This window comes from Pseudomonas sp. LBUM1669 (genome assembly GCF_059695705.1).
In genome coordinates this window covers 4,198,172-4,659,544 of the sequence record NZ_CP166784.1, presented here as the reverse complement: position 1 = coordinate 4,659,544, position 461,373 = coordinate 4,198,172, and the positions used below count along the sequence as shown (strand labels likewise).

379 protein-coding genes, 6 tRNA genes, 3 rRNA genes and 8 pseudogenes (1 of these 396 running past the window's edge) are annotated in these 461,373 nt (G+C 59.6%); 238 read left to right on the top strand and 158 right to left on the bottom strand.

The genetic code is table 11. The features are described from left to right. Positions 1–298 precede the first annotated feature (298 nt). Positions 299–1,069, bottom strand: a complete 771-nt coding sequence (locus tag ACA051_RS21590) for a hypothetical protein (protein WP_497304592.1) — start codon at positions 1,067–1,069, stop codon at positions 299–301. Positions 1,070–1,447: 378 nt separating this feature from the next. Here ACA051_RS21590 and ACA051_RS21585 point away from each other — a divergent pair. The 4 genes from ACA051_RS21585 to ACA051_RS21570 all read left to right on the top strand — a co-directional run bounded on the left by ACA051_RS21585 (position 1,448) and on the right by ACA051_RS21570 (position 1,861). After that, a tRNA-Glu gene (locus tag ACA051_RS21585) sits at positions 1,448–1,523 on the top strand. Between the two features lie 2 nt (positions 1,524–1,525). Beyond that, positions 1,526–1,601: transfer RNA gene (locus ACA051_RS21580), tRNA-Gly, on the top strand. A 105-nt stretch (positions 1,602–1,706) separates the two neighbouring features. Then, positions 1,707–1,782: transfer RNA gene (locus tag ACA051_RS21575), tRNA-Glu, on the top strand. Positions 1,783–1,785: 3 nt separating this feature from the next. Next, positions 1,786–1,861 (top strand) — tRNA-Gly (locus tag ACA051_RS21570). A gap of 146 nt (positions 1,862–2,007) precedes the next feature. Here the strand turns inward: ACA051_RS21570 and ACA051_RS21565 are convergent. From ACA051_RS21565 to ACA051_RS21550, 4 genes are all read right to left on the bottom strand, one after another. Beyond that, positions 2,008–3,747 carry a dipeptidase gene (locus tag ACA051_RS21565; RefSeq protein WP_497371846.1) on the bottom strand — a complete coding sequence of 580 codons (1,740 nt, stop codon included), beginning with the start codon at positions 3,745–3,747 and terminating at the stop codon, positions 2,008–2,010. A 178-nt stretch (positions 3,748–3,925) separates the two neighbouring features. Then, a complete protein-coding gene (locus tag ACA051_RS21560) occupies positions 3,926–4,564 on the bottom strand; it encodes a LysE family translocator (protein ID WP_497371844.1) in 639 nt (212 codons plus the stop codon). Between the two features lies 1 nt (position 4,565). Then, complete coding sequence (locus ACA051_RS21555) at positions 4,566–5,336, bottom strand: 2OG-Fe(II) oxygenase (protein ID WP_497304587.1); 771 nt, start codon at positions 5,334–5,336, stop codon at positions 4,566–4,568. A 93-nt stretch (positions 5,337–5,429) separates the two neighbouring features. After that, positions 5,430–6,056 carry an alanyl-tRNA editing protein gene (locus ACA051_RS21550; RefSeq protein WP_497371842.1) on the bottom strand — a complete coding sequence of 209 codons (627 nt, stop codon included), beginning with the start codon at positions 6,054–6,056 and terminating at the stop codon, positions 5,430–5,432. Between the two features lie 90 nt (positions 6,057–6,146). Between ACA051_RS21550 and ACA051_RS21545 the strand changes: the two genes are divergently transcribed. After that, positions 6,147–7,136 (top strand): LysR family transcriptional regulator, encoded by a 990-nt coding sequence (locus ACA051_RS21545; RefSeq protein ID WP_497304583.1) that lies wholly within the window; start codon positions 6,147–6,149, stop codon positions 7,134–7,136. Between the two features lie 75 nt (positions 7,137–7,211). Here the strand turns inward: ACA051_RS21545 and ACA051_RS21540 are convergent, their stop codons facing one another. Then, a complete protein-coding gene (locus tag ACA051_RS21540; protein WP_027924016.1) occupies positions 7,212–7,619 on the bottom strand; it encodes a PA2817 family protein in 408 nt (135 codons plus the stop codon). 65 nt (positions 7,620–7,684) lie between these two features. Then, complete coding sequence (locus ACA051_RS21535) at positions 7,685–10,132, bottom strand: acyl-CoA dehydrogenase (RefSeq protein ID WP_497371840.1); 2,448 nt, start codon at positions 10,130–10,132, stop codon at positions 7,685–7,687. A gap of 248 nt (positions 10,133–10,380) precedes the next feature. Here ACA051_RS21535 and ACA051_RS21530 point away from each other — a divergent pair, with 248 nt between their 5' ends. From ACA051_RS21530 to ACA051_RS21515, 4 genes are all read left to right on the top strand, one after another. Then, positions 10,381–11,040: a transglutaminase-like domain-containing protein gene (locus ACA051_RS21530; protein ID WP_497371838.1), complete on the top strand. Its 660-nt coding sequence runs from the start codon at positions 10,381–10,383 to the stop codon at positions 11,038–11,040. A 43-nt stretch (positions 11,041–11,083) separates the two neighbouring features. Further along, complete coding sequence (locus tag ACA051_RS21525; protein WP_497304578.1) at positions 11,084–11,707, top strand: glutathione S-transferase family protein; 624 nt, start codon at positions 11,084–11,086, stop codon at positions 11,705–11,707. Positions 11,708–11,840: 133 nt separating this feature from the next. Further along, positions 11,841–12,773, top strand: a complete 933-nt coding sequence (locus tag ACA051_RS21520; protein WP_162437993.1) for an ABC transporter ATP-binding protein — start codon at positions 11,841–11,843, stop codon at positions 12,771–12,773. Further along, positions 12,770–13,549, top strand: coding sequence for an ABC transporter permease (locus ACA051_RS21515; RefSeq protein ID WP_497304576.1), 780 nt, complete (start codon positions 12,770–12,772; stop codon positions 13,547–13,549). The genes ACA051_RS21520 and ACA051_RS21515 overlap by 4 nt, the downstream gene beginning before the upstream one ends. A gap of 142 nt (positions 13,550–13,691) precedes the next feature. Here ACA051_RS21515 and ACA051_RS21510 read toward each other — a convergent pair whose 3' ends face one another. Further along, positions 13,692–14,210 carry a DUF2062 domain-containing protein gene (locus ACA051_RS21510; RefSeq protein WP_497304574.1) on the bottom strand — a complete coding sequence of 173 codons (519 nt, stop codon included), beginning with the start codon at positions 14,208–14,210 and terminating at the stop codon, positions 13,692–13,694. A 135-nt stretch (positions 14,211–14,345) separates the two neighbouring features. Here ACA051_RS21510 and ACA051_RS21505 point away from each other — a divergent pair, with 135 nt between their 5' ends. The 12 genes from ACA051_RS21505 (at position 14,346) to ACA051_RS21450 (ending at position 25,822) form a co-directional block, all read left to right on the top strand. Continuing rightward, positions 14,346–16,580, top strand: a complete 2,235-nt coding sequence (locus ACA051_RS21505; protein WP_497371836.1) for a DNA internalization-related competence protein ComEC/Rec2 — start codon at positions 14,346–14,348, stop codon at positions 16,578–16,580. A gap of 98 nt (positions 16,581–16,678) precedes the next feature. Further along, the gene (pocA, locus tag ACA051_RS21500; RefSeq protein WP_162556235.1) at positions 16,679–17,314 is read left to right on the top strand and encodes a flagellar polar localization protein PocA; all 636 of its coding nucleotides are present in this window, start codon (positions 16,679–16,681) and stop codon (positions 17,312–17,314) included. Beyond that, positions 17,311–17,742, top strand: coding sequence for a flagellar polar localization protein PocB (pocB, locus tag ACA051_RS21495; RefSeq protein ID WP_497295381.1), 432 nt, complete (start codon positions 17,311–17,313; stop codon positions 17,740–17,742). Before pocA ends, pocB begins: the two co-directional genes overlap by 4 nt. Beyond that, positions 17,742–18,752 carry a tetraacyldisaccharide 4'-kinase gene (gene lpxK, locus ACA051_RS21490; RefSeq protein ID WP_497371834.1) on the top strand — a complete coding sequence of 337 codons (1,011 nt, stop codon included), beginning with the start codon at positions 17,742–17,744 and terminating at the stop codon, positions 18,750–18,752. Before pocB ends, lpxK begins: the two co-directional genes overlap by 1 nt. Positions 18,753–18,777: 25 nt before the next feature. After that, positions 18,778–18,963 (top strand): Trm112 family protein, encoded by a 186-nt coding sequence (locus tag ACA051_RS21485; RefSeq protein WP_010461887.1) that lies wholly within the window; start codon positions 18,778–18,780, stop codon positions 18,961–18,963. After that, positions 18,960–19,724: a 3-deoxy-manno-octulosonate cytidylyltransferase gene (gene kdsB, locus ACA051_RS21480; RefSeq protein WP_497304569.1), complete on the top strand. Its 765-nt coding sequence runs from the start codon at positions 18,960–18,962 to the stop codon at positions 19,722–19,724. Before ACA051_RS21485 ends, kdsB begins: the two co-directional genes overlap by 4 nt. Next, positions 19,724–20,188 (top strand): low molecular weight protein-tyrosine-phosphatase, encoded by a 465-nt coding sequence (locus ACA051_RS21475; RefSeq protein ID WP_497304567.1) that lies wholly within the window; start codon positions 19,724–19,726, stop codon positions 20,186–20,188. The genes kdsB and ACA051_RS21475 overlap by 1 nt, the downstream gene beginning before the upstream one ends. Further along, the gene (gene murB / locus ACA051_RS21470; protein WP_497371832.1) at positions 20,185–21,204 is read left to right on the top strand and encodes a UDP-N-acetylmuramate dehydrogenase; all 1,020 of its coding nucleotides are present in this window, start codon (positions 20,185–20,187) and stop codon (positions 21,202–21,204) included. Before ACA051_RS21475 ends, murB begins: the two co-directional genes overlap by 4 nt. 259 nt (positions 21,205–21,463) lie before the next feature. Continuing rightward, positions 21,464–21,934 (top strand): (2Fe-2S)-binding protein, encoded by a 471-nt coding sequence (locus ACA051_RS21465; RefSeq protein WP_497304565.1) that lies wholly within the window; start codon positions 21,464–21,466, stop codon positions 21,932–21,934. Continuing rightward, entirely contained in the window at positions 21,931–24,252 is a 2,322-nt protein-coding gene (locus tag ACA051_RS21460; RefSeq protein WP_497371830.1) for a xanthine dehydrogenase family protein molybdopterin-binding subunit, read from the top strand. The genes ACA051_RS21465 and ACA051_RS21460 overlap by 4 nt, the downstream gene beginning before the upstream one ends. Next, complete coding sequence (locus ACA051_RS21455) at positions 24,252–25,235, top strand: XdhC family protein (protein WP_497371828.1); 984 nt, start codon at positions 24,252–24,254, stop codon at positions 25,233–25,235. The genes ACA051_RS21460 and ACA051_RS21455 overlap by 1 nt, the downstream gene beginning before the upstream one ends. Next, positions 25,232–25,822, top strand: coding sequence for a nucleotidyltransferase family protein (locus ACA051_RS21450; protein WP_497371826.1), 591 nt, complete (start codon positions 25,232–25,234; stop codon positions 25,820–25,822). Before ACA051_RS21455 ends, ACA051_RS21450 begins: the two co-directional genes overlap by 4 nt. A 96-nt stretch (positions 25,823–25,918) precedes the next feature. On the opposite strand, the gene rne is transcribed toward ACA051_RS21450, so the two are convergent. Beyond that, on the bottom strand, positions 25,919–29,155 hold the full coding sequence (gene rne, locus ACA051_RS21445) for a ribonuclease E (RefSeq protein WP_497371824.1): 3,237 nt from the start codon (positions 29,153–29,155) through the stop codon (positions 25,919–25,921). A gap of 699 nt (positions 29,156–29,854) precedes the next feature. Between rne and rluC the strand changes: the two genes are divergently transcribed. From rluC to ACA051_RS21430, 3 genes are read left to right on the top strand one after another with little or no spacing between them, the layout of a single operon-like run. Then, positions 29,855–30,817 (top strand): 23S rRNA pseudouridine(955/2504/2580) synthase RluC, encoded by a 963-nt coding sequence (gene rluC, locus ACA051_RS21440; protein ID WP_497371822.1) that lies wholly within the window; start codon positions 29,855–29,857, stop codon positions 30,815–30,817. Then, complete coding sequence (locus tag ACA051_RS21435; protein WP_497304553.1) at positions 30,804–31,466, top strand: HAD-IA family hydrolase; 663 nt, start codon at positions 30,804–30,806, stop codon at positions 31,464–31,466. Before rluC ends, ACA051_RS21435 begins: the two co-directional genes overlap by 14 nt. 24 nt (positions 31,467–31,490) lie before the next feature. Continuing rightward, on the top strand, positions 31,491–32,480 hold the full coding sequence (locus tag ACA051_RS21430) for a S49 family peptidase (protein WP_497304551.1): 990 nt from the start codon (positions 31,491–31,493) through the stop codon (positions 32,478–32,480). Between the two features lie 102 nt (positions 32,481–32,582). On the opposite strand, the gene ACA051_RS21425 is transcribed toward ACA051_RS21430, so the two are convergent. Then, on the bottom strand, positions 32,583–33,161 hold the full coding sequence (locus ACA051_RS21425; RefSeq protein ID WP_497371820.1) for a Maf family protein: 579 nt from the start codon (positions 33,159–33,161) through the stop codon (positions 32,583–32,585). A 105-nt stretch (positions 33,162–33,266) separates the two neighbouring features. On the opposite strand from ACA051_RS21425, the gene ACA051_RS21420 reads away from it, so the two are divergent. The 17 genes from ACA051_RS21420 (at position 33,267) to ACA051_RS21340 (ending at position 46,892) form a co-directional block, all read left to right on the top strand. Next, the gene (locus tag ACA051_RS21420) at positions 33,267–33,794 is read left to right on the top strand and encodes a YceD family protein (RefSeq protein ID WP_497304547.1); all 528 of its coding nucleotides are present in this window, start codon (positions 33,267–33,269) and stop codon (positions 33,792–33,794) included. Between the two features lie 13 nt (positions 33,795–33,807). Next, entirely contained in the window at positions 33,808–33,990 is a 183-nt protein-coding gene (gene rpmF, locus ACA051_RS21415; protein ID WP_008152339.1) for a 50S ribosomal protein L32, read from the top strand. 4 nt (positions 33,991–33,994) lie between these two features. Further along, on the top strand, positions 33,995–35,005 hold the full coding sequence (gene plsX / locus ACA051_RS21410) for a phosphate acyltransferase PlsX (protein ID WP_081757410.1): 1,011 nt from the start codon (positions 33,995–33,997) through the stop codon (positions 35,003–35,005). A gap of 125 nt (positions 35,006–35,130) precedes the next feature. Further along, complete coding sequence (gene fabD, locus ACA051_RS21405; RefSeq protein WP_497371818.1) at positions 35,131–36,069, top strand: ACP S-malonyltransferase; 939 nt, start codon at positions 35,131–35,133, stop codon at positions 36,067–36,069. A 16-nt stretch (positions 36,070–36,085) separates the two neighbouring features. After that, positions 36,086–36,829: a 3-oxoacyl-ACP reductase FabG gene (fabG, locus tag ACA051_RS21400; RefSeq protein ID WP_497304543.1), complete on the top strand. Its 744-nt coding sequence runs from the start codon at positions 36,086–36,088 to the stop codon at positions 36,827–36,829. A gap of 191 nt (positions 36,830–37,020) precedes the next feature. Beyond that, positions 37,021–37,257, top strand: a complete 237-nt coding sequence (gene acpP, locus ACA051_RS21395; protein ID WP_003442511.1) for an acyl carrier protein — start codon at positions 37,021–37,023, stop codon at positions 37,255–37,257. 108 nt (positions 37,258–37,365) lie between these two features. Further along, a complete protein-coding gene (gene fabF / locus ACA051_RS21390; RefSeq protein ID WP_010461853.1) occupies positions 37,366–38,610 on the top strand; it encodes a beta-ketoacyl-ACP synthase II in 1,245 nt (414 codons plus the stop codon). Continuing rightward, entirely contained in the window at positions 38,610–39,425 is an 816-nt protein-coding gene (pabC, locus tag ACA051_RS21385) for an aminodeoxychorismate lyase (RefSeq protein WP_497304541.1), read from the top strand. The genes fabF (ACA051_RS21390) and pabC overlap by 1 nt, the downstream gene beginning before the upstream one ends. Positions 39,426–39,428: 3 nt before the next feature. Next, complete coding sequence (mltG, locus tag ACA051_RS21380; RefSeq protein WP_497371816.1) at positions 39,429–40,664, top strand: endolytic transglycosylase MltG; 1,236 nt, start codon at positions 39,429–39,431, stop codon at positions 40,662–40,664. A gap of 19 nt (positions 40,665–40,683) precedes the next feature. Further along, positions 40,684–41,316 (top strand): dTMP kinase, encoded by a 633-nt coding sequence (tmk, locus tag ACA051_RS21375; protein ID WP_497304538.1) that lies wholly within the window; start codon positions 40,684–40,686, stop codon positions 41,314–41,316. After that, positions 41,309–42,295 carry a DNA polymerase III subunit delta' gene (locus ACA051_RS21370; RefSeq protein ID WP_497371814.1) on the top strand — a complete coding sequence of 329 codons (987 nt, stop codon included), beginning with the start codon at positions 41,309–41,311 and terminating at the stop codon, positions 42,293–42,295. The genes tmk and ACA051_RS21370 overlap by 8 nt, the downstream gene beginning before the upstream one ends. Before the next feature lie 42 nt (positions 42,296–42,337). Then, positions 42,338–42,694, top strand: coding sequence for a PilZ domain-containing protein (locus ACA051_RS21365; RefSeq protein WP_497304534.1), 357 nt, complete (start codon positions 42,338–42,340; stop codon positions 42,692–42,694). Between the two features lie 13 nt (positions 42,695–42,707). After that, the gene (locus ACA051_RS21360) at positions 42,708–43,493 is read left to right on the top strand and encodes a TatD family hydrolase (RefSeq protein ID WP_497304532.1); all 786 of its coding nucleotides are present in this window, start codon (positions 42,708–42,710) and stop codon (positions 43,491–43,493) included. 342 nt (positions 43,494–43,835) lie between these two features. After that, positions 43,836–44,474, top strand: a complete 639-nt coding sequence (locus ACA051_RS21355) for a TetR/AcrR family transcriptional regulator (RefSeq protein WP_008152317.1) — start codon at positions 43,836–43,838, stop codon at positions 44,472–44,474. A 138-nt stretch (positions 44,475–44,612) separates the two neighbouring features. Next, complete coding sequence (locus ACA051_RS21350; RefSeq protein WP_497304531.1) at positions 44,613–45,581, top strand: GTP 3',8-cyclase MoaA; 969 nt, start codon at positions 44,613–44,615, stop codon at positions 45,579–45,581. A gap of 129 nt (positions 45,582–45,710) precedes the next feature. Beyond that, positions 45,711–46,316 carry a DUF4823 domain-containing protein gene (locus ACA051_RS21345; protein WP_403108144.1) on the top strand — a complete coding sequence of 202 codons (606 nt, stop codon included), beginning with the start codon at positions 45,711–45,713 and terminating at the stop codon, positions 46,314–46,316. Between the two features lie 15 nt (positions 46,317–46,331). Beyond that, positions 46,332–46,892 carry a DUF1285 domain-containing protein gene (locus ACA051_RS21340; protein ID WP_497304530.1) on the top strand — a complete coding sequence of 187 codons (561 nt, stop codon included), beginning with the start codon at positions 46,332–46,334 and terminating at the stop codon, positions 46,890–46,892. A gap of 54 nt (positions 46,893–46,946) precedes the next feature. Here the strand turns inward: ACA051_RS21340 and ACA051_RS21335 are convergent, their stop codons facing one another. Next, on the bottom strand, positions 46,947–47,819 hold the full coding sequence (locus tag ACA051_RS21335) for an esterase/lipase family protein (protein WP_497304529.1): 873 nt from the start codon (positions 47,817–47,819) through the stop codon (positions 46,947–46,949). 204 nt (positions 47,820–48,023) lie between these two features. Here ACA051_RS21335 and ACA051_RS21330 point away from each other — a divergent pair, with 204 nt between their 5' ends. The 10 genes and pseudogenes from ACA051_RS21330 to ACA051_RS21285 all read left to right on the top strand — a co-directional run bounded on the left by ACA051_RS21330 (position 48,024) and on the right by ACA051_RS21285 (position 59,000). After that, entirely contained in the window at positions 48,024–48,740 is a 717-nt protein-coding gene (locus ACA051_RS21330; RefSeq protein ID WP_497304527.1) for a FadR/GntR family transcriptional regulator, read from the top strand. 126 nt (positions 48,741–48,866) lie between these two features. Next, a complete protein-coding gene (locus ACA051_RS21325; protein WP_497371812.1) occupies positions 48,867–49,742 on the top strand; it encodes an SMP-30/gluconolactonase/LRE family protein in 876 nt (291 codons plus the stop codon). A 196-nt stretch (positions 49,743–49,938) separates the two neighbouring features. After that, entirely contained in the window at positions 49,939–50,757 is an 819-nt protein-coding gene (locus ACA051_RS21320; protein ID WP_497371810.1) for an SDR family oxidoreductase, read from the top strand. A gap of 114 nt (positions 50,758–50,871) precedes the next feature. Then, a complete protein-coding gene (locus ACA051_RS21315; RefSeq protein ID WP_109633825.1) occupies positions 50,872–51,876 on the top strand; it encodes a substrate-binding domain-containing protein in 1,005 nt (334 codons plus the stop codon). Between the two features lie 66 nt (positions 51,877–51,942). Continuing rightward, positions 51,943–53,488 (top strand): annotated as a pseudogene (gene araG, locus ACA051_RS21310) (L-arabinose ABC transporter ATP-binding protein AraG). A 9-nt stretch (positions 53,489–53,497) separates the two neighbouring features. Further along, positions 53,498–54,466: an L-arabinose ABC transporter permease AraH gene (gene araH, locus ACA051_RS21305; RefSeq protein ID WP_497304519.1), complete on the top strand. Its 969-nt coding sequence runs from the start codon at positions 53,498–53,500 to the stop codon at positions 54,464–54,466. A gap of 223 nt (positions 54,467–54,689) precedes the next feature. Then, a complete protein-coding gene (locus ACA051_RS21300; RefSeq protein WP_497304517.1) occupies positions 54,690–55,403 on the top strand; it encodes a GntR family transcriptional regulator in 714 nt (237 codons plus the stop codon). Next, positions 55,400–56,398 (top strand): ADP-ribosylglycohydrolase family protein, encoded by a 999-nt coding sequence (locus tag ACA051_RS21295; protein WP_497371808.1) that lies wholly within the window; start codon positions 55,400–55,402, stop codon positions 56,396–56,398. The genes ACA051_RS21300 and ACA051_RS21295 overlap by 4 nt, the downstream gene beginning before the upstream one ends. 213 nt (positions 56,399–56,611) lie before the next feature. Then, complete coding sequence (locus ACA051_RS21290; protein ID WP_497371806.1) at positions 56,612–58,078, top strand: purine-cytosine permease family protein; 1,467 nt, start codon at positions 56,612–56,614, stop codon at positions 58,076–58,078. Continuing rightward, complete coding sequence (locus ACA051_RS21285; RefSeq protein ID WP_497371804.1) at positions 58,071–59,000, top strand: PfkB family carbohydrate kinase; 930 nt, start codon at positions 58,071–58,073, stop codon at positions 58,998–59,000. The genes ACA051_RS21290 and ACA051_RS21285 overlap by 8 nt, the downstream gene beginning before the upstream one ends. A gap of 244 nt (positions 59,001–59,244) precedes the next feature. Here the strand turns inward: ACA051_RS21285 and ACA051_RS21280 are convergent, their stop codons facing one another. The 4 genes from ACA051_RS21280 to ACA051_RS21265 all read right to left on the bottom strand — a co-directional run bounded on the left by ACA051_RS21280 (position 59,245) and on the right by ACA051_RS21265 (position 61,940). Then, on the bottom strand, positions 59,245–59,499 hold the full coding sequence (locus ACA051_RS21280; RefSeq protein ID WP_094468480.1) for a hypothetical protein: 255 nt from the start codon (positions 59,497–59,499) through the stop codon (positions 59,245–59,247). A 46-nt stretch (positions 59,500–59,545) separates the two neighbouring features. Further along, entirely contained in the window at positions 59,546–59,884 is a 339-nt protein-coding gene (locus tag ACA051_RS21275; RefSeq protein WP_497371802.1) for a hypothetical protein, read from the bottom strand. A gap of 84 nt (positions 59,885–59,968) precedes the next feature. Continuing rightward, on the bottom strand, positions 59,969–61,174 hold the full coding sequence (locus ACA051_RS21270; protein WP_497371800.1) for an MFS transporter: 1,206 nt from the start codon (positions 61,172–61,174) through the stop codon (positions 59,969–59,971). A gap of 112 nt (positions 61,175–61,286) precedes the next feature. Beyond that, the gene (locus ACA051_RS21265; protein ID WP_497304509.1) at positions 61,287–61,940 is read right to left on the bottom strand and encodes an HD domain-containing protein; all 654 of its coding nucleotides are present in this window, start codon (positions 61,938–61,940) and stop codon (positions 61,287–61,289) included. Between the two features lie 256 nt (positions 61,941–62,196). On the opposite strand from ACA051_RS21265, the gene ACA051_RS21260 reads away from it, so the two are divergent. The 6 genes from ACA051_RS21260 (at position 62,197) to ACA051_RS21235 (ending at position 68,329) form a co-directional block, all read left to right on the top strand. Beyond that, entirely contained in the window at positions 62,197–62,679 is a 483-nt protein-coding gene (locus tag ACA051_RS21260; protein WP_219095383.1) for a GNAT family N-acetyltransferase, read from the top strand. Between the two features lie 192 nt (positions 62,680–62,871). Further along, positions 62,872–63,864: a 2-dehydro-3-deoxygalactonokinase gene (locus ACA051_RS21255; protein ID WP_497371798.1), complete on the top strand. Its 993-nt coding sequence runs from the start codon at positions 62,872–62,874 to the stop codon at positions 63,862–63,864. 19 nt (positions 63,865–63,883) lie between these two features. Further along, a complete protein-coding gene (locus ACA051_RS21250) occupies positions 63,884–64,504 on the top strand; it encodes a 2-dehydro-3-deoxy-6-phosphogalactonate aldolase (RefSeq protein WP_497304506.1) in 621 nt (206 codons plus the stop codon). Positions 64,505–64,566: 62 nt separating this feature from the next. Next, on the top strand, positions 64,567–65,715 hold the full coding sequence (dgoD, locus tag ACA051_RS21245) for a galactonate dehydratase (RefSeq protein WP_008152275.1): 1,149 nt from the start codon (positions 64,567–64,569) through the stop codon (positions 65,713–65,715). A 439-nt stretch (positions 65,716–66,154) separates the two neighbouring features. Next, positions 66,155–67,465, top strand: coding sequence for an MFS transporter (locus ACA051_RS21240; RefSeq protein WP_497371796.1), 1,311 nt, complete (start codon positions 66,155–66,157; stop codon positions 67,463–67,465). A 60-nt stretch (positions 67,466–67,525) separates the two neighbouring features. Next, positions 67,526–68,329 (top strand): IclR family transcriptional regulator, encoded by an 804-nt coding sequence (locus tag ACA051_RS21235; RefSeq protein WP_497304503.1) that lies wholly within the window; start codon positions 67,526–67,528, stop codon positions 68,327–68,329. Here the strand turns inward: ACA051_RS21235 and ACA051_RS21230 are convergent. After that, complete coding sequence (locus ACA051_RS21230) at positions 68,326–69,378, bottom strand: NAD(P)-dependent alcohol dehydrogenase (RefSeq protein ID WP_497304501.1); 1,053 nt, start codon at positions 69,376–69,378, stop codon at positions 68,326–68,328. The genes ACA051_RS21235 and ACA051_RS21230 overlap by 4 nt on opposite strands. Before the next feature lie 190 nt (positions 69,379–69,568). Between ACA051_RS21230 and ACA051_RS21225 the strand changes: the two genes are divergently transcribed. Then, positions 69,569–70,459 (top strand): AraC family transcriptional regulator, encoded by an 891-nt coding sequence (locus ACA051_RS21225; protein WP_497304500.1) that lies wholly within the window; start codon positions 69,569–69,571, stop codon positions 70,457–70,459. Positions 70,460–70,643: 184 nt separating this feature from the next. On the opposite strand, the gene ACA051_RS21220 is transcribed toward ACA051_RS21225, so the two are convergent. Then, on the bottom strand, positions 70,644–72,308 hold the full coding sequence (locus tag ACA051_RS21220; protein WP_497371794.1) for an electron transfer flavoprotein-ubiquinone oxidoreductase: 1,665 nt from the start codon (positions 72,306–72,308) through the stop codon (positions 70,644–70,646). A 548-nt stretch (positions 72,309–72,856) separates the two neighbouring features. Here ACA051_RS21220 and ACA051_RS21215 point away from each other — a divergent pair. From ACA051_RS21215 to ACA051_RS21170, 10 genes are all read left to right on the top strand, one after another. After that, positions 72,857–73,606: an electron transfer flavoprotein subunit beta/FixA family protein gene (locus ACA051_RS21215; RefSeq protein WP_497371792.1), complete on the top strand. Its 750-nt coding sequence runs from the start codon at positions 72,857–72,859 to the stop codon at positions 73,604–73,606. Beyond that, positions 73,607–74,536 carry an electron transfer flavoprotein subunit alpha/FixB family protein gene (locus tag ACA051_RS21210; RefSeq protein WP_010461774.1) on the top strand — a complete coding sequence of 310 codons (930 nt, stop codon included), beginning with the start codon at positions 73,607–73,609 and terminating at the stop codon, positions 74,534–74,536. Positions 74,537–74,615: 79 nt separating this feature from the next. Continuing rightward, entirely contained in the window at positions 74,616–75,455 is an 840-nt protein-coding gene (locus tag ACA051_RS21205) for a substrate-binding periplasmic protein (protein WP_497371790.1), read from the top strand. 9 nt (positions 75,456–75,464) lie between these two features. Then, the gene (locus ACA051_RS21200; protein WP_497304490.1) at positions 75,465–75,821 is read left to right on the top strand and encodes a DUF4398 domain-containing protein; all 357 of its coding nucleotides are present in this window, start codon (positions 75,465–75,467) and stop codon (positions 75,819–75,821) included. Beyond that, positions 75,818–76,630 carry an OmpA family protein gene (locus ACA051_RS21195; RefSeq protein ID WP_497371788.1) on the top strand — a complete coding sequence of 271 codons (813 nt, stop codon included), beginning with the start codon at positions 75,818–75,820 and terminating at the stop codon, positions 76,628–76,630. Before ACA051_RS21200 ends, ACA051_RS21195 begins: the two co-directional genes overlap by 4 nt. Positions 76,631–76,831: 201 nt before the next feature. Further along, positions 76,832–78,271 (top strand): aminotransferase-like domain-containing protein, encoded by a 1,440-nt coding sequence (locus ACA051_RS21190; protein ID WP_109633782.1) that lies wholly within the window; start codon positions 76,832–76,834, stop codon positions 78,269–78,271. Between the two features lie 89 nt (positions 78,272–78,360). Next, entirely contained in the window at positions 78,361–78,849 is a 489-nt protein-coding gene (locus ACA051_RS21185; protein ID WP_497304487.1) for a translation initiation factor 2, read from the top strand. 166 nt (positions 78,850–79,015) lie between these two features. Next, on the top strand, positions 79,016–79,270 hold the full coding sequence (locus ACA051_RS21180; RefSeq protein ID WP_497304486.1) for a YkgJ family cysteine cluster protein: 255 nt from the start codon (positions 79,016–79,018) through the stop codon (positions 79,268–79,270). A 41-nt stretch (positions 79,271–79,311) separates the two neighbouring features. Continuing rightward, positions 79,312–79,917, top strand: coding sequence for an START domain-containing protein (locus ACA051_RS21175; protein ID WP_497371786.1), 606 nt, complete (start codon positions 79,312–79,314; stop codon positions 79,915–79,917). A 267-nt stretch (positions 79,918–80,184) separates the two neighbouring features. Beyond that, on the top strand, positions 80,185–82,278 hold the full coding sequence (locus tag ACA051_RS21170) for an LTA synthase family protein (RefSeq protein ID WP_497371784.1): 2,094 nt from the start codon (positions 80,185–80,187) through the stop codon (positions 82,276–82,278). Positions 82,279–82,340: 62 nt separating this feature from the next. On the opposite strand, the gene ACA051_RS21165 is transcribed toward ACA051_RS21170, so the two are convergent. Next, complete coding sequence (locus tag ACA051_RS21165) at positions 82,341–82,499, bottom strand: DUF3309 family protein (RefSeq protein WP_169858239.1); 159 nt, start codon at positions 82,497–82,499, stop codon at positions 82,341–82,343. A 280-nt stretch (positions 82,500–82,779) separates the two neighbouring features. Here ACA051_RS21165 and ACA051_RS21160 point away from each other — a divergent pair, with 280 nt between their 5' ends. The 3 genes from ACA051_RS21160 (at position 82,780) to csrA (ending at position 84,322) form a co-directional block, all read left to right on the top strand. Further along, positions 82,780–83,595 (top strand): SDR family oxidoreductase, encoded by an 816-nt coding sequence (locus ACA051_RS21160; protein WP_497304480.1) that lies wholly within the window; start codon positions 82,780–82,782, stop codon positions 83,593–83,595. A 63-nt stretch (positions 83,596–83,658) separates the two neighbouring features. Beyond that, positions 83,659–83,991, top strand: coding sequence for a YnfA family protein (locus ACA051_RS21155; protein WP_497371782.1), 333 nt, complete (start codon positions 83,659–83,661; stop codon positions 83,989–83,991). 145 nt (positions 83,992–84,136) lie between these two features. Further along, positions 84,137–84,322 carry a carbon storage regulator CsrA gene (csrA, locus tag ACA051_RS21150; RefSeq protein WP_403107393.1) on the top strand — a complete coding sequence of 62 codons (186 nt, stop codon included), beginning with the start codon at positions 84,137–84,139 and terminating at the stop codon, positions 84,320–84,322. A 5-nt stretch (positions 84,323–84,327) separates the two neighbouring features. On the opposite strand, the gene ACA051_RS21145 is transcribed toward csrA, so the two are convergent. From ACA051_RS21145 to mnmC, 5 genes are all read right to left on the bottom strand, one after another. After that, the gene (locus ACA051_RS21145) at positions 84,328–84,555 is read right to left on the bottom strand and encodes a YheU family protein (protein WP_010461751.1); all 228 of its coding nucleotides are present in this window, start codon (positions 84,553–84,555) and stop codon (positions 84,328–84,330) included. Between the two features lie 195 nt (positions 84,556–84,750). Continuing rightward, the gene (locus ACA051_RS21140; protein ID WP_109633769.1) at positions 84,751–85,941 is read right to left on the bottom strand and encodes an osmoprotectant NAGGN system M42 family peptidase; all 1,191 of its coding nucleotides are present in this window, start codon (positions 85,939–85,941) and stop codon (positions 84,751–84,753) included. Positions 85,942–86,102: 161 nt separating this feature from the next. After that, complete coding sequence (gene ngg, locus ACA051_RS21135; protein ID WP_497371780.1) at positions 86,103–87,851, bottom strand: N-acetylglutaminylglutamine synthetase; 1,749 nt, start codon at positions 87,849–87,851, stop codon at positions 86,103–86,105. A gap of 3 nt (positions 87,852–87,854) precedes the next feature. After that, positions 87,855–89,627 (bottom strand): N-acetylglutaminylglutamine amidotransferase, encoded by a 1,773-nt coding sequence (locus tag ACA051_RS21130; protein WP_497304475.1) that lies wholly within the window; start codon positions 89,625–89,627, stop codon positions 87,855–87,857. Positions 89,628–89,846: 219 nt separating this feature from the next. Further along, positions 89,847–91,826, bottom strand: a complete 1,980-nt coding sequence (mnmC, locus tag ACA051_RS21125; protein WP_497371778.1) for a bifunctional tRNA (5-methylaminomethyl-2-thiouridine)(34)-methyltransferase MnmC2/FAD-dependent 5-carboxymethylaminomethyl-2-thiouridine(34) oxidoreductase MnmC1 — start codon at positions 91,824–91,826, stop codon at positions 89,847–89,849. Positions 91,827–91,995: 169 nt separating this feature from the next. Between mnmC and pap the strand changes: the two genes are divergently transcribed. Both pap and ACA051_RS21115 read left to right on the top strand, forming a co-directional pair. Then, complete coding sequence (pap, locus tag ACA051_RS21120) at positions 91,996–93,519, top strand: polyphosphate:AMP phosphotransferase (protein WP_497371776.1); 1,524 nt, start codon at positions 91,996–91,998, stop codon at positions 93,517–93,519. A 102-nt stretch (positions 93,520–93,621) separates the two neighbouring features. Further along, complete coding sequence (locus ACA051_RS21115) at positions 93,622–94,806, top strand: thiolase family protein (protein ID WP_497304469.1); 1,185 nt, start codon at positions 93,622–93,624, stop codon at positions 94,804–94,806. A gap of 122 nt (positions 94,807–94,928) precedes the next feature. Here the strand turns inward: ACA051_RS21115 and ACA051_RS21110 are convergent, their stop codons facing one another. Then, complete coding sequence (locus ACA051_RS21110) at positions 94,929–95,123, bottom strand: DUF6316 family protein (RefSeq protein WP_497371774.1); 195 nt, start codon at positions 95,121–95,123, stop codon at positions 94,929–94,931. Positions 95,124–95,334: 211 nt separating this feature from the next. On the opposite strand from ACA051_RS21110, the gene ACA051_RS21105 reads away from it, so the two are divergent. Further along, positions 95,335–96,294 carry a DMT family transporter gene (locus ACA051_RS21105; RefSeq protein WP_497304466.1) on the top strand — a complete coding sequence of 320 codons (960 nt, stop codon included), beginning with the start codon at positions 95,335–95,337 and terminating at the stop codon, positions 96,292–96,294. Positions 96,295–96,425: 131 nt separating this feature from the next. Here ACA051_RS21105 and ACA051_RS21100 read toward each other — a convergent pair whose 3' ends face one another. After that, positions 96,426–97,820 carry a class II fumarate hydratase gene (locus ACA051_RS21100; protein WP_497375617.1) on the bottom strand — a complete coding sequence of 465 codons (1,395 nt, stop codon included), beginning with the start codon at positions 97,818–97,820 and terminating at the stop codon, positions 96,426–96,428. Between the two features lie 193 nt (positions 97,821–98,013). Here ACA051_RS21100 and ACA051_RS21095 point away from each other — a divergent pair, with 193 nt between their 5' ends. The 7 genes from ACA051_RS21095 (at position 98,014) to ACA051_RS21065 (ending at position 105,971) form a co-directional block, all read left to right on the top strand. Then, on the top strand, positions 98,014–98,544 hold the full coding sequence (locus tag ACA051_RS21095; RefSeq protein ID WP_403107373.1) for a DUF2059 domain-containing protein: 531 nt from the start codon (positions 98,014–98,016) through the stop codon (positions 98,542–98,544). 12 nt (positions 98,545–98,556) lie between these two features. Continuing rightward, the gene (locus ACA051_RS21090; RefSeq protein WP_497304463.1) at positions 98,557–98,856 is read left to right on the top strand and encodes a BolA family protein; all 300 of its coding nucleotides are present in this window, start codon (positions 98,557–98,559) and stop codon (positions 98,854–98,856) included. Positions 98,857–99,142: 286 nt separating this feature from the next. Then, on the top strand, positions 99,143–100,084 hold the full coding sequence (gene trhO, locus ACA051_RS21085) for an oxygen-dependent tRNA uridine(34) hydroxylase TrhO (protein ID WP_109633750.1): 942 nt from the start codon (positions 99,143–99,145) through the stop codon (positions 100,082–100,084). A gap of 39 nt (positions 100,085–100,123) precedes the next feature. Next, the gene (locus ACA051_RS21080) at positions 100,124–100,726 is read left to right on the top strand and encodes a DsbA family protein (protein ID WP_497310641.1); all 603 of its coding nucleotides are present in this window, start codon (positions 100,124–100,126) and stop codon (positions 100,724–100,726) included. Further along, positions 100,719–102,536, top strand: coding sequence for an ABC transporter ATP-binding protein (locus tag ACA051_RS21075; RefSeq protein WP_497371772.1), 1,818 nt, complete (start codon positions 100,719–100,721; stop codon positions 102,534–102,536). The genes ACA051_RS21080 and ACA051_RS21075 overlap by 8 nt, the downstream gene beginning before the upstream one ends. A 135-nt stretch (positions 102,537–102,671) precedes the next feature. Beyond that, entirely contained in the window at positions 102,672–105,131 is a 2,460-nt protein-coding gene (locus ACA051_RS21070; RefSeq protein WP_497304459.1) for an EAL domain-containing protein, read from the top strand. Between the two features lie 78 nt (positions 105,132–105,209). Then, positions 105,210–105,971 (top strand): iron-containing redox enzyme family protein, encoded by a 762-nt coding sequence (locus tag ACA051_RS21065; RefSeq protein WP_497304457.1) that lies wholly within the window; start codon positions 105,210–105,212, stop codon positions 105,969–105,971. A 138-nt stretch (positions 105,972–106,109) separates the two neighbouring features. On the opposite strand, the gene ACA051_RS21060 is transcribed toward ACA051_RS21065, so the two are convergent. The 5 genes from ACA051_RS21060 to ACA051_RS21040 all read right to left on the bottom strand — a co-directional run bounded on the left by ACA051_RS21060 (position 106,110) and on the right by ACA051_RS21040 (position 111,109). Beyond that, positions 106,110–107,036: a GGDEF domain-containing protein gene (locus ACA051_RS21060; RefSeq protein WP_497304455.1), complete on the bottom strand. Its 927-nt coding sequence runs from the start codon at positions 107,034–107,036 to the stop codon at positions 106,110–106,112. Positions 107,037–107,411: 375 nt separating this feature from the next. Then, the gene (locus ACA051_RS21055) at positions 107,412–108,152 is read right to left on the bottom strand and encodes a YciK family oxidoreductase (protein ID WP_497304453.1); all 741 of its coding nucleotides are present in this window, start codon (positions 108,150–108,152) and stop codon (positions 107,412–107,414) included. 188 nt (positions 108,153–108,340) lie between these two features. Next, on the bottom strand, positions 108,341–109,012 hold the full coding sequence (gene mupP, locus ACA051_RS21050) for an N-acetylmuramic acid 6-phosphate phosphatase MupP (RefSeq protein ID WP_497371770.1): 672 nt from the start codon (positions 109,010–109,012) through the stop codon (positions 108,341–108,343). Between the two features lie 4 nt (positions 109,013–109,016). Further along, a complete protein-coding gene (ubiG, locus tag ACA051_RS21045) occupies positions 109,017–109,715 on the bottom strand; it encodes a bifunctional 2-polyprenyl-6-hydroxyphenol methylase/3-demethylubiquinol 3-O-methyltransferase UbiG (RefSeq protein WP_109633737.1) in 699 nt (232 codons plus the stop codon). Between the two features lie 62 nt (positions 109,716–109,777). Continuing rightward, complete coding sequence (locus ACA051_RS21040) at positions 109,778–111,109, bottom strand: TRZ/ATZ family hydrolase (RefSeq protein ID WP_497371768.1); 1,332 nt, start codon at positions 111,107–111,109, stop codon at positions 109,778–109,780. A 108-nt stretch (positions 111,110–111,217) separates the two neighbouring features. Here ACA051_RS21040 and mtnA point away from each other — a divergent pair, with 108 nt between their 5' ends. The 32 genes from mtnA (at position 111,218) to fabF (ACA051_RS20880) (ending at position 145,683) form a co-directional block, all read left to right on the top strand. Further along, the gene (mtnA, locus tag ACA051_RS21035; protein ID WP_497371766.1) at positions 111,218–112,294 is read left to right on the top strand and encodes an S-methyl-5-thioribose-1-phosphate isomerase; all 1,077 of its coding nucleotides are present in this window, start codon (positions 111,218–111,220) and stop codon (positions 112,292–112,294) included. 425 nt (positions 112,295–112,719) lie between these two features. Further along, complete coding sequence (gyrA, locus tag ACA051_RS21030; RefSeq protein ID WP_219095353.1) at positions 112,720–115,383, top strand: DNA gyrase subunit A; 2,664 nt, start codon at positions 112,720–112,722, stop codon at positions 115,381–115,383. Between the two features lie 228 nt (positions 115,384–115,611). Then, the gene (gene serC / locus ACA051_RS21025) at positions 115,612–116,697 is read left to right on the top strand and encodes a 3-phosphoserine/phosphohydroxythreonine transaminase (protein WP_497304447.1); all 1,086 of its coding nucleotides are present in this window, start codon (positions 115,612–115,614) and stop codon (positions 116,695–116,697) included. After that, positions 116,697–117,791: a prephenate dehydratase gene (gene pheA, locus ACA051_RS21020; RefSeq protein WP_162436108.1), complete on the top strand. Its 1,095-nt coding sequence runs from the start codon at positions 116,697–116,699 to the stop codon at positions 117,789–117,791. Before serC ends, pheA begins: the two co-directional genes overlap by 1 nt. 10 nt (positions 117,792–117,801) lie before the next feature. Continuing rightward, positions 117,802–118,914: a histidinol-phosphate transaminase gene (gene hisC, locus ACA051_RS21015; RefSeq protein ID WP_497371764.1), complete on the top strand. Its 1,113-nt coding sequence runs from the start codon at positions 117,802–117,804 to the stop codon at positions 118,912–118,914. A gap of 28 nt (positions 118,915–118,942) precedes the next feature. After that, a complete protein-coding gene (locus tag ACA051_RS21010) occupies positions 118,943–121,150 on the top strand; it encodes a bifunctional prephenate dehydrogenase/3-phosphoshikimate 1-carboxyvinyltransferase (protein WP_497375615.1) in 2,208 nt (735 codons plus the stop codon). Further along, entirely contained in the window at positions 121,147–121,836 is a 690-nt protein-coding gene (cmk, locus tag ACA051_RS21005) for a (d)CMP kinase (protein WP_059406801.1), read from the top strand. Before ACA051_RS21010 ends, cmk begins: the two co-directional genes overlap by 4 nt. Before the next feature lie 120 nt (positions 121,837–121,956). Beyond that, a complete protein-coding gene (gene rpsA, locus ACA051_RS21000) occupies positions 121,957–123,648 on the top strand; it encodes a 30S ribosomal protein S1 (RefSeq protein WP_008148721.1) in 1,692 nt (563 codons plus the stop codon). Positions 123,649–123,864: 216 nt separating this feature from the next. After that, positions 123,865–124,143, top strand: coding sequence for a hypothetical protein (locus ACA051_RS20995; RefSeq protein WP_497371761.1), 279 nt, complete (start codon positions 123,865–123,867; stop codon positions 124,141–124,143). A gap of 144 nt (positions 124,144–124,287) precedes the next feature. After that, the gene (gene ihfB, locus ACA051_RS20990) at positions 124,288–124,584 is read left to right on the top strand and encodes an integration host factor subunit beta (protein ID WP_003189779.1); all 297 of its coding nucleotides are present in this window, start codon (positions 124,288–124,290) and stop codon (positions 124,582–124,584) included. Between the two features lie 28 nt (positions 124,585–124,612). Further along, a complete protein-coding gene (locus ACA051_RS20985; RefSeq protein WP_497371759.1) occupies positions 124,613–124,840 on the top strand; it encodes a DUF1049 domain-containing protein in 228 nt (75 codons plus the stop codon). A 164-nt stretch (positions 124,841–125,004) separates the two neighbouring features. Next, positions 125,005–126,150 carry an LPS O-antigen chain length determinant protein WzzB gene (locus ACA051_RS20980; protein ID WP_497371757.1) on the top strand — a complete coding sequence of 382 codons (1,146 nt, stop codon included), beginning with the start codon at positions 125,005–125,007 and terminating at the stop codon, positions 126,148–126,150. A 323-nt stretch (positions 126,151–126,473) separates the two neighbouring features. Continuing rightward, on the top strand, positions 126,474–127,544 hold the full coding sequence (gene rfbB / locus ACA051_RS20975) for a dTDP-glucose 4,6-dehydratase (RefSeq protein ID WP_497371755.1): 1,071 nt from the start codon (positions 126,474–126,476) through the stop codon (positions 127,542–127,544). A 1-nt stretch (position 127,545) separates the two neighbouring features. Continuing rightward, positions 127,546–128,439, top strand: coding sequence for a dTDP-4-dehydrorhamnose reductase (gene rfbD / locus ACA051_RS20970; protein ID WP_497375613.1), 894 nt, complete (start codon positions 127,546–127,548; stop codon positions 128,437–128,439). After that, entirely contained in the window at positions 128,436–129,329 is an 894-nt protein-coding gene (gene rfbA, locus ACA051_RS20965) for a glucose-1-phosphate thymidylyltransferase RfbA (RefSeq protein WP_497371753.1), read from the top strand. Before rfbD ends, rfbA begins: the two co-directional genes overlap by 4 nt. After that, complete coding sequence (rfbC, locus tag ACA051_RS20960) at positions 129,326–129,892, top strand: dTDP-4-dehydrorhamnose 3,5-epimerase (protein ID WP_497371751.1); 567 nt, start codon at positions 129,326–129,328, stop codon at positions 129,890–129,892. The genes rfbA and rfbC overlap by 4 nt, the downstream gene beginning before the upstream one ends. Continuing rightward, positions 129,889–130,293 (top strand): sugar 3,4-ketoisomerase, encoded by a 405-nt coding sequence (locus tag ACA051_RS20955; protein WP_497371749.1) that lies wholly within the window; start codon positions 129,889–129,891, stop codon positions 130,291–130,293. Before rfbC ends, ACA051_RS20955 begins: the two co-directional genes overlap by 4 nt. Beyond that, positions 130,286–130,750, top strand: coding sequence for an acyltransferase (locus tag ACA051_RS20950; RefSeq protein WP_497371747.1), 465 nt, complete (start codon positions 130,286–130,288; stop codon positions 130,748–130,750). Before ACA051_RS20955 ends, ACA051_RS20950 begins: the two co-directional genes overlap by 8 nt. Further along, entirely contained in the window at positions 130,747–131,877 is a 1,131-nt protein-coding gene (locus ACA051_RS20945; RefSeq protein ID WP_497371745.1) for a DegT/DnrJ/EryC1/StrS family aminotransferase, read from the top strand. Before ACA051_RS20950 ends, ACA051_RS20945 begins: the two co-directional genes overlap by 4 nt. Continuing rightward, complete coding sequence (locus tag ACA051_RS20940; RefSeq protein ID WP_497371743.1) at positions 131,874–133,133, top strand: O-antigen translocase; 1,260 nt, start codon at positions 131,874–131,876, stop codon at positions 133,131–133,133. The genes ACA051_RS20945 and ACA051_RS20940 overlap by 4 nt, the downstream gene beginning before the upstream one ends. 36 nt (positions 133,134–133,169) lie before the next feature. Further along, the gene (locus tag ACA051_RS20935) at positions 133,170–134,243 is read left to right on the top strand and encodes a glycosyltransferase family 4 protein (RefSeq protein WP_497371741.1); all 1,074 of its coding nucleotides are present in this window, start codon (positions 133,170–133,172) and stop codon (positions 134,241–134,243) included. A gap of 62 nt (positions 134,244–134,305) precedes the next feature. After that, positions 134,306–135,196 (top strand): EpsG family protein, encoded by an 891-nt coding sequence (locus tag ACA051_RS20930; RefSeq protein WP_497371739.1) that lies wholly within the window; start codon positions 134,306–134,308, stop codon positions 135,194–135,196. Between the two features lie 31 nt (positions 135,197–135,227). Then, complete coding sequence (locus tag ACA051_RS20925; RefSeq protein ID WP_497371737.1) at positions 135,228–136,145, top strand: glycosyltransferase family 2 protein; 918 nt, start codon at positions 135,228–135,230, stop codon at positions 136,143–136,145. Next, positions 136,145–137,281, top strand: a complete 1,137-nt coding sequence (locus ACA051_RS20920; protein WP_497371735.1) for an NAD-dependent epimerase/dehydratase family protein — start codon at positions 136,145–136,147, stop codon at positions 137,279–137,281. Before ACA051_RS20925 ends, ACA051_RS20920 begins: the two co-directional genes overlap by 1 nt. A 1-nt stretch (position 137,282) precedes the next feature. After that, positions 137,283–137,807: a serine O-acetyltransferase gene (locus ACA051_RS20915; RefSeq protein ID WP_497371733.1), complete on the top strand. Its 525-nt coding sequence runs from the start codon at positions 137,283–137,285 to the stop codon at positions 137,805–137,807. A 25-nt stretch (positions 137,808–137,832) separates the two neighbouring features. Further along, on the top strand, positions 137,833–138,831 hold the full coding sequence (locus ACA051_RS20910; RefSeq protein ID WP_497371731.1) for a WaaS/CpsH family glycosyltransferase: 999 nt from the start codon (positions 137,833–137,835) through the stop codon (positions 138,829–138,831). Further along, the gene (locus ACA051_RS20905) at positions 138,828–139,790 is read left to right on the top strand and encodes an NAD-dependent epimerase/dehydratase family protein (protein ID WP_497371729.1); all 963 of its coding nucleotides are present in this window, start codon (positions 138,828–138,830) and stop codon (positions 139,788–139,790) included. Before ACA051_RS20910 ends, ACA051_RS20905 begins: the two co-directional genes overlap by 4 nt. A gap of 35 nt (positions 139,791–139,825) precedes the next feature. Beyond that, positions 139,826–140,839: an MraY family glycosyltransferase gene (locus ACA051_RS20900; RefSeq protein WP_497371727.1), complete on the top strand. Its 1,014-nt coding sequence runs from the start codon at positions 139,826–139,828 to the stop codon at positions 140,837–140,839. 100 nt (positions 140,840–140,939) lie between these two features. Continuing rightward, positions 140,940–142,934 carry a polysaccharide biosynthesis protein gene (locus ACA051_RS20895; protein ID WP_497371725.1) on the top strand — a complete coding sequence of 665 codons (1,995 nt, stop codon included), beginning with the start codon at positions 140,940–140,942 and terminating at the stop codon, positions 142,932–142,934. 112 nt (positions 142,935–143,046) lie between these two features. Next, positions 143,047–143,382 carry a ComEA family DNA-binding protein gene (locus tag ACA051_RS20890; RefSeq protein ID WP_497304408.1) on the top strand — a complete coding sequence of 112 codons (336 nt, stop codon included), beginning with the start codon at positions 143,047–143,049 and terminating at the stop codon, positions 143,380–143,382. A 199-nt stretch (positions 143,383–143,581) separates the two neighbouring features. Further along, complete coding sequence (locus ACA051_RS20885; RefSeq protein ID WP_497371723.1) at positions 143,582–144,376, top strand: SDR family NAD(P)-dependent oxidoreductase; 795 nt, start codon at positions 143,582–143,584, stop codon at positions 144,374–144,376. Between the two features lie 32 nt (positions 144,377–144,408). Then, complete coding sequence (gene fabF / locus ACA051_RS20880; protein ID WP_497371721.1) at positions 144,409–145,683, top strand: beta-ketoacyl-ACP synthase II; 1,275 nt, start codon at positions 144,409–144,411, stop codon at positions 145,681–145,683. On the opposite strand, the gene ACA051_RS20875 is transcribed toward fabF (ACA051_RS20880), so the two are convergent. Then, positions 145,680–146,240, bottom strand: a complete 561-nt coding sequence (locus tag ACA051_RS20875; RefSeq protein ID WP_497371719.1) for a TetR/AcrR family transcriptional regulator — start codon at positions 146,238–146,240, stop codon at positions 145,680–145,682. The genes fabF (ACA051_RS20880) and ACA051_RS20875 overlap by 4 nt on opposite strands. A gap of 176 nt (positions 146,241–146,416) precedes the next feature. Between ACA051_RS20875 and ACA051_RS20870 the strand changes: the two genes are divergently transcribed. Together ACA051_RS20870 and ACA051_RS20865 are read left to right on the top strand one after the other, a co-directional pair. Continuing rightward, positions 146,417–147,070 carry a GntR family transcriptional regulator gene (locus ACA051_RS20870; RefSeq protein WP_497304401.1) on the top strand — a complete coding sequence of 218 codons (654 nt, stop codon included), beginning with the start codon at positions 146,417–146,419 and terminating at the stop codon, positions 147,068–147,070. Positions 147,071–147,085: 15 nt separating this feature from the next. Further along, entirely contained in the window at positions 147,086–147,937 is an 852-nt protein-coding gene (locus ACA051_RS20865) for an urea carboxylase-associated family protein (RefSeq protein ID WP_497304400.1), read from the top strand. A 45-nt stretch (positions 147,938–147,982) separates the two neighbouring features. On the opposite strand, the gene ACA051_RS20860 is transcribed toward ACA051_RS20865, so the two are convergent. Together ACA051_RS20860 and eat are read right to left on the bottom strand one after the other, a co-directional pair. Then, positions 147,983–148,150, bottom strand: coding sequence for a DUF2897 family protein (locus ACA051_RS20860; protein ID WP_094468421.1), 168 nt, complete (start codon positions 148,148–148,150; stop codon positions 147,983–147,985). 124 nt (positions 148,151–148,274) lie between these two features. Further along, complete coding sequence (gene eat / locus ACA051_RS20855; RefSeq protein ID WP_311098899.1) at positions 148,275–149,639, bottom strand: ethanolamine permease; 1,365 nt, start codon at positions 149,637–149,639, stop codon at positions 148,275–148,277. 396 nt (positions 149,640–150,035) lie between these two features. On the opposite strand from eat, the gene kdpF reads away from it, so the two are divergent. The 6 genes from kdpF to ACA051_RS20825 all read left to right on the top strand — a co-directional run bounded on the left by kdpF (position 150,036) and on the right by ACA051_RS20825 (position 158,188). Then, entirely contained in the window at positions 150,036–150,125 is a 90-nt protein-coding gene (gene kdpF, locus ACA051_RS20850; RefSeq protein ID WP_007899818.1) for a K(+)-transporting ATPase subunit F, read from the top strand. Between the two features lie 8 nt (positions 150,126–150,133). Continuing rightward, complete coding sequence (gene kdpA / locus ACA051_RS20845) at positions 150,134–151,828, top strand: potassium-transporting ATPase subunit KdpA (RefSeq protein ID WP_497304398.1); 1,695 nt, start codon at positions 150,134–150,136, stop codon at positions 151,826–151,828. Between the two features lie 10 nt (positions 151,829–151,838). Further along, entirely contained in the window at positions 151,839–153,896 is a 2,058-nt protein-coding gene (gene kdpB, locus ACA051_RS20840; protein WP_497304396.1) for a potassium-transporting ATPase subunit KdpB, read from the top strand. Positions 153,897–154,105: 209 nt separating this feature from the next. Then, a complete protein-coding gene (kdpC, locus tag ACA051_RS20835) occupies positions 154,106–154,651 on the top strand; it encodes a potassium-transporting ATPase subunit KdpC (protein ID WP_497371717.1) in 546 nt (181 codons plus the stop codon). 138 nt (positions 154,652–154,789) lie between these two features. After that, positions 154,790–157,441, top strand: coding sequence for a DUF4118 domain-containing protein (locus ACA051_RS20830; protein ID WP_497371715.1), 2,652 nt, complete (start codon positions 154,790–154,792; stop codon positions 157,439–157,441). A gap of 48 nt (positions 157,442–157,489) precedes the next feature. Then, complete coding sequence (locus ACA051_RS20825; protein WP_219095332.1) at positions 157,490–158,188, top strand: response regulator; 699 nt, start codon at positions 157,490–157,492, stop codon at positions 158,186–158,188. A gap of 141 nt (positions 158,189–158,329) precedes the next feature. Here ACA051_RS20825 and ACA051_RS20820 read toward each other — a convergent pair whose 3' ends face one another. Then, positions 158,330–159,370, bottom strand: a complete 1,041-nt coding sequence (locus ACA051_RS20820; protein ID WP_497304390.1) for a patatin-like phospholipase family protein — start codon at positions 159,368–159,370, stop codon at positions 158,330–158,332. 223 nt (positions 159,371–159,593) lie between these two features. Between ACA051_RS20820 and ACA051_RS20815 the strand changes: the two genes are divergently transcribed. The 3 genes from ACA051_RS20815 to ACA051_RS20805 all read left to right on the top strand — a co-directional run bounded on the left by ACA051_RS20815 (position 159,594) and on the right by ACA051_RS20805 (position 161,714). Beyond that, a complete protein-coding gene (locus tag ACA051_RS20815; RefSeq protein WP_010461623.1) occupies positions 159,594–159,872 on the top strand; it encodes a hypothetical protein in 279 nt (92 codons plus the stop codon). 43 nt (positions 159,873–159,915) lie between these two features. After that, a complete protein-coding gene (locus ACA051_RS20810; RefSeq protein WP_497371713.1) occupies positions 159,916–160,683 on the top strand; it encodes a CHAD domain-containing protein in 768 nt (255 codons plus the stop codon). A 233-nt stretch (positions 160,684–160,916) separates the two neighbouring features. Continuing rightward, positions 160,917–161,714: an acyl-CoA thioesterase gene (locus ACA051_RS20805; protein ID WP_497304386.1), complete on the top strand. Its 798-nt coding sequence runs from the start codon at positions 160,917–160,919 to the stop codon at positions 161,712–161,714. Here the strand turns inward: ACA051_RS20805 and ACA051_RS20800 are convergent, their stop codons facing one another. The 3 genes from ACA051_RS20800 to ACA051_RS20790 all read right to left on the bottom strand — a co-directional run bounded on the left by ACA051_RS20800 (position 161,715) and on the right by ACA051_RS20790 (position 164,771). Beyond that, on the bottom strand, positions 161,715–162,080 hold the full coding sequence (locus tag ACA051_RS20800; protein ID WP_497295204.1) for a terminase: 366 nt from the start codon (positions 162,078–162,080) through the stop codon (positions 161,715–161,717). It lies immediately after the preceding gene. 209 nt (positions 162,081–162,289) lie between these two features. After that, on the bottom strand, positions 162,290–163,771 hold the full coding sequence (locus tag ACA051_RS20795) for a methyl-accepting chemotaxis protein (protein ID WP_497371711.1): 1,482 nt from the start codon (positions 163,769–163,771) through the stop codon (positions 162,290–162,292). Positions 163,772–163,961: 190 nt separating this feature from the next. Beyond that, positions 163,962–164,771 (bottom strand): TatD family hydrolase, encoded by an 810-nt coding sequence (locus tag ACA051_RS20790; RefSeq protein WP_497304382.1) that lies wholly within the window; start codon positions 164,769–164,771, stop codon positions 163,962–163,964. A 235-nt stretch (positions 164,772–165,006) separates the two neighbouring features. Between ACA051_RS20790 and ACA051_RS20785 the strand changes: the two genes are divergently transcribed. From ACA051_RS20785 to ACA051_RS20775, 3 genes are all read left to right on the top strand, one after another. Beyond that, the gene (locus ACA051_RS20785) at positions 165,007–166,428 is read left to right on the top strand and encodes an MltF family protein (protein WP_497371709.1); all 1,422 of its coding nucleotides are present in this window, start codon (positions 165,007–165,009) and stop codon (positions 166,426–166,428) included. 103 nt (positions 166,429–166,531) lie between these two features. Beyond that, positions 166,532–166,966, top strand: coding sequence for a DoxX family protein (locus ACA051_RS20780; RefSeq protein WP_094468404.1), 435 nt, complete (start codon positions 166,532–166,534; stop codon positions 166,964–166,966). A gap of 247 nt (positions 166,967–167,213) precedes the next feature. Continuing rightward, positions 167,214–167,522 (top strand): hypothetical protein, encoded by a 309-nt coding sequence (locus tag ACA051_RS20775; protein ID WP_010461613.1) that lies wholly within the window; start codon positions 167,214–167,216, stop codon positions 167,520–167,522. 4 nt (positions 167,523–167,526) lie between these two features. Here the strand turns inward: ACA051_RS20775 and greB are convergent, their stop codons facing one another. Genes greB through ACA051_RS20760 form a run of 3 tightly spaced genes read right to left on the bottom strand, consistent with a single transcriptional unit; the run spans position 167,527 to position 171,246 of the window. Further along, entirely contained in the window at positions 167,527–168,024 is a 498-nt protein-coding gene (gene greB / locus ACA051_RS20770) for a transcription elongation factor GreB (protein WP_033057207.1), read from the bottom strand. 34 nt (positions 168,025–168,058) lie between these two features. Continuing rightward, positions 168,059–170,563, bottom strand: coding sequence for an ABC transporter permease (locus ACA051_RS20765; protein ID WP_497304375.1), 2,505 nt, complete (start codon positions 170,561–170,563; stop codon positions 168,059–168,061). Further along, positions 170,563–171,246 carry an ABC transporter ATP-binding protein gene (locus tag ACA051_RS20760; RefSeq protein ID WP_497304373.1) on the bottom strand — a complete coding sequence of 228 codons (684 nt, stop codon included), beginning with the start codon at positions 171,244–171,246 and terminating at the stop codon, positions 170,563–170,565. Before ACA051_RS20760 ends, ACA051_RS20765 begins: the two co-directional genes overlap by 1 nt. A 10-nt stretch (positions 171,247–171,256) precedes the next feature. Here ACA051_RS20760 and ACA051_RS20755 point away from each other — a divergent pair, with 10 nt between their 5' ends. Further along, the gene (locus ACA051_RS20755; RefSeq protein WP_010461351.1) at positions 171,257–171,862 is read left to right on the top strand and encodes an arylesterase; all 606 of its coding nucleotides are present in this window, start codon (positions 171,257–171,259) and stop codon (positions 171,860–171,862) included. Positions 171,863–171,948: 86 nt separating this feature from the next. On the opposite strand, the gene hxsC is transcribed toward ACA051_RS20755, so the two are convergent. Genes hxsC through hxsA2 form a run of 4 tightly spaced genes read right to left on the bottom strand, consistent with a single transcriptional unit; the run spans position 171,949 to position 175,144 of the window. Then, a complete protein-coding gene (gene hxsC, locus ACA051_RS20750; RefSeq protein ID WP_497371707.1) occupies positions 171,949–173,112 on the bottom strand; it encodes a His-Xaa-Ser system radical SAM maturase HxsC in 1,164 nt (387 codons plus the stop codon). Next, a complete protein-coding gene (gene hxsB, locus ACA051_RS20745; RefSeq protein WP_497371705.1) occupies positions 173,106–174,563 on the bottom strand; it encodes a His-Xaa-Ser system radical SAM maturase HxsB in 1,458 nt (485 codons plus the stop codon). Before hxsB ends, hxsC begins: the two co-directional genes overlap by 7 nt. Continuing rightward, positions 174,556–174,858 (bottom strand): HxsD-related protein, encoded by a 303-nt coding sequence (locus ACA051_RS20740; RefSeq protein ID WP_497371703.1) that lies wholly within the window; start codon positions 174,856–174,858, stop codon positions 174,556–174,558. Before ACA051_RS20740 ends, hxsB begins: the two co-directional genes overlap by 8 nt. 1 nt (position 174,859) lies before the next feature. Beyond that, complete coding sequence (hxsA2, locus tag ACA051_RS20735) at positions 174,860–175,144, bottom strand: His-Xaa-Ser repeat protein HxsA2 (protein WP_497371701.1); 285 nt, start codon at positions 175,142–175,144, stop codon at positions 174,860–174,862. 130 nt (positions 175,145–175,274) lie between these two features. Between hxsA2 and ACA051_RS20730 the strand changes: the two are divergent. From ACA051_RS20730 to ACA051_RS20720, 3 genes and pseudogenes are all read left to right on the top strand, one after another. Beyond that, positions 175,275–175,451, top strand: a pseudogene (locus tag ACA051_RS20730) (arylesterase); the annotation flags it as partial. 55 nt (positions 175,452–175,506) lie between these two features. Further along, on the top strand, positions 175,507–175,800 hold the full coding sequence (locus ACA051_RS20725; protein ID WP_003226812.1) for a hypothetical protein: 294 nt from the start codon (positions 175,507–175,509) through the stop codon (positions 175,798–175,800). A 103-nt stretch (positions 175,801–175,903) separates the two neighbouring features. Beyond that, positions 175,904–176,875 (top strand): L,D-transpeptidase family protein, encoded by a 972-nt coding sequence (locus ACA051_RS20720; RefSeq protein WP_497304371.1) that lies wholly within the window; start codon positions 175,904–175,906, stop codon positions 176,873–176,875. Between the two features lie 122 nt (positions 176,876–176,997). Here the strand turns inward: ACA051_RS20720 and oprI are convergent, their stop codons facing one another. Beyond that, complete coding sequence (gene oprI, locus ACA051_RS20715) at positions 176,998–177,249, bottom strand: outer membrane lipoprotei OprI (RefSeq protein ID WP_002553018.1); 252 nt, start codon at positions 177,247–177,249, stop codon at positions 176,998–177,000. Between the two features lie 641 nt (positions 177,250–177,890). Here oprI and ACA051_RS20710 point away from each other — a divergent pair. After that, positions 177,891–178,178, top strand: a complete 288-nt coding sequence (locus ACA051_RS20710) for a GNAT family N-acetyltransferase (RefSeq protein ID WP_109633645.1) — start codon at positions 177,891–177,893, stop codon at positions 178,176–178,178. A 66-nt stretch (positions 178,179–178,244) separates the two neighbouring features. Here ACA051_RS20710 and ACA051_RS20705 read toward each other — a convergent pair whose 3' ends face one another. Together ACA051_RS20705 and ACA051_RS20700 are read right to left on the bottom strand one after the other, a co-directional pair. Next, positions 178,245–179,321: a 3-deoxy-7-phosphoheptulonate synthase gene (locus ACA051_RS20705; protein ID WP_497304369.1), complete on the bottom strand. Its 1,077-nt coding sequence runs from the start codon at positions 179,319–179,321 to the stop codon at positions 178,245–178,247. 161 nt (positions 179,322–179,482) lie between these two features. After that, on the bottom strand, positions 179,483–179,926 hold the full coding sequence (locus tag ACA051_RS20700) for a PilZ domain-containing protein (RefSeq protein ID WP_497304367.1): 444 nt from the start codon (positions 179,924–179,926) through the stop codon (positions 179,483–179,485). On the opposite strand from ACA051_RS20700, the gene ACA051_RS20695 reads away from it, so the two are divergent. From ACA051_RS20695 to cysB, 5 genes are all read left to right on the top strand, one after another. Further along, entirely contained in the window at positions 179,925–180,311 is a 387-nt protein-coding gene (locus ACA051_RS20695; RefSeq protein ID WP_497371699.1) for a thioredoxin family protein, read from the top strand. The genes ACA051_RS20700 and ACA051_RS20695 overlap by 2 nt on opposite strands. Beyond that, positions 180,308–181,264, top strand: coding sequence for a putative 2-dehydropantoate 2-reductase (locus ACA051_RS20690; protein WP_497371697.1), 957 nt, complete (start codon positions 180,308–180,310; stop codon positions 181,262–181,264). The genes ACA051_RS20695 and ACA051_RS20690 overlap by 4 nt, the downstream gene beginning before the upstream one ends. 25 nt (positions 181,265–181,289) lie before the next feature. Beyond that, on the top strand, positions 181,290–182,195 hold the full coding sequence (locus tag ACA051_RS20685) for a 5'-nucleotidase (RefSeq protein WP_461975464.1): 906 nt from the start codon (positions 181,290–181,292) through the stop codon (positions 182,193–182,195). 95 nt (positions 182,196–182,290) lie between these two features. Further along, positions 182,291–182,794 carry a universal stress protein gene (locus ACA051_RS20680; RefSeq protein ID WP_403103834.1) on the top strand — a complete coding sequence of 168 codons (504 nt, stop codon included), beginning with the start codon at positions 182,291–182,293 and terminating at the stop codon, positions 182,792–182,794. A gap of 114 nt (positions 182,795–182,908) precedes the next feature. Next, positions 182,909–183,883 (top strand): HTH-type transcriptional regulator CysB, encoded by a 975-nt coding sequence (cysB, locus tag ACA051_RS20675; protein ID WP_008148549.1) that lies wholly within the window; start codon positions 182,909–182,911, stop codon positions 183,881–183,883. A gap of 6 nt (positions 183,884–183,889) precedes the next feature. On the opposite strand, the gene ACA051_RS20670 is transcribed toward cysB, so the two are convergent. After that, the gene (locus ACA051_RS20670) at positions 183,890–184,372 is read right to left on the bottom strand and encodes a GreA/GreB family elongation factor (protein WP_497304361.1); all 483 of its coding nucleotides are present in this window, start codon (positions 184,370–184,372) and stop codon (positions 183,890–183,892) included. Positions 184,373–184,386: 14 nt separating this feature from the next. Then, on the bottom strand, positions 184,387–184,797 hold the full coding sequence (locus ACA051_RS20665; RefSeq protein ID WP_497304359.1) for a hypothetical protein: 411 nt from the start codon (positions 184,795–184,797) through the stop codon (positions 184,387–184,389). Between the two features lie 124 nt (positions 184,798–184,921). Between ACA051_RS20665 and earP the strand changes: the two genes are divergently transcribed. Both earP and ACA051_RS20655 read left to right on the top strand, forming a co-directional pair. After that, positions 184,922–186,079, top strand: a complete 1,158-nt coding sequence (gene earP, locus ACA051_RS20660) for an elongation factor P maturation arginine rhamnosyltransferase EarP (protein WP_497371695.1) — start codon at positions 184,922–184,924, stop codon at positions 186,077–186,079. Between the two features lie 48 nt (positions 186,080–186,127). Further along, positions 186,128–186,697 carry an elongation factor P gene (locus ACA051_RS20655; RefSeq protein WP_032626910.1) on the top strand — a complete coding sequence of 190 codons (570 nt, stop codon included), beginning with the start codon at positions 186,128–186,130 and terminating at the stop codon, positions 186,695–186,697. Between the two features lie 183 nt (positions 186,698–186,880). Here ACA051_RS20655 and ACA051_RS20650 read toward each other — a convergent pair whose 3' ends face one another. The 4 genes from ACA051_RS20650 to ACA051_RS20635 all read right to left on the bottom strand — a co-directional run bounded on the left by ACA051_RS20650 (position 186,881) and on the right by ACA051_RS20635 (position 190,212). Then, a complete protein-coding gene (locus ACA051_RS20650; RefSeq protein ID WP_497371693.1) occupies positions 186,881–187,897 on the bottom strand; it encodes an alpha/beta hydrolase in 1,017 nt (338 codons plus the stop codon). Between the two features lie 33 nt (positions 187,898–187,930). Beyond that, on the bottom strand, positions 187,931–188,350 hold the full coding sequence (locus ACA051_RS20645) for an organic hydroperoxide resistance protein (RefSeq protein ID WP_010461312.1): 420 nt from the start codon (positions 188,348–188,350) through the stop codon (positions 187,931–187,933). Between the two features lie 374 nt (positions 188,351–188,724). Then, positions 188,725–189,186 carry a MarR family winged helix-turn-helix transcriptional regulator gene (locus ACA051_RS20640; RefSeq protein ID WP_497310637.1) on the bottom strand — a complete coding sequence of 154 codons (462 nt, stop codon included), beginning with the start codon at positions 189,184–189,186 and terminating at the stop codon, positions 188,725–188,727. A gap of 69 nt (positions 189,187–189,255) precedes the next feature. Continuing rightward, the gene (locus ACA051_RS20635) at positions 189,256–190,212 is read right to left on the bottom strand and encodes a LysR family transcriptional regulator (RefSeq protein WP_497304353.1); all 957 of its coding nucleotides are present in this window, start codon (positions 190,210–190,212) and stop codon (positions 189,256–189,258) included. 124 nt (positions 190,213–190,336) lie between these two features. Between ACA051_RS20635 and ACA051_RS20630 the strand changes: the two genes are divergently transcribed. Further along, positions 190,337–191,071, top strand: coding sequence for a sulfite exporter TauE/SafE family protein (locus tag ACA051_RS20630; RefSeq protein ID WP_497310636.1), 735 nt, complete (start codon positions 190,337–190,339; stop codon positions 191,069–191,071). On the opposite strand, the gene ACA051_RS20625 is transcribed toward ACA051_RS20630, so the two are convergent. After that, positions 191,061–191,915, bottom strand: a complete 855-nt coding sequence (locus ACA051_RS20625) for a LysR family transcriptional regulator (RefSeq protein WP_497304351.1) — start codon at positions 191,913–191,915, stop codon at positions 191,061–191,063. The two genes, ACA051_RS20630 and ACA051_RS20625, sit on opposite strands and share 11 nt — an antisense overlap. Positions 191,916–192,011: 96 nt before the next feature. On the opposite strand from ACA051_RS20625, the gene ACA051_RS20620 reads away from it, so the two are divergent. Next, positions 192,012–192,227, top strand: a complete 216-nt coding sequence (locus tag ACA051_RS20620) for a DUF1127 domain-containing protein (RefSeq protein WP_497371691.1) — start codon at positions 192,012–192,014, stop codon at positions 192,225–192,227. A gap of 64 nt (positions 192,228–192,291) precedes the next feature. After that, on the top strand, positions 192,292–193,521 hold the full coding sequence (locus ACA051_RS20615) for a winged helix-turn-helix domain-containing protein (protein ID WP_497371689.1): 1,230 nt from the start codon (positions 192,292–192,294) through the stop codon (positions 193,519–193,521). A gap of 88 nt (positions 193,522–193,609) precedes the next feature. Here the strand turns inward: ACA051_RS20615 and ACA051_RS20610 are convergent, their stop codons facing one another. Then, a complete protein-coding gene (locus ACA051_RS20610; RefSeq protein WP_010461297.1) occupies positions 193,610–194,956 on the bottom strand; it encodes a class II 3-deoxy-7-phosphoheptulonate synthase in 1,347 nt (448 codons plus the stop codon). A gap of 149 nt (positions 194,957–195,105) precedes the next feature. On the opposite strand from ACA051_RS20610, the gene ACA051_RS20605 reads away from it, so the two are divergent. After that, on the top strand, positions 195,106–195,861 hold the full coding sequence (locus ACA051_RS20605) for a spermidine synthase (protein WP_497371687.1): 756 nt from the start codon (positions 195,106–195,108) through the stop codon (positions 195,859–195,861). A gap of 111 nt (positions 195,862–195,972) precedes the next feature. On the opposite strand, the gene ACA051_RS20600 is transcribed toward ACA051_RS20605, so the two are convergent. Beyond that, a complete protein-coding gene (locus ACA051_RS20600) occupies positions 195,973–196,764 on the bottom strand; it encodes a crotonase/enoyl-CoA hydratase family protein (protein WP_497304343.1) in 792 nt (263 codons plus the stop codon). A gap of 434 nt (positions 196,765–197,198) precedes the next feature. Between ACA051_RS20600 and ACA051_RS20595 the strand changes: the two genes are divergently transcribed. Beyond that, on the top strand, positions 197,199–198,872 hold the full coding sequence (locus tag ACA051_RS20595; RefSeq protein ID WP_497304341.1) for a DEAD/DEAH box helicase: 1,674 nt from the start codon (positions 197,199–197,201) through the stop codon (positions 198,870–198,872). 89 nt (positions 198,873–198,961) lie between these two features. Here ACA051_RS20595 and ACA051_RS20590 read toward each other — a convergent pair whose 3' ends face one another. Further along, positions 198,962–199,729, bottom strand: a complete 768-nt coding sequence (locus ACA051_RS20590) for a DODA-type extradiol aromatic ring-opening family dioxygenase (protein ID WP_497371685.1) — start codon at positions 199,727–199,729, stop codon at positions 198,962–198,964. Between the two features lie 103 nt (positions 199,730–199,832). Between ACA051_RS20590 and ACA051_RS20585 the strand changes: the two genes are divergently transcribed. After that, a complete protein-coding gene (locus ACA051_RS20585; protein ID WP_497304338.1) occupies positions 199,833–200,489 on the top strand; it encodes a thiopurine S-methyltransferase in 657 nt (218 codons plus the stop codon). An 84-nt stretch (positions 200,490–200,573) separates the two neighbouring features. Here the strand turns inward: ACA051_RS20585 and htpX are convergent, their stop codons facing one another. Together htpX and ACA051_RS20575 are read right to left on the bottom strand one after the other, a co-directional pair. Further along, complete coding sequence (gene htpX / locus ACA051_RS20580; protein ID WP_059403635.1) at positions 200,574–201,461, bottom strand: protease HtpX; 888 nt, start codon at positions 201,459–201,461, stop codon at positions 200,574–200,576. Positions 201,462–201,777: 316 nt separating this feature from the next. Beyond that, the gene (locus ACA051_RS20575) at positions 201,778–202,989 is read right to left on the bottom strand and encodes a pyridoxal phosphate-dependent aminotransferase (RefSeq protein WP_497371683.1); all 1,212 of its coding nucleotides are present in this window, start codon (positions 202,987–202,989) and stop codon (positions 201,778–201,780) included. 226 nt (positions 202,990–203,215) lie between these two features. On the opposite strand from ACA051_RS20575, the gene msrB reads away from it, so the two are divergent. The 3 genes from msrB to ACA051_RS20560 all read left to right on the top strand — a co-directional run bounded on the left by msrB (position 203,216) and on the right by ACA051_RS20560 (position 204,742). Next, positions 203,216–203,611 (top strand): peptide-methionine (R)-S-oxide reductase MsrB, encoded by a 396-nt coding sequence (msrB, locus tag ACA051_RS20570; protein WP_497371681.1) that lies wholly within the window; start codon positions 203,216–203,218, stop codon positions 203,609–203,611. Between the two features lie 187 nt (positions 203,612–203,798). Continuing rightward, positions 203,799–204,284 carry a glutathione peroxidase gene (locus ACA051_RS20565; RefSeq protein ID WP_497371679.1) on the top strand — a complete coding sequence of 162 codons (486 nt, stop codon included), beginning with the start codon at positions 203,799–203,801 and terminating at the stop codon, positions 204,282–204,284. Further along, positions 204,281–204,742, top strand: a complete 462-nt coding sequence (locus ACA051_RS20560; protein ID WP_497304334.1) for a MarR family winged helix-turn-helix transcriptional regulator — start codon at positions 204,281–204,283, stop codon at positions 204,740–204,742. The genes ACA051_RS20565 and ACA051_RS20560 overlap by 4 nt, the downstream gene beginning before the upstream one ends. Here ACA051_RS20560 and ACA051_RS20555 read toward each other — a convergent pair. Further along, positions 204,726–207,047: a hybrid sensor histidine kinase/response regulator gene (locus tag ACA051_RS20555; protein WP_497371677.1), complete on the bottom strand. Its 2,322-nt coding sequence runs from the start codon at positions 207,045–207,047 to the stop codon at positions 204,726–204,728. The genes ACA051_RS20560 and ACA051_RS20555 overlap by 17 nt on opposite strands. A 168-nt stretch (positions 207,048–207,215) precedes the next feature. Between ACA051_RS20555 and ACA051_RS20550 the strand changes: the two genes are divergently transcribed. Both ACA051_RS20550 and ACA051_RS20545 read left to right on the top strand, forming a co-directional pair. Further along, positions 207,216–208,106 (top strand): ATP-binding protein, encoded by an 891-nt coding sequence (locus tag ACA051_RS20550; RefSeq protein ID WP_497304330.1) that lies wholly within the window; start codon positions 207,216–207,218, stop codon positions 208,104–208,106. Next, complete coding sequence (locus ACA051_RS20545; RefSeq protein WP_497371675.1) at positions 208,103–208,585, top strand: GAF domain-containing protein; 483 nt, start codon at positions 208,103–208,105, stop codon at positions 208,583–208,585. Before ACA051_RS20550 ends, ACA051_RS20545 begins: the two co-directional genes overlap by 4 nt. Here the strand turns inward: ACA051_RS20545 and ACA051_RS20540 are convergent, their stop codons facing one another. The 9 genes from ACA051_RS20540 to ACA051_RS20500 form a co-directional block, all read right to left on the bottom strand. After that, positions 208,586–211,531: an HD domain-containing phosphohydrolase gene (locus tag ACA051_RS20540; protein WP_497371673.1), complete on the bottom strand. Its 2,946-nt coding sequence runs from the start codon at positions 211,529–211,531 to the stop codon at positions 208,586–208,588. A 49-nt stretch (positions 211,532–211,580) separates the two neighbouring features. Then, on the bottom strand, positions 211,581–215,225 hold the full coding sequence (locus ACA051_RS20535; protein ID WP_497371671.1) for a transporter substrate-binding domain-containing protein: 3,645 nt from the start codon (positions 215,223–215,225) through the stop codon (positions 211,581–211,583). 8 nt (positions 215,226–215,233) lie between these two features. Further along, on the bottom strand, positions 215,234–215,860 hold the full coding sequence (locus ACA051_RS20530; RefSeq protein ID WP_094468347.1) for a response regulator transcription factor: 627 nt from the start codon (positions 215,858–215,860) through the stop codon (positions 215,234–215,236). Positions 215,861–216,115: 255 nt separating this feature from the next. Beyond that, the gene (locus tag ACA051_RS20525) at positions 216,116–216,508 is read right to left on the bottom strand and encodes a response regulator (protein WP_497304322.1); all 393 of its coding nucleotides are present in this window, start codon (positions 216,506–216,508) and stop codon (positions 216,116–216,118) included. Between the two features lie 186 nt (positions 216,509–216,694). Continuing rightward, on the bottom strand, positions 216,695–218,026 hold the full coding sequence (locus ACA051_RS20520) for a deoxyguanosinetriphosphate triphosphohydrolase (RefSeq protein ID WP_497304320.1): 1,332 nt from the start codon (positions 218,024–218,026) through the stop codon (positions 216,695–216,697). Positions 218,027–218,093: 67 nt separating this feature from the next. After that, entirely contained in the window at positions 218,094–219,257 is a 1,164-nt protein-coding gene (locus ACA051_RS20515; RefSeq protein WP_497304319.1) for an EAL domain-containing protein, read from the bottom strand. Between the two features lie 126 nt (positions 219,258–219,383). Beyond that, entirely contained in the window at positions 219,384–219,725 is a 342-nt protein-coding gene (locus ACA051_RS20510; protein ID WP_497295149.1) for a hypothetical protein, read from the bottom strand. Beyond that, complete coding sequence (locus tag ACA051_RS20505) at positions 219,722–220,111, bottom strand: phage holin family protein (RefSeq protein WP_094468343.1); 390 nt, start codon at positions 220,109–220,111, stop codon at positions 219,722–219,724. Before ACA051_RS20505 ends, ACA051_RS20510 begins: the two co-directional genes overlap by 4 nt. 1 nt (position 220,112) lies before the next feature. Continuing rightward, a complete protein-coding gene (locus ACA051_RS20500) occupies positions 220,113–220,427 on the bottom strand; it encodes an ElaB/YgaM/YqjD family protein (RefSeq protein WP_109633587.1) in 315 nt (104 codons plus the stop codon). Positions 220,428–220,731: 304 nt separating this feature from the next. On the opposite strand from ACA051_RS20500, the gene ACA051_RS20495 reads away from it, so the two are divergent. After that, positions 220,732–221,940 carry an ammonium transporter gene (locus ACA051_RS20495; RefSeq protein WP_497304316.1) on the top strand — a complete coding sequence of 403 codons (1,209 nt, stop codon included), beginning with the start codon at positions 220,732–220,734 and terminating at the stop codon, positions 221,938–221,940. Between the two features lies 1 nt (position 221,941). Here the strand turns inward: ACA051_RS20495 and ACA051_RS20490 are convergent, their stop codons facing one another. Then, positions 221,942–223,654: a cation:proton antiporter gene (locus ACA051_RS20490; protein WP_497371669.1), complete on the bottom strand. Its 1,713-nt coding sequence runs from the start codon at positions 223,652–223,654 to the stop codon at positions 221,942–221,944. 204 nt (positions 223,655–223,858) lie between these two features. Here ACA051_RS20490 and ACA051_RS20485 point away from each other — a divergent pair, with 204 nt between their 5' ends. The 3 genes from ACA051_RS20485 to ACA051_RS20475 all read left to right on the top strand — a co-directional run bounded on the left by ACA051_RS20485 (position 223,859) and on the right by ACA051_RS20475 (position 225,543). After that, entirely contained in the window at positions 223,859–224,095 is a 237-nt protein-coding gene (locus ACA051_RS20485) for a glutaredoxin family protein (RefSeq protein WP_497371667.1), read from the top strand. A 168-nt stretch (positions 224,096–224,263) separates the two neighbouring features. Further along, positions 224,264–224,581 (top strand): hypothetical protein, encoded by a 318-nt coding sequence (locus ACA051_RS20480; RefSeq protein ID WP_046049178.1) that lies wholly within the window; start codon positions 224,264–224,266, stop codon positions 224,579–224,581. Between the two features lie 71 nt (positions 224,582–224,652). Then, positions 224,653–225,543 (top strand): pseudouridine synthase, encoded by an 891-nt coding sequence (locus tag ACA051_RS20475; RefSeq protein WP_497304312.1) that lies wholly within the window; start codon positions 224,653–224,655, stop codon positions 225,541–225,543. A 70-nt stretch (positions 225,544–225,613) separates the two neighbouring features. Here ACA051_RS20475 and ACA051_RS20470 read toward each other — a convergent pair whose 3' ends face one another. After that, positions 225,614–225,835, bottom strand: coding sequence for a YgdI/YgdR family lipoprotein (locus ACA051_RS20470; RefSeq protein WP_497371665.1), 222 nt, complete (start codon positions 225,833–225,835; stop codon positions 225,614–225,616). Positions 225,836–225,911: 76 nt separating this feature from the next. Next, a complete protein-coding gene (gene mobA, locus ACA051_RS20465) occupies positions 225,912–226,514 on the bottom strand; it encodes a molybdenum cofactor guanylyltransferase MobA (protein ID WP_497371663.1) in 603 nt (200 codons plus the stop codon). A gap of 81 nt (positions 226,515–226,595) precedes the next feature. Here mobA and moaB point away from each other — a divergent pair, with 81 nt between their 5' ends. Beyond that, positions 226,596–227,135, top strand: a complete 540-nt coding sequence (gene moaB / locus ACA051_RS20460; protein WP_497304306.1) for a molybdenum cofactor biosynthesis protein B — start codon at positions 226,596–226,598, stop codon at positions 227,133–227,135. Then, positions 227,119–228,345, top strand: coding sequence for a molybdopterin molybdotransferase MoeA (locus tag ACA051_RS20455; protein ID WP_497371661.1), 1,227 nt, complete (start codon positions 227,119–227,121; stop codon positions 228,343–228,345). Before moaB ends, ACA051_RS20455 begins: the two co-directional genes overlap by 17 nt. Positions 228,346–228,412: 67 nt before the next feature. On the opposite strand, the gene ACA051_RS20450 is transcribed toward ACA051_RS20455, so the two are convergent. Continuing rightward, on the bottom strand, positions 228,413–228,721 hold the full coding sequence (locus ACA051_RS20450) for a hypothetical protein (protein ID WP_497304302.1): 309 nt from the start codon (positions 228,719–228,721) through the stop codon (positions 228,413–228,415). 322 nt (positions 228,722–229,043) lie between these two features. On the opposite strand from ACA051_RS20450, the gene yegS reads away from it, so the two are divergent. Continuing rightward, positions 229,044–229,961 carry a lipid kinase YegS gene (yegS, locus tag ACA051_RS20445; protein WP_497304300.1) on the top strand — a complete coding sequence of 306 codons (918 nt, stop codon included), beginning with the start codon at positions 229,044–229,046 and terminating at the stop codon, positions 229,959–229,961. Here the strand turns inward: yegS and ACA051_RS20440 are convergent. The 3 genes from ACA051_RS20440 to ACA051_RS20430 all read right to left on the bottom strand — a co-directional run bounded on the left by ACA051_RS20440 (position 229,945) and on the right by ACA051_RS20430 (position 232,386). Beyond that, positions 229,945–230,604, bottom strand: a complete 660-nt coding sequence (locus ACA051_RS20440; RefSeq protein ID WP_497371659.1) for a response regulator — start codon at positions 230,602–230,604, stop codon at positions 229,945–229,947. The genes yegS and ACA051_RS20440 overlap by 17 nt on opposite strands. Beyond that, positions 230,601–231,494 (bottom strand): sensor histidine kinase, encoded by an 894-nt coding sequence (locus tag ACA051_RS20435; protein ID WP_497375611.1) that lies wholly within the window; start codon positions 231,492–231,494, stop codon positions 230,601–230,603. Before ACA051_RS20435 ends, ACA051_RS20440 begins: the two co-directional genes overlap by 4 nt. A gap of 421 nt (positions 231,495–231,915) precedes the next feature. Then, positions 231,916–232,386 carry a hypothetical protein gene (locus ACA051_RS20430; protein WP_497371657.1) on the bottom strand — a complete coding sequence of 157 codons (471 nt, stop codon included), beginning with the start codon at positions 232,384–232,386 and terminating at the stop codon, positions 231,916–231,918. A 462-nt stretch (positions 232,387–232,848) separates the two neighbouring features. Here ACA051_RS20430 and ACA051_RS20425 point away from each other — a divergent pair, with 462 nt between their 5' ends. Beyond that, entirely contained in the window at positions 232,849–233,784 is a 936-nt protein-coding gene (locus tag ACA051_RS20425) for a chemotaxis protein CheV (protein ID WP_497371655.1), read from the top strand. A 151-nt stretch (positions 233,785–233,935) separates the two neighbouring features. Then, on the top strand, positions 233,936–234,742 hold the full coding sequence (locus tag ACA051_RS20420) for an MOSC domain-containing protein (protein WP_497304296.1): 807 nt from the start codon (positions 233,936–233,938) through the stop codon (positions 234,740–234,742). Between the two features lie 72 nt (positions 234,743–234,814). Here the strand turns inward: ACA051_RS20420 and ppnP are convergent, their stop codons facing one another. The 8 genes from ppnP to ACA051_RS20380 form a co-directional block, all read right to left on the bottom strand. Next, entirely contained in the window at positions 234,815–235,099 is a 285-nt protein-coding gene (gene ppnP / locus ACA051_RS20415; protein ID WP_010461229.1) for a pyrimidine/purine nucleoside phosphorylase, read from the bottom strand. Positions 235,100–235,160: 61 nt separating this feature from the next. After that, positions 235,161–235,709 (bottom strand): 3'-5' exonuclease, encoded by a 549-nt coding sequence (locus ACA051_RS20410; RefSeq protein ID WP_497371653.1) that lies wholly within the window; start codon positions 235,707–235,709, stop codon positions 235,161–235,163. A 71-nt stretch (positions 235,710–235,780) separates the two neighbouring features. Next, a complete protein-coding gene (locus ACA051_RS20405) occupies positions 235,781–237,742 on the bottom strand; it encodes an acetyl/propionyl/methylcrotonyl-CoA carboxylase subunit alpha (RefSeq protein ID WP_497371651.1) in 1,962 nt (653 codons plus the stop codon). Positions 237,743–237,864: 122 nt separating this feature from the next. Further along, positions 237,865–238,662: an enoyl-CoA hydratase/isomerase family protein gene (locus ACA051_RS20400; protein WP_497304290.1), complete on the bottom strand. Its 798-nt coding sequence runs from the start codon at positions 238,660–238,662 to the stop codon at positions 237,865–237,867. Next, entirely contained in the window at positions 238,659–239,816 is a 1,158-nt protein-coding gene (gene atuD / locus ACA051_RS20395; protein ID WP_497304288.1) for a citronellyl-CoA dehydrogenase, read from the bottom strand. Before atuD ends, ACA051_RS20400 begins: the two co-directional genes overlap by 4 nt. A 26-nt stretch (positions 239,817–239,842) precedes the next feature. Next, positions 239,843–241,459, bottom strand: coding sequence for a geranyl-CoA carboxylase subunit beta (gene atuC, locus ACA051_RS20390; protein ID WP_497304286.1), 1,617 nt, complete (start codon positions 241,457–241,459; stop codon positions 239,843–239,845). A 3-nt stretch (positions 241,460–241,462) separates the two neighbouring features. After that, positions 241,463–242,332 carry an SDR family oxidoreductase gene (locus tag ACA051_RS20385; protein ID WP_497371649.1) on the bottom strand — a complete coding sequence of 290 codons (870 nt, stop codon included), beginning with the start codon at positions 242,330–242,332 and terminating at the stop codon, positions 241,463–241,465. Positions 242,333–242,344: 12 nt separating this feature from the next. Beyond that, on the bottom strand, positions 242,345–244,147 hold the full coding sequence (locus ACA051_RS20380; RefSeq protein WP_497304283.1) for an acyclic terpene utilization AtuA family protein: 1,803 nt from the start codon (positions 244,145–244,147) through the stop codon (positions 242,345–242,347). 178 nt (positions 244,148–244,325) lie between these two features. On the opposite strand from ACA051_RS20380, the gene ACA051_RS20375 reads away from it, so the two are divergent. The 3 genes from ACA051_RS20375 (at position 244,326) to ACA051_RS20365 (ending at position 246,952) form a co-directional block, all read left to right on the top strand. Further along, positions 244,326–244,949, top strand: a complete 624-nt coding sequence (locus ACA051_RS20375) for a TetR/AcrR family transcriptional regulator (RefSeq protein WP_497304282.1) — start codon at positions 244,326–244,328, stop codon at positions 244,947–244,949. Positions 244,950–245,044: 95 nt separating this feature from the next. Further along, entirely contained in the window at positions 245,045–245,839 is a 795-nt protein-coding gene (locus ACA051_RS20370) for a substrate-binding periplasmic protein (protein ID WP_497304280.1), read from the top strand. A 99-nt stretch (positions 245,840–245,938) separates the two neighbouring features. Next, positions 245,939–246,952: a GNAT family N-acetyltransferase gene (locus ACA051_RS20365; RefSeq protein ID WP_497304278.1), complete on the top strand. Its 1,014-nt coding sequence runs from the start codon at positions 245,939–245,941 to the stop codon at positions 246,950–246,952. Between the two features lie 154 nt (positions 246,953–247,106). On the opposite strand, the gene ACA051_RS20360 is transcribed toward ACA051_RS20365, so the two are convergent. Continuing rightward, positions 247,107–247,655 (bottom strand): RNA polymerase factor sigma-70, encoded by a 549-nt coding sequence (locus ACA051_RS20360; RefSeq protein ID WP_010461205.1) that lies wholly within the window; start codon positions 247,653–247,655, stop codon positions 247,107–247,109. Positions 247,656–248,033: 378 nt separating this feature from the next. Between ACA051_RS20360 and ACA051_RS20355 the strand changes: the two genes are divergently transcribed. Together ACA051_RS20355 and ACA051_RS20350 are read left to right on the top strand one after the other, a co-directional pair. After that, positions 248,034–261,026: a non-ribosomal peptide synthetase gene (locus tag ACA051_RS20355; RefSeq protein WP_497371647.1), complete on the top strand. Its 12,993-nt coding sequence runs from the start codon at positions 248,034–248,036 to the stop codon at positions 261,024–261,026. Positions 261,027–261,221: 195 nt separating this feature from the next. Beyond that, positions 261,222–262,034, top strand: coding sequence for an alpha/beta fold hydrolase (locus ACA051_RS20350; RefSeq protein WP_497371645.1), 813 nt, complete (start codon positions 261,222–261,224; stop codon positions 262,032–262,034). A gap of 94 nt (positions 262,035–262,128) precedes the next feature. On the opposite strand, the gene dsbG is transcribed toward ACA051_RS20350, so the two are convergent. From dsbG to ACA051_RS20330, 4 genes are all read right to left on the bottom strand, one after another. Further along, positions 262,129–262,899 (bottom strand): thiol:disulfide interchange protein DsbG, encoded by a 771-nt coding sequence (gene dsbG, locus ACA051_RS20345; RefSeq protein WP_497304272.1) that lies wholly within the window; start codon positions 262,897–262,899, stop codon positions 262,129–262,131. Beyond that, positions 262,875–263,741 carry a TlpA family protein disulfide reductase gene (locus ACA051_RS20340; RefSeq protein WP_497304270.1) on the bottom strand — a complete coding sequence of 289 codons (867 nt, stop codon included), beginning with the start codon at positions 263,739–263,741 and terminating at the stop codon, positions 262,875–262,877. The genes dsbG and ACA051_RS20340 overlap by 25 nt, the downstream gene beginning before the upstream one ends. Continuing rightward, entirely contained in the window at positions 263,741–265,477 is a 1,737-nt protein-coding gene (dsbD, locus tag ACA051_RS20335) for a protein-disulfide reductase DsbD (protein ID WP_497371643.1), read from the bottom strand. The genes ACA051_RS20340 and dsbD overlap by 1 nt, the downstream gene beginning before the upstream one ends. Positions 265,478–265,559: 82 nt before the next feature. Further along, entirely contained in the window at positions 265,560–266,252 is a 693-nt protein-coding gene (locus ACA051_RS20330; RefSeq protein ID WP_497304266.1) for a hypothetical protein, read from the bottom strand. Between the two features lie 293 nt (positions 266,253–266,545). Between ACA051_RS20330 and ACA051_RS20325 the strand changes: the two genes are divergently transcribed. From ACA051_RS20325 to ACA051_RS20305, 5 genes are all read left to right on the top strand, one after another. After that, entirely contained in the window at positions 266,546–267,229 is a 684-nt protein-coding gene (locus ACA051_RS20325) for a response regulator (protein WP_497304264.1), read from the top strand. After that, positions 267,226–268,551, top strand: coding sequence for an ATP-binding protein (locus tag ACA051_RS20320; RefSeq protein ID WP_497304262.1), 1,326 nt, complete (start codon positions 267,226–267,228; stop codon positions 268,549–268,551). Before ACA051_RS20325 ends, ACA051_RS20320 begins: the two co-directional genes overlap by 4 nt. Before the next feature lie 218 nt (positions 268,552–268,769). Next, entirely contained in the window at positions 268,770–269,255 is a 486-nt protein-coding gene (locus tag ACA051_RS20315) for a GNAT family N-acetyltransferase (protein WP_497304260.1), read from the top strand. Between the two features lie 77 nt (positions 269,256–269,332). Beyond that, positions 269,333–270,745, top strand: a complete 1,413-nt coding sequence (locus ACA051_RS20310; RefSeq protein WP_497371641.1) for an aspartate aminotransferase family protein — start codon at positions 269,333–269,335, stop codon at positions 270,743–270,745. 81 nt (positions 270,746–270,826) lie between these two features. After that, on the top strand, positions 270,827–271,054 hold the full coding sequence (locus ACA051_RS20305) for an MbtH family protein (RefSeq protein WP_497304256.1): 228 nt from the start codon (positions 270,827–270,829) through the stop codon (positions 271,052–271,054). A 206-nt stretch (positions 271,055–271,260) separates the two neighbouring features. On the opposite strand, the gene ACA051_RS20300 is transcribed toward ACA051_RS20305, so the two are convergent. The 8 genes from ACA051_RS20300 to ACA051_RS20265 all read right to left on the bottom strand — a co-directional run bounded on the left by ACA051_RS20300 (position 271,261) and on the right by ACA051_RS20265 (position 277,518). Then, positions 271,261–272,160 carry a metal ABC transporter substrate-binding protein gene (locus ACA051_RS20300; protein ID WP_497371639.1) on the bottom strand — a complete coding sequence of 300 codons (900 nt, stop codon included), beginning with the start codon at positions 272,158–272,160 and terminating at the stop codon, positions 271,261–271,263. Beyond that, the gene (locus ACA051_RS20295; protein WP_010461179.1) at positions 272,161–273,060 is read right to left on the bottom strand and encodes a metal ABC transporter permease; all 900 of its coding nucleotides are present in this window, start codon (positions 273,058–273,060) and stop codon (positions 272,161–272,163) included. It lies immediately after the preceding gene. After that, positions 273,060–273,818, bottom strand: coding sequence for a metal ABC transporter ATP-binding protein (locus tag ACA051_RS20290; RefSeq protein WP_497310634.1), 759 nt, complete (start codon positions 273,816–273,818; stop codon positions 273,060–273,062). Before ACA051_RS20290 ends, ACA051_RS20295 begins: the two co-directional genes overlap by 1 nt. Before the next feature lie 116 nt (positions 273,819–273,934). Further along, on the bottom strand, positions 273,935–274,861 hold the full coding sequence (locus ACA051_RS20285) for a metal ABC transporter solute-binding protein, Zn/Mn family (protein WP_497371637.1): 927 nt from the start codon (positions 274,859–274,861) through the stop codon (positions 273,935–273,937). A 35-nt stretch (positions 274,862–274,896) separates the two neighbouring features. Next, positions 274,897–275,469 carry a DUF6162 family protein gene (locus tag ACA051_RS20280; protein WP_497371635.1) on the bottom strand — a complete coding sequence of 191 codons (573 nt, stop codon included), beginning with the start codon at positions 275,467–275,469 and terminating at the stop codon, positions 274,897–274,899. Continuing rightward, the gene (locus tag ACA051_RS20275; RefSeq protein ID WP_497304249.1) at positions 275,466–275,789 is read right to left on the bottom strand and encodes a hypothetical protein; all 324 of its coding nucleotides are present in this window, start codon (positions 275,787–275,789) and stop codon (positions 275,466–275,468) included. The genes ACA051_RS20280 and ACA051_RS20275 overlap by 4 nt, the downstream gene beginning before the upstream one ends. Beyond that, a complete protein-coding gene (locus ACA051_RS20270) occupies positions 275,786–276,328 on the bottom strand; it encodes a PA2404 family protein (RefSeq protein ID WP_403108476.1) in 543 nt (180 codons plus the stop codon). Before ACA051_RS20270 ends, ACA051_RS20275 begins: the two co-directional genes overlap by 4 nt. After that, a complete protein-coding gene (locus ACA051_RS20265; RefSeq protein WP_497371633.1) occupies positions 276,325–277,518 on the bottom strand; it encodes a PepSY-associated TM helix domain-containing protein in 1,194 nt (397 codons plus the stop codon). Before ACA051_RS20265 ends, ACA051_RS20270 begins: the two co-directional genes overlap by 4 nt. A gap of 428 nt (positions 277,519–277,946) precedes the next feature. On the opposite strand from ACA051_RS20265, the pseudogene ACA051_RS20260 reads away from it, so the two are divergent. Then, positions 277,947–278,198, top strand: a pseudogene (locus ACA051_RS20260) (aconitase family protein); the annotation flags it as partial. A gap of 6 nt (positions 278,199–278,204) precedes the next feature. On the opposite strand, the gene ACA051_RS20255 reads toward ACA051_RS20260, so the two are convergent. Continuing rightward, positions 278,205–279,080 (bottom strand): alpha/beta fold hydrolase, encoded by an 876-nt coding sequence (locus ACA051_RS20255; protein ID WP_497371631.1) that lies wholly within the window; start codon positions 279,078–279,080, stop codon positions 278,205–278,207. 243 nt (positions 279,081–279,323) lie between these two features. Next, positions 279,324–279,782 (bottom strand): VOC family protein, encoded by a 459-nt coding sequence (locus ACA051_RS20250; RefSeq protein ID WP_497304244.1) that lies wholly within the window; start codon positions 279,780–279,782, stop codon positions 279,324–279,326. Positions 279,783–279,899: 117 nt separating this feature from the next. Between ACA051_RS20250 and ACA051_RS20245 the strand changes: the two are divergent. Further along, a pseudogene (locus ACA051_RS20245) lies at positions 279,900–279,989 on the top strand (MetQ/NlpA family ABC transporter substrate-binding protein); the annotation flags it as partial. A 114-nt stretch (positions 279,990–280,103) separates the two neighbouring features. On the opposite strand, the gene soxR reads toward ACA051_RS20245, so the two are convergent. Next, positions 280,104–280,571, bottom strand: a complete 468-nt coding sequence (gene soxR / locus ACA051_RS20240; RefSeq protein ID WP_497371629.1) for a redox-sensitive transcriptional activator SoxR — start codon at positions 280,569–280,571, stop codon at positions 280,104–280,106. A 95-nt stretch (positions 280,572–280,666) separates the two neighbouring features. On the opposite strand from soxR, the gene ACA051_RS20235 reads away from it, so the two are divergent. Continuing rightward, positions 280,667–281,038, top strand: a complete 372-nt coding sequence (locus tag ACA051_RS20235; protein WP_497304240.1) for an antibiotic biosynthesis monooxygenase — start codon at positions 280,667–280,669, stop codon at positions 281,036–281,038. Between the two features lie 4 nt (positions 281,039–281,042). Here the strand turns inward: ACA051_RS20235 and ACA051_RS20230 are convergent, their stop codons facing one another. From ACA051_RS20230 to msuE, 4 genes are all read right to left on the bottom strand, one after another. Next, complete coding sequence (locus ACA051_RS20230) at positions 281,043–282,146, bottom strand: sigma-54 interaction domain-containing protein (protein WP_497304238.1); 1,104 nt, start codon at positions 282,144–282,146, stop codon at positions 281,043–281,045. A gap of 24 nt (positions 282,147–282,170) precedes the next feature. Further along, a complete protein-coding gene (locus ACA051_RS20225; protein ID WP_497375609.1) occupies positions 282,171–283,322 on the bottom strand; it encodes an acyl-CoA dehydrogenase family protein in 1,152 nt (383 codons plus the stop codon). Between the two features lie 169 nt (positions 283,323–283,491). Next, positions 283,492–284,637, bottom strand: coding sequence for an FMNH2-dependent alkanesulfonate monooxygenase (gene ssuD, locus ACA051_RS20220; RefSeq protein WP_046054455.1), 1,146 nt, complete (start codon positions 284,635–284,637; stop codon positions 283,492–283,494). Between the two features lie 10 nt (positions 284,638–284,647). After that, the gene (gene msuE / locus ACA051_RS20215) at positions 284,648–285,211 is read right to left on the bottom strand and encodes an FMN reductase (RefSeq protein WP_497304235.1); all 564 of its coding nucleotides are present in this window, start codon (positions 285,209–285,211) and stop codon (positions 284,648–284,650) included. A 399-nt stretch (positions 285,212–285,610) separates the two neighbouring features. Here msuE and ACA051_RS20210 point away from each other — a divergent pair, with 399 nt between their 5' ends. The 4 genes from ACA051_RS20210 (at position 285,611) to ACA051_RS20195 (ending at position 289,833) form a co-directional block, all read left to right on the top strand. Beyond that, complete coding sequence (locus tag ACA051_RS20210) at positions 285,611–285,880, top strand: hypothetical protein (protein ID WP_497304234.1); 270 nt, start codon at positions 285,611–285,613, stop codon at positions 285,878–285,880. Between the two features lie 102 nt (positions 285,881–285,982). Continuing rightward, positions 285,983–286,597: a LysE family translocator gene (locus ACA051_RS20205; RefSeq protein WP_497304232.1), complete on the top strand. Its 615-nt coding sequence runs from the start codon at positions 285,983–285,985 to the stop codon at positions 286,595–286,597. Positions 286,598–286,801: 204 nt separating this feature from the next. Further along, a complete protein-coding gene (locus ACA051_RS20200; RefSeq protein WP_497304231.1) occupies positions 286,802–287,959 on the top strand; it encodes a cysteine desulfurase family protein in 1,158 nt (385 codons plus the stop codon). Positions 287,960–288,024: 65 nt separating this feature from the next. Continuing rightward, the gene (locus ACA051_RS20195) at positions 288,025–289,833 is read left to right on the top strand and encodes an aminopeptidase P family protein (RefSeq protein ID WP_497304229.1); all 1,809 of its coding nucleotides are present in this window, start codon (positions 288,025–288,027) and stop codon (positions 289,831–289,833) included. Here the strand turns inward: ACA051_RS20195 and ACA051_RS20190 are convergent. Beyond that, positions 289,826–290,734, bottom strand: coding sequence for a LysR family transcriptional regulator (locus ACA051_RS20190; protein ID WP_497371627.1), 909 nt, complete (start codon positions 290,732–290,734; stop codon positions 289,826–289,828). The genes ACA051_RS20195 and ACA051_RS20190 overlap by 8 nt on opposite strands. Positions 290,735–290,850: 116 nt before the next feature. Here ACA051_RS20190 and ACA051_RS20185 point away from each other — a divergent pair, with 116 nt between their 5' ends. After that, entirely contained in the window at positions 290,851–291,849 is a 999-nt protein-coding gene (locus ACA051_RS20185; protein ID WP_497371625.1) for a zinc-dependent alcohol dehydrogenase family protein, read from the top strand. Here ACA051_RS20185 and ACA051_RS20180 read toward each other — a convergent pair. Continuing rightward, on the bottom strand, positions 291,846–292,436 hold the full coding sequence (locus ACA051_RS20180) for a 2-hydroxychromene-2-carboxylate isomerase (protein WP_497371623.1): 591 nt from the start codon (positions 292,434–292,436) through the stop codon (positions 291,846–291,848). The two genes, ACA051_RS20185 and ACA051_RS20180, sit on opposite strands and share 4 nt — an antisense overlap. A 39-nt stretch (positions 292,437–292,475) precedes the next feature. Continuing rightward, positions 292,476–293,204 (bottom strand): SDR family oxidoreductase, encoded by a 729-nt coding sequence (locus ACA051_RS20175; protein ID WP_497371621.1) that lies wholly within the window; start codon positions 293,202–293,204, stop codon positions 292,476–292,478. Positions 293,205–293,296: 92 nt separating this feature from the next. On the opposite strand from ACA051_RS20175, the gene ACA051_RS20170 reads away from it, so the two are divergent. Then, positions 293,297–293,869 carry a TetR/AcrR family transcriptional regulator gene (locus ACA051_RS20170; protein ID WP_497295070.1) on the top strand — a complete coding sequence of 191 codons (573 nt, stop codon included), beginning with the start codon at positions 293,297–293,299 and terminating at the stop codon, positions 293,867–293,869. Here ACA051_RS20170 and ACA051_RS20165 read toward each other — a convergent pair. Continuing rightward, positions 293,856–294,137, bottom strand: coding sequence for a hypothetical protein (locus tag ACA051_RS20165; protein ID WP_497371619.1), 282 nt, complete (start codon positions 294,135–294,137; stop codon positions 293,856–293,858). The two genes, ACA051_RS20170 and ACA051_RS20165, sit on opposite strands and share 14 nt — an antisense overlap. Before the next feature lie 168 nt (positions 294,138–294,305). Then, complete coding sequence (rhtA, locus tag ACA051_RS20160; RefSeq protein WP_497304222.1) at positions 294,306–295,193, bottom strand: threonine/homoserine exporter RhtA; 888 nt, start codon at positions 295,191–295,193, stop codon at positions 294,306–294,308. Positions 295,194–295,864: 671 nt separating this feature from the next. On the opposite strand from rhtA, the gene ACA051_RS20155 reads away from it, so the two are divergent. From ACA051_RS20155 to rrf, 5 genes are all read left to right on the top strand, one after another. Then, positions 295,865–297,403, top strand: a 16S ribosomal RNA gene (locus ACA051_RS20155). Between the two features lie 161 nt (positions 297,404–297,564). Beyond that, positions 297,565–297,641 (top strand) — tRNA-Ile (locus tag ACA051_RS20150). A gap of 27 nt (positions 297,642–297,668) precedes the next feature. After that, a tRNA-Ala gene (locus ACA051_RS20145) sits at positions 297,669–297,744 on the top strand. A 249-nt stretch (positions 297,745–297,993) separates the two neighbouring features. Next, positions 297,994–300,885 (top strand): 23S ribosomal RNA (locus ACA051_RS20140). A 173-nt stretch (positions 300,886–301,058) separates the two neighbouring features. Then, positions 301,059–301,174: ribosomal RNA gene (rrf, locus tag ACA051_RS20135) — 5S ribosomal RNA — on the top strand. Together the 16S, 23S and 5S rRNA genes with 2 tRNA genes alongside form the textbook arrangement of a ribosomal RNA operon. A gap of 119 nt (positions 301,175–301,293) precedes the next feature. Here rrf and ACA051_RS20130 read toward each other — a convergent pair. Further along, positions 301,294–302,217, bottom strand: a complete 924-nt coding sequence (locus tag ACA051_RS20130) for a TIGR03571 family LLM class oxidoreductase (RefSeq protein WP_497375607.1) — start codon at positions 302,215–302,217, stop codon at positions 301,294–301,296. A 277-nt stretch (positions 302,218–302,494) separates the two neighbouring features. Here ACA051_RS20130 and mrdA point away from each other — a divergent pair, with 277 nt between their 5' ends. Beyond that, positions 302,495–304,387 carry a penicillin-binding protein 2 gene (mrdA, locus tag ACA051_RS20125; protein WP_497371617.1) on the top strand — a complete coding sequence of 631 codons (1,893 nt, stop codon included), beginning with the start codon at positions 302,495–302,497 and terminating at the stop codon, positions 304,385–304,387. A gap of 150 nt (positions 304,388–304,537) precedes the next feature. On the opposite strand, the gene ACA051_RS20120 is transcribed toward mrdA, so the two are convergent. Then, positions 304,538–304,939, bottom strand: coding sequence for a lysozyme inhibitor LprI family protein (locus tag ACA051_RS20120; protein ID WP_497304216.1), 402 nt, complete (start codon positions 304,937–304,939; stop codon positions 304,538–304,540). 272 nt (positions 304,940–305,211) lie between these two features. On the opposite strand from ACA051_RS20120, the gene ACA051_RS20115 reads away from it, so the two are divergent. Next, positions 305,212–305,700 carry an SRPBCC family protein gene (locus tag ACA051_RS20115; RefSeq protein WP_497304214.1) on the top strand — a complete coding sequence of 163 codons (489 nt, stop codon included), beginning with the start codon at positions 305,212–305,214 and terminating at the stop codon, positions 305,698–305,700. A 7-nt stretch (positions 305,701–305,707) separates the two neighbouring features. Next, on the top strand, positions 305,708–306,508 hold the full coding sequence (locus ACA051_RS20110; protein WP_497371615.1) for an aminoglycoside phosphotransferase family protein: 801 nt from the start codon (positions 305,708–305,710) through the stop codon (positions 306,506–306,508). Positions 306,509–307,001: 493 nt separating this feature from the next. Here the strand turns inward: ACA051_RS20110 and inhA are convergent, their stop codons facing one another. Continuing rightward, positions 307,002–307,679, bottom strand: a complete 678-nt coding sequence (gene inhA, locus ACA051_RS20105; protein ID WP_497304210.1) for an isonitrile hydratase — start codon at positions 307,677–307,679, stop codon at positions 307,002–307,004. An 89-nt stretch (positions 307,680–307,768) separates the two neighbouring features. Between inhA and ACA051_RS20100 the strand changes: the two genes are divergently transcribed. After that, entirely contained in the window at positions 307,769–308,752 is a 984-nt protein-coding gene (locus ACA051_RS20100) for a GlxA family transcriptional regulator (RefSeq protein WP_497371613.1), read from the top strand. On the opposite strand, the gene ACA051_RS20095 is transcribed toward ACA051_RS20100, so the two are convergent. From ACA051_RS20095 to ACA051_RS20075, 5 genes are all read right to left on the bottom strand, one after another. Beyond that, the gene (locus tag ACA051_RS20095) at positions 308,721–309,623 is read right to left on the bottom strand and encodes an alpha/beta fold hydrolase (RefSeq protein WP_497371611.1); all 903 of its coding nucleotides are present in this window, start codon (positions 309,621–309,623) and stop codon (positions 308,721–308,723) included. The genes ACA051_RS20100 and ACA051_RS20095 overlap by 32 nt on opposite strands. A 59-nt stretch (positions 309,624–309,682) precedes the next feature. Continuing rightward, a complete protein-coding gene (locus ACA051_RS20090) occupies positions 309,683–310,072 on the bottom strand; it encodes a hypothetical protein (protein WP_497304204.1) in 390 nt (129 codons plus the stop codon). 444 nt (positions 310,073–310,516) lie between these two features. Then, positions 310,517–312,343 (bottom strand): glycoside hydrolase family 15 protein, encoded by a 1,827-nt coding sequence (locus ACA051_RS20085; RefSeq protein ID WP_497371609.1) that lies wholly within the window; start codon positions 312,341–312,343, stop codon positions 310,517–310,519. Then, entirely contained in the window at positions 312,336–313,124 is a 789-nt protein-coding gene (locus ACA051_RS20080; RefSeq protein WP_497304200.1) for a glucose 1-dehydrogenase, read from the bottom strand. The genes ACA051_RS20085 and ACA051_RS20080 overlap by 8 nt, the downstream gene beginning before the upstream one ends. Before the next feature lie 501 nt (positions 313,125–313,625). Then, the gene (locus ACA051_RS20075) at positions 313,626–313,964 is read right to left on the bottom strand and encodes an isopentenyl-diphosphate Delta-isomerase (RefSeq protein ID WP_497371607.1); all 339 of its coding nucleotides are present in this window, start codon (positions 313,962–313,964) and stop codon (positions 313,626–313,628) included. 282 nt (positions 313,965–314,246) lie between these two features. Between ACA051_RS20075 and ACA051_RS20070 the strand changes: the two genes are divergently transcribed. The 5 genes from ACA051_RS20070 to ACA051_RS20050 all read left to right on the top strand — a co-directional run bounded on the left by ACA051_RS20070 (position 314,247) and on the right by ACA051_RS20050 (position 346,778). Further along, on the top strand, positions 314,247–315,419 hold the full coding sequence (locus ACA051_RS20070) for an MFS transporter (RefSeq protein ID WP_497371605.1): 1,173 nt from the start codon (positions 314,247–314,249) through the stop codon (positions 315,417–315,419). Positions 315,420–315,591: 172 nt separating this feature from the next. Continuing rightward, positions 315,592–316,326, top strand: coding sequence for a thioesterase II family protein (locus ACA051_RS20065; RefSeq protein WP_497304194.1), 735 nt, complete (start codon positions 315,592–315,594; stop codon positions 316,324–316,326). Positions 316,327–316,534: 208 nt separating this feature from the next. Continuing rightward, positions 316,535–332,110, top strand: a complete 15,576-nt coding sequence (locus ACA051_RS20060) for a non-ribosomal peptide synthetase (RefSeq protein ID WP_497371603.1) — start codon at positions 316,535–316,537, stop codon at positions 332,108–332,110. Between the two features lie 22 nt (positions 332,111–332,132). Further along, a complete protein-coding gene (locus tag ACA051_RS20055; RefSeq protein WP_497375605.1) occupies positions 332,133–345,758 on the top strand; it encodes a non-ribosomal peptide synthase/polyketide synthase in 13,626 nt (4,541 codons plus the stop codon). A 66-nt stretch (positions 345,759–345,824) separates the two neighbouring features. After that, positions 345,825–346,778 (top strand): alpha/beta hydrolase, encoded by a 954-nt coding sequence (locus ACA051_RS20050; protein WP_497371600.1) that lies wholly within the window; start codon positions 345,825–345,827, stop codon positions 346,776–346,778. A gap of 139 nt (positions 346,779–346,917) precedes the next feature. Here the strand turns inward: ACA051_RS20050 and ACA051_RS20045 are convergent, their stop codons facing one another. From ACA051_RS20045 to pvdM, 5 genes are all read right to left on the bottom strand, one after another. Further along, positions 346,918–349,338 carry a TonB-dependent siderophore receptor gene (locus ACA051_RS20045; RefSeq protein ID WP_497371598.1) on the bottom strand — a complete coding sequence of 807 codons (2,421 nt, stop codon included), beginning with the start codon at positions 349,336–349,338 and terminating at the stop codon, positions 346,918–346,920. Between the two features lie 164 nt (positions 349,339–349,502). Next, a complete protein-coding gene (locus ACA051_RS20040; protein ID WP_497371596.1) occupies positions 349,503–351,152 on the bottom strand; it encodes a cyclic peptide export ABC transporter in 1,650 nt (549 codons plus the stop codon). Between the two features lie 242 nt (positions 351,153–351,394). Beyond that, positions 351,395–352,273 carry a dihydropyoverdine dehydrogenase gene (gene pvdO, locus ACA051_RS20035; protein WP_497371594.1) on the bottom strand — a complete coding sequence of 293 codons (879 nt, stop codon included), beginning with the start codon at positions 352,271–352,273 and terminating at the stop codon, positions 351,395–351,397. A gap of 136 nt (positions 352,274–352,409) precedes the next feature. After that, positions 352,410–353,690, bottom strand: a complete 1,281-nt coding sequence (gene pvdN / locus ACA051_RS20030) for a pyoverdine-tailoring periplasmic protein PvdN (protein WP_497371592.1) — start codon at positions 353,688–353,690, stop codon at positions 352,410–352,412. Positions 353,691–353,720: 30 nt separating this feature from the next. After that, positions 353,721–355,070 (bottom strand): pyoverdine-tailoring dipeptidase-like protein PvdM, encoded by a 1,350-nt coding sequence (gene pvdM / locus ACA051_RS20025; protein ID WP_497371590.1) that lies wholly within the window; start codon positions 355,068–355,070, stop codon positions 353,721–353,723. 242 nt (positions 355,071–355,312) lie between these two features. Here pvdM and pvdP point away from each other — a divergent pair, with 242 nt between their 5' ends. Further along, positions 355,313–356,941 carry a pyoverdine maturation tyrosinase PvdP gene (gene pvdP / locus ACA051_RS20020; protein WP_497304176.1) on the top strand — a complete coding sequence of 543 codons (1,629 nt, stop codon included), beginning with the start codon at positions 355,313–355,315 and terminating at the stop codon, positions 356,939–356,941. Between the two features lie 113 nt (positions 356,942–357,054). Here pvdP and ACA051_RS20015 read toward each other — a convergent pair whose 3' ends face one another. The 3 genes from ACA051_RS20015 to ACA051_RS20005 are packed head-to-tail and all read right to left on the bottom strand — an operon-like array spanning position 357,055 to position 361,603. Further along, positions 357,055–358,449, bottom strand: coding sequence for an efflux transporter outer membrane subunit (locus tag ACA051_RS20015; protein WP_497371588.1), 1,395 nt, complete (start codon positions 358,447–358,449; stop codon positions 357,055–357,057). Between the two features lie 7 nt (positions 358,450–358,456). Next, positions 358,457–360,430, bottom strand: coding sequence for a MacB family efflux pump subunit (locus ACA051_RS20010; RefSeq protein WP_497371586.1), 1,974 nt, complete (start codon positions 360,428–360,430; stop codon positions 358,457–358,459). Continuing rightward, on the bottom strand, positions 360,431–361,603 hold the full coding sequence (locus tag ACA051_RS20005; protein ID WP_497371584.1) for an efflux RND transporter periplasmic adaptor subunit: 1,173 nt from the start codon (positions 361,601–361,603) through the stop codon (positions 360,431–360,433). A 346-nt stretch (positions 361,604–361,949) separates the two neighbouring features. Here ACA051_RS20005 and ACA051_RS20000 point away from each other — a divergent pair, with 346 nt between their 5' ends. From ACA051_RS20000 to ACA051_RS19975, 6 genes and pseudogenes are all read left to right on the top strand, one after another. After that, entirely contained in the window at positions 361,950–362,432 is a 483-nt protein-coding gene (locus ACA051_RS20000) for a sigma-70 family RNA polymerase sigma factor (RefSeq protein WP_497304168.1), read from the top strand. 122 nt (positions 362,433–362,554) lie between these two features. Continuing rightward, positions 362,555–363,892 carry a lysine N(6)-hydroxylase/L-ornithine N(5)-oxygenase family protein gene (locus ACA051_RS19995; protein ID WP_497371582.1) on the top strand — a complete coding sequence of 446 codons (1,338 nt, stop codon included), beginning with the start codon at positions 362,555–362,557 and terminating at the stop codon, positions 363,890–363,892. A gap of 522 nt (positions 363,893–364,414) precedes the next feature. After that, entirely contained in the window at positions 364,415–367,117 is a 2,703-nt protein-coding gene (mgtA, locus tag ACA051_RS19990; RefSeq protein ID WP_497371580.1) for a magnesium-translocating P-type ATPase, read from the top strand. Between the two features lie 103 nt (positions 367,118–367,220). Continuing rightward, positions 367,221–367,631: a response regulator gene (locus ACA051_RS19985; protein ID WP_497371578.1), complete on the top strand. Its 411-nt coding sequence runs from the start codon at positions 367,221–367,223 to the stop codon at positions 367,629–367,631. A gap of 142 nt (positions 367,632–367,773) precedes the next feature. Beyond that, complete coding sequence (locus tag ACA051_RS19980) at positions 367,774–368,394, top strand: response regulator (protein WP_497304160.1); 621 nt, start codon at positions 367,774–367,776, stop codon at positions 368,392–368,394. Next, positions 368,395–371,616: pseudogene (locus ACA051_RS19975) on the top strand (transporter substrate-binding domain-containing protein). It begins immediately after the preceding gene. A 3-nt stretch (positions 371,617–371,619) separates the two neighbouring features. On the opposite strand, the gene dkgB reads toward ACA051_RS19975, so the two are convergent. Beyond that, positions 371,620–372,423: a 2,5-didehydrogluconate reductase DkgB gene (gene dkgB / locus ACA051_RS19970; protein ID WP_497304156.1), complete on the bottom strand. Its 804-nt coding sequence runs from the start codon at positions 372,421–372,423 to the stop codon at positions 371,620–371,622. A gap of 236 nt (positions 372,424–372,659) precedes the next feature. Further along, entirely contained in the window at positions 372,660–373,199 is a 540-nt protein-coding gene (locus ACA051_RS19965) for a PaaI family thioesterase (protein ID WP_094468238.1), read from the bottom strand. 261 nt (positions 373,200–373,460) lie between these two features. On the opposite strand from ACA051_RS19965, the gene ACA051_RS19960 reads away from it, so the two are divergent. From ACA051_RS19960 to ACA051_RS19950, 3 genes are all read left to right on the top strand, one after another. Further along, complete coding sequence (locus ACA051_RS19960; protein ID WP_497371576.1) at positions 373,461–374,327, top strand: pirin family protein; 867 nt, start codon at positions 373,461–373,463, stop codon at positions 374,325–374,327. A 191-nt stretch (positions 374,328–374,518) separates the two neighbouring features. Next, a complete protein-coding gene (locus ACA051_RS19955) occupies positions 374,519–375,961 on the top strand; it encodes a mechanosensitive ion channel domain-containing protein (protein WP_497371574.1) in 1,443 nt (480 codons plus the stop codon). Between the two features lie 174 nt (positions 375,962–376,135). Then, complete coding sequence (locus ACA051_RS19950) at positions 376,136–376,576, top strand: carboxymuconolactone decarboxylase family protein (RefSeq protein ID WP_497371572.1); 441 nt, start codon at positions 376,136–376,138, stop codon at positions 376,574–376,576. Here the strand turns inward: ACA051_RS19950 and ACA051_RS19945 are convergent. Together ACA051_RS19945 and ACA051_RS19940 are read right to left on the bottom strand one after the other, a co-directional pair. Then, positions 376,577–377,736 (bottom strand): annotated as a pseudogene (locus ACA051_RS19945) (DHA2 family efflux MFS transporter permease subunit); the annotation flags it as partial. It lies immediately after the preceding gene. A gap of 75 nt (positions 377,737–377,811) precedes the next feature. Then, on the bottom strand, positions 377,812–378,576 hold the full coding sequence (locus tag ACA051_RS19940) for an AraC family transcriptional regulator (protein WP_497304150.1): 765 nt from the start codon (positions 378,574–378,576) through the stop codon (positions 377,812–377,814). Positions 378,577–378,675: 99 nt separating this feature from the next. On the opposite strand from ACA051_RS19940, the gene ACA051_RS19935 reads away from it, so the two are divergent. The 3 genes from ACA051_RS19935 to ACA051_RS19925 all read left to right on the top strand — a co-directional run bounded on the left by ACA051_RS19935 (position 378,676) and on the right by ACA051_RS19925 (position 386,264). Continuing rightward, entirely contained in the window at positions 378,676–379,809 is a 1,134-nt protein-coding gene (locus tag ACA051_RS19935) for an MFS transporter (protein WP_497375603.1), read from the top strand. Positions 379,810–379,917: 108 nt separating this feature from the next. Then, positions 379,918–381,645 carry a ShlB/FhaC/HecB family hemolysin secretion/activation protein gene (locus ACA051_RS19930; protein WP_497371570.1) on the top strand — a complete coding sequence of 576 codons (1,728 nt, stop codon included), beginning with the start codon at positions 379,918–379,920 and terminating at the stop codon, positions 381,643–381,645. Positions 381,646–381,752: 107 nt separating this feature from the next. Beyond that, positions 381,753–386,264 carry a hemagglutinin repeat-containing protein gene (locus ACA051_RS19925; RefSeq protein ID WP_497371568.1) on the top strand — a complete coding sequence of 1,504 codons (4,512 nt, stop codon included), beginning with the start codon at positions 381,753–381,755 and terminating at the stop codon, positions 386,262–386,264. 125 nt (positions 386,265–386,389) lie between these two features. Here the strand turns inward: ACA051_RS19925 and ACA051_RS19920 are convergent, their stop codons facing one another. Then, positions 386,390–387,571, bottom strand: coding sequence for an acetyl-CoA C-acyltransferase family protein (locus ACA051_RS19920; RefSeq protein WP_497304144.1), 1,182 nt, complete (start codon positions 387,569–387,571; stop codon positions 386,390–386,392). Then, positions 387,568–388,350 (bottom strand): enoyl-CoA hydratase, encoded by a 783-nt coding sequence (locus ACA051_RS19915; protein ID WP_497371566.1) that lies wholly within the window; start codon positions 388,348–388,350, stop codon positions 387,568–387,570. The genes ACA051_RS19920 and ACA051_RS19915 overlap by 4 nt, the downstream gene beginning before the upstream one ends. A gap of 217 nt (positions 388,351–388,567) precedes the next feature. On the opposite strand from ACA051_RS19915, the gene ACA051_RS19910 reads away from it, so the two are divergent. The 7 genes from ACA051_RS19910 (at position 388,568) to ACA051_RS19880 (ending at position 397,145) form a co-directional block, all read left to right on the top strand. Beyond that, positions 388,568–389,671: a polyamine ABC transporter substrate-binding protein gene (locus ACA051_RS19910; protein WP_497371564.1), complete on the top strand. Its 1,104-nt coding sequence runs from the start codon at positions 388,568–388,570 to the stop codon at positions 389,669–389,671. Positions 389,672–389,701: 30 nt separating this feature from the next. Further along, entirely contained in the window at positions 389,702–391,120 is a 1,419-nt protein-coding gene (locus tag ACA051_RS19905) for an aminotransferase (RefSeq protein WP_497371562.1), read from the top strand. Continuing rightward, positions 391,117–392,010, top strand: coding sequence for a helix-turn-helix transcriptional regulator (locus ACA051_RS19900; protein ID WP_497304136.1), 894 nt, complete (start codon positions 391,117–391,119; stop codon positions 392,008–392,010). The genes ACA051_RS19905 and ACA051_RS19900 overlap by 4 nt, the downstream gene beginning before the upstream one ends. Before the next feature lie 129 nt (positions 392,011–392,139). Then, positions 392,140–392,892 carry a hypothetical protein gene (locus ACA051_RS19895; protein WP_497304134.1) on the top strand — a complete coding sequence of 251 codons (753 nt, stop codon included), beginning with the start codon at positions 392,140–392,142 and terminating at the stop codon, positions 392,890–392,892. A gap of 216 nt (positions 392,893–393,108) precedes the next feature. Beyond that, positions 393,109–393,609: a sigma-70 family RNA polymerase sigma factor gene (locus ACA051_RS19890; protein WP_497371560.1), complete on the top strand. Its 501-nt coding sequence runs from the start codon at positions 393,109–393,111 to the stop codon at positions 393,607–393,609. Between the two features lie 40 nt (positions 393,610–393,649). Next, on the top strand, positions 393,650–394,624 hold the full coding sequence (locus ACA051_RS19885; RefSeq protein ID WP_497304130.1) for a FecR family protein: 975 nt from the start codon (positions 393,650–393,652) through the stop codon (positions 394,622–394,624). A 97-nt stretch (positions 394,625–394,721) separates the two neighbouring features. Further along, positions 394,722–397,145, top strand: coding sequence for a TonB-dependent siderophore receptor (locus ACA051_RS19880; protein WP_497371558.1), 2,424 nt, complete (start codon positions 394,722–394,724; stop codon positions 397,143–397,145). Between the two features lie 253 nt (positions 397,146–397,398). Here the strand turns inward: ACA051_RS19880 and ACA051_RS19875 are convergent, their stop codons facing one another. Further along, positions 397,399–398,550 carry an MFS transporter gene (locus ACA051_RS19875; RefSeq protein WP_497304126.1) on the bottom strand — a complete coding sequence of 384 codons (1,152 nt, stop codon included), beginning with the start codon at positions 398,548–398,550 and terminating at the stop codon, positions 397,399–397,401. Between the two features lie 98 nt (positions 398,551–398,648). Continuing rightward, positions 398,649–400,235 (bottom strand): glucan 1,4-alpha-maltotetraohydrolase domain-containing protein, encoded by a 1,587-nt coding sequence (locus ACA051_RS19870; protein WP_497304124.1) that lies wholly within the window; start codon positions 400,233–400,235, stop codon positions 398,649–398,651. 366 nt (positions 400,236–400,601) lie between these two features. Here ACA051_RS19870 and ACA051_RS19865 point away from each other — a divergent pair, with 366 nt between their 5' ends. Continuing rightward, positions 400,602–401,594 (top strand): diaminopimelate epimerase, encoded by a 993-nt coding sequence (locus ACA051_RS19865; RefSeq protein WP_497304122.1) that lies wholly within the window; start codon positions 400,602–400,604, stop codon positions 401,592–401,594. Positions 401,595–401,705: 111 nt separating this feature from the next. On the opposite strand, the gene codA is transcribed toward ACA051_RS19865, so the two are convergent. From codA to ACA051_RS19840, 5 genes are all read right to left on the bottom strand, one after another. Further along, the gene (gene codA, locus ACA051_RS19860) at positions 401,706–402,950 is read right to left on the bottom strand and encodes a cytosine deaminase (protein WP_497304120.1); all 1,245 of its coding nucleotides are present in this window, start codon (positions 402,948–402,950) and stop codon (positions 401,706–401,708) included. Between the two features lie 13 nt (positions 402,951–402,963). Beyond that, entirely contained in the window at positions 402,964–404,235 is a 1,272-nt protein-coding gene (gene codB / locus ACA051_RS19855; RefSeq protein WP_497304118.1) for a cytosine permease, read from the bottom strand. A gap of 249 nt (positions 404,236–404,484) precedes the next feature. After that, the gene (locus tag ACA051_RS19850) at positions 404,485–405,318 is read right to left on the bottom strand and encodes an alpha/beta fold hydrolase (RefSeq protein WP_497371556.1); all 834 of its coding nucleotides are present in this window, start codon (positions 405,316–405,318) and stop codon (positions 404,485–404,487) included. Positions 405,319–405,534: 216 nt separating this feature from the next. Next, complete coding sequence (gene queD, locus ACA051_RS19845; protein ID WP_008152165.1) at positions 405,535–405,891, bottom strand: 6-carboxytetrahydropterin synthase QueD; 357 nt, start codon at positions 405,889–405,891, stop codon at positions 405,535–405,537. An 85-nt stretch (positions 405,892–405,976) separates the two neighbouring features. Further along, entirely contained in the window at positions 405,977–407,056 is a 1,080-nt protein-coding gene (locus ACA051_RS19840; RefSeq protein WP_497371554.1) for a patatin-like phospholipase family protein, read from the bottom strand. Positions 407,057–407,333: 277 nt separating this feature from the next. Here ACA051_RS19840 and ACA051_RS19835 point away from each other — a divergent pair, with 277 nt between their 5' ends. Genes ACA051_RS19835 through ACA051_RS19820 form a run of 4 tightly spaced genes read left to right on the top strand, consistent with a single transcriptional unit; the run spans position 407,334 to position 409,929 of the window. Next, entirely contained in the window at positions 407,334–407,642 is a 309-nt protein-coding gene (locus ACA051_RS19835; protein WP_497304112.1) for a PepSY domain-containing protein, read from the top strand. Then, entirely contained in the window at positions 407,642–407,947 is a 306-nt protein-coding gene (locus ACA051_RS19830) for a PepSY domain-containing protein (protein WP_497304110.1), read from the top strand. The genes ACA051_RS19835 and ACA051_RS19830 overlap by 1 nt, the downstream gene beginning before the upstream one ends. Before the next feature lie 3 nt (positions 407,948–407,950). Next, positions 407,951–408,619, top strand: coding sequence for a response regulator transcription factor (locus ACA051_RS19825; protein ID WP_109633283.1), 669 nt, complete (start codon positions 407,951–407,953; stop codon positions 408,617–408,619). Beyond that, on the top strand, positions 408,616–409,929 hold the full coding sequence (locus ACA051_RS19820; protein ID WP_497304108.1) for a sensor histidine kinase: 1,314 nt from the start codon (positions 408,616–408,618) through the stop codon (positions 409,927–409,929). Before ACA051_RS19825 ends, ACA051_RS19820 begins: the two co-directional genes overlap by 4 nt. A gap of 141 nt (positions 409,930–410,070) precedes the next feature. Here ACA051_RS19820 and ACA051_RS19815 read toward each other — a convergent pair. Then, positions 410,071–410,583 (bottom strand): annotated as a pseudogene (locus tag ACA051_RS19815) (methyl-accepting chemotaxis protein); the annotation flags it as partial. A gap of 393 nt (positions 410,584–410,976) precedes the next feature. Continuing rightward, a pseudogene (locus tag ACA051_RS19810) lies at positions 410,977–411,999 on the bottom strand (cache domain-containing protein); the annotation flags it as partial. Between the two features lie 605 nt (positions 412,000–412,604). Here ACA051_RS19810 and ACA051_RS19805 point away from each other — a divergent pair. After that, positions 412,605–413,921, top strand: coding sequence for a Na+/H+ antiporter family protein (locus ACA051_RS19805; RefSeq protein ID WP_497310630.1), 1,317 nt, complete (start codon positions 412,605–412,607; stop codon positions 413,919–413,921). Positions 413,922–414,118: 197 nt separating this feature from the next. Next, positions 414,119–415,801: a methyl-accepting chemotaxis protein CtpM gene (ctpM, locus tag ACA051_RS19800; RefSeq protein WP_497304105.1), complete on the top strand. Its 1,683-nt coding sequence runs from the start codon at positions 414,119–414,121 to the stop codon at positions 415,799–415,801. Positions 415,802–415,951: 150 nt separating this feature from the next. Here ctpM and ACA051_RS19795 read toward each other — a convergent pair whose 3' ends face one another. Beyond that, positions 415,952–416,887, bottom strand: coding sequence for a LysR family transcriptional regulator (locus ACA051_RS19795; RefSeq protein ID WP_497371552.1), 936 nt, complete (start codon positions 416,885–416,887; stop codon positions 415,952–415,954). A 225-nt stretch (positions 416,888–417,112) separates the two neighbouring features. Between ACA051_RS19795 and ACA051_RS19790 the strand changes: the two genes are divergently transcribed. The 3 genes from ACA051_RS19790 (at position 417,113) to ACA051_RS19780 (ending at position 418,469) form a co-directional block, all read left to right on the top strand. Then, positions 417,113–417,598 (top strand): DMT family transporter, encoded by a 486-nt coding sequence (locus tag ACA051_RS19790; RefSeq protein ID WP_497304102.1) that lies wholly within the window; start codon positions 417,113–417,115, stop codon positions 417,596–417,598. Next, positions 417,598–418,053, top strand: a complete 456-nt coding sequence (locus ACA051_RS19785; protein ID WP_219096491.1) for a DMT family transporter — start codon at positions 417,598–417,600, stop codon at positions 418,051–418,053. The genes ACA051_RS19790 and ACA051_RS19785 overlap by 1 nt, the downstream gene beginning before the upstream one ends. A gap of 248 nt (positions 418,054–418,301) precedes the next feature. Continuing rightward, positions 418,302–418,469, top strand: a complete 168-nt coding sequence (locus tag ACA051_RS19780) for a metallothionein (protein ID WP_010458576.1) — start codon at positions 418,302–418,304, stop codon at positions 418,467–418,469. 67 nt (positions 418,470–418,536) lie between these two features. Here ACA051_RS19780 and ACA051_RS19775 read toward each other — a convergent pair whose 3' ends face one another. Then, on the bottom strand, positions 418,537–418,764 hold the full coding sequence (locus tag ACA051_RS19775; protein ID WP_010458578.1) for a DUF6555 family protein: 228 nt from the start codon (positions 418,762–418,764) through the stop codon (positions 418,537–418,539). A 145-nt stretch (positions 418,765–418,909) separates the two neighbouring features. Here ACA051_RS19775 and ACA051_RS19770 point away from each other — a divergent pair, with 145 nt between their 5' ends. From ACA051_RS19770 to ACA051_RS19760, 3 genes are all read left to right on the top strand, one after another. Then, on the top strand, positions 418,910–419,695 hold the full coding sequence (locus tag ACA051_RS19770) for an AraC family transcriptional regulator (protein ID WP_497371550.1): 786 nt from the start codon (positions 418,910–418,912) through the stop codon (positions 419,693–419,695). 247 nt (positions 419,696–419,942) lie between these two features. Further along, positions 419,943–420,116, top strand: coding sequence for a DUF1427 family protein (locus tag ACA051_RS19765; RefSeq protein ID WP_497371548.1), 174 nt, complete (start codon positions 419,943–419,945; stop codon positions 420,114–420,116). Between the two features lie 30 nt (positions 420,117–420,146). Beyond that, a complete protein-coding gene (locus ACA051_RS19760) occupies positions 420,147–421,103 on the top strand; it encodes a quinone oxidoreductase family protein (protein WP_497304097.1) in 957 nt (318 codons plus the stop codon). 120 nt (positions 421,104–421,223) lie between these two features. On the opposite strand, the gene ACA051_RS19755 is transcribed toward ACA051_RS19760, so the two are convergent. Both ACA051_RS19755 and ACA051_RS19750 read right to left on the bottom strand, forming a co-directional pair. Next, positions 421,224–422,246 (bottom strand): purine-nucleoside phosphorylase, encoded by a 1,023-nt coding sequence (locus tag ACA051_RS19755; protein WP_497371546.1) that lies wholly within the window; start codon positions 422,244–422,246, stop codon positions 421,224–421,226. A gap of 24 nt (positions 422,247–422,270) precedes the next feature. Continuing rightward, complete coding sequence (locus ACA051_RS19750; RefSeq protein WP_497371544.1) at positions 422,271–423,227, bottom strand: nucleoside-specific channel-forming protein Tsx; 957 nt, start codon at positions 423,225–423,227, stop codon at positions 422,271–422,273. Positions 423,228–423,662: 435 nt separating this feature from the next. Here ACA051_RS19750 and selD point away from each other — a divergent pair, with 435 nt between their 5' ends. Both selD and mnmH read left to right on the top strand, forming a co-directional pair. Further along, positions 423,663–424,697, top strand: a complete 1,035-nt coding sequence (selD, locus tag ACA051_RS19745; protein WP_497371542.1) for a selenide, water dikinase SelD — start codon at positions 423,663–423,665, stop codon at positions 424,695–424,697. Beyond that, complete coding sequence (gene mnmH, locus ACA051_RS19740; RefSeq protein WP_497371540.1) at positions 424,697–425,797, top strand: tRNA 2-selenouridine(34) synthase MnmH; 1,101 nt, start codon at positions 424,697–424,699, stop codon at positions 425,795–425,797. Before selD ends, mnmH begins: the two co-directional genes overlap by 1 nt. A gap of 150 nt (positions 425,798–425,947) precedes the next feature. Here mnmH and ACA051_RS19735 read toward each other — a convergent pair whose 3' ends face one another. Then, on the bottom strand, positions 425,948–426,622 hold the full coding sequence (locus ACA051_RS19735; RefSeq protein ID WP_109629191.1) for a histidine phosphatase family protein: 675 nt from the start codon (positions 426,620–426,622) through the stop codon (positions 425,948–425,950). A gap of 357 nt (positions 426,623–426,979) precedes the next feature. On the opposite strand from ACA051_RS19735, the gene ACA051_RS19730 reads away from it, so the two are divergent. From ACA051_RS19730 to hemB, 3 genes are all read left to right on the top strand, one after another. Further along, positions 426,980–427,678 carry a glutathione binding-like protein gene (locus ACA051_RS19730; RefSeq protein ID WP_497371538.1) on the top strand — a complete coding sequence of 233 codons (699 nt, stop codon included), beginning with the start codon at positions 426,980–426,982 and terminating at the stop codon, positions 427,676–427,678. A gap of 33 nt (positions 427,679–427,711) precedes the next feature. After that, positions 427,712–428,554, top strand: coding sequence for a PhzF family phenazine biosynthesis protein (locus ACA051_RS19725; protein ID WP_497371536.1), 843 nt, complete (start codon positions 427,712–427,714; stop codon positions 428,552–428,554). A 235-nt stretch (positions 428,555–428,789) separates the two neighbouring features. After that, entirely contained in the window at positions 428,790–429,764 is a 975-nt protein-coding gene (hemB, locus tag ACA051_RS19720; protein ID WP_497304083.1) for a porphobilinogen synthase, read from the top strand. 27 nt (positions 429,765–429,791) lie between these two features. Here the strand turns inward: hemB and ACA051_RS19715 are convergent, their stop codons facing one another. Next, positions 429,792–431,327, bottom strand: coding sequence for an FAD-dependent oxidoreductase (locus ACA051_RS19715; protein ID WP_497371534.1), 1,536 nt, complete (start codon positions 431,325–431,327; stop codon positions 429,792–429,794). A 205-nt stretch (positions 431,328–431,532) separates the two neighbouring features. Here ACA051_RS19715 and ACA051_RS19710 point away from each other — a divergent pair, with 205 nt between their 5' ends. Next, positions 431,533–432,627: a DUF1615 domain-containing protein gene (locus ACA051_RS19710; RefSeq protein WP_497371532.1), complete on the top strand. Its 1,095-nt coding sequence runs from the start codon at positions 431,533–431,535 to the stop codon at positions 432,625–432,627. A gap of 80 nt (positions 432,628–432,707) precedes the next feature. On the opposite strand, the gene ACA051_RS19705 is transcribed toward ACA051_RS19710, so the two are convergent. Continuing rightward, the gene (locus ACA051_RS19705) at positions 432,708–433,070 is read right to left on the bottom strand and encodes a hypothetical protein (protein WP_102650913.1); all 363 of its coding nucleotides are present in this window, start codon (positions 433,068–433,070) and stop codon (positions 432,708–432,710) included. A gap of 225 nt (positions 433,071–433,295) precedes the next feature. On the opposite strand from ACA051_RS19705, the gene ACA051_RS19700 reads away from it, so the two are divergent. Then, a complete protein-coding gene (locus ACA051_RS19700; protein ID WP_497371530.1) occupies positions 433,296–433,916 on the top strand; it encodes a cysteine hydrolase family protein in 621 nt (206 codons plus the stop codon). 6 nt (positions 433,917–433,922) lie between these two features. Here the strand turns inward: ACA051_RS19700 and ACA051_RS19695 are convergent, their stop codons facing one another. The 3 genes from ACA051_RS19695 to ACA051_RS19685 form a co-directional block, all read right to left on the bottom strand. Next, positions 433,923–434,642 carry an anti-sigma factor gene (locus tag ACA051_RS19695; RefSeq protein ID WP_497371528.1) on the bottom strand — a complete coding sequence of 240 codons (720 nt, stop codon included), beginning with the start codon at positions 434,640–434,642 and terminating at the stop codon, positions 433,923–433,925. Further along, positions 434,639–435,160, bottom strand: coding sequence for a sigma-70 family RNA polymerase sigma factor (locus ACA051_RS19690; protein WP_497371526.1), 522 nt, complete (start codon positions 435,158–435,160; stop codon positions 434,639–434,641). The genes ACA051_RS19695 and ACA051_RS19690 overlap by 4 nt, the downstream gene beginning before the upstream one ends. Before the next feature lie 98 nt (positions 435,161–435,258). Next, the gene (locus tag ACA051_RS19685) at positions 435,259–435,780 is read right to left on the bottom strand and encodes a DUF3455 domain-containing protein (RefSeq protein ID WP_497304074.1); all 522 of its coding nucleotides are present in this window, start codon (positions 435,778–435,780) and stop codon (positions 435,259–435,261) included. A gap of 159 nt (positions 435,781–435,939) precedes the next feature. Between ACA051_RS19685 and ACA051_RS19680 the strand changes: the two genes are divergently transcribed. Further along, on the top strand, positions 435,940–436,563 hold the full coding sequence (locus tag ACA051_RS19680; protein ID WP_497371524.1) for a glutathione S-transferase: 624 nt from the start codon (positions 435,940–435,942) through the stop codon (positions 436,561–436,563). Between the two features lie 129 nt (positions 436,564–436,692). Here the strand turns inward: ACA051_RS19680 and ACA051_RS19675 are convergent, their stop codons facing one another. Next, a complete protein-coding gene (locus ACA051_RS19675) occupies positions 436,693–437,133 on the bottom strand; it encodes a CBS domain-containing protein (protein ID WP_497304072.1) in 441 nt (146 codons plus the stop codon). 93 nt (positions 437,134–437,226) lie between these two features. After that, complete coding sequence (locus ACA051_RS19670) at positions 437,227–438,135, bottom strand: LysR family transcriptional regulator (protein WP_497371522.1); 909 nt, start codon at positions 438,133–438,135, stop codon at positions 437,227–437,229. Positions 438,136–438,283: 148 nt separating this feature from the next. Between ACA051_RS19670 and ACA051_RS19665 the strand changes: the two genes are divergently transcribed. After that, entirely contained in the window at positions 438,284–439,117 is an 834-nt protein-coding gene (locus ACA051_RS19665; RefSeq protein WP_497304068.1) for an SDR family oxidoreductase, read from the top strand. 211 nt (positions 439,118–439,328) lie between these two features. Further along, positions 439,329–441,689 carry a DNA polymerase II gene (locus tag ACA051_RS19660; protein WP_497371520.1) on the top strand — a complete coding sequence of 787 codons (2,361 nt, stop codon included), beginning with the start codon at positions 439,329–439,331 and terminating at the stop codon, positions 441,687–441,689. Here the strand turns inward: ACA051_RS19660 and ACA051_RS19655 are convergent. The 3 genes from ACA051_RS19655 to ACA051_RS19645 form a co-directional block, all read right to left on the bottom strand. After that, positions 441,654–442,124: a DUF1810 domain-containing protein gene (locus ACA051_RS19655; RefSeq protein ID WP_497371518.1), complete on the bottom strand. Its 471-nt coding sequence runs from the start codon at positions 442,122–442,124 to the stop codon at positions 441,654–441,656. The genes ACA051_RS19660 and ACA051_RS19655 overlap by 36 nt on opposite strands. Before the next feature lie 30 nt (positions 442,125–442,154). Further along, on the bottom strand, positions 442,155–442,976 hold the full coding sequence (locus tag ACA051_RS19650) for an aldo/keto reductase (RefSeq protein WP_497371516.1): 822 nt from the start codon (positions 442,974–442,976) through the stop codon (positions 442,155–442,157). 173 nt (positions 442,977–443,149) lie between these two features. Next, positions 443,150–444,298 carry an aldose epimerase family protein gene (locus ACA051_RS19645; RefSeq protein WP_497371514.1) on the bottom strand — a complete coding sequence of 383 codons (1,149 nt, stop codon included), beginning with the start codon at positions 444,296–444,298 and terminating at the stop codon, positions 443,150–443,152. Between the two features lie 251 nt (positions 444,299–444,549). On the opposite strand from ACA051_RS19645, the gene ACA051_RS19640 reads away from it, so the two are divergent. Both ACA051_RS19640 and ACA051_RS19635 read left to right on the top strand, forming a co-directional pair. Continuing rightward, positions 444,550–445,299, top strand: a complete 750-nt coding sequence (locus ACA051_RS19640; protein ID WP_497371512.1) for a hypothetical protein — start codon at positions 444,550–444,552, stop codon at positions 445,297–445,299. A 257-nt stretch (positions 445,300–445,556) separates the two neighbouring features. Next, positions 445,557–446,342, top strand: a complete 786-nt coding sequence (locus ACA051_RS19635; protein WP_497304057.1) for a sulfite exporter TauE/SafE family protein — start codon at positions 445,557–445,559, stop codon at positions 446,340–446,342. Between the two features lie 224 nt (positions 446,343–446,566). On the opposite strand, the gene ACA051_RS19630 is transcribed toward ACA051_RS19635, so the two are convergent. The 3 genes from ACA051_RS19630 to ACA051_RS19620 are packed head-to-tail and all read right to left on the bottom strand — an operon-like array spanning position 446,567 to position 450,980. After that, the gene (locus ACA051_RS19630; protein WP_497371510.1) at positions 446,567–447,895 is read right to left on the bottom strand and encodes a TolC family outer membrane protein; all 1,329 of its coding nucleotides are present in this window, start codon (positions 447,893–447,895) and stop codon (positions 446,567–446,569) included. 1 nt (position 447,896) lies between these two features. Further along, positions 447,897–449,237 carry an HlyD family type I secretion periplasmic adaptor subunit gene (locus ACA051_RS19625; RefSeq protein ID WP_497304054.1) on the bottom strand — a complete coding sequence of 447 codons (1,341 nt, stop codon included), beginning with the start codon at positions 449,235–449,237 and terminating at the stop codon, positions 447,897–447,899. 6 nt (positions 449,238–449,243) lie between these two features. Further along, positions 449,244–450,980, bottom strand: coding sequence for a type I secretion system permease/ATPase (locus ACA051_RS19620; RefSeq protein ID WP_497304052.1), 1,737 nt, complete (start codon positions 450,978–450,980; stop codon positions 449,244–449,246). Positions 450,981–451,672: 692 nt separating this feature from the next. On the opposite strand from ACA051_RS19620, the gene ACA051_RS19615 reads away from it, so the two are divergent. After that, positions 451,673–461,373, top strand: partial view of a peroxidase family protein gene (locus tag ACA051_RS19615; protein ID WP_497371508.1) — the 5' portion only. Its footprint extends 1,336 nt past the window's final position; only the first 9,701 of its 11,037 coding nucleotides appear in the window; its start codon is at positions 451,673–451,675; its stop codon lies off the right edge, out of view.

The window sequence follows — 461,373 nt, the reverse complement described above, 5'->3', positions numbered from 1 at the left end:
TCCTCTCAGCCTCCCGAAGGGGCGGGTGGATCAAGATCAAGAGCTGCAGGCGAGCTAACGCTCGGCCTGATGAGTGGTGAGAAGCGGGTGTACGCTGGGCCCTTGTAGGAGCGAGGCTTGCCCGCGATGGCGGCCTGACAGCCGACCAGCATTTTGCTGATACACCCACTCCAATTGTGGGAGCTGGCCTGCCAGCGAAGGCGGCCTGACAGCTAACCAATCCTCCCCGGCAGTACTCACTCACCAAACCCGACCCAAAAAAAAAGCCACCTCGCGGTGGCTTCCTTGATTCTTCCGATCAGTCGTAGATCACTTTCTTCTTCCAGTCCGCATCCGCCTCGACGTCTTTGAGGCCTACGTTCAGTTGGTTCGCTTCGCTTTCAACCGCTGCGATTTTGTCCATCACCATGGCGTTGGCGCGAGCCAGGAGTTTTTCCAGGTATTCGAGCTGTTCGGCGTAGACCTGCGGTTCCTGTTGTTTGCGCAGGTATTGCACGCCGCGTTCGAAGGCGAGGCGGGCCTGGCCTGGCTGGTTTTGTTGCAGGCACTGCTGGCCGAGGTTGTTGAAAAACTCGATGTGCAGCAGGACCAGAATGTGGCGCACTTCGCGGATCCAGCGCTTGGCTTCGTTGGTCGGCAGGAAGCCGTCCTGTGCGGCGCGAGTGATTTGGCCGTGCAGGGCTTCGAGCAGGAAGCGCACGTCCTTGGCCTTGGCTTCGGTCTGGATCGGTGCCGGCGGGTTGTTGACCGGGATCGATTCGCCTTGCGCGGCCAGGGCTTCGAGTTCGGTAATCCGGGCCCTGAGGTTGGAACTGGTTTTTTCCAGGTTGAGCAAACGCCTGCAGACATTGAGTTCCAGGCGGGTCAGCAGCAGCTTGAGCCCGGGAGTCATCAGCTGGCCGGGGAAAGTCTCGGTGATTTCGCCGCAGCGACGCAGGCGGTCGTTGAGTTCAACCTTGGTACGGGCCTTTTCCAGCTTGTTGTTTTCCACCACATGGTTCATGTAGCCAATGGCGATCAATAGTGCGATCCCGGCTACGACTAGCAGGGTGATCATGAGTGGTGTCACCGGTAAGACCTCTTTATAGTGTTTGCGATCGAGTGTAGTGGCTTGGCATTTGGGCGCATAGGACCGCTCGACGAGTTGAATCGGTTGTGGCTATCTTTATATCGGCCGTGGTTCGACTTATATAAATGCTGGCAACCGTGGTTCAGATTGCCATCATCCTCAGCGGCGGACTATAACGTCTTGGTCGTTGCCAGAATATAGTCGCTAAAGGTCAGGAGGCGCAAAAGCCTGAATCGCTCCTGAAAGCGGGGCGAAGTCATTGATTTAAATAAATTTATATCTGGGGGTTGACGACCCCTCAATCCATCCATAGAATGCGCGCCACTTACAGCGTAAAGCACACAGCGAAACGCGGTAGGGAGTGAATGTTGTACGTGTGTCCCCTTCGTCTAGTGGCCTAGGACACCGCCCTTTCACGGCGGTAACAGGGGTTCGAGTCCCCTAGGGGACGCCAATGCGGGAATAGCTCAGTTGGTAGAGCACGACCTTGCCAAGGTCGGGGTCGCGAGTTCGAGTCTCGTTTCCCGCTCCAATTTTAAGCAGCGTTGCTTTCGGGCAGGGCTGAGTGAAACCAGAGCCGACATCTTCGGATGCGGATTTGGGCACTGAAATACACACCATGTGTTTCAGTTAGCGTGTCCCCTTCGTCTAGTGGCCTAGGACACCGCCCTTTCACGGCGGTAACAGGGGTTCGAGTCCCCTAGGGGACGCCATTTGCGGGAATAGCTCAGTTGGTAGAGCACGACCTTGCCAAGGTCGGGGTCGCGAGTTCGAGTCTCGTTTCCCGCTCCATATTCAACAAAAACGCCGCTCAGCAATGAGCGGCGTTTTTGTTTGTGTGTCATTTATAAAAAGGACCCGAAGGTCCTTTTTTTGTTGGTGCTGGCATCAAGACGATCAATGCGTCGGACCCGCCAGAACAGCGGGTCCGAAGGTGATCATAGTTTCGGCAACTGCCCGATCCGCCCCATCATTTCCGTCACGATCTGCAGGTCCAACAGGAACTGGTCGACCGTCTTGAACTCGTTGTCGGTGTGGCCGGTGTACTTGATCTCGGGCCTGGCCAGGCCGAATTGCACGCCGTTGGGCAGTTCATGGACCGAGGTAGCGCCCGCAGAGGTGCCGTACTTGTGCTCCATGCCCAGGTTTTCGCTGGCCACGGCGAGCAAGGCCTTGACCCATTCACCTTCAGGGTTGCGGTACATCGGCTCGGCGATCGAGTAGTCGAAGGTCACCGCAACGTGGGTTTTCTTGCTCCAGGCGCCAAGCTTGTCGGCGATTTCGGACTTGAGCGTTTCCGGTGACTTGCCTTTTGGTACCCGCAGGTTGACCGCGAGCTTGAAGGTTTTATCGTCCATCCCGACATAGGTCAGGGAAGCGGTCAGCGGTCCCATGAAGGCGTCGGAAAAACCAACCCCCAATTTGCCGCCGAGGTAATCCAGGCCCCAGTTGTCGGCAGCGTAACCGGCGGCGTCGGTGATGTGGTTGTGCTTGAGCGCAACCTTGCCGTCGAGGCTATTGATGAACCCCAGCATTCTCGATACCGGGTTGACGCCGGACTCGGGCTCGGAAGAGTGGGCGGAAACGCCAGTGAACGTCAATTTGACGTCCTTGCCATCAACCTTGGCGGTGACGTCGAAATTGCCACCATTGCTTTTGGCATAATCGGCGCCGGCCTTCTGCAGGCTGGCGGCCAACTCGGCAGGCTTCTCACTCAAAAGGGTGACGACCGATGTCGACGGGATCTGGTTGGTGGCCATGCCGCCAGTCATCGAGATGATCTCGGCGCCCTTGCCCTCAGCCTTGCGTTTGGCAAAGTTCGCCATCACGGTGCCGTATCCTTTCTCCGCAATCACTACCGGGTAGCCGCCATCCAGCGCCAGGTTGTAGTTAGGTGTCGGGTTGTGTTCGAAGTAATAAGGGATGGCGTCGCCGGTGGTTTCCTCGGTGGTGTCGACCAGCAGCTTGAAATTGCGCGCCAGCGGCAGTTTCTCCTCCTTGATGATCTTCATCGCATAAAGCGCTACCACGATACCGTTTTTGTCGTCCTCGGTCCCCCGGCCATACATGCGGTCGCCGATCAGGGTGACCTTGAACGGATCAAGTTTGGTGCCGTCTTTCAGGACCCAATTCTCCGGTGTTACGGGCACCACATCGGCGTGCGCATGAATGCCCACGACTTCATCGCTGCTGCCCTCAAGGGAGATTTCATAGACGCGGTTGTCGATGTTGCGGAAATTCAGGTTGAACGCTTGGGCCAGGCCCTTGATCTTCTCGGCGATCTTGATGAATTCGGGATTGTCATGCTGGTCAACGCCCTCGACGCGGAAGGTCGGGATGGCCACCAGCTCGCGCAGGGTCTCGGTGGCAGCGGCACCATATTTCACTCGCGCGTAGAGGCCAAGCAGGCGATGGATTTCGTTCTGCTGTTCTGCAGAAAGAGTCTTGTTATCGAGGAAGGCAGCGATGGCCGGGCCGAGATTGTCGGTTTTGCCGAGATCGCTCTTGGCCAGACCTCCCAGGAATTGCCTGAAATCCGTTACCGATGCATCGCTGAAGGTCTTGAGGATCGCCGCACTCTGTTGCGGGCTGATATTGGCCTGCGCTGTCAGGGTGAACGACGAAAGGCTGGCCAGTATCAGGGTTGACGCAGCCAGGTGCTTGAGTGAGAAATTCATTGCTGAGGGCATTCCTTTGCAAGCAGTTTGTGAGAAGTTTCTGATCGATGAGACTGAAACGTTTCCAAATTAACACCACGAGTGAGCGATAGGGGCATCCCTTATGTGGGATTTGTCGCACAGAAACGCAAAAGGCCCGCCAGTCAGACGGCGCGGGCCTTTTTCGTTTCAGACGCTATTACATCGAGAGAATCAAACGCCCGGCGAACAGGATCAGAATCACCCCCATGGTGCGTTCAAACCAATGCCCCATGCGGATAAACAGCAATCGTACCCGGGCGCTGGAGAAGAACAGTGCGACGATCACGAACCACAGCGCGTTCACAAAACACATCCATACCCCATACAGCGCCTGGACCTTCAAGGGCGTCGTGGCGCTGATGAGCGTGGTGAAAATTGCCAGAAAAAACAGCGTCGCCTTGGGGTTGGTCGCGTTGGTGAGAAAACCGGTGGTGAACGCCTTCAGTAGCGTTTGCTCGACCACCGGCTCTTCGGCGACTTTGTCACCCTCAAGCGCGGACTTGGGTTTACTGCGCAGCAGACTGACACCGAGGTACAAAATGTAAGCGCCGCCCACCACCTTGGCCACCGTCAATAACCAGGGTGTCGTGTGCATCAATGCGCCGACCCCTAGCAGGGTATAAAGCACGTGCACGGAAATCCCCGCACCGATGCCCAGTGCCGTGCAGATCCCGACCAACCGGCCGAAACGCACACTTTGACGGATGGTGACAGCGAAGTCCGGTCCAGGTGCGACCACCGCCAGAAAGTGAATGGTCGCCAGCGCCAGGAACTCGCCCAGGTAATTCGAAAGCATTTCAACTCCAGAAAGTAAGGGGTGAAGCATTGCCGCGATAGCCGACAAAGAACGAAAGGCTCAATCGCGGATCCGCCACACCCGGTGTCACCGAGTGCATGCAGCGCGAATTGAACATAATGAAATCACCCGGCTCAGGACGAATCTCTAGGGTCGGCGTGCCGAGCAGGGCCGGGTCGATGCCGTAGTTGTCGCCACGCATCTCGTCGAATTGATCCGGAGAAATATCGTGGTCCCACATCTGCAAGGCGCCACCCTCGGTGGGCATGTTCAGGTAAACGTTGCAGGCGAACTGCGCTTCCAGGCTTCTGGCTTGGTAACTGTCCGGGGCATCCTTGGCGAAAATGTCGTGATGGGCCAGGAAGCACACCCCTGGTTTCACCACGCGGGACAGCCCGACATACATCTTGCGGCCGTAGAGATTTTCCAGATGCGCACCCGCCGGCCAGGACTCATCAAGCATGCAGCGCAGGGTGTCGACCGGGGACGAGTAGGGCGCGCAACGTTTGCGCAGTTCCGCGATGTTGCGCGAGGCATGCTCGAAATAATCTTCGATCAGCAGCGGCTGGTTTTCCGCCTCATAAAACGCCATGCCGATGCGACCGATGCTCGGCGCATTGATATAGCCTTCGAAACCCGGGGCGAGGATCTTGTCGCCAATCTGAATCGCCAGCGGCTCGGGCAACAGGCCTTTGACGCGGATGGCGAGGACTTCTTCGTTGGCCAGTTTCTTTATGCACGTCTCATCGAGACGCTCGACGTCAAGCATCATGTCTTAGGTCCATCTATCAGATAGTCAACAGAACCCGCGAAAGCGGGCTCCCCCGGGCGTCAGGCGATGCCGGGGACGGCATCGCCCGAAAGCTCAATCCACGCTGTAGTGGACTGACAGCATTCCCTTTTTCAGTGATAGGGAAGCGATCGTGACCGTGCCCAAATCCTTCAGGCTACGTACATGGGTGCCGCCGCAGCCGTAGGCGGGCAGCTCACCGAAACCAATTTCCCGGGCGCCTTCGCGCATCGACGTCAGGCGTGGCAGGTCATGGGCGACCCATTGCTCGATGCCGTGCTGAATCATCTCGGCATCTACCTCTTTTGCCGACTCTGTCGGTTTGAATTGCACGCGTCCTTCGCCTGGCCAGTGATGAGCCTTGATCGGCATCCAGCCCAGCGCCTGGACAAAGTGGCCGATGAGGTGGCCGGCCGAATGCATGCGCGAATTGAAGTGGCGGCGTTGCTCGTCAATCCGGATCTGGGTCATACCGAGTTTTACCGGCTGGTCGACAAAATGAATGATTCGGTCCGGTTCCTGGACCACGCGCAGAACCTGGCTTTCGCCGATCCAGCCGGTATCGAAAGGCTGACCGCCACCTTGGGGGTGAAACAAGGTGGCGCGCAGTACCACTGCAAATTCGTTCTCCTGGGGCGTGCATTCCAGGACTTCCACGTTGGCCTTGAGGTCATCACTATGGAAAAAGAGGCGAAGCGTCATATTCCATGTCCTCATTAAAGTTTCTATTTTTATTATATGAATCGTGGAATTGCGTGATAATCCGTTCAAACATCAAAGGACTGTTGCGCTGTGAGCATAAATCTTCCGCTGCCACTGCTGGGCGAAATGGCGATTTTCGTCAAGGTTGTCGAGACCGGCAGCTTTTCCGAGGCGGCTCGTCAATTGGGGTCTTCACCCTCGGCGGTGAGCCGCAGCATCTCGCGTCTGGAAAAAGCGTTGGCCACGCGTCTGCTGCAGCGAACCACGCGCAAGCTGCGCTTGAGCGACGGTGGCGAAGAGGTGTTCAAGCGGTGCCAGGAAATGGTCAGTGCGGCCAAGTCCGTGATGGAAATCAGCGGGCAGTTCACCCATGAAGCGGAAGGGCTGGTGCGGGTCAGCGTGCCCAAGGCGGTCGGTCGATTTGTCATTCACCCGCATATGCCGGAATTTTTGCGACGTTATCCAAAAGTGGATGTGGAGCTGTTGCTCGAAGATCGGCAGGTGGATCTGATCGACGACAACGTTGATCTGGCGATTCGGATTACCGACCGACCACCGGCGGGTTTGGTCGGACGGCAGTTGCTGACCATCGACCATTTGCTCTGCGCAACACCGCAGTACCTGGCCGAACATGGCACGCCGACGCATCCCCATGACTTGCTCAACCACAGTTGCATCTACTTGGGTGAAACGCCGAGCGATGCGCGCTGGAAATTCAAGAAAGGCACCAAGGCTGTGACGGTCGGTGTACGCGGCCGGTATGCGGCGAATCACACGGGCGTTCGACTGGGTGCTGTGTTGCAGCACATCGGGATTGGCAGTCTGCCGTATTTCACCGCGCGTTATGCACTGGAGCAGGGGTTGATCGTGCAAGTGCTGCCGGACTGGACCTTCCTCGCGTCTTACCATGGCGGGGCCTGGTTGCTGCATTCGCCGACGCGCTATTTGCCACCGAAATTGCGGGTGTTTATTGATTATCTGGTGGAGTGTCTGGAGAAGGAACCGACCCTGAGCAAGCCGGGGAAGGCGGGGAAGGTCGCGGCGGAGTATGAGTTGCCCGAGAGTGATGGGTTGCTTTGACGAACGCTGCATCTCCCGGCAACAAAAAGGCCCGCATGTTCAACCATGCGGGCCTTTTGCATTTCTGATCGGAGATCAGTGCTTGCTGTCGTCGTTCGACATCGCCAGCAGCTGTTTTTCCTGATTCCAGTCGAACGGTTCGTCGTTCTGTTCGGCTTCGAAACGACGCTCTTCCAGTGCCTGGTACAAATCGATTTCATCATCGGGCATGTAATGCAGGCAGTCACCGGCGAAGTACCACAGCAGGTCGCGTGGGACCAAGTGGGCGATTTGCGGGTAGCGGGTGATCACCTGGCACAGAATGTCCTGGCCCAGGTATTGGCTTTCGATCGGGTCGACCGGCAGCAACGCACGCAGTTCGTCGAAGCGCTCCAGGAACAAGGCATGGCTTTCTTCGGGAACCTGTTCGGCCTCACCTACGGCGACCAGGATGCTGCGCAGGTGGTCGAGCAAGACAAGATGATCGGCAACGACATTGGACACGAGATAAGTCCTCAAGAGCAAAACGGGCGCAGGAGTATAAAGCCCCCACGCCCCTTTTTACAGGATCAGCGGACCTTTCCGTCGGCCAGCGCCAACTCTTCTTTGTCGAAATCATCGACGTCGATCACCTTGCGCCGCGCCGTTTCGGCTTCACGCAAGGTCTGCGCTTCCACCGGCTGCAGCACCCCGGCCTCCAGCGCGGCGTCGATGACGTGTTCGCCGGCAGCCGGTTTGACCTGACCGCTTTTGAGCGCCACGTGCAGCTTTTTCTGCAACGGCTGCGCTGCGTTCAACAGGTTGCAGGCATGTTGCAGGGCCCCGACCGCGTCGTCCGCCGATTGCGGACGGTAGCAACCGCCAAGCAATTCTTCGAGGGTCGGATCGCCCTTGGCGCGGCCAATCACCGCGGCGACTTCGGCGCCGAGTTTGTCCGATGGGCCTTTGTGACGACGGCCGAACGGGAACACGATCAACCGCAACAGGCAACCCAGCACCTTGTTCGGGAAGTTGCTGAGCAACTCATCCAGCGCACGTTCCGACTGGCCAAGGCTTTCTTCCATGGCCCAGGTAAACAGTGGCGCCATGTGTTCCGGCGAATCGAGGTCGTGGTAACGCTTGAGCGCGGCGGAGGCGAGGTACATGTTGCTCAGCACATCCCCAAGACGCGCCGACAGGCGTTCGCGACGTTTCAGTTCACCGCCCAGCAGCATCATGCTGAGGTCGGCGAGCATGGCGAACGCTGCCGCCTGTCGATTGAGCGCGCGGAAGTAACCCTGACTGAGCTTGTCACCCGGCGAATGTTCCAGGTGCCCGAAACCGAGGTTCAACACCAGCGTGCTGGCGGCGTTGCTCACGGCGAAACCGATGTGCTTGAGCAGCAGGCCATCGAATTCGGTGAGTGCCTGATCCTTGTCTTCACGGCCGGCGAGAGCCATTTCTTTCAGTACGAACGGATGGCAGCGAATGGCGCCCTGCCCGAAGATCATCAGGTTGCGCGAGAGGATGTTCGCGCCTTCCACGGTGATGAAGATGGGCGCGCCATTCCAGCTGCGACCGAGGTAGTTGTTCGGCCCCATGATGATCGCCTTGCCGCCGTGAACATCCATGGCGTGGCTGATGCACTCGCGGCCGCGTTCGGTGAGGTGGTACTTGAGAATCGCCGACAGCACCGACGGTTTCTCGCCCAGGTCCACCGCGTTGGCGGTCAGCATTCGGGCAGCGTCCATCATCCAGGCGTTGCCGCCGATGCGGGCCATGGCTTCCTGAATACCTTCGAACGCCGACAGTGGAACGTTGAATTGCTCGCGAACCTGCGCGTACTGACCGGTAACCAGGCTGGTGAACTTGGCCGCGCCGGTGCCGACTGCCGGCAGGGAAATCGAACGCCCGACCGACAGGCAGTTCATCAGCATCATCCAGCCTTTGCCGAGCATTTCCTGGCCGCCGATGAGGAAGTCCAGCGGCACGAAGACGTCCTTGCCGGAGTTCGGGCCATTCATGAAGGCGGCACCCAGCGGCAGGTGACGGCGGCCGATTTCAACACCGGCCGTATCGGTCGGGATCAGCGCCAGGCTGATGCCCAGGTCTTCCTTGTCACCCAGCAAATGGTCCGGGTCATAGGCCTTGAAGGCCAGGCCGAGGAGGGTGGCCACCGGGCCCAGTGTGATGTAACGCTTTTCCCAGTTGAGGCGCAGGCCGAGGGTTTCCTTGCCTTCCCACTCACCTTTGCAGATGACCCCGGTGTCGGGCATGGCACCGGCGTCGGAGCCTGCCAGTGGGCCGGTCAGTGCGAAGCACGGGATGTCGTCACCCCGGGCCAGCCGTGGCAAGTAATGGTTGCGTTGTTCGTCGGTGCCGTAATGCAGCAGCAGTTCGGCCGGGCCCAGCGAGTTGGGGACCATCACGGTGGACGCGAGGTCGCCACTGCGGGTCGCCAGTTTCATCGCCACCTGCGAATGGGCATAGGCCGAGAAACCCTTGCCGCCAAATTCCTTGGGAATGATCAGCGCGAAGAAGCCGTTTTCCTTGATGTGGGTCCAGGCTTCGGGAGGCAGGTCCATGTCTTGCCCGATCTGCCAGTCGGTGACCATGGCGCAGAGTTCTTCGGTCGGACCGTCGATAAAGGCCTGTTCCTCTTCACTCAGATGCGCTTTTGGATAGGAAAGCAGCTTGTTCCAGTCCGGGCGACCGCTGAACAGTTCGCCGTCCCACCACACGGTCCCGGCGTCGATCGCATCGCGTTCGGTTTGCGACATCGGCGGGAGGGTTTTCTGGAACCAGCTGAACAGCGGCGCGCTGAAGAATTTACGACGCAGGTCGGGCAGCAATAACGGCGCCGCTACTGCGGCGATCAACACCCAGAAAATCAGCAGCAGCCAGCCTGGTGCGCGGCTGAAGGCACCCATCGCGACAATATAGACGGCGACGATGCACAGGGCAGGCAGGGGGGCGACGCGACGGTGGGCTAAATAAGCTATCCCGACAACCAGAACCAGTATCCACAACAGCAGCATATTTAATCCTCCGTGAACCAGGGCAAAACCAACCTTCAGAGCTTAGACGGCATCCGCAAAACAGGGTGGTCGGAGCGAGGTGATTGAATTCGTGGGAAACCATCGATGAGTTTTGTAGGTTGGGTTGGCAACAGGCCCGAGAAATCGTTCGTTTCCTGCGCAGCTATGCGCCCATGTTTGGCCGATACGTCGTTATCTCTGTGCTGAAGGTGTCGCTAGACTCGTGACTTCCCCAGGAGATTGTTCTCATGCATGAGTATCTGAGTCCCGGCCGCTTCATCGATAGTGACCATCCCTCGGTGGTGGAGTTCGCCGAAAAACATCGTGGTGCCAGTCGCGATCCGCTCGAGCAGGTGATCAACCTCTATTACGCGGTGCGCGAAGCCGTGCGCTACAACCCCTACACCTTCAGTCGCGACCCGGACACCCTGCGCGGCAGTTATGCGTTGGCCACCGGAGAAAGTTATTGCGTGCCCAAGGCCACGCTTCTGGCCGGAGCAGCCCGACATTGCGGGATCCCTGCGCGCATCGGTCTGGCGGACGTGCGCAATCACCTGTCGACCCCGCGTTTACTTGAATTGCTCAAGAGCGATGTGTTTGCCATGCACGGCTATACGGAGCTGTTTCTGAACGGTCGCTGGGTCAAGGCGACGCCGGCCTTCAACCAAAAACTCTGCGAACTGTTCAAGGTGGCACCGCTGGAGTTCGACGGCATCAATGACAGTGTTTTCCATCCTTTCAACCGCGACGGCGAGCAGATGATGGAGTACCTGGTGGACCACGGCCAGTTCACCGACGTGCCTGAAACGTTCTTTTTCGAGCACCTGGAAAAGTGCTACCCACATCTGTTCAGCGACACATTGCCAGCATTGCTGGGTGACATGCAGAGTGATTTGAGCCGCGCCTGATCCGTCGTATGCTGCCTGCGCATTTATCCATAAAGAGGCGGTCATGCTGAAGATCTGGGGTCGGAAAAATTCGTCGAATGTCAGAAAGCCATTGTGGGCCGCGGAGGAACTGGGCCTGGCCTATGAAGCCATCGATGCGGGCGGTGCCTTTGGTGTAGTCGATACGCCGCAGTACCGTGCGATGAACCCTAACGGCCGTGTGCCGGTGATCGAAGACGACGGCTTCGTGCTCTGGGAATCGAACGCCATCGTGCGTTACCTGATGGCCAGCCACGCCAATGGCACGGCCTGGTACCCGACGGATCTGAAGGCCCGCGCCGCTGCCGATAAGTGGATGGACTGGACCACCTCCAGTTTTGCCGGCCCGTTCCGCACGGTGTTCTGGGGCGTGTTGCGCACACCTGAAGATAAGCAGGACTGGCCCGCCATCAACGCCGCGATCAAGGAATGCGATGATCTGCTGGCGGCGGCGAACCAGGCGTTGGCGGCCATGCCGTATCTGTCCGGCGACGAAATCGGCATGGGCGATATTCCGCTCGGCAGTTTCATTTATGCCTGGTTCGAGATGCCGATCGAGCGCGCACCGCAGCCGCATCTCGAAGCCTGGTACGCGCGGCTGAAACAACGCCCGGCGTATAAAAAAGCCGTTATGACCGCGTTGACTTAATACTCACTATCGACACACTTGACTGTACTTGTGTGGCAGCGACAAGCACCATTGCGCTCACGCGCCGCGGTTGCATTGCTCGCCGCCCGCCCATAGTTATCCCTCTCTTCCCTTCTTGGTGCGTAAATCCGATATGAGTTCCGCTCTGTCCATCCGGCAGCTAACCAAAACCTACGGCAACGGTTTCCAGGCCCTGAGTGGTATCGATCTGGACGTCGCCGAAGGTGACTTTTTCGCCTTGCTCGGCCCTAACGGTGCCGGCAAATCCACGACCATCGGCATTCTCTCGACCCTGGTGAACAAGACCAGCGGCACCGTGAATATCTTCGGTCACGACCTGGACAAGAATCCTGCGCAGCTCAAGCGCTCCATCGGCGTGGTGCCCCAGGAATTCAACTTCAACCAGTTCGAAAAAACCTTCGACATCGTCGTGACCCAGGCCGGTTACTACGGCATCCCGCCGAAGATCGCCAAGGAACGCGCCGAGCAGTATCTGACCCAGCTCGGGCTGTGGGACAAACGCGATGTGCCGTCGCGTTCGCTGTCCGGCGGCATGAAGCGTCGCCTGATGATCGCCCGCGCACTGGTTCACGAACCTCGCCTGCTGATCCTCGATGAACCGACCGCGGGTGTGGACATCGAGTTGCGTCGCTCGATGTGGACCTTCCTCACCGAGCTGAACCAGAAAGGCATCACCATCATCCTCACCACCCACTACCTGGAAGAGGCTGAGCAGTTGTGCCGCAACATTGGCATCATCGACCACGGCACGATTGTCGAGAACACCAGCATGAAACAGCTGCTCGGGCAGTTGCATGTGGAAACGTTCCTGCTCGACCTCAAGAACACGCTGAACGTCGCGCCGCAGTTGCTCGGTTACCCGACCAAGCTGCTCGACAGCCACACCCTAGAAGTCCAGGTCGACAAGGCCATGGGCATCACCGCACTGTTCACCCAGTTGGCGCAGCAGAACATCGAAGTGCTGAGCCTGCGTAACAAAACCAATCGCCTCGAGGAGTTGTTCGTGTCCCTGGTGGAGAAAAATCTGTCGAAGGTGGCGGTATGAGTTCCGAGCTGCAACCCAACCTCGTTGCCCTCAACACCATCATTTACCGAGAGGTCAAACGCTTTACCCGGATCTGGCCGCAGACGCTGCTGCCGCCGGCCATCACCATGGTTCTGTACTTCGTGATCTTCGGTAACCTGATCGGTCGGCAGATCGGTGATATGGGTGGCTTCACCTATATGGAATACATCGTACCGGGCCTGATCATGATGTCGGTGATCACCAACTCCTACGGCAACGTGGTGTCGAGTTTCTTCGGCAGCAAGTTCCAGCGCTCCATCGAAGAATTGATGGTGTCGCCGGTGTCGCCGCATACGATTCTGATCGGCTACACCCTGGGCGGCGTGCTGCGCGGCTTGATGGTCGGGTTTATCGTGACCCTGCTGTCGCTGTTCTTCACCGAGTTGCAGGTGCATCACCTGGGCGTGACCATTCTGGTGGTGGTGCTGACGGCGACGATCTTCTCGCTGCTGGGCTTCATCAACGCCGTGTTTGCGCGCAACTTCGATGACATCTCAATCATCCCGACATTCGTGCTGACACCGCTGACCTACCTGGGCGGGGTGTTCTACTCGATCTCCTTGCTGCCACCGTTCTGGCAGACCGTGTCCCTGGCGAACCCGGTGCTGCACATGGTCAACGCCTTCCGTTACGGCATTCTCGGCGTTTCGGACATCAAGATCAGCGTGGCGATTACTTTCATGCTGGTGGCGACGGTGGTGTTGTACATCGGTTGTGCGCGGTTGCTGGTCAGTGGGCGCGGGATGCGTACCTGAGAAAGACCGCGTCGCCTGCTTCGCTGGCAAGCCTCGCTCCTACGGGGCACCATCAGACCTGTAGGAGAGAGGCTTGCCAGCGAAGGCGTCAGCTCAAACACCACAAAACGAACGGCCTCCAAAAATGGAGGCCGTTTTGCATCTACTTCATCCGGCGTTGCTTACGCCGCTTCCACTGCCGCCCAACCCACCAGCGCCAATACATCATCACCATGCAATAGGCGAGGGCGCCGAGCACCAGCCCCGTTACCACTGATCCCAGCAAAAACGGCTGCCACAAAGTAGACAGCTCGCCGCTGATCCATTCCCAGGTCAGCTCGTCCGGCAAATGCCTGGCCGGTACATTCATCAACCACGCCCCCGTCTGATAGGTGCAGAAGAACACCGCAGGCATGGTGATCGGGTTGGTCAGCCAGACCAGGCTGACGGCAATGGGCATGTTGCCCCGCACCACGATCGCCAGAATGGCAGCGACCAGCATCTGCAACGGAATGGGCAGGAATGCCGCGAACAGACCCACTGCCATGGCCCGTGCGACGGAATGACGATTGAGGTGCCAGAGGTTCGGGTCATGCAGCAGGGTGCCGAGAAAGCGTAAGGATTTGTGTTCCCTGATGCTGGTCGGGTCTGGCATGTAACGTTTGAATAAGCGCCGGGGCATAAGGCTTCTCGGTCGGTTAAGGCGGCAAGTATGTCTGGATTCTATGAACCGCCCATTCAGACTTTGTGACAATTAATAACCGTGCGGGTGCGATCAGCCAGCTATGCCTAGTGTGGGACTCTCAAGGACGGGCGTATGCGCACAGGGATGATGGCGCTGGCGTTGGGTTTGCTGGCCCTGCGTTTTTTACCGGTTTTACCGCCGGTCTGGTTATGGATGTTGCTGCCGGTGCTGGGTTTGATGCTGCTGCCGTTTCGGACTTACCCGTTGGCGTTCTTCCTGTTCGGCTTCAGTTGGGCGTGCGCGAGTGCGCAGTGGGCGCTGGATGATCGCCTGCCGCTGAAGCTCGATGGCGAGACTCGTTGGGTCGAAGGTCGGGTGACGGGCCTGCCACAGAATGCCGAAGGTGTCGTGCGCTTCGAGTTGACCGACAGTCAGTCCCGAAGCACCCGGCTCCCCCGGCATCTGCGCCTCGCCTGGTATGACGGACCGCCCGTCAACAGCGGCGAACGGTGGCGGCTAGCGGTCAAATTGAAGCGCCCTGCCGGGCTGCTCAACCCGCATGCCTTCGATTACGACGCCTGGCTGCTGGCTCAACGCATCGGTGCTACCGGGACGGTCAAGGACGGCCAGAGGCTGGCCGCCGCCCAATCGGCCTGGCGCGACAGCATTCGCCAGCGGTTGCAGGCCGTCGATGCCCAAGGCCGGACGGGGGCGCTGATCGCACTGGTGCTGGGCGACGGCGGCGGGCTGAATCGCGAGGACTGGCAAGTGCTGCAAGACACCGGCACCGTGCATCTGCTGGTGATTTCCGGGCAGCACATCGGGCTGCTGGCGGGGCTGGTGTATCTGCTGATCGCCGGGCTGGCGCGCTATGGTCTGTGGCCCAGCCGTTTGCCTTGGCTGCCATGGGCCTGCGGACTGGCGTTTGCCGCTGCGCTGGGTTACGGGTTGCTGGCCGGTTTCGAGGTGCCGGTGCGCCGGGCCTGCGTGATGATCGGTCTGGTGTTGTTGTGGCGGCTGCGGTTTCGACACCTTGGTGCCTGGTGGCCACTGTTGTTGGCGCTCAATGGCGTTTTACTGCTCGACCCGTTGGCGAGCCTGCAACCGGGATTCTGGTTGTCCTTCGCGGCAGTGGCGGTGTTGATCTTCACCTTCGGTGGGCGGCTGGGGCCCTGGCGTTGGTGGCAAACCTGGACCCGTGCGCAATGGCTGATCGCGATCGGACTGTGCCCATTGCTGTTGATACTTGGCTTGCCGATCAGCGTCAGCGGGCCAGTGGCCAATTTGCTGGCGGTGCCCTGGGTCAGTCTGCTGGTATTGCCGCCAGCCTTGCTCGGGACGTTGTTGTTGCCCGTCCCCTATGTGGGGGAGGGATTGTTGTGGTTGGCGGGCGGTCTGGTCGACCTGCTGTTCAAGGGACTGGCATTGATGGCCGGGCAATTGCCCGCTTGGGTGCCGGTCGCGGTGCCGCTGTGGATTTGGGCGCTCGGTACGCTTGGGGCCTTTCTTCTATTGCTGCCTAAAGGTGTGCCGTTGCGCCCGCTGGGTTGGCCGCTGCTGCTCTTGCTGGCTTTTCCTCCCCGTCCAATGCTTTCAGAAGGCGTCGCCGAAGTCTGGCAGCTGGATGTCGGCCAAGGTCTGGCAATCCTCGTGCGCACCCGCCATCACACGTTGCTGTATGACACCGGGCCGCGTTTTGGCGATTTCGATCTGGGCGAGCGGGTGGTGCTGCCGTCATTGCGCAAACTGGGCGTAGCCGGGATCGACCTGATGCTCATCAGCCACGCCGACGCCGATCACGCCGGCGGTGCACGCGCGGTTGCCAACGGATTGCCGGTGACGCAGGTCCTGAGCGGTGATCCCGAAGCGCTGCCAGCCGAGTTGCGCGCCGAAGGCTGTGAAAGCGGCCGGCAATGGACCTGGGACGGTGTGGTCTTCCGGCTCTGGCAATGGACATCGGCGCGAGACAGCAATCAAAAATCCTGTGTGCTGCAGATCGAAGCCAATGGCGAGCGATTGCTGTTGACCGGTGACATCGATACCGCTGCCGAGCGGGTGCTGCTCGACAGTCCGCTCGCCGTGCCGACCGATTGGCTGCAATCGCCGCACCACGGCAGCCGCAGTTCCTCTTCGATGGCGCTGCTCGCCGCGTTACAACCCAGGGCTGTGCTGATATCCCGTGGCCAGGGCAATTCCTTTGGCCACCCGCATCCCACGGTCAGGGCGCGCTACCAAAAGCGCGGGATGGCAATCTACGACAGCGCCACCCACGGTGCCATTCGTCTGCAGCTGGGGCGCTTCAAGCCGCCGTGGGCGATGCGTCTGGAACGGCGTTTCTGGCGCGATCCGCCACCGTCCGACCCATAACCACAAGTTATGAAAGCCCGACCGGATGCGACATCACGGTCTTCGGTGAATCCGGACCCTATGTTAGAGTGGCGCACTTTTTCGAGGGGACTGTCACTGTGTGGGAATTGGTCAAATCCGGCGGCTGGATGATGCTGCCGATCATTCTGAGTTCCATCGCGGCCATGGCGATCGTCGCCGAGCGTCTCTGGACCCTGCGAGCCAGCCGTGTGACCCCGGAGCATTTGCTCGGGCAGGTCTGGGTGTGGATCAAGGACAAGCAGCTCAATAAGGAAAAACTCAAGGAACTGCGCGCCAACTCACCGTTGGGCGAGATTCTGGCGGCGGGCCTTGCCAACTCCAAACATGGTCGCGAGATCATGAAAGAGTGCATCGAAGAAGCCGCTGCGCGGGTGATTCACGAACTCGAGCGCTATATCAATGCACTGGGCACCATCGCCGCCATGGCTCCATTGCTGGGTCTTTTGGGTACGGTACTGGGCATGATCGATATTTTCAGCGCGTTCATGGGCACGGGCATGGGCACCAATGCCGCGGTGCTCGCGGGTGGTATCTCCAAGGCGCTGATCACCACGGCCGCCGGCCTGATGGTTGGTATCCCGGCAGTATTTTTTCACCGATTCCTGCAACGTCGGATCGATGAGCTGGTGGTGGGCATGGAGCAGGAAGCGATCAAACTGGTCGAAGTGGTACAGGGCGACCGTGATGTGGACCTGGCCGAGGGCAAAGCGTGAAATTCCGCCGCAAACCGCGGGAAACGGTCGACATCAACCTCGCGTCGCTGATCGACGTGGTGTTCATCCTGCTGCTGTTTTTTGTGGTCACCACCACGTTTACCCGTGAAACCCAGTTGCGCGTCGATCTGCCGGAAGCGGTCAGCGGTTCGCCTGCCGAAGACCAGCAAGTCAAACACCTGGACGTTGCCATCAGTGCCGAAGGCGCGTTCTCGGTGAACAATCAGGTATTGCCGAAGAACGACCTCGCGACGCTGATGGAGGCGCTGCAAAAAGAATCCAATGGCGACACCAACCTGCCGCTGTCCATCAGCGCGGATGGCAAGACTCAGCATCAGTCGGTCATCACCGCCATGGACGCCGCCGGCAAGCTGGGTTTCAGCCACTTGCGCATGACCACGGTCGAAGCGGCACCGCCCGCGCCCTGATGGCCATGTCTGATCGCTTGCTCGCCGCGTGGTACCAAGGTCATCCGGCCCTGAAGCTGTTGCAGCCACTGGAGTGGCTGTATCGGCGCGTGGTCATGAACAAGCGCAAGCGCTTTCTGGCGGGCGAGGGTGATATCTATCAGCCGCCCGTGCCGCTGATCGTGGTCGGCAACATCACCGTTGGCGGCACTGGCAAGACACCGCTGATTCTGTGGATGATCCAGCATTGCCAGCGCAGCGGCCTGCGGGTCGGCGTGGTCAGTCGGGGATACGGCGCCAAACCGTCGCAATTGCCGTGGCGCGTCGAGGCCGATCAGAGCGCGGACATTGCCGGCGACGAACCGCTGTTGATCGTCCAGCGCACTGGCGTGCCATTGATGATCGACCCGGATCGCAGCAGCGCCGTCAAAGCGCTGCTGGCGAGTGAGCCGCTGGATCTGATCCTCTCTGATGACGGCATGCAGCATTACCGGCTGGCCCGGGACCTGGAACTGGTGTTGATCGATGCCGCTCGCGGCCTGGGCAACAAACGCTGCCTGCCTGCCGGTCCCTTGCGTGAACCGGTCGAACGCCTGCAAAGCGTCGACGCCGTGCTGTATAACGGCGCCGCCAATGATCGCGAAGACGGTTTTGCCTTCCAGCTGCAACCTACCGAACTGGTCAACCTGCACAGCGGTGAGCGTCGTCCCCTCGACCACTTCCCCGCAGGCCAGGCGCTGCACGCCGTGGCCGGGATTGGCAATCCGCAGCGTTTCTTCACGACCCTCGAAACGCTACACTGGCAGCCTGTGCCGCATGCGTTTGCCGACCACGCCGAGTACAGCGTGCAGGCCTTGAATTTCACACCGTCATTGCCGCTGGTGATGACTGAAAAGGACGCGGTGAAGTGCCGTGCCTTCGCCGCCGCCAATTGGTGGTACCTGGCGGTCGATGCTGCACCATCGCCGGCCTTCGTGGCCTGGTTCGATACGCAGCTGATGCGCCTGTTGCCGGCTCGTCTTTTGCCTTAACTCCGTTCTAATCCAGGGAATGCTCATGGACACCAAATTGCTCGACATCCTCGCTTGCCCGGTCACCAAAGGCCCGCTCAAGCTCAGCGCTGACAAGACCGAGCTGATCAGCAAGGGCGCCGGCCTGGCTTACCCGATTCGCGACGGCATCCCGGTGATGCTCGAAACCGAAGCCCGCACCCTGACCACCGACGAGCGTCTGGATAAATGACCACAGCCTTTACCGTTGTCATTCCCTCGCGTTATGCCTCCACCCGTCTGCCGGGCAAGCCGCTGCTGTTGATCGCCGGCAAACCGATGATCCAGCACGTCTGGGAGCAGGCCAGCAAAAGCAGTGCCGAGCGTGTCGTGGTCGCCACTGATGACGTGCGCATCGTCGAGGCGTGCAACGCGTTTGGTGCCGAAGTGGTGCTGACTCGCGAAGATCACAATTCCGGTACCGATCGCCTGGCCGAAGTCGCCGCGAAACTGGGCTTGGCCGCCAACGCCATCGTGGTCAACGTCCAGGGTGACGAACCGTTGATCCCGCCGAGCGTGATCGATCAGGTCGCCGCCAACCTGGCCGCCCATACCGAAGCGCGCATGGCCACCCTGGCCGAGCCGATCGAAGACGTTGAAACCCTGTTCAATCCCAATGTGGTCAAGGTCGTCAGCGACCTCAACGGCCTGGCGCTGACGTTCAGTCGCGCCACATTGCCGTGGGCTCGTGACGCCTTCGCCAGAAGCCGCGAGCATTTGCCGGAAGGCGTGCCGTACCGCCGCCACATCGGCATTTATGCCTACCGCGCCGGTTTCCTGCATGACTTCGTCAGCTGGGGCCCGTGCTGGCTGGAAAACACCGAATCCCTGGAACAGCTGCGTGCCTTGTGGCACGGCGTGCGGATTCACGTCGCCGACGCACTGATCGCGCCGCCCACCGGCGTCGACACCGTCGAAGACCTCGAGCGCGTTCGTCGCCTGCTGGAGGCCTGATGCGCGTTTTGTTCGTGTGCCTGGGCAACATCTGTCGCTCGCCGACGGCCGAAGGTGTACTGCGGCATAAATTGCGCGAGGCGGGGCTGGCCGATCACATCGAAGTCGCCTCCGCCGGCACCGGTGACTGGCATGTCGGCAAGGCGCCGGACAAACGCAGCCAGGCCGCGGCCAAACTGCGCGGTTACGACCTGTCCGCCCAACGCGCCCAGCAAGTGACCCGCGCCGATTTCTCCGCCTACGACCTGATTCTGGCGATGGACAACAGCAATCTGCGCCACCTCAAGGCCCTGCAACCGGCCAAGGGCAAGGCCGAGCTGGACCTGTTCCTGCGTCGCTACCAGTCGGAACTCGATGAAGTGCCGGATCCGTATTACGACGGCGACCAAGGCTTCGAGCAGGTGCTGGACCTGATCGAGCGCGCCAGTGATCGACTGGTGATCGAATTGAAGGGACGGTTATGAGTTTGCAGGTTCAACCCCAGGTTTCGCTCAAGCCGTTCAATACGTTTGGTGTCGACGTTCAGGCCCGGTTGTTCGCCGAAGCCCACAGCGACGCCGATGTGCGAGAAGCCCTGGCGTATTCGTCGGCCCATGACGTGCCGTTGCTGGTGATCGGTGGCGGCAGCAACTTGCTGCTGACGGCTGATGTCCAGGCGCTGGTACTGCGCATGGCTACGCGCGGGATTCGTATCCTGAGCGATGACGGCAGCAAGGTCGTCATCGAAGCCGAAGCGGGCGAGCCTTGGCATCCGTTCGTGCAGCACACCCTGGCGCAGGGTTTGTCGGGCCTGGAGAACCTCAGCCTGATCCCCGGCACGGTCGGTGCGGCGCCGATGCAGAACATCGGCGCCTATGGCGTCGAGATCAAGGACGTGTTCGCCGGCCTGACCGCGCTGGATCGCCAGACCGGCGAGCTGCGGGACTTCACGCTGGCGCAATGCAATTTCGCTTACCGCGACAGCCTTTTCAAGCAGGAGCCGGGACGCTGGTTGATCCTGCGCGTGCGTTTCACCCTCAACCGCGCCGCGCACTTGCACCTGGAATACGGTCCGGTTCGCCAGCGCCTGACCGAGCAAGGCATCGATCAGCCGACCGCCACCGACGTCAGTCAGGCGATCTGCAGCATTCGTAACGAAAAACTCCCGGACCCGGCAGTACTCGGCAATGCCGGCAGCTTCTTCAAGAACCCTCTGGTACCGGCCGCGCTGGTCGCACAGCTGAAAAGCCAATACCCGGACCTGGTGGCCTACGCGCAACCCGATGGGCAGATGAAACTGGCGGCCGGCTGGTTGATCGAGCGGGCCGGCTGGAAAGGCTTTCGAGACGGCGATGCCGGTGTGCATAAGTTGCAGGCGCTGGTGCTGGTCAACTACGGCAGCGCCACCGGCCAACAATTGCTGAACCTGGCGCAGCAGATTCAGAAGGACATTTCTCAACGTTTCAAAGTCGACTTGGAAATGGAGCCGAATCAGTATTGAAGCTACGCTTTAATGACTGATTTCAAAGCCCTGCACACCTTCAACTGTGCAGGGCTTTTTTGTTAATGCTGGGTTAACTTAGCCGCCTAACGATGCAAAGCATTTGCTCCACCAAAGGCCCGATGCAGACGTTGCCGTCCGCGTAAGAGAGCCTCTTAGCCTGAGACGATCTGCGTGATGCAAACCGTGAATCCCAAGCGGCAGATTGCTCGACCCCATAACCCAATCTATTAATTAGAAAAAAATGGCGGGCGTGCCCATGATTACCCTGAAACTCAATGGTCAAGACCATCAACTCGACGTCACCGAGGATATGCCGCTGCTCTGGGCAATTCGCGACGTGGCCGGTTACAACGGCACCAAGTTCGGCTGTGGCATGGGCCTGTGTGGTGCCTGCACCATTCATATCGAAGGCGCTCCGGCGCGCAGTTGCATCACGCCGATCGGCGCGGTGGTCGGCCAGAACGTCACCACCATCGATAACCTGCACGCCGACCCGGTCGGGCAAGTCGTGCAACAAGCGTGGCTCGATACCGCCGTGGCCCAGTGCGGTTTCTGCCAGGGCGGGCAGATCATGTCGGCGACGGCACTGCTCAAGACTAATCCGAACCCCAGCGACGCACAGATCGAAGAGGCGATGGTCGGCAATATTTGCCGTTGCGGCACTTACAACCGCATCAAGACCGCCATCCGTCAGGCATCCACTCACCTGAAGGAGGCCAAGGCATGAGCCAGTTACCGAATGATTTTGCGCTGAGCAACCTCAGCCGCCGTGGCTTCCTTAAAGGCGTCGGTGCCACCAGTGCGCTGGTGCTGGTGGCCAGTTGGGGCTGGCAAGACGCTTTCGCCGAAGAAAAAGAGAAAAAATTCGGCGCCGACGGCATGCCCAATGGCTGGATCGATGATCCCAAGGTTTACATCAGCATTGCCGCTGACGGCAGGGTGACCGTGGTTTGCAACCGTTCAGAAATGGGCCAGGGTGTACGCACCAGTCTGACCATGGTGGTCGCCGATGAGCTGGATGCCGACTGGGCCATGATGAAAGTGCAGCAGGCGCCGGGCGACGAAGTTCGCTTCGGTAACCAGGACACCGACGGCTCGCGCAGCATGCGTCACTGGTACGAGCCGATGCGCCGTTGCGGTGCTGCCGCGCGGACCATGCTTGAACAAGCGGCTGCCGCGCAGTGGAAAGTGGCGGTCAGCGAATGCCATGCGCAACTGCATAAAGTGGTGCACCAACCGACCGGTCGTGAACTGGGCTATGGCGCCTTGGCCGCCGCAGCGGGTGCGCTGGCAGTGCCGGCCCGTGACAGCCTGCGGCTCAAACAGCCGTCGGAATTCCGCTACATCGGCAAGGAAGGCACCAAGGCGATCGACGGCGCCGACATCGTCAATGGCCGCGCCATCTACGGAGCCGACGTGCATTTTGACGGCATGCTTTACGTCGTGATTGCGCGTCCGGCGGTCTATGGCGGCACGGTCAAATCCGTCGACTCCAGCGCCGCGCTGAAAGTCCCGGGCGTGATCAAGGTGATCCAGATCGAAGGCCGTCCGCTGCCATCCGAGTTCCAGCCGCTAGGTGGCGTAGCCGTAGTGGCCAGCAATACCTGGGCCGCGATCAAAGGCCGCGAAGCGCTGAAAATCGAGTGGGATGACGGCCCCAACGCCAGTTATGACTCGATCGCCTACCGCAAAGAGCTGGAAGCCGCGTCCCTCAAGCCCGGCAAGGTGGTGCGCAACACCGGCAACATCGACGACGCCATGAAAGGCGCCAACAGCACCCTCGAAGCCTCTTATTACCTGCCGCACCTGGCGCAGGCGCCGATGGAACCAATGGTCGCCATTGCCCGGTTCAAGGACGGTGTGTGCGAGGCCTGGGGCCCTAGCCAGGCGCCGCAAGTCACCCGTGAACGGATCGGCGAACGCCTTGGTATTCCGTTTGATAACGTTACGTTCAATGTCACCTTGCTGGGCGGCGGTTTCGGTCGAAAATCCAAGCCGGACTTCATCATCGAAGCGGCGATCCTCGCCAAGGAATTCCCCGGCAAGGCCGTGCGGGTGCAATGGACCCGTGAGGACGACATCCACTGCTCCTACTTCCACACCGTGTCGGCCGAATACCTGAAGGCCAGCCTGGACAAGGACGGCCTGCCCTCCGGCTGGCTGCACCGCACCGTGGCCCCGAGCATCACCGCGCTGTTCGCCCCGGGCATGAACCACGAGGCAGCTTTCGAGCTGGGCATGGGCTTCACCAACATGGCCTACGCGATCCCCAACGTGCGCCTGGAAAACCCGGAAGCGGCGATTCATACGCGGGTCGGCTGGTATCGCTCGGTGTCGAACATCCCCCATGGGTTTGCGATTCAGAGCTTTGTCGATGAGCTGGCGCACAAGGCCAAACAGGATCCACTCAAGTACCAGATCAAACTGCTCGGCCCGGATCGTCAGATCGATCCGCGTACCTTGAGTGAAGAGTGGAACTACGGCGAATCTCCCGAGCGTTATCCGATCGACACCGGGCGGATGCGCACAGTACTGGAAACTGCCGCCAAGGCCGCCGGTTGGGGGCGCGAGTTACCCAAGGGCCGAGGCCTGGGCCTGGCGGTGCATTACAGCTTCGTCACCTATGTGGCGGCGGTGATCGAGGTCGAAGTCAAAGAAGACGGCACGCTGATCGTGCACAAGGCCGACATCGCGGTGGATTGTGGTCCGCAGATCAACCCCGAACGGATTCGCGCTCAGTTCGAAGGCGCTTGCGTCATGGGTCTGGGCAATGCCGTGGTGGGGGAAATCAGCTTCAAGGACGGCAAGGTTCAGCAAGACAACTTCCACATGTACGAAGTGGCACGCATGTCACTGGCACCGAAGGAAGTGGCCGTGCATCTGGTCACGCCTCCGGGCAATGTGCCGTTGGGCGGGGTTGGTGAGCCAGGCGTACCGCCGATTGCGCCTGCGCTGTGCAACGCCATCTTCGCTGCCACCGGTCAGCGCATCCGCAACTTGCCGGTTCGCTATCAGCTGCAAGGTTGGCAGAAGGCGCAGGCCTGATGGACAGCGCGGATCTGAACGTCCTGCGCAACGTGCTGGAATGGCGCCGCGCCGGTCAGCGGGTGGTGTTGTACAGCGTGGTCCAGACCTGGGGCACTGCGCCCCGGGCACCTGGCGCGATGCTGGCGTTGCGTGAAGATGGCGTGGTGATCGGCTCGGTGTCCGGTGGGTGTGTCGAGGATGATTTGATTGCCCGGCTGCACGATGGGCGGATTCCACCTGACGGACCGCCGGTGCAGTTGATCACCTACGGTGTCACCCGAGAGGAGGCCGCACGGTTTGGTTTGCCGTGCGGCGGTACGTTGCGCCTGACCGAAGAACGGGTCGGCGATCCAGGTTGGGTCGCCGAGTTGCTGGCGCGCTGCGAAGCCCATGAAATCGTGGCGCGTTCGCTGGATGTTGCGACGGGCGAAGTGGTTGTGCAGGCGGCGAACAAAAGCGATGTGCTGAGCTTTGACGGCCATACCCTGCGTGCCATCTACGGTCCGCGTTGGCGTCTGTTGCTGATCGGTGCGGGGCAACTGTCCCGGTATGTCGCCGAGATGGCGCGGCTGCTGGATTTTGAAGTGCTGATCTGCGATCCGCGCAGCGAGTTTGTCTACGGTTGGGAAGAGCAGCACGGCCGTTTCGTCTCGGGCATGCCGGATGAAGCAGTGCTGAACATCCAGACCGACGAACGCACGGCCATTGTCGCTCTGACCCATGATCCGCGCCTGGATGATATGGCACTGCTGACCGCTCTGGATTCCAGGGCGTTTTATGTCGGTGCCCTCGGCTCGCGGGTCAACAGCCTGAAGCGCCGGGAAAACCTCGCTCAGCTAGGCTTGTCATCACAGGCCATCGAGCGGTTGCACGGCCCGATCGGTTTGCATATCGGCAGCCACAGTCCCGCGGAAATCGCCTTGTCGCTGCTGGCCGAGATTGTGGCGATCAAGAACGGCGTCGAACTCAAGCAGAAAAAGCCGTTGCAGGAGGTTGTATGAGTGAGTCCATCGGCGTCATCGTGCTGGCGGCGGGGCAGGGCAGTCGTTTCAGGCAGGTCGTGGGGGGCGACAAGGACAAGTTGCTGGCGGATTGTGTCGGTCGCGATGGCGCTGTTCGTTCGGTGATCGAACAGGTGCTGGTGAATTTGCCGATCGGTCTGGCGAAGCGCGTGCTGGTGACCACCGAAAATCGTCCGCAAGTGATGCGCATGGCTCAGGCGTATGGCTTCGACATTGTGCTGATCGAGTCTACCGGGATGGGTGACAGCATTGCGGTCGGGGTGGCGGCGTGTCCAGACCTCAGTGGCTGGTTGATTGTACTGGGGGATATGCCGTTTATCTTGCCGTCGAGTATTGAGCGGGTGGTGGCGGGGATGGCGGACAATTGCGTCAGCGTGCCGGTGCATGCAGGTGTCTATGGGCATCCGGTCGGGTTCGGGCGCAGCTTTGGGGCTGGGTTGATGGCGTTATCCGGCGATCATGGGGCCAAGCCGTTGTTTGCGCAGGGCAGGGTTGTTGAAGTGGTGGTGGATGATGCCGGGGTGTTGTGGGATGTGGATACACCAGAGGCGTTGACCTATAAGTAGGCGTGCCGCGGATCCCACATGGGTCGTGGTGATGCCAACAGATACAAAAAAGCCCCGCCTGGATCACCAGGCGGGGCTTTTTAGTGGCCGATGGAATCAGACGAGGGGTTTAGGCTCGTGTTCTTTCTCCAGGGCTTGTTCGTGTTGCTCGACCGCGTCCTGAACGGAGCGCGGCGCTTCTTCGATGACCGACTCGGCAGCAGGTGCCGCTTCGACCACATCGGCAACAACCGGTGCAGGCTCAGCAGCAACAGGCGCTTCAACCGGAGCAGCAGCGGCAGCCAGTTCAGCTTCCTTCTGCAGACGCTCTTCTTCACGCTTGCGACGACGCACTTCACGTGGATCGTTCGGCGCACGGCCATTTTCGGTCAGGGCGCTGACTGGAGTCGCTTCAACGACCGGTGTAGCCACTTCGGCAACAACCGGCGTCGGCGCTTCAACCACTGGAGCAGGCTCGGCGGCAGCAACCACTGGCTCGGAGACCATGGCTTCAGCCACATGCTCTTGTGCAACAGGTGCTGGAGCTTCGACAGCTACCGGCTCGGCAACCCAGTTGAACGCGGTTTGTTCTTCACGAACTTCACGCACAGCTTCGGTCACGGTTTCGGTGACTGTTTCGACAGCCGGTTCTGCGGCAACCACTGGCTCGACAACAGCTTCAACTTCAGGCTGTACTTCGCGAACCGGCGCCACTTCGATTTCCGGCGCTGCATTGGCTTCGACCGGAGTCGTCGCTTCTACCGCTGGCGCTTCGACCGGAGCCGTTTCCAGAGTGGCGGCAGTCGCGCGTTCGGCTTGCTCGTTGGCTTGTGCTTCAGCAGGCGCGCTGATTACGGTGCTGGCAACGGCTGCGGTAACAGCCAGGCCGGCGGCCAGATCAGCGGTGCTTGGCGCTTCGTTGCTTTCGCCCGCTTCGCTGCCTTCGGCGGTCTCGGATTCTTCCGAACCTTCGATCACGTTGCCGTTGGCATCGCGTTGACGCTCGCGACGGTTGCTGCGACGACGCTGGCCACGGGAGCGGCGGCGTGGACGATCGCCTTCGGCGCCTTCCTGACCGTCTTCCTGCAGTTGCTCTTCGTTGGTTACCAGCTCTTCGTCGGCAACGGCAGCAGCGGCTTGCTCGGCACGTGGCTGACGTTCTTCACGCGGTGGGCGTGGAGCGCGTTCTTCGCGTGGCTGGCGAGCCGGACGCTCTTCAGCGGTCGCAGCGGTCGCAGCAGCAACAGGGGCCGGAGCAACGGTATCCAGAGGTTCGCGCAGTTCACGTACGCGTTCTTCACGCTCGCCACGCGGCTTGCGGTCTTCGCGAGGCGCGCGCGGTGCACGTTCTTCACGAGGGGCGCGTGGTGCGCGCTCTTCACGTGGAGCACGTTCTTCGCGGGCGACTACCGGGGTTTCTTCACGTGCTTCGCGTGGTTGACGCTCTTCGCGTGGCTCACGTGGTGCGCGTTCTTCACGCGGTGCACGTTCCTCACGAGGCTTGCGCTCTTCATCGCGGCGACCGTTACGGTTGCGGCTCTGCTGACGACCGTTGCGACGCTCTTCGTTACGGGCCGGGCGCTCGGTGGTTGCTGGTTTTTCAACCACAACCGGAGCAGCAGGCTCTTCCTTGGTAGCAAACAGGCTGACCAGCGACTTCACCAGGCCTTTGAACAGGCTAGGCTCTGGCGCGGCGGCCGGTGCAGCAACAGGTGCGGCAGTGGCGACGACTTCGGTCGGAACCGGAGCGTTGGCGCGGGCCGGAGCCGTCTTGACCGCAGCTTCCTGACGAACCAGGGTGCGGGTCGCGGCGGCTGGCTGGACTTCTTCGACTTCGGCAGCGGCTGCTGCGATTTCGTAGCTGGACTGGCCGACCGCGGCTTCCGGGCTGTCATCGCGCAGACGCTGAACTTCGAAGTGCGGCGTTTCGAGGTGATCGTTCGGCAGAATGACAATGCGGGCACGGGTGCGCAGTTCGATCTTGGTAATCGAGTTGCGTTTTTCGTTGAGCAGGAAGGCTGCTACCGGAATCGGCACTTGGGCGCGAACTTCGGCGGTGCGGTCTTTCAGGGCTTCTTCTTCGATCAGGCGCAGAATTGCCAGCGACAGCGATTCAACGTCACGGATGATGCCGGTGCCGTTGCAACGTGGGCAAACGATGCCGCTGCTTTCGCCCAGGGATGGACGCAGGCGCTGACGGGACATTTCCAGCAGGCCGAAGCGCGAGATGCGACCGACTTGCACACGAGCGCGGTCGGCTTCCAGGCATTCGCGGACTTTTTCTTCCACGGCGCGCTGGTTCTTGGCAGGGGTCATGTCGATGAAGTCGATGACGATCAGGCCGCCGATGTCGCGCAAGCGCAACTGACGGGCGATTTCTTCGGCGGCTTCAAGGTTGGTCTGCAGGGCGGTTTCTTCGATGTCGCTGCCTTTGGTGGCACGCGCCGAGTTGATGTCGATGGACACCAGGGCTTCGGTCGGATCGATAACGATGGAGCCGCCGGAAGGCAGTTCAACGACACGCTGGAAGGCGGTCTCGATCTGGCTTTCGATCTGGAAACGGTTGAACAGCGGAACGCTGTCTTCGTACAGCTTGATCTTGCTGGCGTACTGCGGCATCACCTGGCGAATGAAGGTCAGGGCTTCGTCCTGGGCTTCAACGCTGTCGATCAGCACTTCGCCGATGTCCTGACGCAGGTAATCGCGGATGGCGCGGATGATCACGTTGCTTTCCTGGTAGATCAGGAATGGCGCGGAGCGATCCAGCGAGGCTTCTTTGATGGCGGTCCAGAGTTGCAGCAGGTAGTCGAGGTCCCACTGCATTTCTTCGCTGCTGCGGCCCAGGCCGGCAGTGCGAACGATCAGGCCCATGTCGGCCGGGGCAACCAGGCCGTTCAGGGCTTCACGCAGTTCGTTGCGTTCTTCGCCTTCGATGCGACGGGAGATACCGCCGGCACGCGGGTTGTTCGGCATCAGCACCAGGTAACGACCGGCCAGGCTGATGAAGGTGGTCAGGGCGGCGCCCTTGTTGCCACGTTCTTCTTTTTCGACCTGAACGATGACTTCCTGGCCTTCGCTCAGGACGTCCTTGATGTTGACGCGGCCTTCGGGGGCTTTCTTGAAGTATTCGCGGGAGATTTCTTTGAGGGGCAGGAAGCCGTGGCGCTCGGAGCCGAAATCGACAAAGGCAGCCTCAAGGCTTGGTTCGATGCGAGTAATCCGGCCTTTATAGATGTTGGCCTTCTTCTGCTCGCGTGCACCGGATTCGATGTCCAGGTCGTAGAGGCGTTGGCCATCTACCAGTGCAACACGCAACTCTTCGGGTTGAGTTGCGTTAATCAGCATTCTTTTCATGTAGTACCGTCGGTTTCCGGGCTGCCGGAAACGGCGTTCGGCACACACGACTTCTCACGGTCGGTGTCAGGTGCGTCGGGAGTGGTTGGCCATTCCCGTGTCCAGCGATGTCCGGCCAATTGGGCCGTTATCGCGACGTACGCGTCCTGCTTGCTGTGGCTACTTAAGCACTCAGTCAGGAGGAGGAATCAACCAGCGGCTGTGGACGAGATGAAGCGTCTTGATAAAGCCTAATGCTACACAGTCCAGCGGTTGTGCATCTCCACCCTACACGTATCCCTGATAATTCGGGTGCTGCCGCGCGCAGAATCCGCAGCGGGTTGGCATTTACCGTGAGCTCCGAAGGGGGAGGTCACGCATCATGGCTAATTTAGGCGTTGTTTCCGAAGCGTTCGCTCGGGGTCGTCCGTCGCTGACTGCACTTTGTGAACTGGCCATGAATATGGCTCGCAAGGCGAGTGAAAACTCTGCTTTACGGCTTGATTCAGGCCTCATGTCACCTGCGCTTGTTACAGCTGCAAACTCCACCGTTACGTAGCGAAAGCCCCGTAGGACGGCCTCGCGTCCTGGTGAATTGCGTTGGTCAGGGCCGGTTTTTGACCGTTAGTCCGCTGTCCAGGCCGCTTTTGGCGGCGTTCGCGACTATAGCAGCAATGATTAAGTGCTTCAATTCCATAAAAAATTGTTATCATCCGCGGCATGACGACTACTGCCCCTTCGACCCCAGCCGTACAACTGCTGGAGGTCTCGCCGGAATATGCCGGCCAACGTATTGATAACTTCCTTCTCGCTCGGCTCAAAGGCGTGCCCAAGACCTTGATTTACCGCATTTTGCGTAAGGGCGAAGTGCGTGTGAACAAAGGTCGGATCAAGCCCGAATACAAGCTGCAGGCGGGCGATATCGTGCGCGTGCCGCCGGTTCGCGTGCCCGAGCGCGATGAGCCGGTACCGCTGGCTCAGGGGCTGCTGCAGCGACTCGAAGCTTCGATTGTCTTTGAAGACAAAGCGCTGATCGTGATCAACAAGCCTTGCGGCATCGCGGTTCACGGTGGCAGCGGCCTGACTTACGGGGTGATCGAGGCCTTTCGTCAGTTGCGTCCCGATTGCAAGGAGCTCGAACTGGTTCACCGTCTCGACCGTGATACCTCCGGCCTGTTGATGATCGCCAAGAAGCGCAGCATGTTGCGCCACTTGCACGCGGCCTTGCGCGGCGATGGCGTCGATAAGCGCTATATGGCGCTGGTCCGTGGTAACTGGGCGGCCTCGATCAAGCAAGTCCGGGCGTCGCTCGGCAAGAGCAATCTGCGCTCCGGCGAGCGTATGGTCGAAGTCGACGAGGAGGAGGGCAAGGAGTCTGTGACCGTGTTCAAGGTCCTGCGCCGCTTCGGCGACTTTGCCACCCTGATCGAGGCCAAGCCGATTACCGGCCGGACTCACCAGATTCGCGTCCATACCCTGCACGCCGGGCATTGCATCGCTGGCGACACCAAGTATGGCGACGAAGGTTTCAGCAAGGAAATCCGCGATTTGGGCGGCAAACGCCTGTTCCTGCACGCCTACCTGCTGACTGTGCCGCTGCCGGATGGTGGCGAGCTGAAATTGCAGGCGCCGGTGGATGAGATGTGGGCCAAGACCGTGGAGCGCCTGAGTGCACCCCTCTGATTACAAGCTGCTGATTTTCGATTGGGACGGCACGCTCGCTGACTCCATTGGTCGGATTGTTGAGGCGATGCATGTCGCGTCCGAACGGTCCGGGTTTCAGTTGCGCGATGATTTTGCGGTCAAAGGCATTATCGGTCTGGGTCTGCCTGAAGCCATTCGCACGTTGTACCCGGACATTGGCGATCCCGAGCTGGTAGCGTTCCGCCAACACTATGCGGATCACTACATCGCCGCAGAGGCCGTGCCTTCACCGCTGTTCGAGGGTGTGCTCGAGTCGATGGAGGCGTTTCGCGCCGAGGGTTATCATCTGGCTGTGGCCACGGGCAAGGCTCGTCGAGGACTGGATCGGGTGCTGAAAGCTCACGGCTGGGAAGATTATTTCGATATCACCCGTGCCGCTGACGAAACCGCCAGCAAGCCCCATCCGCTGATGCTTGAGCAGATTCTCGCGCATTGTGAGGTGCGCCCGGAGCAAGCGCTGATGGTGGGCGATTCGTCCTTTGACTTGCAGATGGCGCGCAATGCCGGCATGGATTCGGTGGCAGTCAGCTATGGCGCGCAATCGATCGAAGCGTTGAAATTGTTCGAGCCGGCACTGGCCATTGATCGTTTTTCAGAATTGCATGCCTGGCTGAGTCAGCAGGCTTAATTGGTTTTTGCTGGGGTAAATGTCATGACCGACGAATGGAAAGCGCCCGCCAAGGCGAGCGCAGAGAGCGGTGACGAAAAAAGCTGGAAGCTGCTGGAAAAGACCCTGCTGGCCAGTGTCCAGGAGCAGCGCCGGTCTCGTCGCTGGGGAATTTTCTTCAAGCTGCTGACCTTTGTGTACCTGTTTGGCGCGTTGATTCTGTTCACGCCGCTGATGGACATGGAAAAGAGCGCGACCCGCGGTTCCCACTACACCGCGTTGATCGACGTGACCGGCATGATCGCCGACAAGGAGCCGGCCAGCGCCGACAACATCGTTGGTAGCCTGCGTGCAGCCTTCGAGGACGAGAAGGTCAAGGGCGTGATTCTGCGAATCAACAGCCCGGGCGGCAGTCCGGTGCAGTCGGGTTACGTGTATGACGAAATCGTCCGGCTGCGCGGCTTGCACCCGGATACCAAGGTGTACGCGGTGATTTCCGATCTGGGCGCTTCTGGTGCTTATTACATCGCCAGTGCGGCGGATCAGATTTACGCCGACAAGGCGAGCCTGGTGGGTTCCATTGGTGTGACGGCGGCCGGTTATGGCTTTGTCGGCACCATGGAGAAGCTCGGCGTCGAGCGTCGGACCTACACGTCCGGCGAGCACAAGTCGTTCCTCGACCCGTTCCAGCCGCAGAAGCCAGAGGAGACTCAGTTCTGGCAGGGCGTTCTTGATACCACGCACCAGCAGTTCATCAGCAGCGTGAAAAAGGGTCGTGGCGACCGTCTCAAGGACAAAGAGCATCCAGAACTGTTCTCCGGGCTGGTCTGGAACGGTGAGCAAGCGTTGCCGCTGGGTTTGATCGATGGCCTGGGGAATGCCAGTTCGGTGGCGCGTGATGTGATTGGTGAGAAGGAGTTGGTGGATTTCACCGTTCAGGAGTCGCCGTTCGATCGCTTCTCGAAAAAGCTCGGCGCCAGCGTGGCTGAGCAACTGGCAATGTGGATGGGTTTCCAGGGGCCTTCGTTGCGCTGATTCTTCGATGGCACAAAAAAAGCCGGCCCAAGTGGCCGGTTTTTCGCGTCTGCACGGTCCCTGTAACAGCTGGCGAAGCCTGCTGCTACATGGTTGCGGTGTTCAGGGGATCTGCACGCCCTCGACCAGTAGCATGTCGATGAGGCGGATCAGCGGTAGGCCGATCAGGCTGGTGGCGTCAGGGCCTTCGGTGCTTTGAAACAGGCTCACCCCCAAACCTTCGGCCTTGAAGCTGCCAGCGCAGTCGTAGGGCTGTTCGGCGTGCAGGTAGCGCTCGATGCGTGCAGGGTCGAGAATGCGCATGTGTACGGTGAAGGGCACGCAATCGACCTGGCAGTCGCCGGTCTGGCTGTTGAGCAGCGCCAGGCCCGTCAGGAAGGTCACGCTGGCACCGCTCGATGCCAGCAGTTGTTCGCGAGCCTTCTCGAAAGTGTGGGGTTTGCCGATGATCCGCTCGCCGAGGACCGCGACCTGATCGGAGCCGATGATCAGGTGGGCGCAGTGGCTGTCGGCAAGTGCCCGGGCTTTTTCTCTGGCGAGGCGCTTCACCAGATCAATGGCTGACTCGCCCGGACGATGGCTTTCATCGATATCCGGTGAACTGCAGGTGAATGGCAGCTGCAAGCGGGCCAGTAATTCCCGGCGATAAACCGAGCTTGAAGCGAGTAATAAAGGCAGCATGCGCATCTCCGGAAGACAGGCGCGAATTCTACCGAGGCTTCCAAGTGACGGACAGGGCTGAATTTCCTTTGACATGGCTGGGTGCATCCCTATAATGCTGCGCCTATGTTGAATGACCCGATTCCACCTCACGTTGACCCGCGCAAATTGGCTGACCGTGGCACCACCCTTCAAGGTGAACTGCTGCTGGCCGATTTGAAGAGACTCTGCGACCCGCTTTCCGATAATGTCGGTACGGTGCAGGCTAAATTCGTTTTTGAACGAGATGAACGTAAGTCTGTGGTAATCCACAGCTTTATCGACACCGAAGTCAAAATGGTTTGCCAGCGTTGTCTTGAGCTGGTCACCCTGCCGATCCATAGCGAATGCAGTTATGCTGTGGTGAAGGAGGGTGCGAATACCCAGTCGTTGCCGAAAGGTTATGACGTGCTGGAACTGGGCGAAGATCCATTGGATCTGCAGTCACTGATCGAGGAGGAGCTTCTGCTCGCCTTGCCCATTGTGCCTGCTCATCATCCGGAAGAATGCCAGCAGCCGGCGGGTCTCGATGAGCCCGAACCGAGCGAGGACGAGGTAACGCGGTCCAACCCGTTCAGTGTATTGGCGCAGTTAAAGCGTGACCCAAACGTTTAGGAGTTAATCAATTATGGCTGTTCAGCAGAACAAAAAATCCCGCTCTGCCCGTGACATGCGTCGTTCGCACGACGCCCTGACGGCAAGCACTCTGTCTGTAGAAAAAACCACCGGTGAAATTCACCTGCGTCACCACGTATCGCCAGAAGGCGTATACCGTGGCCGTAAAGTGATCGACAAGGGCGCTGACGAGTAATCACTTGTCTGCTCAAGTCATCGCGATTGACGCAATGGGCGGGGACTTCGGTCCCCGCAGCATTGTTCAGGCCAGCCTCGCTTGCCTGTCTGCTACACCCTCGCTGCACCTGACCCTCGTCGGTCAACCCTCCCTTCTTGAAGAATTGCTCTCTGGCCAATCGGCTGTGGATCGCTCGCGCCTGTCGATTGCCCCGGCGTCCGAAGTCATCACCATGGACGAAAAGCCTGCCCAGGCCTTGCGTGGCAAGCCCGACTCGTCGATGCGTGTGGCGCTCGAGTTGTTGCGTGATGGCAAGGTCCAGGCATGTGTCAGTGCCGGCAATACCGGCGCGCTGATGGCGCTGTCGCGGTTTGTGCTCAAGACGTTGCCAGGCATCGATCGGCCGGCGATGGTGGCGGCGATTCCGACGCAGAAGGGTTATTGCCAGTTGCTCGACCTGGGCGCCAATGTCGATTGCAGCGCCGAGCATCTATTGCAGTTCGCTGTGATGGGGTCGGTGGCGGCGGAAACCCTGGGCATCGTGCGTCCGCGAGTGGCGCTGCTGAACATCGGTACCGAAGACATCAAGGGCAATCAGCAGGTCAAGCTCGCTGCAACATTGTTGCAAAGTGCCCGTGGTATCAACTACATCGGTTTTGTCGAAGGTGACGGTGTGTACCGTGGCGAGGCGGATGTGGTGGTATGTGACGGATTTGTCGGCAATATCCTGCTCAAATCCAGCGAAGGCCTGGCGACCATGATTGCCGCGCGCATCGAAGCCTTGTTCAAGAAAAACCTTGCGTCGAAAGTGGTCGGTGCTCTGGCATTGCCGCTGATGAAGCGCTTACAAGCTGATCTGGCGCCTGCGCGGCATAACGGCGCAAGCTTCCTCGGGTTGCAGGGGATTGTGGTCAAAAGCCATGGTTCGGCGGGGGTTCAGGGCTTCCAGAGTGCGATTCAGCGTGCCTTGATCGAGATCCAGGAAAACCTGCCGGAGCGTATCCATGGTCGCCTGGAGGATTTGTTGCTTTAGGCGTTTTCGTCGGACAATGCTTAAATGTGACCGCTCAGTTCAATTTGCCATCCAACTGTCAGTTTCTTGCGTCCCCCAAGCGGGACGTCAATTCTCCGACGACAAGATCATTAGGGGCTTGTTACATGTCTGCTTCCCTCGCATTCGTCTTTCCGGGACAGGGTTCGCAGTCCCTCGGCATGCTGGCCGAGTTGGGCGCGCAACATCCGGTTGTCCTCGAAACATTCAAAGAAGCTTCCGACGCTCTGGGTTACGACCTGTGGGCACTGACCCAGCAAGGGCCGGAAGAACAACTCAATCAAACCGATAAAACCCAGCCGGCCATTCTGACCGCCTCGATCGCCTTGTGGCGTCTGTGGCTGGCGGAAGGTGGTGCGCGTCCGGCTTACGTTGCCGGTCACAGCCTGGGCGAATACAGCGCGCTGGTCGCGGCCGGCAGTTTGAGCCTGGGCGACGCCGTCAAGCTGGTGGAACGCCGTGGTCAGTTGATGCAGGAAGCCGTTCCAGCCGGGCAAGGCGGCATGGCCGCGATCCTCGGTCTGGAAGATGCTGACGTGTTGGCCGCCTGTGCCGAAGCGGCGCATGGCGAAGTGGTCAGCGCGGTCAACTTCAACTCCCCGGGCCAGGTGGTTATTGCCGGTGCCAAGGCTGCGGTTGAGCGTGCCATCGAAGGCTGCAAGGCTCGTGGTGCCAAGCGCGCCTTGCCACTGCCGGTCAGTGTGCCTTCTCATTGCGAACTGATGCGTCCGGCAGCCGAGCGTTTCGCTGAGTCGATCGCTGCAATCGACTGGCAAGCGCCGCAAATCCCGGTCGTACAGAACGTCAGCGCTACTGTGCCGGCCGATCTGGAAACCCTCAAGCGCGATCTGCTTGAGCAGCTCTACAAGCCTGTACGCTGGGTCGAATCGGTCCAGGCGCTGGCCGCCAAGGGCGCGACCCAGTTGGTCGAATGCGGCCCAGGCAAAGTGCTCGCAGGCCTGAACAAACGTTGCGCCGAAGGCGTATCGACATCCAACCTCAATACCCCAGACGCTTTCGCTGCCGCCCGTGCAGCGCTGGCCTGAATCAGGAGAAACTTGCATGAGTCTGCAAGGTAAAGTTGCACTGGTCACCGGTGCGAGCCGCGGTATTGGCCAGGCTATCGCCCTGGAGCTGGGTCGTCAGGGCGCTATCGTTGTAGGTACCGCGACGTCCGCTTCCGGCGCCGAGCGTATTGCCGCTACCCTGAAGGAAAACGGTATTCAAGGCACTGGCCTGGAACTCAATGTCACCAGCGACGAATCCGTTGCTGCCGTGTTGGCGAGCATTTCTGCACAGTTCGGAGCGCCGGCGATCCTGGTCAACAATGCCGGTATCACCCGCGATAATCTGATGATGCGCATGAAAGATGACGAATGGCATGATGTCGTCGATACCAACTTGAACAGTCTGTTCCGCCTGTCCAAGGGCGTTTTGCGCGGTATGACCAAAGCCCGTTGGGGACGAATTATCAGTATTGGCTCGGTTGTGGGTGCCATGGGCAACGCAGGCCAAGTAAACTACGCAGCCGCCAAGGCCGGTCTGGAAGGTTTCAGTCGTGCACTGGCGCGTGAAGTCGGTTCGCGTTCGATTACGGTAAACTCGGTGGCCCCAGGGTTCATCGACACCGATATGACCCGCGAACTGCCCGAGGCGCAGCGTGAAGCCTTGCAGACGCAGATTCCGCTGGGCCGTCTGGGGCAAGCTCAAGAGATCGCGTCTGTGGTCGCTTTTCTTGCATCCGACGGTGCGGCTTACGTTACTGGGGCTACAATCCCGGTGAACGGCGGGATGTACATGAGTTAAATGTGACGGATTGCTTCAAAAAAATGTCATACGAGCTGTCTAAAATCCGTTATAAAGCTGCAATCTATTTATAGGCAGAGGGTCGTCGGGTTTGAGGAGTGAAGCTTTCAGTTGAAAAACTGAAAAGTCTTTCTATACACTTACCCACTGGCCAGCTGCCTGAATTTGTCCATTAGGAGTGAAAACAAGGTATGAGCACCATCGAAGAGCGCGTCAAGAAAATCGTTGCTGAGCAACTGGGCGTCAAAGAAGAAGAAGTGGTCAACACTGCTTCCTTCGTTGAAGACCTGGGTGCCGACTCCCTTGACACCGTTGAGCTGGTGATGGCTCTGGAAGAGGAATTCGAGACCGAAATCCCTGACGAAGAAGCTGAGAAGATCACTACTGTACAAGCCGCAATCGATTACGTTACTAACCACCAGGCTTAATAGCTTGTAATCGTTGCTTGCTGTCATGGAAAAACCGCACTGCCAACACGGCGTGCGGTTTTTTCTTTAGGCCTGATGCAAAGTCGTCATTTGAAAAAGGAGAGTGCTGTGTCGCGTAGACGCGTCGTAGTCACCGGTATGGGTATGTTGTCGCCACTGGGCACGGATGTGCCAAGCAGTTGGCAGGGCATTCTGGCTGGCCGTAGTGGCATTGGTCTGATCGAACACACCGACCTTTCTGCCTATTCCACCCGTTTTGGCGGCTCGGTAAAGGGCTTCAATGTCGAGGAATACCTGTCGGTCAAGGAAGCACGCAAGCTCGATCTGTTCATTCAGTACGGTCTGGCTGCCGGTTTTCAGGCTGTACGTAATGCAGGCCTCGAAGTCACCGACGCCAACCGTGAGCGCATCGGCGTGGCCATGGGTTCGGGCATCGGCGGTCTGACCAACATCGAAGAAACCAGCCGCACCCTGCATGATTCTGGCCCACGACGGATTTCTCCGTTTTTCGTGCCTGGCTCGATCATCAATATGATTTCCGGTTTCCTGTCCATCCACTTGGGTGCACAGGGACCTAACTACGCCATCGCCACCGCCTGTACTACCGGTACGCACTGCATTGGCATGGCAGCCCGCAACATCATGTACGACGAAGCCGACGTGATGATTGCCGGCGGCGCCGAGATGGCGGCTTGCGGTCTGGGCATGGGTGGCTTCGGTGCTTCCCGTGCGCTGTCGACCCGCAACGACGAGCCAACCCGTGCCAGCCGTCCATGGGACAAGGGCCGTGATGGCTTCGTCTTGTCCGACGGTGCCGGCGCTCTGGTGCTCGAAGAACTGGAGCACGCCAAGGCACGCGGCGCGACCATTTACGCCGAGCTGATCGGTTTCGGCACCAGTGGCGATGCCTATCACATGACTTCGCCTCCGGCCGATGGCGCCGGTGCTGCCCGTTGCATCACCAATGCCTTGCGCGATGCCAAGATCAATGGCGATCAGGTCCAGTACATCAACGCCCACGGCACCTCGACCTCGGCCGGCGACCTCGCTGAAGCCTGTGCGATCAAGTCGGTGTTCGGCGATCACGCCTACAAGCTGGCCGTCAGTTCGACCAAGTCCATGACCGGTCACTTGCTGGGTGCGGCCGGCGCTGTCGAGGCGATCTTCAGCGTGCTGGCGATCAACAGCCAGGTGGCACCACCGACCATCAACCTCGATGAGCCGGATGAAGGCTGCGACCTCGATTTCGTGCCGCACACCGCGCGCAACATGGATATCGATGTGGTGCTGTCCAATTCCTTCGGATTTGGCGGTACCAACGGCTCGCTGGTGTTCCGCCGGTTCGCTGACTGATGGACAGCTGGGTCGACGGTCAGCCGGCTGACGCTTTGTCGCTGAAAGATCGCGGCCTGGCTTACGGTGATGGTCTGTTCGAGACCATTGCCGTGCGTGGCGGGCAGGCGTTGTTGCTGGACCGGCATCTGGCGCGGCTGGTCGATGGCTGTTCGCGCCTGGCGATCGCTGCGGACCATGAGCTGATCCGCAGTGAGCTGCTGGCCTATGCCCGCGCACTGGATGAGGGCGTGCTCAAACTCATCATCACTCGCGGTGACAGCCTGCGCGGGTACGCCCCCGATCCTTTGGCTCAAGCCCGACGTATTCTGCAAGGCAATCCTGCCGCTGCTTATCCTGCTGTTCATGGTGAGCAGGGCGTTCGCCTGTTTCCCTGCGCGACACGACTGTCCAGGCAGCCGCTGCTAGCCGGTCTCAAGCACCTCAACCGTTTGGAACAGGTTATTGCGCGCGCTGAATGGCAAGATACGGAACACGCCGAAGGCTTGATGCTCGATCAGGCAGGTCGGGTAATCGAAGGCGTATTCAGTAATCTGTTCCTGGTGCGCGACGGCGTGTTGATCACGGCTGACTTGAAGCGCTGCGGCGTGGCTGGCGTGATGCGTGCCGAATTATTGTTTCAAGCCGAGTCATTGGGGGTTCCCACGCAAATCACCGACATCAGCCTCGATCAGTTGCAATGGGCCGATGAAGTCTTTGTCTGCAACAGCGTGTATGGCGTTTGGCCGGTGCGCGCCTATGCTGCGCTGAGCTGGTCGGTTGGGCCGCTCACCCGTAAACTCCAAACCATTGCCCGTGCGCTACTGGATGCTTGATACGTGAGACGTAAATTCTTGCTGCTGCTGGAAACCGGATTGGTTCTGGCAGGGTTGTGTCTGGGCGCCTCCGCCTGGAAAATACATTCGGCGCTGGAACAGCCGCTGAACATCACCCAGGAAGAACTGCTGGAAGTGCCCAAAGGCACGACACCCACCCGCACCTTCTATCGACTCGAAGCCGATGGCGTCATCAAGGACGCATTCTGGTTGCGCGTGTATTGGCGTTTCAATCTGGCCGGACAACCCCTGCACAAGGGCGAATACCGCATGCAGCCAGGCATGACCGTCGAAGGGCTGATCGACCTGTGGAAGCGTGGGGACATCGTTCAGTACAGCCTGACCCTGGTCGAAGGCTGGAACTTTCATCAGGTCCGGGCGGCATTGGTCAAGGATGAAAAACTCGAGCAGACCCTGAACGGCTTGAGCGATAGCGAAGTGATGACCAGGCTCGGCCACGCCGGGATCTTTCCCGAGGGCCGATTCTTTCCCGACACTTACCGCTTCGTGCGGGGTATGACCGATGTCGATCTGCTGAAAAAAGCCTACGATCGCCTCGACGAGGTCCTTGCCAGGGAATGGGAGCAGCGCTCCGCTGATGTGCCTTATACCGAACCCTATCAGGCGCTGATCATGGCCTCGCTAGTGGAAAAGGAAACCGGTGTGCCCCAGGAACGCGGGCAGATCGCTGGCGTGTTTGTGCGGCGTATGGCGATGGGTATGATGCTGCAGACCGATCCGACGGTGATCTACGGCCTCGGTGACCGCTACAGCGGTAAATTGACCCGTGCGCATCTCAGGGAAGCCAATCCGTACAACACCTACATGATTACGGGCCTGCCGCCGACGCCGATTGCCATGGTCGGTCGCGAAGCGATCCATGCCGCGTTGAATCCGGTGGCGGGCAACAGCCTTTACTTCGTTGCGCGTGGTGATGGCAGCCACGTGTTTTCTGATGATCTGGATGCTCACAATAGTGCGGTGCGCGAGTTCCAGCTCAAGCGTCGTGCCGATTACCGGTCCAGCCCGGCACCGGTCTCGGCGCCAGAAGCCCGCAATGGTGAAACGCCAGACGCCGAGGCTCCGATTCCGGCCGCGTCACCCAACCCCGATCCCGAGGCTGTGCCGCCGGTAATGCCGCAAGAACCTGCTGCTGCACCCGTTGCGGCGCCTGAAACCGAACCCGAACCCAAGCCCGTGCCCGAGCCGGACGCACCGGTTCCGCAACGCCCGCAATGACTCTGATTAAGGACTGCCCGTGACTGGCTTGTTTATTACCCTGGAAGGCCCGGAAGGCGCCGGCAAGAGCACCAACCGCGAATACCTGGCCGAGCGCCTGCGCGCCGCCGGTATCGAGGTGGTGTTGACCCGCGAGCCGGGTGGTACGCCCTTGGCCGAGCGGATCCGCGAAGTGCTGTTGGCGCCGGTTGATGAAGTCATGAACCCCGACACCGAGCTGTTGCTGGTGTTCGCCGCGCGCGCCCAGCATCTGGCCGAGGTGATTCGCCCGGCGCTGGCCCGTGGCGCGGTTGTCTTGTGTGATCGTTTTACCGATTCGACTTACGCGTATCAGGGTGGCGGTCGCGGATTGTCGCTGGAGCGTATCGCCGCGCTGGAAACCTTTGTGCAGGGCGATTTGCGCCCAGACCTGACGCTGATCTTTGATCTGCCGGTGGAAGTGGGTCTGGCCCGCGCCAGCGCTCGCGGTCGCCTGGATCGTTTCGAACTCGAAGGCCGAACCTTTTTCGATGCCGTGCGCGGTGCATTCCTCAAGCGCGCTGAAGCTGATCCGGCGCGTTATGTGCGGGTCGATGCCGCTCAGCCGCTGGCGCAGGTCCAGCAGTCGCTGGACGCCTTGCTGCCACGCCTGCTGGAGTTGGCCCGTGGCTGAAGCCTATCCGTGGCAGGACAGCCTCTGGCAGCAGTTGGCCGGTCGCAAGCAGTATGCGCACGCCTATTTGCTGCATGGCCCGGCCGGGATCGGCAAGCGGGCGTTGGCGGAACGGTTGATGGCCAGTTTGCTGTGCCAGCGTCCGACCGCGCAGGATGCCTGCGGTGAGTGCAAATCCTGCCTGCTGCTCAAGGCTGGCAGTCATCCCGACAACTACATCCTGGAACCCGAAGAGGCCGACAAGGCGATCAAGGTCGATCAGGTGCGCGATCTGGTCAGCTTCGTGGTCCAGACCGCCCAAATGGGCGGGCGCAAGGTGGTGTTGATCGAGCCGGTAGAGTCGATGAACATCAACGCCGCGAACGCCTTGCTCAAAAGTCTTGAAGAGCCGTCCGGCGACACCGTTTTGCTGTTGGTCAGCCATCAGACCAGCCGTTTGTTGCCGACCATCAAGAGCCGCTGCGTGCAGCAGGCCTGCCCACTGCCGAGCGAAGCGATGAGTCTTGCATGGCTGGCCAAGGCCCTGCCGGACAGCTCGGAAGAAGAGCGTATCGAACTGCTGACCCTGGCGGCCGGTTCTCCGCTGGCGGCGGTCAAGTTGCAGGCCCAGGGCGTGCGCGAACAGCGAGCGCTGGTGGTCGAAGGCGTGAAGAAGCTGCTCAAACAGCAGCAATCGCCGACGCAGTTGGCCGAAGAATGGAAAACCGTCCCGCAGTTGCTGTTGTTCGACTGGTTCTGCGACTGGTCGAGTCTGATCCTGCGCTATCAATTGACCCAGGATGAAGCAGGGTTGGGGTTGGCGGACATGCGCAAGGTCATTCAATACCTGGCGCAGAAAACCGCTCAGGACAAGGTCTTGAATATCCAGGACTGGATTCTCGCCCAGCGTCAGAAGGTCATGAGCAAAGCCAACCTCAATCCGGCGTTGTTGCTGGAGGCGCTGCTGGTGCAATGGGCATCCTTGCCTACCCAGAAGTGATCGTCTGTGCCTAGACTCTGATCATCAGCCATGGAGGTCAGCATGAATGAAGCCGTCAACCCGGGGCCGCGCAACGGCATTTTGTCCCTGAGCATCAAGGACAAGTCGGTGCTTTATGCGGCCTATATGCCGTTCATCAAGAACGGTGGCCTGTTTATCCCGACCAACAAAAGCTACAAGTTGGGCGATGAGGTGTTCATGCTGCTGAACCTGATGGATGAAGCCGAGAAGATTCCGGTCGCTGGAAAGGTTACCTGGATTACCCCCAAAGGTGCGCAGGGCAATCGGGCTGCCGGGGTCGGCGTACAATTCAACGACGGCGACAACACTGCGCGCAGTCGAATCGAAACCCATCTGGCCGGAGCCCTGAAGTCCGACCGTCCCACTCATACGATGTAGTTGCAGCCCTTTTATGCTCGTAGATTCCCATTGTCACCTCGATCGTCTTGACCTCGCCGCCCACGACGGCTCCCTGGATGCCGCGCTTGATGCGGCCCGGCAGCGCGGGGTAGGGCACTTTTTATGTATCGGCGTCAGCGTCGAAAATGCCGCGGATGTCAAAGCCCTGGCCGAACGTTATGACGACGTCGACTGTTCAGTGGGCGTGCATCCGTTGGATGTACAGCCGGGGGCCGCGCCGGCGCTGGATTGGTTGTTGCGTGAGCTCAATCACCCCCGTGTCGTGGCCATCGGTGAAACCGGTCTGGATTATCACTACGAGCCGGAAGCGGCAGAGTTGCAGCAGGCGTCGTTTCGTTTGCACCTGCAGGCCGCTCAGCAAACAGGCAAACCGGTGATCATCCACACCCGTGGCGCCCGTGCTGATACGTTGAATTTGCTGCGCGAGGCTGCGTTGCCTCAGGCGGGCGTGTTGCATTGCTTCACGGAAGACTGGGACATGGCCAAGGCTGCGTTGGATATGGGCTATTACATTTCCCTGTCCGGCATTGTCACTTTTCGCAATGCCGATGCGCTGCGTGATGTCGCCAGCAAAGTGCCGGCTGATCGATTGCTGGTGGAAACCGACTCGCCGTACCTGGCTCCGATCCCTTATCGCGGCAAACCCAACCTGCCGCAGTACGTGCGCGAGGTTGCGGAGTTTCTGGCAATGTTGCGTGGTGAGTCTTATGAGCGATTCGCCGAGCAGACCACTGAAAACTTCAAGCGCCTGTTTCCGCTGGCGCATGTGAAAGGCTGAATCGCAGGCAAAAAAAACCCGGGTTCTGGGGGGTGAATCCGGGTTAAGACCATTAGGAGTAAAACAAAGGCACGCGGTCCGTTGGTACCTATATCGACGCGACACTTGGGGGAGATGCCCCGCCGACATTTCAAGTATTGATCAGTATTGCGCCGAGTCCAGTTTACCGGCCCCGGTTTTTAAACAATTTTGGAATACGGCCGCTTCGGAAGAGTTCTCATCAGCAGGCGACCCAGCGTCAAATCATCAAGAAACACAGATATGGTCGGATGATCCGTGCATTTTGGCGCAAGTTAGGCATAATACGCGGCTTCGAATTTTGACCCCTACAGACCTTTTCTTATGCATAAAGAACCTCGTAAGGTCCGTGAGTTTCGTCGCCGCGAGCAAGAAATTCTCGATACCGCGCTCAAGCTGTTCCTCGACCAAGGTGAAGACAGTGTCACCGTCGAGATGATTGCTGATGCCGTCGGTATCGGCAAAGGCACGATCTACAAGCATTTCAAATCCAAGGCGGAGATCTATCTGCGCCTGATGCTCGACTACGAGCGTGATCTGAACGAGCTGTTGCATTCGGCTGATGTCGACAAGGACAAGGAAGCCCTGTCCCGGGCCTACTTCGAATTCCGCATGCGCGACCCGCAACGCTATCGCTTGTTCGATCGCCTGGAAGAGAAGGTGGTCAAGGGCAACCAGGTGCCGGAGATGGTCGAGGAACTGCACAAGATCCGCGCCTCAAACTTCGAGCGCCTGACCTTGCTGATCAAGGGCCGGATCAGCGAAGGCAAGCTGGAAGACGTACCCCCTTACTTCCATTACTGCGCGTCCTGGGCGTTGGTGCATGGTGCCGTGGCGCTGTATCACTCGCCGTTCTGGAGCAATGTGCTGGAAGATCAGGAAGGTTTCTTCCAGTTCCTGATGGATATCGGCGTGCGCATGGGCAACAAGCGCAAGCGCGATACCGACACCCCGAGCAGCTGAACCATTCAGTTGCCTTATTGCGCCATGATTTCGCTATATGGCGCAGTACCTCAGGAATATACTCAGGCATGGGACTTGCTAAAACTTGATTTGTGAGTCAAGTTTTACGCGTTCAAATTCCTTTCGCCGGAGTGCTCCATGATCGTTGACCGTCAAGGCAGGCGTTTCCGCAATTTGCGGATCAGCCTGACCTCAGCCTGCAATTACGCGTGTACCTACTGCGTGCCCAACGGCAAGCGGCTGGTGGCTGCGCAGGATGAATTGTCGGCCGAGGCCATGGCGCGCGGCGTGGCGTATCTGATCGAAGCAGCGGGCATAGAGCGCTTGCGCATCACCGGTGGCGAGCCGCTGGTCAGCCCTAAGCTCGAAGCCTTCATGACCGCTGTCGGCAAGATGGGCCTGGAAGACATAAGCCTGACCACCAATGGTCAACTGCTGGCGAAAAAGCTGCCGTTGCTGGTGGACGCCGGCATCCGTCGCATCAACGTTTCCCTCGATACCCTGGATGCCAGCGCGTTCCGCAGCATTGCCCGTGGCGGCGATCTGGCGACCGTGCTCGACGGTATGGATCAGTCCAAGGCCGCCGGCCTTAAAATCAAGGTCAATATGGTGCCCTTGCGCGGCCAGAACCTCGACCAGGTGATGCCGCTGCTCGATTACTGCCTGGAACGTGGTTATGAATTGCGCTTCATCGAGCTGATGCGCATGGGTCACCTGGCTAGCGACAACAACGCCTTCCTGCAGCAGTTCGTCAGCCTTCAGCAGTTGTTGAGCCTGATCGGCGAGCGTTATGAGTATCTGCAGGCCGATGCGCCGGTCGATGCCACTGCGGTGCGCTACGAAATACCGGGGCTGGGGCACTTCGGCGTGATCGCCAATGAAAGCGTTCCATTCTGCCGCACTTGCTCGCGTCTTCGATTGTCATCTACCGGTTGGCTGCATGGCTGTTTGTCGTCGAGCAATCGACACTATGTGGGTGACCTCTTGGACAAGCCTCGTCATCAGGCCTTGCCGGCGTTGCAGCGTCTTCTGGTGAAAGCCTTGGGGGACAAGCAGGAAGTGGCGTTCTCGGGTGGTGCGACCATCATGAAGATTATTGGCGGCTGATCCGGCCTCTTCGCGGGCAAGTCGGGTCGCGAATGCAATCTGTCAGGCGCAGATGTTTGCCGAGCTGGCGCGGAAGCTGCATCCAATGGCCATTCGCCGGTTTTCCGTCACCGGCCTCTGGAGGGTAGGATGCGTAGCCTGGTTTTGCTGCTGGCCGTTTTGGTGCTTGGTGGCTGCATGAATGTCAGCGATATGGCTGAAGGGACTCGCTACCACATGAGCGATGCAGGGCTGCTGGATCACAGCGACAGTCGTCGGGTGAATAACCTGCGCATCCAGCCGGACTCGTTTATCTACATCGCCCAAGGTGCCTTCGCGCCGCCGGGCAGTGCTTATCCACGACCTAACGTGGTCGCTGAAGAAGCCTACAACGGTTTTATCGAATACTTCCCGATGGTCCGCCGCGCGCGCACCCCCGAAGGCCTCGATCAGGCCATGGGGGAAGCTCGCGCCGCCGGAGCCCACTACCTGCTTTACACTCGGTTCGCCAAGGCGGATGACCGTATCGGTAACTCGGACGAATGGCTCGATCAGGAATACGTGGATCGCCTCGGCATCGACAGCGGCGTGATTCAGATCATGTTGATCGAGACCAGCACCCAGTATTTGATTGATACTGCACGTATCAAGAGTCGTGGCGGTTTACTGACGTTCCACGATAACAAGCCACAAGACCTGATTGGCCCGCCGCTTGAGCAATACGCGCGCAGCCTGATTGGTCTCAGCGACCAGTAATCCAAGGAGAACGCCATGAGTGGCCCGCAAAAAGCCAACGACTTGTTGGGGCAAATCCCCAAAACCAAAGGCTTGCCGCCGGTCCACCTGTGGAACCCTGACTTCTGTGGCGACATCGACATGCGCATCGCCCGCGACGGCACCTGGTACTACCTGGGGACGCCGATCGGGCGTAAGCCGATGGTCAAGCTGTTCTCCACCATCATTCGCCGAGATGGCGATGATTATTTCCTGATCACGCCGGTCGAGAAGGTGGGCATCAAGGTCGATGATGCGCCGTTCGTGGCGATTGCCGTGGACGTGGAAGGCGAGGGCGAAGCACAAGTCTTGCGCTTCACCACCAATGTCGACGAGACCACGGACGCCGGCACCGAACACCCGATCCGCGTGGTGATCGACCCGGTCACGCAAGAGCCAGCACCCTACGTGCATGTGCGCACCAACCTCGAAGCCCTGATCCATCGCAATGTGTTCTACCAACTGGTGGAGCTGGCGGTGACCCGTGAGATCGAAGGGCAGCGTTGGCTGGGCGTGTGGAGCGGCGGAGAATTCTTCCCCATCGGCCTGGAGCCGTAACGCGCAGTGCTCTGGAAAACGGCCCGCTATCAAGCGGGCCGTTGTCATTGGGGGTTACAAGCCTTTGCTCTTGAGCCGAGCCGCATGGTCAAGGTAGTGCTTGACCGGGTTCACATTCCAGCTGTCGATCCCTGCAATCTGATTGACTGCATCAAAGTGGTCCATCGGGTAATCCGAGCGAATCACTTTCCCCAAGTGCGAGCTGTATTGACCGACCAGCCCGTCGTTGGCGTTTTTCTCTTTGTAAAATAACTTCGACAGCACGATACAGTTCAAGTGGGACGGATCGAGAGGTTGCAGGCTTTGGAAGTTTTGTACGATCCCGCTCCAGGAGTAGTAGTACACGCCGTTTTCAATTTCATTGCCTTCCCCGCCCCATTGTTTCGGCACCCCTTGCGGGTACTTGCGATTGAAGGCGGCCAATCCCGCGCTGGTCAGGGATTCGAAAGCTGCTTGAGCGTCCTGAGGGTTTTCCGGGTGGCCGCTGATCAACGAAATGAAAGTGCCGACTGCCTTGAACAGGGCAAGTACGACCGCTTCGGGCAGCTCTCCAGGCGTCAGCGCCTTATGCAATTGGTCGGCAATCTCGGAGCCATGATTGGGGCAACTGACCGACGTGACTGACGCGACCTTTTCCGGGTGTAGCGCCGCAATGTAGCGTGCGGCCAGTGGGCCTTGGCTATGGCCGATCAGATTGACCTTGGCGGCTCCCGTTTCCTGCAAAATGCGGTTGACGTGGACGAGCAGTTTTTCACCTCGCTCCTCGTTGCCGTTAACTGCTGGAATGTTAACGGCAAACACCTTCGCGCCTGCGTGTTCCAACGCTTCCTTGATCTCGAAGAAGTAGGGGTAACCGGCGATTTTATCGAAACCGAAAAGGCCGTGGACCAAAACAATCGGGTATTGCGTAGACGCATCCATGTTCATGCTTATACCTGTCGATAGCGGATTCTAGTGGAACAGATGCTATTGACTGCTTGATCTGTCGCGTCTAACCGTAGGTCACAAAGTAGATTCGTTCAAATCGCTCGTCAGGCACGCTTGCAAAATTCAAATTGACAGTCAATCGTATGATGATTAGCGTGAGGCCCATCGCGAACGGCTTTGTGCCGTTCCTGCATCGAGGTGCCCATGTCCAGCAGTTTTCATGCGTCGACCGTCGATTGGCTGGGTTGCTGGATAGCCGCAGGCCAAGTCAAACCCGGTGAAACCATCAAGGTCGAAGCCGATCTGGGTGAGCAGCTCGGTGTCAGTCGCACGGTCATCCGCGAAGCCATCAAAACCCTGGTCGCCAAAGGCATGCTCGAAGTCGGGCCGAAGGTCGGCACGCGGGTACTGCCGGTGCGACGCTGGAACCTCTTCGATCCGCAAGTCGTGGGCTGGCTGTCGCGCAGCGGCTTGCCGGAAAACTTCGTCGACGACCTGCTCGACCTGCGCCGCACCATCGAACCGATGGCCGTGCGCTGGGCGTGCGAGCGCGCTACGGTCGAACAGGTGCAAGCGATTCTCCAGGCTTACAACGCGTTGGAACGGGCGGTGGACAGCGGCGTCGATTACAACCGCGCCGACCAGATCTTCCACGAGTGCATTCTCGCCGCCAGCCACAATCAGTTCATCGAACAAATGGTCCCGGCCCTCGGTGCGCTGTTGGCTGTTTCTTTTGAAGTGTCCGCCGCCGACCCGGACGAATTGCGCCGCACGCTGCCGATTCACAAAGACATGGCCGACGCCATCGCCGCCCGGGATGCCGCGCGCGGTGTCTGGGCCTGCATGACCCTGATCGATAACGCTGACCTGGCGATCAAACGCTTCTACCCGAAAGTCATGGCCGACAAAAAAGCCAGCTGACAATAAAGAACCCTGTGGGAGCGAGGCTGCTCGCGAAAGCGGTTTAGCATTCAGCGACTGAGTTGCCTGACACACCGCCATCGCGAGCAGGCTCACTCCCACATAAAGCAAAAAGCAGGAGGTTTCATGACGTGGAATGCGGTTACCGGACACCGTGCACAACTCGGCGAAGGGCCGTTCTGGGATGTGCCGACCCAAGCGCTGTACTGGGTGGACATCGCCGGCAAGCAAGCCCTGCGGCTGATCGGCGCCAACGTGCAGATCTGGGAAATGCCGGAACATGTCTCCGCGTTCATCCCCTGCGAAAGCGGCGATGCGCTGGTGACGTTGAGCAGCGGCGTCTATCGGCTGGACCTTGATTCACCAGGGCTCGAACCGCGCCTGACCTTGCTCTGCGTCGCCGACCCGCAACCCGGTAATCGCGCCAACGAAGCCCGCTGCGATGCGCAGGGGCGGCTCTGGCTTGGCACCATGCAAAACAACATCGGCGAAAATGGTGAAGACATGCCCGTCGTGCGTCGTTCCGGCGGCCTGTTTCGCATCGACCGCGACGCGCGGGTCACGCCGCTGCTTCGCGGGCTGGGCATTCCCAACACGTTGCTGTGGAGCGAGGACGAGACCACGCTGTTTTTCGCCGACAGCATGGACAAAACCTTGTACCGATATTTCGTCCACACCGATGGCAACCTGGACACCGCGTATGTCTGGTTCGGTCCCCATGATCGGGGCGGACCGGATGGCTCGGCGATGGATGCCGAGGGTTTCATCTGGAACGCCCGCTGGGACGGAAGCTGCCTGATCAGGCTGACCCCGGATGGCTATGTCGACCGCGTGATCGAACTGCCGGTCAGCCGCCCCACCAGTTGCGTGTTTGGCGGCGAAGACTTGAAAACCCTGTACATCACCAGCGCCGCGAGCCCGCTTAACCACCCGCTGGACGGTGCGCTGCTGTCGATTCGCGTCGATGTACCGGGAAAACCCTGCACACGCTTCGCCGGATAAAATCCCATAATATGGGATGTAAAATTATATATTGAGATTATTTGGTGGTCGGGTTTATAGTCGGCCATCAGTTACACGCACTCACACTTAAAAAAACAAAACAGGTGAAGTGATGCAGCGATTTTTCAAAATGACTTTTGACCGGACATCGACAGATGCCCGTCTTTTGTCGTGCCTGCAAAAGGGGGCTTGATCCATGGCTGAGCCTCTTTCCTTGCCAGCCGTGTCCGAACCGCCTAAAGGCGAGCGCCTGAAAAACAAGGTCGTGCTGCTGACCGGCGCTGCGCAAGGCATCGGCGAGGCCATCGTCGCCACGTTCGCGTCGCAGCAGGCCAAGCTGATCATCAGCGATGTCCAGGCCGAAAAAGTCGAGAAAGTCGCGGCGCACTGGCGGGACAAAGGCTTTGATGTTCAGGCGATCAAGGCCGACGTCTCTCGGCAACAAGACCTGCACGCGATGGCCAGGTTGGCAGTCGAACGTCACGGCCGGATCGACGTATTGGTCAACTGCGCCGGGATCAACGTGTTCCGTGATCCACTGGAAATGACCGAAGAAGACTGGCATCGCTGCTTCGCCATCGACCTCGACGGCGCGTGGTACGGCTGCAAAGCGGTGCTGCCGCAAATGATCGAGCAGGGCATCGGCAGCATCATCAACATCGCCTCGACCCATTCCACCCACATCATCCCGGGCTGCTTCCCGTACCCGGTGGCCAAGCACGGCTTGCTCGGGCTGACCCGCGCGCTGGGCATCGAATATGCGGCCAAGGGCATTCGCGTGAATGCGATCGCGCCGGGCTACATCGAAACCCAATTGAACGTCGATTACTGGAACGGTTTTGCCGACCCCCATGCTGAACGTCAACGGGCTTTCGACCTGCATCCGCCGCGCCGTATCGGGCAACCGATGGAAGTGGCCATGACTGCCGTCTTCCTGGCCAGCGATGAAGCGCCGTTCATCAATGCCTCGTGCATCACCATCGATGGTGGTCGCTCGGTCATGTATCACGACTGAGCCAAACGACTTTCAGACGCGGAACTCCGTTTGAAATCCAATCATCATACGATATGACTATTTGCAGTAGCGGCTTTCAAATAACGCTCAAAAAAAATAACAAGGAGTCAGCTTATGAATCGTCGTCGTGGGATCCGTTCCCTGTGCTGTGCCGCTTTGGCGGTCACTGCGGTCAGCCTGAGCAGTACGCTGCTGGCGGCTGAGGAAGTGAAAATCGGCTTTCTGGTCAAGCAGGCGGAAGAGCCCTGGTTCCAGACTGAGTGGGCATTCGCCGAAAAGGCCGGGAAAGAGAAAGGCTTCACCGTCATCAAGATCGCCGTGCCGGACGGCGAGAAAACCCTCTCGGCCATCGACAGCCTCGCCGCCAACGGCGCCAAGGGCTTCGTGATCTGCCCGCCGGACGTCTCCCTCGGCCCGGCCATCATGGCCAAGGCCAAGCTCAATGGTTTGAAAGTCATCGCCGTCGATGACCGTTTCGTCGATGCCAATGGCAAGTTCATGGAAGACGTTCCGTACCTCGGCATGGCCGCGTTCGAAGTCGGCCAGAAGCAGGGCGCAGCGATGGCTACGGAAGCGAAAAAACGCGGCTGGGACTGGAAAGACACCTACGCGGTTATCAACACCTTTAATGAACTCGACACCGGCAAGAAGCGCACCGACGGTTCGGTCAAAGCGCTGGAAGACGCCGGGATGCCGAAAGACCACATCCTGTTCTCGGCCCTGAAAACCCTCGACGTGCCAGGCAGCATGGACGCCACCAACTCGGCCCTGGTGAAACTGCCGGGCGCGGCGAAAAACCTGATCATTGGCGGCATGAACGACAACACCGTGCTGGGCGGCGTGCGCGCCACCGAGAGCGCCGGTTTTGCCGCAGCCAACGTGATCGGCATCGGCATCAACGGCACCGACGCCATCGGCGAATTGAAAAAAGCCAACAGCGGTTTCTTCGGCTCGATGCTGCCAAGCCCGCACATCGAGGGCTACAACACAGCGAGCATGATGTTCGAGTGGGTCACCACCGGCAAAGAACCACCGAAGTACACCGCGATGGACGACGTGACGCTGATCACTCGCGAGAACTTCAAGCAGGAACTGGAAAAGATCGGCCTGTGGAACTGAGGGCCGGTTGATTTCATCGGCGGCCCTGGCGACGGGGCCGTCTGATCTGTGTGATGAGGTGGTTTTATGCACGCGCAAGTACAGACACATGAGCACAGCGTCGGCGGCAGCCTGCGCTTCAACGGGATCGGCAAGACTTTTCCCGGGGTGAAGGCGCTGGATGGCATCAGCTTCGTCGCGCGTCCCGGGCAGGTTCACGCCTTGATGGGCGAGAACGGCGCCGGCAAGTCGACTCTATTGAAAATCCTCGGCGGCGCCTACACGCCGAGCAGCGGCGACCTGCAGATCGGCGAGCAGACGATGGTCTTCAAGTCCACCGCCGACAGCATCGCCAGCCGGGTGGCGGTGATCCACCAAGAGCTGCACCTGGTCCCGGAAATGACCGTGGCGGAGAACCTGTTCCTCGGTCATCTGCCGGCCAGTTTCGGCCTGATCAATCGTGGCGCGTTGCGGCAGCAAGCGCTGGCCTGCCTAAAGGGCCTGGCCGATGAAATCGATCCGCAAGAGAAAGTAGGGCGCCTGTCCCTCGGTCAGCGACAGCTGGTGGAAATCGCCAAGGCGCTGTCCCGTGGCGCGCATGTGATTGCCTTCGACGAACCCACCAGCAGCCTGTCGGCGCGGGAAATCGATCGCTTGATGGCGATCATCGGGCGCTTGCGCGACGAAGGAAAAGTGGTGCTCTACGTCTCTCACCGCATGGAAGAAGTGTTCCGCATCTGCAACGCGGTGACGGTGTTCAAGGACGGTCGCTACGTGCGCACCTTCGAGGACATGAGCGAGCTGACCCATGACCAGTTGGTGACGTGCATGGTCGGCCGCGACATTCAGGACATCTACGATTACCGCAGCCGTCAGCGTGGCGCGGTGGCGCTCAAGGTTGATGGTCTGATGGGGCCGGGACTGCGTGAACCGGTGAGCTTTGAGGTGCACAAGGGCGAGATTCTCGGGCTGTTCGGCCTGGTGGGCGCCGGTCGTACCGAGCTGTTCCGGATGCTCAGCGGGCTGACGCGCAATACCGCCGGACGCCTGGAGCTTCGCGGTCATGAGGTGAAACTGCGCTCCCCCCCGCGATGCCATCGCGGCAGGCATCCTGTTGTGCCCCGAAGACCGCAAGAAGGAGGGCATCCTGCCGCTGGCCAGCGTCGCCGAGAACATCAACATCAGCGCGCGCGGCGCCCATTCCACGTTCGGTTGCCTGTTGCGCGGCTTGTGGGAGAAGGGCAACGCCGACAAGCAGATCAAGGCGCTGAAAGTGAAGACGCCCAGCGCCGAGCAGAAAATCATGTACCTGTCCGGCGGCAATCAGCAGAAGGCCATTCTCGGCCGCTGGCTGTCGATGCCGATGAAAGTCCTGTTGCTCGATGAACCGACACGCGGCATCGACATCGGTGCCAAGGCCGAGATCTACCAGATCATCCATAACCTGGCAGCCAGCGGCATCGCGGTGATCGTGGTGTCCAGCGACCTGATGGAAGTGATGGGTATTTCCGACCGCATCCTGGTGCTCTGCGAAGGCGCGATGCGCGGCGAGTTGTCTCGCGCGCAGGCCAATGAATCCAACCTGCTGCAACTGGCTTTGCCACGCCAACGCGCTGACGGCGTGGCGAACTGAGAGGTGACTATGACCATCCAAAACAACGCTCTGCCCACTACGCGCAAACCTCTGGACCTGCGGCGCTTTCTCGATGACTGGGTGATGTTGCTGGCGGCCGTCGGGATCTTCGTGCTGTGTACGCTGCTGATCGACAACTTCCTGTCGCCGCTGAACATGCGCGGCCTGGGCCTGGCGATTTCGACGACCGGGATCGCGGCCTGCACCATGCTGTATTGCCTGGCGTCTGGGCACTTTGACTTGTCGGTGGGTTCGGTGATTGCCTGTGCCGGCGTGGTCGCGGCGGTAGTGATGCGCGACACCGACAGCGTGTTTCTCGGCGTGAGTGCCGCGCTGGTGATGGGGCTGATTGTCGGGCTGATCAACGGCATCGTGATCGCCAAGCTTCGGGTCAACGCGTTGATTACCACCTTGGCGACCATGCAGATCGTTCGTGGCCTGGCTTACATTTTTGCCAATGGCAAAGCGGTCGGCGTGTCGCAGGAGTCCTTCTTCGTTTTCGGTAACGGCCAGTTGTTCGGCGTGCCAGTGCCGATCCTGATCACCATCGTGTGCTTCCTGTTTTTCGGCTGGCTGCTGAATTACACCACCTACGGGCGCAACACCATGGCAATCGGCGGCAACCAGGAAGCGGCGTTGCTGGCTGGGGTGAACGTTGACCGGACCAAGATCATTATCTTTGCCGTGCATGGGGTGATTGGGGCGTTGGCCGGGGTGATCCTGGCGTCGCGCATGACCTCGGGTCAGCCAATGATCGGCCAGGGTTTTGAGCTGACGGTGATTTCGGCTTGCGTGTTGGGTGGCGTGTCGTTGAGCGGCGGGATTGGCATGATCCGGCACGTGATTGCCGGGGTGTTGATTCTGGCGATTATCGAGAATGCGATGAACCTGAAGAACATCGACACCTTCTATCAGTACGTGATCCGCGGTTCGATCCTGCTGTTGGCCGTCGTCATCGACCGCCTCAAACAACGCTGAGATTTGCGCTGTTTGGGCTGACGTCTTCGCGGGCAAGCCTCGCTCCTACAGGTTTTATGTCGTACCCGGATTATGCGGCTGACAGGTAACCTGTAGTAGCGAGGCTTGCCCGCGAAAGCAATGCATCTGATTCCCCCCCGCTTTAGCGAACATCCACACCCTCCCGTCACCTCCCTGAAATATCCCTTGCTCGAAATACCCCGTTTCGGTTATCACTTTGTACATGATTAGACAGGTACGATTTGACAAGAAACAACGGGTGGTCGACGAACTCATCCGGCGCATCGAAAGCGGCCTCATGGAGGACGGCTTTCTGTTGCCGGGCGAGCATCAATTGGCTCAAGAATTCAAAGTCAGCCGCGGCACGCTGCGTGAGGCCCTGGCCGAGTTGAAACGACGCAACTACATCGCCACCCAAAGCGGTGTGGGCTCCATCGTCACCTTCGACGGTGTGGTGCTCGATCAACGCAGCGGCTGGGCGCAAGCGCTGGCCGACAGCGGGGCGCTGATCAATACCGAAGTGCTGCGGCTGGAGGCCGTTACGCGGCCTGATCTGCTGCCGCGTTTCGGCACCGACCAGTTCATCACCCTCGACCGGCGCCGGCGCTCCACCGACGGCAAGCTGGTGTCCCTCGAGCGCTCATTGATGCCCGCCACCGGAGGCCTGGAAAGCCTGCCGCGGGTCGGCCTGATCGACAACTCCCTGACCATCACCCTGGCCGCTTATGGCTACATCGGCGAACGCGGCGATCAATGGATCGGCGCAGAACCCTTGAACGCTGAAGACGCCGAGTTGCTCGGGCGCCCGGTCGGCACCGTCTTCCTCAAAGCCTTGCGCACTACCTACGACCGGCAAAACCGCTTTATGGAACAGGTCGAAAGCCTGCTCGACCCGGTGCACTTTCGCCTGCACCTGCAGTTTGGCGAATCGAAATGACCGCGCTCGACCGCGCGCTCGGCGCGTTCTATGGACTTGCTCTGGGCGATGCGCTGGGCATGCCGACTCAATCCCTGAGCCGCGCCGAGGTCAAGACGCGCTTCGGTGCGATCAGCGATCTGCAGGACGCCGGTCCTGATCAACCGATTGCGGCGAATATGCCCAGGGGCTCGATCACCGACGACACCGAGCAGGCGATTCTGGTCGGTCAGTTGTTGGTTGACGGTAAGGGCCGGATCGAACCGGCGGTGCTCGCTCAGCGGCTGATCGAATGGGAAGCCGGGATGCAGGCCAAGGGCTCGCAGGACTTGCTCGGGCCCTCGACCAAACGGGCGATCGAGATGATCCTCGCCGGTCACTCGCCGGAAGAGGCGGGCCGCTACGGCACCACCAACGGCGCGGCGATGCGCATCACGCCAGTGGGAATCGCCGCGGATGTCGCCCACCCTGTACATTTTATCGGCGCCGTGGTGCAAGCCTGCCAGGTCACCCACAACACCACGCTGGGAATTTCCAGTGCGGCGGCGGTGGCGGCGGTAGTCTCGGCCGGCATCAACGGCATGGACCTGGGCGAGGCGTTGAACCTCGGCCAGCAGATCGCCCAACAAGCTGAAAGCCATGGCCACTGGGTGGCGGGCGGACGGATTGCCTCGCGCATCAGCTGGGCGCGGACCATCAGCGTCGACAGTGACAAAGCGTTGCTGGCGGATTTGCTGTACGACGTGATCGGCACGTCAGTGGCTTCGCAGGAATCGGTGGTGGTCTCGTTTGCCCTGGCCCAACAAGTGGCCGTCGGTGAAATGAACGCCTTCGAAGCGCTGTGCATGGCCGCGAGCCTGGGCGGTGACACCGATACCATCGCGGCGATTCTCGGCGCCATGCTCGGGGCCTGCCTGGGGCTTGGGAGTTGGCCGGTGGCGATGATCGAGAAGGTCAAAGCCGTTAATGATCTGGAACTGGAGCCTTTGGTAAAAGGGCTCCTAGCCTTGCGCTGACTGGACTGACCTCTTCGCGAGCAGGCTCGCTCCTACAGGGATAGTGCAAGCCGCACGGTACCTGTGGGAGCGAGCCTGCTCGCGATGGGCGCACCGCCTATTCGAATTGATAACCCCGCAATGGAAAGCACGAATACGGCCAGGATCGCCGGGATGTAGTTTCGTCTTCCGTCATTGCCCACAACCACAACAAAGGCAACAGGAGCATTTTTCATGAGTTCATCGAACGCCGGGCAAATCGCCGGGCAACTGGAAACCCGCGGCATCGAACCGGTGCCGGAAGCGGAGTGCAACGGTCATCCGCTGCAACTGTTCTGGGTCTGGTTCGCGGCCAATATTTCCATCCTCGGCCTGCCGCTGGGTGCCACGCTGGTGGCGTTTCGCGGGTTGGCGATCTGGCAGGCGATCATCGTCGCGATCCTCGGCGCGGCAGGTTCTTTCGCGGTGGTCGGGATCATCTCCATCGCCGGTCGCCGTGGGCGCGCACCGAGCCTGACCCTGTCGCGCGCCATCTTCGGGGTGCGCGGCAACATCGGCCCGACCCTGGTCTCGCTGATGTCGCGGCTGGGCTGGGAAACCGTCAACACCACCACTGCCGCCTTCGTGCTGCTGTCGCTGTGCTCGATCCTGTTCGGTTCGCCGGTGGAAGCTAAAAGCGCGCCGGTACTGACCCTGGTCTTCATCGCGATTTTCGTTTTGCTGACCCTGTCGGTGTCCGGCCTCGGCCACGCCACCTTGCTGGTGATCCAGAAGTGGGCGACTTATGTGTTCGGTGCGCTGAACATTCTGGTCGGCGGCTTCCTTTGCGCCACCATCGACTGGAGCGCGGTGTTCAACGCCACGCCTGCGCCTTTGAGCGCGATGATCATCGGCGTCGGCACCATGGCTGCCGGCACCGGGATCGGTTGGGCCAACGCCGGCGCCGACATGTCGCGCTATCAGCACCGCAGCGTCAAAGCCGTGCGCCTGGTCGCGTCGGCGGCCTTCGGTGCGGGGATTCCGCTGGTGCTGCTGATCACCCTCGGCGGCCTGCTGTCGGTGGGCAACAACGACCTGGCGGCGGCCACTGACCCGATCATTGCGATCCGCGACATGCTGCCGACCTGGATGGCCGTGCCGTACCTGATCACCGCGTTCGGCGGGCTGCTGCTGTCGAACAACCTGTCGGTGTATTCCGCCGGTTTGACCACGTTGACCCTCGGCTTGAAGGTCAAGCGCGTCTACGCCGTGGTCGTCGACATCGTCGCGATCTTCGCTGGTTCGATCTACTTCATGCTGATCGCCGACAGCTTCTACGGGCCGTTCATTACGTTCATTTCGCTGCTGGCGGTGCCTATCACGGCGTGGGTCGGGATCTTCGTCGTCGACCTGATTCATCGTCATTACTACAGCCCCAAAGACTTGCTGGACGTCAGTCCGAGCAGTGCCTATTGGTACAACGGCGGTATCGAATGGCGCGCGTTTGGCGCGTGGGCGCTGGCGATCGTGCTGGGCTTTAGCTTCACCACCATTGGCACCACCGAACAAACCGTGTGGTTCCGCGGTTTCCTGTCTGATTCGTGGCTGGGCCACAACGGTCTGGGCTGGATCGTGACGTTCCTGGTGGCCGGCGGAATGTATTGGGTACTCGGTGGGGCGAAGGATCGTCGCGCCGCGCAAGTCGAGAATGCTCATGCCTAGGTTGCTGCATACCGGCCAGGTCATCATCGACCTGGTCATGGCCGTGGACAAACTGCCTCAGCCGGGCGGCGACGTGCTGGCGAAATCCGCCAGTTTCGAAGCTGGCGGCGGCTTCAATGTGATGGCCGCGGCCCAGCGTAATGGCTTGCCGGTGGTTTACCTGGGCCGGCACGGCACGGGTCGTTTCGGCGACCTGGCCCGTGAGGCAATGAAGACCGAGGGCATCCGGATAGGCATCGCACACAAGGCCGAACGGGATACGGGGTTGTGCGTTGCGGTGACCGATGCGTCGGCCGAGCGCAGTTTCATTTCCTACATCGGCGCCGAGGGCGAATTGACTGCCGAGGACCTGGCGAGCGTGCCGGCCGAGGTGGGCGACTACGTTTATGTCAGCGGCTACAGCCTGCTGCATGTCGGCAAGGCTCAGGCGCTGGTGGACTGGGTGCTGGGTTTGCCGAAAGCGATCAACGTGGTATTCGATCCCGGTCCGTTGGTGGACTCGCCGGACGCGCCATTGATGCAGGCAATGTTGCCGCGCATTGATTTGTGGACCAGTAACAGTGTCGAGGCGCTACGGTTTACCGGGGCGTCGGACATTGCCGAGGCGCTGGACAGGCTGACCCACCATCTGCCGGCCGAGGTGTTGATGGTGGTGCGCGATGGGCCGCAAGGGTGCTGGATAAGTCAGTGCGGCGACCGAGAACATGTGCCCGGTTTCAAGGTTGAGGCGGTGGATAGCAATGGTGCCGGCGATGCCCATGCCGGGGTGTTTCTGGCCGGGTTGGCGCGAGGGTTGTCGGCGAGTGAAGCGGCACGGCGGGCGAATGCGGCTGCGGCGCTGGCGGTCACTCGGTGGGGGCCGGCGACTTCGCCTGGGGTTGCTGAGGTGGATGTGTTAATCCGCGAGACTTTCGGCGCCTGACATTCCGCCATCGCGAGCAGGCTCGCTCCCACAGGGGATTTGTATCGTTCGCAAGTCCAGTGTGGGAGCGGGCTTGCCCGCAAAGGGCCCTTAAAAACACCAGAGATCCTGGATTTACCCAACCTTGCGCTTCTGCTCGGCGGTGTATTTGTCTTTGCTTCCACGAGGCATGGGATTTCTCCTGCTACGTGTAGAGTCGCTCAAACGGTCGCAGCCGCACACGACTGCGACCTGATTCATCTGGCTAAACGTCCAGCTTGCGCGCCGCCTCAACCCCAGCGGCGCTGAGTTTGATCGGCAGTTGCAGCGAGTGCTCTCCGGCCTCGTTGCAGGTCACATGCCCGTGCTGAATCAGCCCGCGATCCTGCAGCGTGGCGAGGGCGCTGGCCACGACTTTCTCCCCCCGGTAATTGTCCAGGACCTCCTTGCCCAGTCCACCTGGATGGGCGTGCAGCAGACGGGTCAGGACTTCTTTCTCAAGGTTTTTATCGACGTTCATGGTTACCTCTTCATGGATGTGGATAGGTGCAACTCGCGTGGGCGAACTATTGGCTGGCGCCGCCTTCGGAACCCGAGCCACCGGTGGTGGTTTTCGAGCCCGTGCCGGCGCCGGCGTTGTCCGGTGCCTGGGTGTCCGGCGTGTTCATTCCACCTTGACGGCCCGCGTCGTTGCCCTGAATCCGTGGGTCGGTGCCCGTGGACGGAGGCAGGCTGCTGTCGACGCCCGTACCGTTGGTGTTTATGCCGGGCGAACCTTGGGTGGTCGGATTTTTTTGACCTTCGACCGGGTTGGTCGGGCCGGTGCCGGTGGCGGTGGTCGCCGCGAAAGCGGCAGAGGACAGCAGCGTGGCGAGAGCGAGGGCAGTCAAGCGGGACGTGATCATGGTGTCGTCTCCATTCAATTAGAGTCCTTACCTGATGTTGGTCCGCCCTCGATTTGGTTTGGTGCCTGATGAACGACGAACGGTTCAGGCCTGTTGCAACGATTTGCTGCTGTCGACCCGACGCCAGATCAAGCGGCCCACGGTGATCAGCCAGTTCAACAGCCCTACGGCGAGAACTGTGAGTAGAAGTGTCGTCATTCCGTGTTCGACGATGATCTTCCCGGCCAGCAACGGAAAGCCGAATACACCGATGAAGTACGACAGGCTGAACAGTAACAACGATTGCGAAGTGGTGCCGTGCGGCGTTTCGTTCGCCGCCAGGCCATTGATCACCGAGTACGTCAGCCCGTAACCGACCCCGAGCATCATCGCCGCCAGCACGTAGCTGACCCCGCTGTCGACCACGAAGCCGAACAGCACAATCGAGCCCATCATCACGGCCGACAGCAGGCACGAAGCGCGCAACGGATCGCGCTTGACCACGACCCCGGCGATCAACATCCGGCTGCTGATCGCCGCACCCATGAAGCCGAAAAAGAACAGCGAGTAATCCAGTGAACGAGACGCTGCGTAACTGGTTTGAAAGCTGGACAGGCCGCCGAATACGCACCCGCCGAGGCCGACCATGATGATCGGGAACACTGCCCTGGACGACAGCACCTGAGTCGTCGCACGCCAGGAAATGCGCGCGACAGCGGCGGTAGGCGAGGGTGTTTTTTTCAGTTGCGAATGCAGCCGCCAAAACAGCAACACACCCATCAGGCTGGCCAACGCGGCGAGGTAAAAGGCGGCGGTGACGGGGTAACCGAGGGCACTGGCCGCGCGCCCCAACAGCGGCCCGCTGCCGATCCCGGTCATCATGCTGCCCGACAGCAGCGCAAAGTATTTCGCGCGTTGCGCGGGCGTCACCAGGCTCGCCACGATTATCGGCCCCAAGGTGTAAAACACCCCCCAGCCCAGCCCCAGCAGCAGTCCGAAAAACAGCAACAGATTGCCGAACCCCGGCGTCAGCGCGAAGCCCAGGCTGGCCGCCACCAACAACACGCCGAACAGCGCAATCGAACGCGCCGCGCCGAGCAAATCCGACAGGTGCCCGGAGACAATTACCGCCGCAAACGTACTGAGCATCGCCGCTGAAATCACACTGCCGGCATCGTGTTCGTTACCGCCCCGTGAACCGATTAACAGCGACAACAGAAACGTCGAGCCGTAGGACAGCGACAGCAAATAACTGGCGAGGCAAAACAGGCCGAACAATCTGCTTGAGACGTGGGGCGTAGCGGTAGACATGACGCGGTTCCTTGACCCGATAAAGACGCTGACCCTCTATCTACCATGCACCTCGATATTGTTAGGTCCGAGGTTATCGATGCCAGGGTTAGCGCGGGCCGGAGTAATGCGGTCAGGGGAGGCCGATTTCTTCCTTGAACAGCGTCATAAAATCCTTCAAGCGTTCATGCCTGACGCGTGCCAGCTGCTGACCGGTAATCGTCTGGAAACCGTCCGCCAGGTGCAGCAACTTGGTCTGGAAGTGATCGAGGCAAAAGCGCTTGTCATCGTAGTTCCGCGCTTTCGCTTCCGGGTCTTGCGGGTCGTACAACGCGCTGCCCATGCGCCCGGCGATATAGAACGTGCGCGCTACGCCGAGCATGCCGAGGGAGTCGATGCGGTCGGCGTCCTGCATGATTTTCGCTTCGAGCGAGGTCGGGGCGATGTTGGCGGAAAAGCTGTGGGCTTCAATGGCGTGGGCGACTGCGCCGATTTTTGCACTTGGCCAATCCATGTCGGTCAGCACGACAGATGCTTTCTCGGCGGCCAGGCGTGAAGCCTGTGAACGCAACGGCGAATTCTTCTCCACGGCCACGCAATCATGCAGAAGCACCGCTGCCAGCAACACTTCAAGATCGCCACCTTCTTCAGCATGAAGCGTGCGCGCGTTGTGCCACACCCGTTGCAGATGGGACAGATCGTGCGCGCCATCTTCCGAGGGTTCCAGGGCGTGGGGTAGCAGCTCAGTGGCGAGCGTATGCAGCGGTGCAAAAGCATCAGTGGTCATAAACATCCTGTTAAGTGAAAAACGTTCTCGTCAGCAACGCAACCCTGTAGCAGCTGGCGAAGCCTGCGTTCGGCTGCGAGGCAGTCGTGAAACTTGAACACGCGGTTTGCCGTCTGATTTCACGACTGCTGCGCAGCCGAACGCAGGCTTCGCCAGCTGCTACACATGCTCCATGGATCAGCTTTGCATTTCCAGTGTGACGAGCGTGGCGCGCCGACTTAGTATGGCGTTTTCAACTTTCGACAAAGGCCCGTCCATGACGATCGAGATCCGCCCGGCGACCCCCAGCGATGCACCGCAAATCCTCGGGTTCATCACTGAACTGGCCGACTACGAACGTGCCCGTCACGAAGTCATCGCCAGCGTCGCCGACATCGAGCGCAGCCTGTTCAGCGAAGGCGCCACCGCCCACGGCCTGATCTGCCTGCGCGACGGCTTGCCGATTGGCTTCGCGGTGTTCTTCTTCAGCTATTCCACCTGGCTCGGCAGCAATTGCCTGTACCTCGAAGACCTCTACATCACCCCCCAGCAACGCGGTGGCGGCGCCGGCAAAACCTTGCTGCGCCACCTCGCCAAAATCGCCTGCGCCAATGACTGCGGACGCTTCGAGTGGAGCGTGCTGGACTGGAACAAACCGGCGATCGAATTTTATAAGTCGTTGGGGGCGCAGCCGCAGGAAGAATGGGTACGGTATCGGATGGATGGGAAGGTGTTGCGCGAGTTTGCCGAGGGCAATTGATCTCCAGCAAGGCCTGCTAAATATCGCAGCCCTTCGGCGGCTCCTGCCTCGATAGGAAGGAGTGGTCAGAGGCTGCGATATTTTTTTGTCATCGTCCCAATATATGGGAGTGATATTTATATATTGAGATATTTATGCATCCGGGTTTATAGTCCAGCTCACTCACTGCCAATAAAACAAACAGGTGAAGCGATGCTGGCGCAATTGATCGCGCTCGATTGGGGGACGACCTCATTACGTGCTTACAAACTCGCCGCGGGTGGCAAGGTGCTGGAACAGCGTTCGCTGTCGTCCGGGATCATGCAACTGCCCCGGACGCCGCGAGTCATCAACGGCCAGTCATGCGCCGACGGTTTTGAACTGGCCTTCGATGAGGCGTGCGGTGACTGGCTCGACGCGCAGCCGGATTTGCCGGTGATTGCCTGTGGCATGGTCGGCAGCGCCCAGGGCTGGTGCGAAGCGGCCTACTGCGACACACCGGCAAACGTCGCCAATCTCGGAACATCCCTACAAGCCATTCGCAGTCTTCGCGGTGTCGATGTGCACATCGTGCCGGGGGTGATTCAGCGTTCGCGCTTGCCGAACGTAATGCGCGGCGAAGAAACCCAGGTGCTCGGTGTTTTGCAGAATCTACCGATCGAGCAAGGCCGTGATCTGTTGATCGGCTTGCCGGGCAGTCATTCGAAATGGGTGGAAGTGGCCGGCGGTTGCATCGTGCATTTCGATACCTTCATGACCGGTGAGATCTTCGCCGTGCTCAGTAAACACAGCATTCTGGGGCGTACCCAGCAAAAGGGCGCGTCCTTCGATGGCCAGGCGTTTGATCGCGGTGTGCAAGTGGCGCTGTCGGCGGAGGGTGAAATCGGTCCGTTGTCGACGTTGTTCAGCGCCCGCAGCCTCGGGTTGACCGGTGAGCTCAGCGCCACTGCCCAACCGGATTACTTGTCCGGCCTGCTGATCGGCCATGAGCTGTCTGCGCTGGCGAATGTCCAGCGACGCCGACGCAACAGCGTTCACCTGCCTTCAATCATCCTTATTGGTAATTCCCAACTCTGTGCCCGCTACAGCCGGGCCCTCGACGCCTGCGGTTTTACCCATGTGACCCTGGCCGAACAAGCCACCGAACGCGGGTTGTGGCAATTGGCGGTCGCCGCCGGACTGATCGCCGCACACCCATCCCGTTAAACCTGACTGGAGGTCTGACATGCTCAAGCAAGCACTGGCGCAAAACGGTCTGATCGCGATCCTGCGTGGCCTGCGCCCGCAAGAAGCGGCCGCCATTGGCGAAGTCCTTTATGCCGCCGGATTTCGCGTCATCGAAGTGCCGCTCAACTCCCCTGAGCCCTACGACAGTATCCGCATCCTGCGCAGTACTTTGCCCGCCGATTGCCTGATCGGCGCGGGTACGGTGCTGACACCGGAACAGGTCGAGCAAGTGAAGGCGGCGGGTGGTCAGGTGATCGTCATGCCGCACAGTGATGCCAAGGTGTTGCGGGCAGCAAAAGCGGCGGGGTTGTACCTGTCGCCGGGCGTTGCCACACCGACCGAAGCCTTTGCCGCACTGGCGGAAGGGGCGGACGTGCTGAAGATGTTCCCCGCCGAGCAGATGGGGCCGGCAGTCGTCAAAGCCTGGCTCGCGGTGCTGCCGGCCGGAACCATTCTGGCGCCAGTCGGTGGAATCACGCCGGACAACATGCAGGTGTTTATCGACGCGGGCGTCAAAGGCTTCGGTCTCGGTTCCGGGTTGTTCAAGCCGGGCATGACGCCTGAAGACGTGGCGCTAAACGCCAAGGCCTACGTGGCTGCCTGGAAAGCCCTTCGCTAAGACTTTTTGGCGCTGCGAGCGCTGCATCTATATGAGCTGCACTTATAAAAAGAGAGCACAAGATGAAAATCACCAAACTCACCACCTTCATCGTTCCGCCGCGCTGGTGCTTCCTCAAGGTCGAAACCGACGAAGGCGTGACCGGTTGGGGCGAGCCCGTGGTCGAAGGCCGCGCGCACACCGTGGCCGCTGCCGTTGAAGAATTGTCCGACTACCTGATCGGCAAAGACCCCCGCAACATCGAAGACATCTGGACCGTGCTCTACCGTGGTGGCTTCTACCGTGGTGGTGCGATTCACATGAGTGCACTGGCCGGTATCGATCAGGCGTTGTGGGACATCAAGGGCAAGGCCCTGGGGGTGTCGGTCAGCGATTTGCTGGGCGGTCAGGTGCGCGACAAGATTCGTGTGTACTCGTGGATCGGTGGCGACCGCCCGGCGGACACCGCTCGCGCGGCGAAAGAAGCAGTCGAGCGTGGTTTCACCGCGGTGAAAATGAACGGTACCGAGGAGCTGCAATTTCTCGACTCCTTCGAGAAAGTCGACCTCGCCCTGGCCAACGTCGCCGCCGTGCGTGATGCGGTGGGCCCGAACGTCGGCATCGGTGTGGACTTCCATGGCCGGGTGCACAAGCCCATGGCCAAAGTGCTGATGAAAGAACTCGACCCTTACAAACTCATGTTCATCGAAGAGCCGGTCCTCAGCGAAAACTACGAAGCGCTGAAGGAACTGGCGCCGCTGACCAGCACCCCGATTGCCCTGGGCGAGCGCTTGTTTTCGCGCTGGGATTTCAAGCGTGTGCTCAGCGAAGGTTACGTCGACATCATCCAGCCGGACGCGTCCCACGCCGGTGGCATCACCGAAACCCGCAAGATCGCCAACATGGCTGAAGCCTACGACGTGGCGCTGGCGCTGCATTGTCCATTGGGTCCGATTGCCCTGGCGGCGTGCCTGCAACTGGACGCGGTTTGCTACAACGCGTTCATCCAGGAACAGAGCCTGGGTATCCATTACAACGAGAGCAACGACCTGCTCGACTACGTGAAAGATCCGCGGGTGTTCGACTACGACAAAGGCTTCGTGAAAATCCCGAACGGCCCGGGCCTGGGCATCGAGATCAACGAGGAATACGTGATCGAGCGCGCGGCCGTCGGCCACCGCTGGCGCAACCCGATCTGGCGCCATGCCGATGGCAGTTTTGCCGAGTGGTGAGTCCTCCCTGACCCACTGCAAATCCCTGTGGGAGCCAGCCTGCTGGCGATGGGTCGGCACATCCAGCATTTGTGGTGACTGACACACCGCTATCGCCAGCAGGCTGGCTCCCACAGTTTGATCTCCATGGACTGGGAGATTTGCGGCAACCCCCGATTTCACATCGACCTCAATAAACATAAGAAGAGGCAATCCCCATGCAACCGCAAACCCGTACCGATGGCAGTTTTGCCGAGTGGTGATTTCTCCCTGACCCACTGCAAATCCCTGTCGGAGCCAGCCTGCTGGCGATGGGTCGGCACATCCAGCATTTGTGGTGGCTGACACACCGCTATCGCCAGCAGGCTGGCTCCCACAGTTTGATCTCCATGGACAGGGAGATTTGCGGCAACCCCCGATTTCACATCGACCTCAATAAACATAAGAAGAGGCAATCCCCATGCAACCGCAAACCCTCACCGGGCAGGCGTCGTTGGTGACGCCCAGTCGCAAGCGGTTTTTCATCATGGTGCTGCTGTTCATCACCGTGGTCATCAACTACCTCGACCGCAGCAACCTGTCCATCGCCGCCCCGGCGCTGACCAGCGAACTGGGCATCGACCCGATCCACGTCGGGCTGATTTTCTCGGCCTTCGGCTGGACCTACGCCGCCATGCAGATCCCCGGCGGCTGGCTGGTGGATCGGGTTCCGCCGCGCATTCTCTACAGCGTTGCCTTGTTGCTGTGGTCGATCGCCACGGTGATGCTCGGCTTCGCGGGCAGCTTCATCGCGCTGTTCGTGTTGCGCATGGCGGTTGGCGCCCTGGAAGCGCCGGCGTATCCGATCAACAGCCGGGTGGTGACGACTTGGTTCCCGGAGCGCGAACGCGCAACGGCCATCGGTTTCTATACCTCTGGGCAATTCGTCGGCCTGGCGTTTCTGACGCCGGTACTCGCCTGGCTGCAGCATGAATTTGGCTGGCACATGGTGTTCGTCAGCACCGGGGCGGTGGGCATTCTCTGGGCGGTGATCTGGTACGCGGTGTATCGCGAGCCTCGGGATTTCAAAGGCGCCAATGACGCCGAAATCGAGCTGATCCGCGAAGGTGGCGGACTGGTGGATATCCAGGCCGAGCAGGCCAAGGTCAAGGCGAAATTCAGCTGGACCGACCTCGGCATCGTCCTGACCAAGCGCAAGTTGTGGGGCATCTACCTCGGTCAGTTCTGCCTCAACTCGACGCTATGGTTTTTCCTGACGTGGTTCCCGACCTACCTGGTGAAATACCGCGGCATGGACTTCATCAAGTCCGGCCTGTTGGCGTCGCTGCCGTTTCTCGCCGCCTTTGTCGGTGTGCTGTGTTCCGGGTTCTTTTCCGACTGGCTGATCCGCCGCGGTTACACAGTGGGGTTCGCCCGCAAGTTGCCAATCATCGGTGGCCTGCTGATTTCCACCTTGATCATCGGCGCCAATTTCGTTGAATCGACACCGCTGGTGATTGCCTTCCTCGCGTTGGCGTTCTTCGGTAACGGGCTGGCTTCGATTACCTGGTCGCTGGTTTCCACGCTGGCCCCGGCACGGTTGCTCGGATTGACCGGTGGGGTGTTCAACTTCATCGGCAACCTGTCGGCGATTACCACGCCGATTGTCATCGGTTTCCTCGCGACCGGTGATTCGTTTGCCCCGGCGATCACCTACATCTCGGTTCTGGCGTTGATTGGCGCGCTTTCCTACATCTTGCTGGTCGGCAAGGTCGAGCGTATCAAGTTGTAGTGGCAGCCATCGGGCGACCATAATGCCGCCCGTTCACTCGCTCAACGGTAAAGGCTGGATATGCAGGAAGACGCCCCAAAAATCGCCAAGGACGCCGCACCGACCGGCACCCAGACACTGCTTCGTGGTCTGGGTGTGGTTCAGGCCGTCGCCAGTGGCGCCCGCGATCTCAAGGAAATCGCCCGGCTGATCGGCACCACGCGCAGCACGACTCATCGCCTGGCCAGTTGCCTGGTGGACGAGCGTTATCTGCGTGTGGTGCCGCAAGTCGGTTATCTGTTGGGGCCGAAGCTGATCGAGCTGGGTTTCCAGGCGCGTGAAGAGTTGCCGTTGGTGACCCTGGCCGGGCCGTATCTGGATGAGTTGTCGGCGTTGACCGGCGACACTATTCACCTGGCGATTCGTGAAGGCGACGAGGTGCTGTACCTGCACAAGAATCCGGGGCGTAATGGCCCGGAAATGCGCTCGCGGGTCGGCCATCGTATGCCGTTGGCGCGCACCGGGATTGGCAAGGCCTTGATGCTGGATGACACGCAGGAAGAATGGCAGCGGCTGTACGACGTGAGCCTGCCGGCGGGTGGGAAAAATCAATTCTGGCCGCTGCACCCCGAGCAATCCTGGGAGCAGTTTCAGCAGCGCATGATCGAGTACGTGGCCGGCGGTTATGCCTTCGATCTGGAAGACAACGAACCGTCCATCCGCTGTGTGGCTGCGCCGATCCGCGATGCCAGCAAACGCATCGTCGCCGCCATCAGCATCGCCAGCACCGTGCCGTACATGCCGCTGGAAAAAATGGCCGAGCTGATTCCCCTGATCAAAGGGGTCACGGCCCGGCTGTCGGCAGAACTTGGCGCGAAGATTTAGACCTTCAACGTCGCCATGTCGATGACGAAGCGATACTTCACGTCACCGGCGATCATGCGGGCGTAAGCCTCGTTGATTTGGCGGATGTCGAGCATTTCAATGTCGCAGGTGATGTTGTGCTCAGCGCAAAAATCCAGCACTTCCTGGGTTTCGGCGATGCCGCCGATCAAAGAACCCGCCAGCATGCGACGGCCCAACACCAGTTTTGCTGCGTGGACCGGTGGGTCAATCGGTTCGATCAAGCCCACCAGAATGTGCACGCCGTCGAATCGCAGGGTGTCGAGGTACGGATTGAGGTCATGCTGCACTGGAATGGTGTCGAGCAGGAAGTCGAAATAGCCGGCAGCGGCTTTCATCTGTTCGGCATCGGTGGACACGATCACGTGGTCCGCCCCTTGACGACGTCCTTCTTCGGCCTTGCTCGCCGAGCGGGTGAACAGCGTCACTTCCGCGCCCATCGCCTTGGCGAACTTGATGCCCATGTGGCCGAGGCCGCCCATGCCGAGAATCCCGACCTTGTCGCCGGCCTTCACGCCGTAGTGTTTTAGCGGCGAGTAAGTGGTGATGCCAGCACAGAGGATCGGCGCGGCGCTTGCCAGGTCGAGCTTCTCCGGGATGCGCACGACGAAGTGCTCGCTGACCACGATGCTGTCGGAGTAGCCGCCCATGGTATTGCTGCCATCGACCCGGTCCGGGGTGGCGTAAGTCATGGTCGGACCTTCGAGGCAGTATTGCTCGAGGTTCGATTGGCAGGCTTCGCAGCTGCGGCACGAATCGACCATGCAGCCCACACCAACCAGATCGCCGATTTTATGTTGGGTGACGTTCGCACCAATCGCGGTAACTTTGCCTACGATCTCGTGGCCGGGCATCAACGGGTAAACGGCAATGCCCCACTCGTTGCGGGCCTGATGGATGTCGGAATGGCAGACGCCGCAGTAGAGAATATCGATCGCCACGTCGTCGGCCCTTGGGCTACGGCGTTCGAATTTCACGGGGGCGAGGGGAGTGGTGGCCGACTGGGCGGCGTATCCGATGGCGGTGTACATGGTGAACCTCGCAGAAGCAATGACAAGTGATGCGGCGCATTTTGGGCGCCGTGCCTGCCACCGGCCATGGCGATTCCTCCGGGTGTCATGCCTATTCCTCCGGCATCAGCGTTCGTTAGATCAAATGGGCGATCAGACCTGCGATGATGCTTTCATCCCTCTTTCCGCGACTTTTTTGTGAAGATCTCCCATGGTGTTAACCCGTTATCTTGATGCGAATGCCACGCTGGTTTCGCTGATCGAGCCCCTGACCACTCGCGATGGTTTCGCCCCTACGGCGTTGCCGGGCGTCCAGGTTTTACGGGCCAGTTGCGATGTGGCCCGTGGTCCGCAGATTTACGAGCCGAGCCTGGTCATCATCGCCCAAGGCAGCAAACTGGCGTATCTGGGGCCGCGTACATTGGAGTACGGCGCCGGGCACTATCTGATTCAGGCCTTGCCGGTGCCGTTTGAGTGCGAAACGTTTTCGGCGCCGGATGGGCCGATGCTCGGGGTGTCCATCGCCATCGACCGAGTGGTGCTCGGTGAACTGGTGTTGGCCATGGGGCGGGTGCCGGGGCGCACGGTTCCTGCGCAAACACTGGGATCCATGACGTCGGCGGTGCTCGACGACGGGATGCGCGGTTGCGTGGAACGGCTGTTGCGTTGCCTGCACGATCCGCTGGAATGCCAGATCATGGGGCCGGCGCGGCTGCGGGAATTGTTGTTCGTCGCGTTGCGCGGTCCGCAAGCCGATGTGCTGCGTGCGCTTGTCGAACAGCAGGGGCAGTTCGCCCGGATTGCAGCCTCGCTCAACCATTTGCACGGGCATTTCACTGAGCCGTTGAATGTGGAAACCTTGGCCAGTTGCGCGAACATGAGCGCGTCGACCTTTCATGAGCATTTCAAGCGCAGCACGTTGTTGTCGCCGGTGCAGTATTTGAAGCGTCTGCGCTTGCTCAAGGCGCAAACGTTGCTGATCGCCGAGGGTTTGGGCGTGGCGCAGGTGGCGCATCGGGTCGGGTATCAAAGCACGTCGCAGTTCAGCCGCGAGTACAAGCGCTACTTCGAGCGTAATCCCGGGGATGAACGCGCGGCCTGATCCACCAAAAATCCCATGTGGGATCGGGCTTGCTCGCGAACGCGGTGTGTCAGTCAACATCAATGGTTGCTGATAGAAAGCCTTCGCGAGCAAGCCCGCTCCCACAAGGGGCTTGTGGTGTGGCTTGAATTGCGGGCAACAAAAAGGCCCCCATTCCGGGAGCCTTGATGTTCAGGCGTTCGGCTTACATGTTCGGGTAAGTCGGGCCGCCAGCACCTTCCGGCGCCACCCACGTGATGTTCTGTGCAGGGTCCTTGATGTCGCAGGTCTTGCAGTGAACGCAGTTCTGGGCGTTGATCTGGAAGCGCTTCTCGCCGTCTTCCTTGGTCACCACTTCGTACACGCCGGCCGGGCAGTAACGCTGGGCAGGCTCATCGTACAGCGGCAGGTTCTTGGCGATCGGAATGCTTGGATCGGTCAGCTTCAGGTGGCACGGCTGTTCTTCTTCGTGGTTGGTACCGGAGATGAACACCGAGCTGAGCTTGTCGAAGCTGATCTTGCCGTCGGGTTTCGGGTAGTCGATCTTCTTGCAGTCGGCCGCGAGCTTGAGGCAAGCGTAATCCGGCTTGGTGTCGTGCAAGGTGAACGGCAGTTTGCCACCGAAGATGTTCTGGTCGAGCCAGTTGAAACCGCCGCCGACGATGGCGCCGAACTTGTGGATCGCCGGGCCGAAGTTGCGGCTGGCGAACAGTTCGTCGTAGAGCCAGCTCTTCTTGAACGCGTCAACGTAAGTGGTCAGCTCTTCGGTGCCGTCCTTTTCGGCGAACAACGCTTCGGCCACGGATTCAGCGGCGAGCATGCCGGACTTCATCGCGGTGTGGCTGCCTTTGATCTTGGCAAAGTTCAGGGTGCCGAGGTCGCAACCGATCAGTGCGCCGCCCTTGAAGACCATTTTCGGCAGCGAGTTCAAGCCGCCTTTGCTGATGGCGCGAGCGCCGTAGCTGATGCGCTTGCCGCCTTCCAGGTACTGCTTGAGCACCGGGTGATGCTTGAGGCGCTGGAACTCGTCGAACGGCGACAGGTAGGTGTTGCTGTAGGACAGATCGACGATCAGACCGACTACGACCTGGTTGTTTTCCAGGTGATAGAGGAACGAGCCACCGGTGTTCTCGGTGCCCATGATGTCCAGCGGCCAACCGGCGGTGTGGACCACCAGGCCTGGCTGATGCTTGGCCGGGTCGATTTCCCAGATTTCTTTCAGGCCGATGCCGTAGTGCTGGGCGTCGGCATCGCTGTCGAGATTGAAGCGCTTGATCAGCTGCTTGCCGATGTGGCCACGGCAACCTTCGGCGAACAGCGTGTACTTGCCACGCAGTTCCATGCCCGGGGTGTATAGGCCTTCTTTCGGCTGACCTTCGCGGTCAACGCCCAGATCGCCGGTGATAATCCCGCGAACCACGCCGTTCTCGTCGAACAGCGCTTCTTGAGCTGCAAAGCCTGGGTAGATTTCTACGCCCAGGTTCTCTGCCTGCTGGGCCAGCCAGCGGCACAGGTTGCCTAGGGAGATGATGTAGTTGCCGTCGTTGTGCATGGTCTTGGGCACAAAGAAGTCGGGAATTTTCTGCGCGCTGTCGGCGTTTTTGAGGACGAAAATGTCATCGCGGGTCACCGGAGTGTTCAGCGGGGCGCCGAGTTCTTTCCAGTCCGGGAACAATTCGTTCAGGGCGCGGGGTTCGAAGATCGCGCCGGACAGGATGTGTGCGCCGACTTCGGAGCCTTTTTCGACCACGCAGACGCTGATTTCCTTACCGGCTTCAGCGGCCTTCTGCTTCAAGCGGCAGGCGGCGGAAAGACCCGCGGGGCCGGCACCGACGATGACCACGTCGAATTCCATGTATTCGCGTTCCACAGGTTATCTCCTACTCAAGGCTCAACAGTTTTTTTTCTAATTGGAGGTTTGGTGTCGCATCCATGAATTCCTGCGCAATGCGCGGAACAGGACAATCGATAGACCACCTTTCTCTCTGGGTGGCGCATTATATCTACACCACTCCTAGCGTCCAATACAAACGTTTGTTTGAATTGGCTCAAAGCCAGAGAAATCAAAGTCACGCGGCTTATGAACGGCTATTTTGCCGTATTGACCGGAATAGGCGTTCCGGTCAAGATACGGTCGGTTTTGCGCTCGCCGTAGGCTGACTGTTGGGTTCAAGAGCACCTCTAAAGACAGGGCGATGGCAGTACAGGGTGATGCGCAGCGCAGGTTTGGCGCGCAGTTTACACGCCGCGATAACGAATGACTTGTTGGTCACCACTGACGAACGGTCATCTGCTTCGTGAGCAAGGTTCACCCGATACACCTGCCAGCGTTTTTAGAGGTGCCCTTGCGCCGATGAGCATCAAACCGCCAGGTTCGCCTAGGCGACTTTCTTTTCACCGGAGAGTAACGAGGAATCCATGAAGGTTCTTGTAGCTGTCAAACGCGTTGTGGACTACAACGTCAAGGTTCGCGTCAAGGCGGACAATTCCGGCGTCGACCTCGCCAACGTCAAGATGTCGATGAACCCGTTCTGCGAAATCGCAGTGGAAGAAGCCGTACGCCTGAAAGAGAAAGGTGTTGCGACTGAAATCGTCGTCGTCTCCATCGGCCCGTCCACCGCTCAAGAGCAATTGCGCACCGCGCTGGCTTTGGGTGCTGACCGCGCCATCCTCGTCGAATCCGCCGAAGACCTGACGTCGCTGGCCGTTGCCAAACTGTTGAAAGCCGTTGTCGACAAGGAACAGCCTCAGCTGGTGATCCTTGGCAAACAAGCCATCGACAGCGACAACAACCAGACTGGCCAGATGCTCGCTGCATTGAGCGGCTACGGTCAGGGCACCTTCGCTTCGAAAGTCGAAGTGTCCGGCGACACCGTTGCCGTGACTCGCGAAGTCGACGGCGGCGCACAGACAGTTTCCCTGAAGCTGCCGGCTATCGTCACCACCGACCTGCGTTTGAACGAGCCGCGCTACGCGTCCCTGCCAAACATCATGAAAGCCAAGAAGAAGCCTCTCGAAGTGCTGACTCCGGACGCTTTGGGCGTTTCCACCGCCTCCACCAACAAGACCGTGAAAGTCGAAGCGCCGGCTGCACGCAGCGCGGGTATCAAGGTCAAGTCGGTGGCTGAACTGGTCGAGAAACTGAAAAACGAAGCGAAGGTAATCTAAATGACTATCTTGGTTATTGCTGAACACGACAACAAAGTAGTGGCTCCGGCCACGCTGAATACCGTGGCTGCTGCCGCCAAAATCGGCGGTGACATCCACGTTCTGGTTGCCGGCCAGGGCGTTGGCGCCGTGGCTGAAGCCGCTGCGAAAATCGCTGGCGTGGCTAAAGTGCTGGTGGCCGACAACGCCGCCTACGCTCACCAGTTGCCGGAAAACGTCGCACCGCTGGTAGCCGAACTGGGCGCTGGTTACAGCCACATCCTGGCTGCCGCCACTTCCAATGGCAAAAACATTCTGCCGCGCGTTGCCGCTCAGCTGGACGTTGACCAGATCTCCGAGATCATCTCGGTCGAAAGCGCTGACACGTTCAAGCGCCCGATCTACGCCGGTAACGCCATCGCCACCGTTCAATCGAACGCTGCGGTCAAAGTGATCACTGTGCGTGCTACCGGTTTCGACCCGGTGGCTGCTGAAGGTGGTTCGGCGTCGGTTGAAGCCGTTGCGGCTGCCCACGACGCTGGCACTTCCAGCTTCGTTGGCGAAGAACTGGCCAAGTCCGATCGTCCGGAACTGACCGCTGCCAAGATCGTCGTTTCCGGCGGCCGCGGCATGCAGAACGGCGACAACTTCAAACACCTGTACGCCCTGGCCGACAAGCTGGGCGCTGCCGTTGGTGCTTCCCGCGCCGCGGTCGACGCAGGTTTTGTACCCAACGACATGCAGGTCGGTCAAACCGGCAAGATCGTTGCTCCACAGCTGTACATCGCCGTTGGTATTTCCGGCGCGATCCAGCACCTGGCCGGCATGAAAGACTCCAAAGTGATCGTTGCGATCAACAAGGACGAAGAAGCGCCGATCTTCCAGGTGGCCGATTACGGCCTGGTGGCTGACCTGTTCGAAGCCATCCCCGAGTTCGAGAAGCTGGTCTAATCCAGTCGCTTGACTTATAAAGAGCCCGACCTTTTGGTCGGGCTTTTTTTTGTTCCGGATTTGAGTGGAGAGTGTCGCCATGGATTTGCGCCGCGTGGGTGGCTGGTCATTACTGCTGGGGCTGATGGTGCTGCCGGCGTTGGCCGTGGCCGCAGGCAAGTGCGAACGGCTGGTGGTGACCGGCAGCCCGGACGCGCCGCCGTATTTGTGGCAAGACCCGCAAAACCCCAAGCATCTGATCGGCGCCAGTGCTGACCTGTTGCAACACGTGGCAGGGGAGATGGGCATCAAGGTCGAGCTGCTTTACGCCGGCAAGCGCGCCCAGGCCCTGGACGAAGTGCGCAGCGGACGCATGGACATGCTGGCCGACGCGCCGTTGACAGTCGGAGAGCTGGACACCCTGGATTACATCCATCCGCCGTTGCTGGAAAACGACTATCTGGTCTGGACCCGAAAAGACTCGGCATTGGTCTACAACCAGGCGCAAGACCTTCACGGTCATCCAGGTGCCGTGTCGGAAAAGTCTCGAATGACCCAGGCATTTGGCACTTTCGCCGAGCAGCAATTGACCCTCGTGCGTACTCCAAACTTGACCCAGGCCTTTCAGAAATTGCTGCTGGGCGAGGTGGAATTTGTCCTCGCCGGACGCTACTCGGGCATGGCCGCCGCGCAAACCCTGAGCATGGCCAACGACCTGATCGCTCGTCCCCAACCGGTCGACAAACCCGGTCTGTTCCTCGCGGTTTCCCATAACTCCGCCTGCAACGATCCGTGGTTGCGCGGACAGCTGGCCAAAAAGATGACAGAATTGCCCGCGTCCGGACTGACGGAGATCGCGCTACAACGCAATATCGAGCGTTGGAAAGCGCAGCAGCAGCAACAACCGCAGCAACAGCCCGTCAGTGCCCCAAAACAGTAGGGATTTTTAGTGAGTATTCGACCTCTTTTCGCTGCCCTGGCCGTTCTGGCTCTGGCGGGTTGTGCAGCCGATCCGGCGCCGAATGAACAAATACGCCTGACCGAGCAGGCGCTCGAACAAGCCAAAGCCGTAGGCGCCACCGCCGCCGACGTGCCGGAACTCAAACTGGCCGAAGACAAGTTTTCCCGTGCCCAGGGCGACATGACCGATCAGTCCTATAAGCATGCGCGCATGCGGGCCGAGCAGGCCGAACTGGACGCGCGTCTGGCCGAAGCCAAGGTGCTGACCCTCAAGAGCGAGGAGCAGCTGAATGTGCTCAATACCCGCATCACTCGCCTGCGCAAGCAACTGGGAGATGCCCAATGAGCTTCAAGTCCAAAGTACTCGGAGGATTGATCCTCGCAGGTTGCGCAAGCCTTTACGGCTGCGCAGGCCAACACAGCGAGACTGCATTGCAGCAGGCCGGGACTGACTTCCAAAAGGTCAAGGAAGACTCCAATGTGCTGCGAATCGCGCCCAAGGACGTGATTCGTGCCGGTGAATCCCTGGCCCGTGCTGATCGTCTTTCCAGCTACTGGGGCAGCGGCTCGGATGTGGTGCATTACGCCTACCTGAGCCAGCGCTACAGCGAAATCGCCCGTGAGCACACCAATCAGGTGCTCAACGAAGAGCGCGCGGCGAAGCTCGAACTGGAACGTCAGCGTCTGCAACTGGCTCTGCGCGAGTCCAAATTGCTCAGCGTGCAGCAGCAGGGCAAGTGGCTCGAAGAACAGATTGTCGCTCTGGCAACCACCCAGACCGACCGTGGTCTGGTGATGACGCTGGGTGATGTGCTGTTCGACACCGGCGAAGCGGAGCTGAAGACTTCGGCGAACCGCGTGGTGCTTAAGATTGTGCAATTCCTGCAGCTTAATCCCAAGCGCGTGGTCCGCATCGAGGGCTATACCGACAGCACGGGTGGCAAGCACGACAACCTCAAGCTGTCCCGCGACCGTGCGCAATCGGTGGCGGACGTGCTGATGGACCTGGGGATCGACGACAAACGTATAAAAGTCGAAGGCTACGGCGATGAATACCCGGTGGACGTGAACGCTTCCGAGCGTGGTCGCGCGCAGAACCGTCGGGTGGAAATTGTGTTCTCCGACGAAAAAGGCCAGCTCGGCGCCACCCGCTAAGGGCTGCGTTACTGGAAAACCCGGCCTGCCTGTCAGCGCCGGGTTTTTTTGCGCCTGCCAATTGCCTCTCAAAACAGTACAGTTTTTGCTGACACTGCACTGTACGGTCGACTATTGTGGCAACTGTCCCAGTACACTTCTAAACTGTTCCGGTATTGTTTCACACAAGAATAAAATGCCCGTGAAATCGAGTGCTGCGTCATGACCAATCTTTTGCTCTACCAACGTATTGCTCAGCAACTGGCCGAAGACATCCGCCGTGGTGTCTATCAACCGGGGGAACGCGTGCCTTCGGTACGCAAGATGAGCTCGCAGCTCAACGTCAGCCATGCGACTGTTTTGCAGGCTTATGCCAATCTCGAGGATCAAGGGCTGATCCGCGCACGACCGCAGTCGGGTTACTACGTGCACCAGACCCCGGCCCTGACGGCGCCAACGCCGGACATCGCCCGGGTCGAGCGGCCCGGTCTGGTCACCCGCAGCAGCATCATTCAGCAAGTGTTGGTGGAATCCCGCCGCGAGGGCGTTTTCCCCTTGGGCGCGGCCGTGCCCAGCGTCGATTATCTGCCGGTCCGCGCCTTGCATCAGCAATTGGCCAAGGTCACCCGTTTCCATAGCCCGCGTGCCTTCAGTTACATGTTCAGCCCCGGTTTTGAACCGTTGCGCCGACAGGTGGCGATCCGCATGCGTGATGCCGGCGTGGTGGTTGATCCGTCCGAAGTGGTGATCACCCACGGCTGTGTCGATGCATTGCAGATGTCTCTTCGTGTGCTGACCCGTCCGGGCGACCTGATCGCCGCCGAATCGCCGACTTATTATGGTTTGCTGCAACTGGCCGACCTGCTGGGCCTCAAAGTCATCGAGATCCCCAGCGACCCGGCGACCGGGATGAGCCTCGAAGCCCTGCAATTGGCAGCCAATCAGTGGTCGATAAAGGCGCTGGTACTGACCACGCGTCTGAGTAATCCACTGGGCGGCACCATGCCCGAAGAGCGGCAGAAACAACTGCTGCGCCTGGCCTCGGATTTCGATATCCAGATCGTTGAAGACGATATCTACGGCGAGTTGATGTTCGAACAAGGCCGGACCAAATCGCTAAAGGCCTACGACCGGCTGGATCGGGTTATTTATTGCTCGAGCTTCTCCAAGACCCTGTCGCCGGGTGTGCGGATTGGCTGGATGATTGCCGGCAAATACCAGCAAGAGATTCAGCGTTTGCAGACGTTCAGCACGCATTCGGCGTGCAGCGTCACCCAGATGGGTATCGCGGCCTATCTGGAAAACGGTGGATACGATCGTCACTTGCGCTACATCCGGCAGGAGTACCGTAAAAATCTCAGCGCCTTCCAGTTGGCCGTGCAGCAATATTTCCCGGAAGGCACGCAGATGACCCGGCCGACCGGCGGCTTCATTCTGTGGGTCAGCCTGCCGGGGCGGGTCAACACTCAGGAACTGCATGTGCGTGCGTTGCAGCAGGGCATCAGTATCGCGCCGGGGCTGATTTTCAGTAACACCGAGCAGTTCAATCACTGCATTCGCCTGAACTGTGGAACGCCCTGGAACCGTGAAGCCGAGCGGGCATTGATGACGTTGGGAATGTTGGCGACTCAGCTGTGTCAGGAGACGGCCAGCGGTTTCTGACAAGCACGTCGGTCGTTTCGTACACGTGCTTGTCATGTTGCGTACAACAGGCGAGCATATGGCCCTCTGTCGTTAGCGTCGTTGGGTCCATGAAACCGTTTTTTCCTGCCGCCTGCCTATCGATCTGCCTCTTCTTGACCGTTAATGCCCAAGGCGTTATGGCGGCTTCGACTCCGGAAAAACCGGCAGCCAGCGTCACCTCGAAAAAAACAGCACCCGTCAAGAAAGCCGAGGCGGTCAAAAAGAATGCCGCGCCGGCCAAAAAGAAACCGGCGGTGCTGAAAAAACGTCCGCCGATTGCTTCCAAGTCGAAACCGGCCAGCGAAGTCGTGAAAACCCAGTTGCCTTCCGCCGATCTGGACCTGAGCCTGCCTAAAGACATGGTCGAAGAGCTGAAACCGGTCGGAACGGTCCCTTTGCCACGGCGCGACGCCGTATTGCCGCAGATGTTCGGTGACAAGAACAGTCAGTTTCAGCTCAACGGACGGCTGCTCAGCAACGAAATGCAGTTGCAACTGCGCAATGAGGAACGTCGGGACGTCGAAGGCGCAGCGCTGGATTTCGAGTTCAAACAGTAAATCTTCGCTGATTGGTGACCCGCGACCCAGACGCTTTGTCGGAGACTGGTCAGTCACATCCGTTTGAGCGCAAAAACCCCGGTCCAGGTAATTTTAAACAGCTGTTTTAGCGGTTACTCTGTGCCCCGTCCATTAACACATCGCCCGTCGAGAGGAGCTTGTCGTCATGAAATGCCGTGAAGGCTGTGGCGCCTGTTGCATTGCCCCTTCCATCAGTTCACCGATTCCCGGCATGCCCAATGGCAAAGTCGCTGGCGAACGTTGCGTTCAACTGTCTGTCGATAACCTGTGCAGTATTTTCGGCGATCCACAGCGTCCTGCCGTGTGTTCGGCGTTTGAAGCCGACGTCGAAGTCTGCGGAAGCAGCGGTGACGAAGCGATCAAGTTGCTGGGATGGTGGGAGCAAATGACGGCCGCGTGATGTGTTCTACGAACGGAACTTCAACAATAAGGAATAAGACTATGGGTTCACTGCATCGTATGGCTGTGCTGTGTGGTTTGACGGTTGTGCTGGCAACCACCGCCGCACAGGCCGAAGACTGGAAAGTCGCCAAGAATGAAGGCGGCATCAAGGTGTCCCTGAGTGAAGTGGCCGGTTCCGATTACAAGGCCTACCAGGGTGTTACCCTGATGAAAACCACCATGGCCAAATTGCGCGCACTGCAGGAAGACGTAGCAGGCGCCTGCGCCTGGATTCACGAGTGCAAAATGCAGAAGCTGCTCAAGCACGAAGGCGATCAGAGCTGGACCTACACCCAGTTCAATACCCCGTGGCCGGTGACCCCGCGTGATTCGGTGCTGCATATCACCACCACCGAAGGCGCCGACGGCAGCCTGACCCGCAAGCTCGAAGGCGTGCCGAAGTACATTCCGGAAGAAAAAGGTTTCGTGCGAGTCACCAAGATCGACGGTTTCTGGAAGTTCGTCCCCAAGGGTGACCAGATCGAAGTGACCTACCAGGTGCACACTGAGCCAGGCGGCAGCATCCCATCGATGGTCGCCAACAAGTTCGTGGTCGATGCGCCGTTCAACACCCTGAAAGCCCTGAAGGAACGCGCAGAGAAATAAGCGCGCTGTTTCATAGAACGCCCCGACTGTTCGGGGCGTTTGTTTTTGCGATTATTTTGTTTCCAGATATACGTTGCACGAAATTTTCACAATGCCTCCAAGACAATTCGCCCGCGTCAGCATGCCGGGCACTAATCAATGGCAATGCTGCGGGTGATCGTGCAACATTTGCGCACCGCGCAAGCCCCGGGGCCGAGAACTGGCCAACAGAGGGCAGGGCGCCGCTTTATTTTTGAAACTTCAACTTCCAATGGGTCCTAAAACGACATGGCAAACCCGGACGCCCTGAGTCAGCAGCGAGCTTCTAGTCGCCTGCTGCAACCGACCGTCAAATCGCACCTGGCCTACACGCTGCTGTGCGCCTTGGTCATGATGGTCATGTTCAGCCTGCTGCGCGTTGCGCTGCTGGTCTACAACCGCGAAATGATCCAGGATTCACCAGCCTCGACCTTTATCGAGGCGTTCGCCAATGGTCTGCGTTTCGACCTGCGCCTGGTGGTCTACCTCTGCATTCCGCTGATACTGGCACTGTTCAGCGCCCGGGCCATGGCCGCTCGCGGGTTCTTCCGCTTCTGGCTGACCATCGCCTCGAGCATCGCGCTGTTCCTCGGCCTGATGGAGATGGATTTCTACCGTGAGTTCCACCAGCGCCTCAATGGCCTGGTCTTCCAGTACGTGAAGGAAGATCCGAAAACCGTGATGAGCATGCTCTGGTACGGGTTTCCTGTGGTTCGCTACCTGCTGGCCTGGGCTTTCGGCACGTTGATCCTGACCCTCGCGTTCAAGGGCGCCGACCGCGCGACCCGTCCTCGCGGTCCGTTCAGTGGCGGCAGCATCGGTACACGTCAGATCGCCCCGTGGTATACGCGAAGCGTCGTGTTCGTGGTTTGCCTGCTGGTCTGCGTGGTCGCCGCTCGTGGCACCCTGCGTCAGGGCCCGCCGATGCGTTGGGGTGACGTCTACACCACCGACTCGAACTTCGCCAACCAGTTGGGCCTCAACGGCACCTTGTCGCTGATCGCGGCGGCCAAGAGCCGGATGTCCGAAGATCGCGACAACATCTGGAAAGCCACGGTGGAACAGCCAGTGGCTCAGCAGACCGTCCGCGATATGTTGCTGACCCCAAGCGACAAACTGGTGGATGGGGAAACCGCCGCCGTGCGTCGTAACTACTCTCCGGCCGCTGAAAAAACCCTGCCGATCAAGAACGTCGTTGTGATCCTGATGGAAAGCTTTGCCGGTCACTCGGTGGGCGCGCTGGGTCGTCCGGGTAACGTCACGCCGTACTTTGACAAGCTGTCGAAAGAAGGCCTGTTGTTCGACCGCTTCTTCTCCAACGGCACCCACACCCACCAGGGCATGTTCGCCACCATGGCCTGCTTCCCGAACCTGCCGGGTTTCGAATACCTGATGCAGACCCCGGAAGGCAGCCACAAACTGTCCGGCCTGCCACAGTTGCTCAGCGCCCGTGAATACGACGATGTGTACGTCTACAACGGCGACTTCGCCTGGGACAACCAGTCGGGTTTCTTCAGCAACCAGGGCATGACCAACTTCATCGGGCGTAACGACTTCGTCAACCCGGTGTTCTCCGACCCGACCTGGGGCGTGTCCGACCAGGACATGTTCAACCGTGGTTTGGAAGAGTTGAAAGCCCGCGACGGCAAGGACAAAAAACCGTTCTATGCTTTGCTGCAAACCCTGTCCAACCACACGCCTTACGCCTTGCCGACGCCTTTGCCGGTCGAGCGCGTGACCGATCGTGGCAGCCTCAACGAACATTTGACCGCCATGCGCTACTCCGACTGGGCGCTGGGTCAATTCTTCGAGCAGGCGCGTAAAGAGCCGTACTTCAAGGAAACCCTGTTCGTGGTGGTCGGCGACCACGGTTTCGGCAACGAGCAGCAGATCACCGAAATGGACCTGGGTCGTTTCAATGTACCGATGCTGTTGATCGGGCCGGGCGTGCAGGACAAATTTGGTCAGGTTGACCACACCGTGGGCACCCAGATCGATATCGTGCCGACCATCATGGGGCGTATCGGTGGCGACGTGATTCACCAGTGCTGGGGTCGTGACTTGCTGAACTTGCCCGAAGGCGACAAGGGCTTCGGCGTGATCAAGCCATCGGGCAGCGATCAGACCGTAGCGTTGCTGACCGCGGATCGCGTGTTGGTACTGCCTAAGGAAATGCCGCCCAAGTTGTATCAGTACGAACTGGGTGCCAACCCGAGGGGCGAACTGATTCCGGCGTCGGCTGACGAAGCGGCCCTCAAGCAAAAACTCGAGTCGTTCATCCAGACGGCCACCAAGAGCCTGATCGACAACACCGCCGGTGTGGTTGACGGCACGCCGGACTAAGTTTTCGGCGCAATAAAAAAGAGGCCCTTTTTCAAGGGCCTCTTTTTTTGCCTGTTAGATCTTTATATTTTGCCGAGTAACAGCAGGATCAACAGCACTACCAACACCACGCCGATGATACCGGACGGGCCATAACCCCAACTTCTGGAGTGTGGGAAGACCGGCAAACCACCTACCAGCAACAGGATCAGAATAACGATAAGAATTGTGCCCATGTCTATTTCCTTGTTGGAAGTGTTCTGGAATTACCCGGCGTTTAACTGTCAGCTGGAATGCAATAAACCCGAGCTGCTTACAAAATCCGACTGTCGCGAGGGCAAGAAAATTCCAAAGTTTTTTAATGTTTTTCGAAGAAAGGCTTATTTCGTTTTTTGCAGCGTTAGTTGATTCAGTCACGGTCACGGTTTGAGCGGGCCATTCAGCAATCTGATGGAGCGTGGGTCGTGCAATGTCCTTCGCTACACTCAGCGCATCTTCCCCGGAACAACAAGGCTGTTTGCTATGCAAAATCGCATGATGATCACTGGCGCGGGCTCAGGCTTAGGTCGCGAAATCGCGCTGCGCTGGGCGCGTGAAGGCTGGCAGTTGGCCTTGTCGGATGTCAGCGAGCCCGGTCTGCAGGAAACCCTTAAACTGGTTCGCGAAGCGGGTGGCGACGGTTTTATCCAGCGTTGCGATGTGCGCGATTACAGCCAGCTGACGGCCTTCGCCCAAGCGTGCGAAGAGAAGCTTGGCGGCATCGATGTCATCGTCAACAACGCCGGCGTGGCGTCGGGCGGGTTCTTCAGTGAACTGTCCCTGGAGGATTGGGACTGGCAGATCGCGATCAACCTGATGGGCGTGGTCAAGGGCTGCAAGGCCTTCCTGCCGCTGCTGGAAAAAAGCAAAGGCAAGATCATCAACATCGCGTCCATGGCTGCCCTGATGCAAGGTCCGGCCATGAGCAACTACAACGTGGCCAAGGCCGGCGTAGTGGCCCTGTCCGAAAGCCTGCTGGTCGAACTGGCGCAGCAGGAAGTGGGCGTGCATGTAGTTTGTCCGTCGTTCTTCCAGACCAACCTGCTGGATTCCTTCCGTGGCCCGACTCCGGCCATGAAAGCCCAGGTCGGCAAATTGCTGGAAAGTTCGCCGATCACCGCAACCGACATCGCCGATTACATCTACAAGCATGTCGCCGCCGGTGAATTCATGATTCTGCCCCACGAGCAGGGACGCATGGCCTGGGCGCTGAAGCAGAAAAACCCGCAACTGCTCTACAACGAAATGACCGTCATGGCCGACAAAATGCGCGCCAAAGCCAAACAAAACGCAGGCTGAACTTGCCCGTGCGCAACACCGTCGTTAGGGTGGCCGCAACGGCCATCCTCACGAGACGTCTGCATGCTCAATTACCTGTGGTTTTTCCTCGCGGCGCTGTTCGAAATCGCCGGCTGCTTCGCGTTCTGGATGTGGCTGCGCCAAGGTAAAAGCATTTGGTGGGTGATGCCGGCACTGCTCAGCCTGACGTTATTCGCGCTGTTGCTGACCCGTGTCGAGGCGACTTACGCCGGTCGGGCCTATGCCGCCTATGGGGGCATTTACATCGTCGCGTCGATCGGTTGGCTGGCGGTGGTCGAGCGGATTCGTCCCCTGGGCTCGGACTGGCTGGGTGTGGCGCTGTGCGTGATTGGCGCCAGTGTGATTCTGTTCGGCCCGCGTTTCTCTGCTTCCTGAAGGGGCAGTCAAACGATTTGTCAGACGTTTCCGTAAGGCGGGATCGTCCTGCGTTGTAGGGCGGGACTGATTTGTTGTCGTTGCATTGAAGAGCGGCTGTGCCACGGGCATCTTCAAGGGCCGGTAACCCTGAAGGATGAATGCCATGCTTGTACTCAGTCGCGTTGTGGGCGAGATGATTTCCATCGGTGACAACATTTCAGTGCGCATCATCGCCGTCAACGGAGGCAGCGTGCGCTTCGGTGTCGAAGCGCCACAAAACGTCAATGTGCATCGGGCCGAGGTCTACGATCGCATCCAGGTCAAACTGGCGAAAACCAAAGGACGCTGAACGCCTCAGTCGAACAGGTGCTTGGGCACATCGTGCTTGAGCATCAACTGGCATTGCTCGCTGTCCGGATCAAAAACGATCAGCGCCTGCCCCTTGGTCAATGCCTGGCGAACACGCAATACGCGGGTTTCAAGCGGTGTGTCGTCACCATTGTCCGTACCGTCGCGGGTCACGAAATCCTCGATCAGGCGGGTCAGGGTGTCGACTTCAAGTTGGTCGTAGGGAATCAGCATAGGCACCTCGGCTAAACAATGGCGCGATGCTACGGCGAATGATCGGTTGCGGCTAGCCCGGGACATGATTGTGGCGCCTGATACACCGCCTTCGCGGGCAAGCCTCGCTCCTACAGGTTTCGCGCATCGACACATAACCTGTAGGAGTGAGGCTTGCCCGCGAAGGCGGTGTATCAGGCGATGAAAAAGCCAGGGTCAGCTATCTGTTCGCTGCCCCACCAGACTGTCCACCGACGGCACCCGCGTATCGCTTTCCATCTGCGTGTCATGCTCGATCTGATGACTGAACCGGTCCAGCGAGCCCTTCGCCGGCTGCGCATCACTGGCAAATACCGGCGGGCTCAGAATGTAGGCGCCGAGTAGACGACTCAGCGCCGCCAGGCTATCGATGTGCGTGCGCTCGTAACCGTGAGTAGCATCGCAGCCGAAGGCGAGCAGGGCGGTGCGGATGTCGTGCCCGGCGGTGACCGCCGAATGCGCATCGCTGAAGTAATAGCGAAACAGGTCGCGGCGCACCGGCAACTCGTTTTCACTGGCCAATCTGAGCAAGTGCCGCGACAGGTGATAGTCGTAAGGTCCGCCGGAATCCTGCATCGCCACGCTCACCGCGTGTTCACTGGAGTGCTGGCCGGGCGCAACCGGCGCGATGTCGATGCCGACGAATTCGCTGACGTCCCAGGGCAAGGCGGCCGCCGCACCGCTGCCGGTTTCCTCGGTGATGGTGAACAGCGGATGACAATCGATCATCAACTCCTCGCCGCTGTCGATGATCGCCTTCATTGCCGCCAGCAGCGCCGCAACACCGGCCTTGTCGTCGAGGTGACGGGCGCTGATATGGCCGCTTTCAGTGAACTCCGGCAGCGGGTCGAAGGCGACGAAATCGCCCACGCTGATCCCCAGGGAATCGCAGTCGGCGCGTGTGGCGCAGTAAGCGTCCAGACGTAATTCGACGTGATCCCAACTGATCGGCATTTCATCCACCGCAGTGTTGAATGCGTGCCCGGAAGCCATCAGCGGTAACACGCTGCCGCGAATCACCCCGTTGTCGGTGAACAGGCTGACGCGGCTGCCCTCGGCAAAACGACTGGACCAGCAACCGACCGGGGCGAGCGTCAGGCGACCATTGTCTTTCACCGCGCGAACCGCGGCGCCGATGGTGTCGAGGTGAGCGGAGACCGCACGGTCCGGGCTGTTTTTCTTGCCCTTGAGGGTCGCGCGGATCGTGCCGCGCCGAGTCATTTCGAAGGGAATACCCAGCTCTTCGAGGCGTTCGGCAACGTACCGCACGATGGTGTCGGTGAAGCCGGTCGGGCTGGGAATGGCGAGCATTTCCAGCAGGACTTTTTGCAAGTAGTTGAGATCCGGTTCCGGGATTTTGCTGGTCATGGAAACTCCTGATGAGTAAAGAACATCGATGGTTTCGATGAAGGAAAAGTTGGGTGCCTGACCTGACGCCTTCGCGAGCAAGCTTCGCTCCTACAGGTAATACGCGTTCCTTTGTAGGAGCGAGGCTTGCCCGCGAAGGCGTCAGTCCAGACGACACATGATTAGGAAACAGCCGGCTGGCTATGCGGAAACAACAAATCCACAAACCGCTCGGCCGTCGGCTGCGGTTCATGGTTGGCCAGCCCGGCGCGTTCGTTGGCTTCGATAAACACATACGCCGGTTGGTCGGCAGCAGGCACCATCAGGTCGAGCCCGACCATGGGAATATCCAGCGCCCGCGCCGCGCGCACCGCCGCATCCACCAGGGTCGGATGCAAAATCGCTGTGACATCCTCAAGGACACCGCCGGTATGAAGATTCGCGGTACGCCTGACGAACAGATGCTCACCGGCCGGCAGAATACTGTTGTAGTCATAACCCGCCGCCTGCAGCGTGCGCTCGGTCTCATGGTCCAGCGGGATTTTGCTTTCACCGCTGGTGGCCGCCTGCCGACGCCGACTCTGCGCTTCGATCAGCGCACCGATGGAATGTTGACCATCGCCCACCACCTCGGCGGGCCGGCGAATCGCCGCGGCGACCACCTCGAAACCGATCACCACAATCCGCAAGTCGAGACCTTCGTGGAAACTTTCCAGCAGCACGCGGCTGTCGAACTGTCGGGCGGCTTCGATCGCGTGCTGGACCTCTTCGATGGTCCGCAAATCCACCGCGACGCCTTGACCTTGCTCGCCATCCAGAGGCTTCACGACCACTCGCTCGTGCTCATCGAGAAACGCCAGGTTGTCGTCGGCGTTGCCGGCCATTTGCTGCGAGGGCAGGTTCAAACCGGCGGCCTTGAGCACTTTGTGCGTCAGGCTTTTGTCTTGGCACAGGGTCATGCTGATGGCGCTGGTCAGGTCGCTCAGGGATTCGCGGCAACGCACCCGTCGCCCGCCATGACTGAGGGTGAACATCCCGGCGTCGGCGTGATCGACGTGCACATCGATGCCACGTCGATGGGCTTCCTCTACAATGATCCGCGCATACGGGTTGAACTCGGCTTCAGGCCCGGGGCCAAGAAACAGCGGCTGATTGATGCCGTTCTTGCGCTTGATGGCGAAGGTCGACAGGTTGCGAAAGCCCAGTTTGGCGTAAAGACTTTTCGCCTGCCGGTTGTCGTGCAACACCGAGAGGTCGAGGTAACTCAGGCCACGGCTCATGAAGTGTTCGATCAAATGCCGCACCAGCACTTCACCGACGCCGGGCCGCGAGCAGTGCGGATCGACCGCCAGGCACCACAGGCTGCTGCCGTTCTCTGGGTCGTTGAACGCCTTGTGATGATTGAGGCCCATCACGCTGCCAATGATTGCGCCGCTGTCCTCGTCTTCCGCCAGCCAATACACCGGGCCACCCAGGTGACGCGGGGTCAGCAAATTCGCATCAATCGGCAACATGCCGCGCGCCTGATACAACTGATTGATCGCCTGCCAGTCTGCGTCACTCTGGGCACGGCGAATGCGAAAGCCGCGAAACACCCGCGTGGCCTGACGGTAATCACTGAACCAAAGGCGCAAGGTGTCGGAAGGGTCGAGAAACAGTTGGACCGGCTCCAACCCCAGCACTTGCTGAGGCGCGGCGACATACAGGGCGATGTCGCGTTCACCGGGCTGCTCATTCAGCAGCTCCTGCGCAAGACTTGCCGGGTCGGGAAAGGTATGGCCGATCAGCAACCGGCCCCAACCGCAATGCACAGCAATCGGCGCGGCGCTGAGTTCACTGCCGTCTTCGGCCAGGCGTGCCTGCAAACGTTCATAGGAGGGCGACTGACCGCGCAACAAGCGTTGGCTATAAGCCGTGGCGTGGGGTTTCATCGATCAGATTCCTTGTTCACTGAGCCACAGGTTCAGGGCCGCCAATTGCCACAGCTTGGAGCCGCGCAACGGGGTCAACTGTCCTTGCGGATCGGTCAGCAGACGGTCAAGCATGGCCGGGTTGAACAGGCCGCGATCCTGGCTTGGATCGAGCAGCAGGTCGCGCACCCAGTTCAACGTATCGCCCTGCAAATGCTTGAGGCCCGGCACCGGAAAGTAACCTTTCTTGCGGTCAATCACTTCACTCGGAATCACCAGCCGCGCGGCTTCTTTCAAGACTTGCTTGCCGCCGTCCGGCAGTTTGAATTTGCCCGGCACCCGGGCCGACAATTCCACCAGGCGATAGTCGAGAAACGGGGTGCGCGCTTCCAGGCCCCAGGCCATGGTCATGTTGTCGACACGTTTGACTGGGTCGTCTACCAACATGATCGTGCTGTCCAGACGCAGGGCTTTATCCACCGCCGCATCGGCGCCGGGCTGTGCGAAATGCTCCTTCACGAAGTCACCGGCAGCGTCATTGGCCGTCAGCCATTTCGGTTGCACGGTGGCGGCGTAATCCTCGTAGCTGCGGTCGAAGAACGCATCGCGATAGGCTGCGTAAGGATCGGCGGCGCCATCAACTTGTGGATACCAGTGATAACCGGCGAACAACTCGTCCGCGCCCTGGCCGCTCTGCACCACTTTGCAATGCTTGGCCACTTCCCGAGACAGCAAGTAGAAGGCGATGCAGTCATGGCTGACCATCGGCTCGCTCATGGCGCGGAACGCCGCGGGCAATTGCTCGATGATCTCTTTCTCGTCGATGCGCAGTTGATGGTGCTGCGTGTTGTAGTGTTTGGCGATCAAGTCCGAATACTGGAACTCATCGCCGCGTTCACCGCCGGCATCCTGGAAACCGATGGAGAAGGTCGACAGGTTTTCCACGCCGACTTCACGCAACAGACCCACCAGCATGCTCGAATCGACACCGCCCGAAAGCAGTACGCCGACATCCACGGCCGCCCGTTGACGAATCGCCACCGCGTCGCGGGTGCTGTCGAGTACGCGGTCACGCCAGTCTTCGAGTGTCAGATTCATCTCGTCGGCGTGGGGGCCGTAGGGCAGGGTCCACCAGGTTTTCTGCTCGGTGGTGCCGTCTGCTTCGATGCGCATCCAGGTCGCGGGTGGCAGTTTTTCGATGCCGGCCAGCAAGGTGCGCGGGGCGGGAACCACCGCGTGGAAATTCAAGTAGTGATTAAGCGCCACCGGGTCGAGGATCGGGTTGATATCACCGCCCTTGAGCAGCGCCGGCAACGCCGAGGCAAAACGCAGGCGCTGGCCGGTGCGCGACAGGTACAGCGGTTTCACGCCGAGACGGTCACGCGCGATAAACAGGCGCTTGGCGTCTCGCTCCCAGATGGCGAAGGCAAACATGCCATTGAGTTTGGGCAGCAGCGCTTCGCCCCAGGCGTGATAACCCTTGAGCAGCACTTCGGTGTCGCCACCGGAATAGAAGGCATAACCGAGGCTTTCCAGTTCGGTGCGCAGTTCCGGGAAGTTGTAGATCGCGCCATTGAAGGCCAGGGACAAACCCAGTTGGTTGTCGACCATCGGCTGCGCCGAGCCGTCCGACAGGTCCATGATTTTCAGGCGACGGTGGCCCAGGGCAATCGGCCCCTGGCTGTGAAATCCCCACGCGTCAGGGCCGCGAGGGGCCAGGTGATGGGTGATTCGTTCAACGGCTGCAAGGTCCGCAGGTTGATGATCAAAGCGTAACTCGCCAGCTAATCCGCACATAAAGTCCTTACCGGTTTTTCCGTTGGGGAGGGTCAATCGATACCCGGCCAAAATGACGGGTACTCAGAAACTGACCCGGAGGGATCGTGGGAGTTTTAGATCGATAAGTAATAAGAGGGAATACGCAGGCGTGCGCCATTAACCCAAAACGGCAGGCCATGTGCGGTACATGAATAGGTTAAACAGGGTGTCTGCGCACTTACGCACAGTTGAGTCGATTCATTTACCTCGAATCAAACGGCGCAAGGCAAAGCGGTTCGGATGACACGCCTCGGCCACGGCTCTGGGCAATGGCAGCGGTTCGTTGTCGAGCCAGGCAGCCAGCAACTCGCCTGACAACGGCGCGGTGATCAGCCCTCGCGAACCGTGGCCGCTGTTGACGTACAAGCCGTCCAGCCATGGGCAAGGGATGTCCGGCGTTTGTCGGGCATCCTTGCTCAGGGCGATGTAGGCGTCGGCGAAGGCCAGACTGTCTGACAAAGGGCCGACAATTGGCAGGTAATCGGGGCTGGTGCAGCGGAACGCCGCGCGACCTCCAAGTGTCTCGGGTCGCAAGGCCTCTGCGCCGAGTCGGGCGACCAGGTCCACGGAGATTTCCTCGAGCATCTGCAGGTTGCCGGCATGCTCGGCCGTGGTCGGCGTCAGGTCGTCGTTGTGGAAGTCGAAACTTGCACCCAGGGTGTGTTCGCCCAGACGGGCCGGTGCGACATAACCTTCGGCGCACACTACGGTGCTCAGGCTTTGGCTTGCAGGCGTTTGCGGCAAGCGAGTGATCTGTCCGCGAATACGTTTGAGTGGCAAGTCGCTGCTGAAGCCGAAACGCTTGATCTCGGCAGCACCGGCCAGCACCACCACCGGTGCGTTGGCCAGCAACCTGTGACTCTCCCACGCTTGCCATTGCCCTTCCACACGACGCAGTTCAAGTACATCGTGATGGGTCAGGAGCCGGATATTCGGATGCGCCGCTTGCCATGCGCACAGGGCGGGCGGATGCACCCAACCGCCCTCGGGGTAAAACAGGCCGCCCGATTGCAACGCGATGCCCGCGCGGATCTGCGCGTGTTCCTGATCGAGTGTGTGCAGCAAATCCTCGGGAAACGCAGCCGCCAGTTGTGCCTGACGTTCGGCTTCCTTGGCGTTGAAGGCCAGTTGCAGCACACCGCAATCGTCCCAGTCGACGCCTCGGTGCAAGTGCTCAAGTAAACGCCGGGTGTGACCGAAACCACTGACAATCAACTGTGACAATGCCGTGCCATGGGCCGAAAGCTTGAGGTACAACACGCCCTGTGGATTGCCCGACGCTTCCTGTGCCAACGCATCGTGCCGTTCCAGCAAACTGACTTGCCAGCCCCGCGCCGCCAGGCTGGCGGCGGTGGCGCAACCGGCCAGGCCTGCGCCAATCACCAGGGCGTGACGTTCGCCGGTCAACGGCGTTGGACGGGCAAACCAGGGTTTCGCCACGACAGGCGCGGGGGCGTCTTCAGGCCAGCCCAGAAACACGCCGCGCAGGATTTCCCATTTGTGGCCGATACCGGGCGTGCGCTTCATCTTGAAGCCCGCCGCGTTCAATAGTCGGCGAACCCAACCGGTGCTGGTGAAGGTGCTGAGGGTCGAGCCGGGCGCGGCCAGCCTTGCCAGCTCGGCAAACAGTTCGGCGGTCCACATGTCGGGGTTTTTCGCCGGGGCAAAGCCGTCGAGAAACCATGCATCAATCTGTGCGTCCAGTTGCGGCAATTGCTCCAGCGCGTCGCCGATCAGCAGCGTCAGGGTCACGCGACCGTTGTCCAGAACCAGGCGCTGGAAGCCTTGATGGATCGCCACGTATTGCTTCAGTAATTGATCGGCAAACGACTTGAGCTCCGGCCACAAGGCCAGGGCACGCTCTAAGTCTGGCTGGCTCAGCGGGTACTTTTCGACGCTGACAAAGTGCAGGCGCGCACCGGCCGCTGCGTGCTGTTCGAACAACTGCCAGGCGCACAAAAAATTCAAACCAGTGCCGAAACCGGTTTCGCCAATGACCAATCGACCACCGTCCGGCAACGCGGCGAAACGTTCACGCAAACCGTTCTGTTCGAGAAATACGTAGCGGGTCTCTTCAAGGCCTGACTTGTCCGAAAAATAGACATCGTCGAACACCCGCGAATACGGGCGACCCTGGTCGTCCCAGTCGAGTTCGGCGTGAGGCAATACAGGTTTCATGGCAGGCTCGGCAACGGCAAGGCGGCCATTCTAGCTGATCGAGGTGGCGATGCTTGATCCGTGGCACGTGTCAGTGACAATTGCCACAAAAGCCCAGCTGCAGGGAATTTTCTGTGATGACTATGGGCCCAATCCGCTAGTCTTGCTCAATCTGGAAAGGGAGTCGTCCATGTTCGAATCTGCTGAAATCGGTCACGCCATCGACAAAGAAACCTACGAAGCTGAAGAACCGGCACTGCGCGAAGCGTTACTCGAAGCGCAGTTCGAACTTCAACAGCAAAAGCGCTTTCCGGTGATCGTCCTGATCAACGGCATTGAAGGCGCGGGCAAGGGCGAGACGGTCAAGTTGCTCAACGAGTGGATGGACCCGCGGCTGATCGAAGTCCGCACCTTCGACCAGCAGACCGATGAAGAGCTGGCGCGACCACCGGCCTGGCGGTACTGGCGGATGCTCCCGGCCAAGGGGCGCATGGGGATTTTCTTCGGCAACTGGTACAGCCAGATGCTCCAGGGCCGGGTCCATGGGGAGTTCAAGGACGCGGTGCTGGATCAGGCGATCAACCAGTCCGAGCGCTTTGAAAAAATGCTCTGCGACGAAGGCGCGCTGATTTTCAAATTCTGGTTTCACCTCTCCAAGAAGCAGATGAAGGCGCGTCTCAAGGCACTTGCTGACGACCCCTTGCACAGCTGGCGCATCAGTCCGCTGGACTGGCAACAGTCCCAGACCTACGACAAGTTCGTGAAGTACGGCGAGCGTGTGTTGCGCCGCACTAGCCGCGACTACGCGCCTTGGCATGTGATTGAAGGCGTGGATGCGCATTACCGCAGTCTGGCGGTGGGTAAGATCCTGCTCGAAGGCCTGCAAAGTGCCTTGAAGCGATCCAGAATCCATCCCGCCAAGGTCAACGCTGCGCCGCTGCCAATCCATGTCGATCAGCTCAACCTGCTCGACAGCCTCGACTTGAGCCAATGCCTGGACAAGGACGATTACGAAGAGCAACTGATTACCGAGCAGGCGCGATTCTCGGGTCTGATGCGTGACAAACGCATGCGTCAACATGCCTTGATCGCGGTGTTCGAAGGTAATGACGCGGCGGGCAAGGGAGGGGCGATTCGGCGAGTTGCCGCGGCGCTCGATCCTCGCCAGTACAGCATCGTGCCGATTGCCGCGCCTACCGAGGAGGAACGGGCGCAACCGTATTTGTGGCGCTTCTGGCGGCACCTTCCGGCCAAGGGCAAGTTCACCGTATTCGATCGCTCGTGGTATGGCCGGGTATTGGTCGAGCGCGTTGAGGGCTTCTGTCCGCCCGCGGACTGGCTGCGGGCCTACAGCGAGATCAACGATTTCGAAGAGCAGATTTCCGAGTCTGGCCTCATCGTGGTCAAGTTCTGGCTGGCCATCGATAAGGAGACGCAACTGGAGCGATTCCAGGCGCGGGAAGAAATCCCCTTCAAGCGTTTCAAGATCACTGAAGACGACTGGCGCAACCGGGACAAGTGGGACGCCTACCGCGCGGCCGTCGGCGACATGGTTGACCGCACCAGCACGGAAATCTCGCCGTGGACCCTGGTGGAGGCCAACGACAAACGCTGGGCCCGGGTCAAGGTCCTGCGCACGATCAACCTGGCGCTGGAAGAAGCGTTCGAGAAATCAGACAAACACGACAAGAAGACCAAAAAACGCAAGTCGTGAGCCGATGGTTACGCATACGCGGGGTGAATGATTGTCGCGGTCGGTTATGGGGTGGACTTATGCTCGGTCCACTCTCAACCGACAACAACAATGAGGTATGCCATGCGTGAAGTGGTGATCGTCGACAGCGTGCGGACCGGCCTGGCCAAATCCTTTCGCGGCAAATTCAACCAGACCCGTCCGGATGACATGGCGGCGCATTGTGTCGATGCGTTGTTGGCGCGCACTGGCATCGACCCGGCCAGCGTCGAGGATTGCATCGTCGGTGCGGGCTCCAACGAAGGCGCTCAGGGTTACAACATCGGTCGCAACGTCGCGGTGTTGTCGCGTTTGGGCATCGGCACCGCGGGCATGACCCTCAACCGTTTCTGCTCGTCGGGCTTGCAGGCCATCGCCATTGCCGCTAACCAGATCGCGTCGGGCTGCAGCGACATCATCGTGGCCGGTGGCGTCGAGTCCATCAGCCTGACCATGAAAAGCGTCAACACCGACAACCTGATCAACCCACTCCTGAAAGAGCAGGTGCCTGGCATCTATTTCCCGATGGGCCAGACCGCCGAAATCGTCGCGCGCCGTTACAGCGTCAGTCGCCAGGAGCAGGATCTGTACGCATTGCAAAGTCAGCAGCGCACGGCTCAGGCTCAGGCCGCTGGATTGTTCGATGACGAAATCGTGCCGATGGCGGTGAAGTATCGGGTTGAAGACAAGGCCACCGGTCAGATCCAGATCCTCGACGGGATCGTCGACCGCGACGACTGCAACCGCCCGGACACCACGCTGGAAAGCCTGGCCGGGTTGAAACCGGTGTTTACCGAGGATGGTTCGGTGACGGCGGGTAACTCGTCGCAACTGTCCGATGGGGCTTCGATGACGCTGGTCATGAGCCTGGAAAAAGCCCTGGCGCTGGGACTCAAACCCAAGGCGTTCTTCCGTGGTTTCACGGTGGCCGGGTGTGCTCCGGACGAGATGGGCATCGGTCCGGTGTTTTCGGTGCCGAAATTGCTCAAGGCCAAGGGGTTGCAGGTGGCCGACATTGATCTGTGGGAGCTCAACGAAGCATTCGCTTCGCAGTGCCTGTACAGCCGCAATCGCCTGGAGATCGATAACGACAAGTACAACGTCAATGGCGGCTCGATTTCCATCGGCCATCCGTTCGGCATGACGGGTTCGCGTCAGGTCGGGCATCTTGTGCGTGAGTTGCAGCGGCGCAATTTGCGGTATGGAGTCGTCACCATGTGCGTAGGTGGCGGGATGGGTGCGACGGGGTTGTTTGAAGCGGTGCGTTAAGGCTAGAAGACGCCTGCTGTCTGATTAACCGCCATCGCGAGCAGGCTCGCTCCCACAGTGATCTGATGCGCTACGCAGATCCAGTGTGGGAGCGAGCCTGCTCACGATGGCAGCGCCTCGGTCTAACCCCTTGCACCCGAAATCTGCATCCGCTCTATGTACGCCTGAATCTCCCGCTCAGCCGCCAGCGGATTATCAAACGGCCCCTCCAGCGTGTTTTCCCGGGTGCTGAAAAATAGTTCCCCATTCACACGACACAACCGGTCGCAGCGAAAGTGCGTGGAGGGGGCGGTGTCCTGGGCGCGCATGCCGTACATGGCGGGTCTCCTCAAGGATGTTCTTGTGGGTGGATCCGATGAGCTTATGCATGAACCACTTGCAGCGCCTGGCCAACTGATCGACGGCACATCGCCAATTTAATGGTGCGACCTGCACAGTTTCATTCGCGGCCCGTCGCCAACTGTCCCTGTGTCGGGCCGGGGTCTGCGCCTAGAATGGTGTTTCTTGCCATCTGGCTTTGGGGTTCGCATGCACATTTCTTCCGGTCGCTGGGTTTACGGCTTGTTCCTGGCCTTGTTGACCGCGCTGCTGTGGGGAATCCTGCCGATCAAACTCAAACAAGTCCTGCTGGTGATGGACCCGGTGACGGTGACCTGGTTTCGCCTGACGGTGTCCGGTGGCTGCCTGTTCATCTATCTGGCGGCGACCAGACGCCTGCCCAGCCGCAAGGTTCTCGGTCCCCGTGGCGGCTGGCTGGTGTTGATGGCGGTGCTTGGCCTGGTCGGCAACTACGTGCTGTACCTGATGGGCCTGAACCTGCTCAGCCCCGGCACCGCGCAGTTGGTGGTGCAGATGGGCCCGATCATGTTGCTGATCGCCAGTCTGTTTGTGTTCAAGGAACGCTTCAGTGTGGGGCAGGGGATTGGTCTGCTGGTGCTGCTGATCGGTTTCGCGCTGTTCTTTAATCAACGCCTGGCCGAGTTGTTGACCTCGCTGACCGATTACACCGCCGGCGTGTTGCTGGTGCTTCTGGCCTCGACGGTCTGGACGTTTTACGCACTGGGGCAGAAGCAATTGCTGACGGTATGGAACTCGTTGCAGGTGATGATGGTGATCTACCTGTTCTGCGCGCTGTTGCTGACGCCTTGGGTGCATCCGCTGGAGGCGATGCAGTTGAGCCCGTTGCAAGGCTGGTTGCTGCTGGCGTGCTGCATGAACACCTTGATCGCCTACGGCGCCTTTGCCGAAGCGCTGGCCCATTGGGAAGCTTCGCGAGTCAGTGCGACGCTGGCGATTACGCCGTTGGTGACGTTTGGCGCGGTGGCCGTGGCGGCGTGGGCATGGCCGGAATATGTGCATGCCGAGACGATCAATGGCCTGGGGTATGGCGGGGCGGTGTTGGTGGTGGTGGGGTCGGCGTTGGTGGCCCTTGGGCCGTCGTTGATTGCCGGGCTCAGGGCCCGAAAGGTACGGATGGCGGCCAGTTAGACCGAGTTATCGTTCTTCGCGGGCAAGCCTCGCTCCTACAGGTTTTGTGTCGATCACAATATTCAGGATTGACACAAAACCTGTAGGAGCGAGGCTTGCCCGCGAAGACTGACTGTCAGGCGCTACAAAATTCAGCCCTTGGCACCGGCTTCCAACATATTCTCCGGCCTTACCCACGCATCAAACTCTTGATCCGTCAGATACCCCAGCTGCAACGCCGCCTCTCGCAAGGTCAGCCCCTCGCTGTAAGCCTTCTTGGCAATCTCCGCCGATTTGTCGTAGCCGATGTGCGGGTTCAGCGCGGTCACCAGCATTAACCCACGCTCCAGGTGCTCAGCCATTTTCGCCGCGTCCGGTTCAAGCCCGGCGATGCAATGCTGCTGGAAGTTGCTGCAGCCATCGCCGAGCAGGCGGATCGATTGCAGCAGGTTGTGGATGATCACCGGTTTGAACACGTTCAGTTGCAAGTGCCCCTGACTCGCCGCAAAACCAATGGCGACGTCGTTGCCCAGGACCTGGCACGCCAGCATCGACAGCGCTTCACACTGGGTTGGATTGACCTTGCCCGGCATGATCGAGCTGCCCGGTTCGTTGGCCGGCAGTTTCACTTCGGCAAAACCGGCGCGCGGCCCGGAACCCAGCAGACGCAGGTCGTTGGCGATTTTCATCAGGGTCACGGCGAGGGTTTTCAACGCGCCCGACAGGGTGGTCAGCGGCTCATGGCCGGCCAGCGCGGCGAACTTGTTCGGTGCGGTGACGAACGGCAGGCCGGAGAGGGCGGCCAACTCTGCGGCGATCGCTTCACCAAAACCGTGGGGCGAGTTCAGCCCGGTGCCGACCGCGGTGCCGCCCTGCGCCAGTTCACAGACCGCCGGCAGTGCGCTGCGGATGGCCCGTTCGGCGTAATCCAGTTGCGCGATGAACGCCGAGAGTTCCTGGCCGAAGGTGATCGGCGTGGCGTCCATCATGTGGGTGCGGCCGGTCTTGACCAATTTCATGTGCCGCGCCGCCAACTCGGCCAAGCCGCCGGAGAGTTCACTGATCGCCGGCAGCAAATGCTGCTGCACCGCCTGGGCGGCGGCAATGTGCATGGCGGTCGGGAAGCAGTCATTGGAGCTTTGGGAGCGGTTGACGTGATCGTTGGGGTGAACCGGGGTTTTGCCTCCACGGGGGTTGCCGGCCAGTTCGTTGGCGCGGCCGGCGATCACTTCGTTGACGTTCATGTTGCTCTGGGTGCCGCTGCCGGTCTGCCAGACCACCAGCGGGAACTGGTCGTCGTGGCTGCCGTCGAGCACTTCGTCGGCGGCCTGTTCGATCAGGCGGGCGATGTCGGCGGGCAGGTCGCCGTTGCGGTCATTGACCCGCGCCGCGGCTTTCTTGATCAGGGCCAGTGCGTGCAGCACGGCCAGGGGCATGCGTTCGTTGCCAATGGCGAAATTAATCAGCGAGCGTTGCGTCTGAGCGCCCCAATAGGCCTCATCCGGGACTTCCACCTGGCCAAGGCTGTCGGTTTCGATACGGCTCATCATGCACACTCCTGTAGGTCTGATAGCGCAGTTTAGGCCGTGATCGCCGGCCGTGGTTCCATCAGTCTGGATTTTGACCGTTCAACCCCTCTAATTCAGGCCTGACAAGGCTTGGGGTTGAGTGACACACTTTTTTAGGTGCAGAATGGTCGCCCTTGGGGTAATGACCTCGCCTGCTAGAAAAGGAAACTCGATGACTCGTCTTCGTGCCATCTGTACCGCGGTTGCACTGGTTTGCGCCAGCGGCCCTGTTTTTGCCGATACCGCCAGCCACAACGCCAGTGCCGAAGCTTTCCTGACCCTGGCGCACGCTGACAAATTGGGCACTCCGGTGTACATGCAAGTGCAGCAAATGTTTGCTCAGCGCTTTGAACAGACCAAAGCCCCTGAATCGAAAAAAGCCTTGCTGGAAACCTACCAGGCCAAAGCCAACGCCGCGCTGGACCAAGCCATTGGCTGGAACAAGCTCAAGCCGGACATGGTCAAGCTCTACACCACCAACTTCAGCGAATCCGAGCTGAAAGACTTGGTTGCGTTCTACAAGTCGCCACTGGGCAAGAAAGTCCTGGAAAAAATGCCGCAGCTGACTCAGCAATCGGCCCAGATGACTCAAGCCAAGCTGGAAAGCGCGGTGCCTGTGGTCAACAAACTGCTGGCTGACATGACTAACGAGCTGGATCCTAAAGCCGGCGCTGCTGCTCCTGCTGCCAAGAAAAAGCCTTAAGCGGAGCCCGGTATGACCATGCAACAACGCATCGAATCGACGCTGGGCTTGTTACAGCCCGAGCATCTGCAAGTGCTGGATGAAAGCCACATGCACAGCCGTGGGTTGCAGACCCACTTCAAGGCGGTGGTGGTCAGCCAGCAGTTTGAAGGGCTCAACCGCGTCAAGCGTCACCAGAAAGTCTACGGCACGCTCGGCGAGTTGATGGGCGAGTTCCATGCGTTGGCGCTGCATACCTACACGCCTGAAGAATGGGCACAGATCGGCACGGCCCCGGCCTCGCCGACCTGTGCTGGCGGCAGCAAACATTGATGTGATGGGCTGAAGGACTGATGGGCTGTTGTGGGGAGGGAGCTTGCTCCCGCTGGACTGCGAAGCAGTCCCAAAACCTGCAACAGCGCTCTGTTTGAAAGAGTGCAGTCGCCTGCATTACGACTGCTTCGCAGCCGAGCGGGAGCAAGCTCCCTCGCCACAAAGGCATCTCGCAGTCCTAAACCCACACCATTTTTGCTAGAATCCGCAACGCGCCGCTCACCCGGCGCGTTTTTTTTCGCATCCGGTTCACCCTTTGCGAGGGTAGCCACCTGGAGAAACAACCATGACACAACAGATTGTCGTGGCGGCACTGTATAAGTTCGTCACTCTGGAAGATTACGTTGCCCTGCGCGAGCCACTGCTGCAAGCCATGGTCGACAACGGCATCAAAGGCACGCTGCTGATCGCCGAAGAAGGCATCAACGGCACCGTGTCCGGCAGCCGCGAAGGCATTGACGGGCTGATGGCCTGGCTCAAGAACGACCCGCGCATGGACGACATCGACCACAAAGAGTCGTACTGCGACGACCAGCCGTTCTACCGCACCAAGGTCAAGCTCAAGAAAGAAATCGTCACCCTCGGCGTCGAAGGCGTGGACCCGAACAAAAAGGTCGGCACCTACGTCGATCCACAGAACTGGAATGCGCTGATCAGCGACCCTGAAGTGCTGTTGATCGACACCCGCAACGATTACGAAGTCTCGATCGGCACCTTCGAAGGCGCCATCGACCCGAAAACCACCAGTTTTCGCGAATTCCCCGACTACATCAAAGCCCATTTCGACCCGGCCGTGCACAAGAAAGTCGCGATGTTCTGCACCGGCGGCATTCGTTGCGAGAAGGCCTCGAGCTACATGCTCAGCCAGGGTTTCGACGAGGTCTATCACCTCAAGGGCGGCATTCTGAAGTACCTCGAAGAGGTGCCGCAGGAAGAAACCAAATGGCAGGGCGACTGCTTTGTGTTCGACAACCGCGTGACCGTGCGCCATGACCTCAGCGAAGGCGACTACGATCAGTGTCATGCCTGTCGTACCCCGGTGAGCGTGGAAGACCGTGCGTCCGAGCATTACGTGGCCGGCATCAGTTGCCCGCATTGCTGGGATACGCTGAGCGAGAAAACCCGTCGCAGCGCCATTGATCGGCAGAAGCAGATCGAGCTGGCCAAGGCACGCAACCTGCCTCACCCGATCGGCTACAACTACAAGCAAACTCCGTCAGAGGCTTGAACCATGTCTGCCCAACGCCTGCTCTATGTGATGGACCCGATGTGTTCCTGGTGCTGGGGCTTTGCGCCCGTCGCCAAGGCGCTGGTCGAGCAGGCGCAGGCCGCAGGGGTGGACGTGCATCTGGTTGTAGGCGGCTTGCGTACCGGTAGTGGCGCGGCGCTGGAGCCGACCACCCGGCGCTACATTCTTGAGCACTGGCAAGCCGTCACCGAGGCCACCGGACAACCGTTCAAGACCGAAGGCGCGTTGCCTGACGGTTTTGTCTACGACACCGAGCCTGCCTGTCGGGCGTTGGTGACCGCACGATACCTGGCGCCGGATTGCGCGTGGAAACTGCTCGGGCTGATTCAACACGCGTTCTACGCCGAAGGCCGAGACGTCACCCACGCCAGTGTCCTGGTCGAGTTGGCCGAGCAGGCCGGCCTGCCGCGCATCGAGTTTGCTGCCGCGTTCGACCGTGCCGATCAGCACGCCGCGACCGCTGCCGATTTCACTTGGGTCCAGGACCTCGGCATCGCCGGATTCCCAACGCTATTGGCCGAACGTAATGGTCAACTGGCGTTGTTGACCAATGGCTATCAACCCTTGAGTGAGTTGTCGCCATTGCTCGGCCGTTGGCTGGAGCGCGCTGCCTGTGCATGACCTGCCCGATGACACGCCAGCTCCCAAGCGTGTCGATCGGCTGAGTTGGGCTGAAATCCGTCGCTTGGCCCTTCACCATAAAAAATCCCTGTGGATCGCCAATGGCGTGGCGGTATTGGCCACCCTGTGCAGCGTGCCGATTCCTCTGCTGCTGCCATTGCTGGTGGACGAAGTCCTGCTGGGGCACGGCGATTCCGCGCTGAAAATCATGAACCACGCGTTGCCGGAAGGCTGGCAGAAAGCGGCGGGTTACATCGGCCTGATGCTGCTGGTGACCTTGTTGCTGCGCTGCGGTGCCTTGCTGTTCAACGTGGTACAGGCGAAGTTGTTCGCGGCGCTGGCCAAAGACATCGTGTATCGCATCCGCATACGGCTGATCGAACGGCTCAAGCGTATTTCCCTGGGCGAATACGAAAGCCTGGGCAGCGGCACGGTGACCACGCACCTGGTCACGGACCTGGACACGCTGGATAAATTCGTCGGCGAGACACTCAGTCGATTCCTCGTGGCGATGCTGACGCTGGTTGGCACCGCGAGCATTCTGATCTGGATGCACTGGAAGCTGGCGCTGCTGATCATGCTGTTCAATCCGCTGGTGATCTACGCCACGGTGCAACTGGGCAAGCGGGTCAAGCACCTGAAGAAGCTCGAGAACGACAGCACTTCGCGTTTCACCCAGGCCCTGACCGAAACCCTCGACTCGATTCAGGAAGTGCGTGCCGGCAACCGTCAGGGGTTTTTCCTCGGACGTCTGGGACAGCGGGCCCGGGAAGTGCGCGATTACGCGGTGAACTCGCAGTGGAAGACCGATGCGTCGAACCGCGCCAGTGGCTTGCTGTTCCAGTTCGGCATCGATATTTTCCGCGCCGCGGCGATGCTCACCGTGTTGTTCTCCGACCTGTCCATCGGCCAGATGCTGGCGGTGTTCAGCTACCTGTGGTTCATGATCGGTCCGGTGGAGCAGCTGCTCAATTTGCAATACGCCTATTACGCCGCCGGCGGTGCGCTGTCGCGGATCAACGAGCTATTGGCCCGCGCCGATGAGCCGCAATACCCCGGCGGTGTCGATCCGTTTCAGGGTCGGGACACCGTGGGCATCGAAGTTCAAGGCTTGAGTTTCGGATACGGCGACGAGTTGGTGTTGAACCAGATGGACCTGTCCATCGCCCCCGGTGAAAAAGTGGCGATCGTCGGTGCCAGCGGTGGCGGCAAGAGCACTTTGGTGCAGTTGCTGCTGGGGTTGTACACGCCCCTTGCCGGGACCATCCGTTTCGGTGGCTCGACCCAGCAGGAGATCGGCCTGGAAACCGTGCGCGAAAACGTCGCTGTGGTCCTGCAACACCCCGCGCTGTTCAACGATACCGTGCGTGCTAACCTGACGATGGGCCGCATACGCAGCGACGAGGCCTGCTGGCAGGCGCTGGAAATTGCCCAGCTGAACCAGACTGTTCGAGAATTGCCTGATGGACTGGACAGCATTCTCGGACGTTCCGGCGTGCGCTTGTCCGGTGGACAGCGGCAACGGCTGGCGATTGCGCGGATGGTGCTGGCCGAACCCAAGGTGGTGATTCTCGACGAGGCCACCTCGGCGCTGGACGCTGCCACCGAATACAACCTGCACCAGGCGCTGGCGCGGTTCTTGAGCCACCGTACCACGCTGATCATTGCGCATCGGTTGTCGGCGGTGAAACAGGCCGATCGGGTGCTGGTGTTCGACGGCGGGCAAATTGCCGAGGATGGTGACCATCAGCAGCTGATTGCCGAAGGTGGGTTGTACGCCAAGCTTTATGGCCATTTACAGCAGCATTAGTGACAGTTCGCGCCAGGTTGACGGCAAGTGCACGCAAAATACGGGCGCTGGCTTGCCGGGATCGAATACGCACCCTAGTCTAGCTGTAGCGATCACTTCGGATGATGATCAGGCAGTGCTAATGCAAGGGACCTCATGAAGCAAAAGCGGACTCTCGGAACCCCCAGGTTATTGGGCATCGTCTGGCCATTTATTGCCGTAGTGCTATTTCAAGCGCTGTTGGGCGGGGTCAGCCTCTATGTGCTTTCGGCAGTTCGCGGCTATGTGGCCGGGGAGAGCCTGTGGTCCAAGGGCCAGAAGGACGCCATCTATTACCTTAATCTCTACGCGGACAGTCGCGACGGAGTCATTTTCCTCAAGTATCAGAACGCCATTGCCGTACCCCAGGGTGGCCACGAGTTGCGTGTGGCGCTGGATCACCAACCACCGAACATTGAGGCCGCGCGAGTGGCGATCCTCAAGGGTGGCAACCACCCCGACGACGTCTCCAGCCTGATCTGGCTGTACCTCAATTTCCGGCATTTCAGTTACCTGGAAAAAGCCATCGACCGCTGGACGGTGGGTGATGCGTACCTGGTGCAACTCGATAACGTCGCGCAGGAGATGCATCAACGCATTGCCGAGAATCAGGCGTCGGACGCCGATATCAAGCGCTGGAAGGAGCAGATTTTTGCAATCAACGATGGTGTGACGCCTGCCGCCAAAGCATTTAGCGATGCCTTGGGCGAGGGCTCGCGCTTGATTCTGCGGCTGCTGCTGGTGACTAACCTCGCCACAGCGCTGGGCTTGATTGCATTGGCCCTGATGCGTACCCACAAACTGCTCAAGCAGCGCCATGCCTTTGCCGAGGCCTTGCAGTTGGAGAAAGACCGGGCGCAGATCACCTTGCAATCCATTGGCGACGGGGTGATCACCACGGATGTCGACGGTGCGATCGCCTACATGAACCCGGCGGCCGAAGCGTTGACTCACTGGAAAGGCGAGCAGGCCATCGGCTTGCCGCTGGCGGCCTTGTTCAATCTGCTGGATGACAACGCTCAGGCTGACGGTTTTACCTTGATCGAGCATATTTTAAGCGGTCAGCTCAGTGGCGGCAGCGAGCATTCCAAACTGATCCAGCGCCTCGATGGCAGCACCGTCTCGGTCACCCTGGTCGGGGCGCCGATCCGCAATGCCGACAAGGTCAGTGGCGCCGTGCTGGTGTTGCATGACATGACTCAGGAGCGCCAGTACATTGCCAATCTGTCCTGGCAGGCGACCCACGACGCCCTGACCGGGCTGGCCAATCGTCGCGAGTTCGAATATCGCCTGGAACAGGCGCTGCACAACCTGACCCGATACTCCGGGCGCCACGCCTTGATGTTCCTCGATCTGGACCAGTTCAAACTGGTTAACGATACCTGCGGCCATGCGGCGGGTGACGAACTGCTACGGCATATCTGCGCGCTGTTGCAATCAGGTTTGCGCGAAGGTGACACCCTGGCCCGGCTGGGCGGCGACGAGTTCGGGATTTTGCTGGAAAACTGTCCGCCGGAAGCGGCCGAGAAAATTGCCGAGAGCCTACGCCATACCGTGCAGAACCTGCACTTTGTGTGGAAAGGCCGGCCATTCGTCACAACGGTGAGCATCGGGATGGTTCATATCGCGCAAACCCCGACCACCCTCGAAGCTTCTCTGCGTGCTGCTGATATGGCCTGTTACATGGCCAAGGAAAAAGGGCGTAACCGTGTTCAGGTGTATAACGCCGATGATTCGGAACTGTCCCTGCGTTTCGGTGAGATGGCGTGGGTACAGCGCCTGCACATGGCCCTGGAAGAGGATCGCTTTTGCCTCTACTCCCAGGAAATCGCGCCCCTTGGACATACCGAACACGGCGGCGGGCATATAGAAATCCTGTTGCGTCTACATGATGAAGCCGGGCGCATGATATTGCCGGACAGTTTTATTCCGGCTGCCGAACGTTATGGCCTGATGACCGCACTGGATCGCTGGGTGGTGCAGAACGTCTTCAAGATCATTGCCCAATGTATTGCCGAAGAGCGCAAAGGTCCTTTGGCCATGTGTGCGATTAATCTGTCAGGCACTACTATCGGAGATGACGCGTTTCTGGACTTCCTGAGGGAACAGTTTGTTGTATGGTCCATTCCACCTGAAATGATTTGTTTTGAAATTACAGAAACCAGTGCAATTTCAAATCTGGGAAGTGCAATTAGATTTATCAATGAACTCAAAGGTTTAGGTTGCCACTTTTCGTTGGATGACTTCTGCGCCGGGATGTCCTCATTCGCCTACTTGAAACATTTACCTGTAGACTTCTTGAAGATCGATGGAAGTTTCGTAAAGGATATGCTGGACGACCCGATTAATCGCGCCATGGTAGAAGTGATCAACCACATCGGCCATGTCATGGGTAAACGCACGATTGCCGAGTTTGTAGAAACACCCCAGATCGAGCAGGCATTGCTGGAGATCGGGGTCGACTTCGCTCAAGGGTATGTCATTGAACGCCCGCATCTGTTTACCTGCGATAGTTTGCAAAGTCGTCCTGCCAGGCCTCAACCTTTGTTGTTCAAGGCGCCCGGCACGTTCCGTTGAAATCTCTTGCTGATCCTAACAATCACAATCAAAAGGAGCCCGACAGTGATCGACACATTCAACCGAACCGGACCACTCATGGAAGCTGCAAGTTATCCCGTATGGGCGCAACAGCTCATCAAGGACTGCAGCGAGAGTAAGCGCCGGGTTGTCGAACACGAACTGTATCAGCGCATGCGAGACAATAAACTCAGCGCAAAAACAATGCGTCAGTACCTTATTGGTGGCTGGCCGGTCGTTGAACAGTTCGCGTTATACATGGCACAAAACCTGACCAAGACTCGTTTTGCCCGCCACCCAGGTGAAGACATGGCGCGTCGTTGGTTGATGCGTAACATTCGTGTCGAACTTAACCATGCCGATTATTGGGTTAACTGGAGCCAGGCCCATGGTGTCAGCCTGGAAGACTTGCAGGCGCAACATGTTGCCCCTGAACTTCATGCCCTGAGCCACTGGTGCTGGCACACCAGTTCGGCGGATTCGCTAATTGTCGCCATCGCCGCGACCAACTACGCCATCGAAGGTGCGACCGGAGAGTGGTCGGCACTGGTCTGTTCCAATGGTGTCTACGCGGCAGCGTTCCCGGAGGAAGATCGCAAGCGGGCCATGAAGTGGTTGAAGATGCACGCCCAGTACGACGATGCCCATCCTTGGGAAGCGCTGGAAATCATCTGCACACTGGCGGGCATGAACCCGAGCAAATCCTTGCAAGTGGAATTGCGCCAGGCTGTCTGCAAGAGCTACGACTACATGCACCTGTTCCTGGAGCGCTGCATGCAGCTGGAACACTCGGAAAAGGCTCCGGTCGGGCGTGAGCGCATGGCATTGGCCGAAAGCTGATCCATAGGTAATACAGGCAAAAAATGTGGGAGCGGGCTTGGTCGCGAAAGCGGATTGGCAGTCAACATCATCGTTGAATGTCAGTCTGTATTCGCGAGCAAGCCCGCTCCCACATTAGTTATATGGCTTCGCTGAAGTTTAACCCGCCATGGCCAACCGGTTACGCCCTTCGCGCTTGGCGACATACAGCGCGCTGTCGGCCCGACGCAACAAACTATCGGCAGACTCTCCGGGTAGCAGCGTCGAACAACCCAGGCTGACCGTCAGTTCGACCTGATTGCCATCCGCCTTGTAGTTCTGCGCCTGCACCGCAAACCGCAGTCGTTCGCCGACCATCGCGGCGGCTTCCCGGCTGGTGTTGGACAGTAAGATCAGGAACTCTTCGCCACCAAACCGGAACACCATGTCCACATTGCGCAGCTGATTCTTGATCGAGGCTGCGACAGCCTTGAGCACGTCATCGCCAGCGCGGTGGCCGTAATTGTCGTTAACGTTTTTGAAGTGATCGATGTCCAGCATCAGCAGCGACAACGGCATCAAGTGGCGTCGCGACATCTCGATTTCACGCTGTAAGGTCTGATCCATGGCGATGCGGTTGCCGGTATCGGTCAACGGATCGCGCAATGCGCTTTGCGTCGCCGCGCGGTAGAGCAGGGCGTTACGCATCGGGAACAGTAGAGCGGACAGCAACGATTCCAGATTGCCTTGTTCGTGTTCGCTGAATCGCTGATTGCGGCGGAACACCAGTTCACCCAGGTTCTCGCCTTCATGACTGAGGCTGTAGGACACTGAATGATGGCCGCGCTGACCGAACTCCAAGCGCAAGTCGCTGGCCGGGTGCTGATAATTCAGCGCATCCAGCGGCACGAGGCGCTGAATCTCGCGGAAGAAAAGTCCGAGAATGCGCTGTGGCTCAAGACTGGTTTGCAGCTGCTGGCCGAGTTGCTGGCGCAATTGTGCGAGGCTGAGTGGCCGCTCCAGTAGGCCAGGTTGCTGACCAAAGCCCAGGCGTTGCAATTTGGCGCTGTCGAAGTCAATTGCGTTGGTCTGGGATGGTGATTTCATATGGCGTGAGCCCCTAAGCAGTAAGGCTGTCTTACAGGCTGGGTGAGAGCGGCTTTGGGCTGCGCGTCATACTGGTCCATCAGTCCCGTAGGACATTTGGCGCAAGTTTAGTCCGCTTTGCCGAAGATTAGTAACCTATCGACTGAGGCGTTTGCCCGATTGCTTTCACACGGCGTGTCTGAGCAAATTTAGAGCGAAAGTCATGCCAATGAGTTCATTTTGATTAAAAGCTTTCAAAATCAACATTTTGAGAAGTTTTTCGAGAGTTGCTGCCGGATAGAGCGACGGTGATTTGACTGAAACGGCTGCGTTTACGAGACACTTTGAGCGCCGCGCCGGGAACCCGGCGCAGTACAAAAAAGCGACGTGCGGTTGTTATTGAGCGTTGAAAGCCTGGCCGTTGATGCCCGCACTGTCGGGGCCCATCAGGTACAGGTAGACCGGCATGATTTCCTCGGGCGTGGGGTTGTTCAGCGGATTTTCACCCGGGTAAGCCTGGGCGCGCATGCTGGTGCGGGTGGCGCCCGGGTTGATGCTGTTGGAGCGCACCGGCGCCACGGTCTCGACTTCGTCGGCCAGGGTTTGCATCAGGCCTTCGGTGGCAAACTTGGACACGCCATAAGCGCCCCAGTACGCACGACCCTTGCGACCGACGCTGCTGGAGGTGAACACCACCGAAGCGTCCTGGGACAGCTTGAGCAGGGGCAGCAAGGTGCTGGTGAGCATGAACATGGCGTTGACGTTGACGTGCATGACGCGCATGAAGTTTTCGCCGGACAGCTGCTCGATCGGCGTGCGCGGACCAATGATCGACGCGTTGTGCAGCAAGCCGTCGAGGTGGCCGAACTCGGTTTCGATCATCGCGGCCAACTCGTCGTATTGATGAGGCAGCGCAGTTTCCAGGTTGAACGGTATCACCGCGGGTTGTGGATGCCCGGCGGCTTCGATTTCGTCATAGACCTGCGTCAGGTTGGCTTCGGTCTTGCCCAGCAGCAGTACGGTTGCGCCATGGGCGGCGTAGGTTTTCGCCGCCGCAGCGCCAATGCCGCGACCTGCGCCGGTGACCAGGATGACCCGGCCCTTGAGCAATTCAGGACGGGCGGAATAATCAAACATAAAAAACCTCACAACAATTCAACACAAAGGCGGGCACCGAACCTGTGGCGAGGGAGCTTGCTCCCGCTCGACTGCGAAGCAGTCGTAAATCAACAGATACGGTGTGCCTGACAGAATGCGTTTGTAGATAGAGGAGGCGCTTCGCGCCCCAGCGGGAGCAAGCTCCCTCGCCACAAAATCTGCGGTACTCAGCAGCTGCAAAGAGCGCTATCGAGCACCTTGCGCAACTCCAGCGGATGATCGACCACCACATCCGCCCCCCAATGCCGCGGGTTGTCGTCCGGGTGAATGTAGCCGTAGGTCACGGCAGCCGTTTTGGTACCGGCATCGCGACCGGACTCGATATCGCGCAAATCATCGCCCACAAACAGCACGCTGGCCGGGTCCAGGTCGAGCATCTTGCACGCCAGGATCAACGGCTCCGGGTCCGGCTTGCTGTTCTTCACATGGTCCGGGCAGATCAGCACCGCCGAGCGCTCGGCCAGCCCAAGTTGTTGCATGATCGGCTCGGCGAAGCGCACAGGCTTGTTAGTCACCACACCCCAGATCAGGTTGGCCTTCTCGATGTCGGCCAGCAGTTCGCCCATGCCGTCGAAGAGTTTGCTGTGAACCGCGCAATCCTTGAGGTAACGCTCGAGGAACTCCAGGCGCAGCTCTTCAAATCCCGGGGATTCCGGGTCCATGGAGAAGGTCACGGCGACCATCGCCTTGGCTCCGCCGGAAATCTCGTCGCGGATGTGCTTGTCGTTCACCGGCGGCAAGCCGCGATCGGCGCGCATCGCCTGGCAGATGGCGATGAAGTCCGGCGCGGTGTCGAGCAGCGTGCCGTCCATGTCGAAAAGGACTGCTCTGATACGCATCGGCTTACTCCTCGCGCAGGGTCTGGATCATGTAGTTGACGTCCACATCGGCCGCCAGTTTGTAGTGCTTGGTCAGCGGGTTGTACGTCAGCCCGATGATGTCCTTGACGGTCAGGCCGGCCATGCGGCTCCAGGCACCCAGTTCGGAAGGGCGGATGAATTTCTTGAAGTCGTGAGTGCCACGTGGCAGCAACTTCATGATGTATTCGGCGCCGACGATGGCGAACAGATACGCCTTCGGATTGCGGTTGATGGTGGAGAAGAACACCTGGCCGCCCGGTTTGACCATTTTGAAGCAGGCGCGGATTACCGAGGACGGGTCCGGCACGTGCTCCAGCATTTCCAGGCAGGTAACCACGTCGAACTGCTCGGGCATTTCTTCGGCCAGCGCTTCGGCGGTGATCTGGCGGTATTCGACGCTCACGCCGGATTCCAGCTGATGCAACTGCGCGACCGCCAAGGGTGCTTCGCCCATGTCGATGCCCATGACGGTGGCGCCGCGCTGAGCCATGGCTTCGCTGAGGATGCCGCCACCGCAGCCCACATCGAGGACTTTCTTGCCGGCCAGATTGACCCGCTCGTCAATCCAGTTGACCCGTAGCGGGTTGATGTCGTGCAGCGGTTTGAACTCGCTTTCGCGGTCCCACCAGCGATGGGCCAGGGCTTCGAATTTGGCGATTTCGGCGTAGTCGACGTTGCTCATGGTTTAAATCCTCTAAAACTTGAAAAATCCTGTTGCCCCGGTGTTCAGTCCCGGGGGGCTTACTATTTGGTGTGGCCGCTGATGCGTTGACCCCAGGCCTTGGCAGTGGCGCAAAGCTGCTCCTCGTCCAGGCGGGTCAGGCGACGGTCGTCGAGCAATTGTTTGCCGGCGACCCATAGGTGTTTCACGCAATCCCGGCCGGTGGCGTATATAAGCTGCGAAACCGGATCGTAGACCGGTTGCTGCGCCAGGCCCGACAGGTCGAACGCCACGATGTCAGCGGCTTTGCCGACTTCCAGCGAGCCGGTTTCAGCCTCGATCCCCAGCGCACGGGCGCCATTGAGCGTGGCCATGCGCAGCGCACGGTGGGCGTCCAGCGCAGTTGCCGAGCCAGCGACAGCCTTGGCCAACAGCGCGGCAGTGCGGGTTTCGCCGAGCAAATCGAGGTCATTGTTGCTGGCCGCGCCATCGGTACCGACGGCGACATTGACGCCGGCCTGCCACAGGCGCTCGACCGGGCAGAAGCCGCTGGCCAGCTTGAGGTTGGACTCCGGGCAATGAATCACATTGGTGTTGCTTTCTACCAGCAGCACCAGGTCTTCATCGCTGATCTGGGTCATGTGAACGGCCTGGAAGCGTGGGCCGAGCAAGCCCAGGCGGCCGAGTCGGGCCAAGGGGCGCTCGCCGCGCTGCTCGACCGATTGCTGCACTTCGAACGCGGTTTCATGGACGTGCATGTGAATCGAGGCGTCCAGTTCTTCGGCGATCACCCGGATTTTCTCCAGGTTTTCGTCGCCCACGGTGTAGGGCGCATGGGGGCCGAAGGTGACTTTGATCCGCTCATGGTGCTTGAGATCGCCGAACAATTCGACGCCCTGACGAATGGCCTCGTCCGCCGTGCTGGCGCCTGGAATCGGGAAATCGAGGATCGGAATCGCGATCTGTGCGCGAATGCCACTGTTATGGACGCGCTCGCTGGCAACCTTCGGGAAGAAATACATGTCAGAGAAGCAAGTGATGCCACCTTTGATCTGCTCGGCGATGGCCAGATCAGTGCCGTCGCGGACGAAGGCTTCATCGACCCACTTGGCCTCCGCGGGCCAGATGTGGTTTTCCAGCCAGGTCATCAGCGGCAGATCGTCGGCCAGGCCCCGGAACAGTGTCATCGCCGCATGCCCGTGGGCATTGATCAGGCCGGGGCTGAGCAACATGTCCGGCAACTCACGCACTTCGGTTGCGTTAAGCTTCAGCGCAGCCGACCGAGGGCCGATAAACACGATACGCCCATCGCGAATGCCCAGGCCGTGCTCTTTGAGGACAACACCAGCGGGTTCGACGGGTACCAGCCAGGTCGGCAGCAATAACAGGTCGAGCGCAGCGGCAGTGTTCGGCATCGAGGGTCGGTTCCAGTGCTTTTGTAAAGGATGGCGAAGTATACCCGAGCGTCTTCGCGGGGGGATCGCTATAATCGGCGGCTTTTGTTCATGAGTGCGGGGTGTGGGATGCGCGATCGACTGTTGGCTGCGGAGAAGGTGAAGGCCATCGATTGGCGTGATGGTGCCCTGTACCTGCTGGATCAGCGTGTTTTGCCGTTCGAGGAAACGTGGATCGCCTACACCAGCGCCGCTGGCGTGGCCGAGGCCATTCGTTCGATGGTGGTGCGCGGCGCGCCGGCCATCGGCATCAGTGCGGCTTATGCGATGGTGCTGGCGGCCCGCGCTCGAATAGTCGAGGGTGATGACTGGCAGGCCGCGTGGGAAGAGGATTACGCATTGCTGGCTGACTCCCGTCCAACGGCGGTGAATCTGTTCTGGGCCTTGAGTCGCATGCGTGACCGCCTGGATCGTCTCAAGGAGGATGCGGACCCTCTGGCGGCGCTGGAAGCTGAAGCCATCGCCATTCATGAAAGTGATCGCGAAGCCAACCTGACCATGGCGCAACTCGGTGTGGACCTGATCCGCAAGCACCAGGGCAACGCGCAGGCGATCCTGACCCACTGCAACACCGGGGCACTGGCCACCGGCGGGTTCGGCACCGCGTTGGGGGTGATTCGCGGGGCTTTTATCGAAGGCATGGTCGAGCGCGTCTACGCCGACGAAACCCGCCCATGGCTGCAGGGTTCGCGATTGACCGCATGGGAATTGGCCAATGAAGGCATTCCCGTAACGGTCAATGCCGACTCCGCCGCCGCGCACATCATGAAAACCAAGGGCGTGACCTGGGTGATCGTCGGCGCTGACCGGATCACCGCCAATGGCGATGTGGCGAACAAGATCGGCACTTATCAGTTGGCGGTCAACGCCATGCACCACGGCGTGCGCTTCATGGTGGTGGCACCGAGTTCGACCATCGACATGAACCTGGCCAGCGGTGACGAGATTCCTATTGAAGAACGCGATGGCCGCGAGTTGCTGGAAGTCGGCGGCAAGCGGGTCGGGGCGGAGGTTGATGCGTTCAATCCGGTGTTCGACGTGACCCCGGCGGACCTGATCGATGCGATCGTCACCGAAAAAGGCATCGTCGAGCGCCCGGACACGGCGAAAATGGCGCAGTTGATGTGCCGCAAGCGTCTTCATTGAGAGCGTCTGGCGCCTTGTAAATCGACATCGCCAGCAGGCTGGCTCCCACAGGTTTTATGATCGACACCGATCCTGTGGGAGCCAGCCTGCTGGCGATGAGGCCCTAAAAGTCAACAAACATCCGTAAATCAACTGCCAATTCTGCATTCGGAGCGGCTCTAAGCCTCTCTCGTCCGCTTTCAGCCTGCCACCAGTCAACTAACTACACTCCATGCGCGTCTGGGGGATAGGTGCGTGGCGGCTCTTGTGATAACATCCGGCGTTTTCCGAGGCAGTCCCACGGGGTTGTCTTTACTGCGCAAATCCATGGTTCAACTTGCTGATTTGTCGTAAGTCGGTGCATGGCACTCAGCCTGCAGCGGCGAGCTTCGTTCGTCCCATATGGATGTGACGAGGTTTCACCAGAAAAAGGAATCGAGCTTCTCATGGGCGAACTGGCCAAAGAAATCCTCCCGGTCAATATCGAAGACGAGCTGAAGCAGTCCTACCTCGACTACGCGATGAGCGTAATCGTCGGGCGGGCCCTGCCGGATGCGCGCGATGGCTTGAAGCCCGTGCACCGGCGTGTGCTGTTCGCGATGAGCGAGCTGGGCAACGACTTCAACAAGCCGTACAAGAAATCTGCCCGTGTTGTCGGTGACGTGATCGGTAAGTATCACCCGCACGGTGATACCGCGGTGTACGACACCATCGTCCGCATGGCGCAGCCATTCTCGCTGCGTTACCTGCTGGTAGACGGTCAGGGCAACTTCGGTTCGGTGGACGGCGACAACGCCGCCGCCATGCGATACACCGAAGTGCGCATGACCAAGCTGGCGCACGAGCTGCTGGCTGACCTGCATAAAGAAACCGTGGACTGGGTGCCGAACTACGACGGCACCGAAATGATCCCGGCGGTCATGCCAACCCGTATTCCCAACCTGCTGGTCAACGGTTCCAGCGGTATCGCCGTCGGCATGGCGACCAACATCCCGCCGCACAACCTCGGTGAAGTCATCGACGGTTGCCTGGCACTCATCGACAACCCTGAGTTGACCATCGATGAGCTGATGCAATACATCCCCGGTCCGGACTTCCCGACTGCGGCGATCATCAACGGTCGCGCCGGCATCATCGAAGCCTACCGCACCGGTCGCGGACGCATTTACATGCGCGCCCGCTCGATGATCGAAGACATCGACAAGGTCGGTGGCCGTCAGCAGATCGTCATCACCGAACTGCCTTACCAGTTGAACAAGGCCCGTCTGATCGAGAAGATCGCCGAGCTGGTAAAAGAGAAGAAACTCGAAGGCATCACCGAACTGCGCGACGAGTCCGACAAGGACGGTATGCGCGTTGTGATCGAGCTGCGTCGTGGCGAAGTGCCTGAGGTGATCCTCAACAACCTCTACGCCCAGACCCAGCTGCAAGCGGTCTTCGGTATCAACATCGTCGCGCTGATCGACGGCCGTCCACGCATCCTGAACCTCAAGGACCTGCTGGAAGCCTTCGTTCGTCACCGTCGCGAAGTCGTTACCCGCCGTACCGTGTTCGAACTGCGTAAAGCCCGCGAACGTGGTCACATTCTGGAAGGTCAAGCGGTTGCCCTGTCGAACATCGACCCGGTCATCGCCCTGATCAAGGCTTCGCCGACCCCATCGGAAGCCAAGGAAGCGCTGATCAAGACGGCGTGGGAATCTTCCGCCGTGGTCGCGATGGTTGAGCGTGCCGGTGCTGACTCTTGCCGTCCAGAAACCTTGGACCCGCAATACGGTCTGCGCGAAGGCAAGTACTTCCTGTCGCCGGAACAGGCACAAGCCATTCTGGAACTGCGTCTGCACCGTCTGACCGGTCTGGAGCACGAAAAGCTGCTGGCCGAGTATCAAGAGATCCTCAACCAGATCGGCGAGCTGATCCGTATCCTCAGCAGCGCCACGCGCCTGATGGAAGTGATCCGCGAAGAGCTGGAAGTGATCCGCGCCGAATACGGCGACGTGCGCCGCACCGAGATTCTCGATGCCCGCCTCGACCTGACCCTGGGAGACATGATCCCGGAAGAAGAGCGCGTCGTGACCATCTCCCACGGTGGCTACGCCAAGACCCAGCCATTGGCTGCGTACCAGGCCCAGCGTCGTGGCGGTAAAGGCAAATCGGCTACTGGCGTCAAGGACGAGGACTACATTGCTCACCTGCTGGTCGCCAACAGCCACACCACGCTGCTGCTGTTCTCCAGCAAAGGCAAAGTGTACTGGCTGAAAACCTACGAAATTCCGGAAGCGTCCCGCGCTGCCCGTGGTCGTCCGCTGGTCAACCTGCTGCCGCTGGACAGTGATGAATACATCACCACCATGCTGCCGGTCGACGAGTACACCGAAGGTCACTTTATCTTCATGGCCACTGCCAAAGGCACCGTGAAGAAGACCCCGCTGGAATCCTTCAGCCGTCAACGCAGCGTCGGCCTGATCGCGCTGGAGCTGGACGAAGGCGACGTACTGATTTCAGCTTCCATTACAGATGGCAGCCGCGAGGTCATGCTGTTCTCCGACGGCGGCAAGGTGACTCGCTTCAAGGAAACCGACGTTCGCGCCATGGGCCGTACCGCTCGCGGTGTCCGCGGCATGCGTCTGCCGGAAGGCCAGAAGCTGATTTCCATGTTGATCCCGGAAGAAGGCAGCCAGATCCTCACCGCTTCGGCCCGTGGTTTCGGCAAGCGCACGGCGATCACCGAGTTCCCTGAGTACAAGCGTGGCGGTCAGGGCGTTATCGCCATGGTCAGCAACGACCGTAACGGCCGTCTGGTCGGTGCAGTCCAGGTACTCGACGGCGAGGAAATCATGTTGATTTCCGATCAGGGCACTTTGGTTCGTACTCGTGTCGACGAAGTCTCCAGTCTGGGTCGTAACACCCAGGGCGTGACCCTCATCAAACTCGCCAGCGATGAAACGCTGGTAGGTCTGGAGCGGGTTCAGGAGCCTTCGGAAGTCGAAGGCGAAGAGCTCGAAGGCGAAGAGGGTGAAGAAGGGGTAGTGTTCGACGGTGAAGTCGTGATCGACGACGTTGTCGAAGACCAGCAACTCGACGCCGCAGCCGACGAAGAGCCGCAGGAATAAGCGGACAAACAGGGGGCGGATGAAAATTCGCCCCCTTGTTGTTTGTCCCATTTGAAATATCGACACCCACGAAGATCCCTTGTGGGAGCGGGCTTGCTCGCGAAGACGGACTGACATTCAGCACAGATGTCGCCTGTTACATCGCTTTCGCGAGCAAGCCCGCTCCCACATTGGATCTGTGTCGACTGATATGTTTGTACGATCCACCAAATCAGAGCGAGATTGGATGTGAGCAAGAGAGCCTATAACTTCTGTGCCGGTCCTGCGGCACTTCCCGAAGCTGTCCTGCAGCGCGCCCAGGGTGAACTCCTTGATTGGCACGGCAAGGGCCTGTCGGTCATGGAAATGAGCCATCGCAGTGATGAGTTCGTGTCCATCGCCACCAAGGCCGAGCAGGATCTGCGTGATCTGCTGAATATCCCCTCGAACTATAAAGTGCTGTTTCTGCAAGGTGGCGCCAGCCAGCAATTTGCTCAGATTCCTCTGAACCTGTTGCCGGAAAGCGGCACCGCCGACTATATCGATACCGGTATCTGGTCGCAGAAAGCCATCGAAGAGGCCTCCCGATACGGCCACGTCAACGTTGCCGCTACCGCCAAGCCCTACGACTATTTCGCAATTCCCGGTCAGAACGAATGGAGCCTGTCGAAAGATGCGGCCTACGTTCACTACGCACCGAACGAAACCATCGGCGGTCTGGAATTCAATTGGGTCCCGGAAACCGGTGACGTTCCGTTGGTTGCCGACATGTCCTCGGACATCCTGTCGCGCCCAATCGATGTTTCGCGCTTCGGCATGATCTACGCCGGCGCACAGAAAAACATCGGCCCGAGCGGCATCGTGGTGAATATCATCCGCGAAGACCTGTTGGGGCATGCCCGTTCCCTGTGCCCGACCATGCTCAACTACAAGGTCGCGGCCGATAACGGCTCGATGTACAACACCCCGCCAACCCTCGCCTGGTACCTGTCCGGTCTGGTATTCGAGTGGCTGAAAGAGCAGGGTGGTGTTGAAGCCATCGGCAAGCTCAACGACGTGAAGCAGCGCACGCTGTACGACTTCATTGACGCCAGCGGTTTGTACAGCAACCCGATCAACAAGTCGGATCGCTCGTGGATGAACGTGCCGTTCCGCCTGGCTGACGATCGTCTCGACAAGCCATTTCTGGTCGGTGCCGACGAGCGTGGCCTGTTGAACCTCAAAGGCCACCGTTCCGTGGGCGGCATGCGTGCCTCCATCTATAACGCCGTCGACATCGTTGCGGTCAACGCACTGGTTTCGTACATGGCAGAGTTCGAGAAGGAACACGGCTAATGTCTGAGCAAGAACTCAAGGCACTGCGCGTTCGCATTGATGCCCTGGACACCAAAGTCCTGGAGCTGATCAGTGAGCGCGCACGCTGCGCCCAGGAAGTTGCGCGAGTAAAGATGGCCTCGCTGGCCGAAGGCGAAGTGCCGGTGTTCTATCGTCCTGAGCGTGAGGCTCAGGTGCTCAAGCGCGTGATGGAGCGCAACCAGGGGCCGCTGGGCAACGAAGAGATGGCGCGTTTGTTCCGCGAAATCATGTCGTCGTGCCTGGCTCTCGAACAGCCGCTGAAAGTGGCGTACCTCGGCCCTGAAGGCACCTTCACCCAAGCCGCAGCCATGAAGCATTTTGGCCACGCGGTGATCAGCAAGCCGATGGCGGCGATCGACGAAGTGTTCCGTGAAGTGGCGGCCGGTGCGGTGAATTTTGGCGTGGTCCCGGTGGAAAACTCCACCGAAGGCGCGGTCAACCACACCCTCGACAGCTTCCTCGAACACGACATGGTCATCTGTGGCGAAGTAGAGCTGCGGATCCACCATCACCTGTTGGTGGGTGAAAACACCAAGACCGACAGCATCAGCCGCATCTATTCCCACGCCCAGTCGCTGGCCCAGTGCCGCAAGTGGCTGGACGCGCACTACCCGAATGTCGAGCGCGTGGCGGTGTCGAGTAATGCCGAAGCGGCCAAGCGGGTCAAGGGTGAGTGGAACTCGGCGGCGATTGCCGGCGACATGGCCGCCAGCTTGTACGGGCTGACCCGTCTGGCCGAGAAAATCGAGGATCGCCCGGACAACTCCACGCGCTTCCTGATGATCGGCAGCCAGGAAGTACCGCCGACCGGCGACGACAAGACGTCGATCATCGTCTCCATGAGCAACAAGCCCGGTGCGCTTCATGAGTTGCTGGTGCCGTTCCACGACAACGGTATCGACCTGACGCGAATCGAGACCCGTCCGTCGCGCAGCGGTAAATGGACCTACGTGTTCTTCATCGACTTCGTCGGCCACCACCGTGATCCGTTGATCAAAGGCGTATTGGAAAAGATCAGTCAGGAAGCAGTAGCACTCAAAGTGCTGGGTTCCTACCCGAAAGCAGTTCTCTAAGGGGTAGCAAATGAGTGGCAACTTCCTCGCTCTGGCACAGCCGGGCGTGCAACAACTTTCGCCTTACGTTCCGGGAAAACCCGTGGACGAACTGGCGCGCGAGCTGAACATCGATCCAGCGAAGATCATCAAGCTGGCCAGCAATGAAAACCCGTTGGGCGCCAGTCCAAAGGCGCTGGCGGCCATTCGCGACGAACTGGCCGAGCTGACCCGCTATCCGGACGGCAACGGTTTTGCGCTCAAGACCCTGCTGGCCGAGCAGTGCCGCGTAGAGCTGAATCAGGTGACGCTGGGCAACGGTTCCAACGACATTCTGGAGCTGGTGGCGCGCGCTTACCTGGCGCCCGGCCTGAATGCGGTGTTCAGTGAGCATGCGTTTGCGGTCTATCCGATCGCCACTCAAGCCGTCGGCGCTACGGCCAAAGTGATCCCGGCCAAAGACTGGGGTCATGATCTGCCGGCCATGCTGGCTGCGATTGATGCAGATACTCGTGTGGTGTTCATCGCCAACCCGAACAACCCGACCGGAACCTGGTTCGGTGCCGAGGCGCTGGACGAGTTCCTGCAGGACGTGCCGGAGCACGTTCTGGTGGTGTTGGACGAGGCCTACATTGAATACGCCGAGGGCAGCGACTTGCCGGATGGTCTGGATTTCCTGGCGGCGTACCCGAATCTGCTGGTCTCGCGCACGTTCTCCAAGGCTTATGGCCTGGCGGCACTGCGGGTCGGTTATGGCTTGTCCACCCCTGTGGTTGCCGATGTGCTGAACCGCGTGCGTCAGCCGTTCAACGTCAACAGCCTGGCCTTGGCCGCTGCGTGCGCTGCGCTGCAAGACACCGACTACCTGGCGAAAAGCCGTCGCCTGAACGAATCTGGCATGCAGCAACTGGAAGCGGGTTTCCGTGAGTTGGGGCTGAGCTGGATTCCATCCAGGGGCAACTTCATCTGCGTCGATATGGGGCAGGTGGCGGCGCCGATCTTCCAGGGATTGCTGCGCGAAGGCGTGATCGTGCGTCCGGTGGCCAACTACGGCATGCCGAACCACCTGCGCATCACCATCGGTTTGCCGGCTGAAAACAGCCGCTTCCTCGAGGCGCTGACCAAGGTTCTGGCTCGTGGTTGATGTCACTGCACTGCAATCTGCTGCCCCTATGATCGGTCGCCTGGTTGTGGTCGGCCTTGGGTTGATCGGCGGTTCGTTTGCCAAGGGGTTGCGTGAAAGTGGCCTGTGCCGCGAAGTGGTCGGGGTCGATCTCGACCCGCAGTCGCGCAAGCTCGCGGTTGAATTGGGCGTGGTGGATCGCTGCGAAGAAGACCTGGCAGTTGCTTGTCAGGGCGCGGATGTGATCCAGCTCGCCGTGCCGATCCTCGCCATGGAAAAAATGCTTGGCCGATTGGCCGGCATGGACCTGGGGCAGGCGATTCTGACCGACGTTGGCAGCGCCAAAGGCAATGTGGTGCGTGCCGCGACCGAAGCGTTTGGCGGCATGCCGTCGCGTTTTGTGCCGGGCCATCCGATTGCCGGTTCCGAGCAGAGCGGGGTGGAAGCCTCCAATGCCGAGCTGTTCCGTCGCCATAAAGTGATTTTGACGCCACTGGATCAAACCGATCCGGCTGCGCTGGCAGTGGTCGACCGTTTGTGGCGCGAATTGGGCGCCGATGTCGAGCACATGCAGGTTGAGCGTCACGACGAAGTGTTGGCGGCGACCAGCCATTTGCCGCACTTGTTGGCGTTCGGTTTGGTCGATTCGTTGGCCAAGCGCAATGAAAACCTTGAGATCTTCCGTTACGCTGCGGGCGGTTTCCGCGATTTCACAAGAATCGCGGGTAGCGACCCGGTTATGTGGCACGACATCTTCCTCGCCAACCGCGAAGCTGTCCTGCGCACACTTGATACATTTCGCAGCGACCTCGACGCCTTGCGCGACGCGGTCGATGCAGGGGATGGGCACCAATTGTTGGGCGTATTCACTCGCGCCCGGGTTGCCCGCGAACATTTCAGTAAAATCCTGGCCCGCCGGGCTTATGTGGACGCTATGAACTCCAACGACCTGATTTTCCTGGCACAACCTGGTGGCCGCCTGACTGGGCGGATTCGAGTACCAGGCGATAAATCGATTTCCCACCGTTCGATCATGCTCGGCTCCCTGGCCGAAGGCGTCACCGAAGTCGAAGGCTTCCTTGAGGGCGAAGACGCCCTGGCGACCTTGCAAGCCTTCCGCGACATGGGCGTGGTGATCGAAGGTCCGCACCACGGTCGCGTGACCATTCACGGCGTCGGCCTGCATGGCCTGAAACCTGCGCCGGGCCCGATCTACCTGGGTAACTCCGGCACTTCGATGCGTCTGCTGTCCGGCCTGCTGGCTGCGCAGAACTTCGATAGCACGCTGACGGGCGATGCTTCGCTGTCCAAGCGTCCGATGAATCGCGTGGCCAATCCGCTGCGTGAAATGGGCGCCGTGATCGAGACCGCCGCTGAAGGTCGTCCACCGATGACTATTCGTGGCGGCAACAAGCTCAAGGGCCTGACTTACACCATGCCGATGGCCAGTGCTCAGGTTAAATCCTGTCTGCTGCTGGCCGGCCTGTATGCCGAAGGCAAGACCACCGTTACCGAGCCGGCTCCGACTCGCGATCACACCGAGCGCATGCTGCGGGGCTTCGGCTACCCGGTTACCGTCAATGGGGCTACCGCGTCGGTCGAATCCGGCCACAAGCTGACCGCTACCCATATCGAAGTACCAGGCGATATCTCTTCGTCGGCGTTCTTCCTGGTGGCGGCATCGATCGCGGAAGGTTCGGAGCTGGTGCTTGAGCACGTTGGCATCAACCCGACCCGTACCGGCGTGATCGACATCCTGCGTCTGATGGGCGCTGACATCACCCTGGAAAACCAGCGTGAAGTCGGCGGCGAAGCGGTGGCTGACCTGCGCGTAAAGGCAGCTAAACTCAAGGGTATCGAGATTCCCGAAGCGCTGGTTCCGCTGGCCATCGACGAATTCCCGGTGCTGTTCGTGGCCGCGGCCTGTGCCGAAGGGCGCACCATCCTGCGTGGCGCCGAAGAGCTGCGAGTCAAGGAGTCGGACCGTATCCAGGTCATGGCTGATGGCTTGCTGGCGCTGGGCGTCAAATGCGAACCGACCCCGGACGGCATTATCATCGACGGCGGCCAAATCGGCGGCGGCGAAGTGCACGGTCACGGCGATCACCGGATTGCCATGGCCTTCAGCGTGGCTTCGCTGCGCGCCACCGCACCGATCCGCATCCATGACTGTGCCAACGTCGCAACCTCGTTCCCGAACTTCCTGGCGCTGTGCGCGCAGGTCGGCATCCGTGTTGCACAAGAGGCTCAGTCGTGATTATCAAGCCACCGGTCATCACCATCGACGGGCCTAGCGGCTCGGGTAAGGGCACTATTGCCGGGATCCTGGCCAAGCGCCTGGGCTGGTGCCTGCTGGATTCCGGTGCGCTGTACCGTTTGCTGGCATTCGCTGCGCGCAATCATGGCGTCGACCTGACCAATGAAGAGTCGCTGAAGCTGCTGGCCGCTCATCTGGACGTGCAGTTCGTCGGCGCGACCGAAGGTCATCCGCAGCGAATCATCCTTGAAGGTGACGATGTCACTGATGATTTGCGCAACGAACAGGTGGGTGCCTGGGCTTCCCAGGTGGCGGCCTTGCCGGCCGTCCGCGACGCTCTGCTTCAGCGTCAACGGGCGTTTCAGGAGCCTCCAGGGTTGGTCGCCGATGGCCGCGACATGGGCACGGTGGTTTTCCCTGACGCGCCGCTGAAGATATTCCTCACTGCCAGTGCCGAGGAGCGTGCTCGCCGTCGATACTTGCAGTTGAAGGGCAAAGTCGATGGTGTTAGTCTGTCGAGTCTGCTAGATGAGATACGTGCACGCGATGAGCGTGACACCCAGCGAGCGGTAGCCCCGCTCAAACCGGCGGCTGACGCCATACAGCTGGATTCCACGGAATTATCCATCGATCAGGTGCTGGAACGCATCATGAGCGAGATCGCCATTCGCGATATAGCCGGGTGACCAAGAAGCTCCACAGGGGACCAGTCATAGTCTTGTGGTGCTTCTTCTAATGAACGTAACCCACGTCGTCTGGGATGTGGAGATGGGCGTATCCTTCGCCCTTATTCAACAGGAATTAAAATGAGCGAAAGCTTTGCGGAACTCTTTGAAGAAAGCCTAAAAACCCTGAACCTTCAGGCAGGCTCCATCATCACCGGTGTTATCGTTGATATCGATTACCAAGCTCGCTGGGTAACCGTTCACGCTGGCCTGAAGTCTGAAGCACTCATCCCGCTTGAGCAGTTCTACAACGATGCTGGCGAACTGACTATCAACGTCGGTGACGAAGTTCACGTTGCTCTGGACTCGGTTGAAGACGGCTTTGGTGAAACCAAGCTGTCCCGTGAAAAAGCCAAGCGCGCTGAATGCTGGATTGTTCTGGAAGCAGCCTTCGCAGCCGAAGAAGTGGTCAAGGGCGTTATCAACGGTAAGGTTAAAGGCGGCTTCACTGTCGACGTTAACGGCATCCGTGCGTTCCTGCCAGGTTCTCTGGTTGACGTCCGTCCTGTGCGCGACACCACGCACCTGGAAGGCAAAGAGCTGGAATTCAAGGTCATCAAACTCGACCAGAAACGCAACAACGTTGTCGTTTCCCGTCGTAGCGTGCTTGAAGCCGAGAACTCCGCTGAGCGTGAAGCTCTGCTGGAATCCCTGCAGGAAGGCCAACAAGTCAAAGGTATCGTCAAGAACCTCACCGATTACGGCGCATTCGTCGATCTGGGTGGCGTCGATGGCCTGCTGCACATTACCGACATGGCTTGGAAGCGTATCAAGCATCCTTCCGAAATCGTCAACGTTGGCGACGAGATCGATGTCAAGGTTCTGAAGTACGATCGCGAACGCAATCGTGTTTCCCTGGGCCTCAAGCAACTGGGCGAAGATCCATGGGTTGCTATCAAAGCCCGTTACCCAGAAAGCACTCGCGTTACCGCTCGTGTAACCAACCTGACCGACTACGGCTGCTTCGCTGAGCTGGAAGAAGGCGTTGAAGGCCTGGTACACGTTTCCGAAATGGACTGGACCAACAAGAACATCCACCCTTCGAAAGTCGTACAAGTCGGCGACGAAGTGGAAGTTATGGTTCTGGACATCGACGAAGAGCGTCGTCGTATCTCCCTCGGCATCAAACAGTGCAAATCTAACCCATGGGAAGATTTCTCTGGCCAGTTCAACAAGGGCGATAAAATCTCCGGCACCATCAAGTCGATCACCGATTTCGGTATCTTCATTGGTCTGGACGGCGGCATCGACGGTCTGGTTCATCTGTCCGACATCTCCTGGAACGAAGTGGGCGAAGAAGCCGTTCGCCGCTTCAAGAAGGGCGACGAGCTGGACACCGTTATCCTGTCGGTTGACCCAGAGCGCGAGCGCATCTCCCTGGGTATCAAGCAACTGGAAAGCGATCCGTTCTCCGAGTACGTCCAAGAGAACGACAAAGGCGCAATCGTTAAAGGCATCGTGAAAGAAGTTGACGCTAAAGGCGCCATCATCACTCTGGCCGACGATATCGAAGCGACTCTGAAAGCCTCCGAAATCAGCCGTGACCGCGTTGAAGACGCGCGCAACGTTCTGAAAGAAGGCCAGGAAGTAGAAGCCAAGATCATCAGTGTTGACCGCAAGAGCCGTGTAATCCAGCTCTCCATCAAGTCGAAAGACGATGCTGAAGAGAAAGAAGCCATCCAAAGCTTGAAAGACAAGCCTTCGGATAGCATCGCTGCTGGTCCTACCACTCTGGGCGACCTGTTGCGTGCACAAATGGAAAAACAGAACTAAGTTCTGTCAGACCATAGAAAAAGGGCGACTTCGGTCGCCCTTTTTTGTGCCCGGGATTTGGTGAGCGTGTTGATAGGACATGGCGGGGTGATGGCCGTTGAAACCAATGGCCCTTGTTGGCTGTCTCTTTCTTTAATGGGATCAATCGCTTATTTGCAGCTAGTCTTTAGCTCAAGCGAACGAAAGCCGGGCAGGGTGCCTGCCATAAGGAAGTGAATGAACAAGCTCATTGTCGCAATGGCACTACTGACGTTGGCGGGTTGTGGCACGACCGCCAAAACCCATGCTGTACGCGGAGTCAGTGGCGTAGAGATAGATTGTTCAGGATTGGGTTCTGGATGGGAGAAGTGTCGTAAGCGCGCGGACAAAGAATGCAGGGCTGCCGGTTACAAGGTTATAGCAAGGTCCGATGATGCCAAGGATGAGGATGAGTTTCCCTTTGGTTTTAATCCCGCGGGTTATCTGACGCGCACCATGCTGGTTATCTGTCGCTGAGGCTGATTAGTGTTGAGGTTTGTTGATTTCAGGAAGGGCATTGCTGGTAAAGATAATGTAGATCCCTGGGCTGTTCAAAACTCTCCGGGCATGCTAAAACCTTTGAAGCGCTTTTCCTAGCTGCTTGAAAAAGAAGGGAAAAATATGACGAAGTCGGAGTTGATCGAACGAATTGTCACCCATCAAGGGCTGCTCTCATCCAAGGATGTAGAGCTGGCCATCAAGACCATGCTCGAGCAAATGTCTCAATGCCTGGCCACCGGCGATCGTATCGAGATCCGTGGTTTTGGCAGCTTTTCACTGCACTATCGTGCGCCGCGGGTTGGTCGTAATCCGAAGACGGGTCAGTCGGTTAGCCTCGATGGCAAGTTTGTTCCTCATTTCAAGCCGGGCAAGGAATTGCGCGATAGGGTCAATGAGGAAGAGGAGGAGGGGGTTTGATTTTGCAGTTTTGCACGGGAGGTGTGATATGCGCAGGCTCAAGCGTGTTGCGTCGATTGTAATGATTTTGGCGTTGGCGTTTTTGGTGGTGATGTTTATTTTGGAGAACCGCCAGCCGACATCGTTGCTTTTTCTAGGTTGGTCTTCTGCTCAATTGCCCATTGCTAGCTGCGTCATCCTGGCCTTGCTTTTGGGGATGGTGGTCGGACCTCTGTCGGCATGGATCATCGGTCGCAGGTTTTGGCGGCGCTTGTAATCTGCGTTTAGGTTTGTAAGCTCGAATTGTTTATCAGCGGAATTTGAGCTGTGTCCGTGTTATTATTTTGCCCTGTCTGAGGGGGCTGATGGCATTTGCCTTCTTTTCATCTGCCTCTGGGTGTTTTGTGATGTCTTGGCGCTGCGCGGATCTAAGACAACCAGTTGAGTGGGTTGATTTTGTACCAGGTTGTAGAAATAGAATTGAGTGAAAGGCTGAAATTTCCTATGCAAAATAGTAATAACAAAATTAACTCTTCAACTGAAATAGATCTTTTTGAAATCGCCAGCGTAGTGTGGAAGCGGAAGTGGCTTGTTATCATTTGTACTCTGGTAGTTGGTGTGGCCGCCGCAGCATATGCTTTTTTTTCGACGCCTGTTTACGAGTCCAAGTATTACATTTCTCCGCCGACCGTTAATGATATTGCTAATCTCAATTTTGGTCGTGGCGATGAGTCGAAGTTGAAGCCCATTGCAGTAGATCAAGTGTATAAAATATTTTTGCGAAACCTTCAGTCCGAGTCTGAAAGAAGAGCCTTTTTTGAATCTACGCATCTGCCTGCGTTTGGGGGGAATATTCCGTCCTCCTCAAGTGGAACTTTGTATGATGCGTTTTCTAAAGATCTTACAGTTGCACCTGTGGGTAAGGAAGAAGAGGGGCGTTGGTTGGTTTCCCTGCAAGGTACCAGCCCTGAGCGTGCAATGCAGTGGGTTGATCTGTTTGTAAATCAGGTGGGAAAAAACACCTCGAATGAATTGATAAAAAATGCAAAAAAAGAAGCTTCGGTGTTGGGGCGTAACCTTAACTTAGAGATCGATACTCTTCGAGAGTCAAGCCGCAAAGTGCGTCAAGACTCCATTAGCAAAATTCGTGAAGCTTTGATTATAGCCAAATCCAGTGGCTTGGAAAACACGGTCGTTTTTTCCGGCGGTGGCTCCGACAAGCTGGCTGGCAGCATGTTCGAGGACAATACATACATGCGTGGCAGCAAAGCGTTGGAAGCGGAGTTGAAAAATCTTGAAGGCCGCCAGTCGGATGACCCTTTTACCCCCGGTTTGCGAAAGCTCCAGAAAGAAGCTGACTTCTACAAGCAATTGGAGTCAGAAAAATTTGACATTGCGGTGTTCCGCCATGATGGCGTCCTCGACCTTCCAGTATCCCCGATTAAACCAAAAAAATCCCTAATAATTCTTCTAGGGCTGATCGTTGGTGGTGCGCTGGGTTGCGCTATTGCCTTGCTGCAGCACTTCATTGCCAAACGCCGAAGGGCTGAATCCGGGATGGCGGCAGGGGTCGATTCTTACGTTTAAACCTTGGCGACCAGTTTCTTCAGGTCGGTTTTTGATCTCCGCGACCGAGACTTTGATTCTGTTGCTCTGGTTATTTGTCGGAAAGGCGGCTCGGTGAGAGTTCCGCACCGCTTCATACGCCCAACAAGTGTAAACTGCGTTCTTGTAAAGCCAGTTGCTCGTTGACGTTGCTGGCTAGAGCGGAATCTGAAACTACTCTGGCCTCGAAGGGCGAAAACAAGGCAACAGCTACCGGTGAGCCACGCACGCTATGTGCCGGTGGCGTATAGGTATCGATGCCGGATAGGCTAGCAAGAGCGTTATTTGAGTTTAAGGAGATCAAGTTGAAAATATTAGTGACCGGTGGTGCTGGATTTATTGGCTCGGCAGTCGTCCGGCATATCATCGCCAACACCAAGGATTCAGTGGTTAATCTGGATAAATTGACCTACGCCGGCAATCTCGAATCGCTGGGCGACAGCGTCAAAAGCGACCGATATGCGTTCGAGCATGTCGATATTTGTGATGCTGCCCAGCTGCGTCGCGTGTTTAACGAGCATCGTCCAGATGCGGTTATGCACCTTGCTGCAGAGTCCCATGTTGACCGCTCGATCAGCGGACCTTCGGATTTTATCCAGACTAATATTGTCGGCACTTATACTTTGCTGGAAGTGGTACGTCAGTACTGGAAGGGTCTTGATACTTCTGCTCAGAAGCAATTTCGTTTTCACCATATTTCAACTGACGAAGTTTATGGTGATCTTGAAGGTCCTGAGGACCTTTTTACTGAGCAGACGCCTTACCAGCCAAGTTCTCCATATTCGGCTAGCAAGGCAAGCTCGGATCACCTCGTCAGGGCGTGGAGCAGAACTTATGGCCTTCCGGCGATCGTTACCAACTGCTCGAACAACTACGGTCCATGCCATTTTCCCGAAAAGCTCATCCCGTTGGTTATTCTGAATGCTCTGGAGGGCAAGCCTCTCCCTATTTATGGCAAAGGCGATCAAGTTCGTGATTGGCTGTATGTCGAAGATCATGCGCGTGCGCTTTATAAGGTGGTAACAGAAGGCGAGGTCGGTGAGACCTACAACATCGGTGGCCACAACGAGAAGAAAAATCTGGAAGTCGTCCATGCAGTTTGCGCGCTGCTTGATGAGCTTAGTCCCGAGTCGCCACATCGTCCTCACGCCCAGCTGATTACTTATGTTCAGGATCGTCCAGGACATGATCAGCGCTACGCTATTGATGCCAGTAAAATTCAGCGCGAGCTGGATTGGATGCCCGAGGAAACGTTTGAGTCGGGTATTCGAAAGACTGTTGAGTGGTATCTAACTAATGAGATTTGGGTAGACAACGTCAAAAGCGGTAGTTACCAGCAATGGATTGACCAGAACTATGCTGAGCGAAACGCCTGACATGAAAGTTTTGCTGCTGGGTAAAAATGGGCAGGTTGGCTGGGAGCTTCAGCGTTCCCTTGCGACGTTGGGAGAAGTCATCGCATTGGATCGTCAAGTGGTCGACGGTTTATGCGGTGATCTTGCTGACGTCCAAGCGTTGCGTGCAACCATACAGCGAATAGCTCCGGATATCATCGTCAATGCTGCCGCTTACACTGCAGTAGATAAGGCTGAGTCCGATACAGATCTGGCCTTGCAGATAAATGCAACAGCGGTGCAGGTCCTTGCCGAGGAAGCTCAAAAACTCGGCAGCTGGTTGGTGCACTTTTCCACAGATTATGTGTTTGACGGGACTGGTGCTCTAGCCTGGCGGGAAGATGATCCGGTTTCTCCCGTTAACCACTATGGCTTCACGAAGTTAATGGGTGAGAAGGCAATTGTAGAGTCAGGCTGCAATTACCTTATTTTCCGTACCTCCTGGGTTTACGGAGCACGCGGCAATAACTTTGCTAAAACGATGCTGCGGCTTGCCGTTGACCGAAACGAACTTAACGTCATCGCAGATCAGATCGGAGCGCCAACCGGAGCTGACCTGATAGCTGATGTCTCGGCGGTCGCTCTCAGACGAGCGCTTGTCAGTCCCGAGGTTTCTGGTATTTATCACTTGGCGGCTGATGGGTTTACGTCCTGGCATGAATACGCAAGCTTGGTCATCGACTATGGCAAGGCAACCGGTATTCCGATGCAAGTGCAGACGGTCAACCCGATTTCAACGTCGCAGTTTCCGACCCCTGCTCGTCGGCCATTGAATTCCCGGCTTAATACCGAGAAACTGCGCAAGACTTTTTCCATCCACTTGCCAGATTGGCGCAGTGGAGTGACCCGGATGTTAAAGGAAGTGTTAGAGAAATGACGGTCATCAAACGCAAAGGCATTATTCTGGCGGGTGGTTCTGGTACACGCTTGCACCCATTGACGCTGGGTGTGTCGAAACAGATGCTTCCAATTTTCGACAAGCCGATGATCTTCTATCCGCTGTCCGTACTAATGCTGGCCGGAATGCGGGAAATCCTGATTATCTCCACCCCGGAAGATTTGCCTTGCTTCAAAAAGCTGCTGGGAGACGGAAGTCAATACGGTATTGAGCTGACCTACGCCGAACAACCAAGCCCTGACGGTCTGGCACAAGCTTTTATCATTGGTGAAGAGTTCATCGGAGATGATCCCTGCTGTCTGATTTTGGGCGACAATATTTTTTACGGACAGCATTTTTCCGACAACCTGCGTTCCGCCATGTCTCAGGTTTCCGGCGCAACTGTATTTGGTTATCACGTCTCTGATCCTGAGCGTTTCGGGGTAGTCGAGTTTGATAGTACAGGCCGGGCTCTCAGCATTGAGGAAAAACCAGCTCGTCCGAAGTCCAACTATGCGGTGACAGGGTTGTATTTCTACGACAACCGTGTTGTTGAAATCGCCAAGAACATCAAGCCATCACCTCGGGGTGAGCTGGAAATTACCGATGTAAACAAGGCTTACCTGGATGACAAGTCTTTGACCGTAGAGATGCTCGGTCGAGGCTTCGCGTGGTTGGATACCGGCACTCACGAATCCCTGCTGGAAGCAAGTCACTTCGTGCATACCATTGAACACCGTCAAGGGTTAAAAGTGGCTTGTCTCGAAGAGATTGCGTTTACTAGCGGCTGGATTACTCCAGAGCAGCTCTGCGAGCAGGCTGAAAAGCTTAAGAAAACCGGCTACGGCCAGTATCTGCAGAAGATTCTTGCAGAGGCTACCGGTGTATGAAACTGATTCAAACGTCGATCCCAGAGGTGGTGATCATTGAACCGGCTATATACGGCGACGATCGCGGTTGGTTCATGGAAAGTTTTAATGAGGAAAAGCTTCATGCTGCGCTAGAGAGTTTAGGCCTGCCACTCCCGCGTCCGTTTGTTCAAGATAACCATTCCTGCTCATCCAAAGGAGTGCTGCGGGGCTTGCACTTTCAGCGCGCTCCTCATGCGCAGGGAAAGCTTGTTCGTGTCGTTCGTGGCGCAGCGTTTGATGTCGCTGTGGATATCCGGCCGGATTCGGCAACCTATTTGCAATGGGCTGGTGTGGAGCTGAATGACCGCAACAATCGAATGCTGTGGATCCCGGAAGGCTTCGCTCACGGCTTCGTTGCTCTTGAAGACAATACGCACTTCCTTTACAAAACCACTGATTACTACGACAAAGCCTCGGAAGGTTCGCTTCACTGGAACGATCCGCAACTCGGTATTGATTGGCCTAGTTCTGATGATTACATCATTAGCGAAAAAGATGATAAAGCACCGAACGTCGATAGTTTAGCGGTGCCACAGCAATGAACTTAATAAAATTCCTGGACATCAAAACGCTGGGTGATGAGCGTGGTCATTTGATTGCGCTTGAGAACAATAAAAGTGTTCCGTTTTCCATAAAGCGCGTTTACTACCTTACAGATACACAGGCGGGCGTACCACGTGGTTTTCATGCCCACAGAGAACTTACGCAAGTCGCGGTCTGTGTTTCCGGGCGTTGTCTAATGAAGATGGACGACGGCCGCAGCAAAGCCGAAATTTGGTTGGACTCACCGGATAAAGCTATCGTTATCGACAAAATGATTTGGCACGAAATGCATGAGTTCAGCGCAGATTGCGTGCTTCTGGTATTGGCCAGTGATTTTTACGATGAGCAGGATTACATCAGAAACTATGATGCTTTTTTGGAGCTGACAAAGCATGCCTAAAATCCATGCACTCGCCGATGTCAAAAGTACAAGCATCGGAAAAGATACGCGAGTGTGGCAGTTTGCAGTAGTTTTTGACGGCGCCGTAATTGGTGAGAATTGCAATATTTGCGCACACACTTTGGTTGAAAATGGTGTGACTGTGGGTAACAACGTTACCATTAAGTCGGGAGTCTTCCTTTGGGAAGGAACCGTCGTTGCCGATAACGTTTTTATTGGTCCAAACGCCACATTCACCAATGACATCATGCCGCGCTCCAAAGTTTACCCGGAATCATTTGCCGGCATCACTATAAAACAAGGTGCAAGCATTGGCGCCAATGCGACGATATTACCTGGAGTGACCATTGGCGAAGAGGCTATGGTTGGTGCCGGGGCTGTCGTTGTCTCCGATGTTCCAGATCGGGCCGTAGTAGTAGGTAATCCAGCTAAAGTAATCAGGTACCTGACCAGATGATAAGTTTCCTTGATTTGAAATCCATCAACCAAGCTTGCCGCGAAGAGCTGATTGAAGCGTGCACGCGCGTTATTGATTCTGGTTGGTATATCGGGGGAAGCGAACTTCAACAGTTCGAGAGCAGCTATGCAGAGTATTGCGGAACCAAGCATTGCATTGGTGTTGCTAACGGACTGGACGCATTGGTGTTGGTGATTCGGGCCTGGAAGGAGCTCGGCTACCTGAGCGAAGGCGACGAAATCCTGGTTCCATCTAACACGTATATCGCCAGTATTCTTGCTATATCGGAGAATGGTCTGACGCCAGTTTTGGTAGAGCCCGATCTCGCAACCTTCAACATTTGCCCAGTAAACGCTGAAAAGGCGATTACCTCCAAAACGAAGGCTATCTTACCCGTCCATCTCTATGGTCGCGTTGCAGACATGCCTGCGCTCATGGCGCTGGCCGAGCGTCATGGCTTGCTGGTTCTTGAAGACTCTGCGCAGTCACACGGCGCCAGTGTCAATGGCAAGAAGGCAGGGAGTTGGGGGCATGCATCAGGTTTCAGTTTTTACCCGGGTAAGAACCTGGGGGCACTTGGTGATGCGGGTGCTGTAACTACCAATGATGATTTATTGGCGACGACTTTACGTGCGTTGAGAAACTATGGTTCTCACGAGAAATATAAAAATCTTTATCGTGGTGTAAATAGTCGGTTGGATGAAATTCAAGCCGCGTGCTTGTCGGTAAAGCTGAAGTATCTGGATGAGCAAACAGAGCATCGTCGAAAGATAGCAAACCTATATACAAATTCCATCAGTAACCCATTAATCACGTTACCTGTTAGTTTGGATTTTGCGCCACTGCAGAATGCCAGTCACGTCTGGCACGTTTTTACAGTTCTTTGCGAAAATAGAGACGCACTGCAAAAACACCTGTTAGAAAATGGTATTCAGACTTTAATTCATTATCCTATTCCTCCGCACTTTCAACAGGCTTATCTTGAGCTTGCCAATAGTTCTTTCCCAGTCTCAGAGAAAATTCATAGTCAGATTCTTAGCTTGCCTATGGGGCCTACACTTTCACTTAGCGATGCTGAATCAGTCGTGCGTGCCTGCAATAGTTTTGTCGTTAGAAATATTAAATGACGCTAATCAAAACCAGCTTGTTGAATGGCATTGCAGTGGTCATTAAAATGCTGACACTGCTGGGCATAAATAAGGTGTTAGCGATTTACGTTGGTCCTGCGGGTTACGCAGCGATAGGTCAGTTACAAAACGCTATGCAGTTGATTACGACATTTGCCAGTGGGGCGGTAACCACGGGAGTGACAAAATACACCGCTGAATACTCAAAGGACCCCAGTAGCCAGGATGGGGTGTGGCGTGCAGCCACAGCCATCATGCTGTGGTCTACCTTAGTGGTAAGCGTAGTTATATTCTTCACCAGCTCCTTCATATCTCTGCAGCTGCTAAATGACGCGCAATACACGTTGGTTATTAAAGCATTCAGTGTCGCTCTGATCTTTTTTGTTGCGAATGGATTTCTGTTGGCTGTATTAAACGGGAAAAAGGAAGTTAAGCTTTATATTATAGCGAATATTGCGGGTAGTTTTATCTCGTTAATATCTGTGACTATTTTGACGGTGGTAGGTGGATTATATGGAGCGCTGGTATCACTTGCTCTTTATCAATCAATTTCTTTCGTGGCAACGCTAAAGGTATGTTGCAGCTCTAGCTGGTTTAAACTGTCCAGTTTTTTTGGAGTTGTCGAGAAAAAGCATGTTAGTAACTTATTGAAATACGCATTAATGGCTATCACGTCAGCCATTTGTGTTCCGCTAAGCCATATGATGGTGCGAGGATATTTAACCGACCATTTCAGCGCAGACGTCGCTGGTTATTGGGAGGCGCTTTGGCGAATGAGCAGCACATATCTTTTGTTGGTGACTACAACACTGAGTCTTTATTATTTGCCTAAGTTGTCAGAGTTGAAGCGATACATCGATATTAGAGCTGAGATTATCGGTGGTTATAAAGTCATTTTGCCTGTTGCTGCTTTGTGCGGTTTTCTTGTTTATTCTTTGCGCGATTTAATCGTGGTTATTCTCTTCAGTCCACAGTTTTTACCGGCTCGGGAACTGTTCGGCTGGCAAATGATTGGCGACACCCTGAAAATTGGGAGTTGGTTGTTGGCGTACGTCATGGTCAGTAAGGCTATGTTTAAAACATTCATTTTTACTGAAATACTCGCAGCCGCAAGCTTTGTATTTTTTACGATGGTTTTAACGAGTAGGTTTGGAGTCGAGGGCGTTGCAATCGCACATGCGGCCACTTATCTCGTTTATTGGATTATGGTATTCGCAGGATTGTATTTTCATTTTAAAAATGAGCAAGTTGGTTAGTATGATGGCAAATGTTGATTATGCAGTGACTAAATCATGAATATACTATTCCCCGTGTTGGCGTTTTCTAGTGCTGGTGGGATGCGGGTATTGTCAAAAGTTGCTGATGAAATGATCAGGCAGGGCCATGACGTGAAATTTTTGGCACCTGCCGGCTTTCAGGCCCCTTACTTTCCGACCATTGCACCCGTATTGGAATACCGGACATATTTTCAGCGACTTCCGATTCTGCGAACGGCCAGCAAACTGTTGGGTATGTATCTGGCATTGATTAAGGCTCGAAAACATTTCGATGTGATTGTGGCTAATTATAATATGACCGCTGTTCCGGTTGCTTTGGCCACGCTGGGGTCAAATAAAGGTTATTATTATATACAGGCCTATGAGCCTGAGTTTTACACTGAGTTGAAAACTATTACTGCGCGTGTGAGCACGCTCTTGGCTAAGTTTTCCTATAAGTTACCATTGGTGCAAATCGTTAATGCCCCGATGTATCAGAGTTATCACGAGATAGACTCAAGTTATGTAGTAGAGCCAGGTATTGATTTGACAGTTTTTAGGAGTCGAGAGCAACAATGGGAAAATCAAAAACTAACAATCGGATGCGTCGGGCGAAAGTCGAAATGGAAAGGTACTCTGGAAATTATTCGCGCGGTACAAACCGTTAGAGAAATTACCGGTCGAAATCTCACTTTGCGCGTAGCTTTTGAGTTGCCGGATGGCGTCGACGTATCAAATATTGATTTCGTTGAATTATGTACGCCTCATGGTGACGAACGATTAGCAGAGTTCTATCGGGAATGTGATATTTTTGTAGCCACTGGATTAATTCAGGATGGCGCATTTCACTATCCTTGCATTGAATCTATGGCCAGTGGTTGTCTGGTTATTTCAAACTACGCTCCCGCAACGGCTAAAAATTCAATTCTAATTTCTAATGTTAGTTATGACAAAATTGTTTCTGCCTTAGTTGAAGCTTTGGAAATGCCAGCCGCCAACCGGCATGCCCTTATTGAAGTGTGCAAAACTAGTGTTGAGAAGTATCGGTGGAGCTCAATTGCTTCGAAAATGTTAGATGTTTTCAAGGTGAACGACGATGATCGCTCTTAATACAGTATCGCGTCCGGGGCGATGCTTTGATAAATAAATATAGCCTTATTTGGATTCCATGCTTGCTGTTGCTGGCGATAACGATAGCTTGTCGGCCCAGTGATTTGGCATCCGATTACACCGTGTACGAAACAAACTACCTCACAATCATCGAGGGCGGGGAAGTGGGTGTTGAACTCGGGTATAGAGTATTCTCGATGCTCAGTAACGCTCTGGGTCTCGGATTTGTCGGTGTGCTCTTCATTTATGCATTTATTGCATTATATTTTAAGTTTCGATTCCTTCTTTCCCTGGACGAGCTGACGACGGCTAACACGTTCTTTTTTGTATTATTATATTGTGCAGCGTTTTTTCCATTGTGGGAGTTGACGCAAATGAGGAACGCGGCGGCAGTTGCAGTATCTTGTGTGGCCATCGTTAGTCATAAGTCCCCCAAAAGTATTTTCCTGTTTTTATTTGCAGCTCTACTGCATAACGTCGCAGCAATTATTTTCATTATGTGGGTTATTTATAGTTATTTTTATCACCTCCGTTTTGTGCTGGTTTGCATGACGACGGCCATTTTGTACTCTGTTATTGAATATATGCCCTATTTCTCTACATATTCCGCTGAGGCTTATGTTCAGGCCTATAACCCTTTCTCGTTTAAGGTTTTGTTTATTGTAGTGACATTTGTATATGTGTTTTTGCATGAGCAGCAGAGTGCGAAGAAATTCGCGTTTTACGCTTTCGCATTTCTTGCTTTATATTTGAGTATGGGAAAAATGCCAGCTGCGGCAGTGAGAATTATTGATATTTCGTTGTTTTTTTCTATAGTGTCTTTAGCTTTGACTCGAGGGGCATCAACAGCACTCTACAAATTATTATCGATAGCGGCGCTTGGATTCGTCTACATAAGTCTTGCATTTTTTGCTAAGCCGCCACTGTTGAACATTCAGTCGCTACTTGGCTGACAAGTAGCCAACATTGATTTAAGAGGTTGTCATGAGTAAGGTAGCAGCAATCGTTGTTGGGTTTAGACCCGAAATGGATATAGTTGATCGGCTTCTGTCCTCTTTAGTCGATCAGGTTCACATTCTCATTCTTGTTGATAATGGCGGTAGTCAGACATACCTTAGTCAGGATCCTATAAAGAAGGATAAGGTTAAGTATATAGATCTTGGCAGTAATCTGGGCCTGGGGAAGGCGCTCAACGTCGGATTTGAATATGCTGTTCAAAATGGTGCTGACTTTGTCGTCACCTTTGACCAAGACAGCAATGCGGCTCCTGACCTTATTGAAAATTTAAGTAAAGCGATGGGGCGCGCCGATGAGAAATTTTCCAACTGTGGTGCGGTCAGCCCAGTGTTCTTTGATCGCCGAGATGATGTAAAACAGTATTTCCCTTTTTACACTTCGGAAAAAGGTCACATCGAAGCGATTTTTCCATCATCTGACGGGGAAGAGTTTGTAAAGGCTGATGTGCTTATAACCTCAGGTATGATGGTAAAAGCTTCTGTATGGAAGGAGTCAGTAAAATACGATGAGTCTTTCTTTGTTGACTATACTGATACGGAGTGGTGTTTCCGTGCTCGTAGTCTGGGTTACCAGATTGTGGGCTGCTTGAGTGTCGAGATGGGACACGCACCTTCCGATGCACCGCCGGCTCGGGTTTTCGGTTTAAGCTTTTTCCGATACTCACCATTGCGTCGCTATTATTTCTTCAGAAACACAACTCGATTGATTAAACAGAATTATGTGGAGAATTATTGGAAGCGACGCCTTATTATTGGCCTCTTGTTGCGTTACGTTGTCAATGTGTTCATTGATAATCAAAAGCTGAAGTCATTGCGAATGATGAGTCTTGGTATTTATCACGGTCTTGTCAATAAAGTTGGGTCTTACGTTTCGGAGGTGAAATAATGCGCGTTCTAATTACCGGTGGTATGGGTTTTATCGGTTTGAATTTGGCCAAGGCGTTATTGGGCAAAGCTACGAAGATAATTCTTATGGATAATCTTAGCGCACAAATTCACGGCGTAATTCCGCATCTCGACGACCCAGTGCTGAAAAATGAAAATGTATCTTTGGTGAGAGGGGACGTGACGAATGCTGCAGATCTGGCTAGCGTTATCAGCGAAGTAGATGCGATTGTTCATCTTGCAGCTGAGACTGGCACTGGTCAGTCAATGTACCAGATTGCACATTACAATAATGTGAACTCTCAGGGCACCGCTCTTCTTCTGGATGCGCTTCAAAAGTTACCTAACAGTGTAAAGAAAATAGTGCTTGCCTCAAGCCGTTCAGTTTATGGTGAAGGCGCGTTTAGCTGTAGTGCCTGCAGCCCTACTGTACCCAGGTATCCAAATCCAAGGTCTAGAGAGGCGCTGGCCTCGCATAAATGGGATTTCGAGTGTCCTGATTGCAACGAGGCTATGTTGCCCGTTGCCACGCCTGAGAACGGTTCGGTAAACCCTGCATCTATTTATGCTGCTACCAAGTTCGCTCAAGAAGAACTTGTACGGATTGGTGCACAGGCATTAGGTATTTCAAGTGTTATTTTGAGATTCCAGAATGTTTATGGGGAAGGTCAGTCGCTGAATAATCCATATACCGGAATCTTATCTATTTTTTCGACACGTATCAGGCAAGGCAAATCTCTGCCGATATTTGAAGATGGCCTGGAAAGCCGAGATTTCGTACACGTATCTGATATAGCAGAGGCTATTTCCCTTTCGCTATTTACCGAAACGGGTACGCATGATGTGTTTAACGTAGGTTTGGGTGCCCCGGTTTCAGTGATGGATATCGCAAGCAAATTGGTTTCTCTTCTTAATGGTACTGTCGCGCCCCATGTCACAGCGGAGTATCGTGTTGGAGATATTCGTCACTGCTATGCGGATTTGACCCACATAAGGTCTGTACTTGGATTTCAACCAAAAGTTGATATAGACGAGGGGATGAAGCGATTTGTTGAATGGGTTCTCACTCAGGAAGTCCCTGTTGATAGACTTGACGAAGCGAGCGCGGAGCTGCGCCGTATGAAGTTGATGTCTTGATATGATTACCTTATTGAAGAGTGATCTGGAACGCTATTACAGTTTGATAGGAAAGCGCGCATCGGTCTCAAGGCTTGGCGCACTTAAGGCATTCTTCAATCTTCGGCTTTTACCGGTAGCATTAATTCGATTTGCCTACTGGTGCGCAAATCATCATATGGGGCCAATTTCCAAGATTATTTGTTTGATTAATCTTGTTTTTTTTGGCTTGGAGTACTCCCCTAAGGTAAAAATTGGTCCTGGCCTTTTTTTGCCTCACACCGTAGGAACTGTTATCGGAGCTGCCTCGATCGGCGCGAATGTGACGATATTTCAAGGCGTAACCATCGGTGCCAAGGAGGCCGACATGAATTACTGTCCTGATAAGCGGCCTGCTATTCTGGATGGCGTTACGATCGGTGCAGGGGCAAAAGTCTTAGGAGGCATCACCGTTGGTGAGGATTCGACAATCGGGGCCAATGCTGTTGTGTTGAATGATGTTCCCGCAGGACGTATCGCCGTCGGGATTCCGGCGAGAGTTGTTTAATTTTTGAAGAATGTAGGTAATTGAGTTGGAAAAGGGCTTGGCTGGAAAAAAAATACTGTACGTGGCACCTCGTTTTTTTGGCTACGAGTCCGAAATCGAGGCTGAGTTGACTCGCCAAGGTGCGGACGTTTACTTTCTTCTTGATAGACCCTTTGAAAGTCCGTTTCTCAAAGCCATGACGAAAATTTACAGGGGCTCGATAATCAGTGCCGCTGATAAATATTACAAAGAAAGCGTCAGTAAATTTGAGGGTTTGAATTTCGATTACGTGTTTGTAGTCAATGGACAGACCCTGTCAAAAGCCACACTCTCATCCTGGAAAAAATTCTACCCCGAAGCGACATTTGTGTTGTATATGTGGGATTCTTTTGGTAACAGAAAATGGGCTGTAGAGAATCTTTCTTTTTTTGATCACGCGTTCACCTTTGATCAGATAGACGCTGGGGAATATAATATTAATTTCAGGCCGTTATTCTTTTCAAACGGGTTTGAAAACTCACATCGCCCCCATGTTTACGACATAAGCTTTATTGGTACGGCTCATACTGACCGATACGACGTTATATCAAAGATAGACAAAAATCTATCAGTGAGCACGAAGAAGTACTGGTATTTGTACTTGCAGGCAAAGTGGGTTTATTGGTTTTATCGCTTATCCAATAATGGTTTTCGATCCTCAAAAATCTCCGACTTCAAGTTTGAGCCGATTTCCAAGGCCGATGTTCAACGTGTGTTTGAGCAGTCTAAAATCATTCTGGATATTGAACATCCCAATCAAACAGGTCTGACCATACGAACCCTGGAGACGCTCGGGGCGAGAAAGAAATTAATAACGACCAACGCCAGTGTTAAAAATTATGATTTTTATCTCGAGAGTAACATTTGTGTTGTAGATCGCCTTAATCCAGTCGTCGACGGTAACTTCCTTGAGACGCCTTACCAAGATGTTCCAGAGGTTGTTTTTCATCGCTATCGATTGGCCGGCTGGATGGAGGAAATTATTAAGGTGGTGACTGCCAAATGAAGGTTTTGGTGACAGGGGCTGGCGGGTTCATTGGAGCTGCGCTGTGCAAAGAATTGTCTGCTCAGAATATGCAGGTTACCGCGTTAATGAGGCGCTGGCGTGACTTAGGGGCCGATGTTCAGGTTGTTTGCGGCGATTTGGCAGATGCGAAGTTTATTCAGGAGTCGGTACGAGGGATCGATGTAGTCGTTCATCTGGCTGGACGTGCACATCAAATGAAGGAAGCTGCTTCTGATCCGTTATCGGCCTATCGAGAAGTTAACCGGGATTTGACTCTTTCAGTTGCGCGTGCGGCCATAGAATCCGGTGTAAAGCGTTTTGTTTTTATGAGTTCAATAGGTGTTAATGGTGCGGATACGACTGTTGAACCCATTAGCGAAAAGTCTGCAGCGAATCCGGTAAGACAGTATGCAGTATCAAAGTTTGAGGCCGAGCAAGAGCTTTCATTATTGCTGAAGGATAAGGTGGAGCTTGTAATAATAAGGCCTCCATTAGTATATGGTGGGCATGCTCCCGGTAACTTTAATAAATTACTCCGTCTTGTAAAGCTTGGCCTGCCGTTGCCATTCGGTAAAGTAACTGCCAAAAGAAGTATGATTTCCTTGCGTAATTTGGTCAATTTTATAAACGTGGCTATGGTGCATCCGAGCGCCGCGAATCAGTTGTTTCTAGTATCAGATGGTGTCGATGTTTCTCTTCCCGAGATTTTGGAATGCATAGCTTCGGGAATGCAGCGTCAGTTAGTACTCGTCCCTGTTCCGCTGAGTGTGCTGCGTTTCGGTTCGATCCTGTTTCGCAAGGAATTGCTTTACAAACAGTTGTGTGGTTATTTTTTGATCGATTCTACCAAGGCGCAGACACTTCTGGCATGGAAAGCGCCATTTAATGTGCGAAGTGAGCTTTCGCTGGCTGCCAGAGAGTTTATGATTGCCAGCGAGTCGATCAGCGTTTCTCATTGAACGACGAGTCATGAGTCAGGTTCAGGGAGTGGGTGATGTTTTGGATGCTTGCAGCGGTTTTTTTCTCGGCGCTTGTTGCCACGTGGCTGTTACGCAAGTACGCGTTGGCCGTCAATCTGATTGATACACCGAACACCAGAAGTTCGCACACCATCCCGACTCCCAGAGGCGGTGGGGTCGCGATAGTCGTGACTTTTCTGATAGCGCTTCCCTGCCTTGGGTATTTTGGGTTATTGACTTGGGAGTGGGTATGGTCGCTGGTAATACCAGGTATTGCTGTCGCGATATTGGGTTTTATGGATGATCACGGTCATATAGCAGCTCGGTGGCGATTATTGGGTCACTTTACAAGCGCCATTGTTGCGATGTTCTTCTTGGGGGGGCTGGCACCATTAAATATTTTTGGAAGTATTGTTGATTTAGGTGTTGCAGGGGGGCTGATTGCTGTCTTTTACCTTGTATGGCTGCTCAATCTTTATAATTTTATGGATGGTATTGATGGCCTTGCTAGTATCGAGGCCATATCTGCATGTTTGGGGATGTGCCTCATATATTGGTTTATTGGTGTGCCGGAACTGATTTGGCCAACAGCAATACTGGCAATGTGTGTCGCGGGATTCCTTTTTTGGAACTTTCCTCCAGCGAAAATATTCATGGGTGATGCGGGTAGCGGCTTTCTGGGTATTACCTTGGGTATATTGTCGTTGCACGCTGCCTGGATTGCACCTCAACTATTGTGGTCATGGATTATTATTCTTGGTGTGTTTATTTGTGACGCTACATTCACATTGATACGCCGGTTACTTAGAGGCGATAAGGTGTATGAAGCCCACCGTAGTCACGGTTATCAATACGCTTCGCGCCAGTATGGTAAACACTTGCCAGTTACAATGGCGGTTTTTGCTATCAATATTTTTTGGTTACTCCCGGTTGCATTTATGGTAGGCACGCTCCAGATAAGCGGTTTGTCAGGTGTGCTTATAGCCTATGTACCGCTGGTTTTGCTTTCCTTCAAATTTAAATCTGGTGCGCTTGAACATTCCGATTAAACTAAGTCAACGCGTTGGTCGGCCCACAGGGTTGCCGTGATTGTGTGTGATAGGTGCCCTTATTCTTCAGGTGAGGGCATAAGCGAACGGTGAGTAGTGTATGGATAGTATTAGGGTTCTTCTCTTGGGGTTGCCACGTCGCCAGAAGCGATTGATTCAGGTCGGTACTGACGTGGTTCTGGTGTGGTTTGCGCTTTGGATGTCTTTCGTGGTGCGTTTGGGCATCGATGAAATGATCAACCCCGTTGAAAGGCACTTTTGGCTTTTTATGGCGGCACCGCTCGTGTCCATACCGTTGTTCATCCGATTTGGGATGTACCGCGCAGTGATGCGTTACTTCGGTAACGACGCGTTGATTGCGATCATCAAAGCTGTGAGCTTGTCAGCTCTGATTCTCGGGTTTGTCGTCTATTGGTACAGCAATCATCAAACGGTCATACCCCGTTCGATCGTTTTCAATTACTGGTGGCTGAGCCTGATTATGATCGGGGGCTTACGCCTCGCGATGCGACAGTATTTTCTAGGCGACTGGTTTACCGCCGCCCAGCACGTGCCCTTTACGAGTAGAGATAATGGGCTGACCAAGGTCGCTGTTTATGGCGCTGGTGCTGCCGGTAACCAGCTCGTCGCAGCGCTTCGCATGGGGCGCGTCATGCGTCCCGTCGCGTTTATTGACGATGACAGCAGTATCGCCGACCGTGTTATTTCCGGCTTGCACGTTTACAAGCCGAAGCATATACAGCAGATGATCGATGTCACGGGGGCTCAGGAGATTCTCTTGGCCATTCCATCATCGAATCGCGCGCGGCGAAGGGAAATTCTGGGCTTTCTTGAAGGTTTCCCGTTACACGTTCGAAGTGTCCCAGGCTTCATGGATCTGGCAAGTGGACGCGTCAAGGTTGATGACATTCAAGAGGTGGACATCGCTGACCTGCTGGGCCGTGATCCTGTGCCGGCTCAGGGAGAATTGCTTGATCACTGTGTGAAAGGCAAGGCTGTGTTAGTCACAGGAGCGGGAGGGTCCATTGGTTCCGAACTGTGTCGGCAGATACTCGCATTGCGGCCTACGACTCTTTTATTGTTTGAACACAGTGAATTCAACCTGTATTCGATCATGTCGGAACTGGAACAGCGTGTCGCGCGTGAGTCGTTATCGGTGCGGCTTCTACCCATTCTGGGGTCCGTTCGCAATCAGGGCAAGTTGCTGGATGTGATGAGAACCTGGAAGGTGGACACTGTCTATCATGCCGCGGCGTATAAACACGTACCGATGGTTGAGCACAATATTGCCGAAGGCGTTCTGAACAATGTCATAGGCACACTCAATACGGCCCAAGCGGCGTTGACTGCCGGTGTCGCGAACTTCGTCCTGATTTCGACGGACAAGGCCGTACGCCCCACCAACGTAATGGGTAGTACCAAGCGTCTAGCTGAAATGACGCTACAGGCGCTTAGTCGGGAGTTGGCGCCGGTCCTGTTTGGCGACGCCTCGAATGTTTCCAGGGTCAATAAGACCCGCTTTACAATGGTCCGTTTTGGAAATGTGCTCGGTTCTTCCGGTTCAGTAATACCGCTCTTTTATAAGCAAATAAAATCCGGGGGGCCACTCACCGTTACGCATCCCAAGATCACTCGCTATTTTATGACTATTCCGGAAGCCGCACAGTTGGTGATTCAAGCGGGTTCTCTGGGACAGGGCGGTGATGTATTTGTTTTGGATATGGGAGAGCCGGTCAAGATCGCCGAGCTAGCCGAGAAGATGATTCATTTGTCGGGTTTGAGCGTGCGCTCGGAAAAAAATGTGCATGGTGATATCTCGATAGAATTCACGGGACTGCGGCCAGGCGAAAAACTTTATGAAGAGTTGCTGATCGGCGATAACGTCGCGGCAACGCAGCATCCCATGATCATGACCGCCAGCGAGGATCTTCTACCTTGGGATGAGCTCAAAGTGAAGTTGGCAGAACTGGTAAGTGCGGTTGATCAGGACGACTACTCCCGCGTCCGTCAACTCCTACGCGAAACCGTCAGCGGCTACACCCCCGACGGCGAAATCGTCGACTGGATCTACCAGCAACGTCGACTCGAACCCTGATTGTTTCACATCCTGCAACAGACACACTTTTGACAGCTCCACTACATCGCCTAAGTTTGGAAGGCAGCTTCGGAAAAGCTGCTTTCTCAAACGATGTTATGGAGCTTCATCTATGCGTACTGGCTATTTCTACTCTCTGGTTTTTGCCCTGCTCACCAGCGCCTCTATCGCTGCAATCGCCGCGCCTGCGGCGAAGCCTGAGGCTGGCAACGCACCCTTGGTGCTGGAAGTCGCGTCAAAGGCGCAGCCTGGCAAAGTCGATCTCAATGGCGCTGATGCACCGACGCTGCAGCGTGAGCTGTCCGGTATAGGGGAAGCCAAGGCCAAGGCGATTGTTGCCTATCGTGACACTAATGGGCCGTTTTCGTCCGTAGACGAGTTGCTGGAAGTGAAGGGGATAGGCAAGGCGATCCTGGATAAGAACCGCGAGAAGCTGGAAGTGAACTAAGCTTTTAGATCAACGCCAAGAGGCCGGTCATTGACCGGCCTTTTTGCATTTTGGCGTTAAGGGTGGTGTCGTGCCTTTCATCGAAATATGAAAAATTACGACTATCATATTGCCTTTAAATTATGCCTATAATAATTTCCGTATCCGCTGAAGCGCTCAGGCGCTCATCTTCCTAACGCATCCTCCCAGGAGCACCCTCATGAATTCTGTCCAGACCCAAGGAACCGCCCTCGTCACCGGTGCTTCTTCCGGTATCGGCGCCATTTATGCCGAGCGGTTGGCGGCCCGTGGTTTTGATTTGTTGCTGGTCGCTCGCGACGAGGAACGCTTGCAGGCAGCAGCGAGCAAGTTGCGCGCCGAACATGGTGTCCAGGTCGAAGTACTCAAGGCAGACCTCACACAAAAAGATGACGTTCTGAAGATTGAACAGCGTCTGCGCAGTGATTCGAGTATCGGCTTGCTGCTCAACAACGCCGGTGTCGCAGCAGAAGGTCTGTTGGCGAATTCCGACATGGACCAGATGGAAAAGCTGATCCAGCTCAACGTCACCACCGTCACACGCCTGGCATCGGCAGCGGCCGCCGCTTTCGCCAAGGCAGGCCGAGGTTCGATCATCAACATCGCCTCGGTGGTGGCCTTGTTTCCTGAGCGATTCAACGCGACTTACAGCGCAAGCAAGGCTTATGTGTTAAGCCTGACCCAGTCGTTGAACGCGGAACTGGACGGGACCGGGGTGAAGGTCCAGGCCGTGTTGCCAGGCGTAACACGCACCGAAATCTGGGAGCGCTCCGGTATCGACGCTTCCCAGATTCCCGCGGACATGGTCATGGAAGCAGGCGAGATGGTGGACGCTGCATTGTCCGGTCTGGACCAGGGTGAGCTGATCACCATTCCATCGCTGCCGAACGCCTCCGAGTGGGACGACTTTGTAAAAGCCCGCCTGGTTATGGCGCCGAATCTTTCCAAAAGTACGGCCGCCACGCGCTACAAGTGAGGCGCCTTCAATCGGCTTGAGGTAATTGCGGTATGAGTGATCGTCGAGTGGTTGTAACGGGCATGGGCCTGGTGTCCCCGCTGGGTAGCGGTGTTGAGGTGGTTTGGGAGCGTCTGTTGGCCGGGCGCTCCGGGGTGCGTAACCTGCCTGACGACGTGGTCGCCGATCTGCCGGCCAAGGTTGGTGGCGCAGTGCTCAGCGTGGCGGAAGATCCCGAGGCGGGTTTCGACCCGGATCGGGCGACGCCGCCCAAAGAGCAGAAGAAGATGGACCGCTTCATCATGTTTGCCATGGAGGCCGCGCGCCAGGCGCTGGAGCAGGCCGGCTGGCAAGCGCAAGACGCTAACGCTCAGGAGCGCACCGCGACGATTATCGGCTCGGGCGTGGGTGGTTTCGGCGCGATTGCCGATGCGGTCCGCACCACGGATACCCGCGGTCCGCGGCGTTTGTCGCCGTTCACCATTCCTTCCTTTCTGGTCAACCTCGCGGCCGGTCATGTGTCGATCCAGCATGGTTTCAAAGGTCCGCTCGGTGCTCCGGTGACGGCGTGCGCGGCCGGGGTCCAAGCGATTGGCGACGCAGCGCGGCTGATTCGTTGCGGCGAAGCGGATATCGCCGTGTGCGGTGGCGCGGAGGCGGCAATCGATCGAGTCAGTCTCGCCGGGTTCGCGGCAGCGCGTGCCTTGTCCAGCGGTTATAACGACACCCCGGAGCGCGCCTCACGGCCGTTCGACAGTGGTCGTGATGGTTTCGTGATGGGTGAGGGCGCGGGTCTGCTGGTGATCGAATCACTGGAACATGCCCTTGCCCGTGGCGCTCACCCCTTGGCGGAACTGGTCGGATACGGCACCAGTGCCGATGCCTATCATCTGACTGCGGGCCCCGAAGATGGCAGCGGTGCGCGTCGGGCGATGTCACTGGCCCTGGCCCAGGCGGGCATTTCTGCCGCACAGGTGCAGCATCTCAACGCTCACGCCACCTCGACCCCGGTTGGCGACCTTGGAGAGTTGGCCGCCATCAAGTCATTGTTCGGTTCGGACAATAAGATTGCGGTGACGTCCACCAAGTCCGCCACCGGGCATTTGCTGGGGGCTGCCGGTGGGATTGAGGCGATCTTCACGCTGTTGGCGATCCGCGATCAAGTCGTGCCGCCCACCCTCAATTTTGAAAACCCGGACCCGGCGGCGCAAGGTGTGGACATCGTCCACGGTCAGGCGCGGCCGATGACCATCGACTACGCACTGTCCAATGGCTTCGGGTTTGGTGGGGTCAATGCCAGCGTGTTGTTCAAGCGCTGGCAGGATTAATCCTGGGGTTGTTTGAGGAACTCGCGGGTCACGTCGAGGATCCGCTGGGCCAGCTCTGGATTCTCGACACTGCGCGATAGCAGCAATGCCCCGACGAGGGCGGACATGATGAAGATGCTGCGGTCGGCGGCGGCGTCCTCGTCTTCAAGAGTGCCTTGCACTTGTTCGAGCCGTGCGTTGAGCACCGCGTCAGTGGTCGGGCTCTGCTGCCCGCGCAGGCCGAGTTCCGATGACATGGTCGGCAACGGGCAACCTTCATCGGGAGAGGTCTGGTGCCATTCGGACAAATAGGCGTCGATGAACGCTTCCAGCGGATGATCCTGGGCGAAGAGCTCGGCGCAAATCACGTCGACCTGCTCGCCTGCGGCTTGCAACGCCTTTTCCACCAACTCGTCCTTGGATTTGAAATGCGAGTAAAAGCCGCCGTGGGTTAGCCCCAGCGCTTTCATCAGCGGTTGCAGGCCGGTCGCGCCAATACCGTCACGGCGAAATCGCGCCGAGGCTTCCTTGATAATGCGTTGATGGGTTTGGGCTTTGTGGTCCTGCGAGTAACGCATCGGGTATCTCCGCAACAATGCGCCATATTAACCAATGAAAATGGGATGGTGACTGTACTTCTACTTCTAAAAAGCATGCAGATACGTCCAACTTCGTCCTGCCGCATCGATTCAGCTGGCACGAATAGTGATTACTTTTCAGCAGACGATTGTTGAACAATCACGAGGCGATGAGCATGAACAGTGGACTGTCCCTGGCCGATCACATCACATTGGAGTTGCGCGCCGACATCATTGGCGGTCGTTTGCTGCCAGGCATGGCGCTGGTGGAGAACGATCTGGTGTCTGCCTACAACGCTTCCCGCAACACCATTCGTGAAGCGTTGCACCGCCTGGGGCAGGATGGTCTGGCCCGTTATGTGCGCAACAAGGGCGTGATGGTGCGCAGACTGGGCGTTGATGATGTGCGGGACCTGTTCAATGTTCGGCGTACCCTGGAGCTGCAAGCCATCAGCGTGAGCCAGCCATTGCGCGATGACCAATCCGGCCGGATGCTCGAGGCGCTGGAGGCCACCGAGCTGGCCCGGGAGCGCGAGGACTGGCGCGCCGTCGGCACCCACAGCCTCGCGTTTCATCAGCACATCGTCGGGCTACTGCGCAGCCCATTGTTCGATGAGTTTTTCACCAACGTTGTTGCGCAACTGCGCCTGGCATTCTGCACCGCTCCCGATGAATCACGTTTTCAGGCGCCCTGGCTGGCTCGCGACCGACAGATCCATGAATTCCTCGCCGAGGGCGACAAGCGCGCCGCTGCAGACGCCATGAGCGCTTATCTCGATGACTCACAACACCTTCTGTTGCAAATGCTTGCCTCAACTCCCCATCACTGATCGAGGATTCGTGCCATGTACAAAGACTATCCGGCAGCCTATCAAGTCAGCAAAGGCTCGGCCCTGCAGGTGGACAAAGCCTTCTACGAACGGATCCGTGACACGAGGGACGGCCGCACGCTGATCGAGCAGTTCGAAGTGCCGATCCGCACCGGTCGGGCCTGGAACGTGCCAGCCGGGCACGTGTTTCGCGTGACCACGCCGGTTGGCCCGCAAGTCGGCGACTTCAATGTCTGGAACGCCAACGATCCGCGCGAGCGTTTGTGGGCGGCGCGGACCCGGCAGTTGCAAGGCGCCCATGTCAGCACCCATGACCGGCTCTGGTCTAACCTGCCTTTTTTACGGCCGCTGGTGACCATCACTGACGACAGCCTGGCCGGGTACGGCATCGACGAACATGGCGGTCGCTTGCACGATTTGCTCGGCACTCGCTGCGATCCTTATGTGAACAAAATGCTCACCGGCGAGGATTTCCATCATCACTGCCACTCCAACCTCACGCGCGCCGTGTTGCCCCATGGCCTGACCGAGTTCGACGTGCATGACGTGCTGAACATTTTCCAGTGCACGGGCCTGAACCACGACGACATGTACTTCATGAAAGCCTGTCCGGCGCAGAAGGGTGATTACCTGGAGTTCTTTGCCGAGATCGATCTGCTGTGTGCGCTGTCGACCTGTCCGGGAGGGGACCTGTCGCTGGCCATGTGGGGGCCGGATGCGCAGGATCCGCTGAGCGTCTGTCGTCCGCTGGGAGTGGAAATTTATCGGTTGGAGGATTCGTTGCTCGAGGGCTGGAGCCAGCCGGAACGTGCCGCGTACAAAGGGCTGCATGGCCTGCACATTGCCAAGGCCGACTGGGAGAATTAGAAACGAAAAACCCTGTCATTCAATCAGAGTGACAGGGTTTTTCTGTTAGCGGTCCTGCGCATCCTTGGCGTCCGCTTCCGCGTTGCGTTCAGCGACGCGCTTACGTTGCTCTTCGGTGAGGTCGACCTTGTTGGCGGTGTCACGCAGCATCATCAAACCACCAACGATCGAGCCGATTGCAACGACCAGAATCAACCAGGCATACCAGGGCATAAGGCTCTCCTTGAGGGCAGGCCGATGGGCGGGTTTCGCCAATCGATCGTGCATACCACTTTGAGCGACTTCATCTCGCAGTGGTTCCATTCTATGCCGCATAGGACAGCAACACGGCGACTGATTACAGCCCGGTCAGCATCGCGTCCGCCGGCGCATCCGCGCGCAACTGCGCGGTGAGCATGAAGTACACGAACCCCACTGCCATGAAACCGAGGAAGATCAACCCGATCAACGTATTGAACCAGGCCATGGCTACCAGGCACACCACCGCCAGGATCAGCGCAATCATCGGCACCAATGGGTAGCAGGGCGCGCGGAAGGTGCGCTCCAGGTTCGGTTCGGTTTTACGCAACTTGAACAGGCTGAGCATGCTCATGATGTACATCACGATTGCGCCGAACACCGCCATGGTGATCATCGCCGCGGTCAGCGTCATGCCACCGAGGTTGATCAGGCCGTCGCTATAAATCGCTGCGATACCGATCACGCCGCCAGCAATGATCGCCCGATGGGGTGTCTGGAAGCGCGACAGTTTGGCCAGTGATGCCGGTAGGTAACCCGCGCGGGCGAGGGCGAAGAACTGCCGCGAGTAGCCGAGAATGATCCCGTGGAAACTCGCCACCAGGCCGAACAAGCCGATCCATACCAGCATGTGCAACCAACCCGAGCTTTCGCCGACCACGGTCTTCATGGCTTGTGGCAACGGGTCGTTGATGTTCGACAGGGTGCGCCAGTCACCGACGCCGCCGGCAAAGAACATCACGCCCATGGCCAGCAATACCAGGGTCAGAATGCCGCTGATGTAGGCCTTGGGAATCGTGCGTTTCGGGTCCTTGGCTTCTTCGGCGGCCATGGCGGCGCCTTCGATGGCGAGGAAGAACCAGATCGCAAATGGAATCGCCGCAAACATCCCGGCAATCGCCGGGGCACCGAAGACATCGCTGCCGGCCCAGCCATTCAACGCGAAGTTGCTGAAGCTGAAGGCCGGCGCGACCACGCCCATGAACACCAGCAGTTCGGCCACGGCGAGTACGCAGACTACCAACTCGAATGTGGCCGCGAGTTTTACCCCGAGGATGTTCAGGCCCATGAACACAATGTAGGCGCCGACTGCCGCGTGTTTCGGGTCGAGTGCGGGAAACTGCACGTTGAGGTAGGCGCCGATTGCCAAAGCAATGGCCGGCGGGGCGAAGACGAACTCGATCAGCGTCGCCAATCCTGCGATCAATCCACCTTTTTCACCAAAGGCCCGGCGACTGTAGGCAAAGGGACCGCCGGCGTGGGGAATCGCCGTGGTCAATTCGGTGAAACTGAAGATGAAACAGGTGTACATCGTGGCGACCATGAACGAGGTCACCAGAAAGCCCAATGTGCCCGCGACGCCCCAGCCGTAACTCCAGCCAAAGTACTCACCGGAAATCACCAGCCCGACGGCAATGCCCCACAAGTGCAACGTGCCCAGCGTGGGTTTGAGTTGTGTGTTCATGCGTTTGCTCCCTGAACGGTTTGAAAAGCGTCGGGGGAGGGCGTTTGCAGTGGGCGTGCCAGTGTTGTGATAGCAGTCGTAAAGCGTAAAAAGGTGTCGTATCGGGGATGCTCGCTGCTGGACGGTTGATTTTTGTGCGCCAGTTGGGGGCGTAGTTGCCTGTGACGCCGTCTTCGCGGGCAAGCCTCGCTCCTACAGGATTCGCGGCGCTCGAGACCTTGTAGGAGCGAGGCTTGCCCGCGAAAGGGCCAGTCCAGACAACACTGTAACGCCGGCATAAACCCACTCTTTACGCATTCTTTATGCCCCGCCACACCCCTCGATCTCGTTCCTTTACAGCCTCCCTGCCGACAATGACTCCACACGCGGCAATACGCCGTAACACGGAGAACTTCCATGAGCGTTCTGGATGGGGTGTCACTGCTTTTGGCAGTGGGGCTGTTCATTTATCTGTTGGTTGCGCTGTTGCGCGCGGACCGGAACTAGGAGCGGCTATGCACAGTTATGACTATTGGCTGATCCTGGCCTTCTTTGCCTTGGTGCTGATCCCGGCACCGTTTCTTGGGCGGTTCTACTACAAGGTAATGGAAGGTCAACGCACCTGGCTTTCACCGATCCTGGGACCGGTCGAGCGTGGGTGTTATCGGGTGGCGGGCGTTGATCCGCAGGCCGAACAGAGCTGGCAGAAATACACCCTGGCCTTGCTCGCCTTCAACCTCGCGGGTTTCTTGCTGTTGTTCGCGATCCTGTTGTTCCAGGATCACCTGCCGCTTAACCCGCAAAACCTGCCGGGCCAGGAGTGGACGCTGGCGTTCAACACCGCCATCAGTTTCATGACCAACACCAACTGGCAGGCCTACAGCGGTGAAGCCTCGCTGAGCTACCTGAGTCAGATGGTCGGCCTCACTGTGCAGAACTTCGTCAGCGCCGCTACCGGCCTCGCCGTGCTGGTTGCCCTGTGTCGCGGTATTGGTCGCAAGTCGAGCAAGACCCTCGGCAACTTCTGGGTCGACATGACTCGCGCCACCCTCTACGGCCTGTTGCCGCTGTGCCTGCTGCTGGCGCTGTACCTGGTCTGGCAGGGCGTGCCGCAAACTTTCGCGCAGTACGTGAATGCCGTGACGATGCAAGGCGTCGATCAGGTGATTCCACTGGGCCCGGCTGCCAGCCAGATTGCGATCAAGCAACTGGGCACCAACGGCGGTGGCTTCTTCGGCGTCAACTCGGCGCATCCGTTCGAGAACCCGACAGCGTGGAGCAACCTGTTCGAAGTCGGCTCGATCATCCTGATCCCGGTGGCGCTGGTGTTCACCTTCGGCCACTACGTGAAAGACCTGCGTCAGAGCCGCGCGATCATCGCCTGCATGCTGGCGCTGTTCCTGATCGGTGGCGCGACCTCGTTGTGGGCCGAGTACCAACCGAACCCGACGCTGAACAACGTCGCCGTCGAGCAGACCGCGCCGCTGGAAGGCAAGGAAGCACGCTTCGGCACCACCGCCACCGTGCTGTGGTCGGTGACCACTACTGCGGCATCCAACGGTTCGGTCAACGGCATGCACGACAGCCTTAACCCGCTCAGTGGCATGGTCGCGCTGGTCAACATGATGGTCGGCGAAGTGATCTTCGGCGGCGTCGGCGCCGGGCTCTACGGCATGTTGCTCAACGTGTTGATCGCGGTGTTCCTTGCCGGCCTGATGATCGGCCGCACACCGGAATACCTCGGCAAAAAACTGCAAGCGAAAGAAGTGCAACTGTTGGTGGTGACCTTGCTGGTGATGCCGGTCGGCGTGCTGGTACTTGGCGCGATTGCCGCGAGCCTGCCCGGCCCGGTAGCGGCGGTGAGTAACCCAGGAGCCCACGGTTTCAGCCAGTTGCTATACGCCTACACCTCGGCCAGTGCCAACAACGGTTCGGCGTTCGGCGGCTTCGGCGCCAACACAGCGTTCCACAACCTGATGCTGGGTCTCGGCATGTTGATCGGTCGCTTCGGTTACATCCTCCCGGTACTGGCGTTGGCCGGCAGCCTGGCGATGAAGAAAACCGCACCGATCGGCCAGAACAGCTTCCCGACCCATGGCGCGCTGTTCGTGACCTTGCTGACCGTGACCATTTTGCTGGTGGGTGGCCTGACCTTTCTGCCGACCCTGGCGCTGGGCCCAATCGCTGAACACCTGAGCATGGGCTTCTAAGGAGTCAATGATGAATATGCCCGTAACTAAAACCGCCACCGTCAAGGCGCCGGAACAACCGAAAACCGCGATCTCGGCCCTATGGCGCCCGGCGCTGGTGCAAGCCTTCGTCAAGCTCGACCCACGGCAATTGCAACGCGCGCCGGTGATGCTGGTGGTCGAACTGACCGCGATCCTGACCACCGTGTTGTGCTTCATTCCCGACAGCGCCGTGCCGACCTTTGTCGCAGCGCAAATCGCCCTGTGGTTGTGGTTTACCGTGCTCTTCGCCAACTTCGCCGAAGCCCTGGCCGAAGGTCGCGGCAAGGCTCGCGCCGACAGCCTCAAGGCCGGCAGCGAAGGGCTGAGTGCTCGTCGCAAAACTTCCAATGGCACCTTTCAAGTGGTGCCGGCCACCAGCCTGCGCAAGGACGATGTGGTGCGCGTCGAAGCCGGGGAAATGATTCCCGGTGACGGCGAGGTGATCGAAGGTATCGCCGCGGTCAACGAAGCAGCGATTACCGGTGAATCCGCGCCGGTGATTCGCGAATCCGGGGGCGACCGTTCGGCCGTCACCGGCAACACCCGCCTGGTGTCCGACTGGCTGTTGGTGCGCATCACCGCCAACCCGGGCGAGTCGACACTGGACCGCATGATCGCCCTGGTCGAAGGCGCCAAACGCCAGAAAACCCCGAACGAAGTGGCGCTCGACATCTTGCTGATCGGCCTGACGCTGATCTTCCTGCTGGTGGTCGTCACCCTGCAACCGTTCGCCCACTTCGCCAACGGCAGCTTGCCGCTGGTGTTCCTGGTGGCGTTATTGGTCACGCTGATTCCGACCACCATTGGCGGTTTGTTGTCCGCCATCGGTATCGCCGGGATGGACCGTCTGGTGCGTCTGAACGTCATTGCCAAATCCGGTCGCGCCGTGGAAGCGGCGGGGGACGTACACGTCCTGCTGCTGGACAAGACCGGCACCATCACCTTCGGTAACCGTCGTTGCACCGCGGTTTACGCGGCACCTGGCGTCACCGCCAAGGAGCTGGCCGAGGGGGCATTGTTCGCCTCGCTGGCCGATGATACGGCCGAAGGCAAATCCATCGTTGAGTACCTGCGTGGTCTGCATCCGCAGCCTGAGCCAAGCGCCGAGCTGCTGACTGCCGTACCGTTCAGTGCTGAAACTCGTCTGTCCGGTGTCGACTATCAGGGCCGCGTGTATCGCAAGGGCGCAGTGGATTCGCTGCTGGCCTTCGTTGGTATGAAGCGCGCCGATCTGGCTGCATCTTTGTCCCGTGAAATCGACAAGATCGCCCAGAGCGGCGGCACCCCGTTGCTGGTCTGTGCCGACGGTAAATTGCTCGGCGCGATTCACCTCAAGGACGTGGTCAAGCCCGGCATTCGCGAGCGTTTCGCCGAACTGCGCAAACTGGGCATCCGCACGGTCATGGTGACCGGCGACAACCCGCTGACCGCCGCTGCCATTGCCGCCGAAGCGGGCGTCGATGACGTGCTGGCCGAGGCCACGCCAGAGAAAAAACTGGCGCGCATTCGCCACGAACAGAACGACGGTCGACTGGTTGCCATGTGCGGCGACGGCGCCAACGATGCTCCGGCCCTGGCCCAGGCTGACGTCGGCATGGCGATGAACGACGGCACGCAAGCCGCGCGCGAGGCGGCGAACATGGTCGACCTCGACAGCGACCCGACCAAGCTGCTGGATGTGGTGCAAATCGGTAAGGAATTGCTGGTGACCCGTGGTGCGCTGACGACGTTTTCCATCGCCAACGACGTGGCCAAATACTTCGCGATCCTGCCGGCGCTGTTTGCCTCGATCTACCCGCAATTGGGCGTGCTGAACGTCATGCATCTGGCCAGTCCGCAGAGCGCGATTCTGTCGGCGATTGTGTTCAACGCCTTGATCATTGTGGTGCTGATTCCACTGGCATTGCGCGGCGTGCGCGTGCAGGCGGCGAGTGCGGCGGCGTTGCTGCGACGCAATTTGCTGATCTACGGATTGGGCGGGATTCTGGTGCCGTTCGTGGGGATCAAGGCGATCGACATGCTGTTGACGGCGTTGCATTTGGTTTAACGGTTGATGGGTAGGTGGGAGCCGCTTTTTGTGGCGAGGGAGCTTGCTCCCGCTGGGCTGCGAAGCAGCCCAATCCCCGCCACCGTATTTGTTCAGGCACACCGCGTTCGCCGGGTTGACGGCTGTTTCGCAGCCCAGCGGGAGCAAGCTCCCTCGCCACAGGTGATGTGTGTGTCTTCACAGTGATGTCCGAATTCGAGGATTTTGAAATGTCCACAATGATACGTCCGGCCTTGAGCCTGCTCGTGCTGATGACCCTGATTACTGGCGTCGCTTACCCTTTGGTCGTCACCGGCGTTGCCCAGGTCGCGTTCCCCGATCAAGCCAATGGCAGTCTGGTCCACGATGCCGATGGCAAGGTCCGCGGCTCGTCGCTGATCGCCCAGGATTTCGTCGGCGATGCCTGGTTCCACCCACGGCCATCGGCGGGTGCGTTTGCCACCGTGGCGAGCGGTGCCAGCAACCTCTCGCCGAGCAACCCGTCGCTCGCGACTCGCGTGATTGACGATGCCAACAAACTGCTGGTGCCCGGTCAGGGGCCAGTGCCCTTGGCGATGGTGACCACCTCCGGCAGCGGTATCGATCCACACTTGCCACCGGCAGCGATTGCCTATCAACTGGGGCGTGTTGCGGCGGCGCGCAATCTGCCGGTGTCTACGCTTCAGCAATTGATGAATGCGCACATTGAGCAGCCATTGGTGGGGCCGCCGGTGGTGAATGTGCTGGCGCTAAACATCGCGCTGGAAAACCTGTAGAAGATGATCGTTCCCACGCTCTGCGTGGGAATGCATCAACGGACGCTCCGCGTTCGGCTCTGAAGGGGACGCGGAGCGTCCCGAGCTGTATTCCCACGCGGAGCGTGGGAACGATCAATCAAGATAAGGCAATGACAAATGAGTGACTCCGGCCGCGCCGACGCGCTGTTAGCAGACCTGCCCCGCGATGGCCGTGGCCGGCTCAAGGTATTCCTCGGCGCCGCGCCTGGTGTCGGCAAGACCTACGCCATGCTGCAAGCGGCCCACACCCAACTGCGCCAGGGCGTGAAAGTCATCGCTGGCGTGGTCGAAACCCACGGCCGTGCCGAAACCGAAGCACTGCTCGGCGGCTTGCCGCAACAGCCCTTGGTGCGCTCGGAATACCGTGGCGTGATGCTTGAAGAAATGGACCTCGACGGCCTGCTCGCGGCCAAGCCGAAGCTGGTGCTGGTGGACGAACTGGCCCACACCAATGCCCCCGGCAGCCGTCACGCCAAACGTTGGCAAGACATCCAGGAACTGCTCGCCGCTGGCATCGACGTGTTCACCACGGTCAACGTCCAGCACCTCGAAAGCCTCAACGATCAAGTGCGCGGAATCACCGGCGTACAGGTTCGCGAAACCCTGCCGGACTGGGTGCTGCAAGAAGCTTACGAACTGCTGCTGATCGACCTGCCGCCACGCGAGCTGCTTGAGCGTCTGCGCGACGGCAAGGTCTACGTGCCGGAGCAGGCGCGGGCGGCCATCGACGCCTTCTTCACCCAGACCAACCTCACCGCCCTGCGCGAACTGGCGATGCAAACCGCCGCTGCGCAGGTTGACGATGACCTGGCTCAGGGTTATCGACAGCTTGGTCAAGCCGCGCCAGCGGTGCGCGGTCGATTGTTGGTGGGCGTCGATGGCGATGCTCAGGCGGAGCGCCTGGTGCGCCACGCCAGCCGCGTCGCCCAGCGTCGGCACCTGCCATGGAGCCTGGTGCACGTGGACAACGGCAGCGTGCGCGACGAGCAATCGCGCCTGCGCCTGCAAAGTGCCCAGCAACTGGCCGAGCGTCTGGGCGGCGAAGTGGTGTTGCTGCGCGCCGGCGAAGTCGCCAAAACCCTGATCCAGCACGCCGCCGAACGCCGCGCCAGCCTGGTGCTGGTGGGTCAATCCCGGCAGCGTTTGCGTCGTCGACTATTCGGTGGCGGTCTGGCGTCACGCTTGCTGCGCGATGCGCGCGGGCTGGAAATCAACGTGCTCGACAGCGATCATGAACAGCATCAGCCGCGTCAGCGTTCGGCGCATTCACTGGTGTGGTTCGACTACGCGCTGGCGGTAGTGGCGACGGTGTTGGCCACTGCTTTGGCCTGGGCCGTGGCAAGTGTCTTACCGCTGCCGAATATCTCGCTGGTGTTCCTTGCCGCCGTGTTGCTGGTGGCGGTGCGCAGCAGCCTCGGCCCGGCGCTGGCCTGCGCGGCGCTGTCGTTTCTGACCTATGACTTTCTGTTCATCCCGCCGAATTTCTCCTTCCGTATCCAGCGCGAAGAAGACGTGCTGACCTTGCTGTTCTTCCTGCTGATGGCGGCCCTCACCGGTAACCTCGCGGCGCGGCAACGGCGGCAATTGCAGGCGTTGCGTGACACCCAGGAAGAGACCACCGAACTGCTCGACCTGTCGCGCAAGCTCACTGCCGCCACTGACCGCCAGGCCGTCGTCAGCGCGGCGGCCCAGCACCTCAATGGCTGGAGCGATCTGCAACTGTGCTTGCTCAACCGCGACGGGCAGGGGGGCTGGAAGGTCGAGACCGGTGGCCCGCTGGAGTTTTCCGAAGCCGAGCGTGCCGCTGCCGATTGGGCCTGGCAACACGACCAGCCGGCGGGCGCGGGCACCGGCACGCTGCCGTTCGGGCGCTGGTGGTGGTGGCCATTGTCGGTGGAGGACGGACCCTTGGCGTTGCTGGGCGTATGTGCCAAAGAAGGCCAGACTTTGAGCGGCCAGCGTCGGCGTTTGTTGACGGCGTTGAGTCAGCCGCTGGCCCAGGCCTTGGCCCGTGCGCAACTGGCCGAAGACCTGGAGGCGGCGCGCCTGCATGGCGAAACCGAGCAATTGCGCAGCGCCTTGCTGGCGTCCGTGTCCCATGATTTGCGCACGCCGCTGACCTCCATGCGTGGCAGCATCGACAGCCTGTTGGCCCTCGGTGAAGCCATCCCGCTGGAGGATCGCCGCGAACTGCTCGAAGGCACCCGCGATGAAGCCGAGCGCCTCGACCGTTACATTCAAAACCTGCTGGACATGACCCGCCTCGGTCACGGCGCATTGAAGCTGGCGCGGGACTGGGTGTCGCCGGCCGACATTGTCGGCAGCTCACTCAATCGCCTGCGCGCGGTACTGGCGCCGTTGCAGGTCAGTACCGAAGTGCCACCCGAATTGCCGCTGCTGTACGTTCACGCCGCGCTGATCGAACAGGCGCTGGTCAACGTGCTGGAAAACGCCGCGCGTTTTTCTCCGCCTCACGGTCGTCTGCAATTACGCGCCGGCGCCGATGACAGCGAGCTGTTTTTTTCGGTCAGCGACGAGGGGCCAGGGATTCCGGAGGAGGAACGGGCGAAGATTTTCGACATGTTTTATACCGCTGCGCGTGGTGATCGGGGCGGGCAGGGCACTGGACTGGGGCTGGCTATCTGTCAGGGAATGGTCGGTGCGCATGGCGGTCGGATAAGCGTCGCCGATGGTATTGAGGGGCGCGGCACCTGCATCACGCTTCACTTGCCTTTGCAGGAACAACCGGGATACGAAAGTGAAGCCTGAACGCGCTTGCGCTACTCTCTTGCTACTTCTTTTTTTTGATGTGAATTCATGAGCCAGACCGCGACCATTTTGGTCATCGACGACGAACCGCAAATCCGCAAATTCCTGCGCATCAGCCTCGCCTCCCAAGGCTACAAAGTACTGGAAGCTGGCACTGGCACCGAAGGCCTGGCGCAGGCGGCGCTGAACAAACCTGACCTGCTGGTGCTCGACCTCGGTTTACCGGACATGGACGGCCAGCAAGTGCTGCGCGAGTTTCGCGAATGGTCGACAGTGCCGGTTCTGGTGCTCTCGGTGCGTGCCGGCGAAGGGCAGAAGGTGGAAGCACTCGATGGCGGTGCCAACGATTACGTGACCAAGCCGTTCGGTATTCAGGAGTTCCTGGCCCGGGTGCGCGCCTTGTTGCGCCAGGCGCCCGCTGGCGAGGCTCAGCAAGCGGCGCTGACGTTCGGCCCGTTGACCGTGGACCTGGCCTATCGCCGGGTGCTGCTCGATAGCACCGAAGTCGCCCTGACCCGCAAAGAGTATGCGGTCCTGGCGCAACTGGCCCGGCACCCCGGGCGGGTGATCACCCAGCAGCAGCTGCTGAAAGATATCTGGGGGCCGACCCATACCGAAGACAGCCATTATTTGCGGATTGTGGTGGGGCATTTGCGCCAGAAACTGGCGGATGACCCGACTCAGCCTCGGTTCATCGTGACTGAGGCGGGGGTTGGGTATCGGTTGTTGAGTGAGGGCAGCCTTTAGCTTTTTGGTGTCCGGTCTGTTGTCTTCGCGGGCAAGCCTCGCTCCTACAGGATTTGAGTTGTTCACAACGCTCGCGAACGACTCAAATCCTGTAGGAGCGAGGCTTGCCCGCGAAGAGGCCGGATCATTCACCCGAAAACGTCAGGAATCCCGCTCGTTCTCATAGCTATCCAGCGTATCCCGCGCAATCTCCCGCCCCAATGCGATCAACTCCGGCGCCTTGTAAAACTCGAAAAAGCGGCACACCCGTTTCGGCACGTTGATCAAGATATCTGGCGGATACCCGGCGATCTTGTACTGCGCCAACGAAGTCTGCATCACCTCGAAGCTCTGGTTGATCAAGTCCAGCAAAGACGCCGGCCCCACGTTGTCGATGATAAAGGAACCGGTCGCGGACTTCGGGGCGCCTTCGCGCTCAGGGGCGGCTGCCGGTTGCTGGGCTTCGGGTTCGGCGGATTCGATCCAGGGATTGATCTCGGCCGCTTCGGCCATCAACGCTTCCTTTTCCAGTAGCAGCAATTGTTCTGCCTGTTTGCGGCGGAACGGCAATTTTGAACCCAGTGAATTGATCAGGCTGTCGAACCGGGTCTTGAACGCGGGCGGACGCTGAATCACCGGCAGTTTATAGTGGCGCTGGTTGGTGGAGTTGAGATTGACCGCAATGATCAGGTCGCAATGGCTCGACACCACGGGCACGATTGGTAAAGGGTTGAGAATGCCACCGTCCACCAGCATGCGATTGCCCTGCATCACAGGCGTGAACAAGCTCGGAATCGCTGCCGAGGCCCGCATGGCCTGGTGCAGGCAACCTTCCTGGAACCAGATTTCCTGCTGGTTGGTCAGGTCGGTGGCCACCGCCGTGTAAGGGATGCGCAGGTCTTCGATGTTGATCTCGCCGACAATCTTGCGGATCTGCCCGAACACCTTCTCCCCGCGAATCGCGCCCAGACGAAAACTGACGTCCACCAGACGCAACACATCGAGGTAGTCCAGGCTCTCGATCCAGTCGCGATAATCGTCAAGTTTGCCGGCGGCGTAGATCCCGCCGACCACGGCGCCCATCGAGCATCCCGCGATGCAGGCGATGTCGTAGCCGCGCCGTTCGATTTCTTCAATGACACCGATATGGGCATAGCCCCGGGCCCCGCCTGAGCCCAGCACCAGTGCGACACGCTTTTTCATGAATCGCCCTCGTCTGACAAGGTTCAACAATGCACCCATCACGGGGCGCGCTTCAATCGCTAAGGTCGCTCGGTGGGCCGAGGGCGTCGTTTTTTCGACACTCCATGGCGGCGCGTGGGTATTCTCGCGGGCGCTTGAAGTTTGCGTGGCGGGGCCAAGGCACTTTTCACGTGCCAGACCGTCTTACCAGCACGACTGTTTACCTAATGTTGAGGTGTGAGTGATGAAAGCCTGGATCTGTGTGCCTTTGATTGCCCTGGCACTCGCCGGTTGTGCCGGTAAAACCGCTTATCGTGACAGCTGCGGTAGCGGGCTCGACGCCGCGTGGCATGAACTGGACCTGGCCAAGGCCGAGGGTTTCGCCGGCACCGTCAGCTATTCCAAGGCCTTGTCGCTGTTGACGGCGGCCAAGACTCAGCAGCAGTTCGAAGGCTTCGAGGGTTGCACCAAGAAAGCCGAGAAGGCGCGCTTCTATATTCGTGAGTCACGCGCTGGTCGTTGAGGCATGATCTAGGCTTAAGGAAATTCGCTTCAGGGAGCAAACGATGTCTGCCTTGGTTGATCGGTTGGTGGCTCAAGTACTGAGCCTGGAAGTTCGTCTGCTGGCTTGCCAGGCGCGCCTGAGTGCGCGCACCGACCCGGAAGCGTTGCACGACCTGCGCACGACGGTTCGCCGTTTGCGCAGCCTGTTGCGGCCGTTGCGTGGGCTTCCCGGCGTCGAGCAGCTGGAAGCGGCGGCGTCCCGGGTGGGTGAGCTGACCACGCCGTTGCGTGATCGCGAAGTGCTGGCGGCTTACTTGCTCAAGCACGATCAACCCGAAGCAGCGCAACGACGCATGGCGCAGATGGCCACGGCTTATCCGGCGGTGGCGACAAGCCCCGAGGTCACGCAGCTACTGATGATTCTCGATGCCTTTCCGCGTTTTCTCCGCGCCTGCGAGCGTCAGGGCTTGCTCAAGGGCCTGCGCAAACGCATCGAAAAACGCCTCGCCAAACAGTGGAAGAAACTCGATCAGGCCTTGCACGATCCTGCCCATGATCGCCATCGCTTGCGCCTGTTGATCAAGCGCGTGCGCTATGGCATCGACGCCTATCCCGAACTTGACCGATTGCCTGACGCGGCGATGCCACGGTTGAGGTCGGCGCAAGGTGCCCTGGGCGACTGGCATGACTGTTTTCAATGGCTGGCCAAGGCTGAACAGGAACCCGATCTGCAACCTTGTGTCGCCGTCTGGAAAGCCACCATGGCCGAGGCCGAAAGCCGCGCCGACCGCGTCCTCGACAAACTCAGCGACGCCTGCTTCAAATCCTGAACCCACCCCGATCAAATGTGGGAGCGAACCTGCTCGCGAAAGCGGTGTATCAGTCGGCATCAGGGCTGGCTGACAGACCGCTATCGCGAGCAGGCTCGCTCCCACAGTGGTTTTGTGCTGAGCACTGAGCCCAGTGCGGCTCATCTGTCAGTGCTTTTGGCCGGAATAAGCGCTGTGCCGCCTCCGCGGGCTGGTTAAGATCCCTCCATCCTTTTTCGCTCTCCGAGGTTTCCATGCGCTTTTCCGATCTGCTCGACGCCGTCCGCAGCCAGCCGCTGGCGCTGTCTATCCCGGCCGAATGGGCTCAGGGGCGTGCCAGTTTCGGTGGCCTGGTGGCCGCGTTGCAATACGAAGCCATGCGCGCAAAAGTCCCGGCGGATCGGCCGGTGCGTTCGCTGGCGATCACCTTTGTCGGGCCAGTCGAACCCGAAGTGCCGGTCAGTTTTGAGGTCGATGTTCTGCGCGAAGGTAAAGCCGTCAGCCAGGTGCTGGGCCGGGCGATGCAGAAGGGGCAAGTGGTGACGTTGATCCAGGGCAGCTTCGGTGCCTCGCGACCTTCCGAAGTGGCGGTCGCGGCCGAGCCGGCACCTGAAATGAAACACTGGGACGATTGCCAGGAACTGCCGTATATCAAAGGCGTACTCCCGGAATTCATGCAGCATCTGGCGATGCGCTGGAGTGTCGGCGGTCTGCCGTTCACCGGCAACAAATCCCGCGAGATGGGTGGCTGGGTGCGTTTGCGTGGGGATGTGAAGGAAGAGGCGCTCGGCGAGTCGCATATTCTGGCGCTGGTGGACGCCTGGCCACCGGCCCTGTTGCCACACCTGAGCAAACCCGCGATGGGCAGCACGCTGACCTGGACCATCGAATTCGTCCAGCCTTTGCTCGAGTTGAGCACGCTGGACTGGTGCAAATACCTGGTTGAAATCGAGCATGGTGCCGATGGCTACGGTCACGCGGCCGCGAAATTGTGGAGCGCGGACGGTCAGTTGATCGCCATGAGTCGGCAGACGGTGACGATTTTCGCCTGATCAGTGACGACGGTGGCGCTCACGCCAGGCGCGCCACCAGCCGCCGCTGAGGAAAAACCGTGGAAAGGTCAGGAACTGCTCGACCAGCAATCGCGACAGCGCATCCTTACGATCACTGAACGGCTCGGAGGCTTGCGCCTCCAGGCTGTGGCCGTGGCGCTGCAAGCCCAGCGCGGCGATCACGCCAATGACACCGATGGCGAAGTTCACGAAGTTCAGGCCGAACACCCCGGAAACAATCAGCAAAAACGCCACGATGAACAGCGGCACGGCAATCAGGTGCAACACCAGATTGGTCGGGTGCTGGTGATTGCCCGGGTAGGCTCGCCATTGCCAGGCGGGTAGGTTGGGGTGACGTTTGCCCATGATGCTAATCCTCGATCCATGTTGAACACATGATTGAAGAATAGGCGTGGTCACTGCGAGCAGCGAATCAAGGTTGGCTATCGAAGTGATAGCGGTCATGGTCAGGATTGATGTTGACCGGGCTGACGCCTTCGCGGGCAAGCCTCGCTCCTACAACATCAAGAGCGCGCAATTCCCTGTAGGAGCGAGGCTTGCCCGCGAAGGGGCCTTCAAAGTTTGAGCTGCCCTATAGCCTTGTTCAATTCCCCGGCCAACGCCGCCAGCTCATTACTGGTAGTCGCCGAATCCACCGTCTGCTGCACCGTGTTCTCGGTCACATCCCTAATACTCACCACCGCCCGATTCATTTCTTCCGCGACCTGACTCTGCTGCTCGGCCGCCACTGCAATCTGCGTATTGCTTTCGCGCATCTGCGCCACCGCGCTGGTGATTTGCGCCAGTGCGACGCCAGCCTCTTGGGCCTGTTGCACGCAGTCATCGGCCTTGAACGAGCTCTCCTGCATAAAGTCCACCGCGTCCCGAGTCCCGGCCTGCAACGCGGAAACCATGATCGTGATCTCGTCGGTCGAGGTTTGCACGCGCTTGGCCAGGTTGCGCACCTCATCGGCGACCACCGCAAAGCCGCGGCCCATTTCGCCGGCCCGGGCCGCTTCAATCGCAGCATTCAGGGCCAGCAAATTGGTCTGCTCGGCAATGCTGTGAATCACGCCGACCACGCCGTTGATTTTCTGACTGTCCTCGGCCAGGCGCTGGATCATCTCGGCCGTCTGCTGCACGCCGCCGGACAACCCGGCGATGGATTTCTGCACCCGACTGACCACTTCCTGCCCGCTGCCGGCCAAGGTGTCAGCAGTTTGCGAGAGGTCGCGGGTTGCGCCAGCGTGCTGGGCGATGTGATAGACGGTGGCGGTCATTTCGTTGATCGCCGTGGCGGCCTGATCAGTTTCGCTTTGCTGGCCAAGCATGCCGTGACGCACCTCGTTCATGCTCGAGGCCAGTCTTGCCGCGCCGACATCCAGTTGCCGGGCGGTGCTGGCGACGGTGTTGACCACTCGCTGGTAACCGGCCTGCATCGCGTTGAAGGCATTGGCCATCTGCCCGACTTCGTCCTTGCAGGTCAGCGGCACACGGGCTGACAGGTCGCCGGTTTTCTCGACGTGGAGCATCACATCTTTCAAGGTGTTGAGTTGGCTCAGCAAGAACCGGATCAACAACTGCGAAGCGCCAAGCATCGCCAGCATCAGAATGAACACCGCCACTGCGTAGTGGGCGAAGCGTTCGCCGAACACCTGGCTCAGGCTCGGGCCATGGGCGACCACCGCGACCTGCTGACCATCGGGGCGGGAGAACACCTCGGCACCCATCAGCGGGTTGTCGCCGAACAGCGGCATGACGTTGATTTCGACCCAGCCATGGGCATCGGCCAGTTCCAGCACCGGCTGCTCGTTGAGCAACGGCGCCTGCCCGCGACTGAAGGTCAGCAGGTTATCGGTCTTGGGCAGCGGTTGTCCGGCAGGCCAGGCATTGAGCAAGCGCGCCTGAGCCTGAGCCGACACTTGAGAGGCGTGGCTGCGGGCCTGTTGTTCGAGCTGCACGGCGTACAACACCAGCAAGAGCGTGGTGAAGAAGGCGACCGCATTGACCGCCCAGAATTTGTATTTCAGCGAGATGTTGCTAAGCCAGGCACCCATGGAGGTCTTCTCTGATAGCGGAAACAGCATTGGCAAGGTGCCAGCATTGTGCCGCTATGCAGCGATTCTGAACTTGATTTGGATCAATTGTGGGAGCGAGCCTGCTCGCGATAGCGGTGGAAAATTCAACATTGAGGTGACTTTCAGACCGCAATCGCGAGCAGGCTCACTCCCACAAGGGGATTTGTGGTTACTGGGGGATTGAGGGCAGGCCGTAGAACGCGCGGGCACAGGCGGTTGTGTGGGCCGCCAGATCCTCTTCCGTTTCCCCCCGATGCAACGCCACCTCCCGCAACACTTCCGTCAAGTACGCCGGTTCATTGCGACCGTTCTTCGGCTTGGGTCGCAAGCTGCGTGGCAACAGATACGGCGCATCGCTCTCCAGCATCAAACGCCCGCGCTTGATCTCTTTCACCAACGGATGCAAATGCGTGCCCCGGCGCTCGTCGCAGATCCAGCCGGTGATGCCGATGTGCAAATCCAGATCGAGGTAGCTGAACAGCGCCTTCTTTTCCCCGGTGAAGCAATGCACCACCGCGGCCGGCAGCTGGTCACGGTAATCACGAAGGATTTCCAGCAGCCGCTGACTGGCATCGCGCTCATGGAGGAACACCGGCAATTGCAATTCGACCGCCATCGCCAGGTGCTCTTCGAGGACTTTTTCCTGCTGGGGGCGCGGCGAGAAATCGCGATTGAAATCCAGCCCGCATTCACCCACGGCCACTACGTTGGGTTCCTTGAGCAAAGCGCGCAGGCGCTGAGCGCTGTCGGCGTTCCAGTCGCTGGCCGAATGAGGGTGAATGCCTGCAGTGGCGAACAGCCGCTGAGCCGTTTCGTCCAGTTGCCGGCACAGTTCCAGGGCCTGTTCGCTGCCATCGACACTGGTGCCGGTCAGCACCAATTGGCAGACCCCCGCGGCATATGCGCGATCAAGTACGGCCTGGTGTTTATCCGCAAAACTGGGGTTGGTCAGGTTGACGCCGATATCGATGAGTTGCATGGTGCTACCTCGGACCAAAGGCCGGAAAGCATATCAGAGCTGTAGATTTATAAGAAAAGCCAAGAACTACAACGAGTTAAAGCTGTCTCTTGATGCCGCGAGACAGGCTGGGGTGGCCAAGATGCCATCACTGTGCCAGTCTTTCGCACTTTGTCAGCGCTCAAGGCGCTCTGTTTCTGTCGTTCGATTTCATGAAAACTCGTGAGGTCGGCCCAGTAATCTTTCCGGAGAGTGGATGACACGTCCCTCGATGTTGCTACTGCTGTGCTGTTCGTTGCTGCTGCCGATGCCGGCGGTCGCGCGTCTGGCCGGCCCGCTGCAAGCCGTGCCGGCGGCCAAGGTCCGTGACCTGGCGGAAATTCGCAGCAGTCGTGTGTTGCGGGTGCTGGTCAACCAAAGCCGCAACAGTTCCGGCGAAGTCCAGGGCCAGTCTATCGGCGTCGAATACCACCGCCTGCGCGCCTTCGAGCAATACCTCAACGGTCACGCCCGTGACGGTCAGGAAATCACCCTCAAGATCATTCCCAAAGGCAAGGACCAACTGCTCGGTGCCTTGCAGCGCGGGGAAGGCGACCTGGTGGCGCCGGGGGAACTGCTCGATTTGCAACCGGGCCATGCGGTCAGCAGCAGTGAACCGATTGCCAGCAACATCCCGTTGGTGCTGGTGGGCATCAAGGGTGAACGTCGTTACACCCGCGTCGAACAACTCTCGGGTAAAACCCTTGCGCTGCCCACCGGCAGTGCGGCCGGGGATGCGGTCAGTCAGATCAATTCAAAGCTTGCACTGCACAAACTGGCACCGGTGAAAATCGAATGGGTCGACCCCAGTCTGGCGGTCGAAGACGTTCTGGAAATGGTCCAGGGCGGGATCTTTCACCTGACCATTGTCGAGCAACCGATTGCCGAGCGCTGGGGCAAGATCCTGCCCAAGTTACGTTTCGATAAACAGGTGTCGATCAGCGACCCGGGCGAAGAGTTCTGGTTCGTGCGCCGCGACGCTTCGATGCTGCGCGCGAGCATTGATCGTTTCCTGACGACCTACAAGAAACCGTCGGACCAGGATGCGGCGTTCCTGCGCATCTATCGACGTCTGTATCAAGTGCACTATCCATTGGCCAAGGCTGATCGGCAGCGTCTGGAAAAACTTCGCCCTGTGCTGCAAAAGCACGCGGATGCCCAAGGCATGGACTGGTTGAACCTGGCGGCACTGGCCTTCAAGGAATCCGCCCTGCAACCCAATGCCCGTAGTGGCAGCGGCCCCACCGGCCTGATGCAGATCACTCCGTCCGCCGCCCAGCGCGTCGGGGTCAATAACATTCAGAACCTCGATGCCAATGTGCAGGCCGGTGCCAAGTACCTGGCGATGATCCGACGCAAGTTCTTCGCAAGCCCCAAACTCAACGAGCGCGAGCGCATGGCGTTTGTGCTGGCGGCTTACAACATGGGGCCGGAACGGGTGCAGGGCATGCGCGCCGAAGCCCGGCGCCGTGGCCTGAATCCCAATCAGTGGTTCTTCCAGGTCGAGCGCATTGCCATGGAGCAGGTGGGAATGGGCGCCGTCAGCTATGTTAATAGCGTGAACAAGTATTACTTGGCGTTCGATCGTGAGAGGGAATCGTTGGAGCCCCAGGGGCAGAAAGTTGTCTCACGGAAATGATCGACTAAACTGATTGTTACGTCGCAAAAATTGCGCTTTTGGCATCGCGTTTATCGATTAATATAGCGGCCAACCAACACACAATCACAATGGATGACATAGCATGAGCACACTGATCAACAAGGTACTGTTTACCCGCGCAGGCTACGGCTTGACCGTTCTGCGGATCTTCGTCGGTATCATCTTTGCCGCTCACGGCGCCCAGAAGCTCTTCGGCATGTTCGGTGGTTACGGCATTGCCGGCACCGCGCAGTACATGGAAAGCCTGGGTCTGGCACCGGGTCACCTGATGGCGATCCTGTCCGGTGGTACCGAGTTCTTCGGCGGTCTGGCCTTGATCATCGGTCTGCTGGTACGCCCGGCAGCGCTGGGGCTGACCTTCCTTTCGCTGGTTGCCATTTTCACCGTGCACATCAGCCACGGTCTGTTCATGTCCAACAACGGTTATGAATTCGCCCTGGCCTTGCTCGGCGGCAGCATCGCTGTACTGATTGAGGGTGCCGGCAAACTGTCGGTAGACCGCGCGATCGCTGACTGACCGCTCTGGCTCAACGAAAAGGCCCGCATTGCGCGGGCCTTTTTGTTGCGCGTCATTCTTGACACTGTCCGGTCAGCTTCTCTAGGATGCTGCTCATGCGCCGATTTAAACAGCTACTTGCGGGGCGCCAGGTGACTCATTCAGTTGCCGATAGAAGCTTGAAACAGGCTTCGAAATACCGCTAAAGCGCTGGTTCGGTGTTGCCTCTCACCTGCCATGCAGACTTTTGAGGCAGAGACACGACCCAATGAATGCACTAAGCCCTGTTGTACGCCCCGCGCCGATCACGGCACACCTCACCCAGCGCAATCCAAAAATCCTGCTTGGCGGAAAACATCAGCCGACGCTCCTGCGTTATCTCGATGGCTGGCCACGTCGTACCGGCGGCCCCGCAGCGTTCCTGATCCAGTTTGTCGAAGACGGTGAATCACTGGCGCGATTTGCCAGCGACAGTTTTGATCTGGCGGTGATTCAATCGCCCAGCGTCGAAGAGGCGCCAGAGGTGATCAGGCAGCTGACCCGGGTTGCCCGGCAAGGTTTGATCACGCGCCGCTGAAGTTTTAGAGATACTCGATCGCCACGATGTACACGCATTGCTCTCCCGTGGGTGTCTGGACCCGAACCTCGGCGTCCAGCGCCTTGCCGATCAACGCGCGGGCGAGCGGCGAGTCGATGCTGATAAGGCCCAGTTTCAAGTCCAGTTCATCCGGCCCGACAATGCGGTAGCGTGACTCTTTGCCGTCTTCATCTTCGATGGTGACCCAGGCGCCGAAGTAGACCTTGTTCGGGTCGCTGGGCTTCTCGCTGACAACCTTCAGTGCTTCGAGGCGCTTGGTGAGAAAACGCACGCGACTGTCGATTTCGCGCAGCATCTTTTTGCCGTAGGTGTACTCGGCGTTTTCCGAACGATCCCCCTGGGCCGCCGCCTCGCTGACCGATTGCGTCACCTGAGGCCGACGGACATGCCAGAGCTCATGAAACTCGGCCCGCATCCGCGCTTCACCTTCGGGGGTGATCAGCGCGGTGCCAGCGGTGCGGGGAGGGCGATAACGGCTCATGGCAACTTCTTGTGATGGAAAGGCCTTGAGTCTATCAACCCTCGCGCAACACTGTCAGGGGGCTGGCATTCAACGCACGGCGGGTACCGAATACACCGGCGCCGCCGATCAGCACCGCGCCAATCAATGGCAACACCAGCAGCCACGGATGCGGATGCCATGGCAGGTCGAAGGCATAGCGGTAAAGCACCAGGCTCACCAGTTCCGAACCCAACGCCGCCAAAAGCCCGCTGACCGCGCCGAGCAAACCGAACTCGATCCGCCGCGCCTTGACCAGCAACTGCCGTTCGGCACCCAGTGCTCGCAACAGGGCGCCTTGGCGAATGCGCTCATCGAGGGTCGCCTGCAAGCCCGAGAACAACACTGCCATCCCCGCCGCCAATACAAACAGCAGCACGTATTCCACGGCCAGGGTGACCTGGGCGAGGATGCTGCGCAGTTGCTCCAGCAAGGCTTCGACTTGCAGAATGGTCACCGCCGGGAAGGCCCTGGACAGGTCGACAATCTGCTGATCGTGACCCGCCGCCAGATAGAAACTGGTCAGGTAGGTCGCGGGCAAATCCTTCAGCGTGCCAGGCTGGAAGATCATGAAGAAGTTTGGCTGGAAGTTGTCCCAGTTGATCTCCCGCAAGCTGGTGACCTTCGCTTCGCGATTGACCCCGCCGACGGTAAAGACCATGTGATCGCCGAGCTTGAGCTTCAGGCTTTCGGCAACCTTGCCTTCCACCGACACGCCAGGAACGTCATCGGCTGGCTGTTCGCTCCACCAGTTGCCCGCCGTGAGTTTGTTGCCCGCCGGCAGGTCTGCAGCCCAGGTCAGGCTCAGGTCGCGCTGGATAGCCCGGTCACCCGCCGAATCCTTGCTGACGATTTCCTGCACCGGCTCGCCGTTGACGCTGATTAGTCGTCCCGGCACCACCGGGTACAGCGGCGCCGATTGGGCTGACAGTTCGATCAGTCGATCAGTGAAAGCCTGTTTGTCGGCGGGCAGGATGTTCAGGGCGAAATAGTTCGGCGCGTTTTTCGGCAACTGGTTCTGCCAGGTGTCCAGCAACTCGCCGCGCAACAACGCGATCAACGCCATGGACAACAGGATCAGACCGAACGCCAGGGATTGTCCCGCTGCCGCTAGAGGATGACGCAGCAGTTGGCCCAGCCCAAGGCGCCAGGGCAAAGAGGCGCGTGCCAGCATCCGACGCAGGCTTTTGAGCAGCAGCAACAGCAGGCCGCCCAGTATAACCGCCGCGATCACGCCGCCGCCGAGCAAGGCGAAGGTCAGCACCAGATCGAGGCTCAGACGCCACATGATCAGGCCTAGGGCGCCCAGCGCGGCGCCATAGACCATCCACGTGCTGGAAGGAATCGGCAGCATGTCCCGACGCAGCACCCGCAGCGGCGGCACTCGACCGAGTGCCGCCAGGGGCGGCAGGGCAAAACCGGCCAAGGCCACCAGCCCGGTGCCGATCCCGGCGATGGCGGGAAACAGACCGCCCGGTGGTACGTCGGTTGGCAACAAATCATGCAGCAACGCGAACAATCCAAGCTGTGCAAGCCAGCCTAGCAGTGCGCCGCTGAGGCTGGCGAGCAGGCCAAGTACCGTCAGCTGCAAACTGAACAGCACCATGGTTTCCCGACGCGACAGACCCAGGCAACGCAGCAACGCACTGGCGTCGAATCGGCGAGTGGCGAAGCGTGTTGCCGACAGCGCCACGGCCACGCCGGACAACAGAACTGCGACCAGGCTGGCCATGTTCAAGTAGCGTTCGGCCTTGCCCAACGCACCGCCGATCTGCCGGTTGCCGTCACGGGCATCCTGGATGCGCTGGTTGGCGGCCAGGCCGGGTTTGATCAGTTGACGATAGGTTTCCAGTGCCTCGGCTTTGCCGCGCCAGAGTTCGCGGTAACTGACCCGGCTGCCGGGTTGCACCACCCCGGTCGCAGCGAGGTCGCTGAGGTTGATCAATACCCGCGGCGTGAGGCTGTAGAAATTGCCGGCACGATCCGGTTCATAGGTCAGCACTCGCGCCAGTTTCAGCGTACGCATTCCGACGTCTATGCTGTCGCCGATCTTCAGGTCGAGCGCAGTCAGCAGCCGCGCTTCGACCCAGGCCTCGCCGGGTTTCGGTCCGCCACCGGCTTCTTCCGGGGCGAAGGGCGCCGGGGCGCTTTTCAGTTCGCCCCGCAGCGGATAAACGTCGTCGGCGGCTTTGATGCTGGACAGCTGAATGCCGTTGTCGGTGGCAATGACACTGGAGAATTCCACCACCTGAGCGTGTTCGAGTCCCAGTTCCGTGCCACTTTTGATCTGTTCCGGACGCGCGGGAGAGCTGCCTTCAAGCAACAGGTCGGCGCCAAGAAACTCGGTAGCGCGCAACATCATGGCGCCGTTCAGGCGAGCACCGAAATAACCAATGGCGGTACTCGCCGCCACGGCAACCACCAGGGCGAAGAACAACACACGCAGCTCACCGGCGCGGGCATCGCGCAGGAGTTGGCGGATGGCAAGGCTGAACAGGCGCAACAGCGGCAGGCGTGCCATCAAGGCTCCAGAGGGGCGACCAGCAGGCCGGCTTCAAGGCGGATCAGGCGCCGGCAGCGATGTGCCAGGCGTTCGTCGTGGGTCACCAGCACCAGGGTCGTGCCGCGTTCCTGGTTGAGTTCGAACAACAGGTCACTGATGCGCTCGCCGGTGTGGCTGTCGAGGTTGCCGGTGGGTTCGTCGGCGAACAGCACATCGGGTTCGGCGGCAAACGCGCGGGCAATGGCTACGCGCTGCTGTTCGCCACCGGAGAGCTGGCGTGGCGAGTGGGTCAGGCGCTGGCCCAGGCCAACGCGCTGGAGCAACTGAGTAGCACGTTCGCGGGCATCTTTGCGGCCGTCGAGCTCCAGCGGCAGCATGACATTTTCCAGTGCGTTGAGGCTGTCCAGCAGTTGAAACGACTGAAACACAAACCCGACATGCTCGGCCCGAATGCGCGCGCGCTGGTCTTCATCGAGACTGCTCAGGCCCTGGCCGGCGAGGGTGACTTCACCGCTGCTCGGCAAATCGAGGCCGGCGAGCAGGCCGAGGAGGGTGGATTTGCCGGAACCGGAGGCGCCGACGATGGCCAGGCTGTCGCCCTTGTTCAGTTCCAGGCTGAGTTCGTGCAGGATAGTCAGTTCACCTTCCGCGCTGGGAACCACTTTGCTGAGGTTCTTCGCGGTGAGAATGCTTGCGCCCATGGAGAATCCGATGCGTGTGTGGTTTTTGAGTGCTGGCCTGGCCTTGATGTGCATGGCCCAGAACGCAGCGGCGGGTACTGTCCTGATCGTTGGCGATAGTATCAGCGCTGGTTTCGGACTGGATACCCGCTTGGGGTGGGTGTCGCTGCTTGAGCAACGGCTCAAGCGCGAAGGTTTCGACGATAAGGTGGTCAATGCCTCCATCAGCGGCGACACCAGTGCCGGAGGCCAGGCGCGCCTGCCTGCGCTGCTTGCAGAGCATAAGCCTGAGCTGGTGATCCTCGAGTTGGGCGGGAACGATGGCCTGCGTGGAATGCCCCCAGCTAATTTGCAACAAAACCTTGCGTCGATGATCGACAGCTCCAGGGACAGTGGCGCCAAGGTGCTTTTGCTCGGCATGCAGTTGCCACCCAACTACGGCGTTCGTTATACCGAGGCTTTTGCGAAGGTCTACAGCGCGCTGGCCGAGGAGAAAAACATCCCGCTGGTACCGTTTTTTCTCGACGGCGTGGGCGGTCATCCTGACTTGATGCAAGCCGACGGATTGCACCCGGCTGCGGGCGCTCAGGACAAGTTGCTGGAAAATGTCTGGCCGACACTGAAACCGCTGCTTTGAAATAATTGCCAGGAGGATCAGTACGGAAGCTGATCGTCGAACATAGAGTTCTGGTGACTAAAAATGCAGATTTCGACCTGAAAGGGTCAGAACGGAGTTAGCTGTTTGCTGTAGCCGAATTTGACACCCGAGGCGAAGAAACCTCCGCACTCAGTCTGTTTTTTACAGCTCTGGCATTCGGGTGCGAACTCGTTTTTCCAATCACTGATCGATTTGCGGTAGTAGGGCAGAATGTCTGGATTCACCAAGCAAAGCTGATGGTTGTAGACCGAAATGTTCATGCCGTACTTGGCCAGAATGCTAACGGACTTGCTAAGCGTGTCTTTGTACTCAATTGGGTCAATCCATAGCTCGTCTAGATTGGCTCTGGTGAAGCCCATCATTTCAAGGCCCATCAGTGCCACTTGATCGACAAAAAGAAGATTGCGGGCGATGAACTCACACAACTCAGGAAGTCGCTGCACAGAGAGCTTGTGTATGACCACTCGGATCTCAACCCTCTGGCCCAGGCGCTTGAGGTTAAGAATGCCCTGAATGGTTTCATCGAACGCTCCTTGAGCCTGGACGATGTAATCATGCAGTGTCGGATCGTCTGAGTAGACGGGGATTCCGATCATCGCGTCAGGCAATTGAATTGCTGCATAATTTTCTGCGAATGTTGGATCTTTGAAGCTTCGACCGTTAGAAAGGATGTGAATCGCGGTTCTTGGCAGATAGCTCTTCGTCAGGCGAATGATTTTAAGAAAACGCTCTTTGTCCGTCGTAGGCTCACCTCCCGTAAACCCCAGCTCCCGCGTCTCTTTCGGGATCAACGGAATCAAGCTCTCGACCTCATCGAGTATCCATGAATCATCAGCAGCTTTAGGCGGTTGAGAGCACATGAGGCAGTAGTTATTGCACTGCTCGGTGAGCAGGATGCTGTTGTTGGGTGACATAGCCCTAAACAACACTCGAATACTCTGGCGATCAGCTGAAAGCCGGATAACGTCATTGTCACCGATGTAACTGAATTCATTCGCCAGGATGGAGTAGTCAGAGCCGGCAGGCAGTCCCTCCGCCAGCTTCTGATGTTGCTCAGTCAGTAAATAGTGGGCGAAACCTGAGGGTATCTGGTGATCGGAAATCAGATACGCTATTTCCCGTCGCAGGATTTCAGGCAGATTTCGATTGGTGGAAACCTTGATCAGGGTTAGGTCCTTGTAAATATCTACCGCGTGGATACGGATAACCTTCCCGCTGAGTTTCAGCATCGATTGGCCCACCCCATAAAAATCCGTTTCGTATGTTCGTCGCTTCCCATCAGTTCAATGAGATGCTTAAAAATCGCCATGTTGCGCTTGCAGAAAGAGGATTCAGGTTTTCTCGCTACCAGATCCTTGTGCATGGCGTGATGGTAGACGGGTTCGGCACCACAGTAAGGCTCAAACGCACAGTCAGAGCACATAGGGGCGCTTAAGGTGAAGGAATTTTCCAGCGCGTCCAGAAGCTGATCGGAGAGAATGATCTCCTCATAGGAATGCTCAAGAACGTTGCCCAGCCTGAACGTATGATCGCCCATCTCGGCAAGCATCCGGCTTTCATCTGAGGCATAGACGGCCCCATCATAATTGAACACGATGGCGGCTATACCTGCGCCCGCGGGGTTCATCAAATCAACAAATCCAGGATCCCCTGAGGTCAGCATTTTTGTCAGTACGAGAGAGGAGTATTGCTCGACAAATCGTATGCCGGACTTGTTCAGTTCAATGATGTACTCAAGACCTTCCTTGTAAAAATCCAGCCAGCGCTCAGTGTCATACGACATGAATTTTTTGGTCTTGATTGCAAAGCCGTATGGAGAAAGAGTGCGGAGGAAAATTTCGTCAAAGCCCAGACGCAAGTACTCATCGATGATGTCACGGGCTCGCGGAAGGCTCTTATCGGTTGTCGTCATTAGAGCCGACACTTGGTCGTAGCCAAGAGCTGCGCGAGCCTTTTTCAGGCCTTCTTCGAAACGCTGATGACTGTCTCGTCCAGGTCTTGGGCGGTTCGCATTATGGAGGTCCAGTGGCCCGTCGAGAGAGGAAGAAAGTACGATGTTGTGCAGCTTACAGAAGTCGAGTACGTCATCAGTGAGAAGCGACAGCGTGGTCGCGATGACGAACTGAAGATCACGACCTTCCTTGAGATTGCGTTTTTTAGCCTCAAGAACGACGTACTCCACCATCTCAAAGTTCAGCAGTGGCTCGCCACCCTGAAACTCTATTTTGATGGCTGGATTGGGGGATCTGAAAACGAAATCCAACGACTTGTCAGCCATCTCTGTCGTCATGTCGAATTCGCCTTTACTCTCCGATTGCCTTGATACCTGGCAATACGGGCAGCTATGGTCGCAGCGAAGCGTTACGACAAAGATATGCAGATTTGTGAACTGGGCTAGTCGGGACAAGCGTGTGCGAATTTTGAGTGCCAGAAGCTGAAGCGGCGCCTGCTCATTGGAGAATCGGATGAACTGCTTCGACCGGAGCGCAGGGATGAGCTCTGATGAGATCGCGAGCGTTTTGCTGATCAGCGGTTCGAGCATCGGTATCGGTATGACGTGATACTCGCCTGCCATATTGGTGATGACGTACTCGTCGTCATTCAATCGATCAAATTTGAATGGCAGCAATTCGTAGGGGCGTTGCTCTACATAAAATTCCAGCTTATGGAATTTACTCACTGATCAGCCCGGTTTTTGAGAAGGCCAGCCCAAGGATCAGATTCCTGATCGGTAGAGTCTCAGTGTTCAGCTTCTGACGCAGCTGGTAGTCGAGTACATCCTTCTTGAATTCTTGAACAGCAGACAGAAACGCAGGTTCATGTACGCCGATATTCGAGGATAACGCGCAGATAAATTTTCCATCGGCGCATGTGATATCAGCTATCAGTGAATTCATCGAGCGGTAAGCGGCTTTTTGCAGAACCTGTCCGTCATAAAGCCGCTCATCAAACGCGAGCGTAGTCGTGAATTCCATTTCAGGAGCCCGAGTGGTGGGAGCTATGTGAGCTGTGCGAAGCGTGGGAGCTGTGAGAGCTGTGGTAAGCCATGAATTGACCTTGATCTCCACGTTTCAGGACAAAGGCAAATAGGTCATTGCCGGCGCGAGCCGAAATGTTTTCGCTCTTAGTAGCCGATTGGAGTGAAATGGTCGTGTCGGTGCTGGGCTCGACAGCCTCGTGGGCGACTAAAGCCGAAGCCTGCTCCGTAGCTACGGCTGCTGCCAGAGTTGCCATTGGTACCAGAAAGGAACGCTTTTTCATTATGTGGATTTCCTTATCATTGGTGAGGTTATGCAGCGAGTCTCGCTGGCGTTCGGCTGTGATGTCAATGTGGAATTAGCGATGGAGCGCTATCCATCTCTTAAATCCGACAGGCGTAGCATGGCCGCCAAATTTCGAGGCATACAGAAACCTCGCCAACGAGAAAAACATCCCGCTGGTACCGTTTTTTCTCGACGGCGTGGGCGGTCATCCTGACTTGATGCAAGCCGACGGATTGCACCCGGCTGCGGGCGCTCAGGACAAGTTGCTGGAAAATGTCTGGCCGACACTGAAACCGCTGCTTTGACGCTTTTCTAGCGGCGGTGTTTCGGCTAAGGTGGCGCCCCGATTTGGAGCCCCCGATGCCGCGTCCTGCCTGGTCCCTATTTGCCTACCAACTGATCGAGCCTGACGAACAGCTGGATCTGTTCGCCTGCCAGGAAGTGCGGGTGCATCTGGTGACCCGTCAGCTGGAACTGGGCGGCTCGGCCGATCGAACCTTGTGCGGCAGTCTGCTGCCCGCGCAACCGCGCTGGTCGAGTGTCGACCGCCGGGTGTTCCAGGATCAGCGCTTGTGCTCGCTGTGCCGGGCCATTCTGGAATCGCAAAAACGTGGCACCTCGCCGATCTGGCCGGAACTGCGGTTCGAACTGTAAAGGCTCAAAGATAGCTTGCTATCGGCCAACTCCCCGAAATTCCAGATGCCAGTGTACAATCGCGTTTTTATACCCTTGTCTGATCATGCGAAGGATTTTCCGGATGTTGCCGCGTTTTCCTGCCGTCACCCGCTGCTTGTCTCTTGCCGCCCTTTGTGTGGCGGGCCCCGTAGCCGCATTGGAGCTGCCCCTGCCACCGCCCGGTGAAGATATCATCGGTCAGGTGCAAGTGATCAAGGCCAAGTACGAAGACACCTTCGCCGACCTTGGCACCACCTACGATCTGGGCTATTCGGAAATGGTCGCGGCCAACCCTGGCGTTGATGCATGGTTGCCAGGTGCTGGCACCGAAGTGGTGCTGCCGACACGTTTCATCCTGCCGCCGGGCCCGCGTGAAGGCATCGTCATCAACCTGGCTGAATACCGCCTCTACTACTACCCGAAAGGCCGGAACGTGGTGTACACCTTCCCGCTGGGTATCGGCCGTGAAGGCTGGGGCTCGCCGATTGCCCACACCAGCATCATCGCGAAGACGCCGAATCCGACCTGGACCCCTCCAGCGTCGATCAAGGCCGAGCACGCCGCTGACGGCGATCCGTTGCCGAACGTGGTGCCGGCCGGCCCGGACAATCCACTGGGGCCGTTCAAATTCACCCTGGGCACGCCGGGCTACCTGATCCACGGCTCGAACAAGAAGTTCGGCATCGGCATGCGCACCAGCCACGGCTGCTTCCGCATGTTCAACAACAACGTGCTGGAAATGGCGGGCATGGTGCCGGTCGGGACGTCGGTGCGCATCATCAACGACCCTTACAAGTTTGGCATCAGTGGGGGCAAGGTGTATCTGGAAGCGCACACCCCGGTTGACGACAAGGGCAACCCGTCGGTGGTCGACAAGCACACTGCGGTGATCAACGCGATGCTCAAGCGCGAGGACATCACCAACAACCTGCGCATGAATTGGGATGTGGTGCGTGATGTGGTCGCTGCTGAAGATGGCCTGCCGGTGGAAATCGCAGTGCCGAACACTTCCGCGCCGATGGTGACGAGTGCGCCGATCGACCCGCTGCAGTAATGCGTGAAAAGAACCCGCCGAGGCAGGCTGCGTCGGCGGGTTTTTTATGGCCAGCAGGAAACACCGGGCAAAAAAAAGCCGACCCATAAATGGGTCGGCTTGATAACAACCCCGAAGGATTATTACTTGCGGCTAGCTTTGTCCAGCATGCGCAGAGCACGCTCGTTAGCTTCGTCAGCAGTCTGTTGTGCTTTTTGAGCAGCAGCCAGAGCTTCATCAGCTTTACGGTAAGCTTCGTCTGCACGAGCCTGGGAGCGAGCTGCTGCGTCTTCAGTAGCAGTCAGACGTGCTTCGGTTTCTTTCGATACGCTGCTGCAACCGGTAGCCAGAACTGCGGCCAGAGCCAGAGCAGAGAATTTCAGAACGTTGTTCATCGTGTTCCCCTTCAAGGACTTTCTATTAAGTAGCTGTCTCCTCAGGGTGAGGAAATAGCCGGCGTACATACTACCCATTACTTCTAGTAAGTAAACTGACGTGTAGCAAGAAGCAAAAAAAATTGTAGGCGTTGATTCTTTTTCGAGCAACTTTTAACTGCATTGTTTAAAAAATATCCAGCTAGGAGGCCCGAGATGAGCGAGCCGCCGAAAAAAGCTCCGTGCACTCACCGCTGTTTTTCTCATTCTTGGCTAAAGTCTGTCTATATGGATTCGTCCATACTTTTGTTCGGATTTTGCGCCGTGGCTCTCATAATCTTTATCCATCTTGATGGTGACTTTAAGAGCGCGCGTTCGTCTTAAGTCTCAACATCCGGCAATGTTCAGGCTATCGACCCGAGGATATCTCCGGTCGAGCCGTCCCTGCGTCACCCGGAGCAGCACCCGCCCACTGAGCGCGATGACGAGCGTACCTTGAGCATTTCTGCCAATGGCGCCTACTATTTGATACGTGCTCGGTTGCGCGAGATCGGTGCAGCTCTTCTCGGTGTCCATTGAGGCACGGGGTGGCGTAGATGTTCCTTCGCCGGAAAAACATCGGTAAGGTAGGGGTCAGAATTCAAGACCCGCGAGGAGTAGTGATGAGCGAGGCGTTGTCCATCCACCATGACCAGGCTGGTCATCAGTTCGAGACCAGTGTGGACGGTCATCGTGCCTACCTGACCTATATGGATCTGGGGAAACAGACCCTGGATATCTATCGCACCTTCGTGCCCAACGCATTGCGGGGGCGCGGCATCGCGGCCGCATTGACCGAACAGGCGCTGCAGTACGCTGAAGAAATGGGTTACACCGTCATTCCATCGTGCTCTTACGTCGAGCGCTACATGGAGCGCCACCAACGGCATGCCGCCAAGCTGAGCCAGTAACCTCAAAATACGAACACAAAAAAACGCCGGGTTTAGCCCGGCGTTTTTGTGTGCAGCGAAACGTGATCAGGTGCGAGCGCGTTTGGGCAGCACATCCTTGAGCTTGGCGTGCATGCTGCGCAAGGTGGTTTCTGTAGCGGACCAATCGATGCAGGCATCGGTGATCGACACGCCGTATTGCAAGTCGGCGAGGTCTTTCGGGATGGCCTGGCAGCCCCAGTTCAGGTGACTTTCGACCATCAGGCCGATGATCGACTGGTTGCCTTCGAGGATCTGGTTGGCGACGTTCTCCATCACCAGCGGTTGCAGGGCCGGATCCTTGTTGGAGTTGGCGTGGCTGCAATCGACCATGATGTTCGGCTTGATCTTCGCCTTGTTCAGCGCTTGCTCGCAGAGCGCGACGCTGACCGAATCATAGTTCGGCTTGCCGTTGCCACCGCGCAGGACCACGTGACCGTAGGCGTTGCCCTTGGTGGTGACGATCGACACGCCACCTTCCTGGTTGATGCCCAGGAAACGGTGCGGGCTGGAAACCGACTGCAGGGCGTTGATCGCCACGGTCAAGCCGCCATCAGTGCCATTCTTGAAGCCGACAGCCGAAGACAGGCCGGAAGCCATCTCACGGTGAGTCTGGGATTCGGTGGTGCGCGCGCCGATGGCCGACCAGCTGATCAGGTCCTGCAAGTATTGCGGGGAGATCGGGTCGAGGGCTTCAGTGGCGGTCGGCAGGCCCATCTCGGCCAGGTCCAGCAGCAACCGACGACCGATGTGCAGACCGTCCTGAATCTTGAAGGAGTCATCCAGGTACGGGTCGTTGATCAGACCTTTCCAGCCGACAGTGGTACGTGGCTTCTCGAAATACACGCGCATGACCAGATACAAGGTATCGGACACTTCTGCGGCAAGCACTTTCAGGCGCTCGGCGTATTCGTGGGCCGCCTTGATGTCGTGGATCGAGCAAGGGCCGATCACGACGAACAATCGGTGGTCGGTGCCATCAAGAATGTTGCGAATGACTTCGCGGCCCTTGGTGACGGTGCGCAGGGCCGCGTCGCTCAGAGGGATATCACGCTTGAGCTGATCGGGAGTGATCAGGGTCTCGTTGGAGGCGACGTTTAGGTCGTTGATCGGTAAATCAGCCATCGTTTACTCGTCAGGTCACGGGTGCCGGCCGCCAGCGAACCCGCGCGGCGGAGCACAGCAAATTAAGCGCGTCGGGGAGCCGAACCTTAGCGCGTTAGGCGCCTGCTCGACAATGGGCAGACACCGGTTTTAGGGGCATTCTCACTAATTGAGAGCGTCGCCTAACCCAGCGCAGGCTGTGCAAATGCCTTGCGAACCGTGTCGTGAGAGAACTCGTCGGCATGCTGCTGGACCCAGTCGAGGGCCAGGGCCTGAATATCCTGCAGGTCTTCGTGTGCGTCACGCAGGCGGCAATAACGTTCGATCTGGCAAACCTGCTCGCCCATTCGCGCACTGAACAGCATCTGTTCGTCGACGAAGGCAATGCCCACCAGGTAGCCGCGCTTGCGTCGCAGGCACCAGGCCACATAGCCCAGATAGCGCAAATCGGGATTCAAGGTTGGCATGCGTACTTCCAGCGCCGTACCGTGGCGCCAGGCGCGGTGGTAATTGCAAGCCATGCCGCCGAGGCTGATAGTGTGCAGCCGTTGCCGCGAAATGCACTCATGCTTGAGCAACGTTAACTCGACGGGCACATCGTCAGGGTGAGGTAGAAAACGTCCCATGAACACAAACTCCATGTGTCGGCCATTTGACATTGTTTCCCCCAGTATAGTGGTCGAATTGGAACTGACTGATTTCGACGCCGACCAACGGCTGCTAGCGATGAGCGGTGTGTCGCTGGTGATTTTCACCAGCGTCGGCTGCGCCAGTTGCCGTTTTGCCCGTGAGCAATTGCCAAGACTCGATCTGGCGATCGACCGGCTGTGCTGGATCGATGCCGGGGACAATGGCGGGCTGGTCGAGCGTTATCAGGTTTTTCATTTGCCGGCGCTGTTTGTGGTGCGCGACGGCGAGTTCTTCGGGGCAGTACAGTCGCGCCTGACCAGCACCGGGCTCAATGAAACTGTGCGCCAGGCGCTCAGTCGACATGCAGAGGAGTTGCCATGATGGGGGCAGTTGCCAAACCGACAATCGGTATTATCGGAACCGGCGCGATCGGCGGGTTCTACGGGGTGATGCTGGCGCGTGCCGGGTTCGATGTGCACTTCTTGTTGCGCAGTGAATTTGCAGCAGTCGCTGAACGCGGGCTGCAAGTCGACAGTGCGGTGCATGGCGCATTGACGCTGAACCCGGTCCAGGCCTATTCGTCCGCTGAGGACATGCCCGCCTGTGACTGGGTGCTGGTCGGCGCAAAAACCACCAGCAACGCGGATTTGGCGCCTGCCATCATCCAGGCCGCCGCCCCGAATGCCAACGTCCTGCTGTTGCAAAATGGCCTGGACGTCGAAGACAGCTTGCGTGAGTTACTTCCCGATTCCCTGCACCTGCTCGGCGGGCTGTGTTTTATCTGCGTCCATCGCGAAGGGCCTGGCGTCATAACCCATCAAGCGCTCGGCGCGGTAAACGTCGGCTACCACAGCGGTCCCGCAGCCGATGAGCAGGCGCGAATGACGATTGTCGAGGAGGGCGCCGGACTGTTTCGCGCAGCCGGTATCGACTCTCAGGCCATGCCGAACCTCCACCAGGCACGCTGGCAAAAACTGGTCTGGAATATCCCTTACAACGGTCTGTCGGTGCTGCTCGGGGCCAGCACCACGCCGTTGATGGCTGATGCCGACAGCCGGGAACTGATCCAGTCGCTGATGGCCGAAGTGGTTCGGGGAGCAATCGCCTGCGGTCACGATATTCCGGTCGGGTATGCCGAGCATTTGTTCAAGGTGACCGAGAAAATGCCCGACTATTGGCCAAGCATGTACCACGATTTTCTGCACAAACGACCGCTGGAGCTGCAGGCGATCTACGCGCAACCGCTGGCAACGGCGAAGGCGGCGGGGTGCGAATTGCCACGAATCGAAGCCTTGTATCGCAGCTTGAGTTTTATCGATCGACGCAACACGTGAGTCGATCAACCTGAGGGGGAAGGGCATGGCAAAGACTATCGACGACAAACTGGTGCTGGCGATTTCATCGCGAGCGCTGTTCGACCTGAGCGAAAGCCATAAGGTCTATCTGTCGAGCGGCGTCGAAGCTTACCGGCAATATCAGATTGAACATGAAGACGAAATCCTCGAGCCCGGGGATGCGTTTCCGTTGGTGGAAAAACTGCTCAATCTGAACGCCAGCCTCGGTCGGGCCCGGGTCGAGGTGATCCTGGTGTCGCGCAACAGCGCCGACACCGGCCTGCGCGTATTCAACTCGATTGATCATTATGGCCTGGCGATTTCCCGCGCGGCGTTCGTGGGCGGGCGCAGCCCTTATCCGTACCTCAAGGCCTTTGGTTGCGACCTGTTTCTCTCCACCCATGCCGAAGATGTGCGCAGCGCGCTGGACGCAGGGTTCGCTGCGGCGACCATTTTGTCGGGGGGGGCCAGCCGTGCGGCCAGCGATGAGTTGCGCATCGCCTTCGACGGTGATGCCGTGCTGTTTTCCGATGAGTCCGAGCGGATCTATCAGTCCGGTGGCCTGGAAGCGTTTCAGGCCAGCGAGCGCGAATCGGCCCGCGAGCCCTTGCGCGGAGGGCCGTTCAAAGGCTTCCTCGCCGCCCTCAATCTGTTGCAGCGCGAGTTTCCCGATGACGCCTGTCCGATCCGCACCGCCCTGGTGACGGCGCGGTCGGCGCCAGCCCATGAGCGGGTGATCCGTACCTTGCGCGAGTGGGACATTCGTCTGGACGAGTCGCTGTTTCTTGGCGGCTTGACCAAATCGGCGTTTCTCGAAGCGTTCGCCGCTGATGTGTTTTTCGACGACCAGGCCGGCCATTGCGAGCTGGCCCGCGAAGTGGTCGCCACCGGTCACGTGCCCCATGGCATCAGCAACGAGCAAAAAGTTTAAGCCCGCCGTTCAACGCGTTACGCCGAACGTCGTACTCGTCAAGGCACTGCTAAGCTGAATCAAATCTCCGCCATGTTGGCACGCGAGGAGGTCATATGATTCATTCGATGCTGTATGCCACGGATCTCGGGCTGTACGCACCGTTGGTGATGCAGCATGCCTTGGCGCTGGCGCGGACATTCAATGCCGACTTGTATGTGGTGCACGCCGTTGAGCCCATGGGGTTGTTTGCCGAATCAGTGCTGCAGAGTTACCTCGATGAGCAGGCCTTGAACGAGTTTCACAGTCAGGGCCTGAGCACGGTGATTGCCAATATCGAGCAGCGGGTGCTCGACAGTTTTCGTGAAGAATTGGGGGATGAAGGGGAGCAGGATCTGGAGCGGATCAAAGCGGTGCGGGTGCTGCAGGGGGACCCGTCGCAGGTGATTCTCGACCAGGCGCAGAAACTCTCCGTGGATTTGTTGATCGTAGGTAGTCACAGCCATGGCGCAGGGGCGGAAACACCCTTGGGCCGCACCGCTGCGCGGGTGTTGCAACTGGCGCGTGTGCCGGTTTATCTGGTGCCGCTGGTTGAGCGACGTCGCCAGGGGGATCGCTAGAGCAAGAATAGTGGCAATTTGACAAAAAAGTTCTAGATTTATTCTTCAGACCATTAATATAGTTATATACCGTCGCTGATGCCCGTGGCGTCTACCTTGCTTTGAGGGATTCATATGAAGCTTCAACAACTGCGCTACATCTGGGAAGTGGCGCACCACGACCTCAACGTTTCCGCTACAGCCCAAAGCCTTTACACCTCGCAACCGGGTATCAGCAAGCAGATCCGTCTGCTGGAGGACGAATTGGGCGTCGAGGTTTTTGCTCGCAGCGGCAAGCACCTGACCCGCGTCACCCCGGCCGGCGAGCGCATCATCACCACCGCCGGCGAGATCCTGCGCAAGGTTGAAAGCATCAAGCAGATCGCCCAGGAGTTCTCCAACGAGAAAAAAGGCACCCTATCGATCGCCACCACGCACACTCAGGCACGTTATGCCTTGCCGCCGGTGATCAGCAATTTCATCAAGCAGTACCCGGACGTTGCCCTGCACATGCACCAGGGTTCGCCGATGCAAATCGCCGAAATGGCCGCTGACGGCACCGTGGATTTCGCCATCGCCACCGAAGCGCTGGAACTGTTCGGCGACCTGGTGATGATGCCGTGCTACCGCTGGAACCGCTGCGTGGTCGTGCCTCAGGGCCACCCGCTGACCAAGCTGTCGAAGCTGACCCTGGAAGCACTGGCCGAATACCCGATTGTGACTTACGTGTTTGGCTTCACCGGCCGTTCGAAACTCGACGAAGCCTTCAGCCATCGCGGCCTGACGCCGAAAGTGGTGTTCACCGCGGCCGACGCCGACGTGATCAAGACATATGTTCGTCTGGGCCTGGGCGTGGGCATCGTGGCGAAAATGGCGGTCGATGCCAAACTCGACAGTGACCTGGTCATGCTCGATGCCAGCGACTTGTTCGAATCCAGCATCACCAAAATCGGTTTCCGTCGTGGCACCTTCCTGCGTGGTTTCATGTGCGACTTCATCGAGAAGTTCGCGCCGCACCTGACCCGCGAAGTGATGGCCAAGGCCATTCAGTGCCACAACAAGCAGGAACTGGAAGAGCTGTTCGACGGCGTCGAACTGCCGGTCCACTGATCCCTTTCAAATGACCTCGGTAACAGCAAACTGTTGCCGGGCGCCCGCCACCAGAATCTCTACCTCGTCCCCTTCGAACTTGCCCAGCAGGCTTTTGCCCAGCGGTGAACGAGGGGTGATGACGGTGATCATCTGTCCGACCATATCGACTTTCAGACCCGCCGCGTCAGGCGCCAGAAACAGCCACTGCTCATGACCCTTTTCGTCTTCCAATCCGAGCAGGGCGCCCACTTCGATCCCGCGTTGTTCGTCATAAGGACGCAAGGTCAGGTTCTGGCACAGCGTGAGTGACTGCCTGATCTCTTCCACACGTTTGGCCTGTCCGGCCGCTAGATAAGACGCCTCCAGACCCAACGTGTCGTACTTGTTTTCGGCGATATTTTCTTCGTGGGTTGCGGTTTCGTAAGCGGTTTGCGCGGCACGCTCGGCGATGTCGAGATCGATTCGAAGCTTGTCGAGAATCAACTGGTGGACGGTCGGCTTATGCATAGAGAGCTTCATGATCAGTCGCAGAATTGCAGGACATTGGCACGGCTTTTTTCGCTCGGCGCGGTCTGGTCCTGTTGCAGCCAGAACTGGCATTTCGGGTTGGACAGGTTGCGGCGGGTGCTGCGGGCCTGATCCATCCGTTGCTGTTGTTCATTCTTGCGCAGGTTATCTTCGTACTGTTCGAACAGCGGGCTTTGCGGCGGGATGTCCGGCACCGGTTGCACCACCACCGGCGGCTTGGCCAGTTGCTCTACAGCGGCTGCGACCGGCGCGAGTTGCTCGCTGAACAGCAGGCGCGAGGCGAGCCAGCAGGTCAGCGCGATCGCGAGGAATCCAAGCCACAGACCGAGGGCAATGCTGCCGGTCAATTGCAGCGCATTGAGCTGAATCGGCAACGGGCGGCGTGGAGAGGGACGGTAGGGCATGGCTGCCTCCTGGCGGGTGGGCGCGGGCGAATGGCGATTGTCGCACGAAGATTAATCGCCGTCGGCTCTTCTGCGCGAGGTAATTTATGCGGACAATCGGCGCCTTTGCCAACGGGAGCCTGGAATGCCTGAAATGCCTCAAGTGAAAAACCGCTGGCGCTGGGATATTTTTTGCACCGTGGTCGACAACTTTGGCGACATCGGCGTGACCTGGCGCCTGGCCCGACAGTTGGTGGCCGAGCATGCGGTGGAGGTGCGTTTGTGGGTCGATGACCTGCGGGCCTTTGAGCGCATCTGTCCGGACATCGACATACGCGCTTCGCAACAATGGCAGCAGGGTGTCGAGGTGCGTCAGTGGCCTGCCGAATGGCAACCCGCTGAAGCCGCCGATGTCGTGATCGCCGCGTTCGCCTGCCAGTTGCCGAGCCCCTACATGGACGCCATGGCTTCGCGGGAAAAGCCGCCGCTGTGGATGAACCTCGACTATCTGAGCGCCGAAGACTGGGTGATCGGCTGTCACGGTTTGCCGTCGGTTAAGTACAAGAGCGTGCAGAAGTACTTCTTCTTTCCTGGGTTTCAGAAAGGCACGGGGGGCTTGCTGCGAGAAAGCGGATTGCTTGAACGTCGCAGGCAGTTTCAGCAAAGCCCCGAGGCACAGCGAGCATTCCTGCAAGGCCTGGGGATTCATCGCGCACCGAGCGCCCAACTGATCTCACTGTTCGCGTATGAAAACAGTGGCTTGGCCAGTTGGCTGGACACGATGGCCGCCGATTCGATACCCACACATCTGCTGGTGCCCGAAGGCCGGATTCTAGGGGATGTAGAACGCTGGCTGGGTGTCGATCAGCTGGCGGCCGGCGCGTTGCATGTGCGCGGTGAGGTGACCGTGCAAGTCTTGCCGTTCGTCCGACAGGATCAATACGACCACCTGCTCTGGTGCTGCGACTTCAACGCCGTGCGCGGCGAAGATTCCTTTGTCCGAGCGCAATGGGCAGGGCGGCCGCTGCTCTGGCACATCTATCAGCAGGACGAAGACATCCACCTGGACAAGCTCGATGCCTTCCTCGCGCTGTACACCCAAGGCCTGTCCGAGCCTGCCCGCGAGGCGATCAGCGGTCTTTGGCGTGCGTGGAATGCAGGCCTTAATATGTCCGACCACTGGCTGACCACCCGTAAACACTGGCCGGAGCTGCAAAAACACGCCGAGGCGTGGTGTCTGGAACAGGCCTTGCAGGCCGATCTTGCCGCAGCGCTGGTACAGTTTTACCTAAATTGGATATGATACGCGGCCTAGATTTTTGTAAATCCCATCCAAATTCGGATATTCGCAATGAAAACTGGTAAAGAACTGAAACCCGGTACCGTGATCCGTCTCGAAAACGATCCTTGGCTGGTTCAGAAAGCTGAATTCACCAAATCCGGTCGTAACAGCGCGATCATGAAGACCAAGCTGAAAAACCTGCTGACCGGTTACAAGACCGAGATCGTTTACAGCGCTGACGACAAACTGGACGACGTAATCCTCGACCGCAAAGAAGCGACCCTGTCGTTCATCAGCGGCGACACCTACACGTTCATGGACACCACCGACTACACCATGTACGAGCTGAACGCTGAAGACATCGAAGCCGTTCTGCCTTTCGTTGAAGAAGGCATGACCGATGTTTGCGAAGCGATCTTCTTCGAAGAGCGTCTGGTTTCCGTAGAACTGCCGACCACCATCGTGCGCGTAGTTGACTACACCGAAGGTTCGGCTCGCGGCGACACTTCCGGCAAGGTGATGAAGCCTGCCAAGCTGAGCAACGGCACCGAGTTGCAAGTTGCTGACTTCATCGAAATCGGTGACCGCATCGAGATCGACACCCGCGAAGGCGGTTCCTACAAAGGCCGTGCTAAATAAGCACAGCCTCAGGAATGAAAAAGCCCGACCATTGAGTCGGGCTTTTTTGTGTGCGCAATTTCGAATTCAACGTTGCAACCCTTGTAGGAGTGAGCCTGCTCGCGATGACGGAGTGTCAGTCGAAATCAATGTCGACTGACACTCCGTCATCGCGAGCAGGCTCACTCCTACATTAGAGCTGTGTTATTTCTTCAGATGTTGTTTCAGTTCTTCGGACGCTTGCAGCATCGCCGAACGTACTGCCGGCACCTGGCTCACTACGTTAAGCAAACCGTAGTCGTGAATCATCCCGTTGTAACGAACCGCGGTGACCGGCACCCCAGCCTCGTCCAGTTTGCGGGCATAGGCTTCACCTTCATCGCGCAACACGTCGGCACCGGCTGTTTGCACCAGCGCAGGCGGCAAGCCCTTCAGTTGCGCAGTGGTGGCCCGCAGCGGCGAGGCGTAGATCTCGTTACGTTGTTTGGCGTCGGTGGTGTAGTTGTCCCAGAACCACTTCATCATGTTTTTGGTGAGGAAGTGCCCCTCGGCAAACTGGTTGTAGGACGCGGTTTCGAAGCTGGCATCGGTCACCGGCCACAGCAGCACCTGGAACTTGATCGCCGGCGTGCCCTTGTCTTTGGCCATCAGTGCAACCACGGCCGCCATGTTGCCGCCGACGCTGTTGCCGGCCACTGCCAGGCGCTTGCCGTCGACGTTGATTTCTTTGCCGTGCTCAGCCACCCATTTCGTCGCGGCGTAAGCCTGATTGATCGCCACCGGATAATGCGCTTCCGGTGACGGGGTGTAATTGACGAACACCGCCGCTGCACCCGAACCCGTCACCAGGTCACGAACCAGACGTTCGTGGGTCGGGAAATCCCCCAGCACCCAGCCGCCGCCGTGGAAGAACATGAACACCGGCAGCTCGCCCTTGACCCCGGCCGGCCGGACGATAGTCAGGCTGAGCGGTTTGCCGTCGACTTGTATGGTCTTCTCGCTGACATCGGCTTTTGGCAGTGTCAACTTCACCGAGGCTTGCGCACCCACCAGCACCGCGCGGGCTTCTTTGGGAGTGAGTTGTTCCATCGGTTTGCCGGTGCCGGCATTCAGGACATCGAGGAACGCCTGGGTGTTGTGTTCGACCCCATCGCCCGCGAATGCGTTGCTGATGGACATAGCGAGAAGGGTGCCGGTCAAGACTTTGCTGAAAGTGTTCATGTTCATTTCCTGTTCGGGCCTGGTAGTCGGCGGTTAGACGGTAACGTGCAGGCGCACATCGACGTTGCCACGGGTCGCGTTCGAGTACGGGCAGACCTGGTGGGCCGCCTCGACCAGGCTTTGCGCGTCGGCCTGTTCAAGACCCGGCAGGCTGATGTGCAGGTCGATGTCCAGGCCGAAGCCACCAGGGATCTGGCCGATTCCGACATGGGCGGTGATCGAGGCGTCATTCGGGATGCTGCGTTTGGTCTGGCTGGCGACGAATTTCAGCGCGCCGATGAAGCAGGCGGAGTAGCCGGCTGCGAACAGTTGCTCAGGGTTGGTCGCTGCGCCGCCGGCACCACCGAGTTCTTTCGGGGTGGCTAGTTTGACGTCGAGGATGTTGTCACTGGAAACCGCACGACCGTCACGGCCGCCAGTGGAGGTTGCGATTGCGGTGTAGAGAGTTTGCATGGTGTGAGCCTCGTTCGGGTTTGCTTGGTTTGCGCTAAATGTTTGCGCGCTAAGTAAGTGCGAGGTGAATGTATCGCGCTAATATCTTGCGCGCAAGATAAAATCTTGAAAAAGTTTTGGATTAGAGGAGGGCGCGGATTGGAGGTGTTGAGTTAGAGCGGTTGCGGAAGGGTTTTTTAGCGGAATATTTTTTCGAAGGGGCCAGCGAGGTCGGCAGGGATACAACAAAGCAAATGTAGGAGTGAGCCGGCTCCGGGCGGCGTTCCGACGATGACGGAGTGTCAGTCAGTATCAATGCTGAATGACACTCCGTTATCGTCGGAACGCCGCCCGGAGCCGGCTCACTCCTACAGGGGATCCGGGGTGGTTGGAGATTAGAGGCTGTCTTGGAGATTGCTGCGCAGTTCTTGCAGCTCCGCTTGAAGTTTTTGCAGTCTCTCAAGCGTCATTCCGCTTGCACCGAGGATGCACTGGGGAATGCTGCGTGCCTTATCGCGCAACGCACGCCCCTGTTCGGTCAGCTCGACGATCACCACCCGCTCATCCTCACGGCTGCGTGTGCGACTGAGCAGTCCTTCGACTTCCAGGCGTTTGAGCAAAGGCGTCAACGAGCCGGGATCTGTCAGCAGTCGTGTGCTGATTTCTCCAACAGTCAAACCATCCCGCTCCCACAACACCATCATTGCCAGGTACTGCGGATAGGTCAGGCCCAGCGCTTGCAGCAGCGGCTTGTAGACCTTGGTCATTAGCAGCGACGTGGAATGCAGGGCGAAGCAAGCCTGATTGTCCAGCAGCAGGTCGTCGCAGTTATCCCGGGTATTGCGCTCGGTGGTCATTTCAAAGCCTTGATCAGTGATCGTCATGAATCTAGCGGACGAATCTTTAATGCACCAGACAATTCTAGACTAGTGCCGGTCCAGGGTGTTTTGCAGCGCCAGGTCCCACGGTGGAATAGGGCTGAAACGGGTTTTCAGGTATTCCAGAAGCAGGCGGCTGCGCGAATTGGGTTGTTGCGACAGTCGCAATGCATAGATGCCGGTGGAGTCCGTGGGTGGCAGGCCGTTTTCACAAAACAGCGGCAATAACTCGCCGCGCAACAGATATTCGCTGGCAAGCCAGGTCGGCAAATGCGCGATGCCCAACCCGGCCAGCGCACCGCAGACCAACGCCTCGGCATTGTTGGCACTCATGCGGATGCGCGCCGGGCGATGCAGGTGCATGTGCCCGTCGCGTTCAAAGCGCCAGGCGAAGGGTGGGGCCAGGCCGTCCCAGTCGAGGCCGTCATGTTCGATCAACTGCGCCGGCTCGGTCGGGACGCCGCGACGTTTCAGGTACTCGGGGCTGGCGCAGGCAATACGCACCATACTCGCCAGCGGCGTGGCCACCAGCCGGGTGTCGGCCATTTGCCCTGCGCGCAGCACCAGATCCACCTTGCCCAGATTCAGCCCCTGCATGTCGACAAAACTGTCGATCAAATGCAATTGCACGTCGAGGCCCGGATAGAGCATCAGGAAGTCGGCAATCACCGGCGCCAAGTGCCGTCGGCCGAACGCCGCTGGCGCATCAATCCGGATCAAGCCTTCCGGCGAACTGCTCAGGGACACCGCTTCGGCGCGGGCCAGGCGCAGTTCTGCCACAATCCGTCGCGCCCGTTCGGCGAACGCCAGGCCTGCAGGAGTGGCGCGCACCGCGTGGGTGCTGCGAATGAACAGCTGGCTGCCGACTGCATTTTCCAGGCTGTCGATACGTCGCGCCACCGCCGAAGGCGTCAGAGGATGTCGGCGGGACGCCGCGGAAAAGCTCCCGGTTTCCAGTACATCTAGGAAAAGGCCTAGCTGTTCGGTCAATTGATTTGGGTTCATGGTGTGTCAGTGCTTGTGCGAAGTTGGCACAGCCATTGTGCGTTGCTGTGCGTTTCCCCGCCAGCGTCGACTGCGTAGGATGAATGCTCTGACAAAAGGAAAATCGCCTGTGATTGAGTTCGTGATGTATCTGGCCTTCGGCGCAGCCCTGGGAACCCTCGGCGGAATATTCGGAATTGGCGGTGGCTTGATCGCGATTCCGTTGCTGGGCGTGCTGTTCGGTCTCGATCAGCAAATTGCCCAGGGCACGGCATTGGTCATGGTGGTGCCCAACGTGATGCTGGCGCTGTGGCGTTATCACCAGCGCAACCGCATCGAAATGCGCCACGCGCTGCCATTGGCCGCAATGGGGTTCTGCTTCGCCTGGATCGGGTCGATCTGGGCGGTAGGCATTGACGCGGAGACCATGCGCCTGGGCTTTGTCGCGTTTCTGATTGCCCTGTCGGCCTACAACGTGGTGCGCATGTTCACCGCCAACGCGCCGGCCTCTGCCCATATGCGTTATTCCTGGCCATGGTTGGGCGTGCTTGGCGCGGCATCCGGCGCCATGGGCGGGTTGTTCGGAGTTGGCGGTGCGGTGGTGGCGACGCCGGTGCTGACCAGCCTGTTCGGCACCACCCAGGTGGTGGCTCAAGGCTTGTCGCTGGCCCTGGCGCTGCCCAGCACCGGCGTCACACTGGTGACTTACGCGGTGCATCATCAAGTGGACTGGCTGATCGGGTTGCCGTTGGCTGTCGGCGGATTGATGAGCATCAGCTGGGGCGTGAAGATCGCCCACGCCATGCCGGAGCGGCTATTGCGCGGGTTGTTCTGCGGTTTCCTGGTGCTGTGCGCGGTGATGCTCGCGTTTAAAGTTTGAAGCCTTCGACGATATGTTCGGCCAGGCACTCGGTGATCGGTGAAGGGTTGTTCAGGTTGCGTATCAGCATGATGCTGGCTTCCGGCAACAGCGGCAGGTCTTCGGCGGCTCCCAGGATGCGCATGTCCGGCGTGATCAGGCTTTCCAGTTGCGCGGTCACCGCGAGGCCCGCACTGACCACGGCCATCAACGCCGACAGGCTCGAACTGTTATAGGCGATGCGGTAATCGCGCCCCATGGCGTCCAGTGCATTGCACGCCCACAGCCTGCAGAAACAATCACTGTTGAACATCGCCAGCGGTAACGGCGTCTGCTCGTGGGCGCTGAAACATTGTGCTTCAGCCCAGACGAAACGCTCCTTGCGCAGCAACTGGCCGATCTCGCTGCCCGGCTCGCGGGTGACGATGGACAAGTCCAAGTCCTGGCGTTGCAGCAATTGTTTTGATGATTCGCAGTGAACCTCGATCTGGATCAGCGGGTAGAACTTGGCGAAGCGCGACAGGATCCCCGGCAGGAAACGCATGACGTAATCGTCGGGCGTGCCGATGCGCACGGTGCCGACCATGTGCGGCTCGCGCAGGGTATTGAAGACTTCGCTGTGAAGTTTGAGGATGCGCCTCGCGTAACCCAGCAATACCTGGCCTTCGGCGGTCAGCTTGACCTGGCGTCCATCACGCTCGAACAACTGACGCTGCAACACGTCTTCTTCCAGACGCTTCATCTGCATGCTCACCGCTGACTGTGTGCGGTTGACCATTTCACCGGCACGGGTAAAACCGCCTTGGTCGGCAATGGCGACAAAGGTACGCAGCACATCCGTATCGATACTTGGGTACGCCGACATCCATCAATCTCCGAGATGGTTACCATCAGAAACATTCGTTGGATTGATCTTAGCGCTGAGGCGAGACTTGAGCCATCCCTAAAGGAGGGCAACAAGATGAAAGGTCATAACGAGCAAGTAACGGAAGAAAAATTCTCAATCCACGCGGTATCCGATCTGCTGCACAAGTTTAGTCGCTGGTACGAACTTCACCGTGAACGTGAGCTGCTGGCAAGCCTGAGCGACGAAGCACTGAAAGACATTGGCGTGAGTCGTGCGGATGTAGAGCATGAGTCGGTCAGGCCGTTCTGGGATGATCCGATGCATAAATGATGAGGCCATCGCTACACAAACCCCTCTCTGGTGAGGTAGGTTGCGAGCAGACACGGAGGTATTCATGCCCGCAACGCTGTCCTTTTCCAACAAACAGGCTCGACGTCTGGCGCTGGCCGCCCAAGGGTTCAACGGGCGGCAACCGCCAGCGGCGATCAAACCGGTTCAGCTCAACCGGCTGATCGAGCGACTGGGCATTCTGCAGATCGATTCGGTCAATGCGTTGGTGCGTTCGCACTACCTTCCCTTGTTTTCCCGCCTCGGTCATTACTCTCCCGATTTGCTCGACCAGGCTGCATGGAGTCAGGGCCGACGTCGCACGTTGTTCGAATATTGGGGCCATGAAGCTTCGTTGCTGCCCATGTCGATGTACCCCTTGATGCGTTGGCGCATGCAGCGTGCGACGCGCGGCGAAGACATCTATCAGCAACTGGCACGTTTCGGTCGCGAGCAGCAGGACACGATTCGCCGGGTGCTGGCCTCGGTGCAGGAACTCGGCGCACTGGGGGCCGGAAGCTTGTCGACCCGCCAGGAGCGGGCGGGGCCATGGTGGGGCTGGAGCGCTGAAAAACATGCGCTGGAATGGTTGTTCGCCGCCGGTGAAGTGACCGTTGCCGGCCGCCGTGGATTCGAGCGGCTTTATGACCTGCCGGAACGGGTGATTCCTTCGGCGGTTCTGCAACAGCCTTTGCTGAGTGAAACCGAGGCCCTGCGGGGGCTGTTGCTGCATGCTGCGACGGCATTGGGGGTTGGCACGGAAAAGGACCTGCGTGATTATTTTCGCCTGAACCCGGCAGACAGCCGGCCGCGTCTGGCGGAACTGATAGAGGCGGGTGAGTTGCTGGCTTGCGAGGTTCAGGGCTGGCGGCAACCGGCTTATTGCCTGCCCGAGTCGAAAGTGCCGCGCAAGGTCGAGTCCAGTGCCTTGCTATCACCCTTTGACTCGTTGATCTGGGAACGCAGCCGCACCGAGCGGTTGTTCGATTTCCGTTATCGACTGGAGATTTACACGCCGCAGGACAAGCGGGTCTACGGATATTACGTACTGCCGTTTTTGCACAATGAACGGATTGCCGCACGGGTTGATCTGCGAGCCGAACGAGCGTTGAGCCGGCTGGCGGTGCATGCCGTGCATGAAGAGGAACCAGGGCTGGACGAGGCGGGGATGCTGGCGTTGGCGCTCAATCTGCGGCAGATGGCGGATTGGCTGGGGCTTGAGCGGGTTCAGCTGAATTGTCCGCGGGCGAGTGCGGCGCGGTTGCGGGTAGCGTTGGTGACGATTGGCGGTGACTGAACGGGCGCCTTCGCGGGCAAGCCTCGCTCCTACAGATACAACGCAATTTTGTAGGAGCGAGGCTTGCCCGCGAATGGCGCGACGCGGTTTAGCGCCGGACTTGTTTCAAGGTCTCGGCAATCAAAAAAGCCAACTCCAACGACTGATCAGCATTCATCCGCGGATCGCAATGGGTGTGGTAACGGTCCGACAACCCGTCTTCAGTGATCGGCCGCGCGCCGCCAATGCACTCGGTCACGTTCTGCCCGGTCATCTCGATGTGGATACCGCCGGCGTAACTGCCTTCTGCCTCGTGAACCTGGAAGAACTGCTTCACTTCACCGAGGATCTGCGCGAAGTCGCGGGTCTTGTAGCCGCTGCTGGCCTTGATGGTGTTGCCATGCATCGGGTCCGAACTCCAGAGCACCTGCTTGCCTTCACGCTGCACCGCGCGGATCAACGCTGGCAAGTGATCGCCAACCTTGTTCGCGCCCATGCGTGCGATCAGGTTCAAGCGGCCCGGATCGTTGTCCGGGTTAAGCACGTCGATCAGGCGAATCAGGTCTTCAGGGTTCATGCTTGGGCCGACCTTGACCCCAATCGGGTTATTCACGCCGCGCAGGAATTCGACGTGGGCGCCGTCGAGCTGACGGGTGCGGTCGCCGATCCACAGCATGTGCGCCGAGCAATCGTAGTAATCGTTGGTCAGACTGTCGCGGCGCACGAAAGCTTCTTCGTAATTCAGCAACAGCGCTTCGTGGGCCGTGAAGAAGCTGGTTTCGCGCAGTTGTGGCGAGCTGTCCATGCCGCAAGCGCGCATGAAGGCCAGGGTTTCATCGATGCGATCGGCCAGGTGGCTGTATTTTTCAGCCAGCGCCGAGTTGGCGATGAAGTCCAGGTTCCATTTGTGCACCTGATGCAGGTCGGCAAAACCGCCCTGGGCGAAAGCACGCAGCAGGTTCAGGGTCGCGGTGGACTGGTGATAGGACTGGAGCAAGCGCTCCGGGTCCGGCACGCGGCTTTTTTCGTCGAAACCGATACCGTTGACGATGTCGCCACGGTAGGCGGGGAGGGTCACGCCGTCGATGGTTTCATCGTTGGCTGAGCGAGGCTTGGCGAACTGGCCGGCCATGCGCCCGACCTTGACCACCGGGCAGCCCGCGGCGAAGGTCATGACGATCGCCATCTGCAGCAAGACTTTAAAGGTGTCGCGGATTTTCGCCGCGGAGAACTCGGCGAAGCTTTCGGCGCAATCGCCGCCCTGCAACAGAAACGCACGGCCCTGGGTGACTTCTGCGAACTGACGGCGCAACTCCCGGGCCTCACCGGCAAACACCAGCGGCGGGTAGCTGGCCAGGGTTTGCTCGACTTGACGCAAATGCGCGGCGTCGGGGTAAAGGGGTTGTTGCTGGATCGGCAGGGCGCGCCAGCTGTCAGGGCTCCAGGGTTGGCTCATCACGGTCTCGGTTGTTTTACGCTCGGACACTCATGTTATCAGCAAATTAGTGCGTGACCTGTTCCCGTCGCTTCGCGGACAATCGCGCCTTTGCCGCTTCATGTTGCGGTTTATCGAGTTGCCTGGCCTGGCGACGATCAGGAGACGAAATGACTGAGGAGCGCGTCGAGCATCTGCTCGCCGAGGTACAGGATGAGTTCGGCGTGATTCGCGTGCTGGAAGTGGCCGATTACCGTTTTCTCGAGTTCGGTGATGCCATTGAGCAGAGCTGCGTGTTCACGGCTGACCCGAGCTGGCTCGAGTACGATTACACCCGGGCGATGCTGATTGGCGCGCTGTGCCACGACCAGCCGGAAAGCGCGCTGTTTCTTGGTCTGGGCGCCGGCACGCTGACCCAGGCGTGCCTCAGGTTTTTGCCCCTTGAAGATGTCGAAGCCATCGAGTTGCGCCCCGACGTACCGCGTTTGGCCATCGAATACCTGGGGCTCGATGACGATCCGCGGTTGTATATCCGCGTCGGCGATGCGCTGGAATTGCTCGATACCGCTGAACCGGCGGACCTGATCTTCGTCGACCTTTATACCGATGTCGGTCCGGGAGTCGGGCATCTGGCCTGGAGCTTCCTGGAAAACTGTCAGAAACGCTTGAATCCGGGCGGCTGGCTGGTGATCAATCAATGGGCCACCGACGACGGCAAGCCCTTGGGCGCTGCGTTGTTGCGTGGGCTCTATCACCGGCATTACTGGGAGCTGCCGGTGAAGGAGGGCAACGTGATTCTGATCGTGCCTTCGGAACTGGATCAGGAACTGGACATGGACGGATTGATCGCCCGGGCCGAAGAGCTTGCACCGCGATTGGGGTATTCGTTGCAGTCGTTGATCAAGGCGATTCGCCCGGCGACTTGATGTGGTGTTCTTTAGGGCCTCTTCGCGGGCAAGCCTCGCTCCTACGGGATCCTGCAAACCCTGTAGGAGCGAGGCTTGCCCGCGAAGAGGCCCCTACAGTCAATACATCCTTCAAACCCCTTTGAAGATGCCCGGCCGCTTCTCGACCATTGATCGCACCCCCTCTTTGGCATCCTCACTCGCCAGCAACTTCTTCACCAGCGGCGGCAGTCCCTGCGCCGCCGCGGTTTCTCCCTCATAACGCGCCTGCCGCGCAGACATCAACGTCGCCTGAACCCCCAGCGGGGCCTGCCGGGCAATTCGCTCAGCCAGCTCAATCGCGCGCGGCAGCAAATCCTCGCTGGCCATGACTTCCTGCACCAACCCCAGATGCAACGCATCGTGAGCATCGAATTCATCGCCGGTCAGCAGCCAGCGCATGGCATTGCCCCAGCCGGCGACTTGATGCAGACGCAACGTGGCGCCACCGAAGGGAAAGATCCCGCGCTGCACTTCCTTCTGGGCAAAACGGGTGTTGCTGGCGCAGAGGTTGATGTCCGCGGCCAGCATCAACTCGATGCCAATGGTCAGGCAGTAGCCTTGCGCGGCGACAATCACCGGTTTGCTCACCCGGGGCCCGGCAAACACGCCCCACGGATCGCAACCGCCGGGCGGTGTCTGCCAGCCTTCGGCCAGGGCAGCGCTGGCATTGATCAGGTCGAGCCCGGCGGTGAAGTGCTCGCCGTGACCGAACACCACCGCCACGCGCGCCTCGCTGTCGGCCTCGAACTCGCCGTAAGCCAGGCTCAGAGCGTTGAGCAAATCGAGGTCGAAGGCATTGCGCTTGGCGACCCGATCCAGGCCGATCATCAGGACATGGCCGTGTTTTTCACGGGTGACACGACTGGAGCCGGGCTGATTCATGGAGCATTTCCTCGGGCGGGAAGGGTGTGCCAGACCGAAGTTCAAGACCGCGGGTCTGCGTCACAAGGATGAACCGTTTTAGCGCCATCGCCAGCAGGGCCGGGCCTTTGAAAAATAGACTGTTGCACGATTATCCGCAAAGCCTGTGACAGAACGGTATATACGTCAGTTTTCCGACAAATAATGCTCCCTTTTTGGGCGATTTCCGGTATAGTGCGCGCCGGCCTTTAACCGGGCCGCGTTTAGGTAGCGCAATTTCCCGAAGTCAGCTTCGGCTGCACGTCCGCACAGCGGACTCTCCCTTGACGAATCTTTTTCATTCATTCGTTTTCGCAAATCCCCGCCGACAAAGCAGCCAGGGCGACTCTTGAGTCTTACACGGCATGCGCAGCTTTGGAGCATGGGTCTTTGCGGATGCACTTAGAGGCAGACCCATGACCCAGGAAACCGGCGGCTTCGCCGCTTTTAATCTTAATCCGAATATCCTTGCAGCCGTCATCGCGACTGGCTACGAAGAGCCTTCGGCTATTCAGCAGCAATCGATCCCGATCATCATGGCCGGTCACGACATGATTGGTCAGGCGCAAACCGGTACGGGTAAAACCGCTGCGTTCGCCCTGCCGATCCTGCACTGCATCGATCCTGCAAAGCGCGAGCCGCAAGCCCTGATCCTGGCGCCAACCCGTGAGTTGGCGCTGCAAGTAGCAACCGCTTTCGAAACCTACGCCAAGCAAATGCCGGGCGTTACCGTTGTGGCCGTTTACGGCGGCGCCCCTATGGGTCCACAACTGAAAGCAATCCGTAATGGCGCACAGATCGTTGTCGCCACGCCGGGCCGTCTGTGCGACCACCTGCGTCGTGACGAAAAAGTACTGTCGACCGTGAACCACCTGGTTCTGGACGAAGCGGACGAAATGCTCAAACTGGGTTTCATGGACGACCTCGAAGTTATCTTCAAGGCTCTGCCGCCAACCCGTCAGACCGTATTGTTCTCGGCCACCCTGCCGCAGTCGATCCGTGCCATTGCCGAACGCCATCTGCGCGATCCGCAACACGTGAAGATCCAGACCAAGACTCAGACCGTTACCGCGATCGAACAGGCTCACCTGTTGGTTCACGCTGACCAGAAGACCTCGGCTGTATTGAGCCTGCTGGAAGTGGAAGATTTCGACGCCCTGATCATGTTCGTGCGCACCAAGCAAGCGACCCTGGACCTGGCCAGTGCCCTGGAAGCCAAAGGCTACAAAGCCGCTGCGCTGAACGGTGACATTGCTCAGAACCAGCGTGAGCGCGTGATCGAATCCCTCAAGGATGGCCGTCTGGACATCGTTGTAGCGACCGACGTTGCTGCTCGTGGTCTGGACGTTCCGCGCATCACTCACGTGTTCAACGTTGACATGCCATACGATCCAGAGTCCTACGTTCACCGTATCGGCCGTACTGGCCGTGCCGGTCGCGAAGGCCGTGCGCTGTTGCTGGTGACTCCGCGTGAGCGTCGCATGCTGCAAGTGATCGAGCGTGTAACCGGTCAGAAAGTTGCCGAAGTCCGCCTGCCGGATGCTCAGGCCGTTCTCGATGCCCGCATCAAGAAACTGACCAACAGCCTGTCGCCGCTGGTTGCTGATGCCGAATCGACTCACGGTGATCTGCTGGATCGCCTGACTGCCGACATCGGTTGCACCCCGCGTGCATTGGCCGCTGCTCTGCTGCGCAAGGCAACCAACGCTCAGGCGCTGACCCTGGCCGCGATCGAGAAAGAACGTCCACTGGTGCCGAACAACGCACCGCGTGGCGATCGTCCAGAGCGCACCGGTGATCGTCCGGACCGTGGTGATCGTGAGCGTCGTGCTCCGGTTGCATTGGCCGAAGGCCGTGCTCGTTGCCGTACCGCGCTGGGTGCGCGTGATGGTATCGCTGCCAAGAACCTGCTGGGCGCTATCCTCAACGAAGGTGGCCTGGCTCGCGAAGCAATCGGTCGCATCCAGGTGCGTGACAGCTTCAGCCTCGTCGAGCTGCCGGAAGATGGTCTGGAGAAACTGCTGACCAAGCTGAAGGACACTCGCGTTGCCGGTAAGCAGTTGAAGCTGCGTCGCTATCGCGAAGATTGATCCGCTCTTGAGCTGATTGATCGAACATAAAAAATCCCCGACTGGTTCGGGGATTTTTTTTGCCAGCTGTTTTATGCACGGCTTATCTGTCAGCCAAAACGGTAAATGTCCATGCCCAGCGCGCCCATGGTGAACCCTTGATGAGCAATACTGAACTCACCCCCAGCCCCGCGAGCAAAGTACAACGGCAGCAAATGCTCATCACTGGGATGGTTGCGCACTGCATTCGGTGCCTGTTGACGATAATCGTGCAGCGCGGCTTCATCGTTGGCAGCGAGTTTTTCAATCATCCAGTCACGGAACGTCTGGGCCCACGGTTCGACGCTTTCCGGGCCGGCGTGCCAGTCCAGTTCGCGCAGGTTATGGGTGATGCTGCCGGAGCCGATCAACAACACGCCGTGTTCGCGCAGGCTGGCCAAGGCTTGGCCGACCCTGGTTTGCAAAGCCGGGCCGCCACGGGTGGGCAGCGAGACTTGCACCACCGGGATGTCGGCCTGCGGATACATCAACGACAAAGGCACCCAGACGCCGTGGTCGAAGGGTCGTTTGGTATCGATCCGTGCCGGCAGGTTGTCGGCCTGCAGTAACTCGACCACCTCGCCAGCCAGTTGAGGATTGCCGGGCGCCGGGTATTGCACTTCGAACAGTGCTTTCGGGAAGCCGCCGAAATCATGCCAGGTTTCAGGCCGGGGATTGCCGCTGACCAGTAGCTCGTTGCTTTCCCAGTGCGCAGACACAATCACGATGGCTTTCGGTTTCGGCAATTCGGCGGCCAGGCGAGCGAGGGCGGGCCCGCTGGAGCCTGGTTCGAGCGCCAACATGGGTGAGCCATGGGATATGTACAGGCTGGGGAACATGAAAGAGCTCCTGAGGGGTAAGATGGCAGCATCTTCAGTCAGATCATTGATCTAAATCTAATATAAGTTTTAGCGTCTTTTGATCGAATTTTCGGGATTAATTATGCAGCCGGAGTTTTGGCACAAGCGGTGGACGTCGAATCAGATCGGCTTTCACCTGCCGGAAGTGAATCCATATCTGCAACGGTACTGGCCGCAACTGGACGTGGAGGAGGGAGCGCGCGTATTGGTGCCGTTATGTGGCAAAAGCCTGGATCTGTTGTGGCTGGCGAAATGCGGTCACGAGGTGTTGGGCATCGAATTATCGGAAAAGGCGGTGGAAGACTTTTTTCACGAGCATCAATTCGATCCAGACGTCAGTGACCAGGGACCCTTCACGGTCTATCGGGCGGGTTCGATCGAGGTCTGGTGCGGCGACTTCTTCGCGTTGACGGCCGGTGATGTCGCCGATTGCAGCGCACTGTACGACCGCGCGGCGTTGATCGCGTTGCCGCCGACGATGCGTGAACAGTACGCAGAGCATTTGAAGCGAATTCTGCCGAAGGATTCACTGGGGCTTTTGATTACCCTGGATTATGACCAGGCACAGAAGGAAGGCCCGCCGTTTGCCGTGCTGGATGACGAAGTGCAACGGTTGTTCGGGGCCACCTGGGAGCTGAAGATTCTGGAAGACCAGGACGTGCTGGGCGAGAGCTGGAAATTTGTCGAGAGCGGTGTCACTCGGCTTGAGGAACGGGTTTATCGGGTTTCCAGCCATTAAGGTGTAAACCTTATTCAGGATGAGACACAGCAGACAAAAAAAGGCCCGCATTCACTGCGGGCCTTTTCTTTAGTGCGGAGCCTCTCAGCCCCGACGACGCAACGCGTCAATACGCTCTTCCAGTGGCGGGTGGCTCATGAACATACGAGCGAACCCTTGTTTGATGCCACCGTTGATGCCAAAGGCATTCAGTGTATCCGGCATGTGCACCGGCAGGCCCTGTTCCGCACGAAGGCGTTGCAAGGCACCAATCATTGCACTGGTGCCGGCCAGGCGTGCACCGGCTTCGTCGGCACGGAACTCACGTTTGCGCGAGAACCACATGACGATGGAGCTGGCCAGAATACCCAGGACCAGTTCAGCAAAGATGGTCGCCACATAGTAGGCGATGCCCTGGCCTTCTTCGTTCTTGAAGATCACCTTGTCGACAAAGTTGCCGATGATCCGTGCAAAGAACATCACAAAGGTGTTCACCACGCCCTGGATCAACGCCAGGGTGACCATGTCGCCATTGGCCACGTGGCCGATTTCGTGGGCCAGGACGGCCTTCACTTCATCCGGCGAAAAACGCTCGAGCAGGCCCTGGCTTACCGCAACCAGTGCGTCGTTCTTGTTCCAGCCCGTGGCGAACGCATTGGCCTCGTAGGCAGGGAAAATCCCGACTTCGGGCATCTTGATCCCGGCTTCGCGGGACAGTTGCTCGACGGTTTGCAGCAGCCATTGCTCGTGACGTGTGCGCGGCTGGCTGATGATTTGGGTGCTGGTGCTCATCTTCGCCATCCACTTGGAGATGAACAGCGAGAACAGGGAACCGGCGAAACCAAAGACCGCACAGAAAATCAGCAGCTGATTGAGGTTGAGATCAACCCCGTTGGCCGCCATGAACCCGTTGAAGCCGAAAAGGCTCAGGGTGATGCTGGCAATCAGCACGACCGCCAGGTTAGTGGCCAAAAACAGCAGGATGCGCATCATGGTTGTAGAAATCTCCTCATGCTAAAGATGTAGCGTACTGCGGGGTATATAAGGTGCTGCACCGGGCTATTCAACCGAGTGACTATTTCAAACTGTGTCCTACGGCAACAGTCTAGCTGTTTGCAGGGCAATTCCGACGGCGATGCCGGACGTGTTTGACAGCGAATTCGCGTCTCAGGCCCCGTCTTTGTTGGACGCGGCCACGAAACCTGGCATCAGTCAGCAATAAGGGCAGTGATGTCTGGCGGGGCGCAAAGATATGTTGCTGAATTGATCACCGCGCGACCGATGCCCGGGTCGCACGGTGAAGTCCAGGTTACTGGCGGTAGGATTTGAGGAAGTTGCCGATCCGGCCGATGGCCATGTCCAGCTCGTCCACTCGTGGCAAGGTCACGACTCGGAAGTGATCCGGCCAAGGCCAGTTGAAGGCCGTGCCTTGCACCACCAGCAGCTTCTCGGAGAGCAGCAGGTCGAGTACGAACTTCTCGTCGTTGTGGATCGGGCAGACTTTCGGGTCGATCCGCGGGAACGCATACAACGCCCCCATCGGCTTGACGCAGCTCACGCCCGGAATATCGTTGAGCAGTTCCCAGGTGCGATTGCGCTGTTCCAGCAGGCGACCTTGCGGCAATACCAGATCGTTGATGCTCTGATAGCCACCGAGCGCGGTCTGGATCGCATGCTGGCTCGGCACGTTGGCACACAGGCGCATATTGGCCAGCATGTCGATGCCTTCGATGTAGCTCTGGGCGTGCTGTTTCGGACCGGAAATGGCAATCCAGCCGGAACGGAAACCGGCCACGCGATACGACTTGGACAGACCGTTGAAGGTCAGGCACAGCAGGTCCGGTGCGAGGGACGCGGTGCAAATGTGCACGGCATCGTCGTACAGGATCTTGTCGTAGATCTCGTCGGAGAACACCACCAGGTTGTGCTGGCGAGCCAGTTCCAGCATACCCAGTAGCACTTCTTTGGAGTACACGGCGCCGGTCGGGTTGTTCGGGTTGATGATCACCAGGGCCTTGGTGTTCGGGGTGATCTTGGCCTTGATGTCGGCCAGGTCCGGCCACCAGTTGGCTTGCTCGTCGCACAGGTAATGCACCGGGTTGCCGCCGGACAGGCTCACGGCAGCCGTCCACAGCGGATAGTCAGGCGCTGGCACCAGCACTTCGTCGCCATTGTTCAGCAAAGCCTGCATCGACATCACAATCAGCTCGGAAACGCCGTTGCCCAGGTAGATGTCTTCAATGCCGACGCCTTCCACCTGCTTTTGCTGGTAGTACTGCATGACGGCCTTGCGCGCGCTGAACAGGCCTTTGGAGTCGCTGTAGCCCTGAGCGGTCGGCAGGTTGCGGATCACGTCCTGGAGGATTTCGTCCGGCGCTTCGAAACCAAAGGGCGCCGGGTTGCCGATGTTCAGCTTGAGGATGCGATGACCTTCCTCTTCCAGGCGTTTGGCGTGCTTGAGCACTGGGCCGCGAATGTCGTAGCAGACGTTGGCGAGCTTGTTCGATTTGCTGACCTGCATGGCGATGTGTTCCCGAAAATGAACGATCCAGGCGGCGTATGAACAACCGTACTGGGAATCCTGCGTATTCACACAGGCCTGACGCCTTGAGATGCGGCACCCATAAATCCGTTTGAATGCGCGTGGTATGGCTGCCAGACTGGCGTTTGACGAGGCGCAATCATACGTGCCGCCCGATCCGTGGAAAAGGTACAGATCGGGCTTTTTCAGCTGCTGAGGTGTGACGATGGAAAAGTTGGATAAAACCCTGGAAGAATGGAAGGCGATGCTCGATCCGGAGCAGTACAACGTTTGCCGTCTCAAGGGCACGGAACGGCCGTTCTCCGGCAAGTACAACGACACCAAGACTGACGGCGTCTACCACTGCATCTGCTGTAAAGAGCCGCTGTTCGACTCCAAGACCAAATTCGACTCCGGCTGCGGTTGGCCGAGCTTCTACGCGCCGATTGGCGACAGCGCCATGGTCGAGATCCGTGATGTCAGCCACGGCATGGTCCGCACCGAAGTGGTCTGCGCCAAATGCGAGGCCCACCTGGGGCACGTGTTCCCGGATGGCCCGCCGCCGACCGGCCTGCGCTATTGCATCAACTCGGTGTGCCTGGACCTGGTGCCGCGCGAGTAATGCGAGCCCTGTGGGAGCGAAGCTTGCTCGCGAAGGCGTCTTAACATTCAACACAGATGTTGACTGACCTGACGCCTTCGCGAGCAAGCTTCGCTCCTACAGATATCCGGCGCCCTACAATTTAAATTGCACACAATTCAATTGCTCGCTATGTTCATGGCTTGTTCCTTCAATTCGAGCCAAACCCATGAGCGACAACCTGCTGACCATCCCGGTGACCACCATCAAAGGTGAACAAAAAACCCTGGCCGATTTCGCCGGCAAAGCCGTTCTGGTGGTCAACACCGCCAGCAAGTGCGGTTTCACTCCGCAGTACAAAGGCCTCGAAGAATTGTGGCAGACCTACAAGGATCAAGGCCTGGTGGTGCTCGGCTTTCCCTGCAATCAGTTCGGCAAGCAGGAACCGGGTAACGAAGGGGCGATTTCCGAGTTCTGCGAGTTGAACTTCGGTGTCAGCTTCCCCCTGTTCAAGAAGATTGACGTCAATGGTGCCGGCGCTCATCCGCTGTTTGTGCAGTTGAAAAAACGCGCACCGGGCGTGCTCGGCTCCCAGGGCATCAAATGGAACTTCACCAAGTTCCTGATCGGCAAGGACGGCCATTTGGTCAAACGCTTCGCTCCGGCGACCAAGCCGCAGGACCTGAGCCGCGAGATCGAAGCCCTGCTCAAATGAACACCCTGTCTGTCGATTCGCTGCAGCTCGACAACCAGCTCTGCTTCAAGCTGTACGCCGCTTCTCGCGCGGTGATCCGCGCCTACAAGCCAATGCTCGATCAACTGGGCCTGACCTATCCGCAATACCTGGCGATGCTGGTGTTGTGGGAATGGCAGGAGGCGGCGCCGGAGCAGCCGACGGTCAAGGCGCTGGGCGAACGCCTGGCGCTGGACTCCGGCACCCTGACGCCGTTGCTCAAGCGCCTTGAGCAGCTGCAACTGGTGCAGCGCCAGCGTTCGGCGCGCGATGAGCGAGAAGTGCACCTGAGTCTTTCGCCGACCGGCAAGGCCTTGCGTGATCAGGTCGGGCCGCTCAAGGCCCGGTTGCTGTGCGACAGCGGCGTCGATCTGGATCGCCTGAACGATCTGCGCGACGGTCTCGATCACCTGCTGGGGCAAATCAAAGCGCTGTCGTAGTCGGTATCCACAGGTCGAGCAGGGCGGCCAGTTCTTCTCGGCGAAAGGGCTTGGCCAGGTAATCGCTCATGCCAGCCACACGGCAGCGTTCGCGTTCCTCGGACATGGCGTTGGCGGTCAAGGCCACGATCGGCAATTGTGGCCAGCGCCCGCTGCGACGGATTTGTCGGCTGGCTTCATAGCCATCCATCACCGGCATGTTGCAGTCCATCAGCACCAGATCGAACTCGCTGTGCTCAAGCTGATCCAGGGCTTCGGCACCGTGAGCGGCGACAATCACCTCGCAACCGAGTTTGCCGAGCATGCCCTTGGCCACCAATTGATTGACCGGGTTGTCCTCGACCAGCAGGACACGTCCGCGCCGTTGGGGGGTAAGGGTTTCGACCCGGGCACCGTTGATCAGGTTGCTTTCAGGCAGCAGCACCCGGCGCAATGTCTGGTAAAGCGCATTGCGCGCCAAAGGACGTGCCTGTTGTTGCAGGGGCGCCAGGGCGCTCGCTTCTTCGCTGGGCATGAAGCTGCCATAGGCAGTCACCAGCAAGATAGGCGCGTCGAGGGTCGGGCGCAGGCCAAACAGGCATTCGGGGCAGTCGGTGATTAGCACGTCCGGGTCGAGGCCGATGAACGAGTCATCGATGGACCGTTGCTGATAGTCGAGCCCCCAGCCGGGCAACAGGTTTTTCAACAGTTCCGCCAGGCCGCTGTTGGCCGCGGTGATGGCAATGACCTTGCCCGGTAACGGCTGCGGGGGGATGGCCCGGGTGTGGCAGGGCAACGGCAGGTCGGCGCAGAACTGGCTGCCGAAACCCGCTTCCGAGCTGATGGTCAGCCGCCCCTGCATGGCTTCGCAGAGGTTATAGGTCAGCGCCAGGCCCAGCCCGGTGCCGCCAAATTGGCGGGTAATGCCGGCGCCGGCCTGCGTGAAAGGCTGGAAGATTTTGACCTGCGCATCCTGGGCAATCCCGATACCGGTGTCGCAGACTTCGATTCTGACGCCATCTTCAAAGGTTGAAAGACGCACATCGACGCGACCGAAACGGGTGAACTTGAGGGCGTTGGACAACAGGTTGCTGACGATCTGCCGGACGCGGGTCGGATCCCCCAGCACCAACGCCGGAAAGTGCGGATCGATCAGGCAGGTCAACTCGACGCTGGGCGCGGCGTTCTGCGATAGCAGGTTGGCGGTGTCTTCGATCAGTGACCCGAGGTCGAACGGAATGTGTTCGAGCTCGAGCTGGCCGGCATCGAATTTCGACAGGTCGAGAATATCGTTGAGCAGTTCCACCAGCACTTTGCCCGAGTCATGGGCGATGGACAGTTGTTGCTGTTGTTCGGCATTGAGCGGGCCGTCCAGCGAGAGCGCGATCATGCCCAACAGGCCGTTGAGCGGCGTGCGTATTTCATGGCTCATATTGGCGAGGAACACCGAACGTGCTTCGGCCATATCCAGAGCGGTACTTCGCGCGACTTCCAGCTCCTGGTTGGATTGGCTGAGCCGGGCATTGATCGCCTTGAGCTCCGCGGTGCGGGCCGAGACGATGTTTTCCAGTTGCCCGAGGTAGTCGGTCAGGCGGTTTTCGGCGTTGCGTCGCTGCTGGATTTCGGTGGCGATGTTTTCAAACTGCTGGTTGGCCACTTTGACCAATACACCGATTTCATCGTTTTTATGCCCGCTCGGATATTCCAGCCAGGTCGGTTCCGCGCTGCGCGGATCGCGCCCGCTGAGTTCGCGGATGACCCGCACCAGCGGTTTCGTCAGCATCACGTAGAACAGCGCCAACAGGATGCCGGTCAGGATCAGGCTGCGAGCGAAGCCGTTGAGCAGCGTTACCTCGGCCCGGCGCAGGAATCGGCTGCCGAAGGCATAGGTATCGACTTCCAGTCGCAAGGTGCCGAGGGATTCGTTCGGCAAGTGGTCGAGGTAGAGGCGGTCTTCAAACTGGCGGTTGGCGCCGAACAGGAAGTCGCTGATCATCCGATAGTTGCTTTGCAGGGTCGGGCGTTTGACGCTGGCCAGGACGGTGCCGTTGTTGTCAGTCAGTTGCGCACCGACGATCGCCGGTGAGCGCAACAGGCCCATGGTCAGTTCCTGGGAGAGTTCGGCGTCGATGTTGTAGGCGATGCGGGACGCGGGGTTATGGCTGATTTCCAGCAAAGACAGTATTTCGCGGTTGATGGAGGCGTCTTCGCTGGCATAATCGATGCCTATTTGCAGCAAACTGAGCAGCGTGCCCAGAATGAAACCGACAAGCACGGTCAGCCTGGCTTGCTTGTATGACAGCCGGTGGGTGAACTTGATATCCATGGGGTGTTGAACCACTTCCGTTTCCCTTCGCTGCTCAAGCATAGTCGATCATGCATGGATACCGATGTTCTCGCGAGCCCTTGTGCAACAAGGGATGAACCGGGCGCCGAATGCTGTGTTGCGTCGCTGTAATGCCATCATCACTGTGAACGTGCCCGAGGAGAAGACGTGGATTCCCGATTGAATGCTTTTCTTGAACGCGCCGATGCGGTCCTGGCCCGTATCGAACCGCTTTTGCCTGCACCTCGGCAAGCCATCGACTGGACGCAATGCCTGGCCGCGCGCTGGCAACGCGAGGGCCGCAGCGGTTTTCTGCTGCCGCTGCATGTCAGCCTCGACACACGGTTGTCCGACCTGATCGGTGTCGATCGACAAGTGGAGCAACTGGGGCGAAATACCCAGCAGTTCCTCGATGGCATGCCCGCCAACCACGCACTGCTCTGGGGCTCGCGCGGCACCGGCAAATCGTCGCTGGTTCGCGCGTTGCTGGCCGAGCACGCCAAGGCCGGCCTGCGGTTGATCGAGATCGAGCGCGATCACCTTGCGGACCTGCCGCGCGTGGTCGAACAAATCGCCAGGCTGCCTCAGCGTTTCGTGCTGTTCTGCGATGACCTGTCGTTTGAGTCGGGCGAAGGCGACTACCGCGTGCTCAAGAGCGTGCTCGACGGCTCGCTCGAACAGGCGCCGGATAACGTCTTGCTGTACGCCACCTCCAACCGTCGCCACCTGGTGCCGGAGAAGGAAAGCGATAACGAAAACTGGAAACGGGTCGACGGCGAACTGCATCCCAGCGAGGCGGTAGAAGACAAGATCGCGCTGTCGGACCGTTTTGGATTGTGGCTGTCGTTCTATCCGTTTACTCAAGAGCACTTCCTTGACGTCGTCGAGCACTGGATTGGGCAATTGGCCGGAAAATCCGGCCTTGAGTGGCAGCGTAACGAACAGCTGGACATCCTCGCCGTGCGCTGGGCTACGGGCCGGGGCAACCGCAATGGACGCTGCGCGTATCAATTTGCCCGCTATTGGGTGGGGCTGAAGCTGTTGGAGCACAAAGCATGATCGATTTACAGAAGAGCGGCCAAGGCCTGGACGGTTACGGCATGTTATGGGCGCAGTTGGAGTCGTTACTGGCGGACGAGCGTGACTTTATCGCCAATGCCGCGCAGTTTTCGGCGTTCCTGTATAGCCAGCTCGACGACTTGAACTGGGCCGGTTTCTACCTCAATCGCAACGAAGAACTGGTGCTTGGCCCGTTTCAGGGGCAGATCGCCTGTGTGCGGATTCCGTTCGGTCGCGGCGTGTGCGGTACGGCGGCGACGACCTTGCAGACCCAGCGGGTCGAAGACGTTCACGCGTTCCCCGGGCACATTGCCTGCGACAGCGCCTCGAACAGCGAGCTGGTCGTGCCGCTGGTCAAGGACGGTCGCCTGATCGGCGTGCTGGACCTCGACAGCCCGAGTCTGGCGCGGTTTACCGCTGACGATCAGGCCGGTATCGAGCAACTGGCGGCGATTTTCCTGCGTCTGACCGATTGCTGATCACACCCTCAAGCCGGCCTTGAGCAACAGGCTTGACGTGTCGACCGCATCGATCTGGCGTGGATCGAGAAATCGATCGGCGTACTGCATATAGATGCCGGCGTTGATGAACAAGCCGAACAACTCCGGATCGATATGGGCGTCACGGCACATGGTGGCCATGATGCCCAGCGCCTCGCTCAAGGTTTTGGCCTTTTTGTAAGGGCGATCGGCGGCGGTCAGCGCCTCGAAAATATCGGCAATCGCCATCATCCGTGCCGGCAGGCTCATTTCTTCGCGCTTCAACTGTTTGGGGTAGCCGGTGCCATCCATTTTCTCGTGGTGGCCGCCGGCGATTTCCGCGACGTTGTTGAGGTGGCCGGGGAAGGGCAAGTGGCTGAGCATCAGGATCGTCTGCACCATGTGGTGATTGATGATGTAACGCTCCTCGCGGGTCAGCGTGCCTCGGGAGATGCTCAGGTTGTAGAGCTCGCCCCGGTTGTATTTGTAGCGCGGCACATCGAGCTTGAAACCCCAGGGATTATCTTCCGGAATCAGCTCGCTTTCGGCGCGCTCGAACACGTGCTCGGGTTTATCCGCCAACAGCGGCTCGCTGACCGGCAAGGTCGGTGCCGGGGTTCGTGCCTGGCGACGGTTTTCTTCCCAGGACACGCCGATTCGATCGTCCAGGGTTCGGGTCCAGTTGCGCTGGGCAATGCTGCGCAGCCGTTGCAGATCGGCCTCGGCCATGGCCTCTGCGCCCAGATTGCAGCGGGCGACGAAGGTGAAATCATCATCCAGCCCGGCCAGGTTGGCATTGCGCACTTGGGCCAGGTGCTGCTCGTCACCACCCAGGGCGATGGCCTGCCAATAGTTGATCCAGGCATCGCGCTTGAGGACTTCGAAACGGGTGCGGATTTCATGAATGCGGTCGTTCAGGGTCTCCAGCTTGGTGGCTTTGTCGACCACGTATTCAGGCGTAGTGACCTTTCCGCAGTCGTGCAGCCAGGCTGCAATGTGCAGGGCTTCCCACTCATCTTCGGTGGGTTGGTAGTCGCTGAAGGCCGGGGCCTGACTGGCGGCAGCCGCCTGGGCAAGCATCAGGGTCAGCTCCGGCACTCGCTGGCAGTGACCTCCGGTATAAGGGCTCTTGGCATCGATCGCGCCGGCCAGCAGTTGAATGAAGGCGTCCAGCAGTTGTTTCTGTTTGGCTTGCAGGCGTTGGCTCTCAATGCTCACGGCAGCGGCGCCGGATACGGCCTGGAGAAACGCTATGCGGTCCGGGCGCAGTTTTTCCAGGTCGCTTTGCGTGCCGCTGTCGGTCAAAAGCAGGATCAGCAGGCCCACGGTTTCGTCGTGCCGATTGTGCAAACGGATGCCGATCAGGTGCACCCGGGGACATTCCAGCGCGAGCATCACCTTCTGTAAATCCCCCGCCTGTTCGAAACCCAGATTGGTCACGATATTGTCGGCACTCGACAACTGCTGCAACCACTTGGGGCTCAGTGGATCCTGGAGTTCATGTCCTTGAACATCAAACGTAGGTAATGCCTGTGACGTGCCATTGATGACCAGACCCTGGGGCTCCACGCGATCGCTGTCACGTTCGCGCAGGTAAATCAGACCGGCGTGGGCTTGCCCGATTTTCACGGTTTCAAACAGCACCCGCTGCAGCAACGGCGCAAAACGGGTCTCGGCGCTCAGGCTATCGGTGATCTGGAAAAAACTGCCGAGGGTGTCCTTCATCCGCGCCATCGACACGCTCAGTTGGTCAATTTCAAGCACCGGCGAACTGCGGCCGATCGGAAAGTTGAAATTGAAACTGCGCACTGCATCGGCTTCCTGCACCAGCGCGCGCAGGGGCTTGACCAAGACTCTGGAGGTCAACCATCCCACGGGCAGGCATAGCAGCAATGTCGCCAGGGTAATCAGCGCGCCTTGCCAACGCATGCGGTAAGCATCGGCGAGCAATTCGTCCTCCGGCACCAGCAACGCCAGTTGCAGTCCCTGGGGGCCGCCCTCCGTCATGCTGCTGCGTGCCACGATCCATTGACGACCGGCGGCGTCCAGCCGATTGCCGGCAGGAGGATTGGAGAGCAGGGCATCGAGGCCGGGGCTGAGGTCGGCAGCCTTGTTCAGGCGAGCGGTCTGGTCGTCGATTATCAGTTTGCTGCTGTCGGGGTAGGCGACTGCATTGCCCTGGGCATCGAACAGCACGATTTCGGTATGGGGTGTCACCACATGTTTGGCCAGGGTGGCCGACAATTCGGCCAGGGTCAGGTCGGTGCCCATCACCGCGTTTTCACCACTGCGCCGGGCCAGGGTGGTGCCGACGTTGTGGGTGGAGAAAAAAACGTAGGGTTCGGTGGTGATCTGATCCATATCGCCGCGCGCGCTGGAGAACCAGGCGCGGGCGCGGGGATCGTAGGTTTCGTCGGGATTGTCCTGACGGTTGATGAGTGTCAGGGATTGATCAAAAAACAGGAATTGAGAGCGGATCTGACCACTGCTGCTGTGCTCGATGCTCCAGACTTGAAACGCCGCGGTGTCAGGGGCTTTCAGCACGGTTCTCAGGGCAGTGGTCCGCAGGGGGCGAACCATGAAGAAGTCACCGTTGTCGTAGCCCAGATACAACGATGCCAGGTTGGGATTGTCCTTGAGCGATTGGCTGAAGGGCTGAAGCAACGCCAGTCGCTGTTCCAGGTTCGGTGCGCGGGTCGCTGGGTAGTCCGCCAGCAGGCTCAGCAGATGGCGAATCGGTTCATAGGTGCCTTGCAGGTCCAGGCGGACATCCTGCTCGATGCGATTGAAGAGCTTTTCACTGCTCGAAAGAATGATCTGCGTGGTTTGTCCGTAGTTGAAAATGCCCAGCACCACGCCGGTCAGCAATAACAGGAAGGTGAACATCACACTGATATGGATGTGCAGGGGAAACCGGCGTTGATCCGGGCGCAGTGGGCTGGGCATTGCTGTTCTCTCCATGATGGTTAACACACTGCTCAGCGTCCAAGCATAGTTAAGGCTCCATCATTCTGCTTTTCTCGTTGTGACCTATCTGTTGCTTTAATGCGTGCTCCAGTTCGACCATCGCGCGGTCCATGGCCTTGGTGCAATTGACGACTACGTCAGGGTGGAACTTGTCATGACAAGCGTTTTCCAGTGCCTCGCAGCTGTCGATCAATCGGCAAGCCTGGACGATTCGCGCAGCACCCTTGATTTTGTGGGCCACCTCGATGAAAGCCTGCCGATCTTCTGTGGGGGACAACGCCAGCAACTCTTGCCGATCCAGACGGTTGCTGTTCAGCAGTTCGGACAACAGGCGCTGGTCCAGTGTCGGGCTGCCACCCGTTAACAGATGCAGCCCTTCAAGGCTGAAGGCCGGGGCGCGGACCGCCGGCGCAACGCCTTCAACCCATTGACTCAAGGCTGTCAGGCTGAGGGGTTTGAACAGGCAGTCGTCCATTCCGGCTTGTTTGCAGCGTTGTATTTCTTCCGGTTGGGCGTTGGCGGTGAAGCCCAGCACGGTACAAGCCCGGCACTGCGTTTGCTGTTCATGTTGGCGAATGGTGCGAGCCAGTTCGTATCCATCCATGATCGGCATGTTGCAATCGACGATCACCAGATCGAACACCTCTTCCTTCCAGGCCTTCAACCCCGCTTCGCCATCCGGTGCGGCGCTGGAGCGATGTCCCAGGAACTCTAGTTGCTGGCACATGAGCAAACGATTGGCGGGATGGTCGTCGACCACCAGGACGTTCAGTACAGCCAAGGTCGTGTGGAGGGATGGTTCAGCGGTTTTCGACACCCGCTCGGCTGGCAGTGTTGCAAGGTTCATTGAGATCCGGACCTGAGTGCCGATGCCGGCCTGGCTGCTCAACTGCAGGTTGCCACCCATCATCTCGCACAGATTGCGGCTGATCACCAGACCAAGCCCCGCGCCGCCTCTGGTCGCCTGCCCGGAATGATCGGCCTGGGCGAAAGGCTCGAACAAACGCCGTTGATCCTGTTCGCTGATCCCGACCCCGCTGTCCTCAACCTGCAACTGCAACAGCACCCGGTCGGGTTCGTCGGTCGGATGCAGCTCGACCACGATCCGGACCTGACCCTGTTCGGTAAACTTGATGGCGTTGCTGACGAGGTTGGACAGCACCTGCTTGAAGCGCATCGGGTCCAGCAGGACATCGGAGGGGGGCGTTGCCGGGTTGAAGTCCAGCCGCAGGCGCAGATTTTTCTGGCGGGCCAGACCGTCGAAGATCCGTACCACCGACGCCACGGTTTCTTTCAGGTTGACGCGCTCCGGGCTCAGGCTCAGTCGTCCTGATTCAATTCGCGCAATATCAAGAATGTCCCCGATCAGGTTCAGCAGGTCTTTCGCCGAGTGGTAGGCCACGTCAATGGCCGGGCGATCCGGGTGGCTGTGATCGATACGCTTGAGGGTCAGCTCGAGCATGCCGATGATGGCGTTCATCGGCGTGCGGATCTCATGGCTCATGGTCGCCAGAAAGGTGCTTTTGGCACGGTTGGCTTCATCCGCACGCTCTTTCGCGGCACGCAGGTCATCGAACAGTTGTCGCCGCTCGCTGATGTCGATCCAGCCGCCAATGATGCCTTGTACTTCACCACTGGAGTCCCGGTAGGGAAGTATCCAGTGATAAATCGTCAGCGTGCGGCCACCGATATGCAAAGGCCGGTCGAGAATCAACGGGGTCCCTTCGGCCACGACGCGTTGGTAATCCGCCTGGTATTCCTGCGCTTCAAATGAGTTGCTCATGCTGCCCTGCGTGACGTTTTTACCAATCACGTCTTCGCGTTTGGCGCAGAAGACCTCCAGATAACTGTCGTTACAGCTTTGCAGCAAGCCCTGGCGATCACGCACGTAGATGGGATGAGGCGTGCCGTTGACCAGCGATCCCATGAATTCGAGTTGGTCGTTCAGGGCGAGCTCGGCGGCCAGGCGCTGATTGATCTGGCGACGCATGTAAGCGTTCCAGGTCATGGACATCAGCAGCAGCACGCCGACACCCAGAACGATTTGATAGAACAACCGGTGAAAGTTGCGCCAGGTACTTTGAGAGGCCGATGAGTAGCCTCGCCAGCGGCTGTTGATTATGCCCAGCTCTTCCGGCGCGATGCTCAGCAGTGCCTTGTCGAGGATCGAACCCAGCTCTTTGGCGTCGCGCCCGGTCGCCAGGGAGAACGCGGCTTGCCGGGTGCCGATGGTGGTGCTGATTTGAAGTGTGTGCTCGAAGATTCGCGATGAGATGAAATAGTTGGCAATCACCAATGAGCTCACCGTCCCTTCAGCCTGACCCTCGGCGAGCAATTCCACGGCACTGAAGGTGTCCGGCGTTTCGATCAGATGGATTCGCGGGAACTCGCGGCGCAGGTAAGCCACCATTGGATTGCCTTGGGCGATGGCCAGGCGCTTGTCCGTGAGTTGCGTCAGGTTCGACGGGCTGTCGGCCGCTTTGCGAGTGAGCAGGACAACGGAGTTTTCCAGATAAGGACGGCTGAAGTTCAGCATCGTTTCACGTTGGGCACTGGGGAGCAGAGCGGCAATCAGGTCGGCCTGATGGTTGTTGACCTGCTCGATCATCTCGTCATCGTTACGGCTGCGATGGATCTCGAAGCGCAAACCGGTGCGCAATCTGATCAGCTCGAGCAAATCGGCGGATACGCCCCGAAAGTTGCCGTCGCTGTCGAAAAAAGTCAGCGGCGCCAACGCTTCGTTGACCACGACGCGCACGACAGGATGTTGCGCCAGCCAGCGTTGTTCACGGTCGGTGAGTTGCAGTTTCTGATCGGTGAGAAGAATGTCACTGCCCGCACTCCAGCGTTTGGCGATGTTTTCTCGCTCGCTGCCAGGGGTCGCTTTGAGGATGGCGTTGATGATCCCGAGCAGAGCCGGGTTGCCCTTATGCACGGCAAAGCTGAAACCGTGGGCCTCGTGTTTACCGAAGTTGGCCATGCGGATGTTGTTCAGATACCCCTTGTTGATTATGTAATGGGTTGAAATGGTATCGCCCAGAAAAACATCGGCCTGGTCGAAAGCCACCGCATTGATTGCATTCTGGTAGGAGGGGTAGGAAGTGATGATCGCTTTCGGGTACAGGGCTTTGACTTCGTCCAGCGGCAAGTAGTGATACACCATGCTCAGGCGCAGCCCGGCGAGGCCGTCGCTCAGGGATCTGGTTTCGCCTTCCCGTGTCACCAGAACCGGTTGATCCACGGCATAGGGCAAGGACAGCACGATGTCGGCATTGCGGGCTTCAAAACCATTGGCGCTGCCGAGCATGTCGACCTCGCCTTTTTCCAGGGCCTCGATCGCGTCTCCCCGGGAAACGTAGCGCTGGACCTTGACTGGCAGTCCGGTGGCCTTGCCCAGGATGCCCGCATAATCAGCAGTGAAACCTTCGTAGTCGCGGCCGCTGAGGGTCAGGTCGAAAGGAGGGTAGTCGGGGGCAGAGGTGCCCAGAATCAAATCGCGTTTATTGTTAAGCCATTGTTGTTGCGATTTATCCAGTTGGACTTCCATGTGTCCGTTCATTGAACGACTGAGCAGGGTGTAATGCTCGCTCGCCATCTGTGCCGCGTGCGCTGAGGTGCTCAGGCATAAACCCGCGGCCAGCGGTATTAGATAATCCATTAAACGACTGGGCATCCTGTTTCTCACACTAGCGCGTTGCGTTTTGCCATATCAATGAGTTCAACGAGCGATTTGGCCTTGAGTTTTTGCATGAGGCGTTTTTTGTAGGTGCTGACAGTCTTGTTGCTCAGGAACATGCCCTTGGCAATTTCCTTGTTAGTGCGGCCTTGGGCAAAAAGTTGCAATACCATCAACTCTCGGTCGTTGACTGACTTGAACAGTTCGAGGTCGGCGTATCGCTCATCGTCAGCACGGACAGGATTCAAGGCCTGGCTGGGGAAATAGTTGTAACCTGATAGTACCGCTTTAATTGCGCTCACCAGTTCACTAAGGTCTTCCTGTTTGCATACATACCCGGACGCGCCGGATTGCATGCAGCGAATACCGAAAAGTGTCGGGCACTGGGCCGTTAACACCAGGGTTTTTAGGGGGGTACTCATTGCGTTGAAACGGGAGAGAACTTCCAGCCCATCCAGTTTGGGGATGCTGATGTCAAGAATGACCAGGTCGGGCATGCATTCACGAACCATCTGCATGGCATCGACCCCATTATCAGTTTCGCCGACGACTTTGTAACCCTCATGTTCGAGCAACATTCGGACGGCAAGACGGATGACGGGGTGATCGTCGACAATAAAAACGGAGTTCATAATCAAGTCCCATACGCGCTCAAATAAAGCGCGCACCTTAGCTCAGATAGTTGAGGGGGGCATGAACTGACAGGCCTGTAGTAGCAATATAAGATAATTCCTACAGTGGAAGAAGAATCGGACTACGGATCAACTAGGTTTTGCATGAGGATCAGTGAGGGTGTTGTATGTGTGTTTGGCGAGTTGGGGAGGTTGATTTGAAATGTATTAGATAGGTGTTTAAATGTGTTTTAGTGTGTCTTTGTTGGAGTGTTTTTATAGTGAGGCCAAGGTCAATAAGTTTCTAAAGTCTGATTGTTTCAGGGGCTTGATCAAATAACCCAACAAAGGCAGCCCGTGCTCTTCGGCCATTCTTTCAAGACCGTCCAGTTCAATGGATGTCAGACTACTCAGCAAAATGGCTTGTCTGATCATTCCTCGCTGGCTGGCGTATTCGATCAGATCCAGACCGGGAAGGTCGGGCAGGCATTGATCGCACAGAAGGATGTCGAAGGGTTGCGACGCCTTGAGCATTTGCTGCAAGGCGGCTTCGGCGCTGTCAGTGGCGGTCAGTTGAGTGAAGCCGTAACTCTCCAGCAGGCATTGGGTTGCCTTGAGCTGGAAAGGATGGTCCTCCACCAGCAAGATGCGCCAATCGTGTTCAGACATAGGATTTTTCATGTTTCATCTGTCGAGCAGAGGGCGCGTGATTATTTCGCGATCAGACCGTTCATTCGATCAGTCCGCTCTGCACTGGGTGTAGGGCGATTCTGTTGACGCGCGGATTGGAACGAGAAATGCGCAGGACGACGATCAGCCTGTCAGGAGGCCCTGACGCGGCTGATCGATGCATTGTCATCCGTGGCTTGAGCGACCGGTCATTTCCAGCGCCATTTGACTGGCATAGCTGTCAGTCATACCGGCGATGAAGTCGATCATTCTCAGGAACGAAGTGTGTAAAGGACCATGAGGATCGGGCGCATTGTTGCCTAGCAGGTCGAGGATGCGCCGGCTCTTGAAGGACGGTGTTCGACCGTTGTGTTGTTCCAGTGCCGCGCCGCAGAACGCGTTGAGGAGGATTTCGAGGGTGGTGTAAGCGCCGATTTCGTGCAGCGTCTTGCGCTTGTCCTGGAAGATCTTTTTGCGTGCCATGTCTTTGGCATTCAAGACGCAGCGCTTGGCCGGACCATGCATGTGCTCCACCAGATCACCGGGCAGCGTGCCGGCCAGCAGCGAGTCCTGTTGCTCGACGAAGGCCCGGGCGGCGGCATTGGTCAGGTGTTCGATGGCCTTGCCTCGCAGGATTGCCAGTTTGCGCCGACGCGAATCCATTGGGCCCAGTTGGCGATAGGTTTCCGGGAGATCATCACCCACCAGGTTGAGCAGCAAAGACTCGACTTCGGCGTACTCCAACAGGTCCATTTCCAGGCCATCTTCCAGATCGATCAGCGCGTAACAGATGTCGTCGGCGGCCTCCATCAGATACACCAGCGGATGACGCGCCCAGCGCTGTTCTTCCAGTTGTGGCAGGCCGAGTTTGTTGGCGATCTGCTCCAACAGCGGCAGTTCGCTCTGATAGCAGCCGAACTTGTGCTTCTTGTAGCCCAATGAATCGGCGTGCTTTGCCGTCCACGGGTATTTCAGATAGGTGCCCAGCGTTGCGTAGGTCAGCCGGGTGCCGCCGTCGAATTGATGGTACTCAAGCTGGGTGAGCACCCGGAAGCCTTGGGCGTTGCCTTCGAAATTCAGGAAGTCGTTGCGTTCGACTTCGCTCATGGCGTCCAGCCAGCCACGGCCGGCGGCCTGCTGGAACCAGTGACGGATCGCGTCTTCGCCGGAATGCCCGAAGGGCGGATTGCCGATGTCATGGGCCAGGCAGGCCGATTGCACCACCATCCCCAGGTCGCTCGGTTCGCACCAGTCGGGCAGGGCGCTTCGAATGGTTTCACCGACGCGCATGCCCAGCGATCGACCGACGCAACTGACTTCCAGCGAATGGGTCAGGCGCGTGTGGATGTGATCGTTGCTGGTGACCGGATGAACCTGAGTCTTGCGCCCGAGGCGGCGAAAAGCACCCGAGAAAATGATGCGGTCGTGGTCTTTGTGGAAAGGGCTGCGGCCGAGTTCTTCCGGGCTGTGCAGAGGCTTTCCGAGGCGTTCGCGGGTAAGCAGGGTTTGCCAATCCAAGGCTGGACTCTCCGTCAGGTGACTGAGCCTCTAGCTTCCGGGTTCGTGCCTGCGCCTGCAAGCGGAACTAGAGACCCGCGGCGTCGATGTCGATGAGCAGCAGTCGCTCGCCGTTGTCGAAAAATTGCCCGGCTGTAAGGCAGTATTGATTGCTGGTGGCATCGCGGTAGGTCGTGGACAGCGTCAGGCGCCGCTCTTCCCAGCCTTCGGCCAGCAAGTGATAGAAATAGGGCCGCCACGACCAGTTATGACCCAGGTAGCGGTTGTCGGCCTCCCAGCCGTCATTGCGCCATTCCAGATTGGGCGTCAACTGGGTGCCGTGACGGTCGCATTGATAGAAGCGCAACAGCCAGGGAAACGCCTGCAGTTGTGGTAAGGCGTTCAGTGGCGCACGGGCGAGGGCCCAGGCTTGCAAGATGGCCATCAACTCGCAGAGTTGCTGGCGCATGATCATCAGTCGACCGCGTTCGCCCAGTTTATGCTGAACATAACGCTGGCGTAGTTGCGCGAAACGTTCGACAAAGGCGTCGGTGGCGAAGTAGTCCTCCTGCGCCCGGGCGAACAGAAACCCCTGTACGTAGCGCGAGCCGCACTCCAGGGCGAAATTCAGCTGATCTTCGGTTTCCACCCCTTCGGCAATGATCCAGCACCCGGTTTTCTCGGCCATTTGCGCCAGGGCTTTCACCACGTCGCTACTGGGGCCGCCCAATGCCGCAGCCTGGAACAGTCGCATATCGAGCTTGAGAATGTCCGGTTGCAGGGCCAGCACCCGATCAAGTTGCGAGTAACCGGCACCGAAATCATCGATGGCGATCCGTGCCCCGGCGTGTCGATAGCGTGCCACGACGTCGGCCAGGCGCTGGATGTCGCCCCCCAGTTCGGTGATCTCGAAGACGATGCGTTGCGGGTCGACAGTGTGACGGCTCAATTGCTTGAGGCTCGGTAGAGCCTGGTCCGGCCGTAACCGGTTGATCCATCGCGGTGATATGTTCAGGCTCAGAAACCAGTCCGATGGCGCTTCATGCAAACGGCTCAGAGCGTTATCGCGGATCTGCCGGTCAAGACGACGAAGGGCGATGGCGGGCGTTCGCGGGTCGGCGAACAACGGCCCCACCGAAGCCAGTTGACCGTTGGCCTGTCGCAGTCGACCCAGCGCTTCCACACCCGCAATACGGCCCGTGGCGGTATCGATAAATGGCTGAAAGCAGGCGAGCGGTTGCCCGTCGATCACGAGGCCTCCTTAGTAAGGTCTTGTTTTTGGATTGACCTGTTCACCGGGTAGGCACACAGGATTGAACCCCTCGATAAAGAGGTTAATCCCGGTGGTGTTGCAAGAATGCAGCCAGATAGTGGCTATTCAGTCTTTGCGCGAAGAACCCTGCATGACCAGTTTGATCAAGGGCCCCAGCGTTGTACCCAGGCGAACCAGCCGGGTCAGGCTGCTGGTACCGCCGCTCTTGGCGCCTTTACCGGTCAGGAAACCGAGCAGCGTCACGGCCGCCATGCCCCAGAGCGGGGCGTGCTTGATGCCGAAGCCGTCATGCAGGTTTTGCGTCATTCCGCGTACCCGCTGCAAGGGTTGCAGCAGTTGCGCGGATTCGTGACGGATTTCCTGGCGATGCATTTCCATGCGCAGGCGTATCAACGCCTTGCGCATTTCGGTGCGCGAGCTGTTATGGGGCAGTTCAGGCAGGCTCATGGCAGCAGACGCTCCCTATCATTGGCCAATTCTTCCAGAGTGCCGTGGAACGGCGAGGACTCATCGAAAATCGCCGCTTTCAGGCGCATGGCACAGAAAATTGCAGCCAAGGTGTAGAACACGCAAAGCCCGATGATTGCTGGCAGACGGTAGGTGTCCCAAAACAGGATCAGCACCAGCGTCGACAATCCCACCAGCAACAGCAGCGCAAAGACCAGCGCCAGGCCTGCAAACAGCAGCAGGCTTACAGTGCGCGCTTTTTGTTCCTGCAACTCGATGCCGAACAGTTCGACATGGCTGTGCAACAGTCCAAGAAAAGCGGCACCCAGGCGCCGCGATGAGGAGCTTGTGCCCGTCGCGGACGAGCTGGATTCACCGATAGACATATCAGCGCCGAGTGGCCAGCAGGCCAATCAGAAAACCGACGCCTGCCGCGATCCCGACCGATTGCCATGGATTGGTCTGCACGTAATCTTCGGCAGCGGTAACGGCTGCCTGGCCGCGTTCGCGCAAGGAATCCTCGGTCAGCTTCAGGGTTTCGCGGGCACGCAGCAGACTGTCGTGGATCTGGCTGCGCAGCTCATCGGCCTGATCGCCGGCCAGGGTTGCGGTGTGTTCCAGCAACCGTTCGGTGTCGCTGACCAGAGTCTGAAAGTCGTTCATCAGGATTTCTTGAGCAGTCTTTGCTTTGATGCTGGCCATTGGTGATCTCCGTAAGTGGCTTCTGAAGCGTTCGAGTATGAGCCTTGTGTGAAGGTTCAGTACAAATGACTGGTACAACTTTTGCTATGCCATGGTGCATCAGCCCGCGCCGTTGCGCTGTTGCCGGGCATGATTTCAGGAAAACCCTGATTCAAACAATCGAAACTCGCGTCAGGGTTTCAGCCTTGTGCGCCAAAGCGGTTCATCGGGATCAATGCCTTGATCCTGCGGGCCGCAACTTGGTGCACAAGCTCTCTGCGTGAACCGCTTTGGTGCTTTTTTAGCCTTCAGGTCTGCCAACCCCATGGAAAATCTGCAAAGCGCTGTGGACAGTCTGGTCCATAGCTCCAACACGTTGTTCATCCTTATCGGTGCGGTCATGGTTCTGGCCATGCACGCCGGTTTTGCCTTTCTTGAAGTCGGCACGGTTCGACAGAAGAATCAGGTCAACGCCTTGTCGAAGATCCTCAGCGACTTCGCCATTTCGACTCTGGCCTACTTCTTTATAGGCTATTGGATTTCCTACGGGGTCACCTTTATGCAACCGGCGGCGGTGATCAACGCGGATCATGGCTACGGGCTGGTGAAGTTTTTCTTTCTGTTGACCTTTGCGGCGGCGATTCCGGCGATCATTTCCGGAGGCATTGCCGAGCGCGCCAGATTCGTCCCTCAGTTGTGTGCGACGGCGCTGATCGTGGCGTTCATCTATCCCTTCTTTGAAGGCATGATCTGGAACGGCAACTTCGGGTTGCAGGCCTGGTTGCTGGAGCAGTTTGGCGCCAGCTTCCATGACTTCGCGGGCTCGGTCGTGGTCCACGCCATGGGCGGATGGCTGGCGCTCGCGGCGGTGTTGTTGCTCGGACCAAGGCAGGGGCGTTATCGCGAAGGGCGGCTGGTGGCGTTCGCACCGTCGAGCATTCCCTTTCTGGCATTGGGTTCGTGGATCCTGATCGTCGGCTGGTTCGGCTTCAACGTCATGAGCGCACAAACGCTGCAAGGCGTCAGCGGATTGGTCGCGGTGAACTCGCTGATGGCCATGGTCGGCGGCACCGTGGCGGCACTGATCGTCGGACGCAATGACCCGGGGTTTCTGCATAACGGCCCACTGGCCGGGTTGGTGGCGATCTGCGCCGGTTCCGACCTGATGCATCCGGTGGGCGCGCTGGTCACGGGTGTAATCGCCGGGGCCCTGTTCGTCTGGTGCTTCACCGCGGCTCAAGTCAAATGGCGCATCGACGATGTGCTGGGTGTCTGGCCGTTGCATGGTTTGTGCGGTGTCTGGGGTGGAATTGCCTGCGGCATTTTCGGCCAGAGCGCATTGGGTGGTCTGGGGGGGGTGAGCCTGATCAGTCAGGTGATCGGCACTTCGCTGGGTGTGATCGTGGCGCTGTTGGGTGGTTTTGTGGTGTATGGCGTGATCAAAGCGTTGCATGGTCTGCGCCTGAGCCAGGAAGAGGAGTATTACGGCGCGGACTTGTCGGTGCACAAGATCGGCGCAGTAAGCCAGGACTGACTCACTTTTCTTCATCGTCGCTCCCGGGATAAAAACCGTGCAGCAGACGATAGCGGTCATGACGTATCTGGTCGGCCCGCTCCTGTACCTGATGCGCGGGTAAACCCAGCATGATCAGTGCGTGGGAGGCGAGCATCAGGCTCGACTCCAGCAGCTCGGGCACGACTTCGCTGGCGCCTGCCGCTTTCAACTCGGCCAGTTGACTGTCGTCTCGAGTGCGTACAAGGATCGGAATCTTCGAGTTCAATCGGCGCGCCTCTTGGAGAATCAGTAGCGCAATGTCGGTCTGGTCCACGGCAATCACCAGCAGCCTGGCGCGCGCCAGACCCACTGCCAGCAGCAGCTCACCACGCCGCGAGTCACCGTAGTGCACACAGGTTTCACTTACGGCGGCTTCCTGGACACGCACCGGATCGGTGTCTAGCGCAAGGTAAGGTTGCAGCGCATTGCGCAGCGCGCGGCCGATTGACTGACCCACGCGACCGTAGCCACAAATCACGACGTGGTTGTGCAAGCCGGCGTTGAGCGCGCTGATTTCTGCCAGTTTTACTTCTTCGTTGGGCTTGCGATGCAGGCGTGTCGCAACGTGGGGGGCGGCGCGCAGCAGCAACGGCGTCACCAGCATCGAGCAGAATGTCGCGGCCAGCAGAAGACCTCCGAAGTCGAGGGGCATCAACTTGTTTTGCTGCATCTGCGCCATCAAGGCAAAGCAGAACTCGCCACCCTGAGCCAATGCCAGACCACTGCGCCAGGCGGTTTCGCTGTCGCTGCCACGCCATTTGACCAGCAGCGCGACCACGGTGCCTTTGATGAGCAGTAACCCAAGCGTCAGACCGAGCAGCAGCAGGCCGTGGCTGGCAAACAGCTGCAAGTCGATCAGCATGCCGATGCTGACGAAAAACAACCCGAGCAAGATGTCGCGGAACGGGCGGATATCCGCCTCGATCTGATGCCGGTAGTGGCTTTCCCCCAGCAGCATGCCAGCGAGAAATGCACCCAGGGCAGGGGAGAGACCGAGCAAGTGAGTCAGCCACGCGGTCAGCAAAACGATGACCAGCGCCAACAGCACGAACAGCTCCGGGGAGCGGGCAGCGGCGACTTCATGGAACAGGCGGGGCAGCAACCATCGACTGGCCAGCAGCAAGCCACCGAACAGCACCAGGGTCTTGCCCAGCGTCAACGGCAATGCCCAATACCAAGCCTGATCGCTGTTGCCGGCGAACACCGGCACCAGGGTCAGCAGCAACACCGCCACCACATCCTGGAATAGCAGCACGGCGATGGCATTCTGGCCGTGGCTGCTGAAAATTTCGCCGAGGCTGCTCAGCTCCTTGCTGACAATGGCGGTGGAAGACAGAGACAGTCCGGCGCCGAGTAAAAGGGCAGGTGTCGTGGGCATGCCGAACAGCATCAGCAGTGCCCCCATCAACATCCCGGACACCAACACTTGCAGGCTGCCAAGGCCGAACACCACCCGACGCAATGCGATCATCTTCGACAGGGAGAACTCCAGTCCAAGAGAGAACAGCAGAAACACCACGCCCAACTCGGCAAGATCGGGCAACTCTTCGCTTTCATTCACCCAGTTGAACGCCGTCGGCCCGATCATCAGTCCTACGCACAGATAGCCCAGCACTGGTGGTAAACGCAGGCGCTGGAACAGTGCAATCACCACCAGGGAGGAGGCGAGAATGATCAAGAGGTTGGCAAACACGAAAAACTCCGGTGGTGGGTGTTGGCTACTCAAGCGTAGAGGTAAAAAACTGAGCATCGCGTAAATCGTATCCAGAGCCACTGATATGCATCAGGGTTTTGCCGCCGCCCTTTCGGGTTGTGTTGCACGACAGAAAATTCAACGGCTCGACGGCTTTTCGGGGCAGGCCTAGAATAGTCTCTTAATTTTTTAGGGTGAGCGATCATGCCTCCTGAATGTCAGCTGTTCGGTACCCTTGGGTGCCATCTCTGTGAATTGGCCGAAGCCATGCTGATGGAGTTTGTCGAACGCGGTCTGCTGGTGGAGTTGGTAGATATCGCTGACGATGAAACGTGGTTTGAGGCTTACAGCCTGCGTATCCCGGTGCTACGGCGGGTTGATACCGGTGCTGAGCTGGGCTGGCCATTCAGTGCCGACGAGGTGGTAGCGTTTTTGCGTTAAGCGGCTTTTCGAGTAGCGATGTCCCGTCTGTCGAACTTTGCGAATGATCCCCTTGGCTTAACCGATGCTCTTCGGATACTGTATGCGCATACAGTTATTCGTTTTGTTGCCTTTCGCCCCTGGCTTTCAGGTTCGAGCAGGCAGTTTCGGGCGTGAGAGGGATACATCGTGGTCAATGTCGAACAATTGAAGAACAGCGTGAACCGGATGTCGGCGGACGTGGTACGCGAGGCGGTCCTCGAATTGCGTCTGGATGGTCTGGTCACGGAAGGAAAAACACCCTTCAACAAACTGCACTTCAACACCTGTTTTGCCGAAATCGAAGCATTGTTCCAGCGCGCGGGTTATCACCGCCAGCTCGATGTCGTGGGTTATCAGGGCTTGTTGTATGCGCTCTATGATCCAGGCCGCTGGGAAGCGGTCGATGTGCTGCGCTGGCTCAAGGAGTTCACCGAGGCGGCGGCGCGCGCGCAGATACCGGCGTGAGGATTCTCTACTAGGTTCGTTCCGGCCGCTGTTGGATAATGCTGCCCTGCATTGAGGGTCAGAGCGTTCGTATGTCCACTTCATCTTTTTCTGCTGCACACAACCAGGCCAGCACGCTCTACTTGCCGCCGGGGCCGTGGCAGACCGTGCTCGATTGTTTGTGTGAACATTTCAGCGCTATCGGTCGAGAACAATGGCTGGACCGAATTGCTCGCGGTCGCGTGCTAGACGGGCACGGTCAACCGATTGCTCTTGATCTGCGTTACAAGGAAGGCCTGCGGATTCATTACTTCCGTGAGGTGCCGGACGAAAAACCGATCCCAGTGGTCGAATCGATCCTGTACGCCGACGAACACCTGGTGGTGGCGGACAAGCCGCATTTTCTGCCCGTGACGCCGGCTGGCGAATACGTGGAACAGACGTTGTTGCGCCGGTTGATCCGTCGACTGGATAACCCGCATCTTGTGCCTTTGCATCGTATCGATCGGCATACGGCAGGACTGGTGTTGTTTTCGGCGAACCCTGAGAGTCGCTCGGCATACCAGTCATTATTTCCTACACGGAATATCGAAAAACGCTACGAAGCAATCGCCCGTGCATTGCCTGAACTCACCTTTCCACTGGTTCATAAAAGTCGGCTGGTCGATGGCGAGCCATTCTTTCGCATGCAGGAAGGTCCGGGTGCCAGCAACACCGAGACGGCAGTCGAGGTTCGTGAGAGGAATGGCGATCTCTGGCGTTATGGACTTTATCCAGTGACCGGCAAGAAACATCAGTTACGAGTGCATATGACCGCTTTGGGCGCCAGTATCTGCAACGACCCGTTCTACCCGCAGGTGCTCAAGGATGTCGAGGACGACTATGCCAATCCCTTGAAGCTGCTGGCTCAGGGATTGCGGTTTGTCGACCCGGTCACAGGCCAGCAACGTGAATTCGAGAGCACTATCACCCTGCAATGGTGATCACAGTGCTGCAGGCACGAAAAAGCCCGCATCAAGCGGGCTTTTCTGTATCCGGTGGGTGCCGTAAAGATTACAACTCTTTAACGGTACGAACCTGATCCTTGTTGATGCGGGTTTCTTTGCCGTCCAGTTGTTCGAACTGGTAGAAACCCGATTCTTCATCGTATTTTGGCGCGTCGACGGCCTGGATTTCGCGACCGTCATTCAAGGTGATCACTGTAGGCGATGCGCAACCGGCGAGGGTCGCGAGGCCCAGTGCGAGCATGAAAGTGGCGAGGGTCCGTTGAGTCATGAGTGTGTCTCCGAATATGAATTCTTTTGATTACTGAGCTTGAGACGTGTGCAACGCGCGCAAGTTCCTTCTCGTGTCAGTCTGACACAGTGTTGTGTTCACTTAACAGCTCTGGCGTGTTGAGGTTGGCCAGTCGAGGATCGTTATCGGGGCATTGCAGGGCGGTAGCGCTCAATTTGCGCATGAGGCGCCCCGGACTGCGTTCGCCGTCATTCCAGGCACTTTCGAACTCAGCCGAGAGCGCCACCGGGATAATGCACAGCAACGGCTCCCAGTGTTCGTTATGGCGCAGCATCAGCGGTTTGTCCGGATGCTGACGAGCGGCTTCACGCATGCTGTGAAGCAGGGCTGCATCGATACGCGGCACATCGCACGGCAATACCAGCAGGAAGGGGTGGCGGGCGGCCTTCAGGCCTGCGCGGATACCGGCCATGGGGCCCGGGAAGTCGCCTTCGTCGTCATGGACCAACTGGTCGGCATAAGGCGCGTATTTTTCCAGGTTCCTGTTGCAGGAGATGATCAGGTCATCGCTCAGCTCGCGGGTCTTGCGATGCAGATGCCCAATCAGCGGCTCGCCATGCCATTCCAGCAAACCCTTATCCTGGCCACCCATGCGTTGGCCTCGGCCACCTGCCAGGAGCAGAATGGAGCAGGGTGGCAAATGTGTATTCGAGGTCATGGCACGTCTCCATGGGGGCGGCGAAAAAATGAGGCGCTGTGATATAACACCGGGCTGTTTATCCTACAACTGGACGAGCCTATGAAAGCCAAGGCTGATGTACCTTTCGCGCCGCTCAACATCGCGGTGTTGACTGTCAGCGATACCCGCACCCTGGAAACCGATACGTCAGGACAACTTTTCGTCGACCGCTTGAGCGCTGCCGGCCATAACCTGGCCGCTCGGGTTTTGCTTAAAGATGATCTCTACAAAATTCGCGCGCAAGTCGCCAACTGGATTGCCGATGACGTCGTGCAAGTGGTGTTGATCACCGGCGGTACCGGGTTCACGGGCCGCGACAGCACGCCGGAAGCGGTGAGTTGCCTGCTGGACAAGCAGGTCGATGGTTTCGGCGAGTTGTTCCGGCAAATTTCGGTCGCAGACATCGGCACTTCAACTGTTCAATCCCGGGCCCTCGCGGGTTTGGCCAATGGCACGCTGGTCTGCTGCTTGCCGGGTTCGACCAACGCTGTGCGCACTGGCTGGGATGGCATCCTCGCTGAACAGCTGGATTCGCGGCACCGTCCCTGCAATTTCGTGGCTCACCTGAAGCTGGCGGCACCCTGTGAATCCCGTGGGTAAGCCTGGCAAAACCGGCAGCTTGATGGCTGTCGAAGTGGCGCTGGCGCGTTTGCTGGAAATGGCTGATGCATCAACGATAGGTGAGCGTGAGCGCTTGCCGTTGGCGCAGGTTCAGGGTCGCATACTGGCCGATGATCTGGTCTCGACGCTTGATCTGCCGCCCTGGCCGAACAGTGCCATGGACGGGTATGCCTTGCGCATCGCTGACTGGATGGGCGAACCCTTGGTGGTCAGTCAGAAGATTTTTGCCGGCCAGGCACCCGAACCGTTGAAGCCAGGTACCTGCGCCCGGATCTTTACCGGCGCGCCTGTACCGGCAGGTGCCGATTGCGTCGAGATGCAGGAGAACGCCGAGGTCCAGGCTGACGAGCGCGTCCGTTTTATCGAGACGATGACCCCAGGTCAAAATATTCGTCCGCAAGGCCAGGAAACCACCGTCGGCGAACTTGTTTTGCCGGCGGGCACCCGCCTGGGACCTATTGAGCAGGGTCTGGCGGCGTCGCTGGGATGTGCTGAGCTGAACGTGGTTCGCAAGGTTAGTGTTGCAGTCCTGTCAACCGGAGATGAGTTGATAGAGCCGGGCCAGCCCCTCGGGCCGGGTCAGATTTACAACAGTAATCGTGTGTTGCTGTGCAGTTGGTTGCAACGCTTGGGCTGTGAAGTGATCGATGCCGGTATTCTTCCCGATGATTTAGCAACCACTCGTGCCCGCCTTGGCGAGTTGAAGGATGTCGACTTGATCCTTTCTACCGGCGGCGTGTCGGTGGGAGAGGCCGATTTTCTGGGCATTGCCTTGCGCGAAGAGGGCGAATTGACCCTGTGGAAACTCGCCATCAAGCCCGGCAAGCCGCTGACGTTCGGTCATTTTCGCAGCGTCCCCGTGATCGGTTTGCCCGGCAACCCTGCGTCGACGCTGGTTACATTTGCCTTACTGGCCAGACCCTATCTTTTGCGCCGCCAGGGTGTGAAGGAGGTCGAGCCATTAAAGTTTCAGGTGCCTGCAGGGTTCGACTGGCCGAAGGCTGGGAATCGCCGAGAGTATTTGCGTGGACGCCTGGAGAATGGTCGGGCAATCATCTACAAGAATCAGAGCTCCGGGGTGCTTCGCAGTGCGGCCTGGGCCGATGGTCTGGTTGAAGTACTGGAAGACCGCACGTTGATCGAAGGCGATGATGTGAACTTCATTCCGCTGAGCGAAGTCCTGAGCTGATTCTGGTGAAAGTTCTTGCCACGCAAGCCCGGTCGATCGTGCCGGAGCTTGCGTTCATGGCTAGCATTTAACGAACCAGAAGTGACACGACCTGATCAAAGCGGCTGTTGGCGACCCAGCCCAGCAGCCCCAGGACCACGGCTGTTCCACCCGCAGAATAGGCCAGTCTGTGTTTGATGGATTTAACATCGCCACGGACCTCTTCCATGTCTCTTCGGATGTATTTGAGGTGTGTCTCGAGTTCAATGACGCGAGGTTCCATATCAATTCCTCCGGCGGGCTTTGCGCTGTTATTGAATTCAGTCTGATTATTGGCGCGATTTTCTGCCAATGGCGCGACCTGACTGATCGGCAACCTGATGTCATGACTTTGCATGGACTAGACGCTCCTTGCCTTAAAGCCCTTTGGTTGGCCGACACTCTTGTTGATAGCGCTTCGTGGGGCCCTTGAAGAAGGTCTACTCATGGTTTGCACATCCCTGTGTATTTAATGTTGATGACTGATGCCGCGGACACCAAGGTGTACCAATCGCCAAGGTTGGTCAATTGAGCCGATTCCGCACATCTTGTAAGAAAATTCCCCGCGCTGTAGGACCACAAGGCTGCACGGGTCAAAAAAATTCAAATCCTTGCGACTTTTATAGGCGGTGGTGAGGTCCACATCTCCCATACAGAGTCCAGACATGGGAGCGACAATAATGAGTGAGCGCAAAGCGCTGTTGATTCTGCATGGCAAGCAGGCGCTCAACGAGGAGGTCCGCGCGGCCGTCGACGTTAAACGCAAGCAGGGCTGGGAGTTGGCCGTCCGACTGACCTGGGAGGCGGGTGACGCGCAGCGGCTGGTGGAAGAAGCGTTGAGCGCGGGCTATACGCAACTGATTGCCGGTGGTGGTGATGGCACCTTGCGTGATATCGCCGAGGCCATGGCTGCGCATTCGACGCAGGCCAGCCTGGTGCTGATGCCGCTGGGCACCGCCAACGATTTTGCGCGCGCTGCCGGCGTGCCGCTTGAACCCGCTCTGGCGCTGGACCTTCTGGAGGCCGCGCCGCACGCGATCGATCTGGGCGAGGTGGGCGGTCAAATCTTTCTGAACATGGCCACCGGCGGTTTTGGCAGTCAGGTCACGGCAAATACCTCGGAAGACTTGAAGAAGGTCCTCGGGGGCGCGGCTTATCTGTTCACCGGGTTATCGCGCTTCAGCGAACTGCATGCCGCCTACGGCGAGTTGCAGGGGCCGGACTTTCAATGGAGTGGTGAGCTTTTGGCATTGGGTATCGGCAATGGCCGGCAGGCTGGCGGTGGTCATGTACTGTGCCCGGAGGCGCTGGCTGACGATGGGCTGCTGGATATCAGCATTTTGCCGGCGCCGCAGGAAGTGGTCGGTACGTTGAAAACGCTGCTGGCCGATGGCTTCGGCATCGACAACATGTTTGTGCGAGCTCGCCTGCCATGGGTCGAGATCAAGGTTGCGGAAGGCCTCTACATCAATCTGGATGGCGAACCTATCGAGAGCGAGAACCTGCGATTCTCGGCGCGTCCAGCGGCATTGCGCGTGCATTTGCCGCAGAACTCGCCACTGCTGAGCGCTTCGAAAACGGTCAGTCGTCCAGACTGATGATTTGCTCACGCACGGCAAACAGCACCAGGCCGGCCACGTCGAAGATCTGCAGTCGCTTCATGATCTGCGAGCGGTGGGTTTCAACGGTTTTGATGCTGAGGCCCAGGCCATTGGCGATTTCCCGGGTGGATTTGCCGCGAACAATCAGCCGCAGGATTTCCAGCTGACGAGCCGTCAGGTTGTGCGAGTCCGCAGGCTCGGGCTGATGCTTCTGGTTGCGGATCAGTGCCTGGTTGATGACTGTGTGGGCAATGGCCGGGCTCAGGTAGCGTTCGTTATTGCGCAAGGCCTCCAGGGCATGTTCCAGCTCGGTGGCCGTGGTGTCTTTGAGCAAATAGCCATGAGCACCGGACTCAAGCGCCTGCATGATCAGTGCCGGGTCGGTGTGCATCGACAGGATCAGCACCTTGCTTTGCGGGCGGACCCGCTTGAGTCGCTGCAAGGCTTCAAGGCCGCCGGTCTCCTTCATGGAGATATCCAGCAGTACGATGTCAGGGGACAGCTTCTCGACCATCTCGAGTAGCTGCGATCCGTCATTGGCCTCACCAATGACCGCGTAGCCGGGAATATCCAGCACCAGAGCGCGCACGCCTGCCCTGATAAGCGAGTGGTCATCCACCAGAAGTAAGTTACAAGTCAATGCATAACCTTTTTCGTACTGGCCCGTTCGAGCGCACGGGGCGCCCAGGGAAAGAGTGCTTCGATTTGAGTGCCTTTGCCCGGCTCGCTGGTCACGACCAGGGTACCGCCCAGTTGATCGATCCGTTCCACCATCCCGGCCATCCCGCGTTGTCCCTCTCGACCGGGGTCTGCGGATGGCGCGAATCCCAGGCCGTCGTCGCTGATCAACAGCGCCAAACCCTGGGGCGTGCGTTGCAGGCGGATCAACAGGTTGTTCGCTTCGGCGTGGCGCAGAATATTGGTCACCGCTTCCTGGGTGATTCGAAAGGCGGCCACCGCCATTTCTTCCGGTATGCCGGTCAAGCGTTGATGGCATTCCAGGCTCCAGTGCATCGATGTATTGACCAGCGTCTTGAGCAGATGCGCACGCAAACTGGCTTCCAGCCCGAGACTGGCCAACTGCCTGGGATTAAGAATGGCCGAGACATCACGAACCTTGGCCAGGGTTTCGTCCAGTGTGTCGCAGAGCACCGAGCACTGGCTTTGCATGTCTTCAGGCATCCGGCGTTTGAGCCATTCACTTTGAAGTTTTGCAGCGGTCAGCAACTGGCCGATGTCGTCATGCAATTCACGACTGAGCCGGTGACGTTCGTTTTCCTGTACTTCCAGCAGACGATCGGCCAGCTCTTGCGGCTGAAATTTTATCGACTTGCGCGAGAGGCAATGTTGCACCCAGACGCAGGCGAGTGCCGCCAAATTGAGTATCAGCACGCTGACCGGCAGTGGGACAGACAGGCTGAAGGCCAGCAAGCTGCCAAGTGCCGAGCTGGTACACAGTAAAAGCGTGAACCGTCGCGCGTTTGTTTGGGAGGGTGGCCATAGGGTGATTGACTTGAGACTGGCGTACATAGCGGATGGAGCCAATGGATGTTCGCTGCGGGCAGACCGGCCATCGTGGTTGACGGGTCTCTGTCTGAAAATCTGTAGTGACTCGTCTTTAGCCGTGCTGTCCAGGGTTGGAACTACAGCCTCCAACTTATCGGACGGCTGTCATCTGGAATCACTTTGCCATTAATTAGCGTCAACTAAAGGTCGGCATAATACCACTTAAGATACCGTCGGTCGCGTTCGCTATATATGTCTGTTTGGTCAGGAATTGAAGTTCTGGACGATAGTTCCACAATGGAAAAAGTTTTATGGGTGGGATAATTATTTGTATCGAACTGTCGTTGACAGGTATGAAATATTCAATTGCGACATGAGCGCACTCAAGTTAATGAGCGGCATCATGGCAATAAGAATACGCAACACGACCTAGTAATCGGAAGAGTTAAGCCTGCCGCTCAGAATAGGAAACGAGCGTGAACGGTTTGGAATTAACCGCTAACTGAAAATGACTTTGTCCGAGCTGAGACGCAAAGGCTTCAATCAGGGAAGTCTGTTCACTGTCATCCAGACTGAGTTGGCCGGTGGTCTGATCGATGAGTTCGAGTTGCCAGGCCATCAACGTAAAGCAGTCCTTCAGCGCACCCAGGGCCTGGTCGTGCAGTTCCATGTGGCTTTGGGCGTGGTTCAGCAAGCCGTGGATGTGCAGCGAAAATTCGGACACCGCTTCCAGCGCCAGAGCGTCGGCTCTGCTGGCCAGTTTCAGCAGACTGCTGAGCATGCAATCGATTGCGTCCTTGTCATTGCTGATGAGCTGCAGATGGCTCAGGCACTCCTCCGATTTGGCCAGGAGTGTTTCAGCTTCGACAAGAAATTCCGGTAAACGCTGAGCCCACTGTTTAGGGGTGTTCGGCATGCTTATCTCCACAACGTCATGTCAAATGAGGGGATGTCGTGTGTGTCGACGAAGACGTCCAGCGTCCCGACGCTGCCGTGCCGGCATGAGATCGCGCTCCGGCTGGCCTGGGCGCAGGCTGGGGAACTCGAGAGGGTGGATGGCCACTTACCTGCGATCGCACACAAAAGCCTGACTCCGTTCATGCAATGAGAATGGCGTCACATTAATGGCTATTGGATATTGCGAATATCAGGTTGGGCCTGATTGTTACTAGGGGAATCCCTTACACAGGGGAACCTAACGTGCAAACCGAGGTCGCGCCGCAGGGGATGAAGCAGATGAAGTAACTGCGCCAGTAAAGCATGATGTTAATGTGACATCAATGCCCGGTCGTGGCATTTTGTCTCAGGGTCAAGGTCTGGCAAAAACAGCCGATAACCCTCTTTAGTGAATTCATCAGTACAAGCCCAGGAGACATTAATGGCCGGCATTCTCGACACGGTAGACCAACGCACGCAACTGGTGGGTGAGAATCGCCTGGAAATTCTCATGTTCCGCCTGGCCGGTCGGCAATTGTTCGCGATCAACGTCTTCAAAGTGCAGGAAGTGTTGCAACTGCCAAAGCTGACCCTGATGCCCCAGCGCCATCCGTTTGTGTGCGGCGTGGTCAACTTGCGCGGGCAGACGTTGCCGGTGATTGACCTGTCCCAGGCCATCGGTATGCGTCCGCTGGTGCCTAGCCCTACCAGTACGATCATCGTCACTGAGTACAACCGCTCGGTGCAGGCGTTCCTGGTTGGCGGCGTAGACCGCATCGTCAACATGAACTGGGAAGCCATTCTGCCGCCGCCCACCAGCGCCGGTCGCCAGCATTACCTGACCGCCATCAGCAAGGTCGACGACCAGTTGGTGGAAATCATCGACGTCGAAAAAGTCCTGGCCGAAATCGTGCCGTACAACGCCAAGGTGTCGCGCGAGAAACTCGACGACCCGGTGCTGGAGCGCGCCCGTGGTCGTGAAGTGCTGCTGGTGGACGACTCCAACGTCGCCCTGTCGCAACTGCGCGATACCCTGGGCCAGTTGGGCGTGAAAATGCACATCGCCAGAGACGGCTTGAAGGCGCTGAACATGCTCAAGGCCTGGGCCGATACGGGCGTGTCGATGACCGACAAGCTGCTGATGGTCTTTACCGACGCGGAAATGCCGGAAATGGACGGCTATCGCCTGACCACCGAAATCCGCAACGACCCGCGCCTGCGCGGCCTTTACGTGGTGCTGCACACGTCGCTGTCGGGCAGCTTCAACGACTCGATGGTCAAGAAGGTCGGCTGCGACAACTTCCTCTCCAAGTTCCAGCCGGACAAACTCGTCGACGTGGTGCGCCAGCGTCTGATGCTCGATGAACTGCCAGCCTGATCATGACCTGAGCAACCAACCGGCCTGAGGTTGCAGGGGCTGCCCTGCAACATAGAATCTCCCACAGGGTAGGCAGAGATTGGTTTTCAGCCTTTGATTCGGCGACCAAGCTCGTATAGGGTGGCATTTTTTGCCTACCAGGGAGCTGGCCATGTTGCGTCTGAGCGCGCTTTACCGTTATCCGTTGAAATCCGGCAAGGCCGAGTCCCTGCAACAGGTCAGCCTCGACAAACTCGGTCTGGACGGTGATCGACGCTGGATGCTCGTGGACGAGGCCAGCGGGCGCTTCCTGACCCAGCGCGCGGTGGGGCAGATGAGCCAGTTGTCGGCGCTGTGGAATGCCGACGGTGGCTTGACCCTCAGTGCTCCTGGCCGCTCCCCCATCGACATTGCATTACCCGCCAGCGACGCTGAACTGCGCGGCGTGACGATCTTCAAAGACAGTCTGCGCGTACCCGATGCCGGTGATAAGGCCGGTGCCTGGGTCAGCGAGTTCATTGGAAAGCCGACGCGCCTGGTGCAAATTCCTCTGGATCGCGCACGCACCACGCAGGCGGGTTACGGCAGGGACGACGATCAAGTGGCGTTCGCCGACGGCTTCCCGCTGTTGCTGATCGGCCAAGCGTCTCTGGAAGACCTCTCGCAAAAGGTCGGGCGCCCGCTGGAAATGCTGCGCTTTCGCCCGAATCTGGTGATCGAGGGCAGCGAGGCGTTCGCCGAAGACAGCTGGAAGCGTATCCGCATCGGCGATGTCGAGTTCCGCGTGGTCAAGTCCTGTTCGCGCTGCATCCTGACCACCATCGACCCGCAAACTGGCGAGCGCAGCGATGATCGCGAACCTCTGGCGACGTTGCAGAAATACCGCTCGGAAGCCGACGGCGCGATGTTCGGGCAGAACCTGGTCAACGACAGCAATGGCCAACTTGAAGTCGGCATGCCAGTGACGATCCTGGAATAAACACACGGAATGAAAAATGCCCGGGTCCCAAAGGCCCCGGGCATTTTTTTGTCGCTGTGAAAACCCGGGGGTTTAGCCGCGGTATTCGCACAGGTAAGCGGTGTCGACGGCCACTTTCAGCTGGAACTTGCTGTTGGCAGGCACATTGAACTGGCTGCCGGCGGCGAAGGTTTCCCAATCGGTGCTGTCAGGCAGCTTGACGGTCAGGGCGCCGGTCACCACGTGCATGATTTCACGCTGGCTGGTGCCGAATTCGTATTCGCCCGGAGCCATGACGCCGATGGTCGCAGGACCTTCAGCGGTGCCAAAGGCGATCGACTTAACGGTGCCGTCGAAGTACTCGTTGACTTTAAACATGGGCGATTCCTCGAAAAGGGCTAAAAATGGCCGGCCAGTATGCACAAGGCCTCGAACGCCGTCACCTATCCTGGGGGAGAACCTGTGGTAACAGACGCGCCGTATTGCGCGCATCTTCCAGTGCCCGATGCTGTTGGCCATTGAACTGCATGCCCGTCAGTTGCAGCGCACCGTTGAGCCCCAGCGGGCGCTCCAGGCGCCGGGCCTTGGCAAAGCGCTGCTTGAGGTTCATGTGCGGTACTCTGGCAAGAACGCTGTCCAGTCGCAGTCGCTGCCATTCCTGAAGCAGTTGCTTGCGATCGTAATCGCCCCAACTGGCCCAGCCCTCCAGCTCCGCTTGATGGTGCACGAGCCATTGCTCGAATGACGGCCAGACCTCGCTCAGCGTCTGCGCTCTGTCAACGTTGGCCTGAGTGATGTGCGTCAGCTCCCGGCAAAACGGCGTCAGCAGCGGGCGTCGCAATGGCTGTACAAAACACTGGAAATAATCCACTTCGCGCCCTTTTCGGTCCACCAGGGTGGCACCGATTTCGATGATTTCCATTTCCGTAACTGGCCAGCCACCGTCATCGGTGGTGGCTTCCAGATCGATCACCAGCCAGTGAGGCATCGCAGGGTTCCTGGTATCCGCGTCCTGATAGGGCTTGAGCGTAGCCAAAGCCGGCGGATCCGCCTAGCGGCTTATTCGACCTCCAACAAAATCTGACGATTCTTGACCTGATCGCCGACCCGCACCTGCAAGCGTTTAAGCACCCCGTCGATCCCTGATTTGAGCGGGTGCTCCATTTTCATCGCTTCGAGCACCACCAGCAGTTGACCTTTGCTGACCGGGCTGCCCTCGCTGACCAGTACGTCGACGATCGCCCCGTCCATGGGCGCCTTGAGGGTGCCGGAGCTGACGCTGGCCTGGCTGCTGACCAACGCTTGGGTCCGATCGACCAGACGCAGGCTGCCGGGTCGGGTGAACAACCAGAGTTGCCCGGCCGCGAGGCGGTAGGCATGGCGTTGGCGGATGCCGTCGATCATCAGTGTTGCCCAGTGCCCGTCGCACTGAATGACCTTCAATTCCAGGGTTCGGCTGCCGACTTGCAAGCGGTACGGTGAGTCAGGCGCTGCGTTCAGTTCCACCGGCCAGTCCTGATCCTCCAGGCCGATTCGAAAATGCAGGGGCACGCTGGCGTTGTTCCGCCAACCGGCCAGCGGGGCGCGGTGAGCCTGCGCCGAGGCGTGATAGAACAACGCCGCCGCAATGGCCAGTTCTTCCGCGCTCGGAACCCTCGGATGCAGACAAGGATGGTCGGCGAAACAGCTCGGGATAAACCCGGTGCTGAATTCGCCGCTGATGAACTGCGGGTGTTGCAGCAGGCTGGCGAGCAAGCGCTGATTGCTTTGCACGCCCAGTAACACGCTGTCCTGCACCGCCCGCAGCAGTTTGCGCCGGGCTTCTTCACGGGTCGCGCCATGGGCGATGATCTTGCCCAGCAGCGGATCGTAGAACGGGCTGATGTGCTGACCCTCGATCAAGCCGTGATCGATCCGCACGCCGTCTTGCAACGCAAGCTCCCACGCCTCGATTCGCCCGGTTTGCGGCAAAAAGTCCTGGGCCGGATCTTCGGCGTACAAGCGCACTTCCATGGCATGCCCGTTGAGCTGCACGTCTTCCTGTCTCAGCGGCAGCGGTAGGCCCTCGGCGACGTGCAGCTGCCAGGCCACCAGATCGAGGCCGGTGATCAATTCGGTCACCGGGTGTTCCACTTGCAGCCGGGTGTTCATCTCCAGAAAGTAGAACTGCCCGCGCGCGTCCAGCAAAAATTCCACGGTGCCGGCGCCCACGTAATTCACCGCGCGCCCAGCCTTCAACGCGGCTTCGCCCATGGCCTGACGCAACTCGGTGGTCATCACCGGGCACGGCGCTTCTTCAATGACTTTCTGGTGACGACGCTGGATCGAACAGTCGCGCTCCCCGAGATAGATCAGGTTGCCGTGCTGGTCGCCGAACACCTGAACCTCGACATGACGCGGATCGATCAGCGCTTGTTCGAGGATCAGTTCGTCGCTGCCAAACCCGTGCAGCGCTTCGGAGCGCGCGGTTCGCAGCTGTTCCAGCAAATCGTCGGCGCTGTGCACCAGGCGCATGCCTCGTCCGCCGCCGCCGGCGCTGGCCTTGATCATCAGCGGATAGCCGATGCGTTCGGCTTCGCGGCTCAGGGTCGCATCGTCCTGTTCGGCGCCCTGATAGCCTTTGATGCAGGGCACGCCGGCTTCGAGCATGGCGAGTTTCGACAGGCGCTTGCTGCCCATCAACTCGATCGCTTCAGGACTCGGGCCGATGAAGGTGATGCCGGCGTGTTGGCAGGCGAGGGCGAATTCGGCGTTTTCCGAGAGGAAGCCGTAGCCGGGGTGGATCGCGTCGGCACCGCTGCGCCGGGCGGCGTCGATAATCGCCGGGATGTTCAGGTAGGACTGCTGCACCTGGGGCGGGCCGATGTTGACCGCTTCGTCGGCCATTTGGACGTGCAGGGCGTCGGCGTCGGCATCGCTGAATACGGCGACGGTGCGGTAGCCCAGGGAGTGGGCGGTGCGCTGGATGCGGCAGGCGATTTCACCGCGGTTGGCGATGAGGATTTTGCTGAGTCCGGGCATGGGTCGTTCCCTTTGTTTTTGCGGTGAATGTGATGGCCTCTTCGCGAGCAAGCCCGCTCCCACATTGGAATGCATTTCAATGTGGGAGCGGGCTTGCTCCGGGCGACGTTCCGACGAAGCTTTTAAGAGGCCCACCCCGGTTTTCGTTTTTGCACAAAGGCCATCGTCCCCTCGACCCCTTCAGATCCGGTCACCGCTTCGCTGAACCACCCAGCCGCTTCATCCAGCAAAGCGTCCGAAGGCTGCCCCGCACTCGCCAGCAGCAGTTTTTTGGTCGTGGCATTCGCCCCCGGCGCGCAGCACAACACATGGGCGAGGATTTCATCGAGGCGTTCGGCCAAGGCTTGTGCGTCATGCTCGACGAAATGCACCAAGCCCATGCGCCGCGCCTGGGTGCCATCGAAACGCGCGGCTGTCAGTGCCAGTCGACGTGCCTGGGTCAGGCCGATGCGCTGGACCACGAACGGCGCGATCTGCGCTGGCAACAGACCGAGGCTGGTTTCCGGCAGGCCGAACTGCGCCAGGTGATCGGCCAGGGCGACGTCGCTGACGCACGCCAGCCCCAATCCACCGCCGAGCACTGCGCCTTGCAGCACCGTGATGACTACTTGCGGCGCGTGTTGCACCTCTTGCAGCAGCGCGCCGAACGCTCGGTTCAAATCGCGATAGGCGTCCGGGCCTTGAACGCGGGCACTGGCCATGTCCTTGATGTCGCCGCCGGCACAAAAATGCCCGCCGGCGCCGCCGATCACCAGCGCACGAACGGCTCGATCGTCACGCACCGCGGCCAGTACCGCACGCAGTTCGGCGACCATCTGCAAGCTCATGGCGTTGCGGCTTTCCGGGCGGTTGAGGGTGATGTGCAGCACGCCGTTATGGGATTCGAGCAGCAACGTCTGGCAAACCGGCAGGGCGCTCATTTCTTTTTCCCCGGCAGGATGCCCATGAGTTTGCAGATGATGCCCAGCATGATTTCGTCGGCCCCGCCGCCGATCGACACCAGCCGCACGTCTCGGTACGCGCGGGCCACCGGGTTGTCCCACATGAAGCCCATGCCGCCCCAATATTGCAGGCAGCTGTCGCTGACTTCGCGGCCCAGTCGCCCGGCCTTGAGTTTGGCCATCGACGCCAGGCGTGTGACGTCCTGACCTTTGATGTACTGCTCGGTGGCCTGATAGACCAGCGCTCGCAAGCATTCGATTTCCGTCTGCAGTTCGGCCAGGCGGAAGTGAATGACCTGATTGTCGATCAGCGCGCTGCCGAAGGTTTTGCGCTCCTTGCAGTACTCGATGGTGCTGTCGACGCAGTATTCCAGGCCCTTGATCATGTTCGCCGCGCCGAACAGACGTTCTTCCTGAAATTGCAGCATTTGCATCATGAAGCCCGCGCCTTCATGGCCGATGCGGTTGCGCTGCGGCACGCGCACGTTGTCGAAAAACACTTGGGCGGTTTCCGAACTGCGCATGCCGAGCTTGTCCAGATGCGAACTGAGACTGATGCCCGAGGTGTTCATCGGCACCATGATCAGCGATTTGTTGACGTGCGGTTTGTCGTCGGAGGTGTTGGCCAGCAGGCAGATGAAGTCGGCGCTCGGCGAGTTGGTGATCCACATTTTGCTGCCGTTGATCACGTAGTCGTCGCCGTCCTTGCGGGCGGTGGTTTTCAAGCCGGCCACGTCGGACCCGGCACCGACTTCGGAGACGCCAATGCAACCGACCTGTTCACCGGTAATCGCGGGACGGAGGAATTCTTCGCGCAGTTCATCGGAGCCGAAACGGGCGAGGGCAGGCGTGCACATGTCGGTCTGCACGCCGATGGACATCGGGATCCCGCCACAGTGAATCGTGCCGAACTCTTCGGCCGCCACGATCGAATAGCTGTAGTCGAGGCCCATCCCACCGAATTTTTCCGGTTTGGAAATCCCCAGCAAGCCGAGGTCGCCGGCCTTGCGGAAAATCTCGTGGATCGGGAAGCGTCCGGCCTTCTCCCATTCTTCGACATGGGGATTGATCTCGTGATCGACGAATTGGCGGACCGTGCGACGCAGTGCTTCGTGTTCCTGGGTGAAGATCATTTTTATTGTTCTCCTGTGATCCGCGATCAGAATCTCGCGACGCCAAAACTGTTGGTTTGCAGCGGCCGCACTTCGGCCTCGTGACAGATGTCCAGCAAGTAACCGAGCAAGGTCCGGGTATCCCGCGGGTCGATCAGTCCGTCGTCCCACAGGCTGGCGCTGCCATACAGCGCGGTGGACTGGCTGTCGAGTTTCTGCGCGGTGACCTGTTCCAGCATGTCGAGCATTTTCGGGTCGGGTACCAGACCGTCCTTGAGCTGTTTGGCCTCAGTGACGATGCGCAACACCTTGCCCGCCTGGGCGCCGCCCATGACGGCGGTGCGGCTGTTGGGCCAGGCGAAGATGAAACGCGGGTCGAGGCCTCGGCCGCACATCGCGTAGTTGCCGGCGCCATAGGAGCCGCCGACCACGATGGTGAGCTTGGGCACCCGGGCGTTGGCCACCGCTTGAATCATCTTCGCGCCGTGCTTGATTACGCCTTGCTGTTCCGACTCGGTGCCGACCATGAACCCGGTGGTGTTATGGAAAAACAGCAGCGGCGTCCGGCTCTGGTCACACAGCTGAATGAACTGCGCCGCCTTGCTCGCCCCCCTGGGCGTGATCGGGCCGTTGTTGCCAATAAATCCGCAGGCGCGGCCCTGAATGTGCAAATGCCCGCAGATGGTCTGCTGATCGAACTCACCCTTGAACTCGAGGAAGCTCGAACCGTCGGCAATCCGCGCGATGATTTCGCGCACGTCATAGGGCTTTTTCGGGTCGTCGGGAATCAGCCCGAGCAGCTCGTCGATCGGGTAGAGCGGGTCTTCCCAGTAGCGGGCGGGGGCTACCGGCAGCCGTGCATTCCACGACAGCAGGCTGATGATCTCGCGCACTTGGCGCACGCCATCGGCATCATTCTCGGCCAGGTATTCGGCGGTGCCGGCGGTTTGCGCGTGCATCTCGGCGCCGCCCAGTTCTTCATCGGTGGCGACTTCTCCGGTCGCGGCCTTGAGCAGCGGCGGGCCGGCCAGAAACAGCTTCGCCTTGCCACGCACCACCACTACATAATCCGAGAGCCCCGGCTGATAAGCCCCGCCCGCTGTGGCTGAGCCGTGGACCACGGTGATCTGCGGCAGCCCCATGGCCGACATCCGCGCCTGATTGGCAAAGCTGCGCGCGCCTTCGACGAAAATCTCGGCTGCGTAATTGAGATTGGCGCCGCCGCTCTCGGCGAGGGTGATCACCGGCAGTTTGTTCTCCATGGCGATCTGTTGCAGGCGCAGGGACTTTTTCAGGCCGCTGGGGGAAATGGTCCCGCCCTTGATTGCGCTGTTGTTCGCCACCACCAGCACCCGCACGCCGGACACGTAGCCGATCCCGGCGATCAAGCCGCCACCGGCCGAGCTGCCGTCCTTGTCGTCGTGCAGTTTGTAGCCGGCCAGGCTCGCCAGTTCGAGGAACGGCGCGCCGGGGTCAAGCAGCAGATTGAGGCGTTCACGGGGCAGCAACTGGCCGCGCTTGTCGAACTTGGGTTTGGCTTCCGCGGCCTTGTTCAGCAGGTTTTGTTCGAGCTGACGAATCTGCTCGATGCCGACCAGCAGGGCCGAGCGGTTCTGGGCGAACTGTTCGCTGAACGGGTCTACTTGGGACTGGATGACCGGCATGACTTATTCCTTGTCCTTGAGCACATCGGGCAAGTAGGCGCGATGAAAACCGTTGTACGACTCACTGTTCGTCGCCTTGTGAATCGGCCACGCCCGACCGCCGAGGCTCGCCGCGCCGTCGATGCGCAGCGTGCTACCGCTGATGAATGCCGCCGCTGGGCTGAGCAGGAAAACGATCGCCGCGCTGACTTCGGATTCCGTGCCGATGCGCTTGAGCGGCACGTGCTCGCGCAAGGTCGGAATCACCGCTTTGAACGCACCTTCGTAGGTGTCCATGCCGCTCGAGGCCACCCAACCCGGCGCCACCGCGTTGACCCGCACCCCGGCATAACCCCATTCGAAGGCAGCGGTCTTGGTGAGGTTGTCCATGCCCGAGCGCGCTGCGCCCGAGTGGCCCATGCCGGGCATGCCGCCCCACATGTCGGCGAGCATGTTGACGATGGCGCCGCCGTGTTTACTCATCGATTGATTGAACACTTCCCGGGCCATCAGAAAACCGCCCACCAGGTTGGTGCGCATCACGGTTTCGAAACCTTTCTGATTGATCGAGGCCAGCGGCGACGGGTATTGGCCACCAGCATTGTTGACCAGCCCATGAATCGGGCCGTGTTTGCGAATCAGCTCGCTGACCAGATGCTTGACCGCTTCCTCTTCACGAATATCGCAGGTGGCCCAATCCGCCTTGCCACCGTCTTCGGTAATCTCGGCGGCGACGCTTTTCAACTTGTCGGCCTTGCGCCCGACCAGCAGCACATGAGCGCCGAGTGCCGCGAGCTCATGGGCGGTGCACCGGCCGATGCCGCTGCCGCCACCGGTGACGATGATGGTTTGGCCTGCAAAAACATCGGCTTTGAAAATCGAATCGTAGGCCATGGCGACAGTCCTCTAGTTGACCTGGTCGGCGATGCCCTGGGGCACCGGAATCTGGATGTCCAGCAACTGCTGGGCGAAGGCTTTGCCTTGCGGATCGATTCGCAGGCTGGCCACGCCACCGCCGCCTAGGGCGTTCTCCAGGAGAAAATTGAAACTGTGGGTGCCGGGTAAATACCAACGCTCGACACGTCCGTGGATCGGATCAAGGACATGGCTCATCCAGTCGACCATCACCTCGGGCGTCAGGGCCTCGGCGATCCATGGCAGGTACTCGGCCTCACGGGCCATGACGCCGATGTTGCTGTGATTGCCCTTGTCGCCGGAGCGCGCGACGGCGAGTTTGATCAGGGCCACGCTGGCATCGGCGCGGCCTGTGGGTTGCGGCGGGTCGAACGTAACGGGCAAGTCATCCGGGTCGAGCACATCGACGGCGGGCAGGGCGCACGGGTGGCGCTGGCCCTGTAGATCAATTTCCAGCGTGCAGGCGGTTTTGTCGATGAGGAACGAGAACAGCCGGATCAGCGGATACACCGTCGGCCGTCCACCGACAATCCCGGTCAGCCCCGGCGCCATGCCGGTGGCGGCCTGGGCGATTTCCCGGGAGAACACAATCAGTGCCTGTTTGTTCGGATGACGCACCGCGAGTTTGATCACCACTTCGCGGCTGTCCTGGCGTTGGCCGTGGGGGCCGTAAGTGGCCTCGCTGCCCAGGAGTTCGATGTTCACTTCGCTGTAGGGCGCCCAGCCGCGCTGGCTGAAGATGTCCGAGGTCTTGTTGATGATCGCCTGGCTGACCCGTTCCGCCTTGGCCACTGCATCGATCCCGGCGATCAGGCAACTGGCGGTGCAGCGGAAACCGTCCGGGTAGGTCGCGCTGACCTTGTACTGATCGGTGGGCGGCAAGCCTTTCGCGCCGTGCACCTGAACCGCGTTCTTACCTTGTTGCACGAGTTTGACCTGGGTGAAATCGCAGACCACGTCAGGCAGCAGATAAGCCTGGGGGTTGCCGATTTCATAGAGCATCTGTTCGCCGACGGTCAGCGGCGTGACAAGGCCGCCAGAACCCTCGGGTTTGCTGACGATGAACTGGCTGTCGGCGCTGACTTCGACGATGGGGAAACCGATGTGTTCGTAATCGGGCACGTCGCGCCAATCAGTGAAATTACCGCCGGTGCACTGGGCGCCACATTCGATGATGTGCCCGGCCAATGCAGCCTGGGCCAGTTTGTCGTAGTCATGCCAGGACCAGCCGAATTCATGCACCAGCGCGGCACTGACCACGGCGCTGTCGACGACGCGCCCGGTAATGACGATGTCGGCACCCAATCGAAGGGCTTCGACAATGCCCGGGGCGCCGAGGTAGGCGTTGGTCGAGACGCACATCGGCGGCAAGGGCGCGCCGCTGAACATTTCATGCAGGCCGCTGTTGCTCAGCAGTTTGAACTGCGGTTGCAGGTCGTCGCCCAGCAACACGGCGATTTTCAGTGCCACCCCGGCCTTGTCACAGGCCGCTTGCAAGGCCGCGGCGCAGGCCTGTGGATTGACCCCGCCGGCATTGCTGATGACGCGGATTTTTTGTTCGGCGAGTTGCCCCAGCAATGGGCTGAGGACTTCGATGAAGTCGCCCGCATAGCCTGCCTGCGGATCTTTCATCCGTGCGCCGGCCATGATCGACATCGTGATCTCGGCCAAATAGTCGAAGACCAGATAGTCCAGACGCCCACCGTGCACCAGTTGCGCGGCGGCGGTCGAAGTGTCGCCCCAGAACGCGCTGGCGCATCCGATGCGAATCGTTTCTGGCGCAGTCGTTTCCATAACCACCTCCGATAGAAGTGCGTCGAGACTACCAAGCAAGCGCTTGGTTTGTAAATCGCTGAAATATCTTCTGCCCGAGCGCTTGCTTGGTTGCCGTCGCCAGCTTAAATTGCCCGCGCAACCCCGCTGTTTTAGCGGCGGGTGGCGCATTTGATTGATCGACTGTAGGAGAGAATGGGTGGACGAGCAAAAAGCCCTGGGGGTCATGCGCGAATTGGTCGACAACGGCCAATTGACCGACCCCGACAGCGCCCGCGGCAAACTGCTGCAAGTGGCGGCCCACCTGTTCCGCAACAAAGGTTATGAACGCACCACGGTACGCGATCTGGCCGGCGCCGTGGGCATTCAGTCGGGCAGCATTTTTCATCACTTCAAAAGCAAGGACGAAATCCTGCGGGCGGTGATGGAAGAGACCATTCGCTACAACACGGCTTTAATGCACGCCGCCCTGGCCGAAGCCGGCAATGTGCGCGAGCGGGTGCTGGCGCTGATTCGCTGCGAATTGCAGTCGATCATGGGCGGCAGCGGCGAGGCAATGGCGGTGTTGGTGTACGAATGGCGTTCGCTGTCCGAAGACGGGCAGGTGCAGGTGCTGGCGCTGCGCGATATTTATGAAGCGCTTTGGCTACAAGTGTTGGGTGAAGCCAAGGACGCCGGTTTTATCCGTGGGGATGTGTTCATCACGCGTCGTTTTCTAACGGGTGCGTTGTCCTGGACCACCACCTGGTTTCGTGCCGGCGGCAGCATGAGCCTCGATCAATTGGCCGATGAAGCATTGATTCTTGTCCTCGAAGAAAAGTAACAAGTTGTCATGAATCAGCATGAAACTGGCTAAGTGGCCGAAACCGCCTAGCTTGAATGCATTGATGGGTATTTTTTGGGGAGTGGGTTGTATTGATGTCTTCGCCAATTAGAACGGCCACGCGGCTTTTGCTGGCGTCGCTCGTGGCAGTCTGGGTATTGCCGTCCCAGGCAGCACAACTGGTGCGGGTCGGTGCCGCACATTTCCCGCCGTATACCGTGCGCCCGGAATCCGGGGCCGACACTGGCCTGCTGCCGCAATTGGTGGAAGCCTTGAATCAATTGCAGAGCACCTATCAGTTTGTTTTGGTACCCACCTCGATTCCCCGGCGTTTCGGTGATTTCAAGCAAGGTCGAGTCGACATGGCCATTTTCGAGAACCCGGATTGGGGCTGGAAGGACATTCCCCACACCAGCGTCGACATGGGCCTTGAAGACGCCGAGATTTTCGTCGCACAACGCGAGCCCGATCGTCAGCAAAGCTATTTTGCCGACCTCACCGGCAAGCGTCTGGCGCTGTTCAGCGGTTATCACTACGAGTTCGCCAACTTCAATGCCGACCCGAAATTCCTCGCGCAGAACTACGACGCCACGCTGACCTATTCCCATGACAGCAACCTGCTGATGGTGCTGCGTGGGCGGGCAGACATTGCCTTGGTGACGCGTTCCTACCTGAGCGATTACCTGCTACGCAACGAGCAGGTGGCCGATCAGCTGCTGGTGTCTCAACGCATCGATCAGGTGTATCACCACTACGCGATCCTGCGTCCGGCCGCGCCCATCAGCGGCGAGGTGTTCGGCAAGTTGCTGCAAGGGTTGCGGGACAATGGGCAGATGCTGAAGATTTTCGATCCGTACAAGATTGCGGTGGTGCCGGTGCCCAAACCCTGAATGACGCCGCAGGTCGCGTCATTCGTGACTTCACTTAAATTTCCTGCCCCGGCTCACGTCACATGGTTGAACTGTCGACGATTATCGTGAGCCCGACCCATGCCCAATCTGAATGACCTGACTGCCCTGGCCTTGCCCAACGGAAGCCGTCTTGTAGCTGATGAAACCCAGAGTCGCCTGCACCTCAGCCTGGAAGGGCAGCCGCTGATCGAGCTGCACCTGACCCGCGAACCCGATGTGCAGGCGCAGGTCGAAAAGCGCTTCGACACGCCTGAAGGTCAGGCGCTCTGGGCCGCCTGTTATTGGCTGTTTGCCCGTGATCCGGCGTGCCAACACCTGACTTTTCAACTGCAGCAATCGCCCCTCGACGCCTTGGCGAGCGGTTTGCTGATTCCCACCGACACCGCCGGCCAATACCGTTGCGAACGCACCCTGTTCTGGCAGTTGCCCCAGCCATGGCTCAGCCAGGCGCTGACCGACACTTATCCGCAGCAAATGGTCATCAGTGGCGGCAAGCGTCATCCGCTGCGCCCGCTAAAATCACGCGGTGAGGTCTATCGGCGCTTCGATGCGCGGCTCGGTGCCTGGATTTCCCTGCGCACGCTGGATATCGACCGGGACCTGGCACGCTTCAATCGCTGGCAGAACAGCCCGCGGGTCGCGAGTTTCTGGCAGGAAGAGGGCAGCCTCGAGCAGCACCGCGAGTACCTGAATAAACTCGAAGCCGATCCTCACACCCTGACCCTGATCGGTTGTTTCGATGATCAGCCGTTTGCCTATTTCGAAGCCTATTGGGCCAAGGAAGATCGCATCGCGCCGTTCTATGACGCTGGCGATTACGACCGCGGTATCCACATGCTGGTGGGCGAAGAAAATCACCGTGGCCCGCACAAGGTGGCGAGTTGGTTATCGGCGTTGACGCATTACCTGTTTCTAGACGATCCGCGCACCCAGCGAGTGGTCGCCGAGCCTCGTGCCGACAACGCGAAGATGATCGGGTACATGCAGAACCAGGGTTACCACTGCGAGAAAGAGTTCGACTTCCCGCACAAGCGCGCGGCGTTGATGATGCTGGGGCGGGAGCGGTTTTTTGATCGGTGCAAGTTGGCTTGAGGCGCATGACTCAAGGTCTGCACCGACCTTGAGTCAGCCTTCGCGAGCAAGCCCGCTCCCACATGGATCTCCTGTGAACACAAAATCTGTGAACACCCGAGATCCAATGTGGGAGCGGGCTTGCTCGCGAAGGGGGCGACGCAAATTTCAGATCTTAGCGGCGGGCAAAGGTATCCACACGATTGCCCGACACCTTGCGGCAGTGCACCAGCGCATCGCGAATCATGAAGTTCACCAAGGTCGGCGAGACGCCGAGTTCCTTGGCAATGTCCTTTTGCGGCACGCCGTGCAGGCGGTACATCTCGAAGGCGTAGCGGGTGCGGCTGGGCAGCTCCGTCAACGCATCGGCGATGTTTTCCAGGGTCGAAAAATTGATGTGCGAGGTTTCCGGCGAAGCGCCCTGAATCACCACGTTCAGACCTTCCTCTTCCGGCCCGGAGTATTTTTGCTCCAGCGCCTGTTTTCGATAGTGATCGATCGCCAGGTTGCGCACGATCTGGAACAGATAACTGAGCTGAGCCTTGAAGGAGGACGTGATTTGCGGCGCCGATTGCAGCCGGAAAAACGCATCCTGGACGACATCTTCAGCACGCGATCGGCAGCCGGTAATCCGGGCTGCAATTTTGACCAGAATCAGTCGGTTGTCGACGAAGGCCTGAAGTAGCGGTGAATCGCACCTGCTTGTGGATACTTGTTCCGTCATGGAAATCACCCTGCTGCCAATAGGTTGGTGGGGCGGCGGGGGGTGGCCGCCCTACACATCGAGCGACAAATTAGGCTGAATGATAATGATTGTCAATTGAGAAAGAGAACTAATGCTCCTCTAAGGAGCAGAGTGAGAACTGCGACACGCTGTCGCGCTCGCTTGCGACATGCAGCCCCGTTGGCGATCAAGCCGGCCGACTAATTATTTCAAGACGCCATCCGTTCTCATTGGTGAAAGGTGCAGGGTCAAACCCGGCCAAAACAGCATTCCCAATGCCTTGCGCAGTCGGCGAAGACCGCGTCCTGCATGCCCTTTAGTGGGCGTGACGTAAGAAAACCGATTCCATTTGCAAGCCGAATTCAGGCAGGAAACCTCATGACCGACGCGTTCGAACTCCCAAGCAATCTGGTCCAAGCCCTCCAGCGCCGCGCGGCCCTGACGCCGGATCGGGTGGCCTTGCGTTTTCTCGCCGACACCCCGGAAGAGGCCGTGGTGCTCAGTTATCGCGAGCTGGATCAGCGGGCGCGAACCATTGCCGGTGCGTTGCAGGCCGAGGCTGAATTCGGTGATCGCGCCGTGCTGCTGTTCCCTAGCGGCCCGGATTACGTCGCGGCATTTTTTGGCTGCCTGTACGCCGGGGTGATCGCCGTGCCGGCTTATCCACCGGAGTCGGCTAAACGTCATCACCAGGAACGCCTGTTGTCGATCATCGGCGATGCCGAGCCGCGCCTGCTGCTGACCAGCGCCGGATTGCGCGACGCCTTGCTGCAGATTGAAGGTGCGCCGCCGCTGTTGTGCGTCGACACCCTCGACGGTGCCTTGGCCGACAGCTGGGTCGAGCCGAGCCTGGCTGACGACCACATCGCCTTCCTGCAATACACCTCCGGTTCCACCGCGTTGCCCAAAGGGGTGCAAGTCAGTCACGGCAACCTGGTGGCCAATGAACTGCTGATCCGTCATGGTTTCGGCATCGATCTGAACCCGGACGACGTGATCGTCAGCTGGCTGCCGCTGTACCACGACATGGGCCTGATCGGCGGTCTGTTGCAGCCGATTTTCAGCGGCGTGCCGTGCGTGTTGATGTCGCCGGCGTACTTCCTCGGTCGACCGTTGCGCTGGCTGGAAGCGATCAGCGAATACGGCGGCACCATCAGCGGCGGCCCGGATTTCGCCTATCGCCTGTGCAGTGAACGCGTCAGCGAATCGGCGCTGGAGCGCCTCGATCTGAGCGGCTGGCGCGTCGCGTATTCCGGCTCCGAACCGATTCGTCTCGACACCCTGGATCGCTTCGGCGAAAAGTTCGCGGCGTGCGGTTTCACCACCGACAGCTTCATGGCGTCTTACGGGTTGGCCGAAGCCACCTTGTTCGTTGCCGGAACCCCGCGCGGTCAGGGCATCGGCAAACTGCGCGTGGACGATCAAGCCTTGGCCCAAAAACGTGCAGAGGCCGGCGAAGGCAGCGCGATCATGAGTTGCGGCATCAGTCAGCCGGATCACGCGGTGTTGATTGTCGACCCGGTCGCGCTCAATGAGCTCGCCGACAACGCGGTCGGCGAAGTCTGGGCTGCCGGGCCGAGCATCGCCCATGGCTACTGGCGCAACCCCGAGGCCAGCGCCAAGACCTTCGTCCAGCACAACGACCGGACCTGGCTGCGCACGGGCGATCTGGGTTTCATGCGTGACGGTGAACTGTTCATCACCGGGCGCCTGAAAGACATGCTGATCGTTCGCGGTCACAACCTGTACCCGCAGGACATCGAACAGACCGTCGAGCGCGAAGTGGAAGTGGTGCGCAAAGGTCGCGTAGCCGCTTTCGCCGTCAACATCGACGGTCAGGAGGGCATAGGCATCGCCGCGGAAATCAGCCGCAGCGTGCAAAAAATTCTCCCGCCCGACGCGTTGATCAAAGCCATCCGCCAAGCGGTGGCCGAAGCGTATCAGGAAGCGCCGAGCGTGGTGGTGCTGCTCAATCCCGGCGCATTGCCCAAGACCTCCAGCGGCAAGCTGCAACGTTCGGCCTGCCGCAATCGTCTGGCGGACGGCAGCCTCGACAGCTATGCGCTGTTCCCTTCGGCAGACGTACAGGGCGAATCCAAAGCCGAATCAAGTTCCGAGCTGGAAGCCTTGATCGGCCAGATCTGGAGCGAGCAACTGCAGGTCAAACAGGTCAACGCTGACGAACACTTCTTCCTGCTCGGTGGCAATTCCATCGCCGCCACTCAAGTGGTCGCGCGCCTGCGTGAAGCACTGGGTCTGGAGCTGAACCTGCGCCTGCTCTTCGAAGCGCCAACCCTCGGCGCCTTCACCGCCGCGGTCGCTCAGTTGCAACAGGACGGCGGGCTGGCCCAGGGCGCGATCACCCCGCTGTCGCGCAACGAACCGATGCCGCAATCCCTAGCGCAAAACCGTCTTTGGATCACTTGGCAACTCGACCCGCACAGCAGCGCCTACAACATTCCCGGGGCCTTGCGCCTGCGTGGCGAGCTGGACGAAGACGCCTTGCGCGCCAGTTTCCAGCAGTTGATCGAGCGTCATGAATCCCTGCGCACGCGCTTCTTCGAGCGGGACGGCGTGGCGCTGCAACAGGTCGATGCGGCGGGCGAATTCAACCTGCAATTGATCGACATCAGCGACCTGCCCGCCACCGAGCGTGAAGCCCGCGCGCTGCAAATCCGTGAGGACGAAGCTCGCACCCAATTCGATCTGGAGAAAGGCCCGCTGCTGTGGGTGACGCTGGTGCGCCTCGACGACGAGGACCATCAACTGCTGGTGACGATGCATCACATCATCGCCGATGGCTGGTCGCTGAATGTGCTGATCGACGAGTTCTCGCGCCTGTACGCCGCGGCCTCCCAAGGACAAAAGGCCACGCTTTGCGCCTTGCCGACGCAATACGCCGACTACGGCAGCTGGCAGCGTCAATGGCTGGCGCAAGGGGAGGGCGAGCGTCAACTCGCCTACTGGAAAGCGCAGCTGGGCGAAGAACATCCAACGCTGAACCTGGCCACCGATCATCCTCGCTCGGCGCAGCACATTCACAGCGCCGACCGCCACTCGATAAAGCTCGCCGCGACCTTGAGCGATGCCATTCGCCAGACCGCCCAGGCGCATGAATCGACGACGTTCATGCTGTTGCTTGCCGCGTTCCAGAGCCTGTTGCACCGCTACAGCGGCCAGCGCGACATCCGCATCGGCGTGCCGAATGCCAACCGCCCGCGCCTGGAAACCCAAGGGCTGATCGGCTTCTTCATCAACACCCAGGTGCTGCGTGCCGAGGTGGATTCGCGCCTGTCATTCGTGGAACTGTTGGCGCAAACCCGCCAAGCCGCGCTGGGTGCACAAACGCATCAGGATCTGCCGTTCGAGCAACTGCTCGAAGCCTTCCCGCAAGCTCGCGAACAAGGCCTGTTCCAGGTGATGTTCAACCACCAGCAACGGGACTTGAGCACACTGCGCCGTCTGCCTGGATTGCTCTCCGAAGAACTGCCGTGGCACAGCCGCGAAGCCAAGTTCGACCTGCAACTGCACAGCGAAGAAGACCAGAAGGGTCGCCTGAGCCTGTCCTTCGACTACGCCAGCGAGCTGTTCGACGCGACGACCATCGAGCGTCTGGCCGAGCATTTCAGCAACCTGCTGCGGGCCATTTGCGAGCAACCGTCCACCGCCATCGGCGACCTGCCACTGCTGAGCGCAAGCGAACACGGACAACAAACTGCCTGGAGCGCCGCACCGTGCACACCGGCCAGCCAATGGCTGCCGGAGTTGCTCAATGAACAGGCGCGCCAGACCCCGGAACGCACCGCGCTGGTGTGGGACGGCGGCAGCCTCGATTTCGCCGAGCTGCATACTCAGGCCAACCGTCTGGCGCATTACCTGCGCGACAAAGGCGTCGGCCCGGACGTTTGCGTGGCCATCGCCGCCGAGCGTTCGCCGCAGTTGCTGATCGGTCTGCTGGCGATCATCAAGGCCGGTGGCGCCTATGTGCCGCTGGACCCGGATTACCCGGCCGAACGTCTGGCCTACATGCTCAGCGACAGCGGCGTCGAGTTGTTGCTGACCCAGACCCAATTGCTCGAACGCCTGCCGGCCACCGACGGCGTCAGCGTGATCGCCATGGACGCCTTGCATCTTGAGAGCTGGCCAAGCCAGGCGCCAGGCCTGCACCTGCACGGGGACAACCTCGCCTACGTGATTTACACCTCCGGTTCCACCGGCCAACCGAAGGGCGTCGGCAACACCCACGCAGCGCTCGCCGAGCGGCTGCAATGGATGCAGAACACCTACGGTTTGAACGACACCGACGTGCTGATGCAAAAAGCCCCGATCAGTTTCGACGTGTCGGTGTGGGAGTGCTTCTGGCCGCTGATCACCGGGGCGCGCTTGCTGATTGCCGGCCCCGGCGAGCACCGCGACCCGCATCGCATCGCGCAGCTGGTCCAGCAATACGGCGTGACCACGCTGCACTTCGTACCGCCGCTGCTTTCGTTGTTCATCGATGAGCCGCTGACCGCCGAATGCGCCAGCCTGCGCCGGGTGTTCTCCGGTGGCGAAGCCTTGCCCGCCGAACTGCGCAACCGCGTGCTGGAACAGCTGCCGGCCGTGCAATTGCACAACCGCTACGGCCCGACCGAAACCGCGATCAATGTTACCCATTGGCGCTGCACAACCGCCGATGGCGAACGCTCGCCGATAGGCCGTCCGTTGGGCAACGTGCTGTGCCGCGTGCTCGACAGCGACCTCAACCCGGTGCCGGCCGGCGTGCCGGGTGAGCTGTGCATCAGCGGTATTGGTCTGGCTCGCGGTTACTTGGGCCGTCCGGGCCTGACCGCCGAACGGTTTATTGTCGATCCATTGGGCGAGTTGGGCGCACGTCTGTACCGCACCGGTGACCGTGCGCGCTGGACGGCGGAGGGCGTGATCGAATACCTCGGTCGTCTCGATCAGCAAGTCAAACTGCGCGGCTTCCGTGTCGAGCCTGAAGAAATCGAAGCCCGTTTGCTGGCCCAGGCGGGCGTTGCCCAAGCCGTGGTGCTGGTGCGCGAAACCGCCGCCGGTGGCCAGTTGATCGGTTACTACACTGCCACCGAAACCAGCGAAACCAGCGAAACCGAAGACACGCAAACCGCACGCCTGAAAACCGCGCTGGCGGCCGAACTGCCGGACTACATGGTCCCGGCACAGCTGATGCGTCTGGACGAAATGCCCCTGAGCCCGAGCGGCAAACTCGACCGGCGTGCCCTGCCCGAACCGCAATGGCAAGTGCGCGAACACGTCGAGCCGGTCACTGCGCTGGAGCAGCAAATCGCCGGCATTTGGCGCGAAGTGCTGGGCCTTGCGCAGATCGGCCTGCGCGACGATTTCTTCGCCCTCGGCGGTCATTCGTTGTTGGCCACGCAAATCATTTCCCGTACCCGTCAGGCCTGCGACGTCGAGTTGCCGCTGCGGGCGCTGTTCGAAAACAGTGAGCTGGGCGCGTTTGCCGAACAGGTTCAACGGATCCAGGCCAGCGGCAACACCAACCAGCAACCGCCGATCGAGAAAGTCGACCGCCGCCAACCGGTGCCGCTGTCTTACTCCCAGCAGCGCATGTGGTTCCTCTGGCAGATGGAGCCGGACAGCCCGGCCTACAACGTCGGTGGTATGGCGCGCTTGCGTGGCGTGTTGGATGTCGGGCGTTTCGAAGCGGCGTTGCAAGCGCTGATCATGCGTCACGAAACCCTGCGCACCACGTTCCCGAGCATCGACGGCGTGGCCCGGCAACAGGTGCATGCGCAAACCGGTCTGCGCATGGACTGGAAGGACTTCTCGGCGCTGGAGGCTGACAGCCGTGAGCAACGGGTGCAGCAACTGGCTGACGACGAGGCGCATAAACCATTCGATCTGGAAACCGGTCCGCTGCTGCGCGCCTGCCTGGTCAAGACCGCCGAGCACGAACATTACCTGGTGCTGACCCTGCACCACATCGTCACCGAAGGCTGGGCGATGGACATCTTTGCCCGGGAACTGAGCGCGCTGTACGAAGCGTTCGTCGATGACCGCGAATCGCCGTTGGCACCGCTGCCGGTGCAGTACCTGGATTACAGCGTCTGGCAGCGCCAGTGGCTGGAGTCCGGCGAGCGCCAGCGCCAGCTCGACTACTGGACCGCGCAACTGGGCCGCGAACATCCGCTGCTGGAACTGCCCGCCGACCGTCCACGTCCGCCGGTGCAAAGTCATCAGGGCGAACTGTTCCGTTTCGACCTGAGCGATGACCTCGCCGGGCGGGTGCGCGCCTTCAACGCGCAAAACGGCCTGACCCTGTTCATGACCATGACCGCCGCGCTGGCCGTGCTGCTTTACCGCTACAGCGGCCAGACCGACCTGCGCATCGGCGCGCCGGTGGCCAACCGGATTCGCCCGGAAAGCGAAGGGCTGATCGGGGCGTTCCTCAACACCCAAGTGTTGCGTTGCCAGCTAGACGGACAAATGTCCGTGGCTGAATTGTTCGAGCAGGTCCGCCACACCGTGATCGAAGGCCAGTCCCATCAGGACTTGCCATTCGATCACTTGGTAGAAGCCTTGCAGCCACCGCGCAGCGCCGCTTATAACCCGCTGTTCCAGGTGATGTGCAACGTGCAGCGCTGGGAGTTCCAGCAAAGCCGCACCCTGGCCGGCATGACCGTCGAGTACTTGGCCAACGATGCCCGGGCGACCAAGTTCGACCTCAACCTGGAAGTCACCGACCTCGATCATCGACTGGGTTGCTGCCTGACTTACAGCACCGATTTGTTCGATGAACCGCGCATTGCGCGCATGGCCGGGCACTGGAGCAATCTGCTGGAAGCGTTGCTGACCGATCCGCAACAGCGCCTCAGCGAACTGCCGTTGCTTGAAGCCGGCGAACAGCAAAAGCTGTTGGACAGCCTTGGCGTCGAACCGGGCGAGCATCGCCTCGATCAATGCATCCATCACCTGTTCAGCGAGCAGGCGCTGGCCCGCAAGGATGCTCCGGCGCTGACTTTTGCAGGTGAAACCCTGAGCTACGCCGAACTCGACAGCCGCGCCAATCGCCTGGCCTGGATGCTTCGCGAGCGCGGTGTTGGCCCGCAGGTTCGCGTTGGTCTGGCGCTTGAGCGTTCACTGGAAATGGTCGTCGGCCTGCTGGCGATCCTCAAGGCCGGCGGTGCTTATGTGCCGCTGGACCCGGAATACCCGCTCGATCGCCTGCACTACATGATCGAGGACAGCGGCATCGGTTTGCTGCTCAGCGATGCGGCAATGTTCGACGCGCTTGGCGAATTGCCGGCCACCGTCGGCCGTTGGTGCCTCGAAGAAGACGCCGCCGGGTTGGCCGATTACCCGGCCACCGAACTGCCGTTTATCAGCCTGCCGCAACATCAGGCGTACCTGATTTACACCTCAGGATCGACCGGCAAGCCAAAAGGCGTGGTGGTGTCCCACGGTGAAATCGCCATGCATTGCCGCGCCGTGATCGAGCGTTTCGGCATGCGTCCGGACGATTGCGAGCTGCATTTCTATTCGATCAACTTCGACGCTGCGACCGAGCGTTTGCTGGTGCCATTGTTGAGTGGCGCGCACGTTGTCCTGCGCGCCCAAGGCCAATGGGACGCGGAAGAGATCTGTGGCCTGATCCGTCGCCACCACATCAACATCCTCGGTTTCACCCCCAGCTACGGCAGCCAGTTGGCGCAATGGCTGGCGACCCAGGGCGAAACCCTGCCGGTGCGCATGTGCATCACCGGCGGCGAAGCCCTGACCGGTGAACACCTGACACGAATTCGTGCGGCGTTCAAACCGAGCCTGTTTTTCAACGCTTACGGTCCGACCGAAACCGTGGTCATGCCGCTGGCAAGTCTGGCACCCGAACATCTGGAAGAAGGCTTAGGCAGCGTGCCGATCGGCAGCGTGATCGGCGCGCGGGTGGCCTACATCCTCGACGCGGACCTGGCCTTGGTGCCGCAAGGCGCGACCGGCGAGTTGTACGTCGGCGGTGCCGGCCTGGCGCAGGGTTATCACGAGCGTCCGGGCATGACCGCCGAGCGATTCGTGGCGGATCCGTTCGCCGCCGATGGCGGACGTCTGTACCGCACTGGCGACCTGGTGCGCCAGCGTGCCGATGGCTTGGTGGAGTACCTGGGGCGCATCGACCATCAAGTGAAGATTCGCGGTTTCCGCATCGAACTGGGGGAGATCGAAACCCGTCTGCTCGAACATGAGTCGATTCGCGAAGCCGTGGTCCTGGCCCTCGACGCACCGAGCGGCAAACAACTGGTCGGCTATCTGGTCACTGAAGTCGCCGACCAGGACGAAGCGCAACAAGCAGTACTGCGCGAAGCCTTGAAGCATCACCTCAAGTCGCAACTGCCGGATTACATGGTGCCGACGCACCTGATCCTGCTGGCCAGTATGCCGCTGACCGCCAACGGCAAACTCGACCGTCGCGCCTTGCCTGCGCCGGACCCGGAGCTGAACCGTCAGCAGTACGTGGCGCCGAGCAGTGAGCTTGAACTGACGTTGGCCGCGATCTGGTGCGAAGTGCTGAACGTTTTGCAGGTCGGCCTCAACGACAACTTTTTCGAACTGGGCGGCGACTCAATTCTGTCGATCCAGGTGGTCAGCCGTGCGCGGCAACAGGGCATTCATTTCAGTCCGCGTGATCTGTTCCAGCACCAGACCGTGCAGACCCTGGCTGCCGTGGCGACCCGCACCGAGCAGGTCACCGCCGAGCAAGGCCTGCTCACTGGCGAATCGCGTCTGACGCCGATTCAGCACTGGTTCTTCGACACTGACATTCCCGAGCGTCAGCACTGGAACCAGGCGTTGCTGCTGGAGCCGACCGTCGCGCTGGAGCCCCATCGCCTGGAGCAAGCGCTGCTGGCAGTGATCGAACAGCACGATGCCTTGCGGTTGCGCTTCAGCCAAACCGACGCGCAATGGCGCGCCGAGCATCAAGCGATTTTCGACGTGTCGGTGTTGTGGCAAGTGCGTGTTTCGGCCATGGACAAATGCGCCGCGCTGTTCGCCGACGCGCAGCGCAGCCTCGACCTCGAGCACGGGCCACTGATGCGTGTGCTGCTGGTTGATGGTCCCGAGGGCCAACAACGGCTGTTCATCGCCATTCACCACCTGGTGGTGGACGGTGTTTCGTGGCGGGTGTTGCTGGACGATCTGCAAACCGTCTACCGTCAACTGGACGCCGGGCAGTCGGTCAAACTGCCGGCGAAAACCAGTGCGTTCAAGGATTGGTCGGCACGCTTGCAGGCGTACGCCGGCAGCGAATCCCTGCGTGAAGAACTGAGCTGGTGGCAGTCGCAACTGGCCGGGCCGAACGCCCAATTGCCCTGTGATCGTCCTGAGGGCGGTCGGCAAAACCGGCATGCGCAAACCGTCAGCGTGCGCCTCGATGCCGAGCGTACTCGCCAGTTGCTGCAACAGGCGCCGAGTGCCTATCGCACGCAAGTCAACGACCTGCTGCTGACCGCGTTGGCCCGTGTGCTGTGCAAATGGAACGGAGAGGAATCGGCGCTGATTCAACTCGAAGGCCACGGCCGCGAAACCCTGTTCGACGAGATCGACCTGACCCGCACCGTCGGCTGGTTCACCAGCGCTTATCCATTACGTCTCGTGCCGGCGAACGGGCAGGGCGCCTCGATCAAGGCGATCAAGGAACAACTGCGTGGCGTGCCGCATAAAGGCCTGGGGTATGGCGTGCTGCGTTACCTGGCCGATGATCTGAGTCGTCAGACCCTGGCCGCGTTGCCGGTGGCGCCGATCACCTTCAACTACCTCGGTCAGTTCGACCAGAGCTTCGGCGCGGACGCCTTGTTTCGTCCGCTGGATGAACCGGTCGGCGCGGCCCACGATCCGCAGGCGCCGCTGCCCAATGAACTGAGCGTCGACAGTCAGGTGTACGGCGGTGAGCTGGTGCTGCGCTGGACCTTCAGCGCCGAACGCCACGATCTGCAGACCATCTCCGACTTGGCGAATGCTTACCTGGGCGAACTGCACAGCCTGATCGAACATTGCCTGCAAGACGATGCCGGCGGCCTCACGCCGTCGGATTTCCCGCTGGCCAGACTGACTCAGCCGCAGTTGGATGCGCTGCCGATTCCGGCCGCCGTCATCGAAGACGTCTACCCGCTGACCCCGATGCAGGAAGGCATGCTGTTGCACACCTTGCTGGAACCGGGCACTGGCCTCTACTACATGCAGGACCGCTACCGCATCAACAGCGAACTCGATCCGCAGCGTTTCGCAGAAGCCTGGCAAGCGGTGATCGCCCGTCACGAAGCCTTGCGTGCATCGTTCTGCTGGAACGTCGGCGAAGAGATGCTGCAAGTGATCCACAAACCCGGCAGCACGCCGATCGAGGTCCTCGACTGGACGGAAATTGCCGAAGCCGAGCAAGAGCCGAAACTGCAAGCGCTGCTCAAAAGCGAGCGAGAAGCCGGGTTCGATCTGCTCAACCAGGCGCCGTTCCACCTGCGCCTGATCAAGGTCGGCGCAGCGCGCTACTGGTTCATGATGAGCAATCACCACATCCTGATTGATGCCTGGTGCCGTTCGCTGCTGATGAACGATTTCTTCGAGATCTACACCGCCCTCGGTGAAGGCCGGGAAGCACAGCTGGCCGTGCCGCCGCGTTATCGCGACTACATTGGCTGGCTGCAACGCCAGAGCCTGGCCGAAGCACGGCAGTGGTGGAAAACCAACCTGCAAGGTTTCGAGCGGACCACGCCGATCCCGAGCGACCGACCGTTCCTGCGTGAACATGCCGGTGCAAGCGGCGGCATGATCGTCGGTGACCGCTATACGCGTCTCGATGCTCGCGACGGTGCGCGACTGCGCGAACTGGCGCAGGCGCATCAACTGACCATCAACACCTTCGCCCAAGCGGCGTGGGCGCTGGTGCTACGACGCTTGAGCGGTGATCGCGACGTGCTGTTCGGCGTCACGGTGGCCGGGCGTCCGGTGGACATGCCGCAGATGCAGCGCACCGTCGGGCTGTTCATCAACAGCATCGCGCTACGGGTGAAGATGCCCGAAGACGATCAGCGTTGCAGCGTGCGCCAGTGGTTGAGCGGCTTGCTCGACAGCAACATGCAACTGCGCGAGTACGAATACCTGCCGCTGGTGACCATCCAGGAAAACAGCGAACTGCCCAAGGGCCAACCGCTGTTCGACAGCCTGTTCGTGTTCGAAAACGCCCCGGTGGAAGTCTCGGTGCTGGACCGTGCGCAGAGCCTCAATGCCACGTCGGATTCGGGCCGCACCCACACCAACTTCCCGCTGACGGCGGTCTGCTATCCGGGCGATGACCTGGGACTGCACCTGTCTTACGACCAGCGTTATTTCGACGAATCGACCGTCGAGCGCATGCTCGGCGAGTTCAAGCGTCTGCTGCTGGCGCTGGTCGACGGTTTCCATGGCGACATGGCTGATTTGCCGTTATTGGGTGCCGAGGAACAGGACTTCCTGATCCATGGCTGCAACCAGAGCGAGCACGACTACCCGCTGGAGCAAAGCTATGTCGCGTTGTTCGAAGCGCAGGTCGCCCAGCATCCCCAGCGGATTGCCGCCAGTTGCCTGGATCAGCAGCACAGTTATGTCGAGCTGAACCAGCGCAGCAACCGCCTCGGTCATGCGTTGATCGCGGCCGGGGTAGGGCTGGATCAACCGGTGGCGTTGCTGGCCGAACGTCACCTCGATCTGCTCGGCATGATCATCGGCAGCTTCAAGGCCGGCGCCGGTTATCTGCCGCTGGACCCGGGGCTGCCGAGTCAGCGTCTGAGCCGGATCATCGACCTGAGCCGCACGCCGTTGCTGGTCTGCACGCAGGCCTGTCGTGAACAGGCAGTCGCGCTATTGGATGAGTTCAGTTGCGCCCATCGGCCGAAGTTACTGGTCTGGGAAGAGGTGCAGGCGAGCGGTGTGTCGGTGGCGAATCCTGGCATCTATAGCGGCCCGGACAACCTCGCTTATGTGATCTACACCTCGGGTTCTACCGGTTTGCCGAAAGGTGTGATGGTCGAGCAGTGCGGCATGCTCAACAACCAATTGAGCAAGGTGCCGTACCTGAATCTCAGCGATGTCGACGTGATCGCCCAGACCGCTTCGCAAAGCTTCGACATTTCGGTCTGGCAGTTCCTCGCCGCGCCGCTGTTCGGGGCGCGGGTGGACATTGTGCCGAACACCATCGCCCATGATCCGCAAGGGTTGCTGGCGCATGTCTCGGCCCAGGGCATCACGGTGCTGGAAAGCGTGCCGTCGCTGATTCAGGGCATGCTCGCCCAGGAACGCATGTGCCTCGAAGGCCTGCGTTGGATGTTGCCGACGGGTGAAGCGATGCCGCCGGAGCTGGCGCACCAGTGGCTGCTGCGTTACCCGGATATCGGGCTGGTGAACGCCTATGGCCCGGCGGAATGCTCGGACGACGTGGCGTTCTTCCGCGTTGACATGGCCTCGACCCGTGGCAGTTATCTGCCCATCGGTACGCCGACCGACAACAACCGTTTGTACCTGCTCGATGGCGCGCTGGACCTGGTGCCGTTGGGTGCGGTGGGCGAGTTGTGCGTCGCCGGCACCGGGGTCGGGCGCGGTTATGTCAGCGATCCATTGCGCACCGCGCAGGTGTTTGTGCCGAACCCGTTTGGCGCGCCGGGGGATCGTCTGTATCGCACCGGCGACCTGGCCCGTCGTCGCAGTGACGGCGTGCTGGAATACGTCGGGCGTATCGACCATCAAGTGAAAATCCGCGGTTACCGCATCGAGCTGGGTGAAATCGAAGCGCGTCTGCATGAGCAACCGGAAGTGCGCGAAGCGGCGGTCGGTGTGCAGGAAGGCGTGAATGGCAAGCACCTGGTCGGCTATTTGGTAGCGGCTGATTCATTGATCAATCCAACCGAGCGACTGGAACGCATCAAGCAACGTCTGCGCGCCGAACTGCCGGAGTACATGGTGCCGCTGCACTGGTTGTGGCTGGAGCGGATGCCGCTCAATGCCAACGGCAAACTCGACCGCAAGGCGCTGCCGGCGCTGGAGATCGGCCAGTTGCAGAGCCAGGATTACCAGGCGCCGCGCACCGAGCTGGAGCAGACATTGGTGGCTATCTGGGCCGAGGTGCTGAAGGTCGAGAAGGTCGGCGTGCAGGACAACTTCTTCGAACTGGGCGGGCATTCGTTGCTGGCGACGCAGATTGCTTCACGGGTGCAGAAAGCCTTGCAACGCGATGTGCCGTTGCGGGCGATGTTCGAGTGCAGCACGGTGGCGGAGTTGGCCGAGTACATCGACGGGTTGGTGGCGAGTGACATCACCGAAGAGAAGGTGGATCGCCTCAATGACCTGATGGCGGAGCTGGAAGGGTTTTGATTCTCTAAGGTCTGTGCGGGCCCCTTCGCGGGCAAGCCTCGCTCCTACAGGTGGTTGCATATCCCTGTAGGAGCGAGGCTTGCCCGCGAAGGCGACATTGAAATTTGCGCGAATTTGCGCGTTGACTGCCGCTTCGGACCGGCTCAGGCTGCCTCTGCTTTTTTTGTTGAATTCCCTTCACAAAGGAGACAGCTAATGCCCTTCGTAACAGTTGACGGACAAGCCCTTCACTACATCGATCAAGGCACCGGCCCGGCCGTATTGCTGGCCGGCAGCTACCTGTGGGACCAGGCCATGTGGGCGCCGCAGATGGCTGCGTTGTCGCAACACTATCGGGTCATTGCGCTGGACCTGTGGGGCCACGGCGAATCCGGTCCCCTTCCCGAAGGCACGCAATCGCTGGATGACATCGCACGCCAGGCCTTGGCGCTGCTCGATCATCTGGACGTTGATCGTGTCACGCTGGTCGGGCTGTCGGTCGGTGGCATGTGGGGCGCTCGACTGGCGTTGTCGGCACCGCAGCGGATCAACGGTCTGGTGCTGATGGACACTTACGTTGGCGTCGAGCCGGAACCGACTCGCCAGTACTATTTCTCGCTGTTCAAGCAGATCGAAGACACCGGCGTGATCGCGCCACAGCTGCTCGACATCGTGGTGCCGATCTTCTTCCGTCCGGTGATCGATCCGCAGTCGGCGCTGTATCAGGATTTTCGCGCGAAACTGGCGGCGTTGCCGTCCGAACGTCTGCGCGAAAGCATTGTACCGATGGGGCGGATTACGTTTGGTCGGGATGATCTGTTGCCGCGTCTGGGCGAGCTGAATCCTGACACCACGCTGGTGATGTGCGGCGATCAGGACAAACCGCGGCCGCCGTCGGAAACGAAGGAAATGGCCGGGTTGATTGGTTGCCCGTATGTGTTGGTGCCGGAGGCGGGGCATATCTCCAACCTGGAGAATCCGCAGTTTGTGACGGAGGTGTTGTTGGGGTTTTTAGCCGAGAGAAAGTAGTCGATCTTGCTGGCCCCTTCGCGAGCAAGCCCGCTCCCACATTGGAATGCAATCTCCTGTGGGAGCGGGCTTGCTCGCGAAGAGGCCAGTGAATTCACTTAGGCCCGAGAATCTTCACCAACTTGTCCGGCGAAGGCGCGCCTTGCTGTTGTTGCAGCTCGCCCTTGTCGTCCATGTAGAAAATCGCCGGGGTGGCCTGCAGTTCCAGGTCTTCCATCAGCTGCATGTTCGCCGCCAGTTTCGCCTGAATCGCCGGCGGCACGTCCTTCAGGGCTTTCAGTGAACTGCCCTTGCCGGATTTTTCGTGAACTTCCAGGGCCTTGCTCGGGTCCTTGGCGGCCAGCAGCGCGGCGGATTTGCCCGGGCTGTCTTCGCGAATGATGCCGACCATGATGTGCCGCAGCTGCACTTTGCCGGCATTGACCCACGGCCGTGCCTGTTCCCAGAACATGTTGCAGTAGGGGCAGTTCGGATCGCTGAACAGGTACACGATGCGAGGCGCATCTTTTTTGCCGTCGGCGATCCAGTTGCTGGCTTCCATCTTGCCCCAGACTTCCTTGGACATCGGCGCGTAGACCAGTTTCTGCAACGGCGCACTGCTCAGGTCATTGCCCTCGGCGTCGTACAGATTACCCAGCAGCACGTGCTTGCCATCCGGCGTCAGGTACAGCGCGATGCCGCGGTTCTGGTACTGGGCGGCGTAACCGCGCAGTCCGTCGGGTGCGTCGAACTGACCGACGATTTTCGCGCCCTTGGCTTCGATCTTCTTGATCGCTTCGGGCAATTCTTCGGCGGCCTGCACCGACGGCAGGTGCAGCAGCGCTGCGCCCAGGGTCAGCGTCAGCAGGTGGCGGAGGCGGGGCATGGCAGTTTCCTTGAAGAGGTGGCCGGTACGGCAGGAGAAGGGGTGTCGAAGTTTTCCAGGGCGCGGGCCAGGCTGGCATCCGAGAGTTCACCCAAATGGCTGCCCAGCAATCGACCGTCGGGGCTATAGAACAGCGTAGTCGGCAATGCCATGGAACCCACGGCCTGACCCAATCGACCGCTGCCGTCGAACAGCACGTTGGTCAGGCTCAGTCCCTGGGTCTCGAGGAAGGTGCTGACGCTTTGCATGCTTTCGGCCTGATTGACGAACAGGAAGGTCAGGTCCGGGCGCTGTTGCTGGGCGTTTTCCAGCACCGGCATTTCCCGGCGGCACGGCGGGCACCAGGTGGCCCAGAGATTGATGACCAGCGGCCCACCCTTGTAGTCCGCCAGTTGCACGGTTTCGCCGGCGGCATTGCGCAGGGCAATCTCCGGCAGGCGCGTGCCTTGTTCGTAAATACTCAGGGAGAAAGTCGCCAGCAGCCAGAACGCCAGACCGCTGGCCACGCCAAACCCCAGCGGGCGGCGCAAGCCCGGTCGACGCCAGCCGCGATACAGCGCGGCGAGCAGCAGCACGATCACCCCGGGCCAGGCGAGGAAACCGCCATCGCGCAGGTCGATGATCTGCCACGGATCGTTGCGATACTGTGCCCAGTAGGCGATCACGAAACCGACCCGTGCCGCCAGCATGCCCAGCAAAAACAGGCTGAACAGCGCCGACTCGGGGTTTTCGCCACCGCGTTTGGCCACCCGCCAGCCGACAAACGTCGCCAGCGCCAGGGCACTGATCAGCAGTAAATGGTTAAGCGCGATGGCAAAGGTGCCGAGGGTAAAGGTCAGCATTAACGGGCGTCTCGGGTGGTTGTCCAGCGTTGCAGGAAGGTGTCGGCATCGACCTCGCCGGTAATGCGCTGGCTGCGGCGCTCCTGGCCGTCTGCGCCGATCCACAGAAAACTCGGTGGCCCCGGCACTTTATAACGGCCGAGCAGTTCGCGGCTGGCGGCATTGTCGGCGGTGACGTCCAGCCGTAGCAAGCGCACATCGCTCAACGCGTCCATCACATGGGCTTTGCCGAAGACCTGTTTTTCCATGACCTTGCACGACACACACCAGTCGGCGTAGTAGTCCAGCAGCACCCATTGGCCCTGGGCCTGGGCGGCGTCCAGTTCCTGTTGCAGCGCTTGCGGACTGTTGATCGTGGTGAAGGCCTCATGGCCGGTCGGGCGAGCGGTATTACCGGAAGAGGCTGAGGCGCTGTAGACCTGCAACGGTTTGAGCAAATCATCACTGCCCCCGGCGGCGCCGATCATCAGCAGACCGCCCCACATCCCGAGCAACAGCGCACTGGCACCGAACAGATGGGCAACGCGACCGAAACCTTCCGACTGTTTCCAGGCACTGTAGGCGGCAATCAGCAGCAAGGCGCCGCACAAACCGATCCACAGCGATTGATCCAGCACCGGGCGCAGCATCAGCAGGGCGGTGGCGAGGAACAGGAAACCGAACACGCCTTTGAGCAGGTTCATCCAGGCGCCGGGTTTGGGCAGGAAGCGATTGCCCACGGTCACCAGCAACAGCAGCGGCACGCCGATGCCGATGCCCATGGCGAACAGAATCAGCCCGCCATGCAGCGCATTGCCGCTTTGCGCGATGTAGAGCAGGGCGCCGGCCAAGGGCGCGGTCATGCACGGTCCGACCAGCAGCCCCGACAAGGCTCCGAGTACACCGGCACCGATCAAACTGCCGCCACGCTGATTGCGCGACACATTTTCCAGCCGATCACGTACCGCCACCGGCAGTTGCAGCTCGAAGAAACCGAACATCGGCAACGCCAGCAGGACAAATATCGCCGCGAAGCTGCCCAGCAACCACGGATTCTGTAACAGCGCCTGAAGGTTCGCACCAAGCAGCGCAGCCAGCACGCCCATCGCCGCATACACCAGCGCCATGCTCACCACATAACTGGTCGCCAGGGCGAAGCCGCGTTTGGGCGTGGCCCCGCTGCCGACAATCAACCCGGCCAGAATCGGCAGCATCGGCAACGAGCAAGGCGTGAAGGCCAGCAACAGGCCCAGACCGAAGAACACCAGCAAACTCCAGCCCAGCGCCCGTTGTTGCAGGCCGCTGGCCAGGGCTTGATCCGGTGCCTCATTGGTTGCGCCCGCAACGTTGCCGCCCAGGTCCACGACCTGAGTCTGCGGCGGATAACACAGACCGGCATCGGCACAGCCCTGGAAGCCCACCTTGATCTGACCGGTAGCGCCCGCTGGAATCTTCAGCTCCAGGCCCTGGCGATAGACCTGTTGTTCGCCAAAGAACTCATCGCTGTGAGCTTCTCCGTCTGGTAATGCGGGCTTGTGTTCGGTGGGCAAGCCATCGAATTTCAGGCGTTGCTGGTACAAGTAATAACCATCGGCGATCTGCCAATAGAGTTGGGTTTCGCCGGATTCAAGGCGTTCGGATGTAAAGACGAACGCCTTTTCCACAGGGAGAAATTCGGGTTTGGTTTCGAACGGATTGTTCCCTGCCTGGGCCATACCCGAGATCAAGAGAACAAAAAACAAAAACAGTCGACGCATGGGTAAGCCTTATCCCTGTGCAAGTGAGGTGCACAATGGGAGGCGGCGATTAACCGATGATTAACCGCGCCTCCACGGGGACTCAGTCTCGGAACAGACCTGGCCAAGCCTCGTCATTCATACCGTGTGGCCCGGAATGCAGATAGTTTTGCTGGATGTTGTAGATGAGAAACTGGCCTCTGTTCAGAAAAATATAATAGAAACTGTCGGCAAACGTTCTATCGTTTTGTGCGGCTGTAACGATGCGGTGTTTAAAAGGCTCTAATCCCGGCATAGAGGTGGCGGTAATTTCTTCGTGGATCAATCGGTTTTTTAGATAGTCAAAAGAGAGGTAGTGTCCGTCGTTGAGAAGGAAACGAAACAGGTACTTTTTGCCGGCAAGTTGCCACCAAGTTCCCGCTACAATGCGGTCGAAGTAAGGGAGTATTGGTGCCCATATCGAATATTCAACGCGATAGTGGGCGACTGCCTTATCCTGATCCTGGTCGTATTTACAGACCATCGGGGTCTCGCCGTGGTAGTAAAACAACCAGGTGAAGTCGTCGGAGCCGTCACTGTTGTCCAAGTCTGTGGTGGTGAAGCCGAATCGCAGGTGCTTGGCGTATTGGTGAAAGCCGGGCCATGAGGTTTGTGTGATTTCTTTAGGGTAGTAGTCGGGGACTCGATGATCCCCCAGATCAAAGTTGGTGAAGGTGTTCGTGTCTTTAAAGAAAAAGTAAATGCGGTCTCTGCCGGCGCGCCAGTCGGTGGCGATGAAGTTGTTAAAGTTTGGCATGGGCTGATTCCTTTCAGTTGAGTGAGGACTCTTTATTATCGGATGGAGTTTTCATGGGTTTATCTGGTTAGTTGTTGTATTGCATGTTTTCTGCGGGGGTAAGATTATCGTGGTAAGCATTTTTATAATCAGTTTTTTTTAGAGTTGTTTGTTTCGCGATGCAACTAAGTTGTTCGGGCTGGCTCGTTTAATCAAAATGACAGAAAGCTGCACTGTTCGTCAGGCGCCGCGGTTGCCATAATTGCGCCTTAATCCTCAACTGCTTGAATCGCGTTTTTACTCATGGAGCGCCCATGCACGTACTGGTTTGTGAAGACGATGAGCTGATCGCCAGCGGCATAGTCGCCGGCCTTACGGCCCAAGGCCTGACGGTGGAGCACGTCGCCACGGCGTCGGCTGCCCGGGCGATGCTCAAGGTGGCTGAGTTCGACGTGATGGTGCTCGACCTCGGCCTCCCCGATGAAGACGGCCTGAAGTTGTTGCAGCAGTTGCGTCACAGTGGCCTGGAGATTCCGGTGCTGATCCTCACCGCCCGGGATTCGGTCACCGACCGCGTCGACGGCTTGCAGGCCGGCGCCGACGACTACCTGCTCAAGCCGTTCGACCTGCGTGAACTCGCCGCGCGCCTGCACACCTTGTTGCGACGCGTGGCGGGGCGCAGTATCAACCTGATCGAACACGGCCGTCTGACCTACGACCCGAGCAGTCGCGAAACCATGCTCGGCGGTCAGTCCGTCGACCTTTCGCGGCGTGAACAGTCGCTGTTGCAGGCCTTGTTGCATAACCGGGGTAGGGTGCTGTCCACCGAGCAGTTGAAGGACAGCGTTTATGGTTTTAACGATGAGCTGGAAAGCAACGCGCTCAATGTGCATATCCATCACCTGCGGCGCAAACTCGGCAATGGCATTGTCGAGACCGTGCGCGGCCTGGGTTATCGCCTGGGGCCGGCCGATGGTGGAGAGGAAATGAAAAAGTGATGAGCCTGCGTTTGCGCCTGAGCCTGACGCTCGGCGCCGCTTTTGCGCTGATCTGGGCCCTGGCGGCGGCCTGGATGCTCAGCGACCTGCGCAACCAAATGATGTTTTCCCTCGACCAGCGGCTGGTGGCGTCGGCGCGCATGGTCGCCGGCCTGATGGAACAATTGCCCGCGTTGCCGAGCAAGGGCGAGGGCACCCATTTCAGCGCTGAACAGCTTAATATTCCTGGTGGCATGGCCTGCCAGGTCAGCTCGTTGCGCGGCGAAATCCTCGCCCGCAGTCACACCGACCCGCAACAAACCCTCGAAGCCGAGAAAATGGGCTTCCACGATCAGATGATCGACGGCGCGCCGTGGCGCAGCTTCACCCTGGCTCGCGGTGATCTGCGCATTACCACGGCGGATCGGCAGATCGAGCGCGAGGCGCTGAACATGTCGATCCTGCTGGCGGCTTCGGTGCCGGTGGGCGTGGCGTTGCTTGGCTGCCTGTGCCTGTTGTGGCTGGGGATTGGCCAAGGGCTCGCGCCGCTGAACCGGATGCGTGATGCCTTGATGCGCCGCAGCGCCGATTCGCTCGAACCCTTGCAGATCCAGCCGTTACCCAGCGAACTGCAACCCTTGCTGGATACCCAGAATCAGCTGTTCCAGCGCATCGGCAAGACCATCGAGCGCGAACGCCGCCTGACCGGCGATGCGGCCCACGAATTACGCAGCCCCCTGACGGCGATCAAAACTCATCTGCAAGTGGCGCGCATGACTGACGGCGCGGCCCGGGATCAATCCCTGGCCCGGGCCGAAGAGGGCGCCGACCGCATGCACCGCACGCTGGAGCAATTGCTGTTGTTGGCGCGGGTCGAGGGCAGTCTGTCGTTCGATGACGGGGTGCAATGCAGCGCCGAGCAGGTGGCGAAACTGGCGATTCAGGATGCGGCCAGCGGTGATCGTCGGCGGATCAAGCTGCACATGCCGGCGAAGTTCTCCGATGCCCCGGTGCAGATGCCCGCGGTGCTATCGATCGCCGCATTGCGCAACCTGCTGGACAACGCCCTGCGCCATACACCGGGCGACGGATCGGTCGAACTGAGCCTGGAAACCACCGGCAGTCGTGCGCGCTTTCTGGTCCGCGACCACGGACCGGGCATTGCCGAAGACGATCTGCAACATCTGACCCAACGCTTCTGGCGCAACGGCCAGAGCACCGGCTGCGGATTGGGCCTGGCGATTGTCCAGGCGATTGTCCAACGATGCGGCTGCACCCTGCAGTTCGACAGTCGGCCGGATGGGTTGCGGGTTGAACTGACCATGCCGCTCCAATCCCTCTAACCAACACCGCAACTTCTCCTGTGGGAGCGTGCCTGCTCGCGATGAGGTCATAACATCCAACATCCATGTTGATTGTTACACCGCCATCGTGAGCAGGCTCACTCCCATAGGGGAGGCTGTGTTGCACATCAAATGTAACTTCTCTCCATTAGTCACCGACTCGCCACCGGCGCTATCGTCCCCGGCAGCTTTTCTCAATGGATTGAGGTCACCGCGCCATGGATGCATCTATTCACATCTGCAAGGCAACCCCCGCCGACGCCGGCATCATCAGCCGGATTGTCGAGCGCTCCATCCGCTTCGGCTGCGCGCTCGACCACCGCAACGACCCGCGAACCGTTGCCACCTGGACCCACAACAAAACCATCGAACACGTGCAACCCTGGCTGACCGACCAACGGTTGTACCTGAACATTGCCCTGTTGCAGGACAAACCGGTCGGTGTCGCCATGGCGGCGATCAGTGGCAAGGTCGCGTTCTGCTACGTGCAGCCGGAATGGTTTCGTCGCGGTGCCGGAGAGGCGCTGGTTCACGACCTCGAAGGCTGGTTGATCGACCAGGGGCTGGCTCAGGCACGACTCAACAGCACCCGCACCAGCGAGGCTTTTTACCGTCACTTGGGGTACCGGCCCTGCGCCGAAATCTTCACCGTGGCCGGGCTCCACGCCATTCCCATGCACAAGGCACTGACACCGCCGTCATAGAAAGCTGATCGAGGGTCTAAATCCTCGGCGCCCTGATGCGTTTCCAGAACAGGAAAACCTTATTGAGGGGTCGAGAGATGTCAGTCGCTACCAGCCTTATGGAAGATCAGTCGGCCCGGATCACTCCGGCGCCGGCCGAGACGCTGTATCAGTTCAACGAGTCGCCGCTGCTGGCCCGTCAAAACCAGCAGGAATCGAATGCCCGCAGCTACCCGCGGCGCATTCCCCTGGCGCTCAAACGCGCCAAGGGCATTTATGTCGAAGACGTCGAAGGCCGCCGTTTCATCGACTGCCTGGCCGGTGCCGGGACATTGGCCCTGGGGCATAACCATGCGGTGGTGATCGAAGCGATCCAGCAAGTGCTGACCGATGAGTTGCCGCTGCACACCCTCGACCTGACCACGCCGGTCAAGGATCAGTTCGTCCAGGACCTGTTCGGGTTGTTGCCGCCGGCTTTGGCTGCTGAAGCCAAGATCCAGTTCTGCGGCCCGACCGGCACCGACGCGGTGGAAGCCGCGCTGAAACTGGTGCGCACCGCCACCGGACGCAGCACCGTGTTGTCGTTCCAGGGCGGCTATCACGGCATGAGCCAGGGCGCGTTGAGCCTAATGGGCAGCCTGGGGCCGAAAAAGCCGCTGGGCGCATTGCTTAGCAATGGCGTGCAGTTCATGCCGTATCCCTACGACTACCGCTGCCCGTTCGGCCTCGGCGGTGCGCAAGGGGTGAAGGTCAACCTGAGCTACCTGGAAAACCTGCTCAATGATCCGGAGGCCGGCGTGCAATTGCCGGCGGCGGTGATCGTCGAAGCGGTGCAAGGCGAGGGCGGGGTGATCCCGGCCGATCTCGATTGGTTGCGCGGCCTGCGACGCATCACCGAACAGGCCGGCGTGGCGCTGATCGTCGATGAAATCCAGAGCGGTTTCGCCCGCACCGGCAAAATGTTCGCCTTCGAGCATGCCGGGATCATTCCGGACGTGGTGGTGATGTCCAAAGCCATCGGCGGCAGCCTGCCGCTGGCGGTGGTGGTCTACCGCGACTGGCTCGACACCTGGCTGCCGGGCGCCCATGCCGGGACCTTCCGCGGTAATCAGATGGCCATGGCGGCGGGTTCCGCGGTGATGCGTTACCTGACCGAACACAAGGTCTGCGAGCACGCTGCCGCGATGGGCGAACGCCTGAGCGAACACCTGCGCATCCTGCAGCGGGACTTCCCGCAACTGGGTGACATTCGCGGGCGCGGCTTGATGCTCGGCGTTGAACTGGTCGATCCGACGGGCACGCCCGATGCACTGGGTCATCCGCCGATCTTCGGTCGCCTGGCGCCCTTGGTGCAGCGTGAATGCCTCAAGCGCGGACTGATTCTTGAGCTGGGCGGGCGTCACGGCGGCGTGGTGCGTTTCCTGCCGCCGCTGGTGATTACTGCCGCGGAAATCGATCGGGTGGCCGAGATTTTCGGCCGGGCCATGGCCGCGGCCACCGCCAGCCTCTAAATTTTTCGCGCCGCGCAACGTTCCTTCTACATACCGGCTGCGCACGCAGTGCAGCCCACCCAACAGCGATGGAGACACAGCATGACGTCAGTATTCGACCGCGAGGACATCCTCTTTCAGGTCGTGGTCAACCACGAAGAGCAATACTCGATCTGGCCCGACTACAAAACCGTGCCTGCCGGCTGGCGCACCGTGGGCAAGAGCGGCCTGAAAAAGGAATGCCTGGCCTACATCGAAGAAACCTGGACTGACATGCGTCCGTTGAGCTTGCGTCAGAAGATGGACGAGCAGGCGGCTGTGGCTAATTAAGGCACGACGCAAAAAGAAGCCCGCTGGACTGGTGACAGTCAGCGGGCTTTTTCATGTCTGGAATGTGTGTCGCCTGTCAGGCCGCTTTCGCGAGCAGGCTCGCTCCCACACTTGACCGAGTTGTCCGGGCGGACACGGTCAAATGTGGGAGCCAGCCGGCTCCGGGCGGCGTTCCGACGATGAACGATAACGCGGTCCAACTGACGTTAAGCCCCGCTCAACCCCTTGATCAGCAAATCCACATTCCCTTCCAGCTCAGCCACCGGATCCGCCGCGTCCACGCTCAACACCACCAACCGACTGCCTGCCTCTGCGATCACCGCTTTCACCGCCTCCGACGGCTGGCGATGATGCAACACCACCGCCACGTCATTGTCCTTCAGCGTCGCGCCCAATTGCTTGAGTGCTTCAGGTGTCCACTCTGCGTCCGGGCGTGCATCGAGGCCGATCAGTTCCAGATTCAGCCCGCCGATCAAATAGCCAAAGTGATCGCTCAGGCTCATCACGCTGAGGTTGTCGGTACTGGCCAACCGCGCTTCGCTGTCCGCGCTGAGCTTGAGCAAGCGCTGTTTCAACGCCGCCAGGTTAGCCTCGATCGCAGGCTTCGCCTCGGGCGCCAGACGCACCAGGTCTGCTGCCATCACATCCGCCATCCGCCCCATGTTGTTACTGGAAAACCACGGCTGGCTGTTCAACCCGTCGACCTTGTTGCCAGGCTGCACGGCGATGCCGGGCAGGGCGCCGTCCACCGGACGGGCGGCATCGACTTCGATGATACGGATGTTGCTGCGCCGGGCAATCGGGTACAGCGGATCGTCCGCCCACAATGAGCGCAGACCAATCACCGCATCGGCGTCGGTCGCCAGTTTGGCCAGCGCCGGAGCGCCACGACCAGTGAAGTACGCAGTCTGCCGGCTGTCCGGCAGGTTCGCCGGCGCTGCCCGCTCAAGGGTGACGTCGGTGCCCTTGAGCAGGACTTCGCCCAGCCCGTAAGTGATCGGCAAGGACGCCAGCACGCGCAGGGGTTTTGGGTCCGCCGCAAAGCTTGTGTTGACCAGCCCGCAAAGGGCGACAGCCAGGGTCAATTGACGCAGAGAAAAAGACATTTATCCGATATTCCCTTTCAGGCTTGGAACAACGCCACGCGCGATGGCGGCGAGAGCGAAGGCGATACCGGCGACCAGAATGATCGCGGCACCGGACGGAATGGGCAGGTCAAAGACGATTGGCGCGAGAATCCCGCACAGCGTGCTGACCGTGGCGATCAGCACCGAGCACCAGAAGAAGCCCTTCAGCGACTGGCTGAGCAAGCGTGCCGCCGCGGCCGGAATCACCAGCAGAGCACCGACCAGAATCGCGCCGATGACTTTTACTGCGGCCACGGTGATCAGGGTCACCAGAATCACAAACAGATAGTCCAGCGTCTTCACTGCCACGCCACGGACCGCCGCCAGTTGCGGATTGAAACTGGCCAACATGATGCGGTTGTACAGGGGCAAGGCCAGCGCCATAACCAGCGAGCCGACGATGGCCAGCACCAGCAGATCGTTACCGTTGACCGTCAGCACCGAACCGAACAGCACGTTTTCGAGGATGTGCACGTTGATCTTGCCCGCCAGAATCAGCAGCAGGCTCGCACCCAGGGCCAACGACACCGAGAGAAACACGCCGATCAATGTATCCGGTGCCAGGCCCGTGCGGTTGCGCAGGTAGTTGAGCAGAATGCCGAACAGCAGGCAGTAACCGAACAGGCTGCCGTAAGGCCCGGTGTAAGGTTCACCGAGCAGGATGCCGACGGCCACGCCGGTCAATGCCGCGTGACCCACCGCTTCGGAGAAAAACGCGAAGCGCTTGACCACCACCAGCGTGCCCAGACCGCCCAGCACCGGGCCGATCAGCAAGCCGGCGAGCAGGGCGTTGACCACAAAGCCGTAGGCCAGCGCTTCAGGCAGGTAACCCGAAGACGCCCAGCCCTGGACCATCAAGCGAAAGGCTTCATAACTCATCAGGCAGCGCTCCGTGGATGGGTCGAGAATAGGGTCAGCAGGCGTTCCGGGGTCAGCGCCTGTTTCGGCGCGGCATCGAACAGCACCCGGCGATTGAGCCCGGTGACGCGGTCGGCCAGACGCCCGACGGCTTCCAGATCATGCTCGATCCACAACACGGTGATGCCGCTCTGGCGCCAGTCGCCGAGCAGTCGTTCGAACACCTGGATACCGGCCTCATCGAGGGCCGACATCGGCTCGTCGAGCACCAGCAACTGCGGCGCCGGGATCAACCCCTGAGCGAGCAACACGCGCTGACGCTCACCACCGGACAACGCGCCCATGCGCCGCTTGCGCTTGTCCTGCATGCCGACCCGTTCCAGTGCTTCACCAATCGCGGCGGCGTAATGCTTGCTCAAACCGAGGAACGCCGGACGGCGCTGACACATCGCGGCCATGAAATCGTCGACGGTCATGGGCAAGCCGCGATCGAACTCCAGCGCCTGAGGCACATAACCGATGGTCCCGGGTGTGCCCGGCCATTGCAGACTCAAACGGCCCTGATGTGGCATTTGCCCGAGCAGGGTCTTGATCAACGAACTTTTGCCGCCCCCGTTGGGGCCCACCAGCGCATGTATGCTGCCGGGCTGGACCTGGAAGGTCACGTTGTCGAGGATCGTCGTGCGCCCCAGCGTCAAACAGACCTGCGCAAAATCCAAGGTTGGACCCGAAACCTGTGGGAGCGAGCCTGCTCGCGATTGCGGTGGGTCAGTCAACATTGATGTCGACTGACTGGACGCCTTCGCGAGCAGGTCGGAACGCCGCACCGTCGCTCCCACAGGGGATTCGGTTTCAGTTGGGCCTGGGACTTGTGCACTGATGGTTTCTTTAGCCGTCATTTCCCCGACTCCTGAATAGCCCGAACCACGGTGTTGAGGTTGCCGGTCATTTCCTTTTCGTACTTCTCGGCGGTGTATTCGCCATAGGAAATGTGCGACAGCGGGTACAGCTTCACCCCGGATTCACGCTGAATGGTGTCGACGTAGCTGGACGGGAAATCCATCTCCGAGAAGATCACCTTCACGTCCAGTTCCCGCAGTTGATCGATGGTCTTTTTCAACTGGCTCGGACTCGGCTCGATGCCGTGGGCCGGTTCGACCACGGCGGTCACTTCCAGGCCGAATTCACGCAGCAGATAGTCATACGCCGCATGCACCGTCGCCACCCGCAGTTCGGCGTTCGGCGCCTGAGTCAGTTTCGCCAGGGCATCGGCGCGCATCTGCCGCAGGCGCTTGCCGTAAGCGCGGGCGTTCTGGGTGTAGGTCTTGGCATTGGCCGGGTCGAGCTTGCCCAGTTCCCGGGCGATGTTGTTGACCTGGGCAATGGAGGCGCTGATCGACAGGAACGTGTGCGGATTGACGACCTTGCCGGCTCCGCGGGCGGCGGTGCCGGTAGCCGCCAGCAGCGGCACGTTTTCGTTGGCTTCGATCACCGGGACGTTCGGCGTTTCGCTGGCGGCGATCATGCGGTCGGCGAAGTCGTCATGACCGACGCCATTGAGCACGACCACGTCGAGCCCGCTGATGCGCTTGATGTCTTCGGCGCGCGGCTCGTAGGCATGCGGGTTGAACCCGGCCGGAATCAGCGGCACCACCTCGGCCTTGTCACCGACGATGTTGGCCACGTAGCTGTAATAAGGGTGCAGGGTGATGCCGATGCTCAGGCGTTTGGCGTCTTCGGCGCTGGCCAGTGGCGTCAGCAATAAGGCAAGCAGGCCGGCCAGCAGCGGGCGCAGGAAGGAGCGTTGAGATGAAATAGGCATGGGAAAGCGGTCTTCTCTCGGGTGAAGGCGAGGGTTCAGTGCCGGTGCTGGCGGGTCACGCCGGCATCGAATTGCGCGACGATCTGCTGCCAGCCGGCGCTTTCGAGCGCGGCGTCAGTGAGATCGGTCGGGGCCGCGAGGGCGTTGCTGCGGTTGAGCCAGACGTCAGGCGCATCATCGTCAGCGGTCAAACGCATCAGAAACGACCCAGCCACGGCGGGCGTCTGGCTCTGACCGAAGTAAGCCTTGGCGTCGAGCAACTGCCAGGCATGGCCGCCCCGACTGACGGAACTGGCGTCCTGGGCAAACGGTGCAAAGCCTTCATCGGCAAGCGTTGCGGGAGTCGGCAGCGCTTGTTGTTCCTGGCGCAGCAGGTGGATCTCGTCCAGAGTCACCCGCAGGTCGGCGTAGATGCCTTGCTCGGACGCGCTCAGGTCGCGGCGGGCATCCAGTTGATGGCTGCCTACGCTGCTGACTTCCTGAGACTCATGGCGCCAGGCGACCACCGAGCCGGCCACCGCCAGGATCATCAGGCACAACAGCAACACGTACAGGGTTTCATGGCCGGCACCGGCCGGGCGGACGACGTGCGTGGTTGGCGTACTCATGGGGCTTCGATGTCCGCTTGGTCGATCTCGACGACGTGGCCGGGGCCTGCGTCGAACAGCACGTAGAATTCGGCGCCGGGCTTCTTGAAAGTCAGGGTCGAATCGGCGCCGAGCTTGCCCGGCACGAGGATGGTTTCGTCGTAGCCGATCACATCCAGCGTCACGCCCGGTGCGCCACTGCCGTCGGAGAAACCGCCCGTGCACTGGATGTGTTCGGTATCGATGGCTTTGCATTCGCACATCGGGTTGTGGGCCAGGGCGCTGGCGCTGAAACCGGCGCAGAGCACCAGTAAAGCCGCGTTTAGAGAACGTAGCGTCATGGTTTGCCTCCTTGTTTGTTCAGCCACGCGAGGGTGGCGGGGGATGCCTGGCTCAGGGGGATCGACGCTTGGTGCATCGCGCCGTCCCAGCCTTCCATGGTGATCCACAGTTCGGCGTCGGCTTTGGTCTTGTCGGGGATCGGCAGCATGGCGCCCATGCGGTACGGCGTGCCGAAGAAAATCACCCCGGCGGCGCGTAGGCTGCGGGGTTTGCCGATGCGCAGGTACGTCGCCTTGACCTGATCGCGGCAGCTGTCGCACAGCGCCGCATTGAAGCTCTTCATGTGGCCGGCCGGGCCATCGAGGGTCGGGGCTTCGTTGCGCAACTCGGCGAGGCGCAGGCTCCAGGGCCCGACCTGCACTTCACCGATTTCCCGCTCACCCAGGCCGGTGTCGCCACGAAACAGCGCCGCATCGGCAAAATATTTGGGCATGAACCCCAGCGGCACCAGCAACAGCAGAACGTTGATGTGGAAACGCCATTTGTGCCAGAAGCGGCTGAGTTTCGAAGCGGGTTTTTCAGCGGCGAACAGGCTCATTGGCTGACCCCCGCGGTTTCGCGGCTTTCGACGGCAACGGTGCGCGGACGCTTGTCTTTGCGCTTGAGGGCGTTGGCCGTGGCCAGGGCGGTGCGCTTGGTCCAGATCAGCAGGCCGCTGAGCACCATCATGCTCAGGATCAAACCGAAGAAGAACCAGATCAGCTTGATCCAGATGCCGCCGAAATCACCGGTGTGCAGCGGCCGCATGGATTCGGTCACCAGCTCCAGGCCGGAACGGTCCGACAGCAGGCGGGTGGCGGCGATATCGCCGGTGTACGGGTTGATCTCGGCGGTCTGGAACATCAACGGATACCAACTGCGACCGCCCACCGTGAGGTAGCTGTAGGCATTGGCGGGCATACTGACGAAGCTGTCTTCCAGACCCGGAATGCGTTCCTTGGCCTGGGCAATCGCGGCTTCCAGGCTGATCATCGGCGCTGGCGAACCATCGCTGCTCACCGGCACGCTCTCACGCGGGACCACAAGTGCCACGGGGGCGGTGGAAATCGACACCTGGTTATCGAACATGAATGCCTGAATCAGGAACCAGGTGCTAGTGATGGAAATCACCGCGATGAACCAGATCGACCATATGCCGCTGAGGCGGTGAAAGTCGCCCCAGAAAATTCGTGCGCCATGACGGATGCGCAATGTCGGTCGGAAAAAGCCTTTCCAGAAACGCTTGTAGACCACCAGCCCGGTCACCAGGGACGCCAGCAAAGGCAGACTCAGGAACGACACCAGGTACCAGCCCCAGCTGTAACCGTTGGTGAACGGCACCAGCCACCAGCCGTGCAATGCACGGGTGAAGGCCTGGAAATTGAATTGCGGGGCAGTGCCCTGAATCACGCCGCTGTACGGGTTGACGTAAACCTTCACCGAGCGCCCGTCGGGGTAGCTGACATCGACATCGAGCGCGAAGTGCGACTCGTCGGGCCGGCTGATGCCCTCGACCAGGGTGTTCGGTTCCGCCTTCTTGATGGCGGCGATGATCTGGTCATAACTGAGCAGCGGTGCATCGTCCGCAGGCTGACTGGCGCGCATCTGCGGGTTGGCCAGCCAGACGATTTCCTGACTGACCACCGCCAGCGTGCCGGTGACACAGACGATCAGCACGAAAAACCAGATCGGCAAGGCCAGCCAGCTATGGACCAGAAACCAGAGTTTGGAGCGGGATTTCTTCGACATGATTAAAGGTCTTGTATCGATGGGAGGGCCTCTGCTGCGGGCTTCCCAGCGATGAGGTCCATGAAAGGCCGGCCCGTGGCTTTTGCCTACGCGGACTGACTGCATCTCTATAGGACGGATGAGGAACGGAAATCCCGAACAGTGATGTGAAAGTAAATGTTTCGCGTTCCAGCCAACACGCATAACCCCTGTGGGAGTGAGGCTGCTCGCGATAGCGATGTGTCAGTCACGTTGATGTTGGCTGAACCACCGCTATCGCGAGCAGGCTCACTCCTACAAGCGGATTTGTGTTCACTTGAGGTAGCGGGTGAATAGATCCAACACGAACCATGGCTCACGGGATCACTGTCCGGCCATTGATGGCGATGGCCTACTCCCTAAGATGGAGCCCAGACGCCTTTCACCCGCGAGCCTGAGCGAGCACCTCCATGACTCCAGCAAGAATCCTCTACGACAAACACATCGATTCCCACACGGTGTGTCGCCTCAATGACCAGGGCCACGTCCTGTTGTACATCGATCGCCAGGTCATCAACGAATACACCAGCCCCCAGGCGTTCAGCGGGTTGCGCGAGGCCAAACGCGGAGTCTGGCGTGCCGGCACCGCACTGGCGCTGGTCGATCACGTCAACCCCGCCGCCCCGGTGCGCATCGCCGCGATGCCGGACCCCGGTGGTGCGCCGTGATCAGCGCAGGAAACCCAGCACTTCGGCGAGCAGCAATTCGGGGACTTCTTCGGCGATGTAATGGCCGGCGGGCAGGGCCATGCCACGCACGTCGGTGGCCACGTGTTGCCATTCCTTGAGCGGCTCGAAACAACGCCCGACTGTGCCTTCGGCGCCCCACAGCACCAGCAAGGGCAGGTGCAGAGAATGACCGCCCTGGATATCGGCACGGTCATGCTCCAGGTCGATGCCTGCGCTGGCGCGGTAGTCCTCGCAGATGCCGCGCGCGGTGCCCGGCAGTTTGAGGCAGCGCAGGTATTCGCCGAAGGCCTCGGCGGCGAACGGTTTTAGCCCGGCGCTGCGACTGCCCATCACGCTGCGCAGATAGGCGTCGGGGTCGGCTTCGATCAGGGTTTCCGGCAGCGGGGCCGGGCGGATCAGGAAAAACCAGTGCCAGTAGGCGCGGGCAAAGGCTTCGTTGGTTTGCGCGTACATCGACAGGGTCGGTGCGATGTCCAGCAGCACCATGCGTTGCACGGTGTCGGGGTGATCCAGCGCCAGGCGATGGGCCACGCGGGCGCCACGGTCGTGGGCCAGCACCGAAAACTGTTCGAAGCCCAGGGACTTCATCAGCTCGACGCTGTCCTTGGCCATTTCTCGTTTGGAGTAATTTGAGTGGTGGTGGTTGGCCGGTGGTTTACCGCTGTCACCGTAACCACGCAGGTCGGCGGCGATCACGGTGAAGTACTCGGCCAATTGCTCGGCGACCTTGTGCCAGATGACGTGGGTCTGCGGGTGACCGTGCAGCAACAGCAGGCCTGGCCCGCTGCCGCCGATGCGGTAGGCAATGTCCACACCGTTGACGTGGCGCTGGTTTTTCAGGAATCCGGCGAACATGGGGCGAGTCCTTGTTGTAGTTGCCTGCATCCTGAAAGTGTTGCGCGCCGTGGGCAAGGCGCAAAGCGTGGTGCGCTTGTTCATGAAGTGTGTTCAAGGGATCTGTGGTATCAGGGATGACGCCTTCGCGGGCAAGCCTCGCTCCTACGGGGAATTGTTTCGTTCGCAAATATCAGGAACCACACAAACCCCCTGTCGGAGCGAGGCTTGCCCGCGAAGAGGCCCGCTCAGACACCGAAGAATTCAACCCTGCTGAAACATCTCCTTGGCCCGCTGCTCGATCTGCTCCTGCGTCAAATCCTCCTTGCGCGTAGCCAGGAACCAAAGATGCCCATAGGGATCTTTCAGCGTCCCCGAACGGTCGCCATAAAACTGATCCTTGACCTCGGACACCACCGTGCCACCCGCCGCAATTGCCTGTTTATAAGACTTGTCCACATCGTTCACATACAAATGCAGCCCCACGGACGGCGATTTGTCGGGATTGCTCAATGGCCCCTGATCGCACGGGGTGCCGAGCATGATCGGGCAATCACCGATGCGCAGTTCGGCGTGGCCAATCCCGCCATCAGGCATGGCCAGGCGCATGACTTCGGTGGCGCCAAAAGCCTTCTTGTAGAACTCGATGGCTTCGGCCGCTTTCTGAATGCCCAGATAAGGCGTAATGCTGTGATAACCCTCTGGAATGGGTTTGACGCTCATGACGGTTCTCCCTGGTTGTTGTGAGCTGAAGGTGTTCCTACGCCGATTTCCGGTGGGATAACTATAGGTCAGCCCCTTTTGCGCCACCGAGTGCCCGACGAGCAGCAGCGCCACTGTTTGCAGAAACTGGCCAAGGCGTTGAACTCCGATGAGGTTTGGCAGTTCATCCTCACCCGCTACAAAGGGCAGATTGCGCCGGGGTTCTAAGCTTTCGGTCTGCCTTGAGGACGCCTTCGCGGGCAAGCCTCGCTCAGGTTTTGTGTCGTTCGCCAGTAACACGCAATCCTGTAGGAGCGAGGCTTGCCCGCGAAGGCCACGCCGCTATTTCGGATCTGTCCCCGATTCCAACAGCTGCGCCCCCGGCCCCTGTTCCCCCAGCACATCGCCAAAGTTACGCAATGGACACGCCTCCATCGACAAACACCCACAGCCGATACAGCCATTGAGCTTGTCCCGCAGCAAGGTCAATTGACTGATCCGCTCATCCAGGTCCCGACTCCACTGCACCGACATCACCTTCCAGTCCGCCGCCGTCGGCGCGCGGTTATCCGGCAAGGCTTTCAGTGCCTCGCCAATCTCCGCCAGCGGAATCCCCAGCCGCTGTGCGACTTTGATCAATGCCACCCGCCGCAACACTTCCCGTGGATAGCGTCGCTGGTTGCCCTGGTTGCGATTGCTTTTGATCAAACCTTTGGACTCGTAAAAGTGCAGCGCCGTGACGGCCACGCCACTGCGCGCGGCCAATTGGCCGACGGTGAGTTCCTTGTGCAGACTTTCCGAGGTGATCATTTAAAAAATGCCTCTTGACCTCTAGTTAACTCGAGGTTTTACCCTGCAGGCCTTCGGATCGCAAGGTCCGGCTTACACGTCAGTGGGGACTCTTCATGCAAGCGCCAGAGAAAAATCGCAGCTTCACCCAGTTGATCGAATTCGAGATCGAACCCCATCAGCAACCCGCGTTAGTGTCGGCACTGTCAAAGCAGACCGAGCGCCTGGCCCAAGGCTACAGCGGGTTTTTAAGTGCGAGTATCCAGGCCAGCGACGATGGCCGGCGGGTGCTCAATTACCTGCAATGGCAATCTCGTGAGGCGGGGGAAGCCGCGTTTCAGAGCTTTGAAAGCGGCGAACAGGATTTCTGGCAGCTGATTCGCGCGCATCAGGCGAAAACCGTGACCTTCGGCTCGTTCCAGGTGCTGCACAGTCTGGAACGTAGCCATGACAACGCGCTGCACTGCAACCTGGTGCATCAGGGGTAAGCGCTTAGATCGACAACTGCATCAAGCGCTCACCCTGAACGTTTTCCGTGGGCCGGCGCTTGTTCACCGCCAGTTCGCCGATCTTGATCAGTCGTGTGCGCGTGACGTTTCGGCTCAAGCCCAGCAGGGCCGCGGTGTGCACCTGGTTGTAATGGCTGAAGCGATACGCCGCGCGCAACAACGCGTCTTCGACTTTCTCGTGCAGCGCACCGGCCTGTTCTTCGAAGAGTTTTTGAAAGGCCCGGTCGAGCAAGGCTTCCGGTGAATCATCGACGTTGGCGTGGTGATCGTCCTGACGCTCGATGCGCATGTTCGACAGGCGCAGGTCATCGCGTTCAATCACGCCGTTACGGCAGATCAGCAGGGTGTGGTGAATCACGTTTTCCAGTTCTCGGATGTTGCCCGGCCAGCTGTAGCTGCGCAGTTTCAGTTCGGCTTCTTTGCTGATGGTGATGGTGCCGTAACCGAGGCGCTGGCTGTAGGCTTCGACGAAATGTCGGGTCAGCGGCAGGATGTCGCCGGGACGATCGCGCAACGGGCTCAGTTCCAGGCTGACCACGTCGAGGCGGTAGTACAAATCCTCGCGAAAATGCCCGGCGTTGATGGCTTTTTCCAGCTGCACGTTGGTCGCCGCCAGCACGCGCACGTCGATGGGAATGCTCTTGCGCGAACCGAGGCGCACCACTTCGCGCTCTTGCAATACGCGCAGCAACTTGACCTGAATCGCCATCGGCAGATCGCCGATTTCGTCGAGGAACAAGGTGCCGCCATCGGCCTCTTCGAACCAGCCGGCCTTGGCGCTCAAGGCACCGGTAAACGCGCCTTTTTCGTGGCCGAACAATTCGGCCTCGACCAGGGACTCGGAGAACGCACCGCAGTTCACCGCCACGAACGGCCGGTTGCGCCGGGCGCTGAGGTTGTGGATATGCCGCGCCACCAGCTCCTTGCCGGTGCCGGTCTCGCCGATGATCAGCACGCTGGCTTCACTCGGTGCGACTTGTTGGATGTGCGCGAGCAAGGCCTGGGATTTCGGGTCTTCGAACACCTGCGCGGTGGCGCGGATGGACGTGGCCAGAGCGGGCGAGGGCGGTAGGGTCAGAAGTTGCATCAGGCAGGCTCCCTGAATAGAAGGCTATGAATAGAAAGTCGGGATCGGCAGGGACTGGTTCAGCGCCCAATCACCCAGTTCATGGAGTTTGTAATCCACCGGGTCGTGCAGGGTCTGCGTGCGCAGGTTGCGCCAGTGGCGGTCCAGACGCAGCGAGGCATGGGTCGAACGCGCACCGGTGACTTCGAACAACCGGCTACAGATGTCCAGGCCATTGCGCGTGGCCGCGACTTTCGCCGTGGCGATGGTGGTGGCGAGATGTCCGCGTTCTTCGGCGCTGAGATTCGGGCCTTTGGCCCAAGCCTTGTCGAGTAACTCGGCAGCGCGTTCCACCAGCAACCGAACGCCTTCGAGAGCGACCCAGAATTCACCGTAATGGCCGAGCACATAAGGATCCTGGCGCACATCCTGCGCGCTGGATTTGTGCCACGGCCGGGTTTCGGTGAGGGTGTATTGCCGCGCTTCTTCGAAGGCACCTTCGGCAATACCGAGGAACATGTGGGTGAAGGTCAGTTGGGCAATCAACGGTCGCAGGCAGGCAAACGGTGTGCTCAGCGGACCCGGATCGAGCAGCAGTTCCGATTCCTCGACCCGCACCCGTTCGAACGTCGCGCTGCCGCTGTCGGTCTGGCGCTGGCCCATGTTGTTCCAGTCGTTGTGCAGGGTGATGCCGCTGCGACCGCTGGGGATGGCGGCGATCAGCAGCTTGCCACCGGCGCTTTCATCAACGGCCGAGGCAATCAGCATCTCCGAGTCGCTTGCACCGGAGCAGAAGCTTTTCTTGCCGGAAAATTCCCGCCAGCCACCGAGGTTTTTCACCACGGTGCGGGTGTCCAGCGGATTGAGGGCGTTGCCCCAGAACCAGTTTTTGCGTGCGGTTTGTTCGAACCACGGCTGCCATTGCTCGGGCCGGGCGAACAGGCGCACGGTGGCGAGCATCAGGTGATGGAAGCCGAAGACATGGGCGATCGAACTGTCGACCTTGGCGAACTCGCGCACGATGCCCAGAGTCTCACTCCAGCTGGCGCCGAGGCCGCCGTACTGCACGGGAATGCTTAACGCGAGCAGACCGCTGTGGCGCAACGCGTCGCGTTCGGCCTTGGGCGTGCCGCCACGCTCGTCGCGCTCGACGGCGGTCAGGGCAAAACCGGCGGCCAACTGGCGGGCGGTCTGCATGGGAGACAACAGGGCGCTTTGCGGCTTGGCAGTCACGCGGGCTTCCTCATATGAACGATGCCGTACCTGTAGGAGCGAGGCTTGCCCGCGAAGAGGCCATCACATTCAACAGAAATGTCGACTGACAGATCGCCTTCGCGGGCAAGCCTCGCTCCTACAGGATCGTGGGTCAGGCTTTGGCGTGGGCCGGGAGTACGTCATTGGCGATCATTTCGCCAAACGGCCCGGTGAGGTTGGTGACACCGCGCCCCGCGAGGCTCGCATACGGCTCGGGCAGCAGCGGGAACACCAGCTCGGCAAAGCGATAAGCCTCTTCGAGGTGCGGGTAGCCGGAGAAGATGAAACTCTCGATGCCCAGGTCCGCGTACTCCTTGATCCGCGCCGCCACTTGCTGCGGATCACCGACCAGCGCCGTCCCGGCACCGCCGCGCACCAGGCCGACACCGGCCCACAGGTTGGGGGAGATTTCCAGGTTGTCGCGGCGCCCGTCATGCAGCGCGGCCATGCGTCGCTGGCCTTCGGAGTCGAAACGCGAGAACGACTTCTGCGCGGCGGCGATGGTCTCGTCGCTGATGTGCTCGATCAGTTTGTCCGCCGCTTTCCAGGCTTCTTCGGCCGTCTCGCGGACAATCACATGCAAGCGAATCCCGAACTTCACCGTGCGCCCGTTTCGCGCTGCACGCTCACGCACATCGGCGAGTTTTTCCGCGACCGCGGCCGGTGGCTCGCCCCAGGTCAGGTAAACATCAACCTGTTCGGCGGCAAGTTCGTGGGCAGCTTCGGATGAACCGCCGAAGTACAGCGGCGGATATGGTTTCTGCACCGGCGGATACAACGCCTTGGCGTTCTGCACTTGCAGGTGTTTGCCCTCGAAATCCACCGATTCGCCTTGCAACACGCGGCGCCAGATCTTCAGGAATTCGTCGGTGACTTCATAGCGCTCGCTGTGATCGAGGAAGATGCCGTCACCGCGGTTTTCATCCGGGTCACCGCCGGTCACCACGTTGATCAGCAAGCGGCCATTGGACAGTCGATCCAGCGTGGCGGCCATGCGTGCCGAAACCGTTGGCGAGATGATCCCGGGGCGGATCGCCACCAGGTAACGCAGGCGCTCGGTCAGCGGCACCAGCGCCGAGGCAATTACCCACGAATCTTCGCAGGAGCGCCCGGTAGGGATCAGCACGCCGTGGTAGCCGAGGCTGTCAGCGGCCTGTGCCACTTGTTTGAGGTAGTTGAGGGTCACTGGGCGAGCGCCCTGAGTGGTGCCCAGGTAATGGCCGTCGCCGTGGGTCGGCAGGAACCAGAAAACATCCATGAAGAAATCCTTAGGCGATTTTCAGCAGATTTTTGGGGTGCGCGCCAAACAACGGCGCAGCGCGTTCTGCAGCAAGACGAATGCGGGCCTTCAAGGGCTCACTGGTTATTTGGTAATGGGCGAAATCGGCTTCGGTGGCGTAGACGCCAATGGGCAAGGTCAGGGCCTGGAAGAAACTGAACAGCGGCCGCAACTGATGATCGAGTACCAACGCGTGCCGTTCGCTGCCACCGGTGGCGGCCAGCAGAACCGGGGTGTCGATCAGCGCATTGAGGTCGATGAGGTCGAACAGGTGCTTGAGCAGGCCAGGGTAGGAACCGCGATAAACCGGTGCGGCGACGATCAGCAGGTCGGCGTTCTCGATCGCTTGCAACTCGGCCTCGATCTCGGCGCTCAATTCCTGGCGCGACAGTGCGGCGCCCAGTGGCCGGGCGATGTCGCCCAACTCGATCAGCTTGCTCTCGATCGGCAATTGCTCGGCCAACTCGGCCAATAGCGCTTGGGTCAGCACCAGCGTGCGGGACGGACGCCAGGTACCGCCGGAGAGGGCAACGACTTTCAATGGACGCGACATGACCAGTTCCTTTTTAAACAGTTGCTCAGCGAGCAGTGGGAAGTCACTGACTTGAGCAAGAGCTGTACCACTCCTCGAAAGCCCAGGTTTACGGGGCTTGCGGCGTATCGGTCAGTGGGCACTGTGCGATTTCGAGGGCTGTTTGTTGAATGACTGTTGCTTGGGAAACAGTTGCGTGGGCAACAGTACGTGAGGCGATGGAGTTGTTATAAAGGCAGGTTGTTATTCCGTAAAAGATCTTAAATTAATATTTATAGATCATTTGGAGATATAAAACGGACTGGCTGAGCGTCATTGGCCAAATTCGATAGCCACTATCGAGAGCGTTGATTTCTGCCCGTCGAAGGGGGCGGGTAGCCTGTGTTCATTGCCCCGAACCCAGATGCCAGGACGCCACCCATGAAACCTCTAATCGCCACTTTCCTGCTGCTCGCGGTCTCCGTTCTCGCCGGATGTGCCAGCCATGTGTCACCGGAATTGCGGCCATACACCGCCGAAGAAAGTAGGGAACTGGCGTTGGAAGACTTGAATCGTCGTGGTTTATCCTTCGATGAGTACCATGCGAAAAAAGCCGAATTGCTTGGCCAGCCGCAAAAACCGTTCAGTTTCGACAAACAAGGCGAGATGAACGCCGAACGTGCTGTACAGCTTCACGGTCGTCCGAGCTGATCTGAAACTGTACCGTTCGAAGTTTCACGTAACTGTCCATGGGTTTCCCCCGGGGCGTGCGATAGGGTCAACACCTGACTGACCCTGATTGGACTGCCGCTCATGACGCTCTCGCTCGATCTGCTGCTTGGCTTCGCCCTGTTTGCCCTCGTCACCTCGATTACCCCCGGCCCGAACAACACCATGTTGCTGGCATCGGGCGTCAACTTCGGCTTTCACCGCACCATTCCGCACATGTTGGGCATCACTTGCGGCTTCTTTGTGCTTGTCCTCGCCGTCGGTTTCGGCCTGGGTGCCGTGTTTCAAACCTATCCATTGCTCTACACAGTGCTGCGTTACGTCGGCGCGGCGTACTTGCTGTACCTGGCGTGGAAAATCGCCCATTCCGGACCGGTCTCCGAGAGTGAAAAGGGCGACAGCAAACCCATCAGCTACCTGGGTGCGGCAGCGTTTCAGTGGGTCAATCCCAAGGCATGGATCATGGCCATCGGCGCCATCAGCACCTACACGCCGATGCAGGGCTACTTCACCAATGTGATCGTGATTGCTGCGGTCTTTGCCTTGATCAACCTGCCGAGCGTCGGCGTCTGGGCCGGTTGCGGCACATTGTTGCGCAATGTGTTGAAGGATCGTCGCTGGTTGCGGCTGTTCAACTGGGGCATGGCCTTGCTGTTGGTGGCTTCGCTGTATCCGTTGTTGATCGAGAGCTTTAGCTGACACATCGCTTCAACCGGTTGGCCGATGCCTGTTAAGCTCGACTTCAGGAGCGTTCCTACGCACTTTTAAATGAAGTTGTTCTTCTTTAACGGCCTCCGATCAGGTATTTCTAACGCTCCGAACGGTCGGCGCAACTCACGAGGTTGCGCTTTGAGCGTTCAGTGACGAGCCTCCTGATCCCGGAACATGCTCTGCGAGTTTTCTATGAATAAACGTCCTCTGTATTTTGACTACGCCGCCACCACGCCGGTGGATGAGCGGGTCATCAAGGTCATGGTCGAGTGTCTGGGTTTCAACGGAAACTTTGGCAACCCGGCGTCCAGCTCCCATGCCTTCGGCCAGCAGGCCCGGCAAACGGTCGAGCAGGCGCGGCGCCAGGTCGCCGAACTGGTCGGCGCTCAGGCGGACCAGATCGTCTGGACCTCCGGCGCGACCGAATCGAACAACCTTGCCCTCAAGGGCGTGGCACAGGCCCGCGGGGTGTCCGGCGGCCATATCCTCACCAGCCAGATCGAACACAAGGCAATCCTCGACACGGCGAAGCAGTTGCAGGACGCCGGCGTTGCCGTGACTTATCTGGTGCCTGACGCCGAGGGCCTGATTACCCCGCAAGCGGTCAGCGAGGCAATGCGCGAAGACACATTCCTGGTGTCGCTGATGCTGGTCAACAATGAACTAGGCACGGTCAATGACATCTCGGCCATCGGCCAGGTGGTGCGTGATCGTGATGCGCTGTTCCATGTCGACGCCGCCCAGGGCGCGGGCAAAGTGGCGATCGATCTTGCCCGCTTACCGGTGGACCTGATGTCGTTTTCGGCGCACAAGATCTACGGCCCTAAAGGCATCGGCGCCCTGTACGTCGGCCCGCGCGCGCAGCAGCGTTTGCTGGCGCAGATTCACGGTGGCGGTCACGAGGGCGGTTTGCGTTCCGGGACTCTGGCGACACACCAGATCGCTGCGATGGGCGTGGCCTTCGCCTTGGCGGCCGCCGGATTCGACGAAGAAAAAGCCACCATCGTGCGGCTGCGCGAACGCTTGCTTGAGCAACTGCTGGGCATCCCCGGCGTGCGGCTCAATGGCAGCCCGACGCAACGCATTCCTCATACCCTGAGCCTGACCTTCAACGAAGGCGAGTTCAATTCTGCGGCGCTGAGCAGCTCGATCGCGTTTTCTGCGACCTCGGCCTGTAACTCCGCCAGCAATGCACCGTCCCATGTGCTGCTGGCCCTGGGACATGACGCCCGCTCGGCGGGTCGCACGATTCGCTTGAGCCTCGGCCGGTTCACCACCGAACAGGATGTCGACCAAGCGGCACAACTGATTAAAGCGGCCTGCGCCAATGCTCCGGCATTCTGGCAATAAGGCCTGAAAGTGTCGGCATTGATCGGCACTCAACAATAATGATGAAGTGATTAGCAGGAGACATGATGAGTACGCAGCCTTCGATCAATGGATCGGTGCCCCAACGTTTGGCGCAAACCCGCGAGCTGATGAGCCGGGAGGGCATTCATGCCCTGCTGGTGCCGTCGGCCGATCCGCACTTGTCGGAATACCTGCCAGGCTATTGGCAAGGACGGCAGTGGTTGTCGGGCTTTCACGGTTCGGTCGGCACACTGATCGTGACCCCGGACTTTGCCGGCGTCTGGGCCGACAGCCGTTACTGGGAACAAGCGAGCAAGGAACTCAATGGCAGTGGCATTGAGCTGGTCAAGCTGCAACCGGGCCAGCCTGGCCCGCTGGACTGGTTGGCCGAGCAAACCCCTGAAGGCGGCGTCGTCGCGGTGGATGGCGCGGTGATGGCCGTGGCATCGGCGCGGACGCTGGGCGGCAAACTCGAAGAACGCGGCGCACGTCTGCGCACTGACATCGACCTGTTGAGCGAAGTCTGGAGCGACCGTCCGACGCTGCCGAACGAGTCGATCTACCAGCACTTGCCACCACAGGCGACGGTCAGCCGGGGTGAAAAACTCGCGAAGTTGCGTGAGGTGTTGAAAGATCGTGGTGCTGACTGGCACTTCATTGCGACCCTTGATGACATCGCCTGGCTGTTCAACCTGCGTGGCGGCGACGTGTCGTTCAACCCGGTATTCGTGTCCTTCGCCCTGATCAGTCAAGAACAGGCCACCCTGTTCGTGGCCCTGAGCAAGGTCGATGCCGAACTGCGTGCGGTCCTCGAAAAAGACGGCGTAACGTTGCGCGATTACAGCGAAGTGGCCGCCGCCTTGAGCGCTGTGCCAAGCGGTGCGAGCCTGCAAGTCGATCCGGCGCGCGTGACGGCCGGTTTACTGGATAACCTGAACAGCGGCGTGAAACTGGTCGAAGGTCTGAACCCGACCACTTTGGCCAAATCACAGAAGAGCCTGGCCGATGCCGAGCACATCCGTCAGGCCATGGAGCAGGACGGCGCGGCGCTGTGCGAGTTTTTCACCTGGCTGGACACGGCGTTGGGTCGTGAGCGCATCACCGAACTGACCATTGACGAACACCTGACGGCTGCGCGTACCCGGCGTCCGGGTTATGTGTCGCTGAGCTTCAACACCATTGCCGCGTTCAACGCCAATGGCGCGATGCCGCACTACCACGCTACCGAAGAAGAGCACGCGGTGATCGAAGGTGACGGTCTGTTGCTGATCGACTCCGGTGGTCAATACCTGGGCGGTACCACTGACATTACACGGATGGTGCCGGTCGGTACGCCGACGGATGAGCAGAAACGCGATTGCACGCGGGTGCTCAAAGGCGTCATCGCGCTGTCCCGGGCGCAATTCCCTCGCGGCATTCTCTCGCCGTTGCTCGACTCGATTGCCCGCGCGCCGATCTGGGCTGAAAGCGTTGATTACGGACACGGCACCGGTCATGGCGTCGGCTACTTCCTCAACGTTCACGAAGGCCCACAGGTCATCGCCTATCAGGCCGCCGCTGCCCCGCAAACCGCGATGCAGCCGGGCATGATTACGTCGATCGAGCCGGGCACTTATCGCCCGGGCCGTTGGGGTGTGCGCATCGAGAACCTGGTGTTGAACACCGAAGCGGGCAAGAGCGAGTTCGGCGAATTCCTGAAATTCGAAACCCTGACCCTGTGCCCGATCGACACCCGCTGCCTCGAACCGTCGCTGCTGACCCTGGACGAGAAGCAATGGTTCAACGCCTACCACGCCGAGGTGCGCGAGCGCTTGAGCCCGTTGCTGGATGGCGCGGCACTTGAGTGGTTGAACACTCGCACCGCGGCTATTTGACCGGTTGGAGTTCAGGCGCTGTTTCGAGCGCCTGCCTCATGTAGTCGACAAAGGTTTTGACCCTGGCGGATTGGCGACGATTCGCCGGGAACATGGCATGAATGGGCAGCGACTGCGCGGTGTAGTCCTGCAAAATCGCAGTCACTCGCCCGGCGTTCAGATCCTCGCTGAACAACCACACCGGCGACAACGCAATCCCCAGTCCTCCCAGCACCATCTCGCGAATCGCCTCGGAGTTGTTGCTTTGCGCATTGCCCTTGATTCGCACTTCGTGACGTTGGGCTCCGCTCTTGTAAACCCATAGGTTCTGACTGTTCAGCAGGTTGAATTGCAGGCAATTGTGTCCGCGCAGTTCTTCTGGTGTTTGCGGCTGGCCGTGTTGCTTGAGGTAGTCCGGCGCTGCGACGGTCACCCGGTGGGTGGTGCCGATACGGCGGGCGATGAGGCCGCTGTCGGTCAATTCACCGATCCTGAACGTGACGTCGAGGCCTTCGCTGACCAGGTCCTGATTCTGGTCACTGAGCTGCAGGTCTATCTGCACCTGGGGGTGTTGTTTCAGAAACTCAGGAAGACGCGGTGCAATCTGCAAACGCCCGAAACTGACCGAGGAACCGATCTTCAGGTTGCCGGCAACGGTTTCGCGTCCTGAATGAAAACTGTGTTCCGCCGCGTCCACGGCCGCCAGGATTTGTCGGCATTCGCTGTAGTACCGCTGACCTTCGTCAGTCAGCGAGAGTTGGCGTGTGCTGCGGGAAATCAGCTTACCGCCCAGTTCAGTTTCCAGCGCCCTCAACACTTTGCTGATGGTCGGCTGGCTGGTCTGCATCTCCCGGGCTACGGCAGAAAAGCTGCCACGTTCGACGACCCGGACGAAGATGGCCATTGCATTGAGTTTGTCCATGGGGTTTCTCATTGATGCCAAATGGGCATGGTCACTATAGCGATACAGCGTCTTATCGGCATGAGTGAGGGGGAGGAGGATCGGTCCTACAGCCACCTCTGACGAGAATTTACGAAATGACTGACTCACTTGAAATGCGTGCTCTGATTGTTGATGTGGCCAACGGGCCGTTACGCTTGGTTACCATCCCTCGACCTGTGCCAGGGGCGGGCCAGGTGTTAGTCAGAATCAAAGCCAGCGGGGTGAACCCGTTGGATGGAAAGATTCGTTCGGGTCAGGCGGCTCATGCGCGTCAGCCATTGCCGGCGGTGCTGGGCATGGATCTGGCCGGGACGATTGAGGCGTTGGGAGAGGGCGTCAGCGGATGGCTGCCGGGTGATGAGGTCTACGCGATGGCGACCGGAGTCGGCGGTGCGCAAGGTTCGCTTGCGCAGTTCGCGGTGGTCGATGCGCGTCTGCTGGCACGCAAGCCGGACAATCTGAGTATGCGTGAGGCCGCCGGGTTGCCCTTGGTACTCATCACGGCGTGGGAGGGATTGGTGGACCGGGCTCGGGTGCGTGCAGGTCAGAAGGTGCTGATTCATGGCGGTGCAGGTGGTGTCGGGCACGTGGCTGTGCAAATAGCCCGGGCTTTCGGTGCTGAGGTGTTCGCCACTGGCTCTGCGGGTCAGCAGGCAATCATCGAAAGCTTCGGTGCGACGTTTATCGACTACTGCAAATCTTCAGTCGAAGAGTATGTGACGGAGCACACGGGGGGAGAGGGGTTCGATATTGTCTATGACACGGTGGGCGGTGAAACGCTGGACGCTTCCTTCAAGGCCGCGCGGGTCTACGAGGGGCATGTGGTGAGCTGCCTCGGATGGGGGCAGCACAGTCTGGCGCCGTTGTCGTTTCGGGCCGCGACCTACTCCGGGGTTTTTACCTTGTTACCTTTGTTGACTGGCAAGGGGCGAGAGCATCACGGGCAGATCCTTCGGGAAGCCGCGCAGTTGATTGAGGCCGGCAAGTTGAAGCCGTTGCTCGAGCCGCGGCAGTTCACACTGCAAACCGCCGAGGCCGCTCATGAACTGCTCGCTGCTGGAGCGGCTCAAGGTCGTTTGGTCATCGAGATTTAACGCAGGGCCTCAAGGACGAAGTCCAGCCGATCCTGACCGAAGAACATCTGATCGCCGATAAACATGCTCGGTGCGCCGAACACACCGCGTTGGACCGCTTGCTCGGTATTGTCCTTGAGAGCGGCTTTGACTTCCTCATCGGCGGTGAGGGCCAGTACTTCGTTCGGATCGAAACCGTTTTGCGTCAGCACGGCGGCAACGGTCGCCGGGTCATCGAGGCTGCGACCCTCGACCCAGAGTGCGTTGAACAGGCAATCGATAAACGCGTGGAAGCGTCCGGGATGACGCAATTGCATGCCGGTGACGGCGCGCATCAGCATCAGGGTATTGATAGGGAAGTGGGGGTTGAACGTCAGTGGCACGCCGTATCGTTTGGCGTAGCGGTCCAGGTCCTGAAACATGTAGCGACCTTTGGCCGGGATGGTTGCCGGTGAAGCGTTGCCGGTGGCCTTGAAGACCCCACCCAGTAGCATCGGTTTGTAGACCAGTTGGCTGTCGGTCTGCTCACAGATCTTCGGCAATTGGGTATATGCCAGGTAGGTGGCGGGGCTGCCAAGATCGAAAAAGAATTCCACGGTTTTGCTCATGGTCGGTGCGCTCTGCTTATTGTTGTCGGGGAGGAGGGCTTACCAGCGTTCGTTCCAGGGGCGCAGATCCAGCTCGAAAGTCCACGCGTCTCGGGGCTGGCTGTGCAAGTACCAATAGTTCTCGGCGATGTGCTCGGGATTGAGGATGCCGTCCTCGTCCTTGGTCGCGTACTTTTCCGGAAAACTGTTGCGGATGAAATCAGTATCGATGGCGCCGTCGACGACGACATGGGCAACGTGAATATTCATCGGCCCCAGCTCGCGGGCCATGCTTTGAGCCAGTGCGCGAATCCCGTGCTTGGCGCCGGCGAAGGCTGCAAATCCTGCCGCACCGCGCAAGCCAGCGGTGGCACCGGTGAACAGAATCGTGCCGCGTTGGCGCTTGGCCATCCGCTTGGCCACTTCACGGGCATTGAGAAAACCCGAGAAACAGGCCATTTCCCAGATCTTGAAATACTTGCGGGCAGTTTCTTCGAGAATGCTGCACGGCACATTGGCGCCGATGTTGAAAACAAACGCTTCGATGGGGCCGATCTCGGTCTCAATCTGCTCGACCAGCGCAATCACGTCCTCTTCCTTGCGTGCATCACAGGCAAATCCGTGGGCGTCATCGCCATTGGCCTTGATTGCATCAACCAAGGGTTGAAGTTTGTCCGCGCTGCGGCGAGTGACGCAGGCAATGAAACCTTCCTGTGCAAAACGCTTGGCAATCGCGCCGCCGGTTGCATCACCGGCGCCGACAACCAGTACGACCTTTTTATTACTCATGGGTGGATCCCTTTGATGAACGATCGTTAACTGAACGAACGTTATGCTAGGATTTGGCATGCGTCAAGTCGGTCAATCCTGAGGGCAAGGCAATGCGTTACTCGGCTAATCACAAGCTGGAAACAAGAGAGAAACTGCTGACAAGCAGCGCGGTGTCGGCCAAAAGGTCCGGTTTTTCCACGGTAGGCGTCGACGGGCTGATGAAGGCGATCGGATTGAGTGGCGCTGCTTTCTACAGTCACTTTTCGTCGAAGGACGAACTGTTCGCTTCGATCGTCGAACGCGAGTTGTGCCAGAGCCTGGAGCGATTGGGTGCTGATCAGGATTGCGACAGGCTCGAGCGTTGCCTGAAGCATTATCTGAGCATGGCCCATGTCGAGCACCCGGAGTCCGGTTGTGCATTACCGGTATTGGGGGCCGAAATTGCTCGTTCAGATATCGCTATTCGCCAAGAGGCCGAAGTCTGGATTTGCCGGCTGCAGGAGAGTTGGGCGAGGATTCTGGAAAGCGACAGCCTGGCCTGGGCGATTCTGTCGCAATGCATCGGTGCTTTGGTAGTGGCGCGTATGCTGGCCACTCCCGACATTCAACGCACCGTGCTGAAGTCCAGTTACGATGAGATTGGCCGCCAGATTGCCGGGCGGCATCAATCTATTTGCAGATGACGATCATGCTTCGGCTGGTATAACCGGCAGGGTTGAGACCAAATGGATAATCACCTGGCTCTTCCACGGTATCCCCCGATTTGGCGATGACCTTGTAACCCTTGGGCGCGCACGAGTTGGCGGCGCTGGTGTAGCACATGTCCCAAGATGAAGAGAGCCCTGAACAATTGATATGCAGCCCTTTCTTGCCGTGTTTGACTTGTGTTTTCGATGTCGCCGCGCAGCCTGCAATTGCGAGTACGGCGATCAGTAGCAAAATTCGTTTCATTGCTGTCCTTATAGCGTTCCCGGATCTTGTGCCCGGGTCTGGCTGCATTCGCTTTCGCTTGAAGCGTTCTGATATCCCTATCTTGAAAAATCCATGGTTGTCACTGGGTTGCGGGCCTAAACATGGCCTAATTGAGCGGTAAATACCAGACTTGCGTCAAATCCTCTATCAATCCGCCGCGACCGCAGGCTTGGCAGCACTTCCCATGGTCATGGTCGCCCCCACGGAAGCCAGAATGATGCACATGATCGCCATCCACTGTGACAGCGTGAGGTACTCGTGGAGAAACAGCAGGCCAGACAGCGCACCAATAGCCGGTTCAATGCTCATCAATGTGCCGAAGGTCCGGGCTGGCATTCGGGTGAGCGCGACCATCTCCAGCGTGTAGGGCAGGGCGGTGGACAGAAGAGCGACTCCGATGGCTACGGGGATCAGTGATGGAGTCAGCAGGGCGGCACCGGCATGGACGATGCCGATAGGGGCGACGAACAGTGCGGCAATCATCACTCCCAGTGCTGCAGTCTGCACACCATTGTCGGCGCCGGCCTTCTGGCCGAACAGGATGTACAGCGCCCAGCACACACCCGCACCCAAGGCATAACCGGCACCTTCCAGGTCGATTCCCGTAGTCGCTGCTCCCGTCGGTATCAATAGAAGTAAGCCGATAGCTGCCAGGGCTATCCACAAAAAGTCGATCGCGCGGCGTGAGGCATAGATAGCCACCGCCAGTGGTCCGGTGAACTCCAGGGCTACGGCAATACCCAGGGGAACGGTGCGCAAAGACATATAGAAGAGGAAGTTCATACCGCCCAGAGCCATCCCGTAGACGATGACGGTACGCAGGGACTTTGCGGTGAGCTTCGCTCGCCACGGGCGTAACAGGATCAGCATGATCACGCTGGCGAAGAGCAGCCGCAGGGTAGTGGTCCCCTGGGCGCCAATAATCGGGAACATGCTTTTGGCCAATGAGGCTCCGGACTGGATCGACGCCATGGCTATTAATAGCAGGCCCACCGAGAACAGGGTCGAGGCGAGGCTGCGGGGATGGTCATTCATAACGTGGCATCGTCCGAAGTGGGAAGCGAGAGTGTTGTTCTGTGTATTGGGCAATATACTGCGCATTCGTGAGGGTTGCGTCTATATATAAGCAACGATTTTGGACATCCCTGATAGAAAAGCCGAATTAGGGGTTGACGGCAGATTCTGGAAGTCTATAATTCGCCCCACTTCCGGCGCAGTCGAAACGGAAAACTCCTTGGTAAACAAAGAGTTACGCAGTTTTGGACAGCGAGTTGCTTCAGGTCATCGAAGCCCAGAAGGAGTTGGTCAGGCAGGGTTGTTTAGCTTGATTGACGATTCGATCTTCTCGGTCGAAAGCGGAGAAAAAGAGGTGTTGACAGCAGCGAGTAACGCTGTAGAATTCGCCTCCCGCTAACGAGAGATCGGAAGCGCAAGTGGTTGAAGTTGCAAAGGAAACTTTGAAAGCTTCTGAAAATAACCGCTTGACAGCAACAGAGGCTGCTGTAGAATGCGCGCCTCGGTTGAGACGAAAGATCTTAACCAACCGCTCTTTAACAACTGAATCAAGCAATTCGTGTGGGTGCTTGTGGAGTCAGACTGATAGTCAACAAGATTATCAGCATCACAAGTTACTCCGCGAGAAATCAAAGATGTAACCAACGATTGCTGAGCCAAGTTTAGGGTTTCTTAAAAACCCAAAGATGTTTGAACTGAAGAGTTTGATCATGGCTCAGATTGAACGCTGGCGGCAGGCCTAACACATGCAAGTCGAGCGGCAGCACGGGTACTTGTACCTGGTGGCGAGCGGCGGACGGGTGAGTAATGCCTAGGAATCTGCCTGGTAGTGGGGGATAACGCTCGGAAACGGACGCTAATACCGCATACGTCCTACGGGAGAAAGCAGGGGACCTTCGGGCCTTGCGCTATCAGATGAGCCTAGGTCGGATTAGCTAGTTGGTGAGGTAATGGCTCACCAAGGCGACGATCCGTAACTGGTCTGAGAGGATGATCAGTCACACTGGAACTGAGACACGGTCCAGACTCCTACGGGAGGCAGCAGTGGGGAATATTGGACAATGGGCGAAAGCCTGATCCAGCCATGCCGCGTGTGTGAAGAAGGTCTTCGGATTGTAAAGCACTTTAAGTTGGGAGGAAGGGCATTTACCTAATACGTAAGTGTTTTGACGTTACCGACAGAATAAGCACCGGCTAACTCTGTGCCAGCAGCCGCGGTAATACAGAGGGTGCAAGCGTTAATCGGAATTACTGGGCGTAAAGCGCGCGTAGGTGGTTTGTTAAGTTGGATGTGAAATCCCCGGGCTCAACCTGGGAACTGCATTCAAAACTGACAAGCTAGAGTATGGTAGAGGGTGGTGGAATTTCCTGTGTAGCGGTGAAATGCGTAGATATAGGAAGGAACACCAGTGGCGAAGGCGACCACCTGGACTGATACTGACACTGAGGTGCGAAAGCGTGGGGAGCAAACAGGATTAGATACCCTGGTAGTCCACGCCGTAAACGATGTCAACTAGCCGTTGGGAGCCTTGAGCTCTTAGTGGCGCAGCTAACGCATTAAGTTGACCGCCTGGGGAGTACGGCCGCAAGGTTAAAACTCAAATGAATTGACGGGGGCCCGCACAAGCGGTGGAGCATGTGGTTTAATTCGAAGCAACGCGAAGAACCTTACCAGGCCTTGACATCCAATGAACTTTCCAGAGATGGATTGGTGCCTTCGGGAACATTGAGACAGGTGCTGCATGGCTGTCGTCAGCTCGTGTCGTGAGATGTTGGGTTAAGTCCCGTAACGAGCGCAACCCTTGTCCTTAGTTACCAGCACGTAATGGTGGGCACTCTAAGGAGACTGCCGGTGACAAACCGGAGGAAGGTGGGGATGACGTCAAGTCATCATGGCCCTTACGGCCTGGGCTACACACGTGCTACAATGGTCGGTACAGAGGGTTGCCAAGCCGCGAGGTGGAGCTAATCCCAGAAAACCGATCGTAGTCCGGATCGCAGTCTGCAACTCGACTGCGTGAAGTCGGAATCGCTAGTAATCGCGAATCAGAATGTCGCGGTGAATACGTTCCCGGGCCTTGTACACACCGCCCGTCACACCATGGGAGTGGGTTGCACCAGAAGTAGCTAGTCTAACCTTCGGGAGGACGGTTACCACGGTGTGATTCATGACTGGGGTGAAGTCGTAACAAGGTAGCCGTAGGGGAACCTGCGGCTGGATCACCTCCTTAATCGACGACATCAGCTGCTCCATAAGTTCCCACACGAATTGCTTGATTCATTGAAGAAGACGATAAGAAGCAGCCCTAACAGGTTGTAGCTTAGTTGGTTGGAGCGCACCCCATGCTCAGTGTTAAAGAGCAGGGTGAGGTCGGCCTTAAAGCTCGAAATTGGGTCTGTAGCTCAGTTGGTTAGAGCGCACCCCTGATAAGGGTGAGGTCGGCAGTTCGAATCTGCCCAGACCCACCAATTTTGTGTGGGAACCTGTAGAAATACGGGGCCATAGCTCAGCTGGGAGAGCGCCTGCCTTGCACGCAGGAGGTCAACGGTTCGATCCCGTTTGGCTCCACCACTACTGCTTCTGTTTGTTGAAAGCTTAGAAATGAGCATTCCATTGTGATGATGGTGAATGTTGATTTCTAGTCTTTGGCTAGATCGTTCTTTAAAAATTTGGGTATGTGATAGAAAGATAGACTGAACGTTACTTTCACTGGTAACGGATCAGGCTAAGGTAAAATTTGTGAGTTACTCTTAACTGAGTATTATCGAATTTTCGGCGAATGTCGTCTTCACAGTATAACCAGATTGCTTGGGGTTATATGGTCAAGTGAAGAAGCGCATACGGTGGATGCCTTGGCAGTCAGAGGCGATGAAAGACGTGGTAGCCTGCGAAAAGCTTCGGGGAGTCGGCAAACAGACTTTGATCCGGAGATGTCTGAATGGGGGAACCCAGCCATCATAAGATGGTTATCTTAAGCTGAATACATAGGCTTAAGAGGCGAACCAGGGGAACTGAAACATCTAAGTACCCTGAGGAAAAGAAATCAACCGAGATTCCCTTAGTAGTGGCGAGCGAACGGGGACTAGCCCTTAAGTGGCTTTGAGATTAGCGGAACGCTCTGGAAAGTGCGGCCATAGTGGGTGATAGCCCTGTACGCGAAAATCTCTTAGTCATGAAATCGAGTAGGACGGAGCACGAGAAACTTTGTCTGAATATGGGGGGACCATCCTCCAAGGCTAAATACTACTGACTGACCGATAGTGAACTAGTACCGTGAGGGAAAGGCGAAAAGAACCCCGGAGAGGGGAGTGAAATAGATCCTGAAACCGTATGCGTACAAGCAGTGGGAGCCCACTTTGTTGGGTGACTGCGTACCTTTTGTATAATGGGTCAGCGACTTATTTTCAGTGGCGAGCTTAACCGAATAGGGGAGGCGTAGCGAAAGCGAGTCTTAATAGGGCGTCTAGTCGCTGGGAATAGACCCGAAACCGGGCGATCTATCCATGGGCAGGTTGAAGGTTGGGTAACACTAACTGGAGGACCGAACCGACTACCGTTGAAAAGTTAGCGGATGACCTGTGGATCGGAGTGAAAGGCTAATCAAGCTCGGAGATAGCTGGTTCTCCTCGAAAGCTATTTAGGTAGCGCCTCATGTATCACTGTAGGGGGTAGAGCACTGTTTCGGCTAGGGGGTCATCCCGACTTACCAAACCGATGCAAACTCCGAATACCTACAAGTGCCGAGCATGGGAGACACACGGCGGGTGCTAACGTCCGTCGTGAAAAGGGAAACAACCCAGACCGTCAGCTAAGGTCCCAAAGTTATGGTTAAGTGGGAAACGATGTGGGAAGGCTTAGACAGCTAGGAGGTTGGCTTAGAAGCAGCCACCCTTTAAAGAAAGCGTAATAGCTCACTAGTCGAGTCGGCCTGCGCGGAAGATGTAACGGGGCTCAAACCATACACCGAAGCTACGGGTATCACTTAGGTGATGCGGTAGAGGAGCGTTCTGTAAGCCTGTGAAGGTGAGTTGAGAAGCTTGCTGGAGGTATCAGAAGTGCGAATGCTGACATGAGTAACGACAATGGGTGTGAAAAACACCCACGCCGAAAGACCAAGGTTTCCTGCGCAACGTTAATCGACGCAGGGTTAGTCGGTCCCTAAGGCGAGGCTGAAAAGCGTAGTCGATGGAAAACAGGTTAATATTCCTGTACTTCTGGTTATTGCGATGGAGGGACGGAGAAGGCTAGGCCAGCTTGGCGTTGGTTGTCCAAGTTTAAGGTGGTAGGCTGGAATCTTAGGTAAATCCGGGATTCTAAGGCCGAGAGCTGATGACGAGTGTTCTTTTAGAACACGAAGTGGTTGATGCCATGCTTCCAAGAAAAGCTTCTAAGCTTCAGGTAACCAGGAACCGTACCCCAAACCGACACAGGTGGTTGGGTAGAGAATACCAAGGCGCTTGAGAGAACTCGGGTGAAGGAACTAGGCAAAATGGCACCGTAACTTCGGGAGAAGGTGCGCCGGTGAGGGTGAAGGACTTGCTCCGTAAGCTCATGCCGGTCGAAGATACCAGGCCGCTGCGACTGTTTATTAAAAACACAGCACTCTGCAAACACGAAAGTGGACGTATAGGGTGTGACGCCTGCCCGGTGCCGGAAGGTTAATTGATGGGGTTAGCTAACGCGAAGCTCTTGATCGAAGCCCCGGTAAACGGCGGCCGTAACTATAACGGTCCTAAGGTAGCGAAATTCCTTGTCGGGTAAGTTCCGACCTGCACGAATGGCGTAACGATGGCGGCGCTGTCTCCACCCGAGACTCAGTGAAATTGAAATCGCTGTGAAGATGCAGTGTATCCGCGGCTAGACGGAAAGACCCCGTGAACCTTTACTATAGCTTTGCACTGGACTTTGAATTTGCTTGTGTAGGATAGGTGGGAGGCTTTGAAGCGTGGACGCCAGTTCGCGTGGAGCCAACCTTGAAATACCACCCTGGCAACTTTGAGGTTCTAACTCAGGTCCGTTATCCGGATCGAGGACAGTGTATGGTGGGTAGTTTGACTGGGGCGGTCTCCTCCTAAAGAGTAACGGAGGAGTACGAAGGTGCGCTCAGACCGGTCGGAAATCGGTCGTAGAGTATAAAGGCAAAAGCGCGCTTGACTGCGAGACAGACACGTCGAGCAGGTACGAAAGTAGGTCTTAGTGATCCGGTGGTTCTGTATGGAAGGGCCATCGCTCAACGGATAAAAGGTACTCCGGGGATAACAGGCTGATACCGCCCAAGAGTTCATATCGACGGCGGTGTTTGGCACCTCGATGTCGGCTCATCACATCCTGGGGCTGAAGCCGGTCCCAAGGGTATGGCTGTTCGCCATTTAAAGTGGTACGCGAGCTGGGTTTAGAACGTCGTGAGACAGTTCGGTCCCTATCTGCCGTGGACGTTTGAGATTTGAGAGGGGCTGCTCCTAGTACGAGAGGACCGGAGTGGACGAACCTCTGGTGTTCCGGTTGTCACGCCAGTGGCATTGCCGGGTAGCTATGTTCGGAATAGATAACCGCTGAAAGCATCTAAGCGGGAAACTAGCCTCAAGATGAGATCTCACTGGGACCTTGAGTCCCCTGAAGGGCCGTCGAAGACTACGACGTTGATAGGTTGGGTGTGTAAGCGCTGTGAGGCGTTGAGCTAACCAATACTAATTGCCCGTGAGGCTTGACCATATAACACCCAAGCAATTTGCAAGCTTTGAGCTGAAAAGCAAAAGAGCACCAGATTGCGGTGTGTGAAGACGAAACGAACCGAAAGTTCGAAAGACTCACAAAACACCGAGATCTATCACATACCCATTCGCTGGAGCGTAATCCGTAAGGAGAACGACCTGGCTACCGAATTTCTTGACGACCATAGAGCATTGGAACCACCTGATCCCATCCCGAACTCAGCAGTGAAACGATGCATCGCCGATGGTAGTGTGGGGTTTCCCCATGTGAGAGTAGGTCATCGTCAAGATTAAATTCCGAAACCCCTATCTGCGTATGCAGGTAGGGGTTTTGTTTTGCCCGCAGGAAAGTGGTGTGACAAAAAAAGGATAGCCCGACGGCTGGCTATCCCAGGTTTCAGCAGCATCGTTAGTGAAACTTCGGCAGAACGTACTCAGCGATCTCTTCAATAACCTCTGCCACAGGGCGTTCGCTACGACGCATGTGCAAGCCGACATGCTGAACACCCGCGTCGCGCAGCGCTTGAAGCTCATCAATCAATGCCAACCGTCCACAGCTTCCACCGAAGCGCACACGTCGCATAGGGGCATGAGGATTAGCGGCCAAGTCTAGGTGTACGAAGCTGATATAGGGCTTTTCGCCTCCAACTTCCCGCCACAATCCCACTCGGCGCCGATGCTCGTCCGGCGTACCAGGGTAGGCGAGCCATCCATCCATGTGCTCACCAATCCAAGCCGGTGATTGTTGACCAAGACCTGCAACCAGCAGTGGCATAGGCTGATCTCGCTCCGGCAACAGGCGAGCGCCTTCAGGCAAATGACCTTCACCCTGGCTGCGGATCAACTCAACCGTATCGCGGAAGATCTCCCCGCGCTGATCGTAATCCACCCCAAACAACGGATACTCCATCGGCCGGTCACCACTGGCCACTCCAAGGAGCAGACGCCCGTCACTCAGTTCATCAACACTGTTGGCGGCCTTGAGCGTTAGCCAAGGCTGACGCAATGGCAGCACAACCGCCGCCGTACCGAGCATGATGTTCTCAGTAATCCCGGCCAAATACCCAAGGTAAGAAAAGGCCTCGAAGACCTGTGCGGCATCGCCAAAGTTGGGGTCATAAACCGGCACATCACGCACCCAAAGTGCACGAAAACCGGCGTTGTCAGCCAGGCGCGCCAACGCCGCGTGCTGCTTCAAATCGGGGACACCAAAAGGCCGATCCTGAGCAATCCGCAGGCGCTGTCCATCACTGGACCAATCGTTATCCAGCGGCAGTTCCAGTCCGATGGAAAATCCATTCGAGTCGAGTAATCGTTGAAATCGTGGATGCATGAAAAGACTCCCAAACAATAAGATGGAATGACATGCACCTAGTATCAACAGGCCCATCTGCAAGAAAAATGCTTGAACCGGAATAACAATCTTGAACAAAACGCACGAGTCAAAGAAAAAGCCGACTGTCGTTTTGGCCCTCAAGGACAACCATCCGAGAAAATCCCTCTAAATTGACCGCACAGTATTTTGGTATGGTGCAGCTCGTTTTTTTAACGGATTGATTTTCAGGCCTACGGATCGGCACCCCTTTTATAGTCATAGAGCTGCTACAGAAATGCCCGAACCGATACCCATCAAGGACCACGAAAAAGAGACGCGCTTGGTCAACAAGCGGCTGATCGCCTGCGCCTTGTTCGTCGCCGCTATTTCCTGCGCACTTGTGGTGCGCATGTATGTCCTGCAAGTGGTCGAGTACAACTATCACTCGACAATCTCCGAAAACAACCGCGTCCATGTCTTGCCGATCACCCCGACACGCGGGCTGATCTACGACCGCAACGGCGTAGTTCTCGCGGATAACCGTCCCAGCTTCAACCTCACCATCACCCGCGAACGCGCCTCCGATGTCAAAGAAGAACTGGATGAGGTGGTGAGCCTCCTGCACTTGCCAGCCGAAGACCGGACACTGTTCGACAAGGCCATGAAGCAGGCGCGCCACCCGTTTGTGCCGGTTACGCTGTTCTACGAGCTCAGTGAACAGCAAATCGCGGTTCTGGCGGTCAACGAGTTCCGTCTGCCGGGGATCGATGTCGAACCCCAATTCGTTCGTCACTACCCGTTGGGCGCACACTTCGCGCATTCGATCGGCTACGTCGGCCGTATCAACGAAAAGGAATCCAAAGCCCTAGACACGGCGGAGTACCGCGGCACCCAATCCATCGGCAAGACCGGCATCGAAAAATTCTACGAGTCGCAGTTGCATGGCCAGGTGGGTTACGAAGAAGTCGAAACCAATGCCCAAGGCCGCGTACTGCGAGTGCTCAAACACACCGATCCGATCCCCGGTAAAAACATTGTCCTGAGCCTGGACGTCAAACTTCAGGAAGCGGCCGAGCAAGCCTTGGGCGATCGTCGTGGTTCGGTGGTAGCTCTCGACCCGTCGACCGGTGAAGTGCTGGCAATGGTCAGCAAGCCTAGCTTCGACCCGAACCTGTTCGTCACCGGCATCAGCTTCAAGGAATACGCGGCGCTGCACGACTCCATCGATCGGCCGCTGTTCAACCGCGTCCTGCGCGGCCTTTACGCGCCGGGTTCGACCATCAAGCCCGAGGTGGCCATTGCCGGCCTCGATGCCGGCGTCGTCACCCCTCAGACGCGCGTCTTCGACCCGGGCTATTACCAACTCCCGGACTTCGATCACAAATACCGCAACTGGAACCACAGCGGCGACGGCTGGGTCGACATGGACGCGGCGATCATGCGTTCCAACGACACCTATTTCTATGACCTGGCCCACAAGCTGGGCATCGATCGCCTGCACGACTACATGGCCATGTTCGGCCTCGGCGAGAAAGTCTCGCTGGACATGTTCGAAGAGTCTGCCGGCCTGATGCCATCGCAAGCGTGGAAGCGCGCCACGCGCCGTCAGGCATGGTTCCCTGGCGAGACGGTCATCCTCGGCATCGGCCAGGGTTACATGCAGGTCACGCCGCTGCAGCTGGCCCAGGCCACTGCGCTGATCGCCAATAAAGGTGTGTGGAACCGACCGCGCCTGGCCAAGACCGTGGATGGCGTAGCACCGGTGGACGAGCACCCAATGCCGAACATCCTGCTCAAGGATCCGCGTGACTGGGAACAGGTCAACCATGGCATGCAGATGGTGATGCACGACGCCCGCGGGATTGCCCGAGCCGCCGCACAAGGCGCTCAGTACCGCATTGCCGGCAAGAGTGGTACCGCGCAAGTCGTCGCGATCAAGCAAGGCGAGCGCTACAACCGGGCGAAAACCCTGGAACGCAACCGCGACAATGCCTTGTTCGTCGGTTTCGCCCCGGCCGAGCACCCGAAGATCGTCATCTCGGTGATGATTGAAAATGGCGAGGCTGGTGGTCGCGTCGCCGGCCCTGTCGTGCGGCAGATCATGGACGCCTGGTTACTCGATCAGGACGGCCATCTCAAGCCGCAATACGCCACGCCGAGCAAAGCACCGGGCGACCCTCACGTCTAAACGTTCAAGGCTTCACAGCACAGGCTCATGAATACTTGGCTGTGCTGGAAGCTTTCGAGTGGCCTCCATCTAGGGCAAACCCGTATTTCGATGTATTCCACCGCAGGAGCGAGGCTTGCCCGCGAAGAGGCCCTCAGCATCACCGAAGTATCACGCCCCAGGCACCGGGCAACCCATATCCCCTTCCTGACACTTCAAATAATTCTTGAAAGTCTCCACCCGCGCCTTGGTCAATTCAGTCACGCAGTTGCTGTAGATCAGCGGATACACACTCCCGCCTTCCACCCCGGCGCTCGAAAACTTGCACTCGGCATCCCGAAACGCAATCCACGAACGCTGCGCCCCGACCAGCAGCTTTTTGCTGTCCGGGTTGCTCTTCAAACGCTGGGTGATCTGCTGGTAAAGCGCATTCAACTCCTTGTCCGCCGCCTTGTTCTGTTGCGCCGCACACTGGTTCATCGTGGCCTGGTCGGTGGCGTTATCGCAGTCCGCCGCGTGGGCAACGGTGGTGAACAGCAAAGGCGTCAGGGCCAGGAGGACGCGTGGGTGCATAGTGATGCTCGCTGTGAGGGTTAAAAGTTGAGATGCAGTGTAGCGAAGAGGGTGGTTAACCAATAACAAAGTCGGGCGCAACCTCCTTTGCCAAGTGGATTGCTTGCGTCAATAGTCTGCTTGCATTGCCAGGCTTTCGTCTGCGAACCAGAGCTTACCGCTGCAAATGCAGCCGAATATTTCAGGCGGGTTGATCGCGAAGCCCGATTGATACAACTTTAAGGTTGGTCTTGTGGTCTTACAGGCCTACTGTTCAGTACAGGAGGTGACTTATGAACCCAGCATCAGATCACATCGAAAGGAAAATCCTGCTCAAAGTACCGCGCTCGCACGTGTGGCGCGTGCTGGCCAATGCCGAAGCCTTCGGGCAGTGGTTTGGCGTGGCGCTGGAGGGCAAGCGCTTTGTCGCCGGTGAATGGACGCAAGGGCAGATTACTTACCCGGGTTATGAGCACCTGCTGTGGAATGTGCTGGTGGAGCGGGTCGAGCCGGAGCGGGTGTTTTCGTTTCGCTGGCACCCGTATGCGATCGAGCCCGATATCGATTACTCGCAGGAGCCCACCACGCTGGTGAAGTTCGAACTCGAAGACATGGATGAAGGCACTTTGCTGAAGGTCACCGAGTCCGGTTTTGATCACATTCCGCAGACGCGCAGGCTCAAGGCATTCCGCATGGACAGCCGTGGCTGGGATGAGCAGATGAGCAATATCGAAGAGTTTCTGAAATCCAGCGCCACGACTCGCGAGCGTCAGGGAGAGTAAAGGCTGCATGTTTGAAAACTGGTTGAAACGCTGGGCCCTGGTGCCGGACGGCGAACCGATCATCACGCCCGGCAGTCGTTTGCTGCCGGTACGAATGGGTGATTTGCCGGCCATGTTGAAGGTCGCTGTCGATGCCGAGGAAAAGTTTGGCAATCTGCTGATGACCTGGTGGGACGGCGAGGGCGCCGCGCGGGTTTACGCTCATCATGGCGATGCGTTGGTGCTGGAACGTGCCGAGGGTGAGCGTTCGCTGATGCACATGGCGCTCAACGGCCAGGATGACGAGGCCAGTCGGATCCTGTGCGCGGCGCTGGCTCGTTTACACGCACCGCGTCCATCATCGCCACCGCCGCTGGTACCGTTGTCGTCATGGTTCGCTTCCTTGCGCATGGCCGCCGAAAAGGAGGGCGGCGCTTACTTGCTCAGTCTGAAAACCGCCGAAGCGTTGCTCGCCGAGCCGCAGGATGTGGTGGTTTTGCACGGCGATATGCATCACGACAATGTGCTGGATTTCGGCCCGCGAGGCTGGCTCGCTATCGATCCCAAGCGGGTGATTGGCGAGCGCGGGTTCGACTACGCCAACCTGATCTGCAATCCCGAATTGCCGACGGCGACTGATCCGCAGCGATTCAAAAAACAAATCGAGGTAGTGGCCCAGGCAGCGGGGCTGGAACGTCAACGGCTGGTGCAATGGGTGTTGGCGTTTGCCGGGTTGTCTGCGGCCTGGTTTCTCGAGGATAACGATGAACTTGCGGCGCAAGGTCAGCTGCAGGCCGCTGAACTCGCGGCTTCCATGCTGGTTGCCTGACGCGTCTAAGGGTTTTCGGAAGGGCGGGTATGGCGAATGTCTTACACGCTATGGTAGCTATGTCGTCTATTGCACATTGGATCCGAAGCGTAATCTAGCTTCATCAACTGAAGCACAGGGAGTGCTTCAGGATCACGGATGATCGACCATTAGCAAGGATTCGCTGCCGACAGGGAGTCGATATGGTCTTGGGAAAACCCGCTTCGGCGGGTTTTTTTCGCCTTTTGAAAACTGTAGGATCGCCGCAGCGCTCGCTCCTACATTGTCCGCATACAATTTGATTCTTATGGTCAATGGCTTACACCGGCTAACGGGTATGTCGTCTTTTGATGCTTCGCCGTTGCGCTTATTCTGGATTCATCAACTGAAGCACAGGGAGTGCTCAGGATCACGGATGATCGACCATTGGCCAGGATGGCTGCCGACAGGATGTCGAAAATGGTCTTGAGAAACCCGCCTAGGCGGGTTTTTTTTCGCCTGTCGAAAAGTACGGCTACAGTCTGGCCGCCGCCCGCTCAGTGATCTGCGCCCTTTGCTGCAGGGATGGCGCCGCACGCCGATGCGCGTCTGCCAATACGCTCGGCGGCGCTGTTTCAGGGCTGCCTGCCTGGAACGGCGGTGCCGGGGCGTATTCCAGCTGCAACTGCACCAGCTCGGCCGTGTCCTTATCGAACAACTCAGCCGCCAGGGTCAGGGCAAAATCGATCCCTGCGGTAATCCCGCCACCGGTCAGCAGATTGCCGTCGCGCACCACCCGATCCTTCACAGGGATTGCTCCCAAAGGTGCCAACAATTCGTGATAAGCCCAGTGCGTGGTCGCGCGTTTGCCCTTCAGCAGACCGGCCGCGCCGAGCACCAGCGCGCCGGTGCACACCGACGTGACGTAACGTGCGTTAGCCGCTTGGGCCTTGATGAAAGCCAATGTCTGCTCATCCTCCATCAACGGCCCGACACCGCTGCCCCCGGGAATGCAGATCACGTCCAGCGCCGGGCAATCGTCGAAGGTGGTCGTCGGCTTCAGCACCAGCCCCGTACTTGCGGTGACCGGCACCAGGTCCTTCCAGATCAAATGCACCTTCACGTCCGGCAGCGAGGCCAGCACGTCGTAAGGGCCGGTGAGGTCCAGTTGTTGAACCTGTGGAAACAACAGAAAACCGATCTGCAACGTCATGGTGTTTTCTCATGAAGTGGGTGGACGGCTTCACTCTAGGCTCGTAGGATCTGGCGCATACGCCAATCACCCCACGAATTACGCCAATCATGCCTAAAACCATTCATGTGCTCGGGTTCGCCAACGTGCAATTGCTCGACGTCACCGGGCCGTTGCAGGTGTTCGCCTCGGCCAACGACATCGCCCGTCAACAAGGTTTGCCGCCACCCTATGCGCCGACGGTGATTGCCAGCGGTGGTGGGGTGGTGATGTCGTCGGCGGGGCTGGCGCTGTTGGCCGAGCCGTTGCCCGAGCAAGGCAGCGACACCTTGATCATCGCCGGCGGCTGGGGTGTCTACGCGGCGGCGGAAGATGAGTCGCTGGTGGCCTGGGTGCGTGAACATGCGATGGCGTGTCGGCGGGTGTCATCGGTGTGCACCGGGGCGTTTTTACTGGCGGCCAGTGGTTGGCTCGATGGTCGGCGGGTGGTGACTCACTGGACCCGTTGCGAGCAACTGGCGCAGAAGCATCCCCTGTTGCGGGTCGAACCCAACCCGATCTTTATCAACGACGGACCGGTCTGGACCTCGGCCGGCGTCACGGCCGGTATCGACCTCTCATTGGCGATGGTCGAAGAGGATCTCGGTCGCACCATGGCCCTGGACGTCGCTCGGCAACTGGTGGTGTTCCTCAAGCGCCCGGGCGGTCAGTCGCAGTTCAGCGTGACGTTGTCCCTGCAAAAGGAAGGCAACCGGTTCGACGAACTTCATGCCTGGATCAGCGAAAATCTCACCATGGACCTTGGTATCCCGACACTCGCCTTGCAGGCCGGCATGAGCGAGCGCAGCTTCGTTCGCCATTATCGCGCCGACACCGGCCAGACTCCGGCGCGGGCTATCGAGCTGATCCGGGTCGAAACGGCGCGACGCTTGCTCAGTGATACCGGTCTGCCGATCAAACGGGTGGCGGTGCAGTGCGGATTCGGCAGCGAAGAAACGCTTCGACGCAGTTTCCTGCGGGCCATGGGCGTGACGCCGCAAGCGTATCGCGAGCGGTTTTCTGTCAGCGCTGAAGCAGATCGAGTATGGCCTTGAGTGTCGCTTCGGGCGCTTCTTCGGGAATGTTGTGGCCAACGCCCGCCAGCACTCGCCGCTCATAAAATCCAGTGAAGTGCTCGATGTCCTCGTCGATCTCCGGCGCCGGTCCGACGCCATCGTCGGCACCACACAGGGAAATCGTCGGGACGCTGATCGGCGGTTGCCGGGTCAGCGCTTCTTCCATCCACTCCAGTGCTGGATCGCCTGGCGTGTACATGAAGCGGTGACGGTACGAGTGAATCACCACCTCGACGAAATCCGGGTTATCAAAGACCGGTGCGCTCAGCGGGTAGCGCTCAGGGCCTTTGGCCCAGGTCGGTGACCATAATTTCCAGAGCAATTCGCACAAGTCCCGGCGATTTTTCGTCAGACCCTCGACCCCGCGTGGGGTATGGAAGTAATACTGATACCAGAGGCGATGCTCGGTTTCCGGGGCCTGTGGCTGCGTGGAACCGGGGATATTCTGCAGGTTGTAGCCGTCGCCCGTCACCAGACAGCGAACCCGTTCCGGCCAAAGCGCCGCCACAATGCACGCCGCCCGACCGCCCCAGTCGTAGCCGCAGAGCGTGGCCTTCGGGATGGCCAGCGCGTCCATCAAGTCCAGCAGATCCTGGGCGAGGGCGGCTTGCTGGCCGGAGCGCAGGGTGTTGGGGCTATTGAAACGGGTCGGGTCGTAGCCGCGCAGGTACGGGACGATAACGCGGTAGCCCCGAACAGCGAGGGCCGGGGCGATTTCGTCGTAACCGCGTGGGGAGTAAGGGAAGCCGTGGAGGAGGATAATCGGATCGCCGGTGGCAGGGCCGTGTTCTTCGTAGGCAACCGACAACGTTGGGGTCTTGATGCTCTGGATCAACGCTTCATTGTTCATCGGACACTCCAGAGGTGTTTGTGAAACGGATGATGCAAAGAGACCAGGGTAGCGCCGCCTCAGACTTCCACTTCCGCCACCTGATTAAAGTACTTCGACCGGTCCGGCGTAAACGTCACCACCATCCTGGTCCGCGAACACGTCAGGGCTCGCTCTTCTTCCAGATCAACATCCAGATCTTCCCCACGCAAACCCTGCCACTGGGCCAGGTATTTAAGGGATCCGTATTTTTCGAGTTTCTTCAGGCTGCGACTCACGCCACCTTTCCAGCCCAGCACCGGCAGTTCGCCGGCAAGGCAGCGTTGGGCGAGTTCGGGAAAACGGACGGCGCGTTGGCGGCCGATTTCCCAGCATTTGATCAGGCCCTTGTCGTGGGCTTCCCACAGTTCATCGCGGTTCAGGCCTGAACGGAGTGGGGAATCGATGTGGCGGTGGATGCGGTGGCTCATTCTGGTTCCTTGAATTCGGGTTTTATCGGGCAGCTCCGCTGCACCCGTTGACTGTGGATGGTAGGGGGGGATGTAACGACTGGCAACAAGGTATTTCCGTGCGTAGGAGCCCAGTGTTGCGTCGGTAAACAGTAAGTTCTGTTTAGATTTTGTAGGAGTTTGGCCTGAAAAAGCCTGTGGCGAGGTGTGTTTCCCAAGGTGACTGTGTTGAAGTTCTTCAAGGGCTAGCTTTGATCCTACAAGCAGCGTCGTGAAAAGCGTCGTTTCTGGCGTGTTTTGGCGGACAGAGGTGTTCAGTTGGTTTTGTGTTGAGGCTGATGGCCTCTTCGCGGGAAAGTCGGATCGCCGCCCGCACGCTCCCACAGGGTATGCGTCGTTCACAAATAGCGTGTTTGACACAAATCCTGTGGGAGCGAGCCTGCTCGCGATTGGGGCGACGCGGTCTCAAGGCTGCCAGTAATTCTTCTCCCCACTCAATTTCCGATCCAGAAAACTCGCCGCGCTGATCAGCGCCAGGTGGGTCAGCGCTTGCGGCGTGTTGCCCAGATGCCGCCCATGGCTGTCGAACTCTTCGGCGTACAACCCCAGCGGATTGGCGTACCTGAGCAACTGTTCAAACTCCAGGTGCGCCTTTTCCACCTGGCCCGCCCGGGCCAGGCACTCGACGTACCAGAACGAACATGCGGCAAAGGCGCCTTCGGTGCCGGTGAGGCCGTCGATCTGGCTGTCTTCGTTGCGGTAGCGGTAGACCATGCCGTCGCGTACCAGGGTTTTCTGGATGGCTTCGAGGGTCGATAGCCAGCGCGGGTCCTTGGCGCTGACGAAACGCACCAGTGGCATCAGCAACATCGAGCCGTCCAGCGCGGTACCGCCGATGTGCTGCACGAAATGCCCGCGTTCTTCGTTCCAGAAGTTGTCCCAGATGTCGGCGTAAATCGCCTGGCGGGTCTGGTCCCAGCGGGCGAACGGCGCGGGCAGGGAGCGTTTTGAGGCGAGGCGAATGGCCCGGTCCAAGGCCACCCAGCACATCAGCCGCGAGTGCAGGAAGTGATGCTGTTCGCCGCGCATCTCCCAGATGCCCACGTCCTTTTGCTGCCAGGTTTCACAGACTTGATCCACTACTTTCACTGCGTGTTGCCAGCCCTCGTGGGAGATGGCATCGCCGTATTTGTTGACCAGGTACACCGCGTCCATCAGCTCGCCGAAGATGTCGAGCTGGACCTGATCGTAAGCCTGATTGCCGATGCGCACCGGCGTCGCGCCGCCGTGGCCGGACAGGTGCGAGAGCTCGGTTTCCGGCAGTTCCTGGCGACCGTCGATGGCATAGAGGATGTTGAGTTTCATCGGTTTGCCCTGGCAATCGCTGACCCGCCCCCGCAGCCAGCCCATGTAATCGTTGGCCTCTTGAACGAAACCCAGACGCATGAAGGCGTAGACGGTGAACGAGGCGTCGCGGATCCAGGTGTAGCGGTAGTCCCAGTTGCGTTCGCCGCCGGGCGTTTCCGGCAGGCCGAACGTGGCAGCTGCGAGGATCGCGCCGTGTTTGCGCGAGGTCAGCAGCTTCAGGGCCAGGGCAGAACGGTTGACCATTTCCCGCCAGCGACCGCGGTAGTTGGACTGGCCCGTCCAGTCGCGCCAGAACTTCAGCGTGCGTTCCAGGCACAAACCCGCGGCGCCTTCCTTGAAACGCGGATCGTCGATGCCGCCGAGCAGGAATTCGGCGCTCTGGTCTTGCTTGAGGGTGAATTCGGCGACTGCCGCATTGCCATCAACACGCAGAACCTGATCTGAAGAAAGTCGCATGGACGGTTGGTCGGCTGCCTCGAAAGCCACGTCTTTGTTATCCATGCGCGCGCGGGTCTTGGCGCGAGCGTAGTCATGACTCACCGCGCAACGCATGTTAAACGTCGCGTGGCCGCTGACCACCCGAACACGACGCATCAGCACCGGAAAATCATCTTCACTGTCGCCAATCGGCAACAGGTCGGTGACTTCAACCACGGCGCGATCGCTGAGCCAGCGGGTTTGCAGCACGTTGGTGTCGGGCAGGTAAATCTGTTCGCGACGGGCATCGGGCAGGTCCGGCGACAACTGGAAAATACCGGCCTCGGGCGTGTCCAGCAGCGAGCAGAAGATCGATGGGCTGTCGAACTCCGGCCAGCAGAAAAAGTCGACGCTGCCCTTGTCGTTGACCAGCGCCGCGCTGCGCATGTCGCCGATGATGCCGTGGGCATCGATGTTGCTTTGTCGCTCGGGATGATGATCAGCCATTGCCGCGAAACTCCGGATAGAGGCTCATGCCGCCGTCGATGAACAGGGTGGTGCCGACGATGTAGTCGGAAGCATCGGAAGCGAGGAAGACCACCGCGTTGGCGATGTCCTCGACTTCACCGACCCGGCCGTAAGGGATGAGTTTGAGCAGTTGCTCCTCGTTGGCGGCACGATTGATATCCGTGCGAATGGCCCCCGGCGCAATGCCGTTGATGCGAATGCGCCGGTGGCTGACTTCCTGGGCGAGGGTTTGCATCAGCATGTCTACGCCACCCTTGGACGCGGCGTAATTGACGTGACCGGCCCAGGGAATGCGCTGGTGCACCGAGCTCATATGAATAATCTTGCCGGCGGCCCGGGACACGCCTTCGCGAATACCTTGCCGGTTGAAAATACGCAGGGCGGCGCGGGCGCAGAGGAATTGACCAGTGAGGTTGACGCCGATCACCTGGTTCCAGTCGGCGAGGGTCATGTCCACCGCCTTGGCGTCTTTTTGCATACCCGAATTGGCCACCAGAATGTCCAGCGAACCGAACGCCTCGAGGGTTTTCGCGAAAAGCCGTTCGACGTCTTCTTCCTTGGAAACGTCGGCACCGATGGCGATAGCCCGACCGCCTTCAGCGTTGATCTGCCGGGCCAGTTCTTCGGCGGGTTCAGCCTGCGAGTGGTAGTTGATCACCACCGCGGCTCCGGCGGCGGCCAATGCCTTGGCGGCGCCTGCGCCGATGCCGGAGCTGGCACCGGTGATGAGGGCGACTTGTTGGTCGAGAGCAATCAGCATGAACGTTTGCGCCTTAAAGTGAGCACCTAATTAGCTGACCGGTTTGCAGGACGCAGAGTTCACTTTGGGATCCGGGACCGCTGAGCCGGCGTGCGGGCCGGTCGAATGAGCCCAAGCTTGCTTAGCCAGGCATTGGTTTGCTGTTCAATACTGGCCGCAATGGGAGAGCAGTGACCCGGCCATGGGAATTCGAAGACCGGGATGTGCAACTCATCAAGCTCTTCGAGGGCGGTAGTGGTCGACATGATCGTCTCGAGGGCGACTGTTCATGAAAGGGCTCTCTATTCAGGAGCCGCCTGGACTCGCTTCTGCGAGATCTTTCCAGGCGCTTAGCCCGGTGGGGCCAATGGTTTCGAGCAGCCGGCGAAACCAGATAGTGAAGGTCTCGGGTTCGGCGGCAATACGCAGGGTAAGCTCGGACAGTGTTTGCCATTGCCAGTCATTGGCTTCTTCGGGATTGGCGACGGGCGCGCAATCGCTGGTGCCGACGAATATGTGGCCTTATTCGTGCTCGATGAGCTGGTTTGAAACCGGCTCACGGTAGAGGAGGGTGAAGACTTTACGCAATTGACAGGTGATGCCCATTTCTTCAAACAAGCGGCGTTTCGCGGCGGCTGCGGTCCGTTCGCCCGGGCGGGGATGACCGCAGCAGGTATTGCTCCACAACCCCTGGGAATGGTATTTGCCGAACGCGCGCTGTTGCAGTAGCAGGCGGCCTTCGCTGTTAAAAATGAAGATTGAGAACGCGCGGTGCAAGAGGCCCTGTTGATGGGCCTGCAACTTCTCGGCGATGCCTTTTTTGCGATCCTGGCGGTCGACCAGAATAAGAAACTCGTCCATAGCCAGACTCCATGGTGTCTTCGCTACCGGACCTTTACTGCTGACCAGACGACGTAGGGAAATTCAGACGTGTACCTGTATTAATCGAAATCTAGTCAAGGCTTTTACCCCCTGCAAATTTTTATTAGACCGTTTTCAACGTCTCGTTAAAGTGCCTGAGGGCATGCCGACCTAAGTGTTTTGTACAAGGGTTGAGCAACGTTCACATTCAACCAACAAATACTCACTTTGCCCTCGATCAGTCTTATGGCAACTTGCACGCCCCAGCTGAGACCTGACCTCATGGCCAACCCCTACCGCGATCTATTCAAGGCCCCAGGCAGCAGAGCCTTTGTACTGGCTGGCATGATCGCGCGCATGCCGATTTCCATGACCGGTATCGGCCTGATCACCATGCTCTCGCAACTGCAAGGCGGCTACGGTCTGGCCGGTGCGGTGGCGGCGACGTTTGCCTTGGCCACGGCGTTTTGTGCGCCGCAAGTCTCGCGGCTGGTGGATCGCTTTGGCCAGGGCCGGGTTCTGCCGATCTCGGCGCTGATTGGTGGTGGGGCATTGTTGCTGGTGTTGCTGTGCACTCGCTTGCAGGCGCCGCAGTGGACATTGTTTGTGTTCGCCGCGCTGGCTGGTTGCATGCCGAGCATGTCGGCGATGGTCCGGGCGCGCTGGACCGAGGTGTATCGCGGCCAGCCGGAGCTACGAACCGCTTACGCGCTGGAATCAGTGCTGGACGAAGTCTGCTTTATTGTCGGGCCGCCGCTGTCGGTGGGACTGTGCGTGGTGGCGTTCCCCGAGGCGGGGCCATTGGCGGCGTTGTTGATGCTGGCGATCGGGGTGACGGCGTTTGTGTTGCAGCGCGACACCGAGCCGGCGATTCATCCCCATGAAGAACTCCATCAGGGCTCGATCATCCGTTCGCTCGACATTCAATTGCTGATGCTGTTGATGGTCGCCATGGGCACCATCGTTGGCGTGGTGGATGTGGTCAGCGTCGCCTTCGCTCAACAACAGGGCCAACCGGCGGCGGCGAGCATTGTGTTGTCGGTGTATGCCATTGGTTCCTGCCTGTCGGGATTGGCATTCGGAGCGTTGCGCTCGAAAGTGCCGCTGCCACGATTGTTCCTGTATGGCGGGGTGGCGACGGCGGTGACCACGCTGCCGTTGCTGCTGGCGACGAACATTCTCGGGCTGTCGCTGGCGGTGTTTGTCGCCGGGCTGTTTTTTGCGCCGACGCTGATTGTGGCGATGGCGTTGGTGGAGCAAATTGTGCCGCCGGCCAAACTGACGGAAGGCCTGACATGGCTGGTCACCGGGTTGAGCATTGGCGTGGCGATTGGCGCGGCAAGTTCGGGTTGGCTGATCGATGCATATGGGGCCCGTAGCGGGTTTTGGGTGGCGATTGCTGCTGGCGCCGTGGTCCTCGGTTCCGCAGTCCAAAGCTTCCGCCATTTGAAATAAAGAACCCCTGTAGGAGTGAGCCTGCTCGCGATAGCGGTGTAACAGTCACCATCAAGTTGACTGACACACCGCTATCGCGAGCAGGCTCACTCCTACAGGGGGTATGTGTACGACTAATTCCCCGCGGCGCTCATCCGTTCTCTAATACAGACAACTTTTCGAGGTAAGCCCGGTGACCCAGCTGACATTGCTGTGCCTGCCCTATTCAGGCGCGAGCGCCATGGTCTACAGCCGCTGGCGGCGCAAATTGCCGGAGTGGCTGAAGTTGCAACCGGTTGAGCTGCCAGGGCGCGGCGCACGGTTTGGCGAAGCACTGCAGACCGATATGCGCGCGTTGGCCCGTCAATTGGCGGCAGAGTTGCAAACGTCCTTGCGCGCGCCTTACGCATTGTTCGGCCATAGCCTGGGTGCGTTGCTGGCTTGTGAACTGGCCCACGCCTTGCGCGCGCTGGGCTGCCCGGAACCGGTGGCACTGTTCGCCTCGGGTACCGCCGCGCCGACGATGCGCAGTGATTACGACCGGGGCTTTGGCGAGCCCAAGAGCGACGCAGAACTGATCGATCAGTTGCGCATGCTCAATGGCACCAGTGAAGAGATTCTGTCTAACGAAGAGTTGATGAGCCTGACGTTGCCGGTCCTGCGTGCCGACTTTTTGCTGTGCGGACGTTTTGAGCCGTTGCCGCGTCCATTGCTCAAATGTCCCGTGCACGTGCTCGGCGGCACCACCGACCGTGCCACCACCGAACAGTTGATCGGCTGGAGTAAGGAAACCCACGGCAGCTTTTCCGTGGACATGCTGGCGGGTGGACACTTCTTTATCCATGAGCACGAGGCCAAGGTGTTGCGGGTGATCAAGGATCAACTCGACGTTCACCATCGCCGACATGGCTTGATGGCCGTCAGCTAACAGATCTCAAACTTCACTCAATACCTGTGGGGGTGGGCAAGTCGAATCGTCGCACCGCCGCTCCCACAGGTTTTTCCATCGCCCTGTATTTCCTCATTCCATTCTCCTTTCTGACACTTGTTCTCATTCGCTAATTTTTCCGGTCTGCATTCGTTTTATAGGAACGACGTGCCTTTGTGCTTCCTGCCAACGATCCGGATGCTTAGAAATGAATGCTGAAGACTCCTTGAAACTTGCTCGCCGGTTTATCGGGCTGCCCCTGGAAAAGCGGCACATGTTCCTTGCGGCCTTGCAAAAGGAAGGCGTTGATTTCGCCCGGTTCCCCATTCCTGCCGGTGTAGCCGCCGAGGATCGCCAGGCACTGTCGTACGCCCAGCAACGCATGTGGTTTCTCTGGCAACTGGACCCGCACAGCGGTGCCTATAACCTGCCCGGCGCGGTGCGTCTGACCGGGCGTCTGAACCTGCCGGCGCTGGAGCAAGCCTTCGCCAGCCTGGTGGCGCGTCACGAAACCCTGCGCACGGTATTCCAGCGCCAGGCCGACGACACCTTGCTACAAGTGCCGGTCAGTGCGCCGCTGGTCATCGATCAGGTGGATTTCAGCGCGTTACCAGCCTCGGAGCGCGAAGTGGCAGTCGCCCACGCAGCCGAGCAGCAATCAGTGCTGCCATTTGATCTGTCGGTTGGCCCACTGCTGCGCGTTACCTTGCTCAAGCTCGCCGACGAAGAACACGTCTTGCTGTTGACCCTGCACCACATCGTTTCCGACGGCTGGTCGATGAACGTGCTGATCGACGAATTCATCCGCTGCTACGACGCCTTTGAGGCGGGCACGCAACCGCAACTCGCAGCCTTGCCGATCCAGTACAGCGACTACGCCTTGTGGCAACGCCGCTGGCTCGAGGCGGGCGAACAGGCGCGCCAGCTCGATTACTGGCAGGAGCAACTGGGTGACGAGCACCCGGTGCTGGAACTGCCCACCGATCACCCGCGCCCGGCGATGCCGAGCTATCGCGGCACCCGCTATGAATTCGCGGTCGACAACCATCTGGCCGAGCAACTGCGCAGCACTGCACAGAAACACAACATCACGCTGTTCATGCTCTTGCTTGGCGCATTCAACGTGCTGCTGCATCGCTACACCGGGCAGACCGATATCCGCGTCGGCGTGCCGATCGCCAACCGCAACCGCGCCGAGATCGAAGGCCTGATCGGTTTCTTCGTCAACACCCAGGTGCTGCGCACGAAGCTTGACGGCCAGACCCGCGTCGACGAATTGCTGCGCGCCATCAAGGAAACCGCCCTTGGCGCCCAGGCTCATCAGGACTTGCCATTCGAGCGCCTGGTGGATGCGCTGAAACTGGAGCGCAGCCTCAGCCACACGCCGCTGTTCCAGGTGATGTACAACCACCAGCCGCATGTTGCGGACATGTCTTCGATCAGCACCGACTCGGGCCTGAAGCTGGGCAGCATCGACTGGCAAAGCCGCACCACCCAGTTCGACCTGACCCTGGATACCTGGGAGAAGGGCGGCAGGCTGCACGCTGCGCTGACCTATGCGGACGACCTTTTCGACGCCGCCACCATCGAGCGGATGGCGCGCCACTGGAGCAATCTGCTGACGGCGCTGGTCGCTGATCAGCGCCAGCGGATCGGTGAAATGCCGTTGCTGGAGGCGGGTGAACAGCAGGTGCTGGTGCATGACTGGAACCGCACTCAGGCTGCTTACCCGACCGATGTCTGCATTCACGCGTTGATCGAAGCTCAGGTTCAGCGAACCCCGGATGCACCTGCCCTGATGTTCGGTGCACGGACGTTGACCTATGGACAGCTCGATGCCCGCGCCAATCAACTGGCTCATCGGCTTCGGGAGCAGGGCGTGGGGCCGGATGGGCTAGTGGGCATTTGCGTTGAACGTTCGCTGGAGATGGTGATCGGTTTGCTGGCCATTCTGAAAGCCGGTGGCGCCTACGTTCCGCTAGACCCGGAATATCCGCAAGAACGCTTGGCCTACATGATCGAAGACAGCGGCATTGCCCTGTTGCTCACTCAATCTTCACTGTTGCCAGCCTTGCCGACCGTTGCGATCGATGTCATTACCCTCGATCAGGACACTGGCTGGCTGGATGCCTACAGCGAGCAGCGTCCTGAGGTGGCGGTGGTTCCTTTGAGCCTCGCGTATGTGATTTACACCTCCGGTTCCACGGGTAAACCCAAGGGTGCCGGCAACAGTCATGCGGCGCTGGTCAACCGTTTGTGCTGGATGCAGGAAGCCTATGGGTTGGGCTCCAGTGACGCGGTGCTGCAAAAAACCCCGTTCAGTTTTGACGTATCGGTGTGGGAATTTTTCTGGCCGCTGATGACCGGTGCCCGTCTGGTGGTGGCCGCGCCTGGCGCGCACCGTGAACCGGCGCGGCTGATCGAGACCATCGGCGAGTACGGCATCAGCACGTTGCACTTCGTGCCGTCGATGTTGCAGGCGTTTATCCACGAGCCGGGTGTCGAGGCCTGTGTCGGTCTCAAACGGATTGTTTGCAGTGGTGAAGCCTTGCCACTCGACGCCCAGCAACAGGTCTTCGCCAAACTGCCCCAGGCTGGATTGTTCAACCTGTATGGCCCGACCGAAGCGGCCATCGACGTCACCCACTGGACTTGTGTCGATGAAGGTGCCGACAGCGTGCCCATCGGTCGGCCGATTGCCAACCTGCGCACCCATGTACTCGATGCCGAACTGTTGCCGGTGCCCAGCGGCGTGGCGGGTGAGTTGTACCTCGGCGGTGCCGGGCTTGCGCGCAGCTACCACCGACGTCCGGGCCTGACCGCCGAGCGTTTTGTGCCGTGCCCGTTCCATGACGGTGCCCGTTTGTACCGCACGGGTGACCGGGTACGCCAACGCGCCGACGGAGTGATCGAATACCTCGGCCGTCTCGATCATCAAGTCAAGTTGCGTGGCCTGCGGATCGAACTGGGGGAAATCGAAACCCGGTTGATGCAGCATCCGCTGGTGCGTGAAGCTGTGGTTCTGGTGCAGGGCGGCAAACACCTGGTGGCGTATCTGGTGCTTGAGAGTGCCGAGCCAGCCGAACAATGGCAGCAGGACGTCAAGGCCTGGCTGCTGGGCAGCCTGCCGGAATACATGGTCCCGACCTACCTGATGACGCTGGCGAAATTGCCGGTCACCGCCAACGGCAAGCTTGACCGCAAAGCCTTGCCGCAGCCGGATGCGGTGCCGCAACAAGCCTTCGTCGAACCTCAAGACGTCATGCAGAAGACGCTCGCCGCCATTTGGCAGGAGGTGCTGGGCCTTGCGCGTGTCGGCCTCGAAGACAACTTTTTCGAACTCGGCGGCGACTCGATCATTTCCATTCAAGTGGTCAGCCGGGCTCGGCAGGCCGGCATCCGCCTGAGCCCACGGGACTTGTTCCAGTACCAGAGTGTGCGCAGTCTGGCGCTGGTGGCCACGCTCGACAGCCACAGCGCTGTCGATCAGGGGCCGGTCAGTGGTGAAGCACGGCTGTCGCCGGTGCAGGCGCTGTTTTTCGAACAACCGGTGGTCGCGCGTGAACACTGGAACCAATCACTGCTGTTGACGCCCCGTGAGCCGTTGAACGGGGGATGGCTCGAGGCGGCGTTGACCCACGTATTGAATCACCATGATGCCCTGCGCCTGCGGTTCAGCCACAGCGCGGATGGCTGGCAACAGGTGCACGGACCGCTGGTCGAGCGCGCAGAGCTGTGGCAGCGCGCCGTCACGTCTACCGAGCAGTTGACCGCCGCCTGCGACGAAGCGCAGCGCAGCCTGAACCTGGAAAACGGCCCGCTGCTGCGTGCATTGCTGGTCAGCATGGCCGATGGCAGCCAGCGCTTGTCGCTGATCATTCATCACTTGGTCGTAGACGGTGTTTCCTGGCGCGTGTTGCTTGAAGACCTGCAGCAGGCCTACGAACAACTGGCCAGTGCCGGCCGCGTGTCGTTGCCGGCCAAAACCAGTGCTTATCAGGCCTGGACAGAACGGCTCGCCGAGCAGACTCCGCGGTTTGATGGGCAACTGGCGTACTGGAAACACCAGCAAAGCCGCGCTGCAGAACTGCCGTGCGATCGCCCCGACGGCGATTTGCAGAATGTACATGGGCAGAAAATCGAATGGCGCCTCGGTGCCAAGCTTACGCGGCAACTGTTGCAGCAGGCGCCAATGGCCTATCGGACTCAGGTCAACGACCTGTTGCTGACGGCGCTGGCGCGCACTATCAGCCGCTGGACCGGCCAGCCGGACACGTTGATCCAACTGGAAGGCCATGGCCGCGAAGACCTGTTCGACGATGTCGATCTGACGCGTACGGTGGGCTGGTTCACCAGTCTGTTCCCGGTCAATCTGACCAGCACCGACGACCTCGATGGTTCGATCAAAACGGTCAAGGAGCAGCTGCGTGCCGTTCCTGACAAAGGCCTGGGTTATGGCGTGTTGCGCTACCTGGCGGACCCGGCGGTCGGCGCGCAATTGTCGGCCCTGACGCAACCGCGCATCACGTTCAACTACCTGGGGCAGTTCGACCGACAGTTCGACGAGAAGGCCTTGCTGGTGCCTGCGACCGAACCGGGCGGTTCGGCTCAGGATGAGCAGGCGCCGCTGGCCAACTGGCTGACCGTTGAAGGTCAGGTATATGGCGGTGAGCTGGCCCTGAGCTGGGGCTTCAGCCACGAGATGTTTGATGACGCGACGATCCAGCGCCTGGCGGAAGATTACGCCGTTCAGTTGCAAGACTTGATTGAACACTGCTGTGCCTTGAAGGCGCCGCTGGCCACCCCGTCCGACTTCCCGTTGGCGCGCATCACCCAGGCACAACTGGATGCCTTGCCGATGGCGGCCTCGACCATCGAGGATGTGTACCCGCTGTCTCCGATGCAGCAGGGCATGTTGTTCCATACCCTCTATGAGCCGGAAGTCGGCGCCTATATCAGTCAGTTGCGCCTGGACGTCCAGGGCCTGGATCCGCAGCGATTCGCCAAGGCCTGGCAAGCGGCCCTTGATCGTCACGATATTTTGCGCAGTAGCTTCCACTGGCAGGGCCTCGATACCGCGCACCAGGTGATTGCCCGTCAGGTGACATTGCCCCTTGAAGTGCTTGAAACGGCCGATCTGGATACGTTGGCCGATACCGAGCGTGCCCTCGGTTTCGCGCTGGATACGGCGCCGCTGTTGCGCCTGAAACTGGTGCGTACCGGCGCCGATGCATGGCACCTGATTTACACCAGCCACCACATCTTGATGGACGGTTGGAGCAACGCGCAGTTGCTGGGCGAAGTGATTGAACATTATGCCGCCGGGCAGGCGTTGCCGACGCCATTGGGGCAGTACCGCGATTACCTTGGCTGGTTGCAACAGCAATCGGCCGCCGCTGGCGAGCAATTCTGGAAAGCTGCATTGGCACCGCTGCAAGCGCCAACGCTGTTGGCCGACGCCTTGCGCCCACCGGTGGGCGGGCAGGGCAGTGAAGTCCATCGCGTTGCCCTGGACCCGCAGGCAACCCAGCGTCTGTCCGAGTTCGCGCGGCAACAGAAAGTCACGCTCAATACCCTGTTGCAAGCGGCCTGGAGCCTGTTGTTGCAACGTTACACCGGTCAGGATTGCGTGGCTTTTGGTGCCACGGTTGCCGGCCGTTCGGCGCCGCTGCCGGGAATCGAGCAACAGCTGGGCCTGTTCATCAACACCCTGCCGCTGGTGTGTGCGATGAGCCCGGATCAGACCGTCAGTCAGTGGCTGAGCGAGCTGCAAGGGCTGAACCTGGCTCTGCGCGAGTACGAGCATGTGCCGTTGTACGATATTCAGGGCTGGGCAGGGCAACAGGGTTCGGCGCTGTTCGACAGCCTGCTGGTGTTCGAAAACTTCCCGGTGGCTGAAGCGCTGAAACAAGGTGCTCCGGCCGGTCTGTCGTTCGCTAACCTGCACAACCACGAACGCACGCACTATCCCCTGACGCTAGGCATCGAACTGGGTGAAGGTTTGAGCCTGGAGTTCAGCTACGACGCGGCGCGCTTCAGTGCTTCGCAAGTCATTGAGCTGAGCGCCAACCTGCAGCACGTGCTCACCCAGTTGAGCACTCAGCCATACGCCCGACTGGGCGCGATGAAGCTGCTTGACGACGCGGGTGCCCAGGCCATGCTGACGCTCTGCCAGCCGCCAGCGGTGTGCCTGCATGACGACGCGCTGGTGCACCAGCGCATTGCCGCTCAAGCGCACGCAACTCCGGATGCGCTGGCTGTGCAGGCCGGAGAACTGACCCTAAGCTACGGCCAGTTGAACGCTCAGGCCAACCGTCTTGCACACCGCCTGCTCGCCACCGGCGTCGGCCCCGGCCAGCGTGTCGGCCTGGCAATGCTTCGCGGCCCGCAGCTGATTGTCAGCCTGCTCGCGGTCCTCAAAAGCGGCGCGGCCTATGTACCACTCGACCCGAAATACCCGGCCCAGCGACTGGCCTACATGATCGAAGACAGCCGCCTGGACCTGTTGTTGTGTGAATCCGGTCTGCTGAGCGAAGTGCCGCTGCCATCACACATCACTCGCCTGAGCCTCGATGCGCAGGCCGACGAACTGTGCGGCTACCCCGAGACTGATCCGTTGAACCGCGCGGTGGCCGAGGACCTGGCCTACGTGATCTACACCTCGGGTTCGACCGGGCTCCCCAAGGGGGTTGCCATTGCCCACGGTGCCTTGCGCGAGTTCTGCCAGAGCGCTGCCGAGTATTCGGTGCTTGACGCCAGCGACCGCGTGCTGCAATTCGCGACGTTCAGCTTCGACGGCTTTGTCGAGCAGTGCTACCCGCCGTTGTGTGTGGGCGCAGCGTTGGTCATGCGCGGTGACGATCTTTGGGATGCCACGCAACTGGCCGACGAAATCGTCCGCCGTGGTGTGACGCTTGCCGACTTGCCGGCCGCTTACTGGTATCTGCTGGCGCGCGAGTGTGCCAATGGTGTCATCAAAACCCTCGGCGATTTGCGTCAGGTACACGTCGGTGGCGAAGCCATGTCGGTGGAAGGGCTGCGCCTTTGGCACGAGGCCGGCCTGAATCATGTGCGTTTGCTCAACACCTACGGGCCAACCGAGGCAACGGTCGTGTCCAGCGTGCATGAGTGCCGCCTGACGGATGCCAACGACAGTTTCGGTATCCCGATCGGTCGGGCTATTCCCGGTCGCGCGTTGTACGTGCTCGACAGTGCCGGGCAATTATTGCCTGCCGGTGGCGTCGGTGAGTTGTGCATCGGTGCACCGGCCAGCCTCGCCCAGCGTTACTTCGACCGCCCGGCACTCACCGCCGAACGCTTCCTTCCCGATCCATTTGCCCTTGAGCCGGGCGCGCGGCTTTACCGCAGCGGTGACCTGGCGCGCTACAACAGCGGCGGTGATCTGGAATATGCCGGACGCATCGACCACCAGGTGAAAATTCGCGGTTTGCGCATCGAAATGGGCGAAATCGAGGCCTGCCTGCAAGCCCGCGATCACGTCCGCGAAGCTGCCGTTATCGCCCAGGACGGTCCGACCGGTGCGCAACTGGTGGCGTACGTGGTGCCGAGTGATGCCGGGTTACCTGACGCCGAAGAGTCCGTGCAAGCGCAATGGATCGATCAACTCAAATCGGCATTGCGCCAGGCATTGCCCGAATACATGGTGCCGGCACACCTGGTGTTGCTGGCCGCGTTGCCGCTCAACAACAACGGCAAACTCGACCGCAATGCGCTGCCCAAGGTTGACCTCACTCAGGGGCCGCACACCTATGTGGCGCCGCAAAGCGACCTTGAAATTCAGCTTGGAAGAATCTGGGAAGCGGTGTTGCAGACCCCCTCGATTGGCCTGACCGACCACTTCTTCGAACGTGGCGGACACTCCTTGCTGGCCACCCAGGTGATTTCCCGGGTGCGTCACGAACTGACCCTTGATGTGCCGATGCGCACCCTGTTCGAACATCCGACGCTAGGGGACTTTGCCGCGTGTTGTGCGACGTTCCAGCACAGCGTAACGCTGCCGATGGTTGCGCTTGAGCGCGGCCAGCCCATGCCGTTGTCCTATGCCCAGGAACGCCAGTGGTTCCTTTGGCAACTGGAGCCGGACAGCGCCGCCTACCACGTGCCGAGCGCCTTGCGCCTGCATGGTCCGCTGGACGTCAGGGCGCTGCAACGCAGTGTCGACCGGTTGGTGGAGCGTCACGAACCGTTGCGCACCACGTTCCGCCAGGATGACGAACGCACCGTCCAGATCATTCACCCGCAGGGCTCGGTGGACATCCACCCGCAAATCCTTGAAGCCGACGAAGACACAATCCCGAGCTGGGTGCAGACGCAGATCCGTCAGCCATTCGATCTGACGAGCGGGCCGCTGCTGCGAATCAATCTGCTGCAGGTGGCGGCGGATGATCATGTCTTGGTGATCACTCAGCACCACATCGTTTCCGATGGCTGGTCGATGCAGGTCATGGTGCAGGAACTGGTTGAACTGTACGCCAGCGAACACGCTGGCCAGCCGCACCCCCTGACGCCATTGACCCTGCAATACGCCGATTTTGCCCAGTGGCAAAGGCAGTGGATGGACGCGGGCGAGCGCGAGCGACAACTGGCGTACTGGGTTGCGCAGTTGGGCGGTGAACAGCCGGTACTGGAGTTGCCACTGGATCACGCGCGGCCAGCGGTGCAAACCTATCGCGGCGCACGCCTGGACCTGGCGCTGGACTCGAACCTGAGCACGCAGCTGCATGACGTTGCACGACGCGAAGGTGTGACCTTGTTCATGCTGTTGCTGGCCTCGTTCCAGATCCTGTTGCACCGTTACAGCGGTCAAAACGATGTCCGCGTCGGCGTGCCGATTGCCAACCGCAACCGCGCTGAAACCGAGGGACTGATCGGCTTCTTCGTCAATACCCAGGTAATGCGTGGGCAGATCGACGGCGAGCTGAGTGTGCGCGATTTGCTGGAGCAAACCCGACAAGCCGCGCTGGGTGCGCAATCCCATCAAGACCTGCCGTTCGAGCAATTGGTAGACGCCTTGGCGCCGGAGCGTAGCCTGAGCCGCAGCCCGTTGTTCCAGGTGTTGTTCAACCACCAGAGCGCCGACACACCGAGGGCCGGCCTGGATGATTTGCGTATCGAAAGCCTGGCGTGGGACAGCGCCACGGCGCAGTTCGACCTGACCCTGGATTCGACCGAAACCGCTACCGGTTTGAGGGTCTCGCTGACCTACGCCACCGACTTGTTCGAAGCGTCCTCCATTGCGCGCATGGCCGGGCATTGGCAGGCATTGCTGACCGGTATCGTGGCCGAGCCAGGCCAGCGGATCAGCGATTTGTCGATGCTGGCGGCGGCCGAGCGCCAAGTCATCCTGCACGACTGGAACAACACGGCCACCGATTACCCGCTGACCTCAAGCGTGCAGCAGTTGATCGAGGCCCAGGTCTTGAACACCCCACACGCTCCGGCGCTGGTCTTCGCTGACCAAACCCTCAGCTACGCGCAACTTAATACCCGCGCCAACCAGTTGGCCCACAAGCTGATCGGCTTGGGTGTTGGTGCCGAAAGCCTGGTGGGCGTCGCCGCCGAGCGTTCGCTGGAAATGGTCATCGGCCTGCTGGCGGTGCTCAAGGCCGGCGGTGCTTACGTGCCGCTGGACCCGGAATACCCGCAGGATCGCTTGCGCTACATGATCGAAGACAGCGGCGTGCAATTGCTGCTGACCCAGAGCCATTTGCGCGATGCGCTGCCGCTGTCCGCCAGCGTGCAGACGCTGCTGCTGGATGAACCGTTGGGCGGTTATGCTGAGAGCAACCCGAACGTGGCGGTCGATGGCGAAAACCTCGCCTACGTGATCTATACCTCGGGCTCCACCGGCCAGCCAAAAGGCGCGGGCAACCGGCATTCGGCGCTGACCAATCGCTTGTGCTGGATGCAGCAGGCTTATGGTCTGGACGCTGGTGACAGCGTGCTGCAAAAAACCCCGTTCAGTTTCGACGTCTCGGTGTGGGAGTTCTTCTGGCCGTTGATGACCGGCGCAAGACTGGTCGTCGCCGCGCCGGGGGATCATCGCGATCCGGCGAAACTGGTGGCGTTGATCAACCGTGAACAGATCAGCACGCTGCACTTTGTGCCGTCGATGTTGCAGGCCTTTGTGCAGGATATCGACGTGGCGAGCTGCACCAGCCTCCAACGCATCGTTTGCAGCGGCGAAGCCCTGCCGGCGGATGCGCAGCAGCAAGTGTTTGCCAAGTTGCCGAACGCCGCGCTGTACAACCTGTACGGCCCGACTGAGGCGGCCATCGACGTCACCCACTGGACCTGCGTGGAAGAGGGCCGCGACAGCGTGCCGATCGGCCAACCGATCGCCAACCTCGGTTGCTACATCCTCGACGACAACCTGGAGCCGGTGCCAAGCGGTGTGCTGGGCGAGTTGTATCTCGCCGGTGAAGGTCTGGCCCGGGGTTACCACCAGCGGCCGGCACTGACCGCCGAGCGGTTCGCAGTCAGCCCGTTTGGTGACGGCGAGCGGATCTACCGCACCGGCGACCTGGCCCGTTACCGCGCCGATGGCGTGATCGAATACGCCGGGCGGATCGACCATCAGGTCAAGCTGCGTGGCTTGCGCATCGAGTTGGGTGAAATCGAAGCACGGCTGCTGGAGCACGCCACTGTGCGTGAAGCCGCGGTGTCAGTGGTCGATGGCAAGCAACTGGTGGCCTACGTGGTGCTGGTCGACGACAGCGCCGATTGGCGCCCGGACCTGGTCGCGCACTTGCAGCGTGGACTGCCGGACTACATGGTGCCAAATCACTGGCTGAGCCTGGCGCAGATGCCGCTGAGCCCCAACGGCAAACTGGATCGTAAAGCCTTGCCCAAACCTGAACTCAGCACCGGCAAAGCCGACTATGTTGCGCCGCGCAGCGAACTGGAACAGCGCATCGCCGCGGTCTGGGCCGATGTGTTGAAGCTTGAGCGGGTCGGGCTGACGGATAACTTCTTCGAACTGGGCGGCGATTCGATCATCTCGATTCAGGTGGTCGGGCGTGCGCGCCAGGCCGGGATCCAGTTCACCCCAAAAGACCTGTTCCAGCACCAGAACGTCCAGGCACTGGCCACCGTCGCCCGCTTGGGTGTCAGCGGCCCCACCGTTGCTCAAGGGCCGGTCAGTGGCAGTACGCCGTTGTTGCCATTCCAGCAATTGTTCTTCGGTACCGAGATTGCCGAGCGTCATCACTGGAACCAGTCGGTGTTGCTCAAACCGGCCGTAGCCTTGAACTCACAACATCTGGAACAAGCCCTGCAAAGCCTGGTCGCGCATCACGACGCGTTACGCTTGTCGTTCAACCAAACCAGCGAAGGCTGGACCGCCACCCATCGCCCGCTCGACAGCGCACATGTGTTGCTGTGGCAAGGCGCTGTATCCGACGATGCGCAACTGCACGAGGCCTGCCTGCAAGCCCAGCGTAGTTTCAATCTGGCCGATGGCCCGCTGGTGCGCGGCTTGTTGCTGGACCTGGCCGATGGTTCTCAGCGCTTGCTGCTGGCGGTGCATCACTTGGTGGTGGACGGCGTGTCATGGCGGATTTTGCTGGAGGATCTGCAAAGTGCCTATCAGCAACTCTGCAACTCACAGGTGGCGAAGCTGCCGGCCAAAACCAACGCGTTCAAGCACTGGGCCGAACGCTTGCAGCAGCATGCGCCAAACCTTGAAGGCGAACTGGACCTGTGGCGGGGGCAATTGCAAGGTGCGCCGACTGACCTGCCATGCGACAACCCGCACGGCAGCGTGCAGAACCGCCATGCCCTGACGGTGCAGACGCGCCTTGGCCAGGACCTGACCCGGCAACTGCTGCAACAGGCCCCGGCGGCCTATCGTACGCAGGTCAATGACCTGTTGATGACGGCACTGGCGCGGGTGATTTGTCGCTGGACCGGCCACGACTCGACGCTGATCCAGCTTGAGGGCCACGGTCGCGAAGACCTGTTCGACGACATCGACGTAACCCGCACGGTCGGTTGGTTCACCAGTGTGTTTCCGGTGCGCCTCACACCGGCCGCAAGCCTCGATGCCTCGATCAAGCAGATCAAGGAACAGCTGCGAGCGATCCCCAACAAAGGGCTCGGTTTCGGTTTGCTGCGTTACATGGGCGATGAGGCCGCGCGTCGAGTGCTCGGCGAGTTGCCGTCACCGCGCATCACCTTCAACTACCTGGGACAGTTCGACAGTCAGTTCGATGACGCCGCGTTGTTCGTGCCGGCCAGCGAAAGTGCCGGCGAAGAGCAGAGCCCACTGGCGCCGCTGGGCAACTGGCTGGAGCTCAATGGCCGTGTGTATGGCGGTGAGCTGAGCCTGGGCTGGACCTTCAGCCGCGAGATGTTCGATGAAGCCACCGTCCAGCGCCTGGCCGATGAGTATGCCGTGGAACTGGGGGCGCTGATCGAGCATTGCAGCCAGGGTCGTCACGCCGGTATCACGCCGTCCGACGTTCCGCTGGCGGCACTGACCCAGGCGCAACTCGATGCCTTGCCGAATGCCGGAGCGGACGTCGAAGACATCTATCCGCTGTCGCCGATGCAGCAGGGCATGTTGTTCCACAGCCTTTACGAGCAAGGGTCGGGCAACTACATCAATCAGATGCGCGTCAGCGTCCAGGGCCTGGACGCCGAGCGTCTGCGCCAGGCCTGGCAGGCCGCGCTGGATAATCATTCGATCCTGCGCACCCGTTTCGTCTGGACCACCGAGCAGGAACAGCCGTTGCAGATCGTGCAGCGTCGGGCTGACCTGCCGTTTGCCTTGCATGACTGGCGTGATCGCATCGACCTGACGCCCGCGCTGGACGCGCTGGCAGAAGAACAACTGCGTGAAGGGTTCGATCTGCTCCAGGCGCCACTGTTGCGCCTGGTGCTGGTGCGTACCGGCAATGACAGCCACGAGATGATCTACACCAGTCATCATATTTTGATGGATGGCTGGAGCAACTCGCAGTTGCTCGGCGAGGTGTTGCAGCGTTATGCCGGGCAGACGCCAGCCGCCACGGTGGGACGTTACGCGGATTACATCGGCTGGTTGCAGCGCCAGGACGCACAGGCCAGCGAGCAGTTCTGGAAAGGGCAGTTAGCGAGACTCGATGAGCCGACGCGACTGGCCCAGGGCCGGATTGATAGCACACCGGCACTGGATGCCAGCGGCCATGATCAGCACACCCGTCTGATGGATCGTGACCAGACGCAACGGCTGAGTGAGTTTGCCCGTCAGCAGAAAGTCACCCTCAACACCCTGGTGCAAGCAGCGTGGCTGCTCTTGCTGCAACGCTATACCGGACAGGCAACGGTCGCTTTCGGCGCCACGGTTGCCGGGCGTCCGGCCGATTTGCCAGGCGTCGAACATCAGGTCGGGTTGTTCATCAACACCTTGCCGGTGATTGCCAGCCCAAGTGCCGAGCAAACGATCGGTGCCTGGTTGCAGCAGGTACAGGCGCAGAACCTGGCCTTGCGCGAGTTCGAATACACGCCGTTGGCGGACATTCAGCGCTGGTCGGGCCAGCGGGGTGATGGCTTGTTCGACAGCCTGCTGGTGTTCGAGAACTACCCGGTGGCCGAGGCGCTGGACAAGGGCGCGCCGCAAGGCATGCGCTTTGGCCAGGTGTCCAGCCACGAACAAACCAACCTGCCGCTGACCGTGCTGGTGGATCTGGGTGACACGCTGTCGTTGCAGTTCGCCTATGCGCGCCGACATTTCAGCGCCGAGATCATCGAGCAGATCGCCAGCCAGATGCAGCACCTGTTGCGGCAAATGGCCGGATCGACGGCGGATCATCTGCTGGGCGAGTTGCGCCTGGTGGATGAGGCGCAGCAGCAATTGATTGTGCGCGACTGGAACCGCAACAGCGCCAGCTATCCGCAAACCGGGAGCCTGCATCAGCTAATCGCGGCCCAGGCATACAAAACGCCTGACGCGATTGCCGTGAGTCTGGACGATCAGCAACTCAGCTACCGCGAGTTGAATCGCCGGGCCAACCGGCTCGCGCATTTGCTCATCGAGCGCGGCGTAGGTGCCGACGTACTGGTAGGGTTGGCGGCGGAACGTTCGATCGAGATGATCGTCGGCCTGCTGGCGATCCTCAAGGCGGGCGGTGCCTACCTGCCGCTGGACCCGCAATACCCCGCCGAGCGCTTGCAGTACATGGTCGAGGACAGCGGCATCGACTTGCTGCTGATGCAGCCTGGCGTGCTCGCCCACCTGACGCTGCCGACACAGGTTCAGACCTTGCTGCTGGGCAGCGACGGCGAAGTGCAGCCGGATCAACCGGACACCGACCCGCAAGTGACGGTGGACAGCGACAACCTGGCGTATGTGATCTACACCTCCGGTTCTACCGGCAAGCCCAAGGGCACGCTGCTCGCCCATCAGCATGTGTTGCGTTTGTTCGAGGCCACCGACCACTGGTTCAACTTCGGCGCCGAGGATCGCTGGACGTTGTTCCACTCCTACGCGTTCGACTTCTCGGTCTGGGAAATCTTTGGCGCGTTGCTGCACGGTGGCCGACTGGTGATCGTGCCGCACAGCGTCAGCCGTTCGCCGCAAGAGTTTTACGCGCTGTTGTGTCGCGAGCAGATCACGGTGCTGAACCAGACGCCATCTGCCTTCAAGCAATTGATGCAGGTGGCCACCGATGCTCAGGAGCGCGGGCGACCATCACTGCGCTATGTGGTGTTCGGTGGCGAGGCGCTGGAGGTCAAGAGTCTGCGGCCATGGTTCGAGCGCTTCGGCGACAGTGCGCCTCAACTGGTCAACATGTACGGCATCACCGAAACCACGGTGCACGTCACCTATCGACCGCTGACCCTGGCCGACCTGCACAACGACGCTGGCAGTCCGTTGGGCGAGCCGATTCCGGATTTGTCCTGGTACGTGCTGGATGCCGATCTCCACCCGGTGCCCAAGGGTTGCATCGGTGAGTTGCACGTCAGCGGCGCCGGACTCGCCCGCGGTTACCTGAACCGCGCCGATTTCAGTGCCTCGCGCTTCGTACCCAACCCGTTCAGCGACAGCGGTGCGCGGCTGTATCGCACCGGCGACCTGGCGCGCTACTGCGCCAACGGGCGGATTGAGTACTGCGGACGGATAGACCATCAAGTGAAAATTCGCGGCTTCCGCATCGAGCTCGCAGAAATCGAAGCACAACTGCTGGCCTTGCCCGAAATCCGCCAGGCCGTGGTGCTCGATCAGCCGGGTGCCGGTGGCGCGCAACTTGTGGCTTACCTCGTCGCTGCGCAGTCTGTCGCCGCGACAGAGCAGGGCGCATGGCGCGAACAGGTACGCCAGGTACTTAAGGGCAATCTGCCGGATTACATGGTGCCGGCGCATTTGCTGTTGCTCGATCAACTGCCGCTGACCACCAACGGCAAACTCGACCGCAGGGCGCTGCCACAACCGGATGCGAATCTGTTGCAGAACGCCTACGTGGCACCGGTCAGCCCGTTGCAAGAGCAAATCGCCGAGGTCTGGGCTGACGTGTTGAAAGTGGAGCGAGTGGGCCTGGCGGATAACTTCTTCGAACTCGGCGGTCATTCGTTGCTGGCAACCCAGGTGGTGCTGCGCTTGCGCGAGCTGCTGGGCTTCGAAATCCCCCTTGCCAGCCTGTTCGGCAGTGCCGATCTGGCGGCATTCAGCGACGCCGTTCAAGCCCTACAACCCGATTTGCAGCCCGTTCATGATGTTTTGGCTAAATCCTTGGAGGCCCTCAATCGTTTATCAGCAGATGAACTTGAAAAACTGATTTCCTAACGAGGACCACGGCATGCAGCAGTTGATTGAATCGGTAGGCGCACTCTCCCCCGAGAAACGCAAGGCGCTGGCGATTCTACTGGGCAAACAGGGCATTAACCTCTATGGCATTGCTCCGATTTTTCGGCGCACTGTCGGTGAGCCCCTGTTGCTTTCCTATGCTCAGGAGCGGCAGTGGTTTCTTTGGCAAATGGAGCCAGACAGCGCGGCGTACCACATTCCGACGGCTCTGCGATTGCGCGGAGCGTTGGACATGGCGGTGCTGCAACGCAGCTTCGATACGCTGATCGAGCGTCACGAAAGCCTGCGCACCGGTTTTGCCCGTGGGGATCAGGACCGAGCCATTCAGCTGATCAACCCACCGTTTGCGCTGCAGCTTGAGGTGCGCGCGGTGGACTCGGCAATCGATGAGGCCGCACTGCGCGGTCTGATCGAGGCTGAAATCGCCCGGCCGTTCGACCTGGAACAGGACCCGCTGTTGCGAGTCCGCTTGCTGCGTCTGGCCGAGGACGATCACGTGTTGGTGATGGTCCAGCATCACATCGTTTCCGATGGCTGGTCGATGCAGGTGATGGTCGGCGAGCTGATTGAACTGTACGCCGGTTTCGCCCGCGGCACGCCTGCGGTGCTGGCACCGTTGCCGATTCAGTACGCCGACTTCGCACAGTGGCAGCGCAGTTGGATGGACGCGGGGGAGCGCGAGCGTCAATTGGCCTATTGGGTCGAGCACCTGGGCCGCGATCCGGGTGTGCTGGAATTGCCCACCGATCATCCGCGTCCGCTGGTGCAAAGTTACCGTGGCGCACGACTCGACTTGCCGCTTGAAGGCGCACTGGGCAAAGGCTTGCAGGAGGTTGCCCGGCGCGAAGGCGTGACGCTGTTCATGTTGCTGCTGGCCTCGTTCCAGACCTTGTTGCATCGTTACAGCGGTCAGGACGATATCCGTATCGGCGTGCCGATTGCCAACCGCAATCGCGCTGAAACCGAAGGCTTGATCGGCTTCTTCGTCAACACCCAGGTCTTGCGCGCGACGATCGACAGCAGCATGACCTTCAGCGCGCTGCTGGCCCAGGCCAAGCAGTCGGCCCTGGGGGCGCAGGCGCATCAGGACCTGCCGTTCGAGCAATTGGTCGAAGCCTTGGCACCGGAGCGTAGCCTGAGTCGCAGCCCGTTGTTTCAGGTGATGTTCAACCATCAGAGCGGTGCCCGACAGACCGGTCAGGCCATGCAGTTGCCGGGCCTGGCGGTCGAGAGCGTGAACTGGGACAGCCTGACGGCGCAGTTTGACCTGACCCTGGAAACCCATGAGTCACCGGACGGCGTCTGGGCGTCGCTGATTTATGCCACGGACTTGTTCGAGGCCGCCACCATCGAGCGCATGGGCCGGCACTGGCAGTCGTTGCTCAAGGGCATCGTGGCCAGTTCGCAGCAACGGGTCGGTGAATTGCCGATGCTCGACGGGACCGAGCAGCAATTGATGTTGCGCGACTGGAACCGGGCGGACGAACCGTTCGCCAGCGATCTGTGCATTCACCAGCTCATTGCCCGGCAAGCCGCCGCAACGCCTGACGCCCGGGCGGTGACGTTCGCCGAGCGTCACCTGACGTACGCCGCCCTCGAAGGCCGGGCCAATCAGTTGGCGCATGCCTTGATCGAGCGCGGGGTCGGCCCGGAAGTGCGGGTCGGCGTCGCTATGCAGCGTTCGGAAAACCTGCTGATTGCGTTGCTCGCCGTGCTCAAGGCCGGCGGTGTGTATGTGCCGCTGGACCCGGACTATCCGAGCGAGCGCGTGGCCTACATGCTCGAAGACAGCCGCGCCTTGTGCTTGCTGACTGAGCAAGAGGTGGCGGCGAGTCTGTCGGTCGTCAGCGGCACCGATGTGCTGTTGATGGACAATGCCGAGGCCGACTTCGCTGGTTTTGCGCAGACGGCGCCGGTCACTCGGGTGCAGGCGGACAACCTCGCCTATGTGATTTACACCTCCGGCTCCACTGGCAAACCCAAAGGCGTGGCGATTGCCCATCGCAACGTACTGGCGCTGATCGACTGGTCGAAATCGGTCTACAGCCGCGACGACATCCAGGGTGTTCTGGCCTCCACGTCGGTGTGTTTCGACCTGTCCGTGTGGGAGCTGTTTGTCACCCTGGCCAATGGCGGGTCGCTGATCATTGCCCGCAATGCCCTCGAGCTGGCGCAGTTGCCGGCCCGCGATCAGGTGCGCCTGATCAACACCGTGCCCTCAGCGATTGCCGCGTTGCAGCGCAATGGCGACATCCCGCCGAGCGTGCGCATCATCAATCTGGCCGGTGAGCCGCTCAAACAAAGCCTGGTCGACACGTTGTATGGGCAAGCGACGGTCGAGCACGTCTACGACCTGTACGGCCCTTCGGAAGACACCACCTATTCCACCTGGACCCGCCGCACCGCCGGTGGTCAGCCGAGCATTGGCCGGCCGCTCAAGCACACCGCCAGTTATGTCCTCGATGGCGAGTTGCAACCCGTGCCGCTGGGCGTCGCGGCCGAGTTGTACCTGGCCGGTGCCGGGATCACCCGGGGTTACCTGGCGCGTCCCGGGCTGACGGCAGAAAAATACCTGCCCAACCCGTTTGGCGCACCGGGCGAGCGGTTCTATCGCACCGGCGACCTGACCCGTTATCAAGCGGACGGCAGCCTGCAATATGTCGGGCGTATCGACCATCAGGTCAAGGTTCGCGGGTTCCGTATTGAACTGGGCGAGATCGAAGCGCGGCTGTTGCAGCAAGACGCCGTGCGTGAGCTGGCAGTCCTGGCGCAGGACGGCGCGAGCGGTCAGCAACTGGTGGCGTACATTGTGCCGACGGTCATCACCCATGACGTCGAGGCACAAGCGCGGTTGAGCGAAGTGCTCAAAGCGGCGCTGCGCGAACATCTGCCGGAATACATGGTGCCGGCGCACCTGCTGTTCCTCGATGCGTTGCCGTTGACTCCCAACGGGAAACTGGATCGCAAGGCCCTGCCGAAACCGGATGCGGCGTTGGTGCAGCAAACCTATTTGGCCCCGGTCAACCAGATCGAGCAGCAGTTGTGCGAGATCTGGCAAGGCGTGCTGGGCCTGGACCGCGTCGGTGTGACTGACAACTTCTTCGCCCTGGGCGGCGATTCGATCATTTCCATTCAGGTGGTCAGTCGCGCCCGTCAGGCCGGTTTGCGCCTGACGCCCAAAGACCTGTTCCAGTATCAGACTATTCAGGGGTTGGCCCGTGTCGTCGAGGTCGGCGATTCGACCTTGAGCATCGAACAAGGCCCGATCACCGGGACCACTCCGCTGCTGCCGTTCCAGCAACGCTTTTTTGAAACCGAAATTGCCGAGCGTCAGCGCTGGAACCAGTCGTTGTTGCTCAAGCCGGCCAACGCGGTGGACGCGGCCATTCTTGAGCGGGCGTTGCAGGCGTTGGTGTTGCACCACGATGCCCTGCGCTTGAGCTTCACCCAAACCGAGGACGGCTGGGCCGCGACTCACCGTCCGGCCGATGCCCAGGCATTGTTGCAATGCGTGGCGCTGCAAGACGCCAACGAAATCGAAGCCGTGTGCGATGTGGCCCAAGGCAGTCTGCATTTGAAGGCTGGGCCACTGCTGCGCGCCGTGTTGATGAACCTGGCCGATGGCAGTCAGCGCCTGTTCCTGGCGATCCATCACCTGGTGGTCGATGGCGTTTCATGGCGGGTGCTGCTGGAAGATTTGCAGCGCGCCTGTGAGCAATTGCAAAGCGGTCAACCGATCAAACTCGCGGCCAAGACCAGCCCGTTCAAGGACTGGGCCGAGCACCTGCAAACGTATGCCCGCGAGGTCTTGAAACCAGAGCTGCATTGGTGGACCGAGCAACTGGCTGACGTCGCTGCCGACTTGCCGTGCGACCACCCCGACGGCGGTTTGCAAAACGCCCAGGCCCTTAGCGTCGAAACCCGACTCGACGCCGACCTGACGCGGCAACTGCTGCAACAGGCCCCGGCGGCGTATCGCACGCAAATCAACGACCTGTTGCTGACGGCGCTGGCGCGGGTCATTTGCCGCTGGACCGGTCAGGCCTCGGCCCTGATTCAACTCGAAGGCCATGGCCGCGAAGAGTTGTTTGACGACATCGACTTGAGCCGCACCGTGGGCTGGTTCACCAGCCTGTTCCCGATCAAGTTGACCCCGGCCACCGCGTTGGCCGACTCGCTCAAGGCGGTCAAGGAACAACTGCGCGCGGTGCCGAACAAAGGCATCGGCTTCGGCGCTTTGCGCTATCTGGGCGATGCCCAGGCCCGTGAGACCCTGGCGGTACAGCCCGTGCCGCGCATCACCTTCAACTACCTGGGGCAGTTCGACAGCCAGTTCGACGAAGCGGCGCTGTTTATTCCGGCCAATGAAAGCACCGGTCGCGAGCAGAGCCCGTTGGCACCGCTGGCCAACTGGCTGGACGTCAACGGCAAGGTGTATGGCGGCGAACTCAACCTGAGCTGGACCTTCAGCCGCGAAATGTTCGATCAAGCCACGGTCCAGCATCTGGCCGACGACTATGCCCGGGAACTGAGCGCCTTGATCGCTCACTGCTGCGACGCCCGCCATCGCGGTGTCACGCCTTCAGACTTCCCGCTGGCGGGGCTTGACCAACAACAACTGGACGCGCTGGCCAACGAGCCGGAGCGGATCGACAACATCTATCCGCTGTCGCCAATGCAGCAGGGCATGTTGTTTCACAGCTTGTATGAGCAGGATTCGGGCGAGTACATCAACCAGATGCGCGTCGCGGTGCAAGGGCTGGATGTCGAGCGTTTCCGTCAGGCCTGGCAAGCGGCGCTGGAGGCGCACGACATTTTGCGCACACGATTTGTCTGGGGTGGTGATCAGGATCGTCCACTGCAAATCGTCGAGCGCCATGCTGAATTGCCGTTCACGGTTCACGACTGGCGCGGGCAATCATCCGAGGCGCTGGACGCCCTGGCCAAGGCCGAGCGCAATCAGCCCTTCGACCTGACCCAAGTGCCGTTGTTGCGCCTGGTCGTGGTCCGTACCGCTGACGATCAACATGAATTGCTCTATACCAGCCACCACATCCTTATGGACGGCTGGAGCAACTCACAGCTGTTGGGCGAGGTGCTCCAGCGTTATGCCGGCCAGACACCGATCGCGACTGTCGGGCGCTACAGCGATTACATCGCCTGGCTGCAACGTCAGGACAGTCAGGCCAGCGAACAGTTCTGGATGGCCCAACTGGCCCCGCTCGATGAGCCGACACGCCTGGCCCAAGGCCTGGCGGACCGCTCGGCTCAGGGCGTCGGCGCGGGTCACGACCAGCATCAGCACTTGATCGATGTGACTGCCACGCTGCGCCTAAGCGAGTTTGCCCGGGAGCAGAAAGTCACCCTCAACACCCTGGTGCAAGCGGCCTGGCTGTTGCTATTGCAACGCTACACCGGTCAGTCGACGGTTGCGTTCGGCGCCACGGTGTCTGGGCGTCCGGCCGACTTGCCAGGCGTTGAGCAACAGGTTGGGCTGTTCATCAACACTTTGCCGGTGATCGCCCGTCCCGAACCGCAACTGAGCGTCAGCGAATGGCTGCAAGCGGTGCAGGCGTTGAACCTGTCGCTGCGCGACTTCGAGCACACGCCGCTGGCCGACATTCAGCGCTGGTCGGGGCAGGGCAGCGATGGTCTGTTCGACAACTTGCTGGTGTTCGAAAATTATCCGATTTCCGAAGCATTGGAGCAGGGCGCACCCCTGGGCTTGAGTTTCGGCCCGGTGGACACGTCGGAGCAGACCAACTACCCGCTGACCGTGGGTGTCAACCTGGGTCAGACGCTGTCGCTGCATTACAGCTTTACCCGGGAACATTTCAGCCTGGACGCGATTGTCCGGTTGAACGCGCAACTGGTCTCGTTGCTTGAGCAATTCTGCCAATCCGCCAACGCGCGGCTCGGAGCCTTGACGCTGCTCAGCGCCACCGAACAGACGCGTCTGCAAGCGAGCAATGCCCCGCAGCCGTGTACCGATCCACTGCCTGTGCATCAGCGCATTGGCGTGATCGCGGCGCAACAGCCTGAACGTGAAGCGGTTCGCTGCGGCGATCAGGTGCTCAGCTTTGGCGAGCTGGACACCCAGGCCAACCGACTGGCGCACCTGCTGATCGCCGAAGGCGTAGGGCCGGAAGTTCGCGTCGGTGTGGCGTTGCCCCGCAGCCCTTCGATGCTGGTGGCGTTGCTCGCCGTTTTGAAGGCGGGCGGTGCCTATGTGCCGCTGGATGCCAGCTATCCCCGTGAACGTTTGGCTTACCTGATCGAAGACTCGGGCATCGCGCTGTTGTTGACCGACTCGGTGTTAAGCCAGCAATTGCCCCTGAGCAATGGTTTGCGTGCACTGGAACTGGATCGACTGTCGACCGAAGATTTTCCCGGCACTGCCGCACAGACTAGCGTTCACGACGAAAACCTCGCGTACGTGATTTATACCTCCGGCTCCACCGGTCAACCCAAAGGTGTGTGTGTCGCCCATGGCCCACTGGCGATGCATTGCCAAGCCATCGGCCAACGCTACGAAATGACCCCGGACGATTGCGAGCTGCATTTCATGTCGTTCGCTTTCGACGGTGCCCACGAGCGTTGGTTGACGCCGTTGACCCATGGGTCGCGCCTGCTGATGCGCGACGACAGCCTTTGGAGCCCGGAACAGACCTACACTGCCATGCAGCAGCACGGCGTGACCGTCGCGGCATTTCCGCCGGTGTATTTGCAGCAATTGGCCGAACACGCCGAGCACGTCGGCAACCCGCCAGCAGTGCGCATCTACTGCTTCGGCGGCGACGCCGTGCCCAACGACAGCTTCGAGCGGGCACGGGCCGCGCTGGCGCCGCAGTACATCATCAATGGCTATGGGCCGACCGAAACCGTGGTCACGCCGCTGATCTGGAAGGCCGGCCGCAATGACGTTTGCGGCGCGGCTTATGCGCCCATCGGCACGCGCATCGGTGACCGCAGTACCTGTGTGCTCAGCGACGATTTGAACGCACTGCCGCAAGGCGTCATGGGCGAGTTATACCTGGGCGGCACGGGCCTGGCCCGGGGTTACCTGGACCGTCCGGCGATGACCGCCGAACGCTTTGTCCCGGACCCGTTCGGTGCGCCGGGGGCGCGGCTGTACCGCAGCGGCGACCTGGTGCGCGAGCGTAAGGACGGCGTGTTCGATTATCAAGGTCGTGTGGATAACCAGGTGAAAATCCGTGGTTTCCGCATCGAGTTGGGTGAGATCGAAGCACGCTTGCTGGAGCTTGCCGCCGTCCGCGAAGCGGTGGTGCTGGCGCATGTCGGGCCGAGCGGCAAACAACTGGCAGCCTATCTGGTGCCGACGCAACCGCTTGAAGAGCATCTGCAAGTCGCTTGGCGTGACGACATCAGGAGCCGGCTCAAGGACAGCCTGCCGGCACACATGGTGCCGGCGCATCTGATGCTGCTGGCGCAGTTGCCGTTGACGCCGAATGGCAAGCTGGATCGCAAGGCATTGCCAAAGCCGGATGCTAACCTGACGCAACACAGCTACGTGGCGCCACGCACCGACATGGAACAGCGCATCGCCGCGATCTGGGCCGATGTGCTGCGCCTGGAGCGCGTCAGTTCGACGGATAACTTCTTTGAATTGGGCGGTGATTCGATCATCTCGATTCAAGTGGTCGGTCGTGCCCGTCAAGCGGGTATCCAATTCACGCCCAAGGATCTTTTCCAGCACCAGACCGTGCAGGCCCTGGCCGCTGTAGCGCAACTGGGCAGTACCGCGCTGATGATTGATCAAGGTCCGGTCAGCGGCGAAGCCCTGTTGTTGCCTCTACAGCAGCTGTTCTTTGCCGGCGACATCCCCGAGCGTCATCACTGGAACCAGTCGCTGCTGCTCAAACCGTCCATTCAGTTGCACGCCGATACCGTCGAGCAAGTGCTGCAGGCCTTGGTGCAGCATCACGATGCACTGCGTCTTTGCTTCAACGAGTCGGCGTCGGGCTGGACCGCCCGTCACCGGCCGCTGGAGGCCGGTCAACGATTGTTGTGGCAAACGGCGCTGGCCGATGCCGACGAGCTCGAAACCACCTGCCAGCAAGCCCAGCGCAGCCTGAACCTGCAAAACGGTCCACTACTGCGCGGTGTGTTGCTCGATTTGCCCGACAACAGCCAGCGCATTTTGCTGGTGGTGCATCATTTGGTGGTCGATGGCGTGTCCTGGCGCGTGTTACTCGAAGACCTGCAAACCGCGTTCACCCAAGTCCAGGCCGGCCGTTCGATTGCCCTGCCGGCCAAGACCAGCGCGTTCAAAACCTGGGGCGAACACCTGCAGCAATACGCTGGCACCCTGGACGCTGAACTGGCGCTTTGGTCTGAACAACTGCAAGGCGCCGCACCGGCGTTGCCTTGCGAACGTCCTGACGCCAGCCTGCAAAACCGCTACGCGCACAGTGTGCAGACCCGACTCGACAAGGCCCTGACCGGCCAGTTGCTGCAACAGGCGCCAGCGGCTTATCGCACCCAGGTCAACGACCTGTTGTTGACCGCGTTGGCGCGGGTCATCTGCCGCTGGACCGGTGATGCCTCGGCCCTGATCCAGCTCGAAGGTCACGGTCGCGAAGACCTGTTCGACGCGGTGGATCTGAGCCGCACCCTGGGCTGGTTCACCAGCCTGTTCCCGGTGCGCTTGACGCCGTCAGCGACGGTCGATGACTCGATCAAGCAGATCAAGGAACAACTGCGGGCTATCCCCAACAAAGGCATTGGCTTCGGCGCCTTGCGTTACCTGGGCAACGAGTCGGTGCGTCAGCAACTGGCCGCGCTGCCCATGCCACGGATCACCTTCAACTACCTGGGCCAGTTCGACAGCCAGTTCGACGAGGCCGCGTTGTTCGTTCCAGCCAGTGAAAGTGCCGGCGACGAACTCAGTGACCTCGCCCCGCTGGGCAACTGGCTGACCCTCAACGGTCAGGTGTATGGCGGTGAGTTGAGCCTGTCCTGGACGTTCAGCCAACAAATGTTCGACACCGCCACCGTGCAGGCGCTGGCCGACGATTACGCTCGGGAACTGGCGCTGCTGATCGAGCATTGCCTGGCGCCGGACAGCCTTGGCCTGACCCCGTCGGACTTCCCGTTGGCGGCGTTGAGCCAGGCCCGTCTGGACGGTTTGCCGGTGCCGGTGCGAGAGATCGAAGACATTTACCCGTTGTCGCCGATGCAACAGGGGATGCTGTTCCACACCCTGTCCGACGATGGCAACGACCTGTATGTCAATCAGCTGAACTTGTCGGTGGAAGGCCTCGACATCGAGCGCTTTCGCGCTGCGTGGGAATGCGTGGTGCAGCGTCACGAGATTCTGCGCACCTCGTTCCATTGGCAGGATGGCCAAGCCTCGCCGGTGCAGGTGGTGCATCGTCAGGGGGTGGTTGATCTGCAAGCGGTCGACGGCCCGATGGATGAAGCACAACTGGCCGAGTTCGCGCGTCTGGAGCGGGTCAAGGGTTTCGAGCTGAACCGCATGCCGCTGCAACGCACGCGGCTGGTGCGCACCGGGGTCGATCAGTATCAGTTGATCTGGACCAGCCACCACATCCTCATGGACGGCTGGAGCAGTTCGCAGCTGTTCGGTGAAGTGCTGCAGCATTACGCCACCGGGCAGGTGGAAGGCGAGAGCGGACGCTATCGTGATTTTATTGCGTGGTTGCAGGATCAGGATCAGGGGCGCCTGGAGCAATTCTGGAAAGGCCACCTCAAGGCCCTGGCCGAACCGACGGCGCTCAGTCAGGCCATGCACCCGCGTCATGACTCCACGGAGTACGGGCATCAAGCCCTGTACACCCAATGGAATGCGCAACAGACCGCGACGCTGCAACAGCATTGCCGCGCCCAGGGCATCACTGCCAACACGCTGATTCAAGGCGCGTGGCTGCTGGTGTTGCAGCGCTACACCGGTCAGCACAGCGTGGCGTTTGGCGCCACGGTGGCCGGGCGTCCGGAAGGTTTGCCGAATGCCGGCAGCATGCTCGGGCTGTTTATCAACACCTTGCCGGTGATCCAGAACCTGGAACCGGCCCAACGCCTGAACGACTGGCTGAGCGACTTGCAAGCCTACAACCTTGACCTGCGCGAACACGCCCACGCGCCGCTGGCGGATATCCAGCGTTGGTCGGGGCAGGGCGGCCAGCCGTTGTTCGACAGCATCATCGTGTTCGAAAACTACCCGATTGACCAACGACTGGAACAGGCTCAAGGCGGGCTGCGTTTCGGCGCCTCGGCCAGCCACGACGTGACCAACTTCCCGATGGACCTGGCGGTTCACCTCGGCGAAGAACTGTCGATCGAGTACCTGTTCCTGCGGGATCGTTTCAGTGTCGAAGCGGTCGAGCGGATTCGCCAGACCATGGAGATGACCCTGCAAGCGATGCTCGATGCGCCGCTTGAACGGCTCGGTAACCTGCAACGTCTGGCGCCGCAGCAATGGCAGGCGCTGCAACAGTGGGGTGGGGAACCGCAAGCGGTCCATCGTCGCGAGCTGCTGCCGGCATTGATTGCAGCGCACGTGATACCGCGTCCGCACGCAGTGGCGGCAGAGTGTGCCGGGCAGGTCTTGAGCTATGCCGAACTGGAGCGCCGTTCCAATCAATTGGCCCATCACCTGATGGCCACCGGTGCCGGTCCTGAAGTGTTGATCGGTGTGGCGCTGGAGCGTTCGCTCGACATGTTGGTGGCGTTGCTTGCGGTACTCAAAAGCGGTGCGGCCTATGTGCCGTTGGACATCGATTATCCGAGCGACCGTCTGGCTTTCATGATCGAAGACTCGGGCATGAACCAGATGATCAGCCGTGGTGCGGCGGCCCGGCGCCTGCCGTTGCCGGCCGAGCTAGCGCTGCTGGATCTTGATCATTTCGACGGTCATCAGTATCCCGACAGCGCCCCGGCGGTGCAGGTCTGGGAAGAAAGCCTGGCGTATCTGATTTACACCTCCGGCTCCACCGGTGTGCCCAAGGGCGTGGCCGTTACCCATGGCCCGCTGAGCATGCATTGCCAGGCGATCCGCGAGCTGTATGAGATGGATCACACCACCCGCGAATTGCATTTCATGTCGTTCGCCTTTGATGGGGCCCACGAGCGTTGGCTTACCACGCTGGCGTTCGGTGGCACGCTGGTGCTGCGCGATAATGAATTGTGGACGCCGGAGCAGACCAGTCAGGCGTTGCAGAATCTGTCGATCGACATCGCCTGCTTCCCGCCAGCGTATCTCAAACAGGTGGCCGAATTTGTAGAAGGCAGCGGCATGAGCGCGCCAAAGGTGCGTATCTATTGCCTGGGCGGGGACGCCGTGCCGGAGCAGACGCTGGCGCAAGTACGCCGGGTACTGAGTCCGCAATACATCACCAACGGTTACGGCCCGACAGAAACGGTGGTCACGCCGATGCTCTGGAAGGCGGCCAACGATGAAGCGTGTGCGGCGGCTTATGCGCCCATCGGACGGGTGGTCGGTCAGCGTTCGTTGTGGGTCCTGGACGATGATCTCAATCCGTTGCCGGAAGGCTTGTCCGGGCAATTACACATTGGTGGTTACGGGGTTGCCCGGGGTTATCACGGTCGCCCGTCGATCACCGCTGAGCGCTTCGTGCCGGACCCGTTCGGCGAGCCGGGTAGCCGCTTGTATCGCAGCGGCGACCTGGTGCGTTTGCGCGCCAATGGCATCCTCGATTACGTCGGTCGTGTCGATCATCAGGTCAAGGTCCGTGGCTTTCGTATCGAACTGGGTGAAATCGAGGCCTGCTTGCGGGCCCAGGACGGCGTCAGCGATGCCGTGGTGATTGCCCGTGACGGTGTGTCCGGCAAGCAACTGATCGGCTACGTGGTCTGTGCGCAAGACGAAGCCGGTGATCGCCTCAAGTCCGCGCTGCGGGCGCAGTTGCCGGAGTACATGGTGCCGCTGCAGGTGATCTGTCTGGCGCGGATGCCGATTTCACCGAACGGCAAACTCGATCGCAAAGCCCTGCCGGAACCTGAGTTGCAGGCCGGGCATTACGTAGCGCCGCGCACCGATGAAGAGGCGTTGCTGGCGCAGATCTGGGCCGACGTCCTGCAAGTGGAGCAAGTGGGGATCAGCGACAACTTCTTCGAGTTGGGCGGTGATTCGATTCTCAGCCTGCAGGTGATCTCCAAGGCGCGTAACCACCCTGAGTTGAAACTGGACATCAAGCTGCGTGACCTGATGCGCTTTCAGACTATCGGCAACCTGTTCGATCAGCAGGTGGTCGTCCAGGCAGCCCTGGCGCCGGATACCACCCATGTGGCCCAGGCCGGCGCCTTTGGTTTGATTCCGATTCAGGCATGGTTCTTCGACGAGAAGATGAGCGAACCGCACCACTTCAATCAGGCCATGATGTTACGCGCCCGCCAAGGACTCGACGCCCGGGCGCTGGAGCGCACGCTGCAGCGGATGCTGGAGCAGCACGACTCCCTGCGCTTGCGCTTCTTCCAGGACGGCGGTCGCTGGTTCCAGCACTACCAATCGGTGCAGGACAGCTTGCGTCTGGCCGCGCAGAACCCGTTGCTGTGGCAGCGTGAAGTCAGTGACGTCGCGCAACTGGAGGCGCTGACCAATGAGGCGCAACGCAGTTTGAACCTGGCTGAAGGTCCGTTGTTGCGAGCCATGCTGATGAGCCTGCCGGACGGCGAGGTGCGCTTGCTGATGGTGGTTCATCACCTGGTTATCGATGCGGTGTCCTGGCGTGTGCTGTTGCAGGACTTGCAACTCAGTTACGAAGCGTTCAGCCAGAACCGTGAGCCGGTGCTGGATGTGCGCACCAGCAGCTATCGTGCCTGGGCCGATGGCCTGGCGGCGCAGGTGCCGATGCTGGTCGACAGCGAGCTGGGCTATTGGCTGGAACAGCTCGATCAACCGGGTCAGGACTTGCCGTGCGACAACCCGCGGGGCAAAAACCAGGTGCGTTACCGCGAAGAGACCTTCATGGGCCTGGACGCAACACGCACCGGGCAACTGCTCAAACAGGCACCTGCGGTCTACGGCACGCAAATCAACGACCTGTTGCTGACGGCCCTGAGCCGCGTGTTGTGCCGCTGGAGTGAAGCGTCTTCGGTGCTGGTGCAACTCGAAGGGCACGGTCGTGAGGATCTGGTCGAAGGCCTGGACTTGAGTCGTACCCTGGGCTGGTTCACCAGCATGTACCCGGTGCGTCTGGCGCCCCTGGCGGAACAGGGTTTCGGAGCGTCCATCGCCGCCGTTCGGGATCAACTGGCGGGTGTGCCGCAAAAAGGTGTCGGCTACGGCGCTTTGCGCTACATGGCCGAGAATCCCGTGCAGGCGCAACTGGCGGCATTGCCTCAGGCGCGGCTGACCTTCAACTACCTGGGGCAATTCGACCAGACCTTCGATGAGCAGGCGATGCTGATGCCGGCCGAAGAGGGAATCGGCGATACCTACAGCCTCGAAGCCGGGCTGGGCAACTGGCTGGAAGTGGTCGGCCAGGTGTTTGACGGCAAGTTGTCGATGCGCTGCATCTACAGCACCCGACGTTATCGCCCGAGCACCATCGAAACCTTGATGCAGCACTATCAGGCGGAGCTGGAAGCGCTGGTCGAACATTGTCTGCAACAGGCGGCGGTCTAGTCGACCTCTCAACCTTTACTCAAAGGGTCGATCGCTCTTGATGAGCATCGACCCGGGATGTCATTCATGTCATTGAATTCTGAAGTGGCCGCGTTTCTCGATCTGATCGAAGACAATCAGGACGGCGCCATGGCTTTCCACCGCTCGACGCCCGAGCAGGCGCGACAGGCGTTCGAAGAGTCCTCGCAACAGATGCGCTGGGCGGCACCGGACGTCGAAGTGAGCGAGATGCAGCACATCGCCCGTGACGGCAGTGTCCTGGCCTTGCGCCTGTACCGTCCGTTGCAACGCACCACCGCGCTACCCGTGCTGTTGTTCTTGCACGGCGGTGGCTTTGTGGTCGGCAGCCTCGACTCCCACGACGGCATCTGCCGTGAGTTTTGCGCGCGTACCCCGTGTGCGGTGTTGTCGGTGGGCTACCGCTGCGCACCCGAGCATAAATTCCCCACGGCGCTGCACGACTGCGCCGACGCGCTGGACTGGTTGCGCAGCCAGGCCGGCGAGTTTGGTCTCGACCTGACGCGTCTGGTGTTTGGCGGTGACAGCGTCGGCGCCACCCTGGCGACAGTGTTGGCACTCGAGGCGCGCGAACCGGATGCGTTGAAACCGTGCCTGCAACTGTTGTGCTATCCGGTGACCGATGCTTCGCAGCGACGCGAATCCATGGACCTGCTGGGCGAGGGTTACCTGCTGGAAAGCGATACCCTGGAATGGTTTTACCAGCACTACGCGCGCAGCATCGAGGATCGCAGCGACTGGCGCTTCTCACCACTGTTGTGTCCCGACCTCAAGGACGTGGCGCCTGCCTATGTGGCACTGGCGGGCTTCGATCCGCTGGTGGACGAGGGACGGGCTTACGCCGAGCGTCTGGCGGGTGTGAATGGTCTGTTGGCGTGTCGTGAGTTTGCGGGGCATGTGCATGACTTTTTGCGTATGCGCATGGTGACCGAGGACGTTGAGGAAATTTATCAGGTGTTGGTTGGGGTGTTGCGAGAGGGGATGTATCCGGTAGTTGCCTGAAAAAAAGGATTGCAGGTCACCGAGCTGCAGGAGTGTGGCTTGGTGACTTTTTTTGTTAGCCGTACGGCCTTACAAAACCATCACCCATAAAAAAAGCGCACCGGTTTCGCCGGTGCGCTTTTTTGTTACGCCTGTTGAATCAGAAGTTGTACTTGAAGCCCGTCATGATGTTGCGCGGTGCGCCGTACATGCCGTGGTCGCCGGCGTAGCTCAGGTACTCGCGGTCGAACACGTTGTTCAGGTTGACCGAGGCACTCAGGTTTTTGCTGATGTCATAGCGGGCCAGCAGGTTGGTAACAGCGTAGCTGCCCTGGGTGAAGGTGTGCAGGTCGTTGCCCGTCTTGCTCTGCCAGTTCACGCCACCACCGAGGGTGACCTTGTCCAGCACGCCAGGCAGGCGATAGCTGGTGAACGTCTTGAGGCTGTGACGGGGCAGGGTCGTGACGATGCGCTGGTCATCGGAGTCGGTGCTGACGGCGTAGGCATAGCCGGCAGACGCCTGCCAGCCTTCGGCCAGTTCACCGTCAAGCGTGAACTCGACACCTTTGGTGGTGGTGCCTTGCTCGGACTTGTAGGTGTTGCCGCCAGGGGTATCGATCCAGATGGCCAGGTTGTCCTGTTCAAGCTTGAACAGCGCGACGCTGGAGTTCAACTTGCCGTCGAAGTGACTGCCCTTGATACCGACCTCGTAGCCGGTGCCCTCCATCGGGTCCAGGGGTTTGTTGTTGACGTCGCGAACCCAGGACGATTGCGGGTTGAAGATTTTGGTGTAGCTGGCGTACAGCGACCAAGTGTCGTTCAGGTCATAAACCACGCCGGTGTACGGGATGTACACGCCGGTTTCGGACTCTTTGGTCTTGGTCTCTGCCGCACCGTATGGCTTGTCTTCAATCTCGCGATGCCAGTCGATGACGCGGCTGCCCAACAGCACGCTCAGGTCGTCGGTGACGTGCAGACGGGTGGCCAGGTAAGCCGCGTACTGGGTTTCGTCGGTGGTGCTTTTGCCGGTGACAGCGAAGTCCGGTTTCACCGAGTCGCCGTTCCAGTTCAGCAGGTTGTCGATGGCGCCAGCCGGAGAGCCCGAATAGTCATATTTCCAGCCACCGTAGTTCGGCACGTTTTCGTAGTAGTTGGACAGCGTCACGCCGGCGATCAGCTCGTGCTCGCGCCCCAGCAGGCTGAACGGCCCGGTGAGGTAGGCGTCGAGGTTGTTCTGACGTGGTGTGCCGGAGAAGCGAACCGGCAACTGCGTGGTGCCACTGCCGTCGGGGTTGAGGCTGCCGTTGACGTAGTTGAACACCTCGTCGAATTTGTTCTCGGAGTGAGTGAACTCGACCTTGCCGCTCCAGCCGTTGTCGAACTGGTGTTCGATCGAGGTGAAGTAGCTCGTCTGTTCGTGGTCGTTATAAGACCAGGTCTGTGCCGAGTTCAGCGAACGTTTGAGATTGGTGCGCGAGCCGTCGGAGAAACGGGTCGGCAGGCCGGAACGCATCGGCGAGTCAACGTCGGTTTGCTGGTAGCTGAAACCCATGGTCAGCAGGGTGCTTTCGCTCAGGTCGAACTCGGTGATGCCATAGACCAGTTGCGAATCCTGTTTGTAGCGGTCGATCCAGGATTGCTCGGTCTTGAAGTCGGCGACCAGGCGGCCGCGAATGTTGCCGGTTTCGTTCAATGGGCCGGAGACGTCGAAGCCGCTGCCGTAGCGGTCCCAGTTGCCGGCTTCACCGGTGATGCTCGCCTGGGCCTCGGCCGTCGGGCGTTTGCGGATCAGGTTGATGGTCGCCGATGGGCTGCCCAGGCCACTGATCAAGCCGGTGGCACCGCGCACGACTTCAACGCGGTCGTACATGGCCATGCTCTGGGTGTAGTTGTCCATGCGCTTGACGGTGGGGACGCCGTCGATTTCGAAGTTCTGAATCTCGAAACCACGGGAGAAGTAACCGTCGGATTCGGCACCCTGGCCGTCGCGCAACACGATGATGCCGGGAGTGGCGTCAAGGGTGTCGCTGAGGTTGGTCAGGTGCTGATCGTCCAGACGCTGACGGGTCATGACGGTCAGCGACTGTGGTGTTTCTTTGGGGGTCAGGTTCAGACGCGTCGAACTACTGGACGAGTACGTGGTGTAGAGCCCGGTGCCTTCGGTGGTCGACCCCGGCGCCTTGCCGGAAATCGATACCGCGCCGAGCTCCAGCGCGCTGCCGGTACCTGCCGGCGGAATCAGCGAGACCGTGTTGCCGGTCATTTGGAATGTGATGCCGCTCCCCAGCAGCAAGTTATTAAGCGCCTGTTCCGGTTCCAGGTGACCGGACACCGCGCTCGATTTCAGGCCCGACAACGTCTCCGGGCTGTAGAGAATTTGCAGGTTGGCTTGTTGACCCAATTGCTGCAGTGCGCTGGACAGCGGCTGCGCCGGTACATTCACATCGACCGGGGTCGCTTGTACCTGTGTGGTGCCCAGCAACAGCAGGGTCAGCAGGGCGCCGGACAATACGGTGCGGCGGGGATTTTGTCGGGAGACGGCCAATGCCAGAGGTGCGCGGGACAACGTTAAGCTTTGCATCGCTCGGAATGCTCCTGAAGTACGTGGGCAGTTTTATTAGTTAATGATAATTAGACGCAACACCGCAGAAAAACCGGAAAAAAATCCCGCAAATCGCGAACTTATTTGCTGTCGCGAGCGTGCGGGACCGTTTTTGCCTTGATTAAACGCGCTGCGGGGTCGTATCAGGCTGGGTTGAGGGCCGTCATTACTTGTCCTGCTTCCATGCGCACCAACTGGTCAGCAACGTCGAAATAGCGGTCGTCGTGAGAGATCACGATGATCGTCTTGCCCAGGCGCTTGAGGTCTGGAAGCAGCTCGGTGTAGAAAATCCGCCGGAATGTCGGATCCTGGTCGGCTGCCCATTCGTCGAACACCAACACTGGCCGTTCTTCCAGCCAGGCGTTGACCAGCGCCAGCCGCTTGCGCTGGCCGGTCGAAAGGTCAGTCGTGGTGAAGCGGCCGTCCTGGACGCTGACCTTGTGGGCAATTTCCAGGCGTTGCAGATATTTGTTCGCGTCTTCGGGAATGTGCGTGTCGCCCTGCACCACGTCGTCGAACAGGTAGTAGTCGGCAAAGATCGTGGTGAACAACTGACGGTAATCGTCGCGGTTGACGGCGCTGATGATCTCCCCGTTGAGGCGGATTTCCCCATGCTGCGGCGGGTAAAGTCCCAACAGCAATTTGATCAGGGTGGTCTTGCCGCAACCGTTCTCGCCGACGATGAAGATGATGTCGCCTTGTTCGATTTTCAGGTTGACCGGCCCCAGGGAAAAGGCGTTGCTGCCCGGTGCGGCAGGGAAGGTGTAACGCACATCGTTGAGTTCCAGGCTGTGCACCGGCGAAGCTTTTTTACCCTGGTCGCTGAGCAGCAGGTGCGGTTCCGGCGAAGAGAATTGCTCGGACAGTTCGGCAATGCGGCGGAAGGCAATCTGCGCACGACTGACAATCGGCAATGTGCCGACCAGATGTTCCAGTGGCCCTTTCATGTACAGCAACACCAAGACAAAACCGCTCATCACCGATTTGTCGGCGCTCGGCCAGAACGATTGCAGGGCCAGTGCCAGGCCGATGACCACGAAGAACAGCATCGAGCCGAACGTCTTCGCAATCACGAATGTATTGATCGATTTGATCTGGGTTTTGCAGATGAAGTCGGCCGTACCCTTGATACCCGCGTTGAACATGCGCTGGCGGCGTGGGCGGTGAATGCGCAGTTCCTTGGCGCCTTCAGCAATGGCGTTGTAGTGCTTTTGCAATTCGTCTTCGGCGTTGCGGGCGGCGAAGAAGCCCTTGATGCCCAGGCTCTGGGCGAAGTACTGAATGCCGGTGCCGATGATGATTGCCACGACCATGATTAGAAACATCGGCCATGACAGCATGGCCAGATAGCCCATGCAGCCCAGGGTCACGGTCATGGAAATGGCCAGCGGGGCGAAGGCAAAGGCGAAATCGCTGATGGTGTCGACGTCGTGGGTCAATACCGGAATCAGGCGATGGCTGCGGTAGCGTTCGATCTGTTCGATCGGCGCCGAGAGCACTTTTTCGCCCAGTTGCTTGCGCAGGGTGGCGATGATGTGCTGGCCGACATAGTTGGTGCCAATGTCCGAGCAGATCGAACTCAGCAGCGCCACCAGGCACAGACCGCCGAACAGTGCAACGACGCCCTGGGTCAGGCCGGTGTCCGAATGAAGGGCGTTGTTGATGGTCGCCAGCAGCACGGTGACACTCAGGCCGCCGACCATGCCCAGGATAATGGACGCGGCGACGATGAGTCGAAACGGTTTCAACAGGGCGAACAACTCGCCGATGGCGCCACGGGGAGGCTGGGTCATGGAAGACAGTTCCTTGGGTATAAAGGCAGATACCCAGTAGAACGTCTGATCGAGGGGTTAATTTACAACCCGGCCGACTGGCGGTGAGTAGTCAGCAACATGACTGACACCCCACACCCCCTGCGGGAGCGAGCCTGCTCGCGATAGCGGTCTAACATTCAACATATACGTTGACTGTCACGCCGCCATCGCGAGCAGGCTCGCTCCCGCAGGGGATTTTGGTGATGCACGAAAGTGTAGGTTTAGAGCTCACGCACGATACGGAACCCCATCCAGTCGCCACGCTCCTGCGGGTACTGGCTGTTGCGGTTGCCGGAGCGGGAGAACACTGGCGCTTCACCCCAGTCGTTGCCGCGAATGCGCACGGCTTCGCAGTTGGGTTCTACCCACGCGCTGCCATCGGTGGGCGCGCCAACGTAGTCCGGGTGTTCGCAGTCTTCGACCCATTCGTAGACATTGCCGTGCATGTCGTACAGGCCGAACGCGTTCGGTGCATAGCTGCCCACCGGCGAACTGTAGCTGTAACCGTCCGCCGGCCCGTAGGTGTTGGCGTTTTGGCTGATGCTGTATTCCTTGCCTTCATCGAACGGGAAGGGGAAAGGTCCTTGGCTGCCGCCGCGTGCGGCGTATTCGCGTTGGGCTTCGCTGACCATGTGGTACTTCTGCCTGGTCTTCTTCGAGAGCCAGGCGACGTAGTGCTTCACGTCATCGAAGTTCATGCACACCGCCGGCTGACGCGGGCCTTGCGGGTAACGCGGTTTGCTGGCGACGCATTCACGACCCGGCCGGGTATCACCGTTGGCGATGGTCACGCCACTCTCGCGCACGTAGCTGTCCCATTCACCGGCGGTGACCTGGAAACGGCTCATCGCGAACGGTTTGGCGAAGGTCACCTCGTGCATCGGACCTTCGTCGGGCTCGCGACCGACTTCATCGTCCGGCGTGCCCATGGTGAAGGTGCCGGCGGGCAGCACGACCATTTCCGGGCAGTCGCGGCAGTCCTTGAATACTTTGCCTGGTTGCGGGGTGGTGGCCGCCTGGGCGGTGGTTGGCAACAGGCCGGCGAGGAGGGCGGTCAGGGCGAATGCCTTGAGGGGCACGATTAATAGATCTCGGTTCATCTGTCGTCTCGATTTGAAAGAAAACTGGCGTCCCTGTGGCGAGGGAGCTTGCTCCCGCTGGGCAGCGAAGCGGCCCCAAAGAAAGGGACTGCTGCGCAATTCAGCGGGAGCAAGCTCCCTCGCCACAGGTGCAGCATTAGACGGTTTTGCTCAGCAAGGCCATGAAGCGGTCGATGTGGTCTTCGGTGTTGAGCAGGCCTGGCGCGATGCGGATCACCGGGCCGACGTCGCGGTCCACCGAGTCGCAGACCACGCGGTTTTCCATCAACTGAACGGCAATCTTTTCGCAGTCACGGTCCTTGATCCGGAAGAAGGTAAAACCGGCCGACAAGTCCGGGCTGTTTGGCGTGACCAGTTCGACCTGCGGGTGTTCCAGCAAGCGGTTTTTCGCATAGGTGTTAAGGGCGTGGATGCGCGCCTGCACCTCGGCCTTGCCCAGTTCCAGGTGCAGCTTGAACGCCTCGTCCAGGGCCCAGCGATGTTCGAAGCTGTGATAACCGCCGGGGGTCATGATGGTCGAGAACGTGGTGGCTTCGGAGAAGGTCGGAATCGTCGGCGTCACATCCTTGAGCTCGGCGGAGCGGGCGCAGATGATCCCGGTGCCGCGCGGGCCGAACATCCATTTGTGGGTGCCGGCGATGAAAAAGTCGCAGTGCATGTCGGGGAAGTCGAGGTCTTCGACGCCGAATCCGTGCACGCCATCGACCACGTAAAGGATGCGGTCCTTTTCCTCGCGGTTGCGATTCTGCTCCTCCACCAGTTTGCCGATTTCACCGATTGGCAGCTTCACGCCACTGCCGGACTGCACCCAGGTCATGCCCAGCACGCGGGTTTCGGGGCGGATGCCTTTGGCGATCGAATCCAGCACCTCATCCGCCGAAACGTTGTGGCTGTTCTCGAACAGCTTGAGCTTGCGCACCTTGACCCCGTCCTTCTGCTGGCGGTAACCCAAGGCGTAGTTGGTGGCGTAGTGTTCGTGTTCGCTGGTGAGGATTTCCTGATCCGGCCGCACATGGATGCCGCCGTAGATCAGCGACAGGCCTTCCGTGGTGCTGCCGGTCAGCGCAATCTGTTCGGGCTTGGCCTTGAGGTAACGACCGGCCCAGACGCGAACCGCTTGCTCGCGTTTTTCCGTTTCGCCCAGGTCCCAGTCCATCGCCAGGCCCGGGTTGCGGTCGAGGTTGGCGCGGTGGCGTTCAATTGCCTCACGCACTGGGCGTGGGTGGGACGTCACCAGAAAATTGGCAAAGTGCAGGTAGTCCGGATCCTGATCGAACAACAAACGCAATTGCGCCCATTTGTCCTTGGGCAGCGGCTGTGGATTGGCAGCCAGCGCCGGTAGATTCACGGCGCTGCTCATGGGCAGGCCAGCGGCAAGAATACCGGCCTGCTTGAGGAATGAACGGCGGTTAGTCATGAGCTCGGTTCGCTTTTTCAAAAGAGGGCATCAGTTTTTCGCTACCGGTCTGGACGACTTCTGCACCTGGTCCCAGACCCGCAGGAAATTCCCGCCCCAGAGCTTGGCGATATCGGCTTCGCCATAGCCGCGACTGATCAGCTCGGCCGTCACGTTGCGAGCTTCGCTGACATCCTTCCAACCCTCCAGACCGCCGCCGTCGTTGAAGTCGGAACTGATGCCGACGTGGTCGATGCCGATTTTTTTCACCGCGTAATCAATCGCGTCGCCGTAGTCCTTGAGGGTGGCTTTCGGTTCTTCGTCGACGATGGCGTAGAGCTGGCCGGCATACTCGCCGAAGCGTTGCTCGGACCAGACCGTGATGATCGGATCGCCCGGCATCAGCGCCATTTCCAGGCCTTGCAGCGGTTGCAGGTCGAAGCGTGCGCGCAGGGCGTTGAGTTTGTCCTGAGTGGCCTGGCTGAGCGGGCGGATGTAGGTCGGGAAGCCGACAATCTGCACCACGCCGCCGCTGTTCTTGATCAGTTGCATTTCCTGATCGCTGAGGTTGCGCGGGATGTCCACCAAGGCGCGCGGTGCCGAGTGCGAGGCGACCATCGGCGTGCGGCTCAACTGGGCGACTTGCTCCAGGGCCTTGGTCGACATCTGCGACACATCGATGATCACACCCAGATCGTTGAGACGATGCACCGCCTGTTTGCCGATCTCCGACAGGCCCCCAAGGGCGTCTCGCGAATCATTGAAGAACGGCAGCGGTCGGGACGAATCCGCCCAGGCGTTGTTGCCCACGTAACTGAAACCGAACATGCGCATGCCGCGAGCGGCCCACGTGTCCAGCGCGTTCAGATCGTTGCCCAGTGGGTAGGCGTTGAGCATGCTCATGAAGATCGCGAACTTGCCTTCGCCGTGCAAGCGGCGGAAATCGTCCGGGGTATAGGCGATGGCGACCTGATTGGGGAAGTCACGAACCATTGTGCTGATGATTTTGTAGCGGGCTTCCTGCTCGAACCGGGCTTCGTCGACGAAACCGGCGGTTGGGCGATGCGGGGCGTTGGCGCCGTTCCAGATTTCCGGCCAGCCGAAAATTGTCAGGGCCGCGCCGGACAAGCGACCGCGGCCGGTCTTGACCAGGTCGAATTGCCCGGTGCCGTCCTTGTCTGCTTCATTGCCGGCGGTGCCGAAGTCCAGCGGCACGGTGACGTGGCTGTCGAAGGAGAGAATGCGCTCTTGCAGCTCATCGGCCTGTTTCATCACCTTGGCCGGGTAACCGGGATTGTCCTTGAGCCCGTAATCCCAGGCTGCAAAGCCTGCCCCGGCACTGATCGCCAGGGCCAGCGGCAGGCCGATGTAGAGAGCCTTTTTCGAACGTGGTTTTGTCATTGCCATCTCAGTCAGGTTCGCCGCCCCGGTGCGGGCGCAGGGGCCTTTGCTATCTGGGAAGAACGAGTGGCCCGGTTAGAAATTTAGTGGGACTGATGGCCTCTTCGCGGGCAAGCCTCGCTCCTACGGGTTAATGCAGGACCTGTAGGTACGAGGCTTGCCCGCGATGCTTTTAAATTTTTGCAGGCAACAAACGTTCTAGCTTGGATAAAGCCTGCTTCATGGCTGACACAGGTAGGGCAATGACGATTTCTCGACGATGGTTCATGGCAGGCCTGGCGCTGACCGGCGCCGCCGTGCCTGCGGCTTTTTATGGGCATCGCGAATGGACGAAACCGGATCCGACGATCACCCCCGGCGAAGCTTCATTCGATGTGGCGGATGTCGCCGGCCAGCATTTGGCGAACACCTTGCGTGGCGTCTGGCAGATTCGTTTCGAAGGGCGTGACGCCGGTATTGAAGGCCTGCCACGGGACGGACTGGAAGTGTTTCTCGACGTCGGCCACAAAGGTCGCGGCCTGATCGGATTCCTCGACACCGCCCAGCGTTTGCGCTCCGGCGATGAACCGCGCTACCGGGTGCTGGGCGATCTGGCAGAAGCCAAGCCGGCTGAGTTGAGCTGGCGGCTGGTCAGTGCCGACGCCGCCAACGGCACGCCGGATTACGAATTCAGCATGTCGCTGGACGAAGTCTGGGCCGGTTTCGGCAACGCCGGCAGCGGCACCCTCAGTGGCCGGGTGTTGAACCTCGATCGCCCGTTGATGATGACCGCCCAGGACAATCGCTTCATCGCCGTCAAACGGGTTTTCCCCGAGGCCCGCGAGCGAGCCGGTCTCAATGCACCGCTGCTGGCGTGGCTGGTGTCCGCCGAACATCGGCTGTTTCACCAGCTCTGGCACGCCTCGCGGGACAAGTGGCACACCCTGTCCGAAGACAAGCGCAACGCCCTGCGTGGCATCGGCTGGCAGCCCGGCCCGCGGGACAAGGAGCGTGATGCCCGTGGCCCGCGCAAGGATCGCAACGGCTCGGGCGTGGATTTTTTCTTCATGCACCGGCACATGCTGGGCACGGCGCGGTCGATGCAGGATTTGCCGTCGTGGCAGCACTTTCCGTTGCCGCAGCCGGAACTGGTGCGCGATCGCATCGGCTTCGCCAACTACTGCGACAACCACGACGGCACCGCGCTGCCGCCAACCTGGCAGGCCGACGACGATGCCGAATATTCGCAATGGGTCAGCGACATCAAGACCGCCGAGACGTATCACAGTAACTTCCAGGTCTGGGAGTCGCGCTATCGGGATCCGCGTTATCTGTCGAAGCTCACCCTGGGGCAGTTCGGTTCCGAGGTCGAGCTGGGGCTGCATGACTGGCTGCACATGCGCTGGGCCTCGGTGCCGCGTGATCCGTCCAATGGCCAGCCGGTGCCGTTTGCCCGGGATCCGGCAGACTTTTCCGCGCGCTGGTATGCGCCAGAAAACGACTTTCTCGGCGACCCGTTTTCTTCCCATGTGAACCCAGTGTTCTGGCATTTTCACGGCTGGATCGATGATCGCCTGGAAGACTGGTTTCGCGCCCACGAGCGTTTTCATCCGGGGGAGGTGAGTCGTCTGGAGGTCAGCGGTGTGGCGTGGTTTGCGCCGGGGCGCTGGGTTGAGGTGGACGATCCGTGGCTGGGGCCGAGCACCCATGGCTGCAACACGACGCCGGGGTTGCAGGCGGGCAAGTCGGTCGAGATGGACCCGGAAACCATGAAACTGGCGTTGCGCATCACCTTTGGTGAAGACGAGAAGAAACTGGCGGACCTGTTCCGCAAAGTGCCACAGCGGCCTTGGTATGCACGGCATTTGAAGGCCAAGCCGATTACCAGTTAAACCGATAGACCGAGTTATCGTTCTTCGCGGGCAAGCCTCGCTCCTACAAGGGCATCATTTATACCTGTAGAAGCGAGGCTTGCTCGCGAAGAGGCCCTCACTGGCAACTCAAATCAAAGAACCTGCCACTCGCCACCCAACGCCTTGTACAGCGAAATGCTCGCCTGCAACCGCGACAACCGCAGCTGCACATTCAAATCCTGCGCCGCATACAGCGTGCGCTGGGTTTCCAGTACGGTCAGCAAATCCTCGGCCCCTGCCTGATAACGGCTTTGCGCGATAGTGAAGGCGGTCTGCGCCTGGCTCAGTTCTTCGCTTTGCCACTGGCGCTGTGCATCCAGCCCACGAATGCTGTTGAGGGCTTTTTCCACATCGGCGAAGCCGTTGATGATCGCCCCGCGATACGTCTCCAGCAATTCTTCCTGGCGGGCCGTGGCTTTATCACGCTCGGCGCTCAAGCGGCCGTTGTTGAACACCGGCGCAAGCAATCCGGCGGTGAGGTTGTAGAAAGGATTGCGCAGCATGTCCGCCGCACGATCTGCGCCCGAGCCCAGTTCCGCGCTCAACGTGACCTTCGGCAACATCGCCGCACGGGCCACGGTGACGTCGGCTTGCGCGGCGGCCAGTTGCGCTTCGGCACGAGCGATGTCCGGACGGCGGGTGAGCAGTTCGCTGGGGGCGCCGGCCGCGATGGTCGGCCATGACAGCTGATCAAAGCGCTCCTGACCCAGCCCCAGTTCCTGAACCGGCCGGCCGAGCAGGGCGGCCAGACCGATCAAAGCGTCCTGAGCCTGTTGCTGCACCAGCGGCAATTGCCGTTGTTGCGCCGCCACCAGACTCTTCTGCTGCGCCAGTTCCAGCGCCGTCGCGGAGCCTGAGTCAAAACGGGTCTGCACCAGCTTCAATACGTTCTGCGCGTTCGCCAGGTTCAGCTCGGCGATGCGGCTTTGCTCGCGCAGCGACAAGGCCTGCGCGTAGGTATTGGCGACGCCGCTGAGCAGCGTCAATTCCACGGTCGCCTGATCGAACTCGCTGGCCTGCAAAGCGAATTGCGCGCTGTCACGGGAAGCCCGCTGACCGCCCCAGAAATCGATTTCGTAAGTGGCGCTGAGGCTGGCATTGAAGTAATCGACGGCCTTGTTGTCGCTGTCGGCATCGAGCTGGCTGTAACCGTTGCCGCGCAGCAGTTTTTGCCGATTGGCGTTGAGACCGGCCTTGACCTCCGGCAGCAGCGAGCCGCCGGCAACCACCGTCTCTGCCTGCGCCTGGCGCACCCGTGCGATGGCGGCGGCCAGGTCGTAACTGCCGGCCCGCGCCTGTTCGATCAGTTGATCCAATTGCGGGCTGCCGAACTGCGTCCACCATTGCCGATTGCTGCGGGTGGCGTCTTGCGTGTGCGGTGATTGCCAGGAGGCGGGCGGCTGGAGGCCACTTTCCGGGCGCTGGGCGGGCGTACCGCAAGCGCCGAGCAGCAGGCAGAGGGTCAGTAAACTCAGTTGCGGCTTCATGGAGAGATCATTCACTGGTAAGGGCCGTGACCGGGTCGAGTCGGGCAGCTTTGCGGGCCGGCATGAAGCCGAAGACAACACCGGTGACCAGGGCGCAGCCGAAGGCGCCGAGCACCGCTATCAAAGAGAACGCGACGGCGACTTCGCTGAGGATCAGCACGCCGCCGACGATCAGCGCCAGGGCGATCCCGGCGAGTCCGCCGACCACCGAAAGCATCACCGCTTCGGTCAGAAACTGGCGCAGGATGTCGCGCTGACGGGCGCCGGTGGCCATGCGAATGCCGATCTCCCGCGTGCGCTCGCGCACGGTCATCAGCATGATGTTCATCACCCCGATCCCGCCGACCAGCAACGAAATCGCGGCAATCGAGCCCAGCATCAGCGACAGGGTGTTTTGCGTGCGCGCTTCGGCCTGAATCATTGCGGCGTTGTTGGTCAGTTCGAAATCCTTCTTGCCGTTGTGCAGGCGCAGCATCAATTGCTCGATGGCGATTTCGGTCTCCTTGACCTTGCGTGCGTCGGCGGCGGCGATGGCCACATACTCGGGATTATGGGTGCCGAACAGCCGCACACTGGCGGCGGAGTAGGGGATGGCGATGCGGTCGTCGCTGTCGGAGTCGCCGGAGCTGGCGCCTTTTTCCGCGAGCACGCCGACCACCTGGAATGGCACGTTCTCGATGAGGATGTACTGGCCGATCGGGTTGGCCACGTCCTTGAGCAACTTGGTCCGCACCTTGTGGCCAATCACTGCGACCGCCGCGGCGTTGCGTTCATCGTCCTGGGTGAAATAGCTGCCTTGCACCACCGGCCAGTTGAAGATGGCCGGGAAATTTGTGTCGTTGCCGCCGACGTAGCTCAAGTGGTCGAGGTTGCCGAAACGCACCCCGGCTTCCTGGCCGTTGACCGGCATGATCCGCGTCACTTGCGGCAGGCTTCCCACCGCCGCGACGTCATCCAGGGTGACGATGCCCTGCGGCGTTCGTGGGTTGGGTGATGAGCCACCTAAATAAATGATGTTGGAGCCGAAAGCACCCATTTGCGCCATGACCTGGCGCTTGCTGCCTTCGCCGACGGCCAGCATCACCACCACCGACGCCACGCCGATGATGATCCCGAGCAGCGTCAGCGCCGTGCGAAAGCGGTTGATCCACATCACTCGCCACGCGGCTTGCACCGCATCAACCAATTCGCCTTTCCATGCGCCGGTGGCTTCGGCGCCTTCGGTCAGGCGCTTGCGCAGATCCACCGCTTGCAGCGCGCCGGGGTTGGCCGAGGTCTGTGCTTGAGGGGTGTCCACCGCGCTGTCACTGATGATCAGCCCGTCGCGGATTTCGATGATGCGTTTGGCCCGGGCCGCCACTTCGCGGTCGTGGGTGATGAGGATCACCACGTGGCCCTGGCTCGCCAGTTCGTCGAGCAGGGTCATGACCTCGGCACCGCTGTGGCTGTCGAGGGCGCCGGTGGGTTCGTCGGCGAGGATGATGTGGCCGCCGTTCATCAAGGCGCGGGCAATCGACACCCGTTGTTGCTGGCCTCCGGAGAGCTGATGCGGGCGGTTGCCGGTGCGTGAGGCCAGGCCGAGGCGGTCGAGCAGGGCGGCGGCGCGGGCATGGCGTTCGGCGGCGGGCAGGCCTGCATAGATGGCCGGCATTTCGACGTTTTCCTGGGCCGAGCCGGACGGGATCAGGTGATAACCCTGGAACACAAAACCAAAGGCTTCGCGGCGCAGCCAGGCCAGCTCGTCGCTGTCGAGGGCGGCGACGTTTTGCCCGGCGAAACGGTATTCGCCCGAGGTCGGGCGGTCGAGGCAACCGAGGATGTTCATCAGCGTCGACTTGCCGGAACCGGACGCGCCGACAATCGCCACGAATTCCCCGGCATGGATCGACAGGTCGATGCCGCGCAGCACGTGAACTTCCGGTGAATCGCCGCCGCCGTAGGCTTTGCGGATGTCCTGCAGGTCGATCAGAGGCGTCTGCATTCAGCCGCCACTCCCATCGGCCGGGCCGATCAGCAGATGATCGCCTTCCTGCAAGCCGTCGAGGATCTGCACCCGCAGACGGTCGCTGATTCCTGTGCGCACATCACGCTGCTGGAGGCTGCCGTTTTCAGCGACGACCTGGGCGATTTGCCTGTTCGCTTCAGTGCCGGCCTGCAACGCCGCGACCGGCGCGGTCAGGGTGTTTTTCGCCTGATCCGAAACGAAGAATACCTGGGTGGTCATTTCCGCCATCAACGCGTTGTCGGCGTTATCGACGTCCAGCAACACCGTATACAGGACCACGCGGGCGCTGCCGCTTTTGCTCGAACTGGCCGGGCTGCCGCCGCCCTGGCTGGTCTGGTCCAGCGGCTTGGGCGGCACCGGCAGAATCTGCCGCACGGTGCTGCTCCAGCGCCGGTTGCCGCCACTGAGGGTGGTGAACCAGGCGGTCATGCCGGGTTTGACGTGGCCGATGTCGGCTTCCGACACTTCGGCCCACACCGTCATCGGTGACAAATTGGCGATGCGCAGGATCAACGGTGTTTGCTGCTGAGCATTGAGGGTCTGGCCGACCCGAGCGTCGAGGGCGACCACGGTGCCGGACATCGGTGCGTAAATCCGCGTGTAACCGAGTTCGGCCTGATCGCTGCGCAGGCTGGCCTGGGCCTGGCGGATCTGCGCCTGGAACATGTCGATGCGGGCCTGGGTGGCGCGCAGTTCGGCCTGGGCGGTCTGCACGTCTTCTTCGCGGGTCGCGCCGCCGGCCTTGAGGTTCTGCTGGCGCTGGAATTTCTGCCGGGCCAGTTCGTGCTGTGCCCGTTGTTCCTGGAGCTGCGCCTTGAGGTTCTCGATGGAGAAGCGCCCGGCGTCGAGTTTGGCCTGCTGGGTGGACGGATCGATCTCCACCAGCAGTTGGCCTTCCTTGACCACGTCGCCGACTTCCACGTGGATCTTGTGGATCTGCCCGGACGCCTGGGCGCCGACGTCGACATAACGCCGTGGCTGCAGGGTGCCCAGCGCGGTGACGCTGCTTTCAATGTCGCCACGGCTGACTTGCACGGTGGCGAATTTATCCCGGCCCGGCGGGATCACTTGCCAGGTGGCGATGGCGATAACGGGGATTAGACAAAGTGCTACAAGCAGGGCGCGTCGGGTCTGTCGGGGACGTTTCATGCAGGGTTCCGGCCAATGGGTATCGGCCCGTCGTTCAACCTGCGCACGAAAAACGGCGGCAGGCGAACGCTGTCGGGGAGCCGACAGACACGGGGAGCTGTCCTGTAAACGAGGAAAGTCGCGGGGAATTTAGGTGCGGAAACAGGTCGATACAAACGGGGATAAATCCCATCGCCACAGGTGTAGCACATGACTATTTATCGGGTAAGTCAAAGCAACACTTTAAATCTATATGAGAATTACTATAAATTACGCGGCTCGAACTGCCACCATCTTGCCACTGCCCATTTGTGCGGTCGCAGAAGTGGCTCAAGGATAGAAACCGCACCCTGTGCGGCCGGGAGTCATGTTGGAAAACTACTATCGCGAGCTGGTGTGTTTCCTGAACGCCAAGCTAGGCAACCGTCAGGTGGCCGAAGATGTGGTGCATGACGCTTATCTGCGGGTGCTGGAGCGTTCCAGTGACACGCCGATCGAGCAGCCCCGGGCCTTCCTTTATCGCACCGCGCTGAACCTGGTGATCGACGATCATCGCCGCAACGCCTTGCGCCAGGTCGAATCGCTGGACGTGCTCGACAACGAAGAGCGCTACTTCACACCGTCCCCGCACAACTGCCTCGATCATGGCCAGCGCCTGGAGATGCTCCAGCGTGCCCTGGCGGAATTGCCGCGGTTGTGTCGCGAAAGTTTTCTGCTGCGCAAGATCGATGGCCTGTCGCACCCGGAAATTGCCGACCACCTCGGTATCTCGCGCGCGCTGGTGGAGAAGCACATCGTCAATGCCATGAAGCATTGCCGCGTGCGGATGCGCCAGTGGGACGCCCATTGATCCCTTCTCTCTAAATTTTTTTTCATTGTCCTCGTTCCTACTCAACAGACGACCTGCTGTCCTGCATCAGGTCACTTAGGCTTATTCCCCTTGTTGAGGGGTTCATCCAGAGGACACTGGAAATGACACAGGCAATTGCATCGCCCATCGTTCACGACCTGATCGGCGTCGGTTTCGGCCCTTCGAACCTGGCGCTGGCCATCGCTCTGCAAGAGCGCGGGCCGACCCAGGGCGAGCTGGATGTTCTGTTTCTCGACAAGCAGGCGGACTACCGCTGGCACGGCAACACCCTGGTGACCCAGAGCGAGTTGCAGATCTCCTTCCTCAAGGACCTGGTAACCCTGCGCAACCCGACCAGCCCGTATTCGTTCGTCAACTATCTCAAGCATCACGGCCGTCTGGTGGACTTTATCAACCTCGGCACCTTTTACCCGTGCCGCATGGAGTACAACGACTTCCTGCGCTGGGTCGCCGGTCAGTTTGAAGCCCAGAGCCGCTACGGCGAAGAAGTGCTGAGCATCGAGCCGGTGCTGCACAACCAGCAGGTCGAGGCGCTGCGGGTGATCTCTCGCGATACCCAAGGGCATCAACACGCGCGCACCACCCGTTCGGTGGTGGTCAGTGCCGGCGGTACGCCGCGCATTCCCGAAGCGTTCAAGGCGCTGAAGGATGACGGCCGCGTGTTCCACCACTCGCAGTACCTGGCGCAGATGGCCAAGCAGCCTTGCGTGAACAATCAGCCGATGAGCATTGCGATCATTGGCGGCGGCCAGAGCGCGGCGGAAGCCTTCATCGATTTGAACGACAGCTTCCCGTCCGTGCAGGTCGACATGATCCTGCGTGGCTCGGCGCTGAAGCCGGCGGATGACAGCCCGTTCGTCAACGAAGTGTTCTCGCCGGAGTTCACCGACCTGGTGTTCCAGCAGGCGAGCAGCGAGCGTGAGCGTCTGGTCAACGAGTACCACAACACCAACTATTCGGTGGTGGACATCGACCTGATCGAACGCATCTACGGCATTTTCTATCGCCAGAAAGTCTCGGGTATCGCGCGTCACACCTTCCGTACCCTGACCACTATCGAGAAAGCCACCGCCACCGAGCGCGGCATCGAACTGGCGGTGCGCAACAATGCCACCGGTGAAGTCGCGGTTCGTCTGTACGATGCCGTGGTATTGGCCACCGGCTACGAGCGCCAGATGCACCGCAAATTGCTGGCGCCGCTGGAGCAATACCTGGGTGATTTCGAGGTGGATCGCAACTACAAACTGATCACTGACGAGCGCTGCAAGGCCGGCATCTATATGCAGGGCTTCTGCCAGGCGAGCCACGGTTTGAGCGACACGCTGTTGTCGATCCTGCCGATTCGCGCGGATGAGATTGCCGGGTCGTTGTATGACCATGGCAAGCACCGTGGGCATCGCCGTTCGGTGGTGGATTTGTTGTTGGCCACTGCCAGCTAAGATCTTCGGCGCCTGTTAAACCGCTTTCGCGAGCAAGCCCGCTCCCACAGTGGATCTCCAGTGAACACAGATTTTGTGTATGACAGAGATCAAGATGTGGGAGCGGGCTTGCTCGCGAAGAGGCCCTCAAAGGCAGCACAAATCCAGAATCCTGAACCCTTCCTGAAGAACCCCGCGATTCCCCCACCACCCACCGTTCCTTCGTTTACTCTCCACAAATCGGGGCTTAAGCTTCGCGCGTTTTCATCAATAGCGGAGACCCTCATTGGGTACTTGTTCGAGTGACAGTCGTCGGCCGGTTTCGATAACCGGCACCCTCCCGGCACGATAACGCGCAGCCTGCTGCCGTTGTCTCGCCGATAAGCGAGCAGCGGAAATCCCGATAGCGGCCACGCTTGCGCCGTGTCCCGACCTCCCTCTCATCGACGCTTGACCGTGTGTGATGTTCGACGTGCCTGTCGTCATCGCAGCGACTCGACACGCCTGCTTGAAGGTCTCCCGGCTGACCCCGGGGGCAACGCCATGAACCTTACCCTGCTCAAGGAATTCTTCGCCGGATTCCTGCGCACCCGTCACATCGGCCGACACTTTCGCCGACTGGCGCTGCTGGAAAGCTTCACCGACACCACGGTCAGCCGTGAAGTGCCGCCAACGCTGGCGCAAACCCTGGTCGCCGCTGCCAACAGCGCCACCGGCCCCTTGCTGAAAAAACTTGGCAGCCACACCGACGGTTTGAGTGAACGGGAAGCCGACACATTGCGCGAGCAATACGGCCTCAACGAAGTCGAGCATGAGCAGCCATTGTCTTGGTGGACCCACTTGTGGCACTGCTACAAAAACCCGTTCAACCTGCTGCTGACCTTGCTCGCGGTGATCTCCTGGCTGACGGAAGACATGAAAGCCGCCATCGTGATTTTCTCGATGGTGGTGCTCTCGATCTTGTTGCGCTTCTGGCAGGAAAGCAAATCCAACCAGGCCGCCGACGCCCTCAAGGCAATGGTCAGCAACACCGCCACGGTGCTGCGCCGGGAGGCATCCCGCACCGAGGTGCCGATCAAGCAATTGGTGCCGGGCGATCTGATCGTGCTTTCGGCCGGCGACATGATCCCTGCCGATTGCCGGGTGCTCAGCGCCAAGGACCTGTTCGTCAGCCAGGCGGCGATGACCGGCGAATCGATGCCGGTGGAAAAGTTTCCCCGCCAGCAGGACAGCAACACCGGCAACCCGCTGGACCTGGACAACATCCTGTTCATGGGCACCAACGTGGTGTCCGGCACGGCAATGGCGGTGATTCTCACCACCGGCAACAACACCTATTTCGGCGCCCTGGCCCAGCGTGTCGGTGCCACCGATCGCGCGCCGACCTCGTTCCAGACCGGGGTCAACAAAATCAGCTGGCTGTTGATCCGCTTCATGTTCGTGATGGCGCCGCTGGTACTGTTCATCAACGGTTTCACCAAGGGCGACTGGACCGAAGCGCTGCTGTTCGCGCTGTCGATTGCCGTGGGCCTGACCCCTGAAATGCTGCCGATGATCGTCACCTCGACCCTGGCCAAAGGCGCGGTGTTCCTGTCGCGTAAAAAAGTCATCGTCAAACGCCTCGACGCGATCCAGAACTTCGGCGCCATGGACGTGCTGTGCACCGACAAGACCGGCACCCTGACCCAGGACAAAATCTTTCTCGCCCGCAACGTAGACGTCTGGGGCAACGACTCCGACGACGTGCTGGAAATGACCTACCTCAACAGCTACTACCAGACCGGCCTGAAAAACCTGCTGGACGTGGCGGTGCTTGAGCACGTGGAAATCCACCGTGAGCTGAAGATCGGCACGGCGTTTCGCAAGGTCGATGAAATTCCGTTCGACTTCACCCGCCGACGCATGTCGGTGGTGGTCGCCGGGCGCGATCAACCGCACTTGCTGATCTGCAAAGGTGCGGTGGAAGAAGTACTGGCGGTCTGCACGCGTGTGCGCCACGGCATGGTTGATGAAGCGCTGACCGATGAACTGTTGGCGCGGATTCGCCAGGTCACTGCCGCGTTCAATGCTGAAGGTCTGCGGGTAGTCGCCGTGGCTGCACGGCCCATGATCGAAGGCCGCGACACTTACAGCCTGGCGGATGAACAGGCGCTGACGCTGATCGGCTATGTGGCGTTCCTCGATCCACCGAAAGAAAGTACCGCCCCGGCCCTGAAGGCCCTGGCCGCTCATGGTGTCGCGGTGAAAGTGCTGACCGGCGACAACGAACGGGTGACCGCGAAGATCTGCCGCGAAGTCGGCCTGGAACAACAAGGCCTGCTGCTGGGCAACGACATCGAGCGCATGAGCGATGCCCAACTGGCGGTAGCGGTCGAGACCACCAACGTCTTTGCCAGACTCACGCCGTCGCACAAGGAACGCATCGTGCGTCTGCTCAAAGGCAACGGCCATGTCGTGGGGTTCATGGGCGACGGCATCAACGACGCACCGGCGCTGCGCACCGCCGACATCGGTATTTCGGTGGACAGCGCCGTCGATATCGCCAAGGAAGCGGCCGACATCATCCTCCTGGAAAAGAGCTTGATGGTGCTGGAGGAGGGCGTACTGGAAGGGCGCCGGACCTTCGCCAACATGCTCAAGTACATCAAAATGACCGCCAGTTCTAACTTCGGCAACGTGTTCTCGGTGCTGGTGGCCAGCGCGTTCATTCCGTTCCTGCCGATGCTGCCGATGCACCTGCTGGTGCAGAACCTGCTTTACGACATTTCGCAGATCGCCATCCCGTTCGATCACGTCGATGAAGAAATGCTCAGCAAGCCGCAGCGCTGGCAACCGGCGGATGTCGGGCGCTTCATGCTGTTTTTCGGTCCGATCAGTTCGATCTTCGACATCACCACGTTTGCCCTGATGTGGTACGTGTTCGACGCCAATACCCCGGACCATCAAACCCTGTTCCAGTCCGGCTGGTTCGTGGTCGGGCTGCTGACCCAGACCTTGATCGTGCACATGATCCGCACACCGAAAATCCCGTTCCTGCAAAGCCGCGCAGCCATGCCGCTGATGGTCATGACCGGGATCATCATGGCCGTGGGGATTTTCCTGCCAATGGGGCCGTTGGCGCACTACTTCAAATTGCAGGCGCTGCCGTCGCTGTATTTCGTGTTCCTGCCGCTGATTCTGCTGGCGTACATGGGGCTGACTCAGGCGGTGAAGGGTTTCTACATTCGGCGGTTTGGATGGCAGTAATGGCTGGAAGTGGCGGTTTTTTAGGAAAAGTCCTACAGAAACATTCGTGCGTCTCCCGTAGCCTCCGCGCATCCAAAAAACCGCGCTTTCCAGAGAGGCTCCGATGCCGAATAAAGCTTTGCGCATCCTGATCGCCGACGAGCAACACTTTCACCGATTGCTGATCGAGCGGTTGTTCAATCAGCTCGATTATTACCGCGTGGCGCCAGTGCAGGACCTTGCTTCAATGCTGACCCTGGTCGAGTACGGTTGCGAGCCGTTCGACCTGGTGGTCGTCAATGCCGCGCTGGCGGCAGGTGAACTGGATTTGCTCAGCTATTTTCTCGATAACACGCAGGTTCGCCACGCACTGATTTTCGACGGCCAACGGGCACAGTTGCCGGCGATCCCGGCCAGCCGGCAACCGAAAGTTCAAGTGAGCCATGCGGCGCTGCCTGATCTGCGGTGTATCCAGATGTTGATGACGATCATTGATCCATCGTCGCAGGAGCGTTATCAGCGGTACGCCGGGTGATTGCGACATACCGTTCGTCGGCACTGTCATTTCTGACAGGTAGATTCTGCCTTTCTCCCATGCAACAGTCCTGGCGCAGCCGTTGCGTCTGCCCCGGCGTTATCCGACGGGCATTCGTTGAGTCTTTGCACAGGGAGTTGCCATGAAGTCAGTGATGATTGTGGACGATCATCCGGTGGTTCGCGCCGCAGTCAAGCTGGTACTTGAGCGGGAAGGTTTCAAGCGGATTCATGAGGCGGCCAGCGTTGGGGAAGCGTTGACCCTGCTCCGCGAGCATCAGGTCGATCTGCTGATCCTGGATCTGGTGATGCCCGGCGGCAACGGCCTGGACCTGCTGGAACGAATCAAGGCCAGCGACTGGAAATGCGTGGTGCTGGTTTTCACTTCGCTCGATCCGCTGTTTTTCCAGGAGCGTTGCATGCGCGGTGGCGCGTTGGCGTATGTCTCAAAAACCAACAGCCTGGATCAGTTGCACAAAGCTGTGCACGCAATGATGGCGGGCTACACCTATTTTTCGCAGTTGCTGTCCAGGCCGATGAACCCGTTGCAACACAGCGAAAAGAAGTTGATCGATACACTGTCCAACCGCGAGTTGACCATCTTGCAATACCTTGCCCGAGGCTTCTCCAACAAAGCGATCTCCGAAGCCATGAACCTGAGCCACAAAACCGTCAGCACCTACAAAACGCGCTTGATCATAAAACTGGGGGTTGTTGCGGCGGTGCATCTGCGGGACTTCGCCATACGCAATCACCTGATCTGAGTGCGCCAGACCGTGCGGTGCATTCTGCTGATCCTGATGATGTGCCTGGTGCTGCCAGCCTTGGCCACGGTCGCCGGCGAGTCGGAGCGCTTGCAGCTGCTGGGCCGTTCGACGGTGGAGGGCTACGAGCTCCGTCTGGATGAACAGGACCGGCAATGGCTGCGCAATAAGCGTGTCCTGCGCCTCGGGGTGAGCGGGCCGGACTACCCGCCGTTCGAGGTGACGCGCAATCACGACGAGTTGGAGGGCATCACCGCCGATTACGCCGCGCTGGTGGCGCAACTGTTGAACGTGCAGATCGAGGTGCTGCGTTATGTCACGCGCGAAGCGGCCATGGAGGCTCTTAAATCCGGTGAGCTGGATCTGCTGGGGACCTCTAACAACTTCGAACTGGCCGACCCCGAGCTGATCCTGTCCAGTGCTTATGCTGAAGATCAGCCGATGCTGGTCACCCGCCTGGACGAGCGTATGCCGGAGGATCTGGCAGGTAAGCGCATCGCCATGGCCGACGATTATCTGCCGGCGCAGAGCGTTGAATCGTTCTATCCCGAGGCCAGCCTGCAACGTTATCCGTCGGCGCTCGATGCGCTCGGGGCAGTGGCGTATGGGCAGGATGATGTGTACCTCGGCGACCTCATCAGCGGCAATTATCTGATCAACAATAACTACTTCAATTCCGTCCGTCTGGTGGGGCCGTCGGGCCTCGACGCTAACCCGTTTGGCTTTGCCCTGGCTCGGGACAACCTGCCGTTGAAGGATCTCATCGACAAGACGCTGGCGGCGATCCCCATGGAGCAGCGCTCAATCATCGAGCAGCGCTGGAGCGCCGGCAGGGCCAAAGTGGCGGGACAGCAACGCGTGGGTCTGAGTGTGAGTGAACAGCGCTGGCTGGATCAGCATCCGACGGTGAGGGTGGCGGCGATCGAGGACTTTGCGCCGTTGACGTTTTACACCGCCAATGGAAGCTTCAGTGGGTTGACGGCGCAATTGCTGACGCTGATCAGCCAGCGTAGCGGCTTGAACTTCAACGTGGTGCGAGGCCAGACCCTGGACCAGCAGATCCAGCGACTCAAGGCCGGCGAGATCGACATTTTGCCCGCCATCATCCCCACGACCACGGACGTAGCCGGACTGCACTTTACCCGGTCCTATGTGACCAATCCGTACACGCTGGTCAGTGCAACAACGGCCGATAGCCCGAAGACACTGGACGATCTGGCCGGTAAACGCCTGGCGATTTATTCCCGTCACCCGATGCGTGCGTTCATTCAGGCGCGGGCGCCGCAGGTGCAGATGGTGGACGTACAAAACCCGGCCCAGGGCTTGGAGTTGGTGGCGAAGGGGCAGGCTGATGCCGCGCTCAGCTCTTTGTTCATCACCCGTTACCTGATTGCCCGGTATTACCAGGAGCGTTTACGGATCAGCAGCACCGTGGGTGATGAGCCGGCGCGCATCGCCATGGCAACCGGTCGTGACCAGCCGGAGTTGTACTCGATTTTGAACAAGGCGTTGCTGAGTATTTCGCCCGAAGAGATGGACGCGTTGGTCGCTCGCTGGAGCAATGATGCGGTAGTCGAAGACAGCTATTGGCTGCGTCATCGGCAAAATATCTTGCAGGCATTTGCCGCCGCCGGGGCTTTGTTGTTACTGGCGATGGGCTGGATTGCCTGGCAGCGTCGGCAGATCCGCCAGCGCCAGCTTTGGGTGCAGCAATTGCAGGAGGCTAAGGACGCGGCGGACGATGCCAACCGTGCCAAAACCACGTTTCTAGCGACCATGAGCCATGAAATCCGCACACCGATGAATGCCTTGATCGGCATGCTTGAAATGGCTGAGAAGCGGGCGCAAGCGGGCATCGCCGACCTTTTTTCCATAGGCGTCGCGTCCACCGCCGCGCAGCAGTTGCTGGCATTGATCGGCGATATCCTGGACATCGCACGCATCGAATCCGGGTATTTGTCCCTGACGCCCGAGCGGGTGAATCTGCGGGAGCTGGTGGCATCGGTGTGCCGGGTCTTTGAAGGGTTGGCACGGGAGAAAAATCTGGCGTGGGGAGTCGATCTCGACCCGCGCAGCGACTGCGACGTGCTGGTCGACCCCACGCGCTTCAAGCAGGTGCTGTCCAACCTGTTGAGCAATGCGATCAAGTTCACCCGTGAAGGGGAGGTGAGTTTGACGATGCGCGTGGTGCCCGGTGTGTCGGGGCATCTGGCGGTCAATCTGCGCATTGAAGACAGTGGCATCGGCATCAGTGCAGCCGACCAGCAGCGGTTGTTCAGTCCGTTCGTTCAGGCCGGTAACAGCCAGCAATCCGCCCGCAAGGGTTCCGGCCTGGGATTGGTGATCAGCCGCACGTTGTGCGAAATGATGGGCGGACGGCTGGTGCTGTAAAGCGTCCTCGGCCAGGGCTCGCAAGTCGACATCAGTCTTTCGCTGATGGCGTTGAAAGCGTTGCCACCCTGTGAAGCAGTGGACAGCGGATCGCTGAAACCCACGCGGCCACTGACGATTTTGGTGGTTGACGATTACCCGGCCAATCGCCTGTTGCTCTCAAGCCAGCTGGGCTATCTGGGGCATCGCGTGATGGAGGCCGAGGATGGCGAGCAAGGGCTGGAGCTGTGGCGTGTCCACGAGTTCGATGTGGTCATCACTGACTGCAATATGCCGAACCGCAGCGGTTATGAATTGACCGGTGCGATACGCGATGAAGAGCGTATGCAAGGCCTGTTGCCGACGCTGATCCTGGGTTTTACCGCCAATGCGCAACGCGAGGAAAAGGTCCGGTGCCTTGAGGCGGGCATGGATGACTGCCTGTTCAAACCCATTCGGCTGGCGGATCTGAGTGGATGGCTGGCTGACCGGTTTGAAGAGGCCAGGAGTGAACCCCCTTCGTCGTCGCTGATCGACTTGAGCGAGTTGGAGCAATACGTCGGTGAAGACCGGACGTTGATTAATCAATTGCTGCGCGAACTGGCCGTGACCAATCGGGATGACCGTGAACATCTGCTTGAAGCGCACGCTGGCAACCATCTCGCTGATCTGCGAATCCTGGCGCACCGCATCAAGGGCGGTGCGCGCATGGTCCGGGCCCAGCGGTTGATCGAGTGTTGTGAGGCGCTGGAGCGCGCCTGCGGCGAAGGGCATGTGGTATCGATCGACGAGGCCGTCGGTCAATTGCAGCACGCCATGTCAAGTCTCGATCAGAGCCTTGAGCCGGGCTGACACTTAATCCCAGTTCGGCGCGATGCCTTTGGGGCTGGTCAATCGATGGCCGCGATCAAGACCTGCGATCAGCGCCATGTCGGCTTCGCTCAATTGCAGGGCACAGGCTTGCAGATTGCTTTGCAGGTTGGCGCGTTTGGTGGAAGAGGGGATGACCGCGTAACCCAGCTGCATGGCCCAGGCCAGTGTGACTTGCGCCGAGGTGGCCTGCAGGCGCTCGGCGATTTGCTGGATGACCGGGTCTTTCAACACTTCGCCGTAGGCCAGGGTCATGTAGGAGGTGATCTGGATGCTGTGACGCTGAGCGAACTCGACGACCTTGCGGTTTTGCAGGTACGGGTGCAGCTCGATCTGGTGGGTGGCAATGTTCTCGGCACCGACCGCTGCAATCGCTTTTCGCATCAGCTCAACGGTGAAGTTCGAGACGCCGATCTGCCGGGTCAGGCCCAGTTGCTTGGCTTCGAGCAAGGCGCTCATGAATTCTTCGACCGGCACTTGATCGTCCGGCGACGGCCAGTGGATCAGTGTCAGGTCCAGGTAGTCGGTCTGTAGTTTGCGCAGGCTTTCTTTGAGGCTGTCGATCAACCGGTCTTTGGCAAAGTTGGCGACCCATATTTTGCTGGTGATGAACAATTCTTCACGGGCGATACCGCTGGCGGCGATGGCCTCGCCGACCTCGGCTTCGTTTTCGTAGATTTGCGCGGTGTCGATCACCCGGTAGCCCAGCGCCAGGCCGGTGCTCACCGAATCGATGACCACCTGGCCTTGCAAGCGAAAGGTACCAAGACCGAATGCGGGAATAGACATCAATGACTCCAGGGGTTGCAGTGGGAATGGACAGGAGTATCCCCGGCTGCCTCCCCGGGAAAAACCGCTGGATGGGCAAAGCAATGTTTACCGCAAGTCATGAATCGGGGGGGCGCCTGGAGAATTGAGGGTGTCGGGTCTGCCTTCTTCGCGGGCAAGCCTCGCTCCTACAGGGGGCGGCGTTGCGTTTGTAGGAGCGAGGCTTGCCCGCGAAGGCCGCGACTCGGTCTCGGAACTTATCCCCGAGCCTCAAGAATCATGCAAGTCGTCGACCCCGTCGCATACAACCGCCCATCCACATCATAAATCCGCCCCTCGGCCAGCGCAGTGGAACGGCCCAGATGCACAATTTTCCCTTCGGCCCTGACCGGTCCGCTGGCACCGGTCAACGCCCGGACGTAGCTGATGCGCAAGTCCAGCGTCGTATACCCCTGGCCCTTCTTCAGCTGCGTATGAATCGCGCAGCCCATGCACGAATCCAGCAAGGTCGCCGCATAGCCGCCATGCACGCTGCCCAGCGGGTTGTAGTGCCGCGAATCCGGCGTGCCTTGGAAAATGAACAGCCCGGCCGACCATTCGATGGGGATGAAGTCCATCAAGGCGCCGATGGGCGGTGAAGGCAGTGCGCCGTCGCCGATACCCTCGAAAAACTCGGCGGGCGACAGCGCACTGACCTCGGCCATGGACAGGCTGCCCGGTCCGGCCAGACGCGAGCGCATGGCCTGTTCCTGGGCGATCCATTGGGCGAGGGTGGCGTCGCGGTTGGGGCTTTGCATGATGAGGTCCTCAGGCGGTAGCAGATATTATGGTTGTAATCTCGGTCGATATTATGTCCGAAATAAAAACTCCGCCAGCCCCGTGTGTCGAGTGATCAACCGATAGTGCCCAGGCTTAATTCCTCGCAGATACCAACCCTGTCGAAACCTTCGCCATCGTTCTCCAGATAGAACGCTCAGGCTGATTTTTGCCGTCTAGTGGATCAGAGGGATCGGTCTTAAGCTGGGCCCATCGCGTCAATCAACGAATTTGGAGGCAGGATGAAAAACATCATCGGTATCTACACCAGCCCGCGGACCCACTGGGTCGGCGACGGTTTTCCGGTTCGCACGCTGTTTTCCTATGACAACCTGGCCAAACACATCAGCCCGTTTTTGCTGCTCGATCATGCCGGCCCTGCCGAATTCGCCCCGACCACCGAACGCCGTGGCGTGGGGCAGCACCCGCACCGCGGTTTCGAAACCGTGACCATCGTTTACAAGGGCGAAGTGGAGCACCGCGACTCCACCGGCAGCGGCGGCAAGATTGGCCCCGGCGATGTGCAATGGATGACCGCGGCGTCGGGGATCCTCCACGAGGAGTTCCACTCCGAAGGGTTCGCCAAGCACGGTGGCACCCTGGAAATGGTTCAACTGTGGGTCAACTTGCCGGCCAGGGACAAAATGGCCGATGCCGGTTACCAGACGATTCTCGATGGCGACATCCCGAGCCTTCCGCTCAAGGACAAGGCTGGCAGCTTGCGCTTGATCGCGGGCGAGTTTGAGGGACACACCGGTCCGGCGCGCACGTTCACGCCGATCGACGTCTGGGACCTGCGCCTCAACGGCGGCAAGTTGTTGACCCTCGACCTGCACGAAGGTCGCAACACCGCGCTGGTGGTGCTGCGCGGTACGGTTGAGGTCAATGGTCAGGAAATTATGCGTGAAGGGCAGTTGGCGTTGTTCGAACGCGATGGGCATCAGCTCAGCCTGGAAGCCAATGACGACGCGGTGGTGTTGTTGCTCAGCGGGGAGCCGATCGACGAACCGATTGTTGGCCACGGCCCGTTCGTGATGAACAGCGAGCAAGAGATCCATCAGGCCTTTGCCGACTTCCAGTCAGGCCGGTTCGGTCAGATGAGCGAATGAACAAGTGTTGTACTGTCAAAACCCGGTGGGAGCGAGCCTGCTCGCGATGACGGTATGACTGCCCCCGAGCAGTGACTGTCAGACCGCTATCGCGAGCAGACTCGCTCCTAGATTGGTTTTGCATCAAACACTCCTACACTGTGCCCAATCTGTGAGATCTTCGCGCCATTGGCCCTCGCTGGAGTTGTTTGATGCTGTCACTGCTTACCCATCACCCATTGATCAGCGCAATGGTCCTGATCCTGATCGATCTCGGCTTGTGGCGCTTGATCAGTGCCAACGGCAGCAACTGGAAACTGGTCGTGCGGCTGGTGATTTTTGCGCTGTTCAGCGTCCTGTTGTTCAACGAAGGCATGAACCCGCTGGAGCCGGCACCCTGGGCCGACAACGTACCGCTGCACCTGGCGGCCACGGGGTTGCAGATCGGCTGGTGGCTGTTCGCCGCGCGCACGTTGACGGTGCTGATCGGTGCGCTGATGATGCAACGGGTCGGGCACACCGGGCGGTTGCTGCAGGATCTGCTCGGTGCGGTGATCTTTCTGATTGCCGTCATCGCCGCCCTGGCCTATGTGCTCGAACTGCCGGTCAAAGGCGTGCTCGCCACCTCCGGTGCGTTGGCGATCATCGTCGGCCTGGCTTTGCAAAGCACCCTCAGCGACGTGTTCTCCGGGATCGTCCTCAACACCACCAAGCCCTATCAACTGGATGACTGGATCTCCATCGACGGCACCGAAGGCAGGGTCACCGACATCGACTGGCGCGCCACGCGCCTGCAAACGTCCCAGGGCAGCCTGGCGGTGATTCCCAACTCGCTGGCGGCCAAGGCCAAGATCATCAATTTCAGCCGGCCGAGCGATATGTTCGGCGTCTCGATCAGCCTGCAACTGAGCCCGCACGCGCGCCCGCAAACGGTGCTCGACGCGCTGGAGCGGGCGATGCAGGGTTGCCGTTATCTGCTGAACAAACCGGCGCCATGTGTCGCGTTGAAAGGCTCCAGCGCCAGTGGTGTGGAGTACGAAATCAGTGGCTTCGTGGTCTCCATGGATCAGAAGCGCATGGTGCGCAATCTGCTGTTCGACCTGGCGTACCGGCACTTGCAGGCGTCCGGTGTCAGCCTGTTGTCGAACGTCGAATCCAACGCGCCTGCCGGCCTGTCACGGCCACGGGCGTTGCTGGACAGCTCGAACATTTTCTCGACCCTGCGTCAGGAAGAGAAAGACACCTTCAGCCAGAACATGACCCTGCAAACCTTCCGCGCCGGTGACATGATCCTGCCGGCGGGGGAGGTCAGCGATCACCTGTTCATCATCGAATCGGGTGTGGTCTCGGTGCAATTGAGCCGGGGCGGGGTCAAGTTCGAATCCGGGCGCATGGGGCCGGGAGAGGTGATCGGCGAGGGCGGGATTTTGTCCGATACCGCGCTGCCGGCGGAGTTCAGCGCCAAGACGGCCTGCAGCTTGTACCGCATCGAGAAGGACTACCTCAAACCGTGCCTGGATGCGCGCCATGACATCAGCGAAGCGATGAAGGCGTTGCTGGATTTCCGCGTGCACAAGGCGCAGACCCTGACCCAGGAAGTGCCGAAGGTGGTGGAGAAGAGAGGGTTTTTGCGGTGGTTGCGGAGTCGGGCTTAGCTATTTTTGGGGGGATGAGCGCTGCGCGGTTCGTGAGCAGGCTCACCGATTTCAGATCGCCAACCCGCGATCGATACATCCAATGGCCTGCTCGACTTCTGCGATATTGGCTATTTGTGAGAGGCGTGGGGGGGATTAACTTAGCTCCCCCCCCACTTGCTCTTGGAGCCCGCCATGAAGCCTCGCATCGATTTCTACACCGCGTCCCCAGACGCCCTCAAAGCCATGATCGCGCTGGAAAGCGCTGTTTCGAAGCTGCCGCTGGAAAAAACCCTGATCGAACTGGTCAAGCTGCGCACCTCGCAAATCAACGGCTGCGCCTTCTGCCTGGACATGCACGGCGCCGATGCGCGCAAGGGCGGTGAAGACGAGCGCCGTCTGTACACATTGTCGGCCTGGCGTGAAACGCCGTTCTTCACCCCGCGTGAACGCGCGGCGCTGTCGTGGACTGAATCCCTGACACTGCTGAGCCAGACTCACGCGCCGGATGAGGACTATGAACTGGCGGCGTCCGAGTTCAGCCCGAAGGAATTGGTCGACCTGACCGTAGCCATTACCACCATCAACGCCTGGAATCGTCTGGCAGTGGGTTTGCGCAAAATGCCTCAAGCCTGATCAGTGAGCGTCTGCTGATGGCGCAGCCGGTGGTTGCACCTTGCGCATCAAGGGCACCATCGCCGTGGCGATGATGAAGCAGACCATGATCATCAAAAACGCATCGCCGTAGGTTTGCGTCTGGGCTTCGCGGTAGGTCAGCAGCCATAGCTGATGCAGGCTGGCGGTGATGCCGACGTCGACGCTCTGGCCGAGGGCGGCGAAGTTGTTGCCGACCAGGGACAGCCACTGATTCAGTGCCTCGTTAGTGCTGTTCAGGTTCTCCGCCAATCGGGTGAAGTGCAGGTTGGTGCGGTCGTTGAGAATGGTCGCACACGCGGCGATGCCGATGGTGCCCCCCAGGTTTCGCATCAGGTTGAACAACCCCGAAGCATGTTTGAGCCGTGCCGGTGCCAGTCCGCCGAGGGTCAATGTCACTGCCGGCGGCACCGCCAGTTGCTGGGCAATGCCGCGCAAGGCCTGCGGCAGCATCAATTCTTTGCCTCCCCAGTCATGGGTGATCGGGCTGAAATCCCACATCGCCAGCGCGAACAGCCCAAGGCCGGTCATCATGATCCAGCGCAGGTCAATGCGATTGGCCAGAAAGGCGTACAGCGGAATCGCCATGATCTGGAACACTCCGGTGGAGAAAACCGCCAGACCAATGTCCAGCGCACCGTAGCCTCGCACCCGGCCAAGAAACAACGGGGTCAGGTAAATAGTGGCGAACAGGCCGATCCCAGTGACGAACGAAAAGAAACAGCCGAGGGCGAAGTTGCGGTCCTTCAACGCGCGCAAATCGACGATCGGATTGGCCACCTGCAAGGTTCGACCGATGAAGGCCAGCCCGGCCAGGCCGCTGATCCATGCCGTAGTCAGAATCGTGCTGTCGCTGAACCAGTTCCAGCGCGGACCTTCTTCGAGGGTGTATTCCAGGCAACCGAGAAACAGCGCCATGAACACCATACTCAGGTAGTCGGCGCCCTTGAGCAGCGACAGTTCCGGCTGGTCGATTTTCACCAGCATCGGCACCGCCACGCGACGAAAATCCCCGGCACCAAGTTGATGTAGAACAGCCAGTGCCAGGACAAAATGTCAGTGATCCAACCACCAATCACCGGCCCCATGGTCGGTGCCAGCGAAGCCACCGCGCCAATGGTCGTGGCCGCGATCACCCGTTTGAGCAGGGGAGGCTTGGGCGTGCTCACCGGGACAGTGGTGGTGGTAAATGATTTCTGCTGCCGGTCGTCAGGTGCTTATTTGAGCCAATGGCCTGGGGTGATGCCGGTCATATCCTTGAAGAACGCAATAAACGCGCTGTCACTGGCAAATCCGGTTTCGAATGCGCTGTAGCTGATGCTGCGTCCAGTGGCGAGCAGCTCCATGGCGCGCATCAGCCGCCACTGTTGGCGCCATTGCTGATAACTCATGCCGGTTTCGCGCTGGAAGATTCGCCCGATGGTGCGGCCGCTGGCGCCGATCTGTCTTTCCAACACCTGAAGTTCCGGCGGCAGTTGCTCGGGCGTTGCCAGAAGAGGTGCCAGGCGTTTGTCCGTCGGCAAAGGCAACAGCATCGATTGCTGCTTCGCATCGCGAATTTCGCTCAGGCAAAGACCCAGCAAGTGAACAAATTTGCCCTGCTGCCAATCGGTGTTGAAGTCGGCGAGCGCGATCGGTTCCAGCACCGCCCGCAACAACGGACTGACTTCAATCACGCAGACTTGCTGCGGCAGCTTGGCGCACAGCTGCGCGGTCAGATAGATGGAGCGGTAGTCGACGCTTTGCTGCATCACGGCGCGGTGTTCAACCCCCGGTGGAATCCACGCCGCACGGGAGGGCGGCAACAGGCACAACTGCTGCGCGAGGGTGATGCGTGTGCAGCCTTGGCGGGTGAACAGCAACTGTCCGCGCTGGTGCCGATGCAACCCTGAATCATGGTCGCCCAAGGTCGCGGCGATGCCGACCACCGACGCCGAGTAACGGTCGGGATTGAACCGTGTGTGTGAATCAATCCAGGCCATGTTTGTCCGATTTCAACGATTAAATGTCAGGGTTTGGATAATACGTCAGTCACCGCTCTTTAAGCTGCTCGCCAGTTTTTCTTGAAGAGTGAAGTCGTGATGAATTCCAAAAGCCTGTTGATTCTGGCGATCGCATTGCTGATGTTTCCGCAGATCGCCCAAACCCTTTACAGCCCGGCACTGGCGGACATCGGCCAGGCCTTTGCCGTCGCCCCGCAACAAGCGGCGCAAACCCTGTCGGTGTACTTCCTGGCATTTGCATTCGGCGTGGTGGTGTGGGGGCGGATGTGCGACCGCATCGGCCGTCGCCCCTCAATGCTGGCCGGGCTGGCGGTGTATGCCGGTGCCTCGGTGCTGGCGCTGAACGCCCGCACATTCGATGCGCTGCTGATGGCCCAGGCACTGGCTGCGTTCGGTGCCGCGGTGGGCTCGGTCGTCACGCAAACCCTGTTGCGTGACCGCTTCAAAGGTGCAGAACTGGCGCAGGTGTTTTCGGTGATGGGCATCGCGCTGGCGGCCAGCCCTGCGATAGGCCTGTTCACCGGGGCGAGCCTGGTGCAAGCGTTCGGCTATCGAGGCGTGCAGGTAGGCCTGTTGCTGTTGTCCTCGGCGTTATGGATGTGGTGCCTGCGGACCTTGCCGGAAACCCGACCGCAAAATGTCCAGACACCCGCGCTGTTCGAGACGCTGTGGAGAATGCTGCAAGACCGCGATATCTGGCGCTCGACGCTGTTGGTGGCGCTGTTCAATATTGCCTTGTTCAGCTACTACAGCCTCGGCCCGTTCCTGTTTCAGCGGCTGGGTTTGAGTGCGCAATGGTTTGGTTACAGTGGGGTGATTCTGGCCCTGGGTTCCGGACTCGGCGCGTGGCTCAACAAACGATTGCTGCGTCGCGGCGCGAGGGGGCCGCAGCTGATCCAGTTGGCGGGTGCGCTGATGTGGGTGGGTGCCAGCGGCGTGTGGCTGCTGGAAGAAAGCGCGCTGTTTGTACTGCCGATGCTGCTGGTGGTGCTGGCGTTCGGTATGGCGATCCCGAACATCCTCGGTTCCGCTTTGGCCCACTACGGCGATCGACTGGGCACGGCCGGGGCGCTGTTTGGTTTGCTGTATTACCTGCTGATCGGCGGTGGGCTGATGCTCGCAGCCTGGGGCCAGGCGTTGGGCGAAACCTTGCTGTTTTGCGGCGCGTTGTCCTTGTTGTTGGCGTTAACAGCAAGGAAACCAATTGTTTAAGAAATGTAAGCGTTGTAGGACGCGTCTTGCATTTGTGTAGGAACGATCTGACTATCACTCGCATTGATGGGATGGCATTAAGCCATTCGATGATGACAAGGATGTTGAGTGCCGTATTCGTTTCGCGTTGTGCCTCCTGGTAGTTCCTCGCCTTGCACGCTGTTGTTGGCTTCGTTGTTGAGCCTGAGTGCTTCTGCACTCCAGGCGGCAGAGCCTTCCGCCCCAGGCCAGGAAGTGCTGCGCCAGCAACAACAGCAACAGCGCGATCTGCAACAACTGCAACTGGACCAGCGCCGTCGGCAACTGGAGCGCGGCAGCTTTGGTCCTGCGCCGGTCGCGCCCGCCGTCCCCGCCAGTGTGCCCGCCGATGAACGCTGCTGGCCCCTAAGTGGCACGCGCGTCGGTGGCGTCACCCTGATCAGCAGCCAGACCCTCAACGAGCGGATCAAGCCGCAACTGTCGTCGTGCATGGGCGTCGGCCAGATCAACCATCTGCTGGCGACCATCACCGGCCTGTATGTGGACGCGGGGTACATCGCCAGTCGGCCCTACCTGCGCAGCGCTCCGGCCGCTGGGCAATCGCTGGATATCGTGGTCGATGAAGGTTACGTCGAGTCCATCGAACTGGCCGACCAGAGCCTGCCGGTGTCCCTTGGCGGCGCCTTCCCTGGAATGCTCGGCAAGCCGCTGTACCTGCGCGATCTTGAGCAAGGCCTGGATCAGTTGAACCGCTTGCGTTCGCTTGACCTGACGGCCGACATCACCCCCGGCACGCAGCCCGGCGCCTCGCGGATCATCCTGCGTTCGCGCACCAGCGGCCAGTCTCGATGGGCGTTGGGCCTGGGTGTCGACAACCTCGGCAGCGCCAGCACCGGGCGTGATCGCGACACCCTGAGCCTGAGCCTCGACAGTCCGCTGGAGCTCAATGACGCACTCAACCTGAGCGTCAGCGACACCCTCAATCGCGGTGATCGCTACAGCCGCAACGCCAGCCTTTACTACGCCATTCCCTACGGTTACTGGACCTACAGCGTATTCGCCAGCCATGCCGAATACCGCGCACCGTTCAAACTCAGCACCCTGAAATTCCACAGCAGCGGCATCACCGACCAGTTCAGCGTGCGTGCGGACCGGGTGTTGTGGCGCGATCAAAGCCGTCAGCTCAGCGCCAACCTGCAACTGGCCCACAAAGACGTCGACAGTTATCTGGAGAACATTCGCCTCGGTATCCAGAGCCCGACCCTGACCGTGGCCGAAGCCGGTTTGAACCTGTTCTGGCTCAACAGCGCCGTGTGGAACCTGGATGTCAACTACGCCCAGGGCCTGCGCTGGTTTGGTGCCGATGACGATGCACAGCGCCAGGTCAACAACCTGCCCAAGGCGCAGTTTCGCAAGTACCGCGCCGGCCTCAGCCAGTGGCGCAACGGCCGGATCGGCCAGCAGGCGTGGCAGTGGCAAAGCCAGTTGAACGTGCAGTACAGCCCCGATCCGCTGCCGGCCATCGAACAACTGCTCGGTACGGACGATTCCGCCGTGCGCGGTTACCGAGTCAACAGTGCATCCGGTGCCAGCGGCGCGATCTGGCGCAACACCTTGCGCCTGCCGTTGCACAGCGATTGGCCGGTGCGAGTCACCCCGCGCCTGGGGCTGGACAACGGCTGGATCAAGGCCGACCACGGTGCCGAGGGGCAACGCCTGAGCGGGGCCAGCGCCGGGGTCAACCTGAGCTGGAAAAACCTGCAAGTGGACATCGATTACCAACGCAGCCTCAACACCCCCAGCGGTTTAAGGCATGAGCCAGAGACCTGGCTGATGCGCGTGGGGTTGCAGATATGACCACCGACTCACCCGACACACACACTCAGCCGTCGGACCTGTGCGCGACAGCCTCGGCAATCATCCCAACGCGCAACGTGATGCCGCACTTTTATTGAGAGGTTCCTATGCCTGAACAAACATTTGCGTTCCATCTTTCCCCTCGGGGAAAACTGCGCTGGGCGATTGCCAGCCTGTTCCTGATTGCCCATTTGCCAAGCGCCCTCGCGGGTGGCGTGGTGGTCGCGCCGGGCCCCGGCGGCACCGCGCAACTGCAAACCCAGGGCGGCGTGCCGATCGTCAATATCGTCGCACCCAACGGCTCGGGTCTTTCGCATAACCAGTTCCTCGACTACAACGTCGATCGCCAGGGCCTGGTGTTGAACAACGCCTTGCAGTCCGGGCAGTCCCAGCTCGCCGGGCAACTGGCCGCCAACCCGCAGCTCCAGGGCCAGGCCGCGAGCGTGATCCTCAACGAAGTGGTCAGCCGCAACGCGTCGGCCATCAACGGTGCCCAGGAAATCTTCGGCCGCGCCGCCGATTATGTGTTGGCCAACCCCAACGGCATCTCGGTGAACGGCGGCAGTTTCATCAACACACCGAACGCCAATCTGGTGGTCGGCCGTCCCGAATTGAACGATGGCAAGCTGCAAGCCCTGAGCACCCGTGAGGCCACCGGGACGTTGCAGATTCAGGGCGCGGGCCTGCAAAACCGTGAGGGCTCGATCAACCTGATCGCCCCGCGCATCGACAGCCAGGGCAGCCTCAACGCTCGGGATCAGCTGAGCCTCACCGTCGGCCGCAATCAGGTGGATTACGCCTCGGGCCAGGTGAAAACCGTGGACCCGGCCGGCAACACCACCGATCAACGCATCGACGCCAGCCTGTTTGGCGCCATGCAGGCCGGGCGCATCAACATCGTCAGCACCGCTGAAGGTGCGGGTGTGAAGGTCGGGCCGGTGCAGGTCGCGGGCCGCGAGGGCGTGCAGATTCGCTCGGCAGGGGATTTGAGCATCAGCGGCCAAGCCGTTCCCGACAGCCTCGAAGTGGTTCGGGCAGGCGTGCGCAGCAGTCAGGGCGACGTCGGCTTGCACAGCGGCAAGGACCTGACCCTGGCCGCTGCGGACGTCAGTGGTCGCGACGTCAAACTCGGCGCCGGACGCAACCTGACCCTGACCACCGTCGAAAGCCGTCATCTCCAGGAGAAGCGCGAAAACTGGAACAACAGCACCATCGGCATCACTTGGGAAACCTACGACCGCACGCAGACCGACAGCGATTCACGCCAGCACGGCAGCCAGATTCTCGCCAGCCGAGACGCGCAATTGTCGTCCGCCGGTGACACCGAGCTGAAAGCGGCCAAGGTCGACGCGGCGAACAATCTGAGCGTGCAAGCCGGCGGCAATTTACGCCTGAGCGCCGCCACTGAAAGCCACACCCAAACCGATCAGGGCAACCATCGCAAACACTTGTGGAAAGCCGATTGGAACAGCAGCAGCGAAGAGCAGCGCAGCATCACCAGCCACTTGAAGGGCGGCAACATCGCCCTGCAGACCGCCGCGTTATTGCGTTCCGAAGGGGCTGGGTTGAGCAGCGCCGCTGACATCCACCTCGCGGGCAAACAGGTGGAAATCACCAGTGCCAGCCGCACTCAGCGCAGCAGCGATAACCGTTATTCGGGCGATCTGGTGGGCGGCGGTTTCTTCGGCAAGACCGGCGACGCCGATCAGGGCAAGACGCAGCACCAGGGCAGCAAAATCAACGCGGCCGGCAAGTTGATCGTCAAGGTGGACGACGTGCGCATCAGCGGTAGCCAGGTGCGCGGCGGCACCGAATCGAGTGTCATCAGCGACAAGGGTTCGCTGGTGATCGATGGCGTACAGGACACTTCTCACACCAACAGCCACGACAAGGACAGCAAGTTCTTCGGCATTACCAAGGACGAAACCCGGCAGAACGCCAAGGACAGCAGCACGGTGCGCAGCGAGCTGACCTCGGACAGCAACCTTATGCTCAAGAGCGCCAAGGACATTGAGGTGGCCGGTTCCACGGTCAAGGCGGGCGGCACCCTGAGCGCGGAGGCGGCAGGCGATGTGAAGGTGCACTCCACACAAAACACCCGCGAAAGCAGCACGACTACTGAGACACGCGGTTTCGATGCCTACGCCAAGGAAAACGGCCCCGATGCCGGCCAGTATCGTGCCGGTGTGCATTACGAAGACAAGCAGCAAACCGTGACCGGCAATGACATCAAGCAGCAGGGCTCAAGCCTCAGCGGCGGCACTGTGCAACTGGCGGCGGGCGGCGACCTGACGCTCAAAGGCGCCGAGGTCAACGCTACCCACGGCGACGCGACGCTGACCGGCAAGAACGTCTCGCTGCTGGCCGAGCATGACAGCCACAGCACCTCGACCGATAAAACCAGCACCAGCGGCGGCTTCTACTACACCGGCGGCCTCGACCGCGCCGGCAGTGGCATCGATTTCGCGCACACCACCTCGCAAGACACCACCGGCAAAACCACTGCGCAAACCACGGGGGTGCAGAGCAGCGGGAACCTGAACATCAACACCGGCAAACTCACCACCGAAGGCGCGCGTCTGGATGCCGGCAACGGTCTGAATGTCGTTGCGGTCGATGTCGACAACCGCGCTGCCAATAACACCGACAGCCGTACACATAAAGACAGCAACTGGTCGGCGGACATCGGCGCCAATGTCGAGTACAAGGACATCGCCCGGCCGATCGCCGGTGCGGTCAAGGACGTGCTGGCCGGCAAGGTGCCGGACAAGGATGCGCTGGCCAACCTCGGTCAACCCAACGTCGGCATCGACGTTGCGATCGGTCATCAGAACGCCAGCCACACCGAGCAAACCAGCACCGCCATGGTCAGCCAGTTCAAGGGCGGCAACCTGGACATGAACGTGGCCGGGACTTTGCAGGACCAAGGCACTCAGTACCAGGCGAGCGCAGGCAAAGTAAACATCAACGCCGAGACCTTGGTGGCAACCGCCGCGAGTAACACCCACAGCAGCGACGATCAGGCGCTGGACGCCAAGGCTGATGTGCGGGTCTACACCAAGACCGGTGAGGACGTGAACGTCGCCGGCAGCGGCGCGGGCGGCAGCAGCCAGGCACGCAAGGACACCTCCACCGCTGTAGTCGGCAGCTATGCCGGCAGCGAAGGGGTGACCATCAACCTGCGTCGCGATGGACAGTTTGAAGGCAGCCATTTCGATGGCGGGCAGGGCGGTGTTTCGATCAAGACCGGCGGTGAACTGGCGCTCAATCAGGCCACTGATCGCCAGAGCAGCGACACCTCCAGCCTGCGCGGCAACGGCTCGTTGAGCGTCGGCACTGCGCCGGGCACCAACGGCACTAATGTCGATCTGGGTGCCGGTTTCCAGCTTGATCACACGGGCAAACAGACTCAGGACAGCCAGGCTCAGGTGGCGAGTATTCAGGGCAAAGGTCCGGTGCTGTTGAGCAGCGGCGGCGATCAGATCCTGCAAGGGACGAAGGTCGACACGCTGGGCGGCATCGACCTGAAGGCTGCCGGCAAACTCGATCTGCAAGCGGCAACCGACACCCACACCGCGACCGGCAGCAACCTCGGCGGCGGCCTCAAGGTGGGCGGCAGCAAAACCAGCACGGAGAAAAGTGCGGGCCAGGGCGGCAACGTGAGCGGCAATTTCAACATCGGTCGGATCGATGAAACGACCCGGACTTTGACCGGTGGACAGCTCAACAGCCAGGGCAACATCGCCCTAAGCGGTGATGCGATCCACCTCCAAGGCACCCAGGTCAACGCCCCGAACGTCAGCCTCAATGCGCAGCGCGGCGGCATCCTCCAGGAGTCGGCCGAGTCCACACAGAACCGCACAAACTGGAATGTGGCACTGAATGCCGGCGGTAACCTGAGCAACAGCACACCGGTCGTCGCGGATGAAAAGAACGTCGCCACGAGTGATCACGGCTTCAATGCCGGGGCCAAGGTCGGCGTGGATTACCTGCAAGGCACCACCCAACAGAACAGCCAGATCAAGGCTGACAACGTGGTGTTGAACAGCGCGGGTGATACTCATCTGACGGGTGCGCGGATTGAGGCGACGACCGTCAGTGGCAAGGTCGGCGGTGACCTGAACGTGGAAAGTCGCCAGGACAGCCAGACCCGCTTCAAGCTTGATGTTGACCTCGGCCTGACAGGCAAGAAGGCTGCACCAGCGGACAAGGACACAATGGCCGAGAACACCAAACTGGGCGGGACCGACTACAAACCGACGCTGAAACTGGACGGCGGTTACGCGCACAAAGACAGCGTTGGCCAGGCTTCGGGTATCAGCGGCACCCAGGGTGTGAACCTGAACGTGGCCGGCGAATCGCAACTGACAGGCGCGCGAATTGCGGCCACTGAAGGCAGCGTTGATCTGGGGGGGGCCAAGGTCAGCACGGCGACCGTGAGCAACCGTGATTACGGGGTCAATGCCGGTCTGGATTTGCCTGAAAAGGCAGAAGGTGAAGCCAGAAAACCGGTCGTTTCAACCCCGGGTGAGCACAGCGTCAAACTCGGTCCTGTCACGCTTGGCGGTCATTACGACAGCCAATCGTTACAGGCCGGGATCGACGAAAAAAACATCTAAAACGCAAGACCCTGTGGGAGCGAGCCTGCTCGCGATAACGGCGGTACAGTCGAGAAAATTCTCGCCTGGTACACCGCATTCGTGAGCAGGCTCGCTCCCACATTCAATCACCGTCGTTCTGACACTCAAACTCGCTCAAAAATCGCCGCAATCCCCTGACCACCGCCAATGCACATGGTCACCAGCGCATAACGGCCGTTGATACGGTGCAGTTCGTGAATGGCTTTGGTGGCAATCATTGCGCCGGTCGCGCCCACTGGGTGACCGAGGGAAATGCCCGAGCCGTTCGGGTTGACTTTGGCCGGGTCGAGGTCCAGTTCCTGGCTGACGGCACAGGCCTGAGCGGCGAAGGCGATGTTGGCTTCGATCACGTCCAGGTCAGCCACGGTCAGGCCTGCGCGTTTGAGCGCCAGGCGCGTGGCGGGAATCGGGCCCAAGCCCATCAATTCCGGTTCTACGCCGGCGTGGGCATAGCTGACCAAGCGGGCGAGCGGGCGCAGATTGTTGACCTGAACCGCATTGCCGGTGGCCATGACCAGTGCCGCGGCGCCGTCGTTCAGGCCCGAGGCATTGCCCGCCGTCACCGAACCGTCTTTCTTGAACGCGGGCTTCATCTGCGCCAACTGTTCCAGGGAGGTGGAACGCGGGTGTTCGTCGATGCTGAACAGCGTCGTTTCTTTGCGGCCACGGATTTCGACGGCGGCGATCTGCTCACTGAAGTAGCCATTGGCGATGGCGAACGCGGCGCGTTTTTGATCTTCCAGAGCCAGGGCGTCCTGCATGTCACGGGTGATGCCGTTGCGCGCGGCGACGTTCTCGGCGGTGATGCCCATGTGGATGCCATGGAACGGGTCATGCAGGATGCCCAGCATGTAGTCGATGGCCTGGACGTTGCCCATGCGCGCGCCCCAACGGGCAGAGGGCATCAGGTACGGGCCGCGGCTCATGGACTCGGCACCGGCGCCGATGGCAATCTCGGCGTCGCCCAGCAGCAAGGTCTGGGCTGCGCTGATAATGGCTTGCAGGCCGGAACCGCAGAGGCGGTTGACGTTGTAGGCAGGCGTTTCCTTGGGGATGCCGGCGTTCATCGCGGCGACCCGGGAAATGTACGCGTCGCGGGTTTCGGTCGGGATCACGTTGCCCATCACCAGATGGCCGATCTGCGCCGGGTCCACGCCGGAGCGCTCCAGGGCGGCCTTGACGGCCGTGGTCGCCAGATCGGCCAGCGGAACCTCTTTGAGCGAGCCACCAAAGGTGCCGATGGCGGTGCGTGCGGCGCTGACAACAAATACGTCTGGGGTGTTCATGATGGCTTTCCTGTGGATGGGTTCTTTTCAGTGCTGCGATTAACCAGTGCGTTCAACGCTGACTGCGCTTCAGGGGTGGTCAGGCGCTTGATGAACAGCACGTTCTCTTGGCGAATGGTGGCCTGCAGTTCCGGCATCGATGTCTGCTTGAGCAGTTGCCGGGTCTGATGCAGGGCTTCCTGGGGGAGCGCCAGCAATCGACGAGCCATGTGCTCGGCCGCCGCCAGGCACTGTGGCCCGTCGTCGAACAGTTCGTTGGCCAATCCACACGTGACGGCGGCGGCACCGTCCAGGCTGTCGCCCCACAGCAGCAAGCGCGCCGCCCGGGCGTGACCGAGCAGGCGCGGCAGCAGCAGGCTTGCGCCGAACTCCGGGCACAGGCCCAGGTTCACGAACGGCATGCGCAACCGTGCATTGCGCGTGACCATCACCTGATCGCAATGCAGCAGCAGGGTGGTGCCGATCCCGATGGCCGCTCCGCACACCGCCGCGATCAACGGTTTTTGCAGGTGGATGACCACGCGCATCAGGCGAAACGCCGGGCTGTCCAGATCGGTCGGCGGATGCTGGAGAAAATCCGCCAGGTCGTTGCCGCTGGTAAAGCACGTGTCGCCACCGGTGACAATGATCACGCCGATTTCAGCGTCTTCATCAGCGGCCAGCAACAGGTCGGCCAACTGCGTGTACATGCTGTTATTCAGCGCGTTGAGCTTGTCGGGGCGGTCAAAGGTGAGCGTCAGGACACCTTCGTTTCGTTCTTGTTTGATCAGGTCGTTCATGTACGTGCCCTGGGTGATCGCTATGAGCGGCACTCTAAGCGCGGGACCGGCACTGGATCTATGACAAAACCAGTCAACGAAACTGCTGCTTTTTGCCATGTATGGCCATCGAAAGGCTCACACACCCATTCGGGGTATGGTGCCGTTAGCTGAATCGCTCAATAGTGGATTCATCCGCTCATCCAGATCGGAACTCGCTTGATAAGGTGAATTTGCTATGCGCAAGGCCTTCTTGGTGATGCTTGGTGCGTTACTTGTGCCGCTGTCGGCAGGCGTCCACGGCGCCGAAGTGGACGATAGCCATACGCTGCGGCTGTATAACTGGGCGGATTACATCGGCGAAAAAACCATTGCCGACTTTCAGAAAGCCACCGGCATCCGGGTGATCTACGACACCTTTGATGCCTATGAAACGGTTCAGGCCAAGTTGCTCACCGGCCACTCCGGTTATGACCTGGTGGTGTTGAACGCCTCCCTCGCGCCACCGCTGATCAAAGCCAAAGTATTCCAGCCGCTCGATAAAAAGTTGCTGCCGGGCTGGGCCAACCTGGACCCGAAAGTCCTGCAGGACTTGCAGGGGTTCGATGCCAGCACGCTGTACTCGGCGCCCTATACCTGGGGCAGCAATGGCATCACCTACAACGTCGACAAAATCAAGGAACGCATGCCGGACGCGCCGATTGGCTCGCTGGCAATGATCTTCGACCCGAAAATCGTCTCGCGCTTCGCCGATTGTGGCGTGACCCTGGTCGATGCGCCGACTGAAGTCATTCCACTGGCCCTGAAGTACCTGGGGCGCGACCCGAGAAGCGCCACGCCCGAGGACCTCAAAGCCGCCCAGGATCTGCTGCTGTCGGTCAGGCCGTACATCCGCAAGTTCGACTCGGTCAACTACCTGACCAGCCTGCCCAATGGCGATGTGTGCATGGCGATGACCTGGTCCGGCGACTACGCGACCGCCATGGCCCGTGCCGAAGAAGCCAAATTGAAGATCAAACTGGCCTATTTCATTCCCAAGGAAGGTTCGCTGATCTGGTTCGACAACCTGTACATCCCCGCCGATGCACCCCACGTGGCCAACGCCCACAAGTTTCTCGATTACTTGATGCAGCCACAAGTCATGGCCGACGTGACGGACTTCATTCACTACGCCAACAGCAACGCGGCGGCCACGCCACTGGTGCACGCCGATGTGCGCAACAACCCGGCGATTTATCCCGATGACGAAACCCGCCAGCGGCTGTTTCCGCAGAAAACCCAGGATGCGAAAGAAATGCGTGCCATGACCCGCGTCTGGAGCACGGTGAAGAGCGGGATTTGATCGTTTACCCCTTTGGTTTGAGGTTTGTGTATGGCTACTCCAACTCAGAAAGTGCTGTCGAGCGTCGATAACGCTCATTTGGTCAAAGCCGATAAAGCGCACTACATGCACGGCTATCACATGTTCGACGAACACGCCGAACAGGGCGCGCTGAACATCGTTGCCGGTGACGGCGCCTACATCTACGACACCCAGGGCAACCGTTTTCTCGATGCGGTGGGCGGCATGTGGTGTACGAATATCGGTCTGGGCCGTGAAGAAATGGCACTGGCGATTGCCGACCAGGTCCGTCAACTGGCGTATTCGAACCCGTTTTCCGACATGTCCAACAACGTCGCCATCCAGTTGTGCGAGAAACTCGCCAGCCTCGCCCCCGGCGACCTCGATCACGTGTTCCTGACCACCGGCGGCTCTACCGCCGTGGACACCGCGTACCGGCTGATTCAGTACTATCAGAACTGCCGTGGCAAACCGGAGAAGAAGCACGTCATCGCCCGTTTCAATGCGTATCACGGCTCCACCACCCTGACCATGTCGATCGGTAACAAAGCCGCCGACCGCGTGCCGGAATTCGATTACGCCAACGACAAGATTCACCACGTCTCCAACCCCAATCCTTACCGGGCGCCGGACGGCATGGACGAGGCGCAGTTTCTCGAGTTTCTGATCAAGGAGTTCGAAGACAAGATCCTGTCCATCGGCGCGGACAAGGTGGCGGGCTTTTTTGCCGAGCCGATCATGGGCTCCGGCGGCGTGATCATTCCGCCCAAGGGCTACTTGAAGCGCATGTGGGAAGTCTGCCAGCGCTACGACATTCTGTTTGTCGCCGACGAGGTGGTGACGTCGTTCGGGCGTCTGGGCAAGTTCTTCGCCTCGTATGATGTGTTCGATGTTCAGCCGGACATCATCACCACGGCCAAGGGGCTGACGTCGGCCTATCTGCCGCTGGGCGCGTGCATTTTTTCCGAGCGCATCTGGAAGGTTATCGCCGAGCCCGGCAAAGGCCGTTGCTTCACCCACGGTTTCACCTATAGCGGCCATCCGGTCTGCTGCACGGCGGCGTTGAAAAACATTGAAATCATCGAACGGGAAAACCTGCTGGAACATGTCGACGTGGTCGGCGCCTATCTGGAACAGCGCCTCGCCACACTCAGCGACTTGCCGTTGGTGGGCGATGTGCGCTGCCAGAAGTTCATGGCCTGCGTGGAATTCGTGGCCGATAAACGCACCAAGGCGTTGTTTGCCGACGAGATCAACATTGGCGAGATGATTCACTCCCGGGCGCAGGCCCGAGGGCTGCTGGTACGGCCAATCATGCACCTCAATGTCATGTCGCCGCCGCTGATCCTGTCGTGCGCCCAGGTGGATGAAATCGTCGAGACCCTGCGGGTGTGCATTCTTGAGGTGGCGGGCGAACTTGAGCAGAACGGCCTGTATTTCGGCCAATGAGGTCGGCGAATCTGCGGTTACCCGGGGCCGGTTCACCCGCTAGACTGCGGGGCATGAGCAAACCCAACGATGACACATTGATCGCCATGTCCTTCGGCGCCTTGCGTAAATGGCACGGCGACCTGGGCCAGGCCTTCGCCCATATCGATGAGCCCGATGCGCTGAGCTTCCTGGCGTCGGCCTTCGGGCATCTGGTGTCCATCGAATCGGTGATGATCAGCCTGGAACACAAGGACCGCCCGCCACAATTGTTGTATCAGCGCGGCATTCCGGAAAAATACCGGGAGTCGATCATCGACCGCTATTTTTCCGGGGGCTACCTGCTCGACCCGTTTTGCCTGGCAGTGGAGCAGGGGCTGGCCGAAGGGTTTTATCACCTGGAGGACATTGCCCCGGACAACTTCTTCGACAGTGAGTACTACAAGACTTACTACTTGAAGGCCGGGAGTTCGGAAGACAGTTTTTACATTGTCGATACCGGCCATGACACCCAGGTGTCGGTGAGCCTGTTTCAAGGCTTCGGCGGGGAAAGTCTGCGGCTTGAACAGCTGAACCTGCTGCGGGCGGTTGAGCCGCTGGTGCGCGAATTCATCAGCGAGTTCGGACGCCGAGGCTTGCAGCTCAGCGCCGTCAACGAGGGTGTGCGTGATGATCTCAAGCAACGCGTGCAGTCCGCCTTCGAGCAGTTCGGCTGCGACTTGTTGACCGAGCGCGAGCGGGAGGTGGCGCACATGGTGCTGCGGGGGCACTCCGTGAAGTCCACGGCCAGCCAGATGAGCATCTCGCCGGAGACGGTGCGCATGCACCGCAAGAATCTTTATCTGAAGTTGGAGATCGGTTCACAGTCGGAGTTGTTTGCACTGTTTATCGAGTGGTTGCGCAAGCACTGATCCGCGATCTACAGCCATCCCACATCCCTGTGGGAATTCTGGACAGCCTAATGGCTACTTAGTAGCATTCGCCGGATACGGATCTTCCGCCCAGTACGTCGACCGACGTGGGTCTACCAAGGAATCGAAATGCACACCTTCACCCATGGCGATAAAACCGTTGCGTTCACTGTTTTGAGCGGTGAAGTGGTGGGCAGCGAGAAGTTAAGTGAGACCCGTGTGACCTCCACTGGCGGCGTTCATCTGAACGGTAACGACAGTCAAGTGACGCCTGTGCGCATCAGTTCTGTTTCAATCATCAATCATGAGTTCTGGGTCAAAACCCCGGACGGCGTCGAGCACGATGTAAAGCTTCGCGGCGTGGACATTCCTTTGCGCATGGGCCAGGAAATCTCGTTGATCAGTGCCTTGAAAAAAGATGGTTCGCCCCTGCACACCATTCTGCAGAACCACACGGCGTCCAAGCGTTGGGTGCTGCGTGATGCGAACGTACTGAATACCGAGCTGGAATTGTCGCCCTTCAACTGGAAGACAGTGCTGATCGTGTCTGGATTGTGCGTCGCCGGTCTTGCTACCGCCGGGCTGGGGCTACTGGCGGGTGCGGGCTATCTTTGCTACGCGTGCTATCAGGGCTCCCAGCGCAAGAAGCTGCTGATTAGCGATTTGAACGCCTACATCGAGAAGCTGGAGAATCTGGCCGGTATTCGCGGTCGGACGCAAAGCCCTGCCCAGTCAGAGCAACCTGTCCAGGAAGAAATCGATGCCCAGGAAGAAGTCGATGTTCAGGAAGAAAAGGCTGTCCAGGCTCGCGTCGATGCCCAGGCCGAAAGCCCTGCGCTGACCCGCGACAGCGTACGTAAAGCGCTATCACGCAATCTCTGAAACGGCGAAGGCCTTGCGCCTTCCCCGCTTTTCCCAAGTAGCCAAACACAATCCCCTGTGGGAGCGGCAGTGCGGCGATCCGACTTGCCCGCGATAGCAGTGTGTCAGGCGACATCATTCCAGGCTGACTAACGGCAACCCCTCCCACGTAGAATCCATTGCTTCCCATTAATAGGAAGCATTACTATTTACGCCCCCTCTCCACAGCACACCGCAATGACCCCCAAGTTGCCCCGCAGACACGGCTTTTTCGAGCATTACGAAGAGTTGGTTGGCACCTGGACCCGTCGCCTGAGAAATCGTCAGCAGGCCGAGGACCTGGCGCACGACACCTTTGTGCGGGTGCTTGAGTCCGATTCGTCGGCGGTGGAGCAACCTCGGGCGTATTTGCACCAGACCGCGCGCAACATCGCGGTGGATGGTTATCGGCGTGAGGACCGGCGGGGCGCCGTGGAGTCGGAGGCGGTTGATCACAGTGGGTCGTCGTCCGGTGACCCGGAGCATGTCATGCAGGCGATCCAGTTGGCTGATTCCATCGAACGGGCGCTCACCGAGCTGCCGGTCAACTGCCGAAAAGTCTTTGTCTGGCAGAAGATCGAAGGCCTGACCCAGGCGGAAATCGCCGAACGCCTGGGTCTGTCCAAGAACATGGTGGAAAAGTATATGATCCGCACCTTGCGGCATCTGCGCGACCGCCTCGATGGACTGCACCCATGATAGGCCGCGCTTTCTCATCCCCAGCCAAACAGGAACTTCCATGACGGATACTCGTGATTGTGCGTGCGGGCAAACAACGGTTCGCGACGACGCGGTGCGGTGGTTTGTGCGTTTGCAGGAACCGGCCGTGGACGTCGAAGAGTACCGGCGTTTCGAAGCCTGGCTGGCTGAACACCCTCAGCATCGCGACGAATTCCAAGTGTTGCAGGGCCTGTGGACGGCCGCCGATCTGCTGCCTGCCAAGCGCCTGCAAGCCCTGTGCGAAACGCCGCCGGCACGTCGCAAACGTCAGCCGCTGGTGCGTTATGCGGTGGCGGCCAGTGGGCTGGCCGTGGCGCTCGGGTTGGGGTTGTTCAGCGGTTTGAATCACCCGGCGACGTACACCGCCGACTATTCCACGGCCTTGGGTGAGCGCCGTCATGTGGCGTTGCCCGATGGATCGGTGATCGATCTGAACAGCCGCAGTCGCGTTCTGGTGCGTTATGAAAAGGACCGTCGCGGCATCGAGCTGACCGAAGGCGAAGCCTTGTTCAGCGTCGAGCACGACATCAACCGACCCTTCGTGGTCGAGGCGGGCAGCGGCAAGGTGACGGTCACCGGCACGCGTTTCGATGTGCGCCGCGATCTCACCGAAACCCGGGTGGCGGTGGAGCAGGGCACGGTCAAGGTTCAGGGCCAGGGGCCTGATGTCATCAGCCTCACCGCCGGCCTCGGCACTCGCGTCGATGCCAAAGGCGTGGTTGCCGCCGCTTATGCGGTCAATCCGGCAGAACTGATCGCTTGGCGCAGCGGCAAACTGGTGTTCAACAACGCCAGCCTCAGCGAGGTCGCCGCAGAAGTCTCGCGCTACCGCGAGAAGCCACTGACGGTCGGCAACGACAAAGTGGGCAACCTGCGCCTGACCAGCGTATTCAAATCCGACAATACCGACGCGCTGCTCAAGGCCTTGCCGAGCATTCTGCCGGTGGCCGTGCGGACCCTCGATGACGGCAGTCAGGAAATAATTTCAAAATAGATTCAGGTTTTTTTTGAGTTCTTCGTCTTCTTGTCCAACTGCAACTGGTTTGCATTAACAGCCGCACACTCTTGCGATCTACAGGACAATGTTCGACGTGAAGAAAACCACCGCTAAAAACAACAATTCACCTTGGCTGCGGCTCGCGCTCGCCTTGGCCGTCAGTGCCGCGCTTCCCCAGGCATTCGCCGCCGACGGCATTCATATTCCCGCGCAACCGTTGGGCCAGGCCTTGAGTGAGCTGGGTCAGCAAACGTCGCTGCAGGTTTTCTTCAGTCCTGAGCTGGTGGCCGGCAAACAGGCGCCCGCCGTCGACGGTGACCTCTCGCCGGAACAGGCCTTGCGCCAATTGCTGCAAGGCAGTGGCCTGCAATACCAGATCGATCAAGGCTCGGTGACCCTGACGCCGGCGCCGACTTCCGCTGGGGCTGGCCCGATCGAACTGGGCGTGACCGACATCAAAGTGGTCGGCGACTGGCTCGGTGATGCCGACGCTGCGGTGGTGCAGAACCATCCCGGCGCACGTACCGTGATCCGCCGCGAAGCGATGGTCGAGCAGGGCGCCATGAACGTCGGCGACGTGTTGAAGCGCGTGCCCGGCGTGCAAGTGCAGGACGCCAACGGCACCGGCGGCAGCGACATTTCCCTGAACGTTGGCGTGCGCGGCCTGACCTCGCGCCTGTCGCCACGCTCCACGGTGCTGATCGACGGTATACCGGCAGCCTTCGCGCCCTACGGCCAGCCGCAACTGTCCATGGCGCCGATTTCCTCCGGCAACCTCGACAGCATCGACGTGGTGCGCGGCGCCGGTTCCGTGCGTTATGGACCGCAGAACGTCGGTGGCGTGATCAACTTCGTGACGCGCGCGATCCCGGAAAAAGCCACCGGTGAAATCGGCACCACCCTGGAAACGTCCCAGCACGGCGGCTGGAAGCACATCGACACCGCATTCCTCGGCGGCACTGCAGACAATGGAATCGGCATGGCGCTGTTGTATTCCGGCGTGAACGGCAACGGTTACCGCGAGCGCAACAACGGCAATGACATCGACGACGTGATGCTCAAGACGCACTGGGCGCCGACCGATGTCGACGATTTCAGTCTCAATTTTCACTACTACGACGCCAGCGCCGACATGCCCGGCGGCTTGACCCAGGCGCAGTACGATGCCACTCCGTTTCAGTCCGACCGCAATAACGACAACTTCAGCGGGCGCCGCAAGGATGTCTCGTTCAAGTGGACGCGGCAGCTCGACGACCGCACCCAGGCCGAAGTGCTGACTTACTACACCGACAGCTTCCGTGGCAGCAACATCGCCGCTCGCGACCAGAGAACCCTGGGCTCGTTCCCGCGCACGTATTACACCTTCGGCATCGAACCGCGGGTGTCCCGTGTGTTTGACGTGGGCCCGACCACCCAGGAAGTCAGTGTCGGTTATCGCTACCTCAAGGAAGGCATGCACGAGCAGGCGAGCCGCCTGGCGCTGGTCAACAACGAGCCGGTGATTCGTCCCGGTTCGGACGGGCATGTGTACCAGGATCGTACCGGCGGCACTGAAGCCAACTCGGTGTACGTCGACAACAAGATCGACGTCGGCAACTGGACCATCACGCCCGGCATTCGCTTCGAACACATCAGCACCGACTGGCACGACCGCGCTGTGCTCGACACCGCCGGCAGACGTGTACCGGAGAAGAACCGCAGCATCGAAAGCAACGAGCCGCTGCCGGCCCTGAGCGTGATGTATCACGTCTCGGAAGAGTGGAAGCTGTTCGCCAACTACGAAACCTCGTTTGGCAGCCTGCAGTATTTCCAGCTGGGTCAGGGGGGCTCGGGGGATGAACCCGCCAATGGCCTGGAACCGGAAAAGGCCAAGACCTATGAGGTCGGCACGCGCTACAACAATGAGGTGTGGGGCGGCGAGTTGACGGCGTTCTACATCGACTTCGATAAAGAGTTGCAATACATCAGCAACGACGCGGGCTGGACCAACCTCGGGGCGACCACGCACCAGGGCATCGAGGCATCGGTGCACTACAACATGGCGGCACTCGATCCACGGCTCGACGGCCTGACTGCCAACGCCGGGTTCACCTACACCCGCGCCGTGTATGAAGGTGAAATCCCAGGCTTCAAGGGCCGTGACCTGCCGTTCTATTCGCGCCAGGTGGCGACAGCCGGCTTGCGTTACGACATCAACCGCTGGACCTACAACCTCGACGCGTTTGCCCAGTCCAAGCAGCGCTCACCGGGCGTTGCGGTAAACGCCGACGGCAGCTTCACCAACAACTACATCACCGAAGGCTCCGCCGATGGTCAGTACGGCGACATTCCGGGTTACGTGACCTGGAACGTGCGCGGTGGGTATGACTTCGGCGCGCAGTTGTCGAACCTGAAGCTCGGGGCCGGGGTGAAGAACATCTTCGACAAGCAGTACTTCACCCGTTCCAGCGACAACAACTCGGGGATGTACGTCGGTGCGCCGCGCACGTTCTTTGTGCAGGCCAGCGTGGGGTTCTGATAGACCGGGGTGACTCCATCGCGAGCAGGCTCGCTCCCACATTTGATCTCAGTCGTACGCAAATACTGTGTCCACTGAAGATCCCCACTGTGGGAGCGGGCTTGCTCGCGAAGACGGCTTCACAGCCGACAATGCGGTTGCCTGACACACCGCTTTCGCGAGCAAGCCCGCTCCCACATTGATTCGCTGGCGTACACAGAATTGGCGTTCACCGAAAACCCCTGTGGGAGCCAGCCTGCTGGCGATAGCTTTATCAGACTTTCAAGACTTTCCCGCCAATGGCCACCGCCACCAGCAACACCGCCATCAACCCGAAGGCAAAACTCAAGCTGCTGCCATGGGCGATAAAGCCGATCAACGCCGGGCCTGCGAGAATGCCCGCGTAGCCCAGGGTGGTAATGGCCGGCACCGCAATGTGCTCAGGCATGACCGTCTGTTTACCGACGGCGGTGTACAGCACCGGCACGATGTTCGAGCAACCCGCACCGAGCAGCGCATAACCCACCAATGCCGCTTCCCAGGCCGGCGCAAACGTCGCCAGCGTCAGGCCCGCCGCTGCCATCAGTCCACCGAACACCATGACCCGGGTCGCGCCCAGGCGCCGGACAATCCGGTCTCCGGTCAGTCGGCCGGCGGTCATGGTCAGCGCAAACGCCGCGTAACCCAGCCCCGCATAGGCCGTATCGATCCCGCGTTCCTGCACCAGGAACACCGCACTCCAGTCGAGCGCCGCGCCTTCGGCCAGGAACACGATGAAACACATGCCGCCGATAAACAGCACGATGCCGTGGGGCACGGCAAACGCCGGGCCCGAGCTTTCGCTGCCGTAAGGCAACAGGTGCGGCGCGGCTTTGAGCAAGGCCAGCACCAGAACCACGATCACCACCGCCATCGCCCCCAGCGGCGACAGACCCAAGCCGAGCAGGGCGCTGACACCCGCCGCGCCGACAATCCCGCCGAGGCTGAACATCCCGTGAAACCCCGACATCATGTTCTTGCCGCTGGCGCGTTCGACGATCACCGCTTGCAGGTTCACCGTCGAATCCACCGTCCCCAGGCCCGCGCCGAACATGAACAGCGTGGCGATCAAGGCCGGCACCGACGACACCGTCGCCAGTAACGGCAACGCCGCGCAGATCAATAACGTTCCCCCGGTCGCCACCCGACGGCAGCCGAAACGCGTGGAGAGCAGGCCAGCCATCGGCATCGCCAGAATCGAGCCCACGCCCAGGCACAACAGCAACAGCCCGAGCGTCCCTTCGTCGAGCCCGGCCCTCGCCTTGGCATACGGCACCAGTGGCGCCCACGCGGCAATGCCGAGGCCGGCAATGAAAAAGGCGATGCGGGTGGACATCTGCTCCAGGCGTCCGGGAATGACGGGGGCAGGCGTGTTGAGGGCAGTCATGAAAAATCCTTGGTGTTGCAGGTTGCTGACAAAATGCAGGGCAACATCCTTGCATATCAGACAGCGTCCCGCGACCTTGAAGGTTGCTCACGGCCAATCTAAAACGTGCCTCGTGTCTCGCTCTCGGTGCCGCTGGTGAAGCTGACGTTGGGTCCCTGCTGCCAACGCACGGCGTCCGACAAGTCGTTATTGCGCTCGATGCATTTCCACTGGATGTCTTGATTCGCCGGCACATCAATCGAACCGTTCCATTGGTTCTGCGCAGGCAGGTGGGTCAATGCCACGGCATGACGTGGATTCCAGGCCCCCAGTTCCAGCGACGAGCCCACGGCATAAACAGTTTTGCCGCGCTGGGACGTGGCGTAGTCGCAAGTGAAGCGGACGCTGACAGGCAGGTGTTCGGCGGCAATGCTCCAAATGCGGATTTTGCCGTCATCCCAGGTCAGCACGGGATCGCTCAGCCCTGGGGGAAGCTTTGTCAGGTCCGAATCCAGGGCAATGACCAGGCTTTTTCGGGCGCCCGTCGTGGTTGCCACCAACCCGGAATATTGAGGTTGAAAGCTGATCGGTGAGTCGGCCTTGATCCCGGCCTCCTTGCGGAATTTGATCAGTTGGCGGATGAGATTGCCGCGTTGCCAGTCGTACATGTCTGGCCAGTACACGGCGGGTGTGCCGGGGCTGCTGAGGATGTAGGCATAGGCCTGATTACGCCGTTCTTCGGGTAATGGCCAGCGATGTTGGCCCTCGTAGCGTCCCGGCGAATAGCCGGTGTCATGGTTGTCGACGAAGGTGATGGCTATCTTGCGCCAGTTCGGATCGGGATTGCCGTTGAGCCCATGCCGCCATTCGGCGATCGAGCCGTTTTGCATGCGTTCCTTGAGGGCGAAGTCGAAGACGGTGCAGCGGGACCGGTCGGACCAGTCCTTGAGTGCGTCTTGCCAACTGGCCTTGCTGCGCCAGTCATCGGCAGGGTATTCACCGGGGCCTTTCCACAGTTCACCGACACAAAACTGTTGATCACCGAAGGTGCGCATCCAGCGATCAACGTTCTCCGGTGCATAACCTCTGACGAAGTCGAAGCGCAAGCCTTGGGCGCCGTAATCGTTGCGCAGAGTGATGAATTCGGCGTTGAAGGTTTCGAACACACGCGGGTTGTCGGTATTAAGATCGGCTTTGCCATCAAGGAAGGCGTCGCCTTTATCGCAGGAGGGGCAATCGTGACGCCATTCGTTGCGGCCCCGGAGGAACAGCGGTTCGAGGTTATTAATGTCAGACATATGGTTAGGCACGACGTCGTAGACGACCTTTACGCCTGCATCATTGAGGGCCTTGGCGGCCTGCTTGAGTTGCTCATCGGTGCCGTACTGGCTGTTTTTTTCGAAGGAGTGCCAGAAGTAACCTTCGCCTCCGCCGGAAGTGCCGTTGCTGCTGTTCTCCCAACTTGAAGTATCCAGCCAGAGCGGCGGCATCCAGATGGCAGTGAACCCGTCCTGTCTGATCTGACCCGCCATACGCGTCAGCACCGCATACCACTTCTCCGGAGCGTTGCGACTGGAGTTCCAGTGAAAGCCTTGCAGCAGGATGTCTTCTCCTGAGTCATTGCGAACGGCGACTTTTTGATCGGCGATGACCACTCCGCCGAGTACCAGAGCAACGAGCAGGGACAGCAGGGAAGTCCGTTTCATGACCTTCCTCCGAACGTGAATCCAGAGCTTCACTCTGGCCCGCGCGCGAGGGCTTGTCTGCTGTCATAACTGACAGGTTTGGCAGACTTGTTCGCAATAAGCGGCGATGGATTTATAACTGAGTGACTGGAGGAACGGCCTGCTCGTGCTCGCACAACGCCCGAATTAGCGGGTCGCGTGTCTGCATAAGCTCGAAAAGACCCCGGGCACGTAGCGCCGGCAACGCCTGGCGAATGTCTTGCGTCGCGGCAGTGCGCTCATTGCGATGTTCCGGCGAACGTTTGGCGTGACGCCGGGGCGGTGTTTCATCGCAAGACGTTGACGCCTACAGTACAGGCTCTTTTCAGGCTGACTCAGGACCGATCCATGACGCCGTTCTACGATGCTCGAGGCAATATCTACGCGGTTGTGTCACCCGGCGAGGTGCGCGGTCGCGGTATCGATTTGCCGGACCAGGCCAGCGACGCTGCGCAGATCCGCGAGCACTGGGCATCGGCCGCCATCGAGGCGTTCTGTAGTTGGGCGCCCGGTTCGCAGCCAACGGGCAGCAAAGACCATCGCTGCGACGGTCTGCTGGTCGGGCCGTTCCAGTCGTCGCCGCCCTTTGATCTGTTGATCGTCAATACCGACGGCACCTTGGCCGAGCGCAGTGGCAATGGGCTGACGATTTTTTCGCAAGCGCTCAGCGAGCAAGGATTGATGCCCAAGGAGCAGGGGTGCCTGCTGCGGGTTCATCACGACAAGCGCGATGCGGTTTCGCCGGTGGAAACCACCGTGGAAGCCGCCGAAGTCGACGGTGTACAAGGGTTCTGGCTGGATTTGGGCAAACCGTCGTTCGGGCCGCTCGCGGTGGGCGCGTTCGAGGTTGATCGCGTGACGCTGAACGAGCGCGAAGTCAGCCATGTGCGGCCGTTGTCAGCGCTTGATCCTGCCTGGAACCGCAGCCAGTTTGTGCGTATCGGCAATCCCCATTGCGTGACGCTGCAGACGAACGCCGACGCGTTGCCAAGCAATGAGCAGATGCGGGAATCGCCCTTGGCACAAGGCTTGATGCGTATCGCCTATGCCGCGCCAGCCGGGGCAGGGCAGCCGTGTCCGGCGGGGGTGAATTTGCAATGGGCGATGCTTGAGTCCGAGGGGCGCTTGGTGGCACGGGTGTTTGAGCGTGGGGAAGGGCCAACGGCGTCGTCAGGCACCAGCGCCAGTGCGGTAGCGTGCGCGGCGTGGCGGGTGGGTTGGGTGGCGGCGGGTGAGGTGAAAGTCGTCATGCCGGGCGGCACGGCGCCAATTTTGTTGGAGGAATGGGAGGGGGAATTGAGTCGGGTCAGGCTGTTCGGCACGGCTCGGTTGATGGGTTGATTGTGAGATAGCTATCGCGAGCAGGCTCACTCCCACAGGGGTTTTGTGATCGCCTCGCCCCCCTGTGGGAGCGAGCCTGCTCGCGATGAGGTCTGCCCAGTCAGCGAAAATTCAGAGCGTGTCCGCCCATTCCACCACCGGCATCGTCCGCTTCATCAACACCTTGCCATCGCGCACCGAATACAGCGGCAACCCCTGGCTGCGAATCACCTCGTAGTCGCTGTCCGCCGACAGAATCAGCAAATTCGCCGGCCGTCCGGCCTCCAGTCCATAACGGTCCCCAAGGTTCATGGCCTTGGCGCTGTTATCGGTGACGAGGTCCAGCGCACTTTGCAGGTTGCGATACCCCAGCATGTGGCAGATATGCAGCCCCGCTTCCAGCACCCGCAGTATGTTGCCGTTACCCAGCGGATACCACGGGTCAACAATCGAATCCTGGCCGAAGCACACGTTCATCCCCGCTTCCAGCAACTCATTGACCCGGGTCACGCCGCGGCGTTTCGGGAAAGTGTCGAAGCGCCCTTGCAGGTGGATGCTTTCGGTGGGGCAGGAGACAAAACTGATCCCCGAATGCCCGAGCAGGCGGAAGAGTTTGGCGCAGTAGGCGTTGTCATAAGAACCCATCGCTGTGGTATGGCTGGCGGTCACCCGCGAACCCATGCCGCGGCTGCGGGCTTCTTCGGCCAGCACTTCCAGAAAGCGCGAATGCGGGTCGTCGGTTTCGTCGCAATGCACGTCCACCAGACAGCCAGTGCGCTCGGCCAGGTCCATCAGAAACTTCACTGAGCTGACGCCCTGATCGCGGGTGTATTCGAAATGTGGAATGCCCCCGACCACATCGGCGCCCATGCGGATCGCTTCTTCCATCAACTCGCGTCCATTGCGGTAGGACTCGATGCCTTCTTGCGGGAACGCGACGATTTGCAGGTCGATCAGGTGACGGCTTTCCTCACGCACTTCGAGCATCGCCTTGAGCGCGGTCAGTTGCGGGTCGGTGACGTCGACGTGGGTGCGCACATGCTGGATGCCGTGGGCGGCGAGGGTCTGGATGGTTTTCTTGGCGCGGGTCTTGGTGTCTTCCTCGGTGATGGTCACCTTGCGTTCGCCCCAGCACTCGATGCCCTCGAACAGCGTGCCGCTCATGTTCCAGCGTGGCTCGCCGGCGGTGAGGGTCGCGTCGAGGTGAATGTGCGGCTCGACGAAGGGCGGCACCACCAGGTTGCCGCCGGCGTCGAGGTCGTCGGGGCCCAGGGTCGGGGCTTCGGTCTGACGGGCGATGGTGCGGATCAGGCCGTTTTCCAGGTGCAACTCATGCAGGCCTTCTTGGTTGCGCAGGCGGGCGTTGATGATGTGCATCAGGCGAATCCTTTTATAGATCTTGTAAGGGAGCTTCAGCGGCACGGGCACCCAGTACGCTGGTCAATAGCACATACGTTAGCGCGGCAGCGGCAATCCCTACCAGTGGCGCGATCCAGGGCGAGCTGAACGCGGCGACAGTGCCGACGGCATAGGCGGTCAAACCGGGCCAGTTGAACGCCGGCAATCGAGCATCGGCCAGACGAGGATATTGACCACGATAGCGGAAGAAGAAATCCGCCATGATCACGCCGCCTATCGGCGGAATCACCGTGCCCAGCAGGATCAGATAAGGCACCAGCAGATCGTACATCCCCAGCAGCGCGAGCAAAGTACCGATCACTGCGCCTGCCAGGGTCACGGTTTTGCGACGATCGGTGCGCAGCAGGTTGCAGCCGGCGACGGAGAAGTTGTAGATGGTGTTGTCCTGGGTGCTCCAGATGTTGAGCAGCAACATGGCCATTGCGGCCATGGCGAAACCTTGCAACAGCAGCACTTCGACCACGTCCGGTTGCTGGTAGACGATGGCCCCGTAGGCGCCGATCAACACCATCAGGCCGTTGCCGATAAAGAAGCCGATCAGGCTCGCCAGCACCGCGACCCGGGCGGAACGGGAGAAGCGCGTCCAGTTGGTCGCCTGGGTGGCGCCGCTGACGAAGGTGCCGAAGACCAGGGTAATCGCGGTCGACCAGTCCAGCGTTCCTGTCGGGACCACCGCGAGCAGCCCATCGAGCCCGCCGACCTTTACCGTGGCGACCCACATCGACAGCATCAGCAGCAACATCATGGCCGGCACCGCGATGTACGACAGAATCTCCAGCCCGCGATAACCGACATACGCGGTCGCGCAGAACACCAGGCCGAACAGCACCATCAGGCCCAGAACGGTGCCCTCGTTCAGTTCGAAATACTTGCCCAGCACCACGGCGGCCGTGGCCGTGCCCCAGGCATACCAGCCGATCTGGGTGAAGCCGAGGATCAAGTCGCTGAGCTTGCTGCCGACCTCGCCGAAGCAAAAACGCCCCATCAGCACCGAATTGAGACCGCTCTTGAAGGCGATGTAACCCAGGCCTGCGGCGTAGATTCCCAAGAGCAGATTGCCGACGATAATCACCGCCATCATCTCGCCAAAACCGAACGCCACGCCGAGCTTGCCGCCGGCGAACATGGTGGCCGTGAAAAAGGTGAACCCCAGCAGCACCATGGCCGTGGAGGCGAGGCCCTTGCGGGCATGCATCGGCACTTCGCTGAGGGGGTAATCGTTGCCCGGATCTTTTTGCGTCATGTGGCGTTCCTTGCTGAATGGGTGACGCGGGAGGGTTGCAGTGGTCGTGCCAAAGGGGGGATGGCTTCGTTAGGTATAGTCGAGCGGCGGGATTGACGCGGGGGAGGGCACAAAAGCGGTGCACCCGACAGAACACAGAACCCATGTGGGAGCGAGCCTGCTCGCGATTGCGGTGTATCAGTCGACATCTACATTGCCTGACACACCGCAATCGCGAGCAGGCTCACTCCCACAGGGGATTCGGTTTCTTCAGGGGGATTGGATTAAGGGCAGGAACCGCAGTAAAGCCGCGACGATGGCCTCGGGCGCATCTTCCTGCACCAGATGTCCGGCATTCGGGACGGGATGAAACTGCGAGCCGGCGATCATCTGATGCAGCGCCCGTCCGCGCTCGATGGGAATCCACTGATCCTCCTCGCCCCACAGAATTTGCACCGGGCAACGCACCGTCGGGTACAGCCCTTCGGCCTCGCGGGTGTAACGCTCATCCATCTGCGCAATCTGCCGATAGAACGCCGCTTGCCCAGGATCGCCCAGCCACGGCTGCACATACGGATCGAGCTCTTCATCGGGGATGTCGCGCTTGATCGCCCCGCGAATATAGGCCGGCACAATGGCCCGCTGAATGTAATCGGGCAGTCCGCTGAACGCCGCTTCATGTTGGCGCACATGCTGCACGAACGGCGAACCCCAGGGCGTCAGCGCCACCGGATCAATCAATGTCAGGCTGCGGTAATCCTTGCCGTTCAGCAGGTGCGCGCGTAGCGCAGTGGCGCCGCCGAAGTCGTGAGCCACCGCGTCCGGCCGCGCCAGGCCCCAGTGATCGAGCAAGCTCGCCAACAGATCGTTCTGCACCCCAAGCGAAACGTCGCCGGTGATTATCTCCGATTGCCCATAACCCAGCAGGTCGAAGTAATACACCCGGTGGGTGGCGATGAAGTGCGGAGCGATGCGGTGCCACACGTAAGACGAGAAGGGCGTGCCGTGCACAAACACCAGCGGCGGGCCGTCGCCACGCACGGCGTAACGAACGGAGTGCCCGTTGAAACGATAGGTCTGAGCCAGCGGCCAGTCAGTCCTCATGGGGGTGTCCTCTTGGCGTGTTCGAGCCAAAAAGCATAGGCATAAAAAAACAGCCAATGAAGGCTGTTTTTTGTATCACTGACGAAACGCATTGCCCCTTGTGGGAGCGAGCCTGCTCGCGATAGCGTCGGCACACATAGCATCAATGTGACTGACAGGCCGCTATCGCGAGCAGGCTCGCTCCTGCAGGGGAATTGTGTTGTCCTTTAGAGCGGTTTACTCGCCGTGATAGATGCAGCCGCTGGTGCACGTCTCGTGGATACGGATCGCGCTGAGTTCCGGCAGCAGGGGCTTGAGTTCCTTCCAGATGAACTTGGCCAGCACTTCGCTGGTCGGGTTTTCCAGGCCGGGAATGTCGTTCAGGTAGTTGTGGTCGAGGCGCTCGTAGAGCGGCTTGAAGATCGCCTTGATTTCCGAGAAGTCGCGGATCCAGCCAGTGTGCGGATCGAGGTCGCCGCTCAAGTGAATCGCCACTTTGAACGAGTGACCGTGCAAGCGGCCGCATTTATGGCCTTCCGGTACGTGAGGCAGGCGGTGGGCGGATTCGAACGTAAACTCTTTGAAGATTTCCACAGTGATTTTCAGCTCTGTCAGGTGGCGATCGCCGCGGCGATGTGGGCAGGCGGCGAGTTTACCAGAGCGCCGGGCAAAACACTGACTAAAGGGTCAGCAAGCGCTCGCCGAGGCGACCATTGGCGGCCAGTTCGAGGAACTCGTCGCCCAGGCGACGGCTTTCGTCCATCGTTGTACGCCAGTATTTCTGCCGGCTCGCGGCATCGCCCATGAAGCGCTTGAAGTCGTTGCGGTCCGGAAGCTTGCCGTAGGGCAGGCGCGCCAGGTAGTCCTTCGACGGCGCCAGCAGCAGAACATCCTGCAACCGCGCCGGGCAGGCTCGGCGCCACGGCAGGGTCTTGTCGAACCAGCCGGGAATGACCCGGTCGGTGAAATGCGGATAGAGCACGATGTCGTTGCCGCTGTAGGGCAGGTCGAGGTGATAGTCCAGCAGGCCGCCATCGCGAAACGTCCCCGCACCTGCGCCCGGCAGGTCACGCACGCCTTCCATCACCATCGGGATCGAGCCCGACGCGAGCAGGGCCTGACGCAGGTTGCCGACATTCAGCGCGACGAAGCGCGACGGGAAATCGTTGAGTGCATGGACCGGCGGCGCCAGGCGCGGGTCGTGGATGATCAGCCGTTCGAAGTGCCGCGACAGTCGCGCGCGACCACGCAGGTTGTCGGCGATCACCGACGACAAACCCAGCCCGAGACGGCCGCGATGATCGTCCGCGAGCAGGCCGTGGCTTTTGACCACCATGATGTTCAGGCGGTAATGGGCGTTGTCCAGAATCGACGCATCGCGACCGTCGAGCAGTTCATCGAGCATGCGCCGGGAGCTCTGGCTGATTTGCGCCATGGTCACGCCCTTGTCGAAATTCTGCTCGGTGTACAGCTGGCCGAGGCGCCGAATGCCTTCGGCGGCGTCCGGCAGACAGGCGCTGGCGAAGCGCCAGGAACCCACCGACGCACCGATCAGCGAACGCTCACGCGGTGCGGCCGGCAGCCATTCGCCAAACAACGCCAGGTCCAGACCTTGAATCCCCAACGCCTTTGGCCCACCGGCAGCACCCGGCAACGTGCCGACATCGGCGGCGCTCAACCCGTTTTCACGGATGCGCGCCAAGGCACGCGGGCCGGCCTTGAGGGTCAGGGAAGGGAACTTGATGTGGATGGCGGTCATACCGGTCTCGATGTCGGGCAAGCGGATGGGATTATAAACAGGTCGGGCAACACCACAAATTCACACTGTGGGAGTGAGCCTGCTCGCGATGGCGTCGTGTCAGTCGGCATCACTGTTGAATGTCAATCCGCCATCGCGAGCAGGCTCACTCCCACAGGGTTTGTGTTGATCAGTGATGCCTCGTTGTCATGACCAATGATGGCAATTCAGTTTCAGTTAAGTTCAGCCCGCTAAGGTGCTCCCCGTAGGCAACACATAAAAAATACGGAGACACCCCATGAAAACCCTGACTGCCCTGTTCACCGCGTCCATCCTCACCTTGACCGCCAGCTTCGCCCACGCTCGTGACTTGGGCCCCGACGAAGCCCTTCGGCTGCGCGACGCTGGTACCATTGTGTCTTTCGAGAAGCTCAACGCCACCGCTCTGGAAAAACATCCCGGTGCCAAAATCACCGAAACCGAGCTGGAAGAAGAGTACGGCAAGTACATCTATCAGGTTGAGCTGCGCGACCCACAAGGCATTGAGTGGGACCTGGAATTAGACGCTGTCAGCGGGCAGGTTCTCAAGGATCATCAGGATACGTAATGAAGGTGTGTTCATTTTCACGCAGGGCGCTGGTGCTGCTGGCGTTCTGCTCGGTCGTCATGGCCCGCGACCTCGATCAGGACGAAGCCCTGCGCTTGCGCCAGCAAGGCGTGATTCTGCCGCTTGAACAGCTCTTGCAGCAGGCGCTAGACCTGTATCCCGGGTCCAAACTGCTGGAAGCCGAGCTTGAAGAGAAACATGACGTCTACATTTATGAAGTCGAGCTGCTGACCACCGAAGGGGTGGTCCGTGAATTGGACATCGAAGCCGCCACTGGCCGTTTACTGAAAGACAAGGAAGATTGATCGATGCGTTTGCTTCTGGTGGAAGACCACGTGCCGCTGGCCGACGAATTGATGGCCGGCCTCAACCGGCAGGGGTATGCCGTGGACTGGCTGGCCGATGGCCGCGACGCGGTGTATCAGGGCAGCAGCGAGCCGTATGACCTGATCATCCTCGACCTCGGCCTGCCGGGGTTGCCGGGCCTTGAGGTGTTGGCGCAATGGCGGGCCGGTGGTCTGGCGACGCCGGTGCTGATCCTCACGGCACGCGGTTCCTGGGCCGAGCGCATCGAAGGCCTCAAGGCCGGTGCCGACGATTACCTGACCAAACCGTTCCACCCCGAAGAGCTTCACCTGCGGGTTCAGGCGTTGTTGCGTCGCTCACACGGCCAGGCCAACCAGCCGACGCTCAAGGCGGCGGGGCTGCACCTGGATGAAGGTCGTCAGTGCGTGACTCGCGACGGTGCCGACATCCAGCTGACGGCCGCCGAGTTTCGCCTGCTGCGCTATTTCATGCTGCACCCCGAGCAGATCCTCTCCAAAAGCCACCTCGCCGAACACCTCTACGACGGTGAAACCGAGCGCGACTCCAATGTGCTCGAAGTTCACGTCAACCACCTGCGGCGCAAGCTCGGGCGCAGCGTGATCGAAACCCGTCGCGGCCAGGGTTACCTGTTCGGCGGACAAGCCCAGTGAGGTCGATCCAGCGCCGCTTGAGTCTGGGGCTGATCAGCGTGATGGTGGTCGTCGGTCTGGTGCTGGCGCAAACCAGTCTGTGGTTGTTCGAAATGGGGCTGCAGCGCTACCTCGAAGCGGGGTTACGTAACGACAGCGAAGACTTGCTGGTGGCGCTGGTGCGCGGACCGCAAGGCTTGCAGCTGGATGAACGGCATTTGTCGCCGGCCTATCAGCGCCCGTTTTCCGGGCATTACTTCCGCATCGATTTTGCCGACAGTCACTGGCGTTCCCGTTCGCTGTGGGATCAGGAGCTGCCGCGTCTTGACCATCCGGGCCTGCACAGCAATTTGCAGCTAGGGCCGGAAGGCCAGCAATTGCTGGTGCTGCGTTCGGATTATCGGCGGCTCGGCCAGTCGATTTCGATCAGTGTGGCGCAAGACTACACGCCGGTGCGCGCGAGCTTCCGGCGCATGCAACAGGTCGGCCTGGGCCTCGGGCTGGCGGGGTTGCTGCTGATTCTGCTACTGCAACGGATCACCGTGCGCCGCGCCTTGCGTCCCCTGGAAAAAGCCCGCGAGCAAATCGCCCAGTTGCAACAGGGCCAGCGTTCGCAACTCGACGACCAGGTGCCGGTGGAACTGGAGCCGCTGGTGGCGCAGATCAACCATCTGCTGGCTCACACCGAAGACAGCCTCAAGCGTTCGCGCAACGCCTTGGGCAACCTTGGGCACGCGCTGAAAACGCCGTTGGCCGTGTTGCTGAGCGTGGCTTCCAGCGAGAAGTTCGACGCTCATCCCGAGCTGCGAAAGCTCCTCAAGGCGCAGCTTGAGCAAGTGCAGCAGCGACTCAATCGCGAACTCAATCGCGCCCGCTTGTCCGGTGATGCGCTGCCGGGGGCGTTGTTTGATTGCGATGGGGAACTGCCGGGGTTGTTGGCGACGTTGAACATGATTCACGGCGAGCACCTGGACCTGAGCTATCGCGTACCGACCGGTTTGCAGCTGCCGTGGGATCGCGAGGATTTGCTCGAACTGCTGGGTAATCTCTTGGATAACGCCTGCAAATGGGCGGATGCCGAGGTTCGCTTGAGCGTGGTCGAGACGGCTGAGGGGTTTGAGTTAAGCGTGGAAGATGATGGGCCGGGGATTCCTGAAGACCAGCGTGCCGAGGTGTTCAGCCGGGGGACACGGCTGGATGAACAGACGGATGGGCACGGGTTGGGGTTGGGGATTGTGCGCGACATCGTCGACACGTGGGGCGGGGTGATGAGGTTGGAGGAAAGCGAGTGGGGCGGCTTGAAAGTGCTAATCAAACTGCCCAAACGCTGAGTATCCCTGTAGGAGTGAGCCAGCTCGCGAAAGCGGGGTATCAGTCGACATCTCTGTTGCCTGACACACCGCTATCGTCGGATCGCCGCCCGGAGCCGGCGCACTCCCACATTTTGATCTTCAGTGGCCGCGATAACTGCGTTAAACGCGAAACTGATCCATCAAACTCTGCTGCTGATTCGCCAGGCTATTAAGCGACTGACTCACCCGCGCCGATTCATTCGCCTGTCCCGACAGCGACTCCGTCACATCGCGAATCGTCGCCACGTTGCTGTTGATCTCCTCGGCCACCGCGCTCTGCTCTTCGGCCGCAGAGGCAATTTGCAGGTTCATGTCGCTGATCACCGTCACCGCCTCACCAATCTGGCGCAGCGCCGTCACCGCTTGGCCCACTTGCTCGACGCTGCCTTGCGCCTGGCGATGGCTGTTGTTCATCGAGCCGACCACGTCCTGCGTGCCGCTCTGTAACTGCTCAATCACCAAACGGGTTTCTTCAACCGACTCCTGGGTACGTCGAGCCAAGTTGCGCACCTCATCGGCGACCACGGCAAAACCACGGCCGGCTTCACCGGCACGGGCCGCTTCGATCGCGGCGTTGAGGGCCAGCAGGTTGGTCTGCTCGGCGATGGCGCGAATCACTTCCAGTACCGAACCGATTTTCTCGCTGTTGGCCGCGAGGCCTTCCACTTGCACCATGGCGGCGCTCATGTCGGCGGCGAGGTTGTCGATGCTGGTAGTGGTCTGGCCGATGACGGTCAGGCCCCGGCGAGTCGCTTGATCGGCATCCTTCGCCGCCTGGGCGGCTTGTGCGGCACTGCGGGCGACGTCCTGGGCGGTGGCGCTCATTTCGTGGGATGCGGTGGCGACCTGATCGACCTGACGGTATTGCTGCTCCATGCCGGCGCTGGTCTGCGTGGCGATGGCGGAGGACTGGTCCGCGGTGCTACGGGCGTCCTGCACCGAGCGTTTCACTTCGGCGATGATCGGTTGCAGCTTGTCGAGGAAGCGGTTAAACCAGCCGGCCAACTGGCCGAGTTCATCCTGCTTGTCGTAAGCCAGGCGCCGGGTCAGGTCGCCTTCGCCGCTGGCGATGTCTTCAAGCATGCGCGCCACGCCGAGGATCGGTTTGGTCACGCTGTGCGCCATCAGCCACACCAGCAGCAAGCCCAGCAGCGCGGCCAGCACACCGAGGCCGAGTTCAACCAGGGTGCCGCTTCTATTGCTGTCATCGAGTTGGTTTTTCAGGGTTTCGGCGGGGCCGACCAGGACTTTTTCCGGCACGTCGAGCAACACGCCCCAGGATTTTCCACCGGGAATCGGCTGGAACGGCGACAGCACTTTCAGTTGCTGGTTGCTGTGCAGGCTTTCGGTTTTGCTGCTGGTGGCGAGCATGCGAATCAGCTCGGCACCGTTGGTCTTGTCCACGGCGTCCAGCCGCTGGCTGAGTTTGCTGGCATCCGCGCTGTAACCGGCAAGCAAGCCGACCGGGCTGATGATGCTGACGCGGGTCTGGCCGTCGTAGAGCTTTTTGCTTGCGCCCTGACTCATGGCCTGCAAACTGTTGAGGTTGATGTCCACCGACAGCGACGCGATGACTTTGCCGTTGACCATCAGCGGGAACACGATGCTGGTCATCAGCACGTTCTGGCCGTCGATCACATAGAAATACGGTTCGATCACGCACGGCTTGAGCGTAGTGCGCGGGCAAGTGAACCAGGCGTTGGCCGGCTCGCCGCTGGGACCGGCGTTGGTGTCGGCCATGTCGCTTTCCGGCAGTGCCATGGAGGTCACTTTCCCCGGCGTCGGTTGCGACCAGTACAGGGCAAAGCGACCCTTGTCGTTACTGCCCAACTCGGCCTGGCCGGCGAACAGATCATCCTTGCCGTCCAGCGCATTGGCTTCGAACACCAGGGACAGGCCGAGCAATTCCGGATTGGCTTGCAGCGCCGACTTGACTTGGCGGGTCAGGTCTTCACGCAGGTCGAAGGCGTCCAGAAAGCGCTTTTCCGCCTGATCGCGCAGGAACAGCACCTGGCGCGAAAAGCCATGGCCGTATTGATAGGCGTCCATGAACTGCTGACGAATCACCAGCGCCTGGTTTTCACCCTGGGATTCGATCCGGGCCTGAGCGGCTTCGGTGAGCATCTCCATGCTCGAGGCTTTCACCATCTCGGAGCTGTGCTCCATGCGATACAGCGAAAGACCCACCAGCAGGGTCACGATGCCTGCCAGGCAAAGCCCGGCCAGCAGGGTGATCTTCCATTGGATGGAAAGTTGTCTGAGCAACATGGAGGGACGTCCTTATTCGATATTTATCTGAGACTCTGCACTGTAACGGCCGTCATTCGGCTTTCTTTATGCCATCGGACAAATGGGCACTAGTGGCGAGGGAGCTTGCTCCCGCTGGGGTGCGAAGCGCCCCCAAAACCTGAGATAACGGTTTGTCAGATGCACCGCATAGGCTCAATTGCGACTGCTGCGCAGTAGAGCGGGAGCAAGCTCCCTCGCCAGAGGTCACCCTAAGTTGTTACACATCGTCACCGACCACGCGCTTTGACACCGGGCCGACTCTGCGGCACAGTGCGCGCCCTCTAATAAAACCCATTCTTCAATCCGCTGGCGGCTCTTCGCAGACTGCCGGCTGAGCTCATTTCGCTTGGCTTGAGGTAACGATGATTAATGCTGTAATAGCCGCGGTCGGCGTCATGCTGGTCCTCAGCCTGTCCCGCGTGCACGTAGTGATCGCGCTGATTGTCGGCGCCCTGGTGGGTGGCTTGACCGGTGGCCTGGGCATCGACGCCACCCTGAAAGCCTTTAATAGCGGCCTCGGCGGCGGGGCGACGGTCGCGTTGTCCTACGCTTTGCTCGGCGCGTTCGCCGTGGCGATTGCCAAGTCCGGCCTGGCCCATGCCCTGGCGGACAAAGCCCTGCTGATGGTGGATCGCCAACACGCCAGCGGTGGCGGTCAGGTCAAGTGGCTGCTGATCGGCTTGCTGTGGGTGGTGGCCATCGCTTCGCAGAACATTCTGCCGATACATATCGCATTTATTCCGCTGCTGGTGCCGCCGCTTTTATATGTGCTGACCAAGCTGCAACTGGATCGCCGCTTGATCGCCTGCGTCATGACCTTCGGCCTGATCACGCCGTATATGTTCCTGCCGGTGGGCTTCGGCAATATCTTCCTGAATGAAATCCTGCTGGCCAACGTTGCGCGCAGCGGCGTCGACATCAGCGGCATCAACGTCACCCATGCCATGGGCATTCCGGCGTTGGGCATGGTCGTGGGCCTTGCGGTAGCGTTTATCAGCTACCGCAAGAAACGCGTTTACGACCTGGAAAAGATCGAGAAGGTGGAGCAAGTCGCAGTGGCGTACAACCCGCTGAGCCTGATGGTCGCCGGTGTGGCCATTGCGGCGGCGTTCATCATTCAGCTGCTGCTTGACTCGATGATCATTGGTGCGCTGGCGGGGTTCCTGATCTTTTCGGTGTCGGGCATCGTGAAGTGGCGCGACACCGATGACCTGTTCACCGAAGGCATGAAGATGATGGCGATGATCGGCTTCATCATGATCGCCGCCTCGGGTTTCGCCGAAGTGATGAAAGCCACCGGCCAGGTGCAAACGCTGGTGGAAGCGTCGGCCTCGTGGATCGGGCACAGCAAAGGGGTCGGCGCGCTGTTGATGTTGCTGGTCGGCTTGCTGGTGACCATGGGCATCGGTTCGTCGTTTTCCACCGTGCCGATTCTGGCGGCGATTTTCGTGCCTTTGTGCGTGCAACTGGGTTTCAGCCCGATCGCGATCGTGTGCATCGTCGGCACGGCCGGTGCGTTGGGTGACGCCGGTTCGCCGGCCTCTGATTCGACGCTGGGCCCGACTTCTGGTCTGAACATTGATGGCCAGCATCACCACATCTGGGACACCGTGGTCCCGACATTCCTGCATTACAACCTGCCGCTGCTGGCGTTCGGCTGGGTCGCGGCGATGGTCCTCTAAAAACACCTATCCCCTCTGTGGGAGTGAAGCCTGCTCGCGATTGCGCCGTGTCAGTTATAAAAAGGTCGACTGGCACACCGCAATCGCGAGCAGGCTCACTCCCACAGGGGGACTCTGCGTCCCGGCAATTCAACTTTTGGTTCGGCGTGCCGTTAAAGCCTTTAACCACGCCAACAAAATCAAAAGAGTGAACCGTCATGCGCATGAGCCTGAAGGCTAAAGTCCTGTCCCTTGCCGTCCTCCCGGTGTTGCTCTTTGCGCTGGTCATCAGCCTGACCACGCTGTTCATTCTGCAGGAACAGGCGCGCAAGGAAGTCGAGGAAACCCGCCAGCGCCTGCTCAGCGATGCCAAGGCCACCCTGCAAAGCTACGTGGCCGTGGCCATGACCACGATCAAACCGCTTTACGACGCGGCCGCCCCTGGCGATGACGCGGCGCGGGCGCAGGTGATCAAGCTGTTGTCGAGCATCACCTACGGCAAGGACGGCTACTTCTTCGGCTACGACTCCAACACTGTGCGCCTGTTCAAGGCCAACAGCCCGGACGGCGTGGGCCAGAGTTTCAAGGACAACCGCGATCCGAATGGCGTCTACGTCAACCGAGACCTGGTGAAAGTCGCCAAGGACGGCACCCACTACCTGCAATACAGCTCGCCGCTGCCCGGCAACACTCAAGTGCTGGTGCCGAAACTCGGCTACACCGAATACCTGTCGAAGTGGGACATGGCGGTCGGTACGTCGGTGAACCTCGACGGTATCGAAGCACAAGTTGCGCTGGTCCAGGCCAAGGTGCAGGAGCGGATGGAAGGCGTGGTGCTGACCATCGCCGGTATCGCGGTGGTGATGCTGCTGGTGATCGCGGCGATCGGGATGCTGCTGGCCAATACCATTCTGCGTCCGCTGAACCTGATGAAAGCCAACCTCGATGACATCGCGGCGGGCGAGGGCGACCTGACCCGTCGCCTGACCATCACCAGCCAGGACGAACTCGGCGAACTGGCCGGCTCGTTCAACCGCTTCGTCGACAAGATCCACAGCCTGGTGCGCCAGATCACCGAAATGACCTCGCAACTGACCGGCCTGGTGAATCAGGTCTCCGATCAGGCCCAGCGCTCGGATCAGGCGATGGAGCGTCAGCGTCACGAAACCGATCAGGTCGCCACGGCGATCAATGAAATGTCGGCGGCGGCCCAGGAAGTAGCGAAAAGCGCGCAAAACGCGGCGGTGGCTGCCCAGCAAACCGACGAAGAAGGCCAGGCCGCCAAGCGCGTGGTAGCCGGCAGCATTGTGAAGATTCATGCGTTGGTGGACGACATTCGCAGCAGCGGCGTGTCCCTCGACAGCCTGCAAAAGGATGTGTCGTCGATTGTCAGCGTGCTCGGGGTGATTCGTTCGATTGCCGAACAGACCAACCTGTTGGCGCTGAACGCTGCCATTGAAGCCGCGCGTGCCGGTGAAGCGGGTCGTGGTTTTGCGGTGGTGGCTGACGAAGTGCGGGCGCTGGCCAGTCGCACGCAGATCAGCACCCAGGAAATCCAGGGCATGATCGACCGCTTGCAGGCCGGGACCCAATCGGCAGTGGAAGCGATGCGTCGCTCCAGCGAAGCGGGTGACGGCACCTCGGCCCAGGCCAATGAGGCCGGCGCATCGCTGGACACCATGGCCCAGCTGATCGGCACCATCAACTCGATGAACGCGCAAATCGCCAGTGCGGCTGAAGAGCAAACCGCCGTGGCCGAAGAGATCAACCGCAGCGTGCATCAAATCGCCGTGGCGGTGGACAACGTCGCCGACGAAACCCAACTCGGTGCCCAAACCTCGCGCAGCCTGGCTGATCTTGGTCAGCGCCTGGGCAAACTGGTCGGCCAGTTCCGGATCTGACAGCGTCTACCCAACTGTAGGAGCCAGGCTTGCCGGCGAAGGCGTTCTTGAGGGCGCCTTCGCCGGCAAGCCTGGCTCCTACAGGAAACAATTCGTATACGTGACACACCGCTTTCGCGAGCAGGCTCGCTCCCACAAGGTTATGTGGAGTCAGGGCCTGTCCCAGTAAGGCACCGTTCCAAAGCGTTCAACGAAGAAATCAATCACCGTGCGCACCTTTACCGACAACCGTCGGCTGCCTGGCCACAGCACCGCAATCTGCTGCGGTTCGAGGCTGTTCGACACCTGATACTCCCCCAGCACCGGCACCAGCGTGCCGTTGCGCACCGCCTCACCAATCAACCACGACGGAAACATCACCAGCCCCAGGCCCTGTTCGGCGGCTTGCGTGAGCGTGTCGGCGTGGTTGCCGGTGATCGGCCCTTTGACGGAGTAGGGCGTCCAGTCCTGCGGTTCTTTGCGGAAGAACCAGCGCTGCTGGCCGGTCACGCCCTTGTAGGCCAGGCATTGATGCGCCGCCAGTTCTTCAGGGTGTTGCGGCGTGCCATGACGTTTGAGGTAGGCCGGGCTGGCCGCGACTTGAAAGCGATGGGGCGCCAGGATCCGCGCCTGCATGCTCGAATCGTGCAGCGGGCCGATGCGAAACAGCAAATCGGCGCCTTCCTGTAACGGGTCGACGTAGCTGTCGGTTTGCTGGATATCCAGTTGCAGTTTCGGATAGCGCTCGCACAACTGACCGAGCCACGGCGTCAGATGCCGTTGCCCGAAGACCACCGGCGCGTTGATCCGCACCAGTCCGCTGGGTTCGCTTTGCTGTTCCTGCAAGGCCTGTTCGGCTTCCTCCAGTTGCACCAGCACCAGCCGCGCATGATGACCGAGCATGCGTCCTGCTTCGGTGGGCGTGACGGCGCGCGTGTGGCGATAGAGCAATTGCTGGTTCAAGGCCTGTTCCATCAGCTGGATCTGCCGGGAAATCGACGAGGGCGCCAGGCCCTCGCGGCGGGCGACTTCGGAGAAGCTGCCATGGTCTAGCACCGCGACAAACAGCCGAAGTGATTTGAATCCGAGCTCGTTGAGGCCATGCATGATCGATCCTGTTGTGCGAGTTGCGCAAAAGTGTTGTGGTGATGCTCCCATTTATCGCAAAGGATCGCCAGCCGATAATGCACGCCACAACGGCTCCCATGTAGGAGCGAAGCTTGCTCGTGAAGGCGGCGTGTCAGACGCCGAAAATGTCGACTGATACGACGCCTTCGCGAGCAAGCTTCGCTCCTACGGGGGCCGTATTCATCTGACGGGCGGGTTTTCCTTATGCAATCTTCTTCAATCGACATCGCTGCAGCGCCAGCGGCAAAACCAGGGCTGCGGCTGTTGCTGCTGCCTCTGGTGATCCTCGCCGGCATGGGCCTTTCCGTGGAGGCCGGCTTACTCGGACCGCTCGGGGTTCAGGTCGGACACTTATGGGCGACGTTGAGCATCTTCGGCGTCGGCTCGGCGATTCTGTTTTTGCTGTTGTTGTTCAGCGGCAAGCAACAAGGTCCGGCGTTGAACACCTTGCCGCGTTGGCAACTGATCGGCGGATTCCTCGGGCCGATCTACGTGGTGGTGCTGACCCTGGCCACGCCGCACATCGGTATCGCGATGACGATGATCGCGATCCTCTCCGGGCAAGTTGGCAAAAGCGTGTTGATCGACCACTTCGGCTGGTTTGGCGCCACCCGCAAAAAGGTCAATGGCGAACGTTGGCTGGCGTTGCTGCTGATTGTCGCGGCACTTGTTCTGATTGCTCGGGGTTGATGATGAATCTGATTATTTTGTTGGCCGTGGTCGTGGCCGCCGGTGCGGTGTTGAGTATCCAGGCGGCGATCAACGGGCGTCTGGGGGAAACCGTCGGCGTGTTGCGCAGCAGTTTGCTGACCTTCGCGGTGGGCGCGGTGGTCACCGGGTTGCTGATCCTGTTTTTCGAACCGGCCCATGCCGTGAGCCTGCTGGACGTGCCGAAATGGCAACTCAGCGGTGCGTTGTTCGGCGTGGTCTACATGATGGTCATGGTCGGCGCGGTGCCGCGGGTCGGCACGGCGGTGGCAACTGTGGCAGTGATCGTAGGGCAGTTGGGCATGGGGATGCTGATCGACAACTTCGGCTGGTTGGGTAACCCGGCGATCGAGTTGTCGAGCAGCCGGATGCTGGCGATGGTGTGCCTGGCGTTGGCGTTGCTGTTCATGTATCGCAGCAGCACCCGAAGCGAGTAACCCCGATTTTTACTCATGTCGAACATTTATCTGTAGCAGCTGCCGAGCCTGCGAGGCTGCGTCCGAGGACGGAGTCCTCGTAAATCCTGTGCACGCGGTTTGCCTGAAACACCGCGGTGCCTGATTTTACGACTGCTTCGCAGCCGAACGCAGCCTCACGAGTTCGGCAGCTGCTACAGGGGCTCCTACACTGATCAGTGAGGTGCGCATTTGCCGCACGCGACGACCACACCCATGGAGTCAGACTCATGATCGACAGTGAAAGTACCTGCGACTGCCCCAAATGCTCCTGCAAACTGGGCGAGCACCCGATAGCGCGTCACGGCAAACACTATTGCTGCGAAGCGTGCGCCAAGCACCACGAACATGGCGAGGAGTGTGCGAGCAAGGGCTGCAAGTGCGCACACGCCAAATAGCTCATCAACACGAAGTGGAGCCACTCGGGCTCCACTTTTAATGTTGGGTGACTTCCCCCTGTGATGCTCAACCCGCCGGTCGCCACGTCACATTTTCGATGCCGAATTTTTCCGCTAGTGGCTTGCTGGTTTTTTGCACCTTCTCTCGGCCAAAGCGCGGGATTCGTCCGACCCCCGCGTCACAACTGGCCCAGTGCCAAGCCTCCGCGTTGTCCATTTTGTCCAGGCGGATAATGAAAGACTTTGGCGCGCCATGAAGGGTGTATTCAATGACGAAAAGTTTTGCGTTGTTCATAAAGCCCGTATTCCTCCCTGTGGTAATACAAGGATCGTTTGGGTAACGGAAAATTCATTCCGATTGTCAGACGGCGGCCGCCAGTAGCGACAAGGTGAGTGGCCCGTTACCATGCAAGACCTGAAAACCCCAATGATCATTGCCCATGGCCCTTGCCGCCCCGCCAGACCTGAGTGACACCGATGTGCCTGTGCAACCGCTGGCGCGCACTTACCCGCGCGGCTTGTACATCGAGCCCCACGAGCACGACTGGGGCCAATTGCTGTACGCGATGAGCGGGGTCATGTGGGTCGAAACGCCCCATGAGGCGTTGGTGGTGCCGCCGCAACGGGCGGTGTGGCTGCCGCCGGGCGTGCCGCATGGCATCCGCGTGGTCTCGGACCTGCAGATGCGCAACATCTACCTGCGGCCCTCATTGGCGGCCACGCTGGATGACAGTGTTCAGGTGATTGAAGTCGGCGGGCTGCTGCGAGAGCTGATCGTCGGGCTGGTGGAGCAGGGCGATGATGGCGCGCCCGAGTATTACGAAGCGCTGGTTGGCCTGGCGCTGTTGGAGCTTAGGCGAGCCAGGCGTTCACTGTTGAAAATCCCGTTGCCGGATGATTCCGATCGGCGCCTGATGCACCTGTGTCAGGCCGTCATGGCCGCGCCCTCGCTGGACATTCCCTTTGAGCAGCACGCTGAAAATGCCGGTGCCAGCGTGCGCACCCTGGCGCGGCTGTTCAAGGAAGGCTTGGGCATGGGCTTCGCCGAATGGCGGCGGCAGGTGCAACTGGCGACCGCCGCGGCGGAGTTGATTCAGGGCGTGCCGGTCAGTGCGATTGCCCGGGAGCTGGGCTATTCGCCGAGCAGTTTCAGCGACATGTTCCGCCGGGAACTGGGTGTCGCACCTTCGCAGTTCTGCGCGAGCCAACCCCCCGTCCAGCCATGACGCAGATCTGTAGCCGCTGGCGAATCCCTGTGGGAGCGGGCTTGCTCGCGAAGGCGGAGTGCCAGTCGACATCTTCGGCGTCTGACACGCGGCCTTCGCGAGCAAGCCCGCTCCCACAGGGGCTGCTATCCAGTTTGCATTGCATCCGGCATTGGCGATTTGGCCGATATTCAGAAGCACTTGGCCGATGCACGCCGTCACCGCTCTCTAGACTTCAGGCATACCTTGTTTGCCCCCGGAGTCTGTCATGGGTTACCTCATCTCGCTGGTCATCGGTCTGGGCGTCGGCCTGCTCTACGGCGCACTGGATTTCCGTTCTCCCGCCCCACCGGCCATTGCCCTGGTGGGCCTGCTGGGCATGCTCGCCGGCGAAAAGTTGTGGCCCATGGGCCGGCAACTGGTGGCTGGCTGGGTCTCCTGAAATCCTTTCCTTTATGCGATGGAAACTCCCATGAAAGCACTGCAATTCGACCAGACCGGCGACCTCTCGGCCTTGCGTTATGTCGATGTTCCGACCCCCGTTCCCGGCGCTGATGAAGTGCTGGTCCAGATCAAGGCGGCCGGCCTCAACCCCAGCGATGTGAAGAACGTGCTGGGGCGTTTTCCCTACACCACCCTGCCGCGCATCCCCGGCCGGGATTTCGCCGGTGTGGTGGTTGAAGGGCCGCAGGCACTGATCGGTCAGGAGGTCTGGGGTACCGGTCGTGAACTGGGTTTTTTTGCCGACGGTTCCCATGCGCAATTTGTAAAACTGCCGGCCAATGGCGTGGCGCTCAAACCCACCCATCTGAGCTTCGCCCAGGCCGCCAGCCTCGGCGTGCCGTACACCACGGCGTGGGATGCGCTGGAACGCAGTCTGGTGACGGTCGGAACGCGGCTGTTGGTGATTGGTGGCGGGGCGGTCGGCAGTGCCGCGCTGGCGTTGGCCAAGGTGCGCGGCGCTCAAGTACTGGCGGCGGCGCGCCGGCCCGAGCAGGTCAAGGATCTGCAGGCGCAGGGGTATCCGACGCTGCAACTGGATAAACCGGACGACCTGGGGGCGCAGGTGCAGGCCGTGTATGCCGGCGGCGCCGACGTGATTTTCGACACCACCGGCTTCTGGCTACCGGCCTCGGTCCCGGCGCTCGCGGCGTTCGGCCGCATTGCGATCATCGCGGCGCCGGTAGACGGCATGGTGCACCTGCCGGCGCTGGCGTTGTATCGCAAGGGTGGTTCGGTGGTGGGGATCAATTCGTTGTTGTATGGCGTCCAGGCGTGTGCGGCGATGCTCGATCAGTTCGGCAAGTTCTTTGATCAGGGGTTGTTGCCGTTGCCGGAAGGGTTGTTTGAATCGCCATTGGCCGAAGGGTTGGAGCGGTATGAAGAAGTGAATCAAGGGGCTGGCGATAAGGTAATTTTGTTGCCGTAACCCCAATCAAAATGTGGGAGCGAGCCTGCTCGCGATGACGGAGTGTCAGTCGACATTTTAGTTGCCTGATACACCGCTATCGCGAGCAGGCTCGCTCCCACAGGGTCTTGTATTTTCAGATCAAACCTCGGGAACACCATTCTCCCACGCCGACCAATTGTTCAAGATCTCCTGCACCAAGGGATTCCCCGTCCGGTACAGGTTCTCCAGCGCCGGCACAACCCCGCCCTGATCCGCATACTTGAGCAGGTTGTCCACTTCGCTCTGGCCCGATGCCGGTCGATCAAAATCGGAGCCCGCGCGCACCACCGCCAGACGTTGCACATCCACCAAGCCCTCGCGACTCGCCCGCAGCAGTGCTTCGTAGGTGGAGTTGTCTTCCTGTTGCGTCGTGCAGTACTCGCCTTTGTCGTCGGTCAATAGCTTGGTCCAGACCTCGGCACGTTCACTCAAGCGCGTCCCGGAAAACCACGTGTTGCCCGCCAACGTATCGCACTGCGTCACCACCGGAAGATGATTGGCCGGCGCCGAGGGGTACTTCAGGCGCCATGCCGCCGATTCCTTGCTCTCGCTCAGTTCCACTTTGTGCGTCAGGGCGAATGCCTTGGCCTGCAACTTCGGATTGAGCTCGAACACTTCGGTCTTGTAGTCCAGCGGCGGTTTTTGGTTCGGGCCTTGGGTGTTGATGCCGATGTAGCCGGTCGGCCAGTCTTTCGGTGCATCTCGCGAATCCAGTTCCCACTGGGTGCCGAACTCCACCAGGTAATGCGCCCACGCGGTGGTGCCGATGGTCCCGTGTTTCGGGCTGATGCCGGCAATCCCGGCGATCAGGAAGTAGCTTTTACGCAGGTCGAATTTCGGCGACAGGGCCAGGGCCAGTGTCGAAGCTGCGGCGTTGGTCTGGCCCATGCCGGTGACCATCAAGCACACCTGCGCCGCGTTGCAGCGAATGGTCGGGTACTCGGCGGACAGGCCCGGCACTCGGGTTTCCTGCTTGAGTTCAAGGCGATCGATCCAGTTCTGCGCCTCGGGGGCGAACATGGTGATCAGCATCACTTTCGGCTGGATCGGTGCTTCGCTTGCCCAGGCAGTGGAAGCGAGCAGGGCGACACAGGCCAGGGAAATACGCGTCATTGCATCCATACAACCTCCAGGTTCAATCAAGCCTCAGAACTGATAACCGATGCCGGCGTAGTAACCCCAGCCATTGGAGCGAGCGCGGAAGTCACCGTCACCGAAATTCAACTCGCTGCCATCCTCCCAGTTGCCGCCGTTGTGGAAGTAACGGCCGACCAGGGTGAAGCGCAAGTGCGTGAACGAGTACAGCAACACATTAGTGGCGACGGTGGCGTTGGCGGTGCGGGCCGGGTTGTCCTTGTGCAGGTCCGAGCCGAAATCGAAGTTGGTGAAGCCAATGTAGGTCAGTGACGCGCCGTTGCTGAAGTTGCTGATCGGCACGATGTATTTGAGCTGGGCGCGATAGCCATCCCACGAGTATTCGTTGCTGGCGCCATAGTTTTCCCACTGATAACGCCCGTAGAAGTTCGCCGACAAGTTGACTCGCGAGTGGGTGTCGATGTCGGTGCCCAGGCCGCTGTACAGCGTATTGGCACGGTTGGCGCTGTTGCTGCCGTGGTCGTAGATCCAGTCGAACGCCACGTACCACTCTTTGAACGGCCCGATGGCCAGGCTGCGGCCGGCGAGGTAGTCGATGGAGATCCGCGGTTCGTGCTCCATGAACACCGGCGAGCCGTGGTCCCACACGCCTTTGTCGTGACTGTTGCCGATGTCGAAGATTTTCGGGATGTCGATGTAGCCGTACAACTCGAACGGCCCTTTGCGCCCGAAGTACTCGTACTCCAGGTAAATATCGTCGGCAGGTTGCGGGCCGAAACTGATGTCTTTGCTGCCGATGACGGTCAAATCCTGGTTGAACCAGTCCGACAGGTAGACGCCTTTTTTCGGCGGGCTGGCTTCGGGACTCAGGGTTTCGCCCTGGGCGGATTCTTCGGCGGGCGCGGGTTGCGCCAAAACGGTGCTGCTGAGTAGTCCTGTAACGCTGGCCAGCAGCAAGGAAACAGCAAGAGTGCGCGAGCAAGTCACGCGGCTGGACGTGCGGTGCATTAAAAGTCCCTTTTCGTGCGGATCAAAAGCCCGGTTCTTCGGGCTTGCGCGGTTATGTCGCGAAAACGTCTGCATCAGCGACTCGCAAACGTTTGCACAAGAGATGCCAATTATTTCAATTCCATGAAAAATCGACGAAATCAGGGTTTTTATTGTCGGTTTGGTCAGCTACGCGGACTGACGCTCTGTAGCAGCTGCCGAGCAGCGCGAGGCTGCGTTCAGCTGCGTAGCAGTCGTAATCCTGAATGCACGGTTTGCCCGATGAATCACACATGCGGATTTTGCGACTGCTTCGCAGCCGAACGCAGCCTCGCGCTGCTTCGCAGCCGAACGCAGCCTCGCGCTGCTCGGCAGCTGCTACAAGGCGTGTGGTGTTGCGCCTCAGATTGAACGCCAATGCTAGACTCGCCCCCATTGTCTTCACGAGGTATTCCCATGAGCGAGCCGATTCGTCTGACCCAATACAGCCACGGCGCTGGCTGTGGCTGCAAAATTTCGCCGCAAGTGCTGGAGGTGATTCTGGCCGGCAGTGGCGCGCAGAACCTCGACCCCAGGCTCTGGGTCGGCAACGCCTCGCGCGATGACGCAGCGGTGTACGCGATCGACGAAGAACGCGGTGTGGTCTCGACCACCGACTTCTTTATGCCGATCGTCGACGACCCGTTCGATTTCGGCCGCATCGCCGCCACCAATGCCATCAGCGATATCTACGCCATGGGCGGTGATCCGCTGATGGCGATTGCGATCCTCGGCTGGCCGGTGAATGTGCTGGCGCCGGAGATTGCCCGGGAAGTGATCCGCGGCGGACGTTCAGTGTGTGACGAGGCGGGCATTCCGTTGGCCGGTGGGCATTCCATCGACGCACCGGAGCCGATCTTCGGCCTGGCGGTGACCGGACTGGTAGAAAAGCGCCACATGAAGCGCAACGACACCGCCACCGCCGGTTGCCTGCTTTACCTCACCAAACCCCTGGGCATCGGCATCCTTACCACCGCCGAGAAGAAGGGCAAGTTGCGCACGGCCGACATTGGCCTGGCTCGCGACTGGATGTGCACCCTGAACAAACCCGGCAGTCGTTTCGGCAAGCTCGACGGCGTGACGGCGATGACCGACGTCACTGGCTTCGGCTTACTCGGGCACCTGGTGGAAATGGCCGACGGCAGCAACGTGACTGCGCGCATCGAATACAACCGTGTGCCACGTCTGCCGGGTGTCGAGTATTACCTCGATCAAGGCTGCGTGCCGGGCGGCACCTTGCGCAATTACGACAGTTACGCCAGCAAGGTCGGGCGCGTGCAGGAACTGCATAAACGGGTGCTGTGCGATCCGCAGACCAGCGGTGGCCTGCTGGTTGCCGTCACGCCCGAAGGCAACGAGCAGTTCCTCCGCGTGGCCGCCGAACTGGGCCTGTCCCTTGAGCCAATCGGTGAGCTGGTTGAGCGACAGACCCACGCGGTCGAGGTGTTTTGATGTCAATCGACTTCACCGATTACCGCGACATCTTTCTCAACGACCGGCCGATGCTGGATGCCCGCGCGCCGGTCGAATTCCACAAGGGCGCGTTCCCCGGTGTGATCAATTTGCCGCTGATGAACGACCACGAGCGGCAGCGGATCGGCACCTGCTACAAGCAACACGGCCAGCAAGCGGCGATCACCCTCGGGCATCAACTGGTGTCTGGCGAGATCAAGGCCGAACGCATCCAGGCCTGGGCCGAGTTTGCCCGGGCGCACCCCGAAGGCTATTTGTATTGTTTTCGCGGCGGCTTGCGTTCGCAGATCGTCCAGCAGTGGCTCAAGGACGAGGCCGGCATCGATTACCCGCGCGTCGGCGGCGGCTACAAGGCCATGCGCAGCTTCTTGCTGGACACGGTCGATCAGGCCGTTGCCCAGTGTGATTTCGTGTTGCTGGGCGGCATGACCGGCACCGGCAAGACCGAGGTGCTCACGCAGCTGCGCAACGGCCTGGACCTCGAAGGTCACGCCAATCATCGCGGCTCCAGCTTCGGCAAACGCGCCAAAGGCCAACCTTCCAATATCGACTTTGAAAACCGCCTGGCGGTAGACGTGCTGAAGAAGCGCGCCCATGGCATCGAGCAGTTTGTGTTGGAAGACGAGAGCCGCGCGATCGGCAGTTGCGCGTTGCCCTTGCCGCTGTTTCAAGGCATGCAGCAGTATCCGATGGTCTGGCTGGAAGACAGCCTGGAAGGGCGGATCGAACGGATCTTGCGCGATTACGTCGTGGACTTGTGTTCGGAGTTTATCGGCGTGCACGGCGATGAAGGGTTTGCGCTGTTTTCCGAGCGCTTGCTGGAAAGCTTGAACAACGTTCAGAAGCGCCTGGGCGGTGAACGGCACCGGCGGCTCTTGATCTTGATGGAGGACGCGCTGGCCGAGCAGGCCAACAGCGGGACGGTGGATTTGCACCGGGGCTGGATCGAAGGGTTGCTGCGTGAGTATTACGACCCGATGTATGCGTTTCAGCGGGAAAAGAAGGGCGCGCGGATTGAGTTTGCCGGGGAGAAGGGCGCGGTTCTTGAGTACCTGCGCGAGCGGCAGATCAACCGATAGTGATATGTTGGTTTTTCTGGCCCCATCGCGAGCAGGCTCGCTCCCACACGGGATCTGTGTCGCACCGGAGATCCAATGTGGGAGCGAGCCTGCTCGCGATAGGGCCCAGACAGGCGCTATAAACTTTAATGCCTGGAGGGTATCGACAGCTTACGTCGGACACGTCTCCCGCCCATTATCCAGCCCTTGCTTGTAGCTATGGCTCTGCAGACTGGCCTTGCCGTTATGCCAGGTCAGCGTGAGCACAAACAGCGAGTCGTAGTCGCTGGATTCCCAGTCTTCGGTGATCTTTTGTTTCTTGCCGACCGCATCTCCCGCGACCTTGTTGATCAGCTCGGGCAAGTAACCGTGGGACCAGGCGGTGTAGATGACCGAGTTGTGGTACTTGTCGTGGAGCAACTCATCGGCGAGGTCGCTGGTGTCGTTGGCTGAAAAGTTGATGTTCACCGGCAAGCCGAGCTTGATCGCGCTGGGGCTGATGGTCATCAGGGGGCGAATGTAGCTGTAGGAATTATCCAGTTCGCCTTCCTCGACATTACGTGTCGGGTTAGCCGCAAATACGTAATTGGCCTTGCCGAATTTTTCCGGCAGCAAGGTGGCCAGATCAATGGCGCGGTTCAGGCCCTGGCAGTTGAGCTGGCCCAGGCCGCCCTCGGGTTTTTCCGCGTGACGCAGGAAGACCAGGGTCTGCGTGCCGTCTGCCGGTTGGGCGCGGCTCTCGCTGGACTCCAGGGAAAGGAATAACGCGCTCACCGCCAGCAGGGAGGGCAGGACGACATACGCACGTTGCTTGAAGCGATTGGCAAATTTCAAAAGGTTCATCATTTGAATAGGTGATCTTCAGCGCATTCGGTTAAGGCTGACAAACCTTTACACCACGAGCTCCCAGCATCGGGTGTTTTCCATGTCGTTGGGCCGGTCCGTTTCCGAAAGGGCAGTTCTCAGAGTCCTCTGACGCCCATTTGGTTCGATTCCGGCGAGTGCGCCGCAATGTACCGGTAACCTTGCATGGGTTGGAGCAGAGGTTATCGACAGGATGTTGCGGATTTATGGACACGGTACACGTAGAGGCGCCACAGAAAGACTGCAATGTTTTGATCTTGTTCATCAGCAAGATTGATACGCAAAAGACCCGTCTCCTCCTTTATGATCAGCGCTTACTGTTCCCTGTGGATGCTTCCCATGACCGATCTGTCCGCGTTCCCGATTACCCGAAAATGGCCGGCCCACTACCCGGACTGGATCCAGCTCTACTCCTTGCCGACCCCCAATGGCGTCAAGGTGTCGATCATGCTCGAAGAGATCGGTCTGCCTTACGAACCCCATCGCGTGGGCTTCGACACCAACGATCAGATGTCCCCCGAGTTTCTGTCGCTGAACCCCAACAACAAGATCCCGGCGATCCTCGATCCCCACGGCCCTGATGACAAACCGCTGCCTTTGTTCGAATCCGGGGCGATCCTGATTTACCTCGCCGACAAGAGCGGTCAGTTGTTGGCGCAGGAGTCGGCGGCGCGGTACGAGACGATCCAGTGGCTGATGTTCCAGATGGGCGGCATCGGGCCGATGTTTGGCCAGCTCGGGTTTTTCAACAAATTTGCTGGCAAGGATTACGAGGACAAACGTCCGCGTGACCGCTACGTCGACGAAAGCAAACGCCTGCTTAAAGTGCTGGATGGCCGTCTGCAAGGGCGCGACTGGATCATGGGTGATCGCTATACGATCGCCGACATCGCGACCTTTCCGTGGGTGCGTAACCTCATCGGCTTCTATGAGGCTGGCGATCTGGTGGGCATCAAGGATTTCCCCAATGTCACACGCGTGCTGGAACGCTTCCTGGCGCGGCCGGCGGTGATACGCGGGCTGGAAATTCCCAAGTAAATCTCTTCGACTCTCTCAAGACCAAGGCAGGCAATGAGCTCATTCGATTTCAAGCAAGTGGATGTCTTCAGCCGGGTTGCACTCAAGGGCAATCCGTTGGCAGTCGTGTTCGGCGCAGACAGGCTCAGCGATGAACGCATGGCGGCGTTCGCGACCTGGACCAACCTCAGCGAAACCACGTTCATCCTCGAACCGCGCGACCCTCGCGCCGACTATCGGGTACGGATCTTCACCACCCTCAACGAGTTGCCGTTCGCCGGTCACCCGACCTTGGGCACCTGCCATGCATGGCTTGAGGCCGGTGGCGTGCCCAAGGGCGAGGAGATCATTCAGGAGTGCGGCGTCGGTCTGGTGCGGGTGCGCAGGCAAGGCGCGGAGCTGGCCTTTCTCGCGCCGCCACTGATCAAGACAGGGCCGGTGGACGCCGATGTGGTTGAACGCGTGCGCCGTGGACTGCGGCTGGAGCCAGGCGCGATTGTCCGGACCCAATGGGTCGATAACGGTGCCGGCTGGCTGGCGGTGATGGTCGAGGACCGCCGGCAGGTGCTGGATTTGCAGCCGGATCATTCACAGATGCTGGGCCTCGCCGTCGGTGTGATCGCGCCATGGCACCCCGAGCGCGATGGCAATGACGCGCAGTTTGAAGTGCGCGCGTTCATCTCGGGCGATGGCATGCCGGAAGACCCGGCCACCGGCAGTTTGAACGCCGGGATTGCGCAGTGGTTGCTTGCCGAAGGTCTGGCGCCGGCGTCCTACGTGGTCAGCCAGGGCCTGACCATGGGCCGCGCCGGGCGCATTCAGGTGGAGCAGGTGGGGGATGAGATCTGGATTGGCGGTTCGGTGGTCACCTGCATCTCCGGTGTGCTGGAAATCTAAAACTTGTGGGAGCGGGCTTGCTCGCGAAGTCGGTGTGTCAGATACATCATTGTTGGATGTGCCGCCGTCTTCGCGAGCAAGCCCGCTCCCACAGGGAACCGCGTTGTATCGCGCGATTATTGCGGCCTCGGTAACGCAGTCTTGGGCGATCGAGGTTTGTGCCCCACCCCTCGCAGGGCATAAGCTTCGCCCCCTACGACTTCCGTCTCGACCTCCGTTTTTCAGGAACCCCCTCATGTCCAGTCAGTTCCCCGAAGCACGTCCACGCCGTCTGCGCCGCAACGCGAGCCTGCGCAGCCTGTTCCAGGAAACCGAGTTCAGTCTGAACGACCTGGTGTTGCCGATTTTCGTCGAGGAAGAAATCGAGGACTTCGTGCCGATCAAAAGCATGCCCGGCGTGGTGCGCATTCCAGAGTCGAAACTGGCTGGCGAGATCGAGCGTTATGCCCGTGCCGGGATCAAGTCGGTGATGACGTTCGGCGTCTCCCATCACCTGGACAGCAGCGGCAGCGACACCTGGAGCGACAACGGCCTGGTGTCGCGCATGTCGCGCATTGCCAAGGACGCAGTGCCGGAGATGATCGTGATGTCCGACACCTGCTTCTGCGAATACACCGACCACGGCCACTGTGGTGTGATGCACAACCACGAAGTCGACAACGACCAGACCCTGATCAACCTCGGCAAACAAGCCGTGGCGGCGGCCCGTGCCGGTGCGGATGTGATTGCCCCGTCAGCCGCCATGGACGGGCAGGTCCAGGCCATTCGCCGGGCGCTCGACCAAGCCGGTTTCACCCAGACCGCGATCATTGCCTATTCGACCAAATTCGCTTCCGCGCTCTACGGTCCGTTCCGTGAAGCCGGCGGCAGCGCGCTCAAGGGCGACCGCAAAAGCTACCAGATGAACCCGATGAACCGCCGCGAAGCGGTGCGCGAGTCCCTGATGGACGAGCAGGAAGGCGCCGATGCGCTGATGGTCAAACCGGCCGGCGCGTACCTGGACATCATCCGCGACATTCGCGAAGTGTCGCGTTTGCCGCTGTCGGCGTATCAGGTCAGCGGCGAGTACGCGATGATCAAATTCGCCGCACAGGCCGGGGCGATTGATGAGGATCGCGTGGTGCGTGAAAGCCTTGGCGCGATCAAGCGGGCGGGGGCGGATTTGATCTTCACCTACTTTGCGATGGACTTGGCCCTGGCCGGGATCTAAACCCACCACATTTTATTTGTGGTGGTCTCAGGGGCTGCCGAAAAACGGCCGGATCCCATGCTCCTTGAAATACCGCTCAATCACCTTGGGATCGGCCGAGTTGTCGGCAATCGCCACATACGTATCCGGCCGCAACAGATAAAACCCGTTACGCCCCAACCCCGCCGCTTCAAACGCCGGCCGCCAGTCGAACACGTGCAACGGCAGGTGATGCTCGTGGCACCAGGCGATCATTTCGTCGCTGGTGTCGCCATACACATGCACCTGCCAGGTCAGACACGTCAGCGATTCGAAATTGTCCCCCTCACCGTCGTGCGCCCAGGGCAGGCGATCGCCGCCATGAACATGGCCGGAGACACCCTTGCTCAAGGCTGTCCCACGATAGTTAAGGGTGATCTGCGACACCGTGCGAAACAGAAACTCCCGGGACGTTTCGAATGAGGCCATTTTGGGGATCAGGAACGGCGCCAGACGGGTGCGCAGCAAATCGGCCATGCGCCCTTCGGCGGTGACGAAGGTGAACACCCGGTCGGTGGTGGCCACCAGTTTGCGGGCAAAGGCGATGCGTTCGGTTTCGTAGGTGTCGAGCAGCGTGGCCGTGGCGCCGCCGCTCAAGACGGCCGCCAGTTTCCAGGCCAGGTTGATGGCATCGCCGATCCCGGTGTTCATGCCCTGGCCGCCCGCCGGGCTGTGGACGTGGGCCGCGTCGCCCAATAAAAATGCGCGACCGCTGCGAAAGTGATCTGCCACCCGATGATGCACACGATAAGTCGAGAACCAGTTCACCTGATCAATCTGCACCTTCAGGTGTTCGATGGCCCGACTGCTGACGTCGGCAAACCCGAGGGATTCCGCCCGGTCGGCGCGTTCGTCGCGCACGGTGCCGATCAAGCGGGCGCGGCCTTCACCGGCTAACGGAAACACCGCGAGAAAATCCGCTTCGTCCAGGTCCAGGTGCAGTTCGCCGTTGAGCGTCGGGCCTTGGGCCTGCACATCGGCGACATAGAAAATCTGCTGGTAGGTGCCGCCGGGAAAACCGGTGTCGAGGGTCTTGCGCACGATTGACCGGGCGCCGTCGCATCCCGCCAGATAACACGCCTGGCAGATTTCCTGCTGGCCGTCGGGCAGGCGCAGCCGTGCGCTGATGCCATCGCCGGTTTCCTCAAAACCCTCCAGTTCGGTGTTGCGTTCGACATTGATGCCGAACCCTTCCAGGCGTTCAATCAGCAGCTGTTCGTGTTCGTCCTGAGGGAACATCTCGAGAAACGCATAAGGCGTCAGCCCCTCACCGATGCCGGTCAATGGCAAGCGCGCTACGGGTTCGCCCTTGACCCAGAAATTCGCCGCGTCCACTCGGTGACCTTTCTGTACCACGGCATTGCTGAGGTCGAGCTGACGATAAAGCTCCAGCGTCCGCGCCTGAACCGCCAGCGCCCGAGACGTGGTGCCGGCCGCCGACGTTTTGTCGATAATCCGTACCCGAATCCCCAGTTTGCTCAACCACAGCGCCAATACCAACCCGGTCGGGCCGGCGCCCACGACCAGCACGTCGCTACGGTTCATGAGCCTGTCCTCCTCGGTGTGTGGCACAAGTATGGTCCAGCCCGGGGATATGAAAAGACTGGCTGCCCAACGGGAAAGCCTCCCCAACCGTGAAGTTGCGGGGAGATACAGGGCAAGGGGAACAGGGGATGGCGGCAGGAGTCATAGCCTGCACCATGCCATTGATCGTATGGTTAACCCGGTTCAGCGGATTTGATGGAGCACCATGCAAGCCAATCGATTGATCATGAGTGTCGCGGCGCTGCTGGTGCTGGCGGGTTGCGGCACTCAGCGCACTCAGGAGTTGCCGGCCCGCAAACCCGCCGAGGTCAAGTCCGAGATCGTGCGCCTGCTGCCGGCCAAAACCGTTGACCGCCAAGGCTGGGCCACAGACATCTACGCCGCCTTTGCCGCGCAGAACATCTATCCCTCCACGCAAAACCTTTGTTCGGTACTCGCGGTCACCGAGCAAGAGTCGACCTTCCAGGTCGACCCACCCGTGCCGGGCCTGGGCAAGATCGCCCGCGAAGAGATTGACCGTCGTGCTGCCAAAGTCCATATCCCCAGCCTGCTGGTCAGCGGTGCATTGCAGGTCAGTTCATCCAACGGCAAAAGCTACAGCGACCGACTGAATGCGGCGCGCAGCGAAAAGGAGCTCAGCGCGATTTTCGATGACTTCATCGGCATGGTGCCCATGGGGCGGACCTTGTTTGGAGGGTTCAACCCGGTGCACACCGGTGGGCCGATGCAGGTCAGCATCGATTTCGCCGAGCAGCAGGCGCGCAATTATCCGTATCCGATGGAGGGCTCGATCCGTCGTGAAGTGTTCAGCCGTCGCGGCGGCATGTACTTCGGCATTGCCCACTTGCTTGGGTACCCGGTGAGCTACAAACAGCCGCTGTATCGCTTTGCCGATTTCAATGCCGGCTGGTACGCCAGCCGCAATGCGGCGTTTCAGAACGCGGTGAGTCGTGCCTCAGGCATTCCTCTGGCGCTGGATGGCGATCTGGTGCGATACGACGCGATCATGCCGGGCACCACGGAATTGGCGGTGCGCAGCCTTGGCAAGCAATTGGGCATGCGCAACACGACCATTCGCGATCAATTGGAGGAGGGCAAAAACCTGCAGTTCGAGGACACCCAGCTCTATGCACGGGTGTTCGACCTGGCCGAGAAGGCGGAAGGTCGGCCGTTGCCTCGTGCAGTGTTGCCGGGAATCGTGCTGCAAAGCCCGAAAATCACCCGCAAACTCACGACCGCGTGGTTCGCCAAGCGGGTTGATGAGCGCTACCAGCGATGCATGGCGCGGGCGGGCAAGTGACCTATCGCAAAAAACAGGCGTAAAAAAACCCGGCTGATGAGGCCGGGTTTTTCATTGAGTCCCGCGGTAAAACCATTCATTTATGCAGCGCGGCTTTCGATCAGACGGTCGGAACCACCTTCAGCAACGCGGTTCTCGATCAGACGGTCGGAACCACCTTCAGCAACGCGGTTTTCGATCAGACGGTCGGAACCACCTTCGGCAACGCGGTTTTCGATCAGACGGTCGGAACCACCTTCGGCGACGCGGTTTTCGATCAGACGGTCAGAACCACCTTCGGCAACGCGGTTTTCGATCAAACGATCCGAACCACCCTCAGCCACACGACTTTCGATCAGACGATCCGAGCCGCCTTCAGCGACAACCGGGTGAGCAGAAGAAGCGGCGAAAGCGTTAACTGCAAAAACCGAGAAAGCGATGCTGAGAAGGATTTGGCGTTTCATGAGGGTGTGCTCCGGGGTGTAGTTGTTGGGTATGGAGGCGATGTTACGCCGCGGATTTTTTATGAGAACTTCATTGAGGTGATGGTGAACATCGACGGCAATGATAGGTAGCGCGACACCCCCCGCGCGGGCGTGATGGTTCAGTCGTCGGATGGCCGCGGCGGGGTTGATCGGCGCTTCTACACTGGTTAGCTGGCGCGTGCCTTTGCCTTCGAGGAATCGATCATGAATGCCAGTTCCTATGTCCCCGCTCACACCGGCCTGCTGCTGGTGGACCCTTACAACGACTTCCTCAGCGAAGGCGGCAAACTCCACGGCCGCGCTCAACCGGTGGCTGACAGCGTCGGCACGCTGGCCAATCTGGAAACCGTGGTGGCGGCTGCTCGCAAGGCTGGCATCCAGGTTTTCTACGTTCCACATCACCGCGCCGAGCCCGATGAACTGGCGCGCTGGAAACACCCCAGCCCCTATCAACAAGGTGCCAGCCATGCGCAAGTATTTGCCGCCGGAACCTGGGGCGGGGAGTGGCACCCGGACTTCCAGCCCAAGGCCGGTGACGTGATCGTCAAGGAGCACTGGGGTGGCAGTGGTTTCGCCAACACTGATCTGGACTTTCTGCTCAAACAACACGGAATCGACAAGGTCGTGGTGGTGGGGATGCTTGCCAATACCTGCATCGAAAGCACCTCCAGATTCGCCGCCGAACTGGGCTATCACGTCACGCTGGTGCGCGACGCCACGGCCGCTTTCAGTGCCGAGGCCATGCACGCGGCGCATGAAATCAACGGGCCGACCTATGCCCACTCGATTGTCACGACGGAGGAGTTGATCGCTGCGCTCGGTTGATCGCGGTCATATGACTTTCACTGCCCGACCGATGAATTGAATCGGCCCGGTCGGCTTGCCGATCGGTGAGCCCTGCGGATTTTCCAGGGTCAGTTCAAATAGCTGGTTGGGTTGCAGTGGCGGCAGTTTGTCGAGCGGGATCGACAGCGTCTGTCCCGGTTTGACCAACCCCAGTGACACCGGCCCTTGCCAGCCATCGGCTTTGGTCCAGAACTCGAGCGCCTTGTCAGCCGGGACCTCAACGACACCTAGCGGAATCAGCTGGATTTCCCTCGGGTTGCTGGCCTGGATCACCCAGCCGGGTGCTTTGTCCTGAGGACCGACCAACACCACCAGGTAGGTAGGCTTGACGGTGGTTTGCGTCAGCATCAATGCGCCAAGCAGCAACGTGGCAGCCAGCCCCGCCCCGGCGAGCCCGCGCCAGAGCGGCAACAGATTCCACCAGGATAAAGACTGAGCCGCGCTGAGCTTGGGTGGCCGAGTCACGTTGTTCACGCTGCGCTCGATACGCTGCCAAAGGTGTGGTGACGGCGCGTGAGGTCCGGCCAGGTTGGTCAGGCCAAGCAGGCGACGCTCCCAGGCGTCCACGGCGGCCCGTAACTCAGGTTCGTCGCGCAGGCGCTGCCGGACCTGGGTGCGGAGCTCTGCCGACAGTGTGCCCAACACATATTCGCTGGCCAGTTCGTCGAGTGCTTCCGGGGTTTCATTCGTCGGTTTGCTGATCATCCCATGCACTCCCGCAGTGCCGTCAGGCTCCGCTTGATCCAGGCTTTGACGGTGCCCAGCGGTGTGCCGAGTTTGTGTGAGATTTCAGCGTGAGAGTAACCGTCGACGTAGGCATGCAGGATACAGGCGCGTCTTGCAGGTTCCAGCTGTTCCAGGCACTGATGAATGCGCCCGGAATGAGCCTCTGCATCGAGTGTTGCCGTATCGTCCACCCCATCGAACTCGCCTTGAATCTCGCGGTTATTGTCACGGATGAAATTCAGTGCCAGATGTCGCGTCAAACTGTACATCCAGCCCCGTGCCGATCCTCGCGCCGGGTCGAACTGCGCGGCGCCGTTCCATATCTTGATGAAGGCATCGTGGACGATGTCTTCCGCCAGGGCAGTGTCACGCACCAGGCGTTTGGCAACGCCCAGCAGGCGCGGACTCTCCTGCACATACAAATCACGCAGGGCCTGACGTTCACCGCGGGCGCAGGCGGCGATGTGGGCTTCGTAATCGAAAAGAGTTTCGGGCAAGGACACTGATCTCAGCCGTCAATAATGGGCAGCAGCCCCGGGCCATAGGACCGGGGCCAGTGCTGAGCAGCGTAGACCAATTTTCCGCAGGCCTGGTTTCAGTTGGCCGCCCAGAAAATGTAATCCGCCTGATACTTCACCACTTCTTGCTTGCCCTTGTTGGCCGTCGAACATTCAGTGCTCGGGGCCACGCCACCTTTTAGGGCGACGCGCTGGATGTAGCTGACGCCCGTCATTGCACCTTTGCCTTCGGCCGGGTTGGCCTTGACCAATTGATAGGGCAGGTTGCCCGGACTCGAAGGTGCGACCGCCAGCTGGGTGCCGGTGACTTTCGAGCCATCCTTCGCTTGCCAGGTGGCAGGTGGCCCGAAGTAGGTGCCGACCTGTTTGCCGTTGTGATCATTGAGTACCGCTTTGGGCCCGACAAAGAACCATTCGGTCTGGCCGGCGGCATTGGCCTTGTCACGGCATTCGTAAGTGATCTCGCCGACACCGGTGGTTTCCAGGGCGACCTTGTGCCCGTCCGGGACCTTGATGCTGTCGGGCAGACCTGACTGGGCGTAGGCCATGGGGCCCGCGACGAACAAACCGGCAAGGCAAATCAGCTGTTTGGCGTTCATGAATAGCTCTCCGTAAATGAGTAATCTGCTCGGCAGCTTCAGGAGCTGCTACAGGTACTACCCATCGGAAAGCGATTTGGATGCAGTGGCTAAAAAATAAATTTTCCAGCATGGTCAGCGTCAGATGCTACAAAGAGACACTCTTGAAGGGGGGTGCTTATGTACCAGCTCTACGGACACCAGAACTCCGGCGCCGCCGCGATAGAGGCCGCCCTCGAACTCTGTGAAATCCCTTTTCGTTTCATCGACGTCGAGTCGTCTGCGGAGGCCGCCAAAGCCCTGGAGAAGCTCAACCCGCTCAAGCAGATTCCCACCTTGCAACTGCCCGATGGCAGCATCCTCACCGAAAGCGCGGCGATCCTGATTCATCTGGGGCTCGCGTTTCCCGAGTCGAACCTGCTGTCGAACACGCCCGCCGAGCGTGATCAGGCGATCCGGGGCCTGGTGTACATCGTCAGCAATTGCTACGCGGCCATCGGCATCATCGATTACCCCGAGCGCTGGCTGGTCGAGGCGGATCAATCGGCCATGGAAAACCTCATGGCCGGCGCCCGTCGACGGTTGCACTGGAGTTGGGAGGTGTTTGCCGATCAGTTCTCGGGCGAGTTGTATCTGGACGACGAGACGCCAGGTGCACTGGATGTGCTGGCGGCGGTGGTGACGCGGTGGGCGGGCAGTCGCGAGCATCTGCGCAATGCCCGGCCCGGTTTTTATGCCTGGCTGACGCGAATCGACCGGCACCCGACGCTGGCACCGGTCTTCGCTCGGCATTGGCCGACCTGAGAGCACCACAAATCAAATGTGGGAGCGAACCTGCTCGCGATGGCGGTGGATCAGTCAATACAAGTGCTGACTGACACACCGCCTCCGCGAGCAGGCTCGCTCCCACAGGGGAACTGCGTAATTTCAGAGTCACTCGCCGCGGATGTACTGCTCCAGCTGGCGAATCAATTCAGCCTGTTCGGCGATGGCTTCCTTGACCAGGTCGCCAATCGACAGCAAGCCAATCAACGTACCGTTTTCCACCACCGGCAAGTGCCGCAAGCGTTTGTCGGACATGATGCTCATGCAGGTTTCGACGGTTTGATGGGTATCCACGGTGATGACCGGCGACACCATGATGTCTTCGACCGGCGTACCGACGGAGGAGCGGCCCTTGAGCACGAGTTTGCGCGCGTAGTCACGCTCGCTGATGATGCCCACGACCTCGCCATTCTTCACGACCGGTAATGCGCCGACGTTTTTCGCGGCCATGACCATCAGCGCCTCCAGCACCATTTGATGAGGGGCAATGATGTGGACTTCATGATTCTGTTCAGCCTTTAACTTCAGCAGTTGGGCGACGGTTTTCATGGTGGCTTCTCAGGTGTTGTCGTTGTTATTGAAGAATCGTAGACCCAGGCGCCGAGGGCAAGGCGGAAAGCGGCAGATAACGCGCAAAAAACGTCATTCGGCGGTTTTTCTTGCATCAACCTCACGCACCAGCTCGATAAACGCTCGCAATCCGGCGGGAACGTGACGATTGGCCGGGTAGTAAAGGCAGAGGCCGGGGTAGGGCGGCGTCCAGTCTTGCAGCACACGAATCAACTGCCCGCTGGCGATTTCATTGGCAATCGAGAGTTCGCTGGTGCAGGCCAGCCCAACGCCCTGAAGCGCGGCCTCGACGATCAACTGATGGCTGTCGAGGGTCAGCGGGCCGTTAACGTCGATGACCTGCGGCTGGCCACGCTTCTGGAACTCCCAGCGGTAAATCGCGCCGCTGGCAAAGCGTGTGCGGATGCAGCTGTGCCGGGCCAGATCGGCTGGTGTTTCGGGTTTGGGGTGGCTGGCGAAATAACCGGGCGAGCCGACCACCGCAAATCGCAGCGGCGGGCTGCAAGGCACGGCGATCATGTCCAGCGGCACGCTGTCGGCGAGGCGGATACCGGCGTCGAAGCCGTCGGCAACGATGTCTACCAGCGCGGTGTCGGTGACGATGTCCAGGCGCATGTCGGGATAGCGTTTGAGAAACTCCACCACCACCGGCGTCATGATCATCTGCACCGCGGCTTCGGTGGCGTTGATTCGCAGGGTGCCGCTGGGGGTGTCGCGAAACTGGTTCACCGCTTCCATCGCTGCCGAGATTTCACGCAGCGCCGGACGCACCCGGGCCAGAAACTGCTCGCCGGCCTCGGACAGGGACACGCTGCGAGTGGTGCGATTGAACAAACGCACGCCCATACGCTGCTCCAAAGCGGCGATGGCGTGGCTCATTGCCGAGGGCGACATGCCCAGTTCATCGGCCGCGCGGCGGAAACTGCGGTGGGTCGATACGGCGACCACCGCGTTGAGCTCGAGCAATCCCATCTTCTGCATTGTGCCGATTCCTGCATCAGTTCATCCCATATTAGCCCGATTGTTTGAAGGGTGGCTGGCGCCTACCTTGGCCACTGATTCACCACGGACGTGTAGGCGCAGCCTTCGGCAGTTCCTACAGGGATTTATTTCCAATCGAGAGTTTCACATGACCCAGACCGTACTCATTACCGGCGCCTCAACAGGCTTCGGCAAATCCGCCGCACAACTGTTCGCAGCCCAAGGCTGGAACGTCATCGCAACCCTGCGCAATCCCGATGTCGGTGCAGACCTCAAAGCGCTTGAAAACGTGCTGGTCACCCATCTCGACGTACAAGACCCGGCCAGCATCGACACTGCCATCGCCGCCGGTATCGACCGCTTTGGCCAGATCGATGTACTGGTCAACAACGCCGGTTTCGGCCTGTTCGGTGTGTTCGAGGGTACATCCCGCGAGAAAATCCGTGAGCAGTTCGATGTCAACGTCTTCGGCGTAATGGACGTGACCCGGGCGATCCTGCCGCACTTGCGTCAGCGTCAGGCCGGGGTGATCATCAATGTCAGTTCCGGCGCCGGGGTGTTTGGTTTGCCGATGATTTCCGCGTACAACGCCAGCAAATTTGCCCTGGAAGGGTTCTCCGAGTCGCTGTCCTATGAACTGGCTGCGCTGGGCATTGTGGTGAAAATCGTCGAGCCGGGCGGGGTGATCAGCACCGGGTTTGGTGCGCGGTCGGCGACGGAGGCGGCGCAGCTTTCTACGCCGGGGGATTACGACCCCTTTGTCGGTGCGGCGCTCAAGGTGTTTGAAGGGTTGCGGGGGGAGCGGTTGGCTACTTCCGAGGACGTGGCGCAGGTCATCATCGATGCGGCGAGTGATGGGACAGATCGATTGCGGTATGTGGCGACGCAGGATATTGAGCCGCTGGTGAAGGCGCGGCGGGAGACGTCGGAGGTTGAGTACATGGAAATGATGCGTGGGAAGTTTTCAACAAATACCCGCTGATCTCTGGCCTGACTCAACCCCGTGGGAGCGAACCTGCTCGCGATAGCGGTTTAACATTCAACAATGATGTTGGCTGTGAGTCCGTCGCCGCGATCAGGCTCGCTCCCACAGTAAGCTCGCTCGCCACAGAGATCGTATTCCTGCCAGTGAGGGCTATCCCCCGCGATGACGCGTAGAATTGCCGCCTGAATCAGATCTTGAGGTTGCAGTGGTGGATTTACAGCAGGGTTTCGTCCTGACCCGGCATTGGCGCGACACCCCGGGCGGTACGCAAGTCGAGTTCTGGCTGGCGACCGACACCGGTCCCCAGCGTATCCGTCTGCCTCATCAACCGTCGGTGGCGTTCATCCCGGCTGCCCAGCGCGAGCAGGCCGAGACTGTTTTGCTCGGCGAAAAAAACGTCGAGCTGCGACCCCTGGCCCTGCAGGATTTCGAGCACCGCCCGGTGCTCGGCCTGTATTGCCAGCAGCACGGTCAGTTGATGCGCCTGGAAACCGCACTGCGTAAAGCAGGCGTCGAGATGTTCGAAGCCGACGTGCGCCCGCCAGAACGCTACATGATGGAGCGTTTCATCACCGCGCCAGTGCTGTTCGGCGGCACGCCAGGCGCCGAAGGCCTGTTGCTCGACGCACAGATGAAACCCGCTCCCGACTACCGGCCCAACCTCCGGCTGGTGTCCCTGGACATCGAAACCACGGCTCAGGGCGAGTTGTATTCCATTGCCCTGGAAGGCTGCGGCGAGCGTCAGGTCTACATGCTTGGCCCGCCGAATGGCGACGACCGCGCGGTGGATTTCCAGCTCGACTACTGCGACTCCCGAACCGCGCTGCTGAAAAAGCTCAACGAATGGTTCGCCCGCCATGACCCCGACGCGATCATCGGCTGGAACGTCGTGCAGTTCGACCTGCGCGTGCTGCACCAACACGCCCGACAGCTGGGCGTACCGCTGAAACTGGGGCGTGGCGGCGAAGAAATGCAGTGGCGCGAACACGGTAGTCGCAATCATTACTTCGCCTCGGCCGCCGGCCGGTTGATCATCGACGGCATCGAATCGCTGCGCTCGGCGACTTGGAGCTTCCCCTCGTTCAGCCTGGAAAACGTCGCGCAAACCCTGCTCGGCGAGGGCAAGGCGATCAGCACGCCATACCAGCGCATGGACGAAATCAACCGCATGTTCGCCGAGGACAAACCGGCGCTCGCCACTTACAACCTCAAGGACTGCGAGTTGGTGACGCGGATTTTCGCCAAGACCGAGCTGTTGACCTTTCTGCTGGAACGCGCCAGCGTCACCGGGTTGCCGGCGGACCGCAGCGGCGGGTCGGTGGCGGCGTTCACCCACCTTTACATGCCGCTGATGCACCGCCAGGGTTTCGTGGCGCCGAATCTGGGCAACAAGCCTGCGCAAGCCAGCCCCGGCGGTTTTGTCATGGACTCGCAACCCGGGTTGTACGAGTCAGTACTGGTGCTCGACTACAAAAGCCTCTATCCGTCGATTATTCGCACCTTCCTGATTGATCCGGTCGGGCTGATCGAAGGCTTGCAGCATCCCGATGGCAGCGAGTCCGTGCCGGGTTTCCGCGGTGCGCGTTTTTCAAGAACCCGGCATTGCCTGCCTGCCATCGTCGCCCGGGTAGCTGAAGGCCGCGAGACCGCCAAGCGCGAACACAATGCGCCGTTGTCCCAAGCGCTGAAGATCATCATGAACGCCTTCTATGGGGTGCTCGGTTCCAGCGGCTGCCGCTTCTTCGATACGCGTCTGGCGTCGTCCATCACCTTGCGCGGCCACGAGATCATGCTGCGCACCCGGCAGTTGATCGAAGCCCAGGGTCACACGGTGATTTACGGCGACACCGATTCGACGTTCGTCTGGCTGCGTCGCGCTCACGGCCAGGAAGAAGCCGCGCAGATCGGCCGCGCGCTGGTGGACCACGTCAACCAATGGTGGCGCGAGCATGTGCAACAGGAATACGGGCTGGAAAGCGCCCTGGAATTGCAGTTCGAGACCCACTACAAACGCTTTCTGATGCCGACCATTCGTGGCGCCGAGGAGGGCAGCAAGAAGCGTTACGCGGGGCTGGTCACCCGCGCCGATGGCACTGACGAAATGGTCTACAAGGGCCTGGAAACCGTGCGCACCGACTGGTCGCCGCTGGCCCGGCAATTTCAGCAGGAGCTGTACTCACGGATTTTCCATCGCCAGCCCTATCAGGATTACGTGCGCGACTACGTGCGCAAAACCCTGGCTGGCGAGTTCGACGACCGACTGATTTACCGCAAGCGCCTGCGCCGTACCCTGGATGACTATGAACGCAACGTGCCGCCCCACGTCCGTGCGGCACGGATCGCCGATGACTACAACGACCAGCAGGGCCGCCCACAGCAATACCAGAACGGCGGCTGGATCAGTTACGTGATCACCGTCGCCGGGCCTGAGCCACTGGAGATTCGCAGCGCGTCCATCGACTATGACCATTACGTCACCCGACAACTGCAGCCGGTGGCGGATGCGATTCTGCCGTTTGTGGACGACGACTTCTCAACCTTGATTGGTGGGCAACTGGGCCTGTTTTGAGTCCAGCAGCAACAGCGTCCAGTCGTCCAGAATGCCGTGGAAGTACTGATCCAGTGCCTGGTTGAAAAGGTTGCCTTCGGGTGCAACCTGGGCGAACAGCGTCATCGACGAGTGAAACTTGAGATCATCGGGATGACCGAATATGCCTGCAATCGAGCTCTTTTCGATGTTCAGCACCAGTTGCGTACAGCTACACAATCGTGAACCCAGCAGCGGATGATTCAGGTAAGCCACGGCTTCCTCGACGGAGCGAATGGCAAAGTGCCGGGACATCTCGCTCCCGCCCAACCCGGCGAACTGCGGAAAGATGAACCACATCCAGTGACTGCGTTTGTGGCCTGCATGCAGTTCTTCCTGAACCCGATTGAACACCGGGTCTTGAGCCAGGATAAAGCGTGGCAAATTAAAGTCGTCGAGCTGATCAGTGCTTCTCATGCAGAAGCCCTCTGACAGAACCGCGATGGCTTAGACCATGGCCAACCGGTGCTTGCGTTGTGGCGCGTGAAACGCGTGGTCCAGCGCCTTCAGGTCCTCGTCTTCGAGCCGCAATTGTGCGGCCTGCGCATTCAGTTGCACATGTTCAGGTCTGACCGCTTTGGGAATGGCGATCACGCCTGTCTGTCGCAGTATCCATGCCAGTGCTACCTGAGCCGGCGTCACGGCGTGACGGGCGGCAATCTGCTTGAGCGCCGGATGGGCCAGCATCGTTCCTCCCTGACCGATGGGACAGTATGCCATCAACGGCTGCTGATGCTGTTTGCACCAGGGCAGCAGATCAAATTCGATGCCGCGCTCTTCCAGGTTGTATAGCACCTGGTTGGTGGCGCAGGCTGGTGAGTTCAATTCCTGTAGATCGTCGACGTCGAAATTGGACACGCCCCAACGGCCGATCTTGCCGTCTTCACGCAGCCGTTCGAAGGCTTCGACGGTTTCCTCGAGCGGATACTGACCGCGCCAATGCAGCAGGTATAAATCGATGTAATCGGTGTTCAAGCGCCGCAGGCTGCGTTCGCAGGCCTGGGGAATGCCTTTGCGGCTGGCGTTGTGCGGGTAGACCTTGCTGACCAGAAAGACCTTGTCGCGCAGGCCTGTAATGGCTTCACCCACCACTTTCTCCGCGCCGCCTTCGGCGTACATCTCGGCGGTGTCGATCAGGGTCATGCCCAACTCGATGCCCAGGCGCAGCGCGGCGACTTCCTTGCTGTGTTGCGAGGGATCTTCTCCCATGCGCCAGGTGCCTTGGCCGATGACTGGTACATTGACGCCGGCCAGCTCGAGGGTCCGCATGAAAACCTCCATTTTCGAATCGATAAATACTCTTAGGTTGGCAGCAGAATAACTCGGTGGTTCCGTAGACGTGTAGCAGCCCTGTGGCGAGGGGATAAATCCCCTCGCCACACAAGCCCGCTCCCATAGGGTGGTGCAGGCTTGGCAGTTGCTAAAACGTGTGATGCCGGAAGTTAGTTAGCCGAGAACTTCAACACAGTGTGCTGGGTATAGGCCTTGCCCGGGTCAAGTCGGGTGGACGGGAAATTCGGCTGGTTCGGCGAGTCCGGGTAGTGCTGGGTCTCCAGGGTAAACGCGCCCCAATGCGGATAAACCTTGCCGCCCTTGCCCTTGACCGTGCCGTCGAGGAAGTTGCTGGTGTAGAACTGCACGCCGGGTTCAGTGGTGTAGAGCTGCAAGCGGCGTCCGGAGAGTGGGTCGCTGACATCGGCGGCCAGTTTGCCCACGTCACCCTTGGCGTCCAGAGCCCAGTTGAAATCGAATCCACCCTGTTTTGGCTCAGCGAATTTCAGTTGCGGGTGATCGGCCTTGATGTTTTTGCCGATGGCGGTGGGCTGTGTGAAGTCCATCGGCGTACCGGCGACCGGGGCCAGTTCGCCGGTCGGTATCAGCTTGGCGGTGACTGGCGTGTAATGGGTCGAATGCAGGGTGACGAGCTGTTTCAGCACATCCCCGTTGCCCGCGCCGGCGAGGTTGAAATAGCTGTGGTTGGTCAGGTTCAGTACGGTCGGTTTATCCGTGCTGGCCTTGTAGTCGATGCGTAACTCATTGTTCTCGGTGAGGCTGTAAGTGACCTCGGTTTTGAGGTTGCCGGGGAAGCCCATTTCACCGTCGGCCGACAGATACGTCAGGGTCACACCCACCGAATCCTTGCTTTTGCTCGGCTGGGCTTTCCACACGTGCTTGTCAAAACCCTGCGGGCCGCCGTGCAGCGAGTTGGAACCGTCATTGAGCGGCACCTGATAACGTTTGCCATCCAGTTCGAACGCGCCGTTGGCCAGGCGATTGCCGAAACGCCCGATGGTCGCGCCAAAGTACGCCGTGCCACTCTGATAGCCCTGAACATCGTCAAAACCCAGCACTACGTCGTCCAGCGTGCTGTTTTTGTCCGGCACCTTCAGCGACTGCAAAATGCCGCCGTAGGTAATGATCGTGGCTTGCAGGCCATGGCTGTTGCGCAAGACGTATTGCTCGACGGGGGTGCCGTCGCTGGTCTTGCCGAACGCTTTGTGTTCGCTGGACAAGCCAGCTGCTTGAGTGGGGAGGGTGGCGATCATCAGGGACAGTCCGAGGCTGGAGAGCAGGTGTCGGGAGTGCAGCATGGTTGACCTTCCTTTTTGTTATTTTTGGTATTTAGTCATACTAGTTGGCGATTTTGATCGTCAGTCAAGGAAGGATTTATAGCTTATGTGCGAACTGTTGCAATAATAAAGTATGACTAATATGTCGCTGTTCGTTCTGGAGGCCAGCGTTTACGGACCATCGGCACTGCACTTTTTCAGGTTTGGCGGCTCTATCCTTGGCCAGCCTGCGGCGATCCCCACCGTCGGCCAATGCCCAAGTTCAAGCACCCATGGCTCGAGTTTTACCCTTCTTCACCTCATCAATACGTCGCCATTGCCTGCTGCTGGCCAGCCTGTCGATGCTCTTCGCCAGCGGTTGCAGCCAGCAACAGGGCAGCGACATCGTCAGCCAGTTCCGCGAAGGCACGCCACAGGAATTCCTCCAGACCAGCGTCGACCGAATGGCGACCCTGGCGATGCGCGACAACCTCGACAGCCTCTACTTGTTGATGAGCAAGCTCTACCTGCGTAACCCGGACGAGTTGAAAAAATCCGGCTTCCTCGACGCACGCACCGCCGGTAAACAAGTGCGCCTGGCCATCGAACAGCAACAGCCGCTGCCCACCCTCGGCGGCAAGAAAGACCTCGCGGCGCTGAGCTACGCCATGAGCCCGGAGTTCCTCGGCGACCGGGTCGGCGCTTTCATCTACGCCATCGGCAGCATGCTGGTGACCGCTCACGGCAATCGTCTCGAGTTCTACATGACCGATGCGATCAACCCGACCTTCGTCAGCAACGCCGCACGCAACATCGAGAAAGCCACCTGGATCCTGAGTCAGCGGCAAAGTAAAAGCGGTGAGCCCTTGCTGTTCTCCAACGAAATTTCGGAGGAGGGCAGCAATCTTAGTTTTGCCGTGGAGTTCGGCAAGATCGTTGCGCGACTGGACCTGCTGACGCAGATGCTGGACGAGCGCTATCGGCGGATCGGCCTGAATTACGCGCAGAGCTTGCTGTTCCTGAATTTTTTGCCGGTGCAGTAGATCAACCTCACCACCTCACTGACACAGCAGAGATCCCCCCTGTGGGAGCGGGCTTGCTCGCGAAAGCGGACTGTCAGCCACATCAATGCTGGATGTGACGGCCCCTTCGCGAGCAAGCCCGCTCCCACAGGGGACTTGCGTACACAGGGGGAATGGTGTGTTGAGGAATAACGATAGTTCGCATCGATATAACTGGTTATAAGAAAAATCGCTATGCTGCGGTCCAGTTTTTTCATGCGTTTTTTGCGGGCGTGTTAATGGATTTCGTTAACTTCGGGTTGGTGGTGGCAGGGTTGGTCGTCGGCTTTATCGTCGGCATGACCGGCGTAGGCGGTGGGTCGTTGATGACCCCGATTCTGCTGTGGTTCGGGATCAATCCGGCCACGGCGGTGGGCACCGACTTGCTGTACGCGGCCATTACCAAATCCAGTGGTGTGCTGGTTCATCGCAAGAACAACAATATCGATTGGGCGATCACCGGTTGGCTGACCCTCGGCAGCGTACCGGCGGTAGCGTTGACGCTGTGGTTCCTGAGCAGTTTGCAGACTTCTCCCGACGCGATGAACGCCGTTATCAAACAGGCGCTGGGCTTCGTGCTGTTTGCCACGGCCCTGGCGATTTTCTTCAAGAAACGCCTGCTCGACTTCGCCCACAAGCGTGCGGGAGGCCATTACAACCCCAGCGGTTCACGCCTGAATGTGTTGACGGTCATCACCGGTCTTGTGCTGGGCACCATGGTCGCGCTGACCTCCATTGGTGCCGGCGCCCTCGGCACCGTGGCGCTGTTCATCCTCTACCCGCTACTGCCGACGCGCCGCCTCGTCGGCACGGAAATCGCCCACGCCGTGCCCCTGACCCTGGTCGCCGGCCTGGGTCATGCGAGCATGGGCAACATGGATTGGCAGGTGCTGGGTTACTTGCTGATCGGTTCGCTGCCAGGGATTTACCTGGGCAGTCACTTGACTGGTCGCATCTCCGACGAAGTACTGCGTCCGTGCCTGGCCACGATGCTGGTGCTGATCGGCTATAAACTGGCGTTTTAGCGTGTACTACAGACGAAAATGAGCCCTGATATCAGGGCTTTTTTTTAACCCGGATTTGCGCAGAAGCAGTTGAACAACGGGGGCAGTTTTCAGTCAGCGGCAACATTTCAGGCCGTCGGTCTGGCCCGGTACGAAGCGGCGCATCCTCGAAGGAGTGCGAAGGGAACGCTGTTGCGGGCCCGGGTTTTGCCGACCACCTTGCAAAAGTGCCGCGCAGGTGAAAATCAGTTGGTGACCAACAGTTCCGGGCCGAGGTAGTTGTTGATGTGGTCGATATCGTCGTCGCCCAGACTGCCCACCGAAGAGGCCAGGCGCAGGCGCGACATCAAGTAACGCAGCTTGGCCTCGAACAGATCGTGGCGCGCAACGAAGAGCAGTTCTTCGGCATTCAGGACGTCTGAGTTGGTGCTGGTGCCCCCCTCTTTGAAGCCCTTGCGTGCCGATGTCAGTGAACGCTCGTTGGACTCCACTGCCTTCTCCAACGCGTGAATACGGTTGGCGCCGCTCTGTACGCCGCGATACTCGCGGGTGGTACCGGAGACGACTTCCTGGCGCGTAGCGTCGAGTTCGTCCAGGGCCTTATAGCTATTGGCACTCGCCTGGCGCGTCAACGCGCTAGTGCCGCCACCGTTGTACAACGGGAAGTTTACTTCCAGCCCGATTGAGGCGTAGCGGTTGCGTTGATTCAGCTCGGAGATTGATTGGCTATCGCCCGCCGTGTAGCCGGCAACGAAATCCAGTGTCGGCCAGTGGCCAGCCCTGGCGCGTTTCACTTCTTCTTCAGCGAGGTCGCTGCTATGACGGCGCGCATGGATCAGCGGGCTGTCGGTCTGAGCCTTGATCAACCAGTCCTGCAGGTTGCTCGGTAGCAGCGGTGGCGTATCGAAGGTCGGACGCAAGGTGGTCAGCGATTCGGGGGTTTCACCGATAAATTCCTCAAGCTTGCGGCGCGCGTTGACGAGGTTGTCCTGCGCTTCGATCAGCTCAACCGCGGCGAGGTCGCGGCGAGCGACCGACTCGTCGATGTCGGTGACGGTGCCGGCCCCCAACTCCATGCGTCGTTTAGCCGAAGCGAGTTGCTCGTCAAAGGCGCTTAACTTGGATTTGGCAAGGATGATAGTTTCGCTGGCCAGGAGCACGTCGAAATAGCTTTCGGCCAGGCGCACTGCGGCGTCCTGACTCTTGGCGTCGAACACTGCGACGCTGTAATCGGCACGCTGATTACCTTGGCGGTACTCGGCCATTTTCTGTTTGTTGAACAGTGGTTGGCGCAAGCGCACATTAGCGCCCTTGGAGTCGTAGTCGAGATCCCTTTCGATGCCGCTCTGGCGCTGGGTGCCATTGACCTTGTTGTCGTAGGCCGAGGCACTGATCTGCGGTAGCAGGCCGGCCTGGCCAATGGCGCGGTTTTCCAGGCCGGCCTCTTTTTCATGTACGGCGGCGCGGTAGACGGGGCCTTGGTACTGCAACAGATCCCAGGCTTGTTTGAGGTCCATGGCGCCAGCCGGGAAGGACAGCGCCAGCAGGCAAAAGATCAGGCAATGACGGTCCATTTCATTGTTCCTTGAAGGCGCTGTCAACACGCTCGAGCATTGGTTTGAGAAGATAGCTCATCAAGTTGCGCTCGCCGGTTTTGATGGTGACGCTGGCGGGCATACCGGGACGAATGTGATTGCTGCCAAGCAGGCTCATGCCGTCGGGCGTGACTTCTACCTGAGCCAGATAGAACGGTTGCTTGCTTTCCTCGTCGAGCAGGCGGTCGGCGGAGACGGTCTTCACGCGACCGGGGATGTTGGGCGTCTGGGCATGGTTGAAGGCCGGGAAGGCAATGTCCACGGCCAGGCCGGGGACCATCTTGTCGATGGCCTGTACCGGAATCATCGCGTCAACCTGCAGCGGTTCATTGTCCGGAACGATTTCCATGATTTTGAAGCCGGGCTGAATGATCCCGCCGATGGTCGCAATGCTCAGTGACTGGACGATGCCATCGATGGGCGAGCGAATCACCGTGTGGGTCACTTCATAGTCCAGCGCACGCAAGCGGTCGGCCAGGGTGGTATTTTCCTTGGCTGTGTCGGTGAGCTGCGATTCGACTTCCTTCTGGTAATCGTGCTGGCGCTGCAGGATGCGCAGCTTGATTTCGGTGGTCTGGCTGCGTATGCGGGCGATGTTGTTGAGGTTTTCGGCCTGGCCGGCGGAGAGGTCGGAATTACTGCGTTCCAGCTCAAGCAGGCGGTTGCGTGGCACATAGCCTTCGGCCGCCAGCACGCGGGTGCCTTTCAGTTCCTGGTTGAGGAAGTCGATCTGCGAGGCGCGGGCGCCATAGACCTGCTGCAGGCCCTTGAGCTGCACCGCCGACGCCGCGAGGTTTTCCTGAAGGATGCTGATTTCGCCAGCGAGGCCGACGCGTCGGGTGTCCAGCAGGCGTTGTTGCAGATTCATGGCGGCCACCAGGCGGTGGTCATTGCCGAAGCGCTTGAGCAATTCGGGGTCGTAGTTCACCACGTCGCGGCCGTCGCGTTCCGCTTCCAGACGGTTTTCCACCGTCTTGCTGACGATGTACTGGGCGCTGACCGCACCCTGTTCGGACGCGGCACGCAGTGAGTCGAGGCGGACCACTTCCTGGCCTTTTTTCACTGCATCACCTTCGCGAACAAGAATCGCCTCCACAGTGCCGCCGGTCAGATGCTGCACGGCTTTACGATTGCTGGTGACTTTGACCGTGCCAGTCGCGACCACGCCGGCATCCAGCGGCGCGAGCCAGGACCACAGGAGGAAGCCGCCAAAGCCAGCGAGCATCAGCAACATGCCCCAGCGCACGGGTTTACCGACGTCCAGATCCACCACATTCCTGGGATCGGCGAGAATCATCTCGGTGTGTTGACTCATTTGCATGATCGGTCACTCCCGTGCTTTGACGGATGCCAGCGGAGTCGATGCGCCTGCAGGCATCACACTGGCCTTGCGCAGCGCTGCGAATACTTCGTCGCGAGTACCGAGCATCTGCACACCGCCGTCGCGCAGCATCAGCACCTTATCGACGGCGCAGAGCACATTGGGACGGTGGGAAATCAGAATGACGGTGGCGCCGCGGTTTTTCAGTTGAGCCAGCGCGTCGACCAAGCCCTTTTCACCGACGTCGTCGAGGTTGGCGTTCGGCTCATCCAGCACAATCAGATTGGGTTCTCCATACAGCGCGCGGGCCAGGGCGATGCGTTGCTTCTGGCCTCCGGAAAGCGGGCTGCCATCTGTGCCCAGGCGGGTCTCATAACCCTGCGCCAAACGCAGGATCATCTCGTGCACTCCCGTCGCCCTGGCGGCACGGATGACCGCGTCGCTGTCCACTTCGCCAAAGCGCGCAATGTTGTCGGCGATGGTGCCCTCGAACAGCTCCACGTCCTGTGGCAGGTAACCGAGCCAGGGGCCAAGTTCGCCCTTGTTCCAGGTGAAGATGTCCGCGCCGTCCAGGCGCACCTTGCCGGCCTGCGCCGGCCAGACGCCGACCAACAGACGGGCGAGGGTGGATTTGCCCGAGGCGGATGGACCGATAATGCCAAGGCTTTCGCCGGGGGAAAGGTTGAAGCTCACTCCGCGCAGAATCGTGTTGCTGGTGCCGGGCGCACCGGCATACACATTCTCCACCGCCAGCATGCCCAGCGGCCGCTGCAGCGACATGCTCGGTGGCCGGCGAGGATAGTCGTTCAGCATCTCGTTCAACCGGCCCCATGCCGAACGGCAGCCAAGCAGTTGCTTCCACGACGCGATGACTTGTTCAACCGGGGCCAGCGCGCGGCCGGTGAGGATCGAACAAGCAATCATCATCCCCGGGGTGATCTTGCCTTCGATCGCCAGCAGCGCGCCGGCGCCGAGGATCAGCGATTGCAAAGTGATGCGCACGAAGCGCCCGGTACTGCTGATCAGGGCGGCACGGTCGGAAGCCAGGGTCTGCATTTCCAGAATGTGCAAATGGCTTTGGTACCAGCGCTTGCCGATCGAAGGCAGCATGCCCATGGCCTCGATAACCTCGGCGTTGCGCAGGTTGTTGTTGGCGTAGCTGGCGGAGGAAAGGGCGGCCTGATTGGCTTCGGCCAGTGGCTTTTGCGTTGCCTTCTCGGTGAGATAAGCCAGGCCCACCAGAATCAGCGAGCCGATCAGCGTGACCAGTCCGAGCAGCGGGTGGATCAAATAGGCGACCAGCAGGTAGATGGGGGTCCATGGCGCATCAAAGAATGCGAACAGACCATTGCCGGTGAGAAATTGACGCACCTGTGCGAGATCTTGCAGGGCCTGGGCCGGATTACCTCCGGCGCGGCTCAGGTTTCGCTCGAATGCTGCGGTGAAAATGCGTCGATTAAGGTCCATGTCGAGGCAGTTGCCGACTCGGATCATCACGCGGGTGCGGAACATTTCCAGCGTGGCCATTAGCAGGAACAGGCCGATCACCAGGAAGGTCAACATCGTCAATGTTGTGACGTTTCGACTGACCAAGGCTCGATCATAGACCTGCAGCATGTAAATGGCTGGCGTCAACATCATGACGTTGATGACGCCGCTGAATCCGGCCAACGAGTAAAAACTGCGGCGAAGTCGAAAGAGCGCCTCGGCCAGTTCGGATCGGGTACTTGAGAGCTTGTGCATTTGATAGTCCCTCACCGAAAAGCCGGTTGTGCTTGCGGCAAAAAGCAGCAAAGCAAATGTGTGACAAACCATAGATGTAGTTGCGAATGCTTATCGTGGACACAAGCCATAGCGTTCTTGGAAAAGTTCCATAAGTTTTTATGTTCACATGCAGCAGCGTAGGTGGCGTTTGTCTCTCTAGCGATACAGTTTTAAATAACATTTCGCTCTATTAGTTCATCTGAATTTATATATATCGTTTAATAACAGTAAGTTGTCATGTCAAATGCCGATCGTCTTTTTTTACGTCGTAATATTGACAGCGCATTGCTATGGAACTTTAGTCATGTGCAAGGGCGCCCGTCTGAAGCCTGCCATCGCTTCGAAAGTGCAAGGCACGGTGGTCCTGAAGGAGCATGGCATGTCGATCATTTCGTTCTGTTGCACCGTGACGGAGCTGTTCAGGAAGTTCTCTTCGACTTCCCGATTCCATGGCCCACCAGCGGCCCGGAATCGCTCTGCCTAATCGCTCAGCGACATTTCATTGCGCGAACTCCAGGCGCGCCTTACCGGGCGCAGGGGACGGCTTTGCCTGATCCACGCCTGCTTTCGCCAAACAACCGAACCAACGAACTGCGCAAGCCAGCACCTGACTGGGCGTGGGAGGGTTTCATCGTCCCGTGCTTTTTCCCCAATATATCGAGGACACCGCAATGGCTAATTTCAACAAGTCGGACCTGGAATTCATCCTCAAGCAAATCTTCATCGCCGAAGCGCATGCTGACGGCGCCAGCCTCAATGATTTGCTACCTAACAGTCAGGTGCCATTCGGTTTGCGTACCGTCGATGGCAGCTCCAACAACCTGGTCGCCGGGCAAACCGAATTTGGCGCAGCGGACAATTCTTTCCTGCGCCTGCTTGATGCTTCTTATAGAGCGGCCTATGCCGGGACCGGGTCGGTGATCGACCCGCAGCCACGGATCATCAGTAACCTGATCAATGATCAGACCGCCAACAACCCGGCCGCGGTTGCGGCGAACGGCGGTGCCGACCCGGTGATCAGCCCAGGTTTCGATGGTGTGTTTGGCACGGAAGACGACAAGCAAGTGTTCTTCATCCCCAATGAGTCGCCGGACGTTGGCCTGACCGCCGGCTTCAACTCGTGGATGACCTTCTTTGGCCAGTTCTTCGACCACGGCCTCGACCTGCTCAGCAAGAGCAGTACCGACATCGTGTTTATTCCGTTGCAGCCGGACGATCCGTTGTTCGTGCCGGGTAGCCCGACCAATTTCATGGTGCTGTCACGGGCAGTGCGTACAGCCGGCGCGGACGGAATTGTCGGCACTACCGATGATGGCCAGCCCAACACCACCTCGCCGTTCGTGGACCAGAGCCAGACTTACAGCTCGCACCCCTCGCATCAGGTATTCCTGCGCGAATACGTCCTCAACGCGGCCGGTGACCCTGTTGCAACGGGGCGCTTGATTACCAACCGCGATCTCGGCGCCGATGGCAAGTTCGGCACGGCCGATGATGGCGACGGCGAAAATGGCGGCATGGCGACCTGGGCAGTGGTCAAGGCCCAGGCCCGTGACATTCTCGGCATCAACCTGACCGACGCCGATGTGCACAACGTGCCGCTGCTGGCAACGGATGCGTATGGCAACTTCATCCGGGGCTCGAGCGGTATGCCGCAGGTGGTGATGCGCGTCAGTAACGGTACTGACGGTATTGCCGGGACGGCTGATGACGTCACGCAACTGGTCGAAGGCAACCGGGATGCTCCGATCAGTCTGGCCAGCGCCGTGAGCACCGGGCATGGCTTCCTCGACGACATCGCCCACAATGCCGCGCCGGTAGTCGTCGGCGGGGTTCTGCAGGCAGATGCTGACGCCGATATCGGCAATGCGCAGCCGGTTGGAGCGGTCGGCAACAACCTGACCTACGACAACGAACTGCTCGACGCTCACTACATTGCCGGCGATGGCCGGGCGAACGAGAACATCGGCCTGACCGCCGTGCACCATGTGTTCCATTCCGAGCACAACCGCCTGGTCCAGCAATCCAAGGAAACCATCCTGGCCGCTGGCGATCTGGCGTTTCTCAATGAGTGGCTGGTGGACGATGTGGTCGCGATACCGACTACACTCGCCGAAATCGCAGCATTGGTGTGGGACGGCGAACGGCTGTTCCAGGCCGCCAAGTTCGGCACCGAGATGCAGTACCAGCACCTGGTGTTCGAGGAGTTCGCGCGGACCGTTCAGCCGCAGGTCGACGCATTCCTTGCCCCCAACGGCTATGACACCTCAATCAACCCGGCCATCCTCGCCGAGTTCGCCCACGTGGTGTACCGCTTCGGTCACTCGATGTTGACCGAGACCGTCGATCGCTTCGACCCCGAGTTCAATCCGCTCCTCACTGACCCGAACAACCCGGACTCGCAACTCGGTCTGATCGCGGCCTTCCTCAATCCGCTGGCATTCGCTGGCAGTGGCGCTACTGCAGACGAAGCGGCAGGGGCGATCATTCGCGGTGTGACCCGCCAGCTCGGCAACGAGATCGACGAGTTCGTCACCGAAGCGTTGCGCAACAATCTGCTCGGTCTGCCCCTCGATTTGCCGGCCCTGAACCTGGCGCGTGGTCGCGACACGGGTATCCCCACGTTGAATGAGGCGCGGCGTGAGTTCTACGAATCAACCGGTGACAGCCAACTCAAGCCGTACATCAGTTGGGCTGACTGGGCGGACAATCTCAAACACCCCGAGTCGTTGGTCAACTTCATCGCGGCCTATGGCACGCATGACACCATTACGGCCGCGACTACGCTGGCAGGCAAACGCGATGCTGCCCTGGCGCTGGTATTCGGGGGTGCCGGTTCGCCGGCTGACCGACTGGACTTCCTCAACGGTAGCGGTGCCTGGGCTAACGTAACGAAGGCCGGCAGGGACGGGGTACTGGGTACCGCAGACGACCTGACGGGTGTAACGATCACGGGCGTCGACGATATCGACTTCTGGGTCGGTGGCCTCGCCGAGCAGAAGATGCCGTTCGGCGGTATGCTCGGATCGTCGTTCAACTTCGTGTTTGAGACCCAGATGGAGGCGTTGCAGGACGGCGACCGCTTCTACTATCTGTCACGTACCGCGGGCCTGAACTTCGGCACCGAGTTGGAAAACAACTCCTTTGCCAAGCTGATCATGCTCAACACCGATGTCACTCACCTGTCGAACACGGTGTTCCTGACGCCGACGTTCACCCTCGAAGTGAATCAGGCCAATCAGTTCACTGGCCTTGGCGCGGGCAGCGCCGATCCAACTGGCGGCCTCATGATCAACGGCGTGGAAATCGTGCCGCTGGTGATCCGCGATAACCCCAACACCGTGGGTGCGGACAGTAATTATCTGCAATACACCGGTGAAGACCATGTCGTCCTGGGCGGCACCGCTGGCAATGACATCATCGTCTCCGGCGACGGTGATGACACTGTTTACGGCGACGGTGGCAACGACCGCCTCGAAGGCGGCGCCGGGAACGATGCGGTACTGGGCGGCGCGGGCGATGACATCATCACCGACTCGTTCGGTGACAACCGTCTGGAAGGTAATGCCGGTAACGATGTGATCATCGCCGGTAGCATGCTCGTTGGCGGCAACCTGATCCTGGGGGGCGATGGCCAAGACTTCATCATCACCACCGAAGACGTCAGCACCACCTTCGGCGGTCAGGGTGACGATTTCATCCTCGGTGCCAAGACCAACCTGCCAGCTACCGGCAACGAAGGTGATGACTGGATCGAGAAGGGCACCCAGGACGGTGCGCCTGGCGATAACGCTGCGCCGTTGCTCAATGACGATACGATCGGCAATGACATCTTTGTTGGTGGTGGTGGCTTCGACGAAATGATCGGCGAGGGTGGCGACGACATCTTTGTCGGCAGCGATGCCCAGGACAATATGGACGGTATGTCCGGTTTCGACTGGGTGACCTACAAAAATGACAGGGTCGGCGTGACCGTTGATCTGACCATGGCCACGCTGGCGCAACCACACGGCAACGCGCCAAACCAGAACAACGGGCCGTTCAATCCGGTCGGCGCCTCGCCGACCTCGATCCTCGACCGTTTTGCCGAGGTCGAAGGCTTGTCCGGTTCGCAATTCGGCGATGTGCTCAAGGGCGATAATGTTGATGCGGTCACTATCGTCGACCACGGTGGGACCACGGGCAGTGCGCTGACCAATGTGGCGTTGATTCGCGGACTGGAGCAGTTTCTGGCCGATGCGGGCTTGCCGACCACTGGCTTTGCCACGGGCAACATCATCCTCGGTGGCAATGGCAGTGACTTGATCGAGGGCCGCGGTGGCGATGATCTGATCGATGGCGACAAATGGATCAACGTCAGAATTGCGGTGTATGGACCCAACGACGTCAACCATACCGGCCCTGAAATCGCCACCTTCGACAGCATGGTCGACATGATCCCGTTCATGATCGACGGCACCTATAACCCAGGTCAGCTCAAGGCCGTGCGGGAAATCCTGCCCGGCACTTCGACAGGCGGGGCGGCTTTCGACACTGCCGTTTTCTCCGGCCTTCAGTCTGAGTATGTGGTGACGCGTGACACCCGCGGCACGGCCAATGTGGCGGACGATGTCTGGACGGTCACCGATACCGAAGTGGGTCGCGACGGCACCGATACCTTGCTGCACATCGAGCGCTTGCAGTTCGCCGATACCCAGCAAGTGCTGGTCCCGGGGCTGAACGAACAACCGGTGGGCAGGCCGACCGTCGCGGATGGAAACGGCGGCGCGATCACTGTGGGCGACACACTGACGGTGAGCATGGCCGGAGTGCGCGATTCCAACAACGTCGCGGTGGGTAACCCGCAGGGTTTCGTCAACAACGCCTCAGTGTCCTACTATTGGCAGTTCGAAGCCGACCCTGGCACCGGCGTGTTCGAAGACATCATCCTGCTGCCAGCGGGTGACCTGGCGTTCCAAAGTGCCGACGGCACCACGTTCAAGGTCTCGCCGGATCTTGCCGGGCTGGCACTGCGGGTCAAAGCGATCTACCAGGATGGTCATGGCACGACTGAAGTGGTGTTCTCGCAACCGACTGATGTGGTGGCTCCCGGCGAGCCGGTTGTGCCGACGGCGCAGACACCGGTAGTCAATGCTACCGAGGGTGGCGAGGGCCTTCACATGGTCCGCTCCGACCTCAACTTCATCCTTGATCAGATCAAGATTGCCGAGGCTGATGCGGCCGGTCAGGACATCCTCTCGCTGATCCCGAATATCCGCGCGCCGTTGGGCCTGCGTGCGGTCGATGGCTCGAACAACAACCTGATGAACCTCAACGGCATCAACAACACCGAGTATGGTGCTGCGGATAACACCTTCCCGCGCTTGACCGATCCGGTCTTCAATCCGGCGGAAGGTGCTCCTGCCGGCTTCTTCGGCCCCGGCTCGCCGGCGATCCCGGGTTCGTCGTATCAGCAGAGCAGCGGTTTTGTGTTTGACTCGCAGCCGCGCACCATCAGTAATCTGATCGTTGACCAGACGTCGAACAACCCGGCGGCCTATGCCACGGCTTACGACCCGGGTGCGGACGGTGTGCTCAACTTCGGCGCGGAGGGGAACGACGACGTGCTCAAGGATGGCACTCGAATAGTCGCCAGCCCCGGCATGGATGGTCAGTTCGGTACTGCCGACGACCATGATGTGTACCTGTTCGAGAACACCGCGCCGGACGCAGGGTTGTCCGCGCCGTTCAACGCCTGGATGACCTTCTTCGGGCAGTTCTTCGATCATGGGCTGGACCTGCTTACCAAAGGCGGTTCGGGCACCATCTTCATTCCGCTGCAACCGGATGATCCGCTGTATGTGCCAGGTGGCAACACTAACTTCATGGTGCTGACCCGCGCGACCAACCAGCCAGGGTCGGATGGCGTGCTCGGCACGGCCGACGACATCCATGAGCACACCAACACCACGTCGCCATTCGTGGATCAAAACCAGACCTACAGCTCGCACCCATCGCACCAGGTTTTCCTACGCGGTTATGAGCTGACCGACAACGGCCCCATCGCGACCGGCCGGCTGATCACTAACCGTGACCTGGGGGCGGATGGCAAGTTTGGTACCGCAGACGACATCGAAATCGGTGGTATGGCGACCTGGAAAGTGGTCAAGGCGCAGGCCAACGACATTCTGGGTATCCGCCTTACCGACGCCGACGTCGAAAACTCCCCGCTGTTGGCGACCGACGCCTATGGCAATTTCATCAAGGGGCCGAACGGCTTCCCGATGGTCGTGATGAAGGGCGTTGACGGTCTTGGTGGCACGGCTGATGACGTGCTCGTCGAAGGCAATCCGCTTGCCCCCATTAGCCTGACCAATGCTGTGCGCACCGGTCACCAGTTCCTCGCCGACATTGCCCACAATGCAGCGCCGGTGTTCAGCAGTGGCGTGCTCGTGCCTGACGCGGATTCCGATGTTGGCAACGCAGTGCCGTTCAATCCGCAGACCGGGGCCAACCTGGCCTACGACAACGAGTTGCTCGATGCGCACTACATCGCTGGCGACGGCCGGGTCAACGAGAACATCGGCCTGACCGCGGTGCATGCGATCTTCCACTCCGAGCACAATCGGCTGGTCGCGCAGACCAAGGACACCGTGCTCGATTCGGGCGACGTAGCCTTCCTCAACGAGTGGCTGCTTACTCCGGTGAGCGGGTTGCCCGCCAACCAGGCTGAGATCGATGCGCTGGTGTGGAATGGCGAGCGCTTGTTCCAGGCTGCCAAGTTCGGCACCGAGATGCAGTATCAGCACCTGGTGTTCGAAGAGTTTGCGCGCACTATCCAGCCCAACGTTGACCTGTTCTTTGCACCGACCCAGGTCTATGACGTTGACCTCGATGCCTCGATCGTCGCCGAGTTCGCCCATACCGTGTACCGGTTTGGCCACTCGATGCTGACCGAGACCGTTGATCGCTTCGACGTCGACTTCAACGTAATCGGCGATCCGAACAGCGCTGATCCTGATCAGCAACTCGGCCTGATCGCGGCGTTCCTCAACCCGTTGGCGTATGCCGCCAGTGGCGTGACGCCCGAAGATGCGACCAGTGCGATCGTGCGTGGGATGACTCGGCAAGCCGGTAACGAAATCGACGAGTTCGTCACCGAGGCGCTGCGCAACAACCTGCTCGGCCTGCCGCTCGACCTGCCAGCGATAAACATCGCCCGTGGCCGCGACGTGGGGATTCCTTCGCTCAATGCGGTCCGCCGCGACATCTACAGCCAAACCGGTGATACCCAACTCAAGCCGTACACCAGCTGGGTCGACCTGGTGCAGCACCTCAAACATCCGGAGTCGTTGATCAACTTCATCGCGGCCTATGGCACGCATAGCACGATCACGGAGGCGACCACGCTGGAAGACAAACGCGCTGCAGCTCTGGCGCTGGTATTGGGTGGTACGGGGGCGCCGGCTGATCGACTGGACTTCCTCAACGGCACCGGTGCCTGGACCAACGTAACGCTGGCCGGCAAGGATGGGCTGCTGGGTACTGCCGACGATCTGAAGGGGGTGACTGTCACGGGCGTTGATGCCATCGACCTCTGGATCGGCGGCCTGGCCGAAGAGAAAACCCCGTTCGGCGGCATGCTTGGCTCGACCTTCAACTTCGTGTTCGAGAACCAGCTGGAAAAACTGCAGGACGGCGACCGCTTCTACTATCTTGAGCGTACCGCTGGCCTGTCGATGAATGCCGAACTGGAAAGCAACTCGTTCGCCAAGCTGATCATGGCCAACACCTCGGCTACGCACTTGCCGGGCCTGGTGTTCTCGGACCCTGGTTTCTATCTGGAAAGGGATCAGAGCAAGCAGTACAACGATGGCCTGGGCAACGCCGATCCGCTTGGCGAGAACGGCGAGCAGGTGGTGTTCCGCGACAACCCGCTGACCGCGGGGCCGGACACCAACTACATCAAGTACACGGGTGATCAGCACATCGTGCTGGGCGGCACCAACAATGCAGACATCCTCGTCGCTAGTGAAGGCGATGACACGGTCTGGGGTGACGGCGGCAACGATGTCATCGAAGGCGGTGACGGCAACGACCAACTGCGCGGTGGCGCCGGCGACGACATCATCAGCGACCGCGGCGGCGACGATAACATCCAGGGGGGCGACGGCAACGACGTGCTGCATGGTGGCAATGGCGTCAACCTGATCATCGGCGGGTTCGGCAATGACTTCATCGTGACCGGCGAGGACGCCTCCGAGGCTATTGGTGGCCACGGCAACGACTTCATTCTGGGCAGCAAAGCCAACGAACAGGACATGGGTAACGAAGGCGACGACTGGATCGAGAAGGGCACTTCGGACGGTGCACCTGGCGACAACTTCGACCCGCTCGGCAACGACCCGATAATCGGCCACGATGTGTTCATCGGCGCTGGCGAAAACGACAAGTTCAACGGCGAGGGCGGCGACGACATCATGGTCGGCAGTCTCGGCCTGGGTGACCGCTATATCGGTGGCTCCGGCTATGACTGGGCGACTTTCAAGGGGCTCGCCCAGGGCGTGACCATCGACTTCACCGACCGCTTTTTCGATGTTCCACCGGTACCGGGTTCGGGTGCTTCGGCGCTGGTGCGGTTCGACATCATGGAAGGTTTGTCGGGTTCGTCCCACGGTGACTTCCTGCGCGGTGATAACGAAGATGCCACAACACTGCCCGGCGCGGGTGCAACTGGCAGTGTGCTGACCAACATCAACCTGATCGACGGCCTGGCTGATCTTCTGCCCGCCGGAGCAACGTTCTTCGACGGCGGCAATATCATCCTCGGCGGTAGCGGCAGCGACCTGATCGAAGGTCGCGGTGGTGACGACATCATCGATGGTGACAAGTGGCTGAACGTGCGTATAAGCGTGCGGGAAAATGTCGATGGCAGTGGCGAGGAAATCGCCACGTTCGACAGCATGGAGCCGCTGGTGCCGTTCATGATGAACGGTACTTACAACCCGGGCCAGTTGGTCATCGTGCGAGAGATTCTGACCGGCAATGACAGCTACGACACTGCGTTGTTCTCCGGTAATTTGGGGGAATACGGCATCGAGATCGATGGCGACACTGTCATCGTGACCGACTCGGTGGCGGGGCGCGATGGTGTCGATCGGTTGACGGGTATCGAGCGTCTGCAGTTCGCTGACGTGGCGCAATCGTCCGGAGTGGGCACCGCGCAAAACAACGACCCATCGGGTCATCTGGCAATCCTCGATGCTGCCACCGGTGTGCGTGACGATACGCCGGTTGCTGGCCAGTTGCTGCGAGTCAGTGATCGGGGGGTACACGACGCGGACAACCAAAGCGTGGCCAATCCGACCGGTGCGGTGACCGGTGGGGTGGCTTACTACTGGCAGGTCGAAACCATTGCCGGCTCGGGTGTCTATGATGACATCACCTCCGTCGCTGCTGGCGAGGCAACGCGGGCGATCGGCACCACCTACCGGGTGACGGACGATGTCGCTGGTCTGAACATCCGCGTCCGGGCGGTGTACCAGGATGCCAAGGGCACGCTGGAGATCGTCGATTCGTCCGGGAACAGTACACCGACCGAAGGGCCGACCGTGACCGGGCTTGCCGTGCAGAACCAGCTGTTGACCGCTGACCCGGCGAGCATCATCGACGTTGATGGCCTGAGCAATCCGCAGTTCACCTACCAGTGGCAGGCGAACGACGGGCTTGGCTTCGTCAACATCGCGGGCGCTACCGCTAGCACGTTCGCGCTTGGCCAGGCTCAGGTCGACAAGGAAGTGCGCGTGGTGATGGGCTACGTGGATGACTTAGGTGTGGCCGAAAGCGTTTCGTCCAACATCCTGGGGCCGGTGGACAACGTCAACGATGCACCGACTGCAGGGCCGACCGTCACCGGGCTTGCAGTGCAGAACCAGCTGTTGACTGCTAACCCGGCGAGCATCATCGACGTTGATGGCCTGAGCAATCCGCAGTTCACCTACCAATGGCAGGCGAACAACGGGCCTGGCTTCGTCAATATCGCCGGAGCTACCAGTAGCACGTTCGCGCTTGGCCAGGCTCAGGTCGGCCAGGCAGTGCGCGTGGTGATCGGTTACGTGGATGACTTCGGTGCGGCCGAGAGCGTTACATCCAACATCCTGGGGCCGGTGGCCAACGTCAACGATGCCCCGACAGGTGCGTTGCTGATCAGCGATACGACACCGGATCAAGGGCAGGTGCTGACCGCGCTGACGGCTGGGATTGCCGATGCCGATGGGCTTGGCACCTTCAGCTTCCAGTGGCAGCAAGGTGTCGGCGCGTCCTTCACTAACATCAACGGCGCGACGGCAGCGACCTTCACCCCTGGTGCGGCGCAGGTCAATCTGCAACTGCGAGT

What these genes read in the sequence shown, in the direction of transcription:
- ACA051_RS19735 (WP_109629191.1), bottom strand. Translation starts at nt 426,622, where the DNA reads ATGATGAACCTTTTGAAATTTGCCAATCGCTTCAAGCAACGTGCGTAT.
- kdpF (WP_007899818.1), top strand. Translation starts at nt 150,036, where the DNA reads ATGAGCGTTCTGGATGGGGTGTCACTGCTTTTGGCAGTGGGGCTGTTC.
- ACA051_RS21225 (WP_497304500.1), top strand. Translation starts at nt 69,569, where the DNA reads ATGGTGTTAACCCGTTATCTTGATGCGAATGCCACGCTGGTTTCGCTG.
- ACA051_RS20860 (WP_094468421.1), bottom strand. Translation starts at nt 148,150, where the DNA reads ATGCCCTGGTATGCCTGGTTGATTCTGGTCGTTGCAATCGGCTCGATC.
- ACA051_RS20700 (WP_497304367.1), bottom strand. Translation starts at nt 179,926, where the DNA reads ATGGGACGTTTTCTACCTCACCCTGACGATGTGCCCGTCGAGTTAACG.
- ACA051_RS21520 (WP_162437993.1), top strand. Translation starts at nt 11,841, where the DNA reads ATGAGTTCCGCTCTGTCCATCCGGCAGCTAACCAAAACCTACGGCAAC.
- ACA051_RS21115 (WP_497304469.1), top strand. Translation starts at nt 93,622, where the DNA reads ATGCGTGAAGTGGTGATCGTCGACAGCGTGCGGACCGGCCTGGCCAAA.
- ACA051_RS20380 (WP_497304283.1), bottom strand. Translation starts at nt 244,147, where the DNA reads ATGGAAACGACTGCGCCAGAAACGATTCGCATCGGATGCGCCAGCGCG.
- ACA051_RS21560 (WP_497371844.1), bottom strand. Translation starts at nt 4,564, where the DNA reads ATGCTTTCGAATTACCTGGGCGAGTTCCTGGCGCTGGCGACCATTCAC.
- ACA051_RS19910 (WP_497371564.1), top strand. Translation starts at nt 388,568, where the DNA reads ATGCGCAAGGCCTTCTTGGTGATGCTTGGTGCGTTACTTGTGCCGCTG.
- ACA051_RS20555 (WP_497371677.1), bottom strand. Translation starts at nt 207,047, where the DNA reads ATGGATATCAAGTTCACCCACCGGCTGTCATACAAGCAAGCCAGGCTG.
- ACA051_RS20800 (WP_497295204.1), bottom strand. Translation starts at nt 162,080, where the DNA reads ATGGGCAAACGTCACCCCAACCTACCCGCCTGGCAATGGCGAGCCTAC.
- ACA051_RS19675 (WP_497304072.1), bottom strand. Translation starts at nt 437,133, where the DNA reads ATGAAAACCGTCGCCCAACTGCTGAAGTTAAAGGCTGAACAGAATCAT.
- ACA051_RS20200 (WP_497304231.1), top strand. Translation starts at nt 286,802, where the DNA reads ATGAATAAACGTCCTCTGTATTTTGACTACGCCGCCACCACGCCGGTG.
- ACA051_RS21235 (WP_497304503.1), top strand. Translation starts at nt 67,526, where the DNA reads ATGCAGGAAGACGCCCCAAAAATCGCCAAGGACGCCGCACCGACCGGC.
- ACA051_RS20530 (WP_094468347.1), bottom strand. Translation starts at nt 215,860, where the DNA reads ATGAACTCCGTTTTTATTGTCGACGATCACCCCGTCATCCGTCTTGCC.
- ubiG (WP_109633737.1), bottom strand. Translation starts at nt 109,715, where the DNA reads ATGAGCAACGTCGACTACGCCGAAATCGCCAAATTCGAAGCCCTGGCC.
- ACA051_RS20195 (WP_497304229.1), top strand. Translation starts at nt 288,025, where the DNA reads ATGAGTACGCAGCCTTCGATCAATGGATCGGTGCCCCAACGTTTGGCG.
- rne (WP_497371824.1), bottom strand. Translation starts at nt 29,155, where the DNA reads ATGAAAAGAATGCTGATTAACGCAACTCAACCCGAAGAGTTGCGTGTT.
- ACA051_RS21160 (WP_497304480.1), top strand. Translation starts at nt 82,780, where the DNA reads ATGCAAAATCGCATGATGATCACTGGCGCGGGCTCAGGCTTAGGTCGC.
- eat (WP_311098899.1), bottom strand. Translation starts at nt 149,639, where the DNA reads ATGAACACACAACTCAAACCCACGCTGGGCACGTTGCACTTGTGGGGC.
- lpxK (WP_497371834.1), top strand. Translation starts at nt 17,742, where the DNA reads ATGGCCATGTCTGATCGCTTGCTCGCCGCGTGGTACCAAGGTCATCCG.
- ACA051_RS20875 (WP_497371719.1), bottom strand. Translation starts at nt 146,240, where the DNA reads ATGCGTTACTCGCAGGACCACAAAGCCCAAACCCATCAACGCATTATC.
- hxsC (WP_497371707.1), bottom strand. Translation starts at nt 173,112, where the DNA reads ATGCTGAAACTCAGCGGGAAGGTTATCCGTATCCACGCGGTAGATATT.
- ACA051_RS20265 (WP_497371633.1), bottom strand. Translation starts at nt 277,518, where the DNA reads ATGTCGAAGAAATCCCGCTCCAAACTCTGGTTTCTGGTCCATAGCTGG.
- ACA051_RS19840 (WP_497371554.1), bottom strand. Translation starts at nt 407,056, where the DNA reads ATGACCGCCATCCACATCAAGTTCCCTTCCCTGACCCTCAAGGCCGGC.
- ACA051_RS21270 (WP_497371800.1), bottom strand. Translation starts at nt 61,174, where the DNA reads ATGTCTACCGCTACGCCCCACGTCTCAAGCAGATTGTTCGGCCTGTTT.
- ACA051_RS21060 (WP_497304455.1), bottom strand. Translation starts at nt 107,036, where the DNA reads ATGAAATCACCATCCCAGACCAACGCAATTGACTTCGACAGCGCCAAA.
- ACA051_RS21285 (WP_497371804.1), top strand. Translation starts at nt 58,071, where the DNA reads ATGCCTAGGTTGCTGCATACCGGCCAGGTCATCATCGACCTGGTCATG.
- ACA051_RS19775 (WP_010458578.1), bottom strand. Translation starts at nt 418,764, where the DNA reads ATGAACAACGCAAAACTTTTCGTCATTGAATACACCCTTCATGGCGCG.
- ACA051_RS19695 (WP_497371528.1), bottom strand. Translation starts at nt 434,642, where the DNA reads ATGATCAGCAAACCGACGAATGAAACCCCGGAAGCACTCGACGAACTG.
- ACA051_RS19725 (WP_497371536.1), top strand. Translation starts at nt 427,712, where the DNA reads ATGAGCTCATTCGATTTCAAGCAAGTGGATGTCTTCAGCCGGGTTGCA.
- ACA051_RS19670 (WP_497371522.1), bottom strand. Translation starts at nt 438,135, where the DNA reads ATGCAGAAGATGGGATTGCTCGAGCTCAACGCGGTGGTCGCCGTATCG.
- ACA051_RS21460 (WP_497371830.1), top strand. Translation starts at nt 21,931, where the DNA reads ATGAGCCAGTTACCGAATGATTTTGCGCTGAGCAACCTCAGCCGCCGT.
- ACA051_RS20355 (WP_497371647.1), top strand. Translation starts at nt 248,034, where the DNA reads ATGACCGACGCGTTCGAACTCCCAAGCAATCTGGTCCAAGCCCTCCAG.
- ACA051_RS19665 (WP_497304068.1), top strand. Translation starts at nt 438,284, where the DNA reads ATGACCCAGACCGTACTCATTACCGGCGCCTCAACAGGCTTCGGCAAA.
- ACA051_RS21250 (WP_497304506.1), top strand. Translation starts at nt 63,884, where the DNA reads ATGCTCAAGCAAGCACTGGCGCAAAACGGTCTGATCGCGATCCTGCGT.
- ACA051_RS19890 (WP_497371560.1), top strand. Translation starts at nt 393,109, where the DNA reads ATGACCCCCAAGTTGCCCCGCAGACACGGCTTTTTCGAGCATTACGAA.
- ACA051_RS20710 (WP_109633645.1), top strand. Translation starts at nt 177,891, where the DNA reads ATGAGCGAGGCGTTGTCCATCCACCATGACCAGGCTGGTCATCAGTTC.
- ACA051_RS20890 (WP_497304408.1), top strand. Translation starts at nt 143,047, where the DNA reads ATGCGTACTGGCTATTTCTACTCTCTGGTTTTTGCCCTGCTCACCAGC.
- ACA051_RS19875 (WP_497304126.1), bottom strand. Translation starts at nt 398,550, where the DNA reads ATGACTGCCCTCAACACGCCTGCCCCCGTCATTCCCGGACGCCTGGAG.
- dsbG (WP_497304272.1), bottom strand. Translation starts at nt 262,899, where the DNA reads ATGCCCCGCCTCCGCCACCTGCTGACGCTGACCCTGGGCGCAGCGCTG.
- yegS (WP_497304300.1), top strand. Translation starts at nt 229,044, where the DNA reads ATGAGTGAGCGCAAAGCGCTGTTGATTCTGCATGGCAAGCAGGCGCTC.
- ACA051_RS21290 (WP_497371806.1), top strand. Translation starts at nt 56,612, where the DNA reads ATGAGTTCATCGAACGCCGGGCAAATCGCCGGGCAACTGGAAACCCGC.
- ACA051_RS20725 (WP_003226812.1), top strand. Translation starts at nt 175,507, where the DNA reads ATGCCGCGTCCTGCCTGGTCCCTATTTGCCTACCAACTGATCGAGCCT.
- ACA051_RS19950 (WP_497371572.1), top strand. Translation starts at nt 376,136, where the DNA reads ATGAAGCCTCGCATCGATTTCTACACCGCGTCCCCAGACGCCCTCAAA.
- ACA051_RS20485 (WP_497371667.1), top strand. Translation starts at nt 223,859, where the DNA reads ATGCCTCCTGAATGTCAGCTGTTCGGTACCCTTGGGTGCCATCTCTGT.
- ACA051_RS20095 (WP_497371611.1), bottom strand. Translation starts at nt 309,623, where the DNA reads ATGAACAATGAAGCGTTGATCCAGAGCATCAAGACCCCAACGTTGTCG.
- rhtA (WP_497304222.1), bottom strand. Translation starts at nt 295,193, where the DNA reads ATGAATGACCATCCCCGCAGCCTCGCCTCGACCCTGTTCTCGGTGGGC.
- ACA051_RS20275 (WP_497304249.1), bottom strand. Translation starts at nt 275,789, where the DNA reads ATGACGCTACGTTCTCTAAACGCGGCTTTACTGGTGCTCTGCGCCGGT.
- ACA051_RS20425 (WP_497371655.1), top strand. Translation starts at nt 232,849, where the DNA reads ATGGCCGGCATTCTCGACACGGTAGACCAACGCACGCAACTGGTGGGT.
- ACA051_RS21335 (WP_497304529.1), bottom strand. Translation starts at nt 47,819, where the DNA reads ATGAACATGGATGCGTCTACGCAATACCCGATTGTTTTGGTCCACGGC.
- ACA051_RS19710 (WP_497371532.1), top strand. Translation starts at nt 431,533, where the DNA reads ATGCAAGCCAATCGATTGATCATGAGTGTCGCGGCGCTGCTGGTGCTG.
- ACA051_RS20385 (WP_497371649.1), bottom strand. Translation starts at nt 242,332, where the DNA reads ATGGCCTACGATTCGATTTTCAAAGCCGATGTTTTTGCAGGCCAAACC.
- ACA051_RS20865 (WP_497304400.1), top strand. Translation starts at nt 147,086, where the DNA reads ATGTACAAAGACTATCCGGCAGCCTATCAAGTCAGCAAAGGCTCGGCC.
- ACA051_RS20870 (WP_497304401.1), top strand. Translation starts at nt 146,417, where the DNA reads ATGAACAGTGGACTGTCCCTGGCCGATCACATCACATTGGAGTTGCGC.
- mnmH (WP_497371540.1), top strand. Translation starts at nt 424,697, where the DNA reads ATGTCAATCGACTTCACCGATTACCGCGACATCTTTCTCAACGACCGG.
- ACA051_RS19915 (WP_497371566.1), bottom strand. Translation starts at nt 388,350, where the DNA reads ATGAACGACCTGATCAAACAAGAACGAAACGAAGGTGTCCTGACGCTC.
- ACA051_RS21565 (WP_497371846.1), bottom strand. Translation starts at nt 3,747, where the DNA reads ATGAATTTCTCACTCAAGCACCTGGCTGCGTCAACCCTGATACTGGCC.
- ACA051_RS19790 (WP_497304102.1), top strand. Translation starts at nt 417,113, where the DNA reads ATGCAATCTTCTTCAATCGACATCGCTGCAGCGCCAGCGGCAAAACCA.
- earP (WP_497371695.1), top strand. Translation starts at nt 184,922, where the DNA reads ATGCCTGAAATGCCTCAAGTGAAAAACCGCTGGCGCTGGGATATTTTT.
- pvdN (WP_497371592.1), bottom strand. Translation starts at nt 353,690, where the DNA reads ATGACTAACCGCCGTTCATTCCTCAAGCAGGCCGGTATTCTTGCCGCT.
- ACA051_RS20620 (WP_497371691.1), top strand. Translation starts at nt 192,012, where the DNA reads ATGAAAGGTCATAACGAGCAAGTAACGGAAGAAAAATTCTCAATCCAC.
- ACA051_RS19680 (WP_497371524.1), top strand. Translation starts at nt 435,940, where the DNA reads ATGTACCAGCTCTACGGACACCAGAACTCCGGCGCCGCCGCGATAGAG.
- cysB (WP_008148549.1), top strand. Translation starts at nt 182,909, where the DNA reads ATGAAGCTTCAACAACTGCGCTACATCTGGGAAGTGGCGCACCACGAC.
- rluC (WP_497371822.1), top strand. Translation starts at nt 29,855, where the DNA reads ATGACGACTACTGCCCCTTCGACCCCAGCCGTACAACTGCTGGAGGTC.
- mnmC (WP_497371778.1), bottom strand. Translation starts at nt 91,826, where the DNA reads ATGAAACCTGTATTGCCTCACGCCGAACTCGACTGGGACGACCAGGGT.
- ACA051_RS20510 (WP_497295149.1), bottom strand. Translation starts at nt 219,725, where the DNA reads ATGAGCCTGCCTGAACTGCCCCATAACAGCTCGCGCACCGAAATGCGC.
- mrdA (WP_497371617.1), top strand. Translation starts at nt 302,495, where the DNA reads ATGCCCGAACCGATACCCATCAAGGACCACGAAAAAGAGACGCGCTTG.
- ACA051_RS19995 (WP_497371582.1), top strand. Translation starts at nt 362,555, where the DNA reads ATGACACAGGCAATTGCATCGCCCATCGTTCACGACCTGATCGGCGTC.
- ACA051_RS21055 (WP_497304453.1), bottom strand. Translation starts at nt 108,152, where the DNA reads ATGTTTGATTATTCCGCCCGTCCTGAATTGCTCAAGGGCCGGGTCATC.
- codA (WP_497304120.1), bottom strand. Translation starts at nt 402,950, where the DNA reads ATGCACATCATCAACGCCCGCCTGCGCAACCAAGAAGGCCTGCATGAG.
- ACA051_RS21110 (WP_497371774.1), bottom strand. Translation starts at nt 95,123, where the DNA reads ATGTACGGCATGCGCGCCCAGGACACCGCCCCCTCCACGCACTTTCGC.
- ACA051_RS19625 (WP_497304054.1), bottom strand. Translation starts at nt 449,237, where the DNA reads ATGCAAATGAGTCAACACACCGAGATGATTCTCGCCGATCCCAGGAAT.
- ACA051_RS19640 (WP_497371512.1), top strand. Translation starts at nt 444,550, where the DNA reads ATGGCTCGAGTTTTACCCTTCTTCACCTCATCAATACGTCGCCATTGC.
- ACA051_RS19895 (WP_497304134.1), top strand. Translation starts at nt 392,140, where the DNA reads ATGCACACCTTCACCCATGGCGATAAAACCGTTGCGTTCACTGTTTTG.
- moaB (WP_497304306.1), top strand. Translation starts at nt 226,596, where the DNA reads ATGAAAGCCAAGGCTGATGTACCTTTCGCGCCGCTCAACATCGCGGTG.
- ctpM (WP_497304105.1), top strand. Translation starts at nt 414,119, where the DNA reads ATGCGCATGAGCCTGAAGGCTAAAGTCCTGTCCCTTGCCGTCCTCCCG.
- ACA051_RS20765 (WP_497304375.1), bottom strand. Translation starts at nt 170,563, where the DNA reads ATGGCACGCCTGCCGCTGTTGCGCCTGTTCAGCCTTGCCATCCGCCAA.
- ACA051_RS20600 (WP_497304343.1), bottom strand. Translation starts at nt 196,764, where the DNA reads ATGAATCAGCCCGGCTCCAGTCGTGTCACCCGTGAAAAACACGGCCAT.
- ACA051_RS20595 (WP_497304341.1), top strand. Translation starts at nt 197,199, where the DNA reads ATGACCCAGGAAACCGGCGGCTTCGCCGCTTTTAATCTTAATCCGAAT.
- ACA051_RS21040 (WP_497371768.1), bottom strand. Translation starts at nt 111,109, where the DNA reads ATGCCGAACACTGCCGCTGCGCTCGACCTGTTATTGCTGCCGACCTGG.
- ACA051_RS20585 (WP_497304338.1), top strand. Translation starts at nt 199,833, where the DNA reads ATGCAGCCGGAGTTTTGGCACAAGCGGTGGACGTCGAATCAGATCGGC.
- kdsB (WP_497304569.1), top strand. Translation starts at nt 18,960, where the DNA reads ATGACCACAGCCTTTACCGTTGTCATTCCCTCGCGTTATGCCTCCACC.
- ACA051_RS20070 (WP_497371605.1), top strand. Translation starts at nt 314,247, where the DNA reads ATGGCCAACCCCTACCGCGATCTATTCAAGGCCCCAGGCAGCAGAGCC.
- ACA051_RS19825 (WP_109633283.1), top strand. Translation starts at nt 407,951, where the DNA reads ATGCGTTTGCTTCTGGTGGAAGACCACGTGCCGCTGGCCGACGAATTG.
- ACA051_RS19920 (WP_497304144.1), bottom strand. Translation starts at nt 387,571, where the DNA reads ATGAACACCCCAGACGTATTTGTTGTCAGCGCCGCACGCACCGCCATC.
- ACA051_RS19965 (WP_094468238.1), bottom strand. Translation starts at nt 373,199, where the DNA reads ATGCAAAGCCCCAACCGCGACGCCACCCTCGCCCAATGGATCGCCCAG.
- mupP (WP_497371770.1), bottom strand. Translation starts at nt 109,012, where the DNA reads ATGCGTATCAGAGCAGTCCTTTTCGACATGGACGGCACGCTGCTCGAC.
- ACA051_RS20775 (WP_010461613.1), top strand. Translation starts at nt 167,214, where the DNA reads ATGAATGCACTAAGCCCTGTTGTACGCCCCGCGCCGATCACGGCACAC.
- ACA051_RS19900 (WP_497304136.1), top strand. Translation starts at nt 391,117, where the DNA reads ATGAGGTCGGCGAATCTGCGGTTACCCGGGGCCGGTTCACCCGCTAGA.
- greB (WP_033057207.1), bottom strand. Translation starts at nt 168,024, where the DNA reads ATGAGCCGTTATCGCCCTCCCCGCACCGCTGGCACCGCGCTGATCACC.
- ACA051_RS21420 (WP_497304547.1), top strand. Translation starts at nt 33,267, where the DNA reads ATGTTGAATGACCCGATTCCACCTCACGTTGACCCGCGCAAATTGGCT.
- ACA051_RS19985 (WP_497371578.1), top strand. Translation starts at nt 367,221, where the DNA reads ATGCCGAATAAAGCTTTGCGCATCCTGATCGCCGACGAGCAACACTTT.
- ACA051_RS20170 (WP_497295070.1), top strand. Translation starts at nt 293,297, where the DNA reads ATGCGTTACTCGGCTAATCACAAGCTGGAAACAAGAGAGAAACTGCTG.
- ACA051_RS20825 (WP_219095332.1), top strand. Translation starts at nt 157,490, where the DNA reads ATGAGCCAGACCGCGACCATTTTGGTCATCGACGACGAACCGCAAATC.
- ACA051_RS20905 (WP_497371729.1), top strand. Translation starts at nt 138,828, where the DNA reads ATGAAGGTTTTGGTGACAGGGGCTGGCGGGTTCATTGGAGCTGCGCTG.
- ACA051_RS19940 (WP_497304150.1), bottom strand. Translation starts at nt 378,576, where the DNA reads ATGGCCTGGATTGATTCACACACACGGTTCAATCCCGACCGTTACTCG.
- ACA051_RS20920 (WP_497371735.1), top strand. Translation starts at nt 136,145, where the DNA reads ATGCGCGTTCTAATTACCGGTGGTATGGGTTTTATCGGTTTGAATTTG.
- ACA051_RS21105 (WP_497304466.1), top strand. Translation starts at nt 95,335, where the DNA reads ATGCACATTTCTTCCGGTCGCTGGGTTTACGGCTTGTTCCTGGCCTTG.
- ACA051_RS21210 (WP_010461774.1), top strand. Translation starts at nt 73,607, where the DNA reads ATGACTATCTTGGTTATTGCTGAACACGACAACAAAGTAGTGGCTCCG.
- soxR (WP_497371629.1), bottom strand. Translation starts at nt 280,571, where the DNA reads ATGATCACCTCGGAAAGTCTGCACAAGGAACTCACCGTCGGCCAATTG.
- ACA051_RS20450 (WP_497304302.1), bottom strand. Translation starts at nt 228,721, where the DNA reads ATGCAAAGTCATGACATCAGGTTGCCGATCAGTCAGGTCGCGCCATTG.
- ACA051_RS20350 (WP_497371645.1), top strand. Translation starts at nt 261,222, where the DNA reads ATGCCCTTCGTAACAGTTGACGGACAAGCCCTTCACTACATCGATCAA.
- ACA051_RS20115 (WP_497304214.1), top strand. Translation starts at nt 305,212, where the DNA reads ATGAACCCAGCATCAGATCACATCGAAAGGAAAATCCTGCTCAAAGTA.
- oprI (WP_002553018.1), bottom strand. Translation starts at nt 177,249, where the DNA reads ATGAACAACGTTCTGAAATTCTCTGCTCTGGCTCTGGCCGCAGTTCTG.
- ACA051_RS20180 (WP_497371623.1), bottom strand. Translation starts at nt 292,436, where the DNA reads ATGAGCAAAACCGTGGAATTCTTTTTCGATCTTGGCAGCCCCGCCACC.
- ACA051_RS20650 (WP_497371693.1), bottom strand. Translation starts at nt 187,897, where the DNA reads ATGAACACTTTCAGCAAAGTCTTGACCGGCACCCTTCTCGCTATGTCC.
- ACA051_RS20645 (WP_010461312.1), bottom strand. Translation starts at nt 188,350, where the DNA reads ATGCAAACTCTCTACACCGCAATCGCAACCTCCACTGGCGGCCGTGAC.
- ACA051_RS20295 (WP_010461179.1), bottom strand. Translation starts at nt 273,060, where the DNA reads ATGAGTTATGAAGCCTTTCGCTTGATGGTCCAGGGCTGGGCGTCTTCG.
- ACA051_RS20325 (WP_497304264.1), top strand. Translation starts at nt 266,546, where the DNA reads ATGCACGTACTGGTTTGTGAAGACGATGAGCTGATCGCCAGCGGCATA.
- htpX (WP_059403635.1), bottom strand. Translation starts at nt 201,461, where the DNA reads ATGATGCGCATCCTGCTGTTTTTGGCCACTAACCTGGCGGTCGTGCTG.
- ACA051_RS20830 (WP_497371715.1), top strand. Translation starts at nt 154,790, where the DNA reads ATGAGTGACTCCGGCCGCGCCGACGCGCTGTTAGCAGACCTGCCCCGC.
- ACA051_RS21550 (WP_497371842.1), bottom strand. Translation starts at nt 6,056, where the DNA reads ATGACGCTTCGCCTCTTTTTCCATAGTGATGACCTCAAGGCCAACGTG.
- ACA051_RS19630 (WP_497371510.1), bottom strand. Translation starts at nt 447,895, where the DNA reads ATGGACCGTCATTGCCTGATCTTTTGCCTGCTGGCGCTGTCCTTCCCG.
- ACA051_RS21065 (WP_497304457.1), top strand. Translation starts at nt 105,210, where the DNA reads ATGGAAGCTGCAAGTTATCCCGTATGGGCGCAACAGCTCATCAAGGAC.
- ACA051_RS19795 (WP_497371552.1), bottom strand. Translation starts at nt 416,887, where the DNA reads ATGCATGGCCTCAACGAGCTCGGATTCAAATCACTTCGGCTGTTTGTC.
- ACA051_RS21275 (WP_497371802.1), bottom strand. Translation starts at nt 59,884, where the DNA reads ATGATCACGTCCCGCTTGACTGCCCTCGCTCTCGCCACGCTGCTGTCC.
- ACA051_RS21475 (WP_497304567.1), top strand. Translation starts at nt 19,724, where the DNA reads ATGCGCGTTTTGTTCGTGTGCCTGGGCAACATCTGTCGCTCGCCGACG.
- ACA051_RS20935 (WP_497371741.1), top strand. Translation starts at nt 133,170, where the DNA reads ATGAATATACTATTCCCCGTGTTGGCGTTTTCTAGTGCTGGTGGGATG.
- ACA051_RS19885 (WP_497304130.1), top strand. Translation starts at nt 393,650, where the DNA reads ATGACGGATACTCGTGATTGTGCGTGCGGGCAAACAACGGTTCGCGAC.
- murB (WP_497371832.1), top strand. Translation starts at nt 20,185, where the DNA reads ATGAGTTTGCAGGTTCAACCCCAGGTTTCGCTCAAGCCGTTCAATACG.
- ssuD (WP_046054455.1), bottom strand. Translation starts at nt 284,637, where the DNA reads ATGGATGTTTTCTGGTTCCTGCCGACCCACGGCGACGGCCATTACCTG.
- ACA051_RS20090 (WP_497304204.1), bottom strand. Translation starts at nt 310,072, where the DNA reads ATGAGCCACCGCATCCACCGCCACATCGATTCCCCACTCCGTTCAGGC.
- ACA051_RS21315 (WP_109633825.1), top strand. Translation starts at nt 50,872, where the DNA reads ATGAATCGTCGTCGTGGGATCCGTTCCCTGTGCTGTGCCGCTTTGGCG.
- ACA051_RS20760 (WP_497304373.1), bottom strand. Translation starts at nt 171,246, where the DNA reads ATGGGCGCAAGCATTCTCACCGCGAAGAACCTCAGCAAAGTGGTTCCC.
- ACA051_RS19905 (WP_497371562.1), top strand. Translation starts at nt 389,702, where the DNA reads ATGGCTACTCCAACTCAGAAAGTGCTGTCGAGCGTCGATAACGCTCAT.
- ACA051_RS19925 (WP_497371568.1), top strand. Translation starts at nt 381,753, where the DNA reads ATGCCTGAACAAACATTTGCGTTCCATCTTTCCCCTCGGGGAAAACTG.
- ACA051_RS20230 (WP_497304238.1), bottom strand. Translation starts at nt 282,146, where the DNA reads ATGCAACTTCTGACCCTACCGCCCTCGCCCGCTCTGGCCACGTCCATC.
- araH (WP_497304519.1), top strand. Translation starts at nt 53,498, where the DNA reads ATGACCATCCAAAACAACGCTCTGCCCACTACGCGCAAACCTCTGGAC.
- ACA051_RS21450 (WP_497371826.1), top strand. Translation starts at nt 25,232, where the DNA reads ATGAGTGAGTCCATCGGCGTCATCGTGCTGGCGGCGGGGCAGGGCAGT.
- ACA051_RS21485 (WP_010461887.1), top strand. Translation starts at nt 18,778, where the DNA reads ATGGACACCAAATTGCTCGACATCCTCGCTTGCCCGGTCACCAAAGGC.
- ACA051_RS21515 (WP_497304576.1), top strand. Translation starts at nt 12,770, where the DNA reads ATGAGTTCCGAGCTGCAACCCAACCTCGTTGCCCTCAACACCATCATT.
- ACA051_RS21230 (WP_497304501.1), bottom strand. Translation starts at nt 69,378, where the DNA reads ATGTACACCGCCATCGGATACGCCGCCCAGTCGGCCACCACTCCCCTC.
- ACA051_RS20310 (WP_497371641.1), top strand. Translation starts at nt 269,333, where the DNA reads ATGTCAGTCGCTACCAGCCTTATGGAAGATCAGTCGGCCCGGATCACT.
- ACA051_RS20410 (WP_497371653.1), bottom strand. Translation starts at nt 235,709, where the DNA reads ATGCCTCACTGGCTGGTGATCGATCTGGAAGCCACCACCGATGACGGT.
- ACA051_RS20175 (WP_497371621.1), bottom strand. Translation starts at nt 293,204, where the DNA reads ATGAGTAATAAAAAGGTCGTACTGGTTGTCGGCGCCGGTGATGCAACC.
- ACA051_RS20525 (WP_497304322.1), bottom strand. Translation starts at nt 216,508, where the DNA reads ATGTCTGAACACGATTGGCGCATCTTGCTGGTGGAGGACCATCCTTTC.
- ACA051_RS20470 (WP_497371665.1), bottom strand. Translation starts at nt 225,835, where the DNA reads ATGACTCAACGGACCCTCGCCACTTTCATGCTCGCACTGGGCCTCGCG.
- ACA051_RS20950 (WP_497371747.1), top strand. Translation starts at nt 130,286, where the DNA reads ATGCCTAAAATCCATGCACTCGCCGATGTCAAAAGTACAAGCATCGGA.
- ACA051_RS20340 (WP_497304270.1), bottom strand. Translation starts at nt 263,741, where the DNA reads ATGCTGACCTTTACCCTCGGCACCTTTGCCATCGCGCTTAACCATTTA.
- ACA051_RS20205 (WP_497304232.1), top strand. Translation starts at nt 285,983, where the DNA reads ATGACGCTCTCGCTCGATCTGCTGCTTGGCTTCGCCCTGTTTGCCCTC.
- ACA051_RS20435 (WP_497375611.1), bottom strand. Translation starts at nt 231,494, where the DNA reads ATGTACGCCAGTCTCAAGTCAATCACCCTATGGCCACCCTCCCAAACA.
- ACA051_RS19620 (WP_497304052.1), bottom strand. Translation starts at nt 450,980, where the DNA reads ATGCACAAGCTCTCAAGTACCCGATCCGAACTGGCCGAGGCGCTCTTT.
- ACA051_RS20785 (WP_497371709.1), top strand. Translation starts at nt 165,007, where the DNA reads ATGACACGTCCCTCGATGTTGCTACTGCTGTGCTGTTCGTTGCTGCTG.
- ACA051_RS21365 (WP_497304534.1), top strand. Translation starts at nt 42,338, where the DNA reads ATGAATGAAGCCGTCAACCCGGGGCCGCGCAACGGCATTTTGTCCCTG.
- ACA051_RS21185 (WP_497304487.1), top strand. Translation starts at nt 78,361, where the DNA reads ATGAAACCGTTTTTTCCTGCCGCCTGCCTATCGATCTGCCTCTTCTTG.
- hemB (WP_497304083.1), top strand. Translation starts at nt 428,790, where the DNA reads ATGTCCAGTCAGTTCCCCGAAGCACGTCCACGCCGTCTGCGCCGCAAC.
- ACA051_RS21190 (WP_109633782.1), top strand. Translation starts at nt 76,832, where the DNA reads ATGACCAATCTTTTGCTCTACCAACGTATTGCTCAGCAACTGGCCGAA.
- mobA (WP_497371663.1), bottom strand. Translation starts at nt 226,514, where the DNA reads ATGACCTCGAATACACATTTGCCACCCTGCTCCATTCTGCTCCTGGCA.
- ACA051_RS21430 (WP_497304551.1), top strand. Translation starts at nt 31,491, where the DNA reads ATGACCGACGAATGGAAAGCGCCCGCCAAGGCGAGCGCAGAGAGCGGT.
- ACA051_RS20075 (WP_497371607.1), bottom strand. Translation starts at nt 313,964, where the DNA reads ATGGACGAGTTTCTTATTCTGGTCGACCGCCAGGATCGCAAAAAAGGC.
- ACA051_RS21525 (WP_497304578.1), top strand. Translation starts at nt 11,084, where the DNA reads ATGCTGAAGATCTGGGGTCGGAAAAATTCGTCGAATGTCAGAAAGCCA.
- ACA051_RS19750 (WP_497371544.1), bottom strand. Translation starts at nt 423,227, where the DNA reads ATGCACCGCACGTCCAGCCGCGTGACTTGCTCGCGCACTCTTGCTGTT.
- ACA051_RS20290 (WP_497310634.1), bottom strand. Translation starts at nt 273,818, where the DNA reads ATGTTGACTGACCCACCGCAATCGCGAGCAGGCTCGCTCCCACAGGTT.
- ACA051_RS19955 (WP_497371574.1), top strand. Translation starts at nt 374,519, where the DNA reads ATGCTGTCACTGCTTACCCATCACCCATTGATCAGCGCAATGGTCCTG.
- ACA051_RS20590 (WP_497371685.1), bottom strand. Translation starts at nt 199,729, where the DNA reads ATGTTCCCCAGCCTGTACATATCCCATGGCTCACCCATGTTGGCGCTC.
- ACA051_RS19980 (WP_497304160.1), top strand. Translation starts at nt 367,774, where the DNA reads ATGAAGTCAGTGATGATTGTGGACGATCATCCGGTGGTTCGCGCCGCA.
- ACA051_RS21465 (WP_497304565.1), top strand. Translation starts at nt 21,464, where the DNA reads ATGATTACCCTGAAACTCAATGGTCAAGACCATCAACTCGACGTCACC.
- ACA051_RS21260 (WP_219095383.1), top strand. Translation starts at nt 62,197, where the DNA reads ATGACGATCGAGATCCGCCCGGCGACCCCCAGCGATGCACCGCAAATC.
- ACA051_RS20955 (WP_497371749.1), top strand. Translation starts at nt 129,889, where the DNA reads ATGAACTTAATAAAATTCCTGGACATCAAAACGCTGGGTGATGAGCGT.
- ACA051_RS20940 (WP_497371743.1), top strand. Translation starts at nt 131,874, where the DNA reads ATGACGCTAATCAAAACCAGCTTGTTGAATGGCATTGCAGTGGTCATT.
- ACA051_RS20100 (WP_497371613.1), top strand. Translation starts at nt 307,769, where the DNA reads ATGCCTAAAACCATTCATGTGCTCGGGTTCGCCAACGTGCAATTGCTC.
- ACA051_RS20540 (WP_497371673.1), bottom strand. Translation starts at nt 211,531, where the DNA reads ATGCCCAGCCCACTGCGCCCGGATCAACGCCGGTTTCCCCTGCACATC.
- fabG (WP_497304543.1), top strand. Translation starts at nt 36,086, where the DNA reads ATGAGTCTGCAAGGTAAAGTTGCACTGGTCACCGGTGCGAGCCGCGGT.
- acpP (WP_003442511.1), top strand. Translation starts at nt 37,021, where the DNA reads ATGAGCACCATCGAAGAGCGCGTCAAGAAAATCGTTGCTGAGCAACTG.
- ACA051_RS20805 (WP_497304386.1), top strand. Translation starts at nt 160,917, where the DNA reads ATGCGCTTTTCCGATCTGCTCGACGCCGTCCGCAGCCAGCCGCTGGCG.
- ACA051_RS20560 (WP_497304334.1), top strand. Translation starts at nt 204,281, where the DNA reads ATGAACACCCTGTCTGTCGATTCGCTGCAGCTCGACAACCAGCTCTGC.
- ACA051_RS21070 (WP_497304459.1), top strand. Translation starts at nt 102,672, where the DNA reads ATGAAGCAAAAGCGGACTCTCGGAACCCCCAGGTTATTGGGCATCGTC.
- ACA051_RS20665 (WP_497304359.1), bottom strand. Translation starts at nt 184,797, where the DNA reads ATGCCCTACCGTCCCTCTCCACGCCGCCCGTTGCCGATTCAGCTCAAT.
- ACA051_RS21280 (WP_094468480.1), bottom strand. Translation starts at nt 59,499, where the DNA reads ATGAACGTCGATAAAAACCTTGAGAAAGAAGTCCTGACCCGTCTGCTG.
- ACA051_RS20695 (WP_497371699.1), top strand. Translation starts at nt 179,925, where the DNA reads ATGAACACAAACTCCATGTGTCGGCCATTTGACATTGTTTCCCCCAGT.
- pvdP (WP_497304176.1), top strand. Translation starts at nt 355,313, where the DNA reads ATGACGATTTCTCGACGATGGTTCATGGCAGGCCTGGCGCTGACCGGC.
- rfbD (WP_497375613.1), top strand. Translation starts at nt 127,546, where the DNA reads ATGAAAGTTTTGCTGCTGGGTAAAAATGGGCAGGTTGGCTGGGAGCTT.
- kdpA (WP_497304398.1), top strand. Translation starts at nt 150,134, where the DNA reads ATGCACAGTTATGACTATTGGCTGATCCTGGCCTTCTTTGCCTTGGTG.
- ACA051_RS20430 (WP_497371657.1), bottom strand. Translation starts at nt 232,386, where the DNA reads ATGCCGAACACCCCTAAACAGTGGGCTCAGCGTTTACCGGAATTTCTT.
- dgoD (WP_008152275.1), top strand. Translation starts at nt 64,567, where the DNA reads ATGAAAATCACCAAACTCACCACCTTCATCGTTCCGCCGCGCTGGTGC.
- rpsA (WP_008148721.1), top strand. Translation starts at nt 121,957, where the DNA reads ATGAGCGAAAGCTTTGCGGAACTCTTTGAAGAAAGCCTAAAAACCCTG.
- pap (WP_497371776.1), top strand. Translation starts at nt 91,996, where the DNA reads ATGTTCGAATCTGCTGAAATCGGTCACGCCATCGACAAAGAAACCTAC.
- ACA051_RS21425 (WP_497371820.1), bottom strand. Translation starts at nt 33,161, where the DNA reads ATGCTGCCTTTATTACTCGCTTCAAGCTCGGTTTATCGCCGGGAATTA.
- ACA051_RS20535 (WP_497371671.1), bottom strand. Translation starts at nt 215,225, where the DNA reads ATGCCCAGTCGTTTAATGGATTATCTAATACCGCTGGCCGCGGGTTTA.
- ACA051_RS21345 (WP_403108144.1), top strand. Translation starts at nt 45,711, where the DNA reads ATGCGTAGCCTGGTTTTGCTGCTGGCCGTTTTGGTGCTTGGTGGCTGC.
- ACA051_RS19830 (WP_497304110.1), top strand. Translation starts at nt 407,642, where the DNA reads ATGAAGGTGTGTTCATTTTCACGCAGGGCGCTGGTGCTGCTGGCGTTC.
- ACA051_RS19755 (WP_497371546.1), bottom strand. Translation starts at nt 422,246, where the DNA reads ATGGATGCAATGACGCGTATTTCCCTGGCCTGTGTCGCCCTGCTCGCT.
- ACA051_RS20505 (WP_094468343.1), bottom strand. Translation starts at nt 220,111, where the DNA reads ATGTCTATCGGTGAATCCAGCTCGTCCGCGACGGGCACAAGCTCCTCA.
- ACA051_RS20005 (WP_497371584.1), bottom strand. Translation starts at nt 361,603, where the DNA reads ATGAAACGTCCCCGACAGACCCGACGCGCCCTGCTTGTAGCACTTTGT.
- ACA051_RS20250 (WP_497304244.1), bottom strand. Translation starts at nt 279,782, where the DNA reads ATGAGCGTCAAACCCATTCCAGAGGGTTATCACAGCATTACGCCTTAT.
- ACA051_RS19645 (WP_497371514.1), bottom strand. Translation starts at nt 444,298, where the DNA reads ATGCTGCACTCCCGACACCTGCTCTCCAGCCTCGGACTGTCCCTGATG.
- ACA051_RS20110 (WP_497371615.1), top strand. Translation starts at nt 305,708, where the DNA reads ATGTTTGAAAACTGGTTGAAACGCTGGGCCCTGGTGCCGGACGGCGAA.
- ACA051_RS20795 (WP_497371711.1), bottom strand. Translation starts at nt 163,771, where the DNA reads ATGGGTGCCTGGCTTAGCAACATCTCGCTGAAATACAAATTCTGGGCG.
- ACA051_RS21535 (WP_497371840.1), bottom strand. Translation starts at nt 10,132, where the DNA reads ATGCTGCTGTTGTGGATACTGGTTCTGGTTGTCGGGATAGCTTATTTA.
- ACA051_RS20995 (WP_497371761.1), top strand. Translation starts at nt 123,865, where the DNA reads ATGAACAAGCTCATTGTCGCAATGGCACTACTGACGTTGGCGGGTTGT.
- ACA051_RS20185 (WP_497371625.1), top strand. Translation starts at nt 290,851, where the DNA reads ATGACTGACTCACTTGAAATGCGTGCTCTGATTGTTGATGTGGCCAAC.
- ACA051_RS21350 (WP_497304531.1), top strand. Translation starts at nt 44,613, where the DNA reads ATGATCGTTGACCGTCAAGGCAGGCGTTTCCGCAATTTGCGGATCAGC.
- ACA051_RS21360 (WP_497304532.1), top strand. Translation starts at nt 42,708, where the DNA reads ATGCTCGTAGATTCCCATTGTCACCTCGATCGTCTTGACCTCGCCGCC.
- ACA051_RS20000 (WP_497304168.1), top strand. Translation starts at nt 361,950, where the DNA reads ATGTTGGAAAACTACTATCGCGAGCTGGTGTGTTTCCTGAACGCCAAG.
- ACA051_RS19770 (WP_497371550.1), top strand. Translation starts at nt 418,910, where the DNA reads ATGGCCCTTGCCGCCCCGCCAGACCTGAGTGACACCGATGTGCCTGTG.
- ACA051_RS20365 (WP_497304278.1), top strand. Translation starts at nt 245,939, where the DNA reads ATGCCCAATCTGAATGACCTGACTGCCCTGGCCTTGCCCAACGGAAGC.
- gyrA (WP_219095353.1), top strand. Translation starts at nt 112,720, where the DNA reads ATGGGCGAACTGGCCAAAGAAATCCTCCCGGTCAATATCGAAGACGAG.
- ACA051_RS20655 (WP_032626910.1), top strand. Translation starts at nt 186,128, where the DNA reads ATGAAAACTGGTAAAGAACTGAAACCCGGTACCGTGATCCGTCTCGAA.
- ACA051_RS20685 (WP_461975464.1), top strand. Translation starts at nt 181,290, where the DNA reads ATGGCAAAGACTATCGACGACAAACTGGTGCTGGCGATTTCATCGCGA.
- rfbA (WP_497371753.1), top strand. Translation starts at nt 128,436, where the DNA reads ATGACGGTCATCAAACGCAAAGGCATTATTCTGGCGGGTGGTTCTGGT.
- ACA051_RS21340 (WP_497304530.1), top strand. Translation starts at nt 46,332, where the DNA reads ATGAGTGGCCCGCAAAAAGCCAACGACTTGTTGGGGCAAATCCCCAAA.
- mtnA (WP_497371766.1), top strand. Translation starts at nt 111,218, where the DNA reads ATGCGCGATCGACTGTTGGCTGCGGAGAAGGTGAAGGCCATCGATTGG.
- ACA051_RS19655 (WP_497371518.1), bottom strand. Translation starts at nt 442,124, where the DNA reads ATGAGAAGCACTGATCAGCTCGACGACTTTAATTTGCCACGCTTTATC.
- ACA051_RS21330 (WP_497304527.1), top strand. Translation starts at nt 48,024, where the DNA reads ATGTCCAGCAGTTTTCATGCGTCGACCGTCGATTGGCTGGGTTGCTGG.
- ACA051_RS20755 (WP_010461351.1), top strand. Translation starts at nt 171,257, where the DNA reads ATGCGTGTGTGGTTTTTGAGTGCTGGCCTGGCCTTGATGTGCATGGCC.
- ACA051_RS20900 (WP_497371727.1), top strand. Translation starts at nt 139,826, where the DNA reads ATGTTTTGGATGCTTGCAGCGGTTTTTTTCTCGGCGCTTGTTGCCACG.
- hisC (WP_497371764.1), top strand. Translation starts at nt 117,802, where the DNA reads ATGAGTGGCAACTTCCTCGCTCTGGCACAGCCGGGCGTGCAACAACTT.
- ACA051_RS19705 (WP_102650913.1), bottom strand. Translation starts at nt 433,070, where the DNA reads ATGAAACGCCAAATCCTTCTCAGCATCGCTTTCTCGGTTTTTGCAGTT.
- dkgB (WP_497304156.1), bottom strand. Translation starts at nt 372,423, where the DNA reads ATGTCTATTCCCGCATTCGGTCTTGGTACCTTTCGCTTGCAAGGCCAG.
- inhA (WP_497304210.1), bottom strand. Translation starts at nt 307,679, where the DNA reads ATGACGTTGCAGATCGGTTTTCTGTTGTTTCCACAGGTTCAACAACTG.
- ACA051_RS20610 (WP_010461297.1), bottom strand. Translation starts at nt 194,956, where the DNA reads ATGAGCCAACCCTGGAGCCCTGACAGCTGGCGCGCCCTGCCGATCCAG.
- ACA051_RS20605 (WP_497371687.1), top strand. Translation starts at nt 195,106, where the DNA reads ATGACTGAGGAGCGCGTCGAGCATCTGCTCGCCGAGGTACAGGATGAG.
- ACA051_RS20625 (WP_497304351.1), bottom strand. Translation starts at nt 191,915, where the DNA reads ATGTCGGCGTACCCAAGTATCGATACGGATGTGCTGCGTACCTTTGTC.
- ACA051_RS20420 (WP_497304296.1), top strand. Translation starts at nt 233,936, where the DNA reads ATGTTGCGTCTGAGCGCGCTTTACCGTTATCCGTTGAAATCCGGCAAG.
- ACA051_RS21170 (WP_497371784.1), top strand. Translation starts at nt 80,185, where the DNA reads ATGGCAAACCCGGACGCCCTGAGTCAGCAGCGAGCTTCTAGTCGCCTG.
- ACA051_RS20640 (WP_497310637.1), bottom strand. Translation starts at nt 189,186, where the DNA reads ATGACCACCGAGCGCAATACCCGGGATAACTGCGACGACCTGCTGCTG.
- ACA051_RS20190 (WP_497371627.1), bottom strand. Translation starts at nt 290,734, where the DNA reads ATGGACAAACTCAATGCAATGGCCATCTTCGTCCGGGTCGTCGAACGT.
- ACA051_RS20165 (WP_497371619.1), bottom strand. Translation starts at nt 294,137, where the DNA reads ATGAAACGAATTTTGCTACTGATCGCCGTACTCGCAATTGCAGGCTGC.
- ACA051_RS20810 (WP_497371713.1), top strand. Translation starts at nt 159,916, where the DNA reads ATGTCTGCCTTGGTTGATCGGTTGGTGGCTCAAGTACTGAGCCTGGAA.
- ngg (WP_497371780.1), bottom strand. Translation starts at nt 87,851, where the DNA reads ATGAAACCCCACGCCACGGCTTATAGCCAACGCTTGTTGCGCGGTCAG.
- ACA051_RS20060 (WP_497371603.1), top strand. Translation starts at nt 316,535, where the DNA reads ATGAATGCTGAAGACTCCTTGAAACTTGCTCGCCGGTTTATCGGGCTG.
- pheA (WP_162436108.1), top strand. Translation starts at nt 116,697, where the DNA reads ATGTCTGAGCAAGAACTCAAGGCACTGCGCGTTCGCATTGATGCCCTG.
- ACA051_RS21180 (WP_497304486.1), top strand. Translation starts at nt 79,016, where the DNA reads ATGAAATGCCGTGAAGGCTGTGGCGCCTGTTGCATTGCCCCTTCCATC.
- ACA051_RS19765 (WP_497371548.1), top strand. Translation starts at nt 419,943, where the DNA reads ATGGGTTACCTCATCTCGCTGGTCATCGGTCTGGGCGTCGGCCTGCTC.
- ACA051_RS20010 (WP_497371586.1), bottom strand. Translation starts at nt 360,430, where the DNA reads ATGCAGACGCCTCTGATCGACCTGCAGGACATCCGCAAAGCCTACGGC.
- ACA051_RS20575 (WP_497371683.1), bottom strand. Translation starts at nt 202,989, where the DNA reads ATGCAGGTCAGCAAATCGAACAAGCTCGCCAACGTCTGCTACGACATT.
- ACA051_RS21300 (WP_497304517.1), top strand. Translation starts at nt 54,690, where the DNA reads ATGATTAGACAGGTACGATTTGACAAGAAACAACGGGTGGTCGACGAA.
- ACA051_RS20740 (WP_497371703.1), bottom strand. Translation starts at nt 174,858, where the DNA reads ATGGAATTCACGACTACGCTCGCGTTTGATGAGCGGCTTTATGACGGA.
- selD (WP_497371542.1), top strand. Translation starts at nt 423,663, where the DNA reads ATGAGCGAGCCGATTCGTCTGACCCAATACAGCCACGGCGCTGGCTGT.
- ACA051_RS20235 (WP_497304240.1), top strand. Translation starts at nt 280,667, where the DNA reads ATGCAAGCGCCAGAGAAAAATCGCAGCTTCACCCAGTTGATCGAATTC.
- ACA051_RS21155 (WP_497371782.1), top strand. Translation starts at nt 83,659, where the DNA reads ATGCTCAATTACCTGTGGTTTTTCCTCGCGGCGCTGTTCGAAATCGCC.
- codB (WP_497304118.1), bottom strand. Translation starts at nt 404,235, where the DNA reads ATGACGCAAAAAGATCCGGGCAACGATTACCCCCTCAGCGAAGTGCCG.
- ACA051_RS20690 (WP_497371697.1), top strand. Translation starts at nt 180,308, where the DNA reads ATGATGGGGGCAGTTGCCAAACCGACAATCGGTATTATCGGAACCGGC.
- rfbC (WP_497371751.1), top strand. Translation starts at nt 129,326, where the DNA reads ATGAAACTGATTCAAACGTCGATCCCAGAGGTGGTGATCATTGAACCG.
- ACA051_RS20015 (WP_497371588.1), bottom strand. Translation starts at nt 358,449, where the DNA reads ATGAAGCCGCAACTGAGTTTACTGACCCTCTGCCTGCTGCTCGGCGCT.
- ACA051_RS20085 (WP_497371609.1), bottom strand. Translation starts at nt 312,343, where the DNA reads ATGGCTGATCATCATCCCGAGCGACAAAGCAACATCGATGCCCACGGC.
- kdpC (WP_497371717.1), top strand. Translation starts at nt 154,106, where the DNA reads ATGTCCACAATGATACGTCCGGCCTTGAGCCTGCTCGTGCTGATGACC.
- ACA051_RS21080 (WP_497310641.1), top strand. Translation starts at nt 100,124, where the DNA reads ATGTGTTCCTGGTGCTGGGGCTTTGCGCCCGTCGCCAAGGCGCTGGTC.
- ACA051_RS19850 (WP_497371556.1), bottom strand. Translation starts at nt 405,318, where the DNA reads ATGAGGACTGACTGGCCGCTGGCTCAGACCTATCGTTTCAACGGGCAC.
- ACA051_RS20780 (WP_094468404.1), top strand. Translation starts at nt 166,532, where the DNA reads ATGAGCACACTGATCAACAAGGTACTGTTTACCCGCGCAGGCTACGGC.
- ppnP (WP_010461229.1), bottom strand. Translation starts at nt 235,099, where the DNA reads ATGTTTAAAGTCAACGAGTACTTCGACGGCACCGTTAAGTCGATCGCC.
- ACA051_RS20225 (WP_497375609.1), bottom strand. Translation starts at nt 283,322, where the DNA reads ATGCAGACCGCCCGCCAGTTGGCCGCCGGTTTTGCCCTGACCGCCGTC.
- atuD (WP_497304288.1), bottom strand. Translation starts at nt 239,816, where the DNA reads ATGATCTTCACCCAGGAACACGAAGCACTGCGTCGCACGGTCCGCCAA.
- ACA051_RS20255 (WP_497371631.1), bottom strand. Translation starts at nt 279,080, where the DNA reads ATGTTCGCCGGATTCCTGAAAAACCAGCGCCACGTCAACGGTGTGGAC.
- ACA051_RS19635 (WP_497304057.1), top strand. Translation starts at nt 445,557, where the DNA reads ATGGATTTCGTTAACTTCGGGTTGGTGGTGGCAGGGTTGGTCGTCGGC.
- msuE (WP_497304235.1), bottom strand. Translation starts at nt 285,211, where the DNA reads ATGTCGCGTCCATTGAAAGTCGTTGCCCTCTCCGGCGGTACCTGGCGT.
- ACA051_RS20895 (WP_497371725.1), top strand. Translation starts at nt 140,940, where the DNA reads ATGGATAGTATTAGGGTTCTTCTCTTGGGGTTGCCACGTCGCCAGAAG.
- ACA051_RS19760 (WP_497304097.1), top strand. Translation starts at nt 420,147, where the DNA reads ATGAAAGCACTGCAATTCGACCAGACCGGCGACCTCTCGGCCTTGCGT.
- rpmF (WP_008152339.1), top strand. Translation starts at nt 33,808, where the DNA reads ATGGCTGTTCAGCAGAACAAAAAATCCCGCTCTGCCCGTGACATGCGT.
- ACA051_RS20680 (WP_403103834.1), top strand. Translation starts at nt 182,291, where the DNA reads ATGATTCATTCGATGCTGTATGCCACGGATCTCGGGCTGTACGCACCG.
- ACA051_RS20670 (WP_497304361.1), bottom strand. Translation starts at nt 184,372, where the DNA reads ATGCATAAGCCGACCGTCCACCAGTTGATTCTCGACAAGCTTCGAATC.
- ACA051_RS21510 (WP_497304574.1), bottom strand. Translation starts at nt 14,210, where the DNA reads ATGCCCCGGCGCTTATTCAAACGTTACATGCCAGACCCGACCAGCATC.
- ACA051_RS20120 (WP_497304216.1), bottom strand. Translation starts at nt 304,939, where the DNA reads ATGCACCCACGCGTCCTCCTGGCCCTGACGCCTTTGCTGTTCACCACC.
- ACA051_RS20495 (WP_497304316.1), top strand. Translation starts at nt 220,732, where the DNA reads ATGGAAAATCTGCAAAGCGCTGTGGACAGTCTGGTCCATAGCTCCAAC.
- ACA051_RS21175 (WP_497371786.1), top strand. Translation starts at nt 79,312, where the DNA reads ATGGGTTCACTGCATCGTATGGCTGTGCTGTGTGGTTTGACGGTTGTG.
- ACA051_RS20210 (WP_497304234.1), top strand. Translation starts at nt 285,611, where the DNA reads ATGAAACCTCTAATCGCCACTTTCCTGCTGCTCGCGGTCTCCGTTCTC.
- ACA051_RS20820 (WP_497304390.1), bottom strand. Translation starts at nt 159,370, where the DNA reads ATGAAAAAGCGTGTCGCACTGGTGCTGGGCTCAGGCGGGGCCCGGGGC.
- ACA051_RS21195 (WP_497371788.1), top strand. Translation starts at nt 75,818, where the DNA reads ATGAGCTTCAAGTCCAAAGTACTCGGAGGATTGATCCTCGCAGGTTGC.
- ACA051_RS21010 (WP_497375615.1), top strand. Translation starts at nt 118,943, where the DNA reads ATGATCGGTCGCCTGGTTGTGGTCGGCCTTGGGTTGATCGGCGGTTCG.
- ACA051_RS20400 (WP_497304290.1), bottom strand. Translation starts at nt 238,662, where the DNA reads ATGAGCGCCCTGCCGGTTTGCCAGACGTTGCTGCTCGAATCCCATAAC.
- mgtA (WP_497371580.1), top strand. Translation starts at nt 364,415, where the DNA reads ATGAACCTTACCCTGCTCAAGGAATTCTTCGCCGGATTCCTGCGCACC.
- ACA051_RS21325 (WP_497371812.1), top strand. Translation starts at nt 48,867, where the DNA reads ATGACGTGGAATGCGGTTACCGGACACCGTGCACAACTCGGCGAAGGG.
- ACA051_RS21205 (WP_497371790.1), top strand. Translation starts at nt 74,616, where the DNA reads ATGGATTTGCGCCGCGTGGGTGGCTGGTCATTACTGCTGGGGCTGATG.
- ACA051_RS20130 (WP_497375607.1), bottom strand. Translation starts at nt 302,217, where the DNA reads ATGCATCCACGATTTCAACGATTACTCGACTCGAATGGATTTTCCATC.
- ACA051_RS21530 (WP_497371838.1), top strand. Translation starts at nt 10,381, where the DNA reads ATGCATGAGTATCTGAGTCCCGGCCGCTTCATCGATAGTGACCATCCC.
- ACA051_RS21255 (WP_497371798.1), top strand. Translation starts at nt 62,872, where the DNA reads ATGCTGGCGCAATTGATCGCGCTCGATTGGGGGACGACCTCATTACGT.
- msrB (WP_497371681.1), top strand. Translation starts at nt 203,216, where the DNA reads ATGGAAAAGTTGGATAAAACCCTGGAAGAATGGAAGGCGATGCTCGAT.
- pabC (WP_497304541.1), top strand. Translation starts at nt 38,610, where the DNA reads ATGGACAGCTGGGTCGACGGTCAGCCGGCTGACGCTTTGTCGCTGAAA.
- ACA051_RS20815 (WP_010461623.1), top strand. Translation starts at nt 159,594, where the DNA reads ATGAAAGCCTGGATCTGTGTGCCTTTGATTGCCCTGGCACTCGCCGGT.
- ACA051_RS19870 (WP_497304124.1), bottom strand. Translation starts at nt 400,235, where the DNA reads ATGAAACGGACTTCCCTGCTGTCCCTGCTCGTTGCTCTGGTACTCGGC.
- hxsA2 (WP_497371701.1), bottom strand. Translation starts at nt 175,144, where the DNA reads ATGAAAAAGCGTTCCTTTCTGGTACCAATGGCAACTCTGGCAGCAGCC.
- ACA051_RS20330 (WP_497304266.1), bottom strand. Translation starts at nt 266,252, where the DNA reads ATGCCAAACTTTAACAACTTCATCGCCACCGACTGGCGCGCCGGCAGA.
- ACA051_RS20280 (WP_497371635.1), bottom strand. Translation starts at nt 275,469, where the DNA reads ATGAGTACGCCAACCACGCACGTCGTCCGCCCGGCCGGTGCCGGCCAT.
- ACA051_RS20635 (WP_497304353.1), bottom strand. Translation starts at nt 190,212, where the DNA reads ATGAACCCAAATCAATTGACCGAACAGCTAGGCCTTTTCCTAGATGTA.
- ACA051_RS20315 (WP_497304260.1), top strand. Translation starts at nt 268,770, where the DNA reads ATGGATGCATCTATTCACATCTGCAAGGCAACCCCCGCCGACGCCGGC.
- ACA051_RS20360 (WP_010461205.1), bottom strand. Translation starts at nt 247,655, where the DNA reads ATGACGGAACAAGTATCCACAAGCAGGTGCGATTCACCGCTACTTCAG.
- ACA051_RS20305 (WP_497304256.1), top strand. Translation starts at nt 270,827, where the DNA reads ATGACGTCAGTATTCGACCGCGAGGACATCCTCTTTCAGGTCGTGGTC.
- ACA051_RS20565 (WP_497371679.1), top strand. Translation starts at nt 203,799, where the DNA reads ATGAGCGACAACCTGCTGACCATCCCGGTGACCACCATCAAAGGTGAA.
- ACA051_RS20630 (WP_497310636.1), top strand. Translation starts at nt 190,337, where the DNA reads ATGTATCTGGCCTTCGGCGCAGCCCTGGGAACCCTCGGCGGAATATTC.
- ACA051_RS20475 (WP_497304312.1), top strand. Translation starts at nt 224,653, where the DNA reads ATGTCCACTTCATCTTTTTCTGCTGCACACAACCAGGCCAGCACGCTC.
- pvdM (WP_497371590.1), bottom strand. Translation starts at nt 355,070, where the DNA reads ATGACAAAACCACGTTCGAAAAAGGCTCTCTACATCGGCCTGCCGCTG.
- ACA051_RS20050 (WP_497371600.1), top strand. Translation starts at nt 345,825, where the DNA reads ATGTCATTGAATTCTGAAGTGGCCGCGTTTCTCGATCTGATCGAAGAC.
- ACA051_RS20040 (WP_497371596.1), bottom strand. Translation starts at nt 351,152, where the DNA reads ATGACCCAGCCTCCCCGTGGCGCCATCGGCGAGTTGTTCGCCCTGTTG.
- ACA051_RS19685 (WP_497304074.1), bottom strand. Translation starts at nt 435,780, where the DNA reads ATGAACGCCAAACAGCTGATTTGCCTTGCCGGTTTGTTCGTCGCGGGC.
- ACA051_RS21140 (WP_109633769.1), bottom strand. Translation starts at nt 85,941, where the DNA reads ATGACCAGCAAAATCCCGGAACCGGATCTCAACTACTTGCAAAAAGTC.
- ACA051_RS19715 (WP_497371534.1), bottom strand. Translation starts at nt 431,327, where the DNA reads ATGAACCGTAGCGACGTGCTGGTCGTGGGCGCCGGCCCGACCGGGTTG.
- ACA051_RS21455 (WP_497371828.1), top strand. Translation starts at nt 24,252, where the DNA reads ATGGACAGCGCGGATCTGAACGTCCTGCGCAACGTGCTGGAATGGCGC.
- ACA051_RS21355 (WP_008152317.1), top strand. Translation starts at nt 43,836, where the DNA reads ATGCATAAAGAACCTCGTAAGGTCCGTGAGTTTCGTCGCCGCGAGCAA.
- ACA051_RS21320 (WP_497371810.1), top strand. Translation starts at nt 49,939, where the DNA reads ATGGCTGAGCCTCTTTCCTTGCCAGCCGTGTCCGAACCGCCTAAAGGC.
- ihfB (WP_003189779.1), top strand. Translation starts at nt 124,288, where the DNA reads ATGACGAAGTCGGAGTTGATCGAACGAATTGTCACCCATCAAGGGCTG.
- dsbD (WP_497371643.1), bottom strand. Translation starts at nt 265,477, where the DNA reads ATGCGTCGACTGTTTTTGTTTTTTGTTCTCTTGATCTCGGGTATGGCC.
- ACA051_RS21100 (WP_497375617.1), bottom strand. Translation starts at nt 97,820, where the DNA reads ATGAGCCGTATCGAAACCGACAGCCTTGGCCAGGTGGAAGTCCCGGAT.
- ACA051_RS20925 (WP_497371737.1), top strand. Translation starts at nt 135,228, where the DNA reads ATGAGTAAGGTAGCAGCAATCGTTGTTGGGTTTAGACCCGAAATGGAT.
- ACA051_RS21505 (WP_497371836.1), top strand. Translation starts at nt 14,346, where the DNA reads ATGCGCACAGGGATGATGGCGCTGGCGTTGGGTTTGCTGGCCCTGCGT.
- ACA051_RS20790 (WP_497304382.1), bottom strand. Translation starts at nt 164,771, where the DNA reads ATGCAACTCATCGATATCGGCGTCAACCTGACCAACCCCAGTTTTGCG.
- ACA051_RS19865 (WP_497304122.1), top strand. Translation starts at nt 400,602, where the DNA reads ATGACGCCGTTCTACGATGCTCGAGGCAATATCTACGCGGTTGTGTCA.
- ACA051_RS20080 (WP_497304200.1), bottom strand. Translation starts at nt 313,124, where the DNA reads ATGCTGATTGCTCTCGACCAACAAGTCGCCCTCATCACCGGTGCCAGC.
- csrA (WP_403107393.1), top strand. Translation starts at nt 84,137, where the DNA reads ATGCTTGTACTCAGTCGCGTTGTGGGCGAGATGATTTCCATCGGTGAC.
- ACA051_RS20885 (WP_497371723.1), top strand. Translation starts at nt 143,582, where the DNA reads ATGAATTCTGTCCAGACCCAAGGAACCGCCCTCGTCACCGGTGCTTCT.
- ACA051_RS20915 (WP_497371733.1), top strand. Translation starts at nt 137,283, where the DNA reads ATGATTACCTTATTGAAGAGTGATCTGGAACGCTATTACAGTTTGATA.
- ACA051_RS20045 (WP_497371598.1), bottom strand. Translation starts at nt 349,338, where the DNA reads ATGCAAAGCTTAACGTTGTCCCGCGCACCTCTGGCATTGGCCGTCTCC.
- ACA051_RS20985 (WP_497371759.1), top strand. Translation starts at nt 124,613, where the DNA reads ATGCGCAGGCTCAAGCGTGTTGCGTCGATTGTAATGATTTTGGCGTTG.
- ACA051_RS20545 (WP_497371675.1), top strand. Translation starts at nt 208,103, where the DNA reads ATGATCGATTTACAGAAGAGCGGCCAAGGCCTGGACGGTTACGGCATG.
- ACA051_RS20720 (WP_497304371.1), top strand. Translation starts at nt 175,904, where the DNA reads ATGTTGCCGCGTTTTCCTGCCGTCACCCGCTGCTTGTCTCTTGCCGCC.
- ACA051_RS19835 (WP_497304112.1), top strand. Translation starts at nt 407,334, where the DNA reads ATGAAAACCCTGACTGCCCTGTTCACCGCGTCCATCCTCACCTTGACC.
- ACA051_RS21215 (WP_497371792.1), top strand. Translation starts at nt 72,857, where the DNA reads ATGAAGGTTCTTGTAGCTGTCAAACGCGTTGTGGACTACAACGTCAAG.
- ACA051_RS20270 (WP_403108476.1), bottom strand. Translation starts at nt 276,328, where the DNA reads ATGAGCCTGTTCGCCGCTGAAAAACCCGCTTCGAAACTCAGCCGCTTC.
- ACA051_RS19935 (WP_497375603.1), top strand. Translation starts at nt 378,676, where the DNA reads ATGAATTCCAAAAGCCTGTTGATTCTGGCGATCGCATTGCTGATGTTT.
- ACA051_RS19780 (WP_010458576.1), top strand. Translation starts at nt 418,302, where the DNA reads ATGATCGACAGTGAAAGTACCTGCGACTGCCCCAAATGCTCCTGCAAA.
- ACA051_RS19960 (WP_497371576.1), top strand. Translation starts at nt 373,461, where the DNA reads ATGAAAAACATCATCGGTATCTACACCAGCCCGCGGACCCACTGGGTC.
- ACA051_RS20370 (WP_497304280.1), top strand. Translation starts at nt 245,045, where the DNA reads ATGTCTTCGCCAATTAGAACGGCCACGCGGCTTTTGCTGGCGTCGCTC.
- ACA051_RS20945 (WP_497371745.1), top strand. Translation starts at nt 130,747, where the DNA reads ATGATAAGTTTCCTTGATTTGAAATCCATCAACCAAGCTTGCCGCGAA.
- ACA051_RS21240 (WP_497371796.1), top strand. Translation starts at nt 66,155, where the DNA reads ATGCAACCGCAAACCCTCACCGGGCAGGCGTCGTTGGTGACGCCCAGT.
- ACA051_RS21090 (WP_497304463.1), top strand. Translation starts at nt 98,557, where the DNA reads ATGACCATGCAACAACGCATCGAATCGACGCTGGGCTTGTTACAGCCC.
- trhO (WP_109633750.1), top strand. Translation starts at nt 99,143, where the DNA reads ATGACACAACAGATTGTCGTGGCGGCACTGTATAAGTTCGTCACTCTG.
- ACA051_RS19650 (WP_497371516.1), bottom strand. Translation starts at nt 442,976, where the DNA reads ATGCGGACCCTCGAGCTGGCCGGCGTCAATGTACCAGTCATCGGCCAA.
- ACA051_RS21555 (WP_497304587.1), bottom strand. Translation starts at nt 5,336, where the DNA reads ATGATGCTTGACGTCGAGCGTCTCGATGAGACGTGCATAAAGAAACTG.
- ACA051_RS20705 (WP_497304369.1), bottom strand. Translation starts at nt 179,321, where the DNA reads ATGGCTGATTTACCGATCAACGACCTAAACGTCGCCTCCAACGAGACC.
- pvdO (WP_497371594.1), bottom strand. Translation starts at nt 352,273, where the DNA reads ATGAACCGAGATCTATTAATCGTGCCCCTCAAGGCATTCGCCCTGACC.
- ACA051_RS20405 (WP_497371651.1), bottom strand. Translation starts at nt 237,742, where the DNA reads ATGCCCGGACTCAGCAAAATCCTCATCGCCAACCGCGGTGAAATCGCC.
- fabD (WP_497371818.1), top strand. Translation starts at nt 35,131, where the DNA reads ATGTCTGCTTCCCTCGCATTCGTCTTTCCGGGACAGGGTTCGCAGTCC.
- fabF (WP_497371721.1), top strand. Translation starts at nt 144,409, where the DNA reads ATGAGTGATCGTCGAGTGGTTGTAACGGGCATGGGCCTGGTGTCCCCG.
- ACA051_RS21130 (WP_497304475.1), bottom strand. Translation starts at nt 89,627, where the DNA reads ATGTGCGGATTAGCTGGCGAGTTACGCTTTGATCATCAACCTGCGGAC.
- kdpB (WP_497304396.1), top strand. Translation starts at nt 151,839, where the DNA reads ATGAATATGCCCGTAACTAAAACCGCCACCGTCAAGGCGCCGGAACAA.
- ACA051_RS21095 (WP_403107373.1), top strand. Translation starts at nt 98,014, where the DNA reads ATGACTCGTCTTCGTGCCATCTGTACCGCGGTTGCACTGGTTTGCGCC.
- ACA051_RS21145 (WP_010461751.1), bottom strand. Translation starts at nt 84,555, where the DNA reads ATGCTGATTCCCTACGACCAACTTGAAGTCGACACCCTGACCCGCCTG.
- ACA051_RS20285 (WP_497371637.1), bottom strand. Translation starts at nt 274,861, where the DNA reads ATGCCTATTTCATCTCAACGCTCCTTCCTGCGCCCGCTGCTGGCCGGC.
- ACA051_RS19785 (WP_219096491.1), top strand. Translation starts at nt 417,598, where the DNA reads ATGATGAATCTGATTATTTTGTTGGCCGTGGTCGTGGCCGCCGGTGCG.
- atuC (WP_497304286.1), bottom strand. Translation starts at nt 241,459, where the DNA reads ATGCCGGTCATCCAGTCCCAAGTAGACCCGTTCAGCGAACAGTTCGCC.
- ACA051_RS19730 (WP_497371538.1), top strand. Translation starts at nt 426,980, where the DNA reads ATGACCGATCTGTCCGCGTTCCCGATTACCCGAAAATGGCCGGCCCAC.
- ACA051_RS19700 (WP_497371530.1), top strand. Translation starts at nt 433,296, where the DNA reads ATGAATGCCAGTTCCTATGTCCCCGCTCACACCGGCCTGCTGCTGGTG.
- ACA051_RS20615 (WP_497371689.1), top strand. Translation starts at nt 192,292, where the DNA reads ATGCCCGCAACGCTGTCCTTTTCCAACAAACAGGCTCGACGTCTGGCG.
- ACA051_RS21265 (WP_497304509.1), bottom strand. Translation starts at nt 61,940, where the DNA reads ATGACCACTGATGCTTTTGCACCGCTGCATACGCTCGCCACTGAGCTG.
- ACA051_RS20300 (WP_497371639.1), bottom strand. Translation starts at nt 272,160, where the DNA reads ATGTCTTTTTCTCTGCGTCAATTGACCCTGGCTGTCGCCCTTTGCGGG.
- ACA051_RS21295 (WP_497371808.1), top strand. Translation starts at nt 55,400, where the DNA reads ATGACCGCGCTCGACCGCGCGCTCGGCGCGTTCTATGGACTTGCTCTG.
- ACA051_RS20500 (WP_109633587.1), bottom strand. Translation starts at nt 220,427, where the DNA reads ATGGCCAGCATCAAAGCAAAGACTGCTCAAGAAATCCTGATGAACGAC.